Genomic DNA, 411,792 nt, shown 5'->3' on the forward strand with positions numbered 1-411,792 from the left:
GGAATGTGCTGCGGACGCAGCACCCATCAGTTGGAAAGGTGCGATTTTGGCGATAAAAAATCCGCTGATGTCAGAAGAGCATCGGAGCGGAGCAATTCGTCAAATGTGTGATGTTGAGCAAACATCGATGCTGTCGGTCAACAGCCTGAGGATTCTACCACCGCTGCTCGTTCGTGTCAAATGAGCCGATGTGGGCGATTCGATTCAGGTTGGTGTGTCGTGACTGGCGAAACCCGTCATGCGTTGACAGCTCGGGGATTCTACCGCAGATTGTATCCCTTGTCAAATCACCCGAACCCGCTCCATCCAGAGCGAGGAACGAAACCGCGAAGGACGCGAAGGCCACGAAGATAGGTTGTTTCGCCACGAATTACACGAATTGCACTAATTCTTCTGCTGTGCCACAACGCTGATTCGTGCCCCCTGGCCGCTGACCCCTGAATCCTTGCCCTCCTCTTTCTGCCTTTATAATTGAATTGATGACATAGCTTGATCGAGAGATTGGGAGTACCTCAAATGTACCCAACCTATATGCAGGAATTAGCCAGTTTTATGGTCGAAGCAAACGTAGTCGAGACGGTTGCCGGGGTTGATGAGGTAGTCATAGCTGAACTTGAGCAAGCTCGTGGATATCGTTTGCCAGCCTGTTATCGTGCCTTTTTACAAACCTTTGGCAACACCAACACCCACCGTTGGTTTGATGGTGATTATGCCGCTATCGATCGGCTTGATGAGGCACACAGAACAGCCAGATATATGCAAGAAGATGGACTAATGCCTTGGTTAGCTGACCCATTGATTATCCCATTCACTCAACATCAAGGGTATGTTATCTATTATCTTCGGCGCGATCAAGGTGACGATCCTGTGGTTTTTTGTGCCAGCCTTGGCGACGAGCCTGCCCCAACCGAACCCAGTCAGCTTGCCCCAACATTCTCGATCTGGCTACGTGATAGTGCCTTTGATGCAATCGAATGTAGATTTTGGACTGAAGAATACCTGACGTATATTCGAAAACCTAATACGAATCTTGAGGAACGCAGTAGCCTTGTAGTTCAGCATATGCAGGAATATAGGCAGCTTTATGAGCATTTTAGTGCTCAACGCTATCAAACAGACATCCAAAAGCAATACTTAACAGGCCCTTGGGATTTTCTAAGCGCTTGGGTTAGTACATTTCGCCAAACCGATCTTTATCAACAGATGCAGCAATTACAACTTCCCCTACCTTTTCGTTGGGCGCAGTTTGAAGGGGAGCAATGATCAATGAAGCAGCGATTGAACAAAACGCTGTGGGGAATAGGGTTGCTGTTGGGAATGCTCACAGGTTGTGCATCCAACCAAATAGATCGTTTGGGTGAGGTGTTAGAACGATATCCTTGAATTGGGTTGCCCTGCTAAGGACTTAATCGCTAGTAAGGCAACCCAATTTATTATCACCAACTAGTCAACAATTAATCGTGCGCTCGCAGCGGAAAAACCGCCCGTAGCCTAGCATCGCTCAGGTACAAACCACCCCACAGCATGCCGCCAAGAATCAGTGGAAACACCAGCGAAAAGAGCGGGTCGCCCACGCGCACATGGCTGGCAATAGCGCCACCAAAGTAGCCTGTCAGCAGCACCGTTCCCAACACTGCTGTGCGCGGAATGATCGCCAAAACCGTACAAACCAGCAGCAAAATCCCCAAGCTCAAGGCAATTCCATCGGGGTAGCCGAGTGCCGCAAACGATTCGGCCACAGGCGCAGGATTAAACAGCTTGAAACCACCATCAAACAGCAGAAACGCCGCTGCCAAACCCCGCAAAATCCGGCTTGTCCACACGATTGGCTTTGATGGAGCGGTCATCACAGTTGCCATCAATGGTATCCTTTCGCTAGTATCTAGCTCAATCAACGGATTTTGGATTTAGGCCTTGATTGTTGATGCTTCGAGCAGTTCCAAGGCAGCACTTTCCAACATATCGAGTGCGCTTTGCATGCCCGCTTCCATACCCGAATTCACATGACCATCGCGATGCTCTTGACAGCTATGTTGAACTAGCAGGGTCAGGCTACAGCCACCATCACGTTCGCTAAAAGTTATCGTATTGAGTGCTTCACCATCGGGCATGGCCTCGTAGACTTCGGTACAAACAATCAATTCATTAGGAGCGAGCTGCTGATAAACTCCATGAAAAGCCACCTCAAAGCTCGTTTCAGTCACCGTTACCCAACGCCACATTCCACCAACCTGAAGATCAATATCGGCAATTGTGACCGTGCCATGACCAGCCGACCACCAACGTTTGACCAACTCAGGAGTCGTCCAAGCGCGATACACCAACTCTTTAGGCACATTAAAATCACGATTAATTTGAATTTGGGTATCGGTTGGTAACGTTACAACTGCCGAATGCTTATTTACCAAGGTTGCCATGGTTAATCCTCCTCATGATTCAGTTCTTCGAGTAATTCATCCAAAGCATCAAACCGCTCATTCCACATTTGTTCATAGCGGCGAATCCAATCGTGAATTGGTTTGAGGGCGCGACCATTCAAGCGATAGTAACGCTGCCGCCCATCATCACGCACCAGTACCAACCCAACTTCACGCAATACGTGAAGCCGTTTGGAAACCTGTGGCTGAGCCAGCCCAAGCTGCTCCACCAGCTCGTTGACTGCTAATTCGCCATGAACAAGTAGGTCAAGAATTTGCCGCCGACCAGGTTCTGCGATCGCATTGAAAACATCAGTTGTTGTTGCTGCACGTGCCATATATTTATTATATACCAATATGGGAATATATCAAGAACGAATTTGCTATTTTTAACGACGAATATCGATGAAGGAGCTAGGATTCGGGATTCAGGATTCAGTGAGCCAGTTTTAATTAAACCACAAAAAACTATGGGCTACCGAAACAGCTGGTGGTGGTTCAATAGCCCATAGTCGCTATGTTCTCCGCTCTGCGCCTCTGCGTTATTTACTCAGCGTCGAGTGCTTGCCATTCAACTTTGAGTTTTTCGCGGAAAGCAAATTGCTCAAAATGTTCGTTCATAATGTGTTGAATGGTGGCAACAGCCTCGCTGGTTTCGGCATCAATCACAAAAATCAACTGTTCAGCTTCGGCTTGCATGGCACATGTGCCCATTGCAAAATAGGCCATACCTTGCTGATCGTCGTATTCGACTTTGATTTTGTGGGCGTAGTGCTTGCATAATTTTTTGATGTAGCTCGAACCAAGCGCGGTTGGAATTGTTGCCTGTGATTGCATGAAATGCTCCTTATGTATTTTAGTTAATTGATCCACGAAGGACACGAAGAACACGAAGGCTGTTTTTAGCCACGAATTTCACTAATTATTCTGCTGTACCAAATGGCTGAATCTTGACCGCTAGACCCTGAATCCTGACTACTGACTCCTCGCCTAACTCTGCGCCTCTGCGTTAAGCCTAGCCCTTTTGATTTTTGCCTTCTGACTTTTGACTTTTCTGCACCCCAACAATAATCGGCGTACCGCTAATTGGGTCGGGGATTAATCGACAGTGCACACCATAGAGTTGATGAATTAATTCGGGGGTAACCACGGCGTTTGGCGCACCAGCAGCGATGATCGAGCCAGCACACATGGCGATCAGATGGTCGGCATAGCGACAAGCACTTGCCAAATCATGCACCACCATCACCACGGTTTTGCCTTCAGCCGACAATTGGCGAATCAGCTCAAATACCTCGATTTGATGCCCAAGATCAAGCGCAGCGGTCGGCTCATCGAGCAGCAGCAATGGCGTTGATTGAGCGAGAGCCATGGCGATCCAAGCGCGTTGGCGTTGACCACCCGAAAGCGTCGTCAAGGGTCGATCAGCCATCTCCATCAAATCAGCAGTCGCGATTGCAGTCACCACGGCATGTTGATCTTCTTTTGACCACTGACGCAACAGGCCAGTATGGGGATGCCGACCAAAACGCACCAAATCGGCCACAGTCATACCATCGGGAGCCACGCCATCTTGGGGCAGCAAGGCCAAAGCTTGGGCCATCTCACGCGGCGAAAGACGGGCAATATCCTGGCCATCGAGCAAAATTTGGCCTTGCTTGGCTGGATGCAATTTGGCTAAACCCGCCAGCAAGGTTGATTTACCACAGCCGTTTGGACCAATAATCGCCGTAACCTGGCCATGGGGAATCGAGGCATTCAGCTGATCAATAATCGTTGTGCGTTGATAGCCCAAGACCAAATTTTGGGTTTGCAACGCCGCTAGGGGAGAAACACTCATAATTGTTTGCCTCGCGGGGTTCGCAACAGGAACCATAATAAGTAAGGGCCGCCAACTAAGGCTGTTACAATGCCCACTGGAATTTCAGTTGGGCTGAACAAAGTGCGCCCAAGCAAATCAGCCAGCATGGTAAAGCATGCGCCAGCCAAGGCTGAAGGCACAATCGGCACAGTGCGCGGGCCAGCCAAGCGCCGACCCAACTCAGGTGCAGCCAAGCCAATCATGCCAACTGGCCCAGCAACCGCAACCGCAAGGCCGGTCAAGCTCCCCGCCAACAAAATCGTGAAGAAGCGCAAACGATTGACTCGCACCCCTAAACTTTGGGCAACTGCATCGGGCAAGCGCACCAAATTAAGGCGTTTACCCACGATCGCAGCCAGCGGTAGCAATATCACCACGCCCCAAGCCAGCAAGCTTACGGTAATTCCCGAACGATCGTTCAAGCTGCCAATTGTCCAAGGAAAAGCATCATTGGCAGCATCAATTGGGGCACGTGCTAGCATCAAATTAGTGGCAGCTCCACAGATTGCGCCCAAGCCCAGCCCTGTGATTAAGAAACGATAACCGCGGGTGCCAGCCCCACCACTCAAGGCAAAGGTTAAGGAAAGCATAGTAATTGCACCGATCAAGGCCATGCCTGAAGGCGCGAGGGTTGTACTAACTCCCACGACCGAGGCAACCGCAAAAGCCGTCGCAGCATTATCGATCCCAATCGTATCGGGGTTGGCCAGTCGATTGCGACTGAGCGTTTGCAACAAACAGCCAGCCATGCCCAAAGCAGCGCCAGCCATGCCACCTGCCAAAACGCGAGTCAGCCGTAAATCGCGCACAATAAAGATATTTTTGGTTTCGCCTTGATTAAACAAGGCTGCCAAGGCATCAAGTGGGGCGATTTTGACCGTACCACTGCCGAGGCTCAGGCCAACCAAAACTACCGTCGCAAGCAGCAAAAGCAAACTCGCCAGCCAAGCCCGTCGATCCAACAGCAGGCTCAAACGGCCAACGCGTAGCAACCATAAGCCAGTTGGTTGGACGGTAAATGGCTGGGCTAGGTTTAGCTCGTGAGCAACACTCGTGGTTGGGGTCAGCGAAAGTCGATCCATGCCATTCTCCTAGAGCGCTGGTAAGCGTTGGCTGCGCACAATCAGCACCAAAATTGGTGCACCAATTAATGCTGAAATCACACCCAGTGGGGTTTCGGTTGGTCGCGCAACAATCCGCGAAAGCACATCGGCCAACAGCACAAAACTTGGGCCAAGCAGCACCGCCAATATTAACGCTCGCCGAATATCTGGCCCCACCATCGCGCGGGCCGCAATCGGCACCACCAACCCGACAAAGCCAATTGGCCCAGCCATCGCCGTGGCCGAACCAACCAATAAGGCGACGCTAATCATCACGCCTGTTCGGACTAATTTGGGGCGTTGACCAAGCCCGCTGGCAACTTTTTCGCCCAGTGCCAAGGCCGCTAATGGCCGCGCTAGCAACAAGGCAACCGCCAAACCCAGCAATAATACGGGAATTGCGGAAGTGATGCTGCTCAAATTACGGCCAGCAATTGCGCCAATCGTCCAAAAACGCACCTCATCGGCGGTGCGTTGATCGGTCAGCAAAATTACTGAGGAAACCGCCGCCAGCATGCTGCTCAAGGCTGCGCCCGCCAGCACTAAGCGAATTGGATCATCGCCGAGGCCACTCATGCGGGCAACGCCGAGCGCGACGGTACAGCCAACCAACGCCCCAAAAATGGCAACGCCAACTTGTAAATTATTCAGGCTGGCTCCGAGCGCAATCGATACGACCACGGCAGTCGCCGAACCTGCGCTGACCCCCAACAAACCTGGCTCAGCCAAGGGATTACGGGCAGCCGCCTGCAATAATGCCCCAGCCGAGCCAAGCGCCACGCCGACCAAAACGCCAATAATCGTGCGTGGTACGCGCAAATCGAGCACCGTCAAACGGGCTTGATCATCACCAGAGCCTTGGAGCACAGCAAAGACTTGGGCCAAGCCAATTGCATTATCCGAGCCAACCCCAAGGCTCAATAAAATAACAATTGCCAGCAAGCCAAAGGCTGCCAGCACTCCAATGAGCATGCGTCGCGAGAGCAAAGTTGTAGCCATTATCGTTTTTCCCAATTTAAGTAGGGGTTCGGGAGAACATAGAACATAGCAACTATTTGGATCAACAGAATAATTAGGCTTACCCAAGTTAACCTATTGATCCAAATAGTTTTGTGTATTATCCCGATCCCCAACCTTCGTGTTCTTCGCGTGCTTCGCGGTTCCCGTTCTCCTGATCCTTAACTTTTGAGTTTAAGCTGCTGGAGATCACAGATCAAACCGATCCCCGACCCCCAACAACCAACCCCCAATAGCCTATTGTGCCGCAGGAACGCCAGCGATAATATCGCTCAAGATGGCATCGGCAGCCAATGGACCAAACGCGCTGCTCCAGAGTTGAGCGCTAACCGCCACAACTTGCTTGGATTTTTCAGCCTTCAATTGGCCAAACGCTGCTTGTTCGCGGGCGGTTGCCAAAGCGCCATCGCCTTCAGCATTGAACGTGGCCACAAACAACCAGTCGGTATCAACGGTTGCCAATTGTTCCAAGCTCAAAACATCGGTGTGTGGTGCATCAGTGCCCAAATCAATCGCCACTTGGGGCAAGCTCAAGCCCAATTCTTCGATCAAGACAACTGCTGGCAACAAGCGACCCATCACCAATGGGCCTTGGGGCATCCAGCGGATAACCGCGCCAGTCGTGCCTTCTTTGATTGCTAATTTGGTTTTGGCATCAGCAACTTTCGCATCGAATTCTTTCAACCATGCTTCGAGTTCGCTGGTTTTGCCCAAGGCTGCGGCATATTCGCCAGCGGCATCTTTCCAAGCGCCAATGCCGTTGGTTGGCACGATGGTTGGAGCAATTGCGCTCAATTTTTTGTAGGTTTCTTCGTCGATGCGGTTGTGGGTCAAAATCAAGTCGGGGGTAGCAGCAATTACTGCTTCGAAGTTGATTTCGCCAGGGTTACCAACAATCGCAATCCCAGGCACTTTATCGGCGATGTAGGGAGCAACGCCTTCGCTCAAACGTGAGCTAATGCCACCAACTGGGATAATACCCAAGGCCACGGCGGTATCCAATGCGCCTTCATCAAGCGTCACCAACCGAGCAGGAGTTGCTGGCACTTCGACCGTGCCATAGCGAGTTTCAATGCTGCGAGTGCCGCTAGCACTGGTTTCTGTAGTTGCTTCGGCGGTTGGCGCTTCGGTTGCTGCCGGAGCCTCGGTCGCAGCTGGGGCTTCGGTTGCTGCCGGAGCCGTAGTTGCCGCAGAAGCTTCGGTTGCCGCCGGGGCAGTGGTTGCGGTTGGAGCCGTGGTCGAGCCACAAGCAGCCAAGGTCACAAGCGCGAGTAAGGCCAATAACGAACGAAAACGAACTGAAAGGGATGTCATTGGTGTAATTCCTTTGTATGCTAAAAATTTTAGCGAATACCAATACTAGTCTGGCGTAAATCGGGCGCGGGCAATAAACCCGTTCGAATACACCGCTTAAGATAGCCAAAGAAGCGCTCGCGATCGATCACAGGCACGGCAATACCATGCGCTGCCAACGTTTGCAGCAAGCGTTTGTTTTCAATCGTACCAATTGTGCTGGGCAGTTCCCCGCCATCAGCCTGGCGCTCAAAGAAGGTCAGGGTTGCCTGACTCATCGCATCGTCGGCGTTACGCAACGCTTGATACCATTGCTCAACTCTGCACAATTGCACGCCATAGCCATAATCACCAACCCAGCCCAAAAGTTGGGCAAAGCTGATTGGCTCGCTGGGCGCAAGGTTATACACGCGCACCCCGCGATGATTACGGCTAAATTGCACGATTGTCTGTGCAGCAAAATCAACTGGATTCCAGATTTCCTCGACAGGCAGGCTGGGCAATAAGCCACGCGGCACACCTGCTTGGACAATCCGCCAGAATAAATCATCTTGATTGACAAAATTGCTTTGATTGGGGCCAACCACCCGCCCTAAACGATAGACGGCGACGGGCAAACCACGGGTAGCCGCTTGTTCGAGCAAGCGTTCGGCGACCCATTTGCTTTGGCTATAACCATCGCGTAGCCCAGCATGCGCCGCCACAAAATCTTCGGGCACGCGATGCATCACGCTTTGCGGTGGCGAAACTGCCAAGGTTGAAACGTAATGCACAGGTGTGCAACGTACCGCTGCCAAACGTAAAATTTCGCTGGTAGCGTTGACGTTGACCGCCCGCAAACTGCTATATTCACGAACCACACTGACCATCGCCGCATTGTGATAAATCAAATCGCAGCGTTCGATCAAGCTTTGCCATTGCTGACCGTCAAGCCCAAATTGGGGCTGAGCCAAATCACCCTGCCAAGCTTCAACCCGCTCGGCAAGCTGCTCGGTTGGCAATTCGTAGTGGTGCAAACTTGCTTGCAACCGCTCAAAGGCTGCTGCATTCGAGCCAGCTCGCACCACACAAATCACGTTGGTGGTGGTTGTATTGAGCAATTCGGCCAACAGATGCGCCCCGACAAAGCCAGTTGCCCCAGTCAATAGTACGGTTTGGATTGGCCGTGGCTGGGCATTGAGTTGTTTGGGCACAATCTGCTCAGACAAATTGGCATCGCTCAAAAATTGTGGCGCGGCCTCAGAAGTCTGCTCAAATTCAGGGTCGAGCGCTTGGCTCAAGCTCGCAATCGTGGGATAGCGGAAGATAAAGGCAGCGGTTACTTCGCGGCCCAAGGCCATACCCAAACGATTAGCAACCTGAATCGTTTGCAGCGATTGACCACCCAAGGCGAAGAAATCGGCTTCGTCGTTGAATTCAGTTTGGCCCAAAACTTCGGCCCAAACTTGGCGAATTAATGCTGGCGTATCGTTGGTCGCAGCATTCACCATCACTGGTGCTGGCGCTAAGGCCGCTACAGCCTTGCGATCGATCTTGCCTGCACTATTGCGCGGCAAACGTTCAACAATCGTGATCGCCGCCGGAATTACCGCCGCTGGCAGATGTTGGCTGGCGTGATTGCGCAATTCAGTCACGCTCAAATTGGCATCGCTGACAACAACCGCTGCAAACAAGCGCTTACTCGCATTGCCAAGCTGCTGACCAATCACTGCTACTTCGCGCACCGCCGTATGCCGCAAAAAGACCGATTCAATTTCGGCAGGCGTGACGCGCTGGCCGCTAATTTTGAATTCATCGTCGCTGCGACCTACAAACTGCAACTGACCATCAAGCAAACGCACCCGATCGCCAGTGCGATAGCCACGAGGCGCATTCAGCAATTGGCTAAGTTGACCAAAATTCAGCGCATCCAAATCGGGGCGTTGATAATAACCTGTTGCCAAGCCATTGCCCAGCAGATACAAATCGCCAACATCGCCTGCAAAAATTGGCTGCTGGTCGCTGCCCAAAATGGCTGCTTGCACCCCTACCAATGGCCGACCAATCGTAATTGGTTGATCGGGGTTACTCAATTCGGCCACGGTTGCCACCACGGTCGCCTCGGTTGGGCCATAGGTGTTGAATAAACGCACATTCGGCGCAACCACGTTCAACCAGCCACGAACCCGCTCTGGCAGAGCCGCCTCGCCACCAATAATTACCACCCGCAAGCATTCGGGCAACTGCACCGCGCCTTGAGCCACGCTATCGGCTAATTCATGCCAAAAGGCGGTTGGCAAATCGAGCACACTAATCGCATGCGCTTGGCAAGCCGCTACAAAGCGCTGTAACGATTCGAGCATGGCATCGTTGCGCAACACCAAGGTCGCACCTTGACAGAGCGTCATAAAAATTTCTTCAACGCTAGCATCAAAAGCCAATGGGGCAAATTGCAATACCCGATCAGCTGCGCCGATTGCGTAACGCTCAGCCGCTGCCTGCACAAAACCCGCCAAAGCCTGATGGCTAATCACCACACCTTTTGGCTCGCCAGTCGAGCCAGAGGTATACATGATGTAGGCTGGTTGGGCCAAATCGACTCGGGCCTCGAACCATGCATTGGCCTTGCTCAACTGCGCGACCAACAACAAATTGGGCAGATCAAAAGCTTGCTGCGCCAAAACTAGCACTGGTTGAGCTTGCGCCACAACACCCGCCAAGCGGCTTTGCGGCCATTGCGGGTCGAGTGGTAGATAGGCCGCACCACAACAAAGCGTCGCTAAGATCGCCACAATCGCCTCGCGGCTACGCGGCAAGGCCACCCCAACCACGCTGCCAGCAGCTACCCCACGCTGCACCAATTGGCCCGCCCAAGCATGGACGTGGCTCGCCAACTCGGCATAGCTCAGTTGCTCAGTGTCGGTAACCAAAGCCAAGGCGTGTGGCTGTTGTTTGGCATTCTCCAAAATTTGCTCGATCACGCTGGTCAGCGGCAAGCGCAACTCGCCACCATCAAGCACAAGCGGCGCTGGCAAAACCTGCTGCTCAGCCACAGGTATGCTTGGATTGTCCAGCCAATCATTTAATAGTTGTTGAATTGCTGCAAAATGATATTCAAGCGCGGCTTGGCTGTAGCAAGCCGGATTGGCCTCAAGCGTCAAATACAGTTGGTTGCCACGCAAAATCACGTTGAAGGCCAAATCCTCGACTGGGCCAGCAGTGAGCGTGGTACTCTGGGCTTGGCAATCACCGAAATTCAGCGGATGATCGAAGGGCATAATATTGACGACAGGCCCGAATAAACGCCGCCCAGCGCCAACAAAGCCCAAATCGCGGCGCAACTGCTCATAGCGATAACGGCCATGCTTGCGGAAGGCATTGCGTTCGGCTGCTACTACCGCAGTCAATTGGACTAAATCATGCTCGGTAGCAACCTTGAGGCAGAGCGGCACAATATTCATGGCCATACACGGCACACGCAACGCCACCGAACCCAAACGGCTCATCAAGGGCATACCCAAAACTACGCTCTCGCTGTTATTCCAGCGGGCGAGATAGGTCGCCACCACCGCCATCAAGGCATCGGGCCATGTGCTACGGCTGGGCTTGGCGATTGCTGTTAATCGCTCGATCAAGTCACTAGCTAAAGCAGTGCTCAAGCGCATGCTACGCGGCTGCGATAGGGCGGTTTGCTGAGTTAAACTCACCACTTGCGGATTATCAGCAAAGCGATTGACCCAAAATTCGCGATCAAGGCTGGCCTGAATTGAGGCTTGATAGGCGTGATCTTCAGCAATTACTGGGGCCAATTCGCCAAAGCTTGGGCTGAGCGAGGCCTTGGTTTGCAATGCTGAGTAGATTTCGGCGACACGCTTGGTGAGCAAAGCAAAACTATAGCCATCTAAGGCAATGTGATGCGCCCGCAAATACCACCACACCTGATCATCGGCAAGTTGCAAAATCGCCGTGTTGAACAGCGGGCCGGTTGCCAGATCGACCACATTGCCCAAATCGTGCTGCATCCAAGCCAAAGCTCGCGCTTCAGCATCAGGAAGATCGCGCAAATCATGCACGGTCAAGTTAATTGGCTGTGGTTCAACCAGCGCATACGGCTGATCATGCTCAAGCCCGAAACGCAAATGCAGGGTTGCGGCTTCAGCAAAGGCCTGCTCAATCGCAGCGGTCAAATTAGCAAGCTCAACTGCACCGCGCAGCGCCACATATTCGGCTGTGTTATACAGCGGACTACTCGGATCGAGCTGTTGACCCAGCCAAATGCCATGTTGTGCCGCCGATAGCGCCAGCTTAGCCATGAGTTTGCTCCAAATTTTGGGCGGCAAAACGGCGTTGCCACCATTCGGCTAAAGTTGGGGTTTCGGCCAATTCAGCAAAACCAACTTCACAGCCTGCTGCCCGCCAGCGCTCGGCCAAGGTCATCAAGCGCACTGAATCCAAGCCCCAATCGAGCAAATTATCATCAGCGCCGATGCTTTCAACATCATCAAGCAAATCGTGCAACTCGCTGCGTAATTGGTTGTAGCCCAATTCGCGTACCAATTGTTCGGTCGTGGTGACCACAGCACAACGGCCAGCGGCATAGTGCAAAGCCATGCGATGCTCGTCAAGCGTAAAATCGGCGACAGCATCGGCCACAAAAAATGGCTGAATATCTTGCATAAAGGCATCGCAGGCGGTCAACAAACAGCCGAGATGGGCATAAACTCCACACACAATTAATTGATCGCGGCCTGCTTCACGCAACAATTCGCGCAACGGCGTGCGTTGAAACGCGCTATAACGCCATTTGGTAATTACCTGATCGCCAGCCTGCGGTGCAAGCGGCGCGACAATCTCCGGTGGCGTGCCAGTGCTCAAGCCTTTGCCCCAAAATGTGCTCAACAAGCCGCGATCTTCGGGCGCTTGGTCGCCTGGTTGGGCCGAATAAAACACCGGAATGCCCAGGGCATGCGCGTGACCGCGCAAGCTGGCAATCGAACGCAACACGCTGCTAATTGGCTCCTCGCCAGCAGGAAAAGCATCGATAAAATAATTTTGCAAATCGTGAATCAACAACGCTGCCCGCTGTGGCTCAGCCGCCCAAGTGGCGCGGTTAGTTGGTAATTCAGTTGGAATTGCATAAGCCGCAATTGATGGTAAGGCCATAATCTATCCTTCTAGGCTGGCACACGACCAGCACTTAATTGCTCACGTAACAGCCGTTTGTTGATCTTGCCAACCCCAGTTTTGGGCAAACTCTCCACGATTTCGACCCGATCTGGCAATTTGTATTCGGCAAGCCCCCGGCTGCGCAAAAATTGCACCACCTCGCGGCGGTTGATAGTCACGCCGTTGCTGACAATCACCGCACAAGTGCGCTCGCCCAAAAATCGGTCGGGCAAGCCCACCAGCGCCACATCGTGAATCGCTGGGTGATTGAGCAGATGTTGCTCGATTTCTTCGGCAGCAACTTTTTCGCCACCACGATTGATTTGATCTTTGGCACGGCCTTCGACTGAAACATAGCCAGCGGCGTTCAAGCGGGCCAAATCGCCAGTACGATAAAAACCGTCGCTGGTAAAAGCGCGTTGATTATGTTCAGCAGCGCGATAATAGCCGCGAATCGTGTAGGGGCCACGGGTAATCAGGTGGCCAAGCTCACCCAGCGGCAAATCATTATCTTCATCATCGACAATTCGCACCTCATCTAAAGGCGAAATTGGGCGGCCTTGGGTATGGCAAATCAGCTCAGTCGGATCATCAAGCCGCGTGTAATTAACCAAGCCCTCAGCCATACCATAGACTTGTTGCAATTGGCAACCAAGCTCTGGATGCACGCGGCGAGCGGTATCAGCACCAAAGGGCGCACCACCAACCAAAATTTGCTTAAGGCTGGATAATTCGGCCTTGCGATTCGCCGCAGCATCGAGCCACAGCAATGCTAGCGGCGGAACCATACCAGTAATCGTTACGCCTTCGCGAGCAATCAAGGGAAAAGCCACATCGGGGCTAGGTTGCGGCGCAAGCACCACCGTGCCGCCCGCCACCAACGTTCCCAAGGTTCCAGGCGAACTCATCGGAAAGTTATGAGCCATCGGCAAGACGCACAAATAGACGCTGCTGGCATCCAACTCGCAGATTTCAGCACTAGCTCGCACCGAATACAAATAATCATCGTGGGTGCGGGCAATCAATTTGGGCACGCCCGTGCTGCCGCCCGAAAGCTGGAACAAAGCCACTTCGGCGGGGTCAAGCGTTGGAAATTCGCTTGGCTCGGCATCGACATCAGCCAAAGCAGTAAACGACCCAGCCTCGCCAACCACCAATACATGTTCCAAGGTTGGCGCAACCGCTTTGACCTCAGCTGCCAAATTGCGATAATCGAAACTGCCAATTTTATCGGCAATCACATAGGCCACCGCTTCGCTATGCTGGCAAAAATAGCCAATTTCAGCCAAACGATGGGCTGGCAACGCCATCAACGGAATTGCGCCAACCCGAAAGAGCGCAAAACAGACCACAAACCATTCGGCGCAATTGGGCAATTGCACCACCACCCGTTGTTTTGGTTGGATGCCAAGCTGTTGCAAGCCTGCTGCCAAGCGATCAACTCGTTGATCCAGCTCGCGGTAGCTCCAACGGCGTTCGCCACATACCACAGCGGTAGCCTCACCCGAGCGTTGCGCCCACTCGCGTAGCGCTTCGCCAAAGGTCTGATCAACCCAATAGCCAGCGTTGCGATAGCGTTCGGCAAACTCGGCGGGCCAAGCAGTTGTGCCCTCAAGGCCAAGCGTCAGCTCAGCCATTAGGCCACCTCGCCTTCGCTATCGATGCCCATCGCCAACAACATCGTGCGGAATTTTGCCCCAGTTTCGGCCAATTCAGCTTCAGGAGTTGAGCCAAGCACCACCCCAGCGCCAGCAAATAAACGCAACGATTGATCAACAACTTCGGCACAACGAATCGTGACAATCCATTCGCCATCGCCTTGGGCGTTGCACCAACCAACCATACCCGTGAAAAAGCCCCGATCAAACGGCTCGATTTCGCGGATGGCGGCACGGGCGACCTCGGTAGGCGTACCACAGACCGCCGGAGTTGGGTGCAAGGCCAATGCCAAGCCCAAAGACGAAGGTGCATCAGGATTTAATTCACCAACCAAGGTTGTCGAGAGATGCCACATCGTCGCGGTGGAAATGACGGTTGGTTGCGGCACTTCGAGGCTCAGACAGAATGGCGCTAAGGCCGCCGCAACCGCCTCGATCACAACCTTATGTTCATGCAAATCTTTGGGCGATTCGAGCAAGCCTGCTGCCCGCCGCGCATCTTCTTCAGGGTCACTGCTGCGGGGAATCGAGCCAGCTAAGGGATTGGCGATCACTTGGTTACCATTACGTGCCAGTAACAACTCAGGGCTAGCCCCAACCAAAGCACGGCGAGTTGGCAACGGCACAGCAAAGGTATAGCCAGTTTTGTTATTACGCGCCAAATTGGCCAAAATCAAATTCACATCAAGCGGTGCTTCAGCAGTCAATTGCAATGCGCGTGAGAGCACAACTTTTTGCAAATCGCCAGCCTGCATTTTGGCTAAGGCTTGCGCCACACCCTGTTTGTAGTGTTCGGGCGCTGGCATTGGTTCGATGCTGCAATGTGGCAAACGTTGATTATGCCAATAGGGTTGGGCTTCGGCGTGCAATGGGCCAGCCCAAACTACCCGCGAAGGTAGTGCCAAATAGGCCGCCGCATCAGGAGCAAAAGGCAATGCGCCCACCACCACCGGATTAACCTCACCACCACGTTCAGCCCGTTGCAGTGCCTCGTTGACTCGTTGCTCAAGCTCAGGTAAGGCGGTTTGGCTGATCAAATCAACATAGCTTAATTGCCCTAACAAGGTATGGTTGGGCGATGCAAAGAAAAAGGCCGATTCTGCTTGATAGTTGTCTAGCAATTGCCACGCCGATTCGCGTAGCCGTTCTTGTTCAAAACTGCTCATGATCGTCATCCTTAATTGCCTGCTACACAGCCTTGGCTTAGTTCAAACCCACTTCCCGCGCAACTGGCTGGGCGTATTGTTGATTGATTTTTTCCATCAAATCAGCAAAATGTTCGTGGTTCAACGATTGTGGGCCATCGGAGCTAGCATGATCAGGATCATGGTGGACTTCGATCATCAAGCCATCGCCACCAACCGCCAAGCCAGCCAAGGCCAAAGGCGCAACCAAGTACCATTTGCCAGTGCCATGGCTGGGATCAACGATCACAGGCAGATGGCTGCGATGTTTGGCCATGGCCACAGCATTCAAATCGAGCGTGTTGCGGGTAGCATTTTCAAAGGTGCGAATGCCACGCTCACACAAAATCACGTTGGGATTGCCGGTGGCTAACACATATTCGGCGGCCAATAGCCATTCTTCAATCGTGCCAGCTGGGCCACGTTTGACCATAACTGGGCGGCCAGTGCGACCAGCAGCTTCGAGCAAGGCAAAATTTTGCATATTGCGTGCGCCAATTTGAATCACATCGGTGTATTCAGCCACCAAATCTAAATCGGCGGTATTGAGCGCTTCGGTAATAATTGGCAAGCCAGTTTCGGCGCGAGCTTTAGCCAAAATCTTCAAGCCTGCTTCGCCCAAGCCACGGAAGGCATAGGGTGATGTGCGTGGTTTGAAAGCCCCGCCGCGCAGCATATGTGCTCCGGCTTCGGCCACTGCATAGGCCGTGTTGAGCAATTGGCTTTCTGATTCAACTGAGCATGGGCCAGCCATCACGACTGGTTGGCCGCCGCCAATTTTGACCGAGCCAAGATCCACAATTGTGGCTTGGTGGGCATCGGTACGAGCAGCAAGTCGATACGGCGCGGGCTTGGTCGATGCGTTTGCATTGCTCATGAGCGAGAAATCCTTGTATCTAAGCACCCAGCGTTGCGCCGCCATCAATGCGCAAATCGTGCATTGTAATGTGGCGAGCACGCTCGGAGAGTAAAAAAACAACAGCGTTGGCAATATCGGCAGGCTCGGCAATCCGCCCAAGCGGAATCCCCAAGCGAAATGTTTCCAATGAGCCAGCAATCACCCGTTGCGGGCCAGTTTCGTCGTGCCACAACGTGCGTTGCATGGCGGTGTCGGTCGAGCCAGGTGAAACGACATTACAGCGAATCTTATGTTGTGCTAATTCAAGGCCCAAGCACATGGTGAAGGCAGTTGCGGCAGCTTTCGAGGCAGCATAGGCCGCCATCTGCATGCGCGGTACGCCAGCGGCATTCGAGCCAACCGTCACGATGCTGCCAGCTTGGCGTGGAACCATGCGCCGAGCAACTGCCCGCGTTAGATTGAACACGCCCGTGGCATTCACATCGAGACTGGTTGCCCAATCCTCATCGCTCAACTCAACGACTGGAGCCATACGCAAAATACCAGCAACATTCACCAACAGGCCAATCGGCCCCGTCTGTTTTTCGATAGCATCAACCAACGTTTCAACCGCTTGGGCCTTACGCACATCGATTGTGTACGTGCTAAGCTGGCCTGCGCTGGTTTCTAAGCGTTGTTGCAACGCCTGCAAACCAGCCGATTGAACATCAAGCGCCACCACATGTGCACCATGGCGGCATAATTCTTGGGCAACTGCGGCCCCAATACCTTGAGCAGCACCTGTTACTAGGGCTACTTGGTTTTTCAGTTCGGGGTACTCTGAAAATTGCACAAACGCTCCCTAACCGATCAGGCTTTGCCTGCAGTTTGAATGGCAATAACTGATGCTGACAGTTGCTCGTTTTAGCTCAATTGTTCAGCTAAAAACTTGCAAAATCTATCACCAACAAGTTGATTATGTCATTAACACAATTTAGTCGGATATAACTGTTTTTATTCAAGGCGCAGTATACGCAACAGGCTCAGATTTGTCAAACGGGCGAGGGATCAGTAGCTAGAGGTCAGGGATCAGGATTGAGGGTTTAACCCAGAGGGTTGGCGAGCGATGGGCTGAAGGCTATGGGCTAGCGGAACATGGTTTGGTATTTTCAAGGATCTCTCAATCCAAAAGCCAATAGCCAACATTCATACAACTGGAGATAGAAAAACTTTGGATTTACAAAGCCTGAGGAGCAGGTTCATAATTATCGTTTTTGATAATGTTTATCAAACTCTTTAATAATTTCAGTACTATAAAATTTTTTATGAGTTCCCTTTTTAGTTATAGAATTGAGATATCGAATGCAGCAATAACGTTCACCATGTATTTCCTGATTCTCTAAACTCTTTCGTATATGATGATATCGTTTGTTAGCCTTAAAATCAATATATCTATTAGCAAGAATTTCTTTTAGACGATTAAAATCTATTGGGTATTGATTCTTAATTTTTTCATCTTCGTCAACATAAACCTTAACTGCTGTATCTTCTTTATTTGTAGTTATAGTAATATTTGATGTAGATGATTTTTTAAACTTAATCTCATATGCCAATGTAATATTATAATTTGATTCATCGCTGTAAGGATTATTTAATTCTTTTTGGTAAATAAAAGATATTAATCTTTGAAGTTCTTTTTCGCTGGGAAAAAGATGGCTTTGTATTTCTTCCAAGTGAAAAAAAGATAATGGCATTAGAAAGAAATTATAACTTGATAGATCTTCATCAAACCATTCAAGGATAATAGAAACAAAATTTTTAAGACTAGCTGTTCCTATTTCTAGGACTTTTTTGGATAAATCAGTATTTTTATTAGTAAAATGGATTGCATTATCTCTTAATTCTACTAATATTGTTATATTCTCCAAACAAGATTTATTAATCTTTCCTTGTGAGTTCAATATATTCATAGATTTTATAATGTCTATTGTCATAATATTACCGGAACGAGTCTGTTTTGGAGAACCATTGGAATCCAAAACTTGAATACTAGAAATCTGATTATTATTATCAGCCATTATTTTTGATTTTAATAACAACTCCCATGCATTAACTAATAATATTGCAAATGTTTCTTCTCTATATCTAAAATCCGGTTTATTGTATACCTCAATTGCTGATATAGCTGCAGCCAAAGATTTGGAAAGTAGAGCTTTAGCCCGTCCTCCAACCTTAGTCTTATGAGGGTCAAATCTTTCAATACAACGACACTGAATTCCAGCTTGGTTCTGATATTGAAATTCTGATGGAGTATTTGGATTAGATTTGAAGATAAAGCCTTTATCCCTAAGCGATCGTACTATACCAGCAGGTTGATCACTCACTCGTTTAAGTACAGATACAGGGCATTCTTGCTGATACGTAAGTATCAAAAATGCAAGTGTCTTTTTCGACTGCTTCGAAGGAAAATAACCTAATGTTAATAGCTCTGGTGAATATATGGTATCTTCAGGGAATCCAAATGAAATTAAGCATTGGCAAATCGATTCTCTGCGTTCATTAACAATACTATTAGTAGTCATTGGCCATCCTCATATATTTAAGGAGTAAGCATTAGTGGGCAAACAAGCCAAAATTATTTTATACATCATTATTAAATATAATTTCCCATACTAGATATGGGGATAAAGCATTGTTAGGATCAGTATAATTAGCCCGTCAAGCCCCACAAAGTTATAAAGAAGAATATAACCAATCACATTCAAACTCCAAGACGATTGTATGTTACGCTCAAGAACTTGGTGCAACCACTTGCGCATGGTTACGAGACAATTTTTTGCTCCTGCTAAACTCCTTGGGGATTACATCATTTAACTCAAGGATAACTCATGCAAATATTTCGCGCAGTTTTGTTATTTATTTTGGCGGGTTTGGCTGAAATTGCTGGCGGTTATTTGGTTTGGCAGTGGCTTCGCGCCGATCGCTCGATTTGGTTTGGGGTACTAGGGGCAATTTTGTTGGTTGGTTATGGGGTTTTACCAACGCTTCAACCACAAGTTTGGAGTTTTGGGCGAGTTTATGCAGCCTATGGCGGGGTGTTTATCGTGCTTTCGCTCGCTTGGGGCTGGCTGATCGATCATAATCCGCCGGATCAACCAAGCCTAATTGGAGCCTGTTTGGCCTTAGTTGGCGCAGCAATTATCTTGTATTGGCCACGCTAGCAATTAGGGATCGGTTGTTGGGGATCGGGGATTGGTATCAGAGGACAGGGCTTTAACCCAGAGGCGCGGAGAATTGTAGAGCTATTGACTGAAGGCTACGGGATAACGCAAGGAGAATTGGTGAAATTCGGGCAATTCGTGGCTAAAAAAGCAAGCTTCGCGCTCTTCGCGTCCTTCGTGGTTCCGGCTCTTCATATTCTTCGTGGATCATTCAGCACAATCCACGAAGAACTCAAAACCTACCGATCCCCGATCCCCAACAACCAACTACCATATCCTACCAGCGCTCGTGCACCAATGGTCGAATCAAACGATCATAAATCGCTTGGGCTTGGGCCATGGTTGCCGCATCGAGCGGGGCTAGCTCGGCAGCAGCAGCGTTGGCTCGCATTTGTTCAGGCGTTTTGGCCCCAGGAATCGCCGTCGTCACCGCATCGAACATCAAAATCCAGCGCAAGGCAAATTGAGCCATGCTGGCATCGATTGGCACTAAAGCGCGTAATTCCTCAACGGCTTGCAATCCCGTAGCATAATCGACCCCTGAGAAGGTTTCGCCCTGATCAAACGATTCACCATGGCGGTTATAGTTGCGATGATCGCTGGCTTCAAAAGTGGTTGCAGCGCTGATTTTGCCTGATAACAAGCCGCTGGCTAACGGAACCCGCGCCAGAATACCAACTCGCTTGGCTTTGGCTGCCGCAAAAAATTGCTCAATTGGTTTGTAGCGAAAAAGATTGAAGATAATTTGCACGCTTTGCACATTGGGATATTCAATCGCGGCCAAAGCCTCATCGACCCGCTCGACACTCACGCCGTAGTAACGCACCTTGCCAGCCCGCACCAAGTTATCGAGCACCTCGAAGACTTCGGGCATTGAATAAACGTCGGTTGGCGGGCAATGCAGTTGCAGCAAATCGAGGGCTTCGGTGTTTAAATTATGCAAACTACGCTCAACAAAGGCAGTTAGGTTTTCGCGATTATAACCAGCCGCTGTATGGGGATTCAAACGGCGACCAGCCTTGGTTGCAACGACGATCTCGCCTGGACGTTCACGCAATACTTGGGCAATCAGGCGCTCGGAGTGACCATCGCCATAGACATCAGCTGTATCAATAAAATTTACCCCAGCATCAATCGCTGTGTGAATTGTGGCCAACGAGGTAGCATCGTCGGTTTTGCCCCATGCATCGCCGCCAATCGCCCATGCCCCAAAGCCAATCGTCGAAATCTGCCAACCAGTTCGACCTAAATCACGATAATCCATGCAGGCTCCTCAGAAGTAATGATGAGCCATTTTAGCATGCTTAGAACAGAGAGCGAGATCAGGGGTTAGGCATCAGGGGCTAGTCGTCAGGGAACAGCATTTAATCCAAAGACGTAGCGAGAGTATGGCTTCTGGCCCTAGGCTATCAGAGATTGATTAAAAAACTAGTATCCCATAGCCTCATGTTGTAACGAGCTTGTAACATAGCCAGTCTATGCTTAGTCCATCAGTTCGGATATGAGGTGCGTTCGATGCAAACATTTTTTCAACAATTACGCCAGCCCAAACAAAGCTTGGCCCAACAGATTGATCAACCATTCCAGCAATGGCCTTATCGCGCTTGGTTATTACATAGCGGTTTAGCAGTTGGCGGCTCGTTGATCTTTGGTGGTTCGCTCAATCAAGCGCTCCCGCAATGGTCGCAACGTGGTGCTGCTTGGTGGCTGACCCTATCGTCTGGCGCTGGTTGGCTCGTCCTTGGTCCAGCTTTATTGCTCGCCAGCCGAGGCAACATTAATAGTTGTATTCAGGCATGTTTGGTGAGCATGAGCTATGGCGAGACGATTTTGTTAATCACTGCGCTGCTCAACTATGTGCTCAAAAACCAAGCCTATGCCCAGCAACGCAATTTGTTGTTAGTGTTGATTGCCAACCTGAGCATGGCCACGGCCCTCGCCGAACAACTCAGCGTCATCAAACTCGCCCGTTGGCAAACGTGGCTGTTATGGATGCTATTGCTCAACGGTACAGGCGCAGTCTGTTTTTATCGCTTGCGCCATCTTTTAGCCAAATGAGGTTAGTATGCCCATCCTGCATAATCCAATTACCATGCAAGGCCAGATCGATCGCTGCTGGCTTTTAACCTATCGCATGCCAATTGATCAATTTCAAGCGTTGCTGCCAGCCGAATTAACTGCCACTGAATATCAAGGTTTCGGTTTTTGGAATATTGTGATATGCCATGTTTCGCATATGCGTCCCTGGTTTGCGCCTCACCCCTTAGGGTTTAATTATTGGCATGTTGCTTATCGAATTTATGTCAATCTCAAAACTCCATATGGTATAGATCAAGGCTTGTATTTTGTGCGTAGCGATTGTGATCAGCCATTATTAGCGTGGGCTGGCAATTTGGTGACCAATTTTAATTTTCATCATACACCAGTTATTGTTAAAAGCTCGGTTGAGCAGACTAGTATTTCAATTAATAATTCAGTTGCCGCAGCAACTGTCCAGATCAACAACCAACAACCAGCCCAACTCACCAGCGATTCAATCTTTGATAGCCTTGAACAAGCTGCGGCGTATCTCAAATATCCGCCACGCGGAATCGCGATTAGTAAACCAGGCGAAGCCAATATTGTGCGGATCGAGCGCGATGAAGCAGCGTGGCAACATCAACTCCGCCATGTCGAGCACGCTGATTTTCAATGGCTCAAAGCATATTCGGTGCAGCCTGAAATTTGCTATGAAATTCAGCCAATTGCCTATCGCTGGTTGCGCGGCTATCGACGCAAGGTCTTGTTGAACCAGCACTGAGGTGAGCCATGCGCATTTTCCTGACTGGAGCAAGTGGTTTTATTGGGCGGCATGTAGCAGTAGAATTGAGCCAAGCAGGCCATCAATTAACCTGCTTGGTGCGCCACAAACCAACCATGCCAATCAACTCAGCCACGCAATATGTGGTAGCCGAATGGCTCAAACCTGCAACATGGCTCGATCAAATCGCCGAGCATGACATGGTGATTAATTGCGTCGGAATGTTGCGCGAAAGCCGCCAAGCCAGTTTTCAAGCAGTCCATACCAGTGTGCCAATCGCGCTATTCAAGGCGGCAGCACAATACGGGCTGCAAAAAATTATCCAAATTAGTGCCTTGGGAGCTAATGTTGCCGCACCACAAGCGTTTGTGCGCAGCAAAGCCTTGGCTGATCAAGCCCTGAGCCAGCAAAGCATCCCTTGGGTGGTGTTACGCCCAAGCTTTGTCTATGGGGCAGGCTGCTATTCGATGGAGTTATTTCGACGTTTAGCCCGCTTGCCCATCACCCCGATTTTGGGCGATGGCAGTTATCAAGTTCAACCAATTCAGATCGGCGATCTCGTTCGGGCAATCAGGCAAACTGTCGAAAATCCAACAATCGCCAATTGCCTAATTGAAGCTGGTGGCGGTGAGCAACTGAGTTTTCTTCACCTACTTGAGCGCTTGGCCGCCAGCCAAAATCGCCAACTACGCCCGTGGTTTGTGTCAAACTGGCTAGGGCAGTTGATCGCGCAAATTGGCACAACCACAGGCTTAGGGCCAATTAATCGGGCTGAATTAAGCCTCTTGCTACAAGGCAACACCTGCGATTTAAGCGATTTTCGGCAGTATTTTAGCTTTGAACCACGCCGATTTGAGCCAAACGCCTAAAACCAAAAGCCCATGGTCTAGCTAGTCCCATGGGCTTTTGATCTGATAGGTTGCTTAGGTTTTTACAGGATCAATTGAACACTTCCACACACCAAGCGGTCGGCTGACCACTTATTCCGTCAGATGAGAGCCGAACTATTGAACAGCTTTGTAGATGTTGATCCGACCGCAAGTCCAGCGCGTGCCAGTCCCGCTAATTTGGTCGGAGCTTGAGCAGATTTTGCTCTTGATTTGGCTGTTGGTCAAACCTTGTGATGACAACAAGCCAGCCAAACCGGCAACGTGAGGGGTAGCCATTGAGGTACCATTGATCGTGTTGTAGCCACTGTTAATCCAGGTTGAGTAGATGCTCGAACCAGGGGCGGCTACTTCGACCCATGTACCATAGTTTGAGAATGATGAGCGGGCATCGGTTGAAGTCGTTGATGCAACCGCAAAACAGTTGGTATAAGCAGCTGGGTAAGCGCTCGTGGTGCTTGAGGTGTTGCTGTTACCAGCGGCACAAGCCAAGAATACCCCACGGCCCCAAGCGTAGTTGACGGCATTTTGCAAGGCCGTTGAACCGCCGCCACCAAGACTCAAGTTGATGACTTTTGCGCCGTTGTTAGCAGCGTAGGTGATGCCATTGGCCACACCAGCCAAAGTACCGCTACCACTGTTATTCAACACGCGAACGCCCATCAAGCGACAGTTGGGGCAGGTTCCTGCGCCACCAGTGCTATTGTTGGTTTCAGCAGCAACCGTCCCAGCGACGTGCGTGCCGTGGCCATTTCCATCATTTGGCGTTGAGTCATTATCGATGTAGTCGTAGCCAGCGACAATTTTGGCATCCAAATCAGGGTGAGTGCTTTGAATCCCAGTGTCAACAACCGCAACGACAACGCTGCTGCTACCGCGCGTGATATCCCAACCAGTGTATGCCTGGGTTACACCCCATGCCCATTGTGAGCTACGACCTGGGTCGTTGGGAGTGTAAGTTGAAGTATAGATAAAGTTGGGTTCGGCATATTCGATATTGCCATCTTTGAGCAAGCTTTCAACCATGGCTTGGCGCATTGCCAAACTATCGTTGCTCTTCAAGCTCGCAAATTCGACGACTTCAGCGTCAAGCGCTTCGATTCGATCGATTTGCACTGCGCCCAACGCACTCAGGCTGTTGGCGCGGCTAGCTTTTGAGGTTGAATTCTTGAATTTGATGACAAATTGACCAGGAACAGCAGGGGCATTGAGGTCGAGACCAACGGCATCGCCAATATCGACGGGTTTTTCTACATCGCGTGACTGGGCGAACGATGAATTTGAGCCAGCAAACGCACTAACCGCCAAGATCAACATGCTCGAAACAAACAGACGCTTCAAAGTTGCCTCCTCAACATGTGGGTTGATTTTTTAACCAAAATCGTGCAGTACCAAACCAACAGCGGCTGTACCTACACCTTTACACATCGTTGTCATGAAGGATCGGTGAGGCCGATGATCCTGATGTTGCGTCCTCCTTTTACGCAGTCAGCAAACGAACCTAACAACACTATCAAGCTCCGTATCAGTGGATTAGTTATATATTAAAGGATCTTAACTGATTTGTCAAAAAAATTTAATAACCTTTATGCAGATATGTTAAAAAGCGCTTAAACGGGTTTAAGCATACTCCTAGAGCAGGATGGGACTATTGAGGCTAGACACAAATGGTAAAATTGCGATAGTTAACTTGCTCGTAAATTTTGACGAATTTAATCAAGATTAATGTGAGAACACAGCAATTTCGTCTCAGGCCTTCTTCGTGTTCCCCATGTGCAAAAGGATCATCCAATGGAAAAGCCAACCAACAAGCCGCAAGTTCTGGTAAACTCCGTCGGATATTCCCGCCGTGATTTTCTGCGTTTCGGGGCGTTTACCACCATCGGGTTACTCGCTGGCTGTGGAACCACCAGCGCCACGCCAGTGAGCACTGCCACCCCAACCAAGCCCAAAATTGGCCTCGTTATGAAATCGCTGAGCAACGAGTTCTTCCAACAAATGCAGGCTGGCGCTGAAGAATATGCGCGCCAAAATGCAACCCGCTTTGATTTCACTGCCACCGGAATTAACGACGAGCGCGATTTCGCCACCCAAATTGCCTCATTTGAACGCTTGATTACTGAAAAATATGATGTGATTGTGTTGGCTCCCGCCGATTCGATTGCCTTGGTTGCCCCGGTTGCCAAAGCGGTCAAAGCTGGCATCGTCGTGATCAATATCGACGTTGCGCTTGATGAAGCAACCAAAAAAGCTGCTGGCATCGATCTGGCCTTTTTTGGCCCCGATAATCGTGCTGGAGCCAAAATGTCGGGCGAGGTGCTGGCCAAAGCCTTAGGCGCAGGCGGCAAAGTCGCAGTGCTCGAAGGCAATCCAGAGGCCGATAATGCCGTCCAACGCCGCTTAGGCTTCGACGATGCCATCGCCGATGGTAGCTTGAATTTAGTCGTTGCTGAAAGTGGCCACTGGGAAACCAGCGAAGGCCAAAGCATCACCGCCGCATGGCTCAAAAAATACCCCGACTTACAAGGAATCATGTGTGCCAACGATTCAATGGCATTTGGGGCGGTTCAAGCACTCGAAGCCGCCAACATGCTCGATAAAATCAAAGTCGTGGGCTTTGATAACATTCCAGCGGTGCAACCCTTGATCAAAGATGGTAAAATGTTGGCGACCGTTGAACAATACGGTGCGCAAATGGCCGCAATCGGCATGGATTATGGCTATCGCACACTCAAAGGCGAGAAATTTAGCGGCTGGATTCGCACCGAACTAAAATTGATCACGAAAGATAATCTCTAGCTAATTATTCAGTTTTTTACTTATAACGAAACTCCAAGTTTAGCACTTGGAGTTTCGTTATGGCTGCAATTAAACGTATTATGAGGAGAGGACAAATGTTCAAGCGTTGGTTTTTAATCATGGCGTTGCTCTTAGCCAGCTGTAGTCAAACTACAACCCCTAATCCAACTCAAACCGAAGCTGTCAGCACAGTCGAAGGCTACGAAGTTGCAATTCCTGAATCGTATAAAACCCGTATTTTTGGATTGGATGATCGCTATCCAATCGGCAGTAATTCGGCAATTGATGAGATTTTAACCACTTGGGTAAAAAAGCAACCATATAGCACTATTATTGGTCGTGACGTTTTTATTAGCGATCGCCAATTTGAGACTGTTTATCGAATCGTGACTCAAGATCTCAATCAAAACGATTGGAAAATGCTTACTAATTATGATGAGGCCTATGTTCAGCTGGTTTATACTAAAGTTTTTGATGGAACAACTGTCGCTTTAGACACACTGATTATTGCCGGGAATGACAAAGATCAACCAGCAAAGGTTTTATTAATTCAAACCTTAACCACTGATATTCCAACAAAACCAACCCCAACTGTCAAGCCAACTCAATCCTCAACGACATCAACTCGAACAATCGAAGGCTATGAAGTTGCAATTCCCGAGTCATATGAAATTCCAACATGGGGTGATGCTTATGTATTTGGCTCCGATGAAAAAATTGATCAATTATTAATAAATTGGCATGCAGCAGAACCCTATACGAATATTCTAGGCCGAAACGTGTTCATCAGCACGGATCGACTTAGTTTGGTATATGCAACTATTAGCTCAAAACTTAATAGTCGTGACTGGGAGTGGATTAGCGGCCAAGGTGATGATCGCTATTCGCATATTGTTCATAGTAAAACCATTGATCAAACACCAGTTGCTATAGCAATGATCACAATGCAGATCAATGACGATCAAGTTTTAGTGATCCAAACATTAACGACTGATATTCCTGAAAAACCAACCCCTACGATTGCCGATCGCCCAGTAACAGCGACTCCAGTAGCGGTACTACCAAGCATCATTTGGCCTGAGCCGGTGACGTTTTATGCGCTGGACGACCCTGAGGTTGCCGACGCAAGTTTTCAACTGCAAATTGCCTCAGTTTTAGATCACGTTGGCTATGCGACAACGATTAGTCAGACCCTCTTTACATCAAGCAAAAGTATCGTCGAACTTGAGCAATTTTATGATCAAGCTTACGCAAATAAATTAAAAACCCGCAGTATAATGGAAACCATTGCGGCTCCCAATCTCTACCTTGGGTATACCGATTCCTACTATCAACGCGGCTATCTGATTAAATATGTCATCATTGATTTAGCAGATCAAGGCAAACCATATCGTTTAATTTTGGCAACGATTGCTGAATAATGATCACCAAAGGCCATTTTAGCTGGATACCATAGCACTATGCGTTTTAAGGCTTTACTCGCAGGGCTTTTCCGAATCAACCACGCCGACGCAAATATTCGGCGGCGTGGGAAGGCTATCGTTGGGATTACCTTCTTTTTGGTTTGCTGTATCATATTAATTGGTATTTTCAGCATTTTTGCAACTGGCTGGCGCGAAACTGCCTTACTCACCAGCCCATTTGGGCTGCTTGGGCTAGCAGCCATTTGGCTAGCCCGCCGTGGAATGGCCAATCGTGCCGCCGGATTATTGATTGCTGCTGCACTCGCGGCCTTGGTCGCCGCGCCAGTGGTGGCCAATCGGGTGGCTTTTACGCCATTTTTCTTTCTCTTACCAATTTTGATGGCCTTTGTCACGCTATCGCCACGCGGTTTACTGTTCGCCAGTGGCACGAGTTTGGCTGCCTTAGGTTTGCTCGCGCTATTAACGCAGAATATCCCACAAACATTGCCGCAAAATAGCGAAGTATTCGGCTTGGCCAGTAGCTTGTTGTTGATGATTATTGGCTTGGGCTATGTTGGCTCACGCACCACCCACCAAGCCATTCACGCAATGAATTTAGCTCAGCAGCGGAGCCGCGAATTAACTAAAACGCTGCAAGATGAGCGCGATCAACTTAGTCAACGGGTGGCTGAAAGCACGGCGGAATTACGCCAGAGTTTGGCAAATTCGGAACAATTGATCGCCGAGCAAGCCCGTTTATTGAATGAAAATGATCAACAACGTTCAACGATTCGTTCGTTGAGTTTGCCAATCTTGCCATTGCACCAACACATACTGCTTGCCCCACTGATTGGCACATTTGATCAGCAACGGTTACACGATATTCAAGCGCAGCTTTTACAGGCGGTTGATGCCTATCAAGCCAAAATTCTGCTCTTGGATTTGACTGGGGTTGCGGTGCTTGATCAGGCTGGGGCAGCCATGCTTCAGCAGATTGTCCATGCCAGTAGCTTGCTTGGGGCAGCCGTTGCATTTATCGGCGTGCGGCCTGAAGCAGCCCAAGCTATTGTGAGTATGGGCCACCAGCTTGGCAATGTGCGGGTTTTTCGCGATCTGCAAGCGGCAATTCAACAGCATAGTCGGCTGTTGTTCGATAGCTAACCAGCCTTCGGGTATACTAGCAATTGTTTTGCAGGCTGCGTTAGCGCAACCGATAGAGACTTGTACGATGGATGATCGGCCAATCTTCCCAGAATGGATCAAACAGGCTCGTAAGCAATTGGGCCTTGGCAGAGCCGAGTTAGCCCAACAAGTTGGCTGTTCGTTGGCCATGTTGCGTCAGCTTGAGTATGGTACCCGCCGCCCTTCGCGCCAGTTGGCTGAACGGCTCGCCAGCTTTTTGCAGATTCCAGCTGAACAGCAAGCGCTCTTTGTGCAAACCGCACGGGTCCATCAACCACCTAGCCCAATCAATCCAATTCCACGAGTGAAACGGCTGCCTGAGCCAAGCCAACCCTTAATTGGCCGCGCGGAATTATTGGCCAATGCCAGCCAGCTATTGCTCCAGCCAAGCATCCGTTTGCTGAGCATTGTTGGACCAGGTGGCGTTGGTAAAACTCATTTTGCAACCCAGCTTGCCCAGCAGATTCAAGCACATTTCAGTGATGGGAGCTTTTTTATTGGCTTAGCGTCATTGCACGATGCTGAACAATTGCCGACGCTGATCGCTCAAACGCTGGAAATCCCCCAACCAACCCATCAATCAACCTTAGAGCAATTGATCGGCGCGATTGGCCAACGCTCGATCTTACTGGTGCTCGATAATCTTGAGCATGTGATGATGGTTGTGCCAATTATCAGCCAATTGATCGCCCAATGCAGCAAACTCAAAATGCTGATTACCAGCCGCTTTGCCTTGAAATTACACGCTGAACACCTGATTGATTTGCCACCACTCGATGTGCCACAACACCCACTTGAGCACCAAGCTAGCACCGAAACCAGCTATTCTGCTGTGGAATTATTCGAGCTTCGCGCCAAAATGGTACAACCTCAATTTAGCCTAACAGCCCAAAATCGCGCGATCGTTGGCGAAATTTGTCGGCGTTTAGATGGCTTACCCTTGGCGATCGAGCTGGCGGCGGCACGAATTCGTGGCCTGCCACCCCAAGCAATGCTCGCGCGGCTCGATCGGCGGCTCGAATTATTCGATCAAGGCAATAGCGATCTGCCTGAGCGGCATCAAACCTTGCGCAATTTAATTGCTTGGAGCTACACGCTGCTCACGCCCAACGAGCAAACTATTTTTCGCACCCTCAGCCTGTTTGCCAACCATTGGACATTAGATGCCGCCGAATATCTGTGTCAAACTCAAATTGCCAAACCTCAAGTTCTCACAATTTTGCTCAATTTGCTTGATAAAAGTTTAGTGCGCGAAGAAAGCTCAAACGATGGCCTCGCCACCTTTGCCATGCTCGAAATTATTCGCGAATATGGGCTAGAGCAGCTTGAACAAACCAGCGAAGCTCAAGCATTGCGCTGGCGGCATGCGCATTATTACATCCAACTTGCCCAACATGCCGAGCAACAACTCGGCCAACAAGAAGCATTGTGGCTTGAGCGCTTGACTTGGGAGCGTAGCAACCTTTGGGATGTGCTCAACTGGCTCGTGGCACAACAAGCAGCCGAAGCGTTGCTGCAACTGATCGGTTCGCTCTGGAAATTTTGGCAAATTCGCCATCTCTGGCAGGAAGGCTTGCACTGGATTGAGTTGGCTTTGGCCTTGCCGCTGGTCAATAGCGAAGCCTATCAACAAGCCCGTGCCAAGGTGCTTTGGGGCGCTGGTTGGTTGGCAGTCGATTTGCATCAGCATGATTTGGCTCAAGCCATGTTCGAGCAAAGCCTGCACCTCGCCACCAGCCTCGACGATCAACAGGGAATTGCCCGAGCGTTGCATGGGGTTGGCTTATTGGCCGAGTGGGCGGGGCAGCGCGATTTTGCCATGCGAGCCTATCAAGAAAGTTTAAGTCTCTTCCGCCAACTCGATGATCAAGAGGAGATTGCTTGGTCGTTGTTTCACTTGGGCGCAGCTTTGCAATCGCAGGGTCAAGCCAAACAAGCTCAGCATTTTTTAGAAGCAGCCTTAGCGACCTCACGCCGCTTGGATCATTCGTGGAGCATCGTGCATCAAACCAAAGCACTTGGCCAAATGGCGATTGATCAAGGGCGTTATGCTGATGCCGAGTTATTACTCAACGAAAGTCTCAAGCTCGCTCAAAGCCATCAATATCAACAAATTTATCTTGAAATTTTGCGGCATCTTGGGCGTTCGGCATTGGAGCAAGGCCAGTATCAGCTAGCTCGCGAGCGATTTCAAGCCAGCCTTGAGCAAGCCCAACAACTCAAAGAACCCTCGGCAATTCGCTGGGCCAGCATTCACCTCAACTGGCTGGGTATTCTCGCAGGTGATTTGGACCAAGCCTATGCGTTTGAGCAACAATTGGCAATCTTCGAGCGCGACGAGCCTGCTTGGGCAATTGCCTGGCTCAAGGCACGTTTGGGCACAATTGCTTTGATCAAACACCAGCCTGAAGTAGCCCAAAGCTGGTTTCTGGCTAGTATTCAAATGTACCAAGCCAACGATTTGCCATGGGGTTTGGTCGAATGTCTTGAAGGGTTAGCGCATAGCCTATGTTTGGGCAAGCAAGCCAATCAAGCCGCAGCCTGCTTGCAATTGCTAAGCACTGCTGAACAACAACGCCAAAGCTTGCCACGTTTGCGCTCAGTACCTGAACAAGCAGCATGGCAAGCCAGCCTTGCGTGGTGTCAACAACAACTTAGCCCCGAGCAATTTACCCAAATTTGGCAAACTGAGGTGACCCAAACACTTGAACAATTGCTCAAGCCTTTTTAACCACGAAATTCAATCAGCTTGAACTATAATCCCCAATCGTTCCAACAAAGCGCGATAATCAGCAGCTCGATAGCGAATCGGCGGTTTATTGGGGCTATGCGAATCGGAGCCAGCGCTAATTAAAAGCGAGTGTTGTTGGGCATAGCTACGGTATAAGGCAGCTTGTTCAGCAGTATGTAAGGGATAATCAGCCTCAATCCCATCTAAGGGCACTTCATCCCTTAACGCATCGAGCAGCGCTTGATCAAAACAGACAAAACCATCGCTGCGGCCTGGATGGGCCAAGATACAGATTGCACCACTTTGCTGGGCCGCTGCCACAACTGCGGCAATCGAATTGGTTGCAAAATCGCAGCCTGAGGCTTGCATCAGTTGCGAAAATTGGGCTGGGGCAAGGGTTGGATTCTGTTGCTTAACCAAGGCTGCCAATAAATGAGGTTGTTGAGCCGATGGTTGGGCTAGAATCTCGGCCATTTGGGCTTGATGTTGAGGGGTCAAATAGCCGTGATCACAACAATACGCAAAGGCCTTGGTGATGATTGTTTGCTGGCGTTGATACAGCTCGGCAGCAATCGCCATGAGTGGATTTGGCCCAAGCTCAAAGCCAAAACACAGCAGATCGACCAGCTGTTCGCGCCAAAGACAGCTCATTTCAGTCGCTACCAACAAGGGCATACCTTCAGCCACCGCCAAATCCTGCATTGATTGCGCCATATCAGGCCGATCATGGTCGGTAATTGCGGCCAAGCCAAAGCCTTCACGCTTCAAATGGTGAATCAGATCAAGTGCTGACCACTGGCCATCACTGGCCGTTGTATGCAATTGTAAGTCGATCGCTGCATCGGCAGCTAACACCAAGTTTGTGGTTGAACGTTTAACAAGCGTCATCTGGATGCCTCACTGGCCAATCTTAAGCTGAATGTTCACCAGATCGCCTTCGTTAAGCTGCTCGGCCAAACGAATGGGCTTTTTGATCGGCACAAGATACAGGCCATCTTTGGGAATCAGCGACGTACTCCAGGTTGTACCGCCAATTTGCACTTGGGCCGGAATCACGCCCCAGCCATAGGTCACCAGCCCAGCAACCGCCTTGATTGATTGGCTCTGTTCAAGCGGCACAGTGACGAAATACCATGGCGCTGGCCCTTTCCAAAACCAAATTGGCCCAGTAAAATCAAAGGTCACACGAAACTCCTAGGATTAAATTAAGAACCCATGCACAATGCATGGGTCTGATAGTAGAATGCACAACTTTACGAACGGCTTAGTTGGGCAACGGCAGTGCGCAAATCGGCTGAGGTCTGGACTGAACTCAAATCGACCGACAAGGTAGTCAGCATTTGGGCAACTTCGGGGCCAACGCCAACCAAAATTACACTTGCCCCCAGCAAACGCAAGCCATTCATCATGCTTAACAAGGCTTGGGCAGCCTGTTCATCCATCATTGGCACGCCCGTAATATCAATCAAGACTTTGCGAGCGCGTTCCCGTTGAACCCGGGTCAAGAGAATTGAGGTGGCTTGCTGCACCCGTTCGCCATCCAAACTACCAATTAATGGCATCACCAACACCCCTTTTAGAATTGGGATGACTGGTGAGGCAACATCACGTAGCAGTTGCGATAACTGTTGACGTTCAGCGAGTGAGTGTTCGAGATTAACCACCACTTCACTCAGGCGCTGCATCGCGGCTTCGCGTGCAGCCTCTTTGGCCTCGGTTTCTTGGCGCGAAACTTGTAAAGCAGCGGTCATGCTATTAAATGAGCTGGCCAACTGACCTAATTCATTATTGCTTTCAACCTCAATTGGCTGGAGATCGCCGTCGGCGACTCGATTGGTTGCGCCAATTAAGCCGGCCAGTGGTTTAAGAAATTGGCGGCGCAGAATCAGCGCCATGCCAAAGCCAAACAAAATAACCGCAATTAAGGCCAAACCGATGCTCAAGCCAAGACTTTGGTTAGTGATCGTGGCAATTTGATTGGCGGTTTCAGTCGTGCGTGCCGTAATTTCATCCAAGGGCGAAGCTAAGCCCAAGCCCCATGGAATCCCGCTAATTGCCGCATAGGCCACTACATATCCGCGCCCACTCAAACGCACCGTGGTTACTCCATCACGGCCCGCTTGCAGATCGCTGATCATCGATGAACTGGGCATGTTGGCTTGATTGGTCAAAATTTGCTGAACAATCCCGCCCTGGCCAGCCTCGGTCACCGCCACAACTTCGCCATTACGGGTAATCAAAAAGGCAAAACTCGATTGATCAACAATTAATCCCTTGAGATAGAAACTCAAACGATCAAGGCTGACATCGACGCTGACAGTGCCCAAAAAATCGGCATTATCATAAACTGGTGCAGCAACCGAGATCAATGCTTGCGATTGATCAATCGATTGATGCACTTCTGTCCAGACCAAGGCGCGGCTCGGGTTATTCTCTGGCAAACTGGCTTGGTACGCTGCTTCTTGGCTGGGCAACCAATCTACTGGCGGATCGTTAGGAGTCATGTTGGGATAGGTGCGCAAGGTATTGGCGGTCAGATATGAGATACGCACAATTTCAGGCACGCTGATTTGCAAGCTTGGCAAGACATCTTCGAGCCGTTGACTATAACGAATGTCAGCTAATGCTTGGGCCTGATCGGGATTAGCAACCACCAAGACTGTGGTTGCGCCGCTGGCATATTGGCGACCATTACGGGCTACGTTCAACTCAGGCAAGTTTGGAATTTGATTGGTTGGCTGTTGCAAATAGGTGCGGGTGGTGACCGCTAATTGTTGCACACCACGGACTGTTTGCCCCGTGCTGGCAGCATGACTTTGGGCAATGCGCAGGAGATATTGTTCAGCTTGGGCTTGCAGCGCGGCGGTGCTATCGTTGGTGGCTTGGTTGCGCACTGCCACCAAGCCACGAGCATTAATTGCTAAATTGAGCAACGCCAAGAGCGATGTTCCCAATAAGAGGATAACAATAACTTGCCTGCGTAAACTATGGAGCATCGTCCATCCTCCACCTACAACAACCTATTGCGACACACGCAGCGTAATTTTGAACGTTTCGGGTGGGATCGAAGTCGTCGGATCAAAGCTAGTGAGCGATGCTGTATCGATCACGAAGCTCTTCGGGCCAACATGGGCCATAAATTCTTTGCCTTCCAAAATGCGCACCGTTTGATCGATGGCAATTCGCGCAATTGTAACTGGTGGAGCAACCGCCGCTGCTTGGATACCACCACTCTGCAATTCGGCATACACTTCTGGACTGATATAATATGCCATAATTTTAATTTTATCTTGCAGCTTGCGTTCGCGCAGAATTTCGGCAGCAGTTACCGCAGTTTGACCAGTGCCTACAATATAATCGATCTCGGGATGTGCGATCAAGACCTCTTCGATCAATTTTGCTTGCTCTTCTTTGCCAGTATCGCCATATTTGGTTTCAACAATGTTAATTGCGCCACCAGTAATAGTAGCCTTAAATTTTTCATCGGCTGCTTTCGACCAACCAGCCTTTTCGGGGCCAGGGAACCAAGCGACATCAACCGCATCGCTGCCCTTGGCATGTTTTTGCACTAAATATTTAGCAATTTCTTGGCCGCCTTCGCCGGGGACTGAAAGCGATTTAGCGGTAATGGCCTTCGACGAAATATCATTCATAAAGGCAATTACGGGAATCTTTTGGCTTTGCAGCTCCACAATTAAATCGTTGAGGCCATCAAGCGAGATCGCCCCAATCACCACAGCCTTGGCTCCGTTAGCCACACATTGGCGAATTTGGGTAATTTGGGTTGGCAAATTGCCATAGCCACCAGCTTCAACAATTTCCACATTGATGCCTAAGCGTTCGGCTTCGGAAACTACGCCATAATTAACCGCCAACCAATAACTATCCTTGATGTGCGGAATTGAAACACAAATTGTCTCAGCCTTATCGGCCACAACCAAGGGCACATAGTCGGTTGATGTCCGCGGGCTAGCAAAATCGAATGGTGGATTCCAGACTTCAACTTGATAGGTGGTGCTGGTGCTGGTTTGGCTGAGCGCGGCGGTTGCACTAGGCACGGATGTTGGTTGGGCGGTTGGCTGAGCCGTGCCACAAGCGGCTAAACTAGCGGCCAATAAACTGCCAAGAACCCATTTCGAGCGTTTGGTTGCAGTCTGCATAGGATCTCCTTCTTACTTAAACCCTAGTGCAACAATGTTGAGAGCATGAGGCGGGCATTGTGGGGTAGCGTGGCTAAACAAAGATGGGCAGGCCTATGTAAGAGATTGTCTCACACAAGGCCTGCCCATACAAGAGCTTATTTAATTTCGACAATCAACTCGATTTCGGTGGCCATATTGAAGGGCAATGCAACTTTACCACCAGATGAACGGGCATGTTTACCAGCTTCGGGGCCAAAAATTTCGACCAAGAAGTCTGAACAGCCATCAACGGTTTTGCCAAGTGCACCAACAACTGGGCCAGACGTTACATCGTCGTAGGTTGGGGTAACATTGACCGTTCCGGTAACCATCACAATGTGCTCAACCCGATCAAGGTCGCCAATTGTTGATTTCAGGAAGCGTAAGCCCCGCACACAACTCAACATCGCAGCTTCTTGGGCCGTTGCCAACGAGAGGGTTGGCAATTCGCCTTTGAGGAAACCGCCGCTGCCAGTCAAAATTTCTGGGCCAGCTGACGAAATAAAGACCGTTTCGCCTGATTGTGAAGCATACACATAATTGGCAGTTGGCGGAGTCAATGCTGGCAATGAAGCTACACCATAACGTGCTTCAACATAGGCTTCAACCTTTTCAAAGACACAATCAACACCTGGTCGGCGACAACGATGCTGTTCAGCTTGTTGGGCTTTGTCGAGCGCTTGGCCTTCCGAAGCCAGTGAAATCGAGCTAAATGTGGCAGCCATGACCATTACGAGCAGGAGTTTGAGAGAAAAGCGTTTCATAGATGGACTCCTCAGCACAAGGTTGATGTCTTTGATCGATCAAGTAATCAATCGTCAGTCATTGGGATTATAGGTCAAATGGGTCAGTGGATAGCTTTGAGTTTACCCGACCTCAAAGCAAAGTCAACAGTCCCAATAGTCCTATCCAAAAACTACCTTTAATGGGACTCGTGAACCTAGCTTCGGCTAGGTCATCCTAACAACTTATCCTAGGTCTAAAAGGCTAAAAATCGATCAGAGAACTATTTTGGCTCAGCTACGGTAGAGTAAGCAATAGGGTTAATCGAGGTTTGAATTATGTCGATATTTATTCATTTCGAGTTTATGTGGATTCCACCTCAGTTTGGTGGTAATAACGGTGTGCCTTATCCTAATATGCGTACCGAGATTCATTGGCGGCATTACCTTCGTGATCCAGAAGAAGCCACTCGCGACATCCAATGGATTCAGTTTGATTACGATGAAATGACCCGCCAAGGATATGCGAAGTGTCGCTTTGGATCGCATCATCAATTACCAGAAGGTAGACTTAAGCCTGATCAATTTATCGTCATATTCAATGGGCCGAGAATTTTGGCAGTCGGCAAAATCGTCGAAGAACGCAGCACTGCAATCCAAGGAAATAACGATGGATAATGCAGCTCGAGAATATTTATGGGCACAAATCCAACCATTCTTTGTAGCATTGGAACACAAGATTCATGCCCAATTTCAAGGGCCAATTTTTACCAATATTGATATGTACCATAATGATTCGTTTCCATTCTATGGATGTATCGAATTGGGTAAAACCAAAGATAGCTATCACCTTGTGGTCGCAGCAGATACATCACAAAAACCGGAAGGGCTAGAGCTTGATGGCTGCATTACTCATAACCATAATCCATTTTCGGTTGACGGGCCAAGCTATCTCTTCACTGCCACTAATCCCATGAGTGAAGCCTTGCTTGATGCATGGGTTGCAGAATTCACGCTATTCATTGATCACTATACCGACCAGATCAAACCGATCATTGAATCGATGGAAATTTAATCCAGCTTTTATGCCAATCATATTGAACCCAATTATCTTCATCAGTGTGTAGTAGATCATCAATTGAGCACGGAAGGATTGCCCATGAGTGAGCCATTTATGCCAATTTCTGTTGTCTTACCCGAAGCAGGCACAACCTTGATTGGCGATATTCGCTGCAAGGTTTCGAGCGCTGCCACCAACGATCAATGTACGGTCTTGGAAGTTACTTTGCCGCCAGGTCAAGGTGCAGCAATGCATCAACATGAGGTCGAAATGGAGGTTTTGGTGGTTCAAGTGGGGCGCTGCACGGTTGGCGATGAACGCAATCAATGGGTACTTGAAGTTGGTGGTATCGCCCACTTTCCGCAACGCACGCGCCATTTCTTTCGCAACGATCATGCCGAAACCTGTGTCATTTTGATCACCGCCATTCCAGGTGGGCTTGATCGCTTTTTCGAAGCACTAGCAGCCCAAGCCTAAAATCCAGCCGAAGACTGAGCCGAAACAACCGAGCCAAGGCTATACTGCCAATCTCAGCAGCTACAAATCTGGAGGTGGTTATGCCAACAACAATTCCAGCCCTACCCTGCGCAGATTTAGACCAAACCATTGCTTTTTGGTCTAGCCTTGGCTTTACGGTTAGCTACACCCAACGCAAGCCTAACCCCTACGCTGTAATCAATGCTGATGATTATTGTCTGCATTTTTTCGGCTTGAAACAGCTAGCACCCGCCGAAAACTACAGCACCTGCTTGATCATCGTGCCCGAAGTTGAGCAATTACATCAACAATTTAGTCAACACCTACGAACGAGTTTGGGCAAAGTTCCCGCCCAAGGCTTTCCGCGCATCTCACGTATGAAACCTGGCCAAAGCCGCTTTACCCTCACCGATAATGCTGGCAATTCGATTATTTTCATCAAACAAGGTGTCGAGGATGAGGCAGCTGCCCAAGCCTACCAAAACCCTGAGCTAAACCCATTGCAACGAGCAATTGCCGTCGCCGCTCGTTTGCGCGATTTCAAAAACGATGATCACGCCGCCGCCAAAACGCTTGATAATGCCCTTGCCCGCTATCCCGATGCCCCAAATTTTGATTATGCCCAAGCGTTGCTAGCACGAATCGAATTAGCCCAAGCCCTTGAGCAAGATCAACAACTTGAACAATTAACTACCCAACTCAACAGCATCGAACTCAATCCTGAACAACGCCAACAGCTCGGTTTGTAGCGTAAAAATACGATTCAGGCTGACAACCATTCGTCAGCCTGAACCGTACAACGTTGCTCCAAGCCTACGTTTTAGCGAGTCGCCCAAGGCAGATAGTTAAATGTACCGACAACTGATTCTCGCGGGCTAGGACAGGAGCTAGGATCATCATTCGACCAGCGATTGGACGACATGCGCCAAATACAACGATTTGGCAATTCGCCCCAAACCAAGGTGATGACAATATGCGGGGCAGCTCGCAGCTCAGAGTGCATCGCGTAAAGCGCATCAGCTTGGCGCTGCATCCGCACATGATCAAATCGTGGAGTCTGCGCCGCCAACGAAACGTCTAAGGGATGGAGCGGGAGATACAACATACCACAGTTATCGATTTCACCATAGAGGTAGGTCTGGAAGGAGCCACCAAAACCAAGTGCTTCAAAAGCTTGTTGGATTTGTTGGTATTGCTCTGGGGATAACGCACGACTCGTCTGTTGCCACCACTCATGTTCACAGCCAATTGGGGTTGGAGTCAATTGTGGGCTAACAGCAGAAGCCCGATACGGTGGCGCGGCAGCAAACATACTCATAATCACCAACAACAACCCAATTAAGCCAACTCCGACCAAAGGACGTTTGATCACATAAACCTCCACAACAGCCTAGACCCATGGGCCAGATCCATGGGTTGCATTCCACAGTAATGGTTAAACCATCACATCACAAAGACTGATCGGAAGCGCATGATCTTTCCTTTATTGATACTAAGTCGCAAATATCATCAATATTTAGTAAGCACTAGTTTTGTATAGCAGACTTTAATCTAATGCATAAAATAATTAGGCTACCGAAGTTGTTTGTAATGACAGTGATCGTTGCCAAAATAACCATTGCCCTAAAGGCCATTATTACTCCGTCGAAAGATTGATTATGGATGAACTTGCCCAACATCCTGCAACAGCCACATTGGCGATTGATAAAATTGACAAAGCTGAATTAATTCGTGCGTTTCAGCAAAAAATGCCGGGCTACGATCCGGCTGTCGTGGCGCAGGCAATTTGTGATCTGCTTGAGCAAAAACCAACGACGCTTGATGGGCAAGCCCTGAGATTAACTATTAATGACCAAACTGCTAACTTAGCTAGCTATAACGTCGTTGGTGGTAACCTCAATCAAACAACAATAACGGTTGTCATGCCAAACCCGATCGCAAGCGCAAACACAACTAAGCCAAACCATGGCCTAGCTCGCCGAATTATTGCGTTAATCGTTGGTTTCGTCGGTTTGCTGATACCTTTACACGCTTCAAATCAATTCCAAGCCTCGCAACCATCTTCATCACAGAGCATGACAGGCGATGTCAATATTGTGATCGCTGAATTTAGCCAGCTTAATCAACAAATTCCTAATCAATGGAATGATCTGTTGGCGCAGGATCTTGATAATCTGTATGGAATGAGTGGCTTCAATCGGGTCAAAATTCAGTCCGATCCACGTTTTATTCCATCGATTGAGGCTGCTCAGCAGCTAGCCCAAACCACGAATGCGCATATGGTGATCTACGGTGATGCCCAATCGAGCAGTGCGGGGGCAGTTGTAACACTGCGTTTTTATGTGATCGATCCCCATCGGATTAATATTGGCGAGCTGATCAATGGCGAGCATCAAATTGGCGCTCAACTGCAACTCTCAGAGGCTGATCTTTTAGCAGGTCATTCGTTGTTGGATCTACCTGATGCGCTGATTCTGATTGAATTTACTAAAGCCTTGGTCTACGTAGGGCTTGAGGGAACAACTAACCTCGATGCAGCGCTAGCATCGATCAATCAAGCGCTGGCTGCCGCTGAAATTCACCCAAATATTAAAGGCAAAGAGGTGCTTTTATTATTTGCCGCCGTGATCACTACTGAGCAATGTGCGCTCGAAGTGGATGATCAAACCGCTTGTTTCGCCCGCGCCCAGCGCTACCTTGACGCAATTCTCCAGCTTAACCCAGCTTATGGCCGCGCTTACCTGGCAAAAGCCAATATTTTTTATGCCCAAGGCAATTTGTTTCAGGCCATGGAATTCTTTAACCAAGCCAAAGCCTTGCCAGATCAGCCATTTGGCAGCTATATCGAGGAAAAAGCCACCTTTGGAATCGGCAACGTTTGTACCTTGCAATTGCAGCATGTTCAGCAACAGCTCGGTGGAACTGTAGCCTCGAATAGCGAGGCAACCAAGCTGGCAAATTGTGCCCTACAAGCCTATCAAACCCTAATTAATCGCTATGATCCAACGAGGAATGACCCGATTTTGCGGGAACTTACGGCTTGGGCCTACTACTGGCAAGGAGTGGTTTATGTCGAGGCAGATCAAATCAGCGCTGCTCGGTGGTCATTTGAGCAAGCCCAACTATTAGCCACAAATGCCGATTTGCAAAAACGCGTCCAACAACGGCTCACTCAAGGAGCAGCCAAATGAAACCTCGCTTAGCTACCTGGTTCATAGCACTCGGCTGGTTATTAATAGGATGCGGGTCACAAAACCCACCTCGTTCAGATCAAACAGCTCCAACACCAAGTCGCCCAATCCTTGGTCTGATCACACCATCGCTTGCCCAAACTGTATCAATCCAAACTCCATTAGCAACCCAACAGCCAACACCAGCTATAACAGTAGTTGCCTGCCAAAAACCGAGCACATGGATCAGCTACAGCGTTTTGCTCAATGATACGCTTTCCGAGCTAGCCTACCGCAGCGGAACGAGCGTCGAACAGCTTCAACAGGTCAATTGTTTAAATGACACGCTCATTTTTGCAGGCCAACAGCTCTACTTGCCCACGCTGCCAAGCGTCGAGCCAACCAATCAAATAGCGGCTCCAGCCGAACCCTCGCCTAATCCCGATCTGGCAGCGATCGCCACCCGCACGATTGATATCCCGATTCCGAGTGGGCCAAACGATCAGCTTTTGATAACCCCCAGCCTTGGTATTGCTGGCACAAGTTTCAGCTTGCACTATCAGAAATTCGAACCCAACGCAAACGTCAATTACACCATCTACAACGAAGATTTTGCGCTCGTGGCAACCGGTGAACTGATGGCTGATGCTACCGGAAAAGTCACGTTTGTCTATGTCAGCCCCGTCGATGCTTCACTTGGTTTCTATCTGGTTGAAATGCAAAGTCAAACTGTGCGGGCCGAAGCGAGTTTTGAAATTATTGAATCACCGACCTTACCCAAAGCATCGCCTGAGCCAACCAGCGCCAAAACCAGCCCAAGCCCAACCACCACGCCAATTGATGCAACACTCACGCCCAACAACGAGTAAATTGCACCCATAATTCACACCAAATGAGGTCAATGATGCTTATTCCACCGACCAATCAGCATGGGCCGCTAGCCCGCCGCATTGTGGTCAAATTCCACGATCAGCTGGCTCCACTAACCTATACCGATCAAGATTTTCAAGGCTATGTTGTTCAACCGATCTTTAACAGCGTCGATCCCGATCAATTGGTTGGCTTAGTTCAGCAAGCCCAGCAAGCTAATCCAGAATATCAAGCACCAAATTTTTTGGCCTTCTTTACGATTGATGTTGAGCCAGATCAAGATCCCTTTGCAATAATTGAGCATGTTAACCAATGGGCAGAGCTTGAGTATGCCTATGTTGAATCGCCGCCAGCGCCTGTGCCAACCGCAGCGAACCCTCGCCGTGCACGCCAAACCTACCTCAACCCACCCAACAGCACTGGCCCAAGCATTGGCGGCATCGACGCTGAAGCGGCTTGGAAGGTTTTAGAGCATGCAGGCAAAGCCATCACGATTGTGGATATTGAGAAATCATGGCAATTAGAACACCCCGATTTGCTGCAACATAGCAGTTCGCCGATAACCATGTTGCCCTCACTGCTCCATTGCGATGTGCATGATCCTACTTGTGCTGATCATGGCACGAATGTTTTAGGCGTGCTGGTGGCTCAAAATAATACTGAGGGTGGAGTTGGAATCGCTCACGATGCAGCAGTAGCAGTCATTTCGCCATGGCAACAACCAAGCAATGGCACCAGCCAACCAAGTTGGAATATTGCCAATACGATTGTCGCTGCAAGCAACTACTTAACAAGGCTTGAATCGCCAGGCAATCTGATCCTTCTAGAATTGCAAATCTACCAAGATCCGGCTGGCGGCCCCTACACCAACACGCCCAATCAACCAGGCAGATTGCTGCCAGTCGAATTAGAGCCAGCCAATTTTGAGGCCATTCGGTTGGCTAGCGAACTGGGAATTATTGTGATCGAGGCTGCTGGCAATGGCGCTAGCGATTTGGCAACCTGTTGGGATACCGTTGGAACGTATCAAATTGAGCCAGCAACAGCCCGTTATCGTGATTCTGGTGCAATTCTAGTTGGAGCGGTTTACAGTCGCGACCCCAATAAAGCAACGCGAACCGCTAGCTCCAACTATGGTCAACGGGTCAATTGCTTCGCTTGGGGCAATGGCGTGTTTACCACCAATGCCTCAGGCTATAGCTTAAGCTTTGGCGGAACCTCAGCAGCAGCGGCGATTATTGCCGGAGCCGCCATTTTAGGGCAAGCCATTGGCGAAAAGCTGCGCGGGGCACGATTCAGCCCCGAGGAATTACGCAGTTTGCTGACACACCCAGATGCCTGCACTTATTCAGCTCAACCTCAGCACGATCGGGTTGGCGTTATGCCAGATCTAGGACGGATTATTGGTTTGTTACAGGTTTAAACATTAATGAATGCCAATCGGCTTGAGCATTGTGAGCGGGATATAAAGCAGATCAATCACTCAAACTGTTCAAGCTGCGCATCGGTAAAGCAGCGCTCTAAAATATTGCGGGTTGCTTGCACAAAATGGCGCTCAGTCGAATCGACCGGATGCACTACACAGGCCGTAATATCGCAGTGCAAGCCTGTAATCAAACGGCCTTGGGCTTGATGTTCGGCCAATACATTGATTAAGGTTTGTCCAACCACATGCACTGCCCAGCGCAATTCATCAAAGGCCAAAAAGCGCCCATCACGCAAAGCCAAATCACGAAAGCTAATCAAACGATTGGGTTGCGGAATCAGCCGCATGCCCACAATTGCAAAGCGCTCGGTATTGGGAATTTGGCGCACATAGCGTTCATATTCAATAATTGTCTGTTTTAAACGCCAGCTTGGTTGATCTGGCGTGGTTGCTAAAAGCAACCGTTGATGCGGTACACAACGTAGCATCTGCATGGTGCACCTCTAAACCTTGGCTTGTTGGCGCATGGCATAGACATAGCCCACCAAGCCACCAATCAAGCTAGCCCCAACCACCAAGCCAATTGCACTGCCGCCATGAATCACCAGCAACAGCAGCAAACAAACTCCAGCACTACCACCAAAAACTTTGATCCGTAGGTCATCCGACCATGCTTGAATTAAGCTTGGAACAAAGCGCACCGCTAGCAATGCACCCGCTACCATCGCCACAAACCCAAACAAGGCCAACTTGATAATTGCCCCAACCACCGTCGTGGCGATAATCGCGCCAACCCCACCAACCAGCACCAAATCAAGCATCGGTTTGTATTGTGGTGCAAGACTCGTGCGAATCTGCTCCTCGAAATCTTCGCCATTGGCCTGGGCTTGATCATATTTTTCGAGCCATTCTTCGGCCCAACGCAACTCGGCTTGAGCGGCAGCATATTCGGTTGGATTTGTGCTTGCATAAGCGGTTTCGGCTAAAGCTTGGTAGGCTGCTTCGGCTGCCGCCATCGGATTACTCATAATTTGCTGGGCAGTTAATTGAATCACTTGCCATTCGGCCCAAGTTGTTTGCGAACTAGCCGAGGCTTGGCAAATAATCCCAATTTTTTGCGCAGGATAAGCAAAATCAAAGCGAAAACTATTGCCAGCAATCTCAACTGTATGATTTTCGTACAAATAGACTGCTGGATGCGCTGCATGCCAAGCCACGGCAAACAAATCGTTGATCGCATTACCGCTTGATTGCTGGCGTGGGTGCGGTTGATCACGCTGGCCGCTCAATTCGCGATCATAGGCTTGGCGCTTTTGGGCATCTTTCAACACGCCATAGGCAATATTCAAGGCCTGCATCAAGGCCGTCGCATCGGGAGCTTTATTAATATCTGGGTGATATTGGCGAGCCAAACGCCGAAATGCTGCGTCGATTGTGGCGGCATCGGCGTTGCTGGCAACCCCTAGCACCTCATAGTGCGTTTTCATACAGAATTATTCACTCGCTGCTAAACCAAAAAAACCGCGTAATTGTTGGCGATAGGTCGCATGATTTTCCCAAAGATCGTGATTCAATTTGGCTTGATGGCGCAACAAACCGGCCAATTGCTGCTGATTTGCTGCATCCAATTTTTGCAATGTTTGCTCAATCAAACGCTGATTTTGCTGTTCAAGCGCAGGCCAAAATGCTTCATGCAAAATTTGTTGGCCAGCGACTTGGGCTGCTGTCAATTGACTAAAATCAGTAAAAACCGCCTGTTGCTGCAAATAGCTCAAAAAGCGACAGGCCACGCTATTGAGTTTATCCTGTTTGAGTTCATCGATCCAATCGCTGGCATCGTCGCTCAATTGGCGGGCGAGGGTTAAGATTTCAAGTGCCTCAATCACTAGATTCGCCGCAGCACCAAATGGATCAGCGCCTGCTAACCAAACTTGTGCTCGGCTACAAAAGAAAAAAGGCTGAGCGCGGGACAACAACACCGTTTGATCAAAGGTTGCCAACTGCTCAAAGCCTAACACGCTTAATTCGCTTAAACGATAGCGTAATTCCTGCTGATGTCCCAAGGCTGATTGAACCGTTAATTGACGAAACAAGGGCCAGATTGGGCTTTGGGTCACACCCAATTCAGTATACAACTCAATCTGACGCAACAAGGCCAGATGTGCCCCGAGCAGCAACTCAGCCGCACCATCACCATCCAACAGCTGATCTTGCGCCCAATAATACCACCAGCCATACAATTGAGCCGCGCCAAGTTGAGCATAAACGGGCGTTGCGACTGGAAATTGTTGGCCCAACCAAGCTGGCAATAAAGCGGCAATTTGGCTAAATTTGCCCTGTTTGAATGCGTTAAATTCTATTTGCAACGATTGGCTCAAGCCTGTGGGCAAGGCCGCTAAATCGGCCTCGATTAAGCGACAAACCGCCTGATAATGCGCTTGATCATCGAATGGCTCGGTCGAATTCATTGGAGTTCCTTTGGAGTACTTAAACACAAACAGCCTAGAGCAAATACTCTAGGCTGTTGTAGAAGTCGATAAAGTTTATTTTTTGTGAACCACTAACTCGGGCCGACCCATCGCTTGCAGCAGCCGTGGATACATCTCATACATTGGGGTGACTGCTGGCAAAAGCTTGATAATCTTGGGAATCGGGCCTTTGGCAACAATCTGACGGCGCGTTAATGCAGCCATCAAATTGATTGTGCCATGCCAAAATTGGTGGGCAATATCGGCCTTCATCGACATCACCACATCGGGCTTTAAGCCAGGTACTTCGCCCCAAACCACATCGAAAAAAGCTCCCTCTTGGCTTGGCTGACGATCAGCCAGAATGCTCACAATCCCATCGGGATCATCGTAGCGATACTGAATTGAGAGGCCAGATTGCTTAATTTTGGGCGCAATTTCAGGATCGCACTTGGCCTCATCGTACAACGCACCAAGATACTTGATCAGTTCTTCTGAATCTTTAAACACCGACATGAATGATGCTCCTCACGTATACAGGCGGTTCGGAGACGTGACGAGGGGAAAGTGCTTCGTCGCGCTTTTTGGCGATTATAAAGGCCATGCTGCACTTGCGTCAAGCCCAAGATTTTGCCGCCTCGGAGTAGATTCGGAGTAGATTCGGAGTGCTAGTCCCACTCTTTGACACACAAATCACCTACATTCTAGCAGATCGCAGAGCACGAAGGTGACGTACTTGCAAGCATCGTAGGAGGATGTATGTCCGTAAACCGCCCCTATCGACGATTGATTCACATTGGAATGCTCTTGAGCATGCTCTGGTCGCTCTTCCCAGCGAGCCAGCCAGCCGCCGCCCAAACTGATCAGTCCAACAAAACGGTTGAGCAAGCGTTTGCTCCCGATACTGGCCTAGCGCGAGACCCACAAACCCCGCGTTTAGCAACTGCGCTACCCAAAAAAGCCAGCAACAGTGCTGATTTTATGCCGGTGGCCGCCCAAAACTTAAGCATTCAGCCACAACTTAATCAGGTGGTCACTGCCCAACTCGATAGCGCCAAAACCACTGCCGTGCAATTCGAGCAAGCGCCACTGAGTTTGTTGGTCGAAGCCGATACCTTCGCGCCTGCTACGCGCTTGGAGTTTCAAGCCCAAGCCTTGCCAAGCTTGAACCAGCAACTTCAACGCAGCAGCAAAAGTGAAGGCTACCTGCGCGACCAAGCTGAGCAAGTTACGCTCTATCGCTTTAACATCGAAGCCCAAACCAATGAGCAAGTCGCCAACTTCAAAAAACCAGTGCGCATGGTGCTCGATTTGCGCCAACTTATGCGCGATGTTCCCAGCAATTATCAACAATTTTATTTGGCCTACCAAGATGAAGCCGATCCCAACCACTGGATCGAAGTGCCAATTACTTTGCACGATGCCAAGGGCTTGATTAGCGCCGATGTTGACCATTTTTCGACATGGGCAGCTGGCACACGGCCAGAGCGTTGGAATCCCAGCTGGGTTCCAGCAGCGGTTGCCAGTTTTAGCGGAGCAGCCACCTATGCCTACCCAATTGAAGGCCCAATGGGTCGCGGCGGCCTACAACCAAAAGTCGAATTAAGCTACAACAGCCGGAGCCTTGATGGTCGGATTCGCGATGACACTGGTGCAGGCCCACTGGGCGATGCTTGGTCAATCAGCGATATTAGCATTGCGCGGGTTGGGGTAAAAACTGAATTCGTCGCGGGCTTTCCATCCAACAAACACCCCGATAACTTTCGTTTGACGATCAACGGCGCTGGCCATGAACTCTTCCCTGAGTTTCCCAACCAAACTGCCACCGCCAGCAGCATGCGCTATTTTGCCAAAGATGCTCCAGGCTACTACATCAAACGGGTCTATAACACGGCCACCCCCAATACCGATGGAATATATTGGATTGTGGTAACGCCAACGGGTGTGACCTATCGTTTGGGTTATTATCCTCACGCCGAAGAACACCAAATTTGGGATATTGGCTATTGGAATGTGCAAGGCCATCAAGGCCGCCCCAATAATGAGCGCTCAGCCTTGGCATGGCATGTCGATACGGTCACCGATCGCGCTGGCAATCAGATGACCTATCAATATGTCAACTGGACGGTCACCGAGCCAATTGAGTGGTATCCCCAAGGCTCAAATCATAAATCGACCTTGCAATTAACTACGTGGAAAAGCCGCATCGGCAGCATTAGTTACAATTACCCAAACCGAGTAACGGCCTTGCCAGTCAGTGATACCGTTGCTCAATTGGGCACCACTCCCGCCAGCCGCTTGGTATTTACCACCAAAACCCAGTTTGCCTACCTGATCGACACAATTTATGTCTATCATGGCTCGTTGAGCACCCCAATTAAAGAATATCGGATTAACCTATCAGGCCATTTCGTCGATAGTCCGGCCTGTATGAACCAAGATACTCAGCCGAATATTCCGCGCTCAACTCATACTCGGGTGGTCAATGCAATCACGGTGGCCAGCGGAGTTGATGCCGACCCAGCAACTGACGATGGTTGGACCTTGCCCGCCACCAGCTTTACCTACGAAGCCAAACCACATTACAACAACAATTGTTTCTCTTTCTACTACCTCAAGAGCATGCGCAGCAATTATGGTGGTGAAATTAGCTTCAATTATGCCTCGGATAACCGTTGGATTGGCGATTATACCTACCTGGGTTATGATCGTTATGTTTGGCCAACTCTTGGCCAAAGCTATTACGTGGTCGAAACTTTGGCCAATGATGGGCGTAATCCTGCCGTCAAAACCACCTACAGCTATAGCCAACCCTGTTATGGCCAATGGTCGAGCAACGTTCCCTCAGGCGCAATCACCTGTGGCGCAAGCGATGCCCCCGAATTTGGTACCATCACAGGCTTTGCCATAGTCAATCAACGCAGCTACGATTTTAATGGCACAACGCTGCTCAAACGCAACGAAACAATCTTCTCGCAAAATAGTGCTACTACTAGCGGCAAGCCCATGATTCAGCGCAATTTTGCTGGCGATGGCACATTGTTGGATGCAACCCACAGCACCTATAGCACCGACAGCCTGCATGGCTTGCCCAACATGTTCACCTATTTGAGCGAAGTTAAGAGTTATCAATATAGCAATGGCCTTGAAATCTCGACCAAACGCACGTTTGGCTACGATGTGGCCAAACAAGCTGGCGTGCAATATGGCAATCTCACCGATACTTGGCTCTATGCGAGTGCTGCTGCTACAACACCTTACGAAAAACAGGTTATCCATTACACACCCAACAATGGCCGCGCCACTGGGGGCCAAGCTTGGATGGTCAACGCGCCCACAGCCAGCGGTCGTTACGATCAACAAGGCACATTTTTAAACGGCACCTGGATCTATTATGATGGCGCTACAACCAATGCTACTGCCCCAACCCAAGGCTTAGTCACTCGCAGCCGCCAAACTCGGCCAATCGCCTGTGCCGAGATTCCCAATCCAACTGGTTTGCCGCAACCAGCTGATCCTAATTGTGTTCATGCCTTCCAAACTATCGACAGCGATATGACTTACGATAGTTTTGGCAACCCCAAAACAACCACAATCTACAGTGGCTTTGGCTATCGTTCGCTCAAAGCCAACTTTAGCGATTCACTCGATTGGAAGCCCACCGAAACTGGCCAGCCAAACCTGAGCCAAGTTGCCAGTTTGTGGTACGACAGCGATTACAATCTGTATCCAGTCAAAACCACTAACGCATTAAATCAAGCTACAACCTACGAAATTTATGGTTTCCGCAACGATGCAGGCAGCATCGCCGCCGTTGATGGCTTTCAAATTCAGACTGGCTTGCTCAAAAGTGTCACCAATCCCGATGCCACGGTTGTGCGCTACGAGTACGATCCATTTGGGCGCTTAGTCAATACATTTGATAGCTATAGCTTCACGGGCTTTGGCGATAGCACCAAGTGGAACGGCAATCCAGTCATTCGCTACCGCTATTGGGATAATTATTGGAACGACAGCGCGATTTTTGCCAATCCTGCGGCCAACCAACCATTCCTGATCAGCGATGAAAAACGACCTGGCAGCTATGCCAACCCCAGCAGCACCGGCAATTTCGCCTACAACGATCAAACCATGTACGATGGCTTTGGCCGCGCCATCCAAACCCGCCATATTTGGGCCGATGTTGATGGTCAAGCCAAACGCCAAGAAATTTATAGCACAACTGCTTACAATGCACTGGGCCAGATGATCTGCCAAACTGCGCCGTTCAACCTGCCGTTCTACATCGATCGCGGTTTGGTTTGGCCAGCGTCACCCTTCGTCACCACGCCATGTAGCGATAGCAGTATGGCCAAAACCCTGACTAGCTACGATAATTTTGGGCGGGTCAAGCAAACCACTGCCGCCGATGGCAGCCTTAACAAAGCCAATTGGAGCTTAGTTAACAACATCACAGTTGCTGGTCAAAATCTCTTCTGGCAGCATCAACAAATTAATCCCAAGAACCAACTAGAAATGCGCTTGATCAATAATCAAGACCAGTTGGTCTTGCGGCGCGAATATCGCGGTACTGCCGATAGCCCAATCGTGTATAGCGATACCCAGTTCCAATACGATACCCTCGGCAATATCAACAAAATCAGCCGCCGCCAACCTAGCAACGCTGGTAATGGCGCGTTGATCGCGCCCGAAGCAACCATGGTTTACAACGGCTTTGGCCATAAGTTGCAAATCAACGACCCCGATATGGGCACAATCAAGTATCGCTATAACGCCAATGCGCGGATTATTGAGCAACGCACACTCAACGATAGTCTGCTTACGAACGATGACGATGTTGTGTGTTTCTATTTTGATGCGTTACAACGCAATACCAGCAAAAATACCACCAACGCTGGCGCTAATTGTCCCAACACTCCAATTTTGAACGGGGCATTGTGGTTAGCCAACTCAAGCTACTACAGCAGTGGTGCAGGCAAAATTGGCAAATTAGCAGGCGTAAAATGGAATCGTGATGGCTTTGGGGCAATTGATGGCGAAAGCTTCAACTACAATAGCCTTGGCTCGCTCACCAGCCATACGCGCACGCTCAATGGCGTAAGCTTTAGCATGCAATTTGGCGACTTCGATGCGCTTAATCGCGCCACCACAATCACCTATCCCGATGGCGAAGTCGCAACCCTCACCCACGATTTAGAAGGCGAAAATAGCCTGAGTTTGGGCAGCCATGGCGCGTTGGTAAGCAATATCGAATACAATGCCCGGGGCCACATCAGCCTAATCGATCGTGCCAATGGCGGGCATAACACGGTCTTTAATTATTATAGTGCAACTGGCACGGCCAACACAGGCAATAGCAATTTCCGCCTAGCTAGCATCAATCATCAACATAGCCTATTGCCGAGCTATACCTACGAGTACGATCAAATCGGCAATATCAGCCTCCTCTACGAAAGTGGCTCGCTCTCAGGCAATACCTACTTCAATTATGATGAATTGAATCGTTTGACCAGCACCAGCGGCATTTACAGCCATATCTATGCTTATGACAAGCTGGGCAACTTAACCAACAATAATGGCATCGTCCAAACCTACAACGGCACGGGCACTCAGCCGCATGCGCTGCGTTCAACCAGCCAAGGCAATTTCTTCGAGTACGATCAAGCGGGCAACATGATTGTGCGCAACGATGCTGGCGGCCTGTATCAACAAGCCTTCGATGTTGAGCAACGCTTGTATGAAGTGATCGATCAACACGATCAAACCACGCGCTTCCGCTACGATCCCAGCGGCCAGCGCACCACCACCTTCGCCGCTGATGGCACGGTCACCTACGATCCTTTCCCGAATTATCAACGCACAACCGTCAGCAGCAGCAACTCAGCCGTGGATAGCCTGAATGCGGGGATCATGTGTAGCGATTACAACCCAGAAACCCGTAGCTATGGCGGCGCTGGCTATATTATGTACAGTGAAATCCCAGTCAAACAGCGCTTTGACAATTTACCAGCGGCCAACATCAGCGACCACTTCATCTGTGTGCGCAACAATGCTGGCGTTTGGGAATACGATAACGATGCTGGCTTCTATCCATTCACCCCGATTGCTAGCGATTTGTTGGTTGCCAGTTTCAACTACAATGCAACCACAGTCAGCCCATATCTCAATCAATCAGGGGCGATTTATGGCCTGCGCTATGGCTACACCACCAGCAACCTCGCCTTCAGCAAAGAGGTCTTTGGTGGAACCGACAACCCAGGCGAGTTTGAAATTACTGGAACCCACTTTAAAACCAATACCTTTGCCCAAAGCGTCGCCAACCATGGCTATGGCGTGGCTTGCCAAGAAGATGCAACTGGCACAGGCTACCTGATGTACAGCGCTGAATCGGTGCATAGCCGCTTCGCCGAGCAAGCGCCTTTTGCCAACAATGCCGCGCACTTCATCTGTGTACGCCACAACGGCCAAACCTGGCAATACGATAATAATTCGGCCTATTTCGCCTTTACTCCACGCCAAAGCGACCGCTTGATCGGCGCAATCGATTTCAGCAACGATAGCTACACCAGCTATGTTGGCCAAACTGGCACGATCTTGGGCATTCAAAAAGGCCTGAGCAGCAGCAACTTAACCATCACGGTCAATCAATGGAATGGCGAGAGCAACCCTGGCGAATTTGGGATTGCTGGCTTGAATTTCACGCCGCAAGCCTACGAAGTAACGATCACATCGGCAGGCATGGGCATCAATTGTTTGGATACGGCGACAGGCACTGGCTATATCATGCACAGTCGCCAAGCCCTGAACCAACGCTTTAGCCAATCCATCCCAGCCCAACTTGCTAGCAAACACTTTGTTTGTGTGCGCTATAACAGCACGCTCAGCACTTGGCAATACGACGATGGCAGCAATTACTATGGCTTCACGCCACGCGCAAGCGACACCTTGGTTGCCAGCGTCAACTTCAGCACCGACCAAGTAACCAGCCTCGCGGGAGCAAGCGACAGCGAATTTGGCATAACCAAAGGCTTTGTCAGTGGCATTAGCATTGTCGCCAATCAATGGGGCGGCAATAGTAATGCAGGCGAGTTCCAAGTTATTGGCAACAATTTAACCACGCATACGATTGATATTGCCAGCAAAACCGTGGCAATCGCTGGCACGCCAATCGCGACCCGCCGCAAACATAGTGTCGCCACAAGCTTGGTTGATCAATCATTAGTGTTTGTGTATGTCGATAAGCTCGGCAGCGCCAACACCTTGATGAATCAAACGGGCACAGCGATTTTGAACAATGTGCGCTATCTGCCATTTGGCGAGGAGCGCTTAGGCCTCAACTCAGCCTATAGCAATCGTGGCTTTACTGGACATCAAGAGAATCGTGAGCTTGGCCTAACGTATATGAATGCGCGGTTCTATTTACCGAGTACTGGCCGCTTTATTAGTGCCGACAGCATGATTCCTGAGCCGAGCAATCCCCAAAGTTTCAATCGCTATAGCTATGTCTACAACAACCCAATCAACGCAACTGATCCTTCGGGCCACTTGCCAGGTGATGATGAAGATGAAGACCTGACCGCATTGCCATCAATTCCACCGCCAGATGATACATCGGATACGGTGCCTGCTGAAACTCCTTATGTCGAGCCATATGATGATCGGGCTGAACGTGAACGTTTATTCTGGCGGAAATTCCGTGATGAATATATTTTCCGCGCTCGTTTACATGGCACCAAACCATTCGTTGTGTTGGTGCTCGGCGATAAAGAGAAAGTGTCATTCAATATGAGCTTTGGCAATGGCGTAAGCGTCAATACTGCTGGAGATATCTCTGCATCAGTTCACGAAGGCCTTGTTGGCTATGATGTGTCTTACAATGTGCTCAGTGGTGAACTCACTGAAACAATGCTCTTTGGCCCACAAATAGGGGTTGAAGGAATGGAATTCAGCCCAGTTGTTCTCGGAGTAAGCACAGCAGGCGATATTACGATCAATAGCAGTATGGCTTTCGGTGGTGTTGGCCTTAATCTGACCGTTAATCCAGGGGCCAAGCCCGATGCAGTCTATGTCTTGCAAATTAGCGATGAACTGCATTATCAACTCATGGGCGATGATCCGTGTGCATTAAGTGTTTCATTCCAAGATCAACAAGCTGCCTGGAGCATGCTCCAAGGCACAATGGAGAGTTATGGTTTCGACCCGCTTAGTTCGAAGTGGAGTTCAGGGGTTTTCCCTGGCTATGCTGTTCAACAGGCTGGCTATGGTGCAACCGCAACGGTCAATGCACCCTAATCAATAATTAAATATCTTGACTGGCCGTCGATCAAGTTTGATCGACGGCCATTTTTAATTGCTTATTCGCTAACAATTCCATGTGCACGTTCAAAGGCAATCCGTAAGCTGCCAATTTGGCTGCGATGTTCGGCCTCGTGCTGACAGAGATGATGCAACACCCATTCAGGTGTAACTGCATAGGCCGCCAATTCGCGTACCCGCCGAAAATCGGCTAAATCCATGTGATTAAATGTAGCTAAAAGCAATTCGCGCACCTGCTCAAGGCGAGCACAATGCTGAGCTAAATCTTGACCCAAAACTGGAGTTAACAAGCCTTGTTTGGTTCGATGGGGGTAGGGCAACAAACTTGCGGCTGGCTCAGGATAGGCATCCAAGCCCAGCACTTCATCATACAACCAGTCAGCTTCAATCAAGGCAATGTGATAGAGCACACTGCCGATCGTGCTATCGCCATGATCTGGTTGCCAATCGATCATGGCCGCGCTTAATTTAGCAATTTCCTCGTTCGTTCGTCGTCGAGCATCCTCCAAGGCCCACAGCCACACGCCAATTTCGGCCACCGAATGGGTTGATTCAACAATTTTTTGTTCGCGCAAAGGCGTTCTCCTTAAATAATCGTTAGCCCAAGTATGCGTAGCCCAAGCCTGATTGTCGTCGTTCTTCAGCCCGATCAATCCTCAACCTTTTGCGTAGATTTGACAATTTGAATTCCCATGCTACATTATGACCAATAAGTCATAAATTATGACCGAATAGTCATCAAACCAATATGGTGATTTATGGAACCAAAAACAGCTCCGACCACGCTCTCGATGCGCTCGTTACGCGAGCGCCAGCGTGAAGAACGCGCCGCGCTGATTCTTGAGGTAGCTCAGCAGATTTTTAGCGAAAAAGGTTATGTCGAGGCTTCAATCGACGAGATTGCTGCTCGCACAGGCATTGCCAAGGGCACTGTTTATTTACATTTTGCCAGCAAGGAAGAGTTGGTGGTGGCCTTGTTTGAGCAACAGTTCAAACAATTTTTGCAGCAAATTGAGCATATTTTTAGCGAAAGCATGCCAATGCGTGTGCGGCTTGAACATTTGCTGCTCGATGTCTATACCCGCATTCAAGCTCAAGGCAACCAAGTGCTGATCGATCTCAACCCACGGCTGGGATTAACCACCAGCCTGATCAACAAACGGCCTGATCTCGCGGCCTACAGCACCCAAGCCATGGAATTAATCAGTGGTTTGATCAGCGAAGGCCAACGCAATGGCGAACTTGATCCCAATGTGCCAAGCATGGTGATGGTGGCAACCTTGGTCAATATGCTCTCGCCCAACAGCTATGAACGGCTGCTGGCTAGCGGCCAGATCACGCCAGCCGAACTGGCGGGCTATCTCAGTCGAAGCTTTTTCCCCAAACCTTAAATAACACTGCTATCACAGGAGTTTTGCATATGACGCTTGCTGTTCGTTCGCTGCCGCATCGGCGCAGCCGTTTTGCGCTCGATATTGCGCTCGAAGTTAAACGCCAAGGCACATTACAATTTTTTGAATCGACGTGGCGACGCTATGGCGACCTTGCCCACTTGCAACTTGGCTCAAAAGATATGTTTTTGGTGGTACATCCTGATCACGTTCGGCGGGTGATGGTCGAGCAGCGCGACACCTATTCAAAAAAGGCTAGCTATGAAGGTGTGCGCAAATTGTTGTTAGGCGATGGCTTGGTAGCCAGCACTGGCAGCCTCTGGCGGCGGCAGCGTAAATTGATGGCTCCATTTTTCACGCCCCGGGCGATTGAAACCTATTTACCAATTATTGTTGAGGATGGGGCATGGTTTCGTGAACGCTGGAGTACGGCTGCCAAACAGGGCGAACCACTCGATATTCTGACCGAAATGTCGGTACTCACAGCGTCGATCATCTTAAAAAGTATGTTTAGCCTTGAAGCCGATGACACAATTGCTTGGGTCAAACATGCGGTCGAAACGATGATTGGTTTTGCCTCAAGCCGCCAGATGAATCCACTGCATGCGCCACTCTGGATGCCAACACCCAAAAATCGGGCTTATTTGGAAGCTCGCAACCGCGTCAATCAATATATTCAGGGCATTATCGCCGAGCGCCAACGCCAAGCGCCGGATGAATGGCCTAACGATTTGCTGACCCGCATGATGCAGGCTCGCGACGAGGAAACTGGCGAACCAATGTCTACAGTTTTATTGCGCGATGAGGCAATTACGGTCTTTTTTGCCGGCCACGAAACCACCGCCCGCACGCTATCATTTTTGTGGTATGCCTTGGCCAACAATTCCGACGTTGCCGAACGCATGCAGGCCGAAATCGATAGCGTGCTGGGCGATGCTGCACCAACCCTCGAACATCTCAAACAACTGCCTTATACCTTGCAAGTAATTAAAGAAACCTTGCGACTTTACCCCGCTGCCCCGATGTATGCCCGTGATGCGGTCGCTAGTGATGAATTTGCCGGCATTAAGGTTCCAGTTGGCTCACGGATGACGATCATGCCCTATCTTACCCATCGCCACCCTGATTTTTGGGATGAGCCACTGCGCTTTGATCCTGATCGTTGGTTGCCAGAGCGTGAAGCCCAGCGCCACCCCTTTGCCTATCACCCATTTGCGGCTGGGCAACGGATTTGCATCGGCAATAATTTCTCGTTGTTTGAATCGCATGTGGTGGTCGCGATGTTGGCTCGCCATTTTGCCCTACGCACTGTGCCAAATCACACACCGCAAGTTTGGATGGATGGCACGCTTGGCTCACGCAATGGCTTGCCAATGTTCATCACTCAACGCTAAACCACCAAATTGAATTCGATCAAAGGCTCATAATTGCATGATTATGGGCCTTTGCGTGGTTAATGCTGCCAAGCGCTTGACATCCTAGTCCAGCAAGTTGATAATCCTAGCCGAGAAGTAGGCCGACACAAACACTATGCAATTTGCGGTTAAACAGCTAAAACTTGGCACAAAAACTAGTTCGTTTATTTTCTTTGGTTTAGCCCTATTCCTCTATGCTATAACGCTGCTACCTGGGCTTGGCGGCGGCGATACTGCTGAATTTCAGCGGGTTGGGCCGAACCTCGAAATAGCTCATAGCACAGGCTACCCACTGTATAGCATGCTGACATGGCTTTGGAGCAAATTATTGCCCTTTGGCAGTATTGCCTGGCGAGTTAATTTCTTTTCTGCCGTTGCCGCCGCGCTTAGTCTCACGCTGCTTAGGCAAACAGCACTCAATTTAGGCCTTGGGCAACGCTGGGCCTTCATGTGCGCCGCCATCCTAGGATTATCGCCAACTTTTTGGCAGCAAGCAACCCAAGCTGAAATTTATGCTTTGGCTGGGTTATTGCAAATTGGCACTATCTGGTTAATTGTTGCCTGGCAGCAACAACGAGTGCCGTTTTGGCTGCTTGGGCTGGCCGCAGGCTTGATGCTAGGGCATCATCGCACCAGCATCTTTTTGTTGCCTTGGATGTTGATCGCAGCCTGTTGGCAACACCGACCTAGCCTACGTCAAATGCTCTTGGCTATTGGAGCTGGTGGATTAAGTTTCGTTGTATATTTCTATATTGTGTGGCGTGCTCCCGCTTGGCAAAATGGCTGGAGTGTCTTGCATGAATATCTGCTTGGGAGTGCTGGCGGAGCATGGTTTGATCCACAACGGGCGCTTGAACAAGGCTGGCAACGGGTATTCGAAGTCCAAATTCAGCTATTTGGGCCACAATTAACCTGGCTTGGCTGGGGTTTGGCTGGCTATGGTTGGTGGCAAGCTTGGCAAAAACACCCTGGATTAGCGGTTATGCTCGGCGGTAGCTATTGTAGTATCCTCGGCTTTTGCCTAGCCTATTTTGTTGATGATCTCGCGGCTTTTGGGCTGAGCGCCTATATAGTGCAAGCTTTATTAATTGGGTTTGGTTTGGCTGCCTTACCGTGGCAACGATTGGGTTTTGGTTTAGCTGTAGCTATAAGTGGCTGGCTCGCTTGGCACACTTGGCCACAGATTCACCAGCAAAATACGGCGCAGCCCGAGCAGCTTGCTCGCCAACGGTTGGCCGAGCCGCTTGCAGCTCATAGTTTGGTGATTGGCGATGGTTGGAGCATCGAAAGTTTGCGCTATTTGCAAGCCATCGAACAGCAACGGTCAGATCTTGAATTCAGCTTCCAAGCTGATCAACAACGAATTCGTGAACAATTGGCTCAGGGACGACAGGTTTATGCGCTCCAAGCAATCCCTGAATTGGGATTACAACATCGCAAAATTGGTGATTGGTGGCAGATCGAGCATCTGCCGCAGCAATTTACTGATCAAATAAACATTGTATGGCAGAATGGTATTCAATTAACTGGATTGGAACTGCCGAGCCAAGCCCAAGGCCAATTACTGATCGGGCTGCGTTGGCAAACTCAAACTCAATTACCAAGCTTAATTCGGTTTGTGCATGTGCTTGATCAAACTGGCCGTTTAGTGGCTCAAACTGATAGCCCAACCAATCCCAGCAGCGAGGTTTGGCCGATTGATCAAGCTCAAACCGACTTGTTAGCGGTACAGTTGCCGCCCGATTTGCCAAGCGGCCAGTATCTCATCATTGTTGGGTGGTATGATCTAGCTGGTCAGCGGGTTGCGCTCAATCCTCAGCAGGATACCTATCAGCTTGGCAAGGTGCTGATTAATTAGCGGCAATACCCCAAATTCGAGCCAAACGATGAACCACTGGACTATTGCCAATGGAGCAGCTATACTGAGCAGTACCTCCCCTATCAGCAATCTGGCCATCAGCGAAGAAGGCTCTGATGATCGAATCATCAAACGCAACGAGGCGCTGGGGATAGCTCACAACTGCCGATCGAGCAATTAACGCATGATCTGGCGTGAGTTTAACCAATGCTTGCTACCACCAATTTGATCACTATTCAATGCTGGCTGAAATCCCCCCAACTCAGTGTAGAGTTGACGTTTCAAATCAAGGAGATTGTATGTGACACTCCGCAGCCGCTAAAGCGGCGCGGCTTCTTGGGGCAACACACCCAACGGCGTGCTTATGCCCCAACGGAGTTGTCCACCCCGTTTCAAGATATTGATTGCGGCGTTGTGGTCGCGATCAAGCGATAGCCCACAACCGCAATCGATCCAACGGTCTTTGAGGCGTAGGTTCTCAAAAACGTGTCCGCACCCTGAACACATCTTGCTAGTATTGGCAGGATCAACTTCAACGACCACACGCGCAGCTTCTGCCGCTTTCGCGTGTACTCGTGCAACGAAGTAGCCCCACCCTGCATCCAAGATGCTTTTCGCAAGGTGACGGTTTTTGACCATATTCGTGATCCGCAGGTTTTCAACCGCTATACGGTCGTACTGCTGGATCAGGGAGTGCGCAAGTTTGTTGAGGAAGTCTTTGCGCTGATTCGCGATACGTTCGTGTTGCCGCTGCACCTGGACAACCGCTTTGCGGCGGTTCTTGCCGCCTTTGGTGCGGCGCGATACCCGCCGTTGCAGTACCCGCAGCTTCTTTTGTTCATGCCTGTACCAGTTCTGTGGCGGAACGCGTGCGCCGTCTGAGGTGGTGATCAAGCTGGTAATCCCAACATCAACCCCAACATCGCGCCCCGTTGGCGGGAGTGCGTGTGGGGTGCATTCCACGCTGAAACAGGCGTACCAGCCGCTTGCTTTCTTGATCAGCCTGAGCGTTTTGATCGTACCTTCAATCGGACGATGCCAGCGAACCGCGATCCGCCCAATACCCGACACGCGCAAGCGCCGCCCGTCGATCTTGAAGCCATTGCCGTATTCTTTGAAGCCGAAGCTATCAAAACGGTTACCTCCGCGAAAACGCGGGTATCCTGCCGTTTGTCCAGCCTTGACACGCCGGAAGAAGGCTTGGAAGGCATTGTCCAGATCGGTAACCACCACTTGCAAAACGTGGCTGTGGACTTCGGCTGCCCACGGGTTCGATGCCTTGTGGTCCTTGACGCGACGCAACTGTTCATACTTGCCGATGGTTTCCTTGCGTTCTTCATACGCGGTTTTCCGTTCTGCCAGCAAATCGTTATACCAGCGGCGGCATGTTTCGCGGGTTGCCGCAAGTTTTCGTGCTTGCGCTTTCGACGGATACATGCGGTATTGGAACGCTTTTCGCACAGTTACTTCCCTTTTTGGGCTTCGATGTAGGCGCGAATAGTTGCTTCGCTGACGATACCAGCCGTTGATGCGAAATAGGATCGCGTCCAGAGCGACGGTACCTTGCTGAGAATGGTCGGATAGAACCGTCGTAATTCGTGGGAGGTAAAGCCCTTGATCTCACCAACAACATCAGCCGCCGCGTTGGTTGGAAAAACGCGCACGAACAAATGAACGTGATCCGACTGAATGGCAAGTTGCAGGATTTCCCAACCCCGCTGCACGCACTTGTCGGTAATCAACTGGTGCAAGGTCGAAGCAACGGGTTCGACCAAAATCCGCTTACGCCGCTTCGGACACCAGATCAGGTGGTATACAATCAAGTGGATACGATGTTCGTCGCGTTGATACTCCATAGTGTTGAATTATACATCACACCAACAATAAAATCAACATGTATCCCAAAACAGCGGCTAAAGCCATTAACTTGCCAAACCTCGCCGCAATTGCCCTCGATGACTTGGCGCTCGGCCCACAAACCATCTCAACTCGCAACCATGCCAAACACTATTTGCCACAATTTCAAACGGGCTTTACGCCGATTGTTCCGCTACTTGCCGACACGAATGATCTTGAATGTGAGCTAAGCGAAGCGCTCGATTCACCACCTGATGTCTAAAATCGTGATCGCCAAATAAGCATTAGCGCGGTGGTAGCGAGCTAATTGGCACCAAAAATTCGCCGTAGAGTTTCAAACGTTGGCAACTTGTGCACAGAATAGTCAGCTTGGGAGCGATTTCGAGCAAACGGCGTAACCACAAAGCATCATCAGGATGGGCCTGATAGTTCAATAAAATTAACAACCCATGGCGACCTTGAAAAAGTTGGCTCATTTCGGCAGGGCTTGGAGCAGGTTTAAACTGCCCATACGCCAGCAAGCGTAGGACTAAGGCTTGGTCTAGGCTGTTGGTTAAATCAACCCATAAACAGCCATCCTGAAACGTTGGCTGAACCTCATGGGCAAACGCAAGCACCAACTGCTGTTGCCAAGCCCAATCATCGCCAACAACATTAATCAAGCGTACGCCCTGCCCAAGCAATTGCAACATCCGCTGATAGGCAGGCAAACTGCGATCAACAGCAACATTTGCTGGCAAACGGGCGACGCGCTGCAACTGCGCAAAGCCTGAGCTGGTGGTTTGAAACAGCGGATGATGATTGAGCGAATGGGTTAGGCTAGCGATCAACTTGCGTTGATGCCGATGAAACGTTGCTTTATGAATATGTAACTGCTGGAGATATTCATCAACTGAAGCCCCAGGCTGGGCCAAAATCACCAGCAATAAGCGCTGCTCAGCCTCCTTTAAGCCGATAGTTTTTAATAATTCATACCATTGCTGAATTCCGCCACAGGTTAGCATCAGTTGGGCGATTGGTGGCTGATCAAGCACCTTTTCTGGTGCATAAATCAAATCAGCCACCTGTTGCTCAGTTAATAGCATCTTCAATTCCCATCGAACTCCATAAACCGACATTCACGCTGTAGAAACTAGACCCATCGCTATAAATTATGCATGATTTTCAAAAAATAATTCATCGTATCGTTAAAACTATGGTAATCTAGTACAAATTTGTCATCTGCTAAGAATTCCAGCTGATCATAATGCTGTGATAAGACAATTTTCGTTTGCTCAACAAATTCAGACTGATACCATTCCATTTCATATTGTTCATAGTGAATTGCATTGAGCATATATTGAAAAATATTTAATGCGAACGCATAATATTCTTTGGCAATTGCTAAACAGATGATTGACTCGCAAACAGTAATAACTCGACCAATAAAGATTGTATTATCAATTGCCAGAGGATAAATTTCCCGAACACAAGCATCCATCTGCTGATGATCACCTAAGAAAAAGTAGATTTTAATAAGAAATACATATAAAAGTACAAAATCTACCAGGTTCGAATCGAATTTTTCTTCATTCAGGATACTTATGATAATTTTCTCGGCCTCAGTGTATTTGCCTAAATAAATACACATAATCGCCATGTTTTTCATACTCGAATGAATACCATCGTAATCGCCATTGATTCTAAATTTATCTAATAATTCGGCATAAATTTGATAAGCATCTTCTAAACGTCGCATTCCATACATTGAATTTCCATAATTAAGCATCGGTGATAAGATATTAACGGTATCGCCAAGCTCACGATAGATATTAATTGCATCCATCAAAAGTTCATTAACTTGGTTTTGAGTATGTTTACTTCGAATTATAATGCCATAAAAATTCTTAGCCCTGGCTTCGATCAGTTTAAATTGATGCTGCTGGGCAAGTTGCACCAAATAGTTAAATGTCGCTTCACGTGAATAATCAGCGGTATCTTTCAAGCCAAAAATCAAGGTTGTATATAATGCTCGAGCTTGCCAATATGGATATTCAGTTAGTTGAAGTAAGGCTGGAACCTGTGGCATAATCCACGATTGAGCTTCAACCATTGAATCAGTTCGCCACCAAAAGCGATACATTGCCGCCAATAATTGCCATAAACGCAGTGGGTTTTGTTCCGCCCGCGCAGTATCCAAGGCAAAACTAATATTAGCATAGGCTTCGCGCATCGATTGACCCCAAAGCGCATAATCTGGGCCAATCAGCAGATCTTCGGTTGGCATAACCCATTCAATATAATAATCGCAATGAATTAATCGTAAATGGCGTTGGAATTCAGAATTAATCGATGTCCACAAATATTGGCGAATTGGCTCCAAAATAGCATAGGTTTGATACTGATTTGCTCGAATTCGGCTAATTAAGTGGTTATCGACGAGTAAGGCCAAGTGATCTTCCATCAATTCAAGCTCAAGTTGGCACACCGCCGCTGCCGCTGCCACATCCCAGCCAGCCTGAAATACGCCCAGTCGCTGGATTATCTGCTGAGATTGGATTGGTAATAACTGATAGCTCCAAGCAATCGTTGCTGCCATCGTCTGCTGTCGCACATCCACATCCAACGGCCCTTCGGCGAGAAAGCCAAGATCAGCGCTTACCGCAGCCACAATCGTTTCTAAGCCATAGTCGGCGGTGCGTGCCGCAACCAATTCAATCGCTAACGGTAAACCGGCAACATGGCGGCAAAGCTGACCAACATGGTTTAACAATTGCCCATCGCCACGATCCACGAGACGCACCGCTTCCATGCGATCAAGGCATAACTGCACTGCTGAATAGCTCGTCAAGGTTTCGCTCGGAGTTTCCGGCGCTGGATACTCCAAAACCTCAACTTCATAGATCTGTTCAGCGGGCACATGCAAGCGCACCCGACTGGTGGCAAGCACCTGCTGCTGGGGCAGCGCCTGAAATACCTGCGCCAACCACATTCCTGCTGCTGGAATATGCTCCAAATTATCAACAATCACAAGACTGCGGCGCTGTTGAAAAAAGTCGCGAATAGCCTGCTCAACCGATTGGGCTTCAGCGAGCGCCAAATGCAATTGCTGAATACAGGCCAAGCCGACATCCTCAACCCGCTGGACATCCGCAAAGCGCAAGAGGTGAACTTCCTCGCAGATCGTGCCAATGCTTTGTTGGGCCAGTTCCAGCGCCAGGCGAGTTTTACCAACCCCACCAGTCCCAACTAAACTGACCCATCGCGCTCCACCTGCCAACATCTCATGCAATGCCAACAGATCGACTGCGCGGCCCACAAAACTCGTCCACGGCAGCACAAATTCCGAACGCGCAATGCTGGGCTGGGCTACTTCGGTAGCTGCTGGAACCTGCCCCAAATTCAGAAAATGGCTCAAACTGCGACATAGGGCATTTTGCTGGCGATGAAAGGTGGCATGATGCATCGCCAACAGGTCGGTATAGCGCACCACCGAAGCCTCAGGATAAGCCAAAATCACCTCTAAAACCCGCCGTTCCTTGGCTTTCAACGGAAATTCAAGCAACTGTTGGCGCATCTGCGGCAAACCACCTGCCTCGGCAATAACGGCGGCCCACGCATCATGGTCGAGCAAACGCTGCGGGTAATGCAACAGGTCGTGGACAACTGCGTCGTTCCATTGAAGTGGTAATTGGGTCATAGGTTTATATGCTCTTTCATACTACGTGAATTCAAGCTAAAAAATGAATTAATGATTGATCTAAAGTTCATCGTTGTGATGTACAATCGATCAGCTCATGATAAACAGCTATTATTATCATATAGATTCAGCTGAAATCTATGATTAAAATCCATAGATTATCTTCAGGTAATAATTCATGGTAGCATTAAAATCATTATATTCTAGGCAAAAATTATTATCTGCAACAAAATCAAAATCGTCAAAATGTTGACTAAGAATGATTTGAGTTTGTGCCAAAAATTCGCTTTCATTCCAACGCATCGCATACTGTTCACTATGAATAATATTTAAAAGATACTGATAGATCTGTAAAGCAATAAGCTGGTATTCTTTGAAAATTGCCAGGTAGATAAGTGCCTCACACATTACAAACACTTTTTCAACAAAAAATGTACTCTCGATTGTAATTGGATATAAGATCTTAATGCACCAATCTAGGTCATTTTCTCGCTGCAAGAAAACATAGATTTTGATTAAGCGTAAATAGAGATTAAAATCCTTGAGATAAAGTGGAAGGCCAATCTTGCTTTCACTTCGTTCAATCACATCAAAAATTATTTTTTCAGCCTCATGATAGTTCTTTTGACAAACACAAACCTGTGAGATATTTTTCATACACGCAAACATATCTTCATAGTATCCCATTTGCTCATATTTAATCACTAAATCTTGAAACATAGCATACGATTCATCTAATTTCTTTGATTTCCACATCAGGTTTGCATAATTAAATAACGGTGTCAGAAGATTATTGTTATCTCCCATCCGTTGGTATAATCCATATACATCCAAAAACAATCTGCCAGCAGCCTCTAATTGATTCTGTTCCATCAAGAGCAAAGCATAAAAATTTTTAGCTCTAGCCTCGATTGCTTCAAATGCATAGTGTTGGGTCAGATCAATTAAACGATTATAAGTTTGCTTTCGCGAATAGGTCGCAGTATCTTTAGGGAAGAATACCAGCACCGTAAGTAATACCCGACATTGCCAATAGGGATGCGGGCTTGCTTCAAAGACTGTAGGAATTATCGGCTCAACCCAAGTTTGCGCCTCCGCATATAACTGAAAATTCCACCAAAAGCGACATAACCCGCCTGATAATTGCCAAAATCGCAGTTGATCAGCTTCGGATCTGGCGGTAGCTAAGGCTAATTGAATGTTAGGATAGGCTTGGAGCATCAACAGCCCCCAGCTTGCGTGATCAGGCCCAGTTAAATGCTCTTCGGTTGGTATAACCCATGTAGTGTAATAATCGCAATGCTGCAAACGTATGGATTGTTGTTGTTGGATCGTCAATAATTGCCATGCATATTGGCGAATTGGTTCTAAGATCGTATAGGGATGCTGGGCAGTAGTATCGCGCAAATTGATTAAATGATTATCCAAAAGCAAACTTAAATGATCTTCCATTAAATCATGGTCAAGCCCACATAGCGCCGCCGCTGCCGCCACATCCCAGCCAGCCTGAAACACGCTTAATCTATTCAGAATGACTTGAGTTTCAGCTGGTAATAGCCGATAGCTCCAGCCAATCGTTGCCGCCATGGTTTGTTGCCGCGCATCCACATCGAGCGGCCCTTCGGCGAGAAATCCGAGATCAGCGCTTACTGCGGCCACAATCGTTTCCAAAGGATACTCAGCAGCACGAGCGGCCACTAATTCAATCGCTAACGGCAAGCCTGCGACATGGCGGCAAACTTGACCAACATGGGTTAACAATTGCGCATCGCTACGATCCACGAGGCGCACCGCTTCCATCCGATCAAGGCATAATTGCACGGCTGGATAACTGATCGATTGTTCTACCCTAGCCTTCGCAGGTGGATAGGCCAAGGCTACCACATGATAGATTGATTCATTGGGCACATTTAAACGCACACGGCTCGTCGCAAGCACCTGCTGTTGTGGTAATGCTTGCAACATGTTCGCCAACCACAACCCAGCAGCCGGAAGATGCTCCAAGTTATCAAGAATCAGCAAACTTCGACGATTTTCAAAAAACTGTTGAATTGCTTGTTCAATCGATTGGGCATCACTAATTGATAGTTGGAGTTGCTGCACGCAGGCTAAACCGATATCCTCGATGCGTTGCACATCGGCAAAGCGCAACACATGTACCTCATCACAGCCAGCACCAAGCCAACGTTGCGCCAATTCGAGGGCTAGGCGGGTTTTACCAACCCCACCTGTTCCGACTAAACTGATCCATTTGGTAGCCTGGATCAATAGCATGTGTAACGCCTCAAGATCAGCTTGACGACCCACAAAACTCGTCCATGGCAGCACAACTTCGGACTGGGGAGCGACGGGTAGTGCTGTTTCAGTGGCTGCTGTCGGAATCTGCACCAAATTCAGAAAATGGCTCAAGCTGCGACATAAGGCATTTTGCTGACGATGGAAGGTGGCATGATGCATCGCCAACAGGTCGGTATAACGCACGACCGAGGCTTCGGGATGGGTCAGAATCACCTCTAAAACGCGTCGTTCCTTGGCTTTCAACGGAAAATCAAGCAACTGTTGGCGCATTTGTGGTAAGCCACCTGCCTCGGCAATAATCGTGGCCCACATATCATGCTGTAATAGCCGTTGCGGATAATGCAACAGATCATGCACAACTGTGTCGTTCCATTGAAGTGGTGCTTGCGTCATAGGGTCGTGCACTCTTTCAGACAAAGCTAGATATTCATTAACAAGAACTTAATTGAACCTTCAAGTTTACAATAAAGCGTTGAATACTACTTGGCAAAACATCCCAAGCCTCCCAAGCAAGCAAAAAATGCTTGGTTTCAGCTTCAAGCAAGTCTGCATTAATTGAATCTAGCGAACGTCCATCCAATTCAATCAGTTGGGGAGCGCGAATCGCTTGCGGCACAATCGCTAACAGCCCTAAAAGTTGTTGGGTGGTTGGTTGCAATACGGCATAACTCCATTGAATGAGTGAGGCTAGCCTTTCACTGGTAGGCTGCATATTCATGGTATGTAGTTGGGCCACAAGCGTCGCCAAATCATGAGTCGCAGCTAAACCAGCGGCCAATTCTAAGGCCAGCGGCTTTCCGTCAAGCAGCTGACAAATCTGGATAAGCATTCTGCGCTGTTCTAGCTTGGTCAGATCAATCGGCTGAAATGGAGTTAATCGTTCAAGCATAAGTTGCAGGGCAGGATTCTCAGCAAGCAAATCAGTTTGACTATCAAGTTGAGCATAGCCAAGCGGTTCAACATGATGTAAGCATTCATTCGGCACATTTAAGCGCTGGCAACCAGTGGATATAACTCGCACAAACGGCGCAGCTTGCAATACATCAATCAACCAAGCCGCCAGTTCTGGTTGATTCAGATTATCAATAATCAGCAAGATTTGGCGTGAACCAAAATAGGCTTGAAACCGCTGACGTGGATCATCGCATACCGGATCAAGCCCAAGTTGGCTTAAACAATGCTCGGCAAGCGCCGCCAACTCAATGCCATCATTCAGCCGCAATAGGCAAATCCCATCGCCAAACATTGAGCTAACCCGTTGGCTCATTTCCAAGGCCAAGCGCGTTTTACCCGTTCCAGCCGCGCCAACCAAGCTAATCCAATGACAGCCTTGATCAAACAGCAATTGAATTCGCTCAAGATCGAGCGTTCGACCAATAAAGCTAGTTTTGGGCTGGTGGTTGGGCAGTTGCGCCGATTCTGGGGCAGATTGATCATCGGCAAGTGGCACTGGTAATAAACCACTCAAGCGTTGGCAGAGTGCCTTGTGTTGGCGATGAAAGGTGGCTGGATGAATTGCCAACACATCGCAATAATATTCAACTGTAGCATCGGGATAATCGAGCAGCGCCTCGAGCAAGCGCAATTCTTTCGTTTTAAGTGGATAGGTTAAGAGGTGTTGACGCAGTTGCCGAATGCTGCCAAATTCAGCGATAACCAGCGCCCAAGTAGGATGCTCCAGCAGCCGTTGCGGGTAGTTTAACAGCGTATGCACAACGTCGGCTGTCCATTGTAGTGTTTTTGGTGTGGTCATAGCAGGGTCGCCCTATCGTACCCAAATTAAGCTAAAACCATTCTCATCGGTTGGCTCTCATGCCAACCTTCACCCCTCAACTCCGCTCAAGATACGCTTAACTCAACAAACCGTTGCGCTTCAAGAAGCCCGTTAAGGCCTCATCGCTTGGCTCAGTAATCACCGTGCCACGATCATACGAGCGGGCTTGGCGGCCTGCTGGCAAGGGTGCTGGCTCTTCGAAAGGCAAATTGCTGCCTGCTTCGGCAATCACAATTGTGGGCACACTGCGATGGCCAACCCACTCCTCAACCAAAGCGCCAGCCTCGGCATCTTGATCGATATTGATCTGGGTGTAGGCCACGTTGTTAGCGGCCAAAAAACGCTGCGAACGAGCTAAATCCGGGCAAAAACTCGTTCGGCCATACACGACGACATGTTTACTCACAAGAAACCTCCATAAGCACCGCTGGACAAGTATAAAATGAGGTGCGCTATGATCGTACTTCGCTTTATGCCATTGTCAAACGCCAGAACACCTCGTACAATGAAGGGCAGCGACGCAATGGAGAACTCCCATGCCTGATGCAAGCAATGGCCATGTGTTAATCGTCGAAGATGACCTCAGTATTAGCCGGATGTTTCAACTGCTGCTGCGTGATGCTGGCTATCGCGTATCGTTGGCTAATAGCAGCGAAGAAGCTTTACAATTTGTCCGCGTCATCACTCCCGATATTATTTTGTTGGATATTTCCTTGCCTGGCATGAACGGGGTTGATCTAACCCGCCATTTGCGCAGTAACCCGGCAATTCCCTTTATTCCAATTATTCAAATCACGGCGCTTGGCGATTTGCGCACCAAAGTTGCAGCGCTCGACGCTGGTGCCGATGATATTTTGGTCAAGCCAATTGAGTTATCCGAGCTTTTGGCGCGTTTGCGGGTAATGCTACGGCTGCAAAAAAATCGCCGTGGCCTCGAAGAATCGACCCGCCAAATGCACATTTTATATGCCATCAGCCAAACACTCAACAGTTCGCTCGATATCAACAGCATTTTGCGCGATTTGGTGCTGCAATTAGCCAATGCTTTGGGTGCAGTTCGCACCTCGATTATTTTAGTTAACGACCATAACACGCCATTTTATGCCTCGTCGGTCAAAGAAACCCTCAACACCGAAAGTATTCAACGGGTCATTCGCGATGGTGTGGCGGGCTGGGTCATGCGAGCCATGAAACCGTTGATCATCGCTGATACAACGCGCGATCCCCGCTGGATCTCACTTGATCGCCGCACTGAAACCACTCGATCGATTTTATCAGTACCGCTGATTCATCAAGGGATTGTGGTTGGCGTGGTCACCGCTGCGCACACCCGTACTAATTATTTTACCCAAGAACACCTTGAATTAGCTCAAAATATTGGCAACCAAAGCGTTACGGCGTTTAATCACGCTCAACTTTTTCAAACGACTGTTCAGCAAAAGAGCCTACTCGAACGCCGCTCGCAAATGTTGGAAGAGTTATTGAATGTCGGCGAGCGCTTAAGTCTCAATTTGCCCTTGCAAGATGTCTTGAATGAGCTAGCCCAAGCCATTCATCGTTCGTTGGGTTTTCGCCAAGTTATTATTCATGTGTTTGGGATCGATGATGTTGAGCCAGCCCAAGGCGTGGCCGGAGTTCAGCGCGAGCAAATTCAACAACTCTGGACGAATGCCCAGATTCAGCAAAGCATTGTACCATTGCTGCGTGAGCGGTTTCGCATCAGTCGCTCGTATTTCGTGCCTTCAGGCTATAAACTCGACGACGAAGAAACCAATCAACTGCCATTTGGAGCGATTGGCATTCGCCAAGCTGATTATCTGTTTGTGCCTCTGGGCAGCCCGCAACAATTGCTTGGGCTGATGATCGTCGATCTGCCCAACAATCTGATTACCCCCGATTTGGCCACAATTCAGGCGCTCGAAGTTTTCGCCAACCATGGCACAACCGCCGTCAACAATAATCGTTTGTTTGCCCGCGAACATACACGGGCCAATCAATTGCAATTATTAGTTGAGCTAGGCCGTAATTTTGCCGAGTTGATGACTCCTGATCAATTATTGCGCTTGGTTGCCTCATTGGTTCGCCATAGTTTTGGCTTTAATAGCGTGGCAATTTTGCTCAAACATAACAATGAATTTATGCTGCGGGCAGGAACCCACAATTTTGCCTATCATCCCTACAACCAACCACTGAGCATTGATGCGCGGATTTTACAAGCCTTGGATCATTACCAAAGTTGGCTCAGCAGCAATAGTGAGCAATTTTGCTTGAATTATGAGTGGGGCGAGCCGACGATCGTCGCCGAATTGATCGTGCCCCTGCATACCCACGAAGGCATTCAAGGTCTCTTGGTGATTGGGCATAGCGATGCAAGCGCCTTAGATGGCCTGACTCAATCAATTTTAGGGGCAATTGCCGTTCAGTTGACCGTTGGTTTGGATAACGCTAAACTGTTTTTGCGCGAACAAGAATATATTCAACAACTCAATCGAGTTAACGACATTGCGCTGCAAATGACCAGCACTACCAATGAGCCTGCATTTCATGAGATTATGCAGCAAGTTGCGGCCATGTTTCAGGCTCCTCAAAGTATGTTGGTGTTGGTTGATCCCGAGCAGCGCCAGATTACCCGCAGTATTGCCTACCCGCAGTCGTGGTTGCATGAGCTACCAGCTTTACCCGAATTGTTGGCCAGCCTCGACGAGAGTCGGGTACAAATGCTCAACCATCAACATGCCTCGGCTTTGGGCCAAACATTACGTCAATCAGAAATTAACACGATCGTGGTAGCTCAATTGTATAGCGCCGAACGCTTGCACGGCCTTTTGTTGATTAAGCCCGCTGATATGCACTATGTTTGGCGCTCGAATGACCGTAATTTGCTCCAAACCCTCGCCACCTTATTCGCCCAAGCCTTGGAAAACCAACAGCTGCAAGCCCAACGCCTAGAACGCTTACGCGCCGATTTACAACGCTATATGGCTCCACCACTGGTCGAGCAATTGTTGAGTGAAGGTGGGTTTGGCGAGGCCAGCGAGCGTGATATTGTGGTGTTGTTTGCCGATTTACGCGGTTTTACGGCGTTAAGCGAAAATCTCGCACCCCAAGTCGTGGTCAAGCAAATTCTCAATCGATTTTTCGATGAAATGACCGCCGTGCTCTATCGATATGATGCAATTATCGATAAGTTTTTGGGCGATGGCTTGATGGCGGTTTTTGGCTCAGTGCGGCCATTACCCAACGATGCAGAACGCGCCATGAATGCCGCGATCGATATGCAACAAACCTTTGCCAAACTGCAAACTGAATGGCAAGCCAGCTTTGGTTATGCAATTGGCTTAGGCATTGGCATGAGTTGTGGGCGGGCGGTGGTTGGTAATATTGGCTCAGCCCAACGCATGGATTACACCGTGATTGGCGATGTGGTGAATACGGCTAGCCGCCTGGTGGGGATTGCCGAGGCTGGGCAAATTATCATCACCCAGCCCTTGGCCCAACGTTTGAAGCGGCATAAACGCCAACTTGAGGAGCTTGAACCAGTTCAACTCAAAGGTAAACGCGAACTACAAGCGATCTACGCCATTCGCAAGTCGCGCTAATTATTCGCTAAACCACTCCAATTGGCTTGGTTGGAAGCTTGGCACAGCATAGCGCAAAAACGTGTGCAAGCCTTCCAAATCCACTGAGGTCAAGTGGTAGCGCAAATCGCGCAGATATTTGGCACAAACGCCAGGCGATACGCTGATTCGCGGTGCATACAGCTGAGCCAATTCATCGATGCGGGTGAGATTTTCGGCTTTGGCAGCCCGCAAGGCTGGCACAATTCCGGCTTCGCGCACAGCCTCAGCTTGATCGCGCCGCACCACCCAAACCGCAAAGACAAACGGCAAACCACTGAGTTTCAGCCATTCGTCGCCGAGATCAAAGCAGTAGGGCAAACCGCGTTCGCCCAAATGCCGCCGCGTGGCCGCTTCAACCAACGCTTTATCGCCAATCATCAAGCCAGCTTGACATTCCGCCAGCATTGCATCAAGATTCGAGGCCATCGAACGCCACTCTGGTTGAATGCGATAATGGCGCTCGCACAGCACCCTGAGCAAATTAATGCTGGTGGCCGAATCAGTGGTTAATGCAACTGGCTGGCCGTCGAGTTGCCGTGGATCAGCCGACCACGAAAAGAGATTGACACTATTGACTGCGCCAATCGTGGCAATTGAAAAATCGCGCACCACCAACAACTCGTCAGCATGCAAAGCCCATTCATAGACCGACATTGGAGCAACCGCAACCTCGCCGCGTAAAACCGCCGCATTGATTGCCGTTGGCACTCCGCGTTGGACAGGCACATGCGGCAAACGCTCGGTAATGCCATAATCCATCGGTTGTGTATTTAAATAATCAATTACACCAAGCATAAAATTTAAAAGCGTGAGTACGCTAGGCGACTCACGCGATAGGCAAGGCTTTGGGCAAGCGCCCCAAACCCTGCTATTAGTTCACAGCAATGTGATTATAAAGTGCATCCCGCTCAACTGCGGTTTTGCCAGCAGTCGTCACCAGATGAACTAACTCTGCCCGTGAGATACCTTGTTCGGTTTTAGCCCCAGCAGCGTGATAGATTTCTTCTTCGATCACCGTGCCGTCAACATCGGAAACCCCAAACGACAAAGCGACTTGGGCCAAACGTGGCGTGAGCGAGATCCAATAGGCTTTGACATGGGCAAAGTTGTCGAGCAACAAACGGCCAATCGCCAAATTCTTCAAATCTTCGAAGCCTGTCGTCCAATCGAGCTTTTTGACCCGCCCCAAGTTGTTGTTTTCAGGGTGGAAGGCCAGCGGAATATAGGTTACAAAACCACCAGTTTTATCTTGCTGTTCGCGCAAGCGCAACAAGTGATCAACCCGTTGTTCGAGGGTTTCGATGTGGCCATAGAGCATGGTTGCATTGGTTTTGATGCCTAATTCGTGTGCAATGCCATGAATCTCCAACCACCCATCGCCATCAACCTTTTCGGGGCAAATTTTACGGCGTACTGCTGGATGGAAAATTTCAGCACCACCACCAGGCAAGGCATCCAGCCCAGCCTTGCGCAAAATCTCAAGGGTTGTACGCCAATCGAGATGCGAAATTTGAGCCATATAATCAATTTCGACTGCCGTAAAGGCTTTGACGTGAACATTGGGATAATGATCCTTCAATTCACGAATGATATCGGCATAATATTCAACATCAAGATCGGGCACTAAACCGCCGACAATATGAAATTCACGGGTGCGTTCGCTAAACAAACGCCCAACGTGATCGATAATTTGTTCGGGAGTGCGCACAAAGGCATCGAGTTCGTTGCCATTACGTCGAAACGAGCAGAAATTACAGTGAAACGCACAAACATTGGTTGGTGTAATGCGGTGATTTTGCACAAAATACACCACATCGCCATTTTTGCGGCGATTCACCGTATCGGCCAATTTACCCAAGGCTAAAATATCGTTAGTTTGATACAAACGCATTCCATCGTCAAACGAAAGACGTTCGCCTGCTTCAACTTTTTCAGCAATATCGGAGAGTGGCGACTTCGCCAACAGAATAGCCATAGACAGTTCCTTTCCGCGCTACTGTGTTCATTATATCACAATGTAACAGCAAATTTCAGGTTGATGCAATCCATTTTAGGTCTGTGTAGTACAAGCACTAAAACTTCAAGCAACAACAAACAAGGGTAGTCGCGAACAACTACCCAACACTATATCACCAATATTAATCGCGGTTATGCCAGCGGGCTTTGGCTCGATCATAGAGCCAGTGCAAGTAGCGCGTACTTTCGCGGGCCAAGCCCAATACATTGCCTGAGCGCAATAGCTTAACGGCCTTGGTTGCTCGCTCTGGAAAGCTTTTCTTGGGAACATACGCCGCGTGCAAGCGTTCGGCAAAGGCACTCAATTGGAGATATTCAGCCTGCATCAAGGCTTGTTGCGCCGCTAGATAGGCCGCTTCAGGCTGTGGCTCAGGATCGCGCTGGTCTTCATAGGCAACCGCATAGGCACTACGATAACAGAGTCGCCCGACTTGCGGCATACCGTTATAGCTCAACGATCCGCCAGGTGTAGTTTGAAAATCGAAGCGTAAGCCAGGTGCTTGGTCGCAACTCAAAACAGCATGGAGCGCCTGATTGCGGCTTGCTGGCAAGGGGGCAAATTCAAAACTCAACCAGCCATCGCCATACTGGGCCTGCTTGCTATCAACCATTGATTGATCGGGGTTGAGCAAGGCATCATAAATTTGCAAGCGAATTGGCTGCTGCGGCGCTTGCGCCAAGGGAATTTCCCAGCGACATAAACCATCGTGCTGGGCGACAAAACGTTGCCCAACTTGAAAACTGGCGCTTAATGCTGGAGTAACGCCATCGCCAAAGGGATGTTCACTGTCGGGCATGGTTTGGAGTATATCTAGCGATTGCACAGCACTACCAACAATCTGCCCTAATGCTTGCTCAACATCGCGGGCTGAGCGCTCCCAACTCAAGGTTTTGGCATGCGCCAAGGCTGCATTGACCAAGCGTTGGCGTAAGGCATGATCATTCAATACTTGCAATAAGGCCTTAGCCACGGCGGCGGGTTCAGCTTGGGCTAGCAGCCCAGTTTTACCATGATCAACCAAAAAGTGATTCGGCGCTAAATCCAAATCGATAACTGGGCAGCCAGTTGCCATCATCTCCGGTGGCATCAGCGAAGGATTGGTTGAAGAAATAACCAGGCCAGCGGTTGCTGATGCATACAACTCGGCTAGCTCATCGGGCGTTAGAATGCCCTTGTCGGTAAATTCAAACGGTGTCCAATAATGTTTCAGCCCTTTATCGCCAAACAACACAATTTCGACATCGGGCCGTTGCTCTTTAACCAAGGCCAACGCTTTAATTCCTAGGTCAAAACAACGGCGGGGTGTTGATGGTCGAGCATAGAAAATCACTCGCGGTTTTTTGCTAGCTAATTCAGGCCGAGGATAGTAGCGCTCATGCTCGACCGCAAAATCAAAGGGATAAGTTGTGGCTTGATATTGCTCGTGGAGATGTTTTGCCAACCAATGGCCCAACGTAATACACGGCCAACCCTGTTTGTAGGTTGCCTCAGCTCGCAACCAATCGTCACCCATTGCATAGAAAAATGGCTCGAAATCTTGCACAAAATAGGCGCGACGAATCGCAGGATCGCAGCGTTCAAAGCCACGGGTTGTGCCCCACTGCGTCGCCAACACCACATCATAGCCGCTAATTCGCTCAGGCCAGAAATAGATTTTGGCATGGACTACGCCAAAAAAACGCTGAATATAGCGCTCTGGCCGATCAACCGAGTCGGTTGGATACAGATCAGGATTCATGAAAATAACATTTTCATGGCCAAATGTGGCTAATAAATTAATAATGCGAAAAATATTGGCATAGCCACCAGAGCCAACAATGGGGGCCGATAACAGCCAAGCAATCCGCAGACGTGGCGGTTGGGAAGATTGCATAAATATTGCTTATCCTTTGCGTGCTAGCACTCGTTGAAATAGCTGATTTAGGCGATTGCTTAGGCGCATCACACGCCCATTGGCAACTCGTTGAATATGCTGTTCCAACCCTTGGGCATAGTCTTTGGTTTGATTATAGAGCGTGGTTAGGGCTTGAATTTCATCCTTCAAGCGTTGAATATCGCTATTGGCAGCATTCAATTGATCAACAATTACATTGTTGGCACTACCACGGGCCGGACGCGGCTGATACTGCGCTCGAATCGTTTGCAAGACCTTGAATAATTCTTGGCTACGAGCTTGCGGCGTATAGCGAGCATGGACATCGACAAGTGCAGCCTCGCCTAGCTCGCGACGCAGTTCAGGGTTAGTCACCAATGCAGTCAACGCCGCAACCCATTCTTGGTGGTTGGCCGCCAACATGCCATTTACGCCATGGGTAATCGCTACCTGAAAAGCTTCAATCGGCGAGGCCACCAATGGCACACCCACCAAGCCCGCTTCCATATATTTGACTTCGCTTTTGGATTGACAAAAGGGATTATCAAGCTCTAACGGAGCTAGGGCAAAATCGACTGCGGCAATTTCGCCAGCGAGTTCAGGCAGTGGTACAAGCCCACGCCGTTCAACCCGATCAAGCACCGAATCAAAGGCCGACGATAATTCTAGCAAGCCAACAATCCGCAAACGCACATGGGGATATTGCTGCAAAATCTGCAAGATAGCAGCTTCAGCTTGCAGAAAATCGCTGTTATGGGTAGCAGTGCCACTAAAATAGCCAATAGTCACTGGATCGGTTGCTGCGGGCAGGGGTTGAGCACGGCGTTGAGCGGCAAAAGGTTGTGCATGATCAAGCTGTTGCTGACTCAAGGCGTTGCGCACAACATAGGCTGGCAAGCCGAAAATTCGCACCTGCTCAGCTAATGGCTCAGTTGAGACAATCACTGCATCACACATCAACATTGTGCGGCGATAACGCTCGACTCCATCGCGATACAGCGCCACATCTTCAGCCGGCCAATCTTTGATCGCATCAACATAGCTCAGCAAATCTGGCCGAAACACCAAATCATCGGTATCGAAGATCACTGGGTGTTGCAGCGCTTGATGCGAGTAAATTAATTCCTCGATCATCGGGTCATGCGCTACCCGATGCAAAATCAGCAAATCATAACGTAACGCCTTAGCAATTTCCATTGGGTCAACATAGAGGCTGGTAACTTCGCTCTGGATCGTATACCAATGCAATTGTTCTTGGCGATGGCGACAACGATAATTTCCAGCATTGCCAACATCACAGCCAGTAACCATATGCACTTGTTGATCAATCAACCCAAGTTCAGCTTCAAATTGCTTGGTCAATTGGGCATAATCAAGCTGTGCATGAGGCTGTTGGAACTGGCTAAGAATCTCATGCAGACTGGTTTCATAGCCAGCGGCGGCGGTAGCAACCGTATATTTAGCGCAAACATGGGCATAGGCTGCTTGACCAATCTGCTCACGCAAGGCTGAATCTTGCAGCAATTGGATTAAATGAGTTTGCCATTGCTCAAGTGTTTGGGCCAAAAAGCCATTCTGGCCATGCTCAATCGCCTGGGCAAAGGCCGGAATTGGCGTAGCCACCATCGGCAAACGCAAGGCCGCTGCTTCGAGATATTTAAGTTCGCTGCGGCAACGCGTAAATTGATTCTCATAATCGAGCGGTGCAATCACAATATCCGCTTGGGCCATAATATTTGGCAGCTCGGCCAAAGGCACAAACGGCGCAAACTGAACTTGATCAGCAACCAGTTTGAGCGCATCAGGCAGGTCAATATGCCCACCCAACAATAAACGCGCTTGGGGATATTGCTGGAGCACCGTTACCAGCGCTGGCGCAATCAAGGCCAAATCGGCATTATGCGAAAACGTGCCACTGAAATAGCCAATCGTTAGCTGATTATGAGTTGTACGGGCACGATAGGCTCGTTCGCACCAGGCTAACCAATCATCACCGATGACATTGCGCTGGACCCAAACAGGCTTGCCCAACGCTGTCGCGGCCTCGGCTAGAGCGCTCGTGCTGACGGTTGCCGCCACACATTGCTCAAAGACTGGCGCATTACCAAGCGCATAGGCTCGCCAACGTTGGCGCTCAAAGCCTTGGTTTTGGGCCACAATCGGCATTGCATCAACCAAACTTGGGTCAAAAAGCAGATCATCGGTTTCATAAACCAACGGTCGCCCAGCAGCGGCTTGGCGCACAAATTGCCAAAAATGGCTTTGCTGTGGACGATGAATAATCACCAGATCGGCTTCGGCAATCGCGGCGATAACCGCAGGATCGGTTTGCCAAAATAAGCTGGCCGTATGCCCACGCTGTTGCAAGAGCGCAATCGCATGCTCACAACGGTAGCGCTGGGTTTCGCCGCCACAGCCACTCCAAAAAACCACATTTAATTGAGTCATCGGCGAATTCCCTTCAACAAGCGCGATAAACCTCGCGAAAGTCGCTCGATCGGCGAGGCCGCAAATTGTTGTTGCAAGGTTGTATGTTGCCAATGCAGCTGGTCAAGTTGGGCTTGCACGCCACGTTTTTCGGCCTCAAGCTGCGCCGCTAACACCGAGGCATCAAGCAAACGCCGCTGAAGATCGCGATGCTCAGCTTGTAAGTCAGCAATATCTTGATCAAAGTGTTGCACATTAATCAGCCAATCTAATTTCTCGATTTGCAAGCCATGTTCAGCTTTTAAATCAAGCAACTTCTGATCAAGTGTGCGTTGATAGAGCACCGTATCATAAGCTGTGCTGGTCAGGATTGGTAAAACCATACTTAATAAATCGCTAGCAGGATCGGTTGGCGTTGCCTGTAGCGATCGCTCAACCAAGGCTTGCAGGCTTGGGTCAAGCTGACCAGCAGTAGCAATTAAATAGATGCGGCGATAGCCAGGCCCACGTTGGTCGTATGCATAAAAGCGCTGATTATAGAGTGCATCGAAATTGGCATGCATTGCGTCGCGTTGGTCTTGACGAAACAACAAATGCTTCAAGACCATCAATAATTGCCAATGCGGCAAATAGCCACTTTCAAAAGCCAAATAATCGAGCTGTTCGGCCTGAAGCCAAGCCTCAACCAAGGTCGATTGGGGCAAACCATATTGAACATGCTCATTCAACATTGAATTGTGCATCTGCAATTGGCCAAGATAATCGCGCAACATAGCCTCAGATGTGGCAACATTGGTGAGTGCGTGGGGTGCGGCTAAAAAAACCGCCCGACTGGCAACCCGCCGCAACTCAGCCAAAAAGCTATTGCGGCCCTCAAGTGGAATATGTTCAAGCGTATCGCAACTCAATACAATATCAAACGACTGATCATCAAAGGGTAATTGCGTACCATCAGCTCGCTGATAGCCCACGCCTTCATAGTCGGCGGTATCAACCACCAAGGTTTGATCATCAGGAAAAAAGGCTTGAAGTGGCATCATGCCATTGCGTGGCGGAAAAAAACCGCCAACATCAAGAATGCGCCAACGCTGATCGCTGGCCCCAGCAGCCTGTTTTAGCAAAAAAATCGCCTCAGCACTGACACGATAACGCTGATATTGATCAAAGGGCATCGCGAGCAGCTCATCGGAAATCCAATGCTCAAGCACAGGAATCATCGTCATTGCAACCCTTTCCAAAGTACACCTACAAAATGCGAATTATAGCATACTCTTCGTAGATCGCTAGTTGTGACACTTCAAAAATCTAGCTAGCTACGATTAATTGATATAGTTATTTTTATAATTCTATTTATCATATGCAGATATTTCTTATATGTACGATTAAATTATATTATTCTCAATTAAGCGATTAATAAAAAATTTATAACCAAAAAGACTAATTATCTCAGATTAACAACCAAAAACCGCAGGAATACTGCGGTTTTGAATAATTTGAAATTCAATTTAAAGAATAGATGATTAGTTGAATGGTGATTGAATTGCTGTATAAGAATAATAAAATAATTATATCAATCAAATAATCATCTAAAAATTCCTACAATCGCTTGAATATTTAATTTTCTAGCCGATCGCAAAGTTGAGCCTCATACAGCGAATTGGGCACTAAGCTGCCGCTGCGAATATCGGCAAAACCACCAGATCCGGGGAAGGGATATGAGGTGCTACGCGTGCCAGCTTGGGAGATAACATAGTTTTGGCCAGTTGGCGGCTTTTGCACCATCATCGTGCGATTGTAGTTCCAGATGACTGAATGCACATTGCCCCAGCCATGCGATGTGCCATAATCACCACGATTGATCAGCTTGATATTGCTGGCGGCACTGGCATTAATTGTATCGAACAACAGACCTTGGCTCCATTGGCGATGGCCTTCGCTATCTGAGCCGCCGCCTTCAGTCGAGCGATGCCAAACAATCCCCGATGTGGTTTGAGTTCCATTGGAAATAAAGTTGTGGCGGCCACCAGTCGCATGAACCCGCGTAAACAACACAAGTTGGCTATTCGATTCGGCATCGAAGTTGTAAAAACGGCCACCAGTCCGAATGCCAACTGGATCAAGTGCCTGCACATCGTCAACCGTGATGCGAATTGCGCCTTGAGTAAACACCCCAGCATGGCCAAAGTGCAAGACTGTCGCATTTTTGACCCAGCTATTTTCTGCCCCGACAATCCCAATTGCATCCCAAACGTGGTTCTCATCCTCGCCGCCAGCGGTCTGAATATCAACGCGCAGGTTTTCAACTCCAGCATTGGCGATGATATTGCGGCTAGCAACCGGAGCAACCGTCGCTTGGCTCAATGCCCGATCCAAATGATTGAAAATTGGAGCATCAAGCGTCAGGGTTGTACCAGCAATCTTGGTTACTCGGCGAGTCCAAGTCATATCCAAAGCACCGACCGCCCACCAAGCGTCACTAACCACTCCGCCACCATTGACCGCGTTGATCCATGCTTGTGATGATGGATGGCGCACAATCACTTCTTGGCCAACCGTAAAACGGCTGGGATCAGCAACGTTCAGGCTTTTGCTGCCAACTTGCACAAATTGGTCGGTCACGTTGGTAGCGGAGCCAGCTGTCCATGGAGTTGAATCGCCATTGCCCACCACGATCAACATTCGTTGATGGGGCGTGTTGCCAACTCCTAGCAAAATTGTTGAGTTGCTAGCATCGCTGCCATCGCCACTGCCACGCAGCACCACACCACTTTTGTTGATGCGCAAGGTTCCGTTGATGTTGTAGCGGCCAGGTGCAAGCAACAATGCTCCGCGCAAACCATTGGCATCGGGCGTGCGATTGCCAATCGCATCGAGCGCCTGTTGAATGCGGGCGGTATTATCGCCACTAATCGGGCTAAGAGTTTGGACAACCGCCAGATTTGGCAGTGGCCGTTGGCCTGAATAATAGCCAGCATAGCTAAAATCGGGAATTCGGTTTTGGGCACTATCGCTGGTATATTGCAAACGCCCATTGTTATAGCTGACCACCGATGATTGCCAACTGCCTGCCACGATTGCTGGTGGATAGTTGGCACAGAAAGCCGGGGTATAGCCTGTTGGCGTTGGCGTTGCGGTTGGCACTGGAGTTGCGGTTGGCCGTGGTGTTGGCGTTGCGGTTGGCAGCGGCGTTGGCGTTGCAGGGAGATTCAGGCTGATATTGCAAAGATTAAGTGAGCCAGCAGCTCCTGTACCACCAACTACCGTTGCCAAGGTGTTTAAATTGCTCACATTGGCTTGTTCGCTGCGAAAAGCAAAATTACTGGCGATCAAAATTTCGCTAGCAGCCTGCGGCGTAACATAAACGCTGTAAGTATGCGATGCAAGATTGATAGCGATCCGAAAACGATAGCGCGTATTAGCGCTATAGGCCACATTTGTAGCAGCAGCATAAGTTCCGCCGTTACGGGCATCGATTGAGCCAGTTGGATTAAAACGCACAGCGATTGCCAAACCCGTGTAATCCGTTGGTATAGCATTGGCCAAGCCAATTACCGCATTGGTGGGGCTAGCGCTCGGCGTTGCCTCAAAGGTTAGGCTAAAATTCCCAGTTTGGTTACTTAAACTGCGGCTTTGCCAACCTGCGCCCGCCGCTGGATTTAAACAGCCAGCCGTTGGCGTTGCAGTTGCAGTTGGTGGAACATTTGTGGCAGGTGGTGCGGTTGGCGGAATGCTGGTTGCGGGAATTGCCGTAGGACTTTGGGTTGCATTAACCTGCTTCCAGAGCGCGGGCGTGGTAGCTGGCTCCCAACCAACTAAGGCTGTATGGGCTTGTAAACACTCATAGATCGTGCCATTGTAACTAACTTGGCTACCAACTGCATAGACCGTATTGGCGGCCCATGGGTTTGGTGCGGCGTGGGTGGGCTGGTCGAATAAAAAACTTCCAATTAAACTCAAAACAAGCATCAATGAAAAAAAGCGTTGCATAACGACTCCCAACAATAGATTAAGATCATTAACTTATTTCAGTGAATTTATAAAGCACAGCCTAGTCCTTTGTCAAGCACAAATATTAATAAAAAGTTTAAATAAATCCTAAGCACTAAAATAATCAAAAAATAGCCTAAAAGAACTAGCTACTAATCTTGTAATCAGGACCAAAGTCCCTATACTAATAGCCCATCTAGCCTATTAGCTAGCTACCCGTTCAGGTCTAAGGAGACTACGCCTATTGTTCAAACAACGAAGTTAGGGATGCTGAACATTGTTGGAGGCAATTGAGTATGCCCCGATAGAACACCAGTGGGATCATACGGGTCATGTTGAATAGCCACTCAATCGGTTTCGAAATTATTTGATCAAGCCTGTGAGGTGACTTGATTCTAGGTTCGGCGAGGTATTGTTGATGCGTTTTTTACGATGGACGGGGATCGTTGGCGTTGGTTTGGCGCTGAGTTGGCAAGCGGCCTATGGTACACTTAATCAGCCGCAGGCCTTGGCAACAACGATTACGGTAACGACCTTAGCTGACGATTCGGTTCCGAATAATGGAACCTGTTCCTTACGCGAGGCGACCCAGGCGGCCAGCAGCGATCTGGCAGTTGATGCTTGTCCGGCTGGCTCAGCTAGCGATATCATTCAACTTGCTGCTGGTGTATACCGCTTAAATGTTTCCAGCCAAGTCAGCTTTGAATTTGGCGATCTCGAGCTGAATGGCACGATTCAAATCGTTGGAGTTGATTCAGCTGCTACAGTTATCGATGCTAATCGGGCCTATCGCGCCTTAAATATTGTGGGTGGCAATGTCACCCTGCGCAATCTGCATATCCGCCATGGCTTTATGCCTGGAGTTGAAGATGGTGATCCGGTCTATGGCCATGGAATTTTGCATCAAGCAGGCTCCTTGACAATCGACAGCAGCCTGATTCGCGCCAATGGGATCATTACCAATCCCAATAATTTTGGCTACGATAATTATGGTGGTGGGATCACCTCGATGAGTGGCTATCTGACGATTACCAACAGTATATTTGAAGAAAATCGCGTGCGCGATGTTTATATGGGTGGAACTGGCACTGGCGGCAGTCTCTATATTGATACAAGCCATGTGAGCATTCGCAATTCGACCTTCCGTGGCTCAAGTGCTCGTGGTGGTTCAGCAATCTACAATAATAGTGGTCGTTTAGTCATCAATAATTCCCACATTATCGGTCAGCTTGGCCAAGGTGATTACTCTGCGGCGATTAGCATTGGCTCTGGGCAACTGGTGATCGACAATAGTAGCTTTACAGCGAATAATCCAAGCGCAATCCGCATTGGCAGCGGCTCGGCTACGATTAGCAACAGTGTTTTTAGTAGTAACGGCGGCGGTGGCTCGTTCTACTGCTCATATGGTGGGGCAATCTCAAGCTATGGTCGCTTAGCCATTAGCAACTCACGTTTCGTCGATAACTGGGCCAATGAAGCTGGAGCAATTGGAGTAGTTACCGGAACAGTTACCATCGATCATAGCGAATTTAGCGAAAATTATACCCACATAACCGGAACTGGCCGTGATGAATGTCGTGGGCATGGCGGGGCAATTCGCACTGGCTATGGTGGCAAGGTAAGCATTGATACCAGCACTTTTGCCTATAACGAAGCCGATGGCTATGCTGCGGCGATTTATCACGGATATAACTCCAATCCCTTGATCATCAGCAACTCAACGATTGTCTCCAACACCAACCGCTTACTCCACCCCGATGGCGGAAACGCTATGGAAGATGATGGTCCAGGCATTAGCGTGCTGAGCGCCGAGGCTCGGCTGTTTAACACGATTTTGGCGGGTAATCGTAATTCGGTTACCAATCTCGAACGCGATTGTTCAGGCACGATCACCAGCCAAGGCTACAATTTGATTGAGCATGTCGATTCGATGTGTAATCTGAGCCAAACAACTAGCGATCAAATTGGGGTTGATCCACAGGTTGCGATCTTTGATGTTCATGATGGTTTCACCCGCAGTTTTAGCCTGGCTGCCGATAGCCCGGCGATCGATGCTGGCCCTAGCGAATGTGGCCAAACCGATCAGCGTTATTATCAACGGCCTGTCGATGGCAATGACGATAATCAAGCAGTCTGCGATATCGGCGCATTTGAGTTTGGTGCAATTAGCAATGTTCGATTTAACTCAATTTATCTGCCAATCGCAATTAAATAATTAAAACTCTGTTTAACTCAAATGACAGATGGATCTACGATCTATCTGTCATTTCTTTTTAGGCTCAAGCTCTTTGCACCTAGATCTCAGCCGCTAATGGTGCTATAAATGAACTCATTCCCAAGGTCGTACCATCTAGATAGTTCAGGTCTCAAGCCTCGCGTCGCCGTGAACGAGGGATAAGGGTGAAGAACCATGGCAGCATTTTATTCAAAGGAGCCAGAATCATGATTCGTAAACGCTATCTTATGCTAATCGCCCTCGTTTTAGCCAGCACATGGCTGCTACCGGTTGCGGCCCAAGATCAAACCAACCAGCAACCATCAGCAGTTTTAGCACCTTCAGGCGAAACAATTACCTACCAAGGCATGTTGCGCGAAAGTGGCAGCCTTGCGAATGGTATCTTTGATTTTCAATTTACCTTGTACACTGCCTTAACAGGTGGAACATCCTTAGGCGTAGTCACCCAAAATGATTTGAATGTTAGCAATGGGTTGTTTACTACACAATTGACGTTTGGCGAAGGCTTATTTAATGGTGAAAGCCGTTGGATCGAGCTGGCAGTTAAGGCCGACGCTAGCGGCAGCTATACCACGCTCACCCCACGGCAACAAGTGACAGCCGCGCCCTTGGCTTTAGCCTTACCAGGCTTCTGGACGCGCCAAAATAGTACGAGCCCCAACTTAATTGGCGGCTACGAAGGCAATAGTATCAATACCAGCGCAGTTGGGATCATCATCAGTGGTGGGGGAACTTCGGGTAGCCTCAACAACGCTTACGATAACTATAGTGTCATCGGTGGGGGCGCTGGCAATAGCGTCGGCAGCAACGATGGCACAGTCACCAACGATGTCTATTCAACGATCGGCGGCGGGATTAACAATACCGCTAGCCAAGAATATATTGTCATTGGCGGCGGCCAAACCAACAACGTCAGCGGCGCTTGGTCAACCATCGGCGGCGGGATCAACAACGTTATCAATAATAGTCGCTATAGCGTGATTGCTGGGGGTGGCGGCACAACTGGCAATACAATTTACGACGATTATGGCACCATCGCTGGTGGTAGCGAAAATATTGCAGGCTTAACTGGCGAGGCCGTGAGCCAAATGTATGCGACGGTTGGCGGTGGTCGGGCCAATGTTGCTAGCGATAACTATGCCATCGTCAGCGGTGGCCGCAGCAACACTGCCAGCGACGATTACTCAACAATTGCTGGCGGCTACAACAACAGCGCTGCTGCCCAATATGCCACGATCAGCGGCGGTGGCAATTCCAACAGTGCCCAAGCTAACCGTGTTTACGACGATTATGGCACCATCGGCGGTGGCACAAATAACGTAGCGGGCGTAACTGGCGATACAACTAGTCAGCAACACACTACAGTTGGCGGTGGCAGTGGTAATACCGCCAGCGAAGATGGTGCGACGGTTGCAGGCGGCAGTGGCAATAGCGCTAGCGCCAACTACACCACAGTTGCTGGTGGCACTACTAATGCCGCCAGTGGCGATACCAGCAGTATCGGCGGCGGCCAACTGAATGCAGCCAGCGGTAGCTACGCAGTCATTGCTGGTGGACGTGGCAATACTGCTTCTGCGATGATTGCAGGAGTTGGTGGTGGCCAATCGAATCAAGCCACCAACTCTGGCGCCTATGTCGGTGGCGGCCAAACCAATACAGCGACTGGTCAATATTCAGTCGTCGCTGGTGGTGTCAATAACGATGCCACTAATACGTATTCCTCGGTTGTGGGCGGTATCAATAACCAAGCAGCAGGCGCAGGTACATTTGTTGGTGGCGGTCAAAATAATAATGCCAACAGCACTTTATCAGCAATTCTGGGTGGTAGCGGCAATACAACCTTGGGCGACTATAGCATTGCTGCGGGCGAAAACGCCGTCGCCGCTCACGCTGGGAGTTTTGTCTGGGCAGGCCAACAAGCCAACAAGGACGACAACATTTCGACAACCGCACCAGGCCAATTTATCGTGCGTGCGCCAGGTGGGGCCTGGTTTGGCAGCAGCACCAAGGTCGATATGCCTGATGGCGCAATTTTGGCAACCGAAAGTGGCGCTTTCCTGAGCAAAGGTGGCACATGGGCCAATTCATCAGATAAAAATCTCAAATCAAATTTCGCTGCAATCGATTCCCAAGCATTGCTCGATCAGCTTGCCAGTATTCCGGTACAAGCCTGGAGTTACAACAGCGAAGGCGCAGCAGTTCGCCATATTGGCCCAACCGCTCAAGATTTTTATGCCGCATTTGGTTTAGGCACTGATGATCGCCACATTGCCACGGTTGATGCTGATGGCGTGGCCCTCGCTGGGGTCCAAGGGTTATATAATTTAGCCACTGAACAAGCCCAATTACTCGATCAACAAGCTGAGCACATGGCGGCACTTGATGCACGGCTGACAGCCTTGGAACATGGCCAAACTACTCAAACCAGTCTCCCATGGCTGTGGTTGATCGCGATTGCCGCAGTTGCCTTGGGCTTGGGCTGGATGCTTGGTCGTCGCAGCAAGGGGCAACGCGCATGAAACGTCGTTTGCTCTGGTGGGCGATCCCATTGATCGCGCTTATGCTAGCAGTCCAGCTAGCCCAAGCTCAAACTGGCGGGGTTTTTAGCCTCGATTGGTCAACGATTGATAGCGGCGGTGGCAATAGCACTGGCGGCAATTTTGATCTGCATGGCTCGATTGGTCAGGCCGATGCTAGTGTTGCCCATACTGGTGGCAATTTTAAGCTTGAGGGCGGTTTTTGGTATGGCGTTTCGACGTTAACCCCAACGCCAACTAACACGCCGACGAACACACCAACCAATACACCAACTAACACGCCGACCAATACACCAACCAATACACCAACCAACACGCCAACTAACACGCCGACCAATACACCGACCAATACACCGACCAATACACCGACCGAAACTAGTACACCAACGGCAACCGCGACCAGTACACCAACGGCAACCAATACGCCGACCAATACACCAACGAACACACCGACCGAAACCAGCACGCCAACGGCAACCGCGACGGCGACCAATACACCAACCAATACGCCGAGCAACACACCGACGAACACACCGACGAACACACCGACCGTAACAGCAACGGCGACCAGCACGCCAACGACGACCAGCACGCCAACGAACACACCGACCAATACACCAACCAACACACCAACAGCGACGGCGACGAATCCGGTTCCTAGCTATACCGTTTATCTTCCGCAGACTACGCGAGGAGAAAGCTCGCTGCGCGCAAACAATCCACAGCGCTCGATCATTCAATCGATTTTGCAGCGCGGCTTCTTGGCGGCCAATTAAACCGTAAACAGCAGGGCATGGAATTAACTCCATGCCCTGCTACAATCAGCATCCATGATAATCCTGATCTACGTTTGCGTTTGCATCTGCTCCAATCAAGCACTGTTTGCTTTTAACCGCTGCTTTAACAAACCATCATCCTGTGCTTGTACCCTTGGGTGTATCCGAAAAAGCTTACAATCGGCTATACTTAGGCGCACACACCCACGGAACACCCATTCTTCCTCTTGCATGGCACAAGGAGACCACCAGTGGCCAATTCAGTTCCGAGCACAGATTCAGCTCATCCAGTCAATGATCGACGGGAGATCGCAGGTTGGCGGCTTTACGACTGGGCAAACTCAGGGTTTACCACCACCGTGATTGCCGCTTTATTTGGTCCATTTTTAGAGGCCCTGGCCAAAGAGGCAGTTGGCGATGGTGGCACAGTGCTAAGTTTAGGCATCTACAAAGTTACTGCCGAATCGCTCTACCCCGATGCAGTTTCTTTATCGGTGTTATTGCAATTTCTCTTTTTGCCCTTGCTAGGAGCGTTGGCCGACTACACTAATATCAAAAAGCAATTGTTGATGTTCTTTTGTTTGCTGGGTGCTGCCGCCACGACCATGCTCTTTATCGCCACACCAGCAACCTATCTCTTTGCGGCGCTAGCGTTTGTGGTTGCCAACCTCAGTTTTGGCGCTTCAATCGTTTTCTATAATGCCTTCCTCAACGAAATTACCACCGAAGATATGCGCGATAAGGTTTCGAGTCAAGGCTTTGCTTTTGGCTATATTGGCGGTGGGGTTTTGCTGGCGATCAACCTCGTACTAGTAGTGTTTGCCGAAAAATTTGGCCTGACGACCGCTATGGCTGTACGCATCTCCTTAGCTTCAGCAGGGTTGTGGTGGGGTATTTTCGGCTACTTCGGCATTCAACGGCTCAAAAATCGCGCTTCAGCTCGCAAGGTTCCGGCTGGCCAACATTATCTCACGGTTAGTGTGCGCGAACTCTGGAGTGCCTTTCGTGACCTTGGACGTTTGCGCCAAACCTTGCGCTTTTTGATTGGCTATCTGCTCTACAACGATGGCATTCAAACCGTGATTGGCATTTCATCAGTCTTTTTGGTCAACGAGCTATTTCTGGCCAAGGGCCAAACCTCGGACGATGCTCAATCGTTCTTGCTTGGTTTAGTATTGATGATTCAATTTGTGGCATTTGGCGGAGCCTTGGGCTTCGAACGAATTTCACGTAAAGTTGGCACCAAACGGGCGATTTTGATCTCGCTGTTTATCTGGACAGGCGTGATCGTTTATGCCTATGCCTTCTTAGATAGCGTGTTCCAAGCATGGTTTATGGGTGCGGCAATCGCTTTGGTGCTCGGCGGTTCGCAATCACTTTCCCGTGCTTTGTTCTCACGTATGATTCCCCATGGCCGCGAAGCTGCTTTCTATGGCATTTACGAAATTTCTGAGCGTGGCACATCGTGGATTGGGCCGTTTATTTTTGCGCGGGTAATCGCCGCCACTGGTTCGTATCGCCAAGCGATTCTTTCGTTGATTGCGCTGTTTGCAGGTGGGATTGTAATTCTGTTGCTTACCAACACTACCAAAGCCATTCACGATGCTGGCAATCAATTGCCGGAAGAAGCCGCTGCCAGCCATAGCTAAATTGGTTGAATAATCGAGGTAGCCAAGCATCAGCGATTGGTGCTTGGCTTTTTTGTGGATAGGAGTATCGTTTGACTGCCCGTGTGATTATTGCTGCCGCCCATAGTGGCAGCGGCAAAACCTTGTTAACTGCTGGCTTGCTTGGGGCGATTCGGCGGCTGGGACTCAATGTTCAGCCCTTTAAATGTGGACCCGATTATATCGATCCTAGCCATCATAGCTTAGTTGCCCAGCACCCGTGTCGCAATTTAGATGCCTGGTTATTTACGCCAGAGCAATTGCAACGCCATTTTTGCCAAATCGCTGCCCCCGCCGATCTGGCAATTATCGAGGGCGTGATGGGCTTGTTCGATGGCTATGGCGCACTCGATGATACTGGTAGTACCGCCCATATTGCCCGCTTATTGCAAGCACCCGTTATTTTAGTGGTCGATGCTGGTGGCATGGCCCGTAGCGCCGCCGCCGTAGTCGCAGGGTTTCAGCACTTCGATCCACAGGTGCAGATCGGCGGGGTGTTACTGAACAAGGTTGGCAGCGCACGCCATGCCGATTTATGTGCTACGGCGATTGAGCAGCACACCGGCATTAAATGCTTGGGCTATTTGCCCCGCCAAGCGCAATTCAACCTACCTGAACGCCATCTTGGTTTAGTTACTGCTGATTCTGCTAAGCAGACTATTTTGGAAACACTTGATGCGGTGGCGACGACGCTAAGCAGCACCTGCCAGCTTGAGCAATTAGTCAGTTTAGCCCAAAGTGCGCCGCCAATTCAGCTAGAGCCACTGCCAATAAGTTCAGTTGACTATGAACAGCGGCCAGTGATTGCGGTGGCCTACGATGCAGCATTTAGTTTCATCTACCCTGAGATGCAAGAATGTTTGCAGGCTGCCGGAGCCGAAATCGCCTTATTCAGCCCAATCGCCGATCAGCAATTGCCCGCCAATTGCGCCGGAATCATTTTGAGTGGCGGCTATCCTGAGTTGTATGCTGCTGAGTTAAGCGCCAATCAGGCCATGCTCGATGCATTACGTCAAGTTCACGCTGCAAATTTGCCGATTTATGCTGAATGTGGCGGGCTGATGTACTTGACCGAGGCGATTGTTGACCAATCAGACCAGCGTTGGCCGATGGTAGGTTTATTGCCAGGCAGCAGCCAGATGCACCAAAAAGTCAGTTTGGGTTATCGCACGATCAGCGTTTACAATGATAATCCCTTGTTCAGTGCCAACAGCCAAGTACGCGGCCATGAATTTCACTATTCGCGCTGGGAAAACCCTGAGCCAGCCACAGCCGCCTATCGCATAATTGCGCCCGATGGCACGGCTCAGCAATTCGAGGGCTATCAAGCAGACAATTTGCTGGCAAGTTATATTCATCTGCATTGGCTGGCTAATCCAAGTATGGCTCAACGGTTCGTTGCAGCCTGCCGCCAAACCATCGATTAAACCAATAATCAACCCCGCTCATACCAAAGCATGAACGGGGTCGGAACTTGAACTTAAATTTGGTAGGCAAGATCCTTGATTTGGGTCAGGCTGGCATCCTGCAACCGCCCAGCCAAGTGCCGTTCACGAATATGGCAGGCCACGCCAACCAAGTGGCTGGCTCGCATAATTTGGTCGCCAAGTTTAATTCGATAGGGTAATGGCGGTGGACGATCAGCAAAATCAACCAGCTCATCAATTAAACCATCATGGAATGGCCATGGATAGGGATCGTTAGGATCTGGTGGTGGCCGATCGACGATATCATGCTCAAGCCAACCTGTTAGTGTACCAGCATAGGCCGACATCTGATTGGCCAGATCGTGGATGGTTGCGCGAATGCTATCACGCCGATAGCTGGCTTGTTCGATATCGCTATAGCGCTCGGCAACCGCCAATTGAATTAACCCGCGTTGCACATTCACCGCCAACTCGCGTAAATCGCAGGGCGGAATCGGAATCGGTGGTACAGGCCAATCACGGTCGTGCAAATGCAGCCAATTGGGCTGGGGATACGGCCACCACCACGGGCAAATATCATCGTCATCGGGGAATAAGCCTGCTAGACTTGGCACATTGATCAGCCGCTGGAACTGCGTTTGCATTTCAACCAAGGCCAAATGTTGGCTCAACTCGGCAAATTCGAGCTGTTGCGAATAAAACGCTACCGTATAGCCGTCAAGGCTGCGTATAATATCCAAGACCAGTTGGCCAGCTTCGGGGATCGATTCATTGCCGAGTTGGCTGCGATAACGCCGAACACGTCGTTTGGGCCACCACCATGGCCGCGTCGGCAAACTCTCTTCGGGGTTTGGCCGATAGCTCACCAGATCGATCGTGCCAAGCCCGATTAGTTCTTGCAAATTCGACTCAAAATCTTTGAGGCCAATCTCGTAGACTTCGGCACTAAATGCGGGATCAGCGATCTGCGAACTCATCGTTAGCATGGTCAGTGAGCGCAAACAGCGAATACTGATTTTGGCACTTGGTGGCAATTCCATCACGTTGGTTGCAGTTAAGCTCGCATTGGGAGCACTCGCCGGAGCCGCTGCGGCCTGCCCGGGTTTGCCCAACACGCTGCTGGCTGCAACCGCCGCCAAGCCGCTCGTCGCTAAAAACTTTCGCCGTGAATGTGGTTTGTTCAGTCCATCCATCACACAACTCCTGTTGGTTGATTCGATGGCGCTAGCTTAGCCCAACATATTGCTTAAAACTTGACATTTTCTACCAACCTATTGAAGGCTTTTTTCGATGGAACATCAACGCCCAAATCCAGATCAGCTGCTCGAACGGATTCAGAGTGCCAACCAACAAGCCCAACGCGGGCGTTTGAAGGTGTTTTTTGGGGCGGCAGCAGGTGTTGGCAAAACCTATGCCATGTTGCAGGCCGCCCAACAACGCCGCGCCGAGGGCGTAGATGTACTGGTTGGCTATATCGAAACTCATGGCCGCGCCGAAACTGATGCCCTGTTGGTGGGCTTACCTCAACTGCCAGCCTTGCAGGTTGAATATCGTGGCACAAGCTTACGCGAATTTGACCTTGATGCTGCGCTGGAACGTAAACCAAGCCTGATTTTGGTTGATGAATTGGCGCATAGCAATGCACCCAATTTGCGCCATGCCAAACGTTGGCAAGACATTAACGAGTTGCTGCATGCAGGCATTGATGTCTATACCACGGTCAATGTGCAACATCTCGAAAGCCTCAACGATCTGGTAGCCCAAGTCACTGGGGTGATCGTGCGCGAAACCGTGCCCGATGCCGTGCTGGAATCTGCCGATGAAGTGGAATTGATCGATTTACCACCCGATGAGTTGCTTGGGCGTTTGAATGAGGGCAAGATTTATATCGCCAGCCAAGCAGCGCAAGCGGCTCGCAATTTCTTTCGTAAAGGCAATTTGATTGCTCTACGCGAATTGGCGCTACGCCGTACTGCCGATCGGGTTGATGCCCAAATGCAGCGCTATCGCCATGATCACGCGATTCCCACAACCTGGCCCACCCGCGAACGCTTGTTGGTAGGGGTTGGCCCAAGCCCACTTTCTGAGCGCTTGGTTCGCGCAACCCGCCGCATGGCCAATGATCTCAAGGCTGAATGGCTGGTGGTGTATGTTGAAACACCCAAACACCTACGGCTCAGTGAGGCCGATCGCGATCGCGTGACCGCAACCTTGCGCCTCGCCGAAAGTTTGGGCGCACAAATCGTCACGCTTGGCGGCATCAATCCAGGTGAAGAGATGCTGCGCTACGCTCGCCAACGCAATGTTTCGAAAATTGTGGTGGGCAAGCCAGCTCAGCCACGTTGGCGCGAGCTGCTCTTTGGCTCGATTGTTGATCAACTGATTCGCCAGAGTGGTGAAATTGATGTGTATGTGATCAGCGGCGAGCATGACGATACCCATAAACCCAAAGCCAAACCAAGCCTACAAACCCATTCGCCAAAAATAAATTATGTCAAATCGAGCGGCGTGGTGTTAGCTTGCACAATGGTTTGTTATGGCATCTTTCCGCATCTCGAATTATCGAATTTGATTATGTTGTATTTGTTGGGGGTAACGTGGGTGGCGGCGCGTTACGGGCGTGGGCCTGCGATCAGCGCCTCGATTTTAAGCGTAGCAGCCTTTGATTTCTTTTTCGTCCAGCCCTATTTGACCTTCGCCGTCTCTGATGTGCAATATATTTTGACTTTTATTGTGATGTTAATTGTGGCTTTGACGATCAGCACCTTGACCGTGCAAATTCAAGCACAAGCCGAAACTGCTCGCCAACGCGAACGCCGCACCGCCGCGCTGTATGCCATGACCCGCGAATTTGCTAGCATTCGCGGCTTGGATAATTTGCTGCAAACTGCCGCCCAACATATTAGTAGCGTGTTTGAAGGCCAAACCGCAATTTTATTGCCCAACCCTAAGGGTCAACTGCGGGCCATTGTCGGTCAACAATGGCCTTTCATCAGCGATCAACGCGAACTCATTACTGCGCAATGGGTCTATGATCATCAGCAAAAAGCTGGAATGCACAGCGACACCTTGCCCAGTGCCCAAGCTATGTATCTGCCGCTGATTGCGACGCGTGGAGTTGTAGGGGTATTGGCATTGCAGCCCGAACAACCACGCCGTTTGCTTGATCCTAGCCATGTCCATTTGCTCGAAACCTTTGCCAACCAAACGACCGTGGCGATCGAACGCGCTCACTTGGCCGAAGAAGCGCAAGCTGCCAGCGTGCAAATTGAAACTGAGCGTATGCGGAACTCGCTGCTTAGCTCCGTTTCCCACGATTTACGCACACCCTTGGCGGCCATTAGCGGCGCTGCCAGCACCTTGCTTGATCAAACCAATCAGCTTGATCAACACATCCAGCACGAATTAATTCAAACCATCGCCGATGAAGGCCAGCGACTCAATCGGTTATTAAGCAATTTGTTGGATATGACGCGCTTAGAGGCTGGCGCAGTTCAAGTGCATAAAGAATGGCAAGCGCTCGAAGAAGTGTTGGGCACTGCCTTGGCACGCTTAGCCCCGCAAATCGACCAACGTTCAATCAGCATCGAGCTACCAAACCAAGCGTTTGTGCCTTTCGATAGCATTTTGATCGAGCAAGTATTGGTTAATTTGCTAGAAAATAGCCTCAAATATAGCCCCAGCAGCAGCCCAATTGAAATTCGGGCGGTTGAACGGGTTGGTTTAATCGAAGTGCAGATTGCCGATCATGGGCCAGGGATTCCCCCAAGTGCGCTTGAAACAATCTTCGAGAAGTTTTTTCGGGTGCAGGCCAAACGTTCAGTCAGCAGCGGGGTTGGGTTGGGCTTGACGATTTGCCGTGGAATTATCGAGGCCCATGGTGGTACAATTTGGGCCGAAAATCGCCCAGATGGCGGCGCAATCTTTGCCTTCACCTTGCCAATCGAAGGCCAACCACCGCAAATTCGAGGAGAATAACGCTTATGTCAAATGAAATTAACGTTTTGGTGATTGAAGATGAAGCGCCCATTCGGCGTTTTTTGCGAGCTTCGCTGCCAAGCCATGGCTATCACTTGATCGAGGCTGAAAATGGCGAAGATGGCTTATTGCAAGCCGCCATGCAACGACCAGCAATCATCATTCTCGATTTGGGCTTGCCCGACCTTGATGGATTGCAGGTCACGCAACGGCTGCGCGAATGGACGAATACGCCGATTATTGTGCTTTCGGCGCGTGGCCGCGAGGACGATAAAATTGCGGCGCTTGATGCGGGGGCTGATGATTATTTGACCAAGCCCTTTGGCATGGGCGAACTATTGGCCCGTTTGCGGGTAGCCTTGCGCCATTTACACCAACATGGCGGCGAAAAAGGCGAGCCAGTATTTCAAGTTGGTGCATTACGCGTCGATTTGGTACGGCGGCAGGTATTTGTCGCCGATCAAGAGGTGCATCTCACGCCCAACGAATACAATTTGCTGACAACCTTGGTGCAGCATGCAGGCAAAGTTATGACCCATCGCCAGCTTTTACGCGAAGTTTGGGGGCCAGCCTACACCGAGGAAAACCACTATTTGCGGGTGTATATGGGCCAACTGCGTCACAAACTTGAGGTTGATCCCGCTCGACCACGCTATTTGCTGACTGAGCCAGGCGTAGGCTATCGTTTGGCAATCGAATAATTTTTGATCCACGAAGTTATTTTAGCCACGAATTACACGAATGGTTATTATTTTAGCCCCAGATACGCACAGATGTTCAGGATTATATTACTATTCCCAACGGGCCTCCCTCCATTTCCGCAGCCCATACTGACCCCTGACCTCTAGCCCCTCCTTTTTGCCTTCTGCCTTCTGCCTTCTGCCTTTTGCCTTTTGCCTTTATCTTGATACTTTCTTGATCTCCTTTTGATCGATTTTGATGCCTACTTGAGGTCTTTTCTGGTTGAATAGATCTGTTCAAGTTTGATTGAGGTTTGTCATGGATCTATGGTTTCTTGGGCTGTTTGTGGTTGTGACGCTCCTAACCTGGGGCTTGCTACGCATGTGTGCTGCGTTGGGAGGCAATCGATGAGTACGTTATATCTGATCGCAGCAATCGTAACGCTGGGCTTAGTAATCTATCTGTTCTGGGCCTTGATGCAGCCTGAGGTGTTTTAAATGATTAGCAATAGTGTGATCCAAATTGGGATCTTTTTGGCGGTGCTGATGGCCTGTGTTGTGCCACTAGGCCGCTATATGGCCAAAGTTTATGGCGAAAATCCACCACTTCAGCGTTTTTTCGGCCCAATTGAGCGGTTGATCTATCGCTTGTTGGGTATCGACGCAAAGAGCGAAATGCATTGGAAGCATTATGCCCTAGCCTTGTTAGGCTTCAATGCGCTGGGTATGCTGTTGCTCTATGGGTTGCAACGGATGCAGGCATGGCTCCCGCTCAATCCGCAACAATTACCAGCGGTAAGCGCCGATTCGGCCTTTAATACAGCCGCCAGTTTTGTCAGCAACACCAATTGGCAAGGCTACGCTGGCGAAACCACCATGAGCTATCTGAGCCAAATGTTAGGCCTGACGGTGCAGAATTTCGTTTCGGCTGCAACAGGTATGGCCGTACTGATTGGCTTGATTCGTGGCATCGCTCGCCGCTCCACCAGCACGATTGGCAATTTCTGGGTCGATCTGACGCGCTCAACTATTTATATTTTGTTGCCATTAGCCTTGGTGTTATCAGTTACCTTGGTTTCGCAAGGGGTTGTCCAAACCTTCAATGCTTCGCAAACAATTGAGTTAATTCAGCCAATCGTCAATGCTGATGGCACAACGCTCAACCAACAAACGATTGCGCTAGGCCCAGCCGCTTCGCAAATTGCGATCAAGCAGCTTGGCACGAATGGCGGGGGCTTTTTCAATGTCAATTCGGCCCATCCCTTGGAAAATCCAACGCCGTTGAGCAACTTTTTAGAATTACTGAGCATTCTGCTAATTCCAGCAGCATTGTGTTACACCTTTGGCCTGATGGTCGGCGACAAACGTCAAGGCTGGGCGATTCTGGCCACGATGACAATTATTTTGCTAGGCTTTACGGCCTTAGCTGTAAGCGCAGAACAAGCAGGCAATCCGCTCTACCAAAAGTTAGGTGTTGATGATCAAGCCTCGGCATTACAGGCTGGCGGCAACATGGAAGGCAAAGAAACCCGCTTTGGCATCGTCAACTCGGCTTTGTGGGCTACCGTAACCACTGCCGCCTCCAATGGCTCAGTCAATTCGATGCACGATTCGTATACGCCGCTTGGCGGTTTGGCTCCAATGGTGCTGATGCAACTGGGTGAGGTGGTTTTTGGCGGCGTTGGCTCAGGCCTGTATGGCATGCTGATTTTTGCAATCATCGCGGTGTTTGTGGCAGGCTTGATGGTTGGCCGCACGCCAGAATATTTGGGCAAGAAAATCGAAGCCTTTGAAATGAAAATGGCAGCGCTGATTATCTTGATTCCGTGTGTGATGACCTTGTTGATCACGGCAATTGCGGTGAGCAGCGAATCGGGCCGCGCCACGGTGTTCAATAGCGGAGCACATGGCTTTAGCGAGGTGCTCTATGCCGCCACTTCAGCCGCCAACAACAACGGTAGCGCCTTCGCTGGATTGGGCGCAAACACCCCGTTTTATAACACATGGCTTGGGATTGCGATGTTGGTTTCGCGCTTTTGGCTGATTGTGCCAACCTTGGCGATTGCTGGCTCGTTGGCTGGTAAAAAGCTGATTCCACAAAGCGCCGGAACCCTGCCGACTCATACGCCGTTGTTTGTAAGCTTGTTGATTGGCGTGGTGTTAATTGTCGGTGCGCTCACATTTATTCCAGCGCTGGCGCTTGGCCCAATTGTCGAACATTTATTGCTGAGTTTATAAGGCGAGAACGATGAATCATTCACTACCCAAAAACCGCTCATTATTTGATCGAGCGATTGTTGTGCCAGCGCTCAAAGCGGCTTTGCTCAAACTAAATCCACGCTTACAAGTGCGCAACCCAGTGATGTTTGTGGTCTTTATCGGCGCAATTTTTACCACAGGCTTATGGATTCAGGCTGTATTGGGCAGCGGCGAAACGTCAGCCAATTTTAGCTTGGCAATCGCTGGTTGGCTCTGGCTCACCTTGTTATTTGCCAATTTTGCCGAAGCTATGGCCGAAGGTCGGGGCAAAGCTCAAGCCGACACCCTACGCCAATCACGCCGCGATGTGCAGGCGGTTAAATTAAGTGGCCCACAGCACAGCAGCAGCCAAACAATTGTCACTGCTAGTGCCTTGCGCAAAGGCGATTACATTCTAGTTAGCGCTGGCGAAACAATCGCGGGCGATGGCGATGTGATTGAAGGCGTGGCGGCAGTCGATGAAAGTGCAATCACTGGAGAAAGTGCTCCGGTGATTCGCGAAAGTGGCGGTGATCGCTCGGCAGTTACTGGTGGCACGCGGGTGCTCTCCGATTGGTTGATTGTGCAAATTAGTGCCAATCCAGGCGAAACCTTTCTCGACCGCATGATTGCCATGGTCGAAGGAGCCAAACGCCAAAAAACGCCAAATGAAATCGCCTTGAACATTTTATTGACGGCCTTGACGATCATCTTTTTGATGGCAACCGCAACGCTGCTACCATTTTCGATCTATAGCGTTGAGGCCGTCAAGGCGCTCGACCCAAGCAGCCAAGCCTTGCCAATTACGGTCACCGCTCTAGTTGCCCTGCTGGTCTGCTTGATTCCAACCACAATTGGCGGTTTGCTCTCAGCAATCGGCATCGCAGGCATGGATCGCATGATTCAAGCCAATGTGATCGCAATGTCGGGGAGAGCGGTTGAGGCGGCAGGCGATGTTGATGTGTTGTTGTTGGATAAAACCGGCACGATCACCTTGGGCAATCGCCAAGCAACCAACTTTATGCCAGCTGCTGGCGTAGATATCAACGAATTTGCTGATGCTGCTCAATTGGCTTCGCTGGCCGACGAAACGCCTGAAGGTCGTTCGATTGTGTTGCTGGCTAACCAACGCTACAACATTGCCGAACGCCAAGCCAACCAGCTTGAGGCCGAATTTGTGGCCTTCACTGCCCAAACCCGCATGAGTGGCATCAATATCGCTGGTCGCCAAATTCGCAAAGGTGCAGTTGATGCGATTGAACGTTATGTGCAAACCCAACAAGGCAATTTACCAAGCGATGTGCGAGCCAATGTTGAAACAATTGCCCGCGCTGGTGGCACGCCCTTGGTAGTTGCCGATGGCAAACGGGTTTTGGGCGTAATTCAACTCAAGGATATTGTTAAAGGTGGCATGAAAGAGCGCTTCGGCGAACTACGGCGCATGGGCATCAAAACCGTCATGATCACTGGTGATAATCCTTTGACCGCTGCGGCGATTGCTGCCGAAGCGGGAGTTGACGATTTCTTAGCCGAGGCCACGCCCGAAGCCAAACTAAGCTTAATTCGCGAATATCAAGCTGGCGGGCGCTTGGTAGCGATGACTGGCGACGGCACCAACGATGCACCCGCCTTGGCGCAAGCCGATGTCGCCGTGGCGATGAATACCGGCACGAACGCCGCCAAAGAAGCGGGCAATATGGTCGATCTCGATTCCAACCCAACTAAGTTGATCGAAGTGGTTGAGATTGGCAAGCAACTATTGATGACCCGTGGTGCATTGACAACATTTTCAATCGCCAACGATATTGCTAAATATTTTGCGATTATTCCGGCGGCCTTTGCCAGCACCTACCCAGTGCTGAACCAACTCAACATTATGGGTTTAGCATCGCCTGAAAGCGCGATTATCTCAGCGGTGATTTTCAATGCCTTGATTATTGTCTTTCTGATTCCCTTGGCTTTGCGCGGGGTGCGCTATCGGGCGGTCGCTGCTGCTCAGGCCTTGCGCAGCAATCTGCTGATTTACGGGCTTGGCGGCTTGATTGTGCCCTTCATCGGAATCAAACTGATTGATTTATTGTTGGTGGCATTGGGTTTAGCCTAGGAGCACATAATGAAACGCCGCACAACCACTTGGGTTTGGCTCGATGCAATCTGTGCTGGAATGATTTTAACGATTGGCGAAATTGAAATTCAACATTTGAGCCACGCCTTAACTACATTTTTATCAATCGTCGTGCTGATCATTGGCTATGCTGCGCTTGGCATGTGGGTTTGGCATCAAACTGCGACCAATCACGCCCAAGGCCATTTGCAATACATTCGGCGCGACCAACAAGCAACGACCTATCGATGGATTAGTGACGAGGAAGATCAATAATGCGTACATTTTTTCGCCCAGCCTTGGCTGCAATCATTATATTCAGTGTTTTGACTGGAGTTATTTATCCAGCGTTAGTTACCGTGATTGCCCAAGTGGCTTTTCCGAACCAAGCCAACGGCAGCCTAATTGAGCAAGCAGGCCAGCAACGTGGCTCAAGCTTAATCGGCCAACAATTTGATCAGCCGGAATATTTTTGGGGTCGGCTTTCGGCAACTGGCCCAGTACCCTACAATGCAGCGGCCTCAAGCGGCTCGAATTATGGCCCGCTCAACCCCGCCTTAGCCGAAGCAGTTCAAGCGCGAATTGATGCGCTCAAGGCTGCCGATCCCAGCAATCAGTTGCCGATTCCGGTTGATTTGGTCACCGCCTCGGCCAGCGGGCTTGATCCCGAAATTTCGCCAGCTGCGGCAAATTACCAAGTGCAACGGGTCGCCGCAGCACGCGGCCTGGCGGTCGAGCAAGTCCAACAATTGGTTGAGCAGCATACAAGCCAGCGCACGTTAGGGGTTTTAGGCGAGCCACGGGTAAATGTGCTGCAATTAAATATCGCACTTGATCAACTTAAATCGCTTGATTAGCGGTAATAGCGGCAGGCGAGGGGAGTTCAATGTTTATGAGGCGATGGTCCCCCTCGCCTCGCTCTGCGGGAGCGGGGCAAGGAGGGCATGCTGCTCATCGATTATTTAGCGTTGCAGCGAATCAAGCAAGCCCTCAATCCGTTGTTGCACCTTTGGCTCACGGGTGCTGGCCAAGGCTTGGGTTAATTTTTGAATCGCTTCAGGAATTTGGCCAACCTCGATATAGGCCGAGCCTTGAGCTTCAAGCAATACCGCTCGTTCTTCAGGGTTGGCTTGATGTTGCTCAATCGCAATATCAATTAATGCAATCGATTCGCTCTCAAACTGGGCAATTCGTACCCATTCAGCCTCACTACATACATTGGCTTTACAACGGGCAAGCTCGGTTAATGCCCAATTATGATAAGCCAGCGCCTGAAGTCGCGCATCATATTGGCGGCTATTGACAATCGCTGTATATTGCTGACTGGCTTCTTCCCAATCGCTGTTTTGACTCGCCAAAACAGCTTCTTCTAAAACCATGGGCCGTTCGAACATCGCGGTGGTTTGAGCTGCCTCACGTAAACGATCATCAGCTGCCGCCGCTTCGTTACCCTGCACGGTATAGGCATAGGAGCGGGCATGATAGAACTCGCGCCAAACCGTTTCGCGCACAATCAGCATTGCTGCTAGCAATAAACCAAACCCTACAATTGTCACCCCAGCTCGCCAGCTTCGATCCTTGCCACGCCGCACACCTAGTTGATAAATGCCTTCGCTAAAAACATAGACCCCAGCAATAAACAGCGACACACTGAAAATTGGCACGCGCACAATTGAGCCATCGGTGATGATAAACAGCACCATCACAATCAGCCCGATAATCGCCGCCAAAGTTGGCAAACGCTCATCCAAGGCAAATTCATTATCAAGCCGCAATGGGCGAATCACCGTCCAGAAAATCGTTGGGCCAATCAGCAAAATGCCGCTAAATGCCAATAATTGGAGTGCTGAATAGAACGTCGCTGGCAAAAACTCAGCAATATTGGGAATCCAGCCATTGACGCTCGTGATCAGCAGAATTAGCAACAGCGTGCCAACCCCAATCACCGAACCCCAAACACTGCGTAGCAAGCTAATATCAGCGCTCAAATAGCGAATTGTTGCGCCTGCTTCACTTGCCCGCTTATCAATCAGGTACAGCAAGGTATTGTACCAACCAGTAATGCCATCAATCCGCAGCAAGGGCTGCATCGTTGAGCGCACAAAACTACGTGAAAACACCATCAACGGGCGTTTCCAAACCCGCCGATCAGCAGTGATGATTTCGGTCACGTCCTTCCATTTGATGCGATGCGATTCTTGGCCATATTGATCTTGATGAATCAGCTCATTGGGGGTGATAATATGCACAATTGGCTGATTATTGCGCAACTGATTCATCGGCATGCGCCACAGCACAATCAAGCCCAGTACACTATAACCAATTCCCGTCAACACCAACATTGTCAATGGGGCGATAATCAGCCGATACCAAGGAAAAACATAAACATCAGGCGCTGGCAAAACCAAATTGCTGCTCGATTGAATGATCGTTTGGGCTTGAAGTGTTGGTGCAACGATCGCCGCAAACACCAAAATCAACGGAATTAGCAGGGTTTGTCCAACTTGCAAATAGGGCAACAAGAAGCGCGGAAAGCGTGCGACAAAGCGTTGGGTTGGTTCATCGCGCAGAATTTCGCCAATTTCGCTGGGGTAGCTTAGTTCCGAGCGTCGCCAACTGCGTAATTCATATAAAATTCGTTCGCGGCTGAGCACCGAGCCAATGCCACGTGCACGGCTCAAGCCTTCTTTATAGGCATTTAAGGCTGCTTCGGCCTGGCCCGATTCTTGTAAGGCGCGGCCTAGCGTAGTCAAAGCTCGTGATTCCCAACGCCCATCATCAACCGCGCGAAACACGGTCAAGGCTTGATTCACAACTTCAATTGCTTGCGCATAATCTTGTTTGGCAATTAATGCACGGGCAAAGGTTACCTGAACCCGAGCTTTGCGATAAGGTTCCTCGCAGCTAGGTCGTGCCAGGCTTTGCTGAGCCAAGGCAATTGCTTCATCAACGCTGCCAAACAACACATCAATATCGATCAAACGCATCTCGCAGCGAATCATATTGACTTGATCATTTTGCTGGCTAAAAATCTTGTATGCTGCCATGGTTTGGTCACGCGAGGCGCGGAAAATTCGCGCTAGCAGCCAATTTTGGTAGCGCAGCAAAATCACGGGCTTCGGCACAGCCGCACCTAAACGCCGCAAAATGCTCACCAAAATAAACATCGGAATGATCGCAATTGATTGGAATAGTTTAGACAAGGCTCGTGCAATTGGATATTTCTGAATTTGCGGTTGATGCCAGCCACCTGAGCTAATTGCAATTTCATTGTAGGCATCGGCAATTCCAAGATGTGCTTCGGCCTGCTGCGCTGGCTCGATTTTGGGAGTTGCCAAGGCTTTTTGATACGACAAGATCGAAGCCGACCATTTGCCCGCCTCAACTTGCACATCGCCAAGGCTGATTGCCACCAAAACCTGCAACTCAGAATCAAGATCATCGCGCTTGAGCAAAATTTCAAAGCAACTAATCGCCTCGTCAAGCCGCACCATGGCAAAATTCATCTTGCCGCGATAATACAGCAGCCAATCGCGCACCAACGGAGCGAGAATATTGCTTTGTTCTTCGGCCGCCAACAAAATTGCCTCGGCCTCGGCCATGCGATGGGCATTAAAAGCACCCTCGAACAAATTGCGAAACCGCAGCAAGGCTCGTTCAACCCGCGCCGCGACCACTGCCTGAGTCAAGAGCCACGGATTATTATCATCTTGTTTTTGATGCTTAACGCTGGTTGTTGAAGCCAATAGCAAATCGTAGGTAACAATTTCACGCAGCCATGTCGCACGATTATCAGCCATAGTCGAACCCATGCGCCGCTCGAAATAGCGATACAAACGCTGCTGAATGGGGTGCAAATCATCGGGGCGCAGCCGCCAATCTTCCAGCAAATATTGGCGTACATCGTCGATATAGGCATAACGGCCATCACCAACTTGGCGCACAAAACTATATTCGATCACTTGCTGGAGAATTTTGGCATTATTGCCATCGTCGCGTTCGCGCAGCACCGCCAAAATTTCTTCATCAAACCAGCGCGGAATCGCACAACGGCGCATCACCTCGGCCTGACCAGGCTTCATGCTTTCAAGAATTTGGGTGATCGAGAGTTGCAAGGCATTGCTGACAGTTGGCATAATCGGCGTGCCACAGCGCGGACAAAATAAGGTAGTAGGGCGCAAGACAGTTTCGCATGTAGGACATTGATGCGTTTCAGAGCCAGTCATCATCGCCTCCACTATCTTGTGAGCGTAGGATATTATCAGCCAACATCGCGAGCAGTTGGGGTTGTCCGGTGCTCCCTTGAAAGAGCGCTTTAATGACATTTGGATCGTCGTTAAGGCCGCGCCGCTGAACCAAATATTCCTTAACATACGGTTCAGAAAAGAGATCCAGCCCAGTTCGCGCGATCATCCGATCCCATTGATTATCGAGTTTGGGCACCGAACGCCCAGCAATCACCACCACCACATTCTGAATCAAGCCATCGCGCACTCGCGGCAAAAGGTGGCCCATGAGCCATGCTTCAGCTTCGACCGTGACTTTATCATAGGTATCAAAGAAAAAACAGAGTGGGCCTTGAGCCGCCAAAGCGGTTAAACATTCAAAAAATGCCAAGGTCAATCGATCCTGCAAGGCCTGGCGCACAACCGCATTATCAGCATTAATCACAAACGAATTATCTTTGATCACGTTACCAGCAACTACCTCGCCAACATTCACATTCGAGCCAGAGAAGGTATTGCCCTGGCCCAAGAGATTGTTGATGGCATTGGTATTGGCCGTGCCGGTTTCAATCCGCACGGTTGGCTGGGTTACTTCATTGAGTGCTTGGGTAAATTGATTAAATGCCGCTGGCCCCAAACCATCGCGGGCGCGGCGCAACATCGCCAAATAATCATAAACAACACTATCGGCAAAATCAATTTCAGTATTCGGAATGCCCCGCCGTTGACATTCAGCCCGCATAAATTCGACAGTCCACGATTTACCCAACCCACCACCAGCCTCAATCATCATGATGCGTTTGGGCGTTTCGCCTTGCACCATCTTCACAAAGCCAGCAGTTTGTTTTTCGCGGTTTACAAATAGTTTGTCGATACTCTGCATAGGCGTTGCTCAACACTCCATTCAAGCCTGCGCCTGCCTCAACCGACGCAGGCTTGAAACACCCCTAGATTACATTGCGCTCAGCGTGTAGTTCGCCAGCAGCAAAGCGTTCGATTCGCAACTCGTCAATCTCGATTGAGTGAGCGCGGCCATCAAGAATTTCTTCGGCAATCAGCAAACCAGTCGCGGGCGCATGCATCACGCCATGGCCGCTAAATCCGGCGGCATTCAGCCAATTAGGGCAATTGGGCATCCGGCCTAAAATGGGTAGGTGGTCGGGCGTAATTTCATACGAGCCAGCCCACGATTGGCGCTCGGAAAGCCCCGCCCGCTCCAAAATTGGAAAACGATTCAGCATGGCTTCCAAGACCGTATCCAGCCAATCCCAATCGACCGTGGTATCGTGTGATGATGGCTCGTTGAGATTGCTCAAGCCCATCAGCACCGTCTCTTGCTCTTTGCGAATGTAGGCTCCCGTACCAACATCAATTGTTAGCGGAATATCCTTGGGCAAGGCCGGAAATGGATCGGAAACATAGATGCAGCGGCGATACGGCTTGATCGGAATCTCAAAGCCAGCGGTTTTGCCAACCTCACCAGCATAGGGGCCAGCAGCATTGACCACATATTTGCAATGAATTGTGCCTTGCGGTGTTTGCACCCCAACCACCTGATCATCGGCAAATTCAAAGCCCAGCGCCGGAGCATCGCGTAAAACCTTCACGCCCAACTCACGGGCTTTGTTCAAATAGCCCATTGCAATGCCATGCGGGTCAACAAAGCCATCTTCGGCACAATAGGTTGCGCCAACGATATCGCTAATATTTAATTCGGGAATATAGCCAGCAGCTTGTTCTGGCGTAAGCACCTGCACTGGTACATTTAAGCTACGTTGCAATTCGAGCACCGCTTGGTAGGCTTGCCAGGTGGCGGAATCATTAAACAAAAAGAGATAGCCATGTTGATGTAATTCGGCATGGCCGCCAATTTCTTCGGTAAAATGTTTGTAGCGTTCGATGCTATATTGGGAAAGTAAGATATTGGTGCGTGATGAGAACTGATGGCGAACCCCAGCCGCAGAACGAGCAGTCGAGCCAGTAACCTCAACTGCCTCTTTTTCTAACACCACTACCTCGGTACAGCCCCGCGCAGCAAGATGGTAGGCAACAGAAGCCCCAATGATGCCTGCCCCAATAACGACAACCTGTGCTTGGTGAACCATTCCGAACGATCTCCTTTGATGTGCAATGATGTTTGCACTATTGTACCAAAGGATGCTCTGGCGTGGCGGCTGATTTTAGCCCAAAATGGCTGTACTATTGGCCCTCTTTGGGCGCAGGTTGGGCATAACGAAATTCAGGTTGGTTGCTGACTCGCGGCATGGTAATCACGTTGGTTGGCTCAATCGTAATATCAACCCCATCAATTTCGTTCCAAATCCGCAACAGACCACCAACCCGATTCAATGCGCCCATCAAGGTTTCTTTATCGCCAATTGCTTGAATTGTGTAGGGTGCGTGTTGGATTTGGCCGTCAAGATACAATTCAGCATTGTCATCTTCTTCGATGCGAGTTCGCGCCACAATCCGCCGCCCGTTGATCGCAATTGCTTCGCCGCTGGCATTGCGCACTTCATTGGTCAGGGCAATCACATCGGCAGCTCGCAGGGGATAATTAATGGTAATTGTGACCCCGCCGCCTTGGACTTGCACCGCGCCAGTATGCAATTTATAACGATTCAAATCGTTGGCCAATTGATCAAGCGTGCTGGTGCCATTCGATTGAGTGCGGCGATAATCTTCATTTTGCTGGCGCAAGGCAATAATTTCGCGTTCAGTAGCCGCATTACGATCGATCAAGCTAATCATTAATTCGGCACGTTGCTCAGGCGAAAGCTTAACCACATCGTTGGCAATATTTTCATAGGTGCGCAGTTGGGTCACTACCGCAAAGCCAATCAACATACACATCAAGGTCAACAAGCTTTGGCGCAAAATCCCTCGTCGAATGCGAAAGCGGCTCATGGCGCAACCTCCAGATGGCGATTGGCCAAGGGGCCAGTGTAGGCCGGCACTTGCACTTGAGCTTTTTGCTTAACATCGACACCGATGCCAAATTCGCGCTGGCGATTCCATAAATCGCTGAGCAAGGGCGAATTACTGGCGGCATTAGCTAGGGTGTTGGGGTCGCCGATTGCGCGAATCGTAAACGGCGGAGCCATCAACTCTTGGTTGATCAAAATCGTTGAGCCAACACAATAGATCGAGGTTTGATCGGTGATGCGCTGATCGTTGATCGAAATTGCCTCAGCGCCGTTGCTCCACAGCACACCAACCAAGGTCACAAGCTGTTGCTGATGGATGATATAGCGATTCACGTCGGCAACTTCATCGGGCAACGAATTGGCATTGCTATCGTTGAGGGTCACAACCACGCCCGGCCCGCGCATCGCCACCAAGGCCGCCAATTGTTGCTGCTGATCGATTTGAGTGCGAATTTCTTCAAAATTGCTTTGGCTGGAGGTTGATTGTTGTTGCAACTCAGCTTGTTCATCGCGTAAACGGCTGAGTTCAGCATTTAATTCTTGCTGATGCTCACGCAGCGTACCGATGCGATCGACGCTTAGACTAGCTGAGCTATTGCGCGAACTACTACTACTCGAAAGTGCCACTTGGGGTCGTACCGACATGAGCATGCCGACAAACAACCCACCAAAGAGCAAAGCGAACAGCGACAAAATGGCACGATGCTGAGGTAATAGTTGACGCATAGGTGCTCCCGCAGACTATGGCTCGACGCGGATGGTAAATTCACGCGTATTATTGCTAGTCAGAGTTTCTTGGCTTAGTGGTTCAGCCCGCACAATCAGGCTATAAACATCAGCGTTGGCTGGTATCGCTCCCTCAGGCTCGATCCGCACAACCAAGATTTGGCCTGGAGCCAATTCGGTCACGCTTCTACTACCACTGAGCATAAGTATATCATCACTACTGCGGCGCAAACGCGCATTAAGCTTAATATTGTAGGCGGTTAGCAGGCCACGATTCTCCAAAGCCACTAAAACCGCATATTTATCGCTAATTGGCAAGCGCGAACCTTGCAATGCCGGGTCGAAATCGACGCTGACCACCGCAACATCATAATCATCACTAGCGACTGATTCTGGCGGGGCGGGCTTGGGTTCGACGGCAATTTGGCCACAACCAACCAATAAAAACAGACACCACGTGAATAATTTAAGCCGTTGCATAAAAACCTCCAAAGGCATGGCAGATCATAATTGATCAGCAAGCAGGGCATTAATCAAGCTTGATGATCGTGCCAGGGCCATTTAATTGTCCTGATAACGCAGATTGCAACTGTTGAGGACCACAAATCCAAATTTCAAGCTGCGGCGCTTGTTGGACTAATTGCCACATTGCTTCAACTTTATTGCGCATGCCTCCGGTGACATCAACGCCATGCGAGCCACCGAGCCGAGCAATAATGGTAGCGTAGTTTGTCCGATTAATCAAAGGAATTGGGTGAGCATCGGCGTGTTGGCGGGGGTCGGCATCATAGACGGCCTGTTCGCCAAGTAGGATGATTTGGGTTGGCTGGAGTGGGCCAACCAAGGCACTAAAAATCCGTTCGGTCGAGGCGATCGTACAACCTTGGGCGGCATCAAGCAAGACATCGCCATAAATCACCGGAATCGTTCCAGCAGCCAACAAGGTCGCGAGCGTTTGACTACCAATTTGTTGAATCTCGCCAGCATGAGCCAGGCTTGAGGCCATCGGTTGAATGCCAATCGCGGGTAAATCGGCATCCAAACAAGCGCCAACCACCGCGCGATTGAGCCGTGCCATGGCATCGGCAACCCGTGCCACGCCCCACCAGCTTTGTTCGTTGATAATGCCTTGGGCAGTTTGATAGCGTTCAGCCCAATAATGGCCAAACGAGCCACCGCCATGGCCCAGCAAGATCGGCTGGTTAGGATACGCTTGTCGCCAAGCCGATAAATCGGTCACAACCTGCTTGAGCGTTTGATCGACCAAACGTTCGGCGGTGGTTTTATCGGTCAACATCGAGCCGCCAAGTTTGATAAAAATAGGCTTATTCATCGCGAATGATCAAACGCTCCACAACATGGCGACGCAAGGTTCCCTGTTCATCAAACTCTTGCCACTCACGTTGGCGCAAAAAGACCCGTTGCGCGGCAGCAGGTTTAGTTGCCAAGCTGGTGGTTGGTGCTGCGGCAGGTTTTTGGCGCTTGCTCAACAAATTCGAGCCAAGATCGACGGCCAACGCTGCCAAGCCAAGTGCCACCGACTTCGCCACGGGACTGCGCAAAATCGGCGATTGGCGCAGGCGCGTCGTCAAGCTGGTTGAAGCCTTGGTTGCGAGGCTAGTCGTCGTGGTTGGTTGGGCAAGGTCGGCCCCACACCCAGCACAATGAGTTTGGTCGAGGCTATTGCCAGTTTGGCACTGCCAACATGGTCGTTCAAGCATAAGCCACCTCCTTCACAGGTGGTACTATTGTACTAGAAATCTGGCAACACAATGTTGGGGCTAGATGAGAGTCAAGTATCAAGCCACAAACCTGAAGCTGAGGCTTATTTTTAGGATGCCGATCCGTTTGCCACAGGCTTGGGATGGCCTTCAGCATCAAAATGGGCTTTGGTGCGTTGCTCAACGGTCGCTCGCGGCAGCATCACTTTATGTTCACAGGTCAGGCAGCGCAAGCCGATATCGGCTCCTAAGCGTGTGACCCGCCAACGATAGCCGCCACACGGATGCGGCTTGCGCAATTGCACAATATCATCAAGCGCTAAATCTAAGCGTGCCACAGCTTACCTCGCTTGCTGTTGGGCAAAAGCCGCTAGGGCAGCCGCAAGATCAACGGTTGCTACGCCTTCAGCAAGCACTTGGACTTGCCATTGCTCGCCTGCCCGCGCCATCCATTCGCGCTCACCATCAAGGGCAATCGCGCCGCTGCGTAACGCAATTCGCTCGCCAGCAGCTAAATAGTTGGATTCCGCCAAGGCTACGGGTGTGATCAGGCCTGGGGCGATTGGCACGTTGATCGTGCGCCCAGCGCCCAATAATACATGGACTGCTTGGGCATCAGCAGGCACAACACCACAATGGCCGCCAATCGCCGAAAGCCCAACCGTGCCTGGAGTTAAACGGGTAGTAACAACCTGTTGCACCTTGCTAATTTCCCAGACTGCTCGCCCACCTAGGCTATCGGCAACGCTGGCTACATCAACCAACGCGAGATCAAGCAATTCTTGGTTACGATAAATTTCGAGCAAGGCATGGCGTGTCACTGCCTCAGGCGCGAAACAGGCTACGCTTCCTGCCGCCAAGCCTGCCAAAGTTGGCTCGATCGTTTGGGGAAAGGCGTTGTTAGTTCCGGTTGATAAGGCTAAAATCGGAATTGAGCGCGAGCCTTTGACCGCAGCCCGAGCCGTGCCATCGCCACCAAGCGTCATCAAACAGCTAACGCCATGCTGTTCGGCCAAACGCGCAGCCAAGGTTGTATCATCAGCGTGATCGTGCCATTCGCCCTCGAATGGCAACAAGCGAAACGGCAATTGTTGGCGCTCGGCAGCGTTGCGCACAATTCCAGCATGATCAGGCAAATACCAAACTTCTTGCACAGGCGTGGCCGCCAAGCCTTGTAACCCCCGCCGCACAATACTAGTTTTTTCGTTATTCGAGACACTCGAGGCATGGCTGACCACCCGTCGAATATCTTTACTTGAAGCTGGATTGGCAATAATTGCAACACGGGTCATAAATAGCAACCAATCTCCAAAATTGATCTACGAAGGGGTCAGAGTTGAAATCGTAACGATTCTAGGTATCTACCCCTAGCCCTTGATCCATGATTCCCTTATCCTCCTAACTCTGAACCCTAGTCCTTAATCCCTAACCCCGCTTCTACATTTCGTGGTTCTCTACACCTCTAGCCCCTAGCCCCTAATCCCTGACCTCTGACCCCTCGTTTACTTTTGCAACTTGCGTAACAAGGCAGGAATATTAGGATAAAAGCCAACGCCCAACAATGGCGGCGCAACTGGGCTACCCTCAGCATTCCAGTAGCGTTGGCGCAGATCATGGCCATTTGGCAGACGCAGGCTATAGGGAACGCCCAAGACTTTGCCTTCCCCAACCCGCAACCCGCGTGGCTGCGAAAATTCTTTGAAAATCGCGCCAAGCAACAAACTAATTCCCGAGAGAATGATCGTTCGACGAAGCCATGGTTTCATCACAAACTCCTCATACGATTATGGATACAAATATGGCGAGCTAGGCATTTCGATTGAGACTAAAGTGCCAGCAATTTGGGGCACAATCGAGCCATTAATTTCGGCTGGCACAAAGGTTCCTTCAACTCGCACCCATTGATCATTGCTAAAATCTGCGCCATTGGTCGCTTTCACTCGCAACGACAGGGCCGTGCCATCGGCGGTGCAGCAGGTCACGACGTAGCGCCCAACCAGCACTTCATCGGCAGGCAAATCGGGCGTGCGATAGACAAAGCCTTCAAAAGCTGCCTGCTTATTGCGCAATACTTCGAGATCACTCTGACGCACTGCGGTCGTCCATTCGAGCAATGTCCAGCTTTTGCTATCATCGGATAAGTTGGTTTTCCAGCGTGCTAGCAAATTATCGCTCGAATTGGCATTCAAGGCCTTGCCCGAAACCAAATTTGCCCCCAGCGGGCGGGCAGGCACAAGCAACGCAAAGGCCACTGGAATGGTCAATAATGCCAACATGCGTTTGGGAATAGCTGGCGCTTTGGTCAAGGCCATGCCAACTGCCGCCAACAATAGCACGACCGCCGTGGCAACTAATAAGCCAGTATAACGTGGGTGAATATACAAATTCAAGCGGTTGGTTTGCCACTTGTAGATAATCATGGCTCCCAGCCCGAACATTACTCCAACCGAGAGCCAGCGCTCAAGCACCTGACGTTGCATCATTCACCTCAGATCAAAACAACATAGCTGATCAAGCCAGCAATAATCGCAAATAAAGCCGCCAGCACAACCATCGCCAACACCGCTGAGCGACGGAAGGTGGTGGTCAGCATCAAGGTGCTTTTAATATCAATCATCGGGCCAAAGACCAAAAAGGCCATAACCGCACCAGGATGGAACAAGCCAAGGAACGATAAGGCTAAAAAGGCATCAACCGTGGAACAAACTGAAAGCAGCACTGCCACCAACATCAAGACCACAATCCCCAACAATGGAGCAAAAAAGCCGATACCGCTATCATTCAGGGTGAGCAAGGCCGATTGGGGGATGAAGGTTTGCATGGTCGCTGCCAGCAACGAACCCATCACCAAATATTGGGCCATTTCAAAAAATTCAACGCTGCCATGGGCAATCAAGCCGGCCAAACGCCCCTTGGGTTGTTCATGGGAATGGTCGCAAGCACCATGGTCATGGTCGCAATGGCTATGATCATGCTCAACATCGGGAGTTAGGGCAAGCGGGGTTAAAATTGCTTCGCGTTTAATTCCAGCCCCAATAATCAAGCCTATGGTTAAGGCGATGATAATTGTAAAACCAACCCGCGCCAAGGCCCAACGCACATCGCCAAAGGCAATCGAAGTTGAAATCAGCACAATCGGGTTGACCACAGGAGCAGCTAAGGCAAAGGCGATCCCCATTGAGGCTGGTGCGCCTTTACGCAGCAAACGCCGACTGGTTGGAATCGCCCCACACTCGCAGACTGGAAACAATAAGCCCAAGAGTGAGCCAAAAATTGAAGCTCCAAAGGCATTTTGCGGCACGAAGCTGGCCAAATGCTGCGGCTTGACAAACTCGCCAATTAAGACCGAAACAATCACCCCAGCACTCAAAAAGGGCAAGGCTTCGATAAAAATCCCTTGAAAGGTGGTGACTAAGCCTTGAAGTTTGTTGGTTAATGGGGCTAAATTGCTTGGTACGAGCCAGCCACTGGCCAGCCACAGCCCTAAAATGCCAATCAACGGCGCGAAAAACAGTAGCCATTTGCGTTGGGTTTTGGGTTGAACATCGACACTGACAACAGCCATGGGGACACCTCGTTGGTTCGACTGCTGCCATGATACCCGAAAACGTTGTACATGAAAACAGCTCGCTTGATCCACGAGGCACACGAAACCACGAAGGGCACGAAGATCGCTAAGTTTAGTTAATATGGTTTTTGGAATTAAAGCCATTCCAAGCATCCAACCAACCCAACCTTCGTGCCCTTCGTGGATCATCTATTCAAGCCAAATCAGATAGATCGGCGTTGCCCCAACCAGCCCTGCCGAAACATCCACAAAAGTGATCGTCAGGGTATGGCCGCTGGCCGCGCTAATAACTGCCCATGGAATCTCAACAAGCTCACCATTACTCGCAAGATCGTAGGTATGTTGAAAAATTACGTTAGCCCCATCGCGAATGATAATTCGATCATCGACCAAGGTTGGTTGCAACGAGCTAGGGCTAGCCGAAAGATAAATATGGCCACCAGCCGGAATCGTGGCAGGCAACGTTGCCGTGAAGCTGGCAAATACTTCGCCCTGTTGCGTCACCACCCGAATGGGAATAGCCGTCGAATTGATCGTAAGCAACGCCAAGAGAGTCATCCGCTGAACCAACGGGCTATATGAACGATAGGTTGTATCAATGATTAAGGCCGCACCTGAATCAGCAGCAAGTTCATCGACACTCGGCGTAGCACTATTTTGGATGCCACTGCGAGCACTATCTTCAAGCGGAATCCCAATAACTAACATATCGCCTGAAACTCCGACCCCACGCCCAAAATAATCGCCGGTCGAAACCTGCGAAGCCTTGAGATAGCTTTGTTGGCTCCAGGTTGTAGCATTCCGCGCATAAACATAGGCGGCTCCGGCTTGGATGGCGTTTGCATCAGCGGTGGGTACTGCACTATTTTGCACCCCAGCAATGCCACTATCTTCTTCAGGCGCACCAACCACAATCGTATTAGCATCAATCGCCACACTCATGCCAAAGCGATCACCATCTGTGACATTCGATGCTTTGAGGTAGGCTTGTTGGCTCCATGCTCCTGCGTTCTGGGTATAAACAAAGGCAGCTCCAGCGAACGATGCAAGCTCATCAACGATTGGGCTAGCGCCATGCTGCACGCCCGAGATGCTTGAATCTTCGTAGGGAGCGCCAACCACAATCGTATTGCCAGCGATCGCCAGATGAAAGCCAAACTGATCGCCAGGCGTAACCTGTGAGGCCTTAACAAAGACTTGCGGACTCCAGGTTGAGCCACTGCGGGTAAATACAAAGACTGCCCCTGCTGCCAGAGCCGCCTCATTGACCAAGGCTATAGCGCTATTTTGCACTCCCGTATGGCTACTATCCTCACCTGGTGCACCAACGATCACCGTATCGCCAGCTACTGCAACACTCCACCCAAACACATCATCATTATCGATTTGGGCGGCTTTAAGGTAGGCTTGTTGACTCCAAGTTGAGCCAGTGCGCACAAACACATAGGCCGCACCTGCAGCGGTAGCCGCTTCATTGACGGTCGGCGTAGCACTATTTTGCACGCCAACGATATTGCTATCCTCGCCATAAGCTCCAACCACAATCGTGTTTGAAGCCAAACCCACGCTCCAGCCAAACCAATCACCAGCCGTAACTTGTGAGGCTTTGAAGTACGCTTGTTGGCTCCAAGTGGAGCCAGTGCGCACAAATATATAGGCTGCGCCAGCCCCACCAAGATCATTATTGACGGTCGGTGTCGCACTATTTTGCACGCCAACCGTACTGCTGCTCTCTCTCGGTGAGCCAACCACAATCGTATCGCCAGCGATCGCCACGCTCCAACCAAATTGATCATTGGCGGTTACCTCAGAGGCTTTGAGGTAAGCCTGTTGCTGCCAGCCAGCACTCCCGCGCACAAACACATAGGCGGCACCTGCTTGTGCAGCCAAAGCATTGATGGTCGGCGTAGCACTATTTTGCACGCCCGCTAAACTGCTTGACTCGGCTGGAACGCCAACCACCACCGTATCGCCGGAGATTGCCACACTCGCGCCAAAGCTATCGCCAGCCGAAACTTGGGCGGCCTTCAAATATGCTGCTTGAAATTTGGAGCCAGTGATCGCCGTGGTTGGTGCAAGCAGGCCTTGAATTGCCGCCCAATCGGCTGAAGTTAAGCGCTCCGTTCCCTCGGCACGTGGAGCTTGGGCGGCGATTCGCGGCAATCCAAGGCCAAAACTGATGCTGATCAACAATAATCCAAGCAGCATGCGGGTATAGATGATTGGTTTTGGTGTGCTCATAAATGATTCCTTTAATCATGGAGCCAGCTAACTCGCGCCAGTCTAACTCGCGCCCGTAATCGGATCGTAAACACGATTACGGGCTGATTGCAGGGTTCAATTACGCTAATAGATGAGCTTGCCCAAGCTGGGTGCGCAACGTTGCGGCCTCTGATCGGGCGGTGATTGACCCAGCCTGATCGCCCAGTACCCGCAGAATCTGGCTAAGGGTAGTCAGGGCATAGGCTTTGGTCGGCAAATCATGAATTGCAGTGGTATGCTGAATGGCTTGAATTGCAATTTGATAGGCAGTTTGGTAATCTGCTTGTTCGTGCCACGCCGCCGCCAGATTACTCAAGCTAATGCCCTCACCCCAACGATCGCCAATCCGTTGGCGAATGCTTAATGCCTTTTGATAATAATCGATTGCACGAACTGAATCACCCTGAGCATGCACCACAGCTCCCAGATTATTCAGGGTCAAAGCCTCACCCCAACCATCCTCAATCGCTTGACAAGGCGTCAACACCGCCGCCAATTGCTCCCAAGCAGGTTGATGATCACCCTTAGCAAGCGCAATTAAGGCCAAGGTATTTTGGGCCAAATTAATACTCCGTTGATCGTGAAGCAACCGATAAAACGCCAACGCCTGCTCGTGGTAGCGCAACGCCACGGAATAATTGCCTTGGAGATAGGCCAAAAAGCCCAAACTACGCAGCGCATGGGCATAGACCTGCTTCAACGGCAACGGTTTGGCAATCGCGATCGAGCGCTGAAGGCTTTGTTCGGCGGCAGCAAACAACCCATAATTACGTTGGGCGATGCCAATTTGCAACAAACAGGCGGCTATCTGCTGTGGAATATCAAGCGTCTGAGCTAAATCCAAGGCCTGTTGCCCAACCTGCTCAGCAGTCCGATAATCCGCTGCTGCATTGAAATGGCTGGCGAGCGCAATCGTCAAGCGCATCAGCAGGCGTTGTTGCTGGAGGCTGGTTGGTTGACGTTGAATCTGGGTGATGCTGGTTTGCAGCACGCGAATCGCCTCGTGATACAAGCCTAAAAGATCATAGAGTTGCGATAAACCTGCCAGACTTGCATGCACCAAATGGGTTGCGCTATGTTCAACCGCCCAAAGCCAAGCCTGACGAATATTATCAAGATCGTCGCGTAACAGCCGAACGCTCGCTTGTGGTTGCGAGCCACTGAGCGCCGAAGTATGCCGCCGAAGCATGGCCAAGTAGTAAATACTATGGCGTTTTGCAGTCGTTACAGCGGTAGTCGGCATCCGTTGCAATTGTTCATGGGCATAGCGTTGAATCAAACGATGGATCATCGCGCGGCCTGTATGCTGGGTTAGCCAACTTTTATCGATCAGCTCGCGAATGGTCAGCCGCGAAACTGCGCAAATACTGCGCATCGCCGTGAGCGACCAACTGCCCCGAAACAAACTAGCCTGACTGAGCACGCGCTGTTCGTGGCGCGAAAGCAAGCGCCACGAGCCATCAAATACTGCTCGCATGCTGCGATGACGGTCAGGCAAATCACGCACGCTGGTTTGCAGAAAATCCATATCCTGCTCAATCGCCGTGGCGATTTCATCCAACCCAAGATAGTGCACCCAACGAGCGGCCAGTTCAATTGCCAATGGATTACCATCAAGCATGCGACAAATTCGATCGATCCATTCCAAGCTGGCAGCATCGACCAAGGTTTGACTGGTAGCGTTGGTTCCATGTGCCAGAAATAATTGGGCACTGGCTGCGAATGTTTGATCAGCATGTGCCAACGCCAAGCCATGCAGTTGCACCCGCTGCTCAGCTTGAATATTGAGTGGTTCGCGTGAAGTTACCAGCACCACCACATGCGGGCAAGCATCCAGAATTGCTTGTACATGCAGCGCCTCGTGCACCAAATGCTCAAGATTATCCAACACCAATAAGACCGAGCGCTGACCAAGGTAATGCAGCAAGGCTGCTTGGGGCGTGTGCAATTGTTGCGATAAGCCCAGCGTCGTCGCGATGGTTGCGCTGATCCGATGGTGATCGGAAGCGAGCGCTTCGCCAGCACTACCCGCAAAACTCACAAACCATACAGCATCGAAGGCCGCTTGGGCAGCATGAGCATAGGCCAAGGCTAGCGTCGTTTTGCCGATGCCCCCCAAGCCGAGCAATGTCACCAAACGTTGCTGTTTTTGCTCAATCAAGCTGTGCAAGAGCGCTAATTCATGAGTTCGGCCAATCAATGGTTTGCTTCGTTCAGGCAAGGTTTTTAGGGTTGGATTAGGCTGAGGCAGAGCGGTCGAAGTTGTGATTAAACGCTGATAAAGCGCTTGGGTCTCCGAATCAGGGCCAATCCCCAGCTCGCGCTCAAGCGTTCGTTGGCAGAGCAAATACTGTTCGCGTAGCATACTCTGATGGCCCAACTCGGCAAAACTAATCATTAAGCGCCGATGAGCCTGCTCATGCCAAGGTAAATGCAGCAATTGGGCGGTTGAAAGCCGCTGAACCTCATGAAAATCGCGCATTCGCAGGGCATGCTCGGCTAAAACATCGTAGGCCAGCAGCAGTTGTTGATGTCGCGCCTCGCGCTGACGTTCCAGCCAAGCATCAAAGCCACTACTCGCCTCAATCGCAAAGGGAGTCAACAAATCGCCCTGATACAACCCAACCGCGCTCGTTAATTGTTCAATACAAGCAACGCAAATCACCTCATGCTCATGGTTATGGGTGTGATAGGCAGCGATTGCTTGATCAAACCGCCAGACATCAACCTTCAATTCGGGCCATGCTTGGGCTTGCAGCACAATTCGCGCCCGATCTGCCACCAACAACGGTGCACGCTCAGGCAAGGCCTGATACAACGGATGCAGGCTTTGTTGTAATTGCGAGAAGGTTACGCGCAAATTGGTGCGAGCTTTGCTACTCGAATAATCTTCCCAAAGCAAGCTTGCCAGCTCATCACGCGCCCACTGGCGACGCGGATCAAGCCAGATAATCGCCAAAAGTGCGCGAACTTTATTCGAGCGAAATTGCAGCGGTTGATCGTTGAATGTGGCACGCACAAGGCCAAAAAAGCAAAACTGCATGATCCATGTCCTTCGGTGATTACGGATTGACTACGCTCGGACGCTAAGCTGCATTCTTAAAAAATTTGGGTGCATGCCCTCACCCCGAATTTATTCAAAACCGATTCTTGAACACTGGAGGATACCCCTGATGAACACACGACCACAAGCCCCGCAATCAAGCGCCCATGAACCAAACACGCGCACATTTGGCCACGATTGGCAGACCGATTTTAGCCGTCAGCTGGTTGATTATCGCGAGTTCACGCTGGGCAATCCACGACGCGATGGTATTCCACCGATCGATCAGCCGCAATTTGAGTCGATTGATCAAGCCAATGGTTGGCTCAGCCCTGATGATCCTGTTTTAGTCGTATCCAACCAGCAGCACATCACAATCTACCCGCTGCAAATCTTGATGTGGCATGAAATTGTGAACGATTGGCTTGGCCAGCTGCCAATTGCCGTGACCTTTTGCCCATTATGCAATATTGGTGTTGTGTTCGAGCGCCAAATTGCCGACCAACGATTAACCTTTGGCGTTTCAGGTTTGCTACGCAAAAGTGATTTAGTAATGTGGGACCGGCAAACCGAATCGTTGTGGCAACAAGCAACGGGCTTGGGTTTGGTTGGCCATTTTGCCGGAAGCCAACTCCAAATGCTGCCAAGCCTCTTGGTTGCATGGCAGATTGCCCGTGAGCAAACCCCGACCAGCCGTGTGCTATCGCGTCAAACTGGCTTTCGGCGCAGCTATGGCCAAAATCCTTATATTGCCTACGATCAACAAACCACTCCATGGCTACTACAACAACGCCCCAATCCTCAACTACCAGCGCTGGAACGGGTGGTTGGTTTGGTGCTTGGTAACGCTGCGCTCGCTTATCCCTTCAGTATTTTAGCACGTCGGCTGGTGATTAACGATCACTATCTGGATACTTCGATCGCAATTTTCTATCAAGCAGGCATGGCTTCGGCGGTCGATGCTGCCACCATCGCCCAATCGCATGCAACTGGAATGGGCACGGCTTGGCTGCGCCAATTAGATGGCATGCTGCTGAGCTTTGAATGGCGTGAGCAAGCGATTTACGACCACCAAACCAACAGTCGTTGGGATATTAGCGGGCGAGCGCTAGCAGGCCCACTGCAAGGGCGACAACTTAGCCCAATTATTCATGGCAACCATTTTTGGTTTGCCTTCGCAGCATTGATTGGTGAGCAAACCCAAACCCTGCGGCTCTACTCCGATATTGATGCGCTGGATACGGTTTGATTACGCTCACACCCTATGCTTACCGCAGTGAAACCTTTGGAGGAAAATTAATGGCTATTTCGCTCAAAATACTTAGCGGTTTGCTCATGGCAGCGCTGTTGATCACCATCATGCAGCATCCCAAAGCTCAAGCAGTTCCAGCCGCCACAATTGAGTTTGATCCGGTGGTAACTTATCCCACAACCGGCAGCGGGGCATTTGTGGCAACTGGCGATTTCAATCGCGATGGCGTGGCTGATCTCGCGGCAACCTCACGAGCCACCAATGAAATTAATGTGTTACTTGGCAATAGTGATGGCACATTTGCCGCAACCGTAGCTTATGCAACTGGCAATTTTCCAATCTCAGTCGCCGTAAGCGATGTCAACCACGATGGCAACGACGATTTGGCGGTGGTTAATTTTGGCTCAGCTTCGGTCTCGTTGTTGCTTGGAACAGGCACAGGCAGTTTCAACGCGGCAGTTAATCTGCCAACGGTTGGCGCACCAGAATCAATTCAAATTGCCGATCTGAATCGTGATGGTCACCCCGACCTAGTTGTTGGCGGATTAACAGCAACCAATAATGTTGGGGTTGCGCTTGGCAATGGTAGTGGCGGGTTCGCCAGTCCCTTGCTGAGCACAGTTGGCGGCGGGGGCTATGGCCTAACCGTGGCCGATTTTAACCACGACAATCGGATGGATGTAGCCAAAACGATCTATACCGACAAAGCTTTTACCGTTGGTTTCGGCAATGGCGCAGGCGGATTCACTGGCGCAATCAATTATCCATTGAGCGATCTTCCCTATGGCATCGTGCATGGCGATTGGAACCACGATGGCAACCGCGATTTGGCAATCGTGATCCGCCCGCCAACCAATCAGGTCGCGGTAGTATTTGGCAGTGCCACTGGTAGTTTCGGCACACCAACCTACTATCCAGTTGGCCCAACCCCCGAATGGCTCACCGCCAGCGATCTTGATAACGATGGCAACCTCGATCTCGCGGTGGCGACGATCAGCGGCAATGTGTGGGTCTTGCAAGGCAGCAGTAACGGCATATTTCATGACGCAGGCTCATTTAGCGGGGCATTTGTGCCACGGGCGGTTGCCGCTGCCGATTTCAACCGCGATGGCCGCAACGATGTAGTCACCAGCAACGAAGGTGCAATCGTTGGGGTTTTGCTGAACCGCAGCGATAGCCAATGTGGTGGCGTTGGCTTTAGCGCAACGACCACAGCGATTGGAGCCGAAACCTTAGTTGGCAGCACCACCAGCGATATGAATAACGATGGTGATCTCGATTTGGTAATCGCCAACCCAAGCACCAACAGCATCATTATTCGCTATGATAATGGCACTGGCTCGTTTAGCAGCGCCATCAGTATCAGCCTTGGGCTGCAACCATCCGATGTAGCGGTGGGTGATATCAACCGCGATGGCCGCAACGATTTGATTGTGGCCGCCTTTTTGGCCAATCAAGCGCTTGTGCTGCTGAATAATGGCGCTGGAAATTTCACCACCACCAGCTATCCAACGCCCTTTAATCCAGTGGAAATAACAATTGCCGATTTCAATAACGATGGCAGCCCTGATTTTGCCAGCGCCAACTACAATGCCAATTCGATTAGCGTGCGCATGGGCAATGGCAGCGGTGCTTTTGGTGCGGCAACTGATTATGCAAGCGACGCGCATCCCTTCAAACTCACCAGTGTTGACCTTGATCGCGATGGCGCGATCGATCTGGCGTGGGTTAATTATGTGGCGAATACCCTGAGCGTTCGCTTGAACAATGGCAATGGCACGTTTGACCCAACCATCAACACGGCGGTTGGGGTTGGCCCAACCTCGGTGAGCTTTGGCGATTGGAATCGTGATGGCATTGCCGATGCAGCGGTCACCAATCGTAGCGCCCACACACTTTCGATTTTGCGCGGCACAGGCACAGGAGCATTCAGCGTTACCGCCACCATGCCCAGTAATCTGTTGCCGATGGATGTCTTGAGCCACGATTTCAATCTTGATGGGCGGCTCGATTTAGCGGTATCGTATACCTCAGAATCAAGTGTCACGATTGCCCGTGGCAATGGCGATGGAACCTTTGCTGCGCTCAGTGGTTTTGGCCCACGGGTTGCCAACCGCGGCTTAAGTGCTGGCGACTTTAATCACGATGGCAAGATCGATCTGGCGGGAGCTAATTATCTCTCGAACACCTTGGTCGTGCTGTTGAATAGTTGTCCAGCTGCGCCACCACCAACCCCAACCCCCAGCATAACCCCAACACCGAGCGCCAGCAGTCAACGATCGGCCTATCTGCCCCTAGTCTCGCTACGTCAAATCAGCGTTTTGGCAACGCTCAATGATCAAGCGATTCCGATTCGCCCAATCACTGTCCAAGGCGAAACCTACTATACAACCACGATTCAGCTTGCCACAAGCCTACCACCAGGCGGCAAATTCTATTTTTCATCATCACCACAGAGCATTCAGCCAATCCAGGTTGATGATGAACTGGTGGTGCGAATCAACGGCCAAGTGCAATTTAGCCAGATCGCTACAACGCCAGTAATCGTGGAAATTCCCCGTGCGACGCTTGAAACGTGGGTAGGTCAACCGCTTGAAATTGCCTTTCGCGATGTCTATGGATCGCTGGTTGGCAGTAGTCCCATTTGGCTCATTTGGGTTCCTTAGCGAGATGTCGCTTCCATATTTGATCCACGAAGCAGCCGAAGGACGAAACCACGAAGAGCACGAAGGCTGTTTTTAGCCACGAATTGCACGAATTATTCTTCCGATAGCTCACAGCCTAGAATATCGCTTTGTAGAAACAAGCAAGGGGTCAGGAATGCAGGCTTTGCTTAAACCTGATCCCTGACCCCTAACAACTGGACCCTAAATTTTAGCGATTGACCATAATCACCGGAGCATAGATTGTGGTGTTAATTGCCCACTTGTAAACACTACCTGAACAGAGATCGGTCGATTTCGAGCCTGTGCCATCATCATCGGTAGCAACTCGTAAGTTAGCGCTCAACGGCGCATTGGCCCAAGTATAGTTGAGCGTGCGTGAAGTCCCCACTGCCAACGGCTGATCAAGCACAAAGGTTTGCAGCACTGTATTGCCGTGATACAAGCTCAATGGCATACCAGTTGGAATTGCGAGGTTGCCGCTAGCATTCTCCAAAATAATACTGATTTGCTGGTTTTGCTGCCCAACCCGCACCAACAAACCATTATCGCGACACATTGCATACAATACAACTTCATCGCAGCCTTGGCCTTGATTATCGTCGGTCACGCAAACCTTGGTCGTGTAGTTGCCAATTGCGCTAAAGCCATGGCTAGCACTGGTACTAGTCACTTGAGCCGCCAACGGAATCGTATCGATCGATCCGTCGCCCCAATCGATGCTGGCGGTTTTGGTGTCATTGGCAAATGGGTCGGTCAAAGCCAAATCGAGGGTAAATTGTTGATCGTAGCGTTGGAACTGATCAGGTCCAGCTGCGACGGTTGGCGCAACGTTGAGGATTAGCACTGTGCCATTGACAATCGTTTCAGCGCCATCATCATCAAGAATCTTGACCGCGACTGGGCGAGTGGTGGTTCCGTCAAACGAGCGAGCATCGAAACGGGTGATCGCAGTGGTCGAATCGTCAAATGCGCCATCATTATCGAGATCCCAAGCAACGGTCAATGGATCATACTCATTGCCAGCATCGTCGATCATCAGTGCCAAAATCCCGAATTCGCCTTCGTTGACTACCAGCGTGTTAGTAAAGATGCCGCTTGGAGCCAGATTCGTCACAGCTACATCGACACTGGTTGCCGTTACCTCATTGGCTTCATCGGCAATCACAAAGGCCTCAACACTAATTGGCGTACCAGCATCATCCTCAGGGTAGAGAATGCCAACCGTTGCAGTTAATGTTGCACCTGGCTCAAGCGTCAATGCTTCGGGCACATCCAACACATTGCCAATCCGCAGATCAACAATATCGGCCTCATCGGGCAAATCAAGCTCAATCTGCAGATTATTGGCGGTTGCTGAGCCTTGATTGACAATCGTCAAGAGATATTCAACAACTTCACCTTCGTTGATGGCTGTGCGATTTGGCGCAATTGTCATGCTCAAATCAGCGACCGCCACAACTTCGGCGAAACTATACACCGAGTTATTGATCAAATCTTGGTCATATGAATCGCTATCAACTGCCACCAAGGTTTCGAGGTAGTCACGTTGATTTGCCCCAACCGCCAGCTGAATCGCGAAGGTTTCAACCTGATCAACGCTCATCACGCCAACCTCGCAGCGCACCAACTCAGCCTCTTGGATACAGCCAACTGCCGCTGATGTAAGGCTGGTTCCGGCTGGCAAGTAGAACTCGACCACCACATTTGCTGCATCCGAAGGGCCAGTATTAGTGATTGTCGCGGTCAAGGTAGTCAATTCGCCAGCATTCACCACTTGATCATAATCTACAGTCAAGGCTAAATCCGATAAACGTTCGACGGTAAAAGCCAACTCACCAAAATTATCGATCGCCGAGGTTTCGCTATGAATCGCTGTATCGTAAATCAGCAACTCGCTGGTATGCGAGATGAGCGTGCCTTCGGCAACCTCAGGCTCGACCTGCCAAGTCAGGGTTGTGGCGCTATTTTGGCTGCCAGCCGCCATATCACCAAGGCTACAATTGAGGGTTGTCGTAGCGCCATTCGTCGCAACCCCACAGCCATCAGGGTCATCCAACGTGACGAGGCTGTTGGCCAACATTCGATCGATCACGGCAACATCAAGCGCTGGATTCAAGCTAATATTCTTGGGAGCAAGCGTATAACTATAGCTTTCGCCCGCCACGATATAGCCACCAATCAAGCCTTCGTAGCCCATCACCAAATCGGTAGCCATGGCATTCGCTTCAACCGTGACATACAACGGCAAGGTTTGGGTATAGCCCTCGCTGCTGGCATGCAGCAACACTTCATAGGTGCCAGGTGCTGTATCAATTAATGCGCTCAGTTCAAGGTTGACCAATTGGCCAACTTCAGCCGTGGCACTCGACAAACTGACAAAGAACAATGCTTCGTCGGCAGGTTCTTCGATGCTGAATTCGATTGGCGAATCCCATTCGTTGCCATCAATGGTCAAAACGTAGGGTGCGCCAACTTCATGCGGTCGGGCGGCTTGATCCTCAGCGACTTCGATATAGAAGCCAGTGACCGCCAAGGTCAGGGTTTTGGTGTAGGCATGCTCGTTATCAAAGGCCAACAAGGTGATTGGATAGTCGCCATACTCCAGATCGATCGTATCAGTCAAGATCAGGCGGGTTTGTTCGCCTGGCATAAAGCTGGGTCGGGTAAATGACCAATCGACTCCAAACGGCATATCCAGTACATCAACGAAAATTTCATCCTGTTCGCTGAATTGATAGGTCGCATCAATCGCAACGCTGGTGCTATTGAAGTTGGTCAAGGTCAAAGCATCAACGCTGGTGCGCAGCGTAAAGTTTGGCTCATTCAACACCACCGGAATATCGAGATAGTGCTCGGTTCCATTCGATAGCGCCACCAAGGTGACGGTGTAGGTGTCGCCAAGCAAACTAGCGGCAGGCGTGAGTACCACACTCGATTGCACGCCAGCCAAGGTTGGAGTTACGATTGGCGTGGTGATATGGGCCGCGAAACCTTCAGGCAAATTAGCGACTTCAATAAATACTTGCTCTGGATATGGATTGATGTTCGAAGCGATCGTTAAGTTGCTTGTACCCGCTACCCCCGCATCCAAGGTTAATTCGGTTGGGTTGGCCGTGATGCTGAATGGTGCAACCAATGGGGTAGCCGTAACGGGCGCAGCCTTCGAAGTTCGGCCAGTACCCGAATCGTAGCCAATTATCGTTAGTTCATAGTTTTCACCCGCATTCAAGCCAGTAATCGTTTGTGATAAAGCATCGCCAACATCAACAATGTAGCTATCTTCATCAAATTGATCAGCTTCATTGCGCACGTGAATTTCATAGCCATCAACGTCAGGATCAGGGTGCTTCGTCCAAGCCACATCCAAACTGCCATAACTTGGGGTAATCACGCTGGTGGTTGTCCATGTTGGTTCCCAAGCGTGCAACACGCTTACCGTGTTCGGGAAATAGTGGCGGCTTGGTGGATTCTGGCCGTCGTTGACTTCGAGCCACAGATTGTAAACCCCACTCTTGAGCGAGGAAAGATCGAGCGTTTCGTCAGCATTTTGCAAGCCTTCGGCATAATCGAAGCTGACCAAGGGATAACCACTAAACTTGGTCACCGTACCAACATCGACCGTAATCGTTTCGGTCGCCATAATCCCATCGGGGCGCATAAAATTGTTGGTTTTGGTATAGCTAGCGGTGTCAGTAATCGTATCTTGGCTGGCATAAATCGTCGCCGTCGAAGTAAATGGCGTGCTCTGCGTCCAAGCCAAATCGACGAGATTATTGCCATCGTTCTGGTTGGTTACGGCCAAATTACTAATCGGCGGGCCATAAATCGTGCCGCTGACATTGATAATAAAATCATAGGCAGGAGCGCGATTCAACACCAACTTCCATTCACCAAGTGCAGCATTAGTCACATTCAGGCTAGTTTGCAGCATTGGTGGTGCAGCAGCGTTACCTTGATGGGTAATTGGGTCGCGAATATCGCGTGGGTCAACCAAGGTCTCGCTGAAATTCAGATTACCAGCTGCGTTGCTGCCAGTCATTCGCAAGCCATCGGGGCGCACTAAGCTCACTTGAATATCGGTATCATAGCTCAAGCGCAACATATTGATCATCAAGTCGCCGGGGCGGGTCATTTCGACGGTACTGATAATAATTTCTTGGTTGTTGAAACTATAATCGTTGAACAACGCTAGATCTTCAGCATTCAAACTAGCACGATTGAGTTGCTGTTGAGCATTCAGATCATGCAAATATTTGGCGCGGCGCAGCGATGGCGCATCGATCAAACGATAATCATCAACATTGCCCACGCTAAATCGGCCACTGGTATCGACGTAAATTCCATAGTTGGCTCCGGCAATATTAACGCTGGCTTTGAAGCCCCAAGCATCACCATTGCCACGCTTGAACTTGCCAAACTCCATACCTGCGCCAAAAAATAGGTCGCTGCCTGGAAGCGTCAAACACACATCTTGATCATCAAAGGGCCATGGCATCCAGATCCGCCAGCAACGATCAACCAATGCGCCGCGTTTAACCCCAACCTCGCCATAGATCCGCCCAACCAAGTTGAACGCACCATCTTTGGTCCAAGCGGTCAATTTCATATTGCCACGGGCAATCACGGCGTTGATATTCATTTCGGCGGTAAACAGGAAGGGCACCGCGCCATCGGTAAAGCGCATCTTGGCACTGGCCCGTGCTGCCTCGAACATCGAGAAAATTTTCATCGATGCGCCGATGCCAATCTCAAATTTATAGGGATTTTTGACATATTCCATAGACATATTGCCATCAGCAGTCACGGCGCGGAAGCTGCCAATCCCCATTTTGCTCTCAATGGTGGCGCTCATTTCGATTTTGGTCACATTGCTGGTTAGAGTAACCGTGCCCGAAATCCGCGTGAGATCAAAGCCGCTTGCGCCCAAAGGAATCGTACATTTGAGCACAACCCCAACTTTGCGCAATTGGAATTCGTTCAGCGCATCCGCCGAAGCAGGCGCGATCCGCATTGCGACAGTTTGATTGCTGCCAGCAAAAATTTCGACGCTCACACCTAAGCCGCTACAGCCAGCGCCACCCGAATTGGGCAACTTCAACTCACCACCAGCAGCGATGATCCAGCCGTTGCCTTCCTTCTTGAGCGTGCCTTCGAGGGTTAGCGACATATCGCCAACTTTAATTTCGGGCAATTTGAACGAGCCACCACCGATCGAAAAACCTTCTTTGGATATTTCGATGTTATAGACCGAAACTGATAGCCCGCCCCATTCTTTGGGAATCGCAAACGTCGCCTCACGCGCCTTAAGCGTGCCATTTTCGATGCTAGCCTCTTTGATCGCCAACTTCATGCCAGCAATCGTCAACTCGAAACTATCAACATCGCCAGTAACCTTGCCATCTTTATCGATCCGCACAAGGCCTTCAGCTTCGGCAGTTTGCGAGGCGAGGGTAATTGAAACTTTGCCAGCAAACACAAAACTATACGATTTATCCTGCTTGAAATCGAGGCCGAGCGTGCCAGAAATTGTGACCGAATTGGTTGGACTAGGCTCGCCATTCTCTTTACCAATCGTAAATTTAACCGGAATTTTGACCGCAGCATCGCCAAACGAGAGGCCATTTTCGTCAATTACTACTTTAGTTAATGCAATTTGGGTGCGCCCAAGAATTGGCGGCAAGGTCAAACTGGCCGAGTTGGTTGAAAAGCGTTGGGTATTGAACTCAACATTTTTCAATTCAAGCTTAGAGCTAGCAACCGTCAGGGTTAATTCTTTGAGTTTGCCCGAGAATTTGCCCTTTTTATCCCATTTGGCGGCAAATTTAGTTTCCATTTCGCTGCTTTTGATCAGCACCTTGAGCGTGCCTTCAATCTCTAGCTCCATGGCTGGGCTGGTAATTGGGTTGGTTACGACAAATTTAACTTTATTTTTGGTGAAACGAATACTCTCGCCAAGCCCAAAATCAGGCAAATCGGTGGCAATTGCGCCTTCGCCAATCGCAAAGCCTTGCTTGGTAATTGAAACTTTTTTGACCGTGATCGTTAGTTTTTTATCTTCTTTATTCTTATCGCCTTCCTTAGGCGCGGTTGGTGGATTTGCCCCAGGGTCGGGGGGCGCATCCTTTTTCTCAGATGGGAAGGTGATCGTAAAGCTCGCTTCGCTGACTTTCAAGCCAGCATTGCTAATCTCAACTTCTTTCATTTCTAAATCGTGGCCGGCAATTTTCAACTTTAGCTCTTTGATTGTGCCTTTAACATTACCTTTCCAGTCGATTTTCAATTCGACCGGAATTTTGCGATGATTATCGGCAACATGCAAATCGAGGGTACTATCAATTTGCAGGCTAAAGCCATCTTTGCTGTCGTACATAATCGTGGCCGAGTTTTTGATAAACGAAATTGCTGGTGTATAAGCTCCAGTTTCGCTCAGCGCCACTGATTGCGCCAATAAACTGGTCGGCGTAAGCGGGTTTGTGGCCGTAATTGGCTTGCCCAAGGGATAAATATTGGGCAGCGGAATTTTGACCCCAACCCCACCAAAGTTGATCGAGTTCGAGGTTACTTCGATCTCCGAAATAATTCCAGTTAGCTCACCAAGTTCCTTAGGCATAGTCAAAAGAGCTTGCTTAACTTTAATTTTATCGCCGCTGAAGGTTGCATTTTTAACTTTAACCTTCAAGCCTGCAAAATACATTTCAAATTCGTTGATTTTGGCTTCACCCTTCCCTCCAGGCTTGATCACTCCCGTCACGCGCAAGGTATTTTTCTTGACCGTCCCAGAAACAGGATTCGTTCCAGTAATCGGGTTCGTACCCGTCAAAATGCTGCTTGGCTGCAACAAATTGGTAGTGGTCATATTTGCAGTTGGAGTCAAGGTTGAGGTAGTGGTAATCGCAGGCAACGAAACTTTGAGTTCAGTCATAAAGCCCGCTTCGCCCGATAAAATCGCCACATCGCTGATCACGGCGCTGCCTAAAAGCTGGAAGCCCGCCAACTGCTTAATGGTTGGGGTAATCGTGGGGCTTGGCTTGATGAATGGCTTATCTTTAGTTACGTCAATCGTAAAATCCCCCTTGAACAAAGGAAAATTTTCTTGAATTTGGGCAACGTTACCATAGGTTTCAATAATGGTTGGCGTGCCCACAGCATCCCATTTAATTTTATCGTTGGGGCCAAGCCGAAGATGATAGGTATATTTGCCATCTTTTTTAAAGCCTATTTCAACCGCGCCACTGGCCTCGGTCTGACCAAAGATTGTTGTAAATTCCTCGGCGGCAATCACAATCTTGCCAACATCTTGTTGGGTACGATTGCTTGAAGTAACGTTGGTACTAATTTTAGCGGTGGCAGGTTTGGTATCGGGGTTGACGATAAAAGTATCTTTGACCGTCAGTGTACTAACCAAAACCCCATTGCCTTTCATCTGCACCGGCACTCGATAGGTTTTGCTTTGGTTGACATTCAAATTCCCTACCGCACACACCAGTTGTTCGCCATCTTTTAATACACAATCATTAACTGAGCCTTGCAACATGCCGTTGGCTGGCAAACGCTGGCTCAGCTCAACCAAGGAAGCCGCTTGACCGCCAGTGTTGCTAACAGTCACAGTATAGGTAATGATTTCATCAAAACTGGTTTGCAGTGGTGCAGTCGCGGTAACCACCAACTTGGCATGTGGCGTTTGCACTGGGTTATTCAAAGCCACTTGGGGCTGAATTCGCAAGTCACTAAATTCAGCTTCAGCTTGTTGACTGGGCAAGTTGGCCAAAAATTGGCTGGTAGCAGGGTGACTTGGAATAAAGGTTGGCGATTTAAGCTTAACTGGGCTACTGGGGAGCGCTGGCACAACCACCATTTCAGCTGGGTCAAGCGCTGGTTGGGCGGCTACTTCAACCACAGCAGCACTTGGAGCAAGCGCTGAATCTGGAGCCACAATAGGCATTTGGGCTGCCGCCAAGGCATCAAATTCTTGGGCAAACAAGCGTGGGTCGCCATCAGGGCGGGCGGTCATTTGCCACGTTGCGCCGATCGCTGCTTGGTTGCTCTGCCACAAATAGGCATCATCCTGAATTGCCGAACTCTGCGCCGGATCAAGGCTGCTTGGCTGCATCGGCAAGCCTAAAGCTGCGCGATTCAAATAATAGCTAATTTGCTCCTCGATCGCTTGATCGCCTGCGATTTCGGGCAAATTGCCATTAAACACATCTTGCACCGCTAACAAGGCAGCGGATTGGAACAAATCGGGATCAGCAGCAGCAACCCGTTGCAAATAGGGATCAAGTTGCTCATTACGGTCACGAATTAAACTCGTTGCTGGTGATTGTTGGGAAGTTGCTTGATCGCTCGGGGCAGCAGACGATGCATGCGGATAAACCAGCATTTGGCAGGCTAGCAGCAGAATCAAACTCATGCTCACGACCCGGGCAAGTTTACTAGTTTCGCGAATCATAGCAACCCCTTTATACAATTACCAAGCACACTCGCTAAAAAAGGCGCACTAAACTACCCAGCAAGCCTTGAAGCTGGCACTGAAGAAACAACCAAATAGTAGTGGAAGCAAGCTACACGATAAGCCCAAGCCCTAGACCTGCCTATAGGCTATTCGTCCTGTCGAACGATTTATCCCCCTTGGAATGGAACAGCACTATAATGAAGCGTGGACTAATGAGGCATAGCTAGTTGCAAGTATGGTATTTTAACCACTAGATTGAGGTATTGTGTATGTTTACGGTCGGCGAATTTGCCCGCATTGCCCAGGTTTCCAAGCGTTTTTTGCGCTACTACGATGAATTAGGCCTGTTTCCGCCAGCAAGTATCGACCACGCCAATGGCCGCCGCTACTACAGTGCTGAACAATTACCAGCCTTGAATCGAATTTTAGTGCTCAAAGATTTGGGCTTTTCGCTCGATCAAATTAAAGATCTTGCCCACGATCAGATCTCTGCCGACCATATGCAACAGCTCTTACGCCAGAAAAAAGCTGAAATCGAAGCTCATTTGCGCGAAGAAACCCAACGTATCCATCGAATTGAATCACGCTTGAATGCACTCAACGATTTCGACAAGCCGCTGAATGTGGTGCTCAAGCCAATGCCCAGTCAAAATGTGCTCAGCACCCGCATCGTCGCCGAAAATTTTGAATCAGGCTTGCAGGCAATTCAACAAATTCGCCAACACCTGCCAACCAGCAAACGCTATGGCTTGTGCTTTTGCATTTGCCAAGATAGCAATATCTCAATCTATGATATGGATTTGGAAATTGGCTGTTTTATTGAGCAAACTAAGCATGCCCCAATCAAAATTTCGCCACAGCTTGAATTGCAGTTCAATCAACATTCCGCCAGCGAACTGATGGCCACCAGCGTGGTACAAGGCCCACTTGAGCGAATTTTGACCAGCTACGAGCAAATTGGCCGTTGGGCCGAACTCAATGGCTATCGCCCAATCGGCATGCCACGCGAAATTTCGTTGCAACTGCCGCAAACCAACGATGCCAGCGATTTGCTGACCGAGGTGCAATTTCCGATCGAGCCAATTAAATGAGAAACCAATGAGAAGCTCAAAATAGGGCTTGCAGTTAACGTTACGTGAAGATTTAGACTACTCATGGATTTGATTTTTATCGAGGAAACCATCCATGACAGCTCAAAATCTGGTTTTGGTCACAGGTGGCACGGGCAAAACAGGCCAGCGAATTGTGGCTCGCTTGCAAGCGCAAGGCATCAAGCTACGCATTGGCTCGCGTTCAGCTAAGCCTAGTTTCGATTGGAATGATCAACAAACTTGGCCCGCCGCCTTAGCCGATGTGCAAAGTATCTACATCTGCTACCAACCTGATCTCGCTATTCCTGCGGCCAACGACACAATTCGGGCATTTTGCCAGTTGGCGGTAGCCAGCGGAGTTAAACACTTGGTGCTGCTATCGGGGCGCGGCGAACCAGAAGCCCAAGCCTGTGAACAAGTCGTGCAAACAGCAGGTGTAGCTTGGACGATTGTGCGGGCTGGCTGGTTTATGCAAAATTTCAGCGAATCGTTTTTTCACGAACCACTGCTCAATGGCCAAATCTTCTTGCCTGCCAGCGATGTCAAAGAGCCATTTATTGATGCCGATGATATTGCCGATGTAGCGGTAGCGGCCCTGACCAACGTTGAAAAGCATCAAGGCCAAGTTTATGAAATTACTGGGCCGCGCTTAATGACTTTTGCCGAAGCGATCAGCGAAATTGCCGAGGCTAATGGCCGCCCAATCGATTATCAGCCAATTCCGATCGAAGCCTATTTGGGAGCTTTGCGCGAACAACAATGGCCCGCCGACATGCTGTGGTTAGTCGAATATTTGTTTAGCCAAGTGCTTGATGGTCGTAATGCCTACACAACCGATGGAGTCGAACGCGCCTTAGGTCGCCAGCCCAACGATTTCAGCAACTTTGCCCGTGAGGCCGCAGCCCGTGGCGTTTGGCAGCTCACCAGTATCACTCGCTAGCTACTATTCAGGCCAATCCCTCGCTTCCTTTAAAAGCAGGCGAGGGCTTTTTAAGGAGTTTGCTATGGCTCATCAATCGATTCTGGTCACTTATGCGAGTCGCGGCGGGGCAACAATCGGCGTGGCCCAAGCAATCGCCAAGGTACTGACGATGCAGGGATCGCGGGTGACGCTCCTGCCAATGCAACAAGTTCCCGATCTGAGCAACTATCAGGCGGTTGTCGCAGGCAGCGCCATCCACAAAAATAATTGGCTGCCTGAGGCGCTAGCCTTTGTCAAAGACCATCAATCGGCGTTGCAAACCAAACCATTTGCGGCTTTTTTGACCTGCTTGGCCTTGGCAATGACCAAACAGCCTGAAAAAACCCGCACCGATGTGACCCAATGGCTGCAACCTGTGCGCAATTTGGTGCAGCCACGCAGCGAAGGTTTATTTGCGGGCGTGCTCGATTTAAGCAAAATTAGTTTGGGTTATCGAATGTTGTTTCGCGGCGCAATGCTGGTGCGCCGCTGGCGCGAGGGCGATTATCGCAACTGGCCGGCGATTGAGGCATGGGCCGCCACGCTACCAAGTCAGCTAACCTGAAAACCAAGAAGGGGTCAGAATGTTTATTTTTAACCACGAAGCAGGCGAAGAACACGAAGGGAAGAGGCTATGGGCTATCGGAACAATGTTTGATCCTGTGCCCTATAGCCTTCAGCCTAAAGCCTTCCTCTCTACACCACCGGATTAAGCAACTTATCTCATCCTCGATCAATGTTTAAGCCGTGGATCGAGGGCATCGCGCAAACCATCGCCAAGCAAATTAAAGCCCAGCACCGTCAGCATAATCGCAATCCCAGGAAACAAGGCATACCACCATTGGCCAGTGCCCACATATTCGCGGGCGGTCGAAAGCATCGAACCCCATTCAGGCCGTGGCGGTTGTGCGCCTAGCCCCAAAAAGCCCAAGGCTGCCACACTGGTAATCGATGAGGCCACACTCAAGGTCATTTGCACCAAAATTGGAGTTAAGCTGTTGGGCAAAATATGCCGCATCAACATACGCATTCGGCTGACCCCAACCGCTTCGGCAGCATGAATATACTCTTGATTGCGCACACTCAACACCGCAGCTCGGGCAATTCGCCCAAAAATTGGAATTTCGACGACTGCCACCGCCAACATCGCATTGAACAACGGCGGATCAAAAATCGTTTGCAAAATTGGCAGTTCAGTAATTTGTTGGCTGAATTTATACGAAAACGATTCACGGTTATTGCTAATCGCGGTCAAAGCAATCGCTAAGAGAATCGAGGGAAACGCCAGCAAAATATCCATCAGCCAAGTGGCAACGGTATCAATAATGCCGCCGAAAAAGCCCGAAATTAAGCCCAACAACGAGCCAAAAATTACCGCCAATATCACCGCAAATGTGCCCACCGTTAGCGAAATCGGCGCACCATGCAAGACCCGAATAAAGATATCGCGGCCTAATTGATCGGTGCCGAATGGCCGTTCAAATCTGCCCCACGGAATATCTTTGCGGGCTTTGTCAATGCTTTTGCTAGCAGCATCCGCTCGTTCTTCGGCGGTCATCAACCATGATGGCGGTTGAAGTTTGTTAGCGGTATCGCGGTTAAGCGTCTGATCAAGTGGTTGCACCAAGGGCGTGATAATCGCAATTGCAAACAGAAAAGCACAAATCAGCATCCCCAAGCGGCCAACCGTGCTACTAAACAGCCGCCGCCGCGCATCACTCCAGAGCGAACGTGGCTTGCGCGAAAGTAACGCTTGATCGCTCGTTGGTTTATTGGTGATAGTTGGTTCAGTTGTCGCCATAATCAACCTTTACAAACAAGTTGCATTCACAACGCCGAGCAGCGTTACTTATATTGAATTCGGGGGTCAAAGAAGCGGTAGGAAATATCGACCAAGGTATTGATCAACACAAACACCAATGAGACAAACATCACGCCGCTTTGCACCACTGGATAATCGCGGGCCAAAATGCCATCAAGCAGCCAGCGCCCAATGCCTGGCCATGAAAACACTGTTTCAGTCAACACAGCGCCGCCCAACAAAAAGCCCAATTGCAGCCCGATCACCGTAATCACCGGAATCAAGGCATTACGCAAGCCGTGGCGCAAAATCGTAATCCGCGCCGATAAGCCCTTGGCGCGAGCAGTACGAATGTAATCTTGATACAGCACCTCAAGCATGGCCGAACGGGTCATGCGGGCGATGCTGGCAAGCGGCACAGTCGCCAAAGCGAGGCTGGGCATAATTAAATGTTTAAAGGCGTTCATGGTAATGTCGAAGCGTCCAAGCAAAAGGCCATCAAGCAAATACAGGCCAGTAATTGGCTCGAACGAGCCTTGCAAACTGGTATCAAGCCGCAAACTTGGGTCAAGCCATTTGAGCTTGACTGAAAAGAGGTATTGCATCATCAAACCCAACCAGAAGATCGGGATTGAAACACCGAGCAAGGCCACAATCATACTGCTAGCATCGATCCATGAGCCACGTTTGGTCGCGGCAACCACGCCTGTGGTCACCCCAACCACCACCGCAATCAACAAAGCACTGAGGGCTAACTCGATCGTTGCCGGAAAACGCTCCTTTAATTCTTTGGAGATCGCTTGGCGCGTTTTGATCGAATCGCCAAAATCGCCAGTAGCAAAATTGGTGATATAGGTCACATATTGGCTTTCAAAGATATTGCCGCTCTCAAAATTGAGAAACAAGGGGCGATCAAGTTTGAGTTTGGTGCGCAGGGCAGCGCGTTGTTCGGGGGTTGAGCGTTCACCGAGAATGATAATCGCTGGATCACCGGGGATTGTTCGCAGCAGGGTAAAAACCAAGAGCGAAATTCCAAGCAGGACGGGAATAATGCCAAGCAGCCGACGAAAAATATACCCAACCATGCATTCTTCCTTACTATACGCCGCTTGTTAGGTGCTAACAAGCGGCGTAGGCTCGGCTATTGGTTATTTCGTGATTGAGATCGGCGCGAATGATTCGCCACCAGTTGGATTTGGCACCCAGCCTTGCAAGGCTTTTTTAGCTGCCAACACTGGCGGAGCATGCACGATCGGAATCCGAGGCAAATCGGTGTTAATCAACTTGCCAGCTTCTTGGAACAGCCGAATCGACTCGGCGGGCGAGGAAGCACCACCAGCATCGGCCAGCAATTGCCAAACTTGTTCGTTACTATAACCAGCTTCGTCGGCGTTGCCTGGGCCAAAGTGGGTGAACAAGAAGTTGTTGGGGTCGCCGTAGTCGCCCGTCCAACCCAACATCACCATGCCGTTTTTCAGGCCAGCATCCCAGTTATCGAGATACACACCCCAATCTTCGGTTTTGAGTTCAACCTTGATCCCAACGTCAGAAAGTTGGGCGGCGTAGAGTTCGGCTACTGACTTAGCATCGGGGTAGTAAGGCCGTGAAACCGGCATGTACCACAATTCCAAGGGCAATTCGGTTCCATCGGTCAAGACCATGGTGCTAAAGCCATCGGCATAGCCAGCTTCGGCCAACAAGGCTTTGGCTTTTTCAGGGTCATAAGCATATGGTTCGAGGTCAGTCGCCCGATATTCAGCCAAGCCATCGGGCAAGAAGTCGTCGGCAATTGAGCCAACGCCACCATACGAGGCATCAAGAATTTCTTGTTTGTTGATGGCATAAGCAACCGCCTGACGAACCCGCACATCGTCAAAAGGCTTGTTGTTCATGTTCAACGACAAGTAGGCAATGTTGAATGGAGTTAAATCGACCACTTGCAAATCGGCGCTTGAAGCAATCTTATTGCGGCTATCAGCGCTCAAGTTGATGGTGAAATCAATTGTGCCAGCTTCAAGCTCGGCCAAACGTTGCGGTGCTTCAGCGATAAAGCGCACAACCACACCTGGCATTTTGGCCTTGTCGCCCCAATAATCTTCGTTGCGCACCAAGGTGATGCTTTGGCCAGCATCCCAGCGCTCAAACTTGAATGGGCCAGTCCCAACGCCACCAACTTCTGGTGAGCCATATTTTTCTTTGGCAGCCTTGACTGCTTCGGGCGATGAAATTCCGAAGTAGGAAGCGGCCAAATAGCTTGGCAACAACGGCACAGGCCGTGTCAACACAAACTTAACCGTGGTTGGGTCAACTGCCACAACTTCTTTGAAGGCACTGTTGGGGTCGCCAGCATAGCCCCCAAAAATGTCGGGCACGATGTTGTATTGCTTGCCTTCGGCGCGGAAGCCAAACTCAAAATCGGGCACAAACAAGCGCTGGAAGTTGAACACAACTGCATCAGCGTTAAAGTCGGTGCCATCAGAGAATTTAACCCCTTCGCGCAGGGTAAACGTCCACTCGGTTGCGTCGGCGTTTGGTTCCCACTTGGTTGCCAATTCGGGCACAACTTCCAACGTACCAGCTTTGAAGCCCAACAACGATTCTTGGATTTGGCGGGTTACAATCAAAGCCGTACCCGTGGTTGTATCCATCGAATCGAGTGAATCGGGCTCGCCCGAACCACCAAACACCAGATACTTATCAGCATCGCCCATGGTTGGTTCTTCGGTTGCAGCAGCGGCTTCGGTTGGTGTGGCTGCGGCGGTGTCATCTGTAGGAGCAGTAGTTGGGGCAGCAGTGGGTTCGCCACCAGTAGCGGGAGTTGAGCCAACAGTTGCGGTTGGAACGGCGGTTTCGCCACAGGCAGCTATCAACGGTATCATCAATACCAAGAGCAATAGCCAGCCAATCGAACGCTTACCTGGTTTACGGAAAGACATGAGACCTCCTTAAGCTATGCGTTCCTAAGATAGTCTTACTCTCGTCATCTCCACTGATACAGAGCGGTGCGGTTATCGTATTATAGGGCAAAATTCATGTGAGGTAAAATCTCATTAACTTAATTTAGCGCTAAACTGGCTCGTTTTTTAATATTTCTTCGGCTCCAGCAGCCTACTTACCGCTGTTTTGTCAAACCAGATCAGGCTTGAAGTAACGCTTCTTTTGTCAATTGATATACTGCTACGAGAAACTTACAGCGCTAGTTGTGATTTACCCAATTTAGCCTATAATACGGGTCAGTTACAACTAGGCACGGATTATTTAGAGCAAATTAGATTGCTCATCCTCAACTACTCCCTCATTAATTCTTTATCAGCCTTATCGAGGTATCAGGTATGCCGATCTATGTTGGACTTTTTCTGATCGCCTTTGCAACCCTGAGCGTAGAAATTTCGCTCTCACGGCTGCTAAGCGTTATGACATGGTATCATTTGGCCTTTTTCGCGGTTTCGACAGCGATGCTCGGCATGACTGCTGGAGCAACCACTGTCTATCTGCAACCAAGTCGATTTAGCCGCGAACGTTTGGCTGACTCCTCTGCCAAAGCCTCATTAGCCTATGCATGCGCCACGCCAATTATGTTGCTGATTCTTTGTCGAATCCCATTTGATACGGGTTCAACAATCCAACGGCTGTTGCAGATGGTGCTCGCAACCTTTGCCTGTTCCTTGCCATTTTACTTTTCAGGGATTGTGATTAGTGCGATCTTGACGAAATCGCCATTGCCAATCGGACGACTCTATGGCAGCGATCTCATCGGGGCTGCCTTGGGATGTTTGTTCGTTTTGGGGGGCTTAGCCTTCTTAGATGCCCCTAGTTTCATTTTGCTCTGTGGCGCAATTGGTGCGGTAGCGGCATTAAGTTTTGCCTGGAACAGTGCCTCATCACAGTTACGTAAGTTCTGCTATGGGATTGGTGCTCTTCTCATCCTCGCCGCAGGATTCAATCAAGCAACCGGCGCACTCATTCGCCCACTCTATGTTAAGGGCATGGCTGAAGATTCAAGCAACTTGCTTTTAGAAGAATGGAATTCATTCTCGCGGGTTGTCGTCTTTAATCAACAAAACGCCCACCTCGAATATTGGGGAGCCAGTCCAGTCGCACCCCAAAATCTATTACCCCAATATCTGATGAATATTGATGGAGCTGCGGGCACCTCAGTTCGCCAATTTTCATCACTCGCCGATATTGAGCACCTGAAATATGATGTGACCAATATGGTTTATTACTTGCGCCCACAAGGCTCGGCTGCGGTAATCGGGGTCGGGGGTGGTCGTGATATGCAAAGTGCGATCGTGTTTGGTCACGAGCAAGTCACTGGCATCGAACTCAACCCGATCTTTGTTGACTTGTTGCAAAATAGGTTTAAAGAATTCGCTGGACTCGCCAATCGGCCAGGTGTTTCCTTTGTGGTGGATGAGGCCCGTAGCTATCTTTCGCGGACTGACCAGCGCTATACAACCATTCAAATGTCATTGATCGATACGTGGGCCTCAACCGGAGCTGGAGCTTATTCACTCTCCGAAAATGGGCTTTATACGATTGAGGCCTGGCAGGTCTTCCTAGATCGCCTGACCGATGATGGTATTTTTACCGTCTCACGCTGGTATTCCTCGGATAATGTTGATGAGACAGGCCGGATTGTCAGTTTGGCGGTGGCCACCTTGCAACAGGCCGGAATCACCGATCCATCACGGCATATTGCCTTAATCGGTTCGGGCAAAGTTTCAACCTTGCTCTTGAGCCGCCAGCCATTTAGCGAACAAGATATTGCTCAATTACAACAAGTAACCACCGATTTACAGTATCGGCTGTTGATTATACCAGGCACGCCGCCAGAAAATGCGGTTTTGCGCAGCATTGTCGGGGTCACTTCGCCTGCGGCACTGATCGAGGCTGTACGCGATCAGCCATTAAATTACACGCCAACGACCGACGAAAACCCCTACTTTTTCAACATGTTGCGCTTAGATCGCATGGATGTGGCGTTGAATAAAACCTCGGTCGATAATGGGGTTATCGACGGGAATCTAACTGCAACCCTCACCTTGGTTGGCCTAATCGTTTGTCTCTTAATCTTCGCCGCGCTCACAATCGTCATGCCGCTCATCCTAAAGAGCCGTGCCAAAAATGTTGATTCTGGCAAAATTGTTTGGTCAGCGGCAGCCTATTTTTCGCTGATTGGTTCAGGGTTTATGTGCGTTGAAATCGCACTCATGCAGCGGCTCTCGGTGTTTTTGGGCCATCCCGTGTATGCCTTGGGTATTCTGCTCTTCACAATCATTGCCAGCACTGGCGTAGGTAGTTTTTTCAGCGAACGCTTGCCCCTAACCCGCAAACCTTGGATCTTCGTCATGCCAATCGTCACAGCGTTGGCAATTCTGATTATTCGTTTTGTGCTCTCAGAGGTGATCGCAGCAATGATTACCGCCCCAATGGCCACCAAGATTACCGTCTCGATCTTGCTGATGTTTCCTTTGGGCCTGCTGCTTGGCCTGTTCTTTCCAACGGGGATGCAACTGGTTCGGGCCAGTGGTGCGACTGAAACGCCTTGGTATTGGGCGCTCAATGGGATCTTTGGTGTGCTCTGCTCTGCGTTAGCGGTCTTGATCTCGATTTATTTCGCGATTTCAGTCAACTTTTATATCGGAGTAGCCTGCTATAGCCTGTTGGTAATCTGTCTGAACCATATGCGCAAGCTCAAAGAGGCAAATTCAAGCCTAGTCCAAGAAACGGCAAATTAAGCCTGCAATCGGCAATTGCCCCTCGCCAGCTGCGCTAAAAGCGTTGGCGAGGGGCAATTTAATAGTTACTCGTGGCGCAAGGCATCAATTGGGTTCAATTTGGCCGCCCGTTGAGCAGGGTAAATTCCAAAGAACAAGCCAACCCCCAACGAGAAGCCGATCGCGACTCCAACAGTTTGCAAATCAATTGGCGCATCGAGTAAGCCCATTTGGGTTACGACAATTGGAATAATGCTGCCAAGCATCAAGCCAATCATACCGCCGGTCATACTTAGCACCGCCGCCTCAACCACAAATTGCATCAAAATATGATGGCTGCGTGCGCCGACAGCCTTGCGCAAACCGATTTCGCGGGTACGCTCGGTCACACTCACCAACATAATATTCATAATCCCAATCCCGCCGACCAGCAGCGAAATCCCCGCTACCGCCGCCAAAAAGAGGGTCATCATCGAAGTGATCGTGGTGAGCGTTCCCAAAATTTCGGCTTGATTGATCACATTAAAATCATCAGCACTGCCGTCAAGTTTAAGATGATGGCGCTCACGTAGCAGCATGCTTACCCGCGATTGCAATGCATCAAGATCGCTAGCATTAATCGCCGAAAGTGTAATCGAGCCAACCCGATAGCCATTGCCATCAGGCGTGCGGGCGTTAAACAGGCGTTTCTGAGCGGTAGTAATCGGAATATAAGCCCGATCATCTTCCGAGCCAAAGGCGCTACCACCTTGCGGCGTAAGCACCCCCACCACGCGCAAACTTTGGTTGTTGATCCGCACGGTTTGGCCAACCGCTTGACCATTGCCAAATAAATCTTTGGCCAAGGTCGAACCCAACACGATCACCGTATTCGCGCCTTGCAAATGCTCCTCAGTGATAAAACTGCCTTGTTGCATGGTCAAGTTGTTGACCACTTGAAACGACGGAGTTATACCAACGATTTGGGCGCTTTTATCCGCCGATTTAGCGACAATTTGGGCATTCGAATTGAGCTGAGGAGCCACCCCAATCACTGGCAGTTGTAAAGCTTCAATCGCCCGCGCATCGTCCATCGTCAAGTTTTGGGCAGCAGTCGCATTGCCCGGCCCACGATTTTGCGAACCCGCCGAAATCGTCAGGACGTTCGTGCCAATTGCCTCAATTTCGCCAGTAATCGAAGCACTTGCCCCGTTGCCAAGCGCTAGCAGCGAAACCACCGAGGCTACCCCGATAATCACCCCCAACATTGTCAGCAACGAGCGCACTTTGTTGGCCAATAGGCTGCCAAACGAAATGCGCACTACTTCCCATAGGCTGCCAAAGCCACTTGAGCTAGCTTCAATCGGCTGAAATAGAATGTCGTCGCTGGCGGCGGGAGCGGGCGTGGGAACAGTTTGCACATCAAGCGTTGTCATTATTGCATCCTTTAATTACGCTGATCGCCAATCAACTGCCCATCGCGCATGGTCAGCACTCGCGCCGCATAGGCCGCTACATCATGTTCGTGGGTCACCAGCACCACCGTAATGCCTTGCTCACGATTCAAGCGCCGCAGCAATTCCATAATTTCGATGCTAGTTTTGCTATCCAACGCCCCGGTTGGCTCATCGGCCAAAATCACCGAAGGGCTACCAGCCAAGGCTCGTGCAATCGCCACCCGTTGTTGTTGGCCGCCGCTCAATTCGTTGGGGCGGTGATCAACCCGCTGGCCCATGCCTACCAAATTCAGAGCGGCCATGGCGCGGCGTTGGCGTTCAGCGCCCGCAACCCCACGATAGATCATCGGCATTTCGACGTTGCGCAAGGCCGATTGGCGCGGCAATAAATTGTATTGTTGAAAAATAAAACCCAATTTTTGCCCACGCACTAGCGCCAAATCGTTGCTCGAAAGCTGATCAACCGCCACGCCATCAAGCACATAGGTTCCTGAAGTTGGCGTATCCAAACAGCCGATCAAGTTCATAACTGTGCTTTTGCCGCTCCCGCTTGGCCCCATAATCGCTACAAAATCGCCCTTGTCGATGCTGAAACTCACGCCTTGCAGCGCTGCTACCAGCACATCACCCATTTGGTAGGTTTTGTGAATATCGCTCAAGTTGATCATTAGCGGCCTCCGCCGAATAACCCACCATTGCCACTATCCGAGGCGGCAGTTGGCACAGCAATGATCGTATCGCCTTCGTTCAAGCCGCTCAGCACTTCAGTAAACGAGCCATCACTAATACCAGTTACCACATCGACTTCACGCACGCCAGCACCATCGGGTACTTGCACCACCCGCCCGCTACCTTTGGGCAATAAGGCTGAATTTGGTACGAGCAGTACATCACTTTTCTCGATCAGAATAATATTGGTATTGACGGTCATGCCAACTTTAACCATTGGATCGTTGCTAGGCACGCTAATTTTGACCCGATAAATCACCACGCCGTTCGATACTTCGGCCACAGGCGAGATATAACTGACCGTACCCTCGGCACTCCAAGCATCAAGTGCATCAATTGTTAATTCAACTTTTTGATTCAACGTCACTAACGCCACATCAGTTTCGCTCAAATTCAGCTCTACATACAAACCACTACGATCAAGAATATGCATCACCACGCCGCTCGAAGGGCCACCAGGCACAATCGCAACTGAGGTGATCACGCCAGCAAATGGAGCACGCAAGGTTGCATTTTCATGTTGCAATTGCGCTTGTTTCAACGATTGCTCGCTTTGCGAAACGGCGGCTTCTTGAATCGCCAAATCAGTATCAGTTGGTGGTGCGGTCAGTTTATCAAGGTTGGCATTAGCTTGATCAACATTGGCTTGAGCTGCCGCGACATCAGCCGAAGTACCACCTTGGGTCAATTTGCGCAAATTGGCTTTGGCTTGGTCGAGGTTGGCTTGGGCTGCCGCGACATCATCAGCGGTTCCGCCTTGTTTGAGTTTATCAAGGTTAGCTTTGGCTTGGTCGAGCGAGGCCTCAGCTTGGGTAATTTCGAGCGCGGTCGCACCTTTGAGCACAGTTTGCAATTGCACCTCAGCATCACGCACTTTGGCCTCAGCATTGGCAATATCCAAGCCTTCTTGGGTTACGGCATTGTCATAGGCCAATTGAGCCGCGTCGAGCTTGGTTTGGGCATCTTGCTCATCGCGCACGGCATTGTTATAGCGATCAACATCGGTTTGATAACCAAAATCATCGGGCTTTTTCTTCCAATTACCATCAGCATCGTGGGTTTCCCAATACACTTGGCTCAGGCTGGTTTGGGCGTTACGCACCGCATTGGCCGCAGTATCGCGATCAAGAGCGGCTTGATTTTTGGCCTTCGAAGCATCAGATTTCACTTGCTCTAAGCTTGATTTAGCTTGATCAAGCGTGGCTTGGGCGCTGGAAACCTTTTCAGGTTTGGGGCCAGCCCGCAGATCATCAAGTTTGGCTTGGGCTGAACGAACTGAGGCTTCGGCATTGGCCAAATCAGCTGGCGTAGCGGTGCCATTTTTGGCTTTGCGCAATTGGGCTTCGGCGTTCGCAACACTGGCTTGAGCCGAAGCAATATCAGCGGCGGTAGCATTGCCAGTTACGGTCTTTTGCAAATTAGCCTTCGCATTATCAACGCTAGCTTGCGAAGCGGCCAAATCCTCTGGGCGAGCATTGCCCTCTTGGGTTTGGCGCAAACGAGCTTGGGCACTTTGCAAATTGGCTTCGGCAGAAAGCACACTTAATGCCAAATTACGATCATCAAGCTCAGCCAAAATCTGGCCTGCTACCACCTGTTGGCCTTCGCTGACCAAGACGGTACTGACAATTCCAGTCGTTTGAAAGGTAAGATCAAGGCTTTGCTTGGGATTAATCGTTCCGCTGCCAAGCACCGACGAAACCAAACGACCACGCTGAATCGTCGTGGTGGTGCTGGCCGAAACGGTTGAAGGGTCATCGCCACCAAAAACAAACGGCATTAAAACCAGTGCTAATAAAACCGCGCCGCCAATAACAAACCATTTATAGCCACGTTTTTTGGGCTGTACTGAGCTTTCAGCCATCGGAAATCTCCTTATACGACAATTTCTAGCTATACTGTAGTGAATTCCGGCGCGATCAGCATCGATCTTTATTTCGATCATTCATTCGCACGTTTTGGTGAAGCGGCGATCATCCATTTGGGTGATGCCGACAGCCCAAACTTGGTCAATAGTTAAGTATTGGCTTGTGATCAAAGGCGCTAGCGATGAGCAACAAACTCAAAATCGACCGCGAACAAACCCAATGGCGCAGCAGCACAATTTTGCGCTCGCTGCCGATTATGTTAATTCCGATTGCCGTGGCAATTATTAGCTTGCTCTGGCTACGCATGCGGTTTCCCGCCGAGCAATTCAATCAACAACCGCAACGTGATGGCACACCAATTACCGCAATCGTGGTGATCATTATGTTTGTATCGGCTCTGATCATCTTTGTGCGTTTAGGCCGACCAACCATTTCAGCCTTTGCCTTAGTGGGCTTTTGGACGCTGATCACCACCAGTTTGGCGGTACGCAGCGGGATCACCAGCTTTTTTCCAGCACTGTTGGTCTTGCCAATTTGCGCCGCAGGTTTGTTAATTGATCGGAGTGCCAGCATTGGTTTGGCGGTCTTAGCCAGTTTGTTGGTAATCAGCCTCGCTTGGGCCAAACTTCAGGGCTACGATTTAGCACGCCAAGCGCCGCCCTCGGTATTCACTCGCTATCCTTGGCTGGTTTCAACCGTCTTTTGGATTACGCTCTTTTGGATGGTCGCAAGCATGACTTGGCTCTTAGCGGGGAATTTACAACGAGCCTTGCAGCAAAGTCGTGCTCATGCCCAAGATTTGGAGCAGTTGCGCAGCCAATTGGAGCAGCGGGTGCAAGCCCAAACTGCCGAGCTTGCCCAACGTACCCATCGCGCAGAAGCATTGTATAACATCAGTAGTGCCCTAGCCCTACCAGCAGATATTACCCAAATATTACCGTTGATTGCCGAGCAAGCCCATCAATTGCTGCATGTCGATTACTCGTGGATTATGCTCAATCAACACTGTCTGGCGGCCTATCCTGAAGCGGCTGCTGACGAGCCAAACTTGCAATTTGAGCCAGCCTCAACTACAACAGTTATGTCTATATCCAGCAAATTTGGTGAGCATACCGCCTTGGTGCTGCCATTTCAACTTGAAAACGATCAAGTGCAATTAATTTTAGCTGGTACAGCAATCACCCAAGCCAACCCCGATGATCGTGCCCTCGCCGAGGGTTTGCGCGATCAAGCAGTGTTGGCCTTGAACAACCAACGTTTATTAGCCCAAGTGCGTGATAAAGCCATGCTCGAAGAACGCACCCGTTTAGCCCGCGATATTCACGATACTCTCGCCCAAGGCTTAACTGGCATTGTGATTCAGCTTGGGGCAACCCAACGGGCTTTAGTTTATAGCCCCAGCGAGAGTAGCACCCACCTGGCCTTAGCCAGTCGCATGGCCCGCGAAGCTTTGGCCGAAGCTCGCGCCTCGGTTTGGAATTTACGTGCACCGTTGCTGGATGCCAATAGCTTAACCAAGGCCATTCAGGAACTCGCGGCCCATCCCATGCGCCCTGATTTACAGGTTGATGTGCAGATTCATGGCCAAGCCCTGCGACTTGATTTGCACGACGAAACTGCGCTGTTGCGGATTACTCAAGAAGCCTTGGCAAATGTGGTCAAACATTCCAAAGCTGAACATGTCAGCATTCAATTGATCTATGGGAATAGCAGCGTGGAGTTATTAATTCACGACAATGGCACAGGCTTCGATCAGGCAATTTTAACCGACCAAATGCAGATGACCAACCATTTTGGTTTGATTGGCATGCGCGAACGAGTCGCCCAAATCGGTGGTAGCCTACAATTGAGCAATCAGCATGGCGCATTGGTTCATGTGCAAATTCCCTACAATCCACCCCAAACCGCCTTGGTTGAAATGGAGTAACTCTATGATTCGTGTTTTAGTTGTTGATGATCATCCAGTTGTGCGCCACGGCTTGATGGCGATGCTCGGCTGGGAACAGGATTTCGAGCCAGTTGGCGATGCTGCTGACGGTCAACAAGCAGTTAACTTGATCGAGCAACAACAACCTGATGTGGTGTTACTCGATTTGCGTTTGCCGCAACTGAGTGGCATCGAAGTGATGCGCCACACGCGGTCTAGCGCCCCCAATACCCGTTTTTTGGTGCTCACAACCTATGATACCGACGAGTATATTGGGCCAGCCTTGAACGCTGGGGCCGCCGGATATTTGCTCAAAGATGCGAGTCCTGAGGAAGTTTTTCGGGCGATTCGTTCAATTTATGAGGGTGGTGCAGCCCTGCAATCGGGTATTGCGGCGCGAGTGCTCAAACGACTGGCCACCGAGCCAGCTGAAGATGAGCTTTCGCAGCGTGAACTTGATGTGTTGCAATTACTGGTACGGGGCGAAAGCAACAAAGCCATTGCCCTCAATCTCAACATCTCCGAAAATACAATCAAATCGCATGTTAGCCACATTTTCAGCAAGCTCGATGTGCGCAGCAGGGCTGAGGCTGTAGCAGTGGCCCTGCAACGCGGCTTAGTTAAATAAGCACGTCAAATAAAGAGAGGCAGGTGATTGCAATCACCTGCCTCTCCAGCGAACGAAAAGCCAACAAAAGCTTATTCAGGCGCTTGTGGTGAATCCAATTGATTCAAAAAGCGGTCGGTATAGGTTGTTTCGTTGGGGTCAAAATGCTTAGCCGCACGGGAAAAATAGGGTGTGGTCACACGTCGCGCAAACTCGAGCAAGCCCTCTTTTTGAATCGAAGTCAAGGCTTCGCGGTAATATTCAAAAATATGAGTATTGCCCAAACTCCAGCCCGCTTGCAACGCACCAGTTGCCACTACTGCCGAAACATCCAATAACGATTGGCCTTCAGTGCGAGCGGTCTCGCGTAATTGGTCAAAGGTATCGGCCAAGGCAGTTGGTTCGGGCAAATTACTCGCATTGGCCTTGATCGTTTCCCATGAAGTGCGTAAGGCTGAAACATCGAGCGGCGGCAGATCAACCGCATCGGCAGCAATGCCTGAGGTGCCTTCCAAGCTTTCGAGCAAGGCATCAACCGAATTGATATTGGCTTCAGCTGGCAATAATTGGCGTTGCTGCAACTCGCTCACCAAAGCTGCTAAATAGGTGCGCGTGCCGCTCGTTACATCTGAGGCGGCAGCTAAAAGCCATAACGGCGACCAGCCAAGGCTCAAAAAGCCGACCAATTCAACCGCGTTGCCAGCTACTTTGCGCTTGGTCAGTTCTTCGATGCTCATTTTTTGGTCAGCGTAAACATTTGGCACATCGCCAATCAACTCAATTGTGATCCGCAGCAAGCGATCGAAGGTCACTTGATAGAGTCGCGTATTGCGCAAACTCTTGGGAACGATCACATTGCTAGCCTCGTTGACCAAGCCGCCAACCAAGGCAGCGCCCGCTCGTAGCGTGCGTTCTGGCAACGAAATAACATAATTTAAGGGTTTTTCCATCGACATCTCCTTTGACAGCGCCTGATCTAGGCTGGTGCTAGGACGATTGTTGTCCGAAGTTTGTTTTAGCCGCGCTAATTTGATCCACGAAGATTTATTTTTAGCCACGAATTGCACGAATTCCACGAAATATGCTTTTATTGCCTAATTCCATCGCCTGACCCCTGATCCCTCTTCCCAATTTTATCTTCTACCTTTTGATTTTCTTGATGTTCTATGTTCGATGCTCTATGTTCTCTCCCATGCATCATCCTTCGATCAAGTGTCGCCACAAAATCTGATAGACATCGGTTGCATGCAAGGCCGCCTCAGGCAACAGGCTTGGTTGGTTGGTCAGCAATAGCGGCGCATGCGCCGGATCGCTGCTGATAATGCCATGCGAGCCACGCACTACCTGCGGATCAAGCCCAATCACATCCATCACATAACGGAATCCAAGCTTTTTCTTGGCCAACGTCAGGCCAATTTTGGCCATCGGCAAGCGCAAATGCGGGTCAACAAAGAGTTCAGCTGGGTCATAGCCAGGCTTGCGGTGAATATCGACCGCCCGCGCAAAATCCGGCGCACGCTGATCATCGAGCCAGTAATAGTAGCTAAACCATGCATCGGCCTCGGCAATCGCCACCAACTCGCCCGAACGCTCATGATCTAAACCATACTCGCGTTTGCCCTCGGCATCAAGCACTTTGGCAATCCCAGGCGTAGCCTCAAGCAAGGCTTTGAGCCGCTCCAAATAGCTTAAATCGTTGATATACACATGAGCAATTTGATGATCGGCCACCGCAAAGGCTTTGCTTACACCTGCATCCAGTAATTCGCGGCCCAGCTCCCCGCGCACTGCAATCAAGCCTGCTGCCCGCAACAATCGATTAATTGCGACAGGTCGATTAACGCTGGTAATGCCATATTCCGATAAAATCACGATCCGCGCATTACGTTGCTCATAAAAATCCAGCAAATCACCAACGACTTGATCGATTTCAGCCAATTGACTGGTGCAACGCTTAATATCTGCACCATATTGCTGAAAACAATAATCTAAGTGCGGTAGATAAATTAAACTCAACGTTGGATTATAGCGTTGCTCAACGGCTTTGGCTGAGTTGGCAATCCAGCGTGATGAGGCAATTGAAGAATTTGGCCCCCAAAAATTAAATAAAGGAAACTGGCCCAAATCACGTTGCAAATCATCGCGTAATTCGGCTGGCTGACTATAAATATCAGGTAATTTACGGCCATCGGCGGGGTACATCGGGCGTGGTGTAACCGCAACATCAACCGATGAATACATGTTGTACCACCAGAACAAATTAGCACAAGTAAAACTAGGATCAAGCGCTTTGGCCGCTTCCCAAATTTTTGGTGCTTGGACTAATTTATTCGATTGCCGCCAAAATTTAATTTCACATTCATCACGAAAATACCAGCCATTGCCAACAATTCCATGCTCGCTAGGCATTTTGCCCGTAAGATAGGTTGCTTGCATGCTACAGGTTACTGCTGGAATGATCGGTTTGATCGAAGCTTGAGCCGTTTTTTGTTGCCATGCGTGTAAACGTGGCGTGTATTGGCCAATCAAGGCTGGAGTCAGCCCAACCACATTAATCACAACGGTTTTATGCATCTTAAGTTCCTTGAATCGAGCGCTGCGCCAAACGGGTCAGCCCAAAGGCGGCGATGGCAAATGCACATGCCCACAAATTGCCTGCCACAATGCACACCAAGGCATCAAACAAGCTAATGCCCGCAATCAGACGGCCAATCGCTGGGCCAATTTGGCGCTGGCGATAGACCAAACCCATACTGTGCAATGACCAACTTAGCAAGGCTACGCTCACCAGAATTGGGCTAAAATCGGGGGTAATCAGGGCATAGCCAATTGGCAACAGCACACAAATCGCTGGCCAAAGCGCCTTCAATTGCGGACGTAACTCCGATTTGGCAATAAAGGTAAAGCCCATCACATAGCTAAACAACAAGCCAACCGCCAGCCAAACCTGCCACGAAAACGCTGCATCCAAGGCGGCAATTGTACTGAGATAGACTAAAATTCGCGTGCCAGCCATCAAAATTGGGCTGATTGGGTTGGTTTTGTGCCACAGATCGTAGAGCACGATCAGCCCAACCAAGCCACCCGCCCACAGCAGGCCTTGCCAACTAACTAAGGCCACACAAGCCAAGCCAATGCCGAATAAGCCGATTGTCAACAATAACGCAGCGTTGCGGCTCACCCGTCCGCTTGGCAAGGGTCGTTCTGGGCGTTCGCGCTGGTCAATCGCATAATCGCACCAATCGTTAAAAACCATGCCAGCGCTATAAAACAAACTGAAGGCCAAGGCCAACAGCCACACTCGCCAATCGCCAAGGCTCACGCCCGCCAAAGCCACGCCCGCAAGCGTATTGCTGATCACGGTCGGATTATTGGAGATGCGCATCAGTTCGAGATAGGCCAACCAGCCAGATTTAGCGTTTGAGTTCATGCAACACCCACGCATACTCCCGCGCGATCGATTCCGTCAGATCGAGCTTTAATTGGCTTGGTAGCACATCCCAAGTGTAGGTTTCAATCTCCAAATGCTGGCTGTAGGGCTGCTCGTTCAAGGCTTGCAAACTTTCGAGCAAGGCTGGTTGGGTGGCGTTGAGCAGGCCAAAACTGGCAGTAAAAATCGGCACATGAAAATGAATCCGCCATTCGCAAGCCGCAGGATCATCGATCTTTTCCAAGGCTTGAGGCAAATCGCGATATTGCAGCAACGAGCCATCGTGGTTGCGCTGAATCACTTGGTGCAAATAAATTGCTTCGCTAAATGGTGCTAATGCGGCTGCCACGGCTTGGCGATTAGCACCAAGCAGCACTTGCAAAGCCGAGCTGAGTTGCACTTTGGCGATGCTAATGCCTGCTGTTTGATAAGCGGCGATCACTTGGCGCGGCGCTTCGTAGGCCACGGCGCAATGACAGGTATCCAAACAGGCTCCGACATGACGACGAAGCGCATTTTGGGCTTCGCGTAACGAGCAATTGAGTTGAGTTGCTAATTCAACAGCACCAACATCCAACAATTGCTCAACATAGCCGATTAATTCACTGCTGGTTTCGAGCAAACCATCTGGCTCTGGCTCAAAGGCTAATTGAATCACAATTCCACGTTGGCGCTCAAGCTGGACCAACGCAGCAACCACCTCTAAGACATGGTGATTCAGCAATTCCCACGGCACAGCGGCCAAATCGGCAAACCATGGCTTATAGCTCAAAGGGCTGGTCGAGATTGAGCCAACCATGCCGTTGGGCAATAGTGCCGCCAAAATCTCGATCAGGCGCAAGGTATAGGCCACGCGTTCAGGCTCACGCCAATCGGGAGCATGCACCTGATCCTTGACTGGTTGTTGGTGGAAGGGATGATAGGGAAAGCCATTCAAGGTAAATACATATAGATTATGTTCAGTTAACCATGCTTGAAAATCAGCAAGCACGCTTGGATCCAGCAATTCGTGGCTTTCTTGCCCCGAAAGCCGCAGGCCAATTCCAAAGGCTTGGTTGGGAGCGAGGCGCTGCTTGAGATCGAGCACATGCTGTTGCAAACCAGCCAAAACTGCTGGCCAGCCGTTGGCTGGATGAATATTGGTGCAATAGGTTAAATCGAGTTGGGGCGCTTGATTAAGCTGCATAGGCTTCCATTTCTAGTGCACAAGCGCAGGCTGCTCAAGCGGCGCAAACTTAAATTTAGGGCTTTGGCTTAGGAAGCGGCAAGGATTGTTATAGACCACCTCGTGAATCCATTGGTTGGAATGACCACGACGGCGCATTTCAAACATACAATTGGGGATGGCCAGCGGCTGACTTGGACCCCAATCGCAGGCCGAAGCCACACACAAACGCTCAGTGCCATAGATTTCGAGCATATCAATCGCGCGGCCTGGCGAAACTTTGGTCATCGGATAGAGCGTCAAGCCCGCCCAAAACCCATGCTCAAGCACCATACGAATCGTATGTTCCTCAACATGGTCAACCATCACACGACTGGGATCGATTCGGCTGTTGCTAGCCAAGGTTTCGACAATCGCCTTAGTGCCTTTATATTTATCTTCAAGGTGCGGGGTGTGGATGTGGATTAATTGGTTGTGTTCAAGCGCTAATTCTACATGATCAATAAAGGTGGCAAGTTCATTGCGGGTCACGCGGTTGAGGCCAATTTCGCCAATGCCTAGCACGCTTGGTCGATCTAAAAATTGCGGAATAATTGCCAAAACTTCGCGAGCCAACCCACGATCTTCGCCTTCTTTGGGGTTTAAACAGAGCCATGTGTAATGCTGAATGTCATATTTAGCGGCGCGTTGAGGCTCAAACTCAGTCAAATGTTTAAAATAATCAGCAAAAGCGCTAGCAGAAACCCGATCATAACCTGCCCAAAATGCTGGCTCAGTCACCGCAACACAGCCAGTCAAGGCCATGGCATGATAATCGTCGGTGGTGCGCGAAACCATATGCGCATGCAAATCGATGTAATTGATCATTGCTCGCTCTCCTTGGCAGCACCATAGGCACTTTGGCCGTCGCGTTCGACGCGTAATTCGCTGCTCATATCGCTCAACAACATTTGAATCCGTTCAACTCGGCCAAATTCGTGGCTATTCAAGGCCTTGAGCGCTTCACGAAAGGCTTTGATTCGAAAATCATCATTGGCGTTATGCTCAACTGAACGATCAAAGCGATCCAAAAAGGCCGCGATATCTAAAATTTTGGTGCGATGCTCAATAAATTCCAGTTCAATCAACTCACGCTGAGTGCGTGGGCAAGAGCCTTCAATCTGCATAAAATCCTCGCTTTAAGCCCGTTCGGCTAAATATCGAATCGTTTGTTGCATCATCGGTAGATCAATCGTGTGAACATCATAAGGTTGGCCGATGCCGCGAATTAAGGTGATGGTTAATTGGCCACCAAGGTGCTCGCGAAATTCGGCCAAGCCGCTCAGCAAACTTTGGGGATGTTCGGGCTGTTCAAGCTGGCTGTTCAGGGCTGGATGATACAACTCGAAGCCAACCGCAGTTAAACAATTTAAGACCCTTTGCCAATCGGCCTCAGCTAAATCACCTTTTAAGTAGCTGTAGGTGCAATCCAAGGCGATGCCAATTGCTACTGCCTCGCCATGGCGCAAGCTATAAGCGCTGAGGTGTTCAAGTTTATGCGCCGCCCAATGGCCAAAATCCAAGGGCCGCGCCGAACCACGCTCAAACGGGTCGCCACCAGCAATATGGGCCAGATGCAACTCAGCACAGCGAAAAACCTGATCTTCCATTACCGCTAAATCACGCTGACACAGGGCCGCAGCAGTCCGCTCAATCGTGGCAAAAAAGGCAGAATCTTTGAGCAAAGCCACCTTAATTGCCTCGGCGATGCCACTACGCCAATCGCGCTCGCTCAGCGTCGTGAGAAAATGGCTATCGTTGAGTACAGCATAAGGCGGGGCAAATGTGCCCAAGAAATTCTTTTTGCCAAAGGCATTGATGCTATTTTTAACCCCAACTGCTGCATCGTTTTGGGCCAAAACTGTGGTTGGCACGCGAATTAAGCGAACCCCACGATGCGCCGTCGCCGCTGCATAGCCAACCATATCGATCAACGCACCGCCACCAATTGCCATCAGATACGAATGGCGATCGATCGCATAGCGATTAATTCCATCATAAACTGCTTGTAATGGCTCCGTGGTACGCTTAATCGTTTCGCCACCAGCCAAAATTAGGCTTGGCTCAACCAATCTAAAGGCTTGGCTGGCGTAGGCATAGGCTGCAATTTCAGTTAATAGATTCGGGTGATGCTCAGCCACCGCCTGATCAAGCACAACCCAAAGCTTCGGTAGACTAACGCTTGGCGCAAATAATTCATGGAGAATTGGGTTATCCAAGCCAAATAATCGGTGCGTACAATGCACCGGATAGGAATAGCGTACTTCAAACGCTTGCTGGATCGAACGCATAACCATCTCGACAACTAGGAGCAATCGCTCAAACAATCAATCGTATTACAATATCCTAATTTTAGCATAGCTCGTAGTAAGGCGTTATTTAGCGAGCACCAAAGAGCGCCGTGCCCACCCGCACAATCGTTGAGCCTTCTTCGATGGCAACCTCAAAATCGCCGCTCATGCCCATCGAAAGCTCTGGCAACGGGCGATCAAGCCGCTGCTCAAGTTGGTCGCGCACCTCGCGCAAAGCTCGAAAGCATGGCCGCACCACACCCTCGACATCATCAGAATAGGGCGCAATCGTCATCAAGCCGCGTAAATCGATCAATGGCAATTGAACAATTGCTCGAACTTCGGCCACAAAATTGAGCCATGCAGGGTTATGCACTCCCCCAGCTAGCTCAAACCCATCTTTGGAGCGTTCGCCCGAAACATTGACTTGCAGCAAAATTGGTAAGGGTTGCGGAATCACGCTGGCTTCTTCATCAACAATTCGGTTGAGAATTTCGGCCAGTTTGACACTATCGATCGAGTGAATTAATGAAAAAAGCTTGGCAGCGCGGCGAGCCTTATTGCGTTGTAAATGACCAATTAAATGCCAACGGGTTTGGGCCAATGCATCGGGCGTTTGCAGGGCAATTTTTTCTTCGGCTTCTTGCACCCGATTTTCACCAAGATCGTGAATGCCCGCCGCCAAGACCGCATTGATTCGCAGCATGGGATGGGTTTTGGTGACCGCAATCAAGCGCACGCTAGCTGGATCACGTTGGCTACGCTGGGCGGCTTGGCTGATTCGCTGCTGAATCTGGGCGACTTGTTCCAATAATCGGGCATGATCAAACGGCATGGTGTACCTCGCGTAGACCAATCACAGCGGCGAATCGACCAGTGGCTCCTCGTTCATGGCGATGCGAGAAGAAGCGATCATGATGACAAGCAGTACACATATTCATCCGAATAAGGTTAGCTGATTGAATGCCTGCTTGCTCTAACCAATGCGCATTAGCCGCCCATAAATCAAAATGCGGTCGCTGCTTACCAAGCTGGCGCAACAAGACCTGCGACGAATGCGCGGCAAAAGCCTGCTCCACCGCACCGATCACAGGCTGATCAACTTCATAGCAGCATGGGCCGATCGCTGGGCCAATCGCTGCCAAAATATTGGCTGGCTCGGAGCCAAACTGGGCTTGCATGGTGGTGATCATCGCCTGCACAATGTTATTAACTGTGCCTTGCCAACCAGCATGAGCGACCCCAACCGCTTGAGCAACCGGGTCAAAAAATAGCAATGGGGTGCAATCGGCAAAATTAGCCCAGAGCACTAGCCCTGGTTGATTGGTCACAAGGCCATCAGCAGGCGGCAGAGTTGTTTCACGATCGATCGCACCCCGCCCACGCTGCAACTCGCCAACGACGGCGACAGTTGTGCCATGAACTTGGCCTGCTAAAATGGCATCATCCAAACGAAAGCCCACTCGGTCGGCAAAGCGCCGACGATTCGCCAAAACTGCGGCAGGGTCATCGGGCCGCGAAAAACCAAGGTTGAGGGTCGCATGCGGTGGGATGCTCACCCCACCTTGGCGGGTTGAAATACCATGGATCAACTCAGGATAACGCAATAAGCGTTGAATTTGCTCAATCATGCCAACCCCCATGGATTGCTAGGATGCGCTTGCATTTAAATAGCAACACTGCAAAAAGCGTACTAGCGCCAATCATAACACCAGATAGGCTAGAATTGCGCCACAAAAAAACACCTGTTATGGCGAAAAACCATAACAGGTGGATTGCACGTTGCTAAGCAGCAATGCCTAGGGGTTAGGCGTTGCGGCTTTTCTTCAATTCTTCGACGCGAGCTGAAAGTTGGGCAATTTTGTCGCTCAACTCGTCGATATCGCGCTTTGAGGGAATATTCATGCGGTTGAGCACTTGTTCGAGCCGAGTTTCAACCCGTGATTCGGCTTCATCGGCCACGTGTTCAACTTCACGTTTGCGGCGTGAAAGCACATCATTCAACAAGGTTTTGGCTTCGCGTTCGGCAACTTCACCACGATCAACCAAGCGACCAACAAATTGTTCCATTTCGTCGCGGGTCATGGCAACAGCGCCAACAGCGGCCAACATGAGCTTGCGCACACCATCGACAAATGGTACAGCGCGATCGCTCGCTTCATCCTTGATTTCATTCAAGCTTACTTCGATTTCATCAGCCATTACAGATACTCCTTTGGATTGACCTATCGCTCACCAGTGGTTCCAGTATAGCACCGCGCCAAATTAGCCGCGAAGCGCTTCGAGTCGGCGTTCAACTTCGCGTTGGACAGTCACACGTTTGGCGTGGCTGGCCTCGAACAATTTGACGTGATGCAATTCGGCGATGCCCAAGCCTTCGAGCTTGGCAATGGCTTCTTCAGCGCGTAAGGCTTCGTAGCCAGCAAATGGTTCGCGAATTTCACCATCAACCGTCAGATGTTTGGCAATTGCTTGTTCGATTTCGCGTTGAACGGTCACTCGTTTGGCATGGTTGCTTTCGTAGGCTTCCAAAGCAAACAGTTCATCGAGGCTCAAAGTTGGCATCAAAACAATAATTTCTTCAGCGGTCAGGCTATCGTAGTTGGCAACTGGCGCAATGCTGCCATCGCTGCCAAGCTCGCGCAATTGAGCGTTAAGTTGAGCAATGCGGGCATCGAGCACGCGCAAGGTCTTGCGTGAAGGAATATTCAAGCCTTCCAAGACATCACTAACCCCGCGTTCAACCGTTTGGCTAGCATCTTGCACATCTTCATTCAAGCTTTTTTGTTCGCGGCGCAAACGTTCGTTCAAATCTTTCAAATCGCCACGAACCCCGGCGGCAACTTTTTCACCACGCTTGATTAATTTTTTGAAGGTTTTTTCACCACTATCAATGGCCAAGCCAGCAACCCCTAAGCCTGCCAGCCATGAGCGGCGAGCCACTTTTTGGGCACTTTTAACTTGCTTTTCAGTCGTATCAGCAATTTGGCGAATGATCGTCATAGATCGCTCCTTTTGGATGATCCAACCACCAGTTGGCAGTTGTCTATAGCACAGGTTGTTGTTTCGATGTCATGACGCGTTGCGTTATTGAGAATATAACACACCGCGTCATGCATGTCAAGAGCTATGTAGATTGATCTTGCGCCAGAGCAATGCTGATTGATCTGTGCTAGATTGACTCAAGCACAGCGACCATGCGATCGATCTCAGTACGTGTGTTGTAATGGGCCAAACCAACCCGCACCATACCACCTTGATCAAGCAAGCCTAAGCGTTCGACTGCTCGCAGCGCATAATAATGACCATCCCAAACACAAATGCCTTCATTACCCAGGGTTTTGGCAATTGCTTGGGGCGTAACACCCTCCTTACGAAATGCCACAGTTGGCACGCGCAAACGGCCGCGCTCAGGCTCCAAAATGCCATACAATTGCACACCTTTGAGCGTTTGCAAGGCTTGAATCAAGTATTGACCAAGGCTCTGCTCGGCTTCGGCAATCGCATGCATCGCAGCCAACAAGACAGCCCGTTGACCAAATATCTCGCCAAGTTGTTGATCGTAGCGTTCCATATAGCCCACGCCTAAGCCACCGAGATATTCCAAGGCTCCGTTGATGCCTGCTTGGCCCTCAAAATTTTGCGTGCCAGTTTCCCAGCGGCTGGGCAAGGTTTCGGGGGCAGGTCGCACTTTATAGGCAACTAAGCGCTCAAGATGTTCACGTTTGGCCCAGAGCACCCCAACATGTGGCCCAAAAAATTTATAGGCCGAACATGCCACAAAATCAGCATCAAGCGCTTTGACATCGCATGGAATGTGGGGCACGCTCTGGACTGCATCAACAAAACACAAAGCTCCCACGGCATGAGCTTGTTTGACAATCGTTTGAACATCATTAATTGTGCCAAAGGCATTTGAGGCCCAACCAACCGCAACGAATTTAGTGCGCGGCGAAAGATAGCGCTCAAAATCACTCATCAACAGGGTACAGTCAACAGGATTAATATCCACAAAGTGCACGATAACCCCACGCTCCTCGGCGGCCAAGAGCCATGGCGTAACGTTGGCATCGTGGTCAAGCGTGGTCAGAATAATTTCATCGCCAGCTTGCCATTCGCGGGCTAGCGAACGGCTGAGTGCAAATGTCAATGAAGTCATGTTGGCTCCCAGCACAATTTCATCTGGCTCGCCGCCAAGCAAGGCCGCCAAACCTGCATGACATTCATCAATTACGGCATCGGTGCGTTGACTAGTAATAAACGCACCATGGGTATTGGCAACCGAACGCCGCAAATAATCGGTCATCTGACCAATCACCTGTTGTGGCACTTGGGTTCCGCCAGGATTATCAAAAAAAACTAAGGGTTTCCCCGCGTGAGTCTGGGTTAACGCTGGAAAGTGACTACGAAATGGCGCTAAATCGACCGTCATGGTAACTCCTTGGCAACTATGCTAGGTCGCATGCAAGCGGGCTAGCCAACAAAACAAGCTTTATCATACAAGATCTGGCTAAGCCCGATTTTTAAGCAATTAAAAGAAGATCGCAAAAGCGGGTTAATCCCACAACCCAAGCACTAAACCGCTGGATCGAGACTTGCCAAAAGCCCTAACTATCGGTATACTCAGATTTGAGTTCTCATTTTAGATTAATCCTAAGGAGGAGGTATGCTCCCACGTTCGACCGTGCGGCGCAGCATGGCGTTAATCATTGTAATGATACTTTTAACGCTCATTGCTGTCCGACCTCAAGCTTCTAATGCTGCCGATCCACCAACCTACTATCCTGAAACCGGTCACTACCTTGGCGGTGGTTTCCGCGACTACTGGAAGGCTAATGGCAGCTTACAAATTTTTGGCTACCCAATTACTGAAGAATATCGCAACGCACAGGGCAAAACCATCCAATGGTTTGAACGTGCTCGCTTTGAGTTAGCCAGCGATGGCTCGATTGAGCTAGGCCTTTTGGGGCGCGAAGCAACCGTTAATCGGGTGTTTCCGCAAATTCCACCCCAAGCCAACGATGCCAACCATCGCTACTTTCCCGAAACCAGCCACATGATTATGTGGGGTTTCAAAACCATTTGGGAAACCAAAGGTGGTTTAGGCGTATTTGGCTACCCAATTAGCGAAGAGATGGATGAAATCCTCGCTTCGGATAATAAATGGCACACTGTTCAATATTTTGAGCGTGCTCGCTTCGAATTTTGGCCCGATTACCCAGCTGGACAACGGGTTGTAGTCAGCGATTTAGGTCGGCGCTTAGCCCCTCGCGAGTTGACAGCACCATTGCCACCAGGTAGCCCTCCAGGCAGTACCCCTCCAGGTGCACCTGGCCTACCACCAAACAAAGATGCAATTGTTACCCCAGGCTCCGGCCCAGAAGGCACAACTTTTAGTTTCAATGGTTTTGGCTTTGTTGCCGGTGAAGAAGTGGTTTTGTGGTTGACCTCACCTGATGGGACGGTCTATCCAGCCAACTCCACAACCTACGCTGATGGTGATGGTTCCTTAACCTCATCGGATATTTACGTCACGATCAACCAAGGGGTTGGGGTTTGGGCAATTACTGCCCAAGGTCGGCTCAGTGGCCATGCCAGCATTGGCTATTTTGAAGTTACTCGAGCACCTGAACAGCCACTCCCCGCCGACTATAATGCACGGGTTGACCCTCGTGAAGGTCGGCAGGATACGATTTACAACTTCTACGCAGGCGGGTTCGTTCCAGGCGAAGTAGTTGCGGTTGGTGTACTCAACGAATATGACGAACTCGTAACCGAAGTTATTGGCGTTTATGCTGATGGCAATGGATCAATTGATTATGCCAATATTCGTTTTATGCCAAATAATTCCTTCGATCCCGGCATCTATCGAATCTATTCAGCCAGCGAAAGTGGGCGTGAGGCATATGGCTACTTGCGTATGCGCAGCAATAGCGTGACCAGTGTATCAACCTTAAGCATGCGTCAAGCACGCACCACCAGCGGTTCCTTGAATCGTGGCGATGGGCTAGCCAGCGAAGGCAATATCGATTTCTTCCAGAAATAGTTAACAAACCAAGCTTGATTAAAAGGGATGCGCAATCGCGTATCCCTTTTTTGTCGCTTCAGCCCGCAGGATGCTATAATGCTGCTACGGTTCGACCGTACAAATGCAGGGGCTTTTGAATCGAAAGGATCAATCAATGGCTCATCGGGTTACCTTGATTCGTGGTGACGGAACAGGACCAGAACTTGCCGAAGCTACACGCCGGGTCTTAGAAGCTACAGGCGTGGCTTTTGATTGGGATATTCAGGATGCTGGAGTCGATGTGATGGAGCAATTAGGGACTCCATTGCCCGATTCCGTGCTCGAATCAATTCGTTCAACCAAAGTGGCGTTAAAAGCGCCGATTACCACCCCCGTTGGCACAGGTTTTCGCTCAGTCAATGTGGCGATTCGTAAAGAACTCGACCTCTATGCCTGTGTTCGGCCATGTCGTTCCTACCCTGGCGTGCGTTCACGCTTTGAAGACATCGATTTAGTGGTTGTGCGTGAAAACACCGAAGATCTCTACGCTGGGATTGAGTTTGAGCGTGGCACTGATGAAGTAGCCGAATTGCGCAACTGGTTGCTGCAAAAACGCCCAAATGCCATGATCAAAGAGCCAGGTGGTATCTCGATTAAGCCTATGTCGGTGCCTGGCTCAGAGCGAATTGTGCGCTTTGCCTTTGAATATGCCCGCGCTAACAAACGCAAAAAAGTTACGGCAGTCCACAAAGCCAATATTATGAAATTCAGCGATGGGCTGTTCTTAGAAGTTGCCCGTGAAGTCGCCAAAGATTATCCCGATATCGAGTTCGATGATCGGATTGTCGATAATATGTGTATGCAGTTGGTGCAAAAACCAGAGCTCTATGATGTGATGGTATTGCCCAATTTGTATGGCGATATTTTGAGCGATTTGTGTGCTGGCATGGTTGGCGGCCTTGGGGTTGCCCCAGGCGGCAACATCGGCGAACATGGCGCAGTTTTTGAAGCGACCCACGGCTCAGCGCCAAAATATAAAAATCTCAACAAAGTCAACCCAACTGCCTTGATCCTCTCAGGCGAGTTGATGTTGCGTCACTTGGGCGAAATCGAAGCCGCTGATCGGCTCAATGCAGCGGTGGCAACCGTGATTGCTGAAGGTAAGGATGTAACCTACGACCTGAAGGATGATCGCAACGACCCAAGTGCGGTTGGGACTGCCGAAATGGCCGATGCCATTATTGCTAAATTACAAGCCTAATTGGGCTGCCGCTGGCGATCAGGTAAGACTGATCGCCAGCTATCCCCATATTTAGAGACTATACCTAAGAATTAATTCAGCTTCATGGTACACTTCATCTCAACCGACGGTAACACGAAATGGTAGGTAGATGTGGCGTGGGATGATCCACTGTTTGGCATTCTAGAACGTATATGACACAATCAACATGGCCAGCAACATCAGAATTACCTGCTATCCCCAAGGTGCGAATCTTGGGCGAAATCGGACGGGGCTTACATAGCACTGTCTATCGTTGTGTGCGCGATGGGCAAACCTATGCCTTAAAAATCCCGCGGCTCAATGGCAATCAATCGCCAACTATGGCAGCGGCAGCATTTCGGCGCGAAGCTAGCGCCCTCGCCTTGGTGCGCCACCCCAGTTTGCCCGAGGTAATCGAGGTTGATCACTACAACGAAATGCCCTATATCATTATGGAGTTGGTTCAAGGCCAAACGCTGCTTGATTTGGTGGCGCTTGGGCCGTTACCTGAAAGTTTAGTCATTCGGCTGATCAAAGATTTAGCTAGTGCCTTGGCCGCCGTGCATCGCCAAGGAATTACCCACCGCGATATTCAGCCGCGCAATATGTTGATGCAGCCCTCAGGCAACATTAAATTAATTGATTTTGGTTTTGCCAGCCACAATAGCCTTGACCCTGAGCAAACTCATGTGCTGGGCACGCTGCGCTATAGTTCGCCCGAACAAACTGGCTATCTCAAACGCAATGTCGATGCCCGCTCCGATTTGTACGCTTTTGGTGCAGTCTTGTTTGAATGTTTGGTTGGCGTACCGCCTTTCAATGCTTCCAATATTACCGATTTGATCCGCCAACATGCCGTCGTGCTCGCCCCCGATGTGCGTTCGATGGCTCCGCATGTCTCGCCAGCCCTCGCCGAAATCGTCGCTCGCCTGCTGGCCAAAGATCCTGACGATCGTTATCAAACCGCTGAGGGCTTGCTCTCGGATATTAATCAAATTGATAGCTTAAATCTCATGTTGGCCGCTGGTCGCCCAATTCGGCTTGGAGCCGATGACCTCTGGACTGGAGCGCTCTACGATAATGATTTAATTGGGCGTGATGCCGAGTTGGCAATCTTACGCCAAGGCTGGAATAGCGCTCGCCAAGGTCATGGCAGCGTCATCGCCATCAAAGGCGCGATGGGTTTAGGCAAAAGCCAATTAGGCCGCGAAATGCTGCATCGAGCACGGTCGCTTGGTGGTTTGACCTTTGGCTCAACCTGCGTCAAAGATTCAGCCCTACCCTACAGTGCCTTGCGCAGCCCATTTGAGCAATATGTCCATTATTTGGAATTGATGCCCGAAAGCCAGCGCCGCCATGCCGAGGAGCAACTACGCCAATTCGTACAAGGCTACCAAGAGCTGATGTTGCGTACATTTCCATGTTTGCAGCCAATTCTGCCTCACACCAAACAACCTGAATTGGTGACCGATTACGAGCGATTTAATACGATTTTGGCTGATCTGCTGCTTTGGATGACCCGCGTGCATCCCGCCGCTGTCTGGTTTATCGACGATCTGCAAGCAATCGATGATGCTAGTTTTAGCGTCATCCGCCGAATCATCGGGCGCATTCAGCAAGTTCCGCTATTTTTAATTATTTCTTTAAACGATAGCGTTGATAGCCAGCAAATCTACGAGCGGCTCACGCTTAATCAGCCAATTCCCATCCAAGAGATTTTGCTGCATCCCCTGACCGATCAGGCTGCCACCCAATTTATCACCAGCTATTTGGGTGGCTATAACGTCGATCAGCAAATTATCAACGAGATTGTTGCTCGCAGCGTTGGCAGCCCCTTTGCCTTGCGTGAATATATCCAAACCTTGTTGGATACTGGCATGCTGCGTTTGGTCAACACGTGCTGGATGATCGACGACCAAAGTTTGACAAAATTGGCCTTGCCTTCGCATGTGGTGCGCTTGGTACTCAGCCGAATCGATGAACTAAGCCCCAAAGTGCGGGCAATTCTCGAATTAGCGGCAGTGCTGGGCTTTCAATTTCGGCGAAATAGCTTGCTTGAGCTATGGCAAGGCGAGCCAAGCGAAGTCTATGAGGCCTTAACCATTGGCGGACGCAGCCATTTAATCGAGCGCAGTGCTTCTGGTCACTATCATTTTGCCCACCAAAATATCTATCAAGTTTTTCTCGAAGGCATTACGCCTGAGCAACAGCAACAACTCCATGCCCAAATTGCCAAAAATCTCGATCACGAGCAACTTGAGCCAGAAGCCATGTATCAATTGGCCTATCATTATGCCCGCGCTAAAAGCAGTGACCCAACATTTTTGGCTCGCGGCTTCACGATTTTGAGCAATGCTGGGCAGGTGGCGCTGGAAAATTATGCCTACGATGAGGCCTATCATTTTTTCGAGCAGGCCTACCACATTGCGCAAGGCCAATCATTACCATTTCAATCGCAACAACATGCTCAATTTGCCCAACTCTGCCTACGCTTAGGCCAAAATCAAACGGCCTTGGCGCATTTGCAAGCAGCGCTCGAACAAACCAGCGAACCGGATCATCAGGCGCGGTTGCTCACGGCGATTGCCCATATTCACGCTTGGCAACAACAACCACGTGACATTTGGCGCTACTTTGATCAAGCATTTGAGGCATTAAACGAACCTGCCTTAGAACGCTCGTTGATTGGCTTGCTCAGTGATATTGGGCGCTCACTTGGACGCTTGCTCAAAAGTAGTGTGCCATGGTTACAACCAAGCTCGCCCCAGCAGCAGCAACGCATCATCATTTTGCTAGAAATTTATGATACGGTGGGTATGTATGCCTACCTGAATAGCCAAATGTTGTTGTTAGTCAGCCTCTTTTTGCGCTCGTTGGTTTGGGCACGCCGTGGGCGCACCCGTCCGGCCCGCGTGCGAGCATTGAGCAACTATGCCAGTATGTGGGCAATGGTTGGTCAGCGCCATTTAGCCAAACGCGCCTTGAATAAAGCTAAAACCATCGCCACAACTCCGACTGCTGATCGCATGTTGCAAGCGCGGGTTGCCTTGTACGAAGGCTTTATTAGCCATATCATTGGCGATGAAGTGCAGGCTGAACGGCTCTTGCGCACAACATTACGTCAACATGCAACAACAATCGATTCGCTAGCCTATGGCCATGCCACGGCTGATAGTGTGCTCTTGCTCTTTTTGCGCGGCCATGTGCTGGAAGCATGGCAATTGGTGCAAGAAACCTTTGAGCGTTTTGAGCAACATAATCATCGCAATGAACAAACCTGGTTTTTAGAATTATGGGCTGCGCCCCTGCTGATTACGCTTGGTTCGACTGCTGAAGCCCAACGCTACCCTGTACCCGACATCAAAGAGCGCCAACAATGGCTCTTGGCCTGGAAAAATCTAGCCGATGCCTCGCAGATGATCGTTAACCTTGAGCAGGGTGATCCAGGCCAACAAAACGATCAATTATTGCGCCATTTTAATCAGCAACATCGCAATAATCCGCGGTTTATGCCGTTTCATTCGCGCTATATGTACATTTTGCAGGGCTATATTCGTATCGCTCAGTTTTTACAGCAGCGCAAACGGGTAACCGCTCGCCGCTTACGGATTGCCGCACGCCAAGCCTTGTTGGTTGCGACAACCCCAATTTTGCGCGGCCATGCTTTAGTTATTTTTGCGGCGGCGCACGGCTTTGATGGTCGCTTTGCTCAAGCCCTAGAGTTGTTGGGGCAGGCTGAGCAATTAGCCCACTTGCACGATGCTCCATGGATTTTATATGAAGCCCATCGGATTCGGGCGCATCTTTTTGGTATGCAACAACAAATGGCCGCTGCCAAACGCGAAGCCAGTCGCGCTTACACAATTGCCTTTGATCATCAATGGGTTTTGCGTATGCGCAATATCGCCGTAGCTTTTCAGCTTGACGACCCAGAACGGCTCAATTCGACGACCAGCATTATTAGCGACGATACGCTACGCCCCGATGATAGCCGCATGCAACGATTGTTAGATGCGCTGCTTTCGGTCAGCTTGGCGTGGGCCCAAAGCTACGACCTCGATGAGCAAGCCCAAACTGCGCTCGATTCAGTGATTCGGATTTTGGGGGCAGAACGGGCATTTCTATTCCTGCTCGAAAACGATGATTTACAGCTTCGCGCGGCGCGTGATGCCTCAAACAATCCAGTGACCGAGACCTTGCAAGGCTATAGCCGCACGGTACTAGAGCGGGTACGCATCACTCAAAAACCAGTGATTGTGACTGGAGCCGATGATGCATTAATTACCAGCAGCGAAAGCGTCACCGCTCACAACCTGCGCAGCGTTTTGGCCGCACCCTTGATGCTTGATGGGCGATTTTTAGGCGTGGTCTACCTTGATAATCGACTGGCATGGGGCTTTTTCTCCAAAGAAGATGAAGTTATTCTGCGGGCGATCACCACCCATATTGCCCTAGGCTTAGAAAAATCGCGCACTACTCAGCTCGAAATTCACATCAATGCTGAACGCGAACAACGTCGTTTGGCCGAACGCCTGCGCGTACTTTCAACTGTGTTGAATGCGACGCTTGATTTAGCCGATGTGCTCAGATATGTGCTGATTCAGCTCAACTCGTTGTTGCCCTACTATGGAGCCTGCATCGCCCTGCGCGAGGAAAACGAGCTTAAATTTGAGCAAGTTGAAAGCCCAAGCCCAACGCTATGGATCCGCGGCACAAAAATCTCAATTAATGATGACCCGCTGTTCAAGCAACTTGCGACGCTGCGCCAACCATTAATTATCAATGATATCACCCAAGACCCACGCTTCAAAGGTTATGGTGAGCATCCAGCCCGTTCATGGCTAGGACTGCCCTTATTGGTGCGCGGCGAAATCGTGGGCTTTTTGGCGATCGATCGCGATGAACCCCATGCAATTTCTGAGCATGAGGCCGAATTGGGCATGGTATTTGCCTCACAAGCAGCAATTGCGATTGCTAATGCCCAATTATTTGGCCAAGTGCAGCGCCTCGCGATCACCGATTCATTGACCCAAGTCAGCAATCGCCGCCATTTCTTCGAGTTGGCCGAACGCCAATGGATATTAACTTGCAGCAGCGATCATCCACTTTCAGCGATGATGCTCGATGTTGATCATTTCAAGCGAGTCAACGATAGCTACGGCCACTCGGTTGGCGATTTAGTGCTGCGCACGGTTGCCGATATTTGCCGCGCCAATTTACGGCCTTCGGATCTGCTTGGGCGCTATGGTGGCGAAGAATTTGCGATTTTGCTGCCTGATACCGATGTTTCGGCAGCCTTGATCATTGCTGAACGCTTACGGATCGCAATCGCCAACCACCCGATTCAGCATGAGCAAGCCAGTATCAACCTGACGGTGAGCATTGGAGTGACAGGGTTGAGCAAAGATGATAACTCAGTTGTCAGCCTGCTTGATCGGGCTGATCGAGGCTTGTACATTGCCAAAGAAACCGGACGTGATCGGGTTACGATGGCTTAGGGCAGTATGCTACAATAGCCCAAGTTTGGTGCATTTGGAGGGTCTGATATGGTGCGTGATATGCTGCACAACTTGCGGCGCGTGCGCTTAGTTGAAGTCCAGTTGCTGATAACCGTGTTGCTGCTGTTTGCCGCTGGCTACATGATGGTGTTTGCCACTGGCCAACGCCGTTTGGAAGCTGATGTTGGCTCGTTGCAATCGTTGTTCAGCGTGCTCTGGCCATCGTCGCTGCCGCTTTTGCTCTATCTGGTAGTGAGTGCTGGGCTTTCGTATCGCAACCCCAATGCCGACCAAATTTTGCTGCCCTTGGTGGCGGTGCTTTCTGGTTTGGGCCTGCTATTTACGGCACGGGTTGCGCCAACCCTCGATAAAGACATTTATGGTGATGTTGCCGCCAAACAATCGGCCTTTGTGACGGTTGGAGTCATTTTGCTGGTGCTGATGGTGTTTGTCGATTGGGATCGTTGGATCTTTATTCGGCTTTTTCGCACTGGTATGATGGAATGGCTCAAAAACCATCGCTGGACATGGATGCTGCTTGGGGTTGGCCTGATGATTTTAACCTTCATCATCGGGGTTGATCCGAATAATAGCGGCGTTAAAGTTTGGTTTCGCCTGCCTGGTGGCTTTCTGTTCCAGCCCGCCGAGTTGCTTAAAATTATCTTGGTGGTCTTTTTAGCCTCATATCTGATCGAACACCGTGAAGTCGTTAATCATGGCTATCGCTTAGGGCGCATCACCCTGCCACCCTTGCCCTATCTCGTGCCAATGGGCGGGATTTGGGCTTTGTGTATGGCCTTGATCGTTAAGCAAAGCGATTTGGGTGCAGCCTTGTTGCTATTTGGCATCTTCATTGCGATGTTGTATGTTGCTACAGGTAATGGCTGGTATGTTGGAGCCAGCTTTGGCGCATTCGGCATTGGCTCCTATGTGATGTACCAATACATCGGCAAAGTGCAAGAGCGGGTAGCGATTTGGCTTGATCCATGGTCAGACGCAGCAAACTTAGGCTATCAGATTGTGCAATCGCAATATGCGCTCTCAGCAGGCGGAGTGACGGGCAGCGGGCTTGGTTTGGGTGCGCCCCATTATGTTCCAGCGGTGCACACCGACTTTGCCTATACCGGAATCGCCGAAGAATTAGGCTTGATGGGCACAATTGGGATCTTAATTGTCTATGTGTTGATGATTTATCGCGGCTATCATATTGCACTCTCAATTCCAGGACGTTTTCGCGGCTTTGAGCAATTGTTGGCAGTGGGCTTAACCACGATTTTGGCAGTCCAAGCCTTAATCATCGTCGGTGGTAATTTACGGGTGATTCCATTGACCGGGATTACCTTGCCCTTTATCTCGTATGGTGGTTCATCGGTCGTTATGAACTTTGTAATTGTTGGCTTGCTGTTGCGCATTTCGACCACAACTCAGAAGCAAACCTAAGCGAGGCCGACCATGAATTGGTTTGTTATTGGTATCGGGGCAGCAATTGCGATCTGTCTGCTAACAATTATTGGTTTTTTTGGGGGCTATCGCTGGTGGCAAACCCTGCGGCCAGTCTGGCAATTGGGGTTGATGTTGCTGATTCCCAGTTTGCTACTGAGCCTAACCCTGTTGTTGGTGTGGTTTCTGCCTTGGCCAATCCAAGAACTTGGCAGTTTAGCGATTGGGGTAACCCTTGGCAGCGGAATCCTCTTAATGACAACCTCATATTTAGCGATGCAGATCTGGTGGGCCTTCCAACCTGATGAGCCTGCTCCTTCAACCGATTCTGATGAACAAACTTGATATAAACAATGACGCGCAGGCCTCAACCAAGCTTGCGCGTTCATTAGGTTGGACGTTGGTGATTAAACTGCTGATCTCATTGCATGTTGGGGTTGGCGATTTTTTGTTGCCCTTGTATGTGCAAGCGCTTGGTGGTTCGCCCCAGGTTATTGGTAATTTGGTGGGTTTGGGTGCGGCCTTTGGTGTATTTGCGCGGCTCAGCCTGAGTTGGCTCGCCGATCGAGGCATCATCGGAATTTTGCTGCGTTTGAGTTTGGCGGCCTTAGCCAGTGGCTTTGCAATTTGGAGCTTTGCTGATAGCAGCGCATGGTTAATGCCTGGTCAAGCATTGCTCGCGATCGGGCGAGCAGGCTCGACTATCTGTTTAAGCTTGTTGATTGCCCAATTAACCAACCAAGGTCAACGTGGCTCAGGTTATGGGCGACTGACTATGGCCAGTTCGTTGGCAACAATTGTCGGGGCGATCATCGCTGGCATTGGCTTTATCGGCTGGGATGCAGAAACTCGCCAACAACTACAACAATTCACTTGGCTGCAAGCTAGCCTTAATTATTTACCCAATCCAATTGCCCGTGTCAAGCTATTTCATGGCATTTACATCGTGTTTAGTAGTAGCGTCGTCATAGCAGGAATCTTCAGTTTACGTTCATGGCCCCATGCAATTCCGGTAAAACGCGGTACAATACAAGCAATATGGCGCAGTGTGTTACGTCAGCCAGCAATCCGCAGTCTGTTGCTTGTGCAAAGCTGCATCAGCGCGGGCTATAGTGCCTCGATTCCAATGACCGTGCCGTTATTGACTGATCGTTTTGGGGCAAGCGTGGCGGCGGTCGCTGTGGCCTATATTGTGCCAGGCATTATTTATGCGCTGTTTCCGGCACGCCTTGGGCGCGTCGCTGATCGCATTGGCTATCGACGGGCTGCCAAGCTTGGGCTTGGCGCAAGTATGTTAGTTTACCTAGCAATACCTATCAGCCCACAACTTACAATCACCGCAATATTTTGGGCTTGTGAAGCGCTGGCATGGAGTTTTTATGTACCAGCTTTGGAAGCCTTACTTGCGGAAAGTGTGATACCACAACAACGCGGCACAGCCTTGGCGATCTATGGAGCGTCAGGAGCCTTGACCGCAACGGTGGCAGCACCCTTGGGCGCACGCTTGTATAGCCAGTGGATCGCCGCACCCTTTTTATTCTCGGCCCTTTGCCTAGGTATGGCAGCCATGTTTGCTGCACGTACCCCACCAACCAATGCCGATTATGCTACCATTAAATCTCACAATTGAAGAACCCACCCTGCCCGACCTGACTCCGTTTCCGCAAACAGGCCTCGTTCATTGGACGAGCAAGTTAGGCGTTGAGCTTGCTGTTCGCCATATTACGCCTGATGATGCCAAATTGTTGGTCGAATTGTATGGCCGTTTATCGCCGCGCACGCTTGAGTTGCGCTTCGCCACGATTATGATCAACATTCCAATCGAGCGCGTGATCGAAGAATCTGCGCGGTTAGCCACGCTCAATCACAACCACGCCGATGCCTTGATTGCCTTGCTCAACGAGGATGGCGAGCAACGGATCGTGGCAGTAGCTCGCTTGGCAGGCGCTGATCATATTCAGGCTGAGTTTGCGCTCTTAGTTCGCGACGATTTTCAAGGCCATGGCGTGGGCAGTTATATGCTCGATTTGTTGTTTCAAGTCGCCTTGGTTCGTGGCTTGCGTTATCTTAAGGCCTCGGTGTTGGCAGAAAATACGGCCATGCTGCGATTGATTCGGCGTTCAGGCTTCCCCTATCATATGCATACCTCACACGGCGAAAGCGATGTGACAATCTATCTCGACCCTACCATCAGCGAAGGCGAGATTAATCACCACTGAATCAAGTAGATTGTTAATTATTTTGTTGGGCGAAGCCCGTATAATCTGAATGTTTGACTGAAATCTGCTGTCCCCTGCCGCTGGCACGTGGGCTAGGAGTAGTGCGTTGAATGAGTTTGATTCAGTAGTTGAGGCAATTGAGGCTGGCTGGGAACTCGACGATATTTTGCAGTTGATCGTTACAAATAGCCAAGTATTGCTGGATTTACAGCATGTGTATATTGTGTTATACGAGGCCGAGCAGTTGTGGCTCAAGGCTAATACCAATGATCTACCAACCCGTGTTTTAGCACCAACCAGCGCCGAAGCGCGAGTTGTGGCGATGGGTCGGGCAGTTGCTTTGGAGCCAATTCAAGCCTTGCCGCTGTGGCGCACACTCGAATTTGCAATCAAAACAGATACCCGCGGCTGGATCAGTGCGCCAATTCGCTTAAATGGCCACACCGTTGGCGCTTTAGCCGCCTTTGCCGAGCCAACGCCCGAAGAGCCATTGCGCGAAGCTCTGCGCTTTATGACGGTCTTGGCCGATTTGGCGGCACTGGCCTTAGAACGCGGCCAGTTTTGGCTGCGCCATCAACGCCGTTCACAGTTTATCGCTTTGTTGCGCACGATTTCAAGCCTCTCCCAACAGCAACCATTGGGCGATTTGGCGCATACCATCGCCCAACAATTATGTAAAATTGGCAATGCCGATTTGGCGTTGATGTATATTCCTAGCCCTGAAACCGAAGAATTTGTGACTCTTGGGCTGAGCGATACACCCTTGGCCTTGCAAATTCGCGAACTTGGGCTTGATCATATTCCGTTGGCTAGCAATGCCTTGTTGCATGAATGCTACCAAACAGGCCAAGCCCAACGCCTCGCCTTAACCAACGAACAGTGGCCCGAATTGGCCCAACTTGGCGTGCAACAACTCTTGATTGTGCCAATTCACGATACCCACGAGCGTTTGGGCGTAATTGTATTGGCCAGTTTGCAAGATACCCGTTTCGATGACGATGCGCTGAATTTTCTCAATTTTATTGGAGTACGGCTCGGCTATGCGCTGAAAAACGAGAATTTGCTCGAAGAGGTTGTGCAAGCTGAACGTCGCCGCATCAATGAAGACGAACGCAGCAACTTTATTGCATCGGTGGCCCATGATCTCAAAAATGCCCTAACCACCGTGATTGGTACAACTCAACTGGGCATGCGCAAGCTCCGTCGTGGCGACCAAAGCTATAATGAAAAGGCGCTTACGACAATCGCTACCAAATCGCAACAGGCACTCCAATTGATCGAAGACATGGTTGATGTGAGCCGCTTGGAGCAAGGCACATTCCGTTTATTTATTCAAAGTATTGATCTGGTGCAACTGGTTGCTGATGAAGCCGAAGCTGCTCGCGTTTTATCGCAACGGCATACAATTCAATTTGCTAGTAGTCTTGAACACTACGAATTAGCCGCCGATCAACAACGCTTACGCCAAGTGCTGGCCAATTTATTGATCAACGCAATTCGCTATTCGCCCGATGGCGGTACAATTTCAGTGCGGATAATGGATGCTGATCACGCGCCAGTGCCGAGCAACGCCAGCATTAGCAGCGAAAGCGAGCTAGACCAAGCAGTGGTGATCAGCGTCAGCGATCAGGGCATTGGCATTCCTGAGCATGAACTGCCCTACATTTTCGAGCGCTTTTATCGTGGCCAAGGCTCGACGGTGGCTAGCGGTTCAGGTTTAGGATTGTACATCAGCGCCGCGATTATGGCCCAGCATGGTGGCAAAATGTGGGTTGAATCAAAACTCAACCATGGCACAACCTTTTATTGCTCATTACCAGCAGCGCGGGTGCTGTAATCAATATCCCCATATTCTCAATTTAAACCACGTCTAGGCAACCACGAGGCCGATTAACTTAGACAAACCACAGGCCAAGATTAATTCCCGAAGAATTAATCTTGGCCTGTGCGATATTCCAAACCGCAGTCAAGCTGCATTTAGCGGCGCATTTGCCAAGCAACCTGCTGCAAATAGGCGGCCTGTGCATCCGACAAATCTGTTAAATTAGGTAGTGGTTGGGTTGGCGGATTAAACAGGGTGGTGTAAAAGACACAAGCAGTTAAGTAGGCTCCATTTAATGTTGGGTGACTTTGATCTGGCTCATACAGGGCAATCGAACGATCGTGTTGGCGCACGTATTGCCAAGCCGAGCCAGCTTGAACTAAAATGGCCTGTTGTCCCGCTGCCTGATTGTAGGCAGCATTAATTGTCGCTTGCTGTTGCGGTGAGTGTTCACGTGCCCAAGTCACAAATAAAACTGGAGTTGCGCCCGTTTGGCGAATAGCTTGAATCCAACGGCTGGCTGCTTGTTGAAAGCGCTGGGGAAATTCAATCGTGCCCATGCTTTGCTCTTGGAGTACCACATAATTCCAGGATTTGCTTTGGAGTTTTTGCAAAGCCTCGCCAGACTGCCAATGATACTCAAGGGTTGCACTGCCGGCCACAACGCTTTCAAGCTCAAGGCAATAGCCTGGCTCACCAGCATCAGCCAAATCGGCCAAGAGATCGGGCATATCATGGCCAAATGTATAGCTATTCCCAATAAAAAGTAGGCTGACTTGTTGGCAATCACGTTGCGATTTGAGCAATACCCAAGCGCCAAAACCTACTGCTACTAGGGCAATTAAGATTACGGCTTGACCAAACCAACGCTGCATACCATCCTCCACTGAACGTTTAATCATTCGTATTGACTAAACGTTCGGGCGAAGCCGAGGTTTCAATCTAAATTTAAATAACAAAAATTTAGACAAAACCCCTACCAATCCACGTTTTTGTGCGGATTGGCAGGGGTCAATTGCCTAAGAACTAGAAAAATTTAGTTCGCCAGTCGTTGTTGACGTTGCGCCCACCAACTTTGCGGCCAATTGGTATAACAAATGTGCGCGATAATCGCCAAAGGCAAAATCCAAGCAAAGCGCATGGCCATCGGGCCAGCCAATGGAATAAACAAAACCCATACATACGATAGCGGAATCGTCCACCATTTGGGGTAAAACAAGACTAAAACAATGTAGGTGTAAATGCCGAAAAATGGCGAAGCTAGCGCCATCACGGCAATACTCAGCACAATCCGTAAATCACGTTGTTTAAATAGCAACGGAATCCAAATAAAGGGGAGGGCAAAACGCCACGTATCTAAAGCCGAATAGCGCCACATGTGCACTGGAAGCTCTTGCGTATTGCTCAGCCAACGCACTGGCCAATCGATGCCAAATACGGCAAAACTCAACAGGGCCATAATGATTGGGGCGACCAACATTCGCGCTAAAACTGGCCAAGGCTGGCCAATTAATAGATAAAGCATCGCCAACGCCATCACTTGGGGTTTAATTGCCAAAAAGCATAAGCCAATTCCATTAATCAATGGATTTTCGTGCTTCAATACTAAATAGATGCCGATGCAAAGATAAATATCGACTTGACCGAGCCAAAATTGACCAATAACTGCAAATGAGGCTACAATTAATGGATTAACATCCATCGTGTAGATTAACCAAAAGAGGATTGCAAAAACCACAATATTCCAAATTGGCCAAGCGATAAACGTATTGGGCAAAAGCATTAATGGGGCAAAAAACCAGCGGGCATAATAAGGGTTAAAGCCACAATCAGCACAGCCTTTGGCAAAAGGCATATAATACAAATATAAATCACCACCATAATCGACAAAAAACGATATCCCAATATAAAAGAGCACCATAATGCTAGAACTAATCCAAGCAATTCTACGCCAATTAATCGTTGGTTGTTGGCTCATCGGTTGGGTCCCTCAATAGTTCTAAAACGTTTAAATAAGAACGCTGTACGTGCCAATCAAACACGTACAGCCCTGATTAATATGCCCTATGGAACGTTGGCGGTACGTGCTGCCGTCAGCAGATGATACCATTCTTCCCGATTGAGTTCGACACGGAGCGCTTCTTTGGTTGCCGCAATTCGGCTGGGATTGGTTGTGCCAATAATTGGCATAATTTGGGCTGGGTGACGCAACAGCCATGCCAATTGAATCGCTTCGGAGCTTACGCCATACTGCTCGGCCAATTGGTTGACCAAGGCTGCGGTGGCTTTAACATTCGCCGCAGCATCATCCTTGAAATTAACCAGTTGGCCCCCAGATAATGGCCCCCAGGCTTGTAGCTGAATCTTGTGCAAACGACAGTAATCCAACAAGCCAAAGGCGGCATTAAACGGCAAATTGCTGCGATTGGTATCGATCCCTTCGCTGATCAGCTGATGGTGCAATAAGCTTAATTGCACTTGGTTGACAACCAACGGCTGGTCAAGCGCGGCTTGGGTTAGGGCAATTTGAGCGGGCGAGTGATTGCTCACCCCAAAATAGCGCACTTTGCCACTTTGTTGCAATTGATCAAACGCTCGCGCAATATCTTCTGGCTCCACCAACATATCGGGGCGATGCAAGAGCAACAAATCAAGATGATCGGTGTTGAGACGTTTGAGGCTACCTTCGACTGAAGCAACAATATGGTCGTAGCTAAAATCGTAGCGTTGCGGCGAGCCAGCAGGCTCGTCGGCAAAGCGAATGCCACACTTCGATTGTAAAACGATCCGTTGGCGTAGGCTAGGCTGTTCGGCCAAAAGTTCGCCAAACAGGCGCTCAGATTTACCACGCGTGTAGATATCGGCATGATCAAACAGCGTAATATCTTGCTCAAGCGCAGCAGCCAAAGCCTTGCGCCCAGTTGCATATTCACTACTCGTCCATGGATCAGTACTCCAATTGCCACCAATCGTCATACAACCATAGCCAATCGGGGTCATCTGGAGGTCGGTTCGTGAAATGGTATAGATCGGATTCTTCACACTAGCACCCCACAACTAGCCAAAGCCTCGGGCAGGCCTTGGCGTTGCTTTAAGGTAACACATTTTTAAATATCAACAGCTCCATGAAAATGTTATTCATGGAGCTGTTGCGGTCAAATGCCATTACTTACCAGTGACGTTGAATCGCTGGCAGATAGATGATATGTGGCGTTGTGTTGCTCAGTTCTTGAATACAGCTGTTAAGCAGATTGACATCGCTTTGGTCAATCGTGCCATCGCGGTTAATATCAGCATGATAATCATATAATTCATCGCCAACACTAGCCCCAACCAAGGCTTGCACTGCCGCCACATCTGCTGCCGTCAGGCTACCAGAGCCGTTAGCATCGCAGAAATCGGCTTTGTTGCTCGCATTAACCGTAACTGGAATGCTGAAATTGCCAAGGCTTGAACTAATGCTAACCGTGGCGGTTTGGCTGCCATTGCGCAATAAACTTGGGTTCAACACTGCTGTGATTGCTAGCGGTGTTGTGCCACTGACCCCACTGAGATCCAGCCAAGTAGCATTGCTGGAGAGGGTTACATCGGTTCCCGCTCGACTCAGCAAGGTTAAGGCGCGTTGGGGCAATTGAATATCCTGCGCCAAATCAACCTCAAATTCAAGGCTTGGCGGCCAAATATGCAATTGATCAACAGGCGCTACATCGCTCGTCAAGGGATCGCCACCATCCTCAACTTCGCTAGCATCAGAGCGACCATCGCCATCAGTATCAGGATTGTTCGGATCAGTTTGGCGCACTAGTTCGACTCGATAGCTCAAGCCATCACCATCAGCATCACCCAAGGCATCGTGATCAGTCAGAAGATTTAGGCCTAGATCAAGCTCTTGCTGATCGCGCAAGCCATCACCATCGTAATCGGCCAGCACTTCGATCATGGTAGTGCTAACGGTTTGCAGGCCAGCTGGATTGATCGCGGTCAGGCTAATTGTATGCTGACCAACACTGAGTTGGCGATACAATTCCGCGCCACTGCCAAGATCGCCGTCGCGGTCGCTAAACCAATGTAAACTAGCACTCGTGCTCAATACGCCAGTTTGCGGATCATTGGACAAACCCAAGAAGCTGATTGCTTGGTTTTCAAGCAACTGGGCGTTCGCACTCGGCGCAATAATCGCCGCACTTGGCGCTTGATCGGCGATGCTCAACAATTCGCTGGTAGCACTATTAGCATGCAAGCCATCGCTGACCCAGACCCGCAAACGCCCACTGCTTGTACCAGCCAACTGGGCCAGATCGATCTCGCGGCTACCGCTGGCTGTGGCACTGGCGATCGCTTGCCAGGTTGCGCCATCATCAGCACTCCATTCAATCGAAACTGCCAACGGATCGCCATCGGCATCGGCAACTTGCCATGCAAAGCTAATTTGTTGATTAGCTGCATAGCGCTGAGCCAAATTGCTGCTAATGCTGACGCTAGGAATAGTCGGGCCGGCGCTCCAAGTGGCTAATTGGCTTTGTTGATGGACTAAATCGACCCGCACCACGCCCTCGGCCTTGGGAATCGTGGCTGAAAACAAGCCGTTGAGTTGATTTGGATGATCGTGAATAATTGGCGTGCCAGGCTCGTGGTTATGCGGCGGCACATGGAAGGTCGCCAATACACCGCGTCGCGCAAGCTCGTTGCCCTCAGCATCATATTGCACCAACTGATAATTGGTTTGATAATCGAGGCTTTTGGCACTGGTAGCGGGCTTTAATTCAACACGATCAATTGTGCCTGCGATTGCTCCAGCAATTGGTGAAATACTGCCTGCGATATGTAAACGTTCTGGCTCATCGCTGGGAGTTGCCAATCGTTCACGCTCAGGGGCAAATTCATACAGTGGGCGGAGCACACCGAACCGTTCGCGGCGCATAAAACTAACATCGCTTGGCTCAAAAAAGCTATTAGCATTGCCACGATCACAGGCATAACTCAAAATAGCCTTGGGCCGATTCGCCGATGATTCGCTAGTTCCGTCCAAAACATTAGGCAATTGTAGTCCAGTAATTGGATTGACCATCGGCTCACTGACACCTGGTTGGCGCACCAAGGTCAAATCCGCTGAAAAGATCGCCGGATCAACCCCGCCACAATTTGATGGCAAAAGACTGGTGATGTAGCGTAGTTCGCTCGTCGTGGAGTGATTATCACCGCCGGGCATGCCATAATCGATATAGGTAGGCTGATCTTCCTCAACCATTCCCATCATGTGGCCTAACTCATGGGCTAGCGTTTTGCCAATGTTGCCATCGCCAATCCCCCAGCCCACAAAGCGTGGATCTTCATCATTACAATCGTCTTGCCCAGCTTGGCTGAGATAGTAACCAGCGTTTTCGCACTCGGGGTCTGGCGACCAATCGCTACTTTGACCGAGCCTTGCCATCCCAGCGGCTTTGCTCGCAGGATCAACCACGCTTGGATGGATCACGCCCATCGCGACCATAATTCGGTCTTTGTTTAATGCGTTATAGCGCAAACGAGTATTTTCAAGCTGCATACCAAATTCGTCAAAGGCATCGCCATCTTCAACCTTAAACATGCCCGATTCACTAATCGCAGTTGACGGAATGATAATACTCGATCGGATTGGAGCAATTCCACCAGGAAACACCCGCCAGCGAAAATCCGCCATGTTTGGTTCGATTGCATCGAGCCATTGCTTAATCGCGCTAGCACTCATTGCGTCGGGCACAACCGGCACGAGCAGCAAGCGAATTGGATCAGTTGGGGTAACATCGACCTCAAAACTGGTACTCGTCGCAATGGCACTACCATTCTTGAGCAACACATCAACTGTGGTCGGGCCATCAGCGGGATAAATAATATTTGGCACATTCAGCGCATTCGCCACATCGCGATACGTGGCAGCTGGCGGTAGTCCAACCGTAGTTGGCAAGGCGCTATACGAAACTGGCACAGCATAATCGCGCCGATTGGGCTGGCCAGTCTGTCCCATGCGCACCAGTACTTGATCAAGCATCAAGCGATCGGTTGGGCGCAAAGCTTGACTGGTATGCACAAATACCGAGGCCATGGTGGCGTTATTCGACCATAATTTTTGGCGTTGAGGGTTATTACTGTCCAGCGGGGCAAAGCCGATATAGCCTTGATTTAATTGCACCTGATTAATTCCGACGTTAATTCGGCGCACATCACCAACCTGAGCTTGCATACCAGCACAGCTATTTTGCACTAATAAATTGCCCGATGTATCACCGCTACTAACTTGATGCCGTGCGTCGATCGAGCTTTGCACCCCACGGCGCGGCGTGCCAGTTCCCATACTAATCATCGCATTGGGATCAAAATTAGAGCCGTTGATTGTGATAATGCCACCAACATTTGTACCCGTTGGGGAAATATGTTTAATTGTTGGAATCGCACAAAAGGCTGGATTACTGCTCGTGCCAAGGCTGGCTCGTCGCAAGCCACGCCGCACATTCACCGTACCACTAAGATTATGTTTAGTAATCGCCACGCGAATCAGCGTCGGCGAGACTGAAATGAGCGATGGAGTGGCGCCACCAATCTGAACATCTAAATTCAGGTCGTTGCCAAAGCCCGAGCCAATAATCTCGACCACCTGACCATAGGCCGCACTGGTTGGCGTAATCTGGCTGATGACTGGAATTTCTTCGGCCAGCGGCGGCAAAAACGCCCCGCGCACACTAATGCCACCATCAGGATGGGCAAACCAAACCCGATCGCTCTGATCGGCGGCGATTGCTCGCACGTTGTTCGAACGAATGCCGCTGTTGGCCCAATAAAACCATTGCCAAACGTTGGCTTGGGTTTCGACGCTGGCTCCTGCCCACAAACGCCCGCGTTCGTCGTTGGCTAATCGTGCAGGGCGAGTGCTCCCCGCAACCGCTACAAAACTATTGGCGGTCAGCGATTTACGCACTAAGCCAGTGGTTGTGCTGGCAATAATGCTGCCATCAGGGCGTTCCAACAGATCAGTAATTGTATCGCTGGCTGGTAAGCCACCATTGGCTACGCTAAACTCCTGCCATGTGGCCGTAACTGCATCGAAACGGGCTATCCCATTGCTCGTTCCTGCCCACAAGGCGTTATCAATGCCAACCAACAACGTGGTTGCGTGAGTTCCAACCAATGGCAAAGCCACGCGAGTTACCAACCGCCCACGATCATACAAGCCTACGCCATCGCCCAAGCCCAGCCACATGCGGCCAGCAGCATCAGCGGCAAGGCTATAAACTGGTTCGCTCAGGCTGAGATTTGCGACATCTTGCCAGGCTGCGGTTGGCTGCCAAAGCTGAACGCCGTTGCTATGCGCGACCCAAATTCGGCCTTGGTGGTCGGCTTCAACATCATAAGCAGTCACGGCATAATGTCGCCACGTCAGGCCATCTGGCTCAAGCACATGCAGCATCGTGGCAGTTGCGGCAAACAAGCGCCCACGCACCGTCCATAATCGCTCGATTTCAGCACCCACATCAAATTGGTTCCAACGTGGAGCATTGCTATAGAGCATATTGTTGCGGGCCGTATAAACTTTTTCGCCAACTGCACTCAGCGCAACTAATCCACTCAAGCCTGTTTTTGCGCCAATCGGTGCATTGACATGGGTAAAATCGCTGGCGCGTAGGCTGGCGACCGGGGCTTGTCCATCGCGGCGCACTTCAAAAGCACTTAGGCCATTGTCGCTGCTAAACCAAATGCGGCCATCAGCATCAACATCGACCTGATGGGCGTTGTTGGCATAGGGCAGATCGAAAATATTAAAAACTGGGTTGGCACTATCAGGCAAATTGGCGGCTGGATAGCGGCAAACGCCCGTATCGCCAGCAACCCATAAATCGCCATTTTGGCCAATTGCCATGGTGCGAGCCTGAAACGGCAAGGCATTACACAAGACCCCAAAATCGACCACCGCCCAATTTGTGTTGGCAGCGGCAAGCTTACGCACGCGATACAGCCGTGGGTAATAATCTTCGGGTGGCAGCTGTGCGCCAAAATTCTGGCGATGTGGGCCACAATTATTGACCAACTGGTTAATCGCCCAATATTCTAGAAAGATTGGGGTTGAACGCGGGCTAGTGCGAATTGAGGTAGTTTGCGAACAGCCAGGCCCAACATTCTGGTAGGTGTAGTTACCCAACGAGCCATTGGGCACTTGATACGAGGCAATTGCTGTGCTACCAATCGTGTCGCGGCCAATCGCAGGTAAGCCATTCGCCAAGGTATGCAGCGCCTTCACTGTGCCATCGGCCATCCAACTTCCATCGTAGATCAGCGTAGAACCGCCATTTTGGCCGCGATAGACGTTTTTGCCAGCGCCAAAATAGGCCACACTGTTGAATGTATCCCAGTTAACGCTACCAACGGCGGTAGTGGTTGGGTAAAATTGCTGGGTTGGGGCATTGGTTGGGATGCTGGCTGATTCGCTGAAATGCCACATGCCATCGCTATTGCCAACCAACAAATTGGCACCATCACCATCAATCGATTGAACCGTGCCGCCAGCAAAGCCTTGGAAATCCCAACGCCCAAGCTGCACCAACGGCCCATCGCCCAAATAAATGCGCCAAATGCTATTGGTGCCAAAGCCGCCAAACTCGCCGCCGCCTAGAATTAGGGCATGGCGCTGGCGTGGCGAATAGATTGCGCTGGCAAATGGTTGGATTTTTGAACCTGCTGGCAGGTAGGCGGCTGCCGTGTTGACACTATTGGTCGGTAATTCCAAGGGCGTGCGCCAAACTTGCGCAGTTTGGGGATCAAACGCCACAACGCGGTTGGTTGCCCGCCCGTTCATCACATAAATCAATTTGCTGCTTGGGTCTTCAAAACTGACGAGCGCCGTATCAGGCTTGGGCAATTGGGCAGCAAGCGCCGTCGCGCTAACGCTTGAATCAGCATTAAGCACCAATTCAGTAATTGTGGCAAAGTTAGTGCTTGCGTTAGTTCCGCCAATTAAATAGATGTTTTGGGTTGCGCTAGAATAAACGGCATTTGTAGCATAAATTCTGTCTGGCAGAATACTAGCTGATAGAGAAATTGATTCAGTAGCTACATCAAATACCACAATCTGATCGAGCGGGCCAAGTGCTGGGGTATAACCACCTAAAATAACAATTTTGTTGAGAACTGGATGATAGACGACCGCCGCGAGATCAAGCGCCTGCGGCAAGCGGGCAGCGAGGGTGCGCACCTCACCAGTTTGTGGATTGAGCGCATAAATTGTATCGACGGTGGTATGTTGGTTGTCGAGGCTACCACCAAAAACATAGACCGTATTGTTGGATTCGGCATAGGCCGCGCTAGCCAAGGCCAACGGCACTGGCAAGTTGCCGCGAATTTGGCTACTGCCATCGCCAGCGTTAATCGCATGAATTGTGGCGCTCACTGAGCCTTCACGATAGCCACCAATCAACAAAGCCTCGTCGCTACTAGGCAGATAAACGCTGGTCGCACCATAGCTGCGTAGCTCCAAGCTATTAAAATATTGATCAACTGGCGTGGTTGCGGGCAAGGCAGGCGAGACAAAGCCCGAAAAACTGATTGTGCCTTGCGCCACTGCCGCCACATCGCTGATGCTATCGCGCAACGAGCCATTGGTTAAATGCCATTGCGCCAGCAAGCCAGCTGGAGCTTGATCAAGCGTCGAGTGCATATCGCGGCGAATGTTGTATTCACCCCGGCTATAATTCCACACCCGAATTTCGGCCAATTGACCCAGCCAAAAATCGCCTGCATCGTTGCCAATTCGCAGTTCGCGGGCGGTTGAAACCGTGCCATCCCCATCGAGCGGATAAAAGCCTTCGCGCTCGCCATTGATAAAAAATTCAGCGATATACTGTTCGCCATCGTTATCATAATAGGTGCTGACCGCCACATGCGACCATTGATTGGCTGGCACAGCGGTGGCACTTTGGGCAAAGCTGGCCGTGCCACGATGCGCCCGCAACAAGCCGCCACACAGACCAAACCACAGGCCATTGTTATAATTCATACCCAAAATATTGCGACAGCCTGAGGTTGTAGTTGGGTAAATCCAAGCTTCAAGCGACCAATTGCCAGCAAAATTAGGGGTTGCTGCTAGTGGCACAGCCGCATAGCTGTTGCTGAATCCGGCGGCTTGGCCAGCATCGCTACTGCTGGCTTGGCTGGTTTGGAGTTGAGCTTCAGCCGCCTGAACAGCTGAAATTTGCGTGGAACGCGGCGGCACGAGCCAGCCAAGCCACAAAATAACGATCATCACGAGATAGAATTTGCGCCAACGCATAGAGCTGCCTCCTTGAACGAATCTCAGATGCAGCTACTCTAATTGAACGCAGCCCAAAAAACTTGACATTTCCTACCAAGTGGAGATCCCTCACCCCCAAACCCCTCTCCCACTGCGGCGGGCGAGGGCGCTTTCGAATCGAACCAGATCGCGTGCTCTAACTCGCCATTCATGTCGCAGTGTTCCATTCGCTCTTTGCCGAACCGGTTGGCGATGTGCTCCTCGCAAATTAGCGCATTCGCTTGCTTGTTTTTGACCCTCACACGGAGGAAATTGTGCAATGACTACCTTAATGTCCTACCAGTCAATCATTGAACAGGTGCTCAGTGCCTTGACTCAGATCCCCTACGCCTATGGAGATCTCCAGACCGAAACGGTCTTCGATCCAAGCGCCAACCGCTATTTGGGCTTAACTGTAAATTCCCCACGGAATGTGTCAAGCACGGTGAAACAGATGACAACGGAGCAAACGGGCTATTAAGGATTATTCGCGCAATGCTGCCACCTCCACAAACCTAATTATTGTTGGATACCCAAGGAATATAACAGCGCATAATCGATGTTGTTGCCGTTGGGCTTGGTACATCGGTCGCCGTCGCCGTGGCGGTCGCCGTTGGTACATCGGTCGCCGTCGGTACAGCAGTTGCGGTTGGGCTTGGTACATCAGTTGCGGTTGGGCTTGGTATATCGGTCGCCGTCGCCGTGGCGGTCGCGGTCGGTACATCAGTTGCGGTTGGGCTTGGTACATCGGTCGCCGTTGCCGTGGCGGTCGCCGTTGCCGTTGGAATATCAGTGGCCGTTGGCTCAGCGGTCGCGGTCGCCATTGCCGTCGCCGTCGGTACATCAGTTGCGGTCGCCGTTGGTACATCAGTTGCGGTTGGGCTTGGTACATCGGTCGCCGTTGCCGTTGGAATATCAGTGGCCGTTGCGGTCGCGGTTGCCGTCGCCGTTGCGGTTGGTTCGTCAGTCGCGGTTGGGCTTGGTATATCGGTCGCCGTTGCCGTTGGAGCATCGGTTGCCGTGGCCGTTACGGTTGGTTCGTCAGTCGCGGTTGCCGTTGGCACATCGGTCGCGGTAGCGGTATTGGTTGGGGTTGCAGTTCGAGTTGCTGTTGAGGTTCTGGTCGGGGTTCTGGTTGGGGTGCTTTCAATTGGCACATTGAGTTGCCCATAATTATTCTCACCCCAACACAAAATCCGGCGATCAAACTTAATCGCACATGTAAAATCGTATCCAGAACTAACACTTCTAAAACTGCCTGCTGGCGCAACAGATGCTAAACCTTGCCCCCAACAAGTCACGGTTGTCGTATTAATAATGAGTCCACAACCATGGCTCCCGCCAATACTAACTTGGCTATAGGTAGCATTTGACGGTGGATTTAGCATTTGTTGGTAGCCTGAATGGTCCCAACAGGTCACACTGTTATCGACGGCCAGCGCACAAGCCGTATCATAGCCAACATCAATATCACGATAACTACCAATTGGCGGTGCTGGAATTGTTCGTGATTCTTGGCCCCAACATGCGAGCGCTTGGCTTGTATCAATCGCACAAGCATAGCCACCCCCAACACTCAGCTTTGTATAGGTTCCTGCTGGGGCATTTAGTGCACCATCTATATTAAAACCCCAGCACTGCAGCCGTTGATCCGTCTTAATGCCACAGCTATGCCATTCACCCGAATCAAGAAGGTCAAAGGTTCCACTTGGTGCATTGGTTTGCCCATTGGTATTGGACCCCCAACAGGCAAGCGTTCGGGCAGAATAGCGAATCGCACAACTGAAATAGGTACCTGAACTCACCTCACTATATTCGCCAACGGGTGGGCTTGTCTCATACGATTGATCATATCCCCAGCATTGAAGGGTTCGGACGCCCTTGATCGCACAGGTATGTCTGCCCCCTGCACTTACCCGCACATAATTATCACTCAAGGGGGCGGCCGTCACTGACGGGTTGGCTTTTGGAAAAACCATAATCAGCAGCACGAGGCCGATAATCCACCAAAGCAGGGCTGGTCGAAAGCGTGGTTGTGGTTGAAGCATCGCTCCTCATCTCCTCACAATAGATGCTCATACGTGCTTGATCGCGGGATCGCAACAAAGAGAATAAGCCAAACGTCGCTTGATGGCGACAGCAGAGGCTCAAACAATAACGCAACTATTGGTTGGGAAATAGCAAATTCTCTCGCTGAATAGGGCCATTATACGCTGTTGTTTTTGGAGGTCAAGTACCAATAGTACCTTTCAACAGGTGATTAATCAGCTTGATTATGCGCAAACACAATTCAGCCCTCGTTACAGACACAACCAGGGCTGAATTGCACGAGAGCACAAAAATGAGCGTCCGTTCAAATTCCGCCAGTGCCCCAAAGATATGAAAAATCAGTTTCCCCTTTGTGCTCACCAGCATAGGGGTTATTGATCCACGAAGGACACGAAGGACACGAAGGTTCAGTTTTTGGAGCCACGAATTCCACAAATTGCACGAAGCGGGCTATGGGCTATTGATCCACGAAGGACACGAAGGACACGAAGGTTCAGTTTTTGGAGCCACGAATTGCACGAAGTAGAATTTCCAACTAATCACCGATAGCCAAAAGCCCATAGCTCCTGACCCTCTGCGCCTCTGCGTTAAACCCCATATTATGTTCTATGTTCTATGCTCTATGCTCTATGTTCTATGTTCTATGTTCTATGCTCATGCTCTATGCTCTATGCTCTATGTTCTATGTTCTATGTTCTATGTTCTATGCTCTATCCTCCCCATCCCACGCTTCGAGCACTAAGCGCCGCGTGCGATACTCGCCATACTGCTTCAGCTCTTTTTCTTTCAGCACTCGGAAGGTTTCGCCCGGGAAGTCGGGGCCATAGACCTCAGCCGGATCGAGGATGTAGCGCAGTTCGTCGCGGCTTAGCCCATACAATCGCGCAATCCGCGCATCAAGCTCGGCCCGCAATACCGCCCGCCGTTCGTCGCTCCAGCGGAAGGGTGGCAAAGCAAAACCAGCACGTGGGCTGAACCACTCTGGCGGCGCACCTCGGTTGCACTCGGCATTTTGGGCTAAAATGGCCTGCCGCCCCGCTTCGTCAAGCTCGGCCCATACATCTGCGGCGAACGGTTGCAGATCCCACGCGGTATAGACCAGCTCTAAAACTCGCGGCACGATGAAGGCTAGCTGGGCTGCATCAAAGCGTTCGGGTGGCAGCACGGGTAGTTGTTTGACATAGCTAAAGGTTAAATGTGTGCCACCAATCTTCTGTCGTACTATGTAGTCAAAGCAAAGGCTATTAACTATGCTTAAGAAGCAGGAAAACAAGCTAGAATTAATATCTGTTAGGAAAATCAAAGGTGCGGTATGGCCTACCGCCACTCGTGGAATCAGGCTAAAAATCGCCGTTCGTTCAACAACACTGCTAGTAATATCACGAAATACCAATAACCACTTATTTTGATGCTTACTTGGAATACGATCCTCTATACTCTCTCTATCAATCCAGTATGTGGGAATTGGAAGATCTTCTGGGTTGCCATAATCTGCACCATACCAGCCTTCATATTTTCTGGATAATCTGTTGCCAGCATTTTCTTTGCCTATGAGTGATGCAAATCTATGATCAAATTGCCATATCATTTTTGCTTCATATAAAGGCATTCTATCGCGTGAGGATTCGTTTTTAAATAAACCACTATCATTTGCCATATGAAACATTGTACCAAACGATATATTCCAAGGATTTTGTTTTGTTTTTTGGTTATCTAAGATTGGGGCAATCCGATAAATTTTTTTCGTTAACTGTGCATCAGTTTTAGTACGAAATATAGGGCAATTCAGAGTATTGGGATTAATTAAGGCGAATTCATCGCTAGTCATATTAAAATGTCTAGCATCCTGTTCTATATCACTAAAATACCTACATAAGAAAATGAAGTCAGGGGTTTCGCTAGAAATACCATTTCCTACCATTGTAAGTGCACAGAATTTGAAAGCGTTATGTACTTCAGGAAAAATAAATGCTTCATTTTCAAAACCAATCAACCTTTCTAATGATTGTTTCTTGATTAAATCGCCAAAAAAGGCTTTAGTTGTATCATCGGTGGCGATGCCAGTTGGCACAATAATGCCTGCGCGGCCTTTACGATTGATCAAATCGCGATCAAGCTCGGAAAACAAGGCATAGGTATTGACATCGCCAACTGCCGTCAGTGGGTAGCGCTGCGAAACCCGAATAAAGCGGCTAGCAGCCTCGGCAATATATTTGGCATGCTCAAATTTGGCATAGCGCTGTTGCTTGCTTGGTTCGTTGCTGCTGGCCCACGCCTTGAGCAACTTCTCACGTGCTGCTTTATTGGCCGCCTCGCGAATCTCGGCCACATCGACCCAATGCTCCTGCTCTTGCAGCTTGATCCGCTCCCACGGCGGGTTGCCCAAAATCACATCGAAACCACGCGGGCTACCTTCGCCACAAATATGCGGAAACTCCAGCTCCCAATGGAAAAAGCGCATTTCAGGCTGGTCGGCAAGGCCATCGACCCAAGCCAACAGGCCAGCGCTGACACTTTGGCGGGCCGTATCAAAGGCGTGCAAGGTAGCGCTAGTTGGAATCAGCCGCTCGCTATCCTTGGTGATCGGCTGGAAAAAAGCCGCCGTCCAAAGATTGTAGCGCGTCCAGTTTGGGCGTTCTTGCTCGCGCATGCGCGCATAGCCAGCCGCTTTGGCCCGCACTGCCGCCACGCTATCATCGGGCAGCGCCTCAAGTTGGCGCGTAGCTCGACCGAGCGTCGCATAATCAAGCTGGCTGGGCGCAAGATTCATGGTAATTTGGCCGCTGGCAATATCCTCGCGTTCGCGCTTGTTGCGTTTGCGCAAATTGCTCGCGATGGTTTTATCGTCGCCAGTCACTGGCTTAAACGCATCATCGGGAATCCCTTGATTAACCAGTTCTTCAGTTGCGCCAACCAAACTATTGCCCCAACGAATATGGGCATCGATAAACGAAAGCGGCATGCCCGCGCAATGGCCCTCGATCCACAGCGCCAATTTACACAAATCGACCGCCAACGGATTGAAATCGACTCCATAAATACAGTGGGTAATCACATCGCGCACCGCATGGCGAAACTGATCGGGGGTTGGCTGATCCTCGCCGGAGCGCACCCGTGCCAGTTCGCGCCCGATGCGGCGAGCGGCGGCCAGCAAAAAGTGGCCCGAACCACAAGCGGGGTCGCAGACCGTAATTGAAAGCAAAGCTTGTTCCGGATTTTTATCGCGCAAGCGCTCGGCAATAATTGGCTCAAGCGCACTCTTGATCAGCTCCTGCACCAATTCGGGGCGAGTGTAATACGAACCGGTGGTTTTGCGCTCGGTGCCAGCAACCAAATCGAAGCTTGTGCCAACGACCACCGGACGATAATCGAGCAACGACTCATAGACACTACCAAGCTCCTCGACATCGAGCGCCGCATAATTGACCCGCCGCAAAGCCCGCGACTGCGGATCGGCATAGATCGAGAGCGCCCGCAGCGCCGCTAAAACATCGGCATTGCGCAAATGGGCAGTTTCGAGCGCCCCAATTGCGCCTTCGCCAAACAAATCGCCATCAAGCGCCGCGATGCCCAAGCGATTGGCTTTAAGATCAGTGCCCTCAAAAATCCGAAACGTCTGTTGCAGCGCCAGCCAAATATCATCGTAAGGGCCGCGACCAGCGCCGCGCACCTCGGCCAAACGGCGCAAACGGCCAACGCTATAATGCTCATAATACAATTTCAACCGTTCGCTGGGCGTGCCACGCTGCGCCAATTCCGATAATTCATCGCTGGCAGTTTCCGCCTCGATCAACCCGCGATCCTCAGCGACCATCAAAAACAGCAAACGATAGACCAACTTGAGCAACTGGCGATAATATTCCAGCGGAGTTAATTGATTGGTGGCAAAGCGCTGGCGCAAATCGCTGTTACGTGGATGGCGCAACAAGCCTTGGCCCAGCAACTTGAGTGCCTTTTCAACCCCTTCGCGCAAGCCCTCGCGCACCCGACCGCCAGCCTCACGCGCCTGCTGATGGTATTGTTCGAGCAACGATTGGGTGGTATCGGCGCTGGTAATTGGCAAGCGCGTGCGATGCAAAATCCGATAAAGCAGCGCAAACTCATTGAACAACTGGCCAGTCACCAGCGACTCCAAATCGAACTCGACAAAACTTGGGCGAGTGGTTTGCGACGAATCACGCAGCAAGCGCAAACGCCTGCCATTGGTCACAATCCCCCAAGTGTGCTCAGTGCTATTGAGATATTCCTGCATCAAAGCGTGGGGCGAAATCCGTGGGCGACCACTTTCGGGGCGGCGGTCGATATCAGTCTTAATCCCTTCGATATGAATAGGCGGCGAATCATCGTGCTCATCAGCGGAATGACTGATAGCATAGGTGCGATTATCAACGCGGCGAGCGCTTTTGGTGCTGGTTGGCTCATAGCCGATCAATTGCAAAAACGGCTCGACCCAATAACGGCGGGTCAAGGTTGTGTGCGAATCTTGGGGGCGACGCTCGATTGCCGCCTGAAAAATCTGCCATTGCGCCCGCACTTGGCCCCAAGCAGCAGCAATATCATCGCTCATCCGGCGATTAGCAGGCAAGCCAAAATCGGCTGGGCGCTGACCAGCAAGGCTGCCCTGCTCACCCTCGGCAATCGCTTGAAGCATATCGGCAGGCAGCAACCCGCCCTCGGTGATAATCGCCGTATATTTCATCAAATTCCCCCAAACTTAGAATATGGCTATTGCTGATCCACGAAGTGCACGAAGGCCACAAAGGGCGAAACCGCGAAGAACGCGAAGGACGCGAAGGCTGTGTTCCACCCTGCATGCTTGCTTCCCCCTCGCTCTATGTTCTATGCTCTATGCTCTATGTTCTATGCTCTATGTTCTATGTTCTATGCTCTATGCTCTATGCTCTATGCTCTATGCTCTATGCCAAAGGCAACAACACATACAAGCCCAACACATCGGGCGGTAAATGCGGCTCGACGCTAACTTTGCCTGCCATGCGCGTAGCCGTGCGCACCCGCGAGTGCGATTCAGCCAAGCGTTCGGCGCGAGCATGAGCCAAACTGGTGAGATCGGCAGCGAGCTGCGGCAATAGATCAAGCGCCGCATGCAATTGGTGTTCGCGATCAGCGTGGGCAATATTAGCATCAGGCAAGGCATTGGTTAATAGATCAAGGGCCGTTGCTGGCTCAAGGCTACGAAAACCACCTGGCTCGCGCACAAACCCCGCCACCACCAACTCCTCGGCCAACAGCGGCTCATTGCGTTTGGTCGCAATCAGCATCCGCACCCGCAACAAGGCCAAAAAGGTGCGCCGTTCGACCGCTTTTGTACGCAACACCCCTGATCGCGCCGCCGGAACGGGCAAACCATCCTCGGGAGTCAAGGCAGTTTCCAAGGCATAATCAGCCAAAGCCATTGTCAGCGGATGATTACGCCCAACCAATAGCACGCCCTCAGCAGCAACCCCTGTGAACGTGATCAGTAGCTCAGTCGCCTTATTGCGCAACAACGGCTCGACCCGTTCGCGCACAGGCAGCGGCAATTGAATAATCGGCACGCGCCAATGGTCGGGAGCATGCGCACCCAGCGCCACCAATGGCGCACCAATTCGCTCGCAACTAGCACGCACAAATGAGCGCACCGTATCAGCATCGCCCAGCACCGCATCACTTTCCTCAAGCTCACGCGCCACCTCTTGGGGCTGAATCCGATGTTGGGCAAAACGAGTGCGGCTCTGCTCAGCTTGGTGTTCAGCTTGTGCCCACTGCAACTCGACCTCGGCCAAGGTTTGTTCAGCCGCCGCAAAGGTCGCCGGATCGATTGCCTCAAACATGGTCAACTGAGTTGCTGGCGGCTTAAACAAGGTTGCAATCAGCGCATCGACAACCGTTTCATTACTGACTGGCAAGGGCACGCTAATGCCAAGCGTGCGATGGATGGTGACCGCTTTGCGCAACAACACCCGCATCACCGCCTCGTCGATAGGGTTATCCTCGCCGCGCACCAAAGCCATACGCACAACTGGCGCTGGCTGACCATAGCGATCAACCCGCCCCTCCCGTTGCTCCAAGCGATTGGGATTCCAGGGCAAATCGTAGTGAATCACTGCATTGAAAGCCTCTTGCAAATTGATGCCCTCGCTCAAACAATCGGTTGCCACCAACAGGCGGCGGGGGCTAGCGCTCAATTCAGCAATTAAACTTTCGCGTTCTTCCTCGCTATGATCGCCAGTTACCGCCAAAATGCGCGTATCGTTGCCAGGCTTCAGGGCACGAGTCAACTCCTCGGCCACATACCTAGCTGTTGCGATATAGCGACAATAAATAATTGGCTGAAAATCATCCTTCAGCAAACGCGCCACGACTGGCACAATACTTTGCAACTTGGGGTCGTTTGCGCCGCGCAATTGTCGCGCCTTTTCAGCAAATTTTTGTAAGCGGGCGGCCTCGCTAGCAGTGCTGCCTTCCTCGATCACATGGGTCGGCTCAACATCATCATCAGCAGCGGGTGTGCTGCGGTCGTGAATCGCACTACTAAACAACTCATCATCAAACGTTAAACTCAGATCATCAGCTTGGGTCGTTGGATCTTTACGAGCGCGAGTCATCAAGGCTTTTTCAGCAGCGGCGGGGCTGCTCATTACACAGCGCAACAAGGCCAGCGCCGCCCAATAGCGCACCCGTGTGCGAGCCGCAACCCGTGGTGCATTAGCCTCGCGCAAGCTTTCGTGCACCAACTCGCGGGCAAACTCAAACACCTCATTAAACAAACTACGATAAGCCGATGATTGAGCGAGGCGATAGGTAATATCACGATTGCCAGTGGCATCACGCAGCATATGTTCACGCTTTGGAAACGGCGTTTCTTCATCCAACCAACGCACAACATCGCCACGGCGGCGCTGCACAAAATGTTGAGCCAGCAGATCGCGCTGCTTGGAGCTGAGGTTGGTCATCGAATAGGTTTCAAATTCAGGGCGCAGCAAACCCAACAACGACACAAAGGCATCCTCAATTCCACTGTGAGGCGTGGCCGACAACAACAACAAATGCCGTTCCTGATCGTCGGCTACCGCCCGAATCAGATCATAGCGTTGTTGTTGACCGGAGCCAGGGCCGCTTGGCCGCGCCGCCGTATGCACCTCATCAACAATCACCAATTCGGGGCAAGCTCGCAAAAAGTTCGCCCGATGCCGATCATGTTTAACGTAATCAATGCTAGCAACCGTAAAAGGATAATACTCGAAGACACTAATATCGCTGTTGGGCAGCGTGCGATCAAGGGCGGCGGCAGTGCTCGAACGCACGACGGTTGCCTCGATACCAAATTTCTGCTCCAACTCACGGCTCCACTGGTCGCAGAGATGCGGCGGGCACAGCACCGTAAAGCGCTTAATTTCACCGCGATCGAGCAATTCGCGCACAATCAGGGCCGCCTCAACCGTTTTACCAACCCCAACATCATCGGCAATCAGCAAGCGCACTGGGTCGAGGCGCAGCGCCATCAACAACGGCACAAGCTGGTATGGCCGTGGGCGTGCACCCAAGCGGCCCAACGAACGAAACGGCCCAGCCCCATTGCGCAAACTCAGGCGGGCGGCGTTACGCAACAACTGCCCAGCCACAAAATCGCCAGCCATGGCCGGATCAGGTGGCGGAAACTGGGCGGTTGTAACCGTATCGCCCTCGATTGGCAGATAAATTCCACAGCTTTCGCCATCAATCCCACCAAGTGGTCGCAGCTGCAAAATATCAGGATGGGTTGATGGTTGCACGACCCACTCACGATTCCGACAGCGAACAATCGAGCCAACCCGAAACTGCGCCATTCAATTCACCTCAAGGTTTTAAGCCCCTCACCCCCAACCCCGCTCCCACTGCGGCGGGCGAGGCGTGCTTTTGGTTTAGTAGTTCCCCCTCGCTCGTCTGCGGGCGAGGGGGCGAGGGAGTGAGGGCATGACCATCGACCGCAAATCCCACCCAATCATTGTTAAAAACCTATCCTTGTAAAGCAGGAGCTAGGGGGTGAGGGCATCTCAGCCCAGTATACCAAAAAATTTCACCGAACCGCATGCTAATGGTATACTGAGGCCCAGCAACCTAGAGGCAACCTACAACCTCGCGAGCACCAAAGGAGTTGACATCATGGCCCGAGTCGATGATCGTCCGCTGTTCTACGCCGCCGCTCAGAGCTTTGTTGATCGAGCACTGCGGGCTGACGATTCGCTATTTACGCCTGGCGTTGCTGTTTGGACTGCGGCCAACCTTGACGATCTCTACCAACGCTTCGTCGGCCAACCCGACGAATCAGCTGATAGCTTCATGATCAAATTCCAACGCCAACTGCATGAAGCGCAACCAACCATCATTCAGCTTGCTGCCGAACTCCAGTTTGTCTACTATCTGATTTCACGCAAAATCACCGGACGCGCCAAGCGCGACCAGATTAATACCATCCTCAAATGGTCACCCGAGCCAGTCAGCATTCCCCATGAGCTTGACGGAGCGCTTGATCAAGGCATCGCCAACACCGGCACAGCCTATCAGACCTACAAATTTTACCAACTAAGCTTTATCATCGAATTTATGCAACACTGGAAAGGGCTATCGCAGGCAGCTCGTACAACAGCATTGGCTGATCCATGGGAATTTAAGCAGATTTTATTCTCACTGCCAATCAAAACCGCCTATGCTGCCCGCGAAATGCTGCTGCATTTGGTACACCCCGATAGCTTTGAATCGATCGTGTCGCGTGATCATAAAGCTAATTATGCTCGCCAATATGCCCATCATAAACAAACCACCAGCAACGATATTGATCGCCAGTTGTGGGAGATTCGCCGCGCCTTGACCCCACAGTATGGGGCAAACTTCAGCTTCTATGCCATTCAACATGATGAAACTCAGCGGCCTGATTTCCCTGTGCCCCTGCCATTGGGGCCAAAACTACGCCCCTATATTCAGCTGGTAGCCATGCTCTCCACCAACAGTTACAGTGCCGAGCAAATCGTTGATGTGCTCGGGCAGGCCAACCCACCCTTAGTACAACTCACGGCCCGCCCCAATGCCGATGATCTGCTTGATGTATTGCAACTGTTACGTTTAGTTGAGCAACTGCCCGACGACCGCTATCGGCGCTGGCCGCACCTCAATGATCTGCATGAGGAAACCATGCTGCGCTATAGTGCGCTAACCCTCGTGCTGCCCGATAGCGAAGCCAACGACGATTATTGGCTACCAATTACGGCGATGCCCTTCGATGGGGTGGCCCGCCCTGCCGAAGCATGGCCTGGCCCGGCCTTGTTGCGTGATTGGTATCGCGAGGCTGGCTTGATTGAGCAGGGCGAGCATAGTTGGCTGCGCAGTCGCCCCGCTGCCTTACAACCCATAGCCAACCCAACCACCCCAACTGCCCATGCGATCAATAGCTTTCTTGAGCATATCGAACGCGTGCAACGCAGCCAACGCAGCACCATGGATAGCGCCTTGCAAGATCAACCGCTGCCGCAACTGACCACCGCCGTGCTCAACGAGCGCATCGCCGAACTGCAACGCGAACTGTTGGTCAACCGCATCACCCTACTGCGAATCTACCGCGCCCTGATCGCTGGCCAACATGTGATTTTGAGTGGCCCGCCAGGCACTGGCAAAACCCACTTAGCCCAACGCTTGCCCGAGATCTTCTGGCGCGATACTGATGCCAGTATCAGCTTGCGGATGCCAACCTCGCCTGCCTTACCACCGACCGAGCCACCAATTGAAGAGCGCCATACCCGCCATGGCTATGCCGTTCAAATTGAAACTGCCACCGAAACCTGGAGCAGCCGCGATATTATTGGCGGCATCGTGCCCCAGCTTCAGCGCAGTGCTGGCGGCAAAACCTTGGTATATGGAGTGCGCCATGGCTGCCTCACCAGCGCAGTGCTTTCGAACTATGCGGGCTACGATGGCGAAAACGTGCCCAACCCCGAAACCCTGCAACGCACTGAGGTGATGGTTAAACAGCAACGCTACCGTGGTCGCTGGCTGGTCATTGATGAATTTACCCGAGCGCATATTGATGCCGCTTTTGGCAGCTTGCTCACGACCCTTGGCGGCCAACGCAACGCCCCACTCAGCATCCCAACCGACGATGGCGTTGCAGTGCAAGTGCCTTTGCCACGCGATTTCCGCATCATCGGCACGCTCAACTCGTTTGATCGTCACTTTCTCAACCAAATGAGCGAAGCCATGAAACGGCGTTTTGTCTTTATTGATCTGTTGCCACCAAGCAGCGACGATGCCGATGAAGAGCAAGGCATCGCGGCCTATCGTGCCCTTTTACGCCTGAGCGACCAAAAACTCGATACCATCGCCAGCAACGATGCAGCCGGACGAGCCACGTGGCGCGGTGTGCTCAATGTTAATCGCGAGATCAATCGTGATGGTGACGGCTCACGGGTCAACTATCGGCTAGAGGTCGAAAATCAGGATGCCAAAGATGTATTGGATAGTTTCTGGCGCATCTTCAGCGCAATTCGGGTCTATCGCCAGCTTGGCACTGCCCAGGCCGAGGCAGTGTATGCCGCAACCTTTGCTGGTCATGCTATCGGCTTAAGTTGGCACGATGCGCTCGATTATGCGCTTGCCGATACCTTGGCCGACCAATTGCAAGTGCTCAATCGCGATGAGCAACGGGCCTTGTTGGCCTATCTGGCCTATGCTCACAATCCCAAAGAATTTAGTGAGCAGCTCAAAACGATCATCAAGAGCCTGCCGTTACCGCGCCAAGCCAGCCATTTAACCCAACTCCAAGCAGCTAGCCCCAAGCATGCTAGTGGCTCGATCAATACAGCCAACATTGATGAGCTAATGATGACGCACATTAGCCAAATTTTTGATCTCGGCACCGAACTACTGCTCGATCAAACCAGTCAATTTGCCCAACGCTTGCGCACGTTCAGCAGCGAACGAGGCCTGTGATGGTATATAGCCCAACACCAATTGAGCAAAGCACCTTCGCCAACATGCAAGCCCGCCTGATCGAGCTATTGCTACGCCACAACCAAGCCAATTTTCAGCAGTTTGTTGCAGCATTCGCAGGCTTTGCGATTGAAGATGACCCAACGCTGACCCGCTATCGCGATTTGGCCACCATGTTTCATCTACGCGATGAGCTGTTTGAGCATATTCTGCCGCGCATCGTGCGCCGCCTTAGTTTCGCCGCGCCGCGCAGTTTGGTGATTGAAGAACCACCAGCCCGCGGCCAGATCGACTGGGATCGCACGCTAGCAGCAACCTGGGATGAACGGCCAGGCGAGCCGCCGTTGGCCATGGTCACTCGCCAACAACGCCGCGATTTTGCAATTCCCGAGAATTTGCTGACTGTTGTGGCCCTGTTGGAATATCATCAATTGGGCGAAGCGCTGCTTTGGGATGAAAATCTCGCAGTTGGGGCGGCGGCCTTGCGTCACCCACTAACCGAGATTGTAGAACGCTGCGAGCGTGAGTTGGCATTTCCACAATTTGCCAGCTTGCGCAGCCAAGCCACCCAGATTATCGCTGGGCTGCATAGCGAGTATCCCGATGGCTCAAATTTGGTGCTACACGTCAGCAATAATTTAATTCCTGGCAGCAACAGCGCCTACCAAGATCTGATCGAGTGGTATCAGCGGCTGCATAACCTCCAGTTGCTGCGGCGACTCCCAACCAGCCCCGATCAAGAGCTATTGGGCAGCAACCCCGATCGCGACAATTATCTCTATCAGCTCTGGATTTTCTACGAACTAGCCGATTTATTAACTGAACAGCAAAAACTTGAGCTGATTGTTTACCCAAAAGTGAAGGCCAGCGTGCGACTCCAATTTCGCTGGGGTTCGGGTGACGACGAGGTGCGCTACGAATTGCGCCACGATCAAGCTGTGCCTAATCCAAGCGCCAACTGGACCACCAGTGCAGCTCGCGACCAAGTGCCGAAGGTGCGGCCCGACTTTTATCTGACCCGTATCAATCCCCCCATGCTCAAAATAGTCCATGAGGGGCAACAATTTTGGCGCGAGCCAGGCATCATCTGGGATGCCAAATACTACCGACCATTTGATCTTGATCAGCCGCACAAAGTTCCAGCTGAGCCGATCAAGCGCATGATTGCCGATATGGCGCTGTTGGGTGAGGAGCATGGCACCCTATTGTTTGCTTTTTTACGGCCCAATGCGAATGATCACAGCGAGCAAGCTGCCAACAGCGGCCCATCAACCGCAAACTATATGATTAATCCAGCACCAGGCTTAGCCCACAATGTGATGCCAAACCAAGCGGTGCATTTACACCAACTTCAGCCGCAAAGCAGCAATCAATTAACCAACATCCAGCAAACTCTGATCGAGCTGCTAGAAACTGCCCACAAGCAGCTGAGCCAACCGCGCCAGATCGCCTGTCATGGGATGTTTCTCGATACCCTCAGCACCACCGATCGCTTGCCGTTGCTGGCAAGGTATGGCATTGCTGGCAACGAGCTTGATGAAGTTGTGCTCTGCCCCAAACCCCATATTGGTGAGTGGCGCATTGATCTAGTGCATCGTGGGCGGCAATGTTGTGAAGATCCCCATGTTTGTCAGATTATCGGCTGGCCCAATCGCCGCAAGCCAATTCGCCCCTTGCGCACCGCTGCCGATCTGCTCAACGAACTCAAACATATTCTCGCCACCACCGATGAACTCGATGAGCAAACCCTGGCTCGCATCGTGAAAGAGGTCGAATCGCTGACTCGTCAGTTTGCCAGCATCAACAACATCCAATGGGAATACTACTTCAATCGAGTGCGTGATCTAGGGATGCGCCAAACCTTTGATCGGCTTGATACCTATGCCAAAGAGTCGTTGGCGCTCGCGATCTTCCTGACCGATCAGCTTGATAGCATCAATGCGCCCGATTTTTCGGCTCCGGCGATTCACATTGGCAGCGTGATGGAGCGTATGCTCAAAGAACGAGTTTTCACAGGGGTCAGGCTGCTAGGCGATTTGGCCAGACCACATAACCAGACTATGGGCAAACTGACCTTTTTAGAATACAAACCATGGGCCGATCAAGCCAATTGGGACTTGATTATGAAGCATGTGAAGCGCCATTGGCAGCCTGAAGTAACATTTAACGAAATGGACTATAGCTTCAATTTCATTAAATTTATTCAGTTGCTCAATCGGGTTAAAGATGCTCGCAACAATGCCGCCCACGTGGAACCTGTTTCGCGGACTGCCTATGGTGCGATGCAAGACCTCGTTTGCCAAATGAGTCCGCTTGGGCGTGGGTTGCTTGATGTGTTGTTACTTGCGTGGCAAGGATAGTGTTCCCTCACCCCGCCCCCTCTCCCACGGCAGTGGGCCAATGATCATTCCCCCCCGCTCGCCTGCGGGAGAGGGGGCTAGGGATGAGGGCATGGTTTCGATATAAACTTCCACAAGGCAGCACTAGCATTTAGAGGGCAAGATATGGATATTTTTCAGCTTCGCAACCAGATTATTGATCAATACAGTCAATATACCCAAGGGTTTCTTAGCATCCTTGATCCCGATATTCAGCAGTTTGTAACCAGCAAAATTCAGGGTGGTTCGCTCTGGCCCGATGCCTTAATTCAATTGTCGCCGGCCTACCAACAAGGGGGCACAGTTGAGGAGTTGGTTAACGCTCAGAAACTTCATCCATTATGTCAATATATTTTTCAAAAGCGTGATCGCCAGCAACAACTGCGTTCACTCAAGTTATACAGCCACCAAATCACCGCTTTAGGCTTGGCGCAAGAAAAACGCCATTATGTCGTGACAACTGGCACTGGCTCGGGCAAAAGTCTCACCTACATCCTGCCTATTTTCGATCATGTGCTTAAACATCAACCAGAACAAGGCAAAGTTCGGGCAATTATCGTCTACCCAATGAATGCCTTGATCAACTCGCAAATGGCAGCAATTAAGGAATTTTTAGGCCATCTAGGCGATGCTTGTCCAATTCGGGTCGAAAGCTATACCGGGCAAGATAAAGAAGCAACCAAACGAGCAATTCAAGCCAACCCACCGCATATTTTGCTCACCAATTATGTCATGCTCGAATTGATGCTCACCCGGCCCGACGAAGCGCCATTTGTTGATCAGCAGACGGCAAATTTACAATTTCTAGTGCTCGATGAGCTGCATACCTACCGAGGCCGTCAAGGTGGCGATGTCGCGCTGTTGGTGCGTCGTTTACGCGAACGCAGCGGCAATCCAGAATTGATTTGTATCGGAACCAGCGCAACCATGGCCAGCAGCACCGTCGCTGATGATCGCAAAAGCGCAGTTGCGGCAATTGCTAGCACCATTTTTGGCGTTAACATTCCTGCTTCGCAGATTATCGAAGAGCAATTGATTAAATCGGTGATATTTTTCGGCCAACCCTCGGCGAGCCAACTCCGCGAAACGTTGCTCCAGCCAATTCCGGCCACAATGGAATGGGATACCTTCAAATATCATCCGTTAGCCGCGTGGATCGAACAAACCTTTGGTATCACCACCGATCAGACCAATACCCTGAGCCGCGCCAAACCCAAAACCCTTGCCCAAGGCGCACAAGCGCTTGCTGACGAGACCGGAGTTGATCAGGCACACTGTTTACACCAGCTTCAGGCAATGTTGCAACTTGGTAGCACCGTTGAAGATGCGCTCAATGGTCGGCAGGCCTTTACCTTTAAACTGCATCAGTTCATCTCGCAGGGCGGCACGATCTATGCAACCCTAGCCCATCCGCCTGAGCGCAAACTCACCTCAGAAGGCCAACATACCATTGGCGACCGTGATAACCCACAGCTGTTATTTCCACTGGTCTTTTGTCGTAACTGTGGTCAACACTATTATCAATGCAATTACGATGCCCATTGGCAAACGCTCCTACCACGTCAGCCCTTTGCCCAAAGCCACGAGCAGAGCACCAGCATGCCTGGCTATGCCTTGCTCGGCGAAGATATTTGGAGCGACGACGCAATTGAGATGTTGCCAGATAGCTGGTTTAACAAAAGCACCAATGGCCGTGGAACAGTCAAAAAAGATTTTAAGCAGTTTATCCCCCAACGACTTACGGTTCGGACGAATGGCAGCCTTGGCAACGAGCATGATCCAACGGCATGGTTTATTCCAAGCCCGTTTCTGAGTTGTTTAAACTGCGGCACGCTCTATACCAAACGTGAGAGCGATTTTAGTAAATTAGCGCGGCTCAGCAGCGAAGGCCGTTCCACCGCCACGACGGTCCTCGCCTTGGCCACAGTCCAGCAGCTACGCCAGGCCTTGCCCGAGCAGCCTGCGGCCCAAAAAATGCTCAGTTTTACCGATAACCGCCAAGATGCATCACTCCAAGCGGGCCATTTCAATGATTTTGTGGGTGTGGCCCAACTGCGGGCAGCGATTTATAGCGCGGTTCGCCAACAGCTTGCTGGTCGCGCCCTCGACTACACCACGATTGCCCAAGCGGTGTTTGAGGCGCTTAATTTGCCTCAAACAGCCTATGCCAAAGAAGAAACTACACTGCCAAATAAGCGGGCAAAAATCGACGATGCCTTGATTCGCTTGATTGAATATCGGATCTACGAAGATTTACGCCGAAGTTGGCGTGTAACCCAGCCCAACCTCGAACAAGTTGGCTTGCTACAGATTGATTACGATGGGCTTGGCGATTTGGCCCAGCAAACCGACCTCTGGGCCAAACACGAGCTACTTGCCGCAACCCCCTCCCACCAACGGGAACAAATTCTGCGGACAATCCTTAATTATATGCGTAATGGCTTAGCGATCAATGCTCCATGTTTGCAAGAGCAGGAGCAAAAACGCATGGCCACCAGCATCGAAAACCTGCTCCAAGAATCGTGGCAGATGAATGAACACGAATTCACCTCAGCCAAACGCTTTATTGTGCCAACTTCCGACGGTAGAGGTTCGGGCGGCGGCCAGAGCTTAGGCGCTAGCTCAGCTTTAGGTCGATTTTTACGGGCGGAACAAACCTGGCCAAGCCTCACCAAAACCCTCAGCGAAAAGGAATATTGGCCGCTGCTCGAAGCGCTAGTCGAAGCCTTAGTTGGCAATATCTTGACCGATGTTGGCACGGGAGCCTCGCGCGAGCTGCAAATTAGCCGCGATGCCTTGCTCTGGCGAGCGGGCGATGGCACACCTCCGCCGCCCAATCTCGCTCGTTCGCGGATGCTCAAGGGCTTTACCCCAGCACCACGGCCAATCAATCGCTTTTTCCAAAATCTGTATCAGCATATGGCCCACAATCTGCAAGCCATGGAAAGCCGCGAACATACCGGGCAAGTTGCTCAAGCAAAACGCCAAGACCGCGAGCAACGCTTTAGTGCTGGCACCTTGCCTGTCTTGTTTTGCTCGCCAACGATGGAGTTAGGCATCGATATTGGGGATTTGAATGTGGTGCATATGCGCAATGTGCCCCCAACTCCCGCCAATTATGCCCAACGCTCAGGCCGCGCCGGACGCTCAGGGCAACCAGCGCTGATCGAAACCTACTGCTCGGTTGGCAGCGGTCACGACCAATACTTCTTTGATCGTCAGCCAGCGATGGTGGCCGGGGTAGTTGCCCCACCACAGATCGATTTGGTCAACGAAGATTTGCTGCGGGCACACATTCATGCAGTCTGGTTGAGTAAAACTGGCCTTGGTATGCAACATTCAATGTTGGATCTGGTTGATACTAGCCAAGTTGGGTATCCACTTTGGCCAGCGATTCAAGCCCAAATTCATCTTTCGCCGCCCCAACAAGCTCAATGCATTGAGGCATGCCAGCGCATTATCGATCAGTGCCAGATTGATCTGGCAACCTTGCAAAGCTTTGGCCCACAGTATGTCGAGCGCACCTTGGCTGAAGCTCCGACACAGTTCGATGCAGCCTGTGAGCGCTGGCGCGAGCTATATCGGGCTGCCGACGAGCAAGTGCGCGAAGCCCGCAACCTCATGGATCGTGGGCATCAACGCTCAGGTCGTAGCCCAGAGGCCGATCAAGCCCGTCGCCGTCACGGTGAGGCCTTACGGCAAAAAGATATCTTATGCAATCAATCGCGCAGTGAATCAGGCAGCGACGCAGATTTTTATCCCTATCGCTATTTTGCTAGTGAAGGATTTTTGCCAGGCTACAACTTTCCACGGCTCCCAGTTCGCGCCTTCCTCTGCGATCATACCGGCGATGGCGAGTATTTATCGCGGCCACGGTTTCTGGCCCTAACCGAGTTTGGCCCACGCAATATTATTTATCATGAGGGCAAACAATATCGGATCATTCGCTCAGCGCTCCCAGCCACCAATGCCCAGCAGCGTTTTATCCAAGCCAAAGTTTGCCTTATCTGTGGCTATTTCCACAACGATTCAGCTGTTCAGCTCGATGTATGTTCAAACTGTGGCGCACGATTCGATGAAAAAACCAGCGAATTACTGCCCGATCTGTTGCCGATGAGCACGGTAACCGCCCAGTCGATCCAACGCATTACCAGCGAGGAAGAGGAACGAATGCGCTTCGGATTTACGATCTCAGCTCATTACCAGTTTTCGCGCGATCACGTAGGACTTCGCCGGATCGCGGCCCGCACCAAGACAACCGCACTTAGCCTTGACTATGGCCATGCCGCAACCCTTTGGCGGGTTAACCATGGCTGGCGACGGGCCAAAATCAAAGGCTTCAGGATCGATTTGCAGTCGGGGCTGTGGGCCAAAAATCCCGAAGAAGATAGCACCACGTTTGACCCAATCAATGAGACTCGGCAGAATGTGCGGTTAGTCGTTAATGATACTCGTAATATGTTGTTGGTACAGCCAACACCCGAGCTAGCCGACAATTCCGAAGCACTATTTAGCCTTCAAGCGGCCTTGGTACGGGGCATTCTTGCAATATTCCAGCTAGAAGCACAGGAGTTAGAAGCGCAAGTGCTGGGTTATCAAGCCGATCGTCGAATGTTGTTATGGGAAGCATCCGAAGGTGGCGCTGGTGTGCTACGCCAGCTCGTGGAAGATCCACAGGCCTTGGCCCGAGTTGCCCGAGCAGCCCTAGAAATTTGCCATTTTGACCCCAACACTGGGGCAGAACAAATAGATCAGGCGGGTGAATGTGTCCGAGCGTGCTACCACTGCCTGCTCTCCTATAGCAACCAGCCAGAGCATGCCTATCTAAACCGCCATGCAATTCGTGATATGCTGCTGCAATTGACCCATGATCAGGTTGAGCACGAAGGAGGTTTGGATGAAACAAGCCTTGAGCACTTATTAGCCCAAACGCAATCTCGATTCGTGCGCGAAGTATTGGAATGGCTTGAGCAAAACGGCCAGCGCTTACCTGATGCCATTGAACCTGAGCTGCAAGGTGGTCGTCCGCATTTATTTTACGCGGCCAGCGCTGATAGCCCAAGCACCTGCGTGCTATGTACCGAGGCAGGCGAATCGCTTGATGGCTTGCGTTGGGATTTAGAAGAGCTTGGTGGGTATAAGGTGATTACCCTGCATCGCAACCAAGCTTGGCAACAGCAGATTATCGGCCAACAACCATTTATCAAAGCCTAGGCGCATCCTCTTATCCCAAATAGTTGTGGCGCAACGTGGCCATGATCAAGGACTTTCACCCGATCATGGCCACTGGATGCTAGCCGTCATCACCCATTACCACCTTCAACCAATACCCTATACTGTGATCACGATCGTGCGGATGAACATATGGGTTCTCCTTATTACTAAGCAACGTTTTCGCCCCAGAGTTTAGAATCGTGTGCCTGAACTAATTAATCCGATCGGCTAAGGCCTCTTTGACTGCTGCGCTTGCTCGCAACGAGCCATAGACTTTAATTGATTTGATCGTGGCTTGGGCTAACTCTGGTGAGATATCATTACTCAAAATCAGCAACCCTACTACCACAATTCGCGCTTGCTCATTATTGTGCTGCATGCGCTCCAAGCGCTCACGGTCAAATATAATCACCCCAATCACCGATGAGGTGCGCACAACCGCTTGCTTAATCGCCTCATCATGACCAGTGAGTTGGGTCCGAATCGCCGCGCGAAAAAAATCAGTTCGGCTCGAGTAAAACCCCTGATCAACCAATAAATCGATTTGACCAAGATCGACCACGCTTAGATTCATGGATACTTTTTCAATATCTGCCATATATCCTCCGTTTATATTCCAATTGGAATACAATGAGAATACAAAGGGATTATAAATTTGTCAAGCCCTAATTGCTAGGCGGACATAAAAGTAGCGATCGATTGATTATGTCAAATGAAATAACTACTATAAAAACTATTCAACCAAGCTTTCAGTAAATTGGCTTTTTAGCCAAGATTAAGCACTTTAACCAAAGCTATCTAGGTAAATCTGCCAAATTCTTCGGTTGAAACGAGCCAAAACTTACCAATTTTAGCGACGCGTTTGGGCAATTTTACTAAATAGCAATTAGGCAGCTTATTTATGCAATCTGCACAAATCATACTCCTTTAAGATCGTGCAATTTGTTGATTCAAGCCTATATTTGGATCAGGTATGCTTGGAGCTAGATAAATTCTTAGCATCGTGTTAACACCCAGTTAGCAAAAAACGGTTTTTGATTGTACGTTTTGTACAAGTGTCCAGCAAAAACCAACTTCAACCATTCAACACCCACAACCAACCGAGCACAACCAAACGATCCCCAGCGCTGCGGATCACGAGCGTTCAAGCAGTTCAGCGTCCGACATTCAGCACAAGTTAGGGAGACCGCGCAGCATGGATATGATTAACGGGGCAGATACCGTTTGGGTGCTTCTCTCAGCCGCTTTGGTTATGTTGATGACCCCAGCCTTAGGCCTCTTTTATGGTGGGATGGTTCGCCAGAAAAATGTGCTTTCAACCTTGATGCACAGCTTTTTTATGTTGGCCCTAATTAGTGTGCAATGGGTGCTGTTTGGCTATAGTTTGGCGTTTGGCCCTGATGTTGGCGGGGTAATCGGCAGCCTCGAATGGGCTGGCTTGCGCAATGTTGGCATCGAGCCAAACCCAACCTATGCGGCAACGATTCCCCATCAAGCATTCATGGTTTATCAAATGATGTTTGCCGTGATCACCCCAGCTTTGATTTCAGGTGCTTTCGCTGAACGCAAGCGCTTCAAATCCTTTGTGATTTTCTCGCTGGCTTGGTCAACCCTAATTTATGCTCCAGTAGCTCACTGGGTTTGGGCTGATGGCGGTTGGTTGCGCTCGCTGGGAGCCTTGGACTTTGCTGGTGGCACGGTCGTACACATCACCTCAGGGGTTTCGGCGCTGGTTTGTGCCTTGGTGCTTGGCCGTCGCTCAGGCTATGGCAAAGAAGCGATGGAGCCACACGACACGACCATGACCGTGATTGGCACAGCCTTATTATGGTTTGGCTGGTTTGGCTTCAATGCAGGTAGCTCGCTGGGTGCTGGTGGCTTGGCCGTTTCAGCCTTTGTCAACACCAACTCAGCCGCCGCCATGGCGATGCTGGCTTGGATGACCGCTGGCTGGATTCAACACAAACGCCCAAGCGTGCTTGGCGCTTCGGCTGGTGCAGTCGCTGGTTTGGTAGCAATCACGCCTGCCGCTGGCTTTGTTACTCCAATGGCCTCACTGATTATCGGCTTCTTAGCTGGTGGTATCTGCTACTTCGTGGTCGAAAACTTGGTGCGTGGTCGAGTTGACGATGCGCTTGATGTCTTCGGCGTACACGGTGTAGGCGGGGTGTTGGGGGCAATTTTGGTTGGCGTATTCGCCACCAAGAGCATCAATCCTGCTGGTGCTGATGGCGTACTCTCGGGTAATTTCAGCCAACTTGGCGTACAAGCGCTCACGGTTGGGATTGTAGCAATCTATGCAGCAGGCATGACCTGGGGCATTCTCAAAGTCGTCGATCTCTTGTTTGGCATTCGGGTTAGTGAAGCCGAAGAAGAACAAGGCTTGGATAGCAGTCAACATGGCGAAGTGGCCTATCGGATGGGAATTTAGTCATCGTTATTGATAAGGAGTTACACCATGGAATTTATCATTGCGTTGGTTTTGTTCGTAGCGTTGGTTGCCGTTTGGTTGCGCATGCCCCAAGGCGCTAAAGCCTAAATTACTCAACCAAATGCGGGCTATGGTTTCGACCATAGCCCGCATTCTAGTTTAATTGGCTTCCGCTTAGCCAAACCTGACTCCTGCACCTCAGCTAATTATTTGCGCCGTTCTCACAGCCTTCTTTGATCACAGCGATTTCGTCGGGCACTTCGACCGCCTCAACCGCGCCGCTGATAAATGGCTCAAAAAAGTTGGCAATAATCGCTTTAGCGGCTTCAATTTCGTTGGCGCGTTGTACATCGCGGCGTAATTGGTTGCTAGCATACAAGCCGATGCTGAATTGGCCGATCAATTGTTTAAGTTTACCCAGCGCTTGGCGCTCAACCATGGTTTCGGCACACATATCAACATAGCGCACCAGCAAATCGCGCTTATCGCTTGGCGTTGGCACAAACATGGGTTCGCCTGCCCGCAATTGAGCAATTTGGCGAAAAATCCATGGATTAGCCATAGCAGCCCGACCAATCATTACTGCTGCAACCCCAGTTTGCTCCAAACGCGCCAAAGCATCAGCTGGGGTGCGCACATCGCCTGAGCCAATTACTGGAATTGAGACGGCCTGAACCACCTCAGCAACCCGCGACCAATCGGCATCGCCGCTGTAGCCCTGCACTTTGGTGCGTGGATGCAAGGTAATTGCCGCACAACCAGCATCTTCAGCAATTTTAGCGGTATCAATATAATTTAGCGATTGCTCATCCCAGCCAGCCCGAAATTTGAGCGTAAACGGAATGTTGATCGCTGCATACACCGCTTTGAGCATTTGCTGCATTTTGGGTAAATCTTTGAGCAAAGCTGAGCCATGGCCGCCACCGGTAACTTTGGGCGAAGGACAGCCACAATTTATGTCAATTACATCGGGGCCAAGTTCTTCAACAAAGCGGGCGGCGGTTGCCACTAAATCAGGGTCGTTGCCCGAAAGCTGAATCGAAATTGGCCGTTCTTCGGGCAGATAATCCAGCAAACGATGGCGTTTCATGGCCTTGGGCGAAACACTGGCAGCATTGGTCATCTCAGAAACAACCAAGCCACAGCCACCCAACGACAACACCAACCGCCGAAAGACTGAATCGGTTACGCCAGCCATCGGGGCCAGCACCATGTTTGGAAAAATGCGCATTGAGCCAAGTTGAAATGATTCGGGCAATGCTTGGGTCAGAGTATCAGGCATAAGCTGCATCCATGTAATTGCGTTAATATGACAACAACGCCAGCATCAACCTGACGCTGGCATTGAAAAAGCCGTTTTTTGTATTATACGCCTATTCGCTAAGACTAGGATCAGCCAATTCGCGAATGACCCGACATGGATTGCCCGCTGCAAAGACATTTGCCGGAATATCTTTGGTCACCACACTGCCAGCGCCAATCGTGCTGTTATCGCCAATCGTCACGCCTGGGCAGATGATCGAGCCGCCGCCGATCCAAACATTTTTGCCAATCGTCACCGGAAAGCCTAATTCTGGCCCTTTGATCCGTTCACTCGCGATCAGCGGATGGCTGGCGGCATAAATTTGCACCGCAGGCCCGCACATCGTATTGTCGCCAATCGTAATGTAGTTACAATCGAGAATCACACAATTGGCGTTAAAAAAGACGTTATTACCCAAACGAATGTGCGCCCCGTAATCACAGAAAAATGGCGGCTCAATCCAAACATTTTCGCCAATTTGCCCAAACCACTCACCCAACAACGCTCGCGATTGCGCTGGCTGACCTGGCTCAATTGCATGGAATTGGCGACTCAAGCGACGGCTTCGCAGCGAAAGCGCCTGTAATTCAGGATCAAAGGCTGAATATAATTCGCCCGCCAACATTTTCTCACGTTCAGTTTTGCTCATTGATGCTCATCCTCAATAACGACATTGTTTAAATTTTAGCATACTGAAACGTTTTTGAAAATGATTCAGCCCTACGAACGATTAAGCCAGCGCTAAAACACTATCAAAGCCAATCCGTTTGCCAATCGAGCGAGCCAAGCTTGGAGTAAAGGCCGCCCGTACTACTAAGCGACTAAATTGCACGCCCAACCACGTCCGTGGCACAAAGGTTAAGGCAACTCGCCGTGCGCCAGCTTGTTTGCGCTCAACAAAGGGCCGCATGCGTTGCTCATAGGCCTGGAAAGCGGCTTGATGATCGGCAGTTTTGGCTAATTCTTCGGCTAGCACATACGCTCCGCCCATGGCAGTCGCCGCGCCTTGGCCAGAAATTAATGTCAAACAATGGGCAGCATCGGCCACCAAAGCTACCCGCCCTTGCGACCAACGCGGCATACGAATTTGGCTAATCACATCGCAATAAAAAGCACTTTGCTGATTAATCGAATCAATCAATTGGGGCACGAGCCAGCCTGCCTTGCGATATTCAGTTTGAAGCATGGCTTTGCGTTGATCAGGCGCTGGCAATTGGGTTTGCTGTCTCCGATAAGCTAGCATCATCAAAAAACCGCCACGCCGATCGGGGTAAATTGTTGCTTGGCGTTGTGGCTCGATCAACATCGTGGCATTCGCGCCATAATTCTCAAGTTGGGGCACTTTGAAGGTCGCAAACGTATAGCCCAAGGAGTGGGCAAACTGGCTTTCAGGGCCAAACAGCATTTGGCGCACCTGCGAATGAATCCCATCAGCGCCAATCACCAAATCGAATTGCTCAACCCGACCATCGTTGAAGCGCACTTCAACATACTCAGCATACTGCTCTAAGCGCACAATTGTGGTGGCATAATGCACTGGTAGATCGCTAGGCAAGGCATCAGCCAAAACTGCCTCTAATTCAGGCCGCATCAGGTGCAACATTGGGTGCGGCAAGGCTTCGCGCAAAGGAGCTAAAGGTTGTTTGACGATCGTTTGGCCTTGGCTATTTTTGAGCACCATTGATTCAACCTGAATTTGACGGCCTTCGAGTTCGGCCAAAATGCCCATACGCTGAGCCACATCCCAGCCACTGCCACTAAAATCGATGCCATAGCCCTCGTCGCGGCGCTGGGCTGCTTGCTCGATAATCGTGGGTTGTTCGCCATGATGCTTGAGCCAATAGCCAAGGGTCAAGCCTGCAATGCCCCCACCTACAATCAAAATTCGGCGTTTGTGCTGCATTGTTCTATCCTCAATAATAATTGACTGACCAGTCGGTATATTATTAAGTATAAACGGCTTTTTGCCGCTGTCAAGAGGAATGCCTCAAGCAGCTTATAGGCCAAACTAGTGAAATAATCCTCTAGAGGCAATTTTGTTCACCCTAGATGGGGTGCTAGACACACAAAAGCCCCACGATAGCAAAACTTATCGTAGGGCTTTTGGGCAACTATAGAAGGATCGGGGAATGTATCCTGTGTGGAACCTAGATGGCAGTCGTTCTCTACTTGTCTATCCCGCTACTGGCAGATCGACAATGAGGGCATCAGTACCGATCGACCGAATCTGCTCTGTGGACAACAACGTGCGACCACGCAAATCCTGTAACAATCCTTGTTTGAGTTGATAGCCAAGAATATGGCCACGCTCATCAATCTCCACATCGGCAACGGTTCCTAGTTGAGTTCCATCCGCCGTGAGGACGGTGGTTCCGGTAATTTGGTGGGCCTGTTTGATTAGGGCTGCCAAATCGGCATTCTCGCTAATCGGCGTGGTGATAGGATCGCCACCAACAAGCACGACATCACCAAGGCTCACAACCTGTTCCCAGCGAATTGCCTGGGCGGAACGCAACAAACCGCCGCGATCAGTTAGGATCGCCACCACGCGGGTTGGTGGTTGATCAAGGACGACATCTTGCACGGTGGCCATACGTTCCCCCGTAGCTTGGGCAATGACGGATTTTCCAAAAAGGCTATTGATAGTTGGCATAGATCCGGCTCCTTTCGAGTGCTCATGCGAGTTGCTGCTTGAGCTATAAAGCACATCGTGTTCCACGAATCGTCAATCATGGTTCTTTTGCAGGCACTATGCGAGGCGTGGATGAGGCAGGGCCGCTGACTGTTGCTAGGCTGCGCCAGCAGATTTAAGCGCGGGTTTTTTATCTATAAATAGTAATTTTAACAAATACTTGACAAATTCATTAAATTTCTATAAAATCTTTATAATTTCAATGAAATAAGTAAGGTTCAAGTCCATAGGCCAAGAAGTGACAATCAATGGAGGAATGTCATGAATGTTGCGTACCGAAGGACGGCCAAGCTCCGAGGAGCATTTTCGCTAACGATCACCCTCGCGCTCCTGGCGGGCATGTTGCTCACACGCGGCACACCAACGCAAGCGGCAGGCAATGCAGACTGTCGGCCTGATGGGATGGCTCCAACCGCTGGAGTCGATACGCCCTACTGTACCATCTACGATACTGCTGGCCGCGAGAAAATGGGCAGCGATCATCCCCGTCGGATCATCGGTTATTTTCCCAGTTGGCGCACTGGCACCAATGGACAGCCAGCCTACCTCGTCAACAATATTCCTTGGAACAAAATCACTCACATCAACTACGCTTTTGCCCACATTCAAAATAATCGCATCTCGGTGGGCAGCAACACCGCCACCAATCCCTCAATTGGCATGATTTGGCCAGGTGTAGCGGGCGCTGAAATGGACCCAGCCCTACCTTATAAAGGCCACTTCAACCTTTTGACCCAATACAAACGCCAAAATCCCAACGTCAAAACCTTGATTTCGGTTGGCGGTTGGGCGGAAACTGGTGGCTATTTTGGCGATAACGGCGATCGGATTAGCGATGGTGGCTTTTTCAGCCTAACCGTCAATGCCGATAACAGCGTCAATACGGCTGGCATCAATACCTTTGCCGATTCAGTCGTGGGCTTCTTGCGTGGCTACAATTTCAATGGGGTCGATATCGACTATGAATATCCAACCTCGATGAAAGACGCAGGCCATCCGCTCGATTGGGTATATGCTAACCCACGCCGTGCTAGCCTGATGAAAGGCTATGTGGTGTTGATGAAAACCCTGCGCGAGAAACTTGACGTTGCTGGGGCCGCCGACGGCAAATATTACATGTTGACGATTGCCTCGCCCTCATCAGGCTACTTGCTGCGCGGTATGGAAACCTACCAAGTAACTCAATACCTCGATTATGTCAATGTTATGTCGTATGACTTACATGGTGCTTGGAACGAGTATGTTGGGCCAAATGCTGCGTTGTACGATGATGGCACAGACGCTGAATTAGCGGCGGCTGGGGTCTACACCACCGCGCAATATGGCGGGATTGGTTATCTCAACACCGACTGGTCGTATCACTACTTCCGTGGCAGCATGCCCGCTGGCCGGATCAACATCGGCGTGCCGTATTACACCCGTGGCTTTAAAAATGTCACTGGGGGTACAAATGGTTTGTGGGGCAAAGCAGTTGGCTCAAATTGTCCAATTGGCTTGACCAAGTGTGGCGATGGTGCACGTGGCATCGACAATATTTGGCACGATATTGAAAATGGCCAAGAAGTCGGGGCTGGCGCAAACCCAATGTGGCACGCCAAAAACCTCGAACAAGGCCTTGCTGGCAGTTATATCAGTCAATTTGGCCTGAATCCAGCCACCGACCCCGAAGATCGCTTGACTGGTACGTATGTCCGTCATTACAGTAGCTCACTGGTTGCCCCATGGCTTTGGAATAGCCAAAAACGCGTGTTTATCTCAACTGAAGATGAGCAATCGTTGGGAGCCAAAGCTGATTATGTGGTCAACAAAGGCTTAGGCGGGATTATGTTCTGGGAGCTTTCGGGCGACTACGACTGGCACGCCGACCGCAACAATGGCCAAGGCGAATATTTCATGGGCGACACCATGACCAGTTTGCTCTACGACAAGTTCCGCAATGCCCCAGCCTATGGAGCCAATAAATCAAACCGCACATTGCCCAGCAACTTGCTCGATATCAAGGTTGATTTCACCAACTGGCCAATTGGCGATAACAATTATCCAATCAGCCCCAAAATGGTGATTACCAACAACTCAAATGTGACTATCCCAGGTGGGGCAACCTTTGAATTCGATTATGGTACATCAGCTCCTAACAATGCCAAAGATCAATCGGGCTTCGGCTTTACCGTCACCAGCAGCGGCCACACTGGCAACAACGTCGGTGGCTTACGTGGCGATTTCAACCATATTCAATTCAAATTCCCAGGCTGGCAAAGCTTGGCTCCAGGGGCAAGCGTAACGATTGATTTCGTCTACTACTTGCCAATGAGCACTCCATCCAACTGGACGGTCAACTTTGGTGGCACGACCTATGGCTTGATTAGCGATTACCCACGCGGCAATGTAGTTGTGCCAACGCCAACTGTGGGCAACCCAACCAATACTGCGGTTCCACCAACCAGCACGCCACGCCCGACCAACACCCCAGTTGGTCCAACTTCGACCCCAACTCGCACGCCGATCGCGACTGCCACCAACACGCCTGCACCAAGTGCCACCCCAACCCAACCAGGCACATGTACTGCGCCAGCGTGGGAAAGCAACAAAATCTATCTGCGTGGCGATGTTGTTTCATACAACAACCATCACTGGTTTGCCCAATGGTGGACGCAAAATGAAACACCTGGCAACGCCCAAGTTTGGCTTGATCAAGGCCTTTGTGGCGGTGGCAACCCAACCAATACACCAGTGGTTCCACCAACCAACACGCCACGGCCAACCAACACACCAGTGGTCCCACCGACCAACACGCCAGTTCAGCCAAGCGCAACGCCAACCAATACGACTGGAGTGCAACCATGGGCAGCCTATGTTAGCTACGCTGCTGGCGCGAAAGTCAGTTATAACGGCGTAACCTATACCTGTCTGCAACCACATACTTCATTGCCAGGCTGGGAGCCAAGCAATGTTCCAGCGCTCTGGCGAGCCAACTAGGTTTCGCCATTGTTCAACCACCCCCACCTGCGATCTAGGCCATCGCAAGTGGGGATTGGCTTTTTAGCACCAAAAAAACCACTCTCGCGCTAGGCCTTCGCGAGAGTGGTTTGCTGCTGTGTCAAACGATAGCGTTAATCTAGTTAGGCCGAATTGTTGGGGTTGCCGTCGAATTGCTTGGCGGCGGGGTTGGCAGCGGCGTGCTGGTTGGCAGCGGCGTGACCGTCGTTATATGTGGTGTGCGGGTTGGCAACGGCGTTGGCGTTGAATGACTTGGCGGTGGTGTCCGCGTTGGCGGTGGTGTTGCACACACTGGATTATTACATGGGCTTGGCGTTGCTGGTGGTGGAATAGTTGGTTCCACCGGATTACATGGGTAGCCATTTGGCACACAGGTTGGGGTTGGTGGCAACGCCGTTGGCAATGGTTCGCCCGTTGGTGGTGGCGTTGGGCACACAACCGTGCCACATGGGAATGGCGTTGCGGTTGGAGCTGGTGGTAGGGTTGGGCACACTGTGCTATTGCATGGATTTGGTGTGCTCGTTGGTGGTGGCGTTGGGCACACCGTGCTATTGCATGGATTTGGTGTGCTCGTTGGTGGTGGCGTTGGACACACAGCACCATTGCATGGCCGTGGCGTATTGGTGGGTACCGACGGCTGGGTTGGCGCTGGAGTTGGGTATGGCGCTACCACGGTTGGCTCTGGAATAAGCGGCGTAGCCGTTGGCCAAGTTGGATTACATGGATTGGTGGTGCTTGGCTCACAGGTTGGCACAGCCGTTGGTGGGCCTTGGGTTGGCACACGAGTTGGCCAAGTTGGATTACATGGATTGGTGGTGCTTGGCTCACAGGTTGGCACAGCCGTTGGTGGGCCTTGGGTTGGCACGCGAGTTGGCGGCACGCTTGGCCCACAGCCGCCAGTGCTGTTTGGCACACAGGTTGGCGGCACTTGGGTTGGCACGCGAGTTGGCGGCACGCTTGGCCCACATGGATTGGTTGTGCTTGGCACACAAGTTGGTCGTGGGGTTGCCGTAATACTTGGGTTACAAGGATTGTTGGCTGAACCTGGTTCACAGGTTGGTCGTGGGGTTGGCGGCACACTTGGATCACAATTGTTGGTCGTGCTTGGCACACAGGTTGGCGGCACTTGGGTCGCCACGCGGGTTGGCGGCACACTTGGATCACAATTATTATTAGCCGAGCCTGGAATACAGGTTGGCCGTGCGGTTGGTGGCACACTTGGATCGCACGGATTGGTCGTGCTTGGTTGGCAGGTTGGGCGAACCGTAGCAGCCTGAGTTGGCTGAGGTGTCCGCGTGGTTAATGCCGCTACTTCGCCATTATTACCAGTCTCGACGGGTTTGACCGCCCAGACTCCTCCGGCAATTAAGATCATCAGGCCCAAGGCAAAAGACCACATAACCATGGTTTTTGTTCGAATCATGGTGGTTACTCCAAGTTTGGTGCGGATAGATCGCACCTGTTCGGTCGTAAGTTGCAGTGTGGCGATTGGCAACTGTTCCAACAACTGACTGGTTGTTTGTTGCCGCAGCAACACTTGGCGACAAGTAGCACATTCAGCAACGTGAGTGTTCACCAATTGCCATTCATCCTCAGTCAGATGTTGCCAATCGCTGAGGAGCGGCTGAAGATCATGACACTTCATGGCCACGTTCCTCCTCGTATAAATTCCGAAAACGATCACGGGCCCGTGATAATCGTTTGCGGACTGCGCCTAATTCTTCACCATTTAATTTGGCGACTTCGGCTGGGCTACAGCCAGCATAGTGCACCATCAACAGAACTTCAGCATCTTGCGGCTTGAGTTTGGCTAAGCAGCCACGGATCGATTGGGTCGTCTCGACAGCTTGATCGAAGTTGGTGGTTTCGGGCTGCCAGCTGCGCATAAACCAACTCCAACGCCGCTGCCGACGCAGATGATCTAATGCAAGATTACTGGCGATCCGAAAGAGCCACGCTTGGGGAATGGCAGGCAAGAGCGCTGGGTCAAGCACCTTCATAGCGCGGAGGAAGGTTTCTTGCACCAAATCGGCTGCTTGTTCCGGCTGACCCACAATTCGCGTCAAGTAGCGAAACATGGCATCGTGATGGTCATCAAACCATTGGCTAATTACTTGGGTAACCGCCGTTTCACGTTCTGTTGTGTGCACATATGGAATAATCATAGGCTGCTTGCCCCGGCCGTAGCATGCTGTCTGCAATTAATGACGAACAGCCTGCCCAAAAGTGGACAGGCCTGCCCAAAATTGCTCAAAATTGACCAAAATTACCACCGGTATCGTTTTCGCAAACTTTTTCGTAAGGTTGCAGATCTAGAGTGACGCTAGCAATTGATTATAGTACTGAGGTCATAGCCCTGAATGAGTGACTTGAAGTTGTTTACCCATGATTATCGGCCAACCTTGTGGCATAAATTGAACCAAACCCAGCCAATTGTGGCGATTTTCTTTCGAAATTTAGCCTGCACGATGTGCCAAGGAATGCTGCGTGTCCTCGAAGGCTACCAGGATCAATTTCGCCAATTTCAGGCTCAGCCAGTGGTTTTAGCCAAAACCAACCCCGCCAGTTTAGCAGGCTTTATTCAACACTTCCGCCCACAATACCCCATGCTCAGCGACCCCTCAGGCGATGTTTTTCGCGCCTATAGCAACGCCAGCGAGCAACTCGAATTTCAAGGTGGGATTTTGGTCTTACCACCACGCTCAATCACTGCCGTCTTTCGATTTGTGCCCCAAGGCCTTGAGCAGCAAGTACCAATCAACGAGCTTTTGGAGTGCGTCAAGACGCTAAATTACTATCGTTCAAGCATCACGGCCTAGCAGTTGGCGATATTGGCGAGGGGTCAGGCCGGTAATTAGCCGAAATTGGCGCGAAAAAGCACTATGATCAGCATAGCCACAGGCGGACGCAATCGCCGCAATCGAGCTATTTCCCGCCAGTAGATTAATACTGGCATCAATTCGGGTTTTAATCAGCAGTTGCTTGGGGGTTAATTCAAAAATCTGTTGAATTGCCCGTTCGTATTGGCTCAACGAAAGCTGCGCAATGGTTGCCAATTGTTGAATTGTGGCAATTTCACCAAAATGCTCGGCTAAATATTCGACTGAGCTAGCAACGCGCCGCCAAGTTGGGGCATTGCGATTGGGGCTGCGTAAATCGCGCGAAATACCAACCAAGCCCGTAACAACGCCGTTACGGTCGCGCAACGGGCGCTTGTGAGTCACACACCAACCTATCCGCAAATCAGGGTAAATATGCACTTCTAAACGATGATGCAACGCAACCCCAGAGCGAATCACCTGCTGATCTTGGCTGGCATAGCTAGCGCCCAACTCCAATGGAAACACTTCTTCGGGCAAACGCCCAATTAATTCCTGCTTACTACGACAACCACAACGTGCCCGCAAGGTTTCATTGACCACCTGATAACGCCCCGAACGATCCTTGCAGAAAAACACTACATCAGGCAAAAGATCAAACAACGACACGAGTTGGGTTACATCTGGATATTCAATTGTGCAAAAATCCGCATGCTGCATAGCCCAATTGTACAAGACAAATCGCCACAAACGCGCTATTGTAAATATCAGGGGTTAGGGGCTAGGAGTCAGAGGCTAGGGATCAGAGGTCAGGAAGGTTTAACACAGAGGCGCAGAGAATTAGGCTTCAGGCTATTGGCTATCGGAACATACAGTGGCATTTCAACGGCATTTCAACAAATAGCCTCGTCAAAGAAGCGTAACAACATCCCATAGCCTAGATAGTAGGGGTGCAGGGGATGAAAACCCCTGCGTTTCCCGCCTTGAGGCGGGACGGAAGGGTGGTGACCACCAATGATTCTGCTATCTCAATGATTATGGCAAAAAAGCGTAACAACATCCCATAGCCTAAATAGTAGGGGTGCAGGGGATGAAAACCCCTGCGTTTCCCGCCTTGAGGCGGGACGGAAGGGTGGTAACCACCAATGATTATTGAAAAACCAGAAGGAGCAACAATGCGCCTTGCTATTGTCGATTCGCATACTGCTGGCGAACCAACCCGCATCGTGATTGCTGGTGGCCCCGATCTTGGCGGCGGAACCGTTGCCCAACAACGCGACGTACTAGCCCAACACCACGATTGGCTGCGCTCAGCGGTTGTCAACGAACCACGCGGCTCGGATGTGTTGGTTGGTGCGCTGTTATGCCCACCAAGCGATCAACGTTGCTGCACTGGGGTGATCTTCTTTAATAATGTTGGCTATTTGGGCATGTGCGGCCATGGCACAATTGGCTTAGTCGCAACCCTCGCCTATCTTGGCAAAATTGAGCTTGGCGAGCATCTGATTGAAACGCCCGTTGGGATTGTTAGTGCCACATTACACGCCGACGGCCAAGCAACGATCGAAAATGTGCCAAGCTATCGTTATCGCGCCAATGTTCCAGTCGATCTGCCAAATCATAGGCGAATTCATGGTGATATTGCTTGGGGCGGCAATTGGTTTTTCTTGGTCAATGACCATGGCCAGGATTTGCAATTGACCAATGTTGAGCAACTAACTGCATTTAGCTGGCAGATTCGCCAAGCGCTCGAAGCTGCAGGCATCACTGGCGCGGACAATGGGCTGATTGATCATATTGAATTATTCGGGGTAGCCGCTGAGGGAGCCAACAGCCGTAGTTTTGTGCTCTGCCCAGGCAAGGCCTACGACCGTTCGCCCTGTGGCACGGGCACAAGCGCCAAATTGGCCTGCCTCGCCGCCGATGGCAAATTAGATCCCAATACGCCTTGGGTCCAAGAAAGTATCATCGGCAGTCGCTTTCAAGCCGAATATCGCCAACACGAACAGGCGATTATTCCTAAAATTACTGGCTCGGCCTTTGTCACGATCGAAGGCCAGTTGATTTTGCACGAAGCTGATCCATTTCGCTGGGGTATTCAATGAGCAGCGTGATCATTGTTGGCGGCGGGATTGTTGGCTGTGCAGTGGCACTGGAGTTGGCGCAAGCAGGCTGGCAAGTCACGCTGATCGAACGCGATTGCCTTGGCAGTGGCGCGACCGCTGCTGGCATGGGCCATATTGTGGTGATGGATGAGGGCGAGGCTCAATTAAAGCTGACCTTATTTGGCCAACAGCTTTGGCAAGCGCTCACCGCCGACCATCCGCAACAACACGAATATCATGCTTGCGGTACGTTATGGGTTGCCACCGATGCCGAAGAGTGGGATTTGGTGGCTGAAAAAGCCGCAGTTTATCAGCAATATCAGATTGCCTGTGAAATTTTGGATGCGGCGGCGCTGTATGCCCATGAACCAGCTCTACGAGCAGGCTTGGTCGGTGGTTTATTGGTTCCTAACGATAGCGTTGTTTATCCACCAAAAAGTGCAGTTTATTTATGGCAACAAGCTGAAAAGCACGGAGCCACGTTGGTTTATGGTGAAGTTACCACAATTCAAACCAATTATGTTCAATTAAATGATGGTCGCCAACTCAGCGCCGATGCGATTGTGGTTGCTAATGGCCAGCGCTGCATCGACCTCTTGCCCGAATTGCCAATTCGCGCCAAACGCGGCCAGTTGGTGATTACCGAACGTTATCCCGCGCTGATCAAGCATCAATTAGTCGAATTGAGCTACATCAAAAATGCGCATGCCAGCAGCGGCGATTCGGTGGCCTTCAATCTTCAGCCCCGACCCAACGGCCAATTGTTAATCGGCTCCTCACGCCAATTTGATCGCACTGATCGCCAGATCGATCAGCAATTGTTAAGCCAGATGTTGCGCAAGGCGATTGACTATGTCCCAGCCCTCGCCGATGTGCGTTGTCTGCGCACATGGACAGGCGTGCGGGCGGCCTCGCCTGATGGTTTGCCGATGATCGGCCAGCATCCAGAGCGTGCAGGCCTATGGTTGAATGTTGGCCACGAAGGCTTGGGCATAACCACTGCCTTGAGCAGCGCCCGCTTATTGGCCGACCAAATGCTTCAGCGCCCATCACACCTTGCGATCCAGCCCTATTTGCCACGCAGCTTGCAGCAGGAGCAGCCGCAATGAAGCAAATTCGCATTTCAATCAATGGTACAGAGTATCACGTAGCTGAGCATAGCAATCTAGCGGCGGTGCTGATGGATAAAGCCATCGCCAATCGACGTTCGGTCACAGGCGAGCCACGCATGGCGGTTTGTGGGATGGGCAGTTGTGGCGAGTGCCGCGTGACCATCAATCAGCAAGCTCATCAATTGGCCTGTTTGCAGCAATGTTGCGAGGGCATGGAGGTGAATTGTGAGCCTTAATGTCGTGATCGTTGGCGCTGGGCCAGCCGGATTGGCCGCAGCTTGGAGCGCCAGCCAAAGCAACGCCAACGTCACCCTGATTGATCAAGCCGATCAGGCTGGGGGCCAGATTTGGCGCGGTGGCCAAGGTTATGCGCCCAAGCGTTATCAACATTTGTTTTTTCAACATACCGCACTGCAATATCGCAAACAAACCCACGTGCTTGGGGCAAGCGAGCAACAATTGTATTTAGCCACGCCCCAAGGGCCGCAACAACTGCGCTACGATCGGCTGATTTTGGCCAACGGCGCACGCGAATTGTTCTTGCCATTTCCAGGCTGGACGTTGCCCAAAGTGGTGGGCGTAGGTGGCTTGCAAGCGTTGGTCAAGGGTGGCTTGCCAATCGTTGGCAAACGAGTGGTAATTGCTGGCAGCGGGCCATTGCTAATTGCAGTTGCCAGCCAATTAAAGCAGCGTGGCGCAATCATCAAAGCCGTGGTTGAACAAGCACCTATCGCCCAGCTTTTACGCTTTGGGCGGAGCTTGGTTGGTCATCCTACAAAAATGCTGCAAGCCGCTCAAAGTGCGCAAGCCTTAGCGAATACACCGTTTTATGTCAATACATGGATCATAGCGGCTGAGGGTGAAGGAGAAGTGCAGCAAGTCCAATTAAGCAACGGTCAACGGATCGAATGCGATTATTTGGCCTGTAGTTGGGGATTAATCGCCAACACCGAGCTAGCTCAGCAACTTGGTTGTCGCCTTGAACAAGGTTTTGTCGTCGTTGATCGCAGCCAACACACCAGCCGCGACCAGGTATATGCAGTTGGCGAATTAACGGGGATTGGTGGCGAAGATAAAGCCGTGATCGAAGGCCAAATTGCTGGGTTTGTGGCAACTGGCAATTATCAAGCAGCCAGTCAATTAGCGCAGCAGCAAGCCCAAGCTTGGCAATTTAGTCAACAATTAGCCGCAAGTTTCGCCCTACGCCCCGAATTGCGTCAACTTGCCCAAGCCAATACCATTGTTTGTCGTTGCGAAGACGTGACATTTGGGCAATTGCAAAGCCAACCAAGCTGGCGCAGCGCCAAACTACAAACTCGCTGCGGCATGGGCATTTGTCAAGGGCGGGTGTGTGGCGGGGCAACGCAGTATTTATTCGGTTGGAGTCAAGATAGCGTGCGCTTTCCAATTCATTCGGTCAGCGTCGCCGATTTAGTTATGGAGTCAGTATGAGCATGTGGCATGGAGTTATTCCAGCAATCACCACCCGTTTTAATCACGATGGTAGCGTTGATCATGGATTTTTGGCCGAGCACTGTGCTTGGATGTTGGATGCTGGCTGTGTTGGGATCGTGCCGCTTGGCTCGCTGGGCGAGGGCGCAACGCTTAGCGCCGCCGAAAAACGGGCAATTTTACAAACCTGCGTCAAAGTGGCTGGCTCGAACTCAGTAATCCCAGGCATTGCGGCGCTTTCAACTGCCGAATCCTGTCAGCTAGCCCAAATCGCCGCTGCCGAAGGCTGCGCAGGCCTAATGGTACTGCCACCTTATCTCTACTCGACCGATTGGCGCGAAATGCAAGCCCATATGAGCGCCGTGATCAGCGCCACCGAACTACCAGTGATGATCTACAACAACCCAGTGGCCTATCGCACCGATTTTGTGCCCAGCCAAATTGCCGAATTAGCGCAACGCCATGCCAATGTGCAAGCGGTCAAAGAATCGAGCACCGATGTGCGACGGGTGACGGCGATTCGGGCCGAGCTTGGCCAACGCCTCGAAATTCTGGTTGGGGTTGATGATGCAATTGTTGAGGGCATCGCGGCTGGGGCGGTTGGCTGGATCGCAGGCTTGGTCAATGCTTTTCCACACGAATCGGTTGAGCTATTTCAACTAGCTCAAGCTGTCGCCGCAGGCCATGGCGATCGTGCCCGACTCGACGAGATCTATGCTTGGTTCTTGCCATTATTGCGGCTCGACACCGTGCCAAAATTTGTCCAATTGATTAAACTCACCCAAGCGATGGTCGGCATGGGCAGCGAAACTGTGCGAGCACCACGGCTGGAATTAGTTGGAGTCGAGCGTGAAGCCGCCGTCAGCGTGATTGAACAAGCTTTGGCGCGGCGACAGGAGTTATGGCCATGAAACCAATTTTGATCAACGGCGAATGGCAAATTGGCGATTACGTTGGTAGTTTTCATGCGACCAACCCAACCACAACCCAAGCATTCACCACTGAATATCCGATTTCGGGGCGCGGCGATTTAGAATTAGCGTTGAGTGCGGGGGTTGCGGCTTCGCGTGCGTTAGCCCAAAGCAGCCCTGAGCAACGTGCCAAATTTCTCGAAGGCTATGCCGATTTGATCGAGGCCAAGCGCCAAGAACTGAGCACAATCGCCCATAGCGAAACTGGCCTGCCGATCGAACCCCGCTTGAACAGTGTTGAACTGTCACGCACCGTCAATCAACTACGCCAAGCGGCGCAAGCTGTGCGCAACCACACATGGGAACTGGCAACGATCGACAGCAAAGCTAATATTCGCTCGCTGTATGGTAGTTTAGCTGCGCCCGTGGCTATTTTTGGACCAAATAACTTCCCATTTGCCTATAATACGATTGCTGGCAGCGATTTTGCCTCGGCGATTGCTGCTGGGAATGCCGTAATCGCCAAAGGCCACCCAAGCCACCCCGCCACCACCGAATTACTGGCCGAATTAGCCCATCAAGCTGTGATCGCAGCTGGTTTGCCTGCGGCGAGTGTGCAATTGCTGTATGGTTTGCCCGATGAATTGGGCTTGGCATTGGTCAGTCATCCTTTAATTGGGGCGATTGGTTTTACTGGCTCGCGCCGAGCGGGGTTGGCGCTCAAGGCTGCCGCCGATCAAGCGGGCAAGGCAATTTACCTTGAAATGTCGAGCATCAACCCGGTGGTGATGTTAGCTGGGGCCGTGACTGAGCGGGCCGAAGCGCTTGCCGCCGAATTTGCTGGCTCGTGTACCTTGGGCGCTGGCCAATTCTGCACCAACCCTGGCTTATTAATGTTGGAGCATTCAGCGGCCAGTGCTGATTTTATTGCAGCTACCAAAGCGCACTTTAGCCAACACCCTAGCCTGACCCTGCTCAACCATGGGGTTTTGGCTGGGCTTGAACAGGGTATTGAGCATTTACAAGATGCTGGGGCACAGGTTTTGGTTGGTGGGCATGTGTTGGATGATGGGTATCGCTATGCCAATAGTTTGCTGTACGTTGCGGGCAATAGCTTTTTGGCCAATCCCCAAGCGCTCAGCCACGAAGTCTTTGGGCCAGTCAGCTTGATTGTCGAATGCGCCGACCAAGCCGAAGTATTGCGAGTACTCGATTGTCTTGAGGGCAATTTGACGGGCAGCATCTACAGCAGCAGCAACGGGACAGATGAAGCCTTTTATCAAATTGTTGCCGAGCACTTACGCTCCAAAGTTGGGCGTTTGCTCAACGATAAAATGCCCACCGGCGTGGCCGTCAGCTCAGCCATGAACCATGGCGGACCGTATCCCGCGACAGGCCATGCAGGCTGGACGGCGGTTGGCTTTCCCGCAACGATTCGGCGTTTTGCCGCACTGCACTGCTACGACAATGTGCGCGAATCACGCTTGCCAAGCATTCTGCAAAACGCTAATCCTCAGGCGATTTGGCGCTTGGTTGATGGCCAGTGGAGTAATGCTGGCATTGATTAGCCTAGTTACTCAGCAAATTAGCACCACTTAATGTTATTGCTACCCTGTCGGAGGGCAACGCAGGAGATTGGCAGCCTTTCCAATAAGTGGTTAGTAATAGTTTTATGATGAACATGGGGATCGGCAATTACGGGTATTCACTCCCGATCCCCAGCCCCCAATAACCAAACCCCGCCATTCCCTTCGCGTCCTTCGCGGTTACTCGGCGCTGATCCCTAACTCTCATCAAGCCATCATTGCCAGAGCCAAGCTCAGCATGCTAGACTGACAACAGTTTTGCCAACAGGAGCATTGCTATGGCTACATCCAAACCCCAATTATCACCCCTTGTTCGCATCATGTTTGTCGTTGTTGCCTTGGTATTGGTCGCTGGCGTTTCACTGTTGATCGCCCCAAGTTTAGTCGGGCCGCGTTGGCCATGGGCCTTACGGCCATTTGCAACCCGTTTTTTAGGCGCAGTCTATGCTGCCGAAATGGTGGCGGTGCTCTTTACGCTTGTGATCAACGATTGGTCGGTAGCGCGGCTCACCATTCCGCAAGCCGTCACCTTCACTACAGTTGTCACAGGCGCATCGCTGGTATGGATCAATAATTTTGATTTTTCGCGGGTAATCGTTTGGCTATGGTTTATCATCTACACCCTACCTACCTTGGCCTTAGGTTGGTTTTGGTGGCAATATCGCGCTTGGCCAGCAGTCAACCCGCAGCCATTAGGCCGATTACGCAACATCTTATTAATTGAGGCAGCTGTTTTAGCGGGCTATGGTCTAGCCAGTATTATTGCCCCCGATTGGGCCACAGCGTTTTGGCCATGGAAGATTGATGCGTTTCATGCCCAAATTTATAGCGCTTTGTTTATGACTGGAGCAATCGGTGCATGGATTGTGGCAGGTGGTGGCAATCGCTATGAACTGCTGACCCTCGGTTGGAGCCAGGTCGTACTAGGCTTAGGCGTAATTGCCGCCTTGGCCATCGTCGATTTTGGACCGGATAACCTGAGCGTACCATGGGCAAGCATCGGAACAATTATTTGGGCTACTAGTTTTGGGTTAATTGCATTGGTTGGGGGAATTTTAATTGGGTGTGGAATGCGGCAACGGAGCTAATTGGGCGGGGCCACTTCCCCCCGCTTCCCTCGGGCTCGACAACCTCAAGCCCGCGCTACGCCTCGTCGTGCATTGTACCACAACTCTTGGTTGCCTGTGCTTGCAGCCTCAAGTATAATATTGATTATTGTTCATTCGGTGTGCGCAGATAGGGGAGATCTGCCAATCCCCGCCGATCTTAATTGTTGAAGCTCAGGAGATCACACTATGTCTGCGTTTCCTTTACGTGAATTTGCTTCGACTGTTCAAGCATCCGTTGATAGTGGGCCACAATTTCCCAACGAACCAACGTCAATTGACGAAACTGGGCTTGGGATGGGTTTTATTGCCGATCTTGTTCTTAAAGTTATTTATTTCAATGGCACCATTAGCGCCCAACGGATTTCTGAACAAACCTGCTTGCCCTACCTCAACGTGATCGACAAAGTTTTGCAATTTCTCAAAATGAGCGAATATGTCGATATCGTTGGGGCTGAACAAGGCTTTGGTGAACGCGCCTATCAATATGTCACGACCCTTCAAGGCTCGCGCAAAGTCAACGAAGTATTAGAGCGCTCACAGTATGCTGGCCCAGCCCCTGTGCCGCTCGCTTCCTACATCGAGATGGTCAATCGCCAGTCAATCGGCGGCATGACCATCAATCAACAACGCATCCGCGAAGCCTTCAAGGATCTGGTGATCAACGACGAGATGCTGGATAAAATTGGCCCTGCCGCCAACTCAGCCCGCTCGTTGTTCCTGTATGGCCCACCAGGCAATGGCAAAACCACAATCGCCGAAGGTATCTCGCGCATTATGGGTGGCTCAGTAATGCTGCCCTACGCAGTTGAAATCGATGGTCAAGTGATCAAGCTCTATGATCCACTTAACCATAGCATTTTAACCAAGCCCGAAATGCGCCAAGATGATACACCTGCCCCATTCGGCGCGGTTGCCACCACCATGCCGCCTGCTCCCGACCGACGTTGGCTGCACTGCAAGCGCCCCCGCGTGATGGTTGGCGGCGAACTGATTTTGGAACAATTAGAATTAATCTTCGATCCCATTTCCAAAGTCTATGAAGCACCCTACCAAATGAAGGCCAATGGTGGTTTATTCCTGATCGACGACTTTGGGCGGCAACGCTGTCGGCCTGAAGAGTTGTTGAACCGTTGGATTGTGCCACTCGAAAAGAAAATCGACTTTTTGGCGCTGCAAACTGGCAAAAAGATCGAAATTCCCTTCGATGTGTTGATCGTCTTTTCGACCAACCTTGACCCCAAGGGCTTGGTCGATGATGCCTTCTTGCGACGGATTCGGCATAAAATCGAGGTTGCCAACCCAACCCCCAACGAATATCGCGATATTTTCCGAATCGTTTGCAAAGCCAAGGGCGTGCCCTACAGCGATGATGGCTTGCGCTATTTGATTCAGGAACATTATTTCAAAGTTAACCGTGAGTTGCGCTGCTGTCACCCACGCGATTTGCTTGATCAAGTGCTTGATGAAGCGAAATATCGTGGTCAACAGCCCCAAATGAACAAAGAACTTTTGGATCGGGCTTGCGAAGCCTATTTTGTCAAAATGTAGCGAGGTCAAGTTATGTCACTTCTCAAACGTCTTGGAAGCACGCCAACAAGCCCAGAGCCAACTCCTCCTGCTCAGCCAGTTCAACCGATGGCTGGCGAACAATCAATGCCTGAATATCGCTCATCATCGTTGACTCCACTGAGCCCGCCACCACCACCAGCACCATCATCGCCACCCATGCCTGGCGGTAACCTCAGTGCTTTGGCAGGCTCTAGCTCTGGGCTAAGTGGCGGTACGATCAACACCAGCGGCTTTTTGGTCTTGGCCGATCGCGATGCCCACCGCAAATTGCTTGAGCTTTCGCTCTGGATTGTCGATAAAATTCAGGCTTCGGTCGGTTCGCAAACCCAACTACAACGCAACGAAGATTCTGAGCGCCTGATTCAAGAGCGCTTTACTACCTTTGTGCGTCAATCCACCACCAATCTCGACCAAGATGGCACCAAATTGCTCTATCAAATGGTGCTCGATGAATTATTTGGCTTCGGACCACTTGAGCAATTGATTCGCGACGATACCATTACTGAAATTATGGTCAACAGCGCCACAGTGGTGTATGTTGAACAAAAAGGTAAATTAACCCTTTCGCCAGTCATTTTTGCCTCGGAAGATCATGTGCTCAAAGTGATTGACCGAATTATTCGGCCACTCGGGCGACGGGTTGACCGCAAATGGCCCATGGTCGATGCGCGTTTGCCCGATGGTTCGCGGGTCAACGCCATCATCCCACCTTGTGCAATTGATGGCTCTTCGCTGAGTATTCGTAAATTCTCCAAGAAGAAACTCCAAGTCAGCGATTTGATCAATTATGGCTCGATGACCAAGGAAATGGCCGACTTCCTGAATGCCTGTGTGGTCAGCGCCATGAACTTGATCGTCTCGGGTGGTACTGGCTCAGGGAAAACGACGCTCCTCAACGTGCTTTCCAACTTCATTCCTGATCACTACCGGATTTGTACAATCGAAGACTCAGCCGAACTACAACTTGGCAAAGATCACGTGATTCGGCTTGAATCCAAGCCTGCCGATGTTGATGGTTCGGGTTTGGTCACGATTCGCGACCTTGTGAAGAACTCGCTGCGGATGCGCCCTGACCGCATTGTGGTAGGGGAAATTCGTGACGGCGCGGCGCTCGACTTGCTCCAAGCGATGAACACTGGCCACGACGGCTCAATGTCTACCGTTCACGCCAACACCCCACGCGACGCAATTCGCCGTTTGGAAACCTTGGCATTGATGTCGGGGCTTGATTTACCAGTTGCGGTTATTCGCGAACAAATTGCCTCGGCAGTACACGTGATTGTGCAGCAAGCCCGTTTGCGCGATGGCTCACGGAAAGTCGTAGCAGTAACCGAGGTTCAAGGCATGGAAAGCGGTCAGGTCGTATTGCAAGATATCTTCATCTTTGAAGATCAAGGTACTGCGCCAGATGGCAAAGTGATGGGTGTGCTGCGGCCAACTGGGACGCGCCCACGCTTTACCCCAGTGCTCGAAGCCAAGGGCTTCAAATTGCCTCCATCAATCTTCGGCGCAACCTTCCCCGGCATGCGGCGCTAAGTTCGATAGCTTGTTTCATACAACAACCCGTAGGACATTAAATCCTACGGGTTGTTTGGCGCTCCTAGGGTGTGCTATGATCGATAGTAAGGATCATTCATAGCAAGGGGGAGCGTAATGGCTCGACAAACCTGGATACGCCGAAGTGGAATTGTGGCTAGTTTGGTACTAGCACTGTGGGGTTGTGGTGAATATATCGCCCCAGCCACCAAACTCACGATTAATCCTAATGCCGACTCAGGTGCTTACTACCCAGCAATCTATGTTGATAACAACGATCTACGACACTATGCTTGGGCCGAATGTCAAGCAGGCAATGGCTGCGATTTAATTTATACGCGGATGCGTGGCTCAAGTGAATTGTTGCGGCAAACAATTACGATCACCAATTCGACCGCCTCACTGGTCTACCCAAGCCTAACTGCCGATAACACTAATACAATTCATTTGGCCTACCTCAGCAATCAAGCAGTGCCTGCCAGAGGTGATGCAACTTACCGCTATTATGCCGTCAGCATCAGCCCCGATGGCGCAACCATCAGCCAACCTGTTAATTTGCAAGGCGAAAGTATTAATAGTAGTTTGATCAGCCCCATCGCGGTGCGCAACAACGACGGCTCACATGTTGGTGTGATTTATACAATGCTTGACAGTAATCAACAAACTTTAGTCTATCGCCAAATTATGCCCAGCCTGAGCCAACCAGTGGCAATCGAAACGGTTGCCAGCAATATCATCCTGACCCAACCACGGATCAGCATCGATGCTAATAATACGATCCATGTGGTTTATGGCAAGCGCTCGGCAATTGTGTCACCGCTCAACAAGCAGGGCGGTGATCCAACGCTCGATGAAATTCGTTATGCTCATGGAACGCTGATTGGCATGACCGCCCGCACCGTCGATAGTTATACCAGTTCCTCAGCCAGTATTCCATTTGTGTATGATTTGACGCTGACCGATAAAGCCTACGTGACGTATATCAAACATCCAAGTGCTACGCCGCGTGGCATTCCCACCGATAGCCTGCGCAGCCACAATGCCACCGATAATCTCACCACCGATTTGGTGCTGCCATCGGTGCTTGAGCCATGGAATATTGGCGAAATTAGTACGGTTAACAGTGGTTCAGGCCAACCAACTGTCTATTTTGCCGGCACCAACAATACCTTCACTGATGCCTTTGCCTTTGATATTTGGCAATACGATGCCCAAGCCAGCGCCGGAATTAACCTGAGCAACACGCCAAATCAATATGAAAACAACCTGACGAGCAGCCGTTTTCATGCGCTCGATCTGGTTGCCTGGCAAGCTGATAGCTTTGGCAGCAACGGCTGCACCACCCAAGTCGTCAGCTATCGCAGCGATACCGAGCAAACTAATGTTGCCGAGCAATTTCTCAATCCATTGGGTTGTACGCCAAGTGTGCTACAAATCAGCGCAGGCGACGAAGTTGCCGCCGGCGTGTGGATTTCGGTTGCTCGCAATGATGCCACCCTCAATGTCCCAGCAACTGCATTCAATAGTTATGGAACGTTTTTACCGATTGCTCAACGCTAAAATGCTGTAATCGGGCCAAAGGATGAGTTAACAATCAGCCTCATGCCGCTACCTAGCATTGGGCTATTCGCCGATACTGCGCTCAGCAAGTAAAAACATCACCTTGAGGAGTATATGCAAGCAGTAGCCCAATATCTTAAACGTCCAGCAACCTTGGACGATATTCCAGCAGCAACCGCATTAATTAATCGTTGCTCAATGGAAGAAGCCAACGTGATCGAAATTGATGAAGCTGAACTAGGAGTAGAATGGCAGAGTTCAAATTTCAACATTGCCACTGATAGCCTAACAATCTGGGATGGCGAAACATTAATCGGCGTGACTGGGGTGTTCAGCGAAGAACCATATGTCCATGGCTATGGCTGGACACGGGTTCATAGCGATTATGCCGCCGACAATATTCAACAACAATTGTTGGATTGGCTCGATGAGCGCGTCAGCCAAGATATTGCCAAGGCACCAAGTGATGCTGCGGTTAGTTTATATCACGGCGTGCTCAGCACCAATCACGAAGTCGCCAAGAGCCTGAACGACCATGGCTATAGTTTGGTACGCCATTTCTGGCGCATGGTTATTGAATTGGCTGATTACACACCGCAGCCCGTACAATTACCCGAAGGTTTGATTATTCGGCCATACGATCCAGCAACCGAATTGCCAGCAGTAGTCCATGCAGTCCGCGATTCGTTCCGCGATCACTGGGGTTATGTCGAATCGCCATTTGAACAAGAACTCAAACAATGGCAAGAGATGATCGCCCGTGAGCCAAATTATGATCCAGCGCTGTTCTATGTGATTTGTGATGGCGACCAAATTGCTGCAATCGCACTATGTTGGAAGCACATTACCGAAGATTCCACGATGGGTTGGGTTGGCACATTGGGAGTTTGTCGGCCATGGCGGCGCAAGGGCTTAGCCAAAGCCTTGCTCTACCACGCCTTCAACGAATTTAGCAGCCGTGGTCAAGCGCGAGTTGGTTTAGGGGTCGATGCCTCAAGCCTAACCGGCGCAACCAAAGTTTACGCCGACGTTGGCATGAAGCCTGTGCGCCAGTTCGACCGCTATCAAAAAGTGCTACGGCCTGGCATCGAAATTGGCACCGAAACCGCCGAAGCCTAATAAAACCGATAGATTCTGAGCAAACGTAACGGTGCCAATCGATCTCGCGAGAACCAAAACCTCTATCTCTATTTCAATCAACCACCATAGTAGTATACTGTGGTGGTTGGCGTTTTTTTAGGAGCAATACCATGGCCCATTTTATGTTAGAAATTACCTATACCGTGCCGCTTGAGCAAATTGAAACCAAATTGGCCGAGCATCGCGCATTTTTGCAAACAGGCTACGATCAAGGTTGGTTGCTCTGTTCTGGCCCACAAAATCCACGCATCGGCGGAATTGTGATTGCCCGTGCACCATCCCTTAAAGCCTTGCAAGCCTTGTTTGCTAACGATCCATATCAGATTGCCAATTTTGCTGATTATCGTTTTGTTGAGTTTAATCCGGTTAAATTTCAGCCATGGCTTGAAGATTGGGTCAACGGCAGCGTTGAATAAGCCGTTTGGCTGGTTGAACGTGGCTTTCAACCAGCCAAATTGGATTAATCGTTCAACAATGGCTCATCGGCGTGCACCGCTGCCACGGCTGGCTCATCGCCACGTTGATAGGCAAACGCCATGCGCGGTGTATTATGCGCCCAGCCAAATTCACCTTGGGCATTCAACACGATACAGCCCGCTAAGCCTTGCACCCGTCGCTCCAAAAAGGCTATATTGGCCTTAGCCGCCTCATGCGGGGTAGCAGTTCGTAGCTGATCAGCTACGCTTTTGGCAAGGCAAACCTTCATAATCGATTCACCCCAACCAGTTGTTGAGCAGCCGCCAGTTTCGTTATCGGCATATAAACCACTGCCAACCAAAGGCGAATCGCCAACCCGCCCCGGCAATTTATTGGGAATCCCACCGGTCGAAGTAGCTGCGGCAATTGTGCCAAAACTGTCGAGCGCCACTGCCCCAACCGTATCATGGGCCGAATGAAACGCATCACGGCCTTTATATTGCGGGTTAGCTTGTTGCTCCTGCCATCGCTGGCGTTCGCGCTCCACCACCAACTCCGCTGGATCGCACAACTCCGCGCCATGCTCGATTGCAAATTGTTCAGCGCCATTGCCAACAATCAACACATAATCGCTTTCCAGCACTTGACGAGCAACACTAATCGGATGGCGCACCCGTTGGACTGCGGCGACCGAGCCAGCCCGCATACTTGCGCCATCCATAATCCCTGCATCCAATTCAACTTCGCCAATCGCATTGAGAAACGAACCCACCCCAGCATCAAATGTCGGGTCATCTTCGAGCACCCGCACCGCTGCCTCAACTGCATCGAGCGCAGTTCCCCCTTGCGCCAACACAGCCCAACCAGCCGCTAGTGCCGCTAAACAGCCTTGTTTGTGGGCCTCAACTTGATCATCGGGCATATTCCAAGCCCCACCATGGACAATCAGGGCGATCATCGCTGCTCCTTTGCTGCGAAGAATGAATGCTTCAATGGTTGGTATTTTAATCGAATTCTGGGGATCGGGGGTTAGCGGCTGGGGATTGGGGATCGGGATTTAACGCAGAGGTGCAGAGCGGAGCAGTAGCTTTGGGCTATTGGTCAGCAAAGATCAATTGGAAAGGCTAACCCTGTTCCGCTAGCCTAACGCCAAGAGCCTGATCATTGATGGTTAAAACGTAGATTCCGATCCCCAACCCCCAACAACCGATCACCAATATTACTTCATCGCCATCAAAATTTGCCATTGGCTAGTTTCATCGAATGGCACAATTGGCAAGACCGCATCGCCAAACACTGCTTGCAAGCGCAACCCAGCCCGTTGCACCTGTTGCTGCCATTCGGGGAAGGTATACAAACGAATGCGCTCACCTGGGTGCACCGCCTCGCCGCCATTTGGCTCGATATAGCGATAGGCAGTTTCGATTGTGCCTGTGGTTGGGCTAAAATGCGATTCGCGCAGCACATAGCCCGGCCCAACTTGATGCCAACCACGCCGATAGTGCTGCATATAACTGCCAATTTGATAGGGATTAATACATTGCAACACCAGCCGTCCCTGTGGCACAAGATGATCAGCCAAATCATTCAGTAATTGCTGATGCTCAAAATCGCTGAAAAAGCCCAACGAGCTATTCATAATCAGCACCACATCGTACATACCTAAATCATCAAGTTTGCGCATATCGCCAGCAATCACCCGGGCAGGCAGTTGCTCAGCAGCGATTTGGGCGCTAAGCTGATTAACCAACGGCGTTGCTAATTCAACCCCATCAACGTGATAGCCACGCCGCGCCAAGCCCAGCAAATGCCGCCCATTGCCACACGCCAAATCCAAAACGCGCATATCGGGGGTTAAATTCAAAATCATTTCTAGAAAATCAACTTCATTGCTAGTAAGGCTTGCGGCAACGTCGGAATAGGTCGCAAACTCGTGAATTTGAAATAATTCTTCCCACCACATCCGCTGTTCATCCATTGCCAACCTCGCTTATAATCTACAAACAATGCCAGTGATTGAGGGTCGCATATGTTGCCAGAAACACTTATCCAACAGATGAGCCATGGCTGGGTTCACGCCCCGATTGCCTCGCTGATTTACCATCGCAGTGGCCGCGCCGAATTGCTCAACCTCGCCGGAATGGAGTTATTGCAATATCAGCCAGAAGAGGCTGCCCTAGCTCAACAACATTATAATCTGCATCGTGACCCTTCACTCCAAGCGCCGCTAACCAAAAGTGCCATTGCCTCAGCTTTTGAAGGCAAAAAAACTCGCATTGGTGAGTTGGATTATGAGTTGCTGAATGTACATGCGCGGCCTTCTGGCAAACATATTGTGGCGCGACTCAATCTGGCTCCGCTGCGAGTCGAAGCCAAAACTGGCGAGTATATTGTGGCATTTTTTACCGATATCACGCCCCAAGTAACCATGCGCCGCGAACTCGATAGCCGCAAGCACGAAATTCAACAGGCTGAACAGCAACAGGAAGCGCTGCGAGCCGAAATCGAAGCCCGTTCAGCGCCAGTCGTACCAGTTTTGCCAGGCATTTTGGTCTTGCCCTTGGTTGGCGCAGTCGATTCACGGCGGGCCGAATATGTCTTGAATTGTTTGCTCGAAGCAGCGTCCGAGCATAGCGCCGATACGCTATTGCTCGATGTTACGGGCATTCCGGTGGTCGATACGGCTGTGGCCAATTATCTGCTGCAAGCCATCAAAGCGCTCAAATTGCTTGGCACCGATACAATTGTGGTTGGCATCAGCCCTGAAATTGCTCAAACCTTGGTGCAACTGGGCCTGCGGCTGGAAGATATTACCACTCGCGCCGATTTGCAAAGTGGCTTGCAAACCGCCCTTCGTCGCCAAGGCCAAATGATTCGTGCTCGTTCGTGAGGTGCGCCCATGGCTCCTAGCTTAAATACACTCATTCGCAGCAGCGCTTGGTCGGTTATGTCAATCGGTTCAGCCATTTACGACAAAACGGGCAAGGCGATTTATACCAACACTGCCTTGCGGCGGATTTTCAATCTCAGCCCAGCCGAAATGCTGGAACTCCAAGAAAATTACAATTTATTTGATGATCCTTCCTTGGCAACCCCTGAATTACAAGCCGATCTGAAACGGGCATTTGCTGGCGAAGAAGTTTTTTTGCCAATTTTAGATTATGTGATTGTTGATGCCCATGGCCAGCCGAGCAACCGCCATTTAGCTGCACGCTTTTTGCTCAAGCCTGTGGGCGATGCTACACCACCAGAATATGTCGTGGGTTATTTCCACGATGTCAGCGAATCGCTCGAGTTAGAAGCCCAAATTAGCGCTCGGCGTGACGAAATCGAACGTATGAGCCAGCAAGATTCATTGCTCAAGGCCGAAATTGCCGCCCGCGCCGTGCCAGTTGTGCCAATTCTGCCAGGAATTTTAGTATTGCCCTTGGTCGGTGGCATCGACCCAATGCAAGCCGACCAAATTATTACCGCCTTGTTGCAAGCCAGCTCACGCAGCAACGCCGATACCGTGATCTTGGATTTAACTGGCGTGCCGGTGGTCGATACGGCGGTGGCAAACTATATTTTGCAGGCGATCAACGCGCTTAAATTGCTTGGTACTGAAACAATTGTAGTCGGCATTAGCAACGAAATTGCTCAAACTATCGTGCAATTGGGCATTCGCTTGGATACAATCGCCACTCGCGCCGATTTGCAAAGCGGCTTAATGGCCGCGCTCGAACGCCAAAACTTGACGATCGAGTCGATCTAACATGCTATAATCGCTGCATTAGGCATGGTCAAGTTGGTTACGCCCTAACGTAGCCTTTGTGGATAGGAATTCTGGTTTTGAGCTTCATTCTGTTGCTTGATGAGGATCGGGCGTTTTCGGCCACGCTCGCTCGTACTTTAGAGATGGCCAGTTATCGGGTGATGCGCGAATGGACTGAAACCAGTGCTCGCGAGGTTGCTCGTACCCAACAGCCCGATCTCATTTTGCTCGATCTTGAACTGGGCCGCGAGCAAGGCTGGGCCTTACTCGATGAATTGGTGAGCTTAGGCCTGCGGGTCATGGTAATGTCGCATCGCAGCAGCGCCGAAGATATTGCCCGTGGTCTACGTGCTGGCGCGACCGATTATATTACCAAGCCCTACCGCACCGAAGAATTGCTGGCACGGATTGCGATTCGCTTGCGCCAAGCGCCACCACCCGCCTTGCAACGCGCCGATACGCGCACACCCAAACTGGCCGAGCCAGTCATCGAAACTCCTGTAGCTGCACCAGCGGTTGAGGCCGAAACCCCAACCCTGAATATTCCGCTTGGGCAACGCCTGCGCCAAGCTCGCAAATTGCGTAATATCTCGCTGGTTCAAGCCAATTTGGATACCAAAATCCAAATGTACTATATTCAGGCGATCGAAGAAGAGAAATATGCCTTGCTGCCGCGTGGCACTGCCGCCGAAGAGATTGTGCAACGCTATGCCCAATTTTTGAGCGAAGATCCCGATCAGGCGTTGGCCGAATTTCGGCGTTTGCACCATAGCGATGTTGAAACCCTGCGCAATTTGGGTGGTCAGCCCGTGCGCTATCGACGGCGCGTGTCGTGGCCGTTGATATTGAGCTTGGTTGCGTTGCTAACCTGTGGGCTAGCCTCTGGCGCAATTGCCTTGATTTTCCCTGAAGAAACCCGCAATGTTACAACCAATGTGCGGGCGATGTTCAGCGACCCAACTGCTACTCCAACGCTCACGCCAACCCCCACCGCTACGCCTAGCCCTACGCCAACATTAACGCCGACTGCTACGCCTAGCCCTACGCCAACATTAACGCCCGAACCAAGCCCAACCCTTGACCCGAATGCGCCCACGGCGACACCATAAGGAGTTTGTATGTCAATTAAAGCTGATCGCTGGATTAAGCGCATGGCCCAAGAGCACGGCATGATCGAGCCATTTGTTGATGGTCAAGTGCGCGGCGGAGTCGTTTCGTATGGCTTATCGTCGTATGGCTACGATATTCGGATTGCTGATGAATTTAAAATTTTCACCAATGTCAATTCGGCAATTATCGACCCCAAAAACTTCGACCCACGCTCGTTTGTCGATGTCAAAGCTGATGTTTGTATCATTCCACCAAACTCGTTTGTACTATGCCGCACGATCGAATACTTCCGCATTCCGCGCAATGTGCTCTGTGTTTGTGTTGGCAAATCGACCTATGCACGCTGTTTTAGTGGCGACACGCGGGTTGCACTGGTTGATGGCACAAACCCAACCTTAGCAGAAATGGCCAAGCGTTCAGAGCAAGGCGAACTATTTTGGGGTTATAGCATTGGGCCAAATGGCCGAATCATCGTGACGTTACTGGAGCAACCACGCTATATTGGGCGCGATAGCTTGTTAGAAATCACGCTCGATAATGGTCAAACTATTCAATGTACCCCTGACCATGAGTTTATGCGCCGCGATGGCACAATGGTGCAGGCCGCAAATCTACGCCCAAATGATTCGTTGATGCCATTGTATCGCCAGCTTTTTCGTGGCTATGAAATGGTCTATCAATTGATTAATGGCCATTATTTTCCAACCCATCGCTTAGCTGATGAGTGGAATATTCGCCACAATATTTACGCTGATCAAGCCAATACCCATCGTTATCATATCGACCATGATCGGCTCAATAATCAGCCTTGGAACATCATGCGGATGGATGCTGAATATCGCCAAGTGCGCCAACCCGCAACTTCCCAATCAATCCTTTCGTTAAATGATCAGCGCAACCAGACCAATCAACAGCATTATCGCCAAGCGCTCCCTGTGCAAAATACGCAGCAACCAGTCAACCACAAAATCACGGCAATCAAGGAATTGGCTGGAACGCATGATGTTTATTGTTTATCAGTGCCTGAGGCTGGCAATTTTGCGCTTGATGCAGGGGTTTTTGTTTCAAATTGTGGTCTGATCGCGAATGTAACGCCCTTCGAGCCAGGTTGGGAAGGCTATGTGACAATCGAAATTAGCAATACAACGCCATTGCCTGCCAAAATCTATGCCAACGAAGGCATTGCCCAAGTGCTGTTTTTCGAGGGTGATGAGTTGCCAGAAGTGGCTTATGACGATCGTTCGGGCAAATATCAAGGCCAAACTGGCGTGACCTTGCCACGAATTTAATCATTAATTTGGCCATTTTAATAAATCAGCATACAATACAAATAACCACCATGTTCGTGGTAGCGAGGAAGTGAATACTTTATGCTGGTAACAGGTGTTGATTTAATCGAGATCGACCGGATCAATCAAGCAGTATCACGTTGGGGCCAACGGTTTGCCCGTCGGGTTTGGACTGAAGCAGAATGGTTGCGCTGTCGTGATAGTGCTCAGTCGTTAGCGGCACGTTGGGCGGCCAAGGAAGCCGCCGCGAAAGCCCTCGGTGTTGGCCTCAAAGGCATTGGCCACCCCGCATGTGCCGTCGCATGGCGTGAAATCGAAGTTGCTAACGACACCCAAGGTAAGCCATTGTTGCGGCTCCACGGCGCAGCCCAACAACGAGCCAACGAACTAGGCATTCGCCATTGGTCAGTCAGCCTTTCACATAGCGGCGATCAAGCAATCGCGTTTGTGGTGGGCATGGGCTAGATCAATAAGGCTTAATAACTCTCGCGCTGATGCAGGCCATGCTCAACTGCCAATAAGGCTGCTTGAGTGCGATCAACGACATCGAGCTTGGATAAAATGGTGCTGACGTGGTTACGAACCGTGCCTTCGGAAAGCCGTAGTTGCTCGGCAATGCTGGCGTTGGTGTGGCCTGTCGCAATTAAATTGAGCACTGCTAGCTCGCGCTCAGTCAAACGGCCAGTTAATTGGCTGGCTGGTGGTTGATTGCGCGAGTTGGCAACTTGGCTGAGCAGGCGAGCAGTCACGTTGGGGTCAACATAGGCTTTGCCAGAAACTGTGCCGCGAATCGCGCTAACCAAATCGCTATGCGCCATATCCTTGAGCAAATAACCTGCCGCGCCCGCTCGAATCGCCTCAAACAACCATTCATCATCATCATAGGTCGTTAATACTAAGATTTTAACCAATGGCTGGGCTGCGCTAATTTGGCGAGTAGCCTCGATTCCATTCATAATCGGCATTTTCAGATCCATCAAAATCAGATCTGGCTGCCATTCTGCACTAAGCTGCACCGCCTCGCGGCCATTGCTAGCGACCGCAATCACCTCAAGATCAGGCGCAAGATTCAGCATGATCGACAAGCCATCGCGCACAACCGCCTGATCATCACAAATTAATAGTTTGATCATTGCTCAACCCTTTGTTGTAAAGCGTAATTCGACCCAAGTACCCAGCCCAGGCTCGCTATTAATGCTGAGCTGGCCGCCCAACTCCGCAGCTCGTTCATACATGCCTGCGATGCCAAAATGATCAGCACCCACGATCAAGTGTGGCTCAAAGCCACAACCATCATCGCGCACTGCTAAACTTAATTCAGCCCCAACGCTGCTTAATTGAATGTTCAAGTGTTGCGCATTGGCATGGCGAATCGCGTTGCGAATCGCTTCTTGGGCGACGCGATAGATGCAGGTTTCAAGTTCAAGGGCGAGTGGCGGCAGCTTCGGCGTAATATTCAGCTCAAGTTTAATCTGCGTTGTACTCGCCAATTGTTCAGCCAACTGCTGGAGCGCCAACACTAAGCCCAAATCATCCAAAGGGCGGGCACGCAGGGCTTTGAGCGCCAAGCGGGTTTCTTGCAAGCCATGGCGGGCGGCATCAAGCGCCGAATCTTGCAGCTTATGGCTGGTGGTCGGCTCAATTTCACGGTAAAGTTTGGCGGCCTCAAGTTGCACAATCAAGCCGCTCAGGGCATGGGCCAAGGTGTCGTGCAACTCGCGGGCGACGCGGTTGCGCTCACGGCTAATTGTTAAACGTTCTTGCGTGCCAGCATAATCGCGCAATTGCTCATGGGCTTGAATCAAGGCCGCATTTTGCAGCCGCAAACGTTGTACCAAAGCTGATAGCGCATAGCCAAACACCAAAAACGTGCTGGTTTGGACAATTGTGATCGCAACAGCCGAGCTAAAACGGGGGGCACGTAGCAAAATTGGCAGCAAAATTAATGCCCCAGTTACCAGACAAAACCAAACCACCTGCCGCCATGTATATTGCCACGCCACAATCACAACTGCCACACACAGCATTGGGCACAAGCGCATCACGACTAGCCCTGGCTCGGCTGTAATTGGGCCAGGCCCGCTAGTAATTAATGGGGTTAGCAGAATTGGCACAACCGAAATCAGCCCAATAATCAAGGGCATAAACACCCGCCCCAAACGCTGTTGAGCCGCATCCCAGCTTGCCAAGCCAAACACAACTCCCGCCAAGGTGATATGAATCGCATAGTAGAACCATGGCAAGGGGCTAGTATCAGGTCGCGACATCAACGAAACCCAATCTAGGCCCGTTAAAATCAAAAAATAGCTAATCCAGAGCAAGGCCACACTTTGCAGGATGCGTTTGATCGATAGGCCACCGCTGAATTGCTCAGCTTCATGAGTGTGATTGGAATTGGATATCGAGTGGGTTTCTGGTTGCAGGCGTTTAGCTAAATCTTGGAATAACATAGGCGTTCCTTGCAGTGGTGGCGGGTTAGCAGCCCTCAGGGCATTATAGCATGGCCGTTTGTGCCCTAGCAGTGCCAAATGTCACCATCCGCATACCCCAAACAATGACAAATGTCATCCCTCTACTTTCGCCAAATAATGACATTTTGCACTCAAAAATTAATCAGTGAAGCTGTATACTCGCCAAACGTTATCACTCTTACACGATCGTACTGCCCACCATGGGCTAGTTCTGCCATATTCAGCTAGGTGGCTGTTGGTTGTGTTGCGTCTCTATCACGGCTCTGGAGGTTCCATGCATATTCGATCATCGCGCTCGTTGATTGTCCGAGCAACTTGGCTAGCCCTGTTGGCGCTGCTGCTCAGTCCGTTTCTGCTTGGCTGGCTTGATCAGGCTGCAACGCCGCAAACGGCGATCGAACGCGCATGGGAGTTGGCTGGAGCCAGTGGCAGTTATCGCTACCAAGCGAATATCGAGCAAACGACCTATCCAGTTGCTGCGATTACCAGCGCTGGCCGCGAACCGCAACTCGATCGCTTGGCGCTCGAAGGTCAGGTTGATGCAACCACGAATTATCTTGAAATGCAGCTTTGGAATAGTGCCGATCGTAATCCAGCCAAAGCCCATTCGTTGCGACTACTCGATGGTAAGGTTGAGCAACGCCAAGGACTCGGGCCATGGCAAGCAGGCGATCTGCAAGATCTCAACGGTATTGCCCCTAGTGGCAATTTGCTGAGCTTTTTGATCGGGGCTGACGATGTGCAATTGCTTGACCAAGCAACTCGCTCGTTTGATACAGCCGCTGGAGCAGCCCTCGATTTAACCCTAACCTACGAACATTATGGCTTTAAGCTTGATGGAACAGCGTTGGCTGAAAAACTTGGGCCGATGCTCGAAGCCCAAATTCGCGCCAGCCGCAATGTTCCGGCCCATGTGGTGCTCGATGCTGGGCGAGCCTATCGCGATATGCAGGGCCATGGCGAAATTTGGATCGATCAGACTGGACTGCCCCGTCGCATCGCGTTAACCCTCGAATTTCCAGCCCAACAAGGCCAAGGTCGCTCGACTGCTATGATTGTTGGCGATTACAGCGGTTTCGATCAGAGCCGTTTAGCCTTGGCAACCACGCCTTTTAGCGCCGACCCAATCAATTGGCTCAGCTTTCGATTAACTGAACAATTGCCAGCTTTGCGCTTGTTGGTGTTGCAAATCGTGAGTATTTGGCTGGTGCTGGCGCTGATTGGCTGGTGGATGCGGCGCTTGCATAACCGCAAAATTCATGCCTTCACGGTGGCCTTGGTGATTATTTCACTGCTGACAATGCCTTTATTTCGTGCTGATCTTACGGCTGCCTTTGCTGCTGAGCAACAAACTGAGCAAGCTGAATACGACCAACAACGTGCGCAGCATGAAGCTTTGAGCGAGGCCGTCGCTGCCCAGCAAACCAGCAATTGGAACCCCCACCAAAATCCGCGTAGCACACAGCCACAAGCAGCGCTGCCCGATGCCGATTTAACTGCATTGTTGCAAGCACGGCCAGAATTGGCGTTGCCAAGCATGCTGGCCTCAAGCGATACGACCGATACTGATGGCGATGGATTAACCGACTACGATGAAGCAATTTGGGGTGCTTGCCCAAGTGCCAGCTCAAGCAGTGATGATTGTATTGGGGTCGCCGACTCGACCGATAGTGATGGCGATGGGTTGAGCGATGGCATTGAAGTTAATCAACTTGGCACTTTGCCCGACGAAGCCGATAGCGACGGTGATTTAATAGATGATCAATTGGAAGTTGCGGGATTTAGCTTTGGTGGCACACAATGGTATCTCGATCCCTATGCCAGCGATAGCAACAGCGATGGCTTGACCGATGGCATGGAGTGTCAAGTATGGGTTGAAATTTCCAGCGATTATGATCCAAGCGCAGCCTGCCCCGATACTGATGCTGATGGCACGCCCGATGTGTTTGACCTTGATAACGATAATGATGGGGTGAATGATGCGGTTGATAATTCGCCCAATGGCGTGATTGCCCAAACTTTCAACGGCGATACGCCACTTGAACTCAGCATCAATCAGCTTGAAACCGACAAGCCCATCTATGTTGATTTTCAAATTACCCCAACCAACGCTGACCATCTTGATTATTTTGGCACAGTGCTCGATTGGCCAACTGGCGATAGTGCTGGCCAAATTCAGCGCCACTTGGAAACCAACTTTGCAAACACCGAAAATCTGACCTTGCGCAGCAGCGATACCAACGCCGCCAATGGCGATATTCGGCTTGTGCCAATGTTACAAATTCGCATGCCCTACACCAGCGGTCACTATGCTAATTTGCCAGTCAATGCCAGCTACAGCGGGATCGATCGCAGTTTGGATGTAGCGGTTGATAGCTGGCTCAATAGCAGCACGATTGAGCGTTATGATCTGAGTGTTTACGATTCAAACAGCGGCGATGGCGAACTCTTGGCCTATCTGCCAATCAGTTATGTATCCGATGAAAGCGATGGTGGGGTGGTTGGCTTTGCGGCGCGGATGTTCTATCAACCGAGCCAAGGTAGCAACGGCCTAGCAACATGGGGCGCAGCCCATGAAATTCGGCTGGTTTGGTTGGTCGAAATGTTGACCGATAGCTGCACAGATGACACCGACCTCAGCACTTGCGAAGACAGCTATGCAATCATCCAAACCTATTACGATGAGTGGAAATTAGCTGGCCTGACCGTAACCGAGGAGCATGGCACCGATACCGCGATTGTCTATGAAAATCCGACTGAGGATACCAACCTCGCGCTGGATAGCGATTTGTGGGTTGCCAGCTGGAACATGAGCAACAGCTTTTTGCGTGGTCGCGATTGCTCAAGCATCAATGGCAGTGGCACATGCACCAGCAACGGCAGCCGCGATGTGACAATCAGCAATTTGGCGAGTAGCATTGATGGTTGGGCGGGCGGCGCGGCCAATCATGGCTTGGCAGTCCAAAGTTTTAGCTATAGCCATAATGATGATTACGTTGAAGATTTGACGATCACCCGCACTGCCGAATTACTTGATAGCGTGTTCACACCCTATGCCAACCAAACTAATCCGACCTTGCTGTTTGCCAGCGAACATCGTAGCCGCTCGGTCAATGTTGATGACACAACGATCACGAGCGCCGCAGTTAGCTTAGATTTTGATGCTGATACAGTGCCATTGGTGACCGCAGCCAGCATGAGTTGGGCACCATATCAATATACTAATGGCGTTTGGGGCAATTACGATCCCGAGCAATATTTGCTGCTGCTGAATACCCTGTTGACCAGCGATGAATTTTTTCAAGGTGACGGCTCAAGCACAAGCCTCGATGAAATCAGCGGCAAGCAAATTTGGGGTCAAAGCTACTATGCCGCTTTGTTGCAAGGCCTCTCAGAGAGCATCGAGAGTGACGGTGATTTGCTTTGGACGCAAAGTACCGAAGTTCCCGAAAGTGCCTATACCCCAGCTTGGCCTTCATCAACGCCCAAAGGCTTTACCTTTATTGGTTCGGCCTACCTCAATACAATCATCGAATCGGTGAGCAAATTTGCCAAATACAAATCTATGAGCTACAGCGGCTATAGCTTCTGGAGCGTGATCAACCATGCCTATAAAAAGGGCTTTACCCAATATACCTTTTCCTTTGAGCGCTTGCTGCAAAACAAAAAGAGCATGGCCTTGCATGGCTTGATCGGCATAACCACGATTGGCTTGGCAGTTGGCGCAACCTTGTTTGCGGTTGGCTACCTGACTGGCGATGATACAACCTTCCAAGCTGGCATTTACATTCTGAATGCGGCCACGATTGTTGGGGTTGGTTTGTATATCGCCAATATGATGCACAAATTTTATACGCTCTACCAGAGTGGTATGGGTGTAACCGCGATTCTTAAATCGACCACGATGGCCAATTTTAAGGCTGTGGGTAAATTAGGCTTGGTGCTTGGTGCAATCGTACCTTGGATCATTTTCCTCTCGACATCGAGCGGTGTGCTGTGGAAAATGATTACAACTGGCGAGGGCGGTAGTATCGCGCTCACCGTCTATGTGGCCTACACTCTCGCCAGCACAATCATCACGGTTTTGATGTTTGCCTTAGAATTTGTGCCTGGGATCGGCCAAGTTTTCTCGTTCCTCTTCCTCATGGTCTATTTTGTCGATGGAATTTTGGCGATTTTCGGCGTGCGCACCGTGCAAGATCGTATGACGGAAGCGATTGCCAAATTGCTCTACGACGTTGATATTATCATTAAAAATATGGATTCCTCGGATCGCTTGGCGATCGATATTGTGGATCGCAGTTTGGCTGAGCCTGAAGATGGCTTTGTGGTCTCCAACAGCATCACCTACACGATGCTCGTCACCAATACATTGCTGTACGGCACGCAATATTCAGCGTCCGATGCCAATAAAGCCTCGTTCCTGTATACCCTCGACGATGAACCAGTTGATTATCACGATCAAATTAGCAAAGGCGATATGCGCGGCGATTGGGATGCGATTGGCGGGCGCAAAATTCGCTTGAGCAGAACGATCGTTTCGGTCGATGCCTTAGATTTGGATCGAGTTGGCACAGGGATCAATCGCTCGTTCGATGGCTTGCTTTATTTGAATGAAGCCTATCAATTGCCCTACACTGGTTGCTGGCTTGATGCCTTTAGTTGTAGCACCGAAACCTTTGGTGGCTCCAGCGAATTGAATATTGGCGCAAGTGAAACGCTAGATATTTTGCCCGCAACCCTGAGCGAATTCTATGCAATGGAGTGGAATGATCGCGGCCAGTTGAGCTTCCCCAGCCAGCGCGATCACGATGGCGATGGTTTGTTCAGTGTTGAGGCAGGCGGAGTTGACCCCGATGATTTGACCCGCGATGCTGATCAAGATTTGTTGCTCGATACCTACGAATTGGCGCAGGGCACTGATCCTGAAGCAATCGATACTGATGGTGATGGGCTTGATGATGCCCGCGAATTGAGCCTTGGCACCAATCCATTGCTCAACGATAGCGATGGCGATGGGCTTGATGATGGAACTGAAAGCACAACTGGTTGGTTGATTAGCTACAGCGATGATGCGGGTAATCGCAGTTATACCCGCGTTTGGTCAAACCCCAATGTTGGCGATATTGACGACGACGGCTTGAACGATTTGCAAGAATTCGTCTATGGCTTCAACCCGTGGGTCGCTACCGATGCCTCATTAATTGATAACTTGGTGCAATTTGCCGCCATGGATGTGAGCGAGCGCGATGCCGCTGCGGTGTTGCTACGCTTTGAAGAAAGTGCCGATGCAAGCGTATTTGCCAATAGTGCGAGCACCAACAATTTTAGTTGTGCTAGCACGCCAACCTGCCCAATCGCAGCGCAAACTGGGCGGTATGGCAATGCTGCCACCTTCGATGGCCTAAACGATTATCTGCAAACCAGTGTGAGCCTCGCGCCAACCGCCTATACCCAAGCCGTCTGGGTCTATCCGACCAGCACTGATAGCAATTTCCATGGAATTGTGGGCTATGATGGCGGGATTTTGGCGCAACGAGCACCCAGCATCTACATGTTTCAGGCTGGACGGGTGCAAATTGGCTTTGGCGATGGCACAAATTGGAACAGTTTATCAACCAGCGGGGTTGTGCTGAGCAGCAACACATGGAGCCACATCGCCACAACGTTTGATGGCACGACCATGCGGTTGTACATCAACGGCGTTGAGCAAGCCAATTCGGCGGCTGCCGCTGGCAAAGTACCCTATCCAATCAGCACTTTGCGGGTTGGACGCATCGACAACTATTTTAAAGGTTCAATCGACGAATTAAGCCTGTTTGATCGGGCACTCTCGGCTAGTGAAGTTGTAGCACTTAAAGATGGCCGCTACAATCCAAATGATCTGGTTGTGCAGCCAGGCGCGGCCTTGAGCTATTCAACCAGCGTTACCAATACGCTGGCAGCCCAAGGCATCCATGGCAATTTGCTTGGCACGACCAGCGCTAGTGATCCAATCGTCGCCCAACCAAAAATTGCCTTGCGCTTTGAAGAAAGTGATCGCAAGAGTGGTTTTAGCCCAGCTTCGGGTGAGAGCGAAGCCGCGACCTGTGTTGGCGCAAGTTGCCCCGCCAGCGACTTGGTGAGCGGCACTGATCGCTCAGTGGCCTTCGATGGCGTTGATGATCAGCTTGCGATTGGCACGCTGGCCTATGAAAATGCCTTTCAAGCCTCAACCTTCTCGTTCAAAGTCAAATTGAACGCCCTGCCTAGTGCTGGCAAAACTATGAGCTTGATCGCAACCGAATCGACTCAAGCCTATGGGCTGAATGTTTCGGTCAATAGCAGCGGCAAGTTGGTTGTTGGATTAAATGATGTTAGCCCAACATTAACTGGTGGCATCACGATCGCCACCAATACCTGGATCACAATCACGATTAATGTTAATGATAAGCAGCTACGGGTTTATCAAAATGGTACACTTGATAGTGGCTTGAACAACAATGTGCGCTTGCGCTTGGTGGTTGGCGCTGGCATGTTGGGCAATAGCATCGACGGCGCTAGCCCGCTGCATGGCAATCTCAACGATATCAGCATCATCAACAATAATGCTGAAACCGTATTTGCGCTTGGTTTTGATGAACATAACACCAGCAGCTCGCGCACCAGTTTTGCCAACACCGCCAGCGGTGGCAGCATCGTCAGCTGTGCCTCAACCGCGACCTGCCCAGGCTTAACCGCAGGTGCAACCAACGAAGGCCTGCTTTTTGATGGCAGCGACGATTATTTGCCATTACCCGCAGCGGTCAGCAGCGCGGCGGGCGCTAGCGGTTCGTTCAGCTTCAAACTGAAATTGAGCGCCCTGCCAACCAGCGGCTCCTACTATTATTTGCTTGATAATGCTTGTTCTAGCTCAGCCGGAGCAGGCTACTGTTTACGCGCCTATATCGACTCAGCAGGCTTGGTCACGCTTGGATTAATCAACCGTACTTCGAGCAGCGTGGCGTTTGGCCCATTCTCGACGACTGCCGCTGGCGGGTTTAGTGGCAAGCTCGGCAGTTGGGTCACCGTGACAATCAGCTGGAGTTTGGCGGCAGCCGCTGGCTCAACCAGCAATTTTTCAATTGCCACAACCCACAATGGCTCAACTACCACCGCCACCAGCAGTGGCACCAGCACCTACTGGCCGTTGATCACCACCGATAGTAATGCGCGGTTTGGTCGCCGCGTTGGTGGTTCGCTGGCGCTCAAAGGTGCACTCGATGATCTGGTGGCAACTAGCTATAACCTAAGTTTTGACCAACCAAGCTTTAATGTTGAGCAAATCAATCGGGTTAATGATGGGCGGGTCGCAGCTTGTGCCGCCTTCTACAATTGCCCCACATCAAGCAGCGCTGGCAAATTTGGGGCAGCGCTCAGCTTCGATGGCAACGACGATTATTTGCTGCTTGATCATACGGTTGCCGATGATTTTACAATTGCCTTTTGGATGCAATCGAGCCAAACTACGGGCAGTGCTAGCGCTTGGTGGCAGGGCAATGGCTTGATCGATGGCGAAGTTGCTGGTAATGCCAACGACTTTGGCATTAGCCTCGGTGATGGTGGCAAAGTGCTGTTTGGGGTTGGGAATCCTGCGGCCAGTGATACAACCCTCAAAGGTGGGAGTGTCGCTGATGGAGCTTGGCATCATGTGGTGGCGACCCGCGTCAAGCAAACTGGCGCGATGCGTTTGTATGTTGATGGCGTGCTCGTCGCTAGTGGCACAGGCAATACGGCTAGTTTGAGTGCACCGCCTTATCTGCGCATCGGTATGATCCAAACTGGCTATAACGCCTATGCTGGCTTGCTCGACGAAATTGTGATTGTGCCAGCAGCGGTCGATCTGGCTGGTGCTCAATTGCTGATGCAAACCACCTATCCAATCATCGATATTGCCGAAGCTGTTACAACCTTCCAGCTGAATGCACTTTCGGCCAGCAGCATCAGTGCCATCGCCAACGTCAGCAGTAATGCTGTCACGAGCCGCCATAGCTTTACCCAAGAAGTTGAGGCGGCGATCGATTTGCAATCGGCGATTGATTATCCAGTGACTGATAGCAATGCTGCCAGCTTGCCAATCTTGTTGCCGTTCGAGGAAGTTCCAGGCGAAACCAACTTTAGCAACTATGGCACAGTCACAGGCTATAGCCAAAACAACGAGATGAAATCGCCCACCTGCTACACCTCAATTGGCTGCCCGACCGCTGGTTTACCTGGGGTAGATGGCCGCGCCGCCTACTTCAATGGTAGCGGCGATTGGCTGAGCTGTACCTATTCAGGGGTTTTGGGCTTGCCCTGTGCTTGGAACGAAGTTAATATTCGCACGGTGGCCGCGTGGGTCAAAGCTGATCGCGGCACGATTGCCGATTTTCGTGGCTCAATCGGAGCCAACGGAATCGAGCTAGATTTCAATAGTTTCAAGGTGACTATCAATAGTACAACCTATCGAATTGCAATCGACCTGCCTGAAAATGAATGGGTGCATGTTGCGGCTACGGTTGATATGACCAGTCGAATCGCCAAAGTTTATGTCAATGGAGCGCTGTATGGCTCGACCAGCCTTGGCAGCACTGGCACATACAGCGGTAGTTTCCCATCGATTGGCGCAAATCGAGCAGGAACCTTTGGCAACCTTGGAGCCGATGGCGATTTCTTCCATGGCTCGATGGACGATCTGCGCGGCTACACCGTAACGCTCTCGGCTAGCCAAATCAAACAACTCTACAGCGAATCGGCTCCGGCCATGGCCTTTACGTTTGATGCTGACGCTAGCAGTGCCAGCACTGTGATTGATACTTCAGCTAATCGCTATGCTGGCGTGTTGCGCGGCTCAGTCTGTAACACCGTCACCCTGAATTCAGCCGATTTTGGCAATTTTGGCGCTGATGGGATTAATATTCGTTTGGAGAGTACCGATCAACTTATTTTGAGTATGCCGCTGATCACGACTGCGCTGCATCAACTGAATCTTAGCGTGCCAATTTGTGGCATCGATAGCCTAATCTTTGAACAAATTGCGAGCAATGGCACAACTTCGAGCTATGGCGCGGTTAGCCTGAATGCGGCAAATTCGGGTACAACCACTGATGTCAATGTTGGCTTATATCCATTTGACCATATTGTGCTGAATTATAGTTACGCCACGCCAACCAGCAGCAGCGCCCCCAGCCTGACCGATGGCAAAATTGGCCAGAACATGACCTTTGGCGGGGCAGGCGCGATCGAAGTCCAAAGTCCAACCGCTGTTTCCGCACTCACCAGCACATTCACCCTGATGGGCTGGATCAATCCTGACGATGTTGCAGGCTTCCAGCAGCTAATCGCCAGCGGCACAGATGCCACGAGCAACAATGGGTTTAGCCTTGAGTTGAACGACGACCTGTTGCAGTTCCGTACCTTGGGGGTCAAAACCTACGCCAGCACTGCCAGTGTGCGAGCCGAAGTTTGGCAGCATGTGGCCTTGGTCTTTGATAGCAACTACGATGCCTTATTCTATGTCAACGGCACCTTGCAACAAACGATCGACGGCTCTGCGGTCGCCAAAGCCAATACCGACGATCCAACTTATATCGGTGGCAGCGCCAGCCCAATTGGTGTATTGCAAGGCTTTTTCCGTGGCCAACTCGATCAGCTAGCAATTTACGATCGCCAAATGACCACCGGCGAAATCTATAGCATTTATTTGCGCGATTTACGCTGGTATAGCGCTCGGAGCACCGTTGAACTTCAGATTGATACCGATGCACCAGCGATCACGTTGCTTAGCACTGCCGATTATCTGGCAAATCAACCAACAACCTTGGTGGTATCGACGATCGATGCTACTTCCGGCGTGCGCTTGCTTGATGTTGGCCTAAAACGGCCTAACGCTAGCAGCTATACTTGGTCGAGCGCTGGCCTGTGTGCCGAATCGCTCAGCGTCGCGAGCAATGCAGCTTGGTGCTACAGCTTTGATCCAACGAGTTTGGGCGGGGCTGGCAACTATAGTTTGCAATTCCGCGCTGTCGATGCAGTTGGCAACCAAACAATCTCATCCGTCTATACAATTAATATCGATACGACGGCCCCAACTGTCGCCAGCAATTATAGCGAAACTTGGCAACAACTCAGTGCCAGCAGCACCGATGAGCTTGCTTGGACGGTGGCGCTCAACGGAACCGTCAGTGATACGGGTAGCGGCATCGATCCAAGCTCGGTTCAACTAAGCTTGCTCGATAGCAGCGGAGCCTTGGCTGGGCTTGATCAGGCTCAGACTGCCACAGTCAGCGGCAATACCTGGAGCCTCAATTATGGCTTTGCCAACAAACGTCCAGCTGGTCGCTATAACCTGAGCCTCAGCGCTACCGACATGGTTGGCAACAATTGGTCGGGAATTGTTGGCAGCATCGTGCTTGATGGGCGTGCGCCCAGCATGCAGCTTGAGCCAAGCCTGCTTACATCACGGATTATCAGCACAACTCCTAATCTGAATGGCTTGGTGGTTGAACAACCAGCTTGGGGCGGCGAAGTCGCGGCCTTCCACTTTGCCGAGGCCAGTGGCGCAACCAGCTTTAGCGATTACTCGGATACCAAGCTGATAGCTACATGTAGCGCAAATGCCTGCCCAAGCGGCGTGAGTGGTCTCTTTGGCCGAGCGCTCAACTTCGATGGCAACAACGATAGTTTGACGATTGCCAGCACCACAACCCTTGATTTGAGTGTGGCAAGTTTCAGCGCGTGGGTCAAACCAAGTTGGGTTTCAGGCACGTTGGGCTATGCGCCAACGATTTTGGCCCAAAGCGCGGGCAGTAATAGCAATTGGCGCTGGCAGATGAGCGCCGATTACCGCAGCATGCAATTAACCAATGGCAGCTCAACCACCAGCTTGCCACTCATCTTGGCCGCCAATCAATGGTCGCACGTGGCCTTGGTGCAAGCAGGCGATCGCTGGACTGGCTATCTGAATGGGGTGGCAATTGGCACGGTCGAGCAAGCGTTTGGCTCAAGCACTGGCTTGCCGCTGCACATCGGTTCAAATGGCACAAGCCAGTTTTGGGCAGGCCAACTTGATCAGATTACGATCTACGAACGCGATTTATCGGCGGCTGAAGTCTATGCCTTAGCACAAAGTAAGGTCGCAGGGGTGAGCAAGGCCCAAGTTTGGCTGGCTCCCGACGAAACGATGCTCCCAGCTAGCCCACTGATCAGCTACGATTTTGCTGAAGTGCGCGGGGCAACCAGTTTCGCCGATGCTAGCGGCAATGGCCATGCAGCAACCTGTAGCAACTGCCCAACTGCCACCAATGGCTGGACTGATGCTGAGGCACTGAGCTTTGATGGAGTTAACGATGGCCTGAGCGCCACGATTACCAGCAATTTGAGCTTGGCAAACTTTACTCAAGCTGTCTGGATCTATTCAACCGCAACCGATAATGGCTATCATTCAGTGATGGGCTATCAGCCAGGATCGTTCAATCAGCGCCGCCCACCAAGCATCTATATTACCCAGAAAACGCGGATTCATGCTGGGTTTGGCGATGGCAGCGTGTTCACATCATTGGAAACTGGCTCAGTCTTAACGCCCAATGCGTGGAATCACATCGCGACTACTTTTGATGGTCAAGCCTACCGCGTCTATGTCAATGGCACTGCGGTTTATACCTCGACTGCTAGTGCTGGCCGCACGCCCTATCCTGTCTCCAAGCTGGAGATTGGCAAGGCTGATACCTATTTCAAAGGCGCGATCGACCAAGTGCGCATCTATGATCGAGCGCTTTCGGCCAAGGATATTGGGTTGTTGGCTTCGAGCTGGACGAATGCCAGCCTGACTGGAGCAAGCAGTGTGAGCGCCGACTGGAATTATCAGATTCCTAATGGCTTGCAAGGCTTGTATAAGCTGAGTTTGCGCGGCACTGATACATTCAGCAACACCGAAAGCATCGCGACGATTTGGCGTGGCATGCTCGATAGCGTTGCGCCCAACATCTCGCTTAGCGCAACCCATCAAGGCGGTGGCTTAGCTGCCTCAACGGTCTACACCATTACCGCCAGCGATCTGTTCCTTGATCCAGCGACATTGAGCACGCCATGTCAAACGACCAACAGCACGTTGAGCTACAACCAAATGGGCGGAGTTAGCTCGCTAATTGTGACATGCAGCGTTGTAGGCCATCAGCAAGGGAGCATCAGCGCAACTGTTCGCGATTTGGCGGGCAATCAAGCCAGTGCATCCTTTAATCTGCCAATGCCAACTACCAACCCAGCGATTCTGATTAGCAGTCCAAGCGGCAGCATTACTGGAACTGCACCAATCAGCATTACAGGGGGAGCGTTTGCGCCGATTGGGATTCAAAGCGTGGCAGTGTTGATTAATGGTCAGAATCTGAGCACGATCAACTATGGCGTTGGCATTACCAATACGCTCTGGACCACAAATTGGCAGCCGCAAGCGAGTGGTAGCTACACCATTACGGCTGTTCTGACGACCAGCAACGGCGGGGTTTACACCGATACGACCACGCTCAGCGTGCGCGAAGCCTACCAATTAATCGTCAATCGCGCAGGCACAGGCAGTGGCACAATTAGCAGCGAACCAACAGGCATCAATTGTGGTGATGTTTGTAGCGCCTATTTTGCCGAAAGTAGCGTTATCACCCTAACCGCCACACCTGCGAGCAATTCAGTGTTTAGTGGTTGGAGTGGCGTGTGTAGTGGCAATAGCCTGTGTGTTGTGCCCATGACCCAAGCGCAGAGCGTTACCGCCAGCTTTAGCTTGAAGACCTATCCATTGGGCATTAGTTTTGCGGGCACTGGTGATGGTACGGTCAATATTCTGCCAAATGGGGTTAATTGTACCCGCCAAACCCCAGCCTGTTTGCTGTTCTTCAGTGCCGGAACCGTGGTAACCTTGACGGCTACGCCGCTTGCAAATGCCAGCTTTGTTGGTTGGAGCGGCGATTGTAGCGGAACCGCCAGCTGTGTGTTAACGATCGATCGTGCCCATACCATATCAGCCCGTTTCGATTTGGTAACGCCAACCCCAACCGCGACGGCAACCAGCACACCAACACCAACGCCAAGCGCGACGGCCACGCCAACGACGACAGCAACCGCTACCGCGACAACGACCAGCACGCTCACCGTTACACCAAGTCCAACCGTCACCGCGACGGCGACCGCAACGCATACACCAAGTTCAACCACCACGAATACGCCTACCGTCACCGCAACCGTGACAATCACGGCGACCGCGACCGTAACGCCAAGTCCAACGGTCACAAATACGCCAAGTGCAACACCAACCTTAGGCGTAAGCGAATATCGGGTTTATCTGCCAATTGCCATGCGCTAAACCCTCCAAAACCAACGGCAGAGAAGCTGCATAGAGCATTCCATATGCGAGCAATTCTCTGCCGTTGGCCATTACTACTAATTTAGAGGAATTTGGCGGTGATGCTACGTTGGCAAGCTTTCAAGGCCATGGGTGGGCCTTCGAAAATAATCTCGCCACCAGCGCTACCGCCCTCAGGCCCGATGTCGATAATCCAATCGGCTTGACGAATAATATCCAAGTGATGTTCGATCAGAATCACGGTATTCTTGAGATCGACCAAGCGATCGATAATCCCCATCAGCAGCCCAATATCTGAGCGATGCAGGCCTGTAGTTGGTTCATCCATCACATAAACACTGGCTTTTTTGTGCAATTCGGTTGCTAATTTGAGCCGCTGGCCTTCGCCACCAGAGATCGTGCTGAGTGGTTGACCAAGTTTCAAATAGCTCAAACCAACATCGTTCATAGCTTGGAGCACTGGCTTGATCTTCTTTTCGTTGAAGAAATCCAGTGCTTCTTCGGCGGTCATATCCAATACATCACTGATCGATTTGCCACGAAGCTGATATTCTAGCACTTCGGCTTTGAAACGCTTGCCTTCGCAAATTTCACAGGTTGAGGAAATCCCTTCCATAAACGCTAAATCGGTGTAGACCAAACCTAAGCCATTACAATTATCGCAACTGCCGGTTGAGTTGAAGCTGAATAACGAGGCGCTCACTCCATTGGCTTTGGCAAAGGTCTGGCGAATATCATCCATAATTCCAGTATAGGTGGCCGGAGCCGAACGGCTATTCGCAGTTACCCGCGATTGATCGATCACAATGGCGTTGGGGTGTTGGCTCAAAAAGACTTCATTAATTAAGGTGCTTTTGCCTGAACCTGCCACGCCTGTCACCACAGTTAGCACGCCAGTTGGAATGTTGACATTAATATTTTTAAGATTATGTAAATTTGCATTAACAATCGGCAAGTAGCCAGTTGGCTGGCGCGAATGCTGTTTGGTTGGCACTGTTTGCTGCAAATAGCTGCCAGTTAAGGTATTTGAACGCTTGAGATCGGCATAACTGCCCTCAAACACGACCTCGCCGCCGTGCACACCCGCGCGTGGCCCAATATCGACAATATGGTCGGCAATCGCAATTACATCGGGATCATGCTCGACCACCAGCACAGTATTGCCTTTATCGCGCAACTGTTGCAACAACCGATTCAGCCGCGCCACATCACGCGCATGCAAACCTACGCTTGGTTCATCGAGAATATAGAGCATTTCAGTTAAGCTATTGCCAAGATGGCGAATCATCTTGACTCGCTGCGATTCGCCACCTGAGAGCGTCGAGGTTTCACGGCTCAAGCTCAAATAGCCTAAGCCAATATCGACCAACTGCTGCATGCGCTCCAACAACTTGGCCGCCACCCGATCGCCAATCGGATCAGTAACATCAGCCAAGAAACTGATCAAATCAGTCGCTTCAAAATCAGCTAATTCGGCAATGTTGCGCCCAGCAATCCGACAATTGAGCGCTGCTTGGGTCAAACGCTGGCCATGACAAACTGGGCAGATTTGCGAAGAAGTAAATTGCTCAAACACCGCCCGATTGCGATCGGACATGGCCGCTGCATCTTTTTTGAGATACATACGCTCGAAACGTTCTAGCAAACCTTCGTATTTCGAGCTAAATTCGCCCCACGAAACCTTAAGATCAGCGCCATACAAAAATGCTTGTAATTCCTGTTCGTTATAATCGCGAATCGGCTTGTCGTTATCGAACAAACCAGAAAGCGGATACATCTTCCACATCCATTTGCCGACCTTGAATTCGGGATGCAAAATCGCACCCTCGTTCAGCGATTTGCTGCGATCAAGCAATTTATCCATATCAAGCTGAACCGTTTTGCCAATCCCTTCACATTCAGGGCACATACCCTGCGGCGTGTTAAACGAAAAAGCATAACCAGGCCCAACGTAGGGCTGACCAACCCGCGAGAATAATAAGCGCAGCAACACCGCAATATCAGTATAAGTTCCGACGGTTGAGCGCGAACCACCGCCAACGCGTTTTTGATCGATGATAATCGGCGAGTTGAGATGCTCGATCCGTTCGACATCAGGCTGACCATAGTGCGGCAAAAAGCCTTGCACAAAAAAGGTAAAGGTTTCATTGAGTTGGCGTTGGGCCTCGGCGGCAATTGTATCAAACACCAACGACGATTTCCCCGAACCAGAGACTCCGGTAAAAACTGTCACCCGCTGTTTCGGAATATTCAAGGAAATATTTTTGAGGTTGTTTTCGCGTGCGCCATACACCTCAATAAACGCTCGATCCTGCATCATCAGACTCCTTGATAACTACAAATCTCTGGTCGCTTCGTGGAATCACCAGCAACTTAACTTGCCATATGTGTGATCCGAATTTATTCTAGAACATAGATGCAAGTGTAGGGAGTTTTCGCTTGGTAAACATCCTTTCGACACTCAAATTGCTGATCAAAGTCTCAATTTTTACATGAGGGTTTAACATGAATGTTGGGTATTATTTCCGCACCGTTGATCTGGCCAAGGCGATTAATGTGAGCGTACAGCAGGTGCGCAATTATCAAGCTGAGGGCTTTTTGCCCAACGTCGAACGCGGCTCCAACGGCTACCGTCAATATACCCAGCAGCATATCGATGCGATCAAAACCGCCCATCAACTGATCAAGGGGTATGGTTGGCGGAATGCTCAGCAGATTATGGCAGCATTGCATCAAGCCGATCATCAAACAGCATTTAATCTGATCAATCAGCATCATGCCAGGCTCGACACTATTCACCAGCAACTTGACCAAACCCTGACCTTGCTCAAAGCGGTGGCTGATCAACTGCCGCCCAGCCAACGCCATGCTCAGCGCATCTTGGTGGGCGAAGCCGCCAAAGCTGTGGGCGTGCCAATTTCGGCCTTGCGCTTTTGGGAGCAACAAGGCCTGTTGCAACCAATTCGCCAAGCCTCCAACAACTACCGCTATTATGATGAACGCCAATTGCGCCGCTTACGAATTGTCGTGCTATTACGTCAAGCTAATGCTGATTTTAGCTCGATTCGCACAACCTTAGAAACCCTTGATCAACAACAACCGCAACGGGCTGTTGCTGCAATCGAAGAGCGCCGCGCCGCTTTGGCCCAACAAAGCTGGGAATCTTTACAAGCCAACACCGCATTGGTGCGCTATATCCAAACCTATGTCCCACTGCAACCAATCCCAATTATTGGGTAAATAACTGCAAATTATCAAGTCAAGTATAGCACAAATGTTTTATTTTATCATTATTTTGAGTTCATTTAACCCAAAAATCACGCTGCAAGCTTGTTGGCAACAAAACTCGCAGCGTGATTCAGCAATAATCTACTATGGCATTTGATAGGTTTGGCTGGCCATTGCGGTGTTGGTTTGATCAATCACCCGCACCGTCAGATTGGTAGCCGCTGGCAACAGCGTTCGACCAACCCCAACCACCGCAAACGACGATCGCGGACCAGCCTGTTGAAGTAACTGATTTGGTTTGGGCGTGGTATAGATCACCTGTACCGTGACAACAGTGTCATCAAGTCCAACCGCATCAATCACCACCTGATAGCCATTTGTCCAACGCACACCAGTAAAGACTCCGATTAATAGAGTATCAGTTATCGCAGTCGTAGCGACATTTGGTTTCCAATCCCGTGGAATAACACCAAGCATGGATTGTTGTTCACTGGAAGTTCCCGCAATCATAGCATCAAACCGAAGGTATACTTTTGCTACTTTACCTTGCCATAGCTTCTTTATCCTATTCTAAAACAAAGGGAATATACACTCGTTTAGGGAGCGTGTAAGGAATTCCAACATGGGTCGAAGTTGTAGCATAATTACCAACAAAATCACGAATTGTTAATTTTACCCCGCCAAAATATGGAGTGCTGTATGCATGGTTTGCTACTGGAGTTGTTGTTATTTGATCGATAGTACCATCATTATCAAAATCCCATTCATACGATGCAACAGTTCCGTGAACAGTCCTCGATGCACTTGCATCAAAACTTATTGGATAATTAATTGATGCTGAATGCCATTCTGGAAGTTTCGCAATAATTGATTCAGAAAGTATTCCATTAATACTCGATCTCATTGTATCTAATGTGTCGATTTCGTGGTAAATAGGGTAATATGTTCCCTTAGTTGTGGCTGAAATTCCTGAATAAACCATTTCCATATTATCATCGGGATAGGTAATAATAGAATTTATCTGTATAGGCAAACTACTATTTTGGGTTGCACTAACAACAGATTGGGCAGTATAACCAGTGTAAGGTTCCGGATTAAGAGGAGATGCATTAGTTAAAAGGATTATTGATTTGATTGCATCTGTTCGCCAAGGCATTGTGCTTGCTGTCATTAAACCTGAATACACAGATTCTTCACCTGTACTCCCACCACCATCAGCACTAAGACCCTCAATCGTATTCATAATATTTATTTTATTTGTAGTAAAGCCTAGTGCTACCCGTGCAGCAAAATCCGTGGTATTGCCGGTATCTTGTGGGAAATCACGAAATTCTACAATTCCTATGCGATAATCAACACCGCTTTCTGTTAGAATATTAATCGTCGATGCAATTGTTGATTGAAGACTCCATAAATTGCTTCCATCAAGCTCACCACTATTGTTTGTTGTATCAACTACATAAACTAAATCAAGAGGTGTACTCATAGAACATGCGGTTCCTGAATTACATGGGTTAGCTCGAATCTTGACATTTACACTATGTGGTGTCCATGCTCCTAATGATCTAAAACTTGTTGCTGTTCCATTGACAACTTTGTACATATCAAAAACAAGAGTATAGTTTCCTGAAATGGTTGGTAGGTTGCTCAACGTAACTATTTCTGTTGCACTGTCACCAGGATTAGTTGCATTACAAATTTGGATACGTGGGCCTTGTACTTCCGTTCCCTGATGTGTCCAGGTAAAGCCTAGTTCGTATGAGGTTGAAGGTGTACAAAGCCACAGCTGTTTCCCAGTATTTTGAATTTTCATATTAATATCATATGTACTACCTGATTGTAAGTTAAATCTGTCAATTCCTTGCCAATCAATACTTAAAGGATTCCATCGCAATGCAGGAACTGTAGTATTTGAAGAAAGGACAGATCGAATATCTGCACCTGGGTAGTAGTGAGAAAGGGCTTGTTCTGCGCGATTATATTGAACGCTCCATGGAACGGATGGATTTCCTAAAGAACAGCGGTTGCCGAGAAGCCAGCGATTTGTTCCTCGTTGCGACAGTCCACGTCCATGACCATTAATATTTGCCGCGCATGGTGTTGCAGTACTGCTAATTGGATCAACAAAGGCTTGTGTCCTCTCTTGAGGAATTGCACCATGAGGATAATCAGCAAAAAATTCGGCATTTATGGCTGCTAATGATGTTTTTTCTGCCAAGTAAAGACGATCATATAATGCACTACAAACCTTGCGTTGTGATTGATTAAGGAGCCTTCGTGTTGTAGAGCATGGGTTTTCACGGCTTATTACATATTGATTGGGTGGAGTATTACCCGCAATATTAAATCTGTAGGGAATAAACATCTGAAATTGTGTCGAATTATTGATATTAGAACCATTATTATTAATTTGATAGTATGCATAAGATCGTGCTGCAATAGCCTGTGCACGCATCGCTTCTGTTATAAATTCAGGCGGAAACATTTCACCAGGCAGAACATTTGGCAAGTATTCGTTCTCAATATTAAGTGTGATTGTAGAACTATTATATGGGTATATATAATTAGGATCACCTTCTATTGCGGTACATCCAAATACATCAAAGGTTGTAGACATTTGAGAGCAAGGTATATTGCCTAATTTAGCACCTTGAGTATCAAGGGGATACATTGTAAGAGTAATCGTAGTAGGCGGTTGACTTGATTGTGCTTGAGCATCCAAAGGAATTTGAAGAATTCCTGCTAGTGCTAGAATAGTGAGAATATTTAGCCAGAACTTCGTTAATTTTTTCATTATTGCACTTCAATCATTTGTAATTGATACTGTCCGTTGCGTTGATCAAGTGTTACAACGGCCAAATTCTTACGATCGGGAGATAAAACCATATCCTCTTTATAGAGATTACTGACGAATAGTTGTTCCTCAAAGATCGATCTCACTTCACCTGTTTCAATATTTAATAACATCAAGTGATACATACTTTGTGATTGATTTGGGCTATCAATAGCCATTAGAATAGTATTTGTATCTAACCATTCAACATCCTTAATATAATAAGGAAGATCAAAATGTTGCGTCATACCAGTTAGTGTATCGAATATAGCAAGCCGTAAGTGCGGGGCCAGCTTGGGATGAGTTCCATCACTAAGTAATAAAGCTAGTTGTCGTCCATCGGAATTCCATTGTGCATTATAAATCCAGTGATGACCTGTATATGGGTTTTCTATTTGAAACGAACAAATCGATGAAGTAGAAAGATCCATCAAATATTGCTTATTCATATCATAGAGAATTGCACTATTCTCTATGGAATTCCATGTCCAATTAGATGGTAGGTTTCCCTCTGCTATTAATCCTTTAACGACCTCTTCCAATGGTGAAGAAAAGGGAGATTGTTTAAATATTGCTCCATCATCAGTAGACCAAAATGAAATAGGTTGGTTACTTAAAGAATAGACTGCGAATTGTCCTGTAGGACTAATTTGTGGAAGGAACATTGTATCAATTGACTGAGCAATTATCTTCGATGATTTAGTACTGTCCTTTTGTAATTTCAGTTCTTTTTTTTGATTCACTGTTTCTAGATAAAGTACTCCGTTTTCATAGGTACTCCATACAGGTGGCATAGTCCCACCTCCATAACGTTCACCATAATTTACGATGTTTCGGCTCATCTTATGAATAGTAGCCATCATCTCCTCTTGTGGTGTTCGTTGTACATACAATAAGCGTTCATTATCAGGAAGCCACTGGATAACCGCAAGTTCATTAAGAGATTGAACAATTGTTTGAGGGGGAGTAAAGTTCCAACTATTAAAGGCTCGGCTCGATGCTGCAATAGAATCTGCGGAAGAATTAAATGAACATATTTTTGCTTGGGGTAGTGGTATGGTTATATCGTTTGAAATTGGTTCTATAGATGCGATGGGTAATGGATATGCATTATTTGACAAGACTGATGTTTCTAATGGAATAGTAGTTGAATTTAATGAATGGGTAGTCGTGTCTGATGTTAATCGACCACAAGCTACGAATAGCAAACTGATTATTAAAAAGATACGTTTGGGCCGAAAAAGTTTCATTGTTGCTCCATAGTTACTAAAACATCATAAACAAGTTATATACCTTTTCAAATTCAAAAGGTAGTATCTTGCTTAAAAACATTTAATACCATTCTTGAAGAGCAAGAGGAGAATTTAATAGAGGAGTAATACTAGTGAGCATAGTACGTCCTTATCATCTCTCATAACTCTCATTGGCCCTATAATACTACTCTTTTGAAATTTGTCTAATAGAGTTGAATATAAGATTCATTTTATGAAACGCTATATGGAGAGCGCAAAAATGTCGGGGGCAGCGGTCGGTGGGGCTGATGGCTCCCGCTGTGGGTACTTCGGCTTCGAAATCCCAACCAGTGGGATGATCGACACCATGGTGTGTGCAGTCCGACATCGCGTTTCATGCCCCCGACTTTTTCATGCGCTCCCCAAATGTAATACGATGATACAAATCGTCATCTAAACTCAACAAACGATCATCAAGTTGGGTTATTAGAGTTACTGGAATCACCGTGCCGATTGCAGGCGTGGTTGCCTCACAACTTCCCAACATACTCCCAACGACCACAATGAATATCAATTTGATTAAATGGTGCATACTCAGCTCCATCCAAGCGCTTAGTTCTTGGTAGCAAGGGCGTTGGTATCGAAGGGCAGCAGCAGACGATGATAATGCAGCCCTTCCTCGGAAGAATTATGGCATTTGATAGGTTTGGCTGGCTATTTCGGTGTTGGTTTGATCAACCACCCGCACCGTGAGATTGGTAGCCGCTGGCAACAATCTTCGATCAACCCCAACCACCGCGAAGGAGGCTCGCGGCCCTGCTGGTTGGAGCAATTGATCTGGTTTGGGCGTGGTATAGATCACCTGTACCGTGACAACAGTGTCATCAAGTCCAACCGCATCAATCGTCACTTCATATCCATTGGTTCCTCGGACACTTGTAAAGACCCCAAGAATCAGTGTGTTTGTAACCGCAATCGTGGAAACACTTGGCTTCCAAACACGTGGAATAACACCAAGCATAGATTGTTGTTCACTAGGGGTTCCGGCAATCATGACACCAATACTGGCAAGGTGATACAAATCGTCATCCAAACTCAACAAACGATCATCAACCTGAATTATTGGGGTTACTGGAATCACCGTGCCGATTGCAGGCGTGGTTGCCCCACAACTTCCTAGCATACTCCCAACGACCACAATGAATATCAATTTGATTAAATGGTGCATGTTTAGCTCCTTTAGCGTTTCCATGTCAATGCAGCATAGACTTTATTCTTCAAATAGGGGTTTTGATCATAGACCAACACAGCAATGCCAAAGCGTAATTCAGTTTCATTGGTTGCTGCATTCGTTGCAACCAATGAAACTAGGTATATTAGAAACGATAACAAGTTTCGGCAGCAGGGCATTGCAGAATCGTTGCAGAATCGTTGCAACTTCACGGCAAATCAGGATTGATCAACGGTTCGTTAGCCCCAAACATGCGAGAACGAGAAGCTAAACAAACCAAATTTAGAGCAATTTTGATGAAATTGAATGCAGCGTGCAAAAAAAAATATGTTTCTGCATCTATATACAGCAGAGACTATTGGATAGCTTATCGGAGGAAACGCAATGACCCCTGAGCAAGAACAACGCTTCAATCAATTATTGGCCGAAATTCGCGATCCCTATGCCTCGTTAGAAGGCGCAATTCACGAGCTAGAACACATGATTTGGACATTGCAAAGCCAACATACAATTTCAAGCCTGCGCGTGCGTCAAGCCAAAGTGTTGATTCAAATTATGCAATTAACCCTGCGCCAGCAAATCCCCGCCAATCGACGCTTAATTCAGGCCTTATGTGCCAGTACAAAAGTTTCTGGCCCAGCCCGTTTGGTAAAAAGTGCTTAATCACGGTAGAAAAGGAGCTTAATCATGCAAATCCAAGGATTGTTGGCTGATTTATTTTTGAAACTCGACGCAATTAGCATGACCATCGCGGTTCAAGATGATCTCTCAAGCGATGTTGATAGCCAAGTTTGTGCCTGCGCTAACGTTTTATTTGCTACTTTGACCAATGACACAGCCTTTGATGAAACAATGACCACGGTTTTAGAGCAAATGGTTGCCCAATTTACCCCATCAACGCCACCAACGTTGGCCGTTTAACCAAAAAAGCAGCAGCAATCACCACCATGATTGCTGCTGCCTTTAATTATCAAGTAATTGAATTTGGTTTATTGCTGTGGCACTGCGGCCAGCAAATATTCCAACACATCCACTGCGCTAAAGCCTTGGGGATGCAATTCGAGCAAGGCCGAAACGGTTTTGATATCATCGCCCAGCGTCACCAAGGGCTGCTCGGTATACTCTTTGCGCTGCTGGGGCATGCCAATGTTGGCAAACAACGCATTGCACAAACATTTTCGCCCAGTTGTATCGTTGATATCGCCGCCTTTTTTGACATATTGATCAACTGGCTCAGCCGGACAACGAAAGCCCATCGTGCCATCTTCACGTGGGTAGGCCACGCGCAAATAGCCTAAATCGCAGATGCGTGGCCGTTCTTTGTAAGTTGGTTCCAAGGCCAGCGTCGTGTTGAGTTCGGCAACTTTAAATGGAAAACCAGTTGGTGAGGCCAAGGCATCAGTAAAAATCGTCAAACTATCGTTGGCAATATCATTTAATAACGATTGACGAATTTCAGGGCTAAAGCCCGAATCATTCGATAAGGCGAAGGCTGTACCAACTTGGATACCAACCGCGCCGCTGGCCAAGGCTTCAGCCAAACGATCAGGCGAACCATATGAGCCAGCTAGCCAAAAGGGCAGCCCTAAATCTTGCAATTTGACCAAATCGACCACATCGCGCTGACCATAAACAGGCTCGCCGCGTTCGTTGAAAACCGCTTGACCACGTGGCGGAGCATTGTGACCGCCAGCGGTCGGGCCTTCCACAATAAAGCCATTAACTTTGCCGGTAGCTTTTTTGGCCAAGGCAATCGCCAAGGTATTCGAGGCAATAATCGCCAAAAATTCTGGGCGTTTGAGCGTCGCTGGCGGCTTATCGAACATCTCGCGTGGATCAAAATGCACAGCCAATTTATCGTCTGCCCCAGCTTGCTCAACATAAATATTTAGGCTAGCAGCCTCGCCAACCGCAAACTGATCAAGCACGCCAGGAATTTCGCGCGGAATGCCCGCACCCATCAGCACATAATCAACATTGGCCAACATTGCCCCATATAAGGCCGATAGATTGGGCATTTGCACCTTTTCGAGCAAATTGATGCCCACAACCCCAGTATGGCCTTCCTTGGCCAGAAATACCTCAACAAACGAGGCCACAACATTCAAAATTTGCCATTCAGCTGAAGGCACGGCGGTGTACATCGGCACAGCTTTATATGGCTGATCGGCGGGCTTGCCGCCTTCTATAAAGTAGCGATCAAGAATGCGCTCGACATAGCCAGCAATTGGGAACTGAGCCAGCGCTCGACGCATCGCCCCATCGCGATCGCCCTCTTGCAAACGCCGAGCAAGCACTACATTGATCCCTGTTCCAGAAACTACGCCAAGTTGACCTGCACTTGCAACGGCCTTGGCCAGCCGCCAATCAGATACGGCGACACCCATTCCGCCTTGAATTACAATGGGAAAACGCATGAGGCTGCTCCATGTTTAGTAAGCTATTGCGTGATTGTATGCTATGCTAGTAGCCACAACGTAGTGAATTATAGCCCCTTGTGGCAGATTTCTCTACAATGCAGTGCGTCAAACGCATTGCATTAGGCTAAAAACGTGGTATAGTTGCGCCGTTTTGACAACGCATTTATGGAGGAATTCCCTGTGAATATTTGGCATGATGTGCCATTTGGCGACGATGCGCCAGAAGTTATTAACGTTGTGATTGAAATTCCCCGTGGCTCACGCAACAAGTATGAAATCGATAAAGATACCGGTTTGGTCAAGCTTGATCGGGTGCTTTCATCAGCCGTCTACTACCCAGGCGATTATGGCTTGATTCCCCAAACCTACTGCGAAGATGGCGATCCGCTGGATGTGATTTTGTTGCTCAACTTCCCAACCTTCCCTGGTTGTTTGGTTGAAGCCCGCCCAATCGGCGTGTTTGGCATGATCGACGGCGGCGAAAACGACGATAAAATTTTAGCAGTGCCAGCCAATGACCCCTATTTTGCCAATATCAAAGATTTGGCTGATGTGCCACCCCACTTCATCAAAGAAGTGACCCAATTCTTTGCTTCGTACAAAGCCTTGGAAAACAAAACGGTAGAAGTTGGCGAATGGCAAGGAGCCGAGGCTGCCAAGCAACGCGTTCAAGCCTCGATTCAACTGTACAACGAAAATTTCCGCAAAGCTGAATAAGCAAGTTTTTTCACTATGCCCCTCGCCTGTAGCAATCGGCGAGGGGCATAGCTGTCGCATAGCCGATAGTCGGCACTAATGCCTAACCCCTGAATTTCTAATCCTATTATTCTCTGGCTCATGCAACAAATGCTGGTATTTCCTCAATTCCAGCCCTTTGCCAAAAAAACCATCATACTTATGCTCTCTGTTCTATGCTCTCTGTTCTATGCTCCCAGACTCTCATCTGTAAGTCATGGCGCATAATCAGCCCATTAGTCAAACTGACATTAACCAACAAACTCTTCATTTTAGCATGACAATCTTTCCAAGCAGAGTTCCCGGAGGATGGATCGATGGCTTCACTTGGAAAAATCGTAAGTTTTGGCGTATTGACAATTAGCATATTCGCAGGTTTACAACTTCAAACTCCTACTATTCAAGCACAAAGCCCAAGCCCAGGCTATAGCTACCAAAGCCTTGGCACCCTAGGCGGTCACGATAGCTACCCCAGCGATATTAATGATTTTGGGCGAATTGCTGGCACCGCAGAAACCGAGTTCTCGGAAATCCGTGCTTTTGTTTGGCGGCGGGGCACCATGACTGATCTTGGCACGCTTGGCGGCGATCAAAGCTATGGTTATGGCATCAACGACACGGGTTATGTGGTCGGCGAAAGCACCACCAGTAATAATCAACGTCGTGCTTTCTATTGGCGCGAAGGGGTAATGCTCGACCTGGGTACACTTGGTGGCAGCGTCAGCACCGCGCTCGATGTGAGTAATGGTGAACGGGTGGTTGGGCGTAGCACCACCAGCAATGGTGCAACCCATGCTTTTATGTGGTATCGCGGCACTATGAGCGACCTTGGCACGCTTGGCGGCAACTACAGCACTGCCAACGAAATCAACGACAATAAGGTGATTGTTGGTTGGAGCACCAATGCCAATGGCGAAACGCGGGCCTGTATGTGGAAAAATGGTACGCTGATTGATCTTGGTGTGCCTGGGGTCAAAAGTTATGCCTATGCCGTCAATAACAGCGAGCAAGTAGTCGGCATGATGGAATTGAGCGATGGCCAACGCCATGCCTTCTTATGGCAAAACGGCGTAACTACTGATTTAAGTGCAGGCCTGAATCAATATAGCAGTGCCAACGATATTAATGATGCTGGGATCATTGTTGGCTTTACTGGCGATGATAGCACTCCATTGGCCGCAACCGTTTGGCGCAACGGCACAGTTCTGCGCATGGGGCCATTTAGCCAAGGCCCAAACGAACATCAAACCATCGCAACCTCAATTAACGAAGCCAATCAAATTATCGGCTACGATATCGCCAGTGATGATATTTCATCCACCACTGTCGGCACACTCTGGCAGCTTGAGCAATAGCAACTAGGCTGTTTGAAATGCGACAACTGGCCCCTGAACACTCACGCTCACCTGCATCTTGGGCGCGAGATCAAGCCGTGGGCCAGTTCGTGCCGCAATCATCAAATCGCCAATTTGCAGATCAAGCAGTTGATCGTGGCCATAAAAACGTTGGCCTAAAATTTGGCCATGCCCATTGGAATCGGGCATAAGATTCAGCGCTTCAGGCCGAATCATCAAGGTGACTGGGCCATGCATTGGTTTGGTTAAGAGCAATTGACCTAAAGCGCACTCAACCCGATTTTCTCGCGCAACCCCAGGCAAAAAGTTAGCCTCACCCACAAATTCGGCCACGGCTCGGCTGGTTGGGCGCAAATAAAGTTCATGCGGAGTAGCACTTTGCAAAACCTTGCCCCCAAGCATCACGGTCACTTGATCAGCTAAACTCAAGGCTTCTTCTTGATCATGAGTTACAAACAGGGCCGTCGCCCCAACTTGGCGCAAAATCTGTTTGGTAGCCGTGCGCACTTGGTCGCGCAGACCTGCATCGAGGTTGGAAAACGGCTCATCGAGTAGCAATAATTGAGGTTTGGGCGCTAAAGCACGAGCTAAAGCGACCCGCTGTTGCTGACCACCCGAAAGCTCATGCGGCATGCGCTGAGCCAAACCCGTCAAGCCAACTAATTCTAGTAATTCGTCAATCCGTTGCGGTTTGTGAGCTTGACGACCCAAGCCATAGCCAATATTTTGGCCAACTGTCAAATGGGGAAACAACGCATATTCTTGAAACACCATACCAATCTGGCGTTGCTCAGGCGGAACTTGGCTTTTGCTATTGGCAATTTCGCGCTCGCCAAGCCAAATCTGGCCTTGATCAAGCGTTTCAAAACCAGCAATCAAGCGTAGTAAGGTAGTTTTACCGCAGCCCGAAGGCCCAAGCAACGCCCCCAAACTGCCTTGGGGCAACTGAAAATCAACCTGATCTAGAACGGTGGTAGCATTGAAGGTTTTGCTAATTCCCCGACAGTTAATGGCTAAATTGGCTGTTTGCATGGTTGTGATCTCACGTCTTGCGTTCATTGGCCAACAGCAATGCCAACGAAGCACCTGCTGCGACCATCAACAATAACGCTGGTAAAGCGGTCTGGGAAAACCGTAATTCGGCGGTGTTGTTCCAAATATCGGTAGCCAAGGTATGAAAGCCAGTTGGCCCCAATAGCAAGGTTGCTGGTAATTCTTTCAAGGTTGATAGAAATACCAAAGCTGCACCAGAAATAATGCCTGGCCGTAATAATGGCAGGGTGACACTCAGCACCACTCGCCAAGCTGGCTGCCCCAGCGAACGCCCAGCTTCTTCTAAACGCGGATTAATTTGCAACAAACTAGTGCGTAGGCTGCCAATCGCTTGCGGCAAAAAGCGCACAGCATAGGCCAAAATCAACAAACCCAAGGTTTGGTAGGCCCAAGGCAGATAATTCGCACCCCAAAAAACCAAGGCTAGCGCCACTACAATTCCAGGCAGCGCATAACCAACATAGGTTGCCCGCTCGATCAAACTGGTCAAACGGCTGGGATAGCGCACGGCCAAGAACACCACTGGAAAGGCCAAAACAATCGTGACCAAGGCGGCTAAACTCGCAGCCAGCAACGAATTGGCTAAATCGGTTAGTTGTAAATTCCAGCTTTGGCCTGCACGCAGACCGATAATCAACCACGCCACGATTGCCACAATTGGCAAAACGACGGCAAACAGCACCACAATTGCGCAAAAGATTAAGGCAGGCCAACGCCAAACCCCTAATCCGACCAATTTGGGTTGGCGACTAACTCCCGCCGACGAGCGATAATAACGGGCACGGCCACGACTCAAGGCTTCGGCAGCCAACAAACCACAGGCCAAACCAACCAGCAACAACGATAACACCGCCGCCCCAGTTCGATCAAATGAGGCCCGATATTGCAGATAAATCGCTCGCGTAAACGAATTGTAACGCAACAACGAAACTGCCCCGAAATCGCTCAAGGCATATAAGATCACCAATAAACTGCCTGCTGCCAAGGCTGGCCGCAACTGTGGCAGCGTGATCCGCCAAAAAATATGGCTTGAGCGTTGACCAAGTGATCGGGCGGCTTCTTCTAGCGCAGGGTCGAGTTTGCGCAAGGCAACCCGCACATTTAACACAATGTAAGGATAGCCAAACAGAATCAATGCTCCGGCAGCGCCCCAAAAGCCATAGACTTCGGGCAAGCGCTCAATCCCCAACGGTTCGAGCCATTGCTGCACTAAGCCACGTGGCCCGAGCACCGCAATAATCGCCCAAGCCCCGATGTACGAAGGAATCGCCATTGGCAGCATAATTAATGTTAGCCAAATTCGCGCTCCTGGTAAATTGGTGCGAGTGGTAAGCCAAGCTAAGGGCAAACCGATCAAGAGCGAGCCAGCAGTCACCGTGATCGCCAACAGCGCCGAGCCAGTAAACACTCGCAAGGTGCTAGGGCGTTGTAATTGAGCCCATGCTGCCGAGCCGGCCTCACTGGTGCGTAACAGCAAATAGCCAACTGGCAAAACCATAATTAACGCAATCAGGCCAGCACTGATCGTTAAGAACAGTGCTGACCAACGGCCAGATCGAAAGCGCAAATGTTTAAAAACCATAGCTCAATCTAGCAAGCTAGGCTTGCAATCACGTGCTTATTGGATAGCCCCAACATCTTGCAACAATTCTAAGGTTCCTTGCAAATCTTTCAAATTGCTCAGATCGATGTTTGGGGTAATAATTTCGCCCAATGGCTTGATTGCTGGGTTGGTAATAATTCCAGCTACCAATGGATATTCATTGGTTTTATCGGCGAAATAAAGTTGGGCACCGTCGCTCAACAAATAATTAGCAAAGATTTGAGCGGCTTCAGGGTTCTTGGCAGTTTTGAGCACACCCACACCAGCCACATTCACCAACGAGCCAATATCGCCATTACCGAAGTAGTGGTTGGCAGCCTTGGCATCAGGTTGCTCTTTTTTCAAGGCAAACAAGTAGTAGTGATTGACCAAGCCAGTATCAACTTCGCCACTCGCAACGGCTTTGACAATCGCTGAGTTCGATTCATAGACTTTAACGTCGTTGGCAATCATGCCTTCGAGCCATTGTTTGGCCACATCTTCACCTTGGCTCACCCGCAATGCGGTAACAAAGGCTTGCAATGAACCGTTGGTTGGAGCCCAAGCGACCCGACCTTTCCACTCTGGTTTGGTCAAATCAAGAATCGAAGCTGGCAAATCGGTGCTGGTCAAGACATCGGTGTTATAAACCAAAACCCGAGCACGACCCGAAGCACCAACCCATGTGCCTTCGCTGGAAACAAACCGTGGATCAACCAAGTTCAACAATGACCGATCAAGTTGCACAAAGCGATCGCTCAATGCGCCTAAGGCTCCGGCATCTTGGCCGAAGAAGACATCGGCTGGGCTATTATCGCCTTCTTCAAGAATTTGCGCGGCCATTTCAGCAGTATCGCCATAGCGTACTTCGACGGCAATCCCAGTTTCTTGGGTAAAAAGCTCCAACAAAGGAGCAACTAAGCTTTCTGAACGCCCTGAATACACGACCAGACTGCCGCCAGCTGGCTCAGTGGTGGTGGTGGTTGGCACAGTTGGCGAAACCTCAGCAACAGCGGTCACTTCGACAGTAGCAGTAGCCTCGGCTGCGCTAGCGGTAGTTGGGGTTGCTGCGGCGGTGGTTGGTGCTGGGGCAGCCGTTGGGGTTGCTTCCCCACCACAAGCTGCAATCACAATGCTCAAACAGAGCAACAGCATCAAAGAACGCACAAGTTTCACGAAGTACTCCTTAGCCAACTTGCTCGATCATTGAGCAAGTTTTAGCAAGTATTTATGCATATGCTAAAAACTATTTCTTCTGAAAAAACAGTTTTTATCAGGCGGAAGTATAACGCCCGCCATTGCTCATGTCAAATAATTGCGCCTTGGAGATTTTTATTATAGCACTATAGTATACAATTTGGCTGATTATTTTTTAATTGCTAAAACTTAATTAATCATGTTCAAGATTGAATCAAGTGCAACGTTAATTAAGCAATCAGCCATGGAAACATTGATTACCTGCGTTACACCACGAGGGGCATGCCCATTTCAGCATAACCCTAATTCAGTATGCATGCGACCTGCCACAGTGGTTGGGAAGAGCGGTTAACCGAAAGGAGTATGCTCAATGGCAACCTTGGAACGCTTCCATTCGCCGGGGTATCAAGCTGAAAAAGATTTTGGCAACGACCTTGATGGCCTTGACCAGTTCAACGAGCAATGGAACAACAATCTCAATCGCTGGACCAATCAATCGATTGTTGGCAATCCTTGGTCAAACCAGTATGATGACAATCGCTACTATTATGTCAATCCACTAACCACCTCGTTGAATCCTGGCAATCCTGTGCCGATCACATGGAATCCGTTTCCCAATCGATTATTTAACTTCTTCCAAGATCCTCAAGCACCTGCCAACGAGCAACTGAGCACCGACCAAATTTTTGCGCTAGCTGATGCTGGCGCGATTACGATTAATGGAGTAACAACTCCGATCGGCAATTTGCAAGTACCACAACAGCTTTGTCCTAACAATAACTGGCAGGGCACATTAATTGGCTACACTCCAACTGGCTCACGCGGCTGGCTTGATGAATATTGTGAGTGGAGCATTCGCTATGATCCCGATGGCCAATTGCGTAGCGTCATGTTCACCTGTGAAAATCCTGCCTATTGGTTCACCTTATGGCGAGTTAATCCCGATCTGGTGGTCAAACTCTATCAGCAAATAATCAATCCAGCGGTTCAGCGCGAAGATTTGTATTTGCTCGATTCCAATGGCAAGCCTGTATTCGACCCATTGACCAACGATTATGCCTATGATCCAACCAATAAATGGAATCGCGATACTACACAATTGACAGATCGTGGTGGTGCAATGCACTTGACCAGCGGACCCAACACACTTAGTGCTGAAATGTATCTAGCTGCTGCCGCGACAATTGCCCGCACCTGTGGCAATACCGACCCCCAAACGTTGATTTGTTGTAGCCAATATGGCCGACCTCGCCGCAATAGCGACCCACACATTGGGCAATTAGCCAATCAAGTGGCGGTCAATGGTCAAACCGCGATCACACTGACCGATCCAGTTGGCTTGTATATTCAAAGCCCCAATACCAAATTATGGGCGGTGAAAAATCAGCCCGATTATCCAGTGGCAAATTTATGGCAAGTGACGAGAGGCGAGGTCAATCGGGTTAGCCCAGGCAATGGCAACGACTCAATTTTGCATGCCATCTTTACCGTTCCCGAAGGTATGCAGGCCAGTGATATTTTGATTACCGACTCACAAACGGGTAAGCAAGAGCCATTGCAATGGGCTGGCCAAATTGCCCGCAGCTTTATGATTGCTTTGCGAGCAAGCACCGCGCCATTGCCAACCAGTGGCAGCAATCCAGTACCACAACATCCGCGGCCATGTGTGGTCGTGATGGATAGTACCTATCCAAATTTACAGCCATGGCCAGTTCAATTTCTGCCCAACGATCTCTACCAAGCCAACAGCCCGATCGATCTCTCGCCGAGCGTGCCCCAAGGTTCAAGCACCTTGATGGCGCTGGTTGTGCAGGGCGGCTTAGAAAACGCCAGCATCGAATTTTCACCGCCTGATGGCATCGAGCCAGTCGTGATCGAACAATATATCAACGATAACTCTGGTTCGCCGGGCCAAACCTCTGGCGGTAGCACCCAAGTCTATCTGTTTACCTTGAAGATCGATGCCAATGCGCCACTGGGTGATCGCAATCTGCGGGTGGTTAATCTCGATAAAGAAGCGCCAATTGGCGGTGTACCATGGCTTCCAGGTCTCTTGAATATTGTTGCTAACGCCTAAAATTGATTGATTAACTCAGCAAGCAAGCACGGCCCATGCCGTGCTTGTTGCTTCAGATCGGAGCAATTGCAATGCAAACCCGCAAACAAAGCCTAACCAGTTTGCTATTAATTTGGTGGCTCGTTGGCTGTGGCGCAAGTACATCCACGGTTGTTCCAGCGCCAAATCTCGTTGGAGCAGCACCACCAACTTTTAGCTGTAGTTTCAATCAACCAAGCATTAGCGCAACCCTACCAGCCGATATCATCATTAGCGAACAAAGCGTCGTTAATTGCTTTGCTTGGCAAAATTTCATCGCCCTCAATTGGGATGCCGACCCCAACGAGCGTGGTCAGCCCGACCAGAACCAGCCTGCTGGCAGTTTTGGCGAGCCAAATGATCTTGCGCCAACGGTTTGGCAAACCTACAAACTTAATACTGATGTCTTTTTGCCGAAAGCCCAAACTCCCGCCGCTTGGAATGCCAACGATCTCATCCCATCGCCATGCCAGCCCCAACTAGCTGGCCGCAATTTACCAGATATCAAAGTATTGAATATGGGTTCAAAATTCGACGATTTGATTCCCGATTCACTTCAAGCTAGCGGCGAAATTCTGGTCGATCAACAAAGCAATATGGTGCATTACGAAAAACGTATGAACCGCGATGAATTTGAGTACATTACTCAAACCTTGCTGTATAACGCTGATGTGCAGGCCAACGTTGCCCAAACCCAAGGCATTATGCTGCCAGTTGGTACGAGCAGCTATGGCAGCGATGGGGCAATCGAAATTAAGGCGGCTTGGCGAATCCTTGATAATCAGCCAAGCAACATCACCAATCGCTATAAAACCACCCTCGCCATGCTTTACGATGCTGATACCAATACCTGTGTTGGCCCGACAACCATGGGTTTAGTTGGCTTGCACATCATTCGGCGCACCCCGAATATGCAACAATTGATGTGGTCAACTTTCGAGCAAATTGACAATGTGCCTCAATCCAGCTTGCCCGAGCAACAAGCCTATAGTTTTTATAACCCAGTTTGTGCCTTGCCCGACCCATGTAGCCCAAACGCAACTCCCTTGCCAACCGCCACTCCACCAGGTGTTCCAACCTTAGAGCCGGTTCAAGTTGAGCGAGTTTTGCCGCTGCCCAGCGATGTGGTCAGCCTGAATCAAGCGGTTCAAACCTTGATTGCTCAAACCAACAGCGATTCAGTTTGGCAATATTATCAATTAGTCAATGTCCGTTGGCCCAAAGCCAGTTTGGTAGGGCAACCTGGTGCTGGAGCAACCGCACCAATTAATATCAGCCAATTCCAATTTACCTCAAGTGGCCCGCAAAACGTCAGCAACACCACCATGGAGACCTATGTTCAACAGCAAGATTGCTTAAATTGCCATGTTTATGCCAACGTTGCGGCCAGCGCCAAGGCTGGTTGCAACCCCACGCTGGCCAGCAATTTTAGCTTTATGTTCGATAATGCTGATACCCCCGATAGCTTTGCTAGCAATAATTGCAAGAGCGCCAAACTAACCCCAAGTGAGCAATTCTCAGTGGCTCAACTTGAACAATATCATCAAACGCCGCGTATCTGTCGCAATTGCCACCGCTAAGGCTTGGGCCGCGACAGCTTAGAAATTGCGATTATCGAGGGTTCTTGCCGCAGCGAGTGACGGCTTGGAAGCCGTCACTTAAATATTTTCGGCTTTGATCGTATCGACAATTGGATCGTTGCGGATCATCGCGCCAGAGATCAGCATGGTTGCGAACACCAGCGCGAGAGTACCCAGCACACAAACTGCAATTGCAGCCCAAGGCAAGGTAAAGGTAAATGTGCCAACCCCATCGCCAAATTGGTAATAAATGAACCCACTCAACGCTATTCCCAACGGCAGTCCATACATCAGTGCAGTCAGGCCATAAAATAGACTTTCATAGCGCAACATGCGACGGAATCCAGCTGGGGTAAGGCCTACCGACTTAAGCATAGCAATCTCGCGCCGCCGCAATTTAATGTTGGTGTCGAGCGTGTTGATGATATTGATCACGCCAATCAACGTAATTAGAGTTAGAAATCCATAGAAACCGATCTTGATCAGCAGTTGCTGCAAATTGCTGCTATTATTCAGCTGATCAACTGCATAATATGCAAAATTACCACCAATCGTCGTTGTGTAGAGCCGTTCGATCGCCGCTAGTGCTGCTGCTGGATTATCGCTCTGCACATACATCGCCCCAGGATTGATTGGCCCTAATTGCAATAATTGCTCACTCAAACCATCAAAAACGGCATCGGAAACGAATAAATCAGCAACAAGGGTTATCCCCATAAAGCCCACTGGGGTTGCTTGGGTCACTGCGCCAATAGTCCATGTTAAGCTGGTTGGTGCTACGCTCCCTGTTTGGGCTGAAACCGTTATGCTATCGCCAGGCTTTAGATTAAATAGATCAAAATCATACAACTTACCGCCTTGGCGCAAACTGGTGTGATTGAGTAGAATTCCACGTGGTGCTGCTGGATCGGAATATTGCGCAGGATCAAGGCCAAGCTGGGCGAGATAATGGGCAAACTCGCTTGGGCCAACCGCACATACTTCGAGCACAAACTGAAACGTACCACCATCGACGGCGCGAGGGAGATTTTCAAATTTAAGCGCGGTCAAGTCGTTTAAGGCTTGATAGGCTTGATCGGTAATCACCTCGCGCGAAGGGATATACGGCTGATAGGTACAGCGTCTATAAGTAACTCGCTGCACTTCAGGTAACTGGCTCACCAAATCAGCAAAATTCTTGGCATGGCTTTGGCGATAATCAAGATCGATGATCAAATCGAAATTCATCGCTTGGCTGGCCTTCCTGTTGATGGTGGTGGTGTAGAGCATGAGTGCATTGAAAGCCACAAATAGCACAATGCTGATCATCAGTGAAAGCACAGTGGTAACGTATTTTTTACGATCACGCTTCAGCGATTTGAGGGCAAGCTCAGCTTCAATCCCAAACACCCGCCGAATCAGCGGGCTAGTGCGCAGATTGAGCGGTTTAGCCGTTTGAATCGCTTCACTCTGACGAATAGCAGCAATCGGTGAAATCTGCGAGGCTCGCCGCGCAGGAACCCAAGCCGAAAGCAGAATCGTTACAATTGAAAATAACCCAGTCAAGCCAAGCACTAGCGGCGAAAGCACTAGCGTCATACCTTGTTCAGCATCAAGAATTAATTGCGAAACAATGCCACGAGTTAGCTGCAACAGTACCGCTACCCCTGCGATAGCTCCCAGAATGCCCAAGGGAATCCCGATTGCAGCAATAACGAGCGCCTCGGTCAAGACAATTCGGCGAATTTGAGCGGCGCTCGCACCAATGCTAGCAAACATACCAAATTGCCTTTTACGTTCACCGATCGAAATCGCAAAAGCATTGTAAATGACCAACGCCGAGCCACCTACAATTAATGTGATCAGCGTAGCCCGAATAATCACAAAGAAACGCACATACGTGGATTGTCCACTAGCGCCCAACCAAGGCAATAAGCGCTCATTGTAGCTAATGTTTGGCGTAGCCGAAATTATGCTGAGGTCGGCAGCTTTGGCAATTGCTGGAGCATCGCTGTTAATGCTCGATGGATTATGCGCCAAAATCGCCACATCCACAGCAGTCGTCGCCGTCAATTGTGCCTGATCAAGATAGGTAAACGCCGGAAACGCTGCCAGCATGCTCGTTTCATCGGCTAAGGGAGCCATCAGGCCAACCACTGTATACGTTTTAGTGACTGTTGGCATAAAATTCTCGCCATCATCTAACGCTACATAGGCTTCGCCCCCCCAAGCCTTGACCTTCTCGGCATAATCGGGGATATTGCGCCGACCAAAATTGAGTTGCACCGTAGCCCCAGCTTGCAAATCGAGGCCAGAATCTTTGATCATAAGCGGCGAAATCAGCAACTCATCGGCTTTTTGGGGCAAACGCCCAGTGATCAACCTAATTGATTGATGTTGGAAAGAATCTGGATCATAAGCAGTCAGATAAAGATAAGGCCGAACCTTATTATGACTACCATAGGTTGCCACGCCCAGCGGCTTGCTGAGCATCGCCGTCTGAACCAAATGATTTTCGGCAAGCGTCTTGGCCTTAGCAAAAGGCACAGCGGGAAAACGAGCATGCCAATTGCCAGCCATAAATATCTCATGCTCAATCATGACCTTCTGAAAACTCAGGCCCAGCAAAAACACCCCACAGATCAGCGCCGACGATAAGATCACGCCTAGAATGGTTGCGGCTGTGCGCTTGCGGTTGAGGCGTAAATACCTGAGCGTATAACTGGTTAACATATTCATGCTTGCAGCACCTCATCGCTCATAATTCGTCCATCACCAAAGGTAATAATCCGATCAGCTTGTTCGGCAATCTTGCGGTCGTGGGTCACGATAATCAAGGTTTGTTGATAACGCTGGTTGGATTGTTTGAGCAGCGCGATAATCTCCTTTGATGTGGTGCTATCAAGATTGCCCGTCGGCTCATCGGCCAACATTAACGCCGGAGTATTAATCAGTGCCCTGCCGATCGAAACCCGCTGTTGCTGACCACCAGAAAGCTGATTGGGCAGATGGGTGCTTCGTTCAGTCAATCCCAACGTATCCATAAGCTCTTTGAGACGTGCTTGGTCTAAACTGCGCTGATCCAAAAGCAGCGGTAGGGTAATATTTTCTTCAACGTTGAGAATCGGAATCAGATTATAGAATTGGTAAATCAGGCCAATCTGCTGACGGCGAAAAATCGCCAGTCTGGTTTGGTCGAGAGCACAGATATCCGTGCCATTCACCAACACTTGGCCAGAACTTGGTGTATCCACGCCGCCAAGAATATGGAGCAATGTCGATTTACCTGAGCCAGAAGCACCAACGATCGCGACAAATTCGCCTTTGGTTACGCTGAAACTAACATTATCGATCGCTTTGATTTGGGTAGCGCCTTTGCCATAAACCTTCGAAAGCTTGTGCACATTAAGAATTTCCATGCTTTGGATCTCCAAAAAATAGGATTATTGCTGCATGCGTGGGTCATGGGTTGGGTCGGCGTACATTGGCGGGCAACCCTGTTCAAGCGCTTCGGGGCGTAATTCGTAGTGCCATGGTTCATTCAGATAGATCTGGCACAATCCATAGCTTGCGCCATGCTCAGCGAGCCATGCTATAGCCTCGTAGCCGCCAAGATCGATTGCAGCGCCAGAAACATGCGGCGATGTTTCCGCAGTCGCGACCCAGCGAGAAGCCTCATCTTCCGAGCCATAACTAACAACCGCCTCACGAAACAGGAGATTTTGGTAGGTTGGTGAGCGCCAACCACTCATGACATAGAAGCTAATTCCATGGTCAGCCGCATCGATCGCTGCTTGGCGCAAAGCATCTAGCAGCGCAGGCTCAAGCTTGGTAATGCCAGGCAGCTCATCAAAAACCGTTGTGCCATCAGGCACGAGACCATCAGCTGTGCTAAGCATGGTGGGAGCCTCATCACGCGGAAGATCGATTCGTGGCATCACCCGCTCCTCAACGGGTAATTCATCAGGCATGGCGGCTGGCGTAATACGCTGGGCAGGTGGCTCAGCTTGAGCAGTAGTGCTAGGTTGTACGATCGCTGCTTCATCAATTTGAACTAGCGGCATGGGCAGCCAAGCCTGTTCATCATGAACGGCATTATTCGACGAACTTGGTGAGGGTGATGCCAGCAAAAATCGATAGCCAACGATCAGGCCGCATAGGCTGATGCCAAGCAAACAAACGCCAAGCAGCCGAGGTTTCCGATAGGTTTGGGTTGGTTTGTGCTTTATCATGCTGGCAGTCTAGCTGGCGGGGTGTTAGCACAACGTATGAAATTTTCAATATGCCAACGATATGTGCCAACTGCTATAATCTGGGCCTAGCTAAGGAGAGCACTTGAGCATGCGAGTATTGATTGTTGAGGACGAACCCTATCTCGCCGATGCCATCCGCGATGGGTTGCGGCTGGCTGCGATCGCAGCAGATATCGCAGGCAACGGTAATATGGCACTAGAACTACTAGCGATCAACTCCTATGACATCGCCATTCTCGACCGTGATATTCCTGGCCCCTCTGGTGACGAGATTGCCAAACAAATTGTCGCTTCGGAGAGTGGCATGCCAATTCTCATGCTGACTGCTGCTGATCGGCTTGATGATAAGGCCTCAGGATTTGAACTTGGCGCTGACGATTACCTGACCAAGCCGTTTGCCCTGCAAGAATTAGTGCTACGGCTAAGGGCGCTTGATCGCAGGCGTGCTCACAATCGGCCACCTGTGCGCGAAATCAGCGGCCTACGCCTCGATGCATTTCGGCGCGAGGTCTACCGTAATGGGCGCTACGTTGCACTCACCCGCAAACAGTTTGCCGTACTCGAAATTCTGATCGCAGCCGAAGGTGGGATTGTTAGTGCCGAGGAATTGCTAGAACGAGCATGGGATGAGCATGCCGATCCATTCACCAATGCCGTGCGGATCACAATCTCTGGCTTGCGCAAGCGGCTAGGCGAGCCTTGGCTAATCGCTACCGTGGCTGGAATTGGCTACCGCATCGATAATGGCAGCGATGGTGCAAACGAACGAGGTATTTGTGAATAGGTCGCAAGGGCTAAGCGTGCGGATTAAACTGACCCTTAGCTACGCAGGATTTCTCATGCTCACTGGGATCTTGATGCTTGCCACCATGTGGGTATTTTATTATGTGCCCGAAGCAGCAATTACTGTGATCGGGCGGTTTGTGCCCGACCTTTTTCGTGAGCCTATTCTGAGATCGTTAACCATGCTAGCGCTATTATTGGTATTCGGCCTGCTAGGCGGCTGGCTGCTTGCAGGGCGAATGCTTGCCCCCTTGGCGCAAATCACCAACGCCACTCGCATCGCTGCCAATGGATCACTCGCGCATCGCATTGCCATGGCAGGCCGTCAGGATGAGTTTCGCGAACTTGCTGATAGCTTCGATGCCATGCTGGCGCGAATTGAAGCCCATGTAGCTGAACAGCAACGCTTTGCTGCCAATGCATCGCATGAACTACGCACACCTCTGGCAGTTACCCAAACGCTGCTTGAAGTCGCCCGTAGCGACCGAAAACACCCTGCTAGCGATTTGATTGATCGGCTCTACACCGTCAATAGCCGCGCAATCAACCTCACCGAAGCCTTACTGCTGCTGAGTCGGGCCAATCAACGCTCTTTTGAGCGCGAGCAGCTTGATTTATCGCTGATTGCTGAAGAAGCAAGCGAAACGCTACTACCACTTGCCGAGCAACGCGACCTCAGGATCGAAACCTATGGCGATATGACTCCCACACTTGGCTCACCCGCGTTGCTCTTGCAAGTTGTAACAAATCTTGTGCACAATGCCATCGTCCATAATATATCAGAACAAGGCAACGTCTGGATTACAACCAGTATCCATGCCACATATGCTCGACTGACAGTCGAAAATACTGGTGAAAAGCTGGCTTCTGATGTCATTGCGACACTGGTTGAGCCATTTCGCCGTGGAACTGAACGAATCCATAGCAACCACATGGGCGTTGGCCTTGGTCTGGCAATCGTCAAAAGCATCATCGAGGCCCACGATGGCAGACTGACCCTTAAGCCTAGAGCCAGCGGTGGACTTTGTGTCACAATCGACCTGCCGATCGCTGCCCAACCAAAACATTAAACGTTGCTAGGTTAAAGCCTAACAGCTAGTAAAATCGCGTATAATCAACCAAATACCTAATGCAGCAGAATGGAGCACCCATGCACTATGATGCCGATGTGGTCATTGTTGGAGCAGGTTTGGCAGGGCTGGTGGCCGCTGCTGAGCTAGCCGATGCCGGCAAAAAGGTGATCTTGGTTGATCAAGAATCCGAGCAGAATCTTGGTGGTCAAGCATTTTGGTCGTTTGGTGGTTTGTTTCTCGTCGATTCCCCAGAACAACGTCGCCTCAAAATCAAAGATTCCTATGAATTAGCATTGCAAGATTGGCTAGGAACTGCCGCGTTTGATCGGCCTGAAGATTATTGGCCGCGCAAGTGGGCTGAGGCGTATTTGGCCTTTGCTGCTGGCGAAAAACGCCAATGGCTCTATGATCAAGGAATGCGTTTTTTTCCGGTGGTTGGCTGGGCTGAGCGCGGCGGCTATGGGGCCATTGGTCATGGCAATTCGGTACCACGCTTTCATATTACGTGGGGCACTGGCCCAGGCGTGGTTGCACCATTTGAGCGCCGTGTGCGAGCCGCCGCCCAAAAAGGCTTGATCACGCTTAAATTTCGCCATCGGGTCAATCAATTATTGCTCAATGGCGGGGCTATCGCAGGCATCGAGGGAGATATTTTGGAGCCAAGCAGCCTGCCACGCGGTGCAGCAAGCTCGCGCAAGGTCGTTGGTAGCTTCACATTTCAAGCACAGGCCGTGATTGTAACTTCAGGTGGCATCGGTGCAAACCACGATTTGGTGCGCAAAAATTGGCCTGAACGGCTGGGCCAAGCTCCCAAAACCATGGTTGCTGGGGTGCCCGATTATGTCGATGGGCGCATGTTGGCAATTACCAAGGCTGCTGGTGGCACAATTATCAACCCTGATCGCATGTGGCATTATACCGAGGGCTTGCAGAATTGGAAGCCAATCTGGACCAACCATGGGATTCGGATTTTGCCCGGGCCATCGTCGTTATGGTTCGATGCGATTGGGCAGCGCTTGCCTGTGCCGCTTTTCCCGGGCTTCGATAGCCTTGGCACACTCAAACATTTGATGCACACTGGCTATGACTATAGCTGGTTTATTCTGACTCAAAAAATTATCGAAAAAGAATTTGCGCTTTCTGGTTCAGAGCAAAACCCCGATTTGACCAACAAAAGCGTGCGCCAAGTGCTCGGTCGGGTCTTACCGGGCGCAACTCCGCCAGTCGAAGCATTCAAACGCCATGGAGCCGATTTCGTTGTGCGCGACAATTTGGCCGATTTGATCAAAGGCATGAATGCCTTGACCGCAGAGCCATTGCTAGACGCGGCGGCGATTGAGCGCGAAATTCAGGCACGCGACCGCGAAATGACCAACCCATTTACTAAAGATATGCAAATTACGGCCTTGCGCGGTGCTCGTAACTACATCGGCGATAAATTGATTCGGGTTGCCAAACCGCACAAAATTTTAGATCGCAGCGCTGGGCCATTGATTGCGGTGCGTTTGAATATTCTGACCCGCAAAAGCTTAGGTGGCCTACAAACCGATCTTTCGGCACGAGTGATCGGCCAAGACGGGCAGCCGATCAGCGGTTTATATGCTGCTGGTGAGGTAGCAGGCTTTGGCGGCGGTGGCATGCATGGCTATCGTTCGCTCGAAGGCACCTTCCTTGGTGGTTGTATTTTTTCTGGGCGCACCGCCGGCAGGGCAGCGGCTGAGGCCTTGGCTTAATTCGTTGAGCGGCTTCAATCAGAAACTTGAAGCCGCTCAATCTCTAATTCAGCCCAGCATTTAATGCACATTAATCACAATTTTACCCTGGGCATGGCCAGTTCCAAGGTAGTGCAGCGCGTCAGCCGCCTCGGACAAGCGGTAACAGCGATCAATGACGGGCTTAAGTTGGCCTGACTCTAACAACTGTTGGAGCTTCAATAAGGTCGTATGGCGAATCGGTGCAACTCCCAGAAATTGCAAGGTCTTGCTAGTTCCTAGCGATAGTATGCGGCCTAAGGCGACCGCTTGCAGAATTTGCGGCAAAGCACCGCCAATTGCAATATATCGACCAGTCGGCGTGAGCATTTTACGATAGTTGAAAATCGATTGATAGCCATTGACTCCAAGAATCAGATCATAACGTTGACGATGCTGGCGCAAACCCTCACGGCTATAATCAATCCAATGGCTAGCTCCGATCGCTTGGGCAATTTCAGCATTGCGCGAACTACAGACCGCAGTTACTTCAGCGCCATCGGCTTTGGCAATTTGGATGGCAAAGCTGCCAACCGCCCCCGAAGCACCATTGATCAACACCCGCTGCCCAGCTTGAATCTTGCCCAAATCGCTCAGAGCGTAGATTGCGGTAAATGCTGCCACAGGAGTTGCCGCTGCCGCCTCAAATGTAACATTCGCAGGTTTCAAAACCAGTTGATCTTCGGTTGCACACACGTATTCCGCCAGCGACCCTTGAGCCGTGCCAAAAACTGCATCGCCAGGCTTAAATTTAGTTACCTGCGGGCCAACCGCCTCGACCAAGCCAGCGAGATCTAAGCCAAGCGAGTTAATTTTTGGCTTACGCAAGGCTCCATTCAACATACGAATCATGATTGGCCCAGTCATTTGATGCCAATCGAGCGTGTTGATCGACGCTGAATGGACTTTGATCAACACTTGGTTAGCCTGAAGCGAGGGGCGTTCAACCTCACGTAATTGAAGTACGTTTGGGCTGCCATATTTATAAAAAAGCATTGCTTTCATCGAAATTCCTTGCCTATTCAATTTACCCAACGTTCTGGCTAACATCAACCTTCACACCTTTGATCAGCAGCCAAAGGCAAATTGAGGCTTCGCCCAGAAATGAAGGAATTTGAATGAATGGAAAAAGACTGGCAGCAACATGGGGAGCAAGGATGCTGATAAAGCAATTGATCACATAAGCTGCGCCCCCAAGCGCCAACAATACCCCAACGAAGCGCGGCAAGATCCGCGAGCGCAGAATTAACATACCAGCAGTTAAGCAATAACAGCCAACAAAGGCCAAGCTGAGGTTAAAGCCGGTTGTTTCCAATTCGAGGGCGCTGGCAGCATGCAAATACAGTTGTTCCGTTGGAATGCCATTGGCATAACGGGCACTTTGCAACAAGATTAATGGCTCAAAGTGATTGAGCAAATTGACACTCTCGATCGCCACGGCCACCAGAATAAAAAACAACACCATTCGCGCTAGGATCGGCTTCGCCAGCCGAAACAGATCATAGAAAATTGCCGCCAAGGGAATATTGCACAAGGCAATAATTAAATGTACCGCCAAGCCCATGCGATAAAGGCTCGGTTGGGTTTGAATATTGAGGGCTGTTGCCGCCGCATCATTGACCACAATCAGGGCGGCTGGTACAAATCCCACCGCAAACAGACCACCAATGATAATTAACAGGTAGATTGCGCCAGCCATGCGCGATTTAAAACGTAGTCCAGCCAAATCTGGTTGAGGTTGCTCGGCGCTGTGCGGAAGGCTGATTCGTCCAGTTTGAAGCTTCATTGTTATTCTCCATCAAGCGATAATTGCTTGGGCCAGCATAGCCGATGGAGCAACAGCAACTCATAGCTCTAAAGAACTATTACAAAGGACTAATCAGCAAATCGTTATAATATGTCAAGCTCTTGGGCTTTAGCCACCGCCAAGGTGCGATTATTAACGCTGAGTTTGCCATAAATATTGCGCACATGGGCTTTGACCGTATACAGCGAAAGATACAATTGATCAGCAATCGCCTGATTCGAAAGCCCAGCAGCAATCAACCCCAACACCTCAAGTTCGCGCTCACTTAATGGCTCGATCAGCGCAGTTTGAGTGCTTGGCATCAACGGCATTTGCGCAAAGGCAGCTAAAATTTGGCGAGCATAGGCATTACCCAACCCTCGCCCAATTAACTCACGCAATAGCTGTTTCAGTGGCGGCCCTTCATCAATAAAAATTCGAATCAAGCCACCTGGTTCTGCCATAGCCAAAGCCGCTTGCAATGTGCGGGTTGCCTGAGCTTTTTGGCCTTGTTGTTGCTGCGCTACGGCCTGCAAAATCAAGCCATGCAGCTGTTGATCCTGCCAAGCCTTGGCTTGAAATTGCTCGATCAAGGGTTGCAGTAATTCCATAGCTGCCGCCGCATTTGTCTGAGCGAGCAAAACTTTCGCCTGAATTAATGGGGCATCAATCGTTTGGGCTAATTCAGCGGCGGCCTGAAACTCTGTTTGCGCCAACAGCACGCCAATCTGGGTCGTGATAATCTCTGGCAGCCGCTGGCTAAAATTCTGTTGGCGCACCTTTTGGGCCAATTGCCCCAGCTTGGTCGTAGCCTGATCGTTGACTCCCCGCGCCAGTTGCAAGCGCACCAGCCAAAGTTCGCAAATAATCGAACGATCAATCAGGCGGTCGTATTGCTGGGCTAAATCAAGGCTTTGTTGGGCATAACGTTCAGCGGCATCAAGCTGATTCCATTGATAATAAATCCGCGCCAAGCCTAAGTAGGCTTCGTAGATAATTTGTAGTGGTTGCTCACCCGCCAATTCAAGAATTTGCTGATAGGTTGCAGCGGCTTGATACAGTTGATTTTCCGATTCTTGCAGCTGGCCCAGACCAATCGTTGCCAAAATTCGGATAAAGCTGCTGCCCGATGCTTGGGCCAAACTAACAGATTTGGTCAGGGCTTGGCGTGCCGCCGCTCGATCGCCATGAGCCAGATAGCCAAAGCCCAACGTCCAGTAGGCCGAGGTCAGAGAAAACACATTATCAGCGGCCAAATAGGCTAAGGCTCGCTGCGATTGCGCCAGCGTTGGGGCGAATTGGTATTGAGCCAACAACAAAATTGCCCGCGATGCTGCAATCTGGCCAATTAAGTTGCGCGTTTGGTGATCATCTGGAGAGCTTTGGAGCGCGGCTTCGGCAGCATCAAGTTTTTCGGCAACACCGGAGGTTTGGCCAAGCATCAACATCAACGACGCATGCCGCCACCACAACGAGGGCTGCTGCTCAAAAACACTTTTTGGCACAGTTGCCAACCAATCGAGCAAGGTTGTGACCGTACCGCGAACGTGTAACGAAATCCGCTGCTGATCAATCAGCCGTTCTACTTGGGCAAAATCGTTGGCAGCGGCGGCATGGCGAAAAGCCTCAATCCCAAATCCATAAGCCTCGTACCAATGACTGGCTCGTCGATGCAACTCAGGCAGATCACGGCCTAATGGGCTAGTCGCCAAACGCTGGCGTAGCAAATCGGCAAATAAATGGTGATAGCGATACCAATGCCGTTCATGATCAAGTGGCACGATAAACAGATTGGCACGTTCAAGATAGGCTAAGGTTGCCACGCCCGAAGCAGGAGCAGCAGCCAAAACTGCCTCACACAACGAGCCACACATCCGATCAAGCAGCGAAGTAACCAACAAAAATGTCTGGATCTCGGCAGGTTGTTGCTGCAATACCTCTTCAAGCAAATAATCCAGCACAAACCGATGATTGCCAGTAAAGCCATCGATCAGCGGGCTTGATGCTTGCTGGCCTTGGATTGAAATTGCCGCCAATTGCAAGCCCGCAATCCAGCCCTCAGTTTGATCGGCAAGGATTTGGCTTGCTGATGCTAAAAGATCTAATTCCATTGTTTGGGTGAGAAATTGGTGGGCTTCTGCGACCGTGAAGCGTAAATCGGCCACGCGCAGCTCAGTTAATTGATGGCGCGCTCGGAGCCGCGCCAAGGGCAGATCTGGCTCCTCACGGCTAATAACGACAAGTTGCAATTGGGGAGGCAAGCGTTCAAGCAGCAAGCGCATGGCCTCAGCAATTGGTTTGGCCGTCAGCCAATGATAATCATCAAGCACTAAAATCGATTGTTGCTCAATTGTCGCCAGTTGATTCAGCAGCAAGAACAAGATAGTTTCAGTTGAGGGCAATTCTGGGGCTTGTAACCGCTGAATAATTTCTAAGCCAAATGCTGGCTCAATTGTTTGTAAGGCTGCGACAAGATACACCAAAAATCGCGCCAGATCATTATCGTTTTGATCTAGTGTCAGCCAAGCAACAGGCTGCTTGCAACTCGCAATCCACTGGCTTACAAGCATCGTTTTGCCAAAGCCAGCCGGAGCCGACACCACCGTTAAACGCCGATCATGACGCGCTTTCAAGCGTTCGAGCAACTGCGAGCGCACGACACCGTTCAAACGGGGAACTGGAATATAGCATTTAGTCGTTAATATTGGCATCACCATGGCCTTAATTATAAAGCAAACCACTCATGTTAGCCTCGTAAATGAGCAGGTTTGCTATAATCAAGGCCATGATGTTGCAGCTAATCAATGGCTAGGATCGAAATAACCCGAGGAGCACTGCATGGGGTTGAAGGCATTAATCAGGCAGTCAGCCAATAGCAATAGCAAGTTACTCGCTGCCTATGATCGTTCAAGCAAAATCATTTCAATCTACAATTCGCTGCCACTGCAATGGGCATATACGATTAACATTGATAATCAATTAACTATTGATCTTGATGCCGAAGGTTGGGTGGCAAATATCGATGTGTTTGCCAAGCCGCGTTTAAATCATGCAATCATCGTCCCGCATAAAGCTAAACGTGGTTCAGTTCAATTTGCTATCCCTGCATCAGGCGAGCGATTTATCCCAAACCCAATCGTTGTTGAAACTGATCAAGCACGTCGATTAATTCGCATAAGCCTTGATCCAACCAACGATCCTGAGCAAGGGCAATGGCTCAAAACCTCAGAGCAGGTCTATTTGCAGATCAACGCTGATTTACTTCGTACAATTGTGATCGATTTTGGGACAAAAGGCCTATGGGATTGAGTTTATACTCATTCGTTACGTTGCCAATTTGGCACAGCTAAAGCAAGCCCAATCTGCAAACAAGGTCGATAAAATGGCTCAAGTGGCAATTGCTGAGCGATAAAGCTTGTTAATTGTTGAGCACAATGCAACGCAATTGCTTGTGTTTGGCTGGGCCAGCCATTTGTGGGTGGCACAATCTCAAACTCGGAATATTGGTTGCATTCGCTTAAGCGACCAATCCTCGTTGCTGGGCCACCAAACCCATGGGGGCAACCAAACGCTGTTTGATTGGCAGGGGTAACATGACACCACCACGAAAGGGCAGAAATTGCGATCCCCCGTTCTGCACATCGTTGGATGACACTTTGTGCCTCATTGCAGGCCACAATCAACTCGCTGAAACCACTGTTTGCGGCATAGATTTCAAACTCGGTCATAAGTTTTTGAAGCGCGGCCTGATGCGTTTCGGCAATAGCTTCGAGCGCTGCATAATAGTGCTTGGGGAACAATTCTCGGTTCAAGTGACAACTCCCTCGTTCGATGATAACCACATTATAGGTCTGATCGAATATCTTTGATCAGGCTTGAAAATGATTAAGTAAACCGAATTCACGATGTTGAACAACCCCACAGGCCGAAAATCTATGGTTGGGATAATCGGCAGTTTTTAGGCTGAAAAATGAACAATTATGACGTAGGCTTGCAGTTAACCCTACGTCAACGTGTAGTGTACTTGCATCAATTTCACATTGTTTAGGAGCTGATAGATGCAACGAACAAGTTTAGTTGGCTTAAAAATCGTGTTGGTCTTGGTGGGATCAATGAGTTTGTATATTAGTCTTGATTTTGGGCTAGGTGGCTTTGAAACGCTCGGTTGGCAGGGCGCACCGCCGCAAGTCGCCGATCCAAACAATCTGCGGTATACCGTCCACGATAGCCATTTTCGCTTTTTGGCAGGAGTTTTTGGCACACTTGGGGTGAGCATCCTACTGGCCGTGCGCGATTTGGCCAAACATCGCTTGCTATTGCAAACCATTTTTACGGCGTTTATTGTTGGTGGCTTGCTCCGTTTCAGTGCCAACAATCTTGAGATCTTGTTCAGTGGCGAATTATTGCTAGCGCTGATTGCCGAAATTGGCTTGATGTTGGGGCTGCACTGGTGGCTGCATCAAGCCTTGAAAACGCATTAATCGATGGTGGCGACAACGGCCTCAGGTTGGTCTACTTGATGCTGCAAGAGCATCACGACGTTTACAAGGGTAGGTTTTTAATCAATCATTCGCCACAGAATGCGATTAAAACCTACCCTTGATACACTCACGGCACTAGGGAGTGAGAGAATTTAGGCTTGTTGGACCAATTCGACCACCACTGTGCCACTTGCATCCAGCAAACTCAGCTTATCGCCAGTAATCTTATAGCTAGTTACTTTTTCTAGTGCCTGAAACAAGGTGGTTTCTTGTTGTTGCAATTCGTTTTCAGCACAAGCCATCTTGGTTGACATCAATGGGCCAAGGGTCAACTGTTCGCCAGCAACTTTGGCCTCGCCCGAATAGCCATTACAGCCACTATGACCTGAAGCGCGGCCATCCAATTCAAAAGTTAAAGGTAAGGCTTGTGTACCTTTAATTGGTTGACCATTGATTTGCAAAACATTCCAGCTTGAGCCAGCCAAGCCAGTAGCACCAGGCTGTGAGACATCAACGGTGGGCACATTGGTTGGCATCGCGGTTGGTGTGGTCGCACCACCACAGCCAGCCAAAACAGCTAAGAGAGCAAATATCGTAAACGTGCGGCGCATTGGGTATCCTCCAAAAAAAGTATCTGTTACAAAGCCAAAACGTTAAAACTCGGCCAAAAGTTCCCTAAGAAATTAATATCGCTGTGCTATAATAGGCCACAGATTCGCCAAAATGTAACCCGCTTACAATGGTGGCAGGAGGAATACATGGATATTACCCATAAAGCCTATAATCGCGTTGATGTTATCACAGTGTCAGGGCGCTTGGCTGCAGAGACCAAAGATGCCCTGAACGATAAGATTAACCAGATTTTCGAGGAAAATCGCCATTTGATCGTCCTCGATCTCGAAAACTTAGAGTATATCAGCAGCCCAGGTTTACGGGTGTTGATCGAAGCTCGCAAAAAAGCCCGCGAATGGAAATTAAGCGAACTCGACCGTGGTGATGTGCGGATTGCCAATCTGCCTCAACGGATTCGCGAAGTATTCGACTTGACTGGCTTCACGCCATTGTTCCAAATTTACGACGACTTGGTGGAAGCTGTTGGTAGCTTCTAGACGAATTTCGGTGAGACGATATGGCGCAAACCGCTGAACTTAAACTGCCAGGGCTGCTCGATTCGCTCGGTGCTCTGTGTAAGTTTGCCTATCAGGCAGCACTTGATGCTGGGCTTAACGAACATACGGCGTGGGAAATTGAATTGGCAGTTGATGAAGCCGCCACCAATATCATCCAACACGCCTACTCTGCTGAACGTCCCGGTGATGTTCGCTTGGTCTGCGGACGCGATGGCAGCCGTTTTGTAGTACGACTGTTCGATCGCGGGGTTCCTTTTGATCCTGAAACTGTTCCTCCTCCAGATCTCACCTCATCAATCGAAACTCGCGAGGCTGGCGGCCTCGGAATGTATTTGATGGGCAGGATGATGGATGATGTGCAATTCAATTACAATCCTGAAACTGGTGAAAACGAGTTACACATGAGTAAAATCGTTGGGACACGACTGCCCGAAGATGTGCGGGTTGTGCCAGTTCAAGGCCGGATTGATGCCACGGCAGCACCAGCCTTAGCGACGATTGTCCATGAGGCCGCCGAAACTGGCGGGCGGCGCATCTTGCTTGATCTTACGGGCGTAACCTTTTTAAGCAGCAGCGGTCTGCGGATTTTGCTGTTGTTGGCTCGCGAACTCAAAGGCTCCAACGGCGAACTACGCTTGTGTTCATTGCAACCAGCGGTAGCCGAGGTCTTTACCCTGACAGGATTCACCCAAATCTTTACCATTCACCGCACTCGTGATGAAGCGCTTGCAGCGTTGGCAGATGTTGAGTAAGGTGCATGTTAGCCAGTTTTGATCGTGGAACCCGACTCTCGAAACATCGCATGGTGGCCCTTGGTTGGGCTGCCATGCTCTTTTTGTTGGCAAGTGCCAGCATTATTTGGCAAGGCTTGCCAGTTTTCAACTCGGCTACCTTGCCAGTAGCTGGCGCGTTATTGCTGTTGCTCGATGGCTTGGCAGTGCGTGATCGTTCGAACCAACCGCTTAGCCTCTCCGGCATTGTGCTCTTGGCCGTGGCGTTGATTAGCACGCCCAGCACAACCTTGGTTTTAGCCGCCGCCTCAGGTTTATGCATTCGGCTGGGTCGTTTGGCCCGCTCACGCTACGAAGAATGGGGCCGCCGCGCCCTTGAGTCTGGCGCACGTACCTTGGGCATCGCGCTCGTACTGCCATTTATCAACGATTTTGGGTTGTGGTCAAAATTGATCATACTCATCATCAGTTATATTGTGGTGGTTCAAGGCGCACGCTTGATCTTTGCTTTGCTCTGGGATGGCAAGCAAATCACCATGGGCACGTGGCAGGTCAGCGCTCCCAACATTTTCTCAATCGAAATTTTGCCTTTGCCGCTAGCAGCAATTGGTGCTCAAATGGCCGAAGATTTTCCCTTTAATTTGGTGGCAATCTCGGCAGCAGGCTTAGTTGGCAGCGCATGGATGGTGCAACGCGCCAGTCGATCATTAGGTTTGCAGCGCCGCACCGTGGCTGAACTTGGCCAAATCAATGCGATCAGTCGCGCGATCATTCGGGCCGAATTAGATGTTGATTCGTTGTGCCAGTTGGTCTATGGCGAGGCCAGCAAGGTTGTCGATACCAGCAATTTTCGCTTGGGCTTGTTTGAAGGCCGTTTCTTTGAACTCAAAGTGCGGGTGCAAGATGGCCATCATGAGCCACCCTTGCGCGTCGAACTCCCCAATGATCGTGGCATCGTCAGTTGGATTCGGCGCACAGGTCGCTCGTTGTTGGTCGAAGATTTTGACAGCGAAATGGATCGCTTGCCAGCTCAGCCAACCTACCAAGCCGAATATCCGCCACGTTCAGGGGTCTATATTCCGTTGATGACTGGTGACGAGGTTTTGGGCACAATTTCGATCCAAAGCAGCGAACCTCGCGCCTTTGATACCGACGATTTACGCTTGCTCTCGCTGATTGCCGACCAAGCTGCGGTTGCGATTGACAAGGCACGCGCCTACTCAGCAGCTCGTCGTCGTGCTGCCCAACTAGCCACAATCGGCGAAGTTAGCCGCCAAGTTACGGCGATTCTCGATTTGGATCGTTTGTTGCCTTCAGTTGTCCATCGGATTCGGGTCAGCTTTGGTTATTCGCAAGTACATCTTTTTACCTTTGATGAATTGCATCAACAGCTTTTCTTCCGTGCCAGCACTGCCAGCGATAGCCCATTTTGGCAACGCCAAGGCAAACGCTTACCATTAGGCCTGGGCATCGTTGGCCATGTCGCCGTCACTGGCGAGCCAATGCTGGTCAATGATGTACGCGAAGAGCCGCGTTTCTTGCCCGATCAACATGGCATCGCCGCCGAATTAGCTGTACCCATGCGAGTTGGCCAGCAGTTGCTCGGCGTGTTGGATGTACAAAGCGAGAGCTACGGCGCGTTTGATGAAAATGATTTCTTCGTGGTGCAAACCCTCGCCGATCAAATTGCCATCGCGATTGATAGCGCCTCGGTCTTCCAATCACAACAAGAGGAAGCTTGGGTGCTCAACGCCTTGTTGCAATCAGCCGAAAATTTTGCCTGGGTCAGCGAGATCAGCGAAATGCTCTATCTCAGCGTGCGCTTGCCAGCCTTGTTGGTTGGTTGCGAACGCGCCTTATGTCTTCTTTGGCAGCGTGAAAGCAATCGCTGGATTTTGGCTGAAGGCTGGGGCTTGACCAATGAACAACGCCAATCAATTGGTGCGAGTGCCACCGATGAGCAAGTGCCCTGGCTCGAACGCATGCGCTCCGAAGGCGAATCATTTGCAGCCGAGTTGGTCGATCTCGAACAGCTTTCGAGCGCAGGCTTAGTGCCCTACAGCAGCTATGGCGCAGTGCTGGCCCAACCGCTCAACTCGCGCGGGGCCACGCTGGGGGTGCTGTTGTTAGAACAATGCGGCCACGACGAAACGTGGCTGCCACGCCAAATTACCATCGCCGCCGGAATTGCCGGCCAAGCTGCGGCAGCAATTGAAAGTGCCTTACTGGCGCAAATTGAAGCTGCCCGCCAACATATTGAACAGGAAATTAGCGTTGCCCGTGAAATTCAAATGAGCTTGTTGCCCTCACGCTTGCCGCAACTCGCAGGCTGGGATAGCGGCGCACATTGGAATTTGGCCCGCCAAGTTGGCGGCGATTTCTACGACTTTTGGAGTTTTCGCAGCGGGCCTTCAGCAGGCGAGATGGGCTTTGTGATTGCCGATGTCTCGGATAAGGGCGTACCTGCGGCCTTGTTTATGGCACTTTCGCGCTCGTTAGTGCGTGGTGCGGCGCTTGACGGCTCGCCACCATCACAGGCGATCGAACGTGCCAACCGCTGGATTATGCGCGACAGCCAATCGTATATGTTCGTAACGCTTTTCTACGGAATTATTAATCCAGTGACTGGGCGTTTGCGCTACACTTGTGCTGGGCATAATCCGCCATTGCTGTATCGCGCCGCTACAGGCCAGATTGAGCAATTGCGCACACCTGGAATTGCCTTGGGCGTAATCGATGATGCAGTTTTAGGCGAAGCTGAAACGATTATTGAATTAGGCGATGTTTTGGTCTGTTATACCGATGGCGTAACCGAGGCAGTTGATAGTACAATGGATGAGTGGGGCGTGCCACGTTTGATGGAGACGATTCATCAGACCGCCCACTGCGATGCAGCGACTATGTTGCATACAATTAGTAGTCGCCTTGCAGCGCATACTGGCGATTTACCAGCCTTCGATGACCTTACTTTAGTGGTGATTAAACGGCTGGCCGATGCCAATCAACCTGTTTGAGGAATTTGATCGTGCGTCTCCTAAATAAACATGTGATCATCACTGGTGGCTCCAGCGGCATTGGCTTTGCCACAGCCCAACGCATTTTGGCCCGCGGAGCCTCGGTTTCGTTGATCGCTCGCAATCGGATTCGGTTGGTCGAGGCTGCCGAACGCTTACAACCCTTGATCAATCGGGCTGGGCAGCGGATCGAAATTGCCACCGCCGATGTGCGAGTTCGCCATGATGTCAGTCAAGCCATCGCCGATCTGATTCAACGGGCTGGTCCATGTGATGTGTTGATCGCTGCCGCTGGTGGCGTTCAAGCTGGGCCATTTCAACAACTTGATGATCAAGTCTTTCGTGATCTGATGGATTTAAATTATTTTGGTACGCTGCACGCGATTCGTGCGGTTGTGCCACATATGCAAAATCGCCGGGTTGGCTCGATTGTCGCGATTTCATCAGTGGCTGGTTTAGTGGGGGCGTTTGGCTATAGTGCCTACACTCCTACTAAATTCGCGATTCGCGGGCTGATGGAAGTCTTGCGCCCAGAACTAAAAGCTTATAACATCACTACAAGCGTGGTGTATCCAAGCGATATTCAAACCGAGGTTGGGCAAACCAGCAGTAATGGCGATAGCAGCCTGAGCAATCAGCAGCCAATTAACGCCGACCGAATTGCCCAAGCGATTGTCCGTGGCATTCTCAAACGCCGCTTTATCATCACCGCCGATGCCCAAAGCTCATGGTTGGTGCGGGTTGGCAACTTGGCCGCGCCAATCTTAAACAGGTTCTTTGATCGTCCTGTGAAGCGTTCACAACAGCAACCAAAGCCCCACGAGGATAACACCCCACCAACAGGCTTGGTTTAAGGAGAGCATTATGCAATCGTGGTCGGATGATATTCAGCAACAAGCCGCCGTGTTTAACGCGATTGGGGCCGATTATGAGGTGATGTTTGGCAATAATCAAGATCAACAGGATCTCAGTCAATGGTTGGCTGATCTGTTGGAGCCAAACTCGAAAGTACTCGATTCCGGCTGTGGTACAGGCATTCCCACCGCCCAAACCTTGGCCAAAGCTGGCCATGAAGTAACCTGTCTCGAAATTTCAGCTTCAATGCTCAATTTGGCGCGGCAAAATGTGCCCAATGGCCAATATGTGCTCGACAGCGTTAATCACGTTAATTTTGAGCCTGCCTCATTTGATGCAGTTGTCTCGTTTTTTGCCTTGCTGATGCTGCGCCGCAGTGATATTGAGCATGCGTTACAGCAATTCCATCATTGGCTCAAACCTGCTGGCTTGTTGCTGCTCTCCATGGTCGAAGGCGATTTTGATTATATTCAAATTGTGCTCGGCGATCAGCCAGTCTTTGTGACGGCCTACCCTCAAGCCCAACTTGAAGCCTTGATCACCAAATCAGGCTTCCAAATTCTCGAAACCCGCCTGCAACATTATGTTCCCCACCATGGCGCAACTCCTGAAACCCAAATTTTCATCGTCGCCCAACGCGATTAACGTTAAAATTAAAATGCTCTGCTTCGAAATTGAAGCAGAGCATTTTTTATGTTTACTAATGTATATAGATGCACTGATACAGTAAATCCACAAAACAAATATTAGGGGGTGCAGGGGGATTAAAGCCCCCTGCATTTCCCGCCTTGAGGCGGGACGGAAGGGTGGTGAAACTTTATGGATGTAAATGGACGTAAATCGAGAGTCTATTTAGATATGTTTACTTACTGATCAACGGCAGATACTGCACCGAACTCGTATCATAATCATCAAGATAGGCCGCAACCCACGCCAGCGGCGAGTTCCAGTTAATCGTCACTTCATTGGTTGACCACGAATCGATATGATCAACATAGCACTTCAAGGCCGCGCAACCAGCCAATTCGACTTGAGCATAGGGGTCTTGAATGCTTGAATTTGGCCCACCAGCCACCACACCTGGCGGCGTACCAGGATACTCTGGATTAATTTGCTTGGCCCAGAAGCGATGATGTGGATTGGTCAATGAGACCGAGCCATAGCCCGAAATATACGAGCGATTCAGTGGATTACGCCCCAACAAGTAAGCCATGCCTTGGCTAATTGCATCGGCATAGCTGGCATCGCCAGTAAAGTCGCCTGCCAAACCCATTACAATCATATTATTCAGAATTGATGAGTTGGAACCCCAAGGATATTGCAGACCTGGATCGTATGGAATGCCATAGCCACTGGATTGCTGCGCAGCCACAAATTGATCAGCCGCTGCAATGACTGCGGCACGGGCAGTTTGGCGCTCAGCACTACTCAAATCATTGGGAACCAAGGCCAACGACAGGGTGCCAAGGCTGGCCACGCCGCCCCAGTTCATGGCGCTACCACCACCAAGATCAAGCTGCAAATAATAGCTCGATTCTTCAATTGCTTCGCGATAGGTGGCCGAGCCAGTTGTGATATACAATTCGGCGGCGGCCCAATACCATTCATCATTCAAGGTGCTATCGCCATAGCCACCACCGCCATTGAAGTTATCGCGGGCGATTTCGTTAGGATAGGCCAAGGCTGCTTGCCAAGCTCGTTCAGCCGCCACCAAACAACGGTCAGCAAAGGCTTCATCGATCTCACGCCAAATCCGTGAACATTGGGCAGCGGTCGCAGCCAAGTTCAAGGTTGCGGCGGTACTTGGTGGATACAAATAGCGCATTTGGCTATCTTCGTGTGGAGCCATTGGCAAACCAGTCCAGTTCGCATCGTGAACTTTATGGTGCACCATACCCGTTTTGGAAACTGGCGCAGTCGTAGGAATTTGCATTCCTAGCATAAACTCCATATTCCAGCGCACTTCATCCAACAAATCAGGCACGCCATTGTTATTTTCGGGAATATTCATGGTGCCATCGGCAAATTGGGCTAGGCTCTCGGGGCCACGTTGCTGCGCTCGTTCATATTGATTGAGCAACGTCCAGACCGAAATGCCACTGTTGACCACATATTTGCCATGATCGCCAGCATCGTACCAACCCTTCGAAACATTGAGTTGATAATCGCAGCCAGGCCAGCTTTGGCCTTGGGTGTCAGTGCCAGTAAAACAGGTTACCGAGGTATCGCCTTGGTTGGGTGCAACCCCGATGTGGCCTGCTGGTCGCGTCCATTGCTCACCACCAGCATAGGGCATGGTAATCGCAATCCCGCTGCGATTATGGTAGAAATAGGCCAAAGCATCATATTTCATCCGCGAATACAAGCCTGCCTCGATGGCAAATGGATAGCTCGTTTCGCTACCGATGCTCAGATAATAGCCTTCACCAACCGTTTGGTAGCTTGAAAAATCGATCAAATGCACATGTTCAGCCGAGGCTGATTCTTCGCCATACACCGTGGTTTGGCCGCTTGCCACCACTGCATCAGCAGTGTTATGCAATTGCCAAGCCAATGGCTCAGTCGCAGGATGCACCAAACTTGCCACTTTGCTCATCGTGGGCAAATAGCTGGCTTGGTTGACCCGAATTCCGGTTTCTAACATATACAAACTCACCTGATCAATACAGATCGTCGGGGTTCCGATGCCACCCATTTGGAACAACAACGAAGCTGCATCGCTATAGGCCGATGTAAAATTATAGACAAATTCTGTCCAGGCCGAGTTGAGCACTGGATCAGCCGAAAAATAGCCAGTGTATGGCTCGGCATTTTTTTGCAAACGCACGGGCAAAGTGACTGGCACAGTTGATTTGGCAGCAAATTTAAGCTGATAGCTCACACCAGCTTCAATCGCAATGGTATGTTGACCAAGCTGCACATCCCAAGGATTTGTGCCAGGAGTGTTGATCGTCAAACACGCGCCATCATCGGTGTTCACACTGACATCGCCGCCAGTCCACCAAGGCGGTAGGCCACCAACAAACTCGCCATTTTGCACCAAATTGCCCGATGGCTCGACCGGGCCAGTTTCGCCCAACACTTGCACATCGTCAATTGTCAGTACATTCGTGCCTTGGCCGCCCATTTGAAATTGAAAAGCAGCCCCAGCATCATCAAAGCCTGAGGTAAAAACAAATTGATGGGCTTGATCGCTCGTGGTCAAGGTAACATCTTGGCTAAAATAGTTGGTATAGGGCGAGGCCTCTTTTTGCAGTTTCATCACCACAGTACCAGTGGTTGAGGCACGGATGCGAAACGTGACAGTGTAGGTTTGGCCTGATTGAAGCGGAACTCCATTTTGGCCAACGATTGCATCCCATGGATTACTACCAGCATTATTGATGGTTGCGACTAATGCACCACTCGCAGTATCAGTAGCGACCGAGCTTGTGGCCCACCATGGCGCAAAACCAGCGCTGAAATCGCCATTTTGCAGCAAATTACCAACAGTTTGCGGGGGTTGAGCATAAATCTGTGAGGTGGCTGGCACAATCGCTTGTTGGCAGCCTAACGCAATAACCAACCAAAAGACGAAAAATCCTCGTGCCCAAAAGCTCCTCGTCGAACGGATACCAATCACGGTACGGCTGTGGTCAGCGCTCATTGCTGCCTCCATGATTCACTTCATTGGAATCGGTCTCAATACATCAGTGTAAATGAAGGAAGGTTGTTGAGACGAAAGCTGCTGCTACAGCGCGATGCAATTGGGAGTGCTTTCGTCGGCAATTGAGAACGATCTCATAACTAGATAGCATATAATAGCATAGGATTGTGCCGTATAATGCAACCAGCAATTTTGCCGCGTTGAAGCTTGATTGGCTTGAGGAACCCATGCAACCCGCCCGCACCAGCCACAACTATACACCCATGCCATTTCGCCGCTTACTGCGCTGGTCGATGATACTCTCAACCGTTTTGGGCTTTATCATCCTTATTCCAGTCGCAACCTCGGGCCTGAATGTTGAAAATGTGCTTATGACCTTTGGCTCTAGCTATTCAATTGGGCTTGCAGCGCCATCGCTAGTCTTTTTTTTGCTGCGCTGGACAATGCCAATCGCCCAACGCCGCAACTGGTCGCCAATTCGGGCTTGGTCGTTGGCAGCATTTTTGGGTGGACTGATTGCCACCATTATTTATGCAGTGATTTTTGGGCTATTTTTTATTGCCGCCAACGAACGCCTCAACTTCATCATCTTTTGGACGATCCTTGGTTCGTTACTTTCAGCAGGCACCACTGGTCTATTTTACACAGCCGAGCGCGTGCTGAATGAACTCGACAAAGGCCGCCAAGCCTTGCGCCACAATGCCGCCCTTTCGGAAGAATTGCGGCTTGCTCGTATGATCCAAGAAGGCTTGCTGCCCGATCATCCACCTGAGATCAATGGTTTAGCGATTGCTGGCGGTTGTTTTCCCGCCCATGAAGTTGGCGGCGATTTGCTGAGCTACGATTTAACCGCTGATGGCCGTTTATGCCTTAGTGTGGGCGATGTAACGGGCAAAAGCGTCAGCGCAGCCATGCTGATGGGCATTACGCTGGGAGTGCTTCAAGCAGAAATTTATGATCATGAAGAGCCAGCGACTGTGCTCAGCGAGCTTGATCGCTGGTTGCGCACCAAGCGTCAAACCAATAATTTTGTGGCCTTGCAAGTCGCCTTGTTCAACCCCCAAACCAGTAGTATGCTCTTGGCCAATGCTGGGCAATTAGCACCGTTGCGTCGTCGCCAGCACGAAGTAGAGTTTCTAGAAATTAAGGGCAGTTTGCCGCTAGGAATGGGGCCAACGATGCCCCATGTTCAAGAGCAAGTCAGTTTGCAATCTGGCGATTTGCTGGTGTTTTATACCGATGGCGTAGTTGAGGCCCAAAATGCTAAGGGTGAAATGTGGGGCTTCGAAAGTTTGATCAATCTAGTCAAAACGATCAAGAGCAACCACCCGCATGAAATTGTCCAAGCAATTCTCACAGCAATTCGTAGTTATACCCACAACATCGAACCGCACGACGATATTACCTTGGTCGTGGTGGCTGTTCAATAAATTATGTCAAATAAACACCAGATTGAGCATATTCAACTTGAGCATAATGCCTTAGCGCCAATGTTCATCGCCAAACTAGAGCCACATCACATCCCCAACGTGGTTAATCTGCCACACCGCCATAGCTTCCACGAGCTTTTATGGATCAGGGCTGGTACTGGGCGACATTGGGTTGATCAGCAATCGTACCCATTACAAGCCCACACTTTAGCTTTAGTGGCTCAAGGCCAAGTGCATGTTTTTGAGCAGGCCGAGGCACTTGATGGCTATTATCTGCGCTATGATCAGGCGTTTCTGCCCACCCAAGCTGATGAGCAACAACCAAGCTTTCGAGCCAACGGCGGGCTACAACTGAGTGCTGTCGATAGCCAAATTATCGATAGCTTGTTTGAATTATTGGCCCACGAATATCAACGTGAAGATTGTTTAGCCAAATATCACAGCCTACGCCATTTGCTGCTGACCCTCCTTTGGCAAAGCCAACGGCTGAGCCATGCCGCCGATCAACCACCACAATCAGCCAATTATGCCATGTATCGCCAATTTTTGGCGCTGCTCGAACAAGCATTTCAGCAGCATCATGACATTCACTATTATGCCGATCAGCTTAATCTGAGCAAAACCCAATTGGCGCAAATTATCAGTCAGCACAGCGGCCAACCACCCAAACGCATCATTCTCAAACGAATTTTGCTCGAAGCACAGCGTTATTTGCAATTTACCACCATGCCAATTCAACAACTAGCCCAAAGCCTCGGCTTTCATGATCCCTTCCATTTCAGCAAATTTTTCAAGCAAGAGCTAGGCATTTCGCCACGCCGTTATCGCGAACAAAGCTTCAAAAAATGATATGTTCTGCTCAAAATTTTTCCATTTCTTCGATCTCCCACAATCGTTACAATAAAGCGATGGCTCGCATTCCAGCAGGTGCGAGCCAGCAATGAATTAGCACAATCAAACGAGGGCTTCATGAAACGGATCGTGATCGATCAAAAAATTGCAGTTTGCGTCGTCTTTGTAGCGGCGTTATTTATGAGTATTATGGATGGCACGATTATCAACGTGGCACTAGCAACCATCCAACAAGATTTTGGCGCGAGCAGCAGCGCAATCAATGCAATCGTGGTGATCTATTTAATTTGTATTGCGGTGGTAATTCCAGCTTCGGGCTGGTTGGGCGACCGTTGGAACACCAAATGGGTCTTTTTGACCTCACTTGGTTTGTTCACCTTGGCCTCGCTGGCCTGTGGCTTAGCCCAAAATATCGAGCAATTAATGCTAACTCGGGCTGCTCAAGGCATCGCCGCTGGTGCATTGATGCCTGTCGGTACGACCATGCTTTTCCGCACCTTTCCGCCGCACCAGCGCATCCAAGTTTCGCGGGTGCTGATTATCCCGACGGTCATTGCGCCCGCAGTTGGGCCAGTGCTCGGCGGATTTTTAGTCGATCATCTGTCATGGCACTGGGTCTTTTTCGTCAATGGCCCAATTGGCTTAGCCGCGCTGATCTTCGGGGTCATTTGGTTGCAAGCGCCAGCCCAAGAAGAAGTTGGCGCATTCGATTGGATGGGCTTTATTTTAGCGGGAGCAGGCTTTGCCGCGTTGCTCTACACCTTGACCGAAGGTGCGAGCAAAGGCTGGGGTTCGCCAATCATTTTGGTGAGTGCCGCGATTGGGGTTGGCGCACTTGCCGCGCTGGTGGTCGTTGAATTAGCCAAAGCCAAGCCAATGCTTGATCTGCGGCTCTTCTCCATTCCCTTGTTTCGCATTAGCAATTTAGTAGCGATTTTCGGCTCAGCCGCTTTTACAGGCATTCTGTTTCTGATGCCCCAATTTTTGCAAAATGTGGTTGGAGCCAGTGCGCTCGAATCGGGCTTGACCACCTCGCCCGAAGCAATTGGTGTAGTGCTATCGAGCCAAATCGTAGCGCGACTTTACCCCAAAGTTGGCCCACGCCGCTTGACCTTTGGCGGGGTTTTAGGGGTTGCTGTGATGATGGGCTTGATGAGCACAATCGATGCTGAAACCAATTTGTGGTTGGTACGTGCCTTGATGTTTGGCACAGGCGTGGGGATGGCCTACCTCTTTTTGCCAATTGAGGCCGCCGTTTTTGCCCAAATTCCCCATGCTTCAACTGGCCAAGCCTCGGCAATTTTCAGCATGCAACAACAACTTGGTTCGGCCTTGGGCGTAGCCATTTTGGGCAGCGTGTTGGCGCTCAATCATAGCGGCACAACAATCAATCAAAATGCCCAAAGCTATCAGTATGCCTTCTTGGCAGCAGCAATTTTGGCATTCGTTTCAGCTTGTGTAGCGTTGTTCATTCGCGATCGCGATGCAGCAGCGACTATGGCGGAACATGGCGAGCACAGCGAATTAAGTCATTCAATCGCCTAAAACAAAGGCGGCGCATGCTGTTACTCATGCGCCGCCAATCGTTTAACTATTTAAATAACTTCTTGGTCACGCAAACGCGGCTGCGGATCATCGCCACGGCTGCTAGGGCGTTGTTGCGGTTGTTGTGGTTGGCCGCCAAATAAACCGCCACCACCAAATAATTGCCCAAACAAATCGCTAAGTCCACCAAGGGCATCGCCATAGCCACCTTGCGGCTGTTGTTGCTGGGGTTGTTGCGATTGTTGCGGTTGACCACCACCAAATAATTCTTCAAAACCGCTGGTTTTGCTTGGCTCGCCACGGCCAGCGCTCAGGCCATTGGCAAGCAAGGTTTGCAACAAACTGCCAAACAACGAACTAGCTCCAGCAGCACCTGGATCGACCTTGCCAGAGGTATCGTTGTTGCCGAATTGACCAAAGCCAGAGCCTTGCTGAGTTGTGCCATAGGCTCCACGTTGCGAAGCCTTGTAGCCATCCATCAGCGCTTCGAGCGTCGATTTACCGTTATTACGGGCTTGCATAAAGGTGGTCACGCCGGGCACAAGCCCATCGAGAATCCCGCCTTCGCCCTGTTGTTTAACCCCAGGCGTATTTTGCACCCCGCCCAACAAGCCACCGAGCAATTTCACAATATCATTCACCCCAAATGATGTTTTACCTTCTAAATCTTTGGCAGCTTGATCTAAGCCGTTGGCATACATCGGAGCGGTTGGGCCTTTGCCTGAAGTACGCAAAGCCTTGCTAGCCGCACGTAAGGCTTGATCAACCGAGCCTTGGCCTTCATTTTGGCGCAATGTATTGGTGATCGTTTCAAAATTGCTGAGCATGTTATCGCCAGCATCGCCGTCGCCAACCCCATCAAGGGCATTCAATGAATCACGTTCATCGGCTAAATTGCGGGTCATTTCGGCAAAAAGGTCGGTCAAAGCCTTCGACATACAACAACTCCTTTGGTGCTAAACCATAATCCTGCTATGGGTATTGCGATTTTCGTACCACCAATTACCACGATTCTAACAGCTTGGCATGATCAACTCAATGCTTAAACAGCAATTGGCTGCCTGTGCTGAATCAACACAAGCAGCCAATTGAACGCTATGCTTAGCTATTTTGCACCAACATCAAGACACTGCTCAATGGTTGGGCAGCCAATTGAGGCATCAATTGCAGCATACCCTGGACTTTGTGCAACACCGCTTGTTGTTCTGCGTTGGCAACACCCAAAACTTGTTCGAGGGCTGCACCAACCGTCAGGGTTTGCAACTCGTCGGCACTCAAATATTGGCTGGCAATCAAGGCTGCTTCGCGCAACACTGGTTGAGCAGCGGTCAGATTCAAGCCATTGTCGTTGCTAGCTGATTTTTCAGCATCGCCATTGCCATTGGCTGGCAACACCCGACTGATCAAACGATTGCCAAGTTCTTTTAATGGAGCAGGCGCGGTGTTGATCAAACTGCCAACGCCGTCGGCCAAACCAATCATGCGTAGAATTTGTTGGGCAGTTTCAGGCGTACCATAAAGCTTGAAGTCCATTGCGGCCATCGCTTCGCCCATGGCTTTGGCTTGAGCCACGCCAATTTCAACTTGGGCGTGCATGCGAATCCGTTCAAGTTCAAGCTCTTGGGCAACCCCAGCGTGAGCGGCTAAAGCTTCGGCCAAGGCTTTTTGGCCTTCGGCTTCGGCAAGGGCTTTGGCACGAGCTGCTTCAGCTTCAGCCAAACCACGTTCGCGAATTGCTTCAGCTTCGACACGGGCGGCATCAGCTTTGGCCTTAATCACTTCAGCTTCGGCCAAACCTTGTGAAGCGACAGTTGCTTTGCTTGCTTCGGCCCGCATAATTTCCGCGTCGGACATCGCTTGGGCTTCAGTACGGCGAGCTTCGGCCATCTTGATTGCAGCGGTTGCTTCGGCGGTTGCCTTTTTGTTCAAGGCTTCGGCATCAGCTTCGGCCTGCTTAATTTGGCGAAAGGTTTCAAGTTCAACTTCATTTTTACGATTGATAATTTCGCGTTTCGCATCACGTTCAGCATTGATAATTTGAATTTGCGCTTCACGTTCAGCGGCAGCACGCTCTTGCACCGTGACCACGCCTTGCTCAGCAACTTCACGTTCGGCGGCAATTGCCAAACGATCTTTTTCAGCTTGTTCGAGTTTAGCTTGCTCTTGGGCCAAGGCCACTTGACGTTCGCGGTCGGCCACTTGGACGGCTTGTTCACGCAACACTTGGCTGCGTTGAACTTCGCGCTGGCGTTCTTGTTCGGCCAACTGAATCGCTTGTTGCTTACGTTGTTCGGCCAACATCACCGCTTGTTCTTTGAGCTTTTCGGCTTCGGCAATCGTGCGTTCTTTTTCAACCCGACTTAATTCAGCCGATTGTTGTTGTTCATAGGCAACTCGTTCAGCCGCAGTACGCTCTTCTGATTCGCGAATTAAGATTTCACGTTGTTGGGTAGCGCGGGCTTGCGATAAGTTTCGCTCTAAATTCAATTTTTCTTGATCAACATCAGCGTTACGGCGGGTAATTTCCAATTCGCTGGAGCGTTCAATATCATTTTGTTCTTGCGAAGTCGAAGCATTGCGCCGAGCAATTTCAAGCTGCTTTTGGCGCTCGATCGTGTTGCGCTCTTGCTCAGCCGTGGCATTACGCTTAGCAATTTCAGTTTGAGTCATTTGATCAATTTCGTTACGTTGCTTGAGTGCTTGCTGAATCACCTCGGCATTGGCCCGTGCCACTTGGGCCCCGAACACATCATCGGTACCGAAACTCCCTTGACGAGCACTCTTTAAGGTTGTAATTGAAACCGCTTCGAGCACCAAACCATTTTCAGCTAAATCGCTACGCACCAAATTTTGCACTCGTTCAACAAATTTTTCACGCTCTTGGTGCAACGACATCAAGGTAAAGGTTGCAGCCACATCACGTAGCGCACCTTCCAATTTACTTTCAACCAAACGTTTTACACTATCAGTATTAACTTCTTTGCCACCAATGGTACGAGCAGCGCGTTCAATATCTTCGGCAATGGGATTAACTTTGATAAAGAAAATCGCCCGAATATCGGCATATTGTGGGTCGATCGTCAGCAAAGCATTGGCTTCCGTCCGCTCGACATCAATATCCATCGTGCGCAAATCAACCCATGTAATTTCATGAAAGGCTGGAATAACCCAGCTACCACCATTAAAAACGACCTTTGGTTTGCTGCCACCAGTTCGCACATACGTACGGTCGGCGGGTGCTTTCACATAAAAATGGTTGACCAAGGCAAAAAACACCACAACCAACAGAATCACGACCAGTAGGGTAATCCCGACTAACACTGCAATCTGTTCCATTATCAATAACTCCTTATAACCCAGGATGGCAGCAATACACTAATCAAACAGCCATCCTAGAGACGTTCCCTCGTAAAATGTTCCTTCTTTCAAAAGCTATAAGCATCACATTCGAGCATTCCTCAAACTCAACCCAATATCTAAAAACTAACGACCAAATTGTTTGGCAATAAAACAACGCTTAACTTGATCGTATTCAACCAAAGCGACTTCAGTATTGGTTGGTAATGGTTCGCCAGTCGCTAATTGAGCAAATACCGTGTGTACTGTGCCATGGGGATCACGCACCTCAACTCGGCCATAGGTTACGCTAATCGTTGGGCTACTAACTCGCCCAACCCGCCCAACCAATTGCTCAAAACCAACGATCAGGCTATTTTCAGGAGCTAATTTAGCGAATAAGCGACTGGTACGGCTGGTTCCGAAAAAGGCCAAGGGTAAACTTAGCACCAACACCACCGCAAAAAACCAACTGGGGTATACGCTATCAAATTGAAACGCTACTGCATTCAGCAGGAGTCCAATCAACCCAAACAGCGATAAAAAACTAACGAGGATAAACATTAGGGGCACTTTGCCAACCCCAAGGGTATCGAGAGCACCATCAAAAAAATCGTGGCCATCGCTATCGATATCAGCATCGCTATCGTGGTCGCCGAAGCCACCAACGATTTGCAACACTGCAAAGACCAAGCCAAGGCCAAGACTAATTAAAAATGGTAAGTTGTACCACGTTGTCCATACCTTCATGGGCGTTTTCTCCACATCCTAGTGTAGCTTCTGTACGTGGTAATTATTAAAATGTTGCAGTGGATGAACTGCTGTGAGCGGCACAACAAGCATAGCACAAAAGCCAGATGCGACACAAGCGGCATGCTTGTGTTAAAATACGCAACATTGTGTTGTCGCCCAACGGCTCTAGCCGCGTTATCAACGCTGATTGCACACCGACGTGCTGCTTCTAGGCGTGGCTTTGGCTTTGTTAGTATCCAAACGCGAGGAGAGCAGTCGTATGCTCCGAACTCACACTTGCGGCGAGTTGCGCCGCGACCACATCGACCAAACCGTGACGTTAGCTGGTTGGGTTCATCGCCGCCGTGATCACGGCACGGTGCTCTTTTTAGATTTGCGTGACCGCTATGGCTTAACCCAAGTGATTGTTGATCCTTCGTCGAATCCCGAAGCTCGCGCTGTGCTCGATAGCATCAAAAATGAGTATGTGATTCAGGTCACTGGGCGGGTGCGCTCACGGCTTGAAGGCGCAGAAAATGCCAATTTGGCAACTGGCGCGATCGAACTCGAAGTGCAAAGTGCCAAGATTCTCAACACTGCCAAAACTCCGCCAATCTTGGTGAATCGTGATGGTGGCGAGGATGAAGCGCTGCGCTTGAAATATCGCTATATTGAATTGCGCCGCGAACGCCAACAGCATATCTTGGGGTTACGCCATCGCACGATCAAATTTATGCGCGATTGGATGGATCGCGAGGGCTTTTGGGAAATTGAAACCCCAATTTTGATGAAAAGCACGCCTGAAGGCGCACGCGACTATCTTGTGCCAAGTCGCTTACATCCAGGCGAATTTTATGCCTTGCCCCAATCGCCGCAACAACTTAAGCAATTGTTGATGGTTTCGGGCATCGACAAGTATTTCCAAATTGCCCGTTGTATGCGTGATGAAGATTTACGCGCTGATCGCCAGCCCGAATTCACCCAACTCGACATTGAGATGAGCTTTGTCGAGCAAGACGATGTGCTTGATGTTGTCGAACGCTTGATGACTGAATTGGTGGCCAATGTCACGCCGCACAAACGCTTGGTTTCGCCTTTCCCACGGCTCACCTACGCCGATGCGATTGAATATTACGGCTCCGACAAGCCCGATTTGCGCTACGACTTGAAATTTGTCAACGTAGGCGAAATCGTCAAAGATAGCCAATTTGGGGTGTTTACGGGGGCACTCAGCAGCGGCGGCAAAGTTCAAGCCATTCGCTTGCCCGGCTGTGGCAGCTATTCACGGAAGCAAATCGACGATCTGCAAGAAGTTGCCAAAATTGGTGGAGCCAAAGGCATGGCTTGGATGGCGATCGAAGCTGATGGCAGCGTGCGCTCGCCGATCGCCAAATTCTTCGAACAAGCCCAACTTGATCAATTAAAGAGTGCAACAGCAGCTGAAGCTGGCGACTTAATTGTCTATGTTGCCGACAAACCAGCAGTGGTAGCGGCCTCGTTAGATAAAGTGCGGCGCGAAATGGCCAAGCGGCTCGATCTTGCCGACAAAGACCTGATGCATTTTGCATGGGTGATCGACTTCCCAATGTTTGAATACAATGCCGAAAGTGGCGAATGGGATGCCGCCCATCATCCATTCTGTATGGTCAACCCTGCCGATGTTGAAAAAATGCAGCGCGGCGAATTTGAAGGCGTGCGAGCCGCCTCATACGACTTGGTATGTAACGGCTATGAGTTGGCTTCTGGCTCAATTCGGATTCACGATCGCAGCATTCAGCAATACATTTTTGATCGCTTGCCCTACAGCCCTGAAGAAATTCAAAAGCGCTTTGGGCATATGTTGGAAGCCTTCGAATATGGCGCACCACCTCATGGCGGCATGGCTCCAGGCATCGATCGCTTGGTGATGTTGTTGGCCGATACCGACAACATTCGCGATGTGATCGCCTTCCCCAAAACCCAACGTGCCGAAGATCTGATGATGAATGCGCCATCATCGGTCGACAGCAAGCAGTTGCGTGAGCTTGGCCTGCGCTTGGCCGATGGAGTTGAACCACGCGGCTAAGCTTAAATTTCAACATAAATTGCTCATAGTTATCTAAACTATGGGCAATTTATGTTTAAAACCCCAAAACCTGTGATACGATAACCTGAGTGATTGAACGTGTGGATTGGCATGCAAACGGCGCAGATTTCTTCGATTAATTTAAGCATTCAGCAACGTTGGCTGATTTGGCTGTGGGTACTATTTTGTGGACTAAATCCGCTTAGTTGCTTATGGCACTGTGGTGCATCGACCCAAGCAAATGAAATAAATCTGAATCGCGATGCTGGAATGTTTATTTGCTTGATGGCCGAATCGCAGCCACCCGCCAGCAGTCTCCACACCCATGCACCTAGCTCCAACCCTGAGCCAACTCAGCAAGGAGTAGCGCAATTGCATGGGTTTAATAGCCTCGAATTAGAATTGAACTGGCTTTGGCAACAATCTAACTATCAACCACTGATTTGGCAGAGCCAACCGACAGCGCCGCCCCTAGCACCCCCACCAGAATTACTATGATTAATTTAGTTTCAGTAATATGCTTGCTATTTTTATAAGGAGTATTCAGCGTGTTCAAACGACTTTTATTTTGCTTATTGCTATTATCCAACCTCGTTGCTTGCGGCGGCAATGATGCGGCTCAAGTGCCTGCTCCGGTTGAAAAAACCGTTGATGGCGTGACCCTCAAACTCATCTCGGAAAACCCATTAACTCCCAATACCGACCAAACATGGGTGATTAATGTGACGCAAAATGGTCAACCGGTGGATAATGCCGATGTCTATTTGGATATCGATATGCCTTCGATGCCAATGGGCCAAAACAAACCACTAGCCAAAAGCGAGGGTAACGGCAACTATCGCGCCCAAGGCATTTACACCATGGGCGGAGCATGGGCAGTGAGCGTTTTTGCCGAATTTGATGGCAAAGAATATCAAGCCAACTTCGATTTCAACGTACCAGAATAAGACCTAGAGCTAGCCCTTCGTTTGAACTGAAGGGCCAGCTCTATTTCGTTTCATTCAGACTTGACAAATTCAACAACTTCGGGCATCATTGGCGCTAGCAAATCAAGCGCGGGAGTAGCGCAATGGTAGCGCATCTGCCTTCCAAGCAGATGGTTGCGAGTTCGAGTCTCGTCTCCCGCTCCAACAACACTACAAAGCTCCAACGGAAACAACGGTTGAAATGCTGTTGTTGGTTGGAGCTTTGTTATGCTCCCAGCCGTAATCCACGCTCGATGCAGCAGGTGTTGAATAATCCGGCGTTGCTCAGGAAACCCAAGCGTTTCGAGTAAGTGCGGTAAATGATCCAAGAAAGCTCGTGCTTGATCAAGATTGACGCGCGGTGGCGCACTTGGCACGGCCTGAAGTTGCTGTTTAAGTTTGGCACTATGAGAAATCCATCCTCATTCAATTAACTCACTAACTTCACGCTGGCAACTCCTTCTAATTTACTCCTGACCATACTCCTATTTACCAATGGTCTATACTCACCTCAACCATTTGTGAGGATTAATAATGATCAATCGCTTAGTTCTCATCGTGTTCATATTCGCACTCTGGAGCTGCGCTGGCGCTACACCACCCACACCCGATCCAACACCAGAAGTCATTGCAATAACGCTTTCGTCTGAAACGAAGCTCTGGACTATTCCACCCAACTCAGCCGATATCCAGCCATTGGCAAGCCTTCCAGCCGGCACCATTGTGCGCGTGATTCGCCATAGCATGCGGTATAACGGCTTCTGGCTCTTTATTCGTACCGATGGCTATGAGGGCTATATTGAAGAGCGCTATGGAATACTAACCATCGAGCAACGGGAACAACTGAAGTAAGTGGCGTAACTACGTTGGCTTGCTCTATCATAGAGCAATGTCTTTGTTGTAGGAGAACGCCCATGCTTCACAAAACCCTGATTATAGGACTCTTTTCAGCCCGATCGTTGGATGTAGCGACAAGGCCGCTCCTGGTCAATCAGAACCTTCGCTCGCGTCCTTGAACCGTGATGACCTGAAAGCCCTCGTGTGGACAGATGACATTGCTGGATTACAGGTGGAAGAAGGAGACTACACCATGCGAAGCGATTTGGATCGCTTCATCACCGAGGCGCGGTTCCAAGGCACCAAGGACTATTTCTTGGTCACTATCGGTACCTACGAATCGCACGATCTCACCATCAAGCAAGCCAAGCTCGGCCTTGAGGGTATCAACCAATTGGCCAATGGGGCAGAGTTTGCGACTCAGCTTCCAAATATTGGCGACCTGCTGTACGTGGGGCATAATCCATCAGATGATTTTACCACTCCGTCATTTGTTTTAGCACGCTGCGGCATTGTTGTTGAGAGCCTTTTGAGTAAAAAATACCCTGCACCGATCTTGGAAAATTATGCCAAGGCAATCGACCAGCGCATTCAAGCTAAGTGTGGCAAGTAAGCATCCACTACCTAACATTGAAAGGCTAGAGGCTGAGGGAATACACTTATTAACTAGCACTGTTCGTCAGTAAATCGCGAATTTCTCGTGCACTCATAATCAGATCTGAGATGAGCATTCCCAGTCGAAGGGTCGTATCGCTATAGCAAATCAATATAGTATTTGAATTGACTGCAAACAACCCTAGTGTCTGCTGCAAATCACGCAGAATGATGTAATCATCTATCGGATGATTCAAGGTAAGTATGATATTTTTGGTAACCTGAATGCCCTAGGACAAACGTACAATTCCATGATTGTCGTCTGCTGCAGCCATAAAATCGGGATGCGAAAACACAATATTATGCAAACTTGGCAGTTTTCGCTGAAGATCGATCACATATTCTTTAATCAGCGTATAGGTCATCATCGAACCTCAAACTCATCGATACCCAACATATAGGAACAAGCGAATGCAGCACCTATATCCCTATATTGGGCCGCCCGAATTGCAACACACATGGGATGAGCGTTCACAACGCCATATAATTTCGACAATTGCCGATGTTGAGCTGTGGAATGCAAGCCAACCAAAATCACGCCACGAGCAGAGCCTAACCGCTACTTTTATTATGGATCCCAAAGCCCAACTTTGGATCGCCGATCAGCGTTCTGAGCATGTGGCTTGTGCCCGTGGTGGCCATGTTTTGGCGGCTGGCGAAATCACGTTTATCGTTGAGGCAGGGCTACTCGTAAACTGTGAACTGACGAATCAATCAACTGGCTATTGCCCAGAGCCAAGCACATGGTCAGTCGTTCAGCAAGTGCTTGATCAACTTGGGCTGCCGCACACTGGCGGCTGGACAACCAGCTACGATTTTCGGCGCTGCCCAGCCTGTGGCATGATTAATTTGATCAAAGATCAATGGTTTGTCTGTGCTGTCTGTGAACATGAGTTGCCATTAGCCTGGAATTGTTGAGCATGAAACTAACCCTGAGCTGCCGCAAGGTAGGCATTTTTCAGGGCAATATAATTTTCAGCAGTACGGCGAATTCGCTCAAGATGTGCATCATCTAAGGGGCGAATTTTGCCTGGAATACCCAAAACCAGCGAATGGGGCGGCACAATCATGCCCTCGGTGACCAAAGCCCTCGCCCCAATCAACGAGCCACGCCCAATCTGGGCATGGTTCAAAATTACCGCGCCCATGCCAATTAGCACGTCGTCACCAACTGTACAGCCATGCACAATCGCGCCATGACCAATACTTACGCCTGTGCCGATCGTCAGCCAAGCATCGGGGTCAGCATGCAAAATTGAGCCATCTTGAATATTACAGCCTGCGCCGATCCGAATCAGGCCTTTATCACCGCGAATCACAGTCATCGGCCAAACGCTCACATCGGCGGCCAACTCGACTGCGCCACAAACCAAAGCTTGAGGCGCAATATATACCCCTTCGGCGCGTGAAACCCGATCGCTAACGCAGGGAAATTGATAGTCCACCGACACACCTCTAGGCTAAAACATGGCCACGCAGAATCGTCAAAGCCTCGCCGCCAATCCGCGAGCTAATAATCTGCGCCTCTTGATCGAACTGCACTGCCACTTCTAAACGGCCTGGTCGGCCCATCGCATCGCCTTGTTCAGCCCGATATTGCACCAAATTGCTACCATCAGCTTGGGCAATCGCCCCAACTCCAACCAATAATGCACCTAGCGGGCCTTGGGCTGAGCCAGTCACCGGGTCTTCATCGATGCCAATCACGGGACCGAAGAAGCGCAAATGCACAGCACTTTCAGCATCAAGCCCTTCGAGGCAGTAAAGTACTAAAGCCGTCAGTTCATGGCTTTGGCAGAGAAAGCGCACATCGTTCATATTAGGCTTAATCGCCAAAAGATTGGCCAGATTATGACAACCAATGTAGCCATAATTGCCACCCCGCGTTGGTGGAATATCGCTGCGAATATCAGCTTGATCTAAACCGAGGGCGGCGGTAAGCGCCACAATTTGCAGTTCCAACGGCTCAAATTCGGGCACTGGAATATCCAACCAAACTTTACAAGCCGAGGTCTTGCTCTCTTGTAACTCGACCGCCAAAATTCCCGAGGCGGTTTCAATTTGATAGCGCCCAGGAATGGCCAAATGACCGCGTTCGGCCAAGGCATGGCAAGCAGCAACCGTGGCATGGCCACATAAGGGCACTTCGACTGTCGGAGTAAACCAGCGCAATTGCAAATCGGCTTGGCTACTCGGCAATACAAAAGCCGTCTCAGAAACATTCATCTCGCGAGCTAAACGCTGCATCACCACCGGATCAAGCCCAGCAGTATCGAGCAACACCGCCGCTGAATTACCAGTAAACGGAACATGAGCGAACGCATCAACTTGGACAATTTCTCGCCAGCGTGGCATGGAACGATCCTCAAAACTAGGGTTAATCTAGCTTCATTCTAGCACGATGGCCGCTCGTTGTGGTTGCCACCGCTTCATTATAAACGCTCACTTTGCATGCTTAGGTTAAAAATAGCCCCTCATCTACCACCTGGATGAGCTAATAAAGAGTAGGGTTTCCTAAACTCACAATTCTGCTCAGCAAAACCGCCAAGATCTTTTATAATAAAATTACGCTCTTGCTTCATCATTGCCGCTTAATTTGCTTAACTAAATCTAGTATGTTTAGTCAATCTCGGTAGGTTTGAAGGAGTTTCTATGCAACGGAGCGTTCTATATCGATTTTTGTTATTAATGATACTCAGCGCTTGTGGCTCAACCCCAGCCCAGCATCCAACCATCATCAGCGTTCCTGCGGAAACTCCAGCGATCCTTGCCGCCGAAATTACGCCTGAAGCCCAAAACTATCCTTTATTAACCGCCTATCAACAAGCAATCAACCAGGCTTTAACCGCCACACCACCAGTCTTGACCTTGAGCAGCCTCGATTCGCAGCAGGCTATGGCGCAGATTGTGGCACTCAACGAGCCGAAATTACAAGGTCAATTCGTTGATCAAATCGGCACGCCCTTTCGGAATGAGGTGTTTGGGGTTGTGCCAGTCCGCGAAAGCGATATTATCGAAGCAACCGCAGCCTGTTTGCAAGTCAGTTGTTATCGCGTCGAGGTCTATAATTTTGCCTTGAATTTGACCCTCGCCATCACCGTTGATGTTTCCAACCAAAAAGTGATCGTGGTCGAACGCCTCGCCAACAGCCAGCCCGATATTCCCGAACACCTAACCGCAGTTGCCCGCGAGATTGCCAGCAATGCCATCGAAGTTGAGCAAGCGCTCGGCTACAAACCAACCTCGGATCAAGCACTGATGGCCAATACCAAAACTGCCTTGAATGCCACCCGTTGCGAACGTTCAGTCCATTTGTGTGTAGCGCCAACCTTTGTTGCAGGCGAACGCGCACTCTGGGCAATTGTCGATTTGACCGATACCCGCTTGGTCGGAGTGCGCTGGACAAATGTTGGGGCAACCGGGCCTGCTGTCACCGAAAAGGGCATGCAAAATGAGGCCGTGCTGAAGTATTGCGACCACACCACTCGCCTAGAGCGCGATGGTTGGGCCTTTGATTATATGCTGACTTCATCCGATGGCCTGCGGATTTCCGATGTGAGCTATCAAGGCAAGCCCTTATTCAAAAGCGCCAAGTTGGTCGATTGGCATGTTAACTATAGCGAACGCGATGGCTTTGGCTATAGCGATGCTGTCGGCTGCCCTTATTTTTCGCAAGCGGCAGTGATTGCGGTCGAACCACCGATGATCGGCGAAATTCGCGAGAATAATCAAGTGGTTGGGTTTCAACTGGTGCAGGAATTTTGGTCGGAGCTTTGGCCTGAGCCATGTAATTATTATTATGAACAGGCCTTTTATTTCTATTTCGATGGACGTTTTCGGCCAGCGATTGCTAGTGTTGGCCGTGGTTGCGGCGATGATGGCACCTATCGGCCTGTTACCCGCATCAGTTTAGCCGAAACTGGCACGATCAGTGCCTGGGATGGCACGCAGTGGCAAGCGTGGAAAACTGAGCAATTGCAAGGAGCCAACACCCGCCAAATCAACCCTGATGGCGCGGAATATCGCCTTGATTTGGCCAATGGCGAAAGCTATACGATTGCAACAGGCCGTGGCCAATTTGATGATGGCGGACGGGGCGACCAAGCCTATGTGTATGCAACGCTTGATCATCCTGAACGCGACGAAGGCGAAAGCGATATGGTGACAATTGGCCCATGCTGTAATACCGATGCCAACCAAGGCCCAGAGCAATTTATCGATAATCCGCCCGAAAATATTAGCAACCAACCCATTGTTTTGTGGTATGTGGCCCAACTCAAAAACGATGATACGCCTGGCAGCCAATATTGTTGGGCCGAATCGGTGTTGCGGCGCGGCGTGTACATACCAGAAGAATATCCATGTTGGTCGGGGCCGCTCTTTCAGCCAGCGCGAGGCAAATAAATGAGTCGTCGCAAAAAACGCCCAACTTCTGCTCAACCCACAGCCAAAGCCAGCCAGCCAGCTAGGCCCAAATCGACCAAAGCGCAAAATCGTCGCTCATTGTTGGCCTTGGGCAGCGTCCTTGCGGTGCTAGCAGTATTTGGAGCTGGTTTGTGGTGGGTTAATCGTAGTTCAGCGACTGCCAGTAATTTTCCGGTTGGCGAAGTAACCTCGTGCAAGCAAATTCCGCCCTTTGCTCAAGCCCAAGGCTTCGGGGTCAATGCCGTTTTAGATACTCAAGCGCGGCGCGTGCGGGGCATGGTGATGTACGATCTGACCAGCGATGGCCAAGAGGCCAGCCAACCTGTGCCCTATCAACACCCTTCTTGGTCAAAAGCTGGCTATCTCAGTTCACCAATTTTGGATCGCGATGGAGCGATTTACGTTGGCGCAGTGCCGTGGGTCAGCATTTTGTATAATCCCCCAGCGGCAGCCAATAAAGTCTATCGGATCGATCCACGAACTGCCGAGCTGAGCGAATTGCTCGATTTGCCAACGGCTGCACCCGCCAACAATACCAATCCATATGGCATTTTGGCGCTCAACTATGATTGCAACACCCATAGTTTGTATGTTTCGTCAGTGCTTGGCTCGACCAAAGATCAGCAATTTGGGCGGATTTTTCGCGTCGATTTAGCCACAAATAAAGCCAGCATCGTCCTTGATGGTGTTGATAGCTTTGGTATTGGAGTGTATAACGGCAACACTGGCAAGCGCTTGTATTATGCCTTGGCGCGGCAACCGCAAATCTACTCGATTGCCTTAGATAACCGAGGCAACCCAACTGGACAGCCGCGTCAAGAGATCGATTTTAGTGGTCAAGGCTACCATGGCGATGAGCGTGGACGACGGATTAGCTTTGGCGATGCCACCATGCAAGTGCGCATCGTTCAATTCGATTACACCCTAACTGCGGTTACCAACCCTAATGAAACAACCTTGAGCTACCGTTACAACTCGCAAACTGATAGCTGGCAAGCTGAGCCATAACCAAGGAGCCTATACGACCGTAGTTCGCAGGTCGCGCTTGGCAAACCCAAAATCCCATAAACGAATCCGCCTAAAGTACCGTTTAAAGTCATGCAGAAAAGCCCAAAATATAGTGTAGTGTGTGGAGCAATATTCGCGTGCAGCTAGCACCTATTCTGCGGCGGAGGCATCGCATGCATACCATTATTTTGACTGGTGATAGTGAAGCCAGCATTCACTGCCTGAAAACCATCAGCAGCAGCTATACAGTAAAACCTCTCAGCCCAACCACTGGTGCTGTGCATATTGGTGAATATCGATTAACTACCACCACCAGCATTCGATTGTTGGCGGTGCCGAAAGATTTATACGAGGAATTAGGTAGTGGCTTGATGGAACGAGCGATCGCCACCATTACCTTTGTCGATGGCTGCCAGCCCTCGGTGGATAGCGGCTACTTTGTCAATGAACTTGAAGAACAGGCTTTTCGCTTGGGCAAGCCCTTGATTGTGGCGGCAACCCGTGGCAATGCACCTAATGCCTTGAGCAGCGACGCCCTGCGCGAAGCCTTGGGCACATCGAGCTATGCCACTGTGGCAAGCTGTGAACTTCAGCAAATTAGTACCTTGTATCGGCTGATTGGCCAAGCGATTAAGCTAGCCCCATCGACAGCCCAACGCCATGCCCAATTGCAACAAGTGCTCAATCAATTGGTCAATGTGTCGCAATATCGGCTGCGGGGCATCGCCTTGGCAACTCACGAAGGCCTAACTTGTGCCCTAAGTTTCACCAAATCAAGCACCCATCAACGGATTAGTGGCTTATCCAAGGCTTTGTTAGATGTCTATCGCCAAATGGGCTATGCATGTGAATTGGGCTGGGCCAGTGCCTTAATTCTGCATGCCGATGAAGGCACGCTGATTGTCGAAACCCTTGGCGAATATCTCGTTACAATGTTATGCGATGATGATTTAGGCGATATTGATGCGCTACGACGTGATCTGAGCGCCGCATTAATGCCCCAACCAGTCGAGCCACAACTCCACGCCGCCTAAAAAAACGACGGGCTACCACATTGCTTGGTAGCCCGTCAACTATTTAATCAACCATAAATTGGCGTGGACGATCGGGATAATCAGCGCCAACCGCATCAACCCCCAAGCTCAAAATATGTTGATAATCTTGTTCAGGGCCGCCCCATGGGCTAACGAACAAATCGGCAGCATGGCAAGCTTCAACTTCCTCACGCGTCAACATCGCCCAGTAGGGCATCACCAAATCGGCATTCACCAATTTAGCCATAGCCGGCGCATCGGGCACGCGCGAGGCATAAATCACCCCAGTTGCCACGTCAGGCGCAATTGCTTTGAGCTGGCCTAATACCACATGATCAAACGAAATCGCCATGATTTGATCGCGCACATTCAATTCATCAAGCAAACGTACCAAGGCCACTTCGATATCGGGGTAGAAAATCGGGCCATTTTTTAGTTCAATCACCACTTTGGTGCGATCCTTGGCCCATTGCAAAACCTCGCGCAAAGTTGGCACGCGGCAATCGCTGAACGATGGATCGAACCATGAGCCAGCATCAAGCGCCTGAATTTCGGCGGCAGTGTGGTGACACACTAGACCTGAGCCGTTGGTAGTGCGATTGAGCGTTGGATCATGAATCACCATCAACTCGCCATCTTTGCTCAAATTAACATCTAATTCCACGGCATCGGCGCGTAAAGCCAAGCCACGTTGAAAAGCCGCCATGGTATTTTCAGGAGCATAGCCTGCTGCTCCGCGATGCCCAATTACAAATGGCCCTTTGCGTGCGCCAAACGGCTGTAACACAGCGACCTCCTTCACAAAAGCTTTTGGTTAATGCCATTGTGCAACGCCTCTGCAGGGCTGTCAATCTACGTCACCAGTTTGGGGATCGGTTGTTGGTGGGCGGGGATCGGGTAAAGAGTAGCGAAGATTTACGCTGCTATCGCCATATAACAATATTAAAATCTTTAACTTGCAATTAAAAAGTTTTAATATATACTTATGCACATCCACACATCAAACGGCACACCACTTCCAACAATTTCTCATCAACCCAACCTAACTAGGAGGATCAGCAATGCATCTATCTGTTCGGCGGTACGCACGGGTCGCGGTGGTTTTGAGCGTTTTAGGCTTGAGCTTGGCCCAAGGCGATGTGACCTTGGCCAAGAAAGAAGTCGAAGTTACGGTTGACCCACATACTATCGTGGCCAGTGATGGGAAGCCTGTAGACGTTATTACTGATGGCATTGTTTATGATCAATTTGGGGCGTATATCGCTGGTAACGCAGGAACTGGTGTTTTAGCCGAAGATGATCGAGCCGAAGCCGTTGACCCCAATGCTTTGCCTGCAACCCAAAGTGGCAGCCAAGAAGGCCTAAATTCGGTAATTGGGACTGATAATCGGGTGCGGATCACGGCAACGACCTCAGACCCCTATCGTCGGATTGGCCAAATTACTTTTAGCAGCGGCGGCGGCAACTATATTTGTACCGGTTGGTTGATCAGCGCCAACACCGTGGCAACCGCTGGTCACTGTCTCTGGAGCAACAACGCTTGGGTCACCAACGTTAAGTTCTACCCAGGCCGTAATGGCACATCAAACCCCTACGGCGGCTGTAACGCCACCAAACTCTTTACGGTTTCACAATGGCAAACCAGTGGCAGCCCCAACTACGATTATGGTGCATTCAAAATTAATTGTAGCGTTGGCAACCAAACTGGCTGGTTCGGCTTGCGTGCGCCAAGCAGCACTGGCTTAGTTGGCCAAGTAACCAATATTGCTGGCTACCCAGGCGATAAAGCTTCAGGCACGATGTGGTTCCACTCTGATACCGTGCGCAGCTACACCAGCTTACGCCTCTCGTATGCCAACGACACCTATGGCGGCCAAAGTGGCTCGCCAATTTGGAACAGCAGCGGCAGCTGCACCAACTGTTCGATTGGCGTACACACCAACGGCGGCACTAGCACCAACTCTGGTACACGGATCACCTCAACCGTCTTGAGCAACTTTAACACCTGGATCAATACCGCGCCATAAGCTGTTGTTGCAACTACCAAAAACGCCCTTGATCATTTGATCAAGGGCGTTTTACATTTACACCCGTACCCTTCTATCAATCCTCCCCCTTACAAGTAACCATGAGGCAGTAGCCCATTTAGCCTAGTTAGTATTCAATCCTTCGTAAGCTGCGGTCTAGGGTTATTGGCTTACCAAAAGATCGCCACTCCCACGGTCAAACAAGCGAATTGTCCTTATTCAATGTTTCGTTGCTTGGGTCATGCCGATTTCACGATTCGCGATCAGTGGAACAGGCCAGCCCTCTGATGTGGGAGTAGCTTGTATGACGTTGTTCATTCGAAGCCTAGTAATTCTGCTGATCGCTCTCGTGGCTCTACCGACCCAACCTTCGCATGCTGCGGATGTTGGACCATTGGCATTAACCCCAACCGAGCCACCAACACCAACCAACACACCCTTGCCAACCAATACACCTGAACCGGCAACCACTGCGCCTACTAGAGTTGTGTTGCCCACCAATACTCCCGAGCCAACCAGCATTGCTCAGCCAACTGGCATAGCACCAACTCAAGCCCCAAGCATTGAGCCAACGGCCACGCCAATTATCTCGGTACCAGGCATTACGGCCACGGCAACTCCAGAACAAAGCATTCCTAGCCCAACTCCCAGCCCTTCGCCAACTCCTGAACAACCAAGCGCAACGCCCATGCCCAGCGCAACTGCGATGCCGCAGCCAACTGCCAAGCCAGCAGCGCCACCAGCAGGCAACCAACCACCATTGCCACGCACCAGTAGCGCTGACACTGCCGCCTTATGGTTTATTGGCTTATTAGGTTTATTAGTCGGACTGATCGGCTTTGGCATTCAACGACGTGCCGCTTAGTGTTAACCAACGAGGTTTAAACGTATGAAGCAAGCATCCTCTCGTTATTCATTCAGCACACTGGTTGTGTGTTGCACCTTATTGGTAGCATTCGCAATCACCTTGTTGCCCAGTGCTGGCTCGGTCGCCTATGCCGCTGCCACCATCAGCGGACGTGCCTATCGCGACTACAACGCCAATGGCGTAATCGATAGTTTAGAGCCAGGCATTAGCGGCGTAACCGTCACGCTTTACAATGCCAGCAACACCGTCGTTGGTACAACGACGACCAATGCAACTGGTAATTACTCGCTAACCGACAGCGATCCAATTTATACCGGCCCATATCGGGTTGAGTTTAGTGATGCTCCAGCAACGGTTAAATCTGGCCCGATGGGTAGCAATTCAGGCTCAACCGTGTTGTTCGTTGCAGGCAGCACCGCTTCAGCCAATATGGGTTTCAACAACCCAGCCAACTACTGCCAAGATAATCCAACCTTGGTAACCAACTGTTTTAGCATGGGCCGCCAAGATCAAGCGCCCTCATCAACCTTTCACTCGATTGTCAGTTTCCCCTACACTGCTGGCAACACTGGCAATAGCCCAGCCCCAGGGGTTGATAGCCCAGCCCCAACCGATTTGGCCTTCGGCGCTGAAACTGGCCCAACCTTTGGTTTGGCTTGGCAACGCTCATCACGTAGCTTGTTCGCTAGCGCCGTCATGAAACGCCACGTTGGCTTTGGACCAAGCGGCACAGGCGCAATTTACCGCATTACCCCCAGCCCACGCACGGTCAGTTTGTTTCTCGATTTGAATACCGTGTTTGGGGCTGGTACTGCTGGGGTCGATCCACACCCCAACGGCACCGATCTGGTTCACGATTCAGCTGCATGGGACCCAGTGGGCAAAATTGCCCTCGGCGATATGGATATTTCCGAAGATCAAACCACGCTTTGGACGATCAACTTAGCCGATCGTCAACTGTATGAAATTCCAATTGGCCTAACCCCAACTGCGCCCAGCGCTGCTGCGATTGGTCGCTTTGCCGTGCCTGATCCAACCGATTGTGCCGCCAACGATCATCGACCTTATGCCGTGGCTGTCAACGAAGGCATGGTTTATATTGGGATGGTTTGTTCAGCCCAATCAACTGCTAGCGCCGCCAATCTGCGGGCTTATGTTTATCAATTTAATCCAAGCACCGATAGTTTTACCCAAGTTTTGAACTTTCCATTGAACCACACCCGTGGTTGTGCGGTTGTGCCTGGTTGTGCTAGCGCCAACTGGAACCCATGGCGCACCAACTTCACCGTCACCAATACCAACTTTGGCGGCGAGTATATCCAACCACAACCAATGTTGACCGACATCGAATTTGATAACGGCAACATGATTTTGGGTCTCCGCGACCGCTTCAGCGATCAAATGGGCTATCGCCAAAATGATACAACTGCGGGCAGCACTACCCTCTACATTGGCGACTCGGCTGGCGATATTTTGCGAGCTTGTAGCAATGGTAGTGGCTGGACGCTCGAAAGCAATGGGACTTGTGGTAGCATCAGCACCGCTGGGGCGGGCACCAACGAAGGCCCAGGCGGCGGCGAATATTACTTCCGCGATAATTACCCAGAACACGCCGAAGTCTCGCTTGGTGGCCTGTTGCAAATCCCAGGCAAGCCTGATATTGTCCAAACGATTTACGACCCAATCTTCGACTCAGCCCAATATTTCGATGGCGGGATTTTGTGGCTCAACAACAGCACTGGCGCTCGAACTCGGGCTTACCGGATTTACGATAGCAATGCCCAACCTAACACGCTAGCTAAAGCTGGTGGTTTAGGCGACCTCGAAGCCTTGTGCGATGCCGCGCCAATCGAAATTGGTAATCGGATTTGGAATGATACTGATAGTGATGGGGTTCAGGATGCTGATGAAAATGCGCTCGCTAACGTAGCTGTGCGCTTGTATGCGCCTGATGGCACAACTGTGCTTGGTAGTGCTACAACTGATGCCAATGGTAACTATCGTTTCTCGTCGTTGGCTGGCACTAGCACCCCTAGCACCATCTTCAACATCGCTGGCTTACAACCAAACCAAACTGGCTATTCAATTCGGGTTGCTTCAGTTCAAGCAGCCTTGACCAACAAAGTCTTGACGGCGGCAAATAGCAACAGTGGCACGAATAGCGATGTTCGCGACTCTGACGCAACGATCAGTGGCGCTGATGCGATTATTACCTTCAACACTGGCGTTGCTGGCGATAACAACCACAGCTATGACATCGGTTTTACCACCTATAGCCTAGGCAACCGCGTTTGGTACGATACCAACAATAACGGCACGTTCGATGCTGGCGAACAAGGCATTAGCGGAGTCAGCGTCAGCCTCTTTGCTGATAGCGATGCTAACGGGATTCCCGATAGCGGCACAGCCTTGACCACCCAAACAACCACGAGCGCTGGCTGCTATCGCTTCGATGGCTTAGCGCCCGAAAGCTACGTTGTTCGAATCAATCCTAGCAACTTTACGATTGGCAATCCACTCGCTGGCTATCGTAGCAGTATGGTTACGTCTGGCAGTGCCAATAATGATATCGATAACGATGATAATGGCATCGAAGGCCCAATTCTCGCAACCGATGGGGTTTTGAGCCATGTCATTACGCTTGGCGGCAATGAACCAACCAACGAAACTGATTTGTGTAGCACCGATCCGGCTGAACCAGCTACTAGCACGAATCTCTCGGTTGATTTCGGGTTCTTCAAGCTGAGCGTCGGCAATCGCATTTGGGAAGATGCTAACAATAATGGGTTGTTGGATGTTGGCGAATCGGGCATCGATGGGGTAAATGTTGCCCTCTACAATTCATCGAATGCCTTGATTGCTAGCACCAGCACGACTGGCGGTGGTAACTATAGTTTTGCTAGCTTGTTACCTGGCGATTATTACATCGAGGTCACACCACCAGCCAACTATATTTCCAGCACTGGCACTTCTGGCAGTCCAACTGGCACCTATGAGCCAGCACCCGATCCCGACAACAATATTAATAATGATGATAATGGCTCAACCAGCGGCGCAATCGTCAACACCGCCCAATTAACATTAACTCCAGGTAATGCCGGTGCGCAAAGCGCGACGATTGTCAATAATGCCAATGGTTCAACCGACGATACCACGTTGGATGTTGGTTTGTTCCAACCTTTGGCAGTCGGTAACTACGTTTGGAACGATGCGAATAACAATGGTGTCTTCAATGGTGGCGAAACCGGAATCAGCGGCGTAGCAGTCACACTCTATCGCGCTGGCTCAAGCACCGTGCTTGGCACAACCACCACCAACGCCACAGGCTACTATCACTTTGCCCTCCTTGGCGCTGGCGATTATGAAGTTGAACTTGATGCCAGCAACTTCTCAGGTGCAGGCGCGTTGGTCGGCTACACCAGTAGCACGGGCACGGCAGGCAGCCCAACCGGAGCCTACGAAGCAGCACCCGATCCCGATAACAATATTGATAGCGACGATAACGGCTCGATTGTTGGCACGCTGGGCACAACGGGCGTGATCAAGAGTGCCGCGATCAGCCTTGCCGCAGGGGCCGAGCCAACTGGTGAAACCAACGGCAGCGGCGATGCAACCATTGATGCCAACAGCAACTTGACGGTTGACTTTGGGGTCTATCAACCACTCAGCCTTGGCAATCGCATTTGGAACGATGCCAACAACGATGGCTTACGTAACAACGGCGAAACGGGCATTGCCAACGTGACGGTCGATCTCTATATGGATCGTGATAACAGCGGCGCAATCGATGCCGCCGATGCCCCAACGGTCGCCAGCGTGCAAACCAATGCTAGCGGCTACTATTTGTTCAGCAATTTATTAGCTGGTGATTATTGTGTTGCCATTCCAAGCAGCAACTTCACGGGTGCGGGAGTCTTGGTTGGTTTCAGCAGCAGCACTGGCGCAGCCGCTGCAACTGGCGCATTTGAACCAGGCCTCGATCCCGATAGCGACAACGCCGACGATAACGATAACGGTTCGGTCGTTGGCGCACTTGGCACAACGGGCAGCGTTCAAAGTGCCTGTTTCAGCCTTGCCGCAGGCGCAGAGCCAACTGGCGAAGCTGATAGCAACGGCACTGGTGGCGCAAACGATGCCAACAGCAACTTAACGGTTGACTTCGGCTTCTATCAATTGCCCAGCCTTGGTAATTTGATTTGGCGCGATGCTGATAACGATGGCTTGTTCAATAACGGTGAAACCGGCATTGCTGGCGTAAATGTTGATCTGTATGCTGATGATGGCGACGGCAGCTTCGATGCTGGCGATAGCTTCATCCGCCAAACTACCACCAACGGAACGGGAGTTTATAGCTTCGCTAATCTGTTGCCAGGTGAATATTTGGTCGTGCTGCCTGCTGGCAATTTCACCACAGGCAACGTGCTTGAAAATCATGTTAGTTCAACGGGTGGCGGCAGCGAACCAGCTAGCGACCCCGATAACGACACCAACAATGATGATAATGGCACGACGATTGGTACACTTGGCACTACTGGCGTTATCGCGAGCCAAGCAATCAGCTTGAATGCTGGCAGCGAGCCAACCAACGACGGCGACACCGACCCAAATACCAACCTAAGCCTTGATTTAGGGGTCTTCCCATTAGGCAGCATTGGCAATTTGGTCTGGTACGACACCAACAATAACGGCATCTTCGATAACGCTGAGCAAGGGCTGAGCAATATCACCGTAACTTTAGCAACTCCAGGTGCTGATAACCTGCCATGTACCGCCGATGATGTCGTGATTGGTAACCAAACCACTCCAGCCTCAGGCGCTTACAATTTTGCAGGTTTGATGCCAGGCAATTATGTCATCTCATTCAGTGGCTTGCCCGCAGGCTATGTCTTCACCCAACCAAATGTTGGCGGCGACGACACGATTGATAGCGATGCAAATGCCACAGGCTGTGCTGGCATCATCGCCTTGGGCGTTGGCGAAAACGACGATTCAGTCGATGCTGGCGCATATCAACCATTGGCGGTTGGTAACTACGTTTGGAACGATGCCAACAACAACGGTGTTCTCAACGCAGGCGAAACTGGAATCAGCGGCGTAACTGTCAACTTGTACCGCGAAGGTTCAAGCACGGTTCTGGCGACCACTACCACCAATGCCACAGGCTACTATCACTTTGCAGTGCTCAGCGCAGGCAATTATGTGATTGAGCTTGATGCCAGCAACTTCTCAGGTGCAGGCGCGTTGGTCGGCTACACCAGCAGCACGGGCACAGCAGGCAGCCCAACCGGAGCCTACGAAGTTGCTCCCGATCCCGATAACAACATTGATAATGACGACAACGGCTCAATCGTTGGCACGCTGGGCACAACGGGCGTAATTCAAACCGCCAGTGTAACCTTGGCCGACAACAGCGAACCAACCGGCGAGACCAACGGCAGCGGCGACACCACCCCTGATAGTTTCAGCAACTTGACGGTTGACTTTGGGGTGTATCAACCACTCAGCCTTGGCAACCGCATTTGGAACGATGCCAACAACGATGGCTTACGCAACAACGGCGAAACCGGCATTGCCAACGTGACGGTCGATCTGTACATGGATCGTGATAGCAGCGGCGCAATCGATGCAGCCGATGCCCCAACGGTCGCCAGCGTGCAAACCAATGCTAGCGGCTACTACTTGTTCAACAATTTATTAGCTGGTGACTACTGTGTCGCCATTCCAAGCAGCAACTTCACCGGAGCTGGGGTCTTGGTTGGTTTCAGCAGCAGCACGGGCGCAGCCGCCGCAACGGGAGCCTTCGAGCCAGGCCTCGATCCCGATAGCGACAACGCTGACGATAACGACAACGGCTCAGTTGTTGGCGCACTTGGCACAACGGGCAGCGTTCAAAGCGCATGTTTCAGCCTCGCCGCAGGTGCCGAGCCAACCAGCGAAGCTGATAGCAATGGCACGGGCGGCTCGATCGATGCCAACAGCAACTTAACGGTTGACTTCGGCTTCTATCAATTACTCAGCCTTGGCGATTTGGTCTGGGATGATGCCAACAATGATGGCTTGGTCTCAGGTGGCGAAACCGGCATCGCTGGCGTAACCGTGGCCTTGTATGCTGATGATGGCGATGGCAGCTTCGATGCTGGCGATAGCTTCATCCGCCAAACCACCACGATCGCTGGCGGCTTGTACAACTTCGATCAACTCTTGCCAGGCAACTATATTGTGGTCTTGCCAGCGGGCAACTTTACAACTGGCAATATTTTGCAAGGTTGGGCTAGCTCAACTGGCGGCAGCAGCGAACCTGCCAGCGACCCCGACAACGACATCAACAACGATGATAATGGCACGACGATTGGCACCCTTGGCACAACTGGGGTCATCGCCAGCAATGCGATCAGCTTGAATGCTGGCAGCGAGCCAACCAACGACGGCGACACCGACCCAAATACCAATCGTTCGCTCGACTTTGGGGTCTTTACCTTGGGCGGCTTGGGCAATTATGTCTGGTTCGATACCAACGGCAACGGCATCCAAGATGGCACTGAAAATGGCGTTGGCGGCGTAACTGTCACACTCTACACGCCTGGCCCCGATAACCAACCATGTACCGCCGATGATGTCGTGATCGGCAGCCAAATTACTAGCGGCACTGGCAACTATAGCTTTGGCGATTTGCAACCAGGCAGCTATTTGGTCAAGTTCAGCGACTTGCCAGCAGGCCATGTCTTTACCCAGCCAAATCTGGGCGGCAACCCGGCAAATGACAGTGATGCCAACCAAATTACTGGCTGTAGCGGCTTGGTCACAATCAATGTCGGCACGTATAACGACACAATCGATGCTGGGATTTACCAATTAGCTGGCTTAGGCAACTATGTCTGGCACGATCTCGATATCGATGGGATTCAAGATGGCGGCGAACAGGGCATTGCCAATGTGACAGTGCGCTTGTACATCGACAACAACACCGATGGCACACCTGATGGCGCAGCAATTAGCAGCACCTTCACCGGAGCCATGGGCGATTACTTCTTTGGTCAATTGCCACCAAACTCCTATTTGGTTGAATTTGTCGCCCCAAGCGGCTACTTCTTCACCCAACAAGGCGCAGGCAGCGACCCAACCATTGATAGTGATGCTGACACCACCACTGGCCAAGCAGCAACCGTTACGCTTGCCAGCGGCGATTCCAACCCGAATATCGATGCAGGTTTGTATCAATTGGCCAGCTTAGGCGACACGATTTGGTACGATACCAACATCAACGGCATCCAAGATAGTGGCGAAACTGGCGTGAACGGCTTGACGGTCAACTTGCTCGATAGCAGCAATGTGGTAATCGACACAACCACCACGGTCAATGGCAACTACCAATTCACTGACTTGATGCCAGGCGTTGGCTATTATGTTGAGTTCACCAAGCCTACCAACTACAACTTCAGCCAAGCCAATGTTGGGGCAAACGATGCAATCGATAGCGATGCCAACCCAGCCAACGGCTTGAGCACATTGATTACCTTGGCTTCGGCTGAGAACAACCCAACCATCGACGCAGGCATTTATGAATTAGCCAGCGTTGGCAACTTGGTTTGGGAAGATCAAGATGGCGACGGCATTCAAGACGGTACAGAGCCAGGCGTTGGCGGTGTGATTATCCGCATCTACGACAATAGCAACGCTTTGGTCGATACCCAAACGACCGCTCCAACTGGGGTTTATAGCTTCACAGGCTTGATTCCAGCGACTTACACGATCGAGTTCCAACAACCAGTTGGCATGGAATTTACCACACCAAACGTTGGCGGCGACGACACCGTTGATAGCGATGTAAACCCCAATACGGGAATCACTCCTGCGATCGACTTAGCCGCTGGCGAAAACGACATGACCTGGGATGCTGGGGTTTACACACCAGTCAGCTTAGGCGACTTGGTTTGGAACGACATCAACAACAATGGTATCGTCGATGGTAGCGAAGCTGGCATTGAAAACGTGGCGGTTGATATCTATCGCGATACCAATGCCAATAATCAACCAGACACTGGCGAAATGGTTGCCAATACCCTCACCGATGCTAACGGCAACTATTTGTTTACTGGTGCGCTACCTGGTGAGTACATCGTGGTTCTGCCAAGCAGCAACTTTGCTACAGGCGCAGTACTCGAAAATTATGTCAGCAGCACTGGCAACTTTGGCGCTCAACCAACGCCATTCGAGCCAGCCAGCGACCCCGATAACGACATTAACGACGACGATAACGGGATCACCTTCGCCGGCGGAGTCAAGAGCTTAGTCGTCACCGTTTTGGCCAATAGCGAGCCAACCAACGACGGCGATAGCAGCGCCAATAGCAATTTGAGCATCGACTTCGGCGTGTTCATCCCAGCCAGCCTTGGTAGTATCGTTTGGTACGATACCGATGCTAACGGCCAATACACCCCCGGCGATAGTGGCGTACCGGGCGTGATTGTAACGCTCTATGACATCAACGGTACGGCGATCATCAGCACGACCACCGATGCCAACGGCGGCTACCAATTCACCAACTTGCCTCCAGGCAGTTATCTGGTTGGTTTCGACAACTTGCCTCCAGGCTTCGTCTTTACCCACGATGATATGGGCAACGATGCCAGCGATAGCGATGTTGATCCCAACACTGGCTTGAGCGACATCATTGTCTTGGTTCCAGGCGATAACAATGGCACAATTTACGCTGGCGTAACCACACCAAACGCGATCGAGTTGGCTGATTTCAGCGCAATTCGTGAAGCTGGCAATGTGGTCGTTCAATGGACAACCGTCAGCGAATCAAAAACCCTTGGCTTCCATTTGTATCGCAGCAGCGATGGCAATCGCGCCAATGCAGTGCGCGTCACCAGCAGCATGATCGCTGCTCAAGGCCGTAGCGGTGGTGCAAGCTACCGCTGGCTCGACAGCAACGTCGATGATAGCAGCACCTATACCTATTGGTTGGTGGAAACCGAACTCGATGGCACAATCAACGAGTATGGCCCAGCCAGCACCAATGGCACGCAGGCTAATAGCTATCGAATCTTCGCACCAATGACCACTCGGTAATCGCGTCGGTAAGGGCTGGCTGGCATCATGCTAGTCAGCCCTTAATTTTTACACTGAGGATTGTGGCATATGTGGCATTATCTTGCTCTTTTTGGCATTCTTTGTTCGTTCGCCTTCAATCCACCACAGCATGCCTCGGCGCAACCAGCAATTCAAACTCGCGCAACCATCAATGAAACCCCAAACGGTTTACAAATCGAATGGCAAGCGGCCAAAGCAGTGCGGCCATTTGCCGTTTTAGTCGCCGATGCTTGGCAATTTCAGCCAACGCTCCAAGCGCTTAGTCTCGATCACCAAAGCATCAATCAACTCGTCGATTTGCCAGTACCAATGATTGTGTTGCGCGAAGGTCGGTTTCGCGGCCAACGCTTGGTCGTGCTGCAACCCCAAACAACATTCAATCAACAAACTATTACCCAAGCCAGCGTCTCTGTTAGTAACGCCCAATTGTTGAATGATCCTCATCGCTTGATTGATCAGCCGTTTCAATTACCCAAAAGCGTGCCCAGCCCGCAACTAGGCCAAGGCTGGCGCGTCATTGTCAATCAAGCAGGCATGCAGCAATTAACGGGTGCAAGCTTGGAGCAAGCAGGCATTAACTTAGCTACCCTCGAACGTTATAGCCTGCAACTGTGGTATAAAAATCAACAATTGGCGATTGAGGAGCAAGGCACGCTCGACGGCAGCTTTGATCGCAACGATGCAATTTGGTTTTATCAACCCAGTGTTGGCGACCGTTGGAATACAACCAGCAGTGTGTGGCTCAAAATCGGGGCCGCCCACAGCAGCCCAAAAATCCAGCAAATCAGCATCGATCCAACTGGCCTGCCAACCAGCACCCAAGCCTACCAAACCAGCACATGGTATGCTCCAAAAATCTATGATTCGTTGCAGGCTGGCAATGATGGTGACCATTGGTTTAGCGCCGATTTAAAGGCTGGCCCAGATCTCAACCCAATTACCCAGCAAATTTGGCTCACCAGCACCTTGCCACTCGCGACTGGCCCAAGCACAGTTACCTTGAATGGTATTGTCTACACCAGCGCTGCCACCAGCATAGCAATCACCAGCAGCCAACGGATCAATCTTAATTTGAATAGTGGTATTTTTACCAAATCGGCTCAACTTGCGCCAAGCCAAAACCTGCAACTGGCAATCGCCAGCACCCAGCAAATCAATGGGATTTCGCTTGATCGGCTGGTTTGGCAGCGGCCTGTGCTGCTCAACGCCAACTACCAATCGTTTCAATGGCAAGCATTACGTAAAGCCAATTATCAAATTAGCAACCAGCCCAACCAAGCAGTCAGCTATAACGTGAGCAATCCATGGCAACCACAGCGCATGCAATTTCAAAATAATACGCTGGCCGCCAATCCAGGCGATTATCTGTTGGTCAATCCCGCCAACCTTCCACAGCCCAGCATCCAAGCCAGCGCCACGGTTAATTGGGCTACACCCGCCAAAACAATCTACCTTGCACCCAAGCAATGGCATAGCCTTATTCAACCATTAATCAATCGTCGTCAGCAGCAGGGTTGGCAGCCTTTGTTAGTCGATGTTCAGGCGATTTATGATCGTTGGAGCAGCGGCAATGTTGATCCGTTGGCGATTCGCAATTTTATGCGCTACCTCGCCAGCACATGGTCGCAAGCACCTCAATCGTTGGTTTTAGTTGGTGATGGCACGATCGATCCGTTGAATTATCTAGGCCGCAACAATCCAAATATAATTCCACCATTGCCTGCCTATAGCGATCCATGGCTTGGCGAAGTTGCCTGCGACACGTGTTTTGTCCAACTTGATGGCGCGAATCCCTTGGATGACCCAATGCCCGACCTACAAATTGGGCGCTTGCCCGCCAAAACCAGCACCGAAGTCAGTAACTTAATCAACAAAATCAACGCTTACGAAAACGCTCCAGCCGATCTGCGCTGGCGTTCGCGCCAAGTCTATATTGCTGATAATTACAAAACAGCCAATGGTCAGGCCGATTATGCTGGCGATTTTGCAGCATTGAGCGATGCAATGCTCAGCTATCAACCAAGTCAGCTCGATATTCAGCGCATCTATTACGACCCTTGGCGCAAAACCAACAACGGTCTGCCACAAACTGATCCTTGGCGGATTGCCAGCGCCGACCAAGCTCGCCAAAAAACCTTTGAGCAACTTAATCAAGGGGCGGCAGTAGTGACCTACGTTGGCCATAGCCATCAATATCAATGGGCCATTACCGATTTGAGCAATAGCCAGCCCTATCTGTTGAGTTTGTACGATAGCGACCGCTTGCAAAATAGCCCAGCCCTGCCGATGATCTTGGAGATGACTTGTTTGACGAGTGCCTTTCAAACCCCCGCGTGGAGTGGTACGAGCCTTGATGAACGTTTGGTGTTACAACCGCAGGGTGGCGCAATTGCCACTTGGGGTTCAGCGGGCTTAGGTGTGGCCCATGGTCATGATTTGCTCAACGAAGGCTGGTGGCAACGCATGTGGAGCAATCCTAGCCAAACACCCATTGGTACAGGAGTACTAGCAGGCTTATTGCACTTGTTCAGCGATGGTGGCTGTTGCCAAGATAGCCTGCAAAGCTCGATTCTTTTGGGTGATCCCAACAGCTTATTACAACACCAAGAGCGTCAAGCTATCTACCTACCAGCAATTATTAAATAATCACATAGCTACAGAACTAGTGTTATCTAGGACTAATGGGCTACTCTCTTAAAATCCCCTCTTGCATCCAACACGACTAAAGAGTAGCTCATATATGCACCCGAATGATTCAACGGTTAAATCAGCTAAAACCCCTATTCTAGTAGTAGTATGATCAAACCTAGGATGAGCCAAATACCTGTGTGGGGGATCTTTTACGCGGGGGCGTATCCCTCATTTTCAAAAGCCATGACCTAAATCAAGATAGTACCTTTATGCTAGCTTTTTGGTGGCTTAAGCAGCTAAAGCTACTACTATAATGCAAATGCATTTATTCAACACTTGATACTTAATTCTTTACCAATATTCATGTACGTTCTTCGGAAGGGCATCGTTGACGATGTTTTGCGACGTAGAACTCTTTGGCTATGTGGCAAACATTTTTACCTCACCCAGCCATGCTGAGGAACTAGGAGCACCAGATGGTCGTTTTGATCACGGAGAGTAATGAGCTTCGCCAACGGTTTATCGACCGTTTTGAAGTTTTGGCCATGCCATTAATGGTGACAACGCCACGCATGATCAATGCATGCTTTCAACAATTTGTTCCCGAGCGGATTTTTGTCGATGCAAGTATCTGCACCCCTGGCTTAATTCGTTGGCTCGATCAATGCGACGATGCAGAAATTATTTTGATCGCCAATTCGCGTGGCTCGATTCGCCATGCGCCACGTGGTGCGATTATGTATATTCACCCTTCGTTAGAACCAGAAGATATTGTGCCACTCTTGCCACTGCGCCAAGATGCCAATAGCGCCGCCTAAACGCCTGCGAAGCCTGTTGATTTGAGAGCATCAACAGGCTTCAAGCATATTCGCCCCAATTTTGTTCCCTATTTCAAACCCAGTTTTTCATATAAACTCTAAGTAATGGAAATCAAATTAACATCTCTCCGCAGCATTAATTGGGGTTAGCTGCACTGTAGTAGCTCAGGCATTCCCCAACAATGATGCAAAGGTGATAGATCAATGAGATTTCCACCCTTGATTACCCCCACTCTGCGCCTCTGCGTTAAATCAAAAGGCAACCCCTAGGATTGCCTAAATCTATCTGGTGAATTCGGTTATTGCTCTAAACTACGAGGCTGATTAGTTCTCACTGCCGATCCCCAACCACCGATCCCCAGCCCCCTATTTCGATGACTGGCGGGCTATTGACGGGCTGGGTTCAGCGGTGCATAGTGTTTCCAACATCTGATCAGTCAGATGATCGATCGCTGGCTCAGCCGTTTCGCTGCCTTGAGCCAAAATGTCGCGCAAGGCCGCACGTGCTCGATGTAACCGCACTTTCAATGCCGAGGGTGTTATCTGCAATAAATTGGCGGCTTCCTCGGTGCTGTAATGCTCAATATCCCGGGCAATCAAGGCCGTCCGCAAGCTTTCGGGCAATTGCTCGATCGCGCTGCGTAATTCAGCACTCAACTCACGATCCAAAACCCATAATTCAGGCCGTGGGCTGGCACTCTCCAAATCAAACTGCTCGTCGATTGGCACGGTTTGTGCTCGCTTGCGCCGCAACCGCATAAAACAGGCATTGACCACAATGCGTTGGAGCCACGCGCCCAAGGCACCATCACCACGATATTGCTCGATTTTACGGCACGCTTCAATAAAGCTCTCTTGAATTACATCTTCGGCTTCATCGGCATCACCCACCATGCGGAGGGCCACATGATATAAACGTGAAGCATGGCGTTTTAGCAGGCAAGTACAAGCCATACGCTCACGCCGCCGCAAGGCCTGAATCAACTCTGATTCCTCTTGATAGTAGGTGGCATCAATTTCCCATGGCTTTTGCATCGCACTTCCTTAACTGCAAACCAATCCATGTAACCATTGTACAAGCAAACGCATCAAGAATATGTAACAGCAAAATGGAGGGTTGTCTATGTTTTTCCAACGGTTGTATCACGATGGTTTAGCCCAAGCAAGTTATTTAGTCGGTTGCCAAAAAACTGGCGAAGCTTTAGTCATTGATCCGCATCGTGATAGTGCAGTCTATTTGAATGCAGCGCAAGCGGCTGGTTTGCGCATCAGCGCAATCACCGAAACTCATATTCACGCCGATTTTGTCTCGGGCAGTCGCGAGTTGGCCCAGATTACAGGCGCAAAACTGTATCTTTCAGCAGCGGGTACAGCGGCTTGGCAATATGCTTTCGCCAGCAGCAGCCCCAATGTGCAGTTGATCAACGATGGCGATAGCTGGATGGTTGGCAATTTGAAGATCGAGGTCTTGCATACCCCAGGCCATACGCCAGAACATATGATTTTTATGCTCACCGACACGCCTGCTGGCGATGAACCAATGGGCATTTTCACCGGCGATTTGTTGTTTGCTGGCGATGTTGGCCGTCCCGACTTGCTCGAAAAAGCCGCTGGAATTCAAGGCACCAGCGAGGCCGGAGCCAAAGATTTGTTCAAATCGTTGCAGCGGGTCGCTGCCTTGCCCGATTTCTTACAAGTTTGGCCAGGCCATGGTTCGGGCAGCGCTTGTGGCAAAGCATTGGGAGCCGTGCCGCAAAGCACCTTGGGCTACGAAAAGAAAGTTAATTGGGCCTTCAAATATCATAACGAAGGCGATTTTGTGGCCGCTGTGCTCGATGGTCAGCCAACGCCACCACCCTATTTCGCTGCGATGAAGCGCATCAACCGTGATGGCCCTGAGTTACGCCCGCAACGTTTGCCAGCCCTCAGCCTTGCCGAAATTAATCTTGATAATCGGTTAGTCGTCGATTTACGTTCGGCCAATGATTTTGCTCAAGCCAGCATTCCAGGCGCACTCAGCCTGACCAGCGGCGCGATGCTCAATCGCTGGGCTGGTTGGTTTGTACCTGTCACAAGCAAGGTTGTGTTAATTGGCACTGCCGAAGCAGCCAAAACAGCCCAAACCGAACTAAGCATGATCGGCATCGACCAAATTGAAGGCTATATCACGCCCGATGTGCTAAACAAATGGCTCAAAACTAATCCAACTCAAAGCTATCAACGGGTGCCAGCCGCCAATTTGAGCGAACAACTTGATCAGGCATTTGTGCTCGATGTGCGCACTCCCGAAGAATATGCCAACGGTCACGGAGCTAAGGCGGTCAACATTCCATTAAATGAATTGCCCAAGCGCATAGCCGAAATTCCCAATGATCAACCGTTGATTGTGCATTGTCAGGCTGGTGGGCGTTCGCCAATCGCCATGAGTTTGCTCAAACCACATTTCAGCCAAGCCATGGTTGAGATGAGCGACGGCTGGAATGGTTGGTATCAATTGCAAAAGGAGCGTCACGTATGATCAACGAATTAAGCGTGCAAGAGCTACAAGTGTGGGCCAACCAACAAACGATCTTTTTGATCGATGTGCGTGAGCCAGCCGAATATGCCACGGGCCATATCAAAGGCAGCACTTTGATGCCCTTGAGCCAACTCAACAATTATCGTAACCAAATCCCACATGATCTGCCAGTCGTGGTGGTTTGTCGCTCAGGCCAACGCAGCAGCATGGCCGCCCAATGGCTCGCAAGCAATGGCTGGAGCAACATCTATAACACGCGTGGCGGCATGCTGGCTTGGAGCAAAGCTGGCTTACCTGAAGAACGCTAGCAAGAGGATACCAACCAGATCATGAGTATAAGTTTGATTGTGCTAGCGCTGCTGGTCGGCGCTAGCATCGGCCTCACCTTGGGAATGTTGGGCGGCGGCGGCTCAATTTTGACCGTACCAGCCTTGGTCTATGTGCTTGGGCTAAGCGCTCACGACGCAACCACCAGTTCATTGGTGATTGTTGGCCTGAACGCCGCTTTTGGCGCATGGCTGAATTGTCGGCGTGGCCCGTGTATGTTGCGTCATGCCTTTGTATTTGGTGGCATCGGATTGGGCGCAGCCTTTTTGGGCGCACGAGTTTCGCAATATATTCCAGAGGTTTGGCTATTGACGATGTTTGGTAGCCTGATGCTGATTATCGGCAGTATGATGTTGCGACCCAAAGTTCAAGCCAAAACTGACGAACAAGCGATCGCCTGGCCAGCAGTGGTTATGGGCGGGCTAGGCGTTGGCTTTTTGACCGGATTCTTGGGTGTTGGCGGCGGATTTTTGATTGTGCCAGCTTTAGTGTTATTGCTGCATATGCCAATGCGCACCGCCATTAGCTCATCGCTGATTGTGATTGCACTAAATAGTAGCGCTGGCATTTTGGGCCATTTGCAGGGCAGCCATTTTGATTGGACACTGATTGGCTTGATTATCAGCGGCGGCGTAGTTGGCAATTTACTGGGAACCCGCTTCGCTCAAAAAGTTCAAGTTCAAACCCTGCAACGTAGCTTTGCCTTCTTCGTGATTGCCCTCGGCATCTTCCTCGTGATTAAAAACTTCCCCTTAGCTTAATTGCAATGGCGCTGTTGTTGCGGCAGGAGCGCCATTTGCCAAACAATTCCACAGTATCGAGAAGCCTATGCTATAATCGGCAGGGTTGATGGTTCGTGATCTGTGTGAGGCATTGAGTTTGAGCTACGTTTTACCGCTTGGCCCGTTTCACCCCGACTGGCAAACCCCGATGCGCATGGTCTTACGGGTTGAGGGCGAACAGATTGCTGATGTTGAATTTCGTGATGGCTACACCAATCGCGGCATTAGCGAGCGTTTGACGCGCACCACCATTCCTCAGGGATTACACCTTGTGAGCCATATTTGTGCCGCTGATAGCCATTCCCACTCGTTGGGTTTTTGCTTGGCACTCGAGCAATTGCTTAAAATTAATACTTCGGAGCGAGCTGCTGCCTTGCGCTTGCTTGCCTGCGAAGTCGAACGCGCCACCGTCCATCTCAGTACAATGAAAGAAGTGCTGACGATTTTGGGCTTGCAACGTGATGCTGACCATGTACAAAAGCTGCATCATGGCTTATTTGAAGTAATGCAACACTTATGCGGCACGAGTTCGCCGCCCAACTATATTGTGCCAGGTGGCGTGCGCCAAGATCTCAGCAGCACCGAACAAGAATCGATGGCCTTGCAATTTCGCCGCCTCGAACGCTTGATGTATCGCTTCGTTGATCGCTTTATCGATCATCGCGGGGTTTTGCGGCGTTGCGTGGGCGTTGGCGTGCTCAGTCGCGAGGCTGCCGAACAATTTGGGGTGCGTGGGCCAATGGCGCGGGCCGCAGGCATCGGCTTCGATGCCCGAATTGATCGCGCCTATGGTGCTTATGCTCAGTTTCCACCAAGCCGCGTAACCCAAGAGCGCGGCGACGTTTATGCCCGCTTGGTGATTTTTTCGCTAGAAGCATTTGAAAGCCTTAAATTGGCAATTCGGGTGCTGGCCAATTTGCCCAGTGGCGATTGGGCTGGCAACGCACCCGATAGCGTACCCCAAGGCAGCGTTACCTCGAATATCGAATCGGCGCGGGGCACGCTACGCTATACCGTCCAAAGCAATGGGGTCAAATTAACTAGCGTGCGAATCGATGCACCACGCCAATTTGATCGCTTGATTGCCCGCACCATCTTGGCCGGAATGAACATCGACGACGCACCCTTAATTATCGCCTCGGCAAGTGCTTGCACTGCCTGTAGCGAAGAATAACGCATGAACGGACAAACACTCCTCACCCTTGCGCCCTTTGGGCTGCTGATGATCATCGCTTTGGTCAGTTGGTTGACTGGTCAGCGTTTGCGCACGCGCTTGTTGGGCTTAATCGCCAGTGGCTTGACGCTGGTAGCACTGGCAATCGTTTGGTGGCTCGCCCAAGGCGATTTACCGCTCGATGTTGGGCAACGCGCTTGGCTAAGTAGCTATGGCGTTGGCCCCAACCCGCTGATGCGTTCGCTGCTGACCTTGCACCTCGATGGCTTGAGCTTGCTGTTTGCCGCAATCACTCTATTGCTCACCAGCATTGGCTTTGCCCACTTGGCCTTGGCCTTGGGCCGTGGCTTGGTTGGTTATGGTCGGCTCTGGTCGGGCATTGCAATTATGGTGTTTGGCAGTTTGCTGGGCATTTTAGCTGGCGATTTGCTGCTGTTGGCTTTTGGCTGGGGCTTGGCCTTGTTGGGCAGCACTCTGGCCCGCCAAGTTGTGGGCAGCGATGATCAACGTACACCTTCGGCCTTGGGCATGAGCGGATTAAGTGGCTTTGCCATTTTGGTCGCCGTGCTTAGTCAGTCGGTGCGCCCCGAAGATGTGCTTGATGGCTCGTTTGTAATGGCCGACATTGGAGTTGGCCAATATTTGCGCACGTGGTTGCCGCTAGCAGTTGGAGTAGGCATCGCGCTCGGCTTCCCGCCATTTGGCCGCGTGCTGAGCGACGATGAAGATACGACTCCAGCGTTGCATGGCTTGATCATTAGTGCTGGCGTGCCAGTTTTGGCAGTCTACACATTTTTGCGTTTCTTCGGGCTCAATCTTGGCACATGGCCGGAAGCATGGTTTGCGGCGTTGAGCTATGTTGGCGCTTTGGCCAGCATCGTTGGCGCAGCCTATGCCTTACGAGCAACCCGTTTTGGCCCCTTGGTTGGCTGGCAAGCGGTCGCGCAATGGGGCAATGTCGCCATGGCCTTAGGTCGCTACGAGCCAAATCTGCCACTCGGCGGCGAGCACAACACCGCCGTGGTGATGGCAACCCTCACAATCACCGTCACAACCTTGGTGGCAACCATGCTCGGAGCCATGGCCTTGGGTACGTTGGAGCGCCGCAGTGGCAGCGACCTGATCGCCAAACAACCAGCCTTAGGTGCACCATTACGCGCCGCTGGTTTAGCCTATGCCCTTGCCACTGCCGCCGCCGTCGGCTTGCCTGCGTTGCCAAGCTTTTGGGCACGTCGCTGGCTGATGGATTATACGGGCGCTGGTGGTTGGAGCATGGGAGTCTTTTTCGTCAGCAGTGGTTTGCTATTACTCTCATTTATTGGCTCGAATGCGCTGTTTTGGCGGGTCGATCCGCAACGCCCTGTTACCCCAGTTGATGCTGGTCGCGCCAATGATGGTTTATTGCTCGGCTTGAGTTTGCCCTTGATTGGCCTGAGCTTGGTTCCTGAAGTTTTAGTTTGGTTGTTGCAACCAGCCTTGCGCACGTTACAAGCAGTGCCTAGCCCAATGGATGATCTTGGGAGCATGAGCTGGGGCTTGCGCGGCAGTTTGGTGCTTGGTTTTATGCTGTTGCTTTTTGGCTGTTTTCGCTCACAACGTCAGGCAATGATGCCTTGGAATGGTGGCGAACAACCTGATCGTGATGATGGTACAGCCCATTTGCCAGCAGCGAGCAGCCGTATGCTCAGTGGCCTTGCAGTTTTGGGCAATCCACGACCAGCCTTGCGTCAAAGCCATAGCATCTTACAAGGCCTCAGCAGCCAGATCGCCTGGATTTTGCAATTCTTCAGCGGGCGCTACTATCTAACCGGAATTCTGATCGCGGCCCTGACCATTGTCCTGTTATTAATGCAATAGAGGAAGCTTGGTCACCTCGCCGTGACGAGCATAAACAGCCTATGACAATCACCATCTGGATTTTAATTACATTGCTGGTAGCCAGCGGCGCAGTTATCGCGATTATGCGCGATTGGCGCTTTAGTCTGATTGCGGTCTTGGTTAATTATATTGCCCAAGGCTTGTTTATTGCCCAACAGCAATTTGTTGTGCCCGATTTGGTGATTGCTGGGCGGCAGTTTAGCTCGCTGGTGTTTATCAAATTAATTACTGGCATCGGCGTGGCGATCATTCTTGGCATTACCGCACTCACCTTTTCTCGTGAGTATGGGCTGGAAGATCTTGACGAATTTTCTTTGGCTGAACTACGGCGGGCTGCGCGGGTAGCTCAACGCGCCAGCAGCCAAGAAAATCGCAAATTCGGCGATTATATTGTGCCAATCTGGTCAACCGTGTTGGTGGGCTTGGCTAGTTTCTTCTTGCCACGCGTGTTGCCTTTGGCGGTCGAAATGTATCCCGACCAAGTGGGTTTGGCGCGAGCAATCGATTTTATGTGGTATTGGCAAGTTTTTATTGGCTTGATTAGCCTGGTGCTCGCAACCGATATTTTGAAAATTGGGCTAGGCTTGTTGCTCTGCCTCAGCGGCCTCGATTTGCTCTACACCACCTTGGCCAACCGCATTAATATTTTGGCACTGGGAACGCTCAGTTTGGTTACCTTGCTCTTGGCTTTAGCGATTGCCTACCTCAGCGGCTTACTCTATGGTCGCTTCAAAACCTTGAATCTCAGTGAAACGGAGCGCCTGAAATGACCTTCTTGCTGATGTTTTGCTTGCCATTGGTCATGGCGGCGGTCTGTTTTGCCTTGCGTCAACAACAAGGGTTAGTGCAAATTTTGGCAATTGGCACCACAATTTTGCTCGGTTGGGTGATTTGGCAGGTGCCAGTTGATCAGCCACTGAGCATTGTTGGCGTGAGCATGACGGTGCGAGCAATCAACCGTTTGTTTTTATTGGCGGTTGCAGGCAGCTTTGCAATTACCTTTATTGTGGCAACGCGGGTCGCGCATGGCGAAAATTTCGTCGTAATTGGCCTGATCATTTTTAGTTTGATTAATGCAGCGCTAACCATCGACGTTCAATCGCCCTTTTTGATCACGCTGTTGCTGCTAGCCACAGGCTTGGCAATTATTCTGGCCCAAGTCGATTTACCGATTGGCAGCCCAACCTTGCTGCGTGGTCGAGCAATCGGCAGCGGTTTGCGCTACTTGGTGTTGATGCTGTTGGCAGGGGTTTTGCTGGCCTTATGTTTTGTGCTGGCCGATCTTGAAAATACCCCTGATCGTTTGAGCACCACCTCGTTGGCACGCCCATTATTGGCCTTATTGATCGTTGGCATCAGTCTGCGCTTGGCAATTATTCCATTTCACAGCTGGCTGCCCGATTTGCTCGAAGATTCGCCGCCCTTGGTCGGCATCTTGATTGGCATGATCAATTTGGCAGCATTGCTGTTCTTGGTTTCAGCCTTTCAATTTTTGCTCGCACCAGGCTTGTTGACGCTTGATCCTGGGCGATTGCGCTTGGTACGCTTTTTTGCGCTTGGCTCGGCGATTGGCGGTAGTTTGCTGGCCATCCACGAACGACCATCATTACGACGCTTTTTGGCCATGTTGTTGATTTCCGACAGTGGCATGATGCTGTTCGGCGTGGTTTCCTCGACGACTGGCTTGACTGGAGCACTGTTTCAAGCCTTCAATCAATTGGTTTTGAGTGTGGTGCTGTGGACAGCCGTAGCTCTGCTAGAGCGGCCTGAACCGACGCGGGCAGCGGCTGGCGATGGTTGGTTGCGGCGGCGGCCATGGGCCAGTGGCGTGTTTATCTGCGGCGTTTTGGCCTTGCTCGGCATTCCACCATTCAATGGCTTTGCCAGCCGTACCTTGCTCTACCAAGGAGCTGCTGAGGAAGGTCGCGGCTATCTAATCGCATTGCTCATTGCCACGATGTTGGGAGCTTATGCTTTTGCCTTGGTCTTGCGTGACCATTTCTTGGGTCGTGCGCCAGCGGCCATGCCCGAAGAAGATTTAACCGATTTTCGCGGCTTGGGGCTACCACCACCACCACCACAACGTACCGAACCACTCGGCGCAACCGCTGTGGCCGTGGCTTTGCTGGGAGCTTGTTTAGTGATTGGTTTGTACCCGCCGTTGGTACTCGATCCAATTATTGAAGCAGTTCGCGGCCTTACCTTCGTACAATTCCTCTAAGCCCAAGGATTGCCTATGAGCGAGCAATGGCGGTGTTTTGTAGCGCTCGATTTGCCCGAGCCAATTCAGGCGCAACTCTTGGCGATCCAAGCCGAATTACAGCAATTGGGCTTGCCAATTCGTTGGAGCAAGCCCGAAAATCTGCATTTAACTTTGCAATTTTTGGGCAATGTAGCAGTTGAATTATTGCCCGATTTACAAACCAAGCTAACGCATGCCCTCGCTGAGCAAACTGCGCCAACTCTGAATTGCAATACATGGGGCTATTTTCCCAATGCCAGCCAACCGCAAGTCGTTTGGGCAGGTTTTGAGCAATGGCCCAACGATTTACTGCAACTTCAGCAAGCAGTCGTTGACTGCAGTAGCCAAATTGGCATCATTGCCGAAACCCGCCCATGGCATCCCCACATCACCTTGGGCTACATCAAAGAGCGTTTAACCAAACACCAAATTGAGCAATTATCAAATCAATTGCAAGCCAGCCAATGGCCAGCAACACCAGCGATCTACCCAACTTGTCAACTTATACGCAGCATAACTCAACCCCAAGCCAGCAGCTACCAAACCCTAGAGATATGGAGAATCGATCATGCGTGATTATCGTTCAATGCTCACCTTGACCAATTTTATTATCGGCTTCTTTTTATTACTGAGTGGCTTTTTACTGGGCTTTGATCCAGCATCCTCGGATTATCCGAGTTTTTATATGGCTGGTGAAATTATTAAGGCCGATCAGGCCGATTTGCTGTATGACATGCCGACCCAAGCAATCTATCAAGCGCCATATCGTGAGTTTAATCCAAGTGTTGTTAGTGATCTATTAATTTATGTCAACCCGCCGCATACTGCTATTTTTATGGTTCCATTGACTTGGATTCCCTTTACAATCTCGTTTTTTGTTTGGTATGCGATTAACCTTGGCATTCTAGCCTATGTGATTTGGCTAATTTGGAATGACCTTGGCACAACTGAAAAAGCCAATAAATGGCTGATTGTGAGCGCAATTTTTGGGTTTCACACGATCGCCACAGTATTGTATCTCGGCACATTTTCGATTCTCATGCTGTTGGCAACCTATCAAATTTATCGTTCAACCCAACGTGAGCAATGGTTTAAAGCCGCTTTTTGGCTATTTTTAGCAACGTTTAAATTTCAATTCGTGCTCTTTATCGGTTTATGGCTGGTTCTTCAACGCTATTGGCGAGCCTTATTCTGGTTTGCCTTGATCAGCCTTGGGTTTGTTGGCCTCAGCAGTTTAATTTGGGGCTGGGCGATGTGGCCAAATTATTTAGCTAGCGGCAACACCATGCTCAATCTATTTGATCAAAATGGGATCAAACCAAGCCAAACCTATACGTTGCGGGGAACTTTAGCCCTGTGGTTTGGCCCAGAAAACAAACCATTGATCAATACAGCTTCACAAATTGGCTTAGGCTTAGCAGCATTGGGTTTTGCTGGGCTAATCTGGCGTTCGGCCAAACATCCGCTGCAACAAGCCTGGAATTATAGCCTAGCTGTAACCTTGGGTGCATTGTTTTCGTTGCATATGTATGGTCACGATGCCATGCTCTATATCACGCCAGTGTTGTTGCTGTTCCAACTTTATCAACAACGCCAACAACCAACGTGGTTACCAAAATATTGTTTAGCCTTGCCATGGCTCAGTTTAGTTGGCAATTCGATTCTGTTGAATGGTGAATTGGGCATACGCTTACCCACCTTGGTTGCGGCCAGTTTGTTAATTGTGATTATTCGTTTGCGCCAACTCTATCAATCGATCGAGCTTAAGCCAGCAACACCCAGCTAAAAATCCAAGTACCAAATGCCAATAGTATTGCTTAAATTGCTTCATATGATCTTCATTGCTCCAACCTAGGCTTAGACTTATTACTAGGTTGAATAAGGAGCACAGTGTATGAGCCAAACCGATGATTTGTTTGATTTAGGATTAAAAGCCGATTTAGCGATGTGGATGCGCAAGCCAACCGACCGCCGCCGTGTGCTCAAAATGGGCGCTGTTGGCATTGGTATGTTGCTGGCAGGCTATCAAGCTAAACAATCACCCCAACTGGCCCAAGCCGAAACCGATCTGATTAATGCGTGTGTGCAAATTCCTAGTGAAACGGCTGGGCCATATCCTGCTGATGGCTCAACAGCTTCAAGCCAAAATCTGAATGTGCTCACCCGCTCAGGGATTGTCCGCAACGATATTCGGCCAAGCCTCAATACCAGCAATGTGGCGGCTGGCATGCCCTGTACAGTTGAATTAAGTTTGGTCAATATCAATGCCAATTGTGCTCCATTGGCTGGTTATGCTGTGTACATTTGGCATTGCACCAACGATGGTAAATATTCGATGTATAGCAGTGGGATCACCAACGAAGATTATTTGCGTGGTGTGCAAGCCTCGGATAGCAACGGCAAAGTGACCTTCACAACGATTTTCCCAGGTTGTTATGCTGGGCGCTGGCCGCATATCCATTTTGAGGTTTATCCTTCGCTAGCGTTGGCGACTGGCCCCAGCAATATTGTGCATACCTCGCAATTGGCCTTGCCCGAAGCAAGTTGCAACGAGGTTTATGCCACCACAGGCTATAGCGCTAGCGTGCAAAATTTAGCCCAACTCGATATCGAAACCGATAATGTATTTGGCAATGATGATGGCGTGTTACAAATTGCCGCGGTGACGGGCAACACAAGCACTGGCTATACCGCCAAATTAAGCGTTGGCGTAGCTGGACCAAGCGTCGCAGTGACCGACCAAGTGTTTTTGCCTTGGGCCACGACTGCCGAAAATTAAGCGTTTGTTGCTTGCTTCAATCACCTTGGGGCAAGCAACACTTATTCAATCGTAATAAATGGCTCAATTTCAGCAAAAGTGCTTGCCCCAATTCCCTTGACCTCTTGCAGCGCCTCAATATTTGCAAATGGGCCATTTTCCTCACGATAGGCCACAATTCGCTGGGCAATTGCTTGGCCAATTTTGGGCAGGCTTTCTAGTTCGGCAGCACTCGCAGTGTTAATGTTAATCAATGTAGGTTGGCTTGTTGTGGCAATTGCTGTAGCCACCGCGATAGCCTGTGGTTCAACAGTTGGCTGAGTTGTCGGCGCAAGCGTTTCGCCAACCACTGGCACATGCACATGCTGGGCATCTTGCAAATAAGCCGCTAAATTCAAGGCCTGTGAATCAGCCTCGGAATGCAAGCCCCCAGCCGCCTGAACCAAATCATCAATTCGTGCACCAAGCGGCAAATCGTAGACTCCAGGCTTGGCAACCGCCCCACTGATATAAGCTGCTAGCAGTGCCAAGGTTGGGGTCGCTTCGGCCACGGCGAGAGTTGGGGTCAACTCCAAGGTTGGGGTTATCGATTCGAGAGTTGGCTCAGCAGTTGGGCTGGTGGTTGGCCACAAGCTCAAGGCCTGCTCACTTTCCGAGCCAGCGCTGGCCGTCGATTGCCAAAGATTCCAGCCCAATACGGCAGCGACTGCCAAACCCACCAGCCATTGCCAACGAATCTGTTGCAACATACAAACTCCTTTCGATCAGTATGCAAAATCTGGTATCTTTAGAGCCACAAACGAGCATTTTTTGGCATGAAGGAAGCCCAATTGAAGCAAATTCGTGATCTCTTGCCCAAGTTTTGCCCAATTCCACGGGGCATCGTGCTAATGGGCACGCCGAACGAGCAATTAAGCGATTTGGCTAAACGTTTTGGTGGCACACGCGAGTCGTATGCGGAAGAAGCGCCCCAGCATCCAGTCGAAATTGCCGCCTTTGCCATGGCTCAAGTTCCGATAACCAACGCCCTGTATGCCGAATGGATCAAACATTCTGGCCAGCGTGCGCCGATTGTTTGGCATGGTTCGCAACCACCTGCCGAATTAGCCGACTATCCAGTGGTTGATGTAACTTGGGATGAAGCGGTAGCATGTTGCGATTGGCTCAGCCGCGAAGTTAATTTGGCTTTGCGATTGCCCAGCGAAGCCGAGTGGGAACGCGCTGCCCGTGGCGACGATACGCGGATCTATCCTTGGGGCGATCAGGCCGATCCAACAATGATGAATATCAAAGAAAGCATGCGCGGCGGCTTAGCTCCGGTTGGTAGTTATCCCCAAGCGGCTAGTCCATTTGGGGTTTACGATCTGGCAGGCAATATTTGGGAATGGACAAGTTCGCTGCAAAAATCGTATCCCTATCGTGCTGATGATGGCCGCGAGGCTCGCCAACCAGCGCCAGAGGCTGATCGACGGCGGATTATGCGTGGTGGTTGTTGGGGCAACCCTGGCCATTTTGCCCGCAATACCTGTCGTTTTCGCTTGCATCCTGAGCGTTCAACTCATTTATTGGGCTTTCGGCTGGCCTATAGCTTGCTAGATAGCGATTAAATGCTGGCTCAATTCAATCGAAAAAAAAGCCAAAAGCGTGGTATAATCGCAGGCTATTCACGGGTAGCTAATCTAGCATCCAACTAGCATATCGAGCAGGCGTAGCCTTCCTAGCGCATCGGAGGATGGTATGTCACGGGAACATTATGAACAGCAGCTTCGGTCATTGAATGATGACTTGTTACGCATGGGCGCGTTGGTCGAAACCGCAATTGGCCAATCAATTCAGGCTTTAACCAACCACGATGAGGCAATGGCGCAGGAAGTTATTCGCAGCGATGATTTAATTGATCGGGCGCAATATGCTTTAGAAGAAAAAGCACTTTTGTTGTTTGCCACCCAGCAGCCGTTGGTGGCACGCGATTTACGCTTGGTCAGCGCAATTATTACGATTGCCAGCGAGCTTGAGCGGGTTGGCGATTATGCTGAGGGCATCGCCAAAATTGCGATTCGCCAAGGCCAAACTCCCGCTCTCAAGCCCCAAGCTGAGGTTCCATCGATGACCAGCAAAGCCCAGTTGATGCTGCGCACAGCCTTGGAGTGCTACACTCGCAAAGATGTTGATTTGGCAAAAACGCTGAGCGCAGCCGATGACGAAATTGATACTCAGACCGATCGGGTGCAGCGCGAAATTCTCGAAGTGATGATTGCTGATGCTAGCACCGTCGAACAAGCCACCCGTCTACTTTACGTTGTGCATAATCTCGAACGGATCGCCGACCGCGCTACCAATATTGGAGAACGGGTTGTCTTTATGGCAACAGGGCATATGGCCGACCTGAATGAACAACGGGCATAATCAAGAACGCTTTTAGTAGGTTGGCAGATTCTCTGTTGGAGGTTTTTTATGGGCGTGTCTCACCGTCACATATTTGATGAACAACTCACTGAGTTGCACGATGGGGTTTTTCGGGTTGGAACAATGGTTGAAGCAGCGCTAAGCGAAGCACTTCAATCAATCAAACTATACGATCAAGCAGCGGTGCGTAAGGTCGTGCAAAACGATCAAACGATCAATCACGAAGTTCAACGCTTGCATGATCAAGCCCTGTTGATCATCGCCACCCAACAGCCGTTGGCCCGTGATTTACGCTTAGTGAGTGTGGTGCTCAGCCTGCTGCCAGAGCTAGAGCGTATGGGCGACTATGCCGCAACAATCTGCAAACTGCAAGAACGGATCGCTGCCACGCCCAATTTTGTCAGCGTTTCAGCCATGCCCCAGCCAATTCCGCGCCTGATTAGCGAATTGGGTCAGCGCACCAGCGAAATTTTGCATGCTGGTTTAGAGGCCTTGCGCCAAAACGATCGCAGTTTTGCCGACCGCGTAACCGAACTGGATGATGTGATCGATCATTTGTATCGTGAGATGTTCGAGGCCACGGTCAAGGTTTCGACCACCAACCCCGATATGGCTGCTGCCACGATTCACCTGCTAACGTTGGCTCACAATCTTGAACGCTTGGGCGATCGAGTCACCAACTTGGCTGAACAAATTGAATATCTGATTACTGGCAAAGTTGTGGTGCTTAACCATTAAGTTGGAACATCATGGCATGCTCAGCGTAGTATCCTCGGATTGCAATTCGTTGGCATTGGAGGATGTATGATTTGGACATTGTTAGCGTGGCTGGGATTTTTAGGTTTGCTAGGTTTTGGTTGGGTCGCCGTGGCAACCTTACGCGGAGCCATGCAAGGCCGTGCCAGCATGCTTTGGTTGCTCGGCGCTTGGACAGGTCTATCCGCCTTGGGTGGTTTGTTGGTTTGGCGAGCAGCCTTGCTTGAAACATGGTCATTCAGCTTGTGGATTGGCTTAGCGCTGGCCGCAATCGCCCCAATTGCTTGGACATTGGGCAATGTTGGCAAGCGGCTGCAAGCGCACGGCATAAAATTGGGCAACCTACTCAAATTTCGCTAGCGTCGTGACCCAAGCCATGGCATAATAAAGCGCCACAGTTGGCGCAACGAGTCTCCAACTTGGAGGCTCGTTTTTTGTTTACGATGAGGTAGGATGCCATGATCGATCTTGAGTATGTTCCCATGGAGACCCTTGAGGCAGGGTTGGATCACATTCGTCAAGCACCCAAGGATCAAGGGGTCTTGCAGCTAATCGTGCGTCGTCCAGCCACCGAGCAACGCGAAGTGCTCAGCGAAGGCCAGCTTGATCTGGTCGAGGGCTTGGTCGGCGATAATTGGAAAATGCGCGGCAGTTCGCGAACTGACGACGGTAGCTCGCACCCCGATATGCAGCTGAACATTATGAATGTGCGCTCGATTGGCTTGCTCGCGCCTGACCAAGAGCGTTGGCAATGGGCTGGCGATCAATTGTTTATCGATCTCGATTTGAGCGATGCAAACTTGCCAGCAGGCACACGCCTAACCATCGGCGAGGCGATTATCGAAGTGACCGATCAACCACATAATGGCTGCAAAAAATTCGCCCAACGCTATGGCCAAGATGCAATTAAGTTCGTCAATTCAGCCGTCGGCAAAGAATTGCATTTACGTGGAATCAATGCGCGGGTAGTTCAGCCTGGCACAATCCGCCAAGGGGATCAAGTCCGTAAGATCTAACCCATGTGGTATAGCCTGAAATAGGACTATGGGTGCGAAGAATCGTTAGGTTGAGGGTAAACTTGGCGCAGGATACTATGGTCAAATCCTTCCTCCTCACACACACTCTTCTCTCCTACAAGCGGCCCAACTGGGCCGTTTGTAGTTTTAGCAATTCCAACTTTAGGCCGATCATTCCAAGCAGCAATCGATCAATACTTATCAAACCTCAGCTAAGGAGATCGATTGATGCGCTATGCAATTGTGATCGAAAAGGCTCCAAATAATTATTCGGGTTATATACTCGACGTTTTAGGCTGTGTTGCAACTGGTGAAACGCCTGAAGAAGTTAAGCAGCGTTTGCAAGAGGCGATCGTTATGCATTTGGAAGGCGAGCCAATTCCGCCTTCAACAACATTGGTTGATTATATTGAATTTGCGCCTGAAGCGAACAATTAATAGTAACAACCCCCAGAAGCCTATTGCTAGCTGGGGGTTGCTAAAATCGATTCAACGATTAATCTTTATTGGGCAGAAACCGGAACATCCCAGCGCCACAGACTTCACAGGTTCCGCGTAAGGCGCGACGGCCATTTTCAGTCAATTCTTCATGGGCATCGATCATCGGTTGCTTAGCACGACAGGAAACGCAATAGCTGCGCAGTTCATCATCGTCGTCATCATCATCGGCTGGCGCTTCGGCTTCAACCACAGCTTCTGCTGCGGGTTGCTCGGTTTCAGGCGCAGCCGTGCCACTCCCACCAACCTCAAGTTCCAACAATGGTGCTTCATCTTCAACGACCACTGCTTCTGGCTCAGCTTCCAATTCGGGAGCGCTAGTGGCAACTTCGGTGGTTAAAATATCGGTTGGCAGCACAATTCGCGGCGGATCAGATGGCGGCGGTGGGGGTGGGGGCAAAATTGGAGCCGAATCGATCGGATGCAGCTTGCGCCGCACAATCACCACCACAGCGGCTAAGCCCAACAATAACGATACCCACAACTTGCGTTTGCTTTTTGGTTGGTTTCCCATTTATACCTCGCTTTGTGGTGATGCACTAACGCTAGCACGGCGCAAACCGCGTAGCGTTGCCAAATTGCGAATATCTGCGCTTTCATCGGGTTCTTTGGGAGTCTCTAAAGCCATCGGAATCGTTTGAAAGCGAGGATCGTTCATAATGAGTTCAAACCCTGCTAAGCCCACAAATCCCTCACCAATATGGGTATGCCGATCAACCCGACTGCCAAGATCGTTTTTCGAATCGTTAAGATGAAACGCCCGCAGCCGATCGATCCCAATTAAGCGATCAAAATGATCGAAGGTGGTTTGGTAGCCTTCAGGAGTGCGAAAATCGTAGCCAGCGGCTAAGCCATGGCAGGTATCAAAGCAAATTCCAAGCCGTGGATGACCGTCGCACAGCTCGATCAAGCGAGCCAAATGCTCAAAACTATGGCCTAAGGCCGTGCCTTGTCCAGCAGTAATTTCGAGCAAAATCTGGGTTTCGCCGCCAATATCTTCGGCCAGCAAACGCCGCAAGGCTGCACCAACCCGATCAAGGCCAGCGGCCTCGCCTGAGCCAACATGCGCCCCAGGATGGGTCACCAACGAGCCAACTCCCAATTGCTGACAACGCTCTAGCTCAACGCGAAAGGCTGCAATCGATTTTTCCCATAAGCCATCGTCGGGGCTGCCCAAGTTGATCAGATACGAATCGTGGGCAATCAATGGTGGCATGCCAGCGTCACGATGGGCCGCTTGAAAATTGGCACAATCGGCGGCAGTCAGCGGTTTGGCATTCCATTGGCGTTGGCTTTTGGTAAAAATTTGAATCACATGACAGGTCGTGGCTTGCGCTCGCTCAAAGGCGGTCTGCAACCCACCAACGGTTGAAACATGCGCTCCTAAATTGGGCATGGGGTTTCTCGCTCCAAACAAGTGTCGCCTGCAATTATAGCACTTTCAAGCCGTTGTTGAGATTAGGCGTGGGTAATAGTTCATGACAATTTTCATTTTGTAATGCAGACATTAATTCAACAAAAACATCAGCTAGCGATTTACTAAAATTCTAGATCGTTATTCTATGAAATCAGTTGCAATTGCTGTATTTTGGGCAATTTCCCAGCTTCTAACATTTGAACATATTAATATTTCCTAAAGGTTTTTATTGAAAAATAGTTGACATTTTATTAAGTACTATTAAGCTTTGGCTTGGAACGTTCCTTTGGCACTTATCACGATAGCGCTATGCTGTGCTGTCTTAATCAACGGAGATTTGGTCATGTCCCAAGTTCAACGGGTTCCATTGCTGCTGCTTGGCATGTTGGCCTTGCTGATCAGTACAATCCCTACAAGCCCAACGAGCGGTGCAACCACCGCCTACGCCGCCGCCGACCCAGCAATTGCTAGCTACGCCCAAAACGTGATTAATCGCATGGCCCAATACCAAGGCCAATACATCATCAGCGGCCAGCAAGAAGTGCATTGGGATTCCTCGCGCAAAGATGAAATGTCCAACGCCATCTACAATCGCACAAATCCACGCCAATATCCCGGTTTGCGGGGCTGGGATTTCCCCTTCGGTGGAGCTTACGCCAACGATGCTCAATGGATGATCGATGCCATGATTAGCGATTGGAATAACGCCAAAGTGCTGCCAACTATTAGCCAGCACTGGACACCCTACGGCAGCCAAGGCAGCAATCATGATGATATGTTTGTACAAGTCAATATCAATAATATGTTTGTTGATGGTACAACTGAGCGTAACCGCTACCTCACTTGGCGTAGCAACATCGCTGACGATTTGCAAAAACTGGAAAATGCTAGCGTGCCAGTCTTGTGGCGGCCTTATCACGAGGCGGGCGGTGGCTGGTTTTGGTGGGATAAAACTGGCTCAACTAATTACAAGCGTTTGTGGAATGACCTCTGGGATTATCTGACCAACAGCCGTGGCTTGCACAATTTGATCTGGGTTTGGTCGGCAGGAACCAAGGGAGTCGGTACTGATTGGTATCCAAGTGGCAAGGTCGATATTCTTGGCCACGATATTTATAACAATAGCTCGGCTGACTATAGCAGTTGGTACACTGATTTAGCTCGTTTCGACAGCAGCAAGTTACGAGCCTTGACCGAAGTCGATTATATGCTTGATCCAGCAGCATTGAACAATGCACCGTTTGCCTTTTTTATGACTTGGCATACCGATATGTTTTATCGCAATAGCGATAGCAAAATTCAAAGCGTTTATCAACATAGTAAAACCGTCAATCGCAGCCGCATCAGCCAATATCTGAATGGGAGTTTGAGTAGTAGTGGAACCAACCCAACCGCTACGCCTATCAGTAGTGGTTCAACGCTCTATAATTTCGAGGGCAGCACCCAAGGCTGGAGCGCCGCCAATGTCAATGCCGGGCCATGGTCGGTCAACGAATGGGCCGCCAATGGTAGCTCTAGCCTCAAAGCCGATGTGAGTTTGGGCAATCGGAGTTACGATTTGAAATTAACTCAAGCCCACAATTTTAGTGGCAAAAGCCAACTCCAAGCTCGCGTGCGCCATGCCGCTTGGGGCAATGTTGGCAGCGGAATAAGCGCCAAACTCTATATCAAGGTTGGCTCAAGCTGGGCTTGGTACGACGGCGGAGCCGTCACAATTAATAGTGGGGGCACAACCACATTAACTCTCAACTTGAGTGGCATTGCCAATCTTGGGAGCGTCAACGAAATTGGGGTTAGTTTTAGTTCGCCCACTAATAGCAGCGGCACTAGCGCAATCTACCTCGATTATGTCACCTTGCAATAACCCAGATTCGGGTACTATGGCCATTTGGTGAAAACGGCCCTAACACGAAATGGCGGCAGCAGGCTACGTGTGCATGTACGACGCGGCTGCCGCCACGAATCAACTGAAGCGCCAGTTCTCAGGCCTATATCACAGAAGTTTTAGATCTCTTTGCGGAATACTATGCCTCATCAAAACTTGCCCCAACCGCCATGCCAAAACCGCCTTGGCGCTCTCCAACTACATACCGATTGACCGTTTTCTCACATGAAGAATCAGTAAAAATCGCCGAAACGATCAACGATTGCACGTCGTATCACCTGCGCTACGCCAACCACACCACATCATGCCGCTCTATGTCGCGCTCATCCTCCTTCGGCGCATGATCGTAGCCTCCCACCCTACTATGGGGTGTATTCATCCAAACCATAGAAAGGAGTCTGCATGATCCACAACCGGACGTTGAGCACCGTGATCCGCACCCTCGCTTGGCTCATTCCAGCCGTCGGTATTCTGCTCACCCTTGCCTCAGTATCTGCGAGGCAGGAGCCTATCGTTTCCACAAAGCTCCAAACTCAGCCGCTCCCGCCCAACCAATTTCTCTACAAAGAATTCACCAACGCCACGACATCCACCCTTGCCCTTGCTGGCAGTGCATCGCTGGTTTCCGAAGAAGGGGTTATTCGACTTACCAATGATATCACCCCTGCACAGGCCGGATCAATGTGGTATCGAACGAAACAGCAGGTCAGTGATGGGTTTGATACCACCTTTGATTTTCAGATTACAAAAGCACCATCATCAACGGAGCAGGCCGATGGATTAGCCTTCGTTATCCACAATGATCCACGCGGGATCGCCACCGTTGGCACGAGCGGCTGTGAATTGGGATATGGGTCGATCGCCCGTGGACTGGCCGTTGAGTTCGACACCTACTCGAATAGCAATCCCCGTCCATGTAAGCAAGCGCGTGATCCGAATGGAAATCATGTTGGTATTCTTACCGGTAAAACAGGAGTATTGCATTCTTATCATGTCGCTGGTGCAAACTTAGGAACTCGGATGCTGCCCGATAGCAATAAGTTGAGGGACGGATTTCATACCGCACGGATCAGCTATCTCGTCGAGGAGCATGCGCCAACGGGTGTCTTGCAGGTCTACATTGATGATATGATCACCCCGTTCCTCACCACAACCCTCAACCTCTCCGAAACCCTTGGTCTCAGCGATGGTCGCGCATGGGTTGGCCTCGTCGCAGGGACAGGAACCATCCTCTCGACCCATGATATTGGCAATTGGTTTTTTGTCGATCAGTGGGATCTATCGTGCGCTACCTATGATTTCGTGCGTGCCCGTGAGGCCGCCCAAGGGTTTATCCCTGATCCGTATCCGAGCGGTGCTTCATGGCCATTAGAAGGCCAAAGTTGGATCAGTGTGGCTGGGCGGCTTGGGATATCACGGGGGATTATCAACCATGGTATGCCAATCCTTGCCCCAACCGATCTGATCGATCAGCGCTTACGCCGTCTGATTCAGCAACACCGCCCGATTCGCGCCATTCCCCTCGAATTTACCTGGACGGATCAGGCAGGCAACGCTCCAAACGCGACCGATCAATTGCATGTTAGCTTTGACCTCAAGGTTGGCAATCGGCTCATCTCCGGCAGCCAGGTGCTCAGCGTTCTCGATACGTCGGATCAGGATGGGAGATTTAAGATCCGCATCCCACTCAATGAGATGGATATTCCCACAGCCATCAAACCGACAGGCTTGCGGGTCATCCTCCAGAGTAGCAATTCAAGTCATGCCCTACGGCTCCATTCGACTGGAGTTTGTCTTGATGCAGGCGTACCCGATCGGCCCGGGGTTGTTCCACCAGGAGGGCGCGAAGCATGCGCCAACCTGCAAGCATATCTGAAAACCCGCAGACAGCCGTTTGGCCCGAATGGGGTAGCATCCCAACCAGAACTCTTTGCATCCACCACAGATAAATACATCCGGTTAACGCCCTTTCCCGACTATAGCATTGGCGTAAAAGATTACCCAACCAGCATGACGTTTCATACGGTTCCCCCGGGCCACGTCGTTGTTCCCTGCGCCTTCACCAAACGTGGAGCATTCTATAATCCGACCGCGCCGACCATCCCCATTGTGCGATTTACGGCGTTAGGCAACGATCCCCATTGGCGTGAAAGCCTCATCTTACTCAACTATGCTGCCTATTTTTCCCGAACGCTAACCAACTGGTGTGCCTTTGGGGATACCGTTTATCCCGACATGGATGATCGTGCGCACACAACCAAATTTACACCAGGCTATAATGTCCCTGCCCCACGCTATAAGTGTGCACCGACGAGTATTATCCATACGGGTCGTAACGATGGCCCGTGTGGCACGTTCGTCGGATCACTCTTTCGGGCCATGGGCTATTTTAATGTTCAGTCCTTCGCGGCAAATATTCATTCGCCAGGGGTGCTCTCCGCGCTTGGCAACCTCTATTATGGGGCGATTGGCTATAACCGCCATGCCTTAGCCAATGAAAACTATTATGCGCCCGTTCCAAACCCCTTAGTCCGCGTTGACACCATGGAGTCCGAACGCTATTATACACAGATCGTCCAGTTTGAGGGCATTCGGGTCTATCCCCACCTTAATAATGAGCGAATGTACGATACCCCTAACGATGAAACAGACCCCTATCAGATTTCCTGGGGCTGGTGGTGGAATGATACGGTGAATCCGGGGATACCCATTGCAGAAATTGTTCCTGCGCCTCAAGATAAAACGCCAGTCAGTGATCCCTTGATGCAATGGCGAATGATCAAACCGGGCGATATCGCGATTACCGTGGTAGAACGAACTGAGGATGTTGATCTCGATCTCCATATCGCGATCGTTGTTGGCTGGGGGCCACAACAATTCACGCCGAATGCCTGGCGTGGCGAGAATCTGCATCCAACCTATCAGCCTTGGATGAATAATGGCGGTAACTATGCCTATGTGCCCTATGTGATGGATCGCTTCTCGCTGCCTGGAACTGGTGAAATTGCTGGCCCACGCCCATTCAATTATCGCATCTCACATACCGCCACCGATTTTTGGATTTCCAGTTATTCCATGACCATGACATCGCCTGCTCCTCAAACCACCACCACTTCCATGGATAGTGCTGCAACCCCGGTCAACGAACCGCTCAAGGTTGAACAGCCATCAACTACGGTAAAGGCTCCGCCCATTGTCGATCAGGTTAATATCGCTCCCTCGCTTGATTGGAACACCCAAACCCAGCAAATCGCCATCGGCGGAGCCTTTGGGGTGCGGATAACCGACCCGACCCTCACTCAAGTCGTCACATGGCCAACGATCAGCGGGGTTACCGATCTGGAGTGGAACCATACCGGAACCGCCATTGCCATCGCCGAGGCCGCCCAACAGGTGACGATTCGTGATCAGACCGGTGCGCTGATCGGTGAACTCACCGGGATGCGCAGTATGCCAACCAAAGTGGCATGGAATCCCAATGATACCCAACTGGCTACTGTGAGCCATGATCCACAGCTGCTCATTTGGAATACCGAATCATGGCGAGTCGAATCGACCATCACCTACACCGGAACCGATCGGATTCGCGCCATCGCCTGGAATCCTGAAGAAAACCTGCTTGCAGGCAGTGATAGCCACCAGATCTTCATCTGGGATGCCGATGGACTGCTTCAGCAGCGCATTCCGCTTGGCTGGTCACCGCAAGGAACACTTGCCTGGAGCCACGACGGCCAGTCCCTCATCACCGCTGGAGGGCAACATTGGAGCATCCAGAATGCAGGGCAGTCGCTCGGTAGTGTGCTACCGTGCAGCGCCGGAACTGATATCAGCAGCATCCTGAACGATGCTACGACGCATATGCTCAGCATTGGTATTGCCGCCGATGGATTCCATGCCTGTATTCAATCGATCAGCCCAACCGGACAGGTACTACCGATAACTGACCTCGATCTGCCAGTAGGAATGCCGGCGATCACCGATGGGGCGTGGAATACCGACCAGACCCAGATCGCCCTGATAACTTCGAACGGTATCATCCAGCTCTGGGATCGGAGCACGGGAACCGTACTCAAAGCGCAGCCACTTGTAGGCATGTCGGTCGAAACCCTGAACAGCACCGTTCGAACTTGTATCCCGCATGATCGAACCCAGATTGCCGTGCTGCATGCGATCACCCAAGGGAATTTCGTCTCGTTTGTGAGCATCATCCAAGCGCATCATCAGCGTATTGATAGCACATGTGTAGCCTATTTGTCCGCACTCGGAGAGGCATTCCAAGTGCATCCACCAACGACACCCACCGTTGAGCCACCCACGCCACAACCAATGACTGGCGTAGCATGGTGTAAGACAAACACCCGGCGCGGCTGGCTGCTTCGCAATCCCAACCCCTTCCATATACGGATCGGGTGGGGATGGGCAAATCAAGGACTCAGCGAAAACGGGATTATTCTTCCGGCAGCGCGCGACGGAGTAGCTGGAACATACCCGCTAATTACCCCTATCAATGGCCCGCTTTATGTACAATCAGGAAGCACCACTATCACCATCCCGTGGAAGACAAGCGTCACCCGCCAATGTCGCTAAACGCGGAAAACGCATAATTAGAGCCATTTTTACCAAATGGACATGCTTACCCCAGATTAATCGTACAGCCCATGATCAGGTTTGATCGTGGGCTGCTGGCTTTTTGGTATACTGCCACAGGTTCGAGTTACCCAACGAGGAATTTTGTGGTGGTTGGATTTTTACGGCGCTCAAATCGCTGGCTCTGGCTTAGTTGTGGCCTGCTGCTAGGCATTTTTATTAGCTATGGATTGCGCTCTAGTAGCACCTATAGCGATGATTCAATTCAGCATTTATTAATTGCGCGGTGGAGTTTCAAGCACCCTGAGTTATTGCTCGATGTTTGGGGTCGGCCAGGTTTTACCATCCCCTACGCTTTAATTAGCCAATTTGGCTTGGCCGCTGTACACATGCAAAGTGCCATACTTGCGGCAATTATCTGTGGCTTAGCCGCTTATTTAGCAGCAGAATTGGCAGTTGAGTGGTATTGGCTGGCGGCAATTTTTACAGGCATTCAGCCAGAATTTGCCCGCTTGAGCTTTGCCGCATTAACTGAATTGCCCTGCGCCGCCTACTTGGCAGCAGCGTTGTTGGCTCAACGTCGCCAAGGCTGGAATACAATGGCCTTGTTCGCAGGCTTGATTCCGCTAGCCCGCTATGAAACGCTCCCCTTGTTAATCTTCTTTGGCTTTAGTCTGATCAAAGAGCGGCGCTACTGGCAGCTTGGCCTGATGGCTTTGCCGATGCTGATCTGGAATGGTTTTTGGGCAGTGCGCCTCGCTGATTGGACCAACCTCCTGTTTCCGCTTGATCGAGTATTGTTTCAAAAAGGCGGCAGTGTTGCATTTTATGGCACTGGCCCATGGTGGCATTACATCACGCGCTTGCCAGTGGCTTTTGGCAGCGTGCCGTTTGCCCTCGCAGTCTATGGTTTTTTGCGTATGCGCTGGAACACGCTGCACTGGTGGACGGTTGGCTATATTGCAATTCTGGCAATCAGCTATTGGAAAATTCCAGCAACCCAAATTGCCGGCTATGATCGCCATTTAGCGATTTTAGCCCCGATTATTGGCACATTCAGCGCCTATGGATTGCAAGCATTACGTCAACCAATTCATCAATCATGGCAGCGTTGGAGCATTCGCGGCGCATTGATCTTGGTGATGATTGGCCTCCTAGGGATGACTTGGATTCGCTGGACAACCCGTGGAATCATCCTTTACGATAGCTTGTTGAGCATCGGCTTGGTGGCCTTGCTTATGCTGCCCAATATCAAAGCGATATGGCAACAACGGTTGGCTGGAGCAAGTGTATTGATTGGGCTACTGGGATTATTCATCCGCGTACAGCCATTCAGCATTCAGGATAGCGACCAGCAAGTGCTCAACGCGACACAATGGTTTGTGCAAAGTGAGTATCGCGAAAAGTTGGTGCTAGCGGCAATTCCCTGGTTTGCCTATGGTACAGGCATCGATCCATATGATCCAAGCCGTTACCAATCGATTACGCCAACAGCGGTTGAACAAGCTCCAGTGGGCAGCATTATGGTCTGGGATTCACGCTTTTCGTGGACGCTGCAATGGCAAACGCCGCGTAGCTTGCTGGAAAACCCAGCACAATTTCGCTTGCTCAAGCAGTATCATGGAGTCAATAGCAATGGCAACCCATTTGAGCTAGCAATGTATCAAAAAATCAATTAACGAGGAGCATTCATGGCGCTTAGTGCAACGATTTACACGATTAATGTTGATTTAGCCAATGTTGATCGCAATGTTTATGAGCAATTAGAACTGCGAGTAGCCCGCCAACCATCTGAATCAGCCGAATATATGTTGATGCGAATTTTGGCTTATTGCTTAGAATACAGCGATGGCATCGCCTTCACCCAAGGCGTAGCGGCTGGCGACGAACCAGCGGTGTGGATTCGCGATTTGACTGGGCAAGTGACTGGCTGGTTTGAGGTTGGTGCGCCTGATGCCGAGCGCTTGCATCGTGGCAGCAAACGTGCCGGACGAGCGGCGGTATACACCCATCGCGATGTAGCCCAAGTGCTGGGCAATTTCAGCGGCAAAACCATCTTTCAAGCCGAGCAAATTCCAGTCTATGCCTTTGATCGGCGTTTTATTGAAAACGTTGCCAACCTGATCGAACGGCGCTGCGATTTAGGAATTTCGCTGACCGAGCAACAACTTTATATTGAAATAGCTGGACAAAGCCTGAACAGCCAAATTGAGGAACATCGGATTAGCAACTAGGCTCAATAATTAGAAGTGTAGGGCTTGAAGCAGCCAACAACCTTTGTTATACTCGGCAGAGGCTTAGCATTCGCCCAAGTTGCTGGCTCGATGCAGGCTTAAACGCCTGCAAAAGTCAAGCTTGCATAGGCTTATTCGCCTATGGTATAGTGAGGGCTAGCACCGTCATTGCGAGCGACGTGAGGTTTCCAAATGTCCAATCCACAACACATGGCCCCTAGTGGCGATGAAGAACGGGTGATTGAACTCCACTTGCCAAGTCGGCTGGGGTACGAGAAAGTCGCCATGGATACCGCCAGTGCGATGGCGAAACGGATGGGCTTCTCTCATGATCGCGTTGAATCGCTCCGCACTGCGGTCAGCGAAGCAGTGACGAATGCAATTGAACATGGCAATCAACACGATTCAGCAATGAAAGTCGTGGTGGTCTTTACTGGCAGCGATGACGGGTTGATTGTTGATGTGGCTGATCAAGGGCGCAAGCTGCTTGATCATACCATCACTGAGCGTACACCCGACATCCACCAAGTATTGCATAGCGACGATAAAGGTGGTTGGGGAATCTGGTTAATTAAAGAACTGATGGATGAAGTCCAGTTTTCGGTCGCTCCATCAGGTGGCAATAAATTACGGATGGTTATCCACCTAGATCGTTGAGTTGAAGAACATGGCGCAAACCCAAGCCACCATCGAACTGATATTTCCCAGCCAGCTTGGCTATGAAAAAATCGCCCGTGAAGCAATTGGTACGCTCGCACGGAATATGGGGTTTGACCCAGAGCGCGTTGAGGATTTACGCACGGCACTAAGCGAGGCCTGTATCAACGCCATCGAGCATGGCAATCAGCGCCAAGTCCAACGCCGAATTCATATCACCTGCACGATTTCTCGCAATCGGCTGGTGCTGGTTATTAGCGATGAAGGTCTTCGTTTTCACCCCTCCCAAGAGATCGAAGCAGCAACCATCGAGCAAAAACTTGCTGGGCTGGCATCGGCGCGAGGGATGGGCTTAATGCTCATTGAACAGCTTGTTGATGAGTGCGGCTTTCTACCGTCGCGTCCCGGACAAGGTAATCGTTTTCGATTAGCAATGTATAATCCACCACGACGGCATGGATCAGCCTCAGCCTAGCGCGATCCTTGGTCAAGGAGTTTTGGACCTATGATTGACGATGAATTGAAAGTTACGACCCGTCAACGCGACGGGATTTGGATTATTGACCTCGAAGGTGATGTAACCACATTTGCCGAAGAGGCCATTACGGGGGCATACGAAGGCGTTACCAAAGAGGGCGCTAAGTATATTATTATCAACTCGCGCCAAAGCGATTATATCAACAGCGCGGGGATTGCTATTTTAATCGGGGTTGTAACTGAGGTCAATCGTCAAGCTCAAAAGCTGGCAATTAGCGGCCTTAGCCCGCACTTCCAAAAGATTTTCCGCATGGTCGGCCTCGCCCAATATGCCGATATCTTCGCCACCGAAGAGGAAGCTATCGCGGCCATGCAACGCCATCAACAAGCTGCCGTCGAATCGGCACAGTAATTCAGATTCTCAAAGTACAGCGCCGTTGGAATTACTCCAACGGCGCTGTTTGTGTTTAATGCACCAGCACTTCAACATCTGATTGGAATAAGTTTGGCATCACCGCTGATTCAGGCACGCTGACTGGTGCTTCGCTTGCTTCAGCTCGCAAAGCTAGTTCAATCACTTGCCCTACATGCTCCACGCCATGGAATTGCACCTCAGCCAACACATCCGCTGGAATCTCATCCAAATCGGCCAGATTGCGCTGCGGCAAAATAATCGTGCGAATGCCAGCGCGATGGGCTGCCAAAACTTTTTCGCGCACCCCACCAATTGGCAAGACTTTACCGCGCAAGGTAATTTCGCCCGTCATCGCCACATCGTCGCGTAATACCCGACCAGTCAAGAGCGAAACCAAGGCAGTCGCCATGGCAATCCCCGCCGATGGGCCATCTTTGGGCTGAGCACCAGCCGGAACATGCACATGCAAATCGTAATGCTGGGCAAAATTCGGATCGATGCCATAGGCTTCGCCTTCAGCCCGCACCCAACTCAGCGCTGCCCGTGCCGATTCTTTCATCACATCGCCAAGCTGACCACTCAAGGCAAAGTTGCCGCGTCCGCTCATTTTGGTCGCTTCGATGAAGATGATATCGCCGCCAACTGGAGTCCAAACCAAGCCTGTAACAATCCCAGGTCGATCGGTACGCTCGTGAATCTCCGAGAAGTAACGACGTTTGCCCAAATATTCGCGAGTTTTAGCTGGGTCGAGCACAATTGGTGTAGCTGAACCAAGCGCAACTTGGCGGGCTGCCTTGCGCATCAATGTGCCAATTTGTTGCTCCAAGTTCCGCACTCCAGCTTCACGAGTGTATTCTTCAATCGCCACCAATAAGGCTTCATGATCAATTTCTACCTCATTTGGCGCTAGGCTATGTTGCTCACGTTGTTCGGGCACCAAATAACGGCTGGCAATTTCATACTTTTCACGCATGGTATAGCTACCAAGCTGAATAATCTCCAAGCGATCGCGTAATGGCGCTGGGATGGTTTGTAAGGTATTGGCGGTCGCAATAAACATCACCGGCGATAAATCCCACGCCACATCTAAATAATGATCGCGGAAATTGGTATTTTGGGCTGGATCAAGCACCTCAAGCATGGCCGAGGTTGGGTCGCCACGATGATCTGAACTCAATTTATCGATTTCGTCGAGCAAAACAACCGGATTATTCACGCCACTCCGCCGAATCGCTTGGATCAAACTGCCAGGCATTGCGCCGATGTAGGTGCGGCGATGGCCGCGAATTTCAGCCTCGTCGTGCACCCCACCCAACGACAAACGCACAAACTCGCGATTCATGGCTTTGGCAATCGAGCGGCCAAGGCTGGTTTTGCCCACACCTGGAGGGCCAACGAAACAGAGAATCGCCCCACGCCCAGGATCACGCTCCGGCGAGCGTTTGCGGCGTAGCTCGCGCACCGCTAAATAATCCAAAATCCGCTCTTTGATTTCGTCCAATCCATAATGATCAGCATCGAGAACTTCGGTAGCCTGCGCCACATCAATCGTGTCGTCGCTGCGTTTTTGCCATGGCAAAGCAATCAGGGTTTCCAAGTAGCCGCGAATCACGCTATATTCGGCAGCAGCCGTCGGCATTTGGCGCAACCGATCAAGCTCGCGCATGGCTTGCTGATAAGCCTCGGTGCTCATGCCAGCCGCCTCAATTTGCTCGGCTAAACGATCAACCTCAACCTCTTGTTCATTATTTTCGCCCAACTCCTTGCGAATTGCTTTGAGTTGTTCACGCAACACATATTCGCGCTGCGATTTACTCATTTCATCTTGCACCTGCGATTGAATTTGCTGGCCAATTTGCAACACATTTAATTCGCGGGTCAGCACTTCGTTCAATTTGAGCAATTTTTGCTTGATGCTTGGTTCAGCCAGCACCGCTTGACGATCGGTTACGCTCATGCGGGCATACGAAGCCACCAAATAGGCCAAACGCCGTGGATCTTCTTCACTCAACACCGAATTCAGCAATTCAGTTGGAAATTGCGGAATCAAGGGGGCAATTTGGCTGGCAATCGTGCCAATCGAACGCATCAACGCGGTTACTTCAAGCTGCTCGTTCTCAGCCAGTGCATCGGGCACAACCCGAATTTTGGCGCGATAATAGGGTTCGGTTTGAATAATTTCCACAATCTCAATGCGTTCAAGCACCTGCATCGCCACTCGCAGCGTGCCATCGGGCAATTTCATTAATTTATGCACAACCGCAGCACTGCCCAATTGATAAAAATCATCGGGCTGGACAGGGCTAGGCCGTTCATCTTCATTTTTCAACGCCATCAAACCCACAATCCTTTGACCAGCCATCAGATCGTCAATCAAACGGATCGACTCAGGCTGACCAATGGCCAATGGCATAATCGTTTGGGGATAGGCGACAGTTCCCAATAACGGCAAAATCGCGATTTCATCTGGAATCGTGGTCGTTCGTTCAACTTCTGACATACAAAACCCCTTGTTAGCACCAATGTAATTTAGACGTTGGTTTGTTCAATCGAGATCCGCCGTGGTTCGGTTTGGGCTGGATGACGCTTGGGCAGCGCGATCAGCAACATTCCATCATCATAACGAGCGCTAATCGCTGCTTCGTCAATTGGCGCACGGATGGCAAACTCTAGCTCAAAATGACCATAGTTAATTCCCAATTCGTGAATATGCACGCCATGGTTGGGGCAATGCTCTTCACGCTGGCCACTAACATACAAGACACTATCGTGCAAGGTCACTTCGATTGCTGCATCGCGCATGCCTGCCAACTCGACCTTAATTACAAATTGCTCGGCATACTCATGGACATCAGCATGTGGTCGCCAAATCAAGGCACGGGCGTTGCTGCTCCGCGGCCATGGAGTTTGCCAATCGCGTTCAAAGGCGCTGCCTTGGGTGTGGAGGCGCGGCAATTGGCGCACCACAAGAAACTTAGCCATCGAATTTGAACCTCCACTAAAAAAAACTGCTAGAAAAAGCATAGCACTACTCCATTAACAGCGTAGTGACGCTGCGTTGGTAAAGTGTTAATCTTGTAATCCCATCGTGAAGGTCTATAATTTATGCAGCGGCAGACCTTTATCGCACACAAAGGACAGGCATTTTCATGACTTGGCAGGTTGATTTCACACCTTCAGACCACACCTTGCACGAATTACTGCGCCAAAATCGCCTTGAATCAGCCTATGCATTGGGAGATTTACAACCACCCTTCCGCGAACGCTCACAATTCAGTTTGGCCCAAAATGGCTCAAACTGGGCGATTTTGCTCTGGTATCGTGCTAGCACCTTTACTGCATTGTTGCCTTTTGGTGATGCTCAAGGCATAAAAACGATCTTAGAATCCAAAAGCGAGTGGCCCAAAGCCTGCATTGTGGCGAATATGGACGATCAGTATCGTCAAGTGTTAGGCCAACGTTATCGCTTTAGCAACGAACAACCAATGATTCGGATTGCGATTGAAGCTGGTCAACTTCACGATCAGCCCAATGGCACGCAAATCGAGCAGCTTGAAGATCAACATTTGGGCGAGCTTTCGGCTTTTTATACCATGAATGATGTACCCACATTTAGCCCTGATCAGTTGCATAACGGCTTATACTATTGCGTGCGACGGCATGGGGCGCTCGTTGCGGTTGGCGGAACCCATCTGATCAATCAGCGGGATCAGCTGGCGACGATTGGCAATGTCTATACCGATCCAGCCTTGCGCGGCAATGGCTATGTGCGCACGATCATCGCCAAACTAACCCAAAGTTTGTTTGATCAAGGCTGTACTAGCCTGATTCACGATGTCAAAAGCAACGATTTTGCCACCCGCCAAATCTATGAGCCGCTTGGCTATCGTCAAGTTGGCAGTTTTTGGGAAGGAACCGCACGGTTACGATGAAACGCGAAGAACGTAAAATTATTGCCCAACGCACCCTCGATGCGCTAGCCGAGGGTGGTTATGTTAACTCGGCAGGTCAAGCGGCTGATATTCGGGCTGCCCAACATGCCGCCGAACAAGCCAGCACGATCATCTGGCCTGATACAGCCTTGGCGGCGGCCCGCAACGCCAACCAACAACCAAGCATTAGCGTGTATGCTGCCACAACTTTAGCAGCAGCCCAAAGCCATGCCCAAACTGGTCAACGGGTGGCAATCTTAAATTTTGCTTCGGCCAAAAATCCAGGTGGTGGTTTTTTAGGTGGTAGCCAAGCCCAAGAGGAAAGCATCGCCCGTTCGTCGGGCTTGTATCCATGTTTAACTCGTTGTAGTGAGTTTTACCGCTTTCACAAGCAGCAAAATAATCTACTGTATTCCGACGCGCTGATTTGGTCGCCCCAAGTGCCAGTGCTCTGCGACGATGCAGGCAATTGGCTTGAGCAACCATATTTGGTCGATGTGGTGACGATGGCGGCGGTCAATGCGGGGGCGATTCGCCAAAACCATACCGGCCAAAGTAGCGAGGTTGAGCCAGCCATGCGCCAACGCATGCAACGGTTACTAGCATTTTGCGCCAGCCAACCAATCGAACGCCTCATTTTGGGGGCTTGGGGCTGCGGGGTCTTTGGCAATGATCCAGCAATGATTGCCAAGTTGTTCAAAGCGGTTATCGGGCAACAAACCTGGCCGTTTACCCAAATTGATTTTGCAATTTACGACCCAAGCCCGCGCCGTGCCACCGTCGCACTATTTGCCGATATTTTACAAGCCTAAAAAATGCCCTTGGTTTGAGCAATTCGATGAGGAGCGAGCAAGGTGGTTACGCCAAACGCGCAACAGGCAAGCATCAAACGACTCAACCAAGGGCATTTGTTTAAAGTTCCGTCCAGCGAATATCAAACACACAATAGGGATGGCCATCACGCATACAGGGTTGGTGAGTGATTCGCACATCACGTGCCCCTAAACCTTGCAAAACCCCTTCCATCGCCGCCTGCTCGAACATACAATTGTACGGTTGTTGAACTTCGACCCGCGCATGATAGGCCGCGACAATCGTTGTGCGCCATTCACCGCTTGAGCCACGGGTTGCGGTGCGCCAAACATCGGGCATGGCCACCAACATCGAAGTTGGAGTCTTTAAGCCCATTTCATGAAACTGAACTGCAAGCGAATAATAAATGCCACGGCCAATTTCCATCATCAAGGCCGGATCACGATTCTCAAAATAGTTAATCATGGTTTCAAACAGCTGGCCATGATACCATTTTTCAGGGTTCAGTTGATCGAGCACATTCAGGATTTCCGGCGGGCATTCATCGGCAGCAACCATTCCCAACATTAAATAGGCACTGCCTAAGCTTAATGGTTCACCCTCGCGGTGATCGATCCCAGGATCAGCAAATTCTTCCACCACTAATGGGGCTGATCGCGCAAAGCGATGCACATGCCCTCCTTTACTCAACAAAACCTAGCTGGACACTCAACCTTCTCCTCACAATCAATGAGGCCTATTGTCAGGCTATTCTTGGCGGGGGTCAGGTAAGAGTTCATCACGAATTTGGACCTGATCGCCAACAATTGTGACCGGCAACTCACCAAGGCGCAACCGCCGACTCTCACTAATTAATAATCCTCGTTCATCATACACCCGATCTGAGCATTGATCACGATAGGTTTGGTCGGATTGTTGATAAAGCACAATACAACCGCTTAAACTATCCCAAGCCAAGAAGACGCGCCATTGATCGGCGCTCAAGCGCGTAACCAACAAAGGGTCATCGCTAACTTCAGGACGACTAACGATGGTTTCGGAGGCGACCAGTTGCTTAACCGAAACCTGAATTGTTTGACCAATTGGAAATTGGCTGACTGGGCCAACGATATATTCACGTGGCGGCGGGCTGATGATATAGATAAATAAAGCTCCACAAAACAGGGTTGCCAAGCTCATCACCACCATCAACAAGCGGGTCGCCCGTTTGCGCGAACGCTCAATTCGCTCAATTTCATAAGGATCAAGCATGCTCATTGGGAAATTCCTCGTGCCACAATCAACATTCGTTCTGATTCGCTGGTGTATGGATCAAGCTCATACGAGCCATAAACTGCCTGCAACTCAAAGCCGCAACGGGCCAGCAGATGTTCGGCCTCGTAGCGATAAAGCCAGCGCATGCCAAAGGGTAGCACACAGCGTCGCACTTGGCCATCGGGCTGGATTTCATCGTAGCAGAACTGGACATGTTGATGCTGTGCCGCTAAATCAACGCTGCGATAGACAAATTTTTGCACCAAATTGCCATTACTCGCACGAAAACTTTTATCGAGTACCATCAAGCCATCAACCGCACTGAGTTGGCTTGGCTCAGGATTAAATAAATCGAGCAACAACAACCCATTGGGCTTGAGATGGCGATGGATACAGCGCAAAGCAGCGATTTGGGCTTGGGTGGTTTCCAAATGCATAAACGAATTGATCGCCACAAAAGCCATACCAAACTGCCGATCAAGATCAAAATTGGTTGCATCGGCAACCACAAATTCAAGCTGCTCCGCAACGTTTGCTGCTAATCCAGCAGCTTTAGCACGTTCGATCATGGCTGGAGCAATATCGATGCCCACCACCTTGAGTTTAGCCTGCGCCAGCGGAATTGCCGCCCGCCCAGTCCCGCACATCACTTCTAAAATGCTGCCACCAGCCATCCGAGCATGCTCGCGGTAAAACAGCAGATCATCCTGAAAATCGCCATAATCGGCATCGTAATAGGGTACAAACTGATCAAACATCCAAGTTCCTTACATAGCAACGCCATGGTTGTGCAAACACCGCGCAGCGAACCATGGCATTACTGAGTTGATTTAGCGTAATGTAATTGTTTTAGAAATCCCGCCGCTGGTTGGTCGCCAGACCAACTTGATCGATTGAAATTCGCCGGTATTGGTTCGCGCCGTAATACTACCCGAATGGCTGGCATTTGCCGGAATTGTCAACGTACTCATTAAGGGCGAGTTCGAGGCAATTGGAAACGCGCCAATATTGGTCTGAATCGTAAAATCGGCAGCCCGAAAGGTTAATGATTGGTTGGTAGGATTTTGCAGCACAAGATTAATCGTCACCTGCTTGCCATCACTGGCAATCTCGGTTGCCCCAATCGTCAAGAAGTAACTGCGCGATTCATGGACACTACCACTCGCCACAGGCTCAACCGGTTGGGGCTGGGTTGGTTGTTGGCCTGAATCAGTTACTACCTGAACTACTGGAGTTGGTACATTTGGATTCAAGCCAAGTAAGGCCTCGCTGGTCGCTCGCTCACTAGCAGTAATATCATTGTTACTGCGAGAGCCACCAAGCCGCCCAGCCAAGGCCGAACGCACCAGATTGAACCCCCCAACCAGCAATACCAAAAGAATAGCAGAAATTATCAATTCACTTCTGGTGGGCAACACTGAGCGTTTTTTCGGGCCTTTGGCAATCGCTGGGCGCAACGAGCCAACCAGATCATTGCTATAGTTCACGACGTTTTCCGGCTCAGGCGTTGGCTTGGCTTCGGCTGCTGGTGCTTGGGTTGGCGGTGCTTCAGCCTTTTGAGTTGGGAACGATGTAGATAGTGAAGCGGCTCCCGCGCCTAGCTCTTGACTAATCACTGGCGCAGGCGAGCTTGCCTCAAAACTTGGGCGTGGTTGCAACAAGCCAGCATTACCAGCAGCGCGGGCTGGTGGCGGCGAAAAACTAGCTTTAGCCGGAGCCGCCGTACTCGTTTGACCTAAATTCGCAAAGTCAATCTGGGTGGGCTTAAGCAGATCAAGCCCACGTTTAGCGGCAGCATTGGCTGGATTAATCTCCAGCACTTGTTGTAAGGCGGCAATTTTCTCGCTGTTGGTCGCTTCAACCGCGCTCAGCCAGAGCCAAGCTTGCTCATTTTTGGCATCAGCGGCAATTGCCTGACGCAGCACCAGCCGTGCCTCGGCATGGTTGCCAGAGCGGGCCGCCTGCACGCCTTGTTGAATTAATTGTTGAACAGTTGATGACATACAACTCCTACGGTTGGGGCTTCGCACGCACAATCAGGCGATGCGAATACACACCGATCGGCACACAGGTGATCAGCGTAACCGTTTCTTCAGCGGTTGGCTCCATTACCCATGTTTGGTCGGGGGTCACAGTACTTATGTCAGTTACTTGGTAGCGGTGTTCTACGCCGTCAACAGTCAGGATCAAGCGATCGCCGACGACTGCATTCGGTAACTGACTGAAGATAATACCATGATAGCCGACATGACCTGCTAGTACTATATTCCCAGCCGTCGTTGGAAAGCCTGCCACTGGCCAATAATGGGCGGCGGCATCGGTCGGCACATCCCATGTTCCCAACGAAAAACCTGCTTCAACAATCGTACTATCAAGCCCAATTCGTGGCATGCTGATGCGAGTTGGTCGCAATGCTTGCCAAGCAGCCGCCGCATCATTCACTTTGCGGGTAGCCCATTCCGGCGCAGCCTTGGTAGCATTTAAATATTGGCGACCCAAATGCCCCAACGACACTTGATAAGCCGCTGGCAATTCAGGGTGATATTCAAAGCGCGTGCGCTCAAAATATTGCACCGTATAAATTTGGCCATCTTGTTGGTTACGCTCGAGAAATTCTTCTGACAACGGATAGCCAAAGGCCTGCAAGCCGCCGTTGCGCTCCCAATACTGGCGAAACAGCCCGCCTAAGGTATGCCCCGATTCAGGGAAGAAGATTTGACCAGGATAGGCGGCTTCGCTGCGCGGCGTAAAGGCGGGATGCTTGGCTGAACCTTCGGCTGCCCAACGCCCCAGATGGCCAGCTAGCGTCCAGCCAATGGTTGCATGCCATTCCAGCCGCGCTCGCTCAAAATATTGCACTGGACGACCGTTTTCAACGAACACCTCGGTAATTGGATAGCCAAAAATTGGTAAGCCACCATTGCGCTCCCAAAACAACCGAAAATTATAGGCCAAACTATGGCCAGTTTCGGCAAAGTAGCGCGGTTGGCCTGCCGCAGTTTCGGCTGAGCCAATGCTTACCGTGGCTACCAACAGGCCAACAATCACCAAATAGGCTCGTAGTCGTCGCAGCATCAGCGCACCTTATCCTACTAAACGCGCTTCGGGGCCAGCACCATTAACGATCGTCCACTGGACTGCATCCAACTCGCAGAGCCGTGCCTCAACTTCAGGCGCATCTTTGGCTTCGCAAATCACATGCACATTTGGGCCAGCATCAATCGTCCAATAGCTTTGCAGATTGTCTTGAGCACGCCAACGTTGCACCGCTTGCATCACCGCTAAGGTACCAGGCAACCAATACATCGTTGACGGTTGGGCAGTCATAGCGATCACATGCATCGACATGGCATCGGCTTCCGAGGCTGGCCCCAAGCGCTCAATATCACGTTCGAGAATACCTTGGCGCACATCGGCCAAACGTTGCTCAATGCCTTCCAAGCGCACCGAAAAATAAGGGCTGGTCGTGGCAACACTATGGCCGCTCGTCGAAGCCACATGCTTGGCCTCAGTGCTAATCACTGCCACAATATCGACCAAATTCCAGTGCTCAGGTGGAGCAATTTGGGCAGCATACGAGCCAGCATGCGTGCCATCGTTGTACCATTCAACAAAACCAGCCGGAATCGAGCGGCAGGCCGAGCCTGAGCCAGAAAGCCGGGTCAAGCGCGATAGTTCGGCTTCATCAAGCTCCAAACGAAAGGCCGAAGCCGCAGCCCGAGTCAACGCCGCAAACGCCGCCGCCGACGAAGCGATGCCAGCATCAGAAGGAAAATTATTGCGCGAACGCACTTCAACCCGCTCGGTAACCCCAGCCAATTGACGCAAACGCTCAATTTGTTGGATGACACGCTCAAATTGACGACCTTTGGCCTGAACTTCTTCGCCGCCGCTTAAGGCTAGCCACACGCTATCTTCCACGGCTTCGGGCAAACATTGTACGGTTGTCTCGGTTAGACAGCCATCAAGATTCATGGAGATCGAGCCATTGGTTGGAAGCGTCAATTGTGAGTCGTGCTGGCCCCAATACTTGATAAACGCAATGTTGGCACAAGCCACTGCCGTTGCCGCATGCGAAAGCTGTTTCATACCATTCCTCACGTACAAATAAACAAATTCAGTAGTCGTATTGTAGCAGATCCCTAGGCCAATTTAGGCTGGTGTACAGACCACACAGCCTTGCTTTGTCAGATGTTGGGCTGGCAGCCAGCGCTGGCATTGTTCGCAACAGCCACTTACTTTAATTGGCTCAGTGCTGGTCGTCGGCAGTTGGGTCAAGCCCAAGGCCGTGCGTAATTCTTCATACTCACGAGCCGCCACCAACACCGCCCGATCAACCCGCTCGCCGCTAAATTCGAGGGTCAATACCATTCCAGCCAATAAATTATGACGCTCAGGAATGTTCTCCAAGGCTTTGGCATCGATCACCAATGGTCGCCAATCGTTGTGATCAGCAATCGCCATGACATCGAGGGTTACGGTATCGCCACCAAAAAAACCACCATAATTGTGAACTTCGCTCACTTCAAAAAGCTCAGACATCATTGTCCTCAACTAAATGTAGGGTTGATATTTGTTGAATTTGCTCGATAGAATAAAACTTATTCGCCACCCTTCCGTCCCTCCGCCGGAGGGAAACGCAGGGGGCTTTAATCCCCCTGCACCCCCTAAATATAGATCTCGTGATCGTCACTACATCCAAAGTTACAGCAGTTCCAGGCTGCGCTTAGGCTTGAGTACTCAGCACTGCTTCAATACTGTAGGCTTGCACTAACTGCGAAATATGCCGCAAGCTCAATGGGGCCACTGGCACAGCCTGAACCTGCTCACGCACGGCATCGTAGGTGGCTTGGCTGACCAAAATTTGGTTGGGCAACGCGGCACTACACAACCGCGCCGCTAAATTCATATCCGAGCCAATCGCGGTATAGTTCATCATTTGCGATGAGCCGATATTGCCCACGACCACCTCGCCTGAGGCAATCCCGATGCCGATTGCCACCGCTGGCAAGCCTTGATTCTGCCATTCGGTCATCAATTCGTTATGACGGGCCTGCATCAACAAGCCAGTTTGCACCGCCAACAAGGGGTGTTGCTCATAGGGCAAGGGTGCACCAAAAAAGGCCACAATTTCATCGCCCACAAATTTATCGACCGTACCACCTGCATTACGAATAATCGTGGTCATGGCCGAGAGATGTTCGTTGAGCATGCGAGCGACTACATCGGCAGGCAATTGCTCGGAAACTGTGGTAAAGCCGCGCATATCGGAAAAAAGCATTGATAATTGTTGGCGATGTACATTCAGATAATCGTTGCCAGGCGTGCGCAACATCAAATCAACCACATCGGGACTGACATAGCGGGCAAAAGTTTCGCGAATATGGCGTTGTTGGCGATCTTCAAACAGTGCCGTATCCATTTGCGATGCAATTGCATTCAACATTTTAACTTCGTGAATGCTAAACCCGCGTGTGCCTGGCGGATTCGCGCCACCAAAAACCCCAATAATTTGATTTTTCAAAATCAAGGGCACGCCGATATAGGCTCCAATTGTTTGATCGATCTGTTCGCGTCGCACTAATTTGCCTTGATCAACGGTTTGACGGGCCAAATCGCGCAAAACTTGCGAAACTTCAGTGCACGGGTCGGCTACATCAGCATGCGAAGCGGCGCGAAATTCAAGCTCATGCTCCTCGGCGGTGTAGAGCATAATAAAGCTCCAAGCAGCGCCAATCGTCTCGGAGAGCAAGCCCAAGGCTGCACCCAAACCTTGATCAAAATCGGGAGTGGCATCGATCAAGCGATCCAAGCGATAGATCGTTTCGAGTTCGCGATTGCGTGATTGAACTTGTTGGAATAAGCGCAAGCCAGCCATAGCCGAATCAATTTGTGAGCACATGGCATCCATCAAACGCCGATCATCAGTCGACCAATGGTGATCAGCCGAGCCAAGCACCAACACACCCAGCCGTTCACCCTTAACTGAGAGCGAACGCACAATAATTTCTGAATCGCCCTCTTGCAAGGTTGAAGTTTCACCGCCAGCCAAGGCATTGGTCAAGGCCAACATCAAACTAGCAGCATCATTTGGTCGCCAGCGTTCGATCGTAATATTTTGGGCGGGGCAATCTTCCAAATCGAGGGTAATTAATTGAAGCAAATCGGGCTGCAATACCCCACGAATAATCGCGGCACAGCCAGTTAAAAAGGTTTCGGTCGAGTCGGTTGTATCGCGGAGAGCATCGAGGTCGTAGATCGCCCGTAGCTCTCGATGGCATAACGAGAGTTCATGGTGTAGTTGTTCGGGCATACGCGCAGCACCTCCTTGAGCCAGCAAAACGTGGATTAACAACGCCAGTATAGCATGAACTGCCAGCGCCGGAATAGCACAAAAAAGGGCGACAGCACCACACTGTCACCCCTTGAAACCCAATACCTATGCAGTTTTAGTTGACATCCCAGACAATTTCGCCACGCAAGACACGGGCAATTTGTTCGGGGAAGTTTTTGACCGAAATGGGCTTAGCAATAAAGCCATCGAAGCCCGAAACGCGAGCGCGTTCAGCTTCATCACGCGAACCATTGGCGGTCATAGCCACAATTTTGGTGCGTTTCAGCTCAGGCAAGGCCCGTAACTTTTGAAACACAATATGGCCATTTTCCCGTGGGATGCGAATATCCAGCAGAATGAGGTCGAGAAAGCTCAATGTAGGGTTTTGACGTACTTGCGGCGAGTTTAACCAACTGAAGAAGGCATCTCCTGACGGACGAGCGTTGCAGTAGGCAACACCGATCTGCTCGCGCAGAATCCGTAACGTCAAATTCATGCTGTCAACGTTATCTTCGATTACCATCACTTTTGCACGGCTTGCGACGACGATAGGCGAAGCGCTCGGTCGAACAACCGGATACATGGACTTTCTCCAAAACGAACACAATAACCCTTACTACGCAGCAGCCGTCGATGCACGGTTGGTTATCGCTCGTGACATTGCTCGATAACAGTCATCCTAGAGGCTAGTCCTTTTGGGTCATCGAGCTAGTACCCAAAGAACTGTTGTATTGTACTTGAATTTCAAGGCTCAAATATCAAGTTTTGGTTAAGAAATTGCGCCAACAAATGAGCGTATGCTCATCCAAAACGAGTGCTTGTAGCAGAGCAAACGGCAGGTTATGCTGGCAGTGGTGCTGGCTCTGCGGCTGCTTCCCCATTGGGATTATGAGCCAGCGTTGCAGCAACACGATTGCCTGATTTGTGTTGCTAGTGTACCGTATAGCGCAGGATGTCGCCCATCCACTGTTAACCTGATTTCGCAACGACACAGCTATAACCCACCCAAGGAGTCGCTCGCGTTTATGCCAGAAGCACGATCATTTGGGCAACAATTGCGCGACTATCGCCATCAACGCCAACTCACCCAAGCGGCTTTAGCCGAGGAAGTTGGCTGCGCCGTCGAGAGTATTCGCAAAATGGAGGCCAATCGCCAGCGGCCATCACGCAGTTTAGCCGCTCGTTTAGCCAGAATTTTGCAGTTATCAGCCGAGCAAAGCCAGATTTTTTGCGCCCAAGCCCGAATGGTTGGCACTGATGCCGCCAATTCAGCGCCAAAACCAAGCGGCTTGCCATTAACTGCGACGAAGCTGATCAATCGCCAAGCTGAACTGGCAACGCTGCAAAACTATCTCAACGCTGAGCATATTCGGATGATTACGCTAACTGGGCCAGGTGGCGTGGGCAAAACCCGCCTTGCACTGCAAATCGCCCAGCATAGTCATAAGCATTTTCCTGATGGGGTGTATTTTGTCGATTTAGCTCAATCCAGCAGCGTGGCTGATATTGGTTTAGCCCTGAGTCAAGCGCTCAATCTGCCCAGCAGCAAATATTCGTGGCAACGCCACATTCAATTGCACTATCAACAAGCCCGTATCTTGTTGATTCTCGATAATGTTGAGCAATTGGTCAGCGCTGCCGAGCATTTTCGTGGTTTGCTCGACCATACCAGCAACCTCAAATTACTCTTGACCAGCCGCACGCTATTGCATTGCGCAGGCGAATATGCGATTCCGCTAACACCGTTGCGCTTGCCAACCGCCGAGGCCAGCCTTAACGAACTCAAAACCAATCCCGCCGTTCAGCTTTTTGTGCAACGAGCGCAAACGCTCAACCCGCAATTTGCCCTGACCAACCACAACGCCGAAGCAATCAAACAGCTTTGTTGGCAAGTTGATGGCTTGCCTTTGGCCTTGGAATTGGCGGCGGCCCGTACCCGTTTGCTCACGCCTGAAGCTTTGTTGGCTTATTTACAACCGCCCTTGGCCTTGCTCAGCACCAATGATCCAACTGCCCCAGCTCGTCACCAAAGTATGCACAACGCGATTAATTGGAGCTATCAGCAAATTTCGCCCAAGCAACAACAGCTTTTGCGTCAACTGGCAATTTTTCAGGCTGGGTGTACTTTGGATGCCATTCAGGCAATCGTGCCAAACAATAATCAGCTTGATCTGCTTGAACAATTGGCGGGCTTAATTGACCATAGTTTGCTGAACATGCAGGCTGAAGTTGAACAACCGCAACGTTTTAGCATGCTCAGCTTGATCCACGAATTTGCCGCGCAGCAATTGGCTGAACAGGCCGAATTTCCTGAGCTTGCCCAACAGCATCTCAATTATTATGTTATGTACTGTGAATCGCTCAGCCAGCAAGTTTTCGCGGCGCGTCAGGCGCTTTTGTTGGAACGCGAGAATATTCGCGCAGCAATTAACTGGGCAATCAGCACGCAGAATTGGGTTGCAGTTAGCAGTTGCATCTTACCCTTGGCCGAATTTTGGTATCGTTATGGAGCCGCCGAGGAGCTACAAACATGGCTGGCTTGGCTCGGCAGCCAACCAATTGATTCAGCAACTCAAGCCCGTTGCAACGAAATGCAAGGCTATATTGCGGCCTTTTTGCAAAGCCAATATCGTGCTGGTCAGGCTTGGTATCAACAAGCCTTGGCGCAACGGCAAGCCCTACAACAACCTGCCGCCATCGCCGACAATCTAGCCAAATTGGGCGAGGTTGCTATGGAACAAGGCCATTATGTCCAAGCGCTTGAACACTATCGCCACGCTTGTAGCATCCATGAACAGCTTGGCGACCAAGCTTCAGTGTTTGCCATGCACGATTGCCAAGCCATGGTTTTACTGCGTCAAGGCCAATTTGGCCATGCCCAACAGCTGTTGCAGCAAAGCCTTGATTATTGGCAGCAACAACAGATTTTGCCCAGCCTTGCGTTCAGTTTAAATTACCTTGGCATGATTGCCTTTTATCAGATGCGCTTGAGTAAAGCCCAACAGGCCCATGAACAAGCCTTGGCAATTTGGCAAACCCTCGACGATCAACGGGGGATTGCCTCAGCCTTGAATGCTTTGGCTCCAGTCTTGTTGCACCAAAACCAAACCGCTGCTGCACTGGCAGCAATCAAGCAAAGCGTGCAAATTCGCTGGAGTTTGCACGATTACGATGGCCTCGCTTGGAATTTAGAGCGGTTTGGCGAAATTTTGAGCAAAGTGCAGCAAGCTGAATTGGCGATTCAATGCTGGAGCAAAGCCAAGCAACTCCGCGATGAGCTAGCCTTGCCCTTGTTTGAGGCCGAGCAAAAACGTTTGCAAATCCACATCAAGCAAGCTGAGCAACAATTAACCTCAGTTCAGGTGCAACAGCGTTGGTTTAGCAGCCAAACCATGGCTTTAGCCCAATTAATCCAGACATTGCTTGGTATCATTCATTAAATTTCTTTAAAAATACCCCGTTTTTACCCCAGTTTTCACCCTTCTGTTGGTGGGCAGGTTTTGGTCTAATGGGCTTGCTAGTCAACGAAGGAGGTCACACGCCCAACAAGTCGAGTGAAAACTGCGAGCTTCAAACCGCAATCTAGTACGGGGTACACTATGAAAGTTTATAAGCCAATGCTCAAACTCATTGCAGCTTTTTTGGTCTTTTTACCGCTCGTCACCAGTGCTGCTAGCAGCACCGAGCACTTTAATCAACCAATCAGTAATTCCAGTCTGTTTAGCTGGTACACCAACTCCAGCACCGCCACGGGCACGGCCAACGTCAGCGATAGCCAAGCCCAAGATGGCAAGATTCTGCGGCTTTCGATTGCCGCTGGCCAAACTGCCTATCCAGGCCAAGGCTCAAATTTGGTTTCGCGCCAACAGTATCATTATGGCACCTATGAAGCCCGTATGAAAACCGCCAACTGCGCCAGCGACGAAGGTGTAATCAACGGTTTCTTTACCTATTTCAACGATGGCAGCGATAGCAATGGCAATGGCTTGCCTGATAACAGCGAAATTGATTTTGAATGGCTCTGCGCCGAACCCCAATCAATCTTGATGACGATCTGGACTGATTACAACGATCCAACCGCGATCAGTCGGCGGGTCTATCGCAAGGTTAATTTGGCAACTGGCACGATCGAATATACCCGCTATGCCACGACCTTCGGCGATAGCTACACCGATTTGTCGAATAGCCCAAGCGAAAATCAACCAACGGCGGTGCAGGCGATTCCAAGCTACAATTCAGCCACCAACTACTATGAATATGGCTTCAATTGGACTGCCAGCAACGTCACCTTGTGGGTGGTGAATCCGAGCAACGGCCAAAAAATTGTGCTCTGGGATTATCGTGGGCCAAGCGCACGGATTCCTAAAAATCCAGCGGCATTTATGGTCAATTTGTGGCATCACCCCAATTGGACTCCCGAATGCTGTGCGAATGCCACCAATCCACCACGAGCCACCCGTTCACTGGATGTTGATTGGTTACGTTTCACGCCACAAAGTGACATCCCAAGCGATACAACCGCGCCAAGTGCTCCCAGCAATCTGCAAGCACCCAGCAAAACCCACAACAGCGTAAATTTAAGCTGGAACGCCGCCACTGATAATGTTGGCGTGGTGGGCTACGATATTTATCAGAATGGCGGGGCCAATCCAGTTGCCAGCACCAGCAGCACCAACATCACGATCAGCGGGCTGAATCCCAGCACTGCCTATAGTTTTGCGGTCAAAGCGCGTGATGCCGCTGGCAATCGCTCGGCCAACAGCAACAGCCTGAGCGTCACCACCAACAGCCAACCAACTACAGGCAATGGCTTACAAGCAAGCTTTGTCAAAACCTCAGATTGGGGCAACGGCTATGTGGGAGTCTATCGGATTACCAACAATGGCAGTAGCGCCGTCGATGGCTGGACGCTAAGCTTTGACTTGCCGAGTAATGCCACGATTTCAAGCTGGTGGGATGCGACTCAAGCCAAGAGCGGCAACCGCTACACCGCTGGCAATCTCGAATGGAACCGCCGAATCGAAGTTGGCCAAACTCGCGAATTTGGCTTTAGCGGAAGCTACAGCGGCGCATGGATCAACCCCAGCAACTGCACGATCAACGGCCAAGCCTGTAGTGGCGGCACAACCAGCAGCAACGTGGCGCTTGGTCGGCCAGTTCAAGTTTCCTCGGTCGAAACCAGCACTTTGGGTGGAGCCAACGCCACCGATGGCAACAACGCCACTCGTTGGGCCAGCAGCTACAGCGATCCTCAATGGATTCAAGTTGACTTGGGCAGTAGCAAAAGCTTGACCAAAGTTGTGTTGAATTGGGAAGCAGCCTATGCGCGGGCCTATCAAGTACAAGTTTCCGATGATGCGAGTACTTGGCGCACCCTGAGCACTGTCAGCAACGGCGATGGCGGCAGCGATACGCTGAATGTCAACGGCAGCGGACGTTATTTGCGAATTTATGCAACCCAACGCGGTACCGAATGGGGCTACTCGTTGTGGGAAATCGCCGCCTATAACTAGGGAGCGTCTGGCAACAACTCCCAAGTTCAATCCCCTAGCCCACCTCAAAGCTAGGGGATTTTTGATTTAACGTTATTCCTGAGCGTTAGAATCATCAAGCTCAAGCGAAATATTGCACAGTGGCAAAACCTCACTGCGCTTAACTCGCCGACGATGGCGCGGATTTGGCGCAACGTCGGCATTCGCCATATATTCGCGCAGTTTACCACTGGCAATCAGGCGTAACACGCGTTGCGTCGCCACATTACTGCCAACCAGCATCGCATCAGGGTAAAGCAAGCGGGCCGCCTCGGTAATTGTAATTAAATCATCGGCATCGAGCCATGCCAGCACCGCCCCACAGACCGCTCCAATCCCAGACTGGGTCCAAAATTCGGCAGGAATAGCAGGTTCAGTGCTCAAGGGAGCCTGCCATAACAGCCGACAAACAACATCAAGCACGCCCTTAATTTCAAAATAACGGGCAACTCCCGCTGTTTCGCGCTCAATTTCGCCATTGGCAACCGCCACCAGCAAAGTCAGTTCTTGCTCCAACAGACTAGCTTCCGCTCCCGAATGACCCACCGCCCCACCCCACCAAAGATGCTCAGCCAAACGCTGTTGGGTCTGCATCACAGCGGCTAGCGTGGTTTGCACAATCGTTGCTTGATCAAAGTGCATACGCGATCCTCAACAATCAATAATATACGTATATTACATCAATATACGTATATTATCAAGTAAATCTGCAAATACTCATTGATCGCTAGCTAAAACAGCTGCTTAAAAAATAGTCACAATTTCGCCATATTTAACTATTGACAATACTGTGCAATACACAGTATTATAAAAACCATGATAGTACAAGCAACAGAACAAGAGGGATACGAAAAATTATCCCAAGAATTACGGCGGGGAGTGGTGATATTGGCGGCATTGAGCCAACTGCAAACGCCCCAATATGGCTACTCGCTGATTGATCGCCTGGCGGAACGGGGCTTTAGTATCGACCAAGGCACGCTCTACCCACTGTTGCGGCGCTTGGAAAGCCAAGGTTTTCTAGACAGTATGTGGAATGTCGAAGGCTCACGGCCACGCCGCTACTATGTGATTAATGAAGCAGGTCGCACCCTGCTAGCCCAACTGAGCCACGATTGGCAAAGCCTAGCCGAAGTCATGCAACGCTTATTAACTAATGAAGGAGCTTGAGATGGAACTGATTGAACGTTATCTTGCAGCAGTTGGCAATTATTTACCTGCCAAGCAACGCAGCGATATTTTGGATGAGCTACGTTCTTCGATCTACGATAGCCTTGAGCGCAACGATCAAGCGCTCGACGATCAATCGGCTGTTGTCGCAACCCTGCAAGCGCTGGGCGAGCCAGCCAAAGTAGCGGCGGCTTATGGTAACAACCAACAATATTTGATCAGTCCAGCGATGTTTCCACAGTTTCGAGCAGTGGTATTGCTGGTATTTAGCATTATTATCGTTAGTCAGCTTGGTTTAGCGCTGCTGGCAACAATTGGCAATTATCGCTTGAATATTGTGCAAGTTGCTTGGAGCGCCATCAGCAATCTGCCAGCAACCTTTGGCTTGATTGTCGCGATTTTCTGGGGTATTCAAAAGCTTGAAATTGAGGCTGAAACTGAGCCGAAAAAGCCATTCGACCCGCGCAAATTGCCAGCAATTACTCCAGCTAACGAGAAAGTTAGCCGCAGCTCGCAGCTGATTGGGATTGCGGTTCAGGTTATTTTGTTGGGCTGGCTGATGCAATTTCAGGCCGAAGGCGGCTTCCGCTGGGTTGATGGCAGTGGCTTGTTTGAAAACCCAGTGATTAGCCAGTATTTTGCCTTGGTGGTCGTTGCCAGTATTTTCAATGTGGTCGTTGATCTGATTGTGATGTGGCGTGGCGTTTGGCAAACCAGCACCCGTATCGCTTCACTAGCGGCCAGTGGCTTTAGTTTGATTGTGTTGTTCCTATTGATTCGCGGCCATGCCGAGTGGCTGACCAACGCAGGTTATCCCAATTCATTACGCCAACTCAGCCGACTTGGCGAGCTGATTCGCGAAAATAGCCCAGCAATTGGCATGAGTTCGTTCTATTACGGTTTGTCAATCACCGCCTTTTTCGTGATTATCGATGCAGGCTACACGGCCTACAAACTGTACCAAGAGCGTAGCCAAGCCAAGCTTAACAACAATCTTATTGCTACCGTGTAAAAAGCGCTCATTTGGCAGGAGTTAATTGGGTAATTAACTCCTGCCAAATCGTTTTAATTGACGGGCTTCGTTGCCAAGCGAGCACGTCGCTGCGCCCACCAACTTTGCGGCCAATTGGTATAACAAAGGTGAATCAGCATTACCAAGGGCAAAATCCAAGCCCAACGCAGGGTAAATTCAGGCTCAATCGGCTTAAACAGCATCCACCCATACGAAAGCGCAATCGTCCACCACTTGGGATAAAACAAAATCAACACAATATAAGTATAGGTGCCAAAAAAGGGCGAAGCCAAGGCCATCATCACAAGGCACAAGAGCACGCGCAGTTCGCGATCTTTAAATAAGAAGGGAATCCAAATAAATGGCAAAGCAAAGCGCCAGGTATCGCCTGCCGCTAAACGCCAAACATGCCGCGGTAATGTTTGAGTATTGCCCAACCAACGAATTGGCCAATCGATGCCAAACACCAAGAAACTCAGCAGCAACATGAGCGTCGGTGGAATTAACATGCGCCATAGATGGGGGAATTTTTGACCAACGATTAAGCCAACAATTACCAAAGCGGTTACTTGGGGTTTAATCGCCAATAAACAAATTCCTAGGCCATGCAACCATGGATTTTCAGATTTCAGAATCAAATATAAACCAAGGCATAGAAAAATATCAACTTGGCCCAAAGAATATTGACCAATCATGGAAAATGAAATAATAACTAATGGCGTAATCTTCATTCGATAAATTAGCCAAAACATCGTAGCAAATACCATAATGCTCCATAATGGCATTGCCCAGTTGTTATCTGGCAAGATCATGAGTGGTGCAAAAATCCAACGCGCATAATAAGGATTAAAGCCACAATTATCACAGCCTTTGGCAAAAGGCATATAATATTTATGTAGATCCTCACCAAATCTTGGGGTATACAATGACATAGCCGATAGAACAACGGCAACAATAATCACGATAATCCAAGAAATCCGCTTAATATCGATCGACGCCTGTGCCATACGCTTACTCCTCTGGTTGAATAGATGCTTCATAATACCAAAAAAGTCGCTGACCCAAGTTGTGCAAAAGCTATGGCATAATCAAGCCTAGGTCATGTTGCCAATGGGGGAATTCGAATGTCGCGCAGGTATCCAAGCCAACCATTAATTGGCGTAGCGGTGATGGTTTGGCACAAACAACAAGTGCTTTTAGTCCAACGAGCTAAGGAGCCATTGGCTGGCCAGTGGAGCGTTCCAGGTGGGGCGATCGAGTTGGGCGAAACAGTCGAGGCCGCTGCCCGCCGCGAAATTCGCGAAGAATGTAGCGTTGAAATCAGCCAGCCACATTTTATCACCGCTGTCGATGTGATTCATCGTGATCAAGCTGATCAGGTGCAATATCATTATGTCTTGTTGGAGATGCAGGCCGAATGGCTCAGTGGCGAGCCACAAGCAGGCGATGATGCTTTAGCGATTGGTTGGTTTGGGGTTGATGATCTCGCAGGTCTCGATATTCACCCTGAAACCCGACGGCTGGTTGAAACTGTCGCCGCCCAACGCCTCGATTAAAGCTAAAACCCCCGTTGGGCCAACCCAACGGGGGGTTCGTCAACAATTTAGAAATAACCTAATTCATCTTTAGCATCTTGGCTCATCATTTCGGGGTTCCAAAATGGAGTCCAAACCAAGTTGATATTCACATCGTTCAAGCTGGGGTGAATCACTTCGAGCGCTTTGACTTCTTTGTGCGCTTGGTCGATAATTTGTGGCCCAGCTGGACAAGCAGGCGTTGTCAGGGTCATATCAACCACGATTTGGCGGCCTTCATCACGAATATCAACATTGTAGATCAAACCCAAATCAACGATATTAACCCCAATTTCAGGGTCAACGACGTTTTTGAGGGCTGAACGAACCATATCATCACTAAGCATTGAGTTTCCTTCCTATCGTCCACACCAGATTGGCGTGATTAATTTGAAAATGTTTCAGGCGCGGTCTGGGTCGGGGCGTTTTCGCCAAGCTCAGCCCGAATCTGATCGTTACGATATTTTTTGATCGCAGCCTTGAGCGTACCCAAAGCCAAGGTTGCGCAACGCGGGCGCGATTGCACCACCTCACGGCCCAACTCATCGATCATCCAATTAAAATCCAAGGCTTCAACCGCTGCCAATGCTTGGCCCTGCATTTGTTCGAGCAAAATCGAGGCGGCGGCTTGGCTGATGGTGCAGCCCTCACCAACAAAGGCCAGATCTTGAATTGCATCGTTGGCAGCATCGACCTTGAGATAGATTGTTACGACATCGCCGCAACCAGGATTACCACCAGGCATGGTCACATCCGGATCGGCCAATTCGCCGCGATGGCGCGGTTGTTCATAATGTTCGAGCAAAAACTCGATAGCTTCTTGGCGATCCACATTCGCCTCCATAACTGGTGCTGATTTCTATTTGTATTGTACACGATTCTCCTGCAAAATTGGCTAGCTAAATAGCAAAACACCACCCGCAACGAGTGGTGTTTTGTAGAACGCTAACGGTTTGTAGGTTTAGCGGCCAGCAGGCAAGCTGTTGGCTGGGTTCTTGGTAGCGCTATCGACAACCCCGATATTTAGCGGAATTGAGCGTTCGAAGCTGCTGCCATCGGCGGCAGTACCAGTGACGGTTACGGCCACTTGATACAAACCAAAGGCTTGCGGGCTAGTCAGATTCAGGCTAGCGCTATCAACACCTTTAGCTGAGAGGCTACGGTTGGTTGGCAAAGCGCTGTGCAATTCTGTGCCTTGAGGCGTGCCTGTCAATTGAGCCTTGACGCTCAAGCCTTGAGCATTGCTAGCATTGACCTTCAAGCCCAAACTTTGGTTAGGCTGCGCCAACAAGCTAGCGGCATCAAGTTGCACATTCAAGTTGCTATCCAACGTGGCGTTGAATAGATAGGCGGTATCGGCCTTACCACCACTGACGACCACCGACCAAGCACCGCTCGCTGGAGCAGCAACTTCGGCGCTGTAGTGGTAGGCTCCACGGAAGAATTCAGTATCAAGCTCAGGCTTGTTGGCAGCATAGCGCTTGCCTTGGGCATCAACAAACGCTACATCGAGATCAGCACTGTTGCTGACAAAATCGAAGTTGGCGGTTTTCACCCCAGTTTCGAGATTGAAGCGAATGCCGCCACGGCTGGCGTTTTCGAGCACCCCACCCCGCAAAATGCTATTGGCATTGATCGTGGTCGCTTGATCAGCAACTGGGCTGTTAGCGCTATTTTCGCTGACTTTGCTGCGGAAGGTGCCGCGCACGCTTGGCTCGATTGAACTCCAAACCACGCTGCCCAAACGAATATTGTCGTGGTCGTAGTTGCGGGTAAAGAGCCGTGTATATTGGCGAGGGTGAATCGAGCTACTAACTTGCACCACCCCGTCATTATCACCTGAGATATAGGCTCCGCCAAACCACATGGCCGAGAAAGCTGGGCCATGGTTAGTACCACCAGCAGTGTGGAAGCGCACATTGCTATAGTTGGCGCTGCCATCGGTTTGCGAACGGAAGTTGCTCATATAGGCAGTTTGCATTGAATAGGTGCCATCATCGCGTTGGCCCAGCAACGAAGCCAACCAGCCAGCCCACCAGCTATACGCCAAGTCGGCCAATTGTGAACCACGGTGGGGCGAGCTGAGGGTAACAATATTTTGCACCTTGCCACTTGCGCCATAGTGAATCACAGCACTGTTGGTATCGACACCACCTTTGCTATGGGCGATAATGTTAACCGAGCGCACCCCATAATGATTTAAAATAACGTCTAATTGGCGATTCAAGGTTGCGCCGTTGGTCCAAACTGATGATGATGGGCCATCAACTTCGTCGTCAATACTCACAAAGGCGGTACGATAACCAGCCGCATAGGCTTTATCATACATATCGTTCGTGCCGTGGTACATGGTTGCGCCCCACCAGTTGGGAGCCTTGCCGTGTAACCCATGGACAAAGACCAAGACTGGCTTGCTGCTGCTGTTGGCTGGCACAGCACCCACCCAAACACGGCCTTTACCAGCGCCATTGACTTCAGCAATAATGCGCGGAGCTGGCGCAGCCATTAAATGGGCTGATTGGGCTTGAACCGACTTGTGTGGAAGGCTAACGGTGGCCAACATGAGGGCGATCAGGGCCAAAATAACTGCAATCCGACGTTTCACGAACGACTCCTTTGCATTGCTCATCGTCACTGACGAACTACCGTAGAGAGAATCGACTGACGGATATGTGGGAGAAATTGGTGGATGACTATAGCATAACGCAGAATGTCAAAATAGTCAAAACTTTATTAATAGAGTGTATTTTGAGGAGTATTTGGCAATGAATCAGCATCTCTGGCAGGTTGAATGGCTGCAACAACTCCTACAACAACCGCATATCGCGCTCAATCAGCCAGCAATCCAGCAGCTTGTAAATGCCAAAGGTGGTCTGCATGCATTGTTGCAATGGCTTTGCCAACAACCATTACAGCCGGATCAACAACGCTTGCTGCAATTGATTGTGACCGAACCCCAACGCAGTATCGCCTATTATGCCGATAGCCTAGGCATTCATACAACCACCTATCATCGCCATTTCAAAAAGATATGCCAACAATTAACGACGTTTTTAAATGATGGAGTTGCCGAACCGCAAGCCAGCCCCAGTTTCAACCTACCGATTCCGCCAACTCGCTGTTTAGGTCGTGGCAATGAGCAACAAAGCATCAATCGGCTGTTTGCCAAAGGTCAACGTTTGATCAGCATTTTAGGCTTTGGTGGGGTTGGCAAAACTCGCTTGGCGTTGGCGATTGCCGAAACCCAGCAGGCTAATTATCGTGATGGAGTCTGTTTTTGTGGGCTAGCCAGCATTAGCCAACCACAATTAGTTTTAGCGACAATTGCCGAAGCACTTGGCGTAGCGATTGGCCCGCAACAAACCCCTGAAAAAGCGCTACAACAATTTCTCGCCAAGCGTCAACTCTTGCTGATTTTGGACAATGTTGAGCATGTTGTCGAAGGGGTTGCCGCGATTGGCCAGCTTTTACGTGAAGCACCACAGTTGCAAATTTTGGCAACCAGTCGTGTACCGCTCAATTTATATGGCGAATATATGCTGCAACTTCAGCCATTGGTCGTGCCAACCAAGCCAATCGCCAGCCAAGATTTAGCTGAAACACCAGCAATTGCCCTGTTTATTGAGCGTGCTCAAAGCCATGCTGCCAGATTTAGCCTCGATGATGCCAGCCTTGAAGCCATACGCCACATTTGTAGCCAACTTGAGGGCTTGCCCTTAGCGCTAGAATTAGCTGCCGCCCACACTCGGATGCTCTCGCCACAACGCTTGGCCCAACAACTCACCAACCATGTGCTCGGCCTCAAAACCAGCATTCGCGATTTGCCCGAACGCCAACGCAGCCTGCGCAACCTGATTAGTTGGAGCGTCGATCTGCTGGAACCAAGCCAGCAACAAGCCCTGCAAGCCTTGGCAATTTGGCCCGCTGGTTGGACACCCAGCAGCGCGAGCTTCGCCCTTGATCTCGCCGAGGATGATTCGACGCTCTACGATATCTTGGCAAACTTGGTTGATCATCATTTAATTATGCAAGTGCCACAGGCTGAACGTTGGGTTTTGCACCCATTTGTCCGAGAATATGTGCTTGAGCAATTAGCGCCAGCTCGACAGCAACAATTTGCCCAGCAACATCTGGCGTGGGCTACCCAACTGAGCGAGGCCTTTAACCAGCATTTTGCCGATGCCCAACAACAATGGCTTGATTTATTCGAGGCCGAGCACGACAATCTCCGAGCTGCCTTGGCTTGGGCCAGCAGCAACCACTACCCAATTGCCGCCTTGAATATTGCGGTTAATAGTTGGCGTTTTTGGTGGGCACGTAGTTATTTCAATGAAGGTCAACAATGGCTCGATCAAGCTTTAGCCCAAGCCACGAGCCAACCCCAGAGCCTTGAGCCAATCTTGCATTCACGCGCCTTGAATGCCTGTGGCGCTATCGCTTGGAGTCGTGGCGATATTGCGGCGGCCCAAGCGCATTTTAGCCAGAGCCTAGCACTCTACGATGCCAACAATAATCCAATTGGCGCGGCCATGGTGCGCAATAATTTGGCACTCGTGGCGATTAAACAGCAGGCCTATGCCCAAGCTGAAAGCTTGTTTGAGCTGAATGCAACAGTTTTTGGTAGCACGGTCGAACAAGCTGCGAATTATGCTGCAACTTTGAGCAATTTGGCCATGTTGGCGCGTTATCGGGGCGACTTGCAACGTGCCTATGATTTGGCCCAGCAAACCCTCGCCCTGCGTCAAACCCTCAATAACCAGTGGGCAACCGCAACGTCGTTGACCAATTTGGGGGCAATTAGCCTACAACGCGGCGAATTTCAGCCAGCCCAACGTTACTATCAACAAAGCTTGCAGGTGCTCCACCAGCTTGGCGAGCGCGAAAGTATCGCCGAATGTTTAGAAGGCTTGGCAATTTTGGCAATTCAGGCAGGCCAGTATCAACTTGGTGCGCAGCGCTTGATGATGGTCGAACAATTACGCGAATCAATCGGCGCACCACGCTCCGAGCCAGAACAAGCTCTGCTAGCACCATGGATCGCGCAACTTGAGCAACAGCTTGATCGAAGCATTCGTCAACAACTTCATCAGCAAACCAGTCTTGATCTGCTTAAATCGATGATTGAACAAGCACTTAGCGAACCCTAAAACAAGCACAACAGGTACGGCCTCGATTTGGAATGTGGGCTTAATCACCCAATCTTCCAAACCGAGGCCGCATTATATCCGATGTGATTATCGCAAGCGTTATCTATGGTTTGCGCGTAAACAGATAGGTTTCGCTGCCAACATCCATGGTCAAGGTTGGTTGATTATTCGCATCAACGCCTGTTTTGAAGGGAATTCCGGTGAACGGCGGGGTTACTGAGAGATAGCCATCAGGCTCGCCTTGGTCGTTCAATACTGGCTTGAATTGCGTTTGAATCGCGCCAATATCCAGCCACAGTTCCTCTCCATTCAGCATCAAGCTCACATCGCCCAAGGCAGCATTGGTATAGCTGCCCAGTAATGGCTCAACGCTAGCCAAATCCAACTCAGGCGCAAGATTTTTAGCAACTTCGCCCAACGATTGTTCAATGCTTTGAGCGCTATAGGCCGCAGTTTCAGCCGCTTTGCTTGGTTGATCAAAGGCTAATTCAAAGTAGCGATCGCTAATGCTGGTGGCAAAATGGTTGGCATATTGACCATTGCTCAAAACCACAATCCCAATGTTGGCCTCTGGAATAAAGGCAAACTCCGATGAGAAGCCAAAAGTTGTACCACCATGAGCAATAAATTCCAAGCCATGATAATCAGTAATCATCCAACCCAGCCCGTAGCTTGATTTGGCATCGATCGCAATTTGTGGCTCCCACAGCACATCTAAATTTTCGTCGGAAACCAAGCGTTGGCCACTAGGAGTAATCCCATGATTGAGCAAGGTAATCAGATAATTGCCCATATCGTTGGCAGTTGACCACTCGGTTGCGCCCGCTGGAGCTACGCCTTTGATCGCAAATTCCATGCTGATCGGAATGGTTCGGTAGGTTGCATTGGTCAAATCCAAGCCATGAGGCAGGGCATGATTGGGGCTGGCTTCAACAACTGCTTGATCAAGCGTGGTGTTATTCATGCCCATAGGTTTGAGCACTCGTTCAGTCAATGCTTCGGCAAAGGTCCGATCAAGCTGGTTCAGATCGCCGCCGCTCGCCGCTGCTGCTGCAAAGCCACCAATCGCCACCATCTGATTGCTATATTGAAAGGCCTCGCCAAAATCGGTGAAGAACTCAAAATCAGCAACCGAAGCGATAATCCCTTGAGCATCTAAATCTTCAGCATTGAAAATCATCTCGAAATCGCGGCGCGGCACACCAGTACAAGCACAAACCAAATGGCGCACGGTGATTTGCTTAGTAATTTCAGGATCTTTGACCTTGAAATTAGGCAGTAATTCAACCACTGGCGTATCCCATTCGAGTTTGCCTTGATCGACCAAGGTTGCCATCAACAAGGTTGTCAAGCTTTTGCCAGTTGAGCCAATCATCATCTGGGTATCGGCATCCATCGGCGCTTGCGAAACCACATCGCGCACCCCAAAGCCTTTGCTATAGGCAATTTGACCATCTTGGACAATCGCCACGCTCACGCCAGGAATCTTATATTTGGCTTGTTCAGTTTGAATAAAATTTTCTAATTCACTGATCAGTTCTGTCCCAACATCAACCCTTTGATCAGCAGTAATAGTGGTTTGGTTGAGCGCCAAAATCGTAAAGCCCGATTGAATGATACCAACTTGTGATTGTCGTTTGGTAATCGTGGCATTTTCGCCTTGCACCAGCATCAAATACGCTACGCCTTCGTGCAATTGAGCCAAGGCTACGGTGGTCTGGGTGGTATTTTTGGTGTCGTAGGCGGCAACCAAGGCCTTTTCCACCCCACTCGGGGCTGGCATTTCTTGGCTATCATCGGGTTTAAGCGTAAAACTTGGGTCGGCTTGCTGCCAACCTAATTCAATCGCCTTACTTAAATCAGTTTCTTCAACACTCAACAGGGCAATCTTAATTTTTTGATCGGGATCATTCAGTCGCACAATCCCAGCTTGGTCTTCAAGTTGCCAGTTTGTCGGAATCGGCACTGAGAATAATTGGTTGGTACTGGTATAGATACTGCTGCTTTCTACGCCTGCATTGGCCTTGGTTGGGGCGGTAGTTACGGTTGCGGCAGCGGTTGGCTCAACAGTTGCCGCGCTGACACTAGTTGGAACACTGGTCGCAGTTACCGCGCTGGTAGCAGTCGATTGGGTATTGGCAGTGGTACAACTCGCTAAGAGCATTGAGGCCATTCCGGTGAGCAAAATCCAGCGTTGCCAGCGGGGCAATAATTTGGCAAAGTTCAACATACGCGACCTTTCAACCTAACAGATTACAACAATCACTTACTCAAAAAGCAGGTTTAGAACGATTGCAGTGATTGGGGTTAGCATAGTTGATTGGTCGCTGTAGGCCTAGGTTAATAATGCTGAATTGTGCTCACTCAAAAGCCAAGCCCCCTTGAGCAATTCAGCAGGTAGTCGCTCGTACCAAAGATCGAGGCCGGCCTAGCTTTCTACACGACAACCCCTCTTCCGACAACTGAAAGAGGGGTTATGTCTAGTTAGAGACTATTAATGCAGATCAATCGCCTAGGGTGTCCAGACCAAATAGAGCGGCGTAGCACTATAGACGCTGCCATAGAGATCGGTGAATTCGATGGTTAGCGTCTGGCCAGCCCTTGGCAATAGCACACTTGCCGGGACTGGCACCAAAGCTGATTGCGGCTGTCCATTACTTGCATAGTCGTAGCGGAAGATCTCAGTTGTACCCGCTCGAATAATCACCGCATCATCGACTAAACCCGCCACCAGACTAGTCGGGCTTGATGAAAGCCAATAGCTTCCACCGCTTGGCAGCACCGTCGGCAGGGTAATCGTGCTCGTAAAAAAGACAAAGCCAGGAGTAGCGACTGGGCTAGTAGCAATCGCAGTTGATCCCAAGGTCACAAGTGAACCAGTACGGCTCATCGTCACAAAGGGTAGATATTGAATAAATGTCGTGGGACCAGGCGTGTTGGTTGGCGTACCAGTCGGCGTATTCGTTGGTGTGTTGCTAACCGTTGCTGTCGGTGTATTGGTTGGTGTATTCGTCGGCGTGTTGGTTGGCGTACCAGTCGGCGTGTTAGTGACCGTCGCCGTCGCGGTATTAGTTGGGGTGTTGGTCGGTGTGTTGGTCGGTGTATTGGTCGGTGTATTGGTCGGTGTATTGGTTGGTGTGTTGGTTGGTGTGTTGGTTGGTGTGTTGGTTGGTGTGTTGGTTGGTGTGTTGGTTGGTGTGTTGGTTGGTGTGTTGGTTGGGGTTGCCGTCGCGGCTGCAACGATCGTGACAATCCCACTGGTACTGTCAAGGCTCTGGCCATCTGGATTGGTTACTGTCACGATGCGTGCGCCAGCACTAGCTCCAGGTGCAACCGTAATATTGAGGGTAATTTGGGTTGGGCTGTTGTAGGTAACACTATTTACTGTTACCCCGCCGCCATTGATGCTGGCAGTAATTCGGTTGCTAAACCCTGCCCCTGGATCATAAAAGCCTGAGCCAGCGCTCGAAGTGCCAGTAATAATGATATCCGTCGTCGTCCCCTGATCGACTGAGGCTGGATTGCTTGTGGTAGGGGTTGCTGGCGGCGGAGCTAGCACTTTGACAACCTGCACCCCATACGAATCGGTGGCATTGGTAAACTGCTGAATCGTCCACATAGTCATATCATCGCTGGGGTCAAGGCTGGTATATGAGGTATTACCCCAAAATCGCCCACTCGCCCCACCAAGATCAGCAGCGGGATTGTAATCAAAGCTGCTCGCCGTATAGAGCGTCGGCGCTTGCATTGTTCCAAGAGTATCACCAGCCAAGCGGCTGGTCATGGATGCATTGGCCCGCGCTGCGGTTCCGGCACTACTGAAGCCCATCACCGCATGGCCTTGGCCCGAAACAGCGATGCTCGGAATCCATTGAAAGAGCGGGTTGGCAGCAGCATTATCAAACACCGTTCCCGCTTGGCGCAAGGTTGGTGTCGTCGTTAAATTTTGAAACTCATACCAGCGCACAGAGTTACGCGCTCCCGCTGCCGTACTCGCCACCCCAGCACTACTGGTTCGAAAACTATGGGCTGTCCAAAGCCGACCATTGCGAATCATGGCTCCATACAACCGATCATCAATCCCATCGAGTTGGCCGTTCGCCCCTCCAGTATTGCCTAAGTGGGGAACGCGGGTAGGGAAGGTGGTCGTTGGGACGGTCACTGAGATATTGGCTGAGATTGTGGGGGTTAGGCTGCCTGGATTGCTCACCCGCCGAAACATCAGCGTGCTAAATGTCGCGTTATCAACCCCCACAAAATAGCCTTCGGTTGCGGTTGGGTCAAAGTTATCAACGCCTTGTGGAGCAAATGGGCCAGCGCCAGATCCACCAGATACTAACCCAGCGAAGGTCGTTACTACAATCGGCCCAGTTCCAAGGATCGAGCTTTTTTGCACCACATAGCCATTGGTGCTAACGAACGAACCAGCGGTGGTGAACATGTTAGCGCCAATATACAAGGCATTAACATCAACACCGAGGCTCGCATAATCCATCATCTCGGTAGCGCTGCCTTGAAAAAAGAAGAACGTCCAGACCGTGCTAGGCGTAATCACTCCCGCACTGGCAGCATCGCTAACCGCCAGCAACACCCGATTGACTTGATTCCCTGAGAGGCCTGGCAAATCGGTTACCGTCAAAAACCAGCGCTGGGTCATTCGATCATAGCGAATCCGTGGATAGTAGGTGATGTTATTGGCAATCGGCTGGGTCATCACCGAGCTAAAAAACGTTTCCATCGTGCTATCGAGCACGCCATCGGCAACACCTGTAGCTTTATTGAAGGTTCGCAAACGCCCATTAATTGCAACCACAAATTGGCTTGGTCCAACAGTGCCCATCGTGCCCGGCGGAAACCGATTGCTATCGGCTAAGGTTGCGCCCGTAAAATTGGTGCTCAAACTGCTCAAGGCGCTCGTATTCAATGCTGCAACTGGCGCAGCCAATGAATCTGCTTGGGCTGGCCATTGGGCAACTGCCGGAGCATTCGGGTTTTCAGCCAAACGCTGGCGATCAACCAAGAAACGTGGCTTTGCTAAACGCGCTGGCTGTGGTTGTTGATCGGCAAACGCTTGGCTGGCCATAATTGCGGCGCTCGTGCGTTGGATGCCAACCGTCCCGATTTGGGTTATGCCACGCGATTCACCAGCAGGAATCGATTGAACTGGAGCGTCAAACCGCGCGTGGGCACGAAAGCTTGCGCCAGTCTGAGCCATGGTCAAAAGCAGAAACGTCATAATAAGAAGCTGAACAGGCTTCAAGCGCATGCGAAATCTCCTTAGACTGTGTGGATTCACCCCGATAATGGTTTCGGATATGCCAAACTCAATCAGATTTCATTGATTGTTTCGGCAAGCGTTAAGCAGCATCAACCAGCAACATCACCTTGCTGAGCAGATCATTGATCAAGCATCTAGGATGATTGCGGAGATAGCGATAGTTTGATAATCCCTTGGGTTATGTCTATCGTATCATGATGCGCCAAACAGGCTATAAGCCAACTACGATGGGCAGTAGCAAGGGAGGTATTAGTTTATCTAGCAAGGTGCAAGCTAAAAATTGGAGTTGGGCTAGCCTTGCCTTTCAAGCTGATTGTGCCCAAATCAACACATGGCAATTGTTGATCAATCAGTTGTTGCAGACTGGCTTCGAGCAAAATTTGGCCCTGTTCAGCAGCAGCCATTAACCGTGCGGCAGTATTAACCACATCGCCCAACAAATTAAATTCACGCCGCCCGCGTGGCTCGCCAATTTCGGCGGCAAACGCTGGGCCATAGGCAAGGCCAATTTTGCAGCGAATTCGTTGTTGATAACGCCGAAAATGCAATTCTGGCGATTGCTCAACCAATTTTTGAATCGCTAACGCGGTTTGGGCCGCCCGCAAGCCATCATCAACATGCGCTCCAGTCACCCCAAAATGAATCAAAATATTCGAGCCAGATTTATCGTAAGTCACATTTTTCAGAATCCCGCCGGAAGTTTCGACCGCCGCATTGATCAAGGCAAAAATCCGTGAATAGGCTTTGATCAACAAGGGTTCTTCGTCGGGGTCGAGATATTCGGGGGCATCGCTGATGCCGCTCAAATTCATATAGATAACAGGGAGTTGCAGCCATTGCGGCGGTACTTTACGCTGAGCAGCGGTTTCAACCAACAAGCGCAGCACCGACACCGGCAAAAAGCTGGCTAATGGCTCAGTCGTGTTGAGCATTTCTTCAATTTCATGCACCAACGCCACAACACTGCGATCGAGCAAAAATCCGCCTGCTTGGCGGCGTTTGGTCGGCGCAATATCATATTCGCCCAAGGCTTGCTCGGCTAAATCATCACAAACCAAAGCATAGCCATCATGCAATAACTCACAGCGATACAAACCCCCAACCGCTTGCAGAGCCGCTTGGCTAAGGCAAACCCGCCCAACTTCGCCTGCGCCTTCAGCATATTTCGTCGCTTGCACCGCCTCGCCCAACAGCACATATTCCATGCGTTTGGGTGTGCCAATATCGGCAGCAATAAAGCGCCCACGATGCAAACCGATGCGCATGCCCAGCGAAATAACGCCTTGGGGCGTGGTTAATTGATTAAATTGCTTCATCGCCCGTTGCATGCGCAGGCCAGCCCGCACCGCCAATGCAGTGTCGTTGCGCTCACCATCAGCCGGAAATTGCACCAACATGGCATCGCCTGTCCATTCCAAAAGATTGCCACCTGATTTGCTGATAATTTCAACCATCTGGGCAAAATAGCTATTCAACACATTTAACACTTGATCGGTGGCATGATCATCGGCGTGGGCATCCATTAATGTGGTAAAGCCCGCCAAATCAGTAAACATCAAGGTGCCTTCTTGCCAAGCAGAGCGGGCGAGGCCTGGCGTTGGCGGGGTTTCAGCAACGAAGCGCGGCACATAATCACCCAACATGCGTCGCAAGGTGCGCAAATGCTCAAAAACCTGAATCAAGCGTTCTGGAATCGGCTCGACCCAAACCGAGGCATACAACATCGCTGGCAATAACGAGCGCAAGCGTGGCTCTAGCAACGTTAATGGATGATTTGGCATGATACCGCTCCTTGATCAGGCAATTGACTATCGGCCTAGCTACTGAAAGTATACCGTGCATCCCCAACATCAACCACATATTCTCTTCACGAGTTCCTCACACTTGCTGACTAGAATTGATAGCAGATTAAGCAATCTGAGCGCAACGCTCAGCATCAGATTCTATCGGGAGCTTTCGCATGAAACCATTTACCAGAGCACTCATCACCAGTATGCTGGTGGCAATTTTAGCAGCCTGTTCAAGTAGCCAAACGACGACCAATAGCAATACGACTTCGAGCAACAGTCAAGCGGTGGTCAGTGCAACGACCAACCCAACCGTGGTCGTGCCAACCGTCGAATCAATCGACCAAGCCCTAGCTACCAAAGCCACACCGCACGATACCTCAGCAGATTTGGCTTGGGATACAGCGGAGTTGGTCGAAATTAAACTGAGCGATAGCAGCATCACCGCCAGCAGCCCCAATGTCAAAATTGAGGGAACGACTGCCACGATTAACGCAGCCGGAACCTATCAATTGAGTGGCAATTTGAGTGATGGTCAAATTATCGTTGATACTGCCGATAAGGATTTAGTGCGCTTAATTTTGAATGGCGTAACGATTCATAGCTCAACCAGTGCTCCCATCGCCATTATGCAAGCCGAACAAGTGGCGGTGATTTTGGCCGATGGCAGCCAAAATACACTTTCAGATACAATTGATGCCTCAGCCAATGCTACGACCGAAGAAGATTTGCCCAACGCTACGCTGTATAGCAAGGCCGATTTAGCGATTGATGGCACTGGTAGTCTGACGATTCAGGCCAACGGCAACGACGGCATCACTGGCAAAGATGGCTTGGTGATCAACAGTGGCACGATCGATATTAGCGCAGTTGATGACGGCTTGCGCGGCAAAGATTATCTGGTGGTCAACGGCGGCACAATCAGCATCAATGCTCAAGGCGATGGATTAACCGCCGATAACGAAGAAGATCCGACCAAAGGCTATATTTCGATCACAGGTGGTACATTCACGATCAGCGCTGGCGGCGATGGTCTCAGTGCCATCACCGATCTCTTAATCGACGCTGGTGATTTAACGATTAGCGCTGGTGGTGGCAGTAGCACCAGTGTGAGCGCTGATGCTTCAGCCAAAGGCCTGAAAGCTGGTCAAAATTTAGTGATTGGCGATGGCACGATCACGATCGATGCTGCTGAAGATGCGCTGCATTCCGATAGCAATGTCACGATCAATGCTGGCACAATCAACCTAGCCGCTGGCGATGATGGTGCCCATGCCGATGCAAACCTCACGATCAACGGCGGCGATCTGACAATTAGCACCTCGTATGAGGGTCTCGAAAGCGCCGTCATCACGATTAACGATGGCACAATTAGCCTTGTAGCCCAAGATGATGGGGTGAATGTGGCTGGTGGCGATGGTTCGAGTATGCAGGGTGGCGGCATGGGTCGGCCCAATCGCAACGATAGCTTTGCTGCTGGCAACTACTTTTTGTATATCAACGGCGGTACATTGGTGGTCAATGCTGCTGGCGACGGCTTAGATGCCAATGGCTCGATCGTGATGAACGGTGGTTTGGTGTTAGTTCACGGCCCAACCGAGCAAATGAACGGCGCATTGGATTATGATGGTGGGTTCGCGTTGAATGGTGGCGTATTTGCTGCGGCTGGCAGTGCGGGCATGGTCCAAGCACCCGACACCAGCTCAACGCAAGCCTCAGTGCTGATCAACTACAGCTCAGCCCAAGCTGCTGGCAATTTAATACAAATTCTTGATCAATCAGGCAAGGCGATTGTGAGCTTTGCGCCCAGCAAACAATACCAAGCCTTGGTCTTCTCATCGCCAGAGCTGCAACAAGGCGCAAGCTACACGATCAATAGCGGTGGCTCACTGCAAACGAGTTCGGCCAGTGGCTTCTCGTCGGAAACAGCCAATGCAGGCGGCACAGCTTACGCCACTTTCAGCGTCAGCGATATCGTGACCCAAGTTGGCCAGCGCATGGGACGACAACGCTAAAAGCTAAAGTCAAAAGGCAGAAGTCAAAAATCAAAAAGCGTGGCTATAGGCTGAAGGCAATTGGCTAATGGAACATGAGATAGTGTTTCAAACCAGTCAAAAGCCTATAGCCTATAGCCACACTCCATTTGCGTCCTTCGTGGTTCTGACCACGCCAAAACTTCAAGCCAACATAGCTTTTATCCAAACGTTTTACTGCAATCGGGCTAATTGCTGCTCAACCCATGGTACGCTATCGAGCAAGGCCATGCCAAGCCATGGCTGGGTTGAATCAAGCGGCAAGACGATTTTCCGCAGTTCCCATACATCAGCAGAAGCACCACAATTACGCCATGCGGCTTGAATAATCTGCACACTTTCGGCAATGTGCTGGCGCTCAACGTAGTAGTTAATGATTTGGTGCAAGGACTTAATCCGTTTCGTCAGCCTAGTAAACCCATGCGAGATTTGATATGCAGCAACGACAGCATCGGTTTGCAGCAATGCTGGAATCAGATAATCCAAGACAGCATCTCTTTTTTCTGATACTTCATCATTGGCAATCAGCGTTTGAGCAAAAGCCAAATCGCCTCGTTGCGCATAGTTCAAAGCGATAGCATCAATACTTAAGTAATTAGGACAAAGCCGACTTATTTCAGCAATAATCGTTTCTACCATCACGCGGTCATCAACTTGAGCATAGCCATTGGCAACGATTCTTAGGACTTGGGCACGCTGGAACGGCACTGAAATAGCCATAGCAAACTGATAGGCTTTGCCCAAAAAATCTGGATGCCCACGCACCGCATAGGCCGTACAGCTATTGGCTAATACAGTAAATAGCGCATTTGCATAACTGCTTGGTTCAATACCATCGGCTAAACCAAGCATATCAGCCAAAAATATGTCAGTATCTGAATCGGTAGCATGCTGAATATATTCCATCGCAACATAATGATAGGCAGTAACGTTTGGTCGAGATTGGGCAATGGAATGGGCATATGCTAACCAATCGGCAAAATCTGGGTAATTGGCTTGTTTGATATAGGCTCTAGCAATTTCACAAAGCACTTTCACATACCAATCTACGGGCAAAGCTGGATGCCGCATAGTACGGATGGAATCCAATAGGCTGGGAAGATACTGATTAGAACCATAGTTAATCTGAGCAATCGCCAAATCTTTTAGACATTCAAGCACACTAATTCGATCAGTGATTATCCTCAATAGCTCAATTATTTCAGCATAATAACCTGTTACCAGCATCGCAAAACCATGCGAATGCCCCTTGACTATAATCTCGCACAAATTCCGTGCATACACCTCAGGTCGGGATCGGCTCAAGTTAAGCGTCGCATAGGCTTGCTCAATCTCACCATTATCAGCACAGATGCGACTTATTGTTCTAAGGTTATAATCCTTAAATCCAAGAATAATAATTGATTGAGCCAACTTGAGGGCATCAGCCAACATGGCATAGGCAGCATAGCTCTTAATTAATATAGGAATGGCAATTTCTTGATCTATTTCAGTTTGGAGCAATGGTACGAGTTGACTCGCCTCAGCGCTCATAAGCTGCCCTTGGGCTTGAAATTCACTCGCCAAAACGGTATCCCCAAGCTCACATAAACGTATCAGTCGAGAGCGCGGGTTTTCAATCTTTCGCGCATGGGTTAATGCTTCAAGCACATAGGTTTGAGCTTGTGAATGATTCTGTTGCTCAATTGCTTGCCTTAAGAGCATTTGTAACAGTTGGACCGCTAGCTGCGGCTCGGTACTAGCATCAACCATCTGACGAACAAGGTTAATCTCACCATGATTAAAGTAGATCGTAGCCTTCTCGAACAACAATGAATATTCAAAGGTTGCTCGCTGACCAATTAATAAGGCGGTTTGAACAACCCGCTCACAGAGATCTTCATAGCCATAGCGCTTAACATGTTCGGTCAGCCACAGGAACTCCGACATTTGTTCATGGAAAAGATGCTGCTTATCAATCGTTGTAATTTTAGCCAGTGCTTCAGCAAAAATACCCCAAGCGTGATCATGCAAGTGCTGACGAGCATAGGTATCACCAATTTGGAGCAAGCTTTTTGCCGAATAATGGCGGTGCTCAATGGTTGCGAGCGCACGTTGCAGCACCACCAGCGTCTGCTTAATTTGCAAATTTTGCGCATAACTGGTCGCTAGGAGACACAGACTTTCTCTCTTTTTTTCATCCCCAGTAATCAACTCAATCGCTTGCTCAGCCTTGGCAAAATCAGCATATTTACAATACCAAGCAGCTAACGCAGCATATGCCCGATCGCGGTAAAACTCATCGGTAATCGTCGTGGTCAACTCGGCTGCAATTGCGATCTCATTCCATTTGAGATAGATACGAACAAGTTCAATCCGAGAGTCATCCTTTCGAATCATCGGATGCAAGCTTTGAGCTTTGGCCAGATTCCCTCGATCGAGGTAGCCACGGATCACGGCCAATACAGCCGCCTTGATTTTTCCGCCTTGCCGTTGGGAGCCAGCTCGATCGGAGTAGCCACGGATCACGGCCAATACAGCTACGGGTTGAACATCATCAGTTAAGCGTTTGCTCAAGGCTCGAGCGTAGGCCAAGAGCGCACGGGACTGGCGATAATTGCCAAGCCGCCAAGCAATCGTTGCAAGCACACTCTTAATTTCGACCACATGCTCAGCCTGAGCAAATGGTAATGCTTCGATTAACAGTTGCTGGGCCTTAGTAAATTCTCCAATCAACATAAGTGCTTGCGCCAATACCATGGCACTTTTAATGCGATATTTTGCTGTTTGAATCTGACCAACCATAATCCAAGCCTGATCAAAATCACGCTGTTTGATGGCAATGTCGATCAAATAGGCAAGGGTTTTATCACGACCGATATCCGATGTCAATGTTAATGTGATCGGATATGCAAAAGTGAGCAAGCCCTGGTCAGCATAAGCCATTGCAACGTAATGCAACCGATCATCACGCATGATGGGATTGTGGATACTACGCGCCGTTTGCTCCATACGTTGGAGGATTTTCAAGCCTAGCTCAGGTTCAGCATACTGAATGACTCGCGACCATAACAGCACTTGACGTGCTTGATCTGAACAAATATCAATTTGGGCCAACGCTTCGGATAAACGGCCAACGGCTGCCAAAATCACAAATACATTATCATGCCATTGATCAGCATGGGCCGTGAGGCTGGTGCGCAGCAGGCTATAGCGCCACAAGCGCGGCAACAATTCAAGCTGCTGTTCGATGCTCTGGCCAGCGGCAATTACGCTCTCGCGAGCACGATCCAAATCCAAGCCATACAAGCGGGTGCTTGGTTCAAAGCGCACTTTGTGCTCGCCATAATCACCGGCATCGATCACCTGCCACAAGGCTTCCCACTGTTCCGCGCAATCCAAATGGGTGATGTAATGCTGCCGCGCATACCAGCGCCGTGCCTGTTCGACGAATTCAGCACTATCCTGCCAGATCTGGTCAAGCTGCGTACCACCCCACTGCGCCATCCGTCCATGCCACGCACGGCGTTCCGCTGCCGCAAATTCGTGGTCGATCAGAAAATCGTGAAACAACAAATGGCGTAGGGCTACGCGCTGATCAGCGGCAACACTGACCCAATCACTCATCAGGGGCAGCGCTTCGGCAATCGCGTCAACTGATTGTTCGAGAATCCCCGCAAGCACTGCTGGCTCAAGCGGTTCTTGGGTTATCAACAACACCGCCAATAGCGGGCGAATCAGCGCTTGCCAGTGGCGCGGCGCTGCTTGTTCGATCCGTGCAAGGCTCAGCCGAAAGAGATTGGTTGCGTCAGCACTGGCATAGTCGAGCAATGGCAGTAATTCTGCTGATGTGGTGTGGCGCAGCACATTGGCCGCCAGTTCGACCAACAAGGCATTGCCCCTGACTGCTTGCGCTAAACCGTGCCACAACGCTGGCTCCAACGTCGGCTGCACCTGCTGCCAACGCCCAATCGCATCCTGTTCGTGCAACGGTGGAACCTGATAAACAACCCCATGCTCAAGTGCTAAACTATCGATCGTCTCGTTGGGCCGCGAGCCAAGCACTATCACGATGCCAAGAGGCAGTTGCAAGGGCAAAAAGCTAATATCGCGGGTTCCATCCACCTCGGGCTGCAATTGATCCAAGCCATCGAGATAGATCGTTTCGCTGATACCACGCGCCGCGAGCGTTTGTAGCAACTGGCCAAATTCGAGGCGCAAAGCGGGGTAGCTATCGGCAGGAAAATAGTTGCTCGCCAGATCATGTTTGAGTAGCAGTTGGGCAACGATACTGCGCAGCACGTCGAGTTGATAGGCACGGCCTGGAGTCAGCGCAATAAAATGCTGCGGGGTTTGGTCTAGCCCAGCATTCACAATTAGTTGGGCGAGCAGGCTACTTTTGCCCGCCCCAGCCTCACCCGTGACCAACACGTAGCCACCGCTTGGGCGGGTTTGGTCGATTAATTCACGAATCGCGGCTTGTTCGGATTGACGGCCAACGAAGCCTGTGAGCCGCAACTGCACCAAACGAGCACTTTCACGCTGGTTAGCGGCTTCATGTAAAACCTGAGTGTTTGGGGTCGTCATCATGCTTCTCCTCAATTCAACCTATCGTGCCAGAGCATAGTACAGATGGATTTGATTATATCGTTGATCCACGAAGGGCACGAAGGGCACGAAGGCTGATTTTTAGCAACGAATCCCACACATGATCCATTAATGCTCTGCATCACTGCGTTAAACACCGGCACATGTTCTCTTGGAGCATCATCAAATAAATCTGTGCTCATCTGTAGCAAAAAACTTAACCTTCGCGATCTTCGCGTCCTTGGTGGTTTCAATCCTAGCCCCTGACCCCTAACAACTAATCCTGCATCGCTCAATTCGGCTAAAATATGGCTATCGCCTAGTATGGGAGCCTAGTCATGACCACAAGCAGCAAACACCAAGCTTGGCAAATTGGGTTGATCATTGGTTTTTGGCCGATTGTACTTTTTGCCCTGTTCAATGATTCGGCTTGGCTCTATGCCCGAGGCTTCAACGGCCAAATCATCAGCAATATTGCTGCACCGCTCTACTTTGGCTTGATGATCTATCACTTGCGCCCCGACCAACGCCTGATTGCCTTAGTGTTTGTGCCATTTTCGGCGCTTGGCGAATATGTATTTAGTCTATTGCTTGAGCTTTACAGCTACAAATTTGAGGCAATTCCAATCTATGTGCCGTTTGGCCATGCAATTTTACTTAGCACAGGCCTGTTGATCAGCGAATTGGCCTGGGTTAAACAACGCAAACAACGCTTACGCTTAAGTTTATTGCTCGGTCATATCAGTTTGTTTATTAGCGCATTTTTATTGTTCAATGATAGCTTGAGTTTATTGTTTGGGCTGGGGTTTAGCCTGATTTTATTGCTCTATCGTGCCCAATTATTACATTTAATTATGGGCTTTTTGGTGCTCTATATCGAGCTTTTAGGCACGTGGCTCGGCTGTTGGCGCTGGGATCTCAACCCACTCAATGGATTATTGCACACCACCAACCCACCAGTTGGGGCGTTTGTTTGTTATGTGATTGCCGATATTATTGTGATTATGAGCTTACGCTGGCTACGCTGGATGCGGGGCTATCGCCGCAACCCGCATGCCAAAGGCTCAGCCGCCTATTACCAGCAAAAACTAGCCTTGACCCAACAAATTTATGCTGAGCAAGGTGGCGAATCGGTCACTAGCAACGATGATGGTTTTGGTAAAGGCTATGCTTTGGGCACAGTCGGCTTACGTTATGTCGAATTAAATCAGCATTCAGCAGCAATAACCTGTTTTGAACGTACCCGCCAACTAGCTCAAAGCCGCAATGACCTAGCGATTTTTCATTTGGCGGGCTGGCATCTAGGCCAAATCTTGCTCCAACAAGGCCAAGAACATGAGGCGATGACGTTATTACAAGCTTATGTCAATTATCTTCAAGCCAGCAATTCGGCTCAAGCCAAGCATTTTGCAGCACAACTTGCTCAATCACAGCTTAATACAAGCGATAACTCAGCTTCAATAATGTCTCAATAGTACTAGCATTGTTTGCTTCACTTAAACTAAGCAGGTCAGGCAAGTCTTGATTTAATTGACGTTTCAACCAAGCATGACCATCGCGAAATTCTGGCTCAAAAATCGTATTAAGGCTTACAATAATTGTTTCAGCTGCTAGCATAAATTGATGCGCAAGCTGATATTTAAGCAACCCCGCCGCGACACAGCCAAACCCGACCAAATTTTCAGCCAATCCACGCTGGTCATCAAGCACTAAAAAGCCATGAATACTTTGCTGAAACAAGCCATAGGCCTGATAAAAATCGCCTGTTCGCAGCGCTAAAAAGCCCATAGCTACTTGCGATTGGGCAATCCCCAAACGATGATTAATCGTGCAACGAACCACAAATGCATCGCGATGATTGTTCCAAGCAGCCTTAAAATCGCCTAGTGCTGCATAAGTATTACCTAAATGTGCCAGCGAGATGGCGATTCCGCGTTGGTGTCCAACTTGCCGTCGATAGATCAAGGCTTGTTCTAACAATTCACGGGTTCGTTGATAATCACCTGATACAAAGACAGCATTAGCCAAATTACTTAACGATTGAGCCATCCCACGGATAAAGCCCAGATCACGTCGAATTGTAAAAGCTTCGGTATACAAATGCTCAGCCGTTGTATAATCACCACGATCAAAGGCAATAATTCCTAAATCATTCAGTGAACTTGCCATAGCAAAAAGATCGCCCGCCTCGCGACGAAGCGCTAAACTTTGCTCCAAAGCATGATAAGCCTCGGCATAACGCCGTTGATCGGATAGAATTACACCCAATTGAAATAAAGCACGGGCCATTCCCAATGGATTGGCTAGTTGTCGCCAATGATCAAGACTTTGCTGCACATGAGCAAGGCCTTGATCATAATAGCCTTGTTGCCATAAAATATTAGCAATATCAATTAAAACTTCGGCGACACCCTCAGCGTTACCTAGCTTTAAATAACTGGTTCGGGCTTGCTCCAACCACGTTAGGCCTTGCTCGAACTGACCAAGTTCGCCATAAATCTTGCCAATACTCCAAAGCCCCTTAATCGCAGCATCGGCAGTAGACGGTAAGGCTTGAATAATGCTTTGATATGCCTCAATCGCTGCTTGCGGCTTACCAACAATCTGAAGAATCTCGCCTATTGGCAATAGGACTGACCAATGTTCGGCTGCTGGTAATAAGGTGAGGAGTTGCCGATAGAACAATAAAGCAGCTTCATTGGCATAAGATTGTTGTGCCGTTTTAGCCGCCTTCCACAAATATTCAATTTTCTTGCGGTGATTGTCACTGCGCGTAAAGTGATAGCAAATCACATCGAGATAGCTTGGATCATCGGCATAATGCTGCTCAAGAAAATGGCCAAATTGCTCATGCAAGGTCGATCGTGTAGCATAGGTTAAGCTTTCATAGGTCACTTCATACGTTAACATATGCTTGAAAATATAGGCAATCTCTGGCTCAAAACTATGCTTAATCGTTAAATCCAGACGATCAAGTATTTCAAGATCAGTTTGAATTGCTTGATAATCGCCAAGCTGTGGATAAACACCCCATAACCAATGGAGCTTAAATAACCGCCCAATAATACTTGCAATTTTGATCGTCAATTGTTGGTGCTGATTGAGTTGATCAATTCTGCTTAAAATTAAGCTCGAAAGGCTGGCGGGCAGTTGTAATTTGCTAATAACCGCAGCATCATTCAGATCTAAGCCTTGCGTATGAACATAATTAAGCAATTCTTCGAGATAAAACGGATTACCCTCAGCTTGATTGATTAAATGGGCCGCCAATGAGCTCGATATCTGTTGCTCACCAAGCCAATGCTGCATTTTATAAGCAACCAATTGGCTTGCTTCGCCCTGATTAAATTCATGGAGCGTCACGCTACCCCAATATGATAATTGCGGTAGACGCTGACTAATCAACTCATTCTGAATCGCTGGACGATAGCCCAAAATGATGCAAATCGGCAAGTGTTCAATTACTTGGCTAATTGCCCACAACAAATCAGCTGAAAGTGGGTCGATCCAATGGCAATCTTCTAGAATTAAGATCAGCGGTTGACGCATTGCCCGTAGCCGTAAAGCTTGGATTAAAACTGCTTCACGCGCCAATTTTTGCATTTGTGGCTCAAGTAATGCTGTCGTTTCGTTGGCGGGAATCGCCAAATTAAATATCGTTCCCAGCAATGGCAAGCGATTAAGGAGGCTTGGATCGATCAACTCCAGTTGAAAATTTAAAACCCGAATCTGGGTTGCCAGATCCCAATTTGGTTCAATGCAGAAAAAAGCTCGCCAAATTGCGTTCCAAACCAAATAAGGGCTATTTTCGCCATAGGCTTCGCATTCCCCACGATAAATATTCCAGTGGTCAGTATCAACTTGTTGGAGATAAGCATTAATCAAATGCGATTTGCCAATCCCTGGATCGCCAACAATCGCCATAATCTGTCCATGGCCTGTCAAGGCTTGTCCAGTTACGCTTAACAATGTTGCTAATTCGCTAGCACGCCCGATTAATCGCAGATTACTTGCGACCTCAGGCAAACGGACTGATGCTGCCGAAGCTCGTTGTTGAAGCGCCATCAGGGCAATTGGTTGAGGCTTACCTTTGAGCATAACCGCAGGTAAGACTTGCCAATCAAACTGCGTCTGCGTATGGTGAGCCAGTTCCATACTCACCAAAATCTGGTCAGGTTCAGCCTGCTCCATCAAGCGAGCAGCCACATTAATTGAGTCCCCAATCGTTGTATAATCTTGGCGAATAGTCGAACCTACCAGCCCACAATAAACCACTCCACTGGTTAGACCTAAGGCAGATTGATAGCCTAATTGATGAGTTTGCTCACGCACACCTAAAGCACAATCTAAAATCCGCAAAGGATCATCTTCATGGGCGATTGGCGCACCAAATAAGATCATACTTGTGATGCCTTTATCGCCAGCCGTTACATGGCTGAGATACCCATCATACTGAGCACTAATTGCCGTGAGCATGCTCGCCCACTCGCGCATGCTTGCAAGCCCCTGCGGTGATTGCTCAACCCGTAGTTGAGCAAATAAGACATACACAAGCCGATGTTCATTGATAAATGAGGCCTGATTGTCAGCTAAGCGCTTGGCAATTAATGGATGGATAAACATTTCAGCTCTAGCAGGCAATTGTGCAGGTGACAAGCTAGGTTGAGTGATTGATGCTCCAGGTTGGCAGCGTTGGAGCCAATAATAATTATCGCGGGCTTGGGCTTCGACATAGGGCTGAACAATATGCCAAAGCTCAGCAGTTAAACCAATCTCCCCTTCTAGTGCTTGGGTTTCAACCAAACTACTTTCAATTAGAGGTTGGCCAACTAATAACGGCACTAAGCGTTGTTGTGGAAGGCCTGCCATACCACAGATAAGCTCACCATGAGCTAACCCAATCTTCATCGTTAAACGAATAGCTACAAACTCATTGATTAACGTATTGGTCTGAAATTGGTTCATCGCTGCTTGAATTGCAAGGCTACAACGCAAAGCTTGCAGGGCAATCGGTGTTTGCTGAGGAGTTTTATAGCAAAAAAGTGCCGTCAATGCATCACCGCTAAAGCCCCAAACAACTCCACCAGCTGTCTGAATCAGATCGATCATTGCTTCAAAGACTTGGTTTAGCACTAACGTTAACTGCTCAGTGCCACGAGCACCAAGATCACCAGCTTGATCACTTAATGCGGTAAAGTCCGCAATATCAGCGAACATAACAATCGCATGAAATCGCTGTTCTGCCAAAAGATCACTTGAAGATTCTGCCGTATTCAGGAGTTTAAGCAACGGTAGGGGAAGCAATGGCAATAATGATTGCATAGTAAAGCCCTAGTAGGATGATCATCGCTGTGTATAAGCATCCTAGCATACCTATACAAAAATACCATCCCTGGATCTTGACAGTTATTCGGTCACCGCAGCATAACGATGTTCCTCGCCCCCATCTTCTTGGGGGGTTTCTTGCTCACTCACATCGACATTCAGCCCAATCGTCGCCCAACAATCAAGCAGTTCATTGCTCATATAGTGATGATGCAAATCAAGAAAATACAGATTGCGAATAGCTTCACTGGCGAATAAGGCTTCGGCTCCCACGTCGCTCAAGTTGCCCAGCGAAAGGTCGAGATAGCTAATCTGCTCAAGAATCGGGGCATCGACCAGTGCTTGAGCTAGATCATCGGCATATTCACAATCGCGCAAGCCCAAAACTTCTAAATTTGGAAAACATTCAGCATTCAAGATTGGTTGTAAATCGGCCACCGTCGAATCGCCGCCATAGTAATCGCAGCCCAGCCATAGCTCCAAATGTTCAAGTGCTGGAAAATCAGCAGCAACAACATCGCGCACAACTTGCGCTGCCAAACCGCCAGTCTGAATCACCAAGGCCTTGAGCTGTTGATGCTGAACTGCGCCAAAACTGAGGTTTGAGCCACCGCGAATCACCAAATATTCAAGTTGTGGGAAGGCTGCCAAAACTGGGGCATAATTGCCTTGGGTAATCCATGAAATTTCCCATTCTTCGTAGGTAAAGTCGCCAACGAACAAGGCTTTGAGCAAGGGCAACTGTTCACGCGCAGCGCTGATGCTGGCTAAAACCGTATCAATATCGCCAGGATCAACTTGCTCGTGCCACCAGCGGCCAATCACCAAGCCCGTGGTTTTGGCTGGCTCATCAGTGGCGAGCCAGGCATTAAAATAATCTGCCCATGGTTGAGGTGCTGTTTTGGCTTCATAGTCGTATTCCAAATGCAGCCGCACAGGATGCCCAATCGATTCAAATTGTTCTTGTCCATCCCAGTTAGCAATGGTCGAGTCGCCGAAGTAACCGATCCAATCAAACACCATACTCTACCTCTTTCTTTGGGTAATAACTACTGGCATCCAAACTAGGCTAAGTATTCACGAATCGCGATCTCGCGTGGTTCTTCGTCTTCACCATCTCCGGGGTCTGCAACGGCTTGTTGACAGCTAACCTCAACGGCAAGCTCAATTGCCGACCAGCAATCAAGCATGGCATCACTCAGATAGTGGTAGTGCAGCACGATCATGTTGAGTTTGCGAATTGCTGGGCTGGCAAATAAGGCTTCAGCTCCAACATCACTCAAATTGCCCAGCGATAGATCGAGAACTTTGATCCGCTCAAGGATTGGGGCATGGGCAAGGGCTTGGGCAAGATCGTCGGCATATTCACAATTGCGTAAGGCCAAGGTTGTTAAATTTGGCAAGCCTGTGCCATTCAAAATCGGCTGCAAATCAGCAATCGTCGAATCGCCCCCATGGTAGGCGCAGCCCAACCATAGTTCCAAGTGTTCAAGCGCTGGAAAATCGGCGGCAGCAAGCTCGCGCACGGCTTGGGCTGGTAAGCCAGCGGTTTGCACAACCAAGGTTTTGAGTTGCTGATGTTGAACTGCACCAAAGCTTAAACCAGCGCCACCGCGAATCACCAACGATTCAAGCTGGGGATAGGCTGCCAAAACTGGCGCATAATTGCCTTGCCTAATCCACGAAATATCCCATTTTTTATCAGTAACATTGCCCACAAACAGCGCTCTCAGCAGTGGCAAGCGTTCACGTGCGTTAGCAACATGGGCTAAAACATAGTCAGCACTCACTCGCTCAGCTGGATCATCCCAATGCCACCAGCGATCAAGCACGATGCCCGTGGTGTAAGCTGGATCTTCACCTGTTAGCCAATCATTGAAAAAAACATGCCATGGATCTGGGTCGTCATCTTCGACATAAAAGCGCATAAGATACTCATCTGGCCTAAAGTGCTCCCATCCATCTGAATTGCTTACGGCCAATTCATCGTAGTGGTTCATCCATGAAAAGATCATACAAACCCCAAATAGTAATGGCAGACCTCAATCGGCCTGCCATAAGCATACGTTGGTTTGTGACAACTAATGTCATAAAAGTTGAATGAGCATGAGTTGGGCAAGAATGATTTTGATAATTAATGCTAATGGGTAGACCGCAGCATAGCCTTGATTTGGCAACTCATTGTTGCTTTGTTGCAGGGCAAAACTGAGCAAGGCGGGCTGGGTTTGAAAGCCCGCCAACATCCCCGTCAAAATGCCCATTGGAATTTTCAGCACTTTGTAGCCAATCGTCAAAATCAACATAGCGATGCTAAAGGTAATCGCTGCGCCAACCCCAAACAAGAGCAAGCCATTGCTGCTAAATAAGAATTTGACGAAATCGTAGCCCGCGCGTGTGCCAACTCCCGCCAAGAACATCACAATCCCAATTTGGCGCAGGGTTAGGTTGGTGCTATAGGGCATGTTCCAAACCAATGGGCCAGTACGGTCGAGTGCGCCCAAAATCAACGAAACCACCAATGGACCACCGGCAAAACCAAGTTTGATGCTCACGCCGCCAGGTAATGGCAGCACCAACGAACCCACAATCAAGCCTAAGACTAAGCCCAACGTGAAGGTCAGAATATCAACTTCGCTCAAGGCGCGATACGAATCGCCAAAAAAACGGCTCACTTGAGGAATATCAGCACGCCGCGCAATCACCCGCACCCGATCGCCAAGCTCCAAGCGGGTATCGGCAGTTGGCAACATTTCTACATCGCCACGGCGCACCCGGGTAATTGTGGCCCCCAAGACTTGGGGCAAATTGAGTTGCTCCAGCCGAATCCCAACAATTTTGGGGTTAGAGACGAACATGCGGCGATAATCAAGATCGCGGCGATCATTGGAAATATCTTCGGTTTCTTTGCCAAGCACGGCTAGGGCTTTTTCGAGCACTTCGCTGGCCCCAACAATGCTCACATGATCGCCAAGCATAAATTGGGTTGCGCCCGTGGTGACCGCTACATGGCCATCGCGGCGATAGCGCCCAAAAACCATGGGCCAATGATGTTTGGCAATCAAGGCCTGGACTGATAGATTAGTGACTTCAGGATTGGTAATTTCAACTGTGCGGCTGGTAATATCGTGATGATTGCCAGCTAAATCGTGGCGTGAGGCTAATTCTTTAACATAATCGATACGCCACAAACGTTGGACAAAAACAATTGCCAACATCATCGCCACAACACCCATGGGATAGGCAATCGAATAGCCCACAACTGGATCATTGACCACAGCGGCTAATTCTTGCTCAGGCAAGACCGATTTCAAATATTCAATGGCCGCAGCCAGCGCTGGCGTGTTGGTGATTGTGCCAGTAAACAGGCCAACGGTCAACGTTGGTTTGATGCTAAAGAAAGAATGGGCCAGAATTGCAAACAAATAGGCAACAACGATCATCCCACCAATAAAGAGATTATCGCGTAAGCCTTTGCTCTTCCACGAGCGAAAAAACTGATGGCCGCTGCTCAACCCGACGGTGTAAACAAACATCACCAAGCCAAATTGATACAGCACTTCAGGCAGTTTTAGGCGCTCGTCGAGCGAGCCAATTGCCAAGCCCACAAACAAAACGGCGGCAACGCCGAGGCGTACACCGCCGAGATTCAATTGCCCTAGAGGATAGCCGATTGCTGCAACTACAAACAGCAGCAATAGTGGATTCGACGCTAGCAAGTCCAACATAATGTTCCTTTCGCAGCGTACAGCCGATCAGGCTGTTTCTCTCGATGCCATCTTAGCATAGCCGAGCTATCCACTTTGCACGGTTGCAGCCTCGCTACGATTATTGTGAATTTGATAACAAGAAATCAATCACAATCATGGAATCCAATTCAAACAAGTTTATTCCCAAATATAGGGATGGGTGATTAATTCAAGCCCATGGCCTGATGGATCGAAAAAGTAGAAGCCACGCCCATTATTTTCATCATTAATTTCACCAAGCCGTTGCTGGCGTGGGTCGGCCCAAAAGGGAATATTGCGGGCTTTAAGCCGCTCTAAACTGGCATCAAATACCGCATCGCTGACCAAAAAGGCATAATGTTGGCTCAAAATCGGAATCTTTGGCTCGCCAAAATGCAAAATCACATTATTTTCCATTTCGACGGCTAAGAAAAAACCAGCAGGGATCGGTTCGGGGAGACCAAGGATCGAGGTAAGGAATGAGGCCGATTCGTACTTGTCGTTAGCGAAAATCAACAGGTGATTGAATTGAACTGACAATGGGTTACACATCCTTTCTGCCTCAGCGAGGCTAGTCCAAGCAAGCTTGTACTGAAATATCATAACGATTCCGTTGAGCCATGTCAATCAGCCCCTTAATCGGCGAAGGATCGAAACCGCGAAGCATGCGAAGAACACGAGGGCTGTTGTTAGCCCCAGATTGCATAAAATTGCCCGAATATCTATTTTTTAGCCTAGCTCAGATCGATCTTCCTCCAGTCCACAGCGTATAGGCTCGTCTCCTCTGCGACTCTGCGTTAAACCCCAATTTTCGACAACCAAGTTTTATATACTATGCCTCAATAATAGAATTTCCTCCCATAATATTTATCGTTTAAACACGATGATCATCAACATAGGGATGATCATAAATATATTGATTACGTTCTTCGGCGGCTTTTTTTAGGCGAACTGCTTTTTGAAAGAACTCAAAATAGGGTTGTGACATATAGGCATTTTTGCCCATCTTGAGCTGTTCAGGCAAGCTATCAGATGCAGTTGCCCGATTATCCTGAAAATCAGCTTGTGAGTTATAACCATAGGGCTTCGATTGTGGCGGAGAGAAATCTTTGACTCCGTTACGATAGGCTCCCCAAATTGTTGCATTGTCATCAACCGATTCCACCGTGCCTTTATGATGTAGCAGGGCCTTGGTAACAATCGCCGCGCTTTCAACCGAACCATCAAAACTAGCAAGGTTTTGAGCACTTGTTGAATGATGTTTGGCAGCCTCATAGCCATCAAGTTTATGATCAATCAAATATTGTTTAGCATAGGCTAATGCATCCGAGTGAACGCTAGCAATGCCTTGCCCTTGACCGGCTTTAACTCCACGTCTACCCAAAAAATCTTGGAATTGATCACCACCATCATGATCAAAGTCCATCTCTGAGGCAACAACTCCCATCAGAAGATCAGGCGGAATATTATAGCGTTTGGCAATCGCTTCAATTGTTGCAAAATTTCTGGGATTAAGCAGAATTGTGCCTAAGGTTGCCCGTGGTGAATACACATCAGTATCGACTCTATTGGTAACAGGTAGGTTATTGTTGCGCAATTCTTGTTGGCGATTAGCAATGGTTGATTCCAACAGATCAATCTCTTGATCGTACAACTTACGTAAGGCGATTTCAGGCTCTACAATAACACGAGCCTCTTTTGGCCCCAATAGTTTATCAATCCAGTTGGGGTATTTATCGCTTTGTGAGCCAAAACTCGCATCAGCTGCCTCAAGCCGTTGAGCAAAGGCTTCGAGTTTGGTGACCCAATCGGCGGCAGTATCGCTGAGGGCATAGACCCGTGGGTCAAAGGTGGTCAGGACATCTTCAAACATGGCTTGAAAATCGCCACGAAAGAGATCGCTTAAAAACGCCTGCGCTTTGCCGAGCATGCTTTGGTGATGATTATGCAGCACATCGTTAAACTCACGCAAAGCGGCGGCAGTGATGCGCAGTTGCTCCACATCGGCTTGGATTCGATAGCTCATCGATACTCACTTTCTAGTGAAATTTTGCGTTCAAACGCTTCAAGCCACAGTGAGCGAAGTTGTTGCGTGTTGGCTGGCTGCAAACGAAACTGTTGCTGATCGGTGGTGGCAGTCATGAGCCATGCGGCAGCAGTTGTCGCAATCACGGTATAATCATAGCTCACCACTTTCTCATTCTCGACCAACTGAGCAATATAGAGGGTACTGATCGATGGTTGGCCCGCAACGACGTTCGCCAGCTGAATTGCATTGGCTGATTCAACGCCATAGTCGCGTAAAAGCATGCTAACCTCCTCCGCTGATTTGGTTTTGCCTGCGGCTAAAGCTGTTTCAATAACCGACTTTTCTAAAATAATTGATTCCGCTGTGGTGACTTCATTAAGCTGATTGAGCTTTAAAAATCCTAATGTTCGATCAACTAATTGCGCTACATTTTGAATCGACTGTAAATAATGTAAGGCTGCATCTGGTTGACTATGCACGACAATTCGATCTTCAAAACGATGAGCAAACGCTTGATCTGTTGTATCATCAGGTTTGGCCAATGAAACAAACATCGTTTGTTCAGCAAATGCACATGTTGCTGCTAAATGCAAAACAATTTCATTGATCAATAAATTTCCATCCTCACTAATTTTTGCCAAATCACGCGCCCGTAATGCCCGTTCAGCAACAATTAATGCAATTCCTTGTTGTTCTGGAGTTAACGTAAGCAGGGGATCGCGCTCTAAACCAAGCAGATACTCACCGTTAAGCAATTTGACAATCAGCAAGAATTCTTCACGCGAAAGTAAAACTGCATATTCTTGTTGATCAAATACGTTCGTTTTCATGATTAATGACCTTTCTGCTTAATATATCGATCAATTTCGGGGTATTCTCGACGAATAATATTGATAACTTGATCGGTATTACCGTTTAATAAAGAGCCATGAGCATCTGTGCCCGATAACCCACTCGTTGTCCAGCGATTGACAATATTTGCATTGCTATCGCGATTAATAAGATCATTACCTTCAAAAAGTGCAAAATTCGGCAAAAGTGATCCAGGGTTGGCAATACTGTGGATCGCAGCTGGAATAATCGTTTTGCGTGATTCTTCTGAACGAACCCAGCGTTGGCCGATTGGGTCACCTTTATCGGTAATATCGGTAACTTTGGCATATTGACTGGCCAGATCGTTATTGGCAATCGGTGAACCTAATGGCACAACCCCCTGCACATCAATCCCATCACGTTCTAACATCTGGCTCAGGTTGGTGGCAAGAGCACCGCCACCGCTATGCCCAATCAGAATTACCTTTTGGCCTGGCTCAAGGGTCTTCTGATCATTCAGAATATATTTATAGACCTCTTGAGTATAGCGGCCATTTTCTCCATTACGATATTCCAAGGCAACCTCAGTTGCACCAACTAAGGTATTCGCAACACCAGCCGAACCATGTAGCAGTTTTACGCCCCTATCGGTAGTAGCATTAATGCCAGAGGCTCCTAGATCAGTCACAGTATTAATGCCAGAGGCTCCTAGATCAGTCACGGTATTGGCCGACCATGCAGTAAATGAGGTAACCCCATTAATGCTGTTTGCACCAAACCCTGATGCGGCATTAATCCCCTTGACCATCATTCTTCGGCCAAATCCAAGCGGTCCACCACCTTGGTCTTCTGAAAATTGGGTGCCTTTGAGATGGCTTCCTTCAAAGTTTGTTCCGTCGAAGTCAGTACCTTCAAAATCGGTGCCCTTAAGATCTTTGGTATACTGTTGTAAATTTGTGTTATAGACTGCATCAACTGCTACTACATCATCACTTGGATACTTAAGATCTTCAAACTTTTGCTCCAAATTAGAGGCATTACCATCTGGCTTGCCATCGGCAGTTTCGCTATTAATCCCATTGATAATGTAAATTCGCGGCGGTGGCGGCTTCAGTTGTTGCTGTGGAGAACCAAACGTAACTACGGGAAAACTCGTATCAGCCGCCTCTAGCCGTTGAGCAAAGGCTTCGAGTTTGGTGACCCAATCGGCGGCAGTATCGCTGAGGGCATAGACCCGTGGGTCAAAGGTGGTCAGGACATCTTCAAAC

Annotated in this window: 296 protein-coding genes, 1 tRNA gene and 1 pseudogene; 144 read left to right on the plus strand and 154 right to left on the minus strand. The window is 50.3% G+C overall.

Annotated features, from left to right (window positions below; genetic code table 11):
• Both LCH85_16210 and LCH85_16215 read left to right on the plus strand, forming a co-directional pair.
• The coding region (locus LCH85_16210) for a hypothetical protein (GenBank protein MCA0353536.1) at nt 1-184 on the plus strand (184 nt) is incomplete at its 5' end.
• Between the two features lie 332 nt (nt 185-516).
• Nucleotides 517-1,263: an SMI1/KNR4 family protein gene (locus LCH85_16215; GenBank protein MCA0353537.1), complete on the plus strand. Its 747-nt coding sequence runs from the start codon at nt 517-519 to the stop codon at nt 1,261-1,263.
• Between the two features lie 191 nt (nt 1,264-1,454).
• Here LCH85_16215 and LCH85_16220 read toward each other — a convergent pair whose 3' ends face one another.
• From LCH85_16220 to LCH85_16290, 15 genes are all read right to left on the minus strand, one after another.
• The gene (locus tag LCH85_16220; GenBank protein ID MCA0353538.1) at nt 1,455-1,859 is read right to left on the minus strand and encodes a DoxX family protein; all 405 of its coding nucleotides are present in this window, start codon (nt 1,857-1,859) and stop codon (nt 1,455-1,457) included.
• A 48-nt stretch (nt 1,860-1,907) separates the two neighbouring features.
• Nucleotides 1,908-2,417: an SRPBCC family protein gene (locus LCH85_16225; GenBank protein MCA0353539.1), complete on the minus strand. Its 510-nt coding sequence runs from the start codon at nt 2,415-2,417 to the stop codon at nt 1,908-1,910.
• Between the two features lie 2 nt (nt 2,418-2,419).
• A complete protein-coding gene (locus tag LCH85_16230) occupies nt 2,420-2,755 on the minus strand; it encodes a metalloregulator ArsR/SmtB family transcription factor (protein MCA0353540.1) in 336 nt (111 codons plus the stop codon).
• Between the two features lie 208 nt (nt 2,756-2,963).
• Complete coding sequence (locus LCH85_16235) at nt 2,964-3,254, minus strand: DUF2218 domain-containing protein (protein ID MCA0353541.1); 291 nt, start codon at nt 3,252-3,254, stop codon at nt 2,964-2,966.
• A gap of 178 nt (nt 3,255-3,432) precedes the next feature.
• Entirely contained in the window at nt 3,433-4,257 is an 825-nt protein-coding gene (locus LCH85_16240) for an ABC transporter ATP-binding protein (GenBank protein ID MCA0353542.1), read from the minus strand.
• Nucleotides 4,254-5,360, minus strand: coding sequence for an iron ABC transporter permease (locus LCH85_16245; protein MCA0353543.1), 1,107 nt, complete (start codon nt 5,358-5,360; stop codon nt 4,254-4,256). The genes LCH85_16240 and LCH85_16245 overlap by 4 nt, the downstream gene beginning before the upstream one ends.
• A 9-nt stretch (nt 5,361-5,369) precedes the next feature.
• On the minus strand, nt 5,370-6,380 hold the full coding sequence (locus LCH85_16250; protein MCA0353544.1) for an iron ABC transporter permease: 1,011 nt from the start codon (nt 6,378-6,380) through the stop codon (nt 5,370-5,372).
• A 255-nt stretch (nt 6,381-6,635) separates the two neighbouring features.
• Complete coding sequence (locus LCH85_16255) at nt 6,636-7,712, minus strand: iron-siderophore ABC transporter substrate-binding protein (GenBank protein ID MCA0353545.1); 1,077 nt, start codon at nt 7,710-7,712, stop codon at nt 6,636-6,638.
• 29 nt (nt 7,713-7,741) lie between these two features.
• Complete coding sequence (locus LCH85_16260) at nt 7,742-11,983, minus strand: amino acid adenylation domain-containing protein (GenBank protein MCA0353546.1); 4,242 nt, start codon at nt 11,981-11,983, stop codon at nt 7,742-7,744.
• The gene (locus LCH85_16265; GenBank protein MCA0353547.1) at nt 11,976-12,833 is read right to left on the minus strand and encodes an isochorismatase family protein; all 858 of its coding nucleotides are present in this window, start codon (nt 12,831-12,833) and stop codon (nt 11,976-11,978) included. The genes LCH85_16260 and LCH85_16265 overlap by 8 nt, the downstream gene beginning before the upstream one ends.
• 11 nt (nt 12,834-12,844) lie before the next feature.
• On the minus strand, nt 12,845-14,473 hold the full coding sequence (locus tag LCH85_16270) for a (2,3-dihydroxybenzoyl)adenylate synthase (GenBank protein MCA0353548.1): 1,629 nt from the start codon (nt 14,471-14,473) through the stop codon (nt 12,845-12,847).
• Complete coding sequence (gene dhbC / locus LCH85_16275) at nt 14,473-15,660, minus strand: isochorismate synthase DhbC (GenBank protein MCA0353549.1); 1,188 nt, start codon at nt 15,658-15,660, stop codon at nt 14,473-14,475. Before dhbC ends, LCH85_16270 begins: the two co-directional genes overlap by 1 nt.
• Before the next feature lie 37 nt (nt 15,661-15,697).
• On the minus strand, nt 15,698-16,555 hold the full coding sequence (gene aroF, locus LCH85_16280) for a 3-deoxy-7-phosphoheptulonate synthase (GenBank protein ID MCA0353550.1): 858 nt from the start codon (nt 16,553-16,555) through the stop codon (nt 15,698-15,700).
• 19 nt (nt 16,556-16,574) lie between these two features.
• Nucleotides 16,575-17,369: a 2,3-dihydro-2,3-dihydroxybenzoate dehydrogenase gene (locus LCH85_16285; protein MCA0353551.1), complete on the minus strand. Its 795-nt coding sequence runs from the start codon at nt 17,367-17,369 to the stop codon at nt 16,575-16,577.
• A 412-nt stretch (nt 17,370-17,781) separates the two neighbouring features.
• On the minus strand, nt 17,782-19,098 hold the full coding sequence (locus LCH85_16290; GenBank protein MCA0353552.1) for a DUF3644 domain-containing protein: 1,317 nt from the start codon (nt 19,096-19,098) through the stop codon (nt 17,782-17,784).
• Nucleotides 19,099-19,404: 306 nt separating this feature from the next.
• Here LCH85_16290 and LCH85_16295 point away from each other — a divergent pair, with 306 nt between their 5' ends.
• On the plus strand, nt 19,405-19,737 hold the full coding sequence (locus LCH85_16295; protein ID MCA0353553.1) for a YnfA family protein: 333 nt from the start codon (nt 19,405-19,407) through the stop codon (nt 19,735-19,737).
• A 277-nt stretch (nt 19,738-20,014) separates the two neighbouring features.
• On the opposite strand, the gene LCH85_16300 is transcribed toward LCH85_16295, so the two are convergent.
• On the minus strand, nt 20,015-21,001 hold the full coding sequence (locus LCH85_16300; GenBank protein ID MCA0353554.1) for an aldo/keto reductase: 987 nt from the start codon (nt 20,999-21,001) through the stop codon (nt 20,015-20,017).
• Nucleotides 21,002-21,252: 251 nt separating this feature from the next.
• Here LCH85_16300 and LCH85_16305 point away from each other — a divergent pair, with 251 nt between their 5' ends.
• The 3 genes from LCH85_16305 to LCH85_16315 are packed head-to-tail and all read left to right on the plus strand — an operon-like array spanning nt 21,253 to nt 23,406.
• Nucleotides 21,253-21,795, plus strand: a complete 543-nt coding sequence (locus LCH85_16305) for a hypothetical protein (GenBank protein ID MCA0353555.1) — start codon at nt 21,253-21,255, stop codon at nt 21,793-21,795.
• Nucleotides 21,796-21,802: 7 nt separating this feature from the next.
• Nucleotides 21,803-22,537, plus strand: coding sequence for a DUF2071 domain-containing protein (locus LCH85_16310; GenBank protein MCA0353556.1), 735 nt, complete (start codon nt 21,803-21,805; stop codon nt 22,535-22,537).
• Between the two features lie 8 nt (nt 22,538-22,545).
• Nucleotides 22,546-23,406, plus strand: coding sequence for an NAD(P)H-binding protein (locus tag LCH85_16315; protein MCA0353557.1), 861 nt, complete (start codon nt 22,546-22,548; stop codon nt 23,404-23,406).
• A 135-nt stretch (nt 23,407-23,541) separates the two neighbouring features.
• Here LCH85_16315 and LCH85_16320 read toward each other — a convergent pair whose 3' ends face one another.
• Nucleotides 23,542-24,765 carry a S8 family peptidase gene (locus LCH85_16320; protein MCA0353558.1) on the minus strand — a complete coding sequence of 408 codons (1,224 nt, stop codon included), beginning with the start codon at nt 24,763-24,765 and terminating at the stop codon, nt 23,542-23,544.
• A gap of 450 nt (nt 24,766-25,215) precedes the next feature.
• On the opposite strand from LCH85_16320, the gene LCH85_16325 reads away from it, so the two are divergent.
• The 4 genes from LCH85_16325 (at nt 25,216) to LCH85_16340 (ending at nt 31,539) form a co-directional block, all read left to right on the plus strand.
• Nucleotides 25,216-26,223, plus strand: coding sequence for a sugar ABC transporter substrate-binding protein (locus LCH85_16325; protein ID MCA0353559.1), 1,008 nt, complete (start codon nt 25,216-25,218; stop codon nt 26,221-26,223).
• A gap of 59 nt (nt 26,224-26,282) precedes the next feature.
• Entirely contained in the window at nt 26,283-27,644 is a 1,362-nt protein-coding gene (locus LCH85_16330) for a hypothetical protein (GenBank protein ID MCA0353560.1), read from the plus strand.
• A gap of 39 nt (nt 27,645-27,683) precedes the next feature.
• On the plus strand, nt 27,684-28,787 hold the full coding sequence (locus tag LCH85_16335) for an STAS domain-containing protein (protein MCA0353561.1): 1,104 nt from the start codon (nt 27,684-27,686) through the stop codon (nt 28,785-28,787).
• Nucleotides 28,788-28,854: 67 nt separating this feature from the next.
• A complete protein-coding gene (locus LCH85_16340) occupies nt 28,855-31,539 on the plus strand; it encodes a tetratricopeptide repeat protein (GenBank protein ID MCA0353562.1) in 2,685 nt (894 codons plus the stop codon).
• Nucleotides 31,540-31,548: 9 nt separating this feature from the next.
• On the opposite strand, the gene LCH85_16345 is transcribed toward LCH85_16340, so the two are convergent.
• The 5 genes from LCH85_16345 to LCH85_16365 form a co-directional block, all read right to left on the minus strand.
• On the minus strand, nt 31,549-32,427 hold the full coding sequence (locus tag LCH85_16345; GenBank protein MCA0353563.1) for a hypothetical protein: 879 nt from the start codon (nt 32,425-32,427) through the stop codon (nt 31,549-31,551).
• Between the two features lie 9 nt (nt 32,428-32,436).
• Nucleotides 32,437-32,724 (minus strand): DUF1905 domain-containing protein, encoded by a 288-nt coding sequence (locus tag LCH85_16350; protein ID MCA0353564.1) that lies wholly within the window; start codon nt 32,722-32,724, stop codon nt 32,437-32,439.
• 68 nt (nt 32,725-32,792) lie between these two features.
• The gene (locus LCH85_16355; GenBank protein ID MCA0353565.1) at nt 32,793-34,535 is read right to left on the minus strand and encodes a HAMP domain-containing protein; all 1,743 of its coding nucleotides are present in this window, start codon (nt 34,533-34,535) and stop codon (nt 32,793-32,795) included.
• Nucleotides 34,536-34,559: 24 nt separating this feature from the next.
• A complete protein-coding gene (torT, locus tag LCH85_16360) occupies nt 34,560-35,699 on the minus strand; it encodes a TMAO reductase system periplasmic protein TorT (protein MCA0353566.1) in 1,140 nt (379 codons plus the stop codon).
• Between the two features lie 137 nt (nt 35,700-35,836).
• Complete coding sequence (locus tag LCH85_16365) at nt 35,837-36,484, minus strand: RidA family protein (GenBank protein MCA0353567.1); 648 nt, start codon at nt 36,482-36,484, stop codon at nt 35,837-35,839.
• 297 nt (nt 36,485-36,781) lie between these two features.
• Here LCH85_16365 and LCH85_16370 point away from each other — a divergent pair, with 297 nt between their 5' ends.
• The 4 genes from LCH85_16370 (at nt 36,782) to LCH85_16385 (ending at nt 38,728) form a co-directional block, all read left to right on the plus strand.
• Nucleotides 36,782-37,120, plus strand: coding sequence for a hypothetical protein (locus LCH85_16370; GenBank protein MCA0353568.1), 339 nt, complete (start codon nt 36,782-36,784; stop codon nt 37,118-37,120).
• Nucleotides 37,113-37,517: a hypothetical protein gene (locus LCH85_16375; protein MCA0353569.1), complete on the plus strand. Its 405-nt coding sequence runs from the start codon at nt 37,113-37,115 to the stop codon at nt 37,515-37,517. Before LCH85_16370 ends, LCH85_16375 begins: the two co-directional genes overlap by 8 nt.
• Nucleotides 37,518-37,601: 84 nt before the next feature.
• Nucleotides 37,602-37,979, plus strand: coding sequence for a cupin domain-containing protein (locus LCH85_16380; protein ID MCA0353570.1), 378 nt, complete (start codon nt 37,602-37,604; stop codon nt 37,977-37,979).
• Between the two features lie 80 nt (nt 37,980-38,059).
• Nucleotides 38,060-38,728, plus strand: a complete 669-nt coding sequence (locus LCH85_16385) for a hypothetical protein (protein MCA0353571.1) — start codon at nt 38,060-38,062, stop codon at nt 38,726-38,728.
• Nucleotides 38,729-38,799: 71 nt separating this feature from the next.
• On the opposite strand, the gene LCH85_16390 is transcribed toward LCH85_16385, so the two are convergent.
• A complete protein-coding gene (locus LCH85_16390) occupies nt 38,800-39,351 on the minus strand; it encodes a hypothetical protein (protein ID MCA0353572.1) in 552 nt (183 codons plus the stop codon).
• 286 nt (nt 39,352-39,637) lie between these two features.
• Between LCH85_16390 and LCH85_16395 the strand changes: the two genes are divergently transcribed.
• From LCH85_16395 to LCH85_16405, 3 genes are read left to right on the plus strand one after another with little or no spacing between them, the layout of a single operon-like run.
• Nucleotides 39,638-41,170, plus strand: a complete 1,533-nt coding sequence (locus LCH85_16395) for a hypothetical protein (GenBank protein ID MCA0353573.1) — start codon at nt 39,638-39,640, stop codon at nt 41,168-41,170.
• The gene (locus tag LCH85_16400) at nt 41,167-42,018 is read left to right on the plus strand and encodes a LysM peptidoglycan-binding domain-containing protein (protein MCA0353574.1); all 852 of its coding nucleotides are present in this window, start codon (nt 41,167-41,169) and stop codon (nt 42,016-42,018) included. The genes LCH85_16395 and LCH85_16400 overlap by 4 nt, the downstream gene beginning before the upstream one ends.
• 32 nt (nt 42,019-42,050) lie before the next feature.
• Complete coding sequence (locus LCH85_16405) at nt 42,051-43,442, plus strand: S8 family serine peptidase (protein ID MCA0353575.1); 1,392 nt, start codon at nt 42,051-42,053, stop codon at nt 43,440-43,442.
• Between the two features lie 56 nt (nt 43,443-43,498).
• Here LCH85_16405 and LCH85_16410 read toward each other — a convergent pair whose 3' ends face one another.
• From LCH85_16410 to LCH85_16425, 4 genes and pseudogenes are all read right to left on the minus strand, one after another.
• Nucleotides 43,499-43,939, minus strand: a complete 441-nt coding sequence (locus LCH85_16410; GenBank protein MCA0353576.1) for a hypothetical protein — start codon at nt 43,937-43,939, stop codon at nt 43,499-43,501.
• 798 nt (nt 43,940-44,737) lie between these two features.
• Nucleotides 44,738-44,932, minus strand: a pseudogene (locus LCH85_16415) (DnaJ domain-containing protein).
• A 6-nt stretch (nt 44,933-44,938) separates the two neighbouring features.
• Nucleotides 44,939-45,913: a hypothetical protein gene (locus tag LCH85_16420; GenBank protein MCA0353577.1), complete on the minus strand. Its 975-nt coding sequence runs from the start codon at nt 45,911-45,913 to the stop codon at nt 44,939-44,941.
• A gap of 75 nt (nt 45,914-45,988) precedes the next feature.
• Nucleotides 45,989-46,429, minus strand: a complete 441-nt coding sequence (locus LCH85_16425; GenBank protein ID MCA0353578.1) for a hypothetical protein — start codon at nt 46,427-46,429, stop codon at nt 45,989-45,991.
• A 243-nt stretch (nt 46,430-46,672) separates the two neighbouring features.
• On the opposite strand from LCH85_16425, the gene LCH85_16430 reads away from it, so the two are divergent.
• Nucleotides 46,673-54,205 (plus strand): hypothetical protein, encoded by a 7,533-nt coding sequence (locus LCH85_16430; protein ID MCA0353579.1) that lies wholly within the window; start codon nt 46,673-46,675, stop codon nt 54,203-54,205.
• A 62-nt stretch (nt 54,206-54,267) separates the two neighbouring features.
• On the opposite strand, the gene LCH85_16435 is transcribed toward LCH85_16430, so the two are convergent.
• Complete coding sequence (locus LCH85_16435) at nt 54,268-54,804, minus strand: DinB family protein (GenBank protein ID MCA0353580.1); 537 nt, start codon at nt 54,802-54,804, stop codon at nt 54,268-54,270.
• A gap of 183 nt (nt 54,805-54,987) precedes the next feature.
• Between LCH85_16435 and LCH85_16440 the strand changes: the two genes are divergently transcribed.
• The 3 genes from LCH85_16440 (at nt 54,988) to LCH85_16450 (ending at nt 58,893) form a co-directional block, all read left to right on the plus strand.
• Nucleotides 54,988-55,620: a TetR/AcrR family transcriptional regulator gene (locus LCH85_16440; protein MCA0353581.1), complete on the plus strand. Its 633-nt coding sequence runs from the start codon at nt 54,988-54,990 to the stop codon at nt 55,618-55,620.
• A gap of 29 nt (nt 55,621-55,649) precedes the next feature.
• Nucleotides 55,650-57,014 (plus strand): cytochrome P450, encoded by a 1,365-nt coding sequence (locus LCH85_16445; protein ID MCA0353582.1) that lies wholly within the window; start codon nt 55,650-55,652, stop codon nt 57,012-57,014.
• Between the two features lie 136 nt (nt 57,015-57,150).
• Nucleotides 57,151-58,893 (plus strand): DUF2723 domain-containing protein, encoded by a 1,743-nt coding sequence (locus tag LCH85_16450; GenBank protein ID MCA0353583.1) that lies wholly within the window; start codon nt 57,151-57,153, stop codon nt 58,891-58,893.
• A 318-nt stretch (nt 58,894-59,211) separates the two neighbouring features.
• Here the strand turns inward: LCH85_16450 and LCH85_16455 are convergent, their stop codons facing one another.
• Nucleotides 59,212-60,354, minus strand: coding sequence for a transposase (locus LCH85_16455; protein MCA0353584.1), 1,143 nt, complete (start codon nt 60,352-60,354; stop codon nt 59,212-59,214).
• Between the two features lie 2 nt (nt 60,355-60,356).
• Complete coding sequence (gene tnpA / locus LCH85_16460; protein ID MCA0353585.1) at nt 60,357-60,749, minus strand: IS200/IS605 family transposase; 393 nt, start codon at nt 60,747-60,749, stop codon at nt 60,357-60,359.
• Nucleotides 60,750-60,787: 38 nt separating this feature from the next.
• Here tnpA and LCH85_16465 point away from each other — a divergent pair, with 38 nt between their 5' ends.
• A complete protein-coding gene (locus tag LCH85_16465) occupies nt 60,788-61,012 on the plus strand; it encodes a hypothetical protein (GenBank protein MCA0353586.1) in 225 nt (74 codons plus the stop codon).
• A 22-nt stretch (nt 61,013-61,034) separates the two neighbouring features.
• Here the strand turns inward: LCH85_16465 and LCH85_16470 are convergent, their stop codons facing one another.
• The 5 genes from LCH85_16470 to LCH85_16490 form a co-directional block, all read right to left on the minus strand.
• Nucleotides 61,035-61,835, minus strand: a complete 801-nt coding sequence (locus LCH85_16470) for a hypothetical protein (GenBank protein ID MCA0353587.1) — start codon at nt 61,833-61,835, stop codon at nt 61,035-61,037.
• A gap of 59 nt (nt 61,836-61,894) precedes the next feature.
• Nucleotides 61,895-64,429, minus strand: a complete 2,535-nt coding sequence (locus LCH85_16475) for a hypothetical protein (GenBank protein ID MCA0353588.1) — start codon at nt 64,427-64,429, stop codon at nt 61,895-61,897.
• 144 nt (nt 64,430-64,573) lie between these two features.
• Complete coding sequence (locus LCH85_16480; protein MCA0353589.1) at nt 64,574-67,120, minus strand: hypothetical protein; 2,547 nt, start codon at nt 67,118-67,120, stop codon at nt 64,574-64,576.
• Nucleotides 67,121-67,157: 37 nt separating this feature from the next.
• On the minus strand, nt 67,158-68,480 hold the full coding sequence (locus LCH85_16485; protein MCA0353590.1) for a hypothetical protein: 1,323 nt from the start codon (nt 68,478-68,480) through the stop codon (nt 67,158-67,160).
• 97 nt (nt 68,481-68,577) lie between these two features.
• Nucleotides 68,578-68,907 carry a glutaredoxin family protein gene (locus LCH85_16490; GenBank protein ID MCA0353591.1) on the minus strand — a complete coding sequence of 110 codons (330 nt, stop codon included), beginning with the start codon at nt 68,905-68,907 and terminating at the stop codon, nt 68,578-68,580.
• Between the two features lie 130 nt (nt 68,908-69,037).
• On the opposite strand from LCH85_16490, the gene LCH85_16495 reads away from it, so the two are divergent.
• Nucleotides 69,038-72,100, plus strand: a complete 3,063-nt coding sequence (locus LCH85_16495) for a GAF domain-containing protein (protein MCA0353592.1) — start codon at nt 69,038-69,040, stop codon at nt 72,098-72,100.
• On the opposite strand, the gene LCH85_16500 is transcribed toward LCH85_16495, so the two are convergent.
• The 6 genes from LCH85_16500 to LCH85_16525 form a co-directional block, all read right to left on the minus strand.
• The gene (locus tag LCH85_16500) at nt 72,101-72,916 is read right to left on the minus strand and encodes a menaquinone biosynthesis protein (GenBank protein MCA0353593.1); all 816 of its coding nucleotides are present in this window, start codon (nt 72,914-72,916) and stop codon (nt 72,101-72,103) included.
• A 76-nt stretch (nt 72,917-72,992) separates the two neighbouring features.
• Nucleotides 72,993-74,096 (minus strand): aminofutalosine synthase MqnE, encoded by a 1,104-nt coding sequence (gene mqnE / locus LCH85_16505; protein MCA0353594.1) that lies wholly within the window; start codon nt 74,094-74,096, stop codon nt 72,993-72,995.
• A 163-nt stretch (nt 74,097-74,259) separates the two neighbouring features.
• Nucleotides 74,260-76,011: a glycosyltransferase family 4 protein gene (locus LCH85_16510; GenBank protein ID MCA0353595.1), complete on the minus strand. Its 1,752-nt coding sequence runs from the start codon at nt 76,009-76,011 to the stop codon at nt 74,260-74,262.
• Nucleotides 76,012-76,020: 9 nt separating this feature from the next.
• Nucleotides 76,021-78,459: a glycosyltransferase family 4 protein gene (locus tag LCH85_16515; protein ID MCA0353596.1), complete on the minus strand. Its 2,439-nt coding sequence runs from the start codon at nt 78,457-78,459 to the stop codon at nt 76,021-76,023.
• Nucleotides 78,456-79,661 carry a methyltransferase domain-containing protein gene (locus tag LCH85_16520; GenBank protein ID MCA0353597.1) on the minus strand — a complete coding sequence of 402 codons (1,206 nt, stop codon included), beginning with the start codon at nt 79,659-79,661 and terminating at the stop codon, nt 78,456-78,458. The genes LCH85_16515 and LCH85_16520 overlap by 4 nt, the downstream gene beginning before the upstream one ends.
• Nucleotides 79,662-80,052: 391 nt before the next feature.
• The gene (locus LCH85_16525) at nt 80,053-82,425 is read right to left on the minus strand and encodes a hypothetical protein (protein ID MCA0353598.1); all 2,373 of its coding nucleotides are present in this window, start codon (nt 82,423-82,425) and stop codon (nt 80,053-80,055) included.
• A 418-nt stretch (nt 82,426-82,843) separates the two neighbouring features.
• Between LCH85_16525 and LCH85_16530 the strand changes: the two genes are divergently transcribed.
• From LCH85_16530 to LCH85_16550, 5 genes are all read left to right on the plus strand, one after another.
• On the plus strand, nt 82,844-84,640 hold the full coding sequence (locus LCH85_16530) for a CSLREA domain-containing protein (GenBank protein ID MCA0353599.1): 1,797 nt from the start codon (nt 82,844-82,846) through the stop codon (nt 84,638-84,640).
• 227 nt (nt 84,641-84,867) lie between these two features.
• Nucleotides 84,868-87,180 (plus strand): tail fiber domain-containing protein, encoded by a 2,313-nt coding sequence (locus tag LCH85_16535; protein ID MCA0353600.1) that lies wholly within the window; start codon nt 84,868-84,870, stop codon nt 87,178-87,180.
• Complete coding sequence (locus LCH85_16540; protein ID MCA0353601.1) at nt 87,177-87,974, plus strand: hypothetical protein; 798 nt, start codon at nt 87,177-87,179, stop codon at nt 87,972-87,974. Before LCH85_16535 ends, LCH85_16540 begins: the two co-directional genes overlap by 4 nt.
• A gap of 251 nt (nt 87,975-88,225) precedes the next feature.
• Nucleotides 88,226-89,623, plus strand: a complete 1,398-nt coding sequence (locus LCH85_16545; protein ID MCA0353602.1) for an MFS transporter — start codon at nt 88,226-88,228, stop codon at nt 89,621-89,623.
• A 71-nt stretch (nt 89,624-89,694) separates the two neighbouring features.
• The gene (locus LCH85_16550; GenBank protein MCA0353603.1) at nt 89,695-91,068 is read left to right on the plus strand and encodes a cobyrinate a,c-diamide synthase; all 1,374 of its coding nucleotides are present in this window, start codon (nt 89,695-89,697) and stop codon (nt 91,066-91,068) included.
• Between the two features lie 53 nt (nt 91,069-91,121).
• Here LCH85_16550 and LCH85_16555 read toward each other — a convergent pair whose 3' ends face one another.
• Nucleotides 91,122-92,261, minus strand: a complete 1,140-nt coding sequence (locus LCH85_16555) for a hypothetical protein (GenBank protein ID MCA0353604.1) — start codon at nt 92,259-92,261, stop codon at nt 91,122-91,124.
• A 97-nt stretch (nt 92,262-92,358) separates the two neighbouring features.
• Between LCH85_16555 and LCH85_16560 the strand changes: the two genes are divergently transcribed.
• The 7 genes from LCH85_16560 (at nt 92,359) to kdpC (ending at nt 100,925) form a co-directional block, all read left to right on the plus strand.
• Nucleotides 92,359-95,046 carry a sensor histidine kinase KdpD gene (locus LCH85_16560; protein MCA0353605.1) on the plus strand — a complete coding sequence of 896 codons (2,688 nt, stop codon included), beginning with the start codon at nt 92,359-92,361 and terminating at the stop codon, nt 95,044-95,046.
• Between the two features lie 5 nt (nt 95,047-95,051).
• A complete protein-coding gene (locus LCH85_16565; GenBank protein MCA0353606.1) occupies nt 95,052-95,747 on the plus strand; it encodes a response regulator in 696 nt (231 codons plus the stop codon).
• 387 nt (nt 95,748-96,134) lie between these two features.
• The gene (gene kdpF, locus LCH85_16570; GenBank protein MCA0353607.1) at nt 96,135-96,224 is read left to right on the plus strand and encodes a K(+)-transporting ATPase subunit F; all 90 of its coding nucleotides are present in this window, start codon (nt 96,135-96,137) and stop codon (nt 96,222-96,224) included.
• A complete protein-coding gene (gene kdpA, locus LCH85_16575) occupies nt 96,225-97,964 on the plus strand; it encodes a potassium-transporting ATPase subunit KdpA (GenBank protein MCA0353608.1) in 1,740 nt (579 codons plus the stop codon).
• Between the two features lie 10 nt (nt 97,965-97,974).
• Nucleotides 97,975-100,068 (plus strand): potassium-transporting ATPase subunit KdpB, encoded by a 2,094-nt coding sequence (kdpB, locus tag LCH85_16580; protein ID MCA0353609.1) that lies wholly within the window; start codon nt 97,975-97,977, stop codon nt 100,066-100,068.
• A gap of 9 nt (nt 100,069-100,077) precedes the next feature.
• Nucleotides 100,078-100,344, plus strand: coding sequence for a hypothetical protein (locus LCH85_16585; protein MCA0353610.1), 267 nt, complete (start codon nt 100,078-100,080; stop codon nt 100,342-100,344).
• Nucleotides 100,344-100,925 carry a potassium-transporting ATPase subunit KdpC gene (gene kdpC, locus LCH85_16590; GenBank protein MCA0353611.1) on the plus strand — a complete coding sequence of 194 codons (582 nt, stop codon included), beginning with the start codon at nt 100,344-100,346 and terminating at the stop codon, nt 100,923-100,925. Before LCH85_16585 ends, kdpC begins: the two co-directional genes overlap by 1 nt.
• A gap of 105 nt (nt 100,926-101,030) precedes the next feature.
• On the opposite strand, the gene LCH85_16595 is transcribed toward kdpC, so the two are convergent.
• The 15 genes from LCH85_16595 to LCH85_16665 form a co-directional block, all read right to left on the minus strand.
• Entirely contained in the window at nt 101,031-104,294 is a 3,264-nt protein-coding gene (locus LCH85_16595) for a tetratricopeptide repeat protein (GenBank protein ID MCA0353612.1), read from the minus strand.
• Complete coding sequence (locus LCH85_16600) at nt 104,281-105,177, minus strand: hypothetical protein (GenBank protein ID MCA0353613.1); 897 nt, start codon at nt 105,175-105,177, stop codon at nt 104,281-104,283. The genes LCH85_16595 and LCH85_16600 overlap by 14 nt, the downstream gene beginning before the upstream one ends.
• Before the next feature lie 64 nt (nt 105,178-105,241).
• Nucleotides 105,242-106,399: an FAD-binding oxidoreductase gene (locus LCH85_16605; GenBank protein MCA0353614.1), complete on the minus strand. Its 1,158-nt coding sequence runs from the start codon at nt 106,397-106,399 to the stop codon at nt 105,242-105,244.
• A 94-nt stretch (nt 106,400-106,493) separates the two neighbouring features.
• Entirely contained in the window at nt 106,494-107,201 is a 708-nt protein-coding gene (locus tag LCH85_16610; GenBank protein MCA0353615.1) for a DUF881 domain-containing protein, read from the minus strand.
• On the minus strand, nt 107,198-107,947 hold the full coding sequence (locus LCH85_16615; GenBank protein MCA0353616.1) for a DUF881 domain-containing protein: 750 nt from the start codon (nt 107,945-107,947) through the stop codon (nt 107,198-107,200). The genes LCH85_16610 and LCH85_16615 overlap by 4 nt, the downstream gene beginning before the upstream one ends.
• Nucleotides 107,948-107,962: 15 nt before the next feature.
• On the minus strand, nt 107,963-108,427 hold the full coding sequence (locus LCH85_16620; GenBank protein MCA0353617.1) for a hypothetical protein: 465 nt from the start codon (nt 108,425-108,427) through the stop codon (nt 107,963-107,965).
• 49 nt (nt 108,428-108,476) lie between these two features.
• On the minus strand, nt 108,477-109,280 hold the full coding sequence (locus tag LCH85_16625) for a uridylate kinase (GenBank protein ID MCA0353618.1): 804 nt from the start codon (nt 109,278-109,280) through the stop codon (nt 108,477-108,479).
• Entirely contained in the window at nt 109,273-109,668 is a 396-nt protein-coding gene (locus LCH85_16630; protein MCA0353619.1) for a hypothetical protein, read from the minus strand. Before LCH85_16630 ends, LCH85_16625 begins: the two co-directional genes overlap by 8 nt.
• A gap of 110 nt (nt 109,669-109,778) precedes the next feature.
• A complete protein-coding gene (locus LCH85_16635) occupies nt 109,779-110,006 on the minus strand; it encodes a DUF951 domain-containing protein (protein ID MCA0353620.1) in 228 nt (75 codons plus the stop codon).
• Nucleotides 110,007-110,009: 3 nt separating this feature from the next.
• Nucleotides 110,010-110,960: an NAD(+)/NADH kinase gene (locus tag LCH85_16640; GenBank protein ID MCA0353621.1), complete on the minus strand. Its 951-nt coding sequence runs from the start codon at nt 110,958-110,960 to the stop codon at nt 110,010-110,012.
• A gap of 210 nt (nt 110,961-111,170) precedes the next feature.
• Entirely contained in the window at nt 111,171-111,434 is a 264-nt protein-coding gene (locus LCH85_16645) for a hypothetical protein (GenBank protein MCA0353622.1), read from the minus strand.
• A gap of 18 nt (nt 111,435-111,452) precedes the next feature.
• Nucleotides 111,453-112,151, minus strand: a complete 699-nt coding sequence (locus tag LCH85_16650) for a TIGR03943 family protein (protein ID MCA0353623.1) — start codon at nt 112,149-112,151, stop codon at nt 111,453-111,455.
• A 5-nt stretch (nt 112,152-112,156) separates the two neighbouring features.
• Nucleotides 112,157-113,233: a permease gene (locus LCH85_16655; GenBank protein ID MCA0353624.1), complete on the minus strand. Its 1,077-nt coding sequence runs from the start codon at nt 113,231-113,233 to the stop codon at nt 112,157-112,159.
• A 192-nt stretch (nt 113,234-113,425) separates the two neighbouring features.
• On the minus strand, nt 113,426-115,477 hold the full coding sequence (locus tag LCH85_16660; GenBank protein MCA0353625.1) for an FG-GAP repeat protein: 2,052 nt from the start codon (nt 115,475-115,477) through the stop codon (nt 113,426-113,428).
• Nucleotides 115,478-115,577: 100 nt separating this feature from the next.
• Entirely contained in the window at nt 115,578-118,541 is a 2,964-nt protein-coding gene (locus tag LCH85_16665) for a tetratricopeptide repeat protein (protein MCA0353626.1), read from the minus strand.
• A 130-nt stretch (nt 118,542-118,671) separates the two neighbouring features.
• Here LCH85_16665 and LCH85_16670 point away from each other — a divergent pair, with 130 nt between their 5' ends.
• Nucleotides 118,672-119,790: a DUF3179 domain-containing protein gene (locus LCH85_16670; GenBank protein MCA0353627.1), complete on the plus strand. Its 1,119-nt coding sequence runs from the start codon at nt 118,672-118,674 to the stop codon at nt 119,788-119,790.
• A 50-nt stretch (nt 119,791-119,840) separates the two neighbouring features.
• A complete protein-coding gene (locus tag LCH85_16675; protein MCA0353628.1) occupies nt 119,841-122,459 on the plus strand; it encodes a VCBS repeat-containing protein in 2,619 nt (872 codons plus the stop codon).
• Nucleotides 122,460-122,667: 208 nt separating this feature from the next.
• Here LCH85_16675 and LCH85_16680 read toward each other — a convergent pair whose 3' ends face one another.
• The gene (locus LCH85_16680) at nt 122,668-130,908 is read right to left on the minus strand and encodes a DUF11 domain-containing protein (GenBank protein MCA0353629.1); all 8,241 of its coding nucleotides are present in this window, start codon (nt 130,906-130,908) and stop codon (nt 122,668-122,670) included.
• Between the two features lie 272 nt (nt 130,909-131,180).
• On the opposite strand from LCH85_16680, the gene LCH85_16685 reads away from it, so the two are divergent.
• The 3 genes from LCH85_16685 (at nt 131,181) to LCH85_16695 (ending at nt 133,528) form a co-directional block, all read left to right on the plus strand.
• Nucleotides 131,181-132,002, plus strand: coding sequence for a MerR family transcriptional regulator (locus LCH85_16685; protein MCA0353630.1), 822 nt, complete (start codon nt 131,181-131,183; stop codon nt 132,000-132,002).
• Nucleotides 132,003-132,096: 94 nt separating this feature from the next.
• The gene (locus tag LCH85_16690) at nt 132,097-132,942 is read left to right on the plus strand and encodes an NAD(P)H-binding protein (protein MCA0353631.1); all 846 of its coding nucleotides are present in this window, start codon (nt 132,097-132,099) and stop codon (nt 132,940-132,942) included.
• A 64-nt stretch (nt 132,943-133,006) separates the two neighbouring features.
• Complete coding sequence (locus LCH85_16695) at nt 133,007-133,528, plus strand: flavodoxin domain-containing protein (GenBank protein ID MCA0353632.1); 522 nt, start codon at nt 133,007-133,009, stop codon at nt 133,526-133,528.
• 168 nt (nt 133,529-133,696) lie between these two features.
• Here LCH85_16695 and LCH85_16700 read toward each other — a convergent pair whose 3' ends face one another.
• From LCH85_16700 to LCH85_16710, 3 genes are all read right to left on the minus strand, one after another.
• Entirely contained in the window at nt 133,697-134,764 is a 1,068-nt protein-coding gene (locus LCH85_16700) for an ABC transporter permease (protein ID MCA0353633.1), read from the minus strand.
• A 44-nt stretch (nt 134,765-134,808) separates the two neighbouring features.
• Entirely contained in the window at nt 134,809-135,849 is a 1,041-nt protein-coding gene (locus tag LCH85_16705; protein ID MCA0353634.1) for an ABC transporter permease, read from the minus strand.
• A gap of 63 nt (nt 135,850-135,912) precedes the next feature.
• Entirely contained in the window at nt 135,913-137,700 is a 1,788-nt protein-coding gene (locus LCH85_16710) for an ABC transporter substrate-binding protein (protein MCA0353635.1), read from the minus strand.
• A gap of 396 nt (nt 137,701-138,096) precedes the next feature.
• Here LCH85_16710 and LCH85_16715 point away from each other — a divergent pair, with 396 nt between their 5' ends.
• Nucleotides 138,097-140,505 carry a hypothetical protein gene (locus tag LCH85_16715; protein ID MCA0353636.1) on the plus strand — a complete coding sequence of 803 codons (2,409 nt, stop codon included), beginning with the start codon at nt 138,097-138,099 and terminating at the stop codon, nt 140,503-140,505.
• A 65-nt stretch (nt 140,506-140,570) separates the two neighbouring features.
• On the opposite strand, the gene LCH85_16720 is transcribed toward LCH85_16715, so the two are convergent.
• Genes LCH85_16720 through LCH85_16730 form a run of 3 tightly spaced genes read right to left on the minus strand, consistent with a single transcriptional unit; the run spans nt 140,571 to nt 144,513 of the window.
• Nucleotides 140,571-141,899, minus strand: a complete 1,329-nt coding sequence (locus LCH85_16720) for an ABC transporter permease (protein MCA0353637.1) — start codon at nt 141,897-141,899, stop codon at nt 140,571-140,573.
• Nucleotides 141,900-141,910: 11 nt separating this feature from the next.
• Nucleotides 141,911-142,588 (minus strand): ABC transporter ATP-binding protein, encoded by a 678-nt coding sequence (locus tag LCH85_16725; GenBank protein MCA0353638.1) that lies wholly within the window; start codon nt 142,586-142,588, stop codon nt 141,911-141,913.
• Nucleotides 142,588-144,513: an efflux RND transporter periplasmic adaptor subunit gene (locus tag LCH85_16730; GenBank protein MCA0353639.1), complete on the minus strand. Its 1,926-nt coding sequence runs from the start codon at nt 144,511-144,513 to the stop codon at nt 142,588-142,590. The genes LCH85_16725 and LCH85_16730 overlap by 1 nt, the downstream gene beginning before the upstream one ends.
• 185 nt (nt 144,514-144,698) lie before the next feature.
• On the opposite strand from LCH85_16730, the gene LCH85_16735 reads away from it, so the two are divergent.
• Both LCH85_16735 and LCH85_16740 read left to right on the plus strand, forming a co-directional pair.
• Nucleotides 144,699-146,444 carry a histidine kinase gene (locus LCH85_16735; GenBank protein MCA0353640.1) on the plus strand — a complete coding sequence of 582 codons (1,746 nt, stop codon included), beginning with the start codon at nt 144,699-144,701 and terminating at the stop codon, nt 146,442-146,444.
• Nucleotides 146,445-146,448: 4 nt separating this feature from the next.
• Nucleotides 146,449-147,072 carry a response regulator transcription factor gene (locus LCH85_16740; protein ID MCA0353641.1) on the plus strand — a complete coding sequence of 208 codons (624 nt, stop codon included), beginning with the start codon at nt 146,449-146,451 and terminating at the stop codon, nt 147,070-147,072.
• Nucleotides 147,073-147,143: 71 nt separating this feature from the next.
• Here the strand turns inward: LCH85_16740 and LCH85_16745 are convergent, their stop codons facing one another.
• The 12 genes from LCH85_16745 to LCH85_16800 all read right to left on the minus strand — a co-directional run bounded on the left by LCH85_16745 (nt 147,144) and on the right by LCH85_16800 (nt 158,408).
• Nucleotides 147,144-148,001: a hypothetical protein gene (locus LCH85_16745; GenBank protein MCA0353642.1), complete on the minus strand. Its 858-nt coding sequence runs from the start codon at nt 147,999-148,001 to the stop codon at nt 147,144-147,146.
• 247 nt (nt 148,002-148,248) lie between these two features.
• The gene (locus tag LCH85_16750; GenBank protein MCA0353643.1) at nt 148,249-149,625 is read right to left on the minus strand and encodes an alkaline phosphatase family protein; all 1,377 of its coding nucleotides are present in this window, start codon (nt 149,623-149,625) and stop codon (nt 148,249-148,251) included.
• 1 nt (nt 149,626) lies between these two features.
• Nucleotides 149,627-150,481 (minus strand): UbiA family prenyltransferase, encoded by an 855-nt coding sequence (locus LCH85_16755; GenBank protein ID MCA0353644.1) that lies wholly within the window; start codon nt 150,479-150,481, stop codon nt 149,627-149,629.
• Nucleotides 150,465-151,667 (minus strand): metabolite traffic protein EboE, encoded by a 1,203-nt coding sequence (gene eboE, locus LCH85_16760; GenBank protein ID MCA0353645.1) that lies wholly within the window; start codon nt 151,665-151,667, stop codon nt 150,465-150,467. The genes LCH85_16755 and eboE overlap by 17 nt, the downstream gene beginning before the upstream one ends.
• A 12-nt stretch (nt 151,668-151,679) precedes the next feature.
• Nucleotides 151,680-152,510: a TatD family hydrolase gene (locus LCH85_16765; protein ID MCA0353646.1), complete on the minus strand. Its 831-nt coding sequence runs from the start codon at nt 152,508-152,510 to the stop codon at nt 151,680-151,682.
• The gene (locus LCH85_16770; protein ID MCA0353647.1) at nt 152,510-152,812 is read right to left on the minus strand and encodes a hypothetical protein; all 303 of its coding nucleotides are present in this window, start codon (nt 152,810-152,812) and stop codon (nt 152,510-152,512) included. The genes LCH85_16765 and LCH85_16770 overlap by 1 nt, the downstream gene beginning before the upstream one ends.
• Before the next feature lie 12 nt (nt 152,813-152,824).
• Nucleotides 152,825-153,982, minus strand: a complete 1,158-nt coding sequence (locus LCH85_16775; GenBank protein MCA0353648.1) for a 3-dehydroquinate synthase — start codon at nt 153,980-153,982, stop codon at nt 152,825-152,827.
• Nucleotides 153,983-154,064: 82 nt separating this feature from the next.
• Nucleotides 154,065-154,811, minus strand: a complete 747-nt coding sequence (locus LCH85_16780; GenBank protein ID MCA0353649.1) for a YggS family pyridoxal phosphate-dependent enzyme — start codon at nt 154,809-154,811, stop codon at nt 154,065-154,067.
• The gene (gene pgeF / locus LCH85_16785) at nt 154,801-155,607 is read right to left on the minus strand and encodes a peptidoglycan editing factor PgeF (protein ID MCA0353650.1); all 807 of its coding nucleotides are present in this window, start codon (nt 155,605-155,607) and stop codon (nt 154,801-154,803) included. The genes LCH85_16780 and pgeF overlap by 11 nt, the downstream gene beginning before the upstream one ends.
• 175 nt (nt 155,608-155,782) lie before the next feature.
• Entirely contained in the window at nt 155,783-156,178 is a 396-nt protein-coding gene (locus LCH85_16790; GenBank protein ID MCA0353651.1) for a phasin family protein, read from the minus strand.
• Between the two features lie 63 nt (nt 156,179-156,241).
• Complete coding sequence (locus LCH85_16795) at nt 156,242-156,979, minus strand: phasin family protein (protein MCA0353652.1); 738 nt, start codon at nt 156,977-156,979, stop codon at nt 156,242-156,244.
• A 169-nt stretch (nt 156,980-157,148) separates the two neighbouring features.
• A complete protein-coding gene (locus tag LCH85_16800) occupies nt 157,149-158,408 on the minus strand; it encodes a cysteine desulfurase-like protein (GenBank protein ID MCA0353653.1) in 1,260 nt (419 codons plus the stop codon).
• Between the two features lie 234 nt (nt 158,409-158,642).
• Between LCH85_16800 and LCH85_16805 the strand changes: the two genes are divergently transcribed.
• From LCH85_16805 to LCH85_16840, 8 genes are all read left to right on the plus strand, one after another.
• A complete protein-coding gene (locus LCH85_16805) occupies nt 158,643-160,022 on the plus strand; it encodes a hypothetical protein (GenBank protein ID MCA0353654.1) in 1,380 nt (459 codons plus the stop codon).
• Nucleotides 160,023-160,158: 136 nt separating this feature from the next.
• A complete protein-coding gene (locus LCH85_16810) occupies nt 160,159-161,244 on the plus strand; it encodes an isocitrate/isopropylmalate dehydrogenase family protein (protein MCA0353655.1) in 1,086 nt (361 codons plus the stop codon).
• Between the two features lie 173 nt (nt 161,245-161,417).
• The gene (locus tag LCH85_16815) at nt 161,418-166,742 is read left to right on the plus strand and encodes a diguanylate cyclase (protein MCA0353656.1); all 5,325 of its coding nucleotides are present in this window, start codon (nt 161,418-161,420) and stop codon (nt 166,740-166,742) included.
• Nucleotides 166,743-166,790: 48 nt separating this feature from the next.
• The gene (locus LCH85_16820; GenBank protein MCA0353657.1) at nt 166,791-168,182 is read left to right on the plus strand and encodes an FtsW/RodA/SpoVE family cell cycle protein; all 1,392 of its coding nucleotides are present in this window, start codon (nt 166,791-166,793) and stop codon (nt 168,180-168,182) included.
• A gap of 12 nt (nt 168,183-168,194) precedes the next feature.
• Complete coding sequence (locus LCH85_16825) at nt 168,195-168,527, plus strand: hypothetical protein (GenBank protein ID MCA0353658.1); 333 nt, start codon at nt 168,195-168,197, stop codon at nt 168,525-168,527.
• Between the two features lie 58 nt (nt 168,528-168,585).
• Nucleotides 168,586-169,812: an MFS transporter gene (locus tag LCH85_16830; GenBank protein MCA0353659.1), complete on the plus strand. Its 1,227-nt coding sequence runs from the start codon at nt 168,586-168,588 to the stop codon at nt 169,810-169,812.
• Complete coding sequence (locus LCH85_16835; protein MCA0353660.1) at nt 169,787-170,401, plus strand: GNAT family N-acetyltransferase; 615 nt, start codon at nt 169,787-169,789, stop codon at nt 170,399-170,401. Before LCH85_16830 ends, LCH85_16835 begins: the two co-directional genes overlap by 26 nt.
• 106 nt (nt 170,402-170,507) lie before the next feature.
• Complete coding sequence (locus LCH85_16840) at nt 170,508-172,238, plus strand: GAF domain-containing protein (GenBank protein MCA0353661.1); 1,731 nt, start codon at nt 170,508-170,510, stop codon at nt 172,236-172,238.
• Nucleotides 172,239-172,378: 140 nt separating this feature from the next.
• Here the strand turns inward: LCH85_16840 and LCH85_16845 are convergent, their stop codons facing one another.
• The 4 genes from LCH85_16845 to LCH85_16860 form a co-directional block, all read right to left on the minus strand.
• On the minus strand, nt 172,379-173,098 hold the full coding sequence (locus tag LCH85_16845) for an SGNH/GDSL hydrolase family protein (GenBank protein ID MCA0353662.1): 720 nt from the start codon (nt 173,096-173,098) through the stop codon (nt 172,379-172,381).
• 161 nt (nt 173,099-173,259) lie between these two features.
• Complete coding sequence (locus tag LCH85_16850; GenBank protein ID MCA0353663.1) at nt 173,260-174,201, minus strand: DUF2029 domain-containing protein; 942 nt, start codon at nt 174,199-174,201, stop codon at nt 173,260-173,262.
• Between the two features lie 86 nt (nt 174,202-174,287).
• Nucleotides 174,288-175,223 carry an aldo/keto reductase gene (locus LCH85_16855; protein ID MCA0353664.1) on the minus strand — a complete coding sequence of 312 codons (936 nt, stop codon included), beginning with the start codon at nt 175,221-175,223 and terminating at the stop codon, nt 174,288-174,290.
• 169 nt (nt 175,224-175,392) lie between these two features.
• Nucleotides 175,393-182,517, minus strand: coding sequence for an IPT/TIG domain-containing protein (locus LCH85_16860; protein MCA0353665.1), 7,125 nt, complete (start codon nt 182,515-182,517; stop codon nt 175,393-175,395).
• 280 nt (nt 182,518-182,797) lie between these two features.
• On the opposite strand from LCH85_16860, the gene LCH85_16865 reads away from it, so the two are divergent.
• Nucleotides 182,798-182,998, plus strand: a complete 201-nt coding sequence (locus tag LCH85_16865; protein ID MCA0353666.1) for a XisI protein — start codon at nt 182,798-182,800, stop codon at nt 182,996-182,998.
• 34 nt (nt 182,999-183,032) lie between these two features.
• Here the strand turns inward: LCH85_16865 and LCH85_16870 are convergent, their stop codons facing one another.
• From LCH85_16870 to LCH85_16880, 3 genes are all read right to left on the minus strand, one after another.
• On the minus strand, nt 183,033-184,565 hold the full coding sequence (locus LCH85_16870; GenBank protein MCA0353667.1) for a hypothetical protein: 1,533 nt from the start codon (nt 184,563-184,565) through the stop codon (nt 183,033-183,035).
• A 704-nt stretch (nt 184,566-185,269) separates the two neighbouring features.
• Nucleotides 185,270-189,265 carry an N-6 DNA methylase gene (locus LCH85_16875; GenBank protein ID MCA0353668.1) on the minus strand — a complete coding sequence of 1,332 codons (3,996 nt, stop codon included), beginning with the start codon at nt 189,263-189,265 and terminating at the stop codon, nt 185,270-185,272.
• A gap of 217 nt (nt 189,266-189,482) precedes the next feature.
• Nucleotides 189,483-192,392, minus strand: a complete 2,910-nt coding sequence (locus LCH85_16880; GenBank protein ID MCA0353669.1) for a DEAD/DEAH box helicase — start codon at nt 192,390-192,392, stop codon at nt 189,483-189,485.
• A gap of 316 nt (nt 192,393-192,708) precedes the next feature.
• On the opposite strand from LCH85_16880, the gene LCH85_16885 reads away from it, so the two are divergent.
• The 3 genes from LCH85_16885 to LCH85_16895 all read left to right on the plus strand — a co-directional run bounded on the left by LCH85_16885 (nt 192,709) and on the right by LCH85_16895 (nt 203,117).
• Nucleotides 192,709-195,525 carry an AAA family ATPase gene (locus tag LCH85_16885; protein ID MCA0353670.1) on the plus strand — a complete coding sequence of 939 codons (2,817 nt, stop codon included), beginning with the start codon at nt 192,709-192,711 and terminating at the stop codon, nt 195,523-195,525.
• Nucleotides 195,525-197,885, plus strand: a complete 2,361-nt coding sequence (locus LCH85_16890) for a hypothetical protein (GenBank protein ID MCA0353671.1) — start codon at nt 195,525-195,527, stop codon at nt 197,883-197,885. Before LCH85_16885 ends, LCH85_16890 begins: the two co-directional genes overlap by 1 nt.
• A 144-nt stretch (nt 197,886-198,029) precedes the next feature.
• Nucleotides 198,030-203,117, plus strand: coding sequence for a DEAD/DEAH box helicase (locus LCH85_16895; protein ID MCA0353672.1), 5,088 nt, complete (start codon nt 198,030-198,032; stop codon nt 203,115-203,117).
• Between the two features lie 211 nt (nt 203,118-203,328).
• Here the strand turns inward: LCH85_16895 and LCH85_16900 are convergent, their stop codons facing one another.
• A complete protein-coding gene (locus tag LCH85_16900) occupies nt 203,329-203,715 on the minus strand; it encodes a CopG family transcriptional regulator (GenBank protein ID MCA0353673.1) in 387 nt (128 codons plus the stop codon).
• A gap of 606 nt (nt 203,716-204,321) precedes the next feature.
• On the opposite strand from LCH85_16900, the gene LCH85_16905 reads away from it, so the two are divergent.
• The gene (locus LCH85_16905; GenBank protein ID MCA0353674.1) at nt 204,322-205,548 is read left to right on the plus strand and encodes an ammonium transporter; all 1,227 of its coding nucleotides are present in this window, start codon (nt 204,322-204,324) and stop codon (nt 205,546-205,548) included.
• A 6-nt stretch (nt 205,549-205,554) separates the two neighbouring features.
• On the opposite strand, the gene LCH85_16910 is transcribed toward LCH85_16905, so the two are convergent.
• The 5 genes from LCH85_16910 to LCH85_16930 all read right to left on the minus strand — a co-directional run bounded on the left by LCH85_16910 (nt 205,555) and on the right by LCH85_16930 (nt 209,504).
• Nucleotides 205,555-205,692 carry a hypothetical protein gene (locus LCH85_16910; protein MCA0353675.1) on the minus strand — a complete coding sequence of 46 codons (138 nt, stop codon included), beginning with the start codon at nt 205,690-205,692 and terminating at the stop codon, nt 205,555-205,557.
• A gap of 58 nt (nt 205,693-205,750) precedes the next feature.
• Nucleotides 205,751-206,839: a tRNA dihydrouridine synthase DusB gene (dusB, locus tag LCH85_16915; GenBank protein ID MCA0353676.1), complete on the minus strand. Its 1,089-nt coding sequence runs from the start codon at nt 206,837-206,839 to the stop codon at nt 205,751-205,753.
• Between the two features lie 82 nt (nt 206,840-206,921).
• Nucleotides 206,922-207,500 carry a sugar O-acetyltransferase gene (locus LCH85_16920; protein MCA0353677.1) on the minus strand — a complete coding sequence of 193 codons (579 nt, stop codon included), beginning with the start codon at nt 207,498-207,500 and terminating at the stop codon, nt 206,922-206,924.
• 81 nt (nt 207,501-207,581) lie between these two features.
• A complete protein-coding gene (locus tag LCH85_16925; GenBank protein ID MCA0353678.1) occupies nt 207,582-208,754 on the minus strand; it encodes an FAD-dependent monooxygenase in 1,173 nt (390 codons plus the stop codon).
• A 270-nt stretch (nt 208,755-209,024) separates the two neighbouring features.
• Complete coding sequence (locus tag LCH85_16930) at nt 209,025-209,504, minus strand: PRC-barrel domain-containing protein (GenBank protein ID MCA0353679.1); 480 nt, start codon at nt 209,502-209,504, stop codon at nt 209,025-209,027.
• Nucleotides 209,505-209,804: 300 nt separating this feature from the next.
• Between LCH85_16930 and LCH85_16935 the strand changes: the two genes are divergently transcribed.
• The gene (locus LCH85_16935; protein MCA0353680.1) at nt 209,805-212,519 is read left to right on the plus strand and encodes a chitinase C-terminal domain-containing protein; all 2,715 of its coding nucleotides are present in this window, start codon (nt 209,805-209,807) and stop codon (nt 212,517-212,519) included.
• Between the two features lie 139 nt (nt 212,520-212,658).
• On the opposite strand, the gene LCH85_16940 is transcribed toward LCH85_16935, so the two are convergent.
• Together LCH85_16940 and LCH85_16945 are read right to left on the minus strand one after the other, a co-directional pair.
• The gene (locus LCH85_16940) at nt 212,659-214,185 is read right to left on the minus strand and encodes a hypothetical protein (GenBank protein ID MCA0353681.1); all 1,527 of its coding nucleotides are present in this window, start codon (nt 214,183-214,185) and stop codon (nt 212,659-212,661) included.
• Nucleotides 214,172-214,690: an RNA polymerase sigma factor gene (locus LCH85_16945; GenBank protein MCA0353682.1), complete on the minus strand. Its 519-nt coding sequence runs from the start codon at nt 214,688-214,690 to the stop codon at nt 214,172-214,174. Before LCH85_16945 ends, LCH85_16940 begins: the two co-directional genes overlap by 14 nt.
• Before the next feature lie 210 nt (nt 214,691-214,900).
• Between LCH85_16945 and LCH85_16950 the strand changes: the two genes are divergently transcribed.
• Complete coding sequence (locus LCH85_16950) at nt 214,901-215,359, plus strand: redoxin domain-containing protein (GenBank protein MCA0353683.1); 459 nt, start codon at nt 214,901-214,903, stop codon at nt 215,357-215,359.
• Here the strand turns inward: LCH85_16950 and LCH85_16955 are convergent.
• Complete coding sequence (locus tag LCH85_16955; protein MCA0353684.1) at nt 215,342-216,079, minus strand: AraC family transcriptional regulator; 738 nt, start codon at nt 216,077-216,079, stop codon at nt 215,342-215,344. The genes LCH85_16950 and LCH85_16955 overlap by 18 nt on opposite strands.
• Before the next feature lie 455 nt (nt 216,080-216,534).
• Between LCH85_16955 and LCH85_16960 the strand changes: the two genes are divergently transcribed.
• From LCH85_16960 to LCH85_17015, 12 genes are all read left to right on the plus strand, one after another.
• A complete protein-coding gene (locus LCH85_16960; GenBank protein MCA0353685.1) occupies nt 216,535-217,464 on the plus strand; it encodes a proline racemase family protein in 930 nt (309 codons plus the stop codon).
• Nucleotides 217,461-218,573, plus strand: coding sequence for an FAD-binding oxidoreductase (locus tag LCH85_16965; GenBank protein ID MCA0353686.1), 1,113 nt, complete (start codon nt 217,461-217,463; stop codon nt 218,571-218,573). The genes LCH85_16960 and LCH85_16965 overlap by 4 nt, the downstream gene beginning before the upstream one ends.
• Nucleotides 218,570-218,812, plus strand: a complete 243-nt coding sequence (locus LCH85_16970; protein ID MCA0353687.1) for a (2Fe-2S)-binding protein — start codon at nt 218,570-218,572, stop codon at nt 218,810-218,812. The genes LCH85_16965 and LCH85_16970 overlap by 4 nt, the downstream gene beginning before the upstream one ends.
• A complete protein-coding gene (locus LCH85_16975) occupies nt 218,802-220,028 on the plus strand; it encodes an NAD(P)/FAD-dependent oxidoreductase (protein ID MCA0353688.1) in 1,227 nt (408 codons plus the stop codon). Before LCH85_16970 ends, LCH85_16975 begins: the two co-directional genes overlap by 11 nt.
• Complete coding sequence (locus LCH85_16980) at nt 220,025-220,939, plus strand: dihydrodipicolinate synthase family protein (protein MCA0353689.1); 915 nt, start codon at nt 220,025-220,027, stop codon at nt 220,937-220,939. The genes LCH85_16975 and LCH85_16980 overlap by 4 nt, the downstream gene beginning before the upstream one ends.
• Nucleotides 220,936-222,507 carry an aldehyde dehydrogenase (NADP(+)) gene (locus tag LCH85_16985; GenBank protein ID MCA0353690.1) on the plus strand — a complete coding sequence of 524 codons (1,572 nt, stop codon included), beginning with the start codon at nt 220,936-220,938 and terminating at the stop codon, nt 222,505-222,507. Before LCH85_16980 ends, LCH85_16985 begins: the two co-directional genes overlap by 4 nt.
• Before the next feature lie 296 nt (nt 222,508-222,803).
• Nucleotides 222,804-223,613, plus strand: a complete 810-nt coding sequence (locus LCH85_16990) for a hypothetical protein (GenBank protein ID MCA0353691.1) — start codon at nt 222,804-222,806, stop codon at nt 223,611-223,613.
• 207 nt (nt 223,614-223,820) lie between these two features.
• Nucleotides 223,821-225,182 (plus strand): ATP-binding protein, encoded by a 1,362-nt coding sequence (locus tag LCH85_16995; protein MCA0353692.1) that lies wholly within the window; start codon nt 223,821-223,823, stop codon nt 225,180-225,182.
• 12 nt (nt 225,183-225,194) lie between these two features.
• The gene (locus tag LCH85_17000) at nt 225,195-226,739 is read left to right on the plus strand and encodes a CpaF family protein (GenBank protein ID MCA0353693.1); all 1,545 of its coding nucleotides are present in this window, start codon (nt 225,195-225,197) and stop codon (nt 226,737-226,739) included.
• Between the two features lie 117 nt (nt 226,740-226,856).
• Nucleotides 226,857-228,299, plus strand: coding sequence for a hypothetical protein (locus tag LCH85_17005; GenBank protein MCA0353694.1), 1,443 nt, complete (start codon nt 226,857-226,859; stop codon nt 228,297-228,299).
• Between the two features lie 114 nt (nt 228,300-228,413).
• Complete coding sequence (locus tag LCH85_17010; GenBank protein ID MCA0353695.1) at nt 228,414-229,418, plus strand: GNAT family N-acetyltransferase; 1,005 nt, start codon at nt 228,414-228,416, stop codon at nt 229,416-229,418.
• Between the two features lie 131 nt (nt 229,419-229,549).
• Nucleotides 229,550-229,855, plus strand: coding sequence for a YciI family protein (locus tag LCH85_17015; protein ID MCA0353696.1), 306 nt, complete (start codon nt 229,550-229,552; stop codon nt 229,853-229,855).
• 44 nt (nt 229,856-229,899) lie between these two features.
• On the opposite strand, the gene LCH85_17020 is transcribed toward LCH85_17015, so the two are convergent.
• Nucleotides 229,900-230,814, minus strand: coding sequence for an isoaspartyl peptidase/L-asparaginase (locus LCH85_17020; protein ID MCA0353697.1), 915 nt, complete (start codon nt 230,812-230,814; stop codon nt 229,900-229,902).
• Nucleotides 230,815-231,075: 261 nt separating this feature from the next.
• Complete coding sequence (locus LCH85_17025; protein ID MCA0353698.1) at nt 231,076-231,834, minus strand: class I SAM-dependent methyltransferase; 759 nt, start codon at nt 231,832-231,834, stop codon at nt 231,076-231,078.
• 51 nt (nt 231,835-231,885) lie between these two features.
• On the opposite strand from LCH85_17025, the gene LCH85_17030 reads away from it, so the two are divergent.
• The 5 genes from LCH85_17030 (at nt 231,886) to acpS (ending at nt 236,474) form a co-directional block, all read left to right on the plus strand.
• Entirely contained in the window at nt 231,886-232,746 is an 861-nt protein-coding gene (locus LCH85_17030; GenBank protein MCA0353699.1) for an STAS domain-containing protein, read from the plus strand.
• Nucleotides 232,747-232,755: 9 nt separating this feature from the next.
• On the plus strand, nt 232,756-233,610 hold the full coding sequence (locus tag LCH85_17035; protein MCA0353700.1) for an STAS domain-containing protein: 855 nt from the start codon (nt 232,756-232,758) through the stop codon (nt 233,608-233,610).
• 77 nt (nt 233,611-233,687) lie between these two features.
• Entirely contained in the window at nt 233,688-234,719 is a 1,032-nt protein-coding gene (locus LCH85_17040) for a response regulator (protein MCA0353701.1), read from the plus strand.
• A gap of 9 nt (nt 234,720-234,728) precedes the next feature.
• Nucleotides 234,729-236,009 (plus strand): dCTP deaminase, encoded by a 1,281-nt coding sequence (locus LCH85_17045; GenBank protein MCA0353702.1) that lies wholly within the window; start codon nt 234,729-234,731, stop codon nt 236,007-236,009.
• 81 nt (nt 236,010-236,090) lie between these two features.
• Nucleotides 236,091-236,474, plus strand: coding sequence for a holo-ACP synthase (acpS, locus tag LCH85_17050; GenBank protein ID MCA0353703.1), 384 nt, complete (start codon nt 236,091-236,093; stop codon nt 236,472-236,474).
• An 11-nt stretch (nt 236,475-236,485) separates the two neighbouring features.
• On the opposite strand, the gene LCH85_17055 is transcribed toward acpS, so the two are convergent.
• Complete coding sequence (locus LCH85_17055) at nt 236,486-237,142, minus strand: response regulator transcription factor (GenBank protein MCA0353704.1); 657 nt, start codon at nt 237,140-237,142, stop codon at nt 236,486-236,488.
• Nucleotides 237,143-237,145: 3 nt separating this feature from the next.
• Nucleotides 237,146-238,459 (minus strand): sensor histidine kinase, encoded by a 1,314-nt coding sequence (locus LCH85_17060; GenBank protein ID MCA0353705.1) that lies wholly within the window; start codon nt 238,457-238,459, stop codon nt 237,146-237,148.
• A gap of 295 nt (nt 238,460-238,754) precedes the next feature.
• Between LCH85_17060 and LCH85_17065 the strand changes: the two genes are divergently transcribed.
• The gene (locus tag LCH85_17065; GenBank protein ID MCA0353706.1) at nt 238,755-251,828 is read left to right on the plus strand and encodes a hypothetical protein; all 13,074 of its coding nucleotides are present in this window, start codon (nt 238,755-238,757) and stop codon (nt 251,826-251,828) included.
• 82 nt (nt 251,829-251,910) lie between these two features.
• On the opposite strand, the gene LCH85_17070 is transcribed toward LCH85_17065, so the two are convergent.
• On the minus strand, nt 251,911-254,148 hold the full coding sequence (locus LCH85_17070; protein MCA0353707.1) for an excinuclease ABC subunit UvrA: 2,238 nt from the start codon (nt 254,146-254,148) through the stop codon (nt 251,911-251,913).
• 185 nt (nt 254,149-254,333) lie between these two features.
• Between LCH85_17070 and LCH85_17075 the strand changes: the two genes are divergently transcribed.
• Nucleotides 254,334-255,068 carry a MerR family transcriptional regulator gene (locus LCH85_17075; GenBank protein ID MCA0353708.1) on the plus strand — a complete coding sequence of 245 codons (735 nt, stop codon included), beginning with the start codon at nt 254,334-254,336 and terminating at the stop codon, nt 255,066-255,068.
• A gap of 132 nt (nt 255,069-255,200) precedes the next feature.
• Here the strand turns inward: LCH85_17075 and LCH85_17080 are convergent, their stop codons facing one another.
• From LCH85_17080 to LCH85_17100, 5 genes are all read right to left on the minus strand, one after another.
• A complete protein-coding gene (locus tag LCH85_17080; GenBank protein MCA0353709.1) occupies nt 255,201-255,533 on the minus strand; it encodes a protease complex subunit PrcB family protein in 333 nt (110 codons plus the stop codon).
• A gap of 88 nt (nt 255,534-255,621) precedes the next feature.
• Nucleotides 255,622-257,850: a hypothetical protein gene (locus LCH85_17085; GenBank protein ID MCA0353710.1), complete on the minus strand. Its 2,229-nt coding sequence runs from the start codon at nt 257,848-257,850 to the stop codon at nt 255,622-255,624.
• Complete coding sequence (locus LCH85_17090; protein MCA0353711.1) at nt 257,850-259,139, minus strand: hypothetical protein; 1,290 nt, start codon at nt 259,137-259,139, stop codon at nt 257,850-257,852. Before LCH85_17090 ends, LCH85_17085 begins: the two co-directional genes overlap by 1 nt.
• A 376-nt stretch (nt 259,140-259,515) precedes the next feature.
• Nucleotides 259,516-259,713 (minus strand): hypothetical protein, encoded by a 198-nt coding sequence (locus LCH85_17095; protein MCA0353712.1) that lies wholly within the window; start codon nt 259,711-259,713, stop codon nt 259,516-259,518.
• 96 nt (nt 259,714-259,809) lie between these two features.
• Nucleotides 259,810-260,349, minus strand: coding sequence for a hypothetical protein (locus tag LCH85_17100; GenBank protein MCA0353713.1), 540 nt, complete (start codon nt 260,347-260,349; stop codon nt 259,810-259,812).
• Between the two features lie 387 nt (nt 260,350-260,736).
• On the opposite strand from LCH85_17100, the gene LCH85_17105 reads away from it, so the two are divergent.
• Nucleotides 260,737-261,015, plus strand: a complete 279-nt coding sequence (locus LCH85_17105; GenBank protein MCA0353714.1) for a hypothetical protein — start codon at nt 260,737-260,739, stop codon at nt 261,013-261,015.
• 24 nt (nt 261,016-261,039) lie between these two features.
• On the plus strand, nt 261,040-261,273 hold the full coding sequence (locus tag LCH85_17110) for a hypothetical protein (protein ID MCA0353715.1): 234 nt from the start codon (nt 261,040-261,042) through the stop codon (nt 261,271-261,273).
• Nucleotides 261,274-261,341: 68 nt separating this feature from the next.
• Here the strand turns inward: LCH85_17110 and LCH85_17115 are convergent, their stop codons facing one another.
• A complete protein-coding gene (locus tag LCH85_17115) occupies nt 261,342-262,769 on the minus strand; it encodes a nitronate monooxygenase (protein MCA0353716.1) in 1,428 nt (475 codons plus the stop codon).
• Between the two features lie 183 nt (nt 262,770-262,952).
• On the opposite strand from LCH85_17115, the gene LCH85_17120 reads away from it, so the two are divergent.
• Nucleotides 262,953-263,489: an inorganic diphosphatase gene (locus LCH85_17120; GenBank protein ID MCA0353717.1), complete on the plus strand. Its 537-nt coding sequence runs from the start codon at nt 262,953-262,955 to the stop codon at nt 263,487-263,489.
• A gap of 335 nt (nt 263,490-263,824) precedes the next feature.
• Nucleotides 263,825-264,862 (plus strand): HAF repeat-containing protein, encoded by a 1,038-nt coding sequence (locus LCH85_17125; GenBank protein ID MCA0353718.1) that lies wholly within the window; start codon nt 263,825-263,827, stop codon nt 264,860-264,862.
• Nucleotides 264,863-264,865: 3 nt separating this feature from the next.
• Here LCH85_17125 and LCH85_17130 read toward each other — a convergent pair whose 3' ends face one another.
• From LCH85_17130 to LCH85_17140, 3 genes are read right to left on the minus strand one after another with little or no spacing between them, the layout of a single operon-like run.
• Nucleotides 264,866-265,894, minus strand: a complete 1,029-nt coding sequence (locus LCH85_17130) for an ABC transporter ATP-binding protein (protein ID MCA0353719.1) — start codon at nt 265,892-265,894, stop codon at nt 264,866-264,868.
• Between the two features lie 10 nt (nt 265,895-265,904).
• On the minus strand, nt 265,905-267,497 hold the full coding sequence (locus tag LCH85_17135; protein MCA0353720.1) for an iron ABC transporter permease: 1,593 nt from the start codon (nt 267,495-267,497) through the stop codon (nt 265,905-265,907).
• A 36-nt stretch (nt 267,498-267,533) separates the two neighbouring features.
• Entirely contained in the window at nt 267,534-268,673 is a 1,140-nt protein-coding gene (locus tag LCH85_17140; GenBank protein ID MCA0353721.1) for an iron ABC transporter substrate-binding protein, read from the minus strand.
• Nucleotides 268,674-269,064: 391 nt separating this feature from the next.
• On the opposite strand from LCH85_17140, the gene LCH85_17145 reads away from it, so the two are divergent.
• Together LCH85_17145 and LCH85_17150 are read left to right on the plus strand one after the other, a co-directional pair.
• Nucleotides 269,065-270,771, plus strand: a complete 1,707-nt coding sequence (locus tag LCH85_17145; protein MCA0353722.1) for a hypothetical protein — start codon at nt 269,065-269,067, stop codon at nt 270,769-270,771.
• Between the two features lie 71 nt (nt 270,772-270,842).
• Nucleotides 270,843-272,369, plus strand: coding sequence for a hypothetical protein (locus LCH85_17150; protein ID MCA0353723.1), 1,527 nt, complete (start codon nt 270,843-270,845; stop codon nt 272,367-272,369).
• A gap of 78 nt (nt 272,370-272,447) precedes the next feature.
• On the opposite strand, the gene LCH85_17155 is transcribed toward LCH85_17150, so the two are convergent.
• From LCH85_17155 to LCH85_17165, 3 genes are read right to left on the minus strand one after another with little or no spacing between them, the layout of a single operon-like run.
• Complete coding sequence (locus LCH85_17155; protein MCA0353724.1) at nt 272,448-275,087, minus strand: ABC transporter permease; 2,640 nt, start codon at nt 275,085-275,087, stop codon at nt 272,448-272,450.
• Nucleotides 275,084-275,767, minus strand: coding sequence for an ABC transporter ATP-binding protein (locus LCH85_17160; protein MCA0353725.1), 684 nt, complete (start codon nt 275,765-275,767; stop codon nt 275,084-275,086). Before LCH85_17160 ends, LCH85_17155 begins: the two co-directional genes overlap by 4 nt.
• Before the next feature lie 24 nt (nt 275,768-275,791).
• On the minus strand, nt 275,792-276,412 hold the full coding sequence (locus tag LCH85_17165; protein MCA0353726.1) for a M15 family metallopeptidase: 621 nt from the start codon (nt 276,410-276,412) through the stop codon (nt 275,792-275,794).
• 277 nt (nt 276,413-276,689) lie between these two features.
• Between LCH85_17165 and LCH85_17170 the strand changes: the two genes are divergently transcribed.
• The 3 genes from LCH85_17170 (at nt 276,690) to LCH85_17180 (ending at nt 280,190) form a co-directional block, all read left to right on the plus strand.
• Nucleotides 276,690-277,385, plus strand: coding sequence for a response regulator transcription factor (locus LCH85_17170; GenBank protein ID MCA0353727.1), 696 nt, complete (start codon nt 276,690-276,692; stop codon nt 277,383-277,385).
• Entirely contained in the window at nt 277,378-278,454 is a 1,077-nt protein-coding gene (locus tag LCH85_17175) for a HAMP domain-containing histidine kinase (GenBank protein MCA0353728.1), read from the plus strand. The genes LCH85_17170 and LCH85_17175 overlap by 8 nt, the downstream gene beginning before the upstream one ends.
• 80 nt (nt 278,455-278,534) lie before the next feature.
• The gene (locus LCH85_17180; GenBank protein ID MCA0353729.1) at nt 278,535-280,190 is read left to right on the plus strand and encodes an FAD-binding dehydrogenase; all 1,656 of its coding nucleotides are present in this window, start codon (nt 278,535-278,537) and stop codon (nt 280,188-280,190) included.
• Nucleotides 280,191-280,250: 60 nt separating this feature from the next.
• Here LCH85_17180 and LCH85_17185 read toward each other — a convergent pair whose 3' ends face one another.
• The 3 genes from LCH85_17185 to LCH85_17195 form a co-directional block, all read right to left on the minus strand.
• Nucleotides 280,251-281,213, minus strand: a complete 963-nt coding sequence (locus LCH85_17185) for an NAD(P)-dependent alcohol dehydrogenase (GenBank protein MCA0353730.1) — start codon at nt 281,211-281,213, stop codon at nt 280,251-280,253.
• A 22-nt stretch (nt 281,214-281,235) separates the two neighbouring features.
• Entirely contained in the window at nt 281,236-281,994 is a 759-nt protein-coding gene (locus LCH85_17190; GenBank protein ID MCA0353731.1) for a DUF4386 domain-containing protein, read from the minus strand.
• 104 nt (nt 281,995-282,098) lie between these two features.
• The gene (locus LCH85_17195) at nt 282,099-284,705 is read right to left on the minus strand and encodes a LuxR C-terminal-related transcriptional regulator (GenBank protein MCA0353732.1); all 2,607 of its coding nucleotides are present in this window, start codon (nt 284,703-284,705) and stop codon (nt 282,099-282,101) included.
• A 127-nt stretch (nt 284,706-284,832) separates the two neighbouring features.
• Between LCH85_17195 and LCH85_17200 the strand changes: the two genes are divergently transcribed.
• Complete coding sequence (locus tag LCH85_17200) at nt 284,833-285,303, plus strand: hypothetical protein (protein ID MCA0353733.1); 471 nt, start codon at nt 284,833-284,835, stop codon at nt 285,301-285,303.
• Between the two features lie 8 nt (nt 285,304-285,311).
• Here LCH85_17200 and LCH85_17205 read toward each other — a convergent pair whose 3' ends face one another.
• The gene (locus LCH85_17205) at nt 285,312-285,806 is read right to left on the minus strand and encodes a hypothetical protein (GenBank protein MCA0353734.1); all 495 of its coding nucleotides are present in this window, start codon (nt 285,804-285,806) and stop codon (nt 285,312-285,314) included.
• Nucleotides 285,807-286,052: 246 nt separating this feature from the next.
• On the opposite strand from LCH85_17205, the gene LCH85_17210 reads away from it, so the two are divergent.
• Entirely contained in the window at nt 286,053-286,475 is a 423-nt protein-coding gene (locus LCH85_17210; protein MCA0353735.1) for a DUF4345 domain-containing protein, read from the plus strand.
• 152 nt (nt 286,476-286,627) lie between these two features.
• Here the strand turns inward: LCH85_17210 and LCH85_17215 are convergent, their stop codons facing one another.
• Nucleotides 286,628-287,086, minus strand: coding sequence for an META domain-containing protein (locus LCH85_17215; GenBank protein MCA0353736.1), 459 nt, complete (start codon nt 287,084-287,086; stop codon nt 286,628-286,630).
• Between the two features lie 147 nt (nt 287,087-287,233).
• On the opposite strand from LCH85_17215, the gene LCH85_17220 reads away from it, so the two are divergent.
• The 5 genes from LCH85_17220 to LCH85_17240 are packed head-to-tail and all read left to right on the plus strand — an operon-like array spanning nt 287,234 to nt 292,850.
• A complete protein-coding gene (locus LCH85_17220) occupies nt 287,234-287,584 on the plus strand; it encodes an STAS domain-containing protein (protein ID MCA0353737.1) in 351 nt (116 codons plus the stop codon).
• 20 nt (nt 287,585-287,604) lie between these two features.
• Complete coding sequence (locus tag LCH85_17225) at nt 287,605-288,357, plus strand: anti-sigma factor antagonist (protein ID MCA0353738.1); 753 nt, start codon at nt 287,605-287,607, stop codon at nt 288,355-288,357.
• A 5-nt stretch (nt 288,358-288,362) separates the two neighbouring features.
• Nucleotides 288,363-291,350, plus strand: coding sequence for a SpoIIE family protein phosphatase (locus tag LCH85_17230; protein MCA0353739.1), 2,988 nt, complete (start codon nt 288,363-288,365; stop codon nt 291,348-291,350).
• Nucleotides 291,351-291,361: 11 nt separating this feature from the next.
• Entirely contained in the window at nt 291,362-292,204 is an 843-nt protein-coding gene (locus LCH85_17235) for an SDR family oxidoreductase (GenBank protein ID MCA0353740.1), read from the plus strand.
• A gap of 10 nt (nt 292,205-292,214) precedes the next feature.
• Nucleotides 292,215-292,850 carry a class I SAM-dependent methyltransferase gene (locus LCH85_17240; protein ID MCA0353741.1) on the plus strand — a complete coding sequence of 212 codons (636 nt, stop codon included), beginning with the start codon at nt 292,215-292,217 and terminating at the stop codon, nt 292,848-292,850.
• A 217-nt stretch (nt 292,851-293,067) separates the two neighbouring features.
• Here the strand turns inward: LCH85_17240 and LCH85_17245 are convergent, their stop codons facing one another.
• On the minus strand, nt 293,068-295,851 hold the full coding sequence (locus tag LCH85_17245) for a glycoside hydrolase family 9 protein (GenBank protein MCA0353742.1): 2,784 nt from the start codon (nt 295,849-295,851) through the stop codon (nt 293,068-293,070).
• A gap of 167 nt (nt 295,852-296,018) precedes the next feature.
• Between LCH85_17245 and LCH85_17250 the strand changes: the two genes are divergently transcribed.
• From LCH85_17250 to LCH85_17260, 3 genes are all read left to right on the plus strand, one after another.
• Entirely contained in the window at nt 296,019-297,281 is a 1,263-nt protein-coding gene (locus tag LCH85_17250; GenBank protein MCA0353743.1) for a serine/threonine-protein phosphatase, read from the plus strand.
• Between the two features lie 3 nt (nt 297,282-297,284).
• Complete coding sequence (locus LCH85_17255) at nt 297,285-298,130, plus strand: helix-turn-helix transcriptional regulator (protein ID MCA0353744.1); 846 nt, start codon at nt 297,285-297,287, stop codon at nt 298,128-298,130.
• A gap of 120 nt (nt 298,131-298,250) precedes the next feature.
• Entirely contained in the window at nt 298,251-299,678 is a 1,428-nt protein-coding gene (locus tag LCH85_17260) for a DHA2 family efflux MFS transporter permease subunit (GenBank protein ID MCA0353745.1), read from the plus strand.
• Between the two features lie 50 nt (nt 299,679-299,728).
• Here LCH85_17260 and LCH85_17265 read toward each other — a convergent pair whose 3' ends face one another.
• From LCH85_17265 to LCH85_17275, 3 genes are all read right to left on the minus strand, one after another.
• Nucleotides 299,729-300,616 carry a dihydroxyacetone kinase subunit L gene (locus LCH85_17265; protein MCA0353746.1) on the minus strand — a complete coding sequence of 296 codons (888 nt, stop codon included), beginning with the start codon at nt 300,614-300,616 and terminating at the stop codon, nt 299,729-299,731.
• A 163-nt stretch (nt 300,617-300,779) separates the two neighbouring features.
• Entirely contained in the window at nt 300,780-303,014 is a 2,235-nt protein-coding gene (locus LCH85_17270) for a hypothetical protein (protein ID MCA0353747.1), read from the minus strand.
• Between the two features lie 147 nt (nt 303,015-303,161).
• Nucleotides 303,162-303,764 carry a YqiJ family protein gene (locus tag LCH85_17275; protein MCA0353748.1) on the minus strand — a complete coding sequence of 201 codons (603 nt, stop codon included), beginning with the start codon at nt 303,762-303,764 and terminating at the stop codon, nt 303,162-303,164.
• A 262-nt stretch (nt 303,765-304,026) separates the two neighbouring features.
• Between LCH85_17275 and aspS the strand changes: the two genes are divergently transcribed.
• The 6 genes from aspS (at nt 304,027) to LCH85_17305 (ending at nt 308,226) form a co-directional block, all read left to right on the plus strand.
• A complete protein-coding gene (aspS, locus tag LCH85_17280) occupies nt 304,027-305,811 on the plus strand; it encodes an aspartate--tRNA ligase (GenBank protein ID MCA0353749.1) in 1,785 nt (594 codons plus the stop codon).
• Nucleotides 305,812-305,922: 111 nt separating this feature from the next.
• The gene (locus LCH85_17285; protein MCA0353750.1) at nt 305,923-306,309 is read left to right on the plus strand and encodes a hypothetical protein; all 387 of its coding nucleotides are present in this window, start codon (nt 305,923-305,925) and stop codon (nt 306,307-306,309) included.
• Between the two features lie 50 nt (nt 306,310-306,359).
• Nucleotides 306,360-306,758 carry a FixH family protein gene (locus tag LCH85_17290; GenBank protein ID MCA0353751.1) on the plus strand — a complete coding sequence of 133 codons (399 nt, stop codon included), beginning with the start codon at nt 306,360-306,362 and terminating at the stop codon, nt 306,756-306,758.
• A 108-nt stretch (nt 306,759-306,866) separates the two neighbouring features.
• A tRNA-Gly gene (locus LCH85_17295) sits at nt 306,867-306,941 on the plus strand.
• A 369-nt stretch (nt 306,942-307,310) separates the two neighbouring features.
• A complete protein-coding gene (locus LCH85_17300) occupies nt 307,311-307,628 on the plus strand; it encodes a hypothetical protein (protein MCA0353752.1) in 318 nt (105 codons plus the stop codon).
• Between the two features lie 238 nt (nt 307,629-307,866).
• Nucleotides 307,867-308,226 carry a hypothetical protein gene (locus LCH85_17305; GenBank protein ID MCA0353753.1) on the plus strand — a complete coding sequence of 120 codons (360 nt, stop codon included), beginning with the start codon at nt 307,867-307,869 and terminating at the stop codon, nt 308,224-308,226.
• Between the two features lie 271 nt (nt 308,227-308,497).
• Here LCH85_17305 and LCH85_17310 read toward each other — a convergent pair whose 3' ends face one another.
• On the minus strand, nt 308,498-308,635 hold the full coding sequence (locus LCH85_17310; GenBank protein ID MCA0353754.1) for a hypothetical protein: 138 nt from the start codon (nt 308,633-308,635) through the stop codon (nt 308,498-308,500).
• Between the two features lie 43 nt (nt 308,636-308,678).
• On the opposite strand from LCH85_17310, the gene LCH85_17315 reads away from it, so the two are divergent.
• Nucleotides 308,679-309,185 carry a hypothetical protein gene (locus tag LCH85_17315; protein MCA0353755.1) on the plus strand — a complete coding sequence of 169 codons (507 nt, stop codon included), beginning with the start codon at nt 308,679-308,681 and terminating at the stop codon, nt 309,183-309,185.
• Nucleotides 309,186-309,193: 8 nt separating this feature from the next.
• Here LCH85_17315 and LCH85_17320 read toward each other — a convergent pair whose 3' ends face one another.
• Both LCH85_17320 and LCH85_17325 read right to left on the minus strand, forming a co-directional pair.
• A complete protein-coding gene (locus tag LCH85_17320) occupies nt 309,194-309,718 on the minus strand; it encodes a gamma carbonic anhydrase family protein (GenBank protein MCA0353756.1) in 525 nt (174 codons plus the stop codon).
• Between the two features lie 4 nt (nt 309,719-309,722).
• Nucleotides 309,723-310,622 (minus strand): PhzF family phenazine biosynthesis protein, encoded by a 900-nt coding sequence (locus LCH85_17325; GenBank protein MCA0353757.1) that lies wholly within the window; start codon nt 310,620-310,622, stop codon nt 309,723-309,725.
• A gap of 297 nt (nt 310,623-310,919) precedes the next feature.
• Between LCH85_17325 and LCH85_17330 the strand changes: the two genes are divergently transcribed.
• From LCH85_17330 to LCH85_17340, 3 genes are all read left to right on the plus strand, one after another.
• Nucleotides 310,920-312,671 carry a hypothetical protein gene (locus LCH85_17330; GenBank protein MCA0353758.1) on the plus strand — a complete coding sequence of 584 codons (1,752 nt, stop codon included), beginning with the start codon at nt 310,920-310,922 and terminating at the stop codon, nt 312,669-312,671.
• Nucleotides 312,672-313,700, plus strand: coding sequence for a hypothetical protein (locus tag LCH85_17335; protein MCA0353759.1), 1,029 nt, complete (start codon nt 312,672-312,674; stop codon nt 313,698-313,700).
• A 173-nt stretch (nt 313,701-313,873) separates the two neighbouring features.
• Nucleotides 313,874-314,734 (plus strand): hypothetical protein, encoded by an 861-nt coding sequence (locus LCH85_17340; GenBank protein ID MCA0353760.1) that lies wholly within the window; start codon nt 313,874-313,876, stop codon nt 314,732-314,734.
• A gap of 43 nt (nt 314,735-314,777) precedes the next feature.
• Here LCH85_17340 and LCH85_17345 read toward each other — a convergent pair whose 3' ends face one another.
• Nucleotides 314,778-315,521, minus strand: coding sequence for a glycerophosphodiester phosphodiesterase (locus LCH85_17345; GenBank protein MCA0353761.1), 744 nt, complete (start codon nt 315,519-315,521; stop codon nt 314,778-314,780).
• Between the two features lie 274 nt (nt 315,522-315,795).
• On the opposite strand from LCH85_17345, the gene LCH85_17350 reads away from it, so the two are divergent.
• The 5 genes from LCH85_17350 (at nt 315,796) to LCH85_17370 (ending at nt 330,174) form a co-directional block, all read left to right on the plus strand.
• Nucleotides 315,796-316,761, plus strand: coding sequence for a serine protease (locus tag LCH85_17350; protein ID MCA0353762.1), 966 nt, complete (start codon nt 315,796-315,798; stop codon nt 316,759-316,761).
• 304 nt (nt 316,762-317,065) lie between these two features.
• The gene (locus tag LCH85_17355; GenBank protein MCA0353763.1) at nt 317,066-317,626 is read left to right on the plus strand and encodes a hypothetical protein; all 561 of its coding nucleotides are present in this window, start codon (nt 317,066-317,068) and stop codon (nt 317,624-317,626) included.
• Nucleotides 317,627-317,650: 24 nt separating this feature from the next.
• Complete coding sequence (locus LCH85_17360; GenBank protein ID MCA0353764.1) at nt 317,651-326,704, plus strand: hypothetical protein; 9,054 nt, start codon at nt 317,651-317,653, stop codon at nt 326,702-326,704.
• A gap of 69 nt (nt 326,705-326,773) precedes the next feature.
• Nucleotides 326,774-329,371, plus strand: a complete 2,598-nt coding sequence (locus LCH85_17365; protein ID MCA0353765.1) for a C25 family cysteine peptidase — start codon at nt 326,774-326,776, stop codon at nt 329,369-329,371.
• A gap of 461 nt (nt 329,372-329,832) precedes the next feature.
• Nucleotides 329,833-330,174, plus strand: coding sequence for a hypothetical protein (locus LCH85_17370; protein MCA0353766.1), 342 nt, complete (start codon nt 329,833-329,835; stop codon nt 330,172-330,174).
• A gap of 366 nt (nt 330,175-330,540) precedes the next feature.
• Here the strand turns inward: LCH85_17370 and LCH85_17375 are convergent, their stop codons facing one another.
• Nucleotides 330,541-331,209: a sigma-70 family RNA polymerase sigma factor gene (locus LCH85_17375; GenBank protein ID MCA0353767.1), complete on the minus strand. Its 669-nt coding sequence runs from the start codon at nt 331,207-331,209 to the stop codon at nt 330,541-330,543.
• An 88-nt stretch (nt 331,210-331,297) separates the two neighbouring features.
• On the opposite strand from LCH85_17375, the gene LCH85_17380 reads away from it, so the two are divergent.
• The 10 genes from LCH85_17380 (at nt 331,298) to LCH85_17425 (ending at nt 341,874) form a co-directional block, all read left to right on the plus strand.
• Complete coding sequence (locus LCH85_17380) at nt 331,298-332,692, plus strand: MBL fold metallo-hydrolase (GenBank protein MCA0353768.1); 1,395 nt, start codon at nt 331,298-331,300, stop codon at nt 332,690-332,692.
• The gene (locus LCH85_17385; GenBank protein ID MCA0353769.1) at nt 332,689-333,000 is read left to right on the plus strand and encodes a rhodanese-like domain-containing protein; all 312 of its coding nucleotides are present in this window, start codon (nt 332,689-332,691) and stop codon (nt 332,998-333,000) included. The genes LCH85_17380 and LCH85_17385 overlap by 4 nt, the downstream gene beginning before the upstream one ends.
• A 21-nt stretch (nt 333,001-333,021) precedes the next feature.
• A complete protein-coding gene (locus tag LCH85_17390; GenBank protein MCA0353770.1) occupies nt 333,022-333,780 on the plus strand; it encodes a sulfite exporter TauE/SafE family protein in 759 nt (252 codons plus the stop codon).
• Nucleotides 333,781-333,898: 118 nt separating this feature from the next.
• Nucleotides 333,899-334,975 (plus strand): NADH-quinone oxidoreductase subunit D, encoded by a 1,077-nt coding sequence (locus LCH85_17395; GenBank protein MCA0353771.1) that lies wholly within the window; start codon nt 333,899-333,901, stop codon nt 334,973-334,975.
• A 3-nt stretch (nt 334,976-334,978) separates the two neighbouring features.
• On the plus strand, nt 334,979-336,832 hold the full coding sequence (locus tag LCH85_17400; protein ID MCA0353772.1) for a hypothetical protein: 1,854 nt from the start codon (nt 334,979-334,981) through the stop codon (nt 336,830-336,832).
• A gap of 41 nt (nt 336,833-336,873) precedes the next feature.
• The gene (locus tag LCH85_17405; GenBank protein MCA0353773.1) at nt 336,874-337,623 is read left to right on the plus strand and encodes a hypothetical protein; all 750 of its coding nucleotides are present in this window, start codon (nt 336,874-336,876) and stop codon (nt 337,621-337,623) included.
• Nucleotides 337,620-339,074 (plus strand): hypothetical protein, encoded by a 1,455-nt coding sequence (locus LCH85_17410; GenBank protein ID MCA0353774.1) that lies wholly within the window; start codon nt 337,620-337,622, stop codon nt 339,072-339,074. Before LCH85_17405 ends, LCH85_17410 begins: the two co-directional genes overlap by 4 nt.
• Before the next feature lie 15 nt (nt 339,075-339,089).
• Nucleotides 339,090-339,671 carry an RNA 2',3'-cyclic phosphodiesterase gene (gene thpR, locus LCH85_17415; protein MCA0353775.1) on the plus strand — a complete coding sequence of 194 codons (582 nt, stop codon included), beginning with the start codon at nt 339,090-339,092 and terminating at the stop codon, nt 339,669-339,671.
• A complete protein-coding gene (locus tag LCH85_17420; GenBank protein ID MCA0353776.1) occupies nt 339,664-340,881 on the plus strand; it encodes a DUF2029 domain-containing protein in 1,218 nt (405 codons plus the stop codon). Before thpR ends, LCH85_17420 begins: the two co-directional genes overlap by 8 nt.
• A gap of 108 nt (nt 340,882-340,989) precedes the next feature.
• Nucleotides 340,990-341,874 (plus strand): intradiol ring-cleavage dioxygenase, encoded by an 885-nt coding sequence (locus tag LCH85_17425; GenBank protein MCA0353777.1) that lies wholly within the window; start codon nt 340,990-340,992, stop codon nt 341,872-341,874.
• Between the two features lie 41 nt (nt 341,875-341,915).
• Here the strand turns inward: LCH85_17425 and LCH85_17430 are convergent, their stop codons facing one another.
• Nucleotides 341,916-342,602: a ComEA family DNA-binding protein gene (locus LCH85_17430; protein MCA0353778.1), complete on the minus strand. Its 687-nt coding sequence runs from the start codon at nt 342,600-342,602 to the stop codon at nt 341,916-341,918.
• A 66-nt stretch (nt 342,603-342,668) separates the two neighbouring features.
• On the opposite strand from LCH85_17430, the gene LCH85_17435 reads away from it, so the two are divergent.
• From LCH85_17435 to LCH85_17460, 6 genes are all read left to right on the plus strand, one after another.
• Complete coding sequence (locus tag LCH85_17435) at nt 342,669-343,460, plus strand: formylglycine-generating enzyme family protein (GenBank protein ID MCA0353779.1); 792 nt, start codon at nt 342,669-342,671, stop codon at nt 343,458-343,460.
• A 130-nt stretch (nt 343,461-343,590) separates the two neighbouring features.
• A complete protein-coding gene (gene phoU, locus LCH85_17440; protein ID MCA0353780.1) occupies nt 343,591-344,259 on the plus strand; it encodes a phosphate signaling complex protein PhoU in 669 nt (222 codons plus the stop codon).
• A gap of 48 nt (nt 344,260-344,307) precedes the next feature.
• On the plus strand, nt 344,308-344,997 hold the full coding sequence (gene phoU / locus LCH85_17445; GenBank protein MCA0353781.1) for a phosphate signaling complex protein PhoU: 690 nt from the start codon (nt 344,308-344,310) through the stop codon (nt 344,995-344,997).
• Between the two features lie 66 nt (nt 344,998-345,063).
• Nucleotides 345,064-345,375 (plus strand): hypothetical protein, encoded by a 312-nt coding sequence (locus LCH85_17450; protein MCA0353782.1) that lies wholly within the window; start codon nt 345,064-345,066, stop codon nt 345,373-345,375.
• A gap of 98 nt (nt 345,376-345,473) precedes the next feature.
• Entirely contained in the window at nt 345,474-346,031 is a 558-nt protein-coding gene (locus tag LCH85_17455) for an MOSC domain-containing protein (protein ID MCA0353783.1), read from the plus strand.
• A 228-nt stretch (nt 346,032-346,259) separates the two neighbouring features.
• On the plus strand, nt 346,260-346,469 hold the full coding sequence (locus LCH85_17460; protein MCA0353784.1) for a type II toxin-antitoxin system HicB family antitoxin: 210 nt from the start codon (nt 346,260-346,262) through the stop codon (nt 346,467-346,469).
• Nucleotides 346,470-346,527: 58 nt separating this feature from the next.
• On the opposite strand, the gene LCH85_17465 is transcribed toward LCH85_17460, so the two are convergent.
• Nucleotides 346,528-347,043, minus strand: a complete 516-nt coding sequence (locus LCH85_17465) for a DUF5679 domain-containing protein (protein ID MCA0353785.1) — start codon at nt 347,041-347,043, stop codon at nt 346,528-346,530.
• The gene (locus tag LCH85_17470) at nt 347,044-347,925 is read right to left on the minus strand and encodes a deoxyribonuclease IV (protein ID MCA0353786.1); all 882 of its coding nucleotides are present in this window, start codon (nt 347,923-347,925) and stop codon (nt 347,044-347,046) included.
• 364 nt (nt 347,926-348,289) lie between these two features.
• Between LCH85_17470 and LCH85_17475 the strand changes: the two genes are divergently transcribed.
• The 7 genes from LCH85_17475 (at nt 348,290) to LCH85_17505 (ending at nt 358,198) form a co-directional block, all read left to right on the plus strand.
• Nucleotides 348,290-349,810: a glycoside hydrolase family 26 protein gene (locus LCH85_17475; protein MCA0353787.1), complete on the plus strand. Its 1,521-nt coding sequence runs from the start codon at nt 348,290-348,292 to the stop codon at nt 349,808-349,810.
• Between the two features lie 423 nt (nt 349,811-350,233).
• Nucleotides 350,234-354,418 (plus strand): hypothetical protein, encoded by a 4,185-nt coding sequence (locus LCH85_17480; GenBank protein MCA0353788.1) that lies wholly within the window; start codon nt 350,234-350,236, stop codon nt 354,416-354,418.
• Between the two features lie 149 nt (nt 354,419-354,567).
• Nucleotides 354,568-356,097, plus strand: a complete 1,530-nt coding sequence (locus tag LCH85_17485; protein ID MCA0353789.1) for a hypothetical protein — start codon at nt 354,568-354,570, stop codon at nt 356,095-356,097.
• A 12-nt stretch (nt 356,098-356,109) separates the two neighbouring features.
• Nucleotides 356,110-356,652 (plus strand): YaeQ family protein, encoded by a 543-nt coding sequence (locus LCH85_17490; protein ID MCA0353790.1) that lies wholly within the window; start codon nt 356,110-356,112, stop codon nt 356,650-356,652.
• A gap of 192 nt (nt 356,653-356,844) precedes the next feature.
• Nucleotides 356,845-357,309, plus strand: a complete 465-nt coding sequence (locus LCH85_17495; GenBank protein MCA0353791.1) for an ATP-binding protein — start codon at nt 356,845-356,847, stop codon at nt 357,307-357,309.
• A gap of 10 nt (nt 357,310-357,319) precedes the next feature.
• Nucleotides 357,320-357,784 carry an ATP-binding protein gene (locus LCH85_17500; GenBank protein MCA0353792.1) on the plus strand — a complete coding sequence of 155 codons (465 nt, stop codon included), beginning with the start codon at nt 357,320-357,322 and terminating at the stop codon, nt 357,782-357,784.
• Nucleotides 357,785-357,814: 30 nt separating this feature from the next.
• Nucleotides 357,815-358,198, plus strand: coding sequence for an STAS domain-containing protein (locus tag LCH85_17505; protein ID MCA0353793.1), 384 nt, complete (start codon nt 357,815-357,817; stop codon nt 358,196-358,198).
• A 55-nt stretch (nt 358,199-358,253) separates the two neighbouring features.
• Here the strand turns inward: LCH85_17505 and lon are convergent, their stop codons facing one another.
• Together lon and LCH85_17515 are read right to left on the minus strand one after the other, a co-directional pair.
• The gene (gene lon, locus LCH85_17510; protein ID MCA0353794.1) at nt 358,254-360,701 is read right to left on the minus strand and encodes an endopeptidase La; all 2,448 of its coding nucleotides are present in this window, start codon (nt 360,699-360,701) and stop codon (nt 358,254-358,256) included.
• Between the two features lie 29 nt (nt 360,702-360,730).
• Nucleotides 360,731-361,183, minus strand: coding sequence for an Hsp20/alpha crystallin family protein (locus LCH85_17515; GenBank protein ID MCA0353795.1), 453 nt, complete (start codon nt 361,181-361,183; stop codon nt 360,731-360,733).
• 167 nt (nt 361,184-361,350) lie between these two features.
• Here LCH85_17515 and LCH85_17520 point away from each other — a divergent pair, with 167 nt between their 5' ends.
• Nucleotides 361,351-362,133 carry a GNAT family N-acetyltransferase gene (locus LCH85_17520; GenBank protein ID MCA0353796.1) on the plus strand — a complete coding sequence of 261 codons (783 nt, stop codon included), beginning with the start codon at nt 361,351-361,353 and terminating at the stop codon, nt 362,131-362,133.
• Complete coding sequence (locus tag LCH85_17525) at nt 362,130-362,945, plus strand: TIGR02452 family protein (protein ID MCA0353797.1); 816 nt, start codon at nt 362,130-362,132, stop codon at nt 362,943-362,945. The genes LCH85_17520 and LCH85_17525 overlap by 4 nt, the downstream gene beginning before the upstream one ends.
• 100 nt (nt 362,946-363,045) lie before the next feature.
• On the opposite strand, the gene LCH85_17530 is transcribed toward LCH85_17525, so the two are convergent.
• The 9 genes from LCH85_17530 to LCH85_17570 all read right to left on the minus strand — a co-directional run bounded on the left by LCH85_17530 (nt 363,046) and on the right by LCH85_17570 (nt 371,117).
• Entirely contained in the window at nt 363,046-363,618 is a 573-nt protein-coding gene (locus LCH85_17530; protein MCA0353798.1) for a hypothetical protein, read from the minus strand.
• Nucleotides 363,619-363,693: 75 nt separating this feature from the next.
• Nucleotides 363,694-364,203, minus strand: coding sequence for a hypothetical protein (locus LCH85_17535; GenBank protein MCA0353799.1), 510 nt, complete (start codon nt 364,201-364,203; stop codon nt 363,694-363,696).
• Nucleotides 364,200-364,958: a class I SAM-dependent methyltransferase gene (locus tag LCH85_17540; protein ID MCA0353800.1), complete on the minus strand. Its 759-nt coding sequence runs from the start codon at nt 364,956-364,958 to the stop codon at nt 364,200-364,202. The genes LCH85_17535 and LCH85_17540 overlap by 4 nt, the downstream gene beginning before the upstream one ends.
• Before the next feature lie 72 nt (nt 364,959-365,030).
• Complete coding sequence (locus LCH85_17545; GenBank protein ID MCA0353801.1) at nt 365,031-366,203, minus strand: hypothetical protein; 1,173 nt, start codon at nt 366,201-366,203, stop codon at nt 365,031-365,033.
• Nucleotides 366,204-366,210: 7 nt separating this feature from the next.
• A complete protein-coding gene (locus LCH85_17550) occupies nt 366,211-367,275 on the minus strand; it encodes a sortase (protein MCA0353802.1) in 1,065 nt (354 codons plus the stop codon).
• A 9-nt stretch (nt 367,276-367,284) separates the two neighbouring features.
• On the minus strand, nt 367,285-368,289 hold the full coding sequence (gene mvaD, locus LCH85_17555; GenBank protein MCA0353803.1) for a diphosphomevalonate decarboxylase: 1,005 nt from the start codon (nt 368,287-368,289) through the stop codon (nt 367,285-367,287).
• 63 nt (nt 368,290-368,352) lie between these two features.
• Nucleotides 368,353-368,742 carry a hypothetical protein gene (locus LCH85_17560; protein ID MCA0353804.1) on the minus strand — a complete coding sequence of 130 codons (390 nt, stop codon included), beginning with the start codon at nt 368,740-368,742 and terminating at the stop codon, nt 368,353-368,355.
• Nucleotides 368,743-368,926: 184 nt separating this feature from the next.
• The gene (locus LCH85_17565; protein MCA0353805.1) at nt 368,927-370,513 is read right to left on the minus strand and encodes a GAF domain-containing protein; all 1,587 of its coding nucleotides are present in this window, start codon (nt 370,511-370,513) and stop codon (nt 368,927-368,929) included.
• Nucleotides 370,514-370,649: 136 nt separating this feature from the next.
• Nucleotides 370,650-371,117, minus strand: coding sequence for a response regulator (locus LCH85_17570; GenBank protein ID MCA0353806.1), 468 nt, complete (start codon nt 371,115-371,117; stop codon nt 370,650-370,652).
• 442 nt (nt 371,118-371,559) lie between these two features.
• Here LCH85_17570 and LCH85_17575 point away from each other — a divergent pair, with 442 nt between their 5' ends.
• Together LCH85_17575 and LCH85_17580 are read left to right on the plus strand one after the other, a co-directional pair.
• The gene (locus tag LCH85_17575; GenBank protein ID MCA0353807.1) at nt 371,560-373,974 is read left to right on the plus strand and encodes a tetratricopeptide repeat protein; all 2,415 of its coding nucleotides are present in this window, start codon (nt 371,560-371,562) and stop codon (nt 373,972-373,974) included.
• A gap of 159 nt (nt 373,975-374,133) precedes the next feature.
• A complete protein-coding gene (locus tag LCH85_17580; protein MCA0353808.1) occupies nt 374,134-376,047 on the plus strand; it encodes a cellulose binding domain-containing protein in 1,914 nt (637 codons plus the stop codon).
• A gap of 72 nt (nt 376,048-376,119) precedes the next feature.
• Here the strand turns inward: LCH85_17580 and LCH85_17585 are convergent, their stop codons facing one another.
• Nucleotides 376,120-376,707: a hypothetical protein gene (locus LCH85_17585; GenBank protein MCA0353809.1), complete on the minus strand. Its 588-nt coding sequence runs from the start codon at nt 376,705-376,707 to the stop codon at nt 376,120-376,122.
• A 174-nt stretch (nt 376,708-376,881) separates the two neighbouring features.
• Here LCH85_17585 and LCH85_17590 point away from each other — a divergent pair, with 174 nt between their 5' ends.
• Together LCH85_17590 and LCH85_17595 are read left to right on the plus strand one after the other, a co-directional pair.
• Nucleotides 376,882-377,235: a PadR family transcriptional regulator gene (locus LCH85_17590; GenBank protein ID MCA0353810.1), complete on the plus strand. Its 354-nt coding sequence runs from the start codon at nt 376,882-376,884 to the stop codon at nt 377,233-377,235.
• A 1-nt stretch (nt 377,236) separates the two neighbouring features.
• Nucleotides 377,237-378,247: a hypothetical protein gene (locus LCH85_17595; GenBank protein MCA0353811.1), complete on the plus strand. Its 1,011-nt coding sequence runs from the start codon at nt 377,237-377,239 to the stop codon at nt 378,245-378,247.
• Nucleotides 378,248-378,300: 53 nt separating this feature from the next.
• Here the strand turns inward: LCH85_17595 and LCH85_17600 are convergent, their stop codons facing one another.
• The gene (locus tag LCH85_17600; GenBank protein MCA0353812.1) at nt 378,301-379,254 is read right to left on the minus strand and encodes a hypothetical protein; all 954 of its coding nucleotides are present in this window, start codon (nt 379,252-379,254) and stop codon (nt 378,301-378,303) included.
• A gap of 117 nt (nt 379,255-379,371) precedes the next feature.
• On the opposite strand from LCH85_17600, the gene LCH85_17605 reads away from it, so the two are divergent.
• On the plus strand, nt 379,372-379,803 hold the full coding sequence (locus tag LCH85_17605) for an NUDIX hydrolase (protein MCA0353813.1): 432 nt from the start codon (nt 379,372-379,374) through the stop codon (nt 379,801-379,803).
• Between the two features lie 47 nt (nt 379,804-379,850).
• Here the strand turns inward: LCH85_17605 and LCH85_17610 are convergent, their stop codons facing one another.
• The 3 genes from LCH85_17610 to LCH85_17620 all read right to left on the minus strand — a co-directional run bounded on the left by LCH85_17610 (nt 379,851) and on the right by LCH85_17620 (nt 382,426).
• Entirely contained in the window at nt 379,851-380,168 is a 318-nt protein-coding gene (locus LCH85_17610) for a metal-sulfur cluster assembly factor (protein MCA0353814.1), read from the minus strand.
• 38 nt (nt 380,169-380,206) lie between these two features.
• Entirely contained in the window at nt 380,207-380,653 is a 447-nt protein-coding gene (locus tag LCH85_17615) for an iron-sulfur cluster assembly scaffold protein (GenBank protein ID MCA0353815.1), read from the minus strand.
• 129 nt (nt 380,654-380,782) lie between these two features.
• Nucleotides 380,783-382,426, minus strand: coding sequence for a hypothetical protein (locus LCH85_17620; GenBank protein MCA0353816.1), 1,644 nt, complete (start codon nt 382,424-382,426; stop codon nt 380,783-380,785).
• Nucleotides 382,427-382,586: 160 nt separating this feature from the next.
• Here LCH85_17620 and LCH85_17625 point away from each other — a divergent pair, with 160 nt between their 5' ends.
• A complete protein-coding gene (locus LCH85_17625; protein MCA0353817.1) occupies nt 382,587-384,968 on the plus strand; it encodes a tetratricopeptide repeat protein in 2,382 nt (793 codons plus the stop codon).
• Between the two features lie 103 nt (nt 384,969-385,071).
• On the opposite strand, the gene LCH85_17630 is transcribed toward LCH85_17625, so the two are convergent.
• The 3 genes from LCH85_17630 to LCH85_17640 all read right to left on the minus strand — a co-directional run bounded on the left by LCH85_17630 (nt 385,072) and on the right by LCH85_17640 (nt 392,027).
• Entirely contained in the window at nt 385,072-387,198 is a 2,127-nt protein-coding gene (locus tag LCH85_17630; protein MCA0353818.1) for a beta-lactamase family protein, read from the minus strand.
• A gap of 662 nt (nt 387,199-387,860) precedes the next feature.
• The gene (locus LCH85_17635) at nt 387,861-388,250 is read right to left on the minus strand and encodes a PT domain-containing protein (GenBank protein MCA0353819.1); all 390 of its coding nucleotides are present in this window, start codon (nt 388,248-388,250) and stop codon (nt 387,861-387,863) included.
• A gap of 2,250 nt (nt 388,251-390,500) precedes the next feature.
• Complete coding sequence (locus LCH85_17640; protein MCA0353820.1) at nt 390,501-392,027, minus strand: adenylate/guanylate cyclase domain-containing protein; 1,527 nt, start codon at nt 392,025-392,027, stop codon at nt 390,501-390,503.
• A gap of 179 nt (nt 392,028-392,206) precedes the next feature.
• Here LCH85_17640 and LCH85_17645 point away from each other — a divergent pair, with 179 nt between their 5' ends.
• Nucleotides 392,207-394,048, plus strand: a complete 1,842-nt coding sequence (locus LCH85_17645; protein ID MCA0353821.1) for a carbohydrate-binding domain-containing protein — start codon at nt 392,207-392,209, stop codon at nt 394,046-394,048.
• 192 nt (nt 394,049-394,240) lie between these two features.
• Here LCH85_17645 and LCH85_17650 read toward each other — a convergent pair whose 3' ends face one another.
• Nucleotides 394,241-398,635 carry an AAA family ATPase gene (locus LCH85_17650; GenBank protein ID MCA0353822.1) on the minus strand — a complete coding sequence of 1,465 codons (4,395 nt, stop codon included), beginning with the start codon at nt 398,633-398,635 and terminating at the stop codon, nt 394,241-394,243.
• A 335-nt stretch (nt 398,636-398,970) separates the two neighbouring features.
• Here LCH85_17650 and LCH85_17655 point away from each other — a divergent pair, with 335 nt between their 5' ends.
• Complete coding sequence (locus LCH85_17655; GenBank protein MCA0353823.1) at nt 398,971-400,107, plus strand: hypothetical protein; 1,137 nt, start codon at nt 398,971-398,973, stop codon at nt 400,105-400,107.
• Here the strand turns inward: LCH85_17655 and LCH85_17660 are convergent.
• From LCH85_17660 to LCH85_17695, 8 genes are all read right to left on the minus strand, one after another.
• Nucleotides 400,067-403,954 carry a tetratricopeptide repeat protein gene (locus LCH85_17660; protein ID MCA0353824.1) on the minus strand — a complete coding sequence of 1,296 codons (3,888 nt, stop codon included), beginning with the start codon at nt 403,952-403,954 and terminating at the stop codon, nt 400,067-400,069. The genes LCH85_17655 and LCH85_17660 overlap by 41 nt on opposite strands.
• A gap of 84 nt (nt 403,955-404,038) precedes the next feature.
• A complete protein-coding gene (locus LCH85_17665) occupies nt 404,039-404,980 on the minus strand; it encodes an STM4015 family protein (GenBank protein MCA0353825.1) in 942 nt (313 codons plus the stop codon).
• 41 nt (nt 404,981-405,021) lie between these two features.
• Nucleotides 405,022-405,885 carry an STM4015 family protein gene (locus tag LCH85_17670; GenBank protein MCA0353826.1) on the minus strand — a complete coding sequence of 288 codons (864 nt, stop codon included), beginning with the start codon at nt 405,883-405,885 and terminating at the stop codon, nt 405,022-405,024.
• A gap of 159 nt (nt 405,886-406,044) precedes the next feature.
• Nucleotides 406,045-407,682 (minus strand): transporter, encoded by a 1,638-nt coding sequence (locus LCH85_17675; GenBank protein ID MCA0353827.1) that lies wholly within the window; start codon nt 407,680-407,682, stop codon nt 406,045-406,047.
• Nucleotides 407,683-407,841: 159 nt separating this feature from the next.
• Nucleotides 407,842-408,234 (minus strand): VOC family protein, encoded by a 393-nt coding sequence (locus tag LCH85_17680; protein ID MCA0353828.1) that lies wholly within the window; start codon nt 408,232-408,234, stop codon nt 407,842-407,844.
• Between the two features lie 322 nt (nt 408,235-408,556).
• Entirely contained in the window at nt 408,557-409,708 is a 1,152-nt protein-coding gene (locus tag LCH85_17685) for a WXG100 family type VII secretion target (GenBank protein MCA0353829.1), read from the minus strand.
• Nucleotides 409,705-410,541 (minus strand): hypothetical protein, encoded by an 837-nt coding sequence (locus LCH85_17690; protein MCA0353830.1) that lies wholly within the window; start codon nt 410,539-410,541, stop codon nt 409,705-409,707. The genes LCH85_17685 and LCH85_17690 overlap by 4 nt, the downstream gene beginning before the upstream one ends.
• Nucleotides 410,542-410,543: 2 nt before the next feature.
• On the minus strand, nt 410,544-411,792 hold a 1,249-nt coding region (locus tag LCH85_17695; protein MCA0353831.1), incomplete at its 5' end, for a pentapeptide repeat-containing protein.

Source organism: Chloroflexota bacterium, from assembly GCA_020161265.1.
Lineage (GTDB): Bacteria > Chloroflexota > Chloroflexia > Chloroflexales > Herpetosiphonaceae > Herpetosiphon.

Excerpts from the sequence above, each read along its gene's own strand:
- kdpA (MCA0353608.1), top strand. The coding sequence starts at position 96,225 with ATGATTAGCAATAGTGTGATCCAAATTGGGATCTTTTTGGCGGTGCTG.
- LCH85_17225 (MCA0353738.1), top strand. The coding sequence starts at position 287,605 with ATGGCGCAAACCGCTGAACTTAAACTGCCAGGGCTGCTCGATTCGCTC.
- LCH85_16910 (MCA0353675.1), bottom strand. The coding sequence starts at position 205,692 with ATGGTCGAAACCATAGCCCGCATTTGGTTGAGTAATTTAGGCTTTAGC.
- LCH85_17675 (MCA0353827.1), bottom strand. The coding sequence starts at position 407,682 with ATGTTGGACTTGCTAGCGTCGAATCCACTATTGCTGCTGTTTGTAGTT.
- LCH85_17335 (MCA0353759.1), top strand. The coding sequence starts at position 312,672 with ATGAGTCGTCGCAAAAAACGCCCAACTTCTGCTCAACCCACAGCCAAA.
- LCH85_17505 (MCA0353793.1), top strand. The coding sequence starts at position 357,815 with ATGATTGACGATGAATTGAAAGTTACGACCCGTCAACGCGACGGGATT.
- LCH85_16860 (MCA0353665.1), bottom strand. The coding sequence starts at position 182,517 with ATGCGTTGGCGCAAATTCTATCTCGTGATGATCGTTATTTTGTGGCTT.
- LCH85_17360 (MCA0353764.1), top strand. The coding sequence starts at position 317,651 with ATGAAGCAAGCATCCTCTCGTTATTCATTCAGCACACTGGTTGTGTGT.
- LCH85_17270 (MCA0353747.1), bottom strand. The coding sequence starts at position 303,014 with ATGGAACAGATTGCAGTGTTAGTCGGGATTACCCTACTGGTCGTGATT.
- LCH85_16610 (MCA0353615.1), bottom strand. The coding sequence starts at position 107,201 with ATGAGCCGCTTTCGCATTCGACGAGGGATTTTGCGCCAAAGCTTGTTG.
- lon (MCA0353794.1), bottom strand. The coding sequence starts at position 360,701 with ATGTCAGAAGTTGAACGAACGACCACGATTCCAGATGAAATCGCGATT.
- LCH85_16600 (MCA0353613.1), bottom strand. The coding sequence starts at position 105,177 with ATGCAGAGTATCGACAAACTATTTGTAAACCGCGAAAAACAAACTGCT.
- LCH85_17195 (MCA0353732.1), bottom strand. The coding sequence starts at position 284,705 with ATGCCAATATTAACGACTAAATGCTATATTCCAGTTCCCCGTTTGAAC.
- LCH85_17010 (MCA0353695.1), top strand. The coding sequence starts at position 228,414 with ATGCAAGCAGTAGCCCAATATCTTAAACGTCCAGCAACCTTGGACGAT.
- LCH85_16980 (MCA0353689.1), top strand. The coding sequence starts at position 220,025 with ATGAGCATGTGGCATGGAGTTATTCCAGCAATCACCACCCGTTTTAAT.
- LCH85_17690 (MCA0353830.1), bottom strand. The coding sequence starts at position 410,541 with ATGAAAACGAACGTATTTGATCAACAAGAATATGCAGTTTTACTTTCG.
- mqnE (MCA0353594.1), bottom strand. The coding sequence starts at position 74,096 with ATGGCTATTCTGTTGGCGAAGTCGCCACTCTCCGATATTGCTGAAAAA.
- LCH85_16420 (MCA0353577.1), bottom strand. The coding sequence starts at position 45,913 with ATGAATTCGACCGAGCCATTCGATGATCAAGCGCATTATCAGGCGGTT.
- LCH85_16815 (MCA0353656.1), top strand. The coding sequence starts at position 161,418 with ATGACACAATCAACATGGCCAGCAACATCAGAATTACCTGCTATCCCC.
- LCH85_16940 (MCA0353681.1), bottom strand. The coding sequence starts at position 214,185 with ATGAAGTGTCATGATCTTCAGCCGCTCCTCAGCGATTGGCAACATCTG.
- LCH85_17330 (MCA0353758.1), top strand. The coding sequence starts at position 310,920 with ATGCAACGGAGCGTTCTATATCGATTTTTGTTATTAATGATACTCAGC.
- LCH85_17255 (MCA0353744.1), top strand. The coding sequence starts at position 297,285 with ATGTCAAATAAACACCAGATTGAGCATATTCAACTTGAGCATAATGCC.
- LCH85_16425 (MCA0353578.1), bottom strand. The coding sequence starts at position 46,429 with ATGTCGGTGTTTAAAGATTCAGAAGAACTGATCAAGTATCTTGGTGCG.
- thpR (MCA0353775.1), top strand. The coding sequence starts at position 339,090 with ATGAGCGAGCAATGGCGGTGTTTTGTAGCGCTCGATTTGCCCGAGCCA.
- LCH85_17375 (MCA0353767.1), bottom strand. The coding sequence starts at position 331,209 with ATGCAAAAGCCATGGGAAATTGATGCCACCTACTATCAAGAGGAATCA.
- LCH85_17635 (MCA0353819.1), bottom strand. The coding sequence starts at position 388,250 with ATGGCCAGAGCCTTGACAGTACCAGTGGGATTGTCACGATCGTTGCAG.
- LCH85_17535 (MCA0353799.1), bottom strand. The coding sequence starts at position 364,203 with ATGAGCATGCTTGATCCTTATGAAATTGAGCGAATTGAGCGTTCGCGC.
- LCH85_17095 (MCA0353712.1), bottom strand. The coding sequence starts at position 259,713 with ATGCACCATTTAATCAAATTGATATTCATTGTGGTCGTTGGGAGTATG.
- LCH85_16640 (MCA0353621.1), bottom strand. The coding sequence starts at position 110,960 with ATGACCCGTGTTGCAATTATTGCCAATCCAGCTTCAAGTAAAGATATT.
- LCH85_17015 (MCA0353696.1), top strand. The coding sequence starts at position 229,550 with ATGGCCCATTTTATGTTAGAAATTACCTATACCGTGCCGCTTGAGCAA.
- LCH85_16955 (MCA0353684.1), bottom strand. The coding sequence starts at position 216,079 with ATGCAGCATGCGGATTTTTGCACAATTGAATATCCAGATGTAACCCAA.
- LCH85_16375 (MCA0353569.1), top strand. The coding sequence starts at position 37,113 with ATGGATAATGCAGCTCGAGAATATTTATGGGCACAAATCCAACCATTC.
- LCH85_17605 (MCA0353813.1), top strand. The coding sequence starts at position 379,372 with ATGTCGCGCAGGTATCCAAGCCAACCATTAATTGGCGTAGCGGTGATG.
- LCH85_16465 (MCA0353586.1), top strand. The coding sequence starts at position 60,788 with ATGTATCCCAAAACAGCGGCTAAAGCCATTAACTTGCCAAACCTCGCC.
- LCH85_16315 (MCA0353557.1), top strand. The coding sequence starts at position 22,546 with ATGCGCATTTTCCTGACTGGAGCAAGTGGTTTTATTGGGCGGCATGTA.
- LCH85_16645 (MCA0353622.1), bottom strand. The coding sequence starts at position 111,434 with ATGAAACCATGGCTTCGTCGAACGATCATTCTCTCGGGAATTAGTTTG.
- LCH85_17450 (MCA0353782.1), top strand. The coding sequence starts at position 345,064 with ATGATTTGGACATTGTTAGCGTGGCTGGGATTTTTAGGTTTGCTAGGT.
- LCH85_17430 (MCA0353778.1), bottom strand. The coding sequence starts at position 342,602 with ATGTTGCAACAGATTCGTTGGCAATGGCTGGTGGGTTTGGCAGTCGCT.
- LCH85_16825 (MCA0353658.1), top strand. The coding sequence starts at position 168,195 with ATGAATTGGTTTGTTATTGGTATCGGGGCAGCAATTGCGATCTGTCTG.
- LCH85_17105 (MCA0353714.1), top strand. The coding sequence starts at position 260,737 with ATGACCCCTGAGCAAGAACAACGCTTCAATCAATTATTGGCCGAAATT.
- LCH85_17420 (MCA0353776.1), top strand. The coding sequence starts at position 339,664 with ATGCGTGATTATCGTTCAATGCTCACCTTGACCAATTTTATTATCGGC.
- LCH85_17220 (MCA0353737.1), top strand. The coding sequence starts at position 287,234 with ATGGATATTACCCATAAAGCCTATAATCGCGTTGATGTTATCACAGTG.
- LCH85_16250 (MCA0353544.1), bottom strand. The coding sequence starts at position 6,380 with ATGGCTACAACTTTGCTCTCGCGACGCATGCTCATTGGAGTGCTGGCA.
- LCH85_17565 (MCA0353805.1), bottom strand. The coding sequence starts at position 370,513 with ATGCCCGAACAACTACACCATGAACTCTCGTTATGCCATCGAGAGCTA.
- LCH85_16770 (MCA0353647.1), bottom strand. The coding sequence starts at position 152,812 with ATGCAGATTGAAGGCTCTTGCCCACGCACTCAGCGTGAGTTGATTGAA.
- LCH85_17310 (MCA0353754.1), bottom strand. The coding sequence starts at position 308,635 with ATGATGACCTATACGCTGATTAAAGAATATGTGATCGATCTTCAGCGA.
- LCH85_17085 (MCA0353710.1), bottom strand. The coding sequence starts at position 257,850 with ATGAAAAAATTAACGAAGTTCTGGCTAAATATTCTCACTATTCTAGCA.
- LCH85_17570 (MCA0353806.1), bottom strand. The coding sequence starts at position 371,117 with ATGTATCCGGTTGTTCGACCGAGCGCTTCGCCTATCGTCGTCGCAAGC.
- LCH85_16335 (MCA0353561.1), top strand. The coding sequence starts at position 27,684 with ATGCGTTTTAAGGCTTTACTCGCAGGGCTTTTCCGAATCAACCACGCC.
- LCH85_17410 (MCA0353774.1), top strand. The coding sequence starts at position 337,620 with ATGACCTTCTTGCTGATGTTTTGCTTGCCATTGGTCATGGCGGCGGTC.
- LCH85_16890 (MCA0353671.1), top strand. The coding sequence starts at position 195,525 with ATGGTATATAGCCCAACACCAATTGAGCAAAGCACCTTCGCCAACATG.
- LCH85_16865 (MCA0353666.1), top strand. The coding sequence starts at position 182,798 with ATGACTACCTTAATGTCCTACCAGTCAATCATTGAACAGGTGCTCAGT.
- LCH85_17560 (MCA0353804.1), bottom strand. The coding sequence starts at position 368,742 with ATGTCTGAGCTTTTTGAAGTGAGCGAAGTTCACAATTATGGTGGTTTT.
- LCH85_16485 (MCA0353590.1), bottom strand. The coding sequence starts at position 68,480 with ATGACCACACCAAAAACACTACAATGGACAGCCGACGTTGTGCATACG.
- LCH85_17525 (MCA0353797.1), top strand. The coding sequence starts at position 362,130 with ATGAAACGCGAAGAACGTAAAATTATTGCCCAACGCACCCTCGATGCG.
- LCH85_16565 (MCA0353606.1), top strand. The coding sequence starts at position 95,052 with ATGTCAAATGAAATTAACGTTTTGGTGATTGAAGATGAAGCGCCCATT.
- LCH85_17625 (MCA0353817.1), top strand. The coding sequence starts at position 382,587 with ATGAATCAGCATCTCTGGCAGGTTGAATGGCTGCAACAACTCCTACAA.
- LCH85_16950 (MCA0353683.1), top strand. The coding sequence starts at position 214,901 with ATGAGTGACTTGAAGTTGTTTACCCATGATTATCGGCCAACCTTGTGG.
- pgeF (MCA0353650.1), bottom strand. The coding sequence starts at position 155,607 with ATGATTGAGCAAATTCAACGCTTATTGCGTTATCCTGAGTTGATCCAT.
- LCH85_16240 (MCA0353542.1), bottom strand. The coding sequence starts at position 4,257 with ATGAGTGTTTCTCCCCTAGCGGCGTTGCAAACCCAAAATTTGGTCTTG.
- LCH85_17145 (MCA0353722.1), top strand. The coding sequence starts at position 269,065 with ATGGCAACCTTGGAACGCTTCCATTCGCCGGGGTATCAAGCTGAAAAA.
- LCH85_17340 (MCA0353760.1), top strand. The coding sequence starts at position 313,874 with ATGCATACCATTATTTTGACTGGTGATAGTGAAGCCAGCATTCACTGC.
- LCH85_16790 (MCA0353651.1), bottom strand. The coding sequence starts at position 156,178 with ATGGCTGATGAAATCGAAGTAAGCTTGAATGAAATCAAGGATGAAGCG.
- LCH85_16255 (MCA0353545.1), bottom strand. The coding sequence starts at position 7,712 with ATGACATCCCTTTCAGTTCGTTTTCGTTCGTTATTGGCCTTACTCGCG.
- LCH85_16900 (MCA0353673.1), bottom strand. The coding sequence starts at position 203,715 with ATGGCAGATATTGAAAAAGTATCCATGAATCTAAGCGTGGTCGATCTT.
- LCH85_16715 (MCA0353636.1), top strand. The coding sequence starts at position 138,097 with ATGCCGATCTATGTTGGACTTTTTCTGATCGCCTTTGCAACCCTGAGC.
- LCH85_17405 (MCA0353773.1), top strand. The coding sequence starts at position 336,874 with ATGACAATCACCATCTGGATTTTAATTACATTGCTGGTAGCCAGCGGC.
- LCH85_16670 (MCA0353627.1), top strand. The coding sequence starts at position 118,672 with ATGAACACACGACCACAAGCCCCGCAATCAAGCGCCCATGAACCAAAC.
- LCH85_17020 (MCA0353697.1), bottom strand. The coding sequence starts at position 230,814 with ATGATCGCCCTGATTGTCCATGGTGGGGCTTGGAATATGCCCGATGAT.
- torT (MCA0353566.1), bottom strand. The coding sequence starts at position 35,699 with ATGCAGACTGCAACCAAACGCTCGAAATGGGTTCTTGGCAGTTTATTG.
- LCH85_16995 (MCA0353692.1), top strand. The coding sequence starts at position 223,821 with ATGTCTGCGTTTCCTTTACGTGAATTTGCTTCGACTGTTCAAGCATCC.
- LCH85_16965 (MCA0353686.1), top strand. The coding sequence starts at position 217,461 with ATGAGCAGCGTGATCATTGTTGGCGGCGGGATTGTTGGCTGTGCAGTG.
- LCH85_17490 (MCA0353790.1), top strand. The coding sequence starts at position 356,110 with ATGGCGCTTAGTGCAACGATTTACACGATTAATGTTGATTTAGCCAAT.
- LCH85_16660 (MCA0353625.1), bottom strand. The coding sequence starts at position 115,477 with ATGAGCACACCAAAACCAATCATCTATACCCGCATGCTGCTTGGATTA.
- LCH85_16510 (MCA0353595.1), bottom strand. The coding sequence starts at position 76,011 with ATGCAATCTTCCCAACCGCCACGTCTGCGGATTGCTTGGCTGTTATCG.
- aroF (MCA0353550.1), bottom strand. The coding sequence starts at position 16,555 with ATGAGCAATGCAAACGCATCGACCAAGCCCGCGCCGTATCGACTTGCT.
- LCH85_16515 (MCA0353596.1), bottom strand. The coding sequence starts at position 78,459 with ATGACTCAATTAAATGTGGTTTTTTGGAGTGGCTGTGGCGGCGAAACC.
- LCH85_17160 (MCA0353725.1), bottom strand. The coding sequence starts at position 275,767 with ATGGAAATTCTTAATGTGCACAAGCTTTCGAAGGTTTATGGCAAAGGC.
- LCH85_16410 (MCA0353576.1), bottom strand. The coding sequence starts at position 43,939 with ATGCAGATGCTACGTTGTGTACCGCATCAACGGTTGCTTTTAGCAACC.
- LCH85_16680 (MCA0353629.1), bottom strand. The coding sequence starts at position 130,908 with ATGATTCGCGAAACTAGTAAACTTGCCCGGGTCGTGAGCATGAGTTTG.
- LCH85_17080 (MCA0353709.1), bottom strand. The coding sequence starts at position 255,533 with ATGCTTGGTGTTATTCCACGGGATTGGAAACCAAATGTCGCTACGACT.
- LCH85_16710 (MCA0353635.1), bottom strand. The coding sequence starts at position 137,700 with ATGTCTTTCCGTAAACCAGGTAAGCGTTCGATTGGCTGGCTATTGCTC.
- kdpB (MCA0353609.1), top strand. The coding sequence starts at position 97,975 with ATGAATCATTCACTACCCAAAAACCGCTCATTATTTGATCGAGCGATT.
- dusB (MCA0353676.1), bottom strand. The coding sequence starts at position 206,839 with ATGCAGCTTATGCCTGATACTCTGACCCAAGCATTGCCCGAATCATTT.
- LCH85_16385 (MCA0353571.1), top strand. The coding sequence starts at position 38,060 with ATGCCAACAACAATTCCAGCCCTACCCTGCGCAGATTTAGACCAAACC.
- LCH85_17285 (MCA0353750.1), top strand. The coding sequence starts at position 305,923 with ATGCAAACGGCGCAGATTTCTTCGATTAATTTAAGCATTCAGCAACGT.
- LCH85_17305 (MCA0353753.1), top strand. The coding sequence starts at position 307,867 with ATGCGAAGCGATTTGGATCGCTTCATCACCGAGGCGCGGTTCCAAGGC.
- LCH85_16535 (MCA0353600.1), top strand. The coding sequence starts at position 84,868 with ATGATTCGTAAACGCTATCTTATGCTAATCGCCCTCGTTTTAGCCAGC.
- LCH85_17370 (MCA0353766.1), top strand. The coding sequence starts at position 329,833 with ATGGTCGTTTTGATCACGGAGAGTAATGAGCTTCGCCAACGGTTTATC.
- LCH85_17680 (MCA0353828.1), bottom strand. The coding sequence starts at position 408,234 with ATGTGTAACCCATTGTCAGTTCAATTCAATCACCTGTTGATTTTCGCT.
- LCH85_17390 (MCA0353770.1), top strand. The coding sequence starts at position 333,022 with ATGAGTATAAGTTTGATTGTGCTAGCGCTGCTGGTCGGCGCTAGCATC.
- LCH85_16230 (MCA0353540.1), bottom strand. The coding sequence starts at position 2,755 with ATGGCACGTGCAGCAACAACAACTGATGTTTTCAATGCGATCGCAGAA.
- LCH85_16525 (MCA0353598.1), bottom strand. The coding sequence starts at position 82,425 with ATGCAACGCTTTTTTTCATTGATGCTTGTTTTGAGTTTAATTGGAAGT.
- LCH85_16310 (MCA0353556.1), top strand. The coding sequence starts at position 21,803 with ATGCCCATCCTGCATAATCCAATTACCATGCAAGGCCAGATCGATCGC.
- LCH85_17350 (MCA0353762.1), top strand. The coding sequence starts at position 315,796 with ATGCATCTATCTGTTCGGCGGTACGCACGGGTCGCGGTGGTTTTGAGC.
- LCH85_16290 (MCA0353552.1), bottom strand. The coding sequence starts at position 19,098 with ATGACTACTAATAGTATTGTTAATGAACGCAGAGAATCGATTTGCCAA.
- LCH85_17600 (MCA0353812.1), bottom strand. The coding sequence starts at position 379,254 with ATGGCACAGGCGTCGATCGATATTAAGCGGATTTCTTGGATTATCGTG.
- LCH85_16555 (MCA0353604.1), bottom strand. The coding sequence starts at position 92,261 with ATGGATGGACTGAACAAACCACATTCACGGCGAAAGTTTTTAGCGACG.
- LCH85_17200 (MCA0353733.1), top strand. The coding sequence starts at position 284,833 with ATGGGGTTGAAGGCATTAATCAGGCAGTCAGCCAATAGCAATAGCAAG.
- LCH85_17325 (MCA0353757.1), bottom strand. The coding sequence starts at position 310,622 with ATGCCACGCTGGCGAGAAATTGTCCAAGTTGATGCGTTCGCTCATGTT.
- LCH85_17190 (MCA0353731.1), bottom strand. The coding sequence starts at position 281,994 with ATGAAGCTTCAAACTGGACGAATCAGCCTTCCGCACAGCGCCGAGCAA.
- LCH85_16655 (MCA0353624.1), bottom strand. The coding sequence starts at position 113,233 with ATGGCTGTTGTCAGTGTCGATGTTCAACCCAAAACCCAACGCAAATGG.
- LCH85_16325 (MCA0353559.1), top strand. The coding sequence starts at position 25,216 with ATGGAAAAGCCAACCAACAAGCCGCAAGTTCTGGTAAACTCCGTCGGA.
- LCH85_16300 (MCA0353554.1), bottom strand. The coding sequence starts at position 21,001 with ATGGATTATCGTGATTTAGGTCGAACTGGTTGGCAGATTTCGACGATT.
- LCH85_16265 (MCA0353547.1), bottom strand. The coding sequence starts at position 12,833 with ATGGCCTTACCATCAATTGCGGCTTATGCAATTCCAACTGAATTACCA.
- LCH85_17135 (MCA0353720.1), bottom strand. The coding sequence starts at position 267,497 with ATGGTTTTTAAACATTTGCGCTTTCGATCTGGCCGTTGGTCAGCACTG.
- LCH85_17265 (MCA0353746.1), bottom strand. The coding sequence starts at position 300,616 with ATGTCGAAGGCTTTGACCGACCTTTTTGCCGAAATGACCCGCAATTTA.
- LCH85_16480 (MCA0353589.1), bottom strand. The coding sequence starts at position 67,120 with ATGACGCAAGCACCACTTCAATGGAACGACACAGTTGTGCATGATCTG.
- LCH85_16730 (MCA0353639.1), bottom strand. The coding sequence starts at position 144,513 with ATGGCTGAAAGCTCAGTACAGCCCAAAAAACGTGGCTATAAATGGTTT.
- LCH85_16585 (MCA0353610.1), top strand. The coding sequence starts at position 100,078 with ATGAAACGCCGCACAACCACTTGGGTTTGGCTCGATGCAATCTGTGCT.
- LCH85_16440 (MCA0353581.1), top strand. The coding sequence starts at position 54,988 with ATGGAACCAAAAACAGCTCCGACCACGCTCTCGATGCGCTCGTTACGC.
- LCH85_16330 (MCA0353560.1), top strand. The coding sequence starts at position 26,283 with ATGGCTGCAATTAAACGTATTATGAGGAGAGGACAAATGTTCAAGCGT.
- LCH85_17150 (MCA0353723.1), top strand. The coding sequence starts at position 270,843 with ATGCAAACCCGCAAACAAAGCCTAACCAGTTTGCTATTAATTTGGTGG.
- LCH85_17480 (MCA0353788.1), top strand. The coding sequence starts at position 350,234 with ATGATCCACAACCGGACGTTGAGCACCGTGATCCGCACCCTCGCTTGG.
- LCH85_17580 (MCA0353808.1), top strand. The coding sequence starts at position 374,134 with ATGAAAGTTTATAAGCCAATGCTCAAACTCATTGCAGCTTTTTTGGTC.
- LCH85_17685 (MCA0353829.1), bottom strand. The coding sequence starts at position 409,708 with ATGAGCTATCGAATCCAAGCCGATGTGGAGCAACTGCGCATCACTGCC.
- LCH85_16260 (MCA0353546.1), bottom strand. The coding sequence starts at position 11,983 with ATGGCTAAGCTGGCGCTATCGGCGGCACAACATGGCATTTGGCTGGGT.
- LCH85_16820 (MCA0353657.1), top strand. The coding sequence starts at position 166,791 with ATGGTGCGTGATATGCTGCACAACTTGCGGCGCGTGCGCTTAGTTGAA.
- LCH85_16845 (MCA0353662.1), bottom strand. The coding sequence starts at position 173,098 with ATGCAGCGTTGGTTTGGTCAAGCCGTAATCTTAATTGCCCTAGTAGCA.
- LCH85_16935 (MCA0353680.1), top strand. The coding sequence starts at position 209,805 with ATGAATGTTGCGTACCGAAGGACGGCCAAGCTCCGAGGAGCATTTTCG.
- LCH85_17260 (MCA0353745.1), top strand. The coding sequence starts at position 298,251 with ATGAAACGGATCGTGATCGATCAAAAAATTGCAGTTTGCGTCGTCTTT.
- LCH85_17240 (MCA0353741.1), top strand. The coding sequence starts at position 292,215 with ATGCAATCGTGGTCGGATGATATTCAGCAACAAGCCGCCGTGTTTAAC.
- LCH85_17275 (MCA0353748.1), bottom strand. The coding sequence starts at position 303,764 with ATGAAGGTATGGACAACGTGGTACAACTTACCATTTTTAATTAGTCTT.
- LCH85_16835 (MCA0353660.1), top strand. The coding sequence starts at position 169,787 with ATGCTACCATTAAATCTCACAATTGAAGAACCCACCCTGCCCGACCTG.
- LCH85_17315 (MCA0353755.1), top strand. The coding sequence starts at position 308,679 with ATGCAGCACCTATATCCCTATATTGGGCCGCCCGAATTGCAACACACA.
- LCH85_16500 (MCA0353593.1), bottom strand. The coding sequence starts at position 72,916 with ATGCTTGGTGTAATTGATTATTTAAATACACAACCGATGGATTATGGC.
- LCH85_16235 (MCA0353541.1), bottom strand. The coding sequence starts at position 3,254 with ATGCAATCACAGGCAACAATTCCAACCGCGCTTGGTTCGAGCTACATC.
- LCH85_16530 (MCA0353599.1), top strand. The coding sequence starts at position 82,844 with ATGCGTTTTTTACGATGGACGGGGATCGTTGGCGTTGGTTTGGCGCTG.
- LCH85_16990 (MCA0353691.1), top strand. The coding sequence starts at position 222,804 with ATGGCTACATCCAAACCCCAATTATCACCCCTTGTTCGCATCATGTTT.
- LCH85_17575 (MCA0353807.1), top strand. The coding sequence starts at position 371,560 with ATGCCAGAAGCACGATCATTTGGGCAACAATTGCGCGACTATCGCCAT.
- LCH85_16605 (MCA0353614.1), bottom strand. The coding sequence starts at position 106,399 with ATGGTTCACCAAGCACAGGTTGTCGTTATTGGGGCAGGCATCATTGGG.
- LCH85_17155 (MCA0353724.1), bottom strand. The coding sequence starts at position 275,087 with ATGAATATGTTAACCAGTTATACGCTCAGGTATTTACGCCTCAACCGC.
- LCH85_17495 (MCA0353791.1), top strand. The coding sequence starts at position 356,845 with ATGTCCAATCCACAACACATGGCCCCTAGTGGCGATGAAGAACGGGTG.
- LCH85_17075 (MCA0353708.1), top strand. The coding sequence starts at position 254,334 with ATGAATGTTGGGTATTATTTCCGCACCGTTGATCTGGCCAAGGCGATT.
- LCH85_16220 (MCA0353538.1), bottom strand. The coding sequence starts at position 1,859 with ATGGCAACTGTGATGACCGCTCCATCAAAGCCAATCGTGTGGACAAGC.
- LCH85_17030 (MCA0353699.1), top strand. The coding sequence starts at position 231,886 with ATGTTGCCAGAAACACTTATCCAACAGATGAGCCATGGCTGGGTTCAC.
- LCH85_16720 (MCA0353637.1), bottom strand. The coding sequence starts at position 141,899 with ATGACAACGCTTGATGTGCAAACTGTTCCCACGCCCGCTCCCGCCGCC.
- LCH85_17460 (MCA0353784.1), top strand. The coding sequence starts at position 346,260 with ATGCGCTATGCAATTGTGATCGAAAAGGCTCCAAATAATTATTCGGGT.
- LCH85_17515 (MCA0353795.1), bottom strand. The coding sequence starts at position 361,183 with ATGGCTAAGTTTCTTGTGGTGCGCCAATTGCCGCGCCTCCACACCCAA.
- LCH85_17365 (MCA0353765.1), top strand. The coding sequence starts at position 326,774 with ATGTGGCATTATCTTGCTCTTTTTGGCATTCTTTGTTCGTTCGCCTTC.
- LCH85_17125 (MCA0353718.1), top strand. The coding sequence starts at position 263,825 with ATGGCTTCACTTGGAAAAATCGTAAGTTTTGGCGTATTGACAATTAGC.
- LCH85_16895 (MCA0353672.1), top strand. The coding sequence starts at position 198,030 with ATGGATATTTTTCAGCTTCGCAACCAGATTATTGATCAATACAGTCAA.
- LCH85_16295 (MCA0353553.1), top strand. The coding sequence starts at position 19,405 with ATGCAAATATTTCGCGCAGTTTTGTTATTTATTTTGGCGGGTTTGGCT.
- LCH85_17165 (MCA0353726.1), bottom strand. The coding sequence starts at position 276,412 with ATGCCGCTAGTTCAAATTGATGAAGCAGCGATCGTACAACCTAGCACT.
- LCH85_16780 (MCA0353649.1), bottom strand. The coding sequence starts at position 154,811 with ATGCCGTTTGATCATGCCCGATTATTGGAACAAGTCGCCCAGATTCAG.
- LCH85_16675 (MCA0353628.1), top strand. The coding sequence starts at position 119,841 with ATGGCTATTTCGCTCAAAATACTTAGCGGTTTGCTCATGGCAGCGCTG.
- LCH85_16805 (MCA0353654.1), top strand. The coding sequence starts at position 158,643 with ATGCTCCCACGTTCGACCGTGCGGCGCAGCATGGCGTTAATCATTGTA.
- LCH85_16745 (MCA0353642.1), bottom strand. The coding sequence starts at position 148,001 with ATGGAAAAACCCTTAAATTATGTTATTTCGTTGCCAGAACGCACGCTA.
- LCH85_16930 (MCA0353679.1), bottom strand. The coding sequence starts at position 209,504 with ATGCCAACTATCAATAGCCTTTTTGGAAAATCCGTCATTGCCCAAGCT.
- LCH85_17045 (MCA0353702.1), top strand. The coding sequence starts at position 234,729 with ATGTCAATTAAAGCTGATCGCTGGATTAAGCGCATGGCCCAAGAGCAC.
- LCH85_17465 (MCA0353785.1), bottom strand. The coding sequence starts at position 347,043 with ATGGGAAACCAACCAAAAAGCAAACGCAAGTTGTGGGTATCGTTATTG.
- LCH85_17655 (MCA0353823.1), top strand. The coding sequence starts at position 398,971 with ATGACCACAAGCAGCAAACACCAAGCTTGGCAAATTGGGTTGATCATT.
- LCH85_16380 (MCA0353570.1), top strand. The coding sequence starts at position 37,602 with ATGAGTGAGCCATTTATGCCAATTTCTGTTGTCTTACCCGAAGCAGGC.
- LCH85_16870 (MCA0353667.1), bottom strand. The coding sequence starts at position 184,565 with ATGCTTCAACCACAACCACGCTTTCGACCAGCCCTGCTTTGGTGGATT.
- LCH85_17595 (MCA0353811.1), top strand. The coding sequence starts at position 377,237 with ATGGAACTGATTGAACGTTATCTTGCAGCAGTTGGCAATTATTTACCT.
- LCH85_17115 (MCA0353716.1), bottom strand. The coding sequence starts at position 262,769 with ATGCGTTTTCCCATTGTAATTCAAGGCGGAATGGGTGTCGCCGTATCT.
- LCH85_16700 (MCA0353633.1), bottom strand. The coding sequence starts at position 134,764 with ATGGCGACAACTGAACCAACTATCACCAATAAACCAACGAGCGATCAA.
- LCH85_16920 (MCA0353677.1), bottom strand. The coding sequence starts at position 207,500 with ATGAGCAAAACTGAACGTGAGAAAATGTTGGCGGGCGAATTATATTCA.
- LCH85_16735 (MCA0353640.1), top strand. The coding sequence starts at position 144,699 with ATGAGCAACAAACTCAAAATCGACCGCGAACAAACCCAATGGCGCAGC.
- LCH85_16475 (MCA0353588.1), bottom strand. The coding sequence starts at position 64,429 with ATGACCCAATTACCACTTCAATGGAACGACGCAGTTGTCCACGACCTG.
- LCH85_16880 (MCA0353669.1), bottom strand. The coding sequence starts at position 192,392 with ATGGCGCAGTTTCGGGTTGGCTCGATTGTTCGCTGTCGGAATCGTGAG.
- LCH85_16215 (MCA0353537.1), top strand. The coding sequence starts at position 517 with ATGTACCCAACCTATATGCAGGAATTAGCCAGTTTTATGGTCGAAGCA.
- LCH85_17545 (MCA0353801.1), bottom strand. The coding sequence starts at position 366,203 with ATGTCATCAACTGTTCAACAATTAATTCAACAAGGCGTGCAGGCGGCC.
- LCH85_16630 (MCA0353619.1), bottom strand. The coding sequence starts at position 109,668 with ATGCTTGAACGACCATGTTGGCAGTGCCAAACTGGCAATAGCCTCGAC.
- LCH85_17660 (MCA0353824.1), bottom strand. The coding sequence starts at position 403,954 with ATGCAATCATTATTGCCATTGCTTCCCCTACCGTTGCTTAAACTCCTG.
- LCH85_17425 (MCA0353777.1), top strand. The coding sequence starts at position 340,990 with ATGAGCCAAACCGATGATTTGTTTGATTTAGGATTAAAAGCCGATTTA.
- LCH85_17110 (MCA0353715.1), top strand. The coding sequence starts at position 261,040 with ATGCAAATCCAAGGATTGTTGGCTGATTTATTTTTGAAACTCGACGCA.
- LCH85_16755 (MCA0353644.1), bottom strand. The coding sequence starts at position 150,481 with ATGAACTCAAACGCTAAATCTGGCTGGTTGGCCTATCTCGAACTGATG.
- LCH85_17670 (MCA0353826.1), bottom strand. The coding sequence starts at position 405,885 with ATGCGCTTTTATGTCGAAGATGACGACCCAGATCCATGGCATGTTTTT.
- LCH85_17245 (MCA0353742.1), bottom strand. The coding sequence starts at position 295,851 with ATGAGCGCTGACCACAGCCGTACCGTGATTGGTATCCGTTCGACGAGG.
- LCH85_17455 (MCA0353783.1), top strand. The coding sequence starts at position 345,474 with ATGATCGATCTTGAGTATGTTCCCATGGAGACCCTTGAGGCAGGGTTG.
- LCH85_16470 (MCA0353587.1), bottom strand. The coding sequence starts at position 61,835 with ATGCTATTAACTGAGCAACAGGTGGCTGATTTGATTTATGCACCAGAA.
- LCH85_16405 (MCA0353575.1), top strand. The coding sequence starts at position 42,051 with ATGATGCTTATTCCACCGACCAATCAGCATGGGCCGCTAGCCCGCCGC.
- kdpF (MCA0353607.1), top strand. The coding sequence starts at position 96,135 with ATGAGTACGTTATATCTGATCGCAGCAATCGTAACGCTGGGCTTAGTA.
- LCH85_16795 (MCA0353652.1), bottom strand. The coding sequence starts at position 156,979 with ATGACGATCATTCGCCAAATTGCTGATACGACTGAAAAGCAAGTTAAA.
- LCH85_17070 (MCA0353707.1), bottom strand. The coding sequence starts at position 254,148 with ATGATGCAGGATCGAGCGTTTATTGAGGTGTATGGCGCACGCGAAAAC.
- LCH85_17665 (MCA0353825.1), bottom strand. The coding sequence starts at position 404,980 with ATGGTGTTTGATTGGATCGGTTACTTCGGCGACTCGACCATTGCTAAC.
- LCH85_17380 (MCA0353768.1), top strand. The coding sequence starts at position 331,298 with ATGTTTTTCCAACGGTTGTATCACGATGGTTTAGCCCAAGCAAGTTAT.
- LCH85_16245 (MCA0353543.1), bottom strand. The coding sequence starts at position 5,360 with ATGGATCGACTTTCGCTGACCCCAACCACGAGTGTTGCTCACGAGCTA.
- LCH85_16695 (MCA0353632.1), top strand. The coding sequence starts at position 133,007 with ATGGCTCATCAATCGATTCTGGTCACTTATGCGAGTCGCGGCGGGGCA.
- LCH85_16925 (MCA0353678.1), bottom strand. The coding sequence starts at position 208,754 with ATGCAGCACAAACGCCGAATTTTGATTGTAGGTGGGGGCATTGCAGGC.
- LCH85_16960 (MCA0353685.1), top strand. The coding sequence starts at position 216,535 with ATGCGCCTTGCTATTGTCGATTCGCATACTGCTGGCGAACCAACCCGC.
- LCH85_16800 (MCA0353653.1), bottom strand. The coding sequence starts at position 158,408 with ATGACGGTCGATTTAGCGCCATTTCGTAGTCACTTTCCAGCGTTAACC.
- LCH85_17590 (MCA0353810.1), top strand. The coding sequence starts at position 376,882 with ATGATAGTACAAGCAACAGAACAAGAGGGATACGAAAAATTATCCCAA.
- LCH85_16885 (MCA0353670.1), top strand. The coding sequence starts at position 192,709 with ATGGCCCGAGTCGATGATCGTCCGCTGTTCTACGCCGCCGCTCAGAGC.
- LCH85_17000 (MCA0353693.1), top strand. The coding sequence starts at position 225,195 with ATGTCACTTCTCAAACGTCTTGGAAGCACGCCAACAAGCCCAGAGCCA.
- LCH85_16595 (MCA0353612.1), bottom strand. The coding sequence starts at position 104,294 with ATGACTGGCTCTGAAACGCATCAATGTCCTACATGCGAAACTGTCTTG.
- LCH85_16705 (MCA0353634.1), bottom strand. The coding sequence starts at position 135,849 with ATGGTTGGGTATATTTTTCGTCGGCTGCTTGGCATTATTCCCGTCCTG.
- LCH85_17210 (MCA0353735.1), top strand. The coding sequence starts at position 286,053 with ATGCAACGAACAAGTTTAGTTGGCTTAAAAATCGTGTTGGTCTTGGTG.
- LCH85_17470 (MCA0353786.1), bottom strand. The coding sequence starts at position 347,925 with ATGCCCAATTTAGGAGCGCATGTTTCAACCGTTGGTGGGTTGCAGACC.
- LCH85_16985 (MCA0353690.1), top strand. The coding sequence starts at position 220,936 with ATGAAACCAATTTTGATCAACGGCGAATGGCAAATTGGCGATTACGTT.
- dhbC (MCA0353549.1), bottom strand. The coding sequence starts at position 15,660 with ATGAGCAGTTTTGAACAAGAACGGCTACGCGAATCGGCGTGGCAATTG.
- kdpC (MCA0353611.1), top strand. The coding sequence starts at position 100,344 with ATGCGTACATTTTTTCGCCCAGCCTTGGCTGCAATCATTATATTCAGT.
- LCH85_16540 (MCA0353601.1), top strand. The coding sequence starts at position 87,177 with ATGAAACGTCGTTTGCTCTGGTGGGCGATCCCATTGATCGCGCTTATG.
- LCH85_16355 (MCA0353565.1), bottom strand. The coding sequence starts at position 34,535 with ATGCTCCATAGTTTACGCAGGCAAGTTATTGTTATCCTCTTATTGGGA.
- LCH85_17215 (MCA0353736.1), bottom strand. The coding sequence starts at position 287,086 with ATGCGCCGCACGTTTACGATATTTGCTCTCTTAGCTGTTTTGGCTGGC.
- LCH85_17100 (MCA0353713.1), bottom strand. The coding sequence starts at position 260,349 with ATGCACCATTTAATCAAATTGATATTCATTGTGGTCGTTGGGAGTATG.
- LCH85_16340 (MCA0353562.1), top strand. The coding sequence starts at position 28,855 with ATGGATGATCGGCCAATCTTCCCAGAATGGATCAAACAGGCTCGTAAG.
- LCH85_16625 (MCA0353618.1), bottom strand. The coding sequence starts at position 109,280 with ATGAATAAGCCTATTTTTATCAAACTTGGCGGCTCGATGTTGACCGAT.
- LCH85_16810 (MCA0353655.1), top strand. The coding sequence starts at position 160,159 with ATGGCTCATCGGGTTACCTTGATTCGTGGTGACGGAACAGGACCAGAA.
- LCH85_17230 (MCA0353739.1), top strand. The coding sequence starts at position 288,363 with ATGTTAGCCAGTTTTGATCGTGGAACCCGACTCTCGAAACATCGCATG.
- LCH85_17185 (MCA0353730.1), bottom strand. The coding sequence starts at position 281,213 with ATGAAAGCAATGCTTTTTTATAAATATGGCAGCCCAAACGTACTTCAA.
- LCH85_16725 (MCA0353638.1), bottom strand. The coding sequence starts at position 142,588 with ATGATCAACTTGAGCGATATTCACAAAACCTACCAAATGGGTGATGTG.
- LCH85_16850 (MCA0353663.1), bottom strand. The coding sequence starts at position 174,201 with ATGAGCCAACAACCAACGATTAATTGGCGTAGAATTGCTTGGATTAGT.
- LCH85_16225 (MCA0353539.1), bottom strand. The coding sequence starts at position 2,417 with ATGGCAACCTTGGTAAATAAGCATTCGGCAGTTGTAACGTTACCAACC.
- LCH85_17435 (MCA0353779.1), top strand. The coding sequence starts at position 342,669 with ATGAAGGAAGCCCAATTGAAGCAAATTCGTGATCTCTTGCCCAAGTTT.
- LCH85_17090 (MCA0353711.1), bottom strand. The coding sequence starts at position 259,139 with ATGAAACTTTTTCGGCCCAAACGTATCTTTTTAATAATCAGTTTGCTA.
- LCH85_17400 (MCA0353772.1), top strand. The coding sequence starts at position 334,979 with ATGAACGGACAAACACTCCTCACCCTTGCGCCCTTTGGGCTGCTGATG.
- LCH85_17520 (MCA0353796.1), top strand. The coding sequence starts at position 361,351 with ATGACTTGGCAGGTTGATTTCACACCTTCAGACCACACCTTGCACGAA.
- LCH85_17065 (MCA0353706.1), top strand. The coding sequence starts at position 238,755 with ATGCATATTCGATCATCGCGCTCGTTGATTGTCCGAGCAACTTGGCTA.
- LCH85_16430 (MCA0353579.1), top strand. The coding sequence starts at position 46,673 with ATGTCCGTAAACCGCCCCTATCGACGATTGATTCACATTGGAATGCTC.
- acpS (MCA0353703.1), top strand. The coding sequence starts at position 236,091 with ATGCTGGTAACAGGTGTTGATTTAATCGAGATCGACCGGATCAATCAA.
- aspS (MCA0353749.1), top strand. The coding sequence starts at position 304,027 with ATGCTCCGAACTCACACTTGCGGCGAGTTGCGCCGCGACCACATCGAC.
- LCH85_17170 (MCA0353727.1), top strand. The coding sequence starts at position 276,690 with ATGCGAGTATTGATTGTTGAGGACGAACCCTATCTCGCCGATGCCATC.
- LCH85_16345 (MCA0353563.1), bottom strand. The coding sequence starts at position 32,427 with ATGACGCTTGTTAAACGTTCAACCACAAACTTGGTGTTAGCTGCCGAT.
- LCH85_16615 (MCA0353616.1), bottom strand. The coding sequence starts at position 107,947 with ATGCGTCAACTATTACCTCAGCATCGTGCCATTTTGTCGCTGTTCGCT.
- LCH85_16665 (MCA0353626.1), bottom strand. The coding sequence starts at position 118,541 with ATGCAGTTTTGCTTTTTTGGCCTTGTGCGTGCCACATTCAACGATCAA.
- LCH85_16370 (MCA0353568.1), top strand. The coding sequence starts at position 36,782 with ATGTCGATATTTATTCATTTCGAGTTTATGTGGATTCCACCTCAGTTT.
- phoU (MCA0353781.1), top strand. The coding sequence starts at position 344,308 with ATGGGCGTGTCTCACCGTCACATATTTGATGAACAACTCACTGAGTTG.
- LCH85_16750 (MCA0353643.1), bottom strand. The coding sequence starts at position 149,625 with ATGCATAAAACCGTTGTGATTAATGTGGTTGGGCTGACTCCAGCCTTG.
- LCH85_17055 (MCA0353704.1), bottom strand. The coding sequence starts at position 237,142 with ATGATCAAACTATTAATTTGTGATGATCAGGCGGTTGTGCGCGATGGC.
- eboE (MCA0353645.1), bottom strand. The coding sequence starts at position 151,667 with ATGCAGCTTAATCAAGCGCCCCAACTCGATTTAACCTATTGCACCAAT.
- LCH85_16495 (MCA0353592.1), top strand. The coding sequence starts at position 69,038 with ATGCCTGATGCAAGCAATGGCCATGTGTTAATCGTCGAAGATGACCTC.
- LCH85_16365 (MCA0353567.1), bottom strand. The coding sequence starts at position 36,484 with ATGAAACGCTTTTCTCTCAAACTCCTGCTCGTAATGGTCATGGCTGCC.
- LCH85_17060 (MCA0353705.1), bottom strand. The coding sequence starts at position 238,459 with ATGTTATTCCAAGATTTAGCTAAACGCCTGCAACCAGAAACCCACTCG.
- LCH85_17035 (MCA0353700.1), top strand. The coding sequence starts at position 232,756 with ATGGCTCCTAGCTTAAATACACTCATTCGCAGCAGCGCTTGGTCGGTT.
- LCH85_16740 (MCA0353641.1), top strand. The coding sequence starts at position 146,449 with ATGATTCGTGTTTTAGTTGTTGATGATCATCCAGTTGTGCGCCACGGC.
- LCH85_16450 (MCA0353583.1), top strand. The coding sequence starts at position 57,151 with ATGCAATTTGCGGTTAAACAGCTAAAACTTGGCACAAAAACTAGTTCG.
- LCH85_17630 (MCA0353818.1), bottom strand. The coding sequence starts at position 387,198 with ATGTTGAACTTTGCCAAATTATTGCCCCGCTGGCAACGCTGGATTTTG.
- LCH85_17475 (MCA0353787.1), top strand. The coding sequence starts at position 348,290 with ATGTCCCAAGTTCAACGGGTTCCATTGCTGCTGCTTGGCATGTTGGCC.
- LCH85_17005 (MCA0353694.1), top strand. The coding sequence starts at position 226,857 with ATGGCTCGACAAACCTGGATACGCCGAAGTGGAATTGTGGCTAGTTTG.
- LCH85_16560 (MCA0353605.1), top strand. The coding sequence starts at position 92,359 with ATGGAACATCAACGCCCAAATCCAGATCAGCTGCTCGAACGGATTCAG.
- LCH85_17385 (MCA0353769.1), top strand. The coding sequence starts at position 332,689 with ATGATCAACGAATTAAGCGTGCAAGAGCTACAAGTGTGGGCCAACCAA.
- LCH85_16685 (MCA0353630.1), top strand. The coding sequence starts at position 131,181 with ATGTTTACGGTCGGCGAATTTGCCCGCATTGCCCAGGTTTCCAAGCGT.
- LCH85_16855 (MCA0353664.1), bottom strand. The coding sequence starts at position 175,223 with ATGACCCCGATTGGCTATGGTTGTATGACGATTGGTGGCAATTGGAGT.
- LCH85_16650 (MCA0353623.1), bottom strand. The coding sequence starts at position 112,151 with ATGATGCAACGTCAGGTGCTTGAGCGCTGGCTCTCGGTTGGAGTAATG.
- LCH85_16690 (MCA0353631.1), top strand. The coding sequence starts at position 132,097 with ATGACAGCTCAAAATCTGGTTTTGGTCACAGGTGGCACGGGCAAAACA.
- tnpA (MCA0353585.1), bottom strand. The coding sequence starts at position 60,749 with ATGGAGTATCAACGCGACGAACATCGTATCCACTTGATTGTATACCAC.
- LCH85_16400 (MCA0353574.1), top strand. The coding sequence starts at position 41,167 with ATGAAACCTCGCTTAGCTACCTGGTTCATAGCACTCGGCTGGTTATTA.
- LCH85_16620 (MCA0353617.1), bottom strand. The coding sequence starts at position 108,427 with ATGCAACGGCTTAAATTATTCACGTGGTGTCTGTTTTTATTGGTTGGT.
- LCH85_17585 (MCA0353809.1), bottom strand. The coding sequence starts at position 376,707 with ATGCACTTTGATCAAGCAACGATTGTGCAAACCACGCTAGCCGCTGTG.
- LCH85_17540 (MCA0353800.1), bottom strand. The coding sequence starts at position 364,958 with ATGTTTGATCAGTTTGTACCCTATTACGATGCCGATTATGGCGATTTT.
- LCH85_17650 (MCA0353822.1), bottom strand. The coding sequence starts at position 398,635 with ATGATGACGACCCCAAACACTCAGGTTTTACATGAAGCCGCTAACCAG.
- LCH85_16520 (MCA0353597.1), bottom strand. The coding sequence starts at position 79,661 with ATGACGATGATTCCTGTGCTTGAGCATTGGATTTCCGATGAGCTGCTC.
- LCH85_16445 (MCA0353582.1), top strand. The coding sequence starts at position 55,650 with ATGACGCTTGCTGTTCGTTCGCTGCCGCATCGGCGCAGCCGTTTTGCG.
- mvaD (MCA0353803.1), bottom strand. The coding sequence starts at position 368,289 with ATGAAACAGCTTTCGCATGCGGCAACGGCAGTGGCTTGTGCCAACATT.
- LCH85_16970 (MCA0353687.1), top strand. The coding sequence starts at position 218,570 with ATGAAGCAAATTCGCATTTCAATCAATGGTACAGAGTATCACGTAGCT.
- LCH85_17025 (MCA0353698.1), bottom strand. The coding sequence starts at position 231,834 with ATGGATGAACAGCGGATGTGGTGGGAAGAATTATTTCAAATTCACGAG.
- LCH85_17355 (MCA0353763.1), top strand. The coding sequence starts at position 317,066 with ATGACGTTGTTCATTCGAAGCCTAGTAATTCTGCTGATCGCTCTCGTG.
- LCH85_16775 (MCA0353648.1), bottom strand. The coding sequence starts at position 153,982 with ATGGTTATGCGTTCGATCCAGCAAGCGTTTGAAGTACGCTATTCCTAT.
- LCH85_17300 (MCA0353752.1), top strand. The coding sequence starts at position 307,311 with ATGATCAATCGCTTAGTTCTCATCGTGTTCATATTCGCACTCTGGAGC.
- LCH85_17645 (MCA0353821.1), top strand. The coding sequence starts at position 392,207 with ATGAAACCATTTACCAGAGCACTCATCACCAGTATGCTGGTGGCAATT.
- LCH85_16270 (MCA0353548.1), bottom strand. The coding sequence starts at position 14,473 with ATGGCTGAGCTGACGCTTGGCCTTGAGGGCACAACTGCTTGGCCCGCC.
- LCH85_16395 (MCA0353573.1), top strand. The coding sequence starts at position 39,638 with ATGGATGAACTTGCCCAACATCCTGCAACAGCCACATTGGCGATTGAT.
- phoU (MCA0353780.1), top strand. The coding sequence starts at position 343,591 with ATGTCACGGGAACATTATGAACAGCAGCTTCGGTCATTGAATGATGAC.
- LCH85_17610 (MCA0353814.1), bottom strand. The coding sequence starts at position 380,168 with ATGCTTAGTGATGATATGGTTCGTTCAGCCCTCAAAAACGTCGTTGAC.
- LCH85_17640 (MCA0353820.1), bottom strand. The coding sequence starts at position 392,027 with ATGCCAAATCATCCATTAACGTTGCTAGAGCCACGCTTGCGCTCGTTA.
- LCH85_17550 (MCA0353802.1), bottom strand. The coding sequence starts at position 367,275 with ATGCTGCGACGACTACGAGCCTATTTGGTGATTGTTGGCCTGTTGGTA.
- LCH85_17180 (MCA0353729.1), top strand. The coding sequence starts at position 278,535 with ATGCACTATGATGCCGATGTGGTCATTGTTGGAGCAGGTTTGGCAGGG.
- LCH85_17130 (MCA0353719.1), bottom strand. The coding sequence starts at position 265,894 with ATGCAAACAGCCAATTTAGCCATTAACTGTCGGGGAATTAGCAAAACC.
- LCH85_17500 (MCA0353792.1), top strand. The coding sequence starts at position 357,320 with ATGGCGCAAACCCAAGCCACCATCGAACTGATATTTCCCAGCCAGCTT.
- LCH85_16875 (MCA0353668.1), bottom strand. The coding sequence starts at position 189,265 with ATGAAATATACGGCGATTATCACCGAGGGCGGGTTGCTGCCTGCCGAT.
- LCH85_16305 (MCA0353555.1), top strand. The coding sequence starts at position 21,253 with ATGCAAACATTTTTTCAACAATTACGCCAGCCCAAACAAAGCTTGGCC.